This window comes from Xanthobacter sp. YC-JY1 (assembly GCF_021730305.1).
In the GTDB taxonomy this organism is placed as follows: domain Bacteria; phylum Pseudomonadota; class Alphaproteobacteria; order Rhizobiales; family Xanthobacteraceae; genus Xanthobacter; species Xanthobacter flavus.
Genome location: NZ_CP032674.1, coordinates 3,833,104 through 4,282,013 on the forward strand (window position 1 = coordinate 3,833,104; position 448,910 = coordinate 4,282,013).

Below are 448,910 nucleotides of genomic sequence, written 5' to 3' on the forward strand. Positions count from 1 at the left end.
ACATGGAGCGGGCGCCGGAATCGAAGAAGCCCAGCACCACGAGGCCGTGGGGCTCGAAGGCCTTGGCGATCTCCGCGCCGATCGGCCCGTCCACCACCTTGTACATGTGGTCGGTGGAGCGGAAGAGGAACGGCATGCCAAGCACCGCCGTCTCGGGGATCAAATTGTTGAACGGCGCGGTGTTGACGCGGTTGAGATCGATGACGCCGAAGCGGGTCTGCTCGATGGTGTCCTTCTCGCCGCCGAGCTGGCCGGAGGAGAAGACCTGCACCTTGTACTTGCCGTTCGACTTCTTCTCGATGATCTCGCCGAAATACTTGACGGAGTCGACGGTGGGGTAGCCATCCGGGTGGATGTCGGCGGACCGCAGCGTAGTCTGGGCCATCGCCGGCAGCGCCGAGAGCGCAAGGCCGGAGAGCGCCAGCCCCGATAGCGTAAGGGCAACGGCGCGGGAGGTCAGTCGGCGTCGTGTCAGCATGGGCGTTCTCCCTGTGTGTCCAGCGGATTTTTCCGCTTATTGCGGCCTTTGCGGCCGTTCACTTCCAACGCGCGCGGCGATCACATCACCGCGCCGATCTGCCAGGGCACGAACTCGGCATCGCCATAGCCAAGCTCCTCGGACTTGGTGTGGGCGCCCGAGGCGACGGCCAGCACCTTGTCGAAGATCTCGCGGCCCTTTTCTTCCAGCGACACGCCGTCGAGCACGTCGCCGCAATTGATGTCCATGTCCCCTTCCATCCGGCGATAGATGTCGGAATTGGTGGCGAGCTTGATGGACGGTGTGGGCTTGGCACCGAAGGCGGAACCGCGGCCGGTGGTGAAGCAGATGACGTTCGCCCCGCCCGCCACCTGCCCGGTGGCGGCCACTGGATCGTAGCCGGGGGTATCCATGAAGACGAAGCCGGCATCCGTCACCGGCTCGGCATATTCATAGACCGCGCGCAGGGTCGAGGAGCCGCCCTTGGCGGCGGCGCCCAGCGACTTTTCCAGGATGGTGGTGAGCCCGCCGGCCTTGTTGCCCGGCGAGGGATTGTTGTTCATCTCCCCCGCATTGCGGGCGGTGTAGTCTTCCCACCACTTGATGCGGGCAACCAGCTTCTCGCCCACCTCGCGGGTCGCGGCCCGGCGGGTGAGGAGGTGCTCGGCGCCGTAGATTTCCGGTGTCTCGGAAAGGATGGACGTGCCGCCCTGCGCCACCAGCAGGTCGGAAGCGACGCCAAGCGCGGGGTTCGCCGTGAGGGCCGAATAGCCGTCAGAGCCGCCGCATTGCAGGGCCAGCACGATCTCCGACGCCGGCCGCGCCTGCCGCCGTGCGGCGGCGGCGCGGGGCGCCATCTCCTTCAGCGTACCTAGGATGTGCTCCACCGTGCGGCGCGTGCCGCCCTCGTCCTGAATGGTGAGGGTGCGGAATCCGTCCGCCTCCTCCACCCCGTATTCCTGCTTGAAGCGGGCGATCTGGAACATCTCGCAACCGAGCCCCACCATCACCACCGCGGCGAAGTTGGGGTGGGTGGCATAGCCCCACAGTGTGCGCGAGAGCACGTCATAGCCCTCGCCCTTTGAGGCCATGCCGCAGCCGGTGCCGTGGATGATGGGCACGATGCCGTCGATGCCCGGAAACTCGCTGAGAATGCCGGAGCGCTCGGCCGCCTGCGCCGCGAAGCGGGCCACCGAGGCCGAGCAGTTCACGCTGGTGAGGATGCCGAGATAGTTGCGCGTGCCGGTGCGCCCGTTGGACCGGCGGAAGCCCATGAAGTGCGTGCGCTCCGCCTCCGGCAGCAGCGCGTCGTCGCGGGCATCGGCGGCGAAGGCGTAGTCGCGGGCGAAATCGTGCAGCACCACATTGTGGGTGTGGATGTGGGCGCCGGGGGCGATGTCTTCGCTGGCGAAGCCGATGATCTGGCCGAACTTCACCACGGGTGCGCCGGCGGGAATGGGCTCGATGGCCACCTTGTGGCCGCGCGGAATGCGCTGGATGGCAACGACGCCCGCGACCGACGCGCCGGACGCGACCTCGTCCAGCGCCACCGCCAGATTGTCCTTCGTAGAAAGCCGAAGGGTGCGCGGCGCGATGCCCGCCTCCATCCCCATGAGCACGTCTCCCCGACCCTTAGCCTCGGCCCCTCCGGGCCCGCGCCTTCGTTGACGCTCTTGATATGCTAATATATTAGTACGGAAGACGCCGCAAGAGCGGGCAGGCTGCCGGGGGAGGCTGGAACGGTGGTGGTGACGGGGGCGGATCTCAGGCGCAGGCCGGCGCTTCGCAGCGAGAATGTCCGTGCGGTGCCGGCCTCATCGCGCATCCACGCCGCCCTGCGCGACGACATCGTGGCCATGACCCTTCCGCCCGGCGCGCCGCTCCAGGAAAAGCAGATCGCGCTTGCCTACGGCGTCAGCCGCACGCCGGTGCGCGAGGCCATCCTGAAGCTCGCCGACGAGCGGCTGGTGGACATCTTTCCCCAGTACGGCACCTTCGTCTCGCGCATCTCCGTGCCGGAGGTGCGCGACGCCATGATCATCCGCAACGCGCTGGAGCGCACCAGCGTGCGCGAAGCGGCCGCCCATGTAGCGTCGCTGCCGGAGAAGGCGCGGCGACAGGTGATGGCGCCGCTCGTCGCCACCCTGCGCCAGCAGCGCGCCGCCCACCGGGCCGGGGCGCTGGCGGAGTTTCACGCCGCCGACGAGGCCTTCCACCAGATCATCGCGGAACTCGCCGGACATCCCAACATCTGGCGGGTCATCCGGCAGGAAAAGGCGCATGTGGACCGCTGCCGCCTGCTCACCCTTCCCTCCCCCCAGCGCCGCGCCAGCGTCATCGCCGAGCACCAGACCGTGGCCGACGCCATCGGCGAGGGCGATGCGGACGGGGCGGAGAAGGCCATGGCGGCCCATCTCGGCCGGGTCATCCCCAGCGTCGAGGATCTGGGCGCCGCCCATCCCGATTATTTCGAGGCGGAAGGCGTGCCCGCCGATGCCGTGAACGCGAGGTGAGTTCCGTGTCCAGCCTCATCCATCCCGATCGCCTCCTGCCCGCCGATCCGTCCGTGCGCGCGGTGGCGCGCCGGCTTTATGCGGAGGTGGAGGCGCTGCCCATTGTCTCGCCCCACGGCCACACCGACCCGCGCTGGTACGCCTTCAACGAGAACTTCCCCGATCCCGCGCGGCTTTTCGTGGTGCCGGACCATTATGTGTTCCGCATGCTCTACAGCCAGGGCATCCCGCTGGAAAAGCTCGGCGTTCCCCGCGCGGATGGCGGCGCCACGGAGCAGGATGGGCGGGCCATCTGGCGGCTGTTCGCCGCCAACTATCACCTGTTTCGCGGCACCCCCACGCGGGCATGGCTGGACCATGCCTTCGCCACCCTCTTCGGGCTCGAGGAGCGGCTCAGCGAGAGGACCGCGGATGCCGCCTATGATCTCATCGCCGAGAAGCTGCAGCAGGAGGCGTTCAGGCCCCGCGCTTTGTTCGAGCGCTTCAACATCGAGGTGATCGCCACCACCGAGAGCCCGCTGGACGACCTTGCCGCCCATGCGGAAATCCGCGCCAGCGGCTGGGGCGGGCGCGTGGTGACGGCCTATCGGCCGGACCCGGTGGTGGACCCGGAGTTCGAGGGCTTCACCGCCAATCTCGCACGCTTCGGTGAGATCACCGGCGAGGACACTTTCTCCTGGTCCGGCTATCTCGCCGCCCACCGCAAGCGGCGCGCCTTCTTCAAGACCTTCGGCGCCACCTCCACCGACCACGGCCACCCCACCGCCGCGACATTCGACCTTCCCCCGCACGAGGCCGAGGCGCTGTTCCGCCGTGTCACCGGCAATGCCCCCGTGAGCGCGCAGGACGCCGAGCTGTTCCGGGGCCAGATGCTCACGGAGATGGCGGGCATGAGCCTAGAGGACGGACTCGTGATGCAGATCCATCCCGGCGCGGTGCGCAACCATAACGGCCAGATCTTCGCCCGCTTCGGCCGGGACAAGGGGGCCGACATCCCCTCCCCCACCGAATATGTGCGTGCGCTGAAGCCGCTGCTGGACCGCTTCGGCAACGAAGCCGGCCTCACGCTCATCCTCTTCACGCTGGATGAGACGAGCTATGCCCGCGAGCTGGCGCCGCTGGCCGGCCACTATCCGGCGCTGCGGCTCGGCCCGGCCTGGTGGTTCCACGACAGCCCGGAGGGCATGAAGCGCTTCCGCGCCATGACCACGGAGACCGCAGGCTTCTACAACACCGTGGGCTTCAACGACGACACCCGCGCCTTCCCCTCCATCCCCGCCCGCCACGACGTGGCCCGGCGCATCGATTGCGGCTTCCTCGCCGAACTCGTGTGCGAGCATCGGCTGGACGAGGACGAGGCGGTGGAGGTGGCGCGCGATCTCGCCTACGGCCTCGCCAAGAAGGCCTACAAGCTTTGAGCCCGCGGCTCTCGCTTTCGACCCTCGCCGACCTGCCCGCCGCCGTCGCCCGCCCGGCCTATGACATCGCGGCGGCCGAGGTGGGGGTGGTGCACCTGGGCGTCGGCGCCTTCCACCGCGCCCATCAGGCGGCCTATCTCGATGCCATCCTCGGGCGCGGGCACACGGGCTGGGCGATCTGCGGCGCCAGCCTGCGCTCGCCCGACACCTCCGACGCGCTCGATCCGCAGGATGGGCTCTACACCCTCGCCGAACGCTCCGGCGCGGGGGACGCTCTGCGCGTCATCGGATCCCTGCGTCGGTTGCTGGTGGCGCCGCGCGATCCTGAGGCACTGTTGGCGGCCATGTGCGATCCGCGCGTGCGCATCGTCACCCTCACCGTCACCGAGAAGGGCTATTGTCACGATCCCGCCTCGGGCTCGCTCGATGAGGCGCACCCGGACATCCGCGCCGATCTCGCCAGCCCGCAGCGCCCGGTGAGCGCGCCCGGCTATTTGGTGGAGGCGCTCGCCCGCCGCCGCGCCACCGGCATCGCCCCCTTCACCGTGCTCACCTGCGACAATCTCCCGGCCAACGGGAAGACCGTGGCGCGGGTGACCGCCCGCCTCGCGGCCCTGCGCGATGATGATCTCGGCCGCTTCGTTGCCGGCGAGGTCGCCTTTCCCTCCACCATGGTGGACCGCATCGTGCCCGCCACAACCGACGACGACCGCGCGCTCGTCGCCGCCGGGCTCGGGGTTCAGGACTCATGGCCGGTGATGGCCGAGCCGTTCACCCAATGGGTGGTGGAAGACCTTTTCCCCCTCGGCCGGCCGCCGCTGGAGGAGGTGGGCGTGGAGCTGGTGTCGGACGTGGAGCCGTTCGAGCACATGAAGCTGCGCCTGCTCAACGGCGCGCACTCCACCCTCGCCTATCTCGGCTATCTCGCGGGCCATGCCACCATCGCCGACACCATGGCGGTGCCGGCTTTCGCACGGCTCGTCGCGCGTCTCCAGGACGAAGAGGTGACGCCGACCCTGCATCTGCCCGCGGGCGTGGATGTTGCCGCCTACAAACGGGCGCTGCGCGAGCGATTCGCCAATCCGGCGCTCAGGCATCGCACATGGCAGATCGCCATGGATGGCTCGCAGAAGCTGCCCCAGCGCCTCGTCGCCACCGCCCGCGACCGGCTGGCCGCCGGGGCGCCCATTCCGCTCCTCGCCCTCGGCGTCGCCGGATGGATGCGCTACGTGACCGGGCGGGATGAGCAGGGCAATGCCATCGACGTGCGCGATCCCCTCGCCGCCCGCCTGAAGGCGCTGGCAGACGAGGCCGGCCCCGATGCCACCCGCCTCGCCCCGGCGCTTCTCTCCGTGCGGGAGGTGTTCGCCGACCTCGGCGCCGACCCGCGCTTCGCCGGCCCGGTGCGCGACGCCCTCGCCCGCCTCATGGCGCGCGGGGCTGCGGCGACGGTGGAGGAGATGGCGGGCGGGTGAGTCCAAGTCCGCGCGGCACCTGAGCGAGCCCTCTCGGCGCCAGTCAGAGACCGGGGCCGATGGCATACAGGCCGCCCGCGCCGCTCAGTGCTTGTTGTTGGAGAGACTGTCCGACCAGGCCAGCACGAGGCTCGAGCCCACGAACACCACGTGGATGATGACCAGCCACATGAGCGTGTTCTCGCTCATGGTCCCCTTGTCGAGGTTCATGAACGCCTTGAGCAGCTGGATGGCCGAGATGGCGACGATGGAGGCCAGCAGCTTCTGCTTGAGGCCGGTGAAGTCCACCCGCGTCATCCAGTCCGGCCAGTCGGGATGGCCGTTCGGATCGATCTTGGAGACGAAGTTCTCGTAGCCGGAGAAGATGACGATCACCACGAGGTTGCAGGTGAGCGTCAGGTCCACGAGGGCCAGGATGCCGAGGATGATGTCGCTCTCGGTGGCCGCGACCGCGTGCAGCACGAAGTGCAGCAGCTCGTGGCCGAACTTGAACAGCAGCACCAGCATGCCCACGACGAGGCCGACATAGAAGGGCGCGAGAATCCAGCGGCTGCGGAACAAAATCCCTTCGATCACCCGCTCGATCATCCCCTTCTCCCCGCTTCCTCCGGCGCATGATGCACCGCAACGAGCCGCGGCAAGGGTTGCCACGGCTCGCGCACGAGGGCAAGCGGACATATTGGCGTTTGGGCGCGGCGTCCCCCGCGCCCGAGGGGCGTGCCCTACTCCTTCACCGCTCCGGTCATGGACGACACGTAGTAGTCCACGAAGAAGGAATAGAGGATCACCACCGGCAGCGAGCCGATGAGGGCGCCGGCCATCAGCGATCCCCATTCATACACGTCCGAGCGCACCAGCTCGGTGAGCACGCCCACCGGCACGGTCTTGTTCTCCGACGACTGGATGAAGGTGAGGGCGTAGATGAACTCGTTCCACGACAGGGTGAAGGAGAAGATGCCGGCCGAGATCAGCCCCGGCACCGAGAGCGGCAGCAGCACCTTGATGAGGATCTGCCAGCGCGAGGCGCCGTCCACCAGCGCGCATTCCTCCAGCTCGAAGGGGATGGAGCGGAAATAGCCCATCAGCAGCCAGGTGGAGAAGGGCACGAGGAAGGTGGGATAGGTGAGGATCAGCGCCAGCTTGGTGTCGTAGATGCCGAGGCCGAACACCATGATGGCGAGCGGGATGAACAGGATCGACGGCGGCACCAGATAAGCGAGGAAAATGCCGAGGCCGACCCAGCGCGAGCCATTGAAGCGCAGGCGCTCGATGGCGTAGGCCGCGAACACGCTGGTCACCAGCGAGATGACGGTGGCCGCCACCGAGATGTAGACCGTGTTCCACAGCCAGTGCGGATAGGAGGTCTCGAACAGCAGGTACTTGATGTGGTCCAGCGTCGGCTGCACCACCCAGAGCGGCGAGTAGTTGTTGTAGTCCGTGAGCTGAAAGTTCGGCTTAACGGCGGTGATCGCCATCCAGTAGAACGGGAACAGCAGCACGAAGACGAAGACGAGGAGCGGCAGGAAGACGGTGACGACACGCCGGGGCAGGCTGTCGAGATAGCTCATGCCCGTGGAATTGTCGGTCATCGGTGTGGGTTGGGGCTGGGCCATGGTGGTCCTCGCAGAATTGGGGGGCGGCGCGCGGGCTTGAAGGGCGGGCTCAGTCGGCCCCGCCCTGCTGCCACTTGCGGCGCTGCAGGCCGAAATAGCTGAACAGGATCGCCGCCAGCAGGAAGGGGATCATGGCCACCGCGATGGCCGCGCCCTCGCCCAGCGAGCCGCCGGGAATGGCGCGCTGGAAGGAGAGCGTCGCCATGAGATGAGTGGAGTTCAGCGGGCCGCCGCGGGTCAGCACGTAGATCAGCTGGAAGTCGGTGAAGGTGAACAGCACCGAGAAGGTCATCACCACCGCGATGATCGGCGAGAGCATGGGCAGCGTGATGTAGCGGAAGCGCTGCCAGTTGGTGGCGCCGTCCAGCGTCGCCGCCTCGTGCAGGGAGGGCGAGATGGTCTGCAGGCCCGCCAGCAGCGAGATGGCGACGAAGGGAATGCCGCGCCAGACATTGGCCGCGATGACCGAGGCGCGGGCATTGGTGACGTCGCCGAGGAAGTTGATGGGCGCGGAGATGAGCCCCATCTTGATCAGCGCCCAGGAGATGATCGAATACTGGCTGTCGAAGATCCACCAGAAGGCGATGGCCGAGAGCACGGTGGGCACCACCCACGGCAGCAGCACCACGGCGCGGAAAAAGGCCTTGAACGGCAGGTTCTCGTTGAGCAGCAGCGCCAGCCACAGGCCGAGGCCGAACTTCAGGATCGAAGCGGCGATGGTGTAGAGGAGCGTGTTGAACACCACCAGCCAGAACAGGCTGTCCCCCCAGAGCGACTGGTAGTTCTCAAGGCCGATGAACACGCCCTCGCGGCCGATGCGGGTGTCGGTGAAGCCGAGCCAGACGCCGAGGCCGAGGGGATAGGTGAGGAAGAACAGCAGGAAGACGGCTGCCGGCACCATGAAGGCGATGCCGAGCACATGCCGGCCCTGCCCGATGCCGGCCCAGAAGGACCGCTTGTGGGTCGGCTCAGCCGCTGCGACGTTAGCCATGGATGGGTCTCCGGAAGCTTTTCTTTCTGACTCGAAGCCCCTCTCCCCTTGCGGGAGAGGGTGGATCGCGGCGCCGCCGCGAGACGGGTGAGGGGTTGCGCCCCCACCCGCACCGGCCCCCTCACCCCCAGCCCCTCTCCCGCGAGGGTAGAGGGGAGGAGGATGAAGGCATCAGTCCCGCCTCAGCGGTAGATGCGCTCGGCGCGCTGCTGGGCGCGCTTGGCGGCTTCTTCCGGCGTGCGCTGGCCGGTGGCGGCTTCCGCCACCATGTCCACCACGATCCAGTCGGCCATGGCCGCGGCCGACTTCGGCCCGAGCGGACCGGCATAGCCGTTCGGCTGCAGCGTCTCGGAGGCGAGCGCGTAAGCGGCGTGGATGGGCTTGGAGGTCCACACCGGGTTGTTGGCGAAGCTCTTCAGCGTCTGGCAGCAATAGGCGCTCGCGCCGGTGAGCCAGGCATTGTACTGGTCGGCCTGGAACATGAAGGCCAGATAGGCCTGCGCCGCCTTGGGGAACTTCGAATACTTGAAGATACAGGCGGTGGTGGTCTGGTGCAGCTCCACCTTCTTGCCGATCGGGCCGACAGGGAAGTTGGTGGACTTCATGTCCGCCGCCATCTCGGCGAGCTTGGGGTCGTTGGCCGCCGCGTAATAGACCGACACGCCGTTCGCCGTCACCGACAGGTCACCGGCGATGAAGGCGCGGTTGTTGTTGACGTCGAGCCAGCTCTCGGTGCCCGGAATGAAGGTCTTGTAGAGCTCGGCCACATATTTCAGGCCGGCGACGGTCTCCGGCGAGTTGATGACGACCTTGCCGCCCTCGTCCACCATCTTGCCGCCGTGGCTCCACAGCACCCAGTGGCAGAAATTGTTGCCGTCGCCCACGCCGTGGCCGAGGGTAAAGCCCATCGGGTGGTTGTTGGCCTTGAGCGCCTTGCCGAGTTCGAGAAGGCCCTTGGTATCCTTCGGGAATTCGGAGAAGCCGGCCTGCTTCACCCAGCTGTCGCGATAGACCACCGCATTGCCGATGGTGGCGAGCGGCAGGCCGACGAAGCGGCCGTTGACCGTCGCATAGGCCTGGGAGGCCGGGTAATAGCCGCCATACTGGCCGGCGAGGCTGGTGGCGAGCTCGGTCACGTCGAGCAGCTTGTCGGGATACTGCTGGGCGTCGTCGAACCACACCCACACGATGTCCGGGCCCGAGCCCACATTGGCGGCGACGGCGGCCTTGGGACGGATGTCCTCCCAGCTCTCCTTGTCGATGCGCACATCGATGCCGGTAGCTTCGGTGAACTTCTTGGTGTTGGCGATCCAGGCGTCTTCCTCGCCCTTCACGAACGGCGACCAGCGCAGCAGGCGCAGGGAGGCGCCGGCCTCCGGCTGGAACTTGGCGACGGCCTGGGCGATGGCCTCCTTGGTGGAGAGCATGGGCAGGGCCATGGCGCCGGCCGCAAGGCCCGCGCCGCCCATGAGAAGGTCACGTCTGGAAATGGTCATTGGTCTTCCTCCCGTGAAGCGTTTCCTCGAGGACGGGCCGTTTCGGACGACAGTCTCGAACGGTCTTCTTTCCCCCTGATCGTGCCGGGGGCCCCGGCACGGTAACGGACCTTGTCAGAGCCGACTTCCGGTCGCCTCGTCAAAAAGATGTGTGAGGCCCGGCTGCGGCGCGATGCGGATGACCTCGCCGGGGCTGAAGCTCAGCCGCTCGCGGAACAGGCAGGTGATCTCCTGCGCATCGCCGCCCTCGCCGAGACGGGCGACGACGAGGATCTCCGAGCCGGTGGGCTCGGTGACGACAACCTGCGCCGGCACGCCCGCGGGATCGAGACGGATGTGCTCGGGACGCAGGCCGTAGACCACCTTCTGCCCGTCGGAGAGGCCCTGCGCGTCCGGCAGGGGCACCTCGACGCCGCTGTCCGTCACCAGCATGGGATTGGCGCCGAGCCGCACCTTGCCCCTGACGAAGTTCATGGAGGGCGAGCCGATGAAGCCGGCGACGAACTGGTTGGCCGGCCGGTCGTAGAGATCGAGCGGGGCGCCGATCTGCTCCACGATGCCGTCGTGCATCACCACGATCTTGTCGGCCATGGTCATGGCCTCGATCTGGTCGTGGGTGACGTACACGGTGGTGGTCTTCAGCCGCTGGTGCAGCTCTTTGATCTCGGTGCGCATCTGCACGCGCAGCTGGGCGTCGAGATTGGAGAGCGGCTCGTCGAACAGGAACACCTGCGGATCGCGCACGATGGCGCGGCCCATGGCCACGCGCTGGCGCTGGCCGCCGGAGAGCTGGCGCGGGTAGCGGTCGAGCAGCTTGGTGAGGTTGAGGATCTCCGCCGCGCGCTGGACCCGGCTCTCGATCTCGGACTTCGGGGCTTTGCGCAGCTTCAGCGAGAAGCCCATATTGTCCGCGACCGTCATGTGCGGATAGAGCGCGTAGTTCTGGAACACCATGGCGATGTCCCGTTCCTTCGGCGGCATCTCGTTGATGACGCGATTGCCGATGAGGATCTCGCCGCCGGAGATGTTTTCCAGGCCGGCGATCATGCGCAGCAGCGTGGACTTTCCGCAGCCCGAGGGGCCGACCAGGACCACGAACTCACCGTCGCGGATGTCCACGTCCACGCCATGGATGACCTGCGTCGATCCATAGGCCTTCTTCACACCGCGAATGTCCACGGTCGCCATGCAGCGTCCTCTCCCCTCGCCGTTTCCTCGTACCGCGCGGGGGCCCTTGAGGACCTTGCCCGATGCAGCCGTTTCGATTCTTGGGCCGGAACAGACCTCCGGCCGGGCATCCCTTCCGGAACGCGGCGCGATCATGGTGCGAGGCGAGAACGGGATCAAGTGGAAATTTAAAACGATTGAAGCTCCATTGGACGAAGGTCTGAGATCGGTCTAGACATACCCCTCCCGCGGATGAGGCAGCCGTTTCCGGTCGCGCTCCGCGGGCATCGGCGCGGGGTTCGCGGGGCACCGCTCCCGCCTGCCCGCCGGTGACCCATCCGTTTCTTCCCCTGCCCAGCCGCCCTAGCGGAGACCTGCCATGACCGATGCCGCCCGCCCGGCCCTGCTCCTAACCGGCCCCGTGATGGAGGAGGTCGTCGAGCGCCAGCTTTCCGGCCGCTTCACCCTCGTGCCCCTGGACGCCCTCGACGAGAGCAATGCCGGCGCGGTCGAGGCCATCGCCACCCGCGGCAAGACGAAGGTGGACGACGCCCTCATGGCGCGCCTGCCGAATCTCAAGATCGTCAGCAATTTCGGCGTCGGCTACGACACGGTGGACGCGGCAGCGGCGGCAAAGCGCGGCGTCATCGTCACCAACACGCCGGACGTGCTGAACGAGGAAGTCGCCGACCTCACCCTCGGCCTGCTGCTCGCCACCGTCCGGCAGCTCCCCCAAGGCGACCGCTTCGTGCGCTCGGGACAATGGACCAAGGGCGCCTATCCCCTCGGCCCCACCCTGCGCGACCGCACCGTCGGCATCCTCGGCATGGGCCGCATCGGCAAGGCCATCGCCAGGCGGCTGGAGGCCTTCGCCGTGCCCGTCGTCTATCACAGCCGGCGTCCGCAGGCTGACGTGGCCTATCGCCATTATCCTGACCTCGTGGAGATGGCGCGGGCGGTGGACATCCTTGTCGCCATCATCCCCGGCGGACCGGCGACCAAGCACATCGTCAACAAGGACGTGTTGGAGGCGCTGGGCGCCAACGGCATCTTCATCAACGTGGCGCGCGGCACCGTGGTGGACGAGGCGGCGCTGCTCGCGGCGCTGCAGTCGCGCACCATCCTCGCCGCCGGCCTCGACGTGTTCGAGGACGAACCCAACGTGCCCGAGGCGTTCTTCGCCCTCGAAAACACGGTGCTGCTGCCGCATGTGGGCTCCTCCACCCACCACACCCGCACGGCCATGGGCCAGTTGGTGGTGGACAACATCCTCGCCTTCTTCGACGGCAAGGGACCGCTGACCCCCGTCGCCGAGACGCCCTGGCCGCGCGGCTGACCCGCGCCGCCCTTCGGCTGCGACACGCCGGCCATCGCGCCGGCGCGCGTGCCTGATGATCCCCCGCCCGCGCGGTGCTAGACTCGCAGCGCAACGTGGAGGGGGCGGTCGAGGCATCGGTCGTGGTGGAGGGCAGCATGGCGGATCTGAACGACGTTCCGATGGACCGGATGCTCCGCGTGCCCTTGTGCCGGATGCTGGCCGCGCCCGTGCTCGCCGGCCTGTTCGCCATCACGCCCGCTTTCGCGCAGAAGGCCGATCCGGCGGCCAAGCCGGCGCCGGCGCCCGCCGCGGCACCGAAGCTCGATGCCACTGTGCGTGAGGCGGCGGCCCGCATCGCGGCGCCGCTGCGCCTGTCCAGCGCCGACGGTTCTCGCAGCTGCGCCTTCGCGCTGAAGCCCGATGCCTCCGGCCCCGGCCTCGCGGTGGAGTTCGACCGGCCCGCCTGCGCCGACATCGGCTTCTCCGCCCAGGTCATCGCCTGGCTGCCCGATCCCTCCGGCTCGATCCGCCTGCTCAATGCGCAGGGCCGCACCGTGGCCGAATTCACCGAGGGTGCAGGCGGCAGCTACGAGGCGCTGCGCGAAGGCGATGGCGTGTATTTCCTCGCCAACCCCGCCACGGCCGACGCCACCGAGCTGCGGCCGGAGGAGGTGGTGGGCGACTGGGATCTCGCCCGACAGGCCGGGGCGCCCGTGTGCCGGGTGACCTTCCTTGATTCGCCGGCCAAGGGCGGCGGGTTCCGCCTGAACATTGCCACCGGCTGCGACGCGGCCTTGCTGCGCTTCGGTCCCACCGCCTGGGACATCGAGGGCGGCAACATCATCGTCCGTGGCGAGGGTGGCGCCTCGGTCATCCGCTTCGCCCGGCAGGAGGACGGCGGCTGGGCCCGCACGCCGGAACGCGGGCGTCCGCTGCTGATGACGCGGCCCTGACATTCATCCGGCCCCGCCAGCGGGGGGAAACGTTTGCCGGCAGTTCCCGCCAGCCGGCATGACCTGCCCGTTGGTCACTCCCGCGAGTCACACCCGTGAGTCCCCTGTGTGACAAACCGTGTGATCGGAAAGCGTCACCCGACCGGATCAGGGTACCCGCAGCATGGCCTTTTTGAGGCGCCCGATCCCTTTCACGGCACATCATTTTCCTGGCAGGAACGGGCCGCCGTACCGTTTCGGGACAGTGCGTTGCAACGATGCAACAGCAGAATCCAGCAATTCCAACACTTTGCCTAAAGCGAATGCATTCGCTGCCTCAAATTTCGCATTGGACTTGAAGCCGCGACCTGATTTTTATCATTCCAGATCGCTGCGGGGAAAACCGTTATGAACAAGATTGCAGTCGTTGCCGCTTCCATGCTCTTGGCCGGAGCCGCTTCCGTGGGTGCCGCTGGCGCCGCGGACCTGAGCTCGCCCATGCCCGTGAAGGCCGCTCCGGCGCCCGATCCGACCCCCCTGTGGGACGTCGCCTTCGGCGTGAAGCTCGGCACCGACTACGTGTTCCGCGGCATCTCGCAGACCGACGGCAACCCCACCGTCCAGGGTTATGCCGAGCTGCGCCTCTTCGACTGGATCTACGCCGGCATCTTCGCCTCGAACGTCGACTTCCCCCCGCTCAACCAGTTCGGCGGCTTCACCGGCCTGACCGACGCCTCGGCTGAGATCGACCTGTACGGCGGCCTGCGCCACACCTGGGGCGCCTTCACCGCCGACGTCGGCTTCGTCTACTACTACTATCCCGGCGAGATCGGCGTGAACACGCTGGGCGCTGGCGTCCCGTCGGTGAACATCGACTACTGGGAAATCTACTTCAAGCCGACCTACGTCATCAACGACGTGTTCACCGTCGGCGGCAACCTCTACTACACCAACAGCTATGCAGGCTCCGGCTCCACCGGCACCTACCTTTCGGGCACTGCCAAGATCGACTTCACCAAGTGGAGCCCGGTCAAGGACGTCGGCTTCTACGTGTCGGGTGAGCTCGGCTATCAGTGGCTCGGCCAGACCGACCTCGGCAACATCTTCGTCGCCAACTACGAGCTGCCCTCCTACACCACCTGGAACGTGGGCGTCGCCTTCACCTACAAGGCTGCCACCCTCGATCTGCGCTACTACGGCAGCACCCTCACCTCGAGCCCGTCCTACGTGTCCGGCGTCGGCTTCGCCCCCCTCGGCACCTGCGGCGTGATCTCGGGCCTGCAGAACGTCTGCGGCGACCGCTACGTGGCCAGCCTCTCCTTCGACACCACCTTCCTCGCTCTCAAGTGAGGTCGGCCGGGTCGCCTGACCCGGGTCGAGACTGAACAAAGGCGTCGCGCTCTGCGCGGCGCCTTTTTCTTTTGGGGAAAGGGCTCCGGGCGGGTGTCCCGACTGCTCCGAGCTGTCATGCCCCGGCGCGTCCGGGGCATCCACCGGTCCGCAAGTGCGGTGCCGGGTCTCGACATGACAGCCCGGCCGAGCCGTGGATCGCCCGCACAAGGCGGGCGATGACGGTCACGCATATCCTTCGGACGCTCGCCTGCCTTCCCCGCTTTACCGCCCCGGCAGCACCAGCACCGTGCGGGTCTTGGGCAGGGTCTCCCGGCTGAGCAGCACGAACGGCTCGGTGGCGCGCTGGACCGTCCATTCCTGCCCCAGCCGGGCGAGGAAGCGCTCCAGCCCGTACTGGCTGAAATAGTGCATGGGGATGACCAGCGGCGCGTTGATGGATTTCAGCACCTCCACCATGCCTTCGAGATCGAGCGTGTAGGAGCCGTCCACCGGCGCCAGCACCACGTCGATCCGGCCCAGCGCCTCCAGGTGGTCCTTGGTCAGAAGGTGGTGCAGGTGGCCGAGATGGGCGATGCACACGCCCGCCACCTCGAACACGAACATGGAATTGCCGTCATATTCCGTGCCCGCCCCGCGGCGGACGTTGGTGGGGACGTTGCGGATCCACACGTCCTCCACCGTCACCTCATGGTGCGCCGGCGCCCCGTCCCGCCCCCAGCCCCTCAGAACATATTCGATGCCGGGGTCGGGTGCGTCCGTGTAATGGGTGTCGTGGGCGTGGTTCATAGTGACGATGCGCGGCACCAGATTCGCCCGCACATAATCGTTGTAGTCCGTGACGATGCTGACCCCGGCCGGGCTTTCGATGAGGAAGCTCGCATGGCCGATGAAAGTCAGGTGCACCGGCCCCGCCGCCTCGGCGAGCCGCAGCGTGGCCGCGTCCAGTGCCGCAAGCCGCACCTTGGGCCGCTCGGCCACCATGCGCGGGCATTTTTCCGGCTGCGCCAGCGCGGTCCCTGCCGACAGCGCCATCAGCCCGAAAGCGGTCGCGGCGAGGAGCGCACGCGCTCGTCCCCCACCGCGACGCGGACGTGATCGCGGCGGGGCCGCAACGGCATGAGGGGAAGACGCGGCAGAGGATGGGCCAGAGGACGGGGCGGGCATGGCGGCTCCCAGCGGTCGCGCCCTCCCCGGCCTGCCGGGCACCGGCGGTGGCAGGCGTGCGCGCGGATGGTCCGGCGAAATGCGGATGAAGGGATTGTGCCGTGTTGCACCGCCCGCGCAATGTCGTCGCACGTAACGGCACCGTGAGGCGCATCCCGCGCCGGGTACAACCTCGCGCCCGGTCCCCGCGCCACGGCCCCCATGACCCCATGGACCTTGCGCCCCGGATCGGCAATCGTGCGCCGCGGCGGCGACGGAGGCAGTTCGGGCCGCCCGGACGAAAGGGGAGGCTTCACAATGTCTTTCAACATGGTCATCGTTCAGCCGGCGGTCGCGCTGATTGCAGGCGTGCTGATCCTCGCCTTCCCGCGACTTCTGAACGTGCTTGTCGCCATTTACCTCATCATCGTGGGCGTCACGGGCCTCATGGGGCACTGATCGCCCGCGGCTTCAGCAGGGCGGCGCGGGAACGGCCGTCCGATTGCCCAGTTGATGCTTTGTGCGCTGCACGTTAAAGCATCCCGCCACTCTGCACATTCCACCCACAGGGCCACCCACATGACGAAATGGGTCTACACCTTCGGCGACGGCAAGGCCGAGGGCAAAGCCGACATGAAGAATCTTCTCGGCGGCAAGGGCGCGAACCTCGCCGAGATGTCCAACCTCGGCCTGCCCGTTCCTCCCGGCTTCACCATCACCACCGAGGTGTGCACCTATTATTACGCCCACGGCCAGACCTATCCGGCCGAGCTGAAGGGCGAGGTGGAAGCCGCGCTCGCCCAGGTGGGCCAGCTCACCGGCAAGGCGTTCGGCGATGCGGCGAACCCGCTGCTCGTCTCGGTGCGCTCGGGCGCCCGCGCCTCCATGCCCGGCATGATGGACACGGTGCTGAACCTCGGCCTCAACGACGCCACCGTGGACGCGGTGGCCCGTCTCGCCGACCGGCGCTTCGCCTATGACAGCTACCGCCGCTTCATCACCATGTATTCCGACGTGGTGCTCGGCGTGGACCATCACCACTTCGAGGAGATCCTGGAGCACTACAAGCTCCAGCATGGCCACACCCTCGACACCGACCTCTCGGCCGACGACTGGGCGGCCCTGGTGGTGAAGTACAAGGCGAAGGTCGAGTCGCAGCTCGGCAAGCCCTTCCCGCAGGACCCGCACGAGCAGCTCTGGGGCGCCATCGGCGCCGTCTTCTCGTCCTGGATGAACGCCCGCGCCATCACCTACCGTCGCCTGCACTCGATTCCCGAGAGCTGGGGCACGGCGGTGAACGTGCAGTCCATGGTGTTCGGCAACATGGGCGAGACGTCGGCCACCGGCGTCGCCTTCACCCGCAATCCCTCCACCGGCGAGAACGCGCTCTATGGCGAGTTCCTGGTGAACGCTCAAGGCGAGGACGTGGTGGCGGGCATCCGCACCCCGCAGGACCTCACCGAGAAGGCCCGCAAGGCCGCCGGCTCCGACAAGCCCTCCATGGAAGTCGCCCTCCCCGACGCCTTCAAGGAGTTCGAGCGCATCTCGCATGTGCTCGAGAACCACTACCGTGACATGCAGGACCTCGAGTTCACGGTGGAGAAGGGCAAGCTGTGGATGCTCCAGACCCGCTCCGGCAAGCGCACCGCCAAGGCGGCCCTGCGCATCGCCGTGGAGCTGGCCGCGGAAGGGCTCATCACCGAGCAGGAGGCCGTCGGCCGGGTCGATCCCGCGGCGCTGGACCAGCTTCTCCACCCCGCCATCGATCCCAAGGCCGAGCGCAAGGTGATCGCCACGGGTCTGCCCGCCTCCCCGGGCGCGGCGGCCGGCGCCATCGTGTTCTCGGCGGATGAGGCCGAGGCGTGGAAGGAGCAGGGCCGCAAGGTCATCCTCGTCCGCGTCGAGACGAGCCCTGAGGACATCCACGGCATGCATGCCGCCCAGGGCATCCTCACGGCGCGCGGCGGCATGACCTCCCACGCGGCCGTGGTCGCGCGCGGCATGGGCAAGCCCTGCGTCTCCGGCGCCGGTGCGCTGCGCATCGACAATGCGGCCCAGACGCTGACCGTGAACGGCCAGACCTTCAAGAAGGGCGACCTCATCACCATCGACGGCGGCACCGGCCAGGTGCTGGCGGGCGAGGTGGCGATGCTCCAGCCGGAACTCTCCGGCGAGTTCGCGACCCTGATGGGCTGGGCCGACAAGGTGCGCAAGCTCAAGGTCCGCGCCAATGCCGAGACCCCGGCGGACGCCCGCATGGCTCGCTCGTTCGGCGCCGAGGGCATCGGCCTGTCGCGCACCGAGCACATGTTCTTCGACGCCGGCCGCATCCTCGCCGTGCGCGAGATGATTCTCGCCGACGACGAGGCCGGCCGCCGCTCGGCGCTGGCCAAGCTGCTGCCCATGCAGCGCGACGATTTCGTCGAGCTGTTCGAGATCATGAAGGGCCTGCCGGTCACCATCCGCCTGCTCGACCCGCCGCTGCACGAGTTCCTCCCCCACACGGCGGAGGAGACGGCTGAGGTGGCGAAAAGCCTCGGCGTGGACATCGAGCGGGTGGAGCGGCGCTACAAGGAGCTGCACGAAGTGAACCCGATGCTCGGGTTCCGCGGCTGCCGCATCGCCATCGCCTTCCCCGAGATCGCCGAGATGCAGGCCCGCGCCATCTTCGAGGCGGCGGTGATCGCCGCCAAGTCGACCGGCGAGGCGGTGGTCCCCGAGGTGATGGTGCCGCTCATCGCCACCAAGGCCGAGTTCGACATCGTTGACAAGGTGATCCGCGACACCGCCAAGGCGGTGGAGCAGGAGACCGGCGCCACCCTCACCTTCCAGGTGGGCACCATGATCGAGCTGCCCCGCGCCGCCCTGCGGGCGGAGGAGATCGCCAAGGGCGCCGAATTCTTCTCCTTCGGCACCAACGACCTCACCCAGACCTGCTTCGGCGTGTCCCGCGACGACGCCGGCACCTTCCTCGGCCCCTATGTCCAGAAGGGCATCCTGGAGGTGGACCCCTTCGTCTCCATCGACGTGGACGGCGTGGGCGAGCTGGTGAAGATCGGCGTGGAGCGTGGCCGCAAGTCGCGTCCCGACATCAAGCTCGGCATCTGCGGCGAGCATGGCGGTGATCCGGCCTCGGTGGCCTTCTGCCACGAGGTGGGGCTCAACTACGTGTCCTGCTCGCCCTTCCGCGTGCCGATCGCCCGCCTCGCGGCGGCGCAGGCGGCGCTGAAGAAGTGAGCCGCCTGTCGCCGCGCGAACAGACCGCGCGGCACAGAGCCTGATTCTGAAAAGGCCGCCTCCGGGCGGCCTTTTTGCTGTCCATTCGCGAGCGTGGCCGGAACCGTTGGGCTGCTGTACCGTTTCCTCCGCGCCCCCACGCGAGCGGGGCGGTACATCGGAGGGACACCATGCAAGAGGCGCAAGTGGGCTGGATCGCCGCCATCATCATCGGCGGCTTTGCCGGGTGGTTCGCCTCCATGTTTATGAAGAGCGACACAGGCCTCTTCACCAACATCATTCTCGGCATCATCGGCGCCGCCATCGCCAGCTTCCTGTTCGGGCTGCTGGGCGTGGGCTTTGCAGGCTGGCTCGGCTATCTCGTCGCCGGCTTCGTGGGTGCCTGCATCCTCATTGCCGGGGCACGGGCAGTCAGAGGCTGACCGCCCGGCCCTGACCTTCGTTCACTGAACGAACGTATTCACCAGCGTGCCGATGCCGGCGATCTCGATCTCGATGGCGTTGGTCGGCTCCTTCATGGTGCCGACCCCCACCGAGGTGCCGCAGGCGATGAGGTCGCCGGGGTTCAGCGTCATGTCCTTCGACAGCAGCGAGACGAGTTGCGCCGGCGGGAAGATCATGTCGGCGAGCGGATAGTTCTGCCGCTCCTGCCCGTTGAGGATGGTGCGCACGCGCGCCGCGGCGGGGTCGAAATCCGTCACGATCCACGGGCCGAACGGGCCGTAGCCGTCGATGCCCTTGGCCCGCGCCCACTGGGGGAAGGTCGGGTCGCGGTTGAGGATGTCGGCGGCGGTGATGTCGTTGACCACCGTGTAGCCGAAGATGCCGGCGGCGGCTTCCGCCTCGGAAACGTTGGTCAGCGTCTTGCCGATGACGATGCCCAGCTCGCCCTCATAGACCGTCTTGCCCTCATAGGAAGCCGGCCGGCGCACGACCGAGCCGGGCGCGGAGACGGAGGTGGTGGCCTTCAGCAGGTAGAGCGGCTCGGCGGGCTCTGCGACCTTCAGCTTGGCCGCCAGCTCATGGAAGTTGTTCCACAAGGCGACGATCTTGGAGGGGGCGCAGGGCGCCTCCAGCGCCACGTCGGCGAGCTTCAGCGTCGCGCCAGTCGCGGTCGCGCCCGCGAACATGCAGCCCTCGTGCACGGCGATGGTGTCGCCCTCAAGCGTGCCGAAGCCGATCTTTCCGTCGGCGGCGAAGCGCAGCCAGGTGGTCATGGGTGTTTCCTCTGGTGATTGTTTTGGGAACCGCCCTTTGCCTCCTCTCCGTGTCATGCCCCGGCTTGTCCGGGGCATGACACGGCGCCGCGAAAGCGGTGCGGGCAATCCGGCACCCTGCGCGCGGCAGGGTGGATCCCCCGGACAAGCCGGGGGATGACGGCGTCATTTCGCGAGGTCAGGCGCGGAAACGCTCCTGTCCTCAGCCCTTCAGGACCTCGACGAGGGTCTTGCCGAGGCGGGCCGGCGAGGGCGATACGCGGATGCCCGCCGCCTCCATGGCCGCGATCTTGTCCTCGGCGCCGCCCTTGCCGCCGGAGATGATGGCGCCGGCATGGCCCATGCGACGGCCGGGAGGGGCCGTGCGGCCGGCGATGAAGCCCACCATCGGCTTCTTGCGGCCCTTCTTCGCCTCGTCGGCGATGAACTGCGCCGCATCCTCCTCGGCCGAGCCGCCGATCTCGCCGATCATGATGATGGACTGGGTCTTGGGATCGGCCAGGAACATCTCAAGGACGTCGATGAACTCCGTGCCCTTCACCGGATCGCCGCCGATGCCCACCGCCGAGGTCTGGCCGAGGCCTTCCTGCGAGGTCTGGAACACCGCCTCATAGGTCAGCGTGCCGGAGCGCGAGACCACGCCCACCGAGCCGGTCTTGAAGATGTTGGCGGGCATGATGCCGATCTTGGCCTGCCCCGCCGTCACGATGCCCGGGCAGTTCGGCCCCACCAGGCGGCTCTTCGAGCCCGAGAGGGCGCGCTTCACCTTCACCATGTCGAGCACGGGAATGCCCTCGGTGATGCAGACGATGAGCGGGATTTCCGCGTCGATGGCTTCCAGGATGGCGTCGGCCGCGCCGGCCGGCGGCACGTAGATCACCGAGGCGTCGGCGCCGGTGGCTTCCTTGGCTTCCAGCACGGTGTCAAACACCGGCAGGCCGAGATGCACCGAGCCGCCCTTTCCGGGGGAGGTGCCGCCCACCATCTTCGTTCCGTACATGATCGCCTGCTCGGCGTGGAACGTGCCGTTCTTTCCGGTGAAGCCCTGGGTGATGACCCGGGTGTTGGCGTCGATCAGCACGGACATCACGCAGCTTCCTTCTTCACGGCCGCGACGATCTTCTGCGCCGCATCGTCGAGATCATCGGCGGGGATCACGTTGAGCCCCGATTCCCGGATGATCTTCTTGCCCTCGTCCACATTCGTGCCGGCGAGGCGCACCACCAGCGGCACCTTCAGGCCGACCTGCCGCACGGCGGCGATGACGCCCTCGGCGATCACGTCGCAGCGCATGATGCCACCGAAGATGTTCACGAGGATGCCCTCGACATTCGAATCGGCGGTGATGATCTTGAAGGCCGCCGTCACCTTCTCCTTGGTGGCGCCACCGCCCACGTCGAGGAAGTTGGCCGGCTCCATGCCGTAGAGCTTGATGATGTCCATGGTCGCCATGGCAAGGCCCGCGCCATTGACCATGCAGCCGATGGTGCCATCGAGCGCGATATAGGAGAGGTCGTAGCGCGAGGCCTCGATCTCCTTGAAGTCCTCTTCGCTCTCGTCGCGCAGCTGGGCCACGTCCGAGTGGCGGAAGATGGCGTTGGAATCAAAGCCCACCTTGGCGTCGAGGCAGACGAGGCGGGAGTCCTTCGTCACCACCAGCGGGTTGATCTCCAGAAGGCTCATGTCCTTCTCGGTGAAGGCCTTGTAGAGGTTGGTGGTGAGCGCGCCGGCCTGCTTGGCGAGATCGCCGGTGAGACCGAGCGCCTGCGCCACCTTGCGGCCGTGCAGGGGCTGCACGCCGGTGGCCGGGTCCACGGAGAAGGTGTGGATCTTCTCAGGCGTGGCATGCGCCACCTCCTCGATGTCCATGCCGCCTTCGGTGGAGACCACGAAGGCGACGCGCGAGGTCGCGCGGTCCACCAGCATGGAGAGATAGAATTCCTTGTCGATGAGCGCGCCTTCCTCGATGTAAAGGCGGTTCACCTGCTTGCCGTCCGCGCCGGTCTGCAGCGTCACGAGCGTATTGCCGAGCATTTCGGCAGCATTGGCCTTCACGTCGGCGGCGGTCTTCACCACGCGGACGCCACCCTTGGCGCCCTCTTGCAGCTCCTTGAACTTGCCCTTGCCGCGTCCGCCGGCGTGAATCTGCGCCTTCACCACGAAGGCGATGCCGCCGAGCTTGCCGGCCGCGGCCTCGGCCTCTTCGGGGGTGAAGGCGGGAAAGCCGCGGGAGACCGGCACGCCGAAATCGCGGAGGATGGCCTTGGCCTGGTATTCGTGAATGTTCATCGGGGTTTCCTCCCTCGTCGAGGGCCGCGTTTGCCGCGGCTCAAGGTGCGCTTTGGCTGCACATTGCGACGAAAGTCGCAGTCTGCACCCAATCGCGCGCACGCTCCAGTGCGACACGACGCCAGTGGGGCGCCAGTGGAAGCACGAGGCGTGACGCGCTCGGCGAGGTGAATTTTGCGGACCGCCCTTGCGGACGAAACATCGCCTCTCCCCTCAGGGGCGGCGTGGAGCCGGCGGCCGGAGCGCTCAGCGCATCGGGCAAGGCCGGAAGGAGTACACGGTGTCGGGCGGATCGTCATGCCCCGGCTCGTCCGGGGCATCCACTTATCCGCATCCCGGTGCTTCAAGACCGGGCACCCGATGAGCGGGACGGTGGATCGCCCGGACAAGCCGGGCGATGACGCAAGAGAAAGCGGCGGGACGCATCGCCCCGCCGCAAGGCTCAAATCAGACCACGCGACCTTCGTGCATGGACTTGATCTGCTCCGGCGAATAGCCGAGCTCCGCCAGCACCTCGTCGGTGTGCTCGCCGAGCAGCGGGGAGCCGGTGACCTCGACGGACATGTCCGAGAACTTGATCGGGCTGCCCACGGTCAGATACTTGCCGCGCTGCTTGTGATCGACTTCCACGATGGTGCCGCTCTCGCGCAGGGACTTGTCCTCGGCGATCTCCTTCATGGTGAGCACCGGGGCGCAGGGGATGTCGAACTTGCGCAGGATGTCGACCGCCTCGAACTTGGTCTTGTCGGCGAGCCACGCCTCGATCACCGCGAAGATGTCGAAGATCTTGTCCTGGCGGGCGCGGGCGGTGTTGTAGGCCGGATCGTTGATCCACTCGGGCTTGCCGATGGCTTCCGCCACCTTGCCCCAGGCCTGCTCCTGCACGGTGAAGTAGATGTAGGCGTTGGGATCGGTCTCCCAGCCCTTGCACTTCAGCACCCAGCCGGGCTGGCCGCCGCCGCCCGCATTGCCGCCGCGCGGAACCACGTCCGAGAACGTGCCGTGCGGGTACTGCGGGTATTCCTCGAGGTAGCCCACGCGGTCGAGACGCTGCTGGTCGCGCAGCTTCACGCGGCAGAGGTTGATGACCGCATCCTGCATGGACACGGCGACCTTCTGGCCCTTGCCGGTCTTGTTGCGGGCGTGCAGCGCGGTGAGGATGCCAATGGCGAGGTGCATGCCGGTGTTGCTATCACCGAGCGCGGCGGCGGAGACGGTGGGGGGACCGTCCCAGAAGCCGGTGGTGGAGGCCGCGCCGCCGGCGCACTGCGCCACGTTCTCGTAGACCTTCAGGTCTTCGTAGTGGTGGCCGTCGGAGAAGCCCTTCACTGAGGCGACGATCATGCCCGGGTTGAGCTCGTTGATGTGCTCCCAGGTGAAGCCCATGCGGTCGAGCGCGCCGGGAGCGAAGTTCTCCACGAGGACGTCGCTCTCCTTGATGAGCTTCGTCAGCACTTCCTTGCCTTCCTGGGTCTTGGTGTCCAGGGTCAGGGAGCGCTTGTTGGAGTTCAGCATGGTGAAGTACAGCGCGTCGGCATTGGAGATGTCGCGCAGCTGGTTGCGGGTCACGTCGCCCGAGCCGGGACGCTCCACCTTGATGACGTCCGCGCCGAACCAGGCGAGGAGCTGCGTGCAGGCGGGGCCGGCCTGAACGTGCGTGAAGTCGATGATCTTGATGCCTTCCAACGGCTTGCTGGTCATTTGCGTTCCCTTTTCAAAAACTGGTCTTCGACAGCGGGACGGCGTCACGCGAGGCATCCGCAGTCCCGAAACCTTCCGGCGTCACGGCACGGGGCCGCCGCCGGCTTCACCCGCCGGTTTGCCCGGTCTGTTATGCTTGGGATGCCGCCTTCATCTGCGTCTCGGCGTCCGCGAGGCGCTTGCGAAGGTCGCGCTCCTCCTTCCATCGCGCCGTCTCGTCCCGGATGACCGAGACGATGTGCGTCGGCTCGCCCGCCGGGGAGGTGAGGAGGGCGACGGTGAAGGCGATGGACAAGGCATGGCCGTCCTTGTGGATGGCCGGCACGCGCAGCAGCGTCGTCCCGTAGCGGGTGACGCCGGTGCGCATGGTTTCGTTGTAGCCGTCCCAGTGCCGCTGGCGCTGGCGCTCCGGGATGATGATGTCGAGCGACTGCCCCATGGCTTCGTCGGGCGTGAAGCCGAACATGCGTTCGGCGGCCGGATTCCAGAGCGCGATGTCACCGGCCTTGTCGCAGACCACGATGGCGTCCGCCACGGCATCCATCAGCTGAGCAAGATCGAGGGCCGTACTCATCACGTCTTCCTTTCGAACCTTTCACCTCCCGCCGTCGCCGGCGATGGGGCGGCCCCTTGAAGGACCGCCGCCCCGAGGCGTGTCCTATTCCGCCGCCATGCGGCGGGGGGTGCCGATGGCGCCGGAGGCGCGCAAAGCGTCGATGCGGTCGGGGGCGAGGCCGAGCACGCCGGCGAGCACCTCTTCGGTGTGCTCCCCGAGCAGCGGCGAGCGCTCCACCTCGACCTGGTTGTCCGAGAGCTTGATGGGGTTGCCGACGGTCAGGTACGTGCCGCGCATCGGGTGCTCCACCTCCACCAGCGTGCCGGTGGCATAGAGCGACTGGTCCTCGGCGATCTCCTTCATGGAGAGGATGGGACCGCAGGGGATGTCGTACTTGTTGAGGATCTCCATGGCCTCGAACTTGGTGTGGGCCATGGTCCACGCTTCGATGCGCGTGAAGATCTCGTTGAGGTGCGGCAGGCGCGCGGCCGGCGTCGCGTAATTCGGGTCGGTCTTCCACTCGGGCTCGTGGATGACGTCGCAGATCTTCTCCCAGACCGGAGCCTGAGTGATGAAGTAGATGTAGGCGTTGGGATCGTGCTCCCAGCCCTTGCAGCGCAGGATGCGCCCGGGCTGGCCGCCGCCGGAATCGTTGCCGGCGCGGGGCACGGTTTCGCCGAAGGGCACGCCCTCCCCGAACTGGCTGTATTCCTTGAGCGGGCCGTTGGCGAGGCGCTGCTGGTCGCGCAGCTTCACGCGGCAGAGGTTCAGCACCGCGTCCTGCATGGCGCACATCACGCGCTGGCCGCGGCCTGTGTGCTCGCGCTGGAACAGCGCGGTGACGATGCCGAGGGCGAGATGGAGGCCGGTGCCCGAGTCGCCGATCTGCGCGGCGCTGACCATGGGCAGGCTGTCGCGGAAGCCGGTGGTGGAGGCGGCGCCGCCCGCGCACTGGGCGACGTTCTCATACACCTTGCAATCCTCGAACGGGCCGGGGCCGAAGCCCTTCACGGAGGCGAGGATGAGGCGCGGATTGATGGTGGAGAGGCGCTCCCAGGTGAGGCCCATGCGGTCGAGCGCGCCGGGGGCGAAATTCTCGACCAGCACGTCGCACTGGCGCACCAGCTGCTCGAGGATGGCCTTGCCCTCGGGATTCTTGGTGTCGAGGGTGATCGACCTCTTGTTCGAGTTGAGCATGGTGAAATAGAGGCTGTCGGCGCCGTCCACGTCGCGGAGCTGGCCGCGCGTCACGTCGCCCTCGCCGGGACGCTCCACCTTTATGACGTCCGCGCCGAACCAGGCGAGCAGCTGGGTGCAGCTCGGTCCGGACTGAACGTGGGTGAAGTCCAGGATGCGGACCCCCTCTAGTGCCTTGCCCATCGTATCCTCACAATTCCGCTCTGTTTTCGTTCCCGGTTTTACTTTTATTGTTTTGGTATCGTCGGGTTGGGTGGCGGGACCTGAGGCCCCGCCTACCAGCCTTGCATCATGAGTGGCGCCGGATGACTTGCTCCGGGGCGCCGCTCACTTCTTTTTCTTGACCACGCTCTGCGGGTTCAGCGAGCCGATGTTGCCGCTCTCGGAGCCGGCGGCCGGGTCGATTTCCGCGTTGATGAGGGTGGGCTTGCCGCTATCCATGGCGGCGCTGACCGCGCGATAGAGCTCGTCGGGGGACGTGACGTTCACGCCCACGCCGCCGAAGGCTTCCATCATCTTGTCGTAGCGCGAGCCGGGGACGAACACCGTGGTGCCGGGATCACGCCCGGTGGGATCGGTGTCGGTGCCGCGATAGATGCCGTTGTTGTTGAAGATCACGATGGTGACCGGCAGGTTGTAGCGGCAGATGGTCTCCACCTCCATGCCGGAGAAGCCGAAGGCGCTGTCGCCTTCCACCGCGAGAACCTTCTTGCCGGTCTCCACCGCCGCCGCGATGGCGAAGCCCATGCCGATGCCCATCACGCCCCAGGTGCCCACGTCGAGGCGCTTGCGCGGCTCGTACATGTCGATGATGCCGCGGGCGAGGTCGAGGGTGTTGGCGCCCTCGTTCACCAGCAGCGCGTCGGGACGCTCCTTGATGACGTTCTTCAGCGCGCCGAGGGCCGAGTGGAAGTCCATGGGCACCGAGTTCTTCAGAAGCTTCGGCGCCATCTTGGCGATGTTGGCTTCCTTCTTGGTGCGGATGGACTCGGTCCACTGGGCCGGGGGGGTCTTCCAGGAGCCGTCGAGGCGGGCGTTGAGCGCCGCGATCACCGAGCCGATGTCGCCGACGAGCGGGGCCGCGATCTCGACGTTGGAGTCCATCTCCTTGGGCTCGATGTCCACCTGGATGAACTTCTTCGGGGCATCGCCCCAGGTCTTGCCCTTGCCATGGGAGAGCAGCCAGTTGAGGCGGGCGCCCACCAGCAGCACCACGTCGGCATCCTTGAGCGCGGTGGAGCGCGCGGCGCCCGCCGACTGGGGATGGGTGTCCGGCAGCAGGCCCTTGGCCATGGACATGGGCAGGAAGGGGATGCCGCTCTTCTCGATGAAGGCGCGGATCTCGTCGTCGGCCTGCGCGTAGGCCGCGCCCTTGCCGAGGATGACGAGGGGACGCTCGGCGCCCTTAAGCAGCTCGATGGCGCGGTCCACCGCGGCCGGGGCCGGGATCTGCGCCGGGGCGGGATCGATCACCTTGACGAGGGACTTGGCGCCCGCCTCGGCATCCATCACCTGGCCGAACAGCTTCGCCGGCAGGTCGAGATAGACGCCGCCAGGACGGCCCGACACCGCCGCGCGGATGGCGCGGGCGACGCCGATGCCGATGTCGGCGGCGTGCAGCACGCGGAAGGCCGCCTTGCAGAGGGGCTTGGCGATGGCCAGCTGATCCATCTCCTCATAGTCGCCCTGCTGCAGGTCGACGATCTCCCGCTCGGAGGAGCCCGAGATGAGGATCATCGGGAAGCAGTTGGTGGTGGCGTTCGCCAGCGCCGTCAGGCCGTTGAGGAAGCCGGGGGCCGACACGGTGAGGCAGATGCCGGGCTTCTTGGTGAGGAAGCCCGCAATCGCCGCCGCGTTGCCGGCATTCTGCTCGTGACGGAAGGAAATGACACGGATGCCCTCGGCCTGGCACATGCGGCCGAGATCGGTGATCGGGATGCCGGGCACGCCGTAGATCGTCTCGATGCCGTTCAGCTTCAGGGCATCGATGACGAGGTGGAAGCCGTCGGTGAGCTCACGCTCGGCCTCGGCGGCCGGGTCGATGTGCACCACGTTGTCTTCGATCTTGGACTTTTCCGCCGTAGCCATGAGGATCTCCTAGGGCGTCGTTCCGTGGCCTGTGACCGGCCTATTCGGGGAAGACGCCGTGCCGTTCCACATGAGCCGCAAGGCCCATGGTGTGTTCCCGCACCAGGCGCTCGGCGAGATCTGGGTCTCGGGTCTCGAGCGCATCGATGATCGCCATGTGTTCCCGCATGGAGATTTCGTGCCGGTTCTCCTGCCGCACCGAGACTGCGCGGATGGCGCGCATGTGCAGGAACAGGTTCTCCGTCATGTCCACGATCAGCCGGCACCCGCCCATGCGGATCACCGCCTGATGGAAGGCGATGTTCGCCTCCGAATACTCGTTCATGTGGCTGGCGAGGGGCTGCGCCTCGAACTCGTGGAACAGCCGGCGCAGGCCCGCAATCTCGCTGTCGGAGGCGTGGGTCGCGGCCAGGCGCGCCGCCATCGCCTCTAGCGCCGCCCAGACCACGATGAGGTCGAGGATCTCGCGCTTGGTCTTGCGCACCACGAAGATGCCGCGGCGCGGAACGGAGCGCACGAAGCCCTCCTGTTCCAGAACGGTCATGGCCTCGCGGATCGGGGTCCGCGAGACACCCAGCGTCTCGGAGAGCTGGCGCTCGTCGAGACGGAATTCGGTGGTCGAGCCGTAGATATCCATCTGCGTGATGGCGCGCTTCAGGGCCTCGTAGGCCAGCATGCGCAGGCTGGACGCGGCCTCCAGAGGCTCTACCTTGAGCTTCGGAGGATCAACGACCTCAAGCGCGGGCGTCTGATGCACGGGCGTCTGCACGACCTGGACTTCCTCTCCCTGGAAGCGGCCGCCTTCTGTCGAGGCGTTCCTCATCCGTGAAATACTGTATACGGTGTTCAGAACTCCGTATCAATCCCATCTTGCCGGAAATCGGTTGCGCGCTGCAGCACGACCCAAGGTCAGGACGGGTGAAACGGTACGGGCGGAAGCATGTGCTCCCGCCCGTCGCCTTGAGCCTTACTCGGCTGCCGCCGGCTCCTTGTGCCCGTTCAGCCGGGCCATCACCTTCGACACCAGCGGCCACACCAGCATCACCAGCGCCAGGGTGACGATGGAGCCCACCAGCGGGTTGGACCAGAAGATGGAGAGGTGGCCCTGCGAGACCAGCATGGCCTGCCGGAAGGACGATTCGGCCATGTCGCCGAGCACCAGGGCCAGCACCAGCGGCGCCAGCGGATACTGGAGCTTCTTGAACAGGTAGCCGATGACGCCGAAGACCAGCATGACCGCGATGTCGAGCCCGGCATTGTGCACCGTGTAGGCGCCCACCGCGCAGATCACGAGGATGACCGGCGCGATCACGCTGAACGGGATGCGCAGGATGGCCGCGAAGATCGGAACGGTGGTCAGCACCACGATCAGGCCGGCGATGTTGCCGAGATAGATCGAGGCGATGAGGCCCCACACGAAGTCCTTCTGCTCCACGAACAGCAGCGGGCCGGGCTGGAGACCCCAGATGAGGAGGCCGCCGAGCAGCACCGCCGCCGTGGGCGAGCCGGGGATGCCGAGGGTGAGCATGGGCAGGAGCGCCGAGGTGCCGGCCGCGTGGGCCGCCACTTCCGGCATCACCACGCCCTCCAGCTCGCCCTTGCCGAAGTTGTTTCCATTCTTGGAGAACTTCTTGGCGAGGCCGTAGCTCATGAAGGAGGCGGGCGTGGCGCCGCCGGGGGTCACGCCCATCCAGCAGCCGACGATGGCCGAGCGCAGGCAGCCGACCCAGTATTTCGGCAGCTTCTTCCAGGTCTCCCACACCACCTTGGCGTTGATGGCGGCGCTCTTGCCCTTGAAGGCGAGGCCTTCCTCCATGGTCAGCAGGATTTCGCCGACGCCGAACAGGCCGATGACCGCCACAAGGAAGTCGAAGCCGCGCAGCAGCTCCACCGAGCCGAAGGTCATGCGCAGCTGGCCCGTCACCGTGTCGATGCCCACCGCCGCGAGGGCGAAGCCGAGCATCATGGCCGAGATCACCTTGGCCGCCGGCTCGCGTCCCATGCCGACGAAGGCGCAGAAGGTGAGGAGGTAGACCGCGAAGAACTCCGCCGGCCCGAACTGCAGCGCGAACTTGGCGATGACCGGGGCGAGGAAGGTGATGAGCAGCACGGCGAAGAAGGCACCGATGAAGGAGCCGGTGAAGGCCCCCGTCAGCGCCTCGCCGGCTTTCCCCTTCTGGGCCATGGGGTGCCCGTCGAAGGTTGTGGCCACGCTCCAGGGCTCGCCGGGAATGTTGAACAGGATGGAGGTGATGGCGCCGCCGAACAGGGCTCCCCAATAGATGGAGGAGAGCATGATGATCGCCGACACCGGCGTCATGGAGAAGGTGAGCGGCAGGAGGATGGCGACGCCGTTGGCCCCGCCCAGCCCCGGCAGCACGCCGATGAGGACGCCGAGCGCGATGCCGACGAACATGTAGATGATGTTCATGGGGTCGGCGAGGACACCGAACCCTCCGATGAGTGACGTGAGCGCTTCCACGGGGTCCTCCGTTGCGCCCCCCGGCCGCTTCTGTGGCGGCTCGCGCGGGGTCGGGCGCGTTGCCTGTTGTGCGTCGATGGTCTCGAATCGATGGATGGGCGTCGCATCGCCCCTGGTCCGCCGGGTCGAGCCGGGCGGAGATCGTCTTTCGCCTCCCGCGGCCCCGGTGGCGGGGCGCGCGGGCGGGACCGCGGCGCAGGGCGCCGGCGGTCAGTAGCCGAGCGCGGTCTCGAGCGGGCCCTTGGGCAGCGGCACGAGGAACCAGATCTCGAACATGACGAAGAGGGCGAGCGGCACGCCCACGGCGACGGGGATGATCTTCGCCACCGGGTATTTGCCGAGCCACCACATGAAGAAGGCGATGAACACCGCCGAAGCGAGATAGATTCCGACGAGGAAGATCAGGCCCACATAGACTGTCGTCGGGATCAACACCTGCATCACCGAGACGAGCTGCGAGCGATCGACGAAGTTTCCAAGGTCGGGATGGCGGCTCACCAGCGCCGTCACCAGGGTGACGGTGGAGGCGATGAACATGATGAGGCCGACATAGAAGGGGAAGTAGCCGGCCTGCGGGCCGTCCGACGCCCAGCTCGCGCCAACGCGCCAGCTGTCGGACATGACGACGGCCGCGAGGGCCATGAACAGCACCGCCACCGCCGCGTCCATGGTGCGGTTGGTGACGGTCTTCTCATTGTGCGCGGTGGGGGCGGAATGCCCGCTTTCGGTGCTCATGGGATCAGATCCTTGAAGCGCCCCGCCGGTCAGGCATCCTTCTCAGGCATCCTGCGGGGCTTCAATACGGGGCCGGTCACGGCCGGGGCACACGGCGGTCATGTTCCGCGCGGCGTCCCGGTTGGGCTTCCCAGATCGGCGCACGGGGTCGGCGGCCGGCTCGGCCCCGCCGTCGCGCGGCGAAGCCTCTGCCGTCCCCTGCCCTTTCCATGTCGGCGGCCTAGCGGCCGCCGCGGCACGGGCGCCGCGAACCTCGTCGCCTACTTCGCCAAGTTACTTGGCGACGAAGCCCGCCTTCTCCATGAGGTCCTTGTGCGTGGCCTCGGCCTTGGTGAGCCAGGCCGCGTATTCCGGACCGCTCAGGGCCGTCGTGTTGAAGGCACCCTTCTGCATGAATTCCTGCCACTCGGGCGTGGCGCGGACCTTCTTGAACAGCTCGACGAAGTAATCGACCTGATCCTTGGTGGCATTCGGCGGCATGAGGATGCCACGCAACATCAGATATTCGATGTCGAGGCCGGATTCCTTGCAGGTCGGGATGTCGGCCCAGGACTTGCCGTTTGCGATGGGCTCCTTGTAGGGCAGCCGCTGGTAGTCGAACACGCAGAGCGGCTTCAGCTCGCCCGCGCGCCACTGGGACACCGCCTCGATGGGGTTGTTGACCGAGGCGGTCACATGACCGCCCACCAGCTGGGCCGCGACATCGCCGCCGCCCTTGTACGGCACGTAGATGAACTTGGCGCCGGTCTTCTGCTCGATCGCGGCAGTGATGATCTGGTCTTCCTGCTTGGAGCCGGTGCCGCCCATCTTGAAAATCTGGTCGCCGGAGGCCGCCTTGAGCGCGTCCAGGAAGCCCTTCACATCATTGTAGGGGGCCTTGGCGTTCACCCACAGGACGAATTCGTCGAGCGCCAGCATGGAAACCGGGGTCATGTCCTTCCAGGAGAAGGGCACGCCGGTGGCGAGCGGAGTGGTAAAGAGATTCGAGAGCGAGATGATGATCTTGTGGGGGTTCCGGTTGGAGCCCTTCACGTCGAGGAAGCCCTCGGCGCCGGCGCCACCCGACTTGTTGATGACCACCAGCGGCTGGCTCATCAGGCTGTTCTTCTGGACGATACCCTGGATCATCCGCGCCATCTGGTCGGCGCCGCCGCCGGTGCCGGCGGGGACGATGAACTCCACGGTCTTCGTCGGCTCCCAGGCCGCATGGGCCATGGCCGGCGCGAGAGCCGCCGTGACCGCGATTGCAGCCACACCTCTCCTGACGATCTTGGCGATTGCCGAATGCATCTGATTTTCCTCCCCACGTCCGCGTTCTTTTTGGTGCGGATCGCAATTCCAGAGCTTGTTTCAACCGGCGCCTGCTGCGCCGGGCAAGTTCCCGATAACATCAATGTTCGTCGAACCCCTGGGCTTAGCCTCTATGGAGCAGACGAAAACGGGACTTCAGCCTGTTTTGACATCGCGCATTTTCACCAATACGCGATTTATGCCGGCAATTGAGTTGGCGTTCCCACCGTTGCCGTTACGGCGGCTTGGCAAGAGTATAGACCAAGGGAGGGGTGTCAATTGGAATTTTCAATTCGGAATTAGGTACGTTGTATGCCACAACTTTGGAATACTGTATTCCAGCTACGGAGGGCCGCCTCAACGGAAGGCGGCGTAGTCCTGCGGCAGGTTTTCATCGGCACCTGAATACAGGCGCGTCATCTGCTCCGCCGCCGCCACCACGCGCCGGCCGAGGCGCTGGATGCGATCCTCGCTCATGCGCACCGCCGGCCCGGACACCGAAACCGCACCGATGGGATCGCGCCATTCGTTGAGGATGGCGGCCGCGACCGCGCGCATGCCGGGGGCGTGCTCCTCCCGGTCCACGGCGAAGCCGCGCTCCAGGATTTCGGCCACGTCGTCCATCAACGCCCGCTCCTCGCGGCGGGTGGCGGTGGTGAAGGGCTCGTAGCGGATCTGGGCGAGACAGGCGCCGCGGAAGGAGGGGCTCGCGGCGGCGAGCACCGCCTTGCCGGCGGCGGTGGCATGCAGCGGCAGCCGCGCGCCCAGGCGGAAGAAGGCGCGCACGGGGGCATGGGCCTCCGCCTGCGCCACCACCACCAGCTCCATGGCATCGAACATGGCGAGGTTCACGGTCTCGTCTGTCTCGTGGAGGAGACGGCGAATCACCGGGCGGCCGATATCGGGCAGCTTGCGGATGCGCAGATAGGCCGAGCCGATGCGGAACAGGCCGAGGCCCACCGTCCATAGGCCGGTGGAGAGGTCGTGATTGACCAGCTGGCGCTTCTCCAGCGTCGTCAGCAGGCGGTGCACCGTGGAGACGGGCAGCTCGGCGCGCCGGGCGATTTCGGCCAGCGCCATGCCGTCCTGGTCGGCGACCACGCGCAGCAGGGCGATGGCGCGGTCCAGCGACTGGACCTCGGCCCCGCCCTCCGACGACGTGCCGGAGGCCGGCCGTCCCCTGCGCCGCGGTGCAACCTCGGTGTCCGGCATGCCGCTTTCTCCTCCCACTTCGTTGCCCACCAAACTATCGTTCCCCTCGCCCCCGTCCACCCCGCGCGCTGCCCCTGCGTCAAATTTTCCACGTTGCGGAATTAATTTCCATAAGTATGGTGTCGGTCACTTGCCGAACGGCGGGGCTGCCCGCTAATCTGGTATACATAATACGACATAGATCGCGCACTGCAGGGAGGATCAGCCATGAAGGTATGCATTTACGGTGCCGGAGCCATCGGCGGCTATCTGGGCGTCCAGCTCGCCCAGGCCGGCGCCGAGGTCAGCCTTGTGGCCCGCGGTGGCCACCTGGAGGCCATGCAGACCAATGGCGTGAAGCTGCTGATCAACGGCGAGGAGCGCGTCGCCAAGGTGCGCGCCACCGACGACCCGCGCGAGCTCGGCCCGCAGGATTACGTCATCATCGCCCTCAAGGGACATTCGGTGCCCGGCGTGGTGGAGCAGATGCGCCCCCTCCTCGGCAACGACACCTCCGTCGTCACCGCCGTGAACGGCGTGCCCTACTGGTATTTCTACAAGAATGGCGGCCAGCTGGAGAACCGGACCCTCGCCACCATCGATCCCGGCGCGAAGCAGTGGGAAGTGCTGCGCCCCGAGCGCGCCATCGGCTGCATCGTCTATCCCGCGACCGAGGTGGTGGCGCCGGGCGTCATCCAGCACATCTATGGCGACAAGTTCCCCCTCGGCGAGCCGTCGGGCGAGATCACGCCCCGCGTCACCGCCCTCAGCCAGATGATGGAGAAGGGCGGCCTGCGCGCGCCGGTGATGACCAACATCCGCGACGAGCTGTGGCTGAAGCTGTGGGGCAACCTCTGCTTCAACCCCATCAGCGCCCTCACCCACGCCACCCTCGACCTCATCGCCGCCGATCCCGGCACCCGCGCCGTGGCCAAGGCCATGATGCTGGAGGCGAAGGCCATCGCCGAGCGTATCGGCGTGAACTTCCGCGTGGACGTGGAACGCCGCATCAACGGCGCCGGCGCCGTGGGCGCGCACAAGACCTCCATGCTGCAGGATCTGGAGCGTGACCGCCCCATGGAGATCGATCCTTTGGTCAGCGTCGTCCAGGAAATGGGCCAGATGCTGGACATGCCCACCCCCACCCTCGACGTGGTGCTCGCTCTGGTGCGCCAGCGCGCCGCCATGGCCGGCCTCGGCGGCATTCTCGCCAACCCGCCGCTGACCGCCGCCGATCTCGAGCCGCAGAAGAAGGCCGCCGTGCACTGAGCCCCCTCCCCCGATGGCCGGGCCCGCCCGGTCATCGCATGCGGCACCAGGGTGATGGAAAATGAAAAGGCCGGGCGCTTGCCCGGCCTTTTTCATGTCTGTGTCGCTTCAGGAAAACCGCGCTGCCATCGACCTTGCACCCGCCCATCGGACGGGAGGCGCCCCCGATGGGCGCCTTGATCGGGATGCGTTCAGTTGCTCTCGGTCTGCGCGGCGGCAGGAGAGACGGGGGAAGCGGCGTCGGCCGGCTGGCTGGCGTTCAGCGCCATGCCTGTCAGCACATAGCCCAGCACGAGAGCGGCAAACACGGCGATTCGCTTGGTCATCCTCGATCCTCGGAACTTGCGTCGCGGCTTCCGTTGCCGACGACACCCTTGCGGCGGTGCAGCACGAATACGCTTCCCGTGCGGCACCGGAGCTGAATGAGTGTGTCAGCACCGGTTCATAAAGACTGAACGGCACCGGGGTGTTCCCCGGAAATCGTCCGGGGCGTGGCCTGCCCCGCCGGCACTGCGACCGGGGTATCGCCCCCGCGACTCGACCGCAGCGAAACCGGGTTTACACCGCGCCGCGTCACGTGTCTGTGTCCTGCGAGTCACAGCGCCCCTGCGTGAACCGGGGTGGTAAAGCAGCGGTTTACGCAGGTGAGCGGGGCCGTGAGCAGCCGGGTAAGGCCCCTGCCCCGCCGGCCGGCGGGAGGCCGCGCCGCGGGCTGGCGAAAGGCCGCGCCGGCAGGTCCGCGCGGCGCTTTACTCGGATCGTTCGAGGCTCTAAGCGAGGGCACCCTTTCGCGACGCAGCAAGGCGCCCATGCTCCGCAAGCTCTACGACTGGATCATCGCGTATTCGTCGAAGCCGTCGGCGCCCTGGGCCCTCGCCCTCGTCGCCTTTGCGGAAAGCTCGGTGTTTCCGGTCCCGCCGGACGTGCTCCAGGTGCCCATGACGCTGGCGCGGCCGGACAAGGCCTGGCGCTACGCCCTCATCGCCACCATCGCCTCGGTGCTGGGCGGCCTCGTCGGCTACGCCATCGGCGCGCTGCTCTATGACAGCGTGGGCAAGTTCCTCATCGACCTCTACGGCTACGGCCAGAAGGTCGACCAGTTCCGCGCAGCCTATGCCCATTACGGGCACTGGGTGATCCTCTTAAAGGGGCTCACGCCGATCCCGTTCAAGCTGGTGACCATCACCTCGGGCTTTGCGAACTACAGCCTGTTCTGGTTCATCGTGCTGTCGGTCATCACCCGCGGCGCCCGCTTCTTCCTGCTGGCGGCGCTGCTGCACTATTTCGGCCCGTCGGCGCGCGAGTTCATCGAGAAGCGGCTCGGCCTCGTCACGCTGGGTCTGCTGGCGGTGGTGGTGCTGGGACTGGTGGCGGCGGCCTACTTCATCTGAGGCCGCCGGCCTTCCTTACTGACCTTTCGGACGCGACAGGACCGAGGCGGTGCCCGCCGACGCGCTGTCGGTGGTCGCCGTGCCGGCGCCCGCCTTGCGCTTCTGCGGCTGGGCGGGGCTCGCCGGGGTCGCGGAGGGCGCGGCATTGGCCGATTGCTGGGCGGCGGTCTGCCCGGCCGGCGCATTCGCACTGGCGCCGGGCGCCGGCTGGGCCGGAGGCGTCGCAGCAGCGGGAGCCGGTGCGGCAGCAGGCGCAGGCGTGGGGACGACCGGTGCGGCAGGGGCCACGGCCGCAGGCGCGGGCGTGACGGCGGCCAGGGTCGCCTCCGGCGGGCGCTGGGGCGGCAGCGGCGCCGGGGTTCCGGCCATCGAAGGCGACGGGGCGGCGGAATAGGACGGTGCCGGGGCCGGCGGAACGGCACGCGCCGTCGCGGGCGGCGCCTGGCGCTGGGGCGCGGGAGCCGGCGCCGCCACGGCGGGTCCGCCGGGAATGGTGCGCGCGCTGACCACGCGGCCGGTAAAGGCATTCACCCGCAGCAGCGCCCGCCCCTCCTGATCGGATGCGGCGATGAGATAGAAGCGGCCAGAGAGCTTGGGCGCGCCGATATTCCAGTAGCCCAGGCTCTGGACGATGCCGCGGATCTCCTCCGGCGGCAGCACGGGATAGCGCGCCTGCGGCACGCCATACGCCCCGCTGGGATAGGTGCCGGGGGGATAGGCGCCGGGCGGCACCGGATAGCCGCGCGGCGCAAGGCCCGGCTGCCCCTCATAGATCAGCACCTGCGCCGCAGCCGGCAGCGCGCTGCCGAGGAGAAGGGCAGAGACGGCCGCCGCGCGCAGCACCGGCCGGGAGCCGACGGGAAGAGGGACGGTGTGGGGCACGGCGCTGCTCCGGATCGATAGAAGTGGCGTTGGACGCTTCGCATCGATCGGCCGGCGCCTGTGTATCCGGTCTCGCGCGGGCACGCAGGCTTAAGCAGCATCTGGCGAAGCGCCCGATTCCCGGTCACATAAGCCTTCCAATGCGGCAGCCGTGGGACCGGACGGGGTCGGGCGGGCGGCATCGGGCGCGGGTGCCCTCGGGAGGCGCCGAAATCCCGTTGCGCGAGGGACAACCGCCCCGTACCGTTCTTGCGCCAGAACCGCCGGTCGCGCAATTTTTCGCCAATTTGACCGCTTCTGCGCCATCGTGGCGCTTGTGAGGCTGCTGCTTTTCTGTCATCTTCGCCGAGATAGGGCAGTCGTACTTCCCTATCTCCCGTGCGCGCTGAATTGCCGAGCTCACGTTCCACAGGGCTGGCCCGCCGCTGGCCGAAGTCGGACGGAGGCGCAGTTCCGCGCGGCGCGGCTGTGGTGCAAAAGTTGCAAAGCAGGTATCGGATATCGCCGGGACGTCCCGTCCGGGCGAAGGGGGTCCGGCGCCCGGCGCGATGCGCACGGGCCCGACAGTCTGGGGAAGCCGGCGGCACAGCCGGCAATGGCGGGCAGCGTGCTGCCCTATGGAAAAGGAATGGTCAGATGGCACCGATGGATCGCAAGGATGGCTTGATCGGAAGCGTGGCTCACACTGCCGCCGCCGTGAAAGACCCGGCGATCGTCGGCCGTCCGGACGCTTTCGGCCTGTTCGACCCGGCGCACGAGCGTGACGCCTGCGGCGTCGGCTTCATCGCCGACATCAAGGGCCGCAAGAGCCACCGCATCGTGCAGGACGGCATCAACATCCTGCTCAATCTGGAGCACCGCGGCGCGGTGGGCGCCGATCCGCGCGCCGGCGACGGCGCGGGCATGCTGGTGCAGATCCCGCACAAGTTCTTCGCCAAGGAGGCGGCCCGCCTCGGCATCACCCTGCCCGAGCCCGGCGAATATGCCGTCGGCCACATCTTCATGCCGCGCGATCCCGAGGGCGAGGCTATCGTGCGCGCCGCCTATGAGCGGGTGGTGGCGGAAGAGGGCTTCGTGCTCATCGGCTGGCGCGACGTGCCCACCGACAATTCCTCCCTCGGCGTCAGCGTGCTGCCGACCGAGCCCAAGCATGTGCAGATCTTCATCGGCCGCGGCGAGTTCGCGGGCGACGAGGACGGCTTCGAGCGCCGCCTGTTCGTGCTGCGCAAGGTGATTTCCAACACCGTCTACGGCGCCAAGGACCCGCGCACCGCCGGCTATTACCCGGTGTCGCTGTCCTGCCGCACGCTGGTCTACAAGGGCATGTTCCTGGCCGACCAGCTCGGCGCCTATTATCCGGACCTGCACGACCCGGACTTCGAGAGCGCGCTCGCCCTGGTGCACCAGCGCTTCTCCACCAACACCTTCCCGGCCTGGCCGCTGGCCCACCCCTATCGCATGGTGGCGCACAACGGCGAGATCAACACCCTGCGCGGCAACGTCAACTGGATGGCGGCGCGGCAGGCGAGCGTGGATTCGGAGCTGTTCGGCGCCGACATCTCCAAGCTCTGGCCCATCAGCTACGAGGGCCAGTCCGACACTGCCTGCTTCGACAACGCGCTGGAATTCCTGGTGCAGGGCGGCTACTCGCTGCCCCACGCGGCCATGATGCTGGTGCCCGAGGCCTGGGCCGGCAACCCGCTCATGGACGAGGAGCGGCGCGCCTTCTACGAGTATCACGCCTCCCTCATGGAGCCGTGGGACGGCCCCGCCGCCATCGTCGCCACCGACGGCCGCCAGATCGTCGCGACGCTGGACCGCAATGGCCTGCGCCCCGCCCGCTACATGGTGACGAGCGACGACACCATCGTCCTCGCCTCGGAAATGGGCGTGCTCACGCTGCCCGAGGAGAAGATCGTCACCAAGTGGCGCCTCCAGCCCGGCAAGATGCTGCTGGTGGACCTCGAGGAAGGCCGCCTCGTCCCCGACGAGGAGATCAAGACCGAGCTGGCCCGCGCCAACCCCTACAAGGAGTGGTTGAAGCACACCCAGCTGGTGCTGGAAGACCTGCGCCCCGTGGAGGCGCGCGAGGTGCGCACCGACGTCTCGCTGCTCGATCGCCAGCAGGCGTTCGGCTACACGCAGGAAGACCTCAAGCTGCTCATGGCGCCCATGGCCATCACCGGCCAGGAAGCGGTCGGCTCCATGGGCACCGACACGCCCATCAGCGTGCTGTCCAACAAGTCGAAGTCGCTGTTCAGCTACTTCCAGCAGAACTTCGCGCAGGTGACGAACCCGCCCATCGACCCGATCCGCGAGGAGCTGGTGATGAGCCTCGTCTCCTTCATAGGGCCGCGGCCGAACATCTTCGACCTGGAGGGCAACGCCCGCCGCAAGCGCCTTGAGGTGCGCCAGCCCATCCTCACCAACGAGGACCTGGAGAAGATCCGCTCCATCGGCTTCATGGAGGAGCGGTTCGACACCCGCACGCTGGACATCACCTACCCGTCCGACAAGGGCGCGGCGGGCATGGAGGATGCCGTCGAGCGCCTCTGCGAGCGCGCCGAGGCGGCCGTCCATGGCGGCTACAACATCATCATCCTGTCCGACCGCATGATCGGACCGGACCGCATCCCGATCCCGGCGCTGCTCGCCACGGCGGCGGTGCACCACCACCTCATCCGCAAGGGCCTGCGCACCTCGGTCGGTCTCGTGATCGAGACCGGCGAGGCGCGGGAAGTGCATCACTTCGCCTGTCTCGCCGGCTACGGCGCCGAGGCCATCAACCCCTATCTCGCCTTCGAGACCCTGCTCTCCATGAAGGACGAGATTCCGGAGGAGGTGGACGACAAGGAGATCGTGAAGCGCTTCATCAAGTCCATCGACAAGGGGCTGCTGAAGGTGATGTCCAAGATGGGCATCTCCACCTATCAGTCCTATTGCGGCGCGCAGATCTTCGACGCGGTGGGCCTCTCCTCCGACGTGGTGAGCAAGTATTTCTTCGGCACCGCCACCACCATCGAGGGCGTGGGCCTGCCGGAGATCGCCGAGGAGACCGTGCGGCGGCACACCCTCGCCTTCTCCGATGCGCCCATCTTCCGCATGGCGCTCGATGTGGGCGGCGAATACGCCTACCGCATCCGCGGCGAGGACCATGCCTGGTCGCCGGACTCGGTCGCCACCCTGCAGCACGCCGTGCGCGGCAATGCGCAGGACAAGTACAAGGCGTTCGCCGCCATGATCAACGAGGAGGACAAGCGCCTCCTCACCGTGCGCTCGCTGTTCCGCATCAAGGGCGCTGAAGAGATCGGGCAGGCGAGCGTGGACATCTCCGAGGTGGAGCCCGCCTCCGAGATCGTGAAGCGCTTCGTCACCGGCGCCATGTCGTTCGGCTCCATCTCGCGCGAGGCGCACACCACCCTCGCCATCGCCATGAACCGGATCGGCGGCAAGTCGAACACCGGCGAGGGCGGCGAGGAGCCCGAGCGCTTCAAGCCCCTGCCCAATGGCGACAGCATGCGCTCCGCCATCAAGCAGGTGGCCTCCGGCCGCTTCGGCGTGACGGCGGAATATCTCGTCAATTCCGACGTGATGCAGATCAAGGTCGCGCAGGGCGCCAAGCCCGGCGAGGGCGGACAATTGCCCGGCCACAAGGTGGACGCGGTGATCGCCAAGGTGCGCCACTCCACCCCGGGCGTGGGTCTCATCTCCCCGCCCCCGCACCATGACATCTATTCCATCGAGGACCTCGCCCAGCTCATCTACGACCTGAAGAACGTGAACCCCGACGCGGACGTGTCGGTGAAGCTCGTCTCCGAGGTCGGCGTGGGCACGGTGGCGGCCGGCGTCGCCAAGGCGCGCGCCGACCACATCACCATCTCCGGCTTCGAGGGCGGCACGGGCGCGAGCCCGCTCACCTCCATCAAGCACGCCGGCTCGCCTTGGGAGATGGGCCTCGCCGAGACCCAACAGACGCTGGTGGCCAACCGCCTGCGCTCGCGCGTCGCGCTGCAGGTGGATGGCGGCCTGCGCACCGGCCGGGACGTGGTGATCGGCGCCCTGCTCGGTGCCGACGAGTTTGCCTTCTCCACCGCCCCGCTCATCGCGGCGGGCTGCATCATGATGCGCAAGTGCCACCTGAACACCTGCCCGGTGGGCGTGGCCACGCAGGACCCGGTTCTGCGCAAGCGCTTCAAGGGCACGCCCGAGCACGTCATCAACTACTTCTTCTTCATCGCGGAAGAGGTGCGCGAGCTCATGGCCTCCCTCGGCTTCCGCAAGGTGGAGGAGATGGTGGGCCGCGCCGACGTGCTGGACCAGAAGGCCGCCATCGACCACTGGAAGGCCAAGGGCCTCGACTTCTCGCGCATCTTCGCGGTGCCGCAGATGCCGGCCGACGTGGGCATCCGCCACACCGAGCGTCAGCACCACCCCATCGAGAAGGTGCTCGACCGCACCCTCATCGCGAAGGCGGCCCCGGCGCTGGAGCGCGGCGAGCGCGTGGAGATCGAGACGCCGATCCGCTCGGTGGACCGCTCCGCCGGCGCCATGCTCTCGGGCGCGGTGGCGAAGGCCTATGGCGGCGCCGGCCTGCCCGACGACACCATCCACGTCACCCTGTCGGGCACCGCGGGCCAGGCCTTCGGCGCCTTCCTCGCGGCGGGCGTCACCTTCGACCTCATCGGCGAGGCCAACGACTATGTGGGCAAGGGCCTGTCGGGCGGGCGCATCATCGTGCGGCCGCCGGCCCATTCGGCCATCGTGCCTGAAAACTCCATCATCGTCGGCAACACCGTGATGTATGGCGCAACCGAGGGCGAGTGCTACTTCCACGGCATCGCCGGCGAACGCTTCGCGGTGCGCAATTCGGGGGCAATCGCCGTCGTCGAAGGCACCGGCGACCATGGCTGCGAGTACATGACCGGCGGCATCGTGGTGGTCATCGGCCCCACGGGACGCAACTTCGCGGCCGGCATGTCCGGTGGCGTCGCCTACGTGCTCGACGAGGACAAGAGCTTCGCCAAGCGCTGCAACCTCTCCATGGTGGACCTGGAGCCGGTCGAGGAGGAGGAGGATCTCCTGGAGCGCCTCCACCACCACGGCGGCGACCTGGAGTTCAAGGGCCGCATCGACGTGCAGGGCGACATGTCCCGCCACGACGAGGAGCGCCTGCACCAGCTCATCGCCAAGCACCTGCACCACACGGGCTCGGCGCGGGCGCAGATGATCCTCGACAACTGGGCGGACTACCGCTCCAAGTTCGTCAAGGTGATGCCGGTGGAATACCGCCGTGCCCTGCGCGAGATGGAGAAGCGCCGCGGCCTCGCGGCGGCCGAATGAGGCAGGAGCGTCCCCTCTTCGGAGGGGACGCCGGCCGGCCCCGAACGGCCGGCGAGCGGGCCGGTAGCCCGTGCGGGAACGCGCGCGAAAACCGAGTCCTCAAGCTGGAACAATTCTTGTAATGGAACTGGTGGTGCGGCACGCGGAGACATCCGGCGCGCGCGGCGGTTCCCTCAAGGTTCGCCAACGAGGTTTTTATGGGCAAGGTCACGGGGTTCCTGGAGATTGATCGGCGCGAGCAGAAGTATCAGCCCGCATCCGACCGCATCCGCCATTTCCGCGAGTTCACGCTGCCGCTGCCCGACGCCGAGGTGGAGAACCAGGCGTCGCGCTGCATGGATTGCGGCATCCCCTTCTGCCACGGCTCCACCGGCTGCCCGGTCAACAACCAGATCCCGGACTGGAACGACCTCGTCTATCGCAACGAGTGGGAAGAGGCCTCGCGCAATCTCCACTCCACCAACAATTTCCCCGAGTTCACCGGCCGCATCTGCCCCGCCCCGTGCGAGGAAGCCTGCACGCTGAACCTCGAGGACGTGCCCGTCACCATCAAGACGGTGGAGCAAGCCATCGCCGACAAGGCGTGGAAGAAGGGCTGGATCAAGCCCGAGCCCGCCGCCGTAAAGACCGGCAAGAAGGTGGCCATCATCGGCTCCGGCCCGGCGGGCCTCGCCGCCGCCCAGCAGCTCGCCCGCGCCGGCCACGACGTGCATGTCTATGAGCGCGAGCCCAAGGCCGGCGGCCTGCTGCGCTACGGCATCCCCGACTTCAAGATGGAGAAGCACCACATCGACCGCCGAGTGAAGCAGATGGAGGCGGAAGGCGTGACCTTCCACTACAACGAGAATATCGGTGTGGTGCGCCCCCTGCAGGAGCTGCTCGACGGCCATGATGCGGTGCTGCTCGCCGGCGGCTCCGAGGCCCCGCGCGATCCCGGCCTGCCCGGGCAGGAGATGGAAGGCGTGCACTTCGCCATGCCCTATCTCGTGCAGTCCAACCGCCGCGAGGGCGACGAGCCGGTGAACGAGATTCCGATCCTCGCCGGCGGCAAGCATGTGGTGGTGGTGGGCGGCGGCGACACCGCCTCCGACTGCGTGGGCACGGCCTTCCGCCAGGGCGCGCTCTCGGTCACCCAGCTCGACATCCGCGCGGTGCCGCCCATGAAGGAGGACAAGCTGGCGGTGTGGCCCTTCTGGCCCACCAAGTTCCGCACCTCCTCCTCCCAGGCCGAAGGCGCCGAGCGCGAGTTCGCCTGCGCGACGCTCGGCATCGAGGGCCGCAACGGCCGCGTCACCGGCGTGAAGTGCGCCCGCGTGGATGCCAAGCGCCAGCCCATTCCCGGCACCGAGTTCGTGCTGCGCGCCGATCTCGTCTTCCTCGCCATCGGCTTCGCCCACCCGCTGTTCTCCGGGCTCATCGAGCAGTCCGGCGCGGCGCTGGACAAGCGCGGCAACGTGAAGGCGGACGAGGAGGCCTATGCCACCTCCGTGCCGAAGCTCTACGCCGCCGGCGACATGCGCCGCGGCCAGTCGCTGGTGGTCTGGGCCATCCGCGAAGGCCGTCAGGCCGCCCACGCCATCGACAAGGACCTGATGGGCGCCACCACCCTGCCCCGCTGAGGCCCACGGCCTGAGCCGCAGATCGAGATCGCTTGATCCTGAAAGCAAAAGCCCCCGGCCATCGGCCGGGGGCTTTTTTGTGCGTCGTTGGCGCGGCCCGCATTGCGCGGCGGCTCGCAGAGCGAGCCGCTTCCCCTTCGCGCCCTCAGATGTTCGTCTTGTCGGCGCCCTTCAGCTCCAGGATCTCGCGCGCCTCGTCGGGGCTGGCCACTTCCAGTCCCAGACCCTCGATGATCTTGGCGGCGAGCTTCACCTGATCGGCGTTGGAGGTGGCGAGCTTGCCACGGCCGGCCCAGAGCGAATCCTCCAGCCCCACCCGGATGTTGCCACCCATCGAGGCGGCCATGGCGGCAATCGGCAGCTGGTTGCGGCCGGCGCCGAGCACGGACCAGCGATACTGGTCGCCGAACAGCCGGTCGCAGGTGCGCTTCATGTGCATCACGTCCTCGGGGTGGGGACCGATGCCGCCGAGCAGCCCGAACACGGATTGCACGAACAGCGGCGGCTTCACCAGCCCGCGCTCCAGGAAGTGCGCGAGATTGTAGAGATGGCCGATGTCGTAGCACTCGAACTCGAAGCGCGTGCCGTTATCGTAGCAGGTGGTCAGGATATATTCGATATCCTTGAAGGTGTTGCGGAAGACGAGATCGCGCGTGTTCTCGAGATGCGTCTTCTCCCACGGATGCTTGAACTCCTTGTACTTGTCGAGCAGGTGGAACAGCCCGAAATTCATGGAGCCCATGTTGAGGGAGGCGACCTCCGGCTTGAAGGTGGCGGCGGGCAGCACGCGCTCCTCCACCTTCATGTAGGGGCTGCCGCCGGAGGTGATGTTGATGACCGCGCTGGTCGCCTGCTTGATGCGCGGCAGGAAGGGCGCGAAGGCCTCCGGCGTCTGGTCCGGCTGGCCGGTCTCCGGGTTGCGCGCATGCAGATGCAGGATGGCCGCGCCGGCCTCGGCTGCCTTCAGCGCGTCGGCGACGATCTCGTCCGGCGTGATCGGCAGATAGGGCGACATGGTGGGGGTGTGGATCGCCCCCGTGATGGCGCAGGTGATGATGACCTTGCGGTTGGATTTCTTGGGGGCGGCCTCGGTCATGACGGTCTTGCCTCTATGGTCGGGAATGTCGGAAAGGCGAAAGCTTCAGGCGCCGATGTCCTTGTCGGCCTTGCGCTTGTGGGCGGCCAGCGCCATCAGCCGGCGGTCGCGCCACACCTGCCGCTCCTGAAGGGCATCGTGGGCGAGGCGCGCGCGGCGCTCGGCCAGCACGGTCTCCAGCACCGGGCCGGCCCAGTCCACGCGGCGCCACTGGTCGGGCGAGATACGCTCATAGATCTGCTGGTAGCGCGCCACATAGTCCGCGACGCCGCCGGGCGCGTTGAGGTCGATGGTCTCGAACGGCCCCATGAAGGACCAGCGCAAGGCGAGCCCCTCGCGGATGCCGATGTCCACGTCCTCGACGCTGGCATAGCCGTCCGCCACGAGGCGGAACGCCTCTTCCAGCAGCGCGCCCTGCATGCGGTTCATCACGAAGCCGTCCAGCTCGCGCTTCATCACGATGGGCGACTGGCCGGCGGCGCGCATGAGGTCGGCGGCGCGGGTCATGGTGTCCGCGGAGGTCCAGGGCGCGGGCACCACCTCCACGGCCGGGATCAGATAGGGCGGGTTGATGGGGTGGCACACGCACACCCGCTCGCGATGCGTCAGGGTCTCGGTAAAGCGCGAGGGCAGGATCGCCGAGGTGGAGGAGGCAAGCACCGTCTCGGGCGCGGCGAGCGCGTCCAGCTCCGCATAGAGCGCCTGCTTGAGGGCGAGATCCTCAGGCGCATTCTCCTGCGCGTGGACGGCGCCCTCCAGCGCCTCGGCATAGGAGGCGGCGGCGGAAAGGCGCGCGCGGACGGCCTCGGGGCTCGCGCCGTTGAGGAGGTCGTTGTCCGCGAGGTCGGGCAGCACGCCCTCGATGTAAGCCAGCGCCGCCTCCGGCGCGCCCGACGCCTTGTCGGCGAGCGCCACGTCGAAGCCGGCGCGGGCGAACGTGATGGCCCAGGCGCGGCCGATGAAGCCGGAGCCGATGATGGCGATCTTGGTCATGACTGCCTCATTGCGGAAGAAAATCCCTTCTCCCCTCGTGGGAGAAGGTGGATCGCGGCACAGCCGCGATCCGGATGAGGGGGTGGTGTCGTTTGACCGATGAGTGAGATGGTGGAGAGGCTCCTCCCCCTCACCCCCGGCCCCTCTCCCGCAAGGGGAGAGGGGTGGCTTTTGGAGATCACACCCCCGCCCCTCACAGCCACAGCACCTGCCTCCGAAGGTCGAGGTCGCGCGCCAGCGGCCGGGCGGGGCCTTCGTGGACCACCTCGCCGCGCTCCAGCACCACCGCGCGGTCGGCGAGGTTCAGCACCACGTCGAGATGGTGATCGACGATGACGAGGGTGAGCGAGCGGCGCAGCCGGTCGAAGGCGTCGAACAATTCTTCCGTCACCGCCGGGGACAGGCCCTCGAAGGGCTCGTCCAGCAGCAGCACGCGGGTGTCGCCCATGAGCGCGCGGGCCACCGCCACCATCTGCTGCTCGCCGCCGGAGAGGAGGTCGGCCGGCGTGTCCATGCGCACCTTGAGGCGGGGGAAGAGGTCCAGCACCTCCTCCTCGCTGAAATGCTTGCCGGCCCCGGTGATGCGCTTCAGACGCCCGAGTTCGAGATTGTGGCGCACGCTCATGCCGTGGAACAACGCCCGCCCCTGCGGCACATAGCCGACGCCGCGCCGGGCGATGGCGGCGGAGGAGAGGCCCATGAGTTCCTCACCCGCCAAGGTCAGAGACCCGTTCATGGGCTTGACGATGCCGGTGATGGCCTTGAGCAGGGTAGACTTGCCCGCCCCGTTGCGGCCGAGCAGCGCGAGGATCTCGCCCTCCTTCGCCTCCAGCGAGACGCCGGCGAGGATGCGGCTCTTGCCGTAGAAGGCGTCGATGCCGTGGAGCCTCAGCATAACGGTGTCGGTGGCGGCGGATTCGAGGTCGCGGGCGGCAAGGGCGGCGGCGCCGGAGCCGATATAGACCTCCTGCACGCGCTTGTCGGAGCGCGCATCCTCCACCGTGCCGTCCACCAGCACCGCGCCATCGGCCATCACGGTCACCGCGTCTGCCAGCTCGAACACCCGGTCGATGTCGTGCTCCACGAGCAGCACCGGCACCTCGGCGGAAATGTCCTTGATGAGGTTGGAGACGCGGTTGCGCTCCGCCGCCGCAAGGCCCGCCAAAGGCTCGTCCAGCAGCAGCACGCGCGGGCGGGAAGTGAGCGCGAGGCCCATGTCCAGCAGGCGCTGCCCGCCATAGGAGAGCGCACCCGCCTCCGCCCGTTCCATGCCGGCGACCCCGAGGAAGGCCACCATCTCCGCCGTCTCGGCGTTGATCTCAGGGATGGCGGCGGCATCGCGCCACGGGTTGAGACGGCTCTTGTGGGTGGCCTGCACGCCGAGGCGCAGGTTTTCCTCCACCGAGAGGGTCGGGAACAGGTTGGTGATCTGGAAGGAGCGCGCGAGGCCCTTCATGCACACGGCGTTGGGCGAGAGCCCGTCGATGCGCTCTCCGGCGAGGCGGATCTCGCCGGAATTGGGCGGGAACATGCCGGAGATCATGTTGAAGGTGGAGGTCTTGCCCGCGCCGTTGGGGCCGATGAGGGCGTGGAGCGTCCGGTCCTTCACCGCCACCGCGCCCGACCGCACGGCCTTGATGGCGCCGAAGCCCAGGGCGAGGTTCTTCGCCTCCAGGAGCGGCGCGGGGCTCTCCCACCGCGCCCGGGCGGTGAGGGACGACGGCAGGGGCCGCCGCTCCGCCGAGGTGCGCCGGCCCATGGCGGCGGCCTCGACGGTCTTCTTGCGGAGCGGCGCCAGCAGCCGGCCGGCGACGCCGACGAGCCCGGTGGGCGAGAAGACGATGAAGGCCATGAACAGCAGGCCGAACCAGAACAGCCAGTTCGCCGTCCACATGGACAGGAACTCGCGGAACAGCACGAAGAACAGCGCGCCCAGGGCCGGCCCGAGGAAGGAGCGCATGCCGCCGATGACCACCATGGCCAGAAGCTCGCCGGAGAAGGCGATGGCGATGGGATCGGCCGAGGCGAAGCGGTGGTTGAAGGCGAGCAGCGCCCCGGCGAACGCCGTGAGGCCGGCCGAGAGGGTGAAGCAGGCGATCTTGTAGGCCCGCGTATCGTAGCCGATGAAGCGCGCCCGCTGCTCGTTCTCGCGGATGGCGACCAGCACCGTGCCCACCGGCGAGCGCACGAAGCGCTGGAGGGTGAGGATGATGAGGAAGGCCGCCACCGCCACCACCCAGTAGAAGGTGGCGTTGCGATCCACATCGAGGCCGAGGAAGGGGCCGCGATTGACGCCGCCGAGGCCGTTCTCGCCGCCGGTCACGGCGGTCCAGCGGAAGGCGACGGTATAAGCGAGCGCCGTCAGCGCCAGCGTCAGCAGGGAGAAATAGACGCCGCGCCGGCGCAGCACCACATAGCCCACCGGGATGGCCGCCAGCGTCACCAGCACCGCCGCCGGGATGGCGAGCACGAGGCCCCAGTCCGGAAACAGCCGCTGCTGGAGGAGCGCCGCCGCATACGCGCCGAGGCCGAACCAGGCGCCATGGCCGAAAGAGACGAGGCCGGTGTAGCCGACGAGCAGGTTCAGCGCCATGCAGGCGAGGGCGAGGATCACCACGTCGGTCGCGGACGTCACCGTCAGTCCGAGGGCGGAGAGCAGCGCCGGCAGCACGGCGAGCGCCGCGGCGGCGACGATGAGGTTGGCATTGCGGGCGAGCATCGCGGCTCCTGAGGCGGGAGGGGTCGCAGTCACGAAAGGGGCGGCGGAGGCGGCGGGCGCGGGAGAGGCCTTGGGCATGTCGGTCACTCGAAGCGCAGGATGCGCTCGCCGAACAGGCCGCGCGGACGGGTGAGCAGCACCGCAAGCATCAGGACGTACATGGACGCCTCGGCCGCGGGCGGGATGAAATAGACGGTGAGGCCGCGCACAAGGCCCACCAGCAGCCCCGCCGCCACCACGCCCCAGAAGGAGCCGAGGCCGCCGATGACCACCACCACGAAGGCGGCGGTGAGGATTTCCGAGCCCATGGCCGGATGCACGCCGGAAATGGGCGCGAGCATGATGCCGGCGAGGCCCGCAAGGCCGATGCCGATGGCCGCCACTGCCGTCAGATAGGGGGTGAGCGAGATGCCCAGCGCGCCCACCATGTCCGGGTTCTGCACCCCGGCCCGCACCACGCGGCCGAAGGCGGTGCGCTGGAGCAGCAGCCACAGGCCGAGCACCGCCGCCGCCGCCACCACCAGAATGGCGAGGCGATAGCGCGAATAGATGAAGTCGCCGAGGAACACCTGGCCCTTCAGGAAGGCAGGGATGGAGAAGGGAATGGGCGTGGCGCCGAAGGCCATGCGCAGCGCCTGCTCGATCACCATGGCGAGGCCGAAGGTGAGCAGCAAGGAGAGGATGGGATCGGCCCGGTAGAAGCGCGAGAACAAGGTGCGCTCGATGACCATGCCGATGAGCGCCACGGAGAGAGGCGCGGCGACGAAGGCGGCGGGAAAGCCGAAGCGGTTGCCGACCTCGACGCCGATATAGGCGCCGATGGCATAGAAGCCGCCATGGGCGAGGTTCACGATGCCGCCGAGGGAGAAGATGAGCGAGAGGCCGAGGGCGATCAGCAGATAGGCGACACCCACCAGAAGCCCGTTGAGCAATTGCTCGATGAGGAAGACGAGTTCCATGGGCATGAAGTCTTCTCCGGCCTGAATACCGATCAAAAGCCCTCTCCCTTGCGGGAGAGGGGAGGCGTTTGCGCCCCGGACCAGCGATGGCGGAGCCGGAGCGCCGAGCCGGGGTCTAGCGGAAAGTTCGGCGAAGCCGGCAAAGCCCCGCCACCCTCCCCGCTTGAGCCGCCTTCGGCGAACCCTTGCGCTGGGCCCCGGCTCGCATTCCGCTCACGCTGCATGCGTCCGGGGCGCGAGGGCGGTGCAGGAGCGGGCCGAACGCCCTCTCCCGCAAGGGGAGAGGGGAGGAATCCTCACCCCGCAGGGAAGGTGCAGGCGTTCTCTTCCGGGGTGGGGGCGATGGCGGAAAGGGCGGTCTCGGCGCCCGGCACCGCAGGGCCGAGGATCATGAGGTCCCACTGGTCCTTGACCTCCGCCACCGGCCGGGCGGTGACGGTGTACATCTCCTGGATGAGCTGGTGGTCCCAGGAGCGGAAATAACCCTTGCGCGCCTTGAGGATATCCAGCTCCGGTTCCTTCTCGAAGAAGGCGATGAGGTCGGCCGCGGTCGTGCTCTTGGTCTCGATCATAGCGCGGGCCACGCACTTGGTGGCGACATAATCGCCCCAGGCTTGGTTCTCCGGCGGCTTGCCGAACTTCTTCACGAAGGCCGCGACGAAGGCCTTCGAGCCGGGGGTCGGCACATCATGGTGCCAGATCATGGGCCAGATGCCGCCGAAGGTGCCCTTGCCCGCGCCCCAGGCCACCGCCGTATCGAAGCCGAAGCCGCCGAACGGATACTTGAGGCCGAATTCCGAATACTGCTTGATGAAGTTGGTGATCTGGTTGCCGGCGAGGTTGGAGATCACCACGTCGGGGCGCGCCTGACGCACCTTGAGCAGATAGGGCGAGAAGTCCGTCGCGTCCGTGGGCACCAGCTCATCCGCAACCACCTCGCCACCATTCTGGGCGATGTAGCGCTTGGCGACGCGGGAGAGATCGTGGCCGAAGGCGTAATCGGCGGTGAGGAAGAAGAGCTTCTTGCCCTTGATGAGGCCGTCGCGCAGCATCGCCGCGCCCACCGCCTTCACATATTGGGTATTGGCGCCTTCCACATGGAACATGTAGCGGTTGCAATCCTTGCCGCGCAGGGCATCGGAATTGCCGCCGGTATTGACGAATACGGTCTTGTTGCGCGCCGCGACCTGCGCGATGGCCAGCGCCGAGGCGGAGGAAATCTCGCCCACGATCACCGCCGCCTTGTCGCGCTCGATGTAGCGCTCCGCCTTGGAGGAGGCGGTGGCGGGGTTCACGCTGTCTTCCATCACCAGGTTGATCTTGCGGCCATTGATGCCGCCGGCCGCGTTCAGCTCCTCCACCGCGAGCTGCACGCCCATCTGGCCGTAGGCGCCGAGCGGGCCGAGGAAGCCGGTGAGCGGGGTGAGGTGGCCGAAGGTCACGGTGTCGGCCTGCGCCTTCACGATGGCCGGCATGCCGACGCCGCCGAGAAGCGCGGCCGCGCCGACGCCCTTCAGGAGCGTGCGACGACCGACGGATGCGGACGCAATGCGGGCGTGATGGGGAATGTCGTTCACGGCGTCGTCTCCTCCCATGGATCCGGCTGGACGTTGCGGCGGCAGGATTTTTCCCGTTCGGACCGCACCGGAATGATTGCCGACTGGCTCGGCTATCTGTTATCTGTGATCACACATAGCAGACGCGGATCATGGAACACAAGACACCTTCCACCGGAGACGGCGATGCCGGAGAGGTCCGCGGCGAAGAGCCGGCGGTCACGCTCGATGCCCGCGTCGGCCGCATCGTCCGCCAGACATTGGCCGATCAGGTCTATGGCGATCTGAAGGAGCTGCTGCTCTCCGGCCGCGCCGCGCCGGGCGAGCGCTTCACCCTGCGCGGGCTCGCCGCCGCCATCGGCACCAGCGCCATGCCGGTGCGCGAGGCGGTGTCACGGCTGGTCGCCGAGAATGCGCTGGAAGTGCTGCCCAACCGCGCCGTGCGCGTGCCCCTCATGTCCCGCGCCCGCTTCGCCGAACTGCGGCTCATCCGCACGAGCCTTGAAGGCCTCGCCGCCGCCACCGCCGCCCGCGAGGCGACGGATGATGAGATCGCCGAGGTGATCCGCTGCGAGCGCGCCTTCGCCGCCGAGCGCGACAAGAAGAAGCCGGACGGCGCCGCCGCCATGCGCCACAACAAGGACCTGCACTTCGCCCTCTACCGCGCCGCCCACCTGCCCACCCTCATGGGCATGATAGAGGGTCTCTGGCTGCAGATCGGCCCCGTGCTCAACCTCGACTTCCGCGCCGGTCCGGAGCGGGTGCGGCAGGGGGAGGCCCACCTCCACCACGCTCAGCTCGTCGCCGCCCTCAAGGCCCGCGATTCGGACGCGGCACGGGACGCCTTGGTCGCCGATATCTGGAGTGCGGGCGACTTCATCCTCTCGCGCGACGTGCTTCCGGACTGACTCGATTCCGAACACGCGCCGAACGGCACCTGACACCACCGATACCCCACAAGAAAACCTCGGGAGAACGCCATGGACCTCGGCATTGCCGGCATCCGAGTCATCGTCACCGCCGGCGCCGGCGGCATCGGCCTGGAGATCGCCCGCGCCTTCCTGAAAGAGGGCGCGAAGGTCGAAGTCTGCGATGTGGACGATGCCGCCCTGGAAGCCCTCGGCGACACCGCCCCGGGGGCCACCGGAACCTGGTGCGACGTGTCCGACCGCGCCTCCGTCGCCGCCTTCATGGAGGGCGCGCTGGGGCGTCTCGGCGGCCTCGATGTGCTTGTAAACAATGCGGGAATCGCTGGCCCCACCGGCCGCGTGGACCAGATTTCTCCGGAGGACTGGGACCGCACTCTGGCGGTGGACATCACCGGCCACTTCAACGTCACCCGCCTCGCCGTGCCGGCCCTGAAGGAGAGCGAAAACGCCTCCATCATCGGCCTGTCCTCGGCCGCCGGCCGCTTTGGCTTTCCCCTGCGCTCGCCTTATGCGGCGGCGAAATGGGGGGTGGTGGGCTTCATCAAGTCCCTGGCCATGGAGCTGGGCGAATTCGGTATACGCGCCAATGCCATACTGCCCGGATCGGTAGACGGTCCGCGCATCCGCTCGGTGTTCGAGAACAAGGCGCGCGAGCGCAACATGTCCATGGAGGAGGTGCAGGCGATGGCCCTCTCCGCCACTTCTCTGAAGCGCCTCATCCCGCCGCAACACCTTGCCAATGTTGCGGTTTTCCTGTCATCTCCGATGGGCTCCACCATCTCCGGCCAGGCCATCGCGGTGGACGGCGACATGCAGATGCTGGTGTAGGCGCCTGAACCGCCGCCGCCCTCCAGCCCAGCCGGAGGGCGGCGAAAGTTCTTTCTTACCTGAGGGTTAGATCCCGGCCTGCGACACGAACTTGGGGTTCAGATAGGCCTCGATGGCCTCCGAGCCGCCCTCAGAGCCATAGCCGGAATCCTTGATGCCGCCGAAGGGAACCTCAGGCAGCGCAAGGCCCAGATGGTTGATGGTCATCATGCCCGCCTGCACCCGGTGCGCCACCTGCTGGGCGGTCTTGGCCGAGCGGGTATAGGCATAGGAGGCAAGGCCATAGGGCAGCCGGTTGGCCTCGGTGACGGCCTCCTCGAAATCCGAGAAGGGCAGCATCATGGCCAGCGGACCGAACGGCTCCTCGTTCATCATCCGCATCTCGCGGGTGACGCCCGTGACCACCGTGGGCTCGAAGAAATAGCCTTTGTTTCCAATGCGTGCGCCACCGGTCGCCACCTCGGCCCCCTTCTGGCGGGCATCGGCGATCAGGGCTTCCATGGCCGGGATGCGGCGCTCGTTGGCAAGCGGGCCCATGGTGGTGCCGGCGTCCAAGCCATTGCCCACCTTCACCGCCTTAGCGACCGTGACGAAGGCATCCACAAACTCCTCGTAGACGTTCTCCTGAATGAGGTAGCGGGTCGGCGAAACGCACACCTGCCCGGCATTGCGGAACTTGGCGGTGGCGATCTGCTTGGCCGCGGCGGTCACGTCCGCATCGTCAAAGACAATGACCGGCGAATGGCCCCCCAGCTCCATGGTGGCGCGCTTCATGTGCTCGCCCGCCAGCGCCGCCAGCCGCTTGCCCACGGGCGTGGAGCCGGTGAAGGTGATCTTGCGGATGGTCGGGTGCGGAATGAGATATTCGCTCACTTCCGCCGGCACGCCATAGACGAGGCCGATGACGCCGGCCGGAATGCCCACGTCCACGAAGGCGCGGATCAGCTCGGCGGGCGAGGCGGGCGTCTCCTCGGGCGCCTTAACGATGATGGAGCAGCCCGCCGCCAGCGCGCCGCACAGCTTGCGCACCACCTGGTTGATGGGGAAGTTCCACGGCGTGAAGGCCGCCACCGGCCCCACCGGCTCCTTGATGACGAGCTGATAGACGCCGGGCGCGCGGGCGGGAATGACGCGGCCATAGGCGCGGCGGGCTTCCTCGGCGAACCAGTCGATGATGTCGGCGGCCGCCAGCGTCTCCATCCGCGCCTCGACCAGCGGCTTGCCCTGCTCCAGCGTCATCAGCCGAGCGATGCCGTCGGCGCGCTCGCGCAGCAGGTCGGCGGCCTTGCGCATGAGCTTGGACCGCTCAAAAGCCGACACCTTGCTCCAGGTCGCGAAGCCGCGCTGGGTGGCCTCCAGCGCCGCGTCGAGGTCGGCGCGCGAGCAGTGGGCGACCGAGCCGATCTCCTCCTCCGTGGCAGGATTGATGACCGGGATGCGGCGGCCCCCCTCGGCATCGCGCCAGACACCGTCGATGTGGAGCTGGACGTTGGGATAGGCGTCGGACATTTGGCTTCCTCCTAGGGGCGCCGCACCGTGGACCGCGCGGGCGCCGGTCGAATCGGGCGTTCGAATCGGGCCTTGCGCCCCGGTGCGCCGTGGGCCGCCGTTCTTCGACCATCTGGCGAAGCGTGACGGGAGACGAGACCGGATGTGGAATGGCGGGCAGGCGCCGGGGCGGGCGGTCATCCTATGCGGCAAAGGTGCAATTGAGAACCTGCGGTGCGCGCGGGGAAACCGGGGGGAGGTCCGCAGCGTTGGCATGGCTGGACGGCGAAACGCCGGGCCAGTCCGGAGGACCCCATGAACACCGCGAACCTGCAATTGGAAGGCGTGCTTCTCGCCTTGTCACGCCTGCTTGAGACCATGCGGCATAAGGGCCTCCTCACATCCGGAGAGATCGAGACGGCACTCGCCGAGGCGGAGGACGCCTGCCGCCGCGATGCCGCCTGCCGCACCATCAGCCCGGGGCAGGCCGAAGGGGTGCTGTTTCCCATCCGCTTCCTGCGCGCGGCCACCAATCGCCAGGAAGGCACGGCCCCGACCTTCACCGACATCGCCACGTCCATCGGCGAGAACAAGGACAGGCACGGCTGAGCCGGCGTAGGGCGCCGGAGCTTCTCAAATCCGGCTCTGGCGCCGAGGGGTTCCCAAAGGGTATCAAGCGGGGGTACGCCCCGGCGCGGCGGGCGGTTGACCTCCGCATCCGCGGAGCGGTTCTGTGGGGAGGCGCCGTTGCTGTCCTTCGTCGAACGCCATGTGGTCGCCTCGATCCTCGGCGCCGTGGTGCTGGCGTTCCTCGTTTACGAGACCTCGGTGCGCTTCTTCGCCTATTCCGGCGATGCCTATGTGGCGACGGATGTCATCTTCATCGCCCCGGAAGTGTCCGGCCCGCTCGCCAAGGTGGTCGTGGGCGACGATGCGCCGGTCGCCGCCGGGGCCGTTCTCGCCGAGATCGAGCGCCAGCCCTTCGCGCTGGCCGTGGCGGCCGCCGAGGCGCAGGTGACATTGGCCGCCGAGCGCATCCGCCTCGCCGAAGCGGCGATTGACGAGAGCACGGCCATGGTCTCCGCCGCCCGCGCCTCCCTCGACAATGCCCGGCGACAGCAGACGCGCTCGGAATCCCTTTCCCAGACCGGCGACATCTCCGCCGAGGCGCTGGATATGGTCAGGCGCGATGCGGTGGTCGCCGCCGCCGACCTGCAGAAGGCGGAGAGCCTTGCGGCGGTGGCGCAGACCCTCGTCACCGTGCGCCGCGCCGAGCAGGCGACCGCCGCCCAGGCCCTCGCAAAGGCCAGTTACGAACTCTCCCGCACCCGCATCATGAGCCCGGCGAAGGGGCGCGTCGCGCCGCTCACCGTGCGCACCGGCGACTATGCCACGGCGGGCAAGCCGCTCGCGGCGGTGGTCTCGGACCTCGACTGGCACATCGTGGCAGCGGTGGACGAGCGGCACCTGGCGCGGCTGAAGCCGGGCCAGAGCGTGCTCTTCACCATCGGCTCCGACCCGTGGCGGCCGCACTGGGGCACGGTGCGCTCCATATCTCCCGGCATCGCGCGCAGCGCCGGCGAGGATGGCGCCCTGCCCTACGTGCCGCTGAGCACCGACTGGATCCGCCTGCCCCGCCGCTTCCCAGTGCTCATCGACATGGGCGACCTGCCGGCGCGCGAACGGCTCTATCGCGGGGCCGATGCCCGCGTACTGATCTGGTTTTGAGGCGATGGCCGCAGCGGGCTGGAGCGCGCGGCAGGGGCTCATCACCGCCGCGAGCGTGGTGCTCGCGCTGCTGATGGCGGCGGCGCTCGGGCTTGAGGGCCTGTGGTGGGCGGCGATCTCCGCCTGGATCGTCTCCAATCCCGACTTCTCCGCCTTGTGGCGCAAGGCGGGCATGCGCCTCGCCGGCACCGCAGTGGGCCTTTCGGCCGGCTACCTGCTGGCGCTGGCGCTGGAGGGGATTCCCCTCTTCCAGGCCCTCGCCCTTTTCATCATCTGCGGGGTCGGCTCCTACCTGCGCTTCTCCAGCCGCTACGGCTATGCCTGGTTCTACGGCACCATCACGCTGATGCTGATGCTGGCGGTGAGCATCCTCGAGACCGAAGCGCTCTTCTCCTTCGCCGAGAACCGTTTCCTGGAAATCGCCTGCGGCGTGGTGGCGAGCGCGGTCGTGCATGCCGTTGGGCGCCCGCGCAGCGATCGGGCGGCGCCGGCAGCGGCGCCCGTACCGGCGCATCCGGCGGACCTTGATCTCATGCATATCGGCCTCGTCGCCGGCATCTCGGCGGTTGCCATGGTGACATTGTGGTCGTGGTTCGACCTGCCGTCGCTGCCGCAGGCCATCGGCTCGTCCCTTGCGGTGCTGGACCGGGATTTCGGCACCATGCGCGTGCGGGGGCGCCAGCGCATGCTCGGCTGCGTCCTGGGCGCGCTCGCGGGACTGGCCGCGCTGCTGCTCCAGCTCGACACTCTTCTCGTCTATCTGACCGTGCTCGCGGGCGGGATCTTCTATTTCTCTCGCCTGCACACCGGCGGCGGGCCGCAGAGCTATATCGGGACGCAGGGCGGCGTCGCCTTCATCACCGCGCTCGTCACCGACGGCGGGCCACCCGCCGAGCTGATGCCGGTGGTGGAACGCCTCGCCGGCATCTTCATCGGGGTCGCCCTGATGCTCATCGCATCGTTCGTCCTGTCCGCGCTCCAGCACAGGCGACGCGCGTCCGTGGAGGCGGCCGACCCGTCCGGTTAGGGGCGGCCGGCGCCGCGATCAAACCATGACGCGACGCAGGAGCCGCCGTGTGAGGCGGGCCGGCCCATAGTGCCACGCGAGCGTCATCCTGTCCGCGAACGCAATGCGGGCAAGCCTGCGCGGCACGAACCAGGCATTGTGCCCGGTGCGACGGACCGGCACGTAACCATGCGCCTGCAGCAGGCGGCGGCTGCGGCCGAAATTCACCCGGTCGTCGATCAGGATGAGACGCGGCTTGAAACGGGACGCAGTGAAGCCGGATAGCACGTCCGCCTCCGTGCCGCCCACGTCGACGGAGAGGAAGTCGAAGCTGGTGACGCCCGCTTCCGCCAGAATGTCATCGAGCGTTCTGGCCGCAACCTTGATCATGCCGTTCGGCTGGTCGCCGGGGAACAGGTGCGACCGCGCCTCCCATCCGAGAAGCCAGAGCTGAAGTGTGTCTGGTGCTCCAGGCCCCGCACAGGCGACCGGGACGACCGGGGACTTTCGCGTCGTCTCCAACGCCTTGGCCAGCTCGACGGACGGCTCGATGAGCAGCCCTTTCCAGCCGTTCAACTCCAGATGATAGGTCTGGTTGCCGCGGATGGGATCACCCGCACCGACATCGACGAACGTGCCGACGGCATTTCCGAGCCAAGCCGCCACAAGACCTCTCTCATGGTAAGAGGGATTGATGACGCGACCACCGTCATCAGCAAAAATAGCTGCACCCATGGCACTCCACCCGCTTAACTGCGAGGAAAGTGCCCGGATACCAAAATTTTCACAATGCTAATCGAGTTCAAATTCTAGCCATAACATTCAGAATGAACCTATTTAATCTCGAATATGAGGCCAAAAATAGTTCATTGCAGATTTTAATTCTCAGAAAATACCAGTCACATTCAGACAAACTACTAAATGAGCGCACGGAGGGTTTCGGCAAAGCGTCTGCCGGCCTGGCGAACGGATGCCCCACCCTTGTGGGTGAGCTGGAGCCATACCCTTCGGCGATCCTCGGGGTCGGGATGCCGCTCGACGAGCCCTTCCTGCTCAAGCGCTTCGAGGCGACGCAAGGCCGTGGTGGTTGAGGTTCCGGCCCCCGCGCACAAAGCCGAGACCGAAACCTGCCGGCCAGCGGCCTGCGCCATGGCGAGATCGAGCAGCATTTCCCAGGCGGCATCTCCGCCGGCAACCCTCGGAAGTACCCGCTTGCGGTCCATGCGCAGGCCGTCGAGCAGGCGCAGGAGAGCCAGAGGATCGTCGAGCAAGGTCGCCGCCCGGCGCTTTTGAACGGAAAGATCGAGCGCACGGCGAATGGCGGCCACGAGTTCGGCGATTTCGACCGGCTTCTGGAGAAAATCCACCGCGCCCATACGCAAGGCGGCAATGGCATTCTCCATCGATGCATTTCCCGTGAGGATAATGGGAAGAATCTGCGGACCTTGGCGAAGCTCACCCACGCGACGGATCAGCTCCAGACCGTCGAGATCCGGCATGGCAAGGTCAGTGACCAGCACGCGTATGGCGAAGTTCTGCTCGACGACATCGAGAGCGCTCAAAGGCGATGACGCGCAGACGACTGGCAGATTCTCGAGCGCGAGGCCCTCTCGCACCTCAAGAAGGAACTCTTTGTCGTCATCGACGACAATAACAGCGACATCCCGCATTGCCCAACTGCCATCACGCGCGCCATGGCTGCCCCCCGGCAGGAACAGCCTTCGGCACGGGAGTTCCTGTCACCACCACTCCAAAGGTCAAGCTAGGTGGGTATCATGCTAGGTCGGCGCAATCCAGTTCAGATCGATCCAATCCATCCCCATTTGGATCAATTTTCGCAAAGGAGCAGATATTTAGAGTTGATTGAGTGCCGTATAGGTCAACCCAGGTGTAGCCCCCCACACCACGGGAAAGCCTTCGGAGGTATTATAGGCGTGCTCTCCGGCCGTAAGCGGCAAGTGAGACTCTCACGCCGATCACCTAACGGCACCTCAGGAAGGGATGCGGGAAGTCGCGCGGTCCCGGCTCAGGCCGAGACCGCCTCCGGAGCCTCGATCTGCCGAACGCGGTCCATCACCGCCTTCTGCACCTTCTCGAACGCCCGCACCTCGATCTGGCGCACGCGCTCGCGCGACACGCCGAACTCGGCGGCGAGGTCTTCCAGCGTCATCGGGTCGTCGGAGAGCCGGCGCGCCTCGAAGATGCGACGCTCACGATCATTGAGCACGGACAGCGCGCCGGACAGGGCCGAGCGGCGGTTGGCCAACTCCTCGCTCTCGGCGAGCTGCTCCTCCTGGTCGAGGCGCTCGTCCACCAGCCAGTCCTGCCACTCCCCGCCCTCCGAGTCCTCGCGGATCGGCGCGTTGAGGGAGGCGTCGCCGGACAGGCGGCGGTTCATGTCCACCACGTCCTGCTCGGTTACGCCGAGCTTGGTGGCGATCTGCTGCACCTGATCGGGGCGCAGGTCGCCCTCCTCCAGCGCGGAAATCTGGCTCTTGGCCTTGCGCAGGTTAAAGAACAGCTTCTTCTGCGCCGCCGTGGTGCCCATCTTCACGAGGCTCCACGAGCGCAGGATGTATTCCTGGATGGAGGCGCGGATCCACCACATGGCATAGGTGGCGAGGCGGAAGCCCTTCTCGGGCTCGAACCGCTTCACCGCCTGCATGAGGCCCACATTGCCCTCGGAGATCACCTCGGAGATGGGCAGGCCATAGCCGCGGTAGCCCATTGCGATCTTGGCCACGAGGCGCAGATGGCTCGTCACCAGCTTGTGAGCGGCGTCGCGGTCCCCGTGCTCGCGCCAGCTTTTGGCGAGCATATATTCCTCCTGCGGCTCCAGCATGGGGAACCGCCGGATTTCCTCCAGGTACCGCGAAAGCCCGCCCTCTGCGGAGGGAATGGGCATGGACTTATGCTGGGCCATCACGAGGCCTCCTTCTCCCGAGGCCCCCATCCGGGCAGCCGCTCGTGCGGCCGCATGACGCCGACCGCGACGCACGATGATATAGATACGAATGGGGCGCGGATAGGTTTCATCCTCTCACGTCGCTGCGAGAGCGAATTGCGTTTCTGCACGCTCACGGACTAGTCGCGCAGCGCCGCCTCCAGAGCCGCAAGGTCCTGCGGCAACTCACTTTCGAACGACAATTCCGCGCCCGTCACCGGGTGCGCGAAACCGAGCCGCGCGGCATGAAGCGCCTGCCGGCCCAGTGCGGCGAGGCAGGCCCGGGCCTCGTCCGGCAGCAGGGAGACCTTGGTCCGGAAGCCCTGGCCGTAGACCTCATCGCCGAGGAGCGGGTGGCCGGCATGGGCCATGTGGACGCGGATCTGGTGGGTCCGTCCGGTCTCCAGCCGGCATTCGATGAGGCTCGCCACCTCCGCCCCGGTCTTGCCGACGAAGGTCTCCAGCACCTCCCAATGGGTCACCGCGTGACGGCCGGAACCCCGCACCGCCATCTTCTGGCGATGGGTCGGATGCCGATCGATGGGCGCATCCACCCTGCCCTTCGGCTCGGGCACGCCCCAGACGAAGGCGAGATAGGCGCGCTCCAGCGGCCCGGTACGGCCGTGGTCGGCGAACTGGGCGGCGAGGCCCTTGTGGGCGGCATCGGACTTGGCCACCACCAGCAGGCCCGACGTATCCTTGTCGATGCGATGGACGATGCCCGGGCGGCGCACCCCGCCGATGCCGGAGAGGCTGTCGCCACAATGATGCAGAAGCGCGTTCACCAGCGTGCCGGAGGCATGGCCCGGTGCGGGATGCACGACCAGTCCGGCCGGCTTGTCGATGACAATGAGGTGATCGTCCTCGAAGGCGATGGTGAGCGGGAGGTCTTCCGCCACCGGCTCGGCCGGCTCGGGAGGCGGCAGGGTCAGGGTGTAGACCTCGCCGGCATTGACCCTCGCGGCCGCGTCCCCTACCACTCCCCCGCCGATGGACACCTGCCCTTCCGCTACGAGACGCTGGATGCGGGTGCGGCTGAGTTCGGGCGCAAGGCGCGCCAGGACGCGGTCCAGCCGCTGCCCCGCATCCTCGGGGGCGACGGCGAGGGTGAGGCTCGCGCCAGCGTCCTGACCGGCTTCGTCCGGCCCGATCTCATCGGTGAGGTCGTCGAAGCCGTCGGCAAGGGCAGCTTCGGTCGTCTTCGCGTTCATTCTTGTCCCGTCAGGAGCCCCGGCCCCTCATGTTCCACCGCCCGCCCCAGATCGACACCCCCGAAGAGGCGCTGACGCCGGAGCAGGAGCGCGTGATCCGCAAGTTCCGCCGCTTCTCCAGCATCTCCATGCTGGTCATGGTGCTGGGAGTGGCGGCCGTGTTCGGCGTGATCGGTTATCGCATGATCCGGGCAAAACCGCTCGCCACCGGCGAAATGACGGCGCTTCTGCCCAAGGGCGCCCGGATCGTCTCCACTGCCGTCTCCGGCGACGTGGTGGTGGTAGCCATCGAGGTCAACGGCGCAACCGAAATCCGCACCTTCGACGCCCGCACCCTCGCCCCTGCGGGCCGGCTGCGCTTCGCGGTCGAGCCCTGAGCTACTGAAGCGAGCCCTCGCCGTCGCCCGGCATGCGGGCCAGCATCATCTGGGTGATGGCCACCAGCATGTCCGCGCGGGCCTTGAGGTCCTCCGCCTCCAGCAGCGCCTGCTTCTCCAGTGCGCCGTAAGGCGACATCACCGAGAGCGCGTTGACCAGCGTCTCGGTGCCGGCCTGGCGGATGCCATCCCAGTCGGCTTCCAGCTTGTTGGCATCGAGAAAGGCCGCGAGCGCTGCGAGAACCGCCTCCCGGTCCACCTCCGCCTCACCCGCCGAAACATCGAAATCCTCGGCGAAGGGCGCCGTATCGATACGGAACTGGCGGTAGGGGGTGGTCACCGGCATCTCTTCCACCACGCGGAAGCGGCAGATGCCGCTCAGGGTGATGAGATAGCGCCCGTCCCCGGTCTCGCCGAACTGGGTGAGACGCCCCACGCAGCCCACCTTGTGCACCGCCGGCCCGCTCGCGCCCGCGGGCGCGGCCTCGTCCGGCTGGATCATGCCGATGAGCCGCGCGCCGGACAGCGCATCGTCCACCATGGCCAGATAGCGCGGCTCGAAGATGTTGAGCGGCAGTTCCGCCCGCGGCAGCAGAAGCGCGCCGGTGAGCGGAAAGACAGGGATCACCGGCGGAATGTCCGCCGGCGACAGGTAATTGCGGTTGGTAGCCACGAAAAAATCCTTTTCGAGCGCCGTCGCGCGAAACTCCGTCCGCATCGGGAAAGCGCATCGACCCGAACGATCGAAGGCAGCGTCCCGCACCCGCGTTTGGAAGGACGCGCTCTCAGGCGAACATGATCGCTGACAACTTCTTACGTCCGGAAAGGGTGAGCGGATCGGTCGGCCCCCAGGCCTCGAACAGCTGGACCAGCTGCTTGCGCGCGGCATCCTCGTTCCAGGAGCGGTCACGCTTCACGATGTCGAGCAGGTGGATCAGCGCATCCTCGCGCCGGCCCTTGGCATTCAGCCCGATCGCGAGGTCGAAACGGGCCTGATGGTCGGCCGGGTCGAGGTCGAGCTTGGCCTGCAGCGTCGCGAGATCGCCCAGCGAGGCGGCCTGCTCGGCCACATCGAGGGCGGCGCGCGCGGCGACGATCGACGGGTCGTTGGCCTTGTCGGCGGGTGCCAGCGCCAGCGTCGCCTTGGCCTGCTCCAGCGCGCCGGCCGCGACCTGGGTGCGCACGAGGCCGGCGAGCGCCTTCAGATTGTCCGGTTCCTCACCGAGCACGCCGGCAAAGATCTCCGCCGCCGCGGTCAAATCGCCATCCGCCAACGCGCCTTCGGCCGCCGCGAGGGCTTCTTCCAGCCCGTCCGTTCCGGGACCTAGGAGGCGATCGATGAAAGCCTTCACCTGTCCTTCAGGCAGGGCCCCCATGAAGCCGTCCACCGGCTGGCCGTTCACGAAGGCATATACCGTGGGCACCGACTGGATGCCGAGCTTGCCGGGGATGACCGGATGGTCGTCGATGTTGAGCTTGGCGAGGCGCACCTTGCCCTTGGCGGCCTTGACCACCTTCTCGATCACCGGCGTCAGCGTCTTGCACGGGCCGCACCAGGGCGCCCAGAAATCCACGAGGACCGGGCGGCGCTTCGATTCCTCCATCACCTCGGCCATGAAGGTCTGGGTGGTGGTGTCGATGATGTCCCCGCCGGCGCTGTCGGAAGCCGCAGCCGGTTTGGCACCCGTGGCGCCTGCCTGATTGAGCAGCATGTGTCGCAATCCCCGAAAATCCAGCCCCGCGGCGCCCGAAGGCGGCATCGCCGGGACAAGCCCCCCTTAGATGGGGCGCCGTCACACCGACGCAATGCGGCGCTTGCCGCCTTGTACCCCTTTCAGGGGCGGAAGGTAAGGCGGGAGGCGCCGACACAACCCCAGGACGCACCGACGCGCATCTCCCGCCGGCGCACCGGGCACCCCCTGTGGATCGTTGGCAGGCCAAGGCTTGCACAGGGGCGGCGGGGCATGCACGCTGGTTTGACCTCCACCGGAAAGGCTGGCACACCCCGAGGCGATGACCCTGTTTCCCGTTCCCACAGCCAAGATCGCGGCATGAAGTTCGACCGCCTGCGGCTCGTGGGCTTCAAGACCTTCGTCGAGCCCACCGATCTTCTGATCGAGCCCGGCCTTACCGGCGTGGTGGGGCCGAACGGGTGCGGCAAGTCCAATCTTGTCGAGGCGTTGCGCTGGGTGATGGGCGAAAGCTCCTACAAGGCCATGCGCGCCAACGACATGGAGGACGTGATCTTCTCCGGCACCACGGGCCGGCCGTCGCGCAATTCGGCCGAAGTGGTGCTGCACCTCGACAATTCCGACCGCACCGCCCCTGCCGCCTTCAATGAGTGGGACCAGCTGGAGATCGTCCGCCGCATCGAGCGCGGCGCCGGATCGAGCTACCGCATCAATGGCAAGGACGTGCGCGCCCGCGACGTCCAGCTCATCTTCGCCGATGCCTCCACCGGCGCCCGCTCCCCCGCCCTCGTGCGGCAGGGGCAGATCGGCGAGATCGTCGGTGCCAAGCCCAATGCCCGCCGCCGCATCTTGGAAGAGGCTGCCGGCGTCGCTGGCCTCCACGCCCGCCGCCACGAGGCCGAAACCCGGCTGAAGGCCGCCGAGCAGAATCTGCTGCGGCTGGAAGACGTCATCACCCAGTTGGGCACGCAGGTGGACAGCCTGCGCCGCCAGTCCCGCCAGACCGTGCGCTACAAATCGCTGGCCGCCGAAATCCGCCAGTGCGAGGCGACCCTGCTCTGGCTGCGCTGGCAGGACGTCACGAAAGCGCTGGCCGATGCCGAGCAGGCCGTGGAAGCCGCCAAGCGCGACGGCGCCGAGCACACGCGCCTTCAGGCCGAGGCCGCGCGCCTTCAGGCCCTCGCCGCCCACGCCCTCCCGTCGCTCCGCCAGAAGGAGGCGGAAGCCGCTGCAGCGCTGCAGCGCCTCACCCATGCCCGGCAGGAGCTGGATGCCGAGGAGGCCCGCCTCGCCGCCCGCAAGGAAGAGCTGGAACGTCGTCTCGTCCAGCTGGCCCAGGATACCGCCCGCGAAGAGGCCCTCTCCCACGACGCCGAGAGCGTGCTGGAGCGTCTCGCCTCCGAGGCCGAGAACCTGCGCTTCGAGCAGGAGGAAGCGGCCGAGCGCGAGGCCATCGCCGCCGACATGCAGGAAGAGGCCGCCGCCTTTCTGGAGGAGGCCGAGCGCGCTCTTGAGGAAAAGACCGCGCACTTTGCCGATCTCGGTGCCCGGCGCGCCTCTCTGGAGCAGCTTCTGCGCGAGACGCGCGACCGACTGGTGCGCAACGCTGCCGAGCGCGCCTCGGTGGAGGCGGAGGAAAGCCGCCTCAAGCAGCAGGCCGGCACCGACGCGCTCGAAGGCCTGCGCATGGAGGCCGAGGCCGCCCGCGACGCTTTGGCCGAGGCCGAGGAAGCGAGCATCGACGCCGAGGTGGCCCATACCGTCGCCCGCCGGGCGATCGAGGAACTGCGCCCGACCCTCGCCGAGGCGCAGGCCCGCTTCGGCCGTCTGGAGACCGAAGCGCGAACGCTGGCGAAGGTGCTCCAGTCCAGCGATGCGCGCTTCCCGCCCGTGGCCGATCTCGTCACCGTCGCCAAGGGCTATGAGACGGCGCTGGGCGCCGCCCTGGGTGACGATCTCGATTTGCCGGTGGACGGCGCCGCCCCCGCCCGCTGGGCCGGCGCGGCATTGGACCCGTCCGACCCCCCATTGCCGCAAGGCGCCCTGCCCCTCTCCCGCTTCGTCTCCGGCGCCCCGGCGCTGGCGCGACGGCTGGTGCAGGTGGGCATCGTGGCCCGCGCCGATGGCCCCGCTCTGGCAAGCCGGCTGAAGGCGGGCCAGCGCCTCGTCTCCATGGAGGGGGACCTGTGGCGCTGGGACGGCGTGGTCGCCGCCGCCGATGCCCCCACAGCCGCCGCCCGCCGCCTCGCCGAGCGCAACCGCCTCGCCGACATCGAAGCCGAGGCGGCTCTGGCGGAAGCACATCTCGATGAGGTGCGCGCCACCCTCGCCGATCGCGAAGGTGTCTTGCGTCAGGCCGCCGAGGGAGAAAATCTCGCCCGCGAAGCCCGCCGCGCCGCGCAAAGGTCCGCCGAGGCGAGCCGCGCCACTTTGGAAGCGGCCGAGCGCCGCGCCGCCCAGCATCTCGCGCGCCTTTCGGCTCTGGCCGAGGCGCGCAACCGCCTCGCCGCCGTGCGCGCCGAATCGGAGGCGTCGCTGGCCGATGCCGAGCGCCAGCTCGCCGCCCTCGACACGCCGCAGGTGCTCGAATCGGAGCTGGCCCGCGCCCGGGCCGACACCGCCGAACGCCGCGCCGCCGTAGCCGAGGCCCGCGCCCGGCTCGATGCGCTGAGGCGCGATGCCACCCAGCGCATGCGCCGGCTGGAAGCCATCGCGGCGGAAGAACGCTCCTGGCGCCAGCGCGCCGGAGGTGCCGGGGAACGGCTTGCCGCCGTCGCCGCCCGCGAGGCCGAGGCGAAAGCCGAGCTCGCCGAGATCGAGGAAGCGCCCTCCGAATTCATCCGCCGTCGCCGCGCGCTCATGAATGCGCTGGAAGAGGCGGAGGCGGCCCGCCGCGAGGCCGCCGACCGGCTCGCCGAGGGCGAGGAGGCGCTTGCCGCCGCCGACCGGGCCGCCCGAGACGCGCTGGAAGCCATGTCCGGCGCCCGCGCCGAGGCCGCCCGCGCCGACGCCCGGCTGGAAGGCGCCCGCCAGCGCCGCGACGATCTCCAGCGCGAGATCGCCGACATTCTCGACGGCCCGCCGGACCTCGCCCGCGAACAGGCCGGCCTCACCGACTCATCCCCTCCCCCCAATGTCGCCGCCATTGAGGCGACGCTGGAGCGGGCGAAGCGCGACCGGGAGCGACTCGGCGCCGTGAACCTGCGCGCCGATGTGGAGCTGGAGGAAGCGGAGGCCCAGCACACCCGGCTCACAACCGAACGCGACGACCTGAACGAGGCCATCCGCCGCCTGCGTGCGGCCATCCAGAGCCTGAATCGCGAGGCGCGCGAACGGCTTCAGGCTTCCTTCGCGGTGGTGGACGGGCATTTCCGCAAGCTGTTCGACACGCTGTTCGGCGGTGGCGAGGCGCAACTGGTGCTCACCGATGCGGACGATCCGCTGGAGGCGGGCCTCGACATCATCGCCAAGCCCCCGGGCAAGAAGCCGCAGACGCTGATGCTGCTGTCCGGCGGCGAGCAGGCTCTGACCGCCATGGCGCTCATCTTCGCCGTCTTCCTCACCAATCCCGCGCCCATCTGCGTGCTGGACGAGGTGGACGCGCCGCTCGACGACGCCAACGTGGAGCGATTCTGTACCCTGCTTGAGGAGATGACGCGCCTCACCGACACGCGCTTCCTCACCATCACCCACAATCCCATCACCATGGCCCACCAGAATCGCCTGTTCGGCGTGACCATGGCCGAGCGCGGCGTATCCCGTCTGGTCTCGGTGGATTTGCAGAGCGCCGAGCGGCTGCGCGAGGCCGTCTAGCCTTCCAAGACTTGCTGGAGCTTGGCCTTTCTCAGGGCGCCGAAGCGCCCGTGCGGAAGGAGGCGGGTGCACGCTTTCCACTGCGGCAGCGCCGAGACGGCGAAGCACGATGTCGCAGCCACATTTTTCTTCTTTATTTTCAGAAACTTGATACCCCCTACGGCTGCCTTGACACTCAATTTTGACGCAACTATGGTGCGCCGCGGTTCGAGGGGGAGGGCTGCTGTCCTCCACCGGAGCCAGGAACTCGCGCAATGTCCGGACCTGACAATACCTCCGCAGGAGGCAAAAGCGGACCGGACGGGGCGGGAGGCTCCCGGCCCAGCGATACCGAGCTCTCCGCAAGGCTTGAGCAGCTCAACACCTCGTTGGGCCACGTCCGCGCCAAAGCCGAGGTGCCGGCTCCGAAAGAGCAGGATACCTCGTCCAAGTCGGGCGTCGCTCTTGCCTTCCGGCTGGGTGCCGAATTCGTGTCGGGCGTTCTGGTGGGGTCTCTCATCGGCTACGGCATCGACCGCTTCTTCTCGATCACGCCCTGGGGGCTGATCGTATTCACGCTGGTCGGCTTCGCCGCGGGCGTGACGAACATGCTGAGGGCGTCCGGCGAAGGCCGGAAAAAGGGCCCCGGCACGTCCTGACGAGCGCCACCTCAAAAACGGGGACGGCGCGGCGGGACTGGGTTTTCGGGGCGGCGCGAGCCGTCCGGGTCATTGGGGCGGGGTCCGGCAGCGGATTTCGGCCTGTTGATACATTTGGCGGCTTCGGCCGTGATCTTGGGTTCAGCGGCCGAGGCCGCGATGGCAGGGGGCGCGTTCGGATGACCGTCGATCCGATCCACCAGTTCGAGATCAAGCGCTACGTGGACCTGCTGAACCTCAGCAGCGTGCAATTCTCGTTCACGAACGCCGCCGTGTTCATGTTCGGCATCGTGGCGATTATCTTCTTCTTCCTCACCTACGCCACCCGCGGCCGCACCCTGGTGCCGGGCCGCGCCCAGTCGGCGGCGGAGATGAGCTACGAATTCATCGCCAAGATGGTGCGTGACAGCGCCGGCAACCAGGGCATGGTGTTCTTCCCCCTGGTCTTCTCGCTGTTCATGTTCGTGCTGGTGGCGAACGTGGTGGGCCTCATCCCCTACACCTTCACCGTCACGGCGCACCTCATCGTCACCGCCGCTTTGGCGCTGCTGGTGATCGGCACCGTCATCATCTACGGCTTCGTCAAGCACGGCACCCACTTCCTGCACCTGTTCGTGCCGTCGGGCGTCCCGGGCTTCCTGCTTCCCTTCCTGGTGGTGATCGAGGTCGTCTCGTTCCTCTCCCGCCCCATCAGCCTGTCGCTGCGTCTGTTCGCCAACATGCTGGCCGGTCATATCGCGCTGAAGGTGTTCGCCTTCTTCGTGGTGGGCCTCGCCTCGGCCGGCATCGCCGGCTGGTTCGGCGCGACGCTGCCCTTCCTGATGATCGTGGCGCTCACCGCGCTGGAGCTTCTGGTGGCGGTGCTGCAGGCCTACGTGTTCGCGGTGCTCACCTCGATCTACCTCAACGACGCGATCCACCCGGGTCACTGACCCGGACGTCGCCTCGCCGTTCCACCGATTACCCCAACACTCGAGTTTTTGAAGGAGCAGTCCATGGATCCCGCAGCTGGTAAGTTCATTGGTGCCGGTCTCGCCTGCCTCGGCATGGGTCTCGCCGGCGTCGGCGTCGGTAACATCTTCGGCAACTTCCTCTCCGGCGCCCTGCGCAACCCGTCGGCTGCCGACGGCCAGTTCGCCCGCGCGTTCATCGGCGCGGCGCTCGCGGAAGGTCTCGGCATCTTCTCGCTCGTCGTCGCCCTCGTCCTGCTGTTCGTGGCCTGATCTCAGGTTCGCGGCGGAAGAGGTCTCCCGGGCGCCCAGCGCCCGGGCGCAGTGATTGACACCCTGTGACGAGGCACCCTTGCCTCGACAGGTGCGAAGGCGGGCAAGCCATGATGAAGTCGTGGAAAGTGACTGTCGCGCTGGCGTTTGCGGGTGCGGTCCTGATGGGCGCTCCCGTCTCGGCGGCGAGCGATCCTGCCGGCAAGCCGGCCACGGTCGCACAGGCGGCTCCGCCCACCGGCGCCGCCGGGCATGGGACCCACGAGCCTGCCGCCGCAGCTCCCGGCACGGGACATGCGGATGCGGCCGGAGATCATGGCAAGAAGAGCCACTTCCCGCCCTTCGACGGCACCACCTTCGCCTCGCAGCTGCTGTGGCTCGTCCTGAGCTTCGGCCTGCTCTACTTCCTGATGAGCCGCATCGCCCTCCCGCGCATCGGCCGCATCCTGGAAGAGCGCCACGACCGCATCGCCGACGACCTCGAGGAGGCGGCGAAGCACAAGGCTGACAGCGAGGCCGCCCAGGCGGCCTACGAGAAGGCCCTCGCCGAGGCTCGCGCCAAGGCCAACTCCATCGCCGGCGAGACGCGCAACCGTCTCAATGCCGAGCAGGACGCCAACCGCAAGTCGCTCGAGGCGGAGCTCGCCACCAAGCTCGCCGCCGCCGAGGAGCGCATCGCCTCCACCAAGACCGAGGCCCTCACCCATGTGAAGGGCATCGCCGTGGACGCCACCGGCGCCATCGTCTCCACCCTCATCGGCACGAGCCCCGCTCAGCATGAGGTGGAACAGGCCGTCGACAGCGCCCTCGCCAAGAAGGACGCGGCCTGAGGGCCGCGACGCCCGCGCGCCTTCAAGGCAGCCGGGTTCTGCAATTTTGAACGCGCCTGACCGGTTCGCGTTCTCGACGAGACCCTGACGTTTCAACGTCGCTCAGGCCCGGACCGGGCGGACGCAGACGGACCCGAGGACCACGTTATGAACGAGATGTCACTGGCTGAACTTTGGGTCGCCATCGCCTTCGTGGTCTTCGTCGGCATCCTCATCTATGCCGGCGCCCACCGCGCCATCGCTTCCGCGCTCGACAGCCGCGGTCAGCGCATCTCCGCCGAGCTTGAAGAAGCCCGCCGGCTGAAGGAAGAGGCGCAGAAGCTCGTCGCCGAGTTCAAGCGCAAGCAGCGTGAGGCCGAGGCCGAGGCCGAATCCATCGTCACCGCCGCCAAGGCGGAAGCCGAACGCCTCGCGGCCGAGGCCAAGGCCAAGATCGAGGACTTCGTGTCCCGCCGCACCAAGATGGCCGAGGACAAGATCGCCCAGGCCGAGCACCAGGCTGTGGCCGACGTGAAGGCCATCGCCGCCGAAGCTGCCGCCAAGGCCGCCGAGGTTATTCTGGGTCGTGCAGCCACCGGCGACGTCTCCGACCGGCTGATTTCCCACGCCATCGGCGAGGTCAAGACGAAGCTGAACTGAGCCCAAGCCGCTCCATTCTTCCAGAAGGCCGCCACTGGCGGCCTTTTTCGTTTTGGGAAGCCTCTGCAGCGCGGCGCGACCGATCTGGACGCCGTGTCAACGCCCAGCCGGAGGCTGGCCCGCGGCTCCGGCCGGCCCGCCTGCCCCCATCGCCCCGCCGCTCGGCCGCTCGGCCGCTCGGCGGATGCCTTGATTGAGCCGCCGCGCTGGTCCATTGCTAGGATATGTGGCGCGCAGCGGAACCCCATTCTTCCCAGACCGGACCAAGCCGGAGGCGAGGCGGTTTGCCTGTGCGGCCCAACCCGCTGGCCCTGCTTCTGCTCGCCCTTCTCACCGGCGTGCTGCTGGGTGCGGATGCGGCGCGCCCCGCTTTTGCGCAGAACGACTTCTTCTTCTTCCTGCGTCCCCCGGCCAACGTGCCGCGCGGCAATCCCCAGCCCCAACAGCGGCAGCAGCAGCAACAACAGCAGCAACGTCCCCCGCAGAATTCCGGCTGGTGGCCGTTCCAGCCCCAGCCCGACCTCCTGCCTCCGCCCCAGCAGCAGGCCAAGCCCCAGGCGCCGGCCGAGCCCACGGGCGTCGTCTATGGCTCCGCCGATGCCGCGAGCCAGGGCAAGCGGGTCCCGCCCAGCCAGTTCGTGCTGGTGCTCGGCGACCGCATGGCAGGGCAATTGGCGCAGGGCCTCGCCGATTCCTACGTGCCGGAGCGACAGCGCATCGCGATCGTCGACAACACGGTCGACGAAAGCGGCTTCCTGCCGACACCGGTGGACTGGCTCGCCCGCCTGCCCGATGCGATTGCAGCCGCGCGGCCATCCGTCACCGTCGTTGCGCTCGGCTCGGACGACCTGCAGCCAATCAAGGATGGCGATACCCAGGCCCAGCCGCTGACCGAGCGGTGGAACGAGCTCTATGGCAAGCGCGTGGACGAGGTACTCGCCGCGCTGCGCGAAAAGGCCGGACGCATCATCGTGGTCGGCCTTGCCCCCGTCGCCAACGGCCAGTTGTCCGATGACTACGCCAAGCTGAACGAGATCCTGCGCGCCCGCGTCGCCCGCGCGGGGCTCACCTTCGCCAATGTCTGGGACGGCTTCGTCGACGAGGACGGGAAGTACATGGCGAACGGCCCGGCGGTGGACGGCCAGCGCAGGCGCCTGAGATTCAACGATGGCGTGCGCTTTACCCGCGCCGGCGGGCGAAAGCTGGCCTTCTTCGTTCAGAAGGACATCAACCGCATGCTGGAGGAGAGCGGCGGCGCCAAGGCCTCGCCGACGCCGGACGCCACCAGCGGACCGGAGCGGCCCTCCGCCCTCGCCGGAGCCCCGGCGACGGGCCGCGACGCGCGCCCCGATGCGGTGCAGGTTTCCACCAGCGCCGCCTCAGCGGCGAAGGTTCTGAAGGATGGCGTCGCGCCGCCGCCCGTCCGTGGGCGGGCCGACGATTTCACCTGGCCGCCCTCCGGCGCCGAGCCCGCCGCCGCTCCGTCGGCGCGCTGAAGGTTCCCGTCTTTCCGGCGGCCTGACCACCTCTGCCGCAGCGCGGCAAAATCCGCTTTGCAAAGCCGGAGCGGCGCTTTACCGATTTCAGGGAAGAAGTGCGGGCGCCGCCCGCTGCATGGGTCGAGGAGCCGTCATGTCCGAGGGAAATTCCGCCGCGTCCATCCGTCCGCGCCGCAGCGTCCTCTACATGCCCGGCTCCAACGCCCGTGCGCTGGAGAAGGCGCGCACCCTTCCGGCCGATGCGGTGATCCTGGATCTTGAGGACGCGGTTGCGCCCGACGCCAAGGTGGAAGCCCGCGGCCGCATCGTCGAGACGGTGAAGGCCGGCGGCTTCGGGCCGCGCGAGGTGGTCATCCGCATCAACGGCCTCGACACGCCGTGGGGACCGGATGATCTGGAAGCCGCCGCATCCGCCACGCCCGACGCGATCCTGCTGCCCAAGGTGCAGTCGGTGGAGCAGCTCGTCACGGTGGGCCGCCGCCTCAAGGCGCTCGACGTGCCCGCCACCACGCGGGTCTGGGCGATGATCGAGACGCCGCTGGCGATCCTCGACATCAAGGCCATCGCCGCCGCCGCGCAGGACCCGCTGACCCGTCTCTCGGTGTTCGTCCTCGGCACCAACGACCTTGCCAAGGAAACCCGCGCCGCTCTGGTGCCGGGCCGCGCGCCCATGGTCGGCTGGCTGAGCCTCGTCGTCGCCGCCGCGCGCGTCTATGGCGTGGACGTGCTCGACGGCGTGTGGAACCAGTTCCAGGACCTCGACGGCTTCAAGGCCGAATGCGCCCAGGGCGTGGAGTTCGGCATGGATGGCAAGACGCTGATCCACCCGAGCCAGATCGAGCCCTGCAACATCGCCTTCAGCCCCCCGGAGGCCGAGGTGGCGCGGGCGCGGGCGATCATCGCCGCCTTCGCCTTGCCGGAGAATGCGGGCAAGGGCGTCATCACGCTGGACGGCCGCATGGTGGAGCTGCTCCACGCCGAGATGGCGAAGCGCACCGTCGCGCTGGCCGATGCCATCGCCGCCCGCAGCTGACCGCACCATGACCACACCCGCCGCCCTGACCGCTCCCGCGCCCCTGCACATCGTCATGGTCGCTTATCCGGACATGACGCAGCTCGACCTCACCGGCCCGTTCGAGGTGTTCGCACGGCTGCCGGGCGCGAAGATCGACATCGTCTGGAAGACCAGCACCAGACCGGTGAAGGACGTGGCGGGCCTCTCCATCATGCCCACCGCCGCGTTCAAGGAAATCCACGACTGCGACGTGCTGTTCGTGCCCGGTGGGCCGGGCCAGCTCGAGTTGATGGAGGACCGGGAAACCCTCGGCTTCCTGCAGGAGATGGCGGACGGCGCGCGCTATGTGACCTCCGTCTGCACCGGCTCGCTGATCCTTGGTGCCGCGGGGCTGCTCAAGGGCTACCGCGCCACCTGCCACTGGCTGTCTTTGCCGCAGTTGGCCCACCTCGGTGCCATCCCGGTGGAGGAGCGGGTGGTGATCGACCGCAATCGCCTCACCGGCGCCGGCGTCTCCTCCGGGATCGACCTAGCGCTGGCGCTGGCGAGCGAGATCGCCGGCGAGGACGAGGCACGGCGCATCACCCTCGCCATCGAATACCAGCCCGAACCGCCCTTCCCGCCCCGCGACAAGGAGGATCCCCGCCTCGTCGAGGAGGTCCGTGGCCGGACGCAGGGGTTTCAGGACAAGCGCGACGCCGTCGCCCGTCGCATCGGCGCGCGGCTCTGACACCCCGGGGGGACTGAACCATGAAGCTCTATCGCTATCTCACCGGCCCCGACGACGCCGCCTTCTGCAAGCGCGTGTCCGCCGCCCTCAACCGGGGCTGGCAGCTCCACGGTGCGCCGACCCTCACCTTCGACAGCGTTCAGGGCCGCGTCATCTGCGGCCAGGCCATCGTCAAGGAAGTGGAAGGCGAGTGGTCGGACGAGGTGGTGCTCTCCGAGCACTGAGCCTGCGCAAAGGGGGCGCCGATCGGGCATCGCCGATCGGGACGCGCGGAGCGGCGGATCAGACCGCCTTCGCCTCGGCAGAAGCGGCGTGGCCGGGCATGAGGACGATGGACACATCCACCTCGTCGCCGGCCTCGCGGAACTCCCGCTTCACCGACTCGGTGAGCTTGGCCACCACGGCGCGGGCACGGGCGACGGTCCAGTCGCTCTCGAAGCCGAGATGCAGCTCCACGAACATCTTGCCGCCGAACTGGCGGGTGCGGATATCGCCCAACTCGTCGAAGTCGTCGAAATGGGTGGTGAGCACCTTGAGGATGCGCAGCTGCCCCGCCTCGTCGATGGCCTGGTCCAGCAGGGAGGCCACCGAGTTCGAGAGCATGGCGTAGATGTTGTAGATCATGAACCCGATGACCACGAACGAGCCCATGGGATCGAGGTAGTACAGGATCGGGATGTTGTTGAAGATCGACAGGATCACCGTGACCGTGAACACCGAGCCCGAGGCGATAGCCGAGACGAGGTGAACGCGGGCCTGGGCGGCCAGCACCGGCGAATGGGTCTCGTGGGCGAGGCGCGTGGCCTTGCGGTTCAGGATTACGTTGCCGACCACCGCCAGGGCCGCCACGAAGAGCCCGAGCTCGGCGCCGTCCACGCCCTCCGGGTGCATCACGCGGATGATGGCGCGGGTGCCGGCGATAACCACCAGGATCGTCTGCAGCAGCGCGATCATCAGCTCGGCGAGGTTTTCCAGCTTGCCGAGGCCGTAGGCATATTTGCCCGCATGGGCCTTGTGGGCGAGCTTCAGCACCAGCCAGCAGGCGGTGAGCGCCGTCAGGTCGAACGAGGTGGCGAGCAGGTCCGTGAGGATCGCCGCCGAATTGGTGAGCGTTGCAGCGAGAATGTAGAAGGGAAACAGGCAGGCCGTGAAAATCATGGCCTGAAACGACAGATTCTGGCTCGCCGAACCCGACACGAACGCCCCCTCTTGCCCGCTGCGCCTTCCGGAGTGGCCCAGCACCCCTCCGGAACGCCCCATGAGGACCATGAGGGGGGCACGCGTCAAGCCGATCCGGCATCGCGGCCGAGATTCGACACGTTCTCCCTTCGGCCTGTTGCGTCGCACCCACGGGCTCTGCAACATGCGCCGACGAATTGGGGGACCCTAGATGAGCAAGACCAACCGGGGCAATTTCTTCGAGGATTTCAGCGTCGGGCAGGTGATCCGCCACGCGACGCCGCGCACCGTGACGGTGGGCGACGTGAGCCTCTACAGCGCCCTGTACGGCACCCGCTTCGCGGTCCAGTCCGCCGATACCTTCGCCCAGGACATCGGCTATCCGGCCGCCCCGGTGGACGACCTGCTCGTGTTCCACACGGTGTTCGGCAAGACGGTGCCGGACATCTCGCTCAATGCCGTGGCCAATCTCGGCTATGCCGGCGGGCGCTTCCTCGCCCCGGTCTATCCCGGTGATACCCTGACCGCCGTGTCCGAGGTCATCGGCCTCCGGGAGAATTCCAACGGCCAGAGCGGCGTCGTCTACGTCCGCTCCCTGGGCTTCAACCAGGACGGCACCGAGGTGCTGGACTATGTGCGCTGGGTGATGGTGCGCAAGGCGGACCCCTCCCTCCCCGCGCCCGAGCCAGTGGTCCCCACCCTTCCGGCAGCTCTGGCCCCCGACGCCCTCGGCGGTGCCGTGCCCGTGCTCGACCTCGGCGGCTGGCGTGACGACCTCTCCGGCTCGACCGCCCGCTTCAGCGACTATGCGGTCGGCGAGCGCATCGACCATGTGGACGGCATGACGGTGGAGGAGGCGGAGCACATGATCGCCACCCGCCTCTACCAGAACACGGCCAAGGTGCACTTCAACCAGTTCACTGAGGGCCAGGGCCGCTTCGGCCGTCGGCTCATCTATGGCGGGCACGTGATCTCCATCGCCCGCGCGCTCTCCTTCAATGGCCTCGCCAACGCCTTCCACATCGCCGCCATCAATGGCGGACGCCATGTGGCGCCGCTGTTCGCGGGCCTCACCGTCCATGCCTGGAGCGAGGTGCTGGACGCGCAGGAACTGCCGGGCCGTGACGACGTGGGCGCGCTGCGCCTGCGCACCGTCGCCACCAAGGACCGGCCGACCGCCGATTTCCCCTTCAAGGCGGAGAACGGCGATTACGACCCGAGCGTCATCCTCGATCTCGACTACTGGGCGCTGATCCCGCGCTGACCGGCCGCGCCGGACGCCGCCCCGGCCGAAGCCGTGGGCGGTGCGGCGCTCGCCCCCTGGGGCTTGGCAGCCGGCGGCTTCGCTTCCGCCGGCTTGCTCCCGTCGGCGGGCGCCGAGGTCGTCGCCGGCGGCTTCGCCGCGGCCCCGGATCCGGCCGGCTTGGGCTTCGGCTTGCGCGGCGGAGTGGCGGGAACCACGGCGGCCGGCACACCGCCATAGACCGACATGAAGCGCCAAATCTCCTCGCCGGCATCGATGTCGTGGCTGCGCAGGCCGAGAAATGGCGTGGCGAGGTCGGGCTTCGTCTCCACCATGGCCGGCGACTGGTGGCCGCCGCGCTCGATGGTCATGAGCTCCACGGCACTGCCATCCCGGCAGCCTTCCCAGCGGCGCAGCTCGGCGGTGGTGCCGTCATCCGGGGCAAGGTCGGGCAGCTTGGTGCTCGTGGCCGGCCCGCATCCGTCCAATGCGGCATAGAGACGGGCGCTGTCGGGCGCGGAAAGGGTCGAGCCCAGCGGCGTCCAGAAACCGGCATAGCCGATCACCGAATCCGCCGTGCCGTGAATGAACTGGATGGAGACCGGCTTCGACGGCTGGCACTCTTCCTTATAGTTGGCCGGCGCGGTGGACATGATCGCCGAATAGGCGGCGAACAGCTCGGCATATTCGCAGGCCATCCGCTGCACCATGAAGCCGCCGTTGGAGATGCCGGTGAGGTAGATGCGGTTCGGATCGGAGATCCCGTCGGCCGCCAGCCGCCGCGCCAGCGCCACCAGGAACGCCACGTCGTCGCCCGGCCGCAGCATCATCTTGAGTCGCATGGCCGCCGGGCGGCCATCATTCCACGTCCGCCCCTCGCCTTCCGGATAGACGGCAACGAAGCCGTGCTTAGCCGCCGCGGCATCGAGCCCGAAATAGGCACGGAAGCTTTCCGGCGTCTGCGCCGCGCCATGCAGCGCGATCACCGTGGGGGCAGGCGTGGTGACGCCATCGGGTGTCACCACCACATAACGGCGCGTCTCTCCGTTCACCGAAAGCCTGAGGTCCTTGACCGATTCCGCATGGAGCGGAGCAGATCCCGACCAAAGCAGGAACAAAAAGAGACTCGCACGGAACATCCAGCTGCCAGCGGCGCCCCGCCGCAGCCACGATTGCCACACGTCTAAAGTCGAAGCATCGGGGGCCAGTCGGCGGCGAACAAGGGCGGCAAGGACCGTCATGAGCGCAATAAGCCTCTTGAAACAAATAGATTTTATCGCGGCCGCCGCCCCTGCCAGCGGGAACAGGCTTGCCCTGCGAATACGGCGGCGGCGGGGCGGAGGTGTGTCATCCCGGCCACACACGCGGCGGCACCGCTGCCAATTTGATCTAGATCAAACTGAACAGCGCCTCTCAGGAGGAAGTGTTTCCCATCAGTTATCTCAAAGGGCTTGTGGGAGCGGGGCATGTCGAAGCTCGGACTTGGTATCATTTTCGCGGCGGGGCTCAGCGCCCTCGTTGCCGGCAGCGCGACGGCCGCCGATCTTTCCACCCCGGTCTACAAGGCCCCGGCGGTCGAAGAGCCGCTGAGCCCGTGGCAGATCCGCGTGCGCGCCCTCTATGTGCTGCCTGAGAACGGCGGCTCGGTGACCGGCGTCCCGTTCTCCAACCTCACCTATTCGAGCGCCGTTGTTCCGGAGCTCGACATCACCTACTACTTCACCAAGAACATCGCCGCCGAACTCATCCTCGGCGTGACGCCCCACAACATCTACGGTGCCGGCACCCTCACCGGTCTCGGTCAGGTCGGCAAGGTGTGGCTGCTGCCCCCCACCCTCACCCTGCAGTACCACTTCACCGACTTCGGCCCGTTCAAGCCCTATATCGGCGCCGGCGTGAACTACACCGCCTTCTTTAGCCAGGAAGCCACCAACCCGGCCTTCTCCTCGCTCAAGGTCAACGACTCGTGGGGCGTCGCCCTGCAGGCCGGCTTCGACTGGATGATCGACCGCCACTGGGGCATCAACGTCGACGTGAAGAAGATCTTCCTGCAGCCCGACTTCATGCTGCAGACCGTGGGCGGCACCTACCTCCAGGGCGGCGCGGACCTCAACCCCTGGATCTTCGGTACGGGCGTGACCTACCGCTTCTGATCGACCGATCCAGTCGCTATTCTAGAAAACGCCGGGCTCGCCCGGCGTTTTTTTTCGCCCGCCCGCCGGTACGCCCCGGATATTTCTGCGCCGCGCCGAGCCGCGAAGGCGGCATATTCGTTCGTGCGCCTGACGCTCCGCCCCCCGGCGGGGCGTTGGCACCGCAGCAAACGGTCGCTACAAGCGCGGGCATAGGACGATCATCCAATTGCCGGCCACTGCGTATCGGTCTTTAAAGCCGCCCAAGGTGCTTTGGAATCGTTGCGAAGAGACGACGATTGAGATACCTGATCGATCGATTTTTCAGGAGGAGGCCCCATGGCCGACAGCCCTCAGCGCATTGATCGCCCCCTATCGCCACACCTACAGATTTACCGTCCTCTGTTCACGATGATGATGTCCATTGTGCATCGCATCACGGGCGTCGGGCTGTATTTCGGCATGGCGATCCTGGTCTGGTGGCTGCTCGCGGCCGCAACCTCGCCCTCGGCCTACGCCACCTTCAGCGCGGTGGCGGGTTCGCCCATCGGCCTGCTCGTGCTGTTCGGCTTCACCTGGGCCCTGCTGCACCACGCCCTCGGCGGCGTGCGCCACTTTATCTGGGACTTCATCCACGGCTTCGGTCCGGAGCGCGTCCTGCTCGCCAAGGCCACCCTGGCCGGCTCGGTGGTGCTCACCGTGGTCGTCTGGATCATCGGCCTCGCGCTGAAGGGCTGAGGAGAACGCCATGAGCACCCCCCACTCCGGCCCCGCGCCCGCACGTGCCACCATGCGCACGCCCCTCGGCCGCGTCCGCGGCCTCGGCGCCGCCAAGTCCGGCACCGAGCACTTCTTCACGCAGCGCCTCACCGGCGCCGCGAACCTCCTGCTGTCCATCGCCTTCATCATCATCGTGATCTCGGTGGCCGGCCAGAGCTACGCCGCGGCCCGCGCGACGCTCGGTCATCCGCTGGTGGCGGTGATCATTCTTCTGACGCTGCTTTCCGTTACCACGCACATGCGCATCGGCATGCAGGTGGTCATCGAGGACTACGTGCACACGGAAGGCCTCAAGGTGCTGCTCATCGTGGCCAACACCTTCTTCAGCATTGCCGTTGCCCTCGCCGGCGCCTTCGCCGTGCTCAAGATCAGCCTGGGAGGCTGACACATGGCCGATACCGCAACGAACGGGGCTGCCGCGCCCGGCATCAACGGCGCCGCCTACCCCATCGAGGATCACACCTACGACGTGCTCGTGGTCGGCGCCGGTGGCGCGGGCCTTCGCGCCGTGGTGGGCTGCTCCGAGGCGGGCCTGCGCACCGCCTGCATCACCAAGGTGTTCCCCACCCGCTCCCACACCGTCGCTGCCCAGGGCGGCGTCGCCGCCTCGCTCGGCAACATGGGCGACGACAAGTGGGAATGGCACATGTACGACACCGTCAAGGGGTCGGACTGGCTGGGCGATCAGGACGCCATCGAATACCTCGTGCGCAATGCGCCGGCCGCCGTCTACGAGCTGGAGCACTGGGGCGTTCCCTTCTCCCGCACCGAGGATGGCAAGATCTACCAGCGCCCCTTCGGCGGCATGACCACGCATTTCGGCAAGGGCACCGCCCAGCGCACCTGCGCCGCGGCGGACCGCACCGGCCATGCCATGCTACACACGCTCTACGGCGCGGCGCTGAAGCACCAGGCCGAGTTCTTCGTCGAATATTTCGCCATCGACCTCATCATGGATGAGGAAGGCCGCTGCCGCGGCGTGGTGGCCATCAAGCTCGACGACGGCACCATCCACCGGTTCCGCGCGCACCTCACCGTGCTCGCCACCGGCGGTTATGGCCGCGCCTACTTCTCCGCCACCTCGGCCCATACCTGCACCGGCGACGGCGGCGGCATGGTGCTGCGCGCCGGCCTGCCCCTGCAGGACATGGAATTCGTGCAGTTCCACCCCACCGGCATCTACGGCTCGGGCTGCCTCATCACCGAGGGCGCCCGCGGCGAAGGCGGCTACCTGACCAATTCCGAGGGCGAGCGCTTCATGGAGCGCTATGCCCCCTCGGCCAAGGATCTCGCCTCGCGTGACGTCGTCTCGCGCGCCATCACCATGGAGATCCGCGAGGGTCGTGGCGTCGGCAAGGCCAAGGACCACGCCTTCCTCCACCTCGACCATCTCGATCCCGCCGTCCTCCACGAGCGCCTCCCCGGCATCTCGGAGAGCGCGAAGATCTTCGCCGGCGTGGACGTGACGCGCGAGCCGATCCCGATCCTGCCCACCGTGCACTACAACATGGGCGGCATCCCCACGAACTATTACGGCGAAGTTCTGGACAAGCGCCAGGGCGACCCGGACAAGGTGGTGCCCGGCCTGATGGCCATCGGCGAGGCCGCCTGCGTCTCGGTGCACGGCGCCAACCGCCTCGGCTCCAACTCGCTCATCGACCTCGTGGTGTTCGGCCGCGCCGCCGGCCTGCGCGCGGCGGAGCTGGTGAAGCCCGGCGAGAAGCACCGGCCCCTGCCGGAGAACAGCGCCGAGCTGTCGCTCTCCCGCCTCGACAAGTACCGCTACGCCTCCGGTGGCACCCCCACCGCCGAGCTGCGCCTCTCCATGCAGAAGGTGATGCAGAACAACTGCGCCGTCTTCCGCACCGGCGAGGTGCTCGAGGAAGGCAAGAAGCTCATCCACGACGTGTTCAACGCCTCGAGCGACATCGGTGTCACCGATCGCTCGCTGGTGTGGAACTCGGACCTCATCGAGACGCTGGAATACGAGAACCTCATCTCGCAGGCCATCGTCACCATGGAGAGCGCGGCAAACCGACAGGAAAGCCGTGGCGCCCATGCGCGCGAGGACTTCCCGGACCGCGACGACGTGAACTGGATGAAGCACACGCTGGCCTATTTCGACCCGGCCTCCGGTGCTGTCCGGCTCGACGACCGGCCCGTGCACACCTACACCCTGTCCAACGACATCCAGTACATCGAGCCGAAGAAGCGCGTGTACTGACGCCCCACTCGACCGCGCGCGCCGGGGGGAACGCCCGCCGCGCGCGGCCATGGCAAGAATTCCTGCGGGCGGTCACCGCTCCAGCGCTTCAGGACGTCCCATGGTTGAGCTCACTCTTCCGAAGAACTCGCAGGTCACGACCGGCAAGACCTGGCCGAAGCCCGCCGGCGCCAAGAAGCTGACCGAGTTCCGCATCTACCGCTGGAATCCGGACGACGGGAAGAACCCGCGCATCGACACCTATTATGTCGATCGCGAGGATTGCGGCCCGATGGTGCTGGACGGCCTGATCTACATCAAGAACAAGATCGACCCGACCCTCACCTTCCGCCGCTCCTGCCGCGAAGGCGTGTGCGGCTCGTGCGCCATGAACATCGGCGGCACCAACACCCTCGCCTGCACCAAGGGCATGGACGAGGTGCTGGTGAAGGGAGTGGTCAACATCTATCCCCTGCCGCACATGCCGGTGGTGAAGGATCTGGTGCCCGACCTCACCAACTTCTACGCGCAGCACGCCTCCATCGAGCCCTGGCTCCAGACGGACACCGCCGCCCCCGAGAAGGAGTGGCGCCAGTCCAAGGACGACCGCGAGAAGCTGGATGGCCTCTACGAGTGCATCCTGTGCGCCTGCTGCTCCACCTCCTGCCCGAGCTACTGGTGGAACGGCGACCGCTATCTAGGCCCCGCCGCGCTCCTGCAGGCCACCCGCTGGCTGAAGGACAGCCGCGACGAGCGCACCGGCGAACGCCTCGACTATCTGGAAGACCCCTTCCGGCTCTATCGCTGCCACACCATCATGAACTGCGCCCAGGCGTGCCCGAAGAGCCTCAACCCGGCCAAGGCCATCGCCGAAATCAAGAAGATGATGGTCGAGCGCCAGATCTGACGCTCACCGCATCTCCGGCTGCTACCGGGACCGCCCGCCTGACTGGCGCGGCGGTCCTTTTTGTTTCTGACGTGTCGCGACCGCCTGTGGCCCTCGGAGCCGTCTGAGGCCTCGCTGCCCGTCCGTCTGACGGGACGGTCCTACCCGCATCTCGGGCTGAACCGGAGCGCCGCCGTCCGGCGTTGCCTTCGCGCGTTCCGAGCCCACTGCCCTCAAGAATTACGCTCGCGCATCTCCCGCCCTTCAAGGCGTGGGACGGCAGGGCCGTGCGCTTCGCAAAATGGTAAAACATGTGTTAGCGTTAATTTTACCTGTGACGAAAAGTCCTTGGACAGATTCAGTCGGAGAAGCAGCCATGTCGATCGTTCGCGCCGTCTTTCCCGCGTTTATCGCCTTCGCCCTGCTGTTCGGGGTCGTGACGCATCCGTCCGAGATGTTCGTCGCGCTCGGCAGCATCGTGCTCACGCTGAGCACAGCCAGCAGCATCATCTTTTTCGGCTTCGTGCTCATGGCCGCGATCTTCGGCTTCGAGCGCACCTCCGGCCGTCACATGGCCCCCGCCGCCGCGGTTCACGTGCACCGCTCGCTGCGCGACGAAGTCGCTCTCTGAGGTTTCCCAGCCCTTCCGGGACGAACCGGCCGCCCGTCCCTCTACGACGCCGCCGGTTCGCGCTGGCGCCTCATCCGCCCGGTGGCCGGCACATGGCTCCGGCCCAGTAGGCGTGTTGGTAGAAGGGCTTCAGCTCGATCCAGCGAATGCCACCCCGCCACAGATTGCTGTAGGGCTGGGGGCAGTAGCGCTGCAGGGCGGACGAGGGATTTCCCCGCCACGAATCCGGCACGAAAACCAGCACAGAGAAGCCGCCGCCGTTGAACTCCGGCTCGGCCGCCCTCCAGCCGCCCGGCAGCGCTTGGCGAAAGTAATTGCGCAAGGCAACGTAGGCATCGAACGGATAGGGATCCACATTGGGATCGGTGCGCTCCAGCGCCGGCAGATCCCCAAGGCTCTGGCTTGGCGACTGCGCGAAGGCCGGCCCGGACGCTACTGCACCAAGGCAGAGAAGCAGGACAGCGCCAGCCCCGCACGGACTCATGCGGTGCAATGAGAACCACCCGGAGGGAGGCGCGGCCGGATCGGTCATGGAGCCCCTTCCCGCTTGCCCGACCATAAACCTTTGGCGGGCCTCGCCCCTTGTGGCATGTGCCTGCGGATCCGGCAACGCGCTGCGGTACCAGGGGCCGAGAGCCGGGGACCCGGCTCAACCGATCCGGCACGATCGCCACAGCGCAGCCCCGACGAACGCTCTTGCGCCGATTTGCCTTGCACCACGCGCGCGGATCAGTTGAGAGAAGGCGAGCGCCGGCCAAATGGAGCGGCTGCGCGCTCAAGGGGGGCGGCGGTGCGGGAGAAGCGGAGAAAGCGGTGGCGCCTGCTGCCGTCCCGGTCTGGGGAGTCTGCGGCATGAGCCTCGCCTCACGGCGCTCCCTCGTCGCCCTCGTCACCACCTACGGTGCCTATGCCGGCGCATTGATGGCGCGCGGGCTTGAGCTGGTGGGCAAGCTCGGCCTCTACATGCTGGGTGCCCGCGTGCTCGGCGTGCACGACTCCGGCTATTTCTTCCTCTGCCTGACCTGGGTCGGGCTCATCGCCACGGTCGCCCGCGCCGGCTTCGAAAAGGCGGTCATCCGGCATATGGCGGCCGAACTCGCCGTGAATCGCGGACGTGAAGCCCGCCAGGCCTTTCTGCATGGCACAGGCCTCGTGACGCTGGGAGGATCGCTTGCGACCCTCGGCACCGTCGCGCTCGCCGGCCCGCTCGCCGAATATGTGTTCCGCGACCCCATGGTGGCGCCGGCGCTCATCATCTCTTCTCTGGCGATCCTGCCGCAGGTGCTGTGCACCTTCATGGGGCACGCGCTGGTCGGCTTCCATCGCGGCGCGGCCGGCCAGCTGGTGCAGAGCGGCCTGTGGCCCATGCTGATGCTCGCCGCCGTCGCTGTCGGCGTCCATTCGCTGGAGGGCGTGCTCTATGCGCTCGCCGCTGCAAACCTTGCTGCCGCGGTTCTCGGCGTGGTGCTGGTTGTGCGGGAGCGGCACCGGTTCCACGTGACACCGCCGTCGGGCACCGTGTCCGAAGCCATGCCGGCGCTGTGGCGCACCGCCATGCCGCTGGGCGTGGTGGAAATGGTGCAGATGTTCCTCGCCTCCCTGCCTGTCCTGTTGTTGGCTGCGTTTGGCCTGCCCTCCGCCGTGGGGGCCTTCTCCGTTGCCAATCGCATCTCCATGCTGATCTGGGTGGTATCCACCTCCATCGGCGTGGTGGCGGCCCCCTCCTTTGCCGCGCGCCATCGCCAGGACGACTGGGACGGGCTGAAGGCGCTCAATCGCAAGGTGCGGCTTGCCGTCGCCGTCTTCGGCTCGCCCATCGTCGCGGCGATGATCTTCTTCCCCACTCCGATCCTGCATCTCATCGGCCCCGGCTTCGAGATCGCCGCTCCGGCACTGATGGTGATGGGCGTCGGGCAGCTCATCAATTGCCTGCTTTCCTGCCAGGACATCATGCTCTCCATGACCGGCTTCGGCAGCGTGCTGCGCTGGCTCAACACGGCCCAGCTGGTGGTCTGCTGCACCCTGTGCGCAGCGCTGATCCCGCCCTTCGGCATGATGGGGGCGGCGGTGGCCACCGCCGTGTTTGCCGCCCAAGGGGCGATCGGGACCACGCTGGCCGTCCGGCGCTACCTCCCTCGTGCGTTCTGAGGTGCTGCCGGAATGCGGAACGGCTAACGGCGAATTAAGGTAAATCCCTGATCTTCGACGCGGGTTGCACGCTGGACATGCCCGCCTGATGCTGTGGGGGCGACAGCACGTGGCGCTGGGCGCACGGGGGACTGAATGTTGATGCCGCAGGCCGTCATGGCAGAGGGAAGCGACACGCCGGCACCGCCCGAGACGGGCAAGGTGTCGAGCTTCACCCTGCGCGACTTCCTGATCGCCGCCTTCTTCCACATCCGCATCGTGTCCATTGCGGCGATCCTGCCGCTCGTCATCGCCATCGGCGCCGCCTTCACCAGCCGCACCGAATACACCGCAAACAGCCTCTTGCTGGTCATCGTCACGCGCGAGGTCTCCAACGCGCAGAACGTGACCAATTCCGGCCCGCCCGTGATGACCATCGAGGGCCTGAAGCAGGTGGAATCGGAGGTGCAGATCCTCGAGAGCGCAGACGTTGCCCGCGCGACCATCGAGCAGATCGGCATCGACCGCCTCTACCCGCCGGGGCGGCTGTCCGCGATCACCGATCTCCTCGGCTTCGGCGAGGACCGCATGGACAAGGCGGTGACTCGGTTCCAGGGCAGCCTCCGGGCGAGCGTGCTGTCAGGGTCCAACGTCATCCAGGTCAGCTTCACCAATCCCGACCGGACCATCGCGGTGGAGACCACCGACGCGCTGGTGCGCAACTATCTCGCCTATCGCCGCAAGGTGCTGGAGAATCCCACCGCCAAGATTCTCCAGCTGGAGGTGGAGCGGTTCCGGCGCGACCTCGCGACGGTGGACAAGGACATCGAGGACCTCAAGGCGAAGGCCGGCATCATCGACTTCAGCCAGGACGCGGTTCTCGCCGCCAACCAGGTGGATTCCATCCTGCAGCGGCGCCGGCAGGTATCGGAGCGCGAGGTGGCGGTGACGGCGCAGATCGACGAGGCGGACCGCCAGCTCAAGGCGCTGCCCGACTCGGTGTTCGACTTTGCCGAGACCACCAATGCGTTGCCCGGCGACGAGGACGCCAACACCCTCACCAAGCTCCTGCTCTCGCGCGACCGCCTCGCCGCGCAATATGCCCCGGGCAGCCAGCTTCTGCGGGAGATCGACAAGCAGATCGCCACCGTGCGCCAGCGCATCAATGCGCGGCAGGACAGGCGCTATTCCACCGATCGCGCGGTGCGCAACCCGCAGGTCAACTACATCCAGAACATGATCCTGTCGCTCCGGGTGGAGCAGGATTCGCTCGCCCGCCAGAAGGGCGAACTGGTGGACCAGCAGCGCATGGCCGAAGAACGCCTGACCGTGCTGCGCAATGCCGAGACGCCGCTGATCGAGCTGAACCGGCGCCGCGACGCCCTGAGCGAGGGCTTCCGGGAGTATCAGCGCCGCGCGGTCGCTGCCAACATCGAGGAAACCGCTGCTCTATCGCGCCAGTCCGCCGTACGCGTGGTGCAGGAGGCGGGGGCCGCAGTCGTCAAGCGGTCGCTGGTGCTGCCGCTGCTCGCCGCCGGCATCTTTGCCGGCCTCCTGTTCGGCGGGGCGGCGGGCGCCATGGCCTCGGCACTGCGAACCTCGTTCATCACCCCCGGCGAGGCCGAGCGCGGCCTCGGCCTGCAGGCGATCGCCACTGTTGATGCCGAGACCGAGGAATCCGACGGCTTCGGTACCGAGACGGCCATCAGTTCCTGCGCAACGCTGCTTCTGGACACCCGCATCGACGACGAGCCGCTGCGGGCCATCCACTTCCTCTCGCCCGATACCGACGACAGCCTGACCACCTTCACCCGCATGCTGGCCGAAGAACTGGCCCGCCAGCGGCAGAGGCGCACGCTGCTGATCGACCTCGCCAATCCGACGCCCTACCCGCTGGCGGCCGGCTTCACCGAAACCCGCGGGGGCATTTCCGTCACCGGCACTCCGGTACCCAATCTGTGGGCCGCGGCGGACCTGGAGGCGTCGCCCCTGCTGGACATCCGCCAGCCCATTGCCGAAAGCGAGATGATGATGGCGGACCTCAAGACCGCCTTCGACTTCGTGATCGTCTGCTCCAACCTCAAGGGGGCCTCGCTCGTCACCCAGCGGTTCTGCCAGCTGGTCGACGGCAACATCCTCGCCGTTCAGGCGGAAGCGACGCGCCAGCCGGCGGCGCTGCACCTGCGCGATTCCGTGGTGGAGAGCGGCGGCGTGCTGCTCGGGCTCGTCTTCCTCGGCCGCCGCTATTACCTGCCTCACTGGCTGTACCGCCGCGCCTGAAAAAACCCCGGCACACAGAATTTCCGCAGATCAACCCAGGGGGCGCGCAAGCGCCCCTTTCGCGTTCAAGGTGTAGGTCGCAGCGGCACACACCCCAACACCGCGGATAATCGAACGTTAACTATGGGCCTTTAAGGTCGCTTTACCACGTTCGACGGTTTTCGCGACGGGATCTTCTGTTGACGCCCCGCACTTGGAGAGGCGAGACAGGGACACCGAAGCGTTAATCATGTTGCAGTGATTCGCTGTGGGGGTGCGTTGATGGTCTTGCCAGAGTGCAGCGCGGATACCGCTGGCGCACCGGCACCGGGATCGGCCCCTGCCCTGCGCGGGCCTCGTGTCGGCCGGCGCCGAGTCGGCGCGATCAGGGCCGGCGTATCTCTCTGCGTCATCGCGCTGCTGCTCAACGGCTGCGCTGCCATCGCCACGTCCCAGCAGACCGGGACCGAGCCCTTCACCACCGGCCATGAACTGCGCTTCACAGAGGTGAATGCCGACCGCTTTAAGCCGTGGAGCGACGTGGTCCCGAGCTATCGGCTCGGCCCCGGCGACAAGCTGAAGGTCAAGTATTTCATCACCCGCGAGATGGACGAGGACCTCGTGGTCAGCCCGGACGGCTCGATTGCGCCGCGGGCGATCGGCCAAATCCGAGTGGAAGGCTCCACGCTCTCCTCGGTCCAGGACTACATCCGCCGCGAGTCCCGCAAGGAACTGGTGGACCAAAAGGTCGTCGTCTCGCTGGAGGAAGCCATTTCGGCCAAGGTCTATGTGGGCGGCATGGTGCCCCGCCCGGGCGCCTACAAGCTCGCCGACATGGGCACCAGCGCCTTGCAGGGCATCCTCCTCGCCGGCGGCTTCACCGAGGAAGCGCGCACCGGCCAGGTGGCGCTCATCCGCCGCGGGCCCAACAACGAGCCCATGCTGCGCATCATCAACGTGCGCGACGTGATCCAGACCGGTTTCGACGCCAACGACGTACCGCTGGTCACCGGCGACATCATCTACGTGCCGCGCAGCTCGATCGCCGAGGTCAACCTCTGGATCGATCAATTCATCACCAAGGTGGTGCCGTTCCAGCGCCAGTTCAGCTATACGCTGGGCAGCTACACCACCAACACCGGCTCTACCCTGATCCAATGACGGGTAGGGCCATACGGCACCGCCCTGCGCAGTGCGCCGGGCCTGCCACCACGGCGCGGAGCGCCTCATGACCGTTCACGCGAAGACGGACTACTCCATGCCAATCGTGAACTCCCCCGGCGATGTGAAGTACGTCCAGTTCCTCAACGTGCCCTTCGCCTGCCTCGACGCGCACGGCTCCGCCGCACACATCGCTGCGCGCCCGCCCGGCGCGCCATTCGAGTATGTGGTGACGCCCAACGCGTCCAACCTCACGCGCCTCAATGAGCTGAAGGACCCTCTCTTCATCGAGATCTACCGCAACGCTTGGCTGCACACCCTCGACGGCAGCGTGCCGAAGGTGCTGGCGCGGGCGCTGTTCGGCCTTGATATCCCGCTGGCGCCGGGCAGCGACATCACGAGCGAATTGTTCGAGCACTTCATTACGCCGGATGATGCCATCACGCTGATCGGCGGCTCGGACGAGCTGAAGCGGCGCCTCGTGGAGAAGTACGGCCTGAAGCAGGTCAACATGCATGTGCCGCCCATGGGCTTCATCGACAATCCCACGGAGGTTCAGGCTTGCGTGGATTTCGTACTGGCCCATCCGGCCCGCTACGTCTTCTTCATCGTCGGCTCGCCGCGCTCGGAATATGTCACGCGGCTCGTCTACAGGTCCGGCCGAGGCGTCGGGACCGGTCTGTGCGTCGGCTCCTCCCTCCATTTCCTCACCGGCCTCACCAAGCGGGCGAGCGAGACCTATCGCCGCTTCGGCCTCGAATGGCTGCACCGGCTGCTGGAGAACCCCCGCAGCCATGCGAGCCGCGTGTTTGTGGATTCCATGCCCATCTTTCTGACGGCTGCGAAGGCGCGCCTCAATCCGGCGGCCTACGGCATGTCCGGACCGCCTTCCGCGCGCCGGTAGAGCGATGGCCCGCCCGTCTCCCCCGCGCATCGACATGCCGCTGCGTCGAAGCGTGGGCGACCCTGCGGGCGCGTATCAAAGCGAACAGGTGCAGATGGGGGTCGTGCTGGTGCTTGCCGCCACGCTGCCCATGTTTGCGCAGGTCTTCCACTATATGAACGAGCTGCCGCCGACCTATTACATGTCGAAGGCGTGGCCGTTCATCACCCTGCCCCTCAGCATCTACGGCATTGCCCGGCTCGACCTGCCGGGCCGCAACATCTTTCTCATCTTCCTCGCCTATGCGCTGGGTTTCACGCCGATGATCTCGGTGATCCAGCTCGGCAATGATTTCTTCGACGCCATGACCACCACGGTGAAGGCGTGGCCGGTGAGCTATTATTTCGCGCTCTCCGCCTTGCTCGCCATGCTGGCTCCGGCGCCGAAGGCGGTGCGCGCGGTGATGATCGGCTACGGCTGGGCGACCTTCGCGCTGATGATCCTCCTGTTCCTGGTGGTGCCGACCTCCTGGTACGGCACCAAGCCCGAGGACGGGAAGCTGCTGATTTATGAGATCGAGCGCGGCTATCGTGTCTACATGCCCATGTTCTTCGGCATGATCCTCGTCTTCTACCTCGCCCGATGCGCGGTGATGAAGCCGAACCTGTTGCGGCTCATCGCGGTCCCGACGGCGTTCGTCATCATGCTGGTCATCTACAAGCAGAGGATGGCCATCGGTGGCGCGGTGCTGGTGACAGCCTATGCCATGCTGGTGAGCCTTCCCGCGCAATTGCGCCGCATCGCCATCGGCGCGGCGTTGATCGCCGCCTGTGCGGGACTCGCGGCGGGGGCCTACAAGTTCGGCCTGTTCTCGGGCGGGGCGGCGGACCAGGTGCAAGAGAGCCTGGGCGGCTCGCTCACCGTGCGCCAGAATTCCCTGTCCCTGGCCGCAGGCTTCCTCGGCGACAGCGCCCTGCGCTGGAGCTTCGGCGTCGGCGCGGCGACGCGCTTCGGCACCGTCTCCATGCGCGACATCATCGGCGACAACAACTTCTTCATCGCGGATCTGGGTTGGCCGGGCGTCGTGTTCGAATACGGGATCGCCGGCGCGATCCTTCTCGCGGCGATTCACGTGTGGGGCTTCATCATCGCGCTCAAGGCCGCGCGCGTCACCGGCGATCCGCTGGTTATGGCGCTTTCCGACTACGTGCTCTACCTGCTCATCACCTCGGCGGTGTACCCGCTGATCTTCGTGCCGGGCGAGCTTGGCGTCGTCCTGGCGGTTGCGGTCTATCTGCAGCGGGCCCATGAGCGGACTGAAGCGATGGCGCGACCGGGCGTCCGGACCTCGCCGCGGGTCGGGCGTGCCCATCCTGTCGTGAGCCGCGGCGCCGTCAGCGGCGGCCCGGCCCGAAACGCGCCCGTTCGCTGAACTTCAGCCGCGCCACGCCTTGAGGGCGGCGATCGCCTCCGGGCGCGCGGCGAAGAAGAAATTATTGATGTAGATTTTGCCCTTGGCCACGTGCGAGCCGTCGGCCTTGAGCGCCGACACCGACTGGTGGACGGCTGGGTCGAAGCTGGAAATGGGCGCCATGCGACCACCGTCGCGGAAGAAGCCTTCGTAGCCAAGAGGCTCCAGCAGCGCCCGAAGCGAGGCGATGGCGCCGGGGCGATGGCGCTCCTCCGCCTCCACCAGGATGGAGGGCTTCGATCCCGCCAACACGCCGGTAGCGCCTTCCAGCACCTTCAGCTCGTGTCCCTCCACGTCCAGCTTGATGAAGGAGATGTCACCGGCCACCACGTCATCGAGCCGCGCCAGCGACACGCGCACCTCCTCCATGGGCTTGCCCGCCTCTGCGGCGAGACGGCCGTCGATGGTGGCCAACGGCGAGAAACCCTTAGGGATATGCAACGTGGCCTCGCCCGGCCCGTCGCTGAGGGCGGCATCCGACAGGCGCAGCGCCCCGGACTTCAGCGCCTCGGGAAAGCGCAGGCGCAGGATGCGCACCATATGCGGGTTGGGCTCGAAAGCAGTCACCTTCGCCCCGCGCGCCAGTAGCCAGTAGATAAAGAGGCCGCGATTGGCACCGATGTCGCAGACCTTGTCGCCGCTCTTCACCAGCAGCGGGATGAAATTGACTTCCGAATAGGGCGAGCGTGCCGCCAGCCGGTCGAACACCGGACACAGCGCCGCGAACGCGCGGGGAAGCTGCGATTCGCCGACCATCTTCAGAGTCTCGAACACGCTCGTCTCCTGCGCTGCGCACGGCTGCGCCGAAGCTGCGCGCACCCGTGACCCCAAACCGCGCCAGACATACCAGACGGACATCCGAGCACAAGGCGGCGCCACGCCTCATCGGCAGGCAGGCGGTCGCCGGGATCACACTTCGGCGGGCGTGGTTAACGCCGGTGGGATCGCGCCGGAGGCACCATTTCAGGGGCCTTGCGCGGGATCAAGGCTGCAGTCATGGAATGGTAAGAAGAGCCCATCTAGATGAGCGGGTTCGTCATGCCGAGCCGCGAGGGGGGTCGCATACATGGCCATAGGCGATGCATTGAACGTGCGTGCGCGCGCACCGTTGCGTCTGGGTCTCGCCGGGGGCGGCACCGACCTCTCCCCCTATTGTGACGAGCACGGCGGCAACGTGCTCAATGCCACCATTGACCGCTTCGCCTACGCCCATATCCGGGTGAACCGCATCGGCGCCTTGGTGCTGCGCGCCCGCGATGTCGGGACGGAGGAGGTGCTCGAGCCGAGCCTCGACCATCCGATCACCGAAGGACTGATGCTGCATCGGGCCGTCTACACCCACATGATGAAGACCTATTGCGACGGCGTGGCGCTGCCGCTCACCATGTCCACGACGATCGACGTGCCTGCGGGCTCTGGCCTCGGCGCATCCTCGGCCCTCGTGGTGGCGCTGATCGAGGCCTTCACCTATGCCCTCGGCCTGCCGCTCGGCCCCTATGACGTGGCGAAGCTCGCCTTCGACATCGAGCGCAAGCAGCTCGGCCTCGCCGGCGGCCGGCAGGACCAGTATTCGGCGGCCTTCGGCGGGCTCAACTTCATCGAGTTCCTGCCCTCCGACCGGGTAATCGTGAACCCGCTGCGCATCCGCCGCGAGCATCTCAACGAGTTCGAGGCGTCGCTGGTCATCTGCTTCTCCGGCCAGTCGCGCCGCTCCGACACCATCATCAAGGAGCAGGTGGCGGGGCTGAAGCAGATGGACGCCAAGACCATCGAGAACATGCACAAGCTGAAGCAGGACGCCATCGACATGAAGCTGGCCCTGCTGCGCGGCGACATCCGCGCCACGGCCGACATCCTCGGCCGCTCCTGGACCTCGAAGAAGGCCACCGCCGCCGGCATCGCCACCGAGCAGGTGGACAAGCTCTACGACATCGCCATTGCATCGGGGGCGTGGGCCGGCAAGGTGTCCGGCGCGGGCGGCGGCGGCTTCCTGATGTTCCTCACCGACCCGGAAAACCGCTACCAGCTCATCGGCGCCCTGAACGAGGCCGGCGGGCTCGCCAGCGCGGTGAAGTTCTCCATGGATGGCGCCGAGGGCTGGCCCATCGGGATCTGATCCCGCACATCCCCAAGCGCGCGCATCGGCGCCCTTCACCACCGCGGCGACACCCGCGGTGGCCTTCGCCGTGCTATGAGCCCCCAACGGAATTACTGCGAGAGGAGCCGGCGTGACCGAGCAATGCGTCATCCTGCTGGGCGGGCTCGGCACCCGCCTCGGCGCGCTCACCAAGGACACGCCGAAGCCGCTGCTGAAGGTCGGCGACGTCCCCTTCGTAGAAGTGCTGATCGCGGAGGCGCGGCGCCGCGGCTTCCGCAAGTTCCTGCTGCTCGCCGGCTACCGGGCCGAGGTGGTGGAAAACTACATCACCGGCACGGACGTGCCCGGCCGCTTCGACTGCACGGTGGACATCTCGCTGGAGGAGACTCCCCTCGGCACCGGAGGCGCGCTGGTCAACGCCTTGCCACTGCTCGACGAGAGTTTTCTGCTCGTCAACGGCGATACCTGGTTCGACTTCAACTGGCTGGATCTCGTCGCCACGTCGCGCAAGAACGGCGCAGCCTTCGGCATGGGCCTGCGTCTCGTGCATAGCCCGGACCGCTACGAAACCATCGCGCTCGACGGCACCCGCGTCGCCGCCGTCCGCCCGCGCGGGGCGGGGCTTACGGAAGCGCTCATCAATGGCGGCGTCTATTATGTGCGCCGTGACGTGATCGAGGGGCTCGGCATGCCCTCCTCGCTGGAGGGGGATCTTCTGCCGCGCCTCGTAGCGGAAGGCCGCGTCACCGGTGTCGCCTATGACGGCTTCTTCATCGACATCGGCATCCCCGAGACCTTCACGGCGGCCCAGACCAGCGTGCCCGCGCGCCGCCGCCGCCCGGCGGTGTTCCTCGATCGCGACGGCGTGCTCAACGTGGACACTGGCTATGTCCACGCCGCCGAGGACTTCACCTGGATCGAGGGCGCGAGGGAAGCGATCAAGCTGTTCAACGACCTCGGCTATTACGTCTTCCTCGTCACCAATCAGGCTGGCGTCGCCCGCGGCTATTACGAGGAAGAGGCGATCCACGTCCTGCATGCCTTCGTGCAGGCGGAGCTGCGCGAGATCGGTGCGGAGCTGGACGACTGGCGCTATTGCCCGTTCCATCCCGAAGGCACGGTCGAGCGCTACCGGGGCTCCCACGCCTGGCGCAAGCCTGAGCCCGGCATGATCCTGGACCTGATGGCGAACTGGCCGGTGAACACGGCGCACAGCTTCCTCATCGGCGACAACCCCACCGACATCGCCGCCGCGAAGGCCGCCGGCATTGCCGGTCATCTGTTCCCGGGCGGCGACCTTCTCGCTTTTTCCCGCGCCATCCTCGCCAACTCCGCCGCGGAGTCGCAGTCATGACCGGCCAGACTACTGGTGCCTCGTCCCACCCTCTCGCCGACCTTGCGGCCGACGCCCGCGCCTGGATGTTCGGCGCCGCGGCGCCCCTGTGGTCTCGCGTCGGACGCGATCCCAGGGGCCTGTTTGCCGAGCGGCTCGATGTGGCGGGCCAGCCCGACGACGCGCCGCGCCGCCTGTTCGTGCAGGCGCGCCATACCTATTCGTTCTGCGAGTTCGGCCGTCTCGGCTGGGACGGCCCGTGGCAGAGGCTCGCGGGCGAGACGGTGGATTATCTCCTCGCCCACGGCCGGCGGCCGGACGGTCTCTTCATCCATCGCTTCACGACCGACGGCGAGGTTCTGGATGCCCGCGCCGATCTCTACGACCAGGCCTTCATGCTGTTCTGCCTCGGCCATGCGGGCAAGGCGCTGGGGCGGACCGACCTCTATGGCGTCGCCGACAGCCTCGCCGATGCGCTGGAGGCGGGTTGGCGGCATCCGGCCGGCGGCTTCGTCGAGCATGACATTCCACGTCCGCACCGCCACCAGAACCCCCACATGCATTTCTTCGAGGCCTTCTCTGCGCTCTATGCCGTGACCGGCGCGCCGCGCTGGAAGGCGCTGGCGGAAGAGATGGCGACGCTCTGCCGCGACCGCTTCATCGATCCGGCCACGGGCGCGCTGCTCGAATACTTCACCGACGACCTGAAGCCCGCGCCCGGCGTGGACGGCACCATCGTGGAGCCCGGCCATTGCTTCGAATGGGCATGGCTGTTCGAGGGCTTGTCCGCCTGGGGCTGGCCGGGCGCCGCCGTGTCCGACCGCCTCACCGCCTTCGGCCGGCGGACCGGCATCGATGCGGTGAACGGCGTCGCCATCAATGAGGTGCTGACCAACGGCACCATCCACAAGCCGACCGCGCGCCTCTGGCCGCAGACCGAGCGGCTGAAGATCGCCCTCGCCCGCCTGCGCCGCACCGGCAGCTCAGAGGAGGCCGAGGAGGCGCGCAACGCCTATCGCGGTCTCAAGCTCTATCTCGACATGCCGGTGCCCGGCACCTGGCAGGACGTGCTGAATCCGGATGGCAGCTTCGTGCCCATGCCGGCGCCCGGCTCCTCGCTCTACCACATCACCTGCGCCATGGCGGAGCTGGTCGACACGGTGGAGGGGCGGCGCTGAGGCGTCACGGCATCGGCGCCGCGCAATCGGCAAGGTTCAGCGAGGCGCAGATGGCGAGGGCGAAGCTCGCATAGCCCGGATTGTCCGGCCCCGGCGGGCCGGGCGGCGTCAGGCCGATCGCATAGAGCATGGCGCCCGCCTTCGGGTCATCGCCCAAGCCCGCCAGCAGCCGCGCGATGCCCTCCAAGGAGGTGCGCGGCCCGCCATTCTCCGGCGGCAGCACCTGGAAACCCAGCGCCAGAGGCCCCTTCCAGAGGGCACGATAGGCCCGGAAGGCCTGGTCGGGCCGGAAGGTCGGGCCGGCGTCATAGGCCATCACAGAAACGAGATCGATGCCCGCCGCCTCGGGCGATCGCAACAGCGCCAGCATCATGCCCACAAAGGGACCATTGCGCGGTTCAGCCGCGAAGTAAGGTCCATCGCCATAGGCGCCGACGCTCCAGCCGGCGACCGTCACCGCGTAAGGCCGCGGCAACACGCTGCGGAGATCCCTCAGCACCGCGATGGACCGCGCATCATCGGCGCAGGCGACGGTGCCCCGGGGGGTGTGGATGCAGCCGGCGTCGGGGGTCTCATAGTCGAGATCCACCCCGTCCGCGCCGATGTCCTTCACCAGCAGCGCGAGGGCGGCCATGTTGCGATTGTCCCAGCCGAAATGGTTCCAGCCGCCGACCGAGACGAGCACCTTGGTCGCCGGGTTGCGTTGGCGCAGCAGCACGATCGCCTGCTTCAGCACCGCGCCCGAGAAAGGAAAGAGAAGTCCCGTACCGGACAGGTCGAGATCGCCCTTATAGACAAGATCGGGTTTCGCGAAGCCAAGGGCCACGTGGGTGATGTAGCCAGGCAGGCGGGCCAAGCGGGTCTGCGCCGGCACCGTGGTCGCAACCTCGGTCCAGGACGTGAGATAGGCGAGGAACGGCCCCTCGCGGGGCGCTCCCCTTGCCGACTGTGCCGCCGACGGCGACGGCAGGGCGAGGACGAGGACGAGGACGAGGAGCGCTCCGAGCGCCGCCCTCAGAACACCGACGGACCGGCCATGCCCTTGGTGACGGTGAGCAGCATGATTCTGATGTCGAACCATATGGACCAGTGCTCGATGTAGAAGAGGTCGAGCTCGACGCCGCGCTCGGCCTTCTCCAGGGTGTTGATGCCCCCGCGCATGCCGTTGATCTGCGCCCAGCCGGTGATGCCCGGCTTCATGCGGTAGCGCGCCACATACTGGCTGATGGCCTCGTAACGGACGTTGGTCGCCACCTTCATGTTCGGCACATGGGGGCGGGGGCCGACGACGCTCATCTCGCCGCGCAGCACGTTGATGAGCTGCGGCAGTTCGTCGATGGAGGTGGAGCGCAGGAAGTTGCCGACCTTGGTGATGCGCGGGTCGTTCTTGCTGGTGCCCTTGGAGCCGTCGTCGGTGGGATCGACCCGCATGGTGCGCAGCTTGTAGCACTGGAACACGCGGTTGTTCAGGCCGACGCGGGGCTGGCGGAACAGGATTGGCCCCGGGGAATCCAGCTTGATGGCGATGGCCGCGCCAATGAGGATCGGCGCCGTGAGCAGGAGGCCGATGGTGGCCACCACATAATCCTCCACCCCCTTTAGGAGACCGAGCGAGCCCTTCAGCGGCTGCTGCTGCACCTGAAGGGCCGGCTCGCCGGCGATGCGGGTGAGGTTGGCGTAGTTGAGCGTGAAGCGGTCCGGATCCAGCTCGACGATGACGTCGGCGGCGATCTGGTACATCTGGTTGGCGATAGCGCTGATGGCGGCCGGGTCGTTCCAGCTCTTGGCGACAACCACGATGTCCACGGGGTTGTGCTTTACATATTCCAGAAGGTCCTTCATTCCGCCGAGCACTGGCAGTCCGTCGGGACCGGGCGGCGGAAGGTGCGCACCCTCCACATGGCTGTCGTCGAACAGAGCGACGAAGCTCAGGAGGCCGGTATCGCCCTCCTCTTCCTTGTAGCGCCGCACGAGGTCACGGGCGCGACCGAGATCGCCGATGGCCACCACATTGCGGCGCAAAACCTCGTGGGTCTGCACCAGCGACATGCCGATGCGCACAATCACGAGGCGGCCGAAGATGAGCATGAGGGTGGTGACGACACCCCAGCCGAGGAGCGCCCAGAGGTTGGTCTGGCCGATGGGGATCAGGGCGTAATAGCAGATCGCGATCACCGCGCCCGCGGGCACCACGCCGACGCCGATATGGCCGATCTGCCGCAGCGGGCGCACATAGTGCTCGACCCGGTAGCCGCGGCCGATTTGCAGCACCTGAACATAGGTGAAGATGCCGAACGCCCAGAGGATGGCGAGCTGGCTCCAGGACAGGAAATCCCAGCGCAGATGCGCAATGATCGCCCCGAGCGCCGCCATGACGACGTCGCACGACAGGACGAGCCGATTGACCAGTCCATGGGTCCACCGTGTCATCGTCCCCCGATCCCCGCAGCAGCCGTCGAATCCCAAGTTCCACGGTATGTGCTTCTGGTTAAGAAGTGGTGGGCAGTCAAGGATATGGAGCAAATTGTGGCGGCATGGAGCGATCGAGCACCTCGCGATCACGTCGCCGTCCGAAACGCCCCAAAAAGAGAAAGCCGCCGGACCCTGCGATCCGGCGGCTTCGATCTCGTTCAGAATGAAGGTGTCTTCAGTGGCCGAAGGCCTTCACCACGTCCTCGGTGACCTTCTTGGCGTCGCCGAAGAGCATCATGGTGTTGTCCTTGAAGAACAACTCGTTCTCGACGCCGGCATAGCCTGCCGACATGCCGCGCTTGATGAAGAGAACGGTCTTGGCCTTCTCCACGTCGAGGATGGGCATGCCGTAGATGGGCGACTGCGGGTCGGTCTTGGCCGCCGGGTTCGTCACGTCGTTGGCGCCGATCACGAAGGCCACGTCCGCCTGGGCGAACTCAGAGTTGATGTCCTCCAGCTCGAACACCTCGTCGTAGGGCACCTGGGCCTCGGCGAGCAGCACGTTCATGTGGCCCGGCATGCGGCCCGCCACCGGGTGGATGGCGTACTTGACCTCGACGCCCTCCTCCTTGAGCAGATCCGCCATCTCGCGGAGCGCGTGCTGGGCCTGGGCCACCGCCATGCCGTAGCCGGGCACGATGATGACCTTCTCGGCGTTCTTCATGATGTAGGCCGCGTCGTCGGCCGAACCCTGCTTCACCGGGCGGGCTTCCGCATGGCCGGCAGCACCGGCCGCCGCGGCGTCACCGCCGAAGCCGCCGAGGATGACCGAGATGAAGGACCGGTTCATGCCCTTGCACATGATGTAGGACAGGATGGCGCCCGAGGAGCCCACCAGCGCACCCGTGATGATGAGCGCGGTGTTGCCCAGGGTGAAGCCGATGCCGGCCGCCGCCCAGCCCGAGTAGGAGTTCAGCATCGACACCACGACGGGCATGTCCGCGCCGCCGATGGGGATGATGAGCAGGCCGCCGAGGATCAGCGACAGCAGCGTGATGATCCAGAACAGCGTGATCGAGCCGGTGAGCACGAACGCGACGATTAGGATCAGCAGCAGCAGGGCCAGGCCGCCATTGATGAGATGGCGCGCCGGCAGCATGATCGGCTTGCCGCTCATGTTGCCGTTGAGCTTGGCGAAGGCGATGATCGAGCCGGTGAAGGTGATCGCACCGATAGCAACGCCTAGCGACATCTCCACGAGGCTCGCCCCGTGCAGGTGGCCGGGATCGCCGATGCCGAAGGCGCGCGGCGCATAGAGCGCGGCCGCGGCCACCAGCACGGCGGCGAGGCCGACGAGCGAGTGGAAGGCGGCGACCAGCTGCGGCATTGCCGTCATGGCGATGCGCTTGGCCACCACCGCACCGACGCCACCGCCGATGCCGATGCCGGCGAGCACCAGCACCCAGCCGATCCCGTCGGACGGCGGGGAGAGCGCGAGCGTGGTGAGGATGGCGATGCCCATGCCCACCATGCCGAACAGGTTGCCCTGCCGCGAGGTGGTTGGATGGGAGAGGCCCCGGAGGGCCAGCACGAAGAGGATGCCTGCGACGAGGTAGAGCAGGGCGGCGAGGTTCGCGGTCATGTGCCTCGCCTCACTTCTTCTTGGAGTACATGGCGAGCATTCGGCTGGTCACCATGAACCCGCCGAAGATGTTCACCGAGGCGAAGATGAGCGCGACGAAACCGAAGATGCGCGCGCCCCAGGCGTGGCTGGAATCGCCCACCGTGGTCACGCCGACGGCGAGCAGCGCGCCCACCACGATCACCGACGAGATGGCGTTGGTGACGCTCATCAGCGGGGTGTGCAGCGCCGGGGTCACCGACCACACCACGTAGTAGCCCACGAACACCGCGAGCACGAAGATAGAGAGGCGGAACACGAAGGGGTCGATCGCCCCGCCGGTCGCCGCGTGGGCGGCCGCGCCGAGGGCGGAGGCCGCCTGGTCGGCATAGAGCTGGGCGGCTTCCGCGGCCTGCCGCGCGATCTCGGCGGCGGTGCGGGCTTGAACTGCGGCGTCCGCCGCGGACTGGGCTGTGGCGGGATTCATCAGGCCGCTCCCTCGCTGGTCGCTGCGGGATTCTTGGGTGCGAAGTTCGGATGCACGACGGCACCGTCACGGGTGAGGAGCGTGGCTTTCACCAGTTCGTCGTCCCACTTGACGGCCAGCGCCTTCGACGCCTTGTCCACCATCGTCTCGAAGAAGTTGAACAGGTTCTTGGCGTAGAGCGGCGAGGCCGAGGCGGCGATGCGGCCCGGCACGTTGAGGTGGCCGACGATCTTCACGCCATTCACCTCGACCACCTGCCCCGCCACCGCACCGGCGACGTTGCCGCCGCGCTCGACCGCGAGGTCGATCAGCACGGAGCCCGGCTTCATGGAGGCCACCATCTCCGCCGTCACGAGGCGCGGCGCGGGCCGGCCCGGGATGAGAGCGGTGGTGATGACGATGTCCTGCTTCTTGATGTGCTCGGCGACGAGCGCGGCCTGCTTGGCCTGGTACTCCGCCGACATGGGCTTGGCGTAGCCGGCCGCGGTCTCGGCCTGCTTGAACTCCTCGTCCTCCACCGCGACGAACTTGGCGCCCAGCGAGGCGACCTGTTCCTTGGCGGCGGGACGGACGTCGGTGGCGGTCACGATGGCGCCGAGGCGGCGGGCGGTCGCGATGGCCTGCAGGCCCGCGACGCCGGCGCCCATGACGAAGACGCGCGCGGCGGGAACGGTGCCAGCGGCGGTCATCATCTGCGGCAGGGCGCGGTTGAACTCGGCGGCCGCGTCGATCACCGCGCGATAGCCGGCGAGGTTCGCCTGCGAGGAGAGCACGTCCATCACCTGCGCACGGGTGATGCGGGGCATCAGCTCCATGGCGAAGGAGGAGATCCCGGCATTGGCCATGGCGGCGAGCGCCGCGTCACTGCCGTAGGGATCCATGATGGCGAGGACGAGCGCGCCGGGCTTGTACGACGAAAGTTCGGCTTCCGTCGGCCGGCGAACCTTCAGTACGACTTCGGCGCCGTTCAGCGCATCCCACGCCGACGGGGCGATGGTGGCGCCAGCCGCCACGAAGTCTGAATCGAGAATGCCGGACTTCACGCCCGCGCCGCTCTCCACGGCCACGGATGCGCCAAGTGCGACCAGACGCTTCACCGTATCCGGGGTCGCGCCAACCCTCGGCTCGCCGAGATCGATCTCGGCGGGAACAGCGATTTTCATTTCTTGAAGTCTCCGGTGCTCCGGCCGCTCAGCCGTTCAGAGGAGGAAAATCCACATCAGGACGAGGATGGCAGCAACGCCGATGGTGCCCCACTTGGCGAGGGCAGTGAACATGGCGTAGGTGCGCTCGTGCTCGGGATAATCGTTTCCGTCTGCCGTGGCGTATTCGATCGTGGCGTGTTCAGCCATCTTATCCCCCTGCTCCTAAGCGTCTTCTGAGGCCTTTACCGGAGATGGGAATGTCTGGCAACTGCCTTCTGGTGTACAGTATGCCAGATTGAACGGCGTGAGCCGCCGACTATCCGCGGCGCCCCGGATGTTCTTGTTATGTTCCGTCTTCGGTGCTAGCTTTTTGAGCATGAGCCCCGCATCCGATTCCCACGGCCCGCGCGCAGCCGCCCCGCCCGTTCCGGGGGGACCAATTGCCGCGCCGATCGCTCCCGCCCTGAAGGCCAGCTCCAGGACGGTATCGCCCAGATCCGCGCCCGCCAAGGCTGCTCCCGCCAAGGCGGCACAGCCCAAGGCAGTACAGCCAAAGGCGGCCCCCAAGGCTGCTTCCGGCGACGCCCGCATCGCCTCGCCGCCCGTGAAGACGCGGAGCGAGCGGATCATGGGCCGGCTCGCCGAGGAGCGCCGGGCGCCGCCCCCTGCCCTTCCGCCGGCGCTGGACGGCGAGGCCGGGACCGGCGTCGAGGCGGAGCGCCGGCGCGGCCGTGGCGCGGTCTCCAACGCCGCCGGGCGCTTCGAGCCTGCCGCCCGCGTGCTGTTCGACGACGGCTGGCAGACGCTGGAAGACCTGCCGCCCTTCCGCACCGAGGTGACGGAGGAGCGGGCGCGCACGATCATCACCCGCAACCAGTCACCCGACATCGCCTTCGACCGCTCCATCAACGCCTATCGGGGCTGCGAGCACGGCTGCATCTATTGCTTTGCCCGGCCCACCCACGCCTATCAGGGGCTCTCCGCCGGACTCGACTTCGAGACCAAGCTGTTCGTGAAGCCGGACGCGCCGGAGTTGCTGGCGCGTGAGCTGTCGCACCCCTCCTACAAGCCGCGCGTCATCGCCATGGGGACCAATACCGATCCCTACCAGCCCATCGAGCGGCGCTACGAGCTGACCCGGCGCATCCTCGAGGTGCTGGCGGACTTCGGCCACCCGGTGGGCATCGTCACCAAGTCGGCTTTGGTGGTGCGGGACATCGACATCCTCGGGCCGATGGCGGAAAAGGGCCTCGCCAAGGTCGCCATCTCAATGACCACGCTGGACCCGCACCTGTCCCGCACCATGGAGCCGCGCGCCGCCAGCCCGCATGTGCGCCTCGGCACCATCCGCCGCCTCGCCGACGCCGGCATTCCCACTGCGGTCCTCACCGCGCCGCTGATCCCGGCACTGAACGACATGGAGATCGAGCGCATCCTCGATGCTGCCAAGGCCGCCGGGGCATCCGAGGCAGGCTATGTGATGCTGCGCCTGCCGCTGGAGATCGCCGACCTGTTCCGCGAATGGCTCGTGGCCAATTTCCCGGACAAGGCCCGCCATGTCCTCAACCTCATCCGCCAGATGCACGGGGGCAAGGATTACGACTCCACCTTCGGCCGCAGGGGGCGTGGGGAGGGGCCCTATGCCTGGACGGTGGGCCGCAGGTTCGAGATCGCCGCCCGGCGCCTCGGCCTCGCCGGCCGCGGGCTGAAGCTGACCACCGAGCATTTCCGTCACCCCAAGCAGGCGGGCGAGCAGCTCGACCTGTTCGCTTGAGGAACCCCACATGACCGCACCCGACCTCAGGCTCCACCTCGTCACGCTCGGCGTGTCCGACCTGTCGGGCGCGGCCGCCTTCTACCGGGCGCTGGGTCTCGTCGAGAACAAGCCCGGAGAAGGCGAAGCCGGCAACGTCGCCTTCTTCCATGCGGGCAATGTGGTGGTGAGCCTTTTTCCGCGGGCGCGCCTCGCCGAGGATGCGACGCTGGCCGATACCCCGCCGCAGCCCTTCGCCGGCATCACGCTCGCCTGCAATGTGGGATCGCCGGAAGAGACCGCAGCCCTGATCGCGCGGGCGGAAGCGGCGGGCGGGCGCGTGGTGAAGCCGGCGCAGAAGGCGTTCTGGGGCGGAACGAGCGGCTATTTCGCCGACCCCGACGGGCATCTGTGGGAGGTCGCCCACAATCCCTTCTTCCCGTTCGATGCAGAGGGCCGGCTGGTGCTGCCGGGCGCGTGAGATCAGGGCGCGGTGCGGCGGTCGCTGCCGTAGGCGCGCAGGAAAACCCGGACGGCGCCGCGCACCGATTTCTCCACCACCGCCGGGTCCGGCGCATCCGGCGCGCCGACGAGCACCGGAATGGTCACGCCATCCTTGCAGAGGGTGAGAAACTGGCTGGCCGCCTGGTCCACATCCTCGATGTCGAGCAGCCCCTGCGCCACCTTGGCCTTCAGAAACACCGACAGGCGGGAAATGCCTTCGCACGGGCCCGCCTCGAAGAAGCGGCGGCCCACCTCCGGGAACTTGCCGGAAATGGAGATGACGGTTCTGAGCAAGGCAATGCTGCTCGGCCGCAGGATGGCGGTGATGAAGGACCGCCCGATCTTGGTGAGCGCGGCCTCGAGATCGGCTTCGTCCGGGTCCACCACGAACATGCGCTCGGCGGTCTCGCCGCACTCGCTGGAGACGAGTTCCGCGAACAGGTCTTCCTTGTTCTCGAAATAGACGTAGAGCGTGCCCTTGGAGACTCCTGCCGCGCGGGCGATGTCGCCCATGCTGGCGGCGTCGAAGCCACGGTCGAAGAAGACCTGACGCGCGCCGGCGAGAATCTGGCTGCGCTTCTCCGGGTCCTGGCCTGCGCCTGAACCGGCTTCGTGCGCATCGCCGAGGCCACAATCCTCGCGGCCCGCCGCGTGCCGCGGCTTGAGTGCGATCTCGCCTTCCCTGTCCGTCATCCTGCGGGTCTCTTCCTCTTGTCCTCGTTCTCTGCGATCGCGCCGGCTCTGCGCAAGCACGTTAACGTCTTCCCGGCGCCTTCAGCCGCGGCCATGGCAACGATGACACACGCCGCCCACCGCGATGGCGACCTTCCCTTGGGGAGAGCCGCACACAATTTTCTGACCGAACCGTTCAGTTCGTTCTTGCATGACCGAAAGCGGTGCGCTATGTCAATATTCATCGAACCAAACCGTTCGGTCAGCGCTCGGAACCGCAACCCGCGCGCTGAACGAACCGAGGGAGGAGAGCAACGCCCCCGCTCTCCTCCCTTCCTATCCCGCCGATCGGTTCGGTCATGACCCGGTGCCGCAACCCTGGTCCTGACTGATGCAAGAGGGAGGAGAGCAACGCCCCCGCTCTCCTCCCTCTGTTTCCATCGGCCCCCTCCCTCCGAATGTCCCGCAGGTCTGCCCTTCCGCCCGAGCCGAAGTGGCCACACCGCGACATTCCGCCACATCCCCTTTGGTGAACGGGCTAAAGCCCCTATTTCCTCGCTCACCGGTCCGGGCCCCTCTGGCGCAGGTCTCCTGCGTGATGTCGGATCAGGCGTGATATCCGCGCTCCGTCCAGAGGCCCCATGGTTCCCCCCGTTTCGCCGAGACCTGTTTCAGCATGACCGCACAAGGCCCCCAGAGCCGGCGGCGTGCGCTGTTCATGGTCAATCCGCGCGCCCGCGGCGGCTCGCTGCCGCTCGAAGCGGTGCGCGCCGTGCTCGAGACGGAATTCGACCTCCTCGAAACACCGCTGCCGCCGCCCGGCGAACTGTCGGACCTGCTGCGCGCCCGCGCGGATGAGGTGGATCTCGTCATCCTCGGCGGCGGCGACGGCACGCTGAATGCGGCGGCCTCCGGCCTCTACGACACGCAGCTTCCCCTCGGCGTCCTGCCGCTCGGCACGGCCAACGATTTCGCCCGCACCCTTGCCATTCCCACCGATCCTTTGGCGGCAGCGCGGGTCATCCTCGCCCACCCGCCCCGCTTCATCGACCTTGGGGATGTGAACGGCCATCCCTTCCTCAATGTCGCCAGCATCGGCTTTTCCGCCGATCTTGCCCGCGCGCTCACACGCGAAGCCAAGCGCTATTTCGGCGTTGTCGGCTATGGCATCGTCGCCGCGCGCCTGCTGATCCAGTCACGGCTGTTCACGGCCTATATCGAGCATGACGGCACGGCCGAGGCGGTCCGGACCCTGCAGGTCTCGGTGGGCAACGGGCGCCACTATGGCGGCGGCATGACGGTGGAGGCGAGCGCCACGGCCGATGACGGCCAGCTCGATTTCTACAGTCTGGAGGTGGACCACTGGTGGCGCCTTCTGGCCCTCCTGCCCTCTCTCCGCGCCGGCACGCAGGGCCAGTGGGATGACGTGCGCGCCTTCCGGACGAAGAAGGTCGTTGTGCGCACCAGCCGCCCGCGCCCGGTCAATACGGACGGCGAGCTCGTCACCTACACCCCGGCGCATTTCAGCATTCGGCCCGCCGCCATCCGTGTCCATGCGCCGCCGCAGACCGTGACCCGATCCGGCAGCGGTGAGCAGAATTCCTTGCACCCCCTCGCTGAAGGCACCCCCTAGATGGACTACCTCCTCCAACTCGCAGCCGATCCCGCCGCGTGGGTCGCCCTGGTGACGCTGGTGGCCATGGAAGTCGTGCTCGGCATCGACAACCTGATCTTCATCTCCATCCTCACCAACAAGCTGCCGGAGCAGTATCGCAGCAAGGCGCGGCGCATCGGCATCAGCCTCGCGCTCATCATGCGCCTCGCTTTGCTCGGCACCATCGCCATCATCGTGCGGCTGACGGCGCCCATCTTCGAGGTGTTCGGCCACGCCTTCTCCTGGCGCGACCTAATCCTCATCGCCGGCGGCCTGTTCCTGGTGTGGAAGGCGACCACCGAGATCCATCACACCGTGGACCCACGCACCCATGCGGAGGACGTGAAGGAGAGCAAGGTCACCATCGGCTTCACCGCCGCCATCGTGCAGATCCTGCTGCTCGACATCGTGTTCTCCATCGACAGCATCATCACCGCCGTGGGCATGACCGAGCACATCCCGATCATGGTGATCGCCGTGATCGCCGCCGTGACCTGCATGCTACTCGCCGCGGACCCGCTGGCCCGCTTCATCGAGGCAAACCCCACCGTGGTGCTGCTGGCGCTGGGCTTCCTCATCATGATCGGCATGACGCTGATCGCGGAAGGCTTCGGCGCCCACGTACCCAAGGGCTACGTCTACGCCGCCATGGGCTTCTCCACGGCCATTGAGGGCCTCAACATGATGGTCCGCCGCCGCCGTGCGGCCGGCGCGGGGCATTGAGCTGACGGGCGGTCGCGCCGCCGCATTCCAACGCGCCGCGGGCATCGCTATGCTCGTGGCGCGGGCGGATCGGCCCGCGACTCAAAGGGGCATCGCCGGCAGTCCGCCGCCCCGCAGCCTGTGGCCGAGGTCGAGAATGGCTCATTTTTCCGCGTCCCGTTTCGCCGTCGCGCTGGTGCCGGCGCTGGTGCTGATGGCGTTCGCCGCCCCGGCGCGCGCGCAGGCCTGCCTGGAGCAGATCGTTCCGGTTCAGGCGGCGCTCAAGGAGCGCCTGCCGCATCCCAAGAAGCCGCCGGAGCAGGACCAGTCCGTCGCGGCGCAGACCGACCGGCAGGCCACGCCGGGCTCCCTCGCCGCGGCGGGCCTGACCCAGCCGGACTCCGGCGCCCTCGGCGCGCTCAATCAGGCCATCAACCTGCAGGCGGCGGGCGACGAGGCCGGCTGCCTCAAGGCTCTCGCCGAAGCCAAGCGCCTTGGCGGCCTGAACTGAGGCCGGGCCGGCTCAGAGCCGGTCGCGCAGGGCGTAATAGCTGAGGCCCGCCATCATCAGCGGGGTGCGCAGCAGGGTGCCGCCGGGGAAAGGCGGCACCGGCAGACGGCCGAGCAGGTCGAAGCGCGAGAGCTGGCCCTGCACCGCCTCGGCGAGGATCTTGCCGAACAGCGGCGCCAACGCCACCCCCTGCCCGCTGTAGCCGGCCGAGACGAGGACGTGCGGCGACAGACGGCGCACGAAGGGCATGCGCGTCATGGTGATGGCCAGCACACCGCCCCAGGCGTAGTCGATGCGGGCTTCGCCGAGCTGCGGAAAGATGCGCAGCATGAACGGCCGGACGAAATCCGCCACGTCCGGCCTCAGCCCACGGCGATAGCTCTCGCCACCGCCGAACAACAGCCGGCCATCGGCGGAGAGGCGGAAATAGTTGATGACGAACCGGCTGTCCGCCACCGCCGCGCCGTTGGCGATGATCTCCTGCGCCTGATCACCCAGGGGCTCCGTGGCGGCGATGTAGTTGCAGATGGGCATGACATGGGCGTCGACCCGCCGGTCGAGCCCGTCCATCAGTCCGTTGCCACATTCGAGCAGGAAGTCGGCGACCACGCTGCCGCCGCCGTCGGTGGTGACGGTCACGCCGGCCTCGTCCGTGACCTTGACCGCACGCGTCCCCTCGTGGATCTCGACCCCCGCCGCGACGGCTGCGGAGCCGAGGCCGAGGGCGAAGTTGAGCGGGTGCAGGTGGCCCGCGCCCTTGTCGAGAAGGCCGCCATAATAGGCGGAGGTGCCGACCAGCGCCCGGATCTCGTCGCGGGTGAGCGGCTGGAGGGCATCGTAGCCGTAGTCCACCGCGAGCGTGCGGGCGTAATCGTAGCTGTCCGGGACGTACCGCGCCTTGTGATCCGCGAGGATGAGACCCTCGCGCAGGTCGCACGGAATGTCGTGGCGGGCGATGAGGCTGCGTACGAGCGCCTTGCCCTCCTCCGCGAGGTTCCAGAGCTTGTGGGCGTCGTCGCGCCCCACCGCCTTTTCCAGGAAATCCTGGCCGCGGCGCTGGCCGCTGTGAAGCTGGCCGCCGTTGCGCCCCGAGGCGCCCGAGCCCACCCGCGCGGCCTCCAGCACCACCACCTTGAACCCCGCCTCGGCGAGATGCAGCGCGGCGGACAGGCCCGTATAGCCGGCCCCGATGACGCACACGTCAGCCCGCACCGCGCCCTTCAGCGGCGAAAAGGCGGGGAATGCGGTTGCCGTGGCCGTGTACCAGGAGCGGGCGTGGCCGGCCGGATTGAGCGGCGCGGCGACCCGGTGCATGGCATTTTCTTTCTTCTTCTCGTTGGGCACCGGCCGCCTCACACGTTGAGCAGAAGGTACTCCCGCTCCCAGGGCGAGATCACCCTCATGAAGGTTTCGAACTCGGCCTGCTTCACCGCGGCGTAAGCGGAGACGAACCGCTCGCCCAGGACCTCGGCAAGCGGCTCGCTGTCCTGAAACGCCGCAACCGCCTCAAGCAGCCCGCGCGGCAGGTCGAAATCGAGATTCTTCGCGTCGCCGTCGATCGGATCGGTCGCACGCAGATTTTCGGTCAGGCCGAGATAGCCGCAGGCGAGGGACGCAGCGATGGCGAGGTAGGGATTGGCGTCCGAGGACGGCACCCGGTTCTCCAGCCGCCGCGCTTCCGGGGTGGAAGGCGGCACGCGCAGGCCGGCGGTGCGGTTGTCATAGCCCCATTGCAGGTTGATGGGCGCCATGGAGTCGCGCGTCAGCCGGCGATACGAGTTCACATAGGGCGCCATGATGCACATGACCGACGGCAGGTATTTCTGGTGGCCGGCGATGAAGGAGAAGAATTCCGGCGTCGGGTCGCCATCCTCGTCGGAGAACAGGTTGCGCCCGGTGGCGGTGTTGATGACCGACTGGTGGATATGCATGGCGCTGCCCGGCTCGTTGGCGATGGGCTTGGCCATGAAGGTCGCATAGATCTTGTGGGCGAGCGCCGCCTCGCGGATCGTGCGCTTGAACAGGAAGACTTGGTCCGCCAGCACCAGCGGATCGCCGTGGCGGAGGTTGATCTCCATCTGCGCCGCGCCGTCCTCATGGATCAGCGTGTCGATCTCCAGCCCCTGGGCCTCGGAATAATCATAGATGTCCTCGAACAGGGCATCGAACTCGTTCACCGCCTGGATCGAATAGGACTGGCGGCCGATCTCCGGCCGGCCGGAGCGGCCCACGGGCGGCTTCAGGGGATAGTCGGGATCGGTGTTGGGCTCGACGAGGTAGAACTCGATCTCCGGCGCCACCACCGGCTTCCAGCCCTTCTTCTCGTAGAGCGAAATGACGTGCCGCAGCACCTGCCGGGGCGCCAGCTCCACCGGACGTCCATCGCGGTGGTAGGCGTCGTGGATCACCTGGGCGGTGGGGTCCTGCGCCCACGGCACCGAGCAGAGGGTGGCAAGGTCGGGCTCCAGCACGAGGTCGCTGTCGGCGATCACCGAATCGACCAGCCCTTCATAGTCGGGATACTCGCCGGAGATGGTCTGGAAGAAGACCGACAGCGGCAGGTTCATCACGGGCGAGGAAAAGAACTTGGAGGCCGGCATGATCTTGCCGCGGGCGACGCCGGCGAGATCGGGAACGGTGCATTCGATCTCGGTGATGCCCCGGCTGGCCATCCAGGCCTTGGCTTCCGTCAGCGATGTCACACCCCGCGGGGCCGTTGCCTGAGTCTTCTGCGCACCCTTGCTGCGTTTCGCCATGATGTCCTCGGGCGTGAACCGCTCACGCCCGAGCAGGGAACACCTGCGCCACCATCAGTGTCAACGCGACCCTAAGACGGCAACGCTCACGTTTGGGAAAGATGCAGGGGCGACGGCCATGTCCCGGTCCGGGACAGGCGCCTCGACGGCCCGGGAACAGCCATCGAACGAATCACGATCGAATCGCAGTGCCGGCCGCGTTCCCGCTTCTCCCCCTACGAGATGTTGGGCCTCGGCCTCAACGGTAGCGGATTCAGGCGGACCGCTCAGCGCGGCGCGTTCACCGGTACCGTGCCGGCCTTCGCCTCGGTCTCGAGGGAGGTCGCCTCCAGCAGGGCGGTGCCGATCATGGTGGCGACCGACACACGGAACGGCGCCATCAGGCGCGTGCCAGCGATGGGCACCAGCCACACATAGATGTCCTTGTTGTCGACCATGTACTTGACCGTGTAGCGGGTGGGCCGGTGCCCGGCGACAGGCTGGTAGCGCACGGAGCACACCACGGCCGAGCCGGCATAGCCGTCCACCTTCACCGTCTCGGTGCGCTGATAGGTCAGGACGAGATCGTAGCGCTGACGTCCGTCGAACACGGGGATCGACCGGGAGCAGGCAGCCGCGGACAGCATGTCGCCAGTGCCCGGCACATAGACGAAGGCCCCGCTCATGGGGTCGAGAATGTTCTGCAGCACCGCCTGCTCGATGGGGACGCGATCAGCCGCCGGCTTGAGCGGCGGCTCCACTTGCATTTCCTTCAGCGCGCCGGAGGCCATCGCAAGGCGCGCGGTCTCGGCCTTGCCGTCGGCCTCGGCATTGAGCGCGTAGACCTTCGGCACCAGCTTGCCGCCAGAGATGGCCCCGCGCGAGGCAGCGACGCCCTTGCCTGACGACACGGCGCGCAGCACGCCGGTGACGCGGGCGGAGCCGGAAATCTCATAGGCCTGGTCGCCGGCCTCCACCTTGATGGACCCGCGGCCGAGTTCGACCCCACCGATGCTGAGCACATATTTGGCGTTGAACTGCCCGTCTGCCCAGGCGGGCCCGGCGAGGCCGGAAGCCATCAGGAGGCCGACCATGGCGGCACCGGCGCGGTGCCGGAAACGGGGCAAAGGAGCGGTCATCGGGGTCGTCGTCATTGCAGAATCCGGATGGAGATGTCCGGGGGGCCGGCGGACCCGTGTCCCAGAGGCATGCACAGGGAAGGCGGCTGAACTGTGGCCCACCGGCGGAGCCGCAGCCGCCCCCGCCGCACCGCCCGCCGGAGGAGCCGGCCGGCAGCAGACCCGGGAATGCCGCGCGAATCCGCATGGGTCATTGACTTTACGGCGGTTTGTCACGATCTTTCCAGCCTACCCTGAGAGGCGGGTTGCGCAGACGACGGCAAGGACCGGCGCCGCGGCCCGTTTACCTCGGGGGATCGTGTTGATTGCCAAGGAGCTGAAGCCATTCGCCGCCCTATGAGACCCGTCGCGCCGGAGAAGGATGGACCGCGCGTCAATGAGGAAATCCGCATCCGCGAAGTCCAGCTGATCGACCAGGACGGTCAGAACCGCGGCGTGGTAGCAATCCGCGATGCGCTCACCTTGGCGCAGGAAGCCGGGCTCGATCTCGTCGAGATCTCCCCCAATTCCGCGCCCCCCGTCTGCAAGATTCTCGATTACGGCCGCTTCAAGTACCAGAACCAGAAGAAGGCCAGCGAGGCGCGCAAGAAGCAGAAGGTGGTCGAGGTCAAGGAGATCAAGCTCCGCCCCGGCATCGACGACCATGACTACGACGTGAAGATGCGGGCGATGCAGCGCTTCTTCGAGGAAGGCGACAAGGTGAAGGTAACCCTGCGCTTCCGTGGTCGCGAGATGGCGCATCAGGACATCGGCTACAAGCTGCTGCAGAAGCTCAAGGAAGACGTTTCCACCATCGCCAAGGTCGAGGCCGAGCCCATGCTCGAAGGCCGGCAGATGATCATGATCCTCGCCCCGCGCTGATGCGGGATCGGGGGCGGTAAAGAAAAAGCCCGGCGCAGCGCGCCGGGCTTTTCTCGTTTCACTCGCCTGATCGAGGATCGCGGCCGACAGTGCGGCCGCGCTTCCCTCACGGGCAGGGGTGCTGGAACCCGTCATAGCCGGTGTAGGTGCCGGTGTTCGGGTTATACGAGCGGAACCGCGACATGCAGTACGCCACCGCGTCGTTGGTGTAGACCGGCTCCGCATTGGCCGCCGCCACGGCGCCCAGGGCCAGGCCGCTGGCGACGCCGAGCGCGATCCAGGCGCCGGTATTGTTGTAGTAGCCCCAGCCCCAGCCGGGACGATACCAGCCCCAACCCGGACGCCACGGCCCCGGACCCCACGCGCCCGGCGGCGGGCGCCAACCCGGATGACCCCAACCGGGACCACCGGGTCCCCATCCCGGACGGCCGGGACCCCAGCCGGGACGGCCCGGTCCCCAACCGCCCGCATAAGCGGGACGTACATAGCCGGGACGGCCGACGAAACCGGGACGGCCCACATAGCCAGGGCGCCCCACGTAGCCGGGACGACCCACGAAGCCGGGACGACCGACGAAGCCGGGGCGGCCGACATAACCCGGACGGCCACCATAGCCGACGCGGGGCCCGCCCATGCGCACGCCCCCCACGCGCGGGCCACCGCCGCCGCGCCAAGCCACCTGATCCACGGTGCCCACATTGGCCATCGCGGGATTGGCAAGGCCAAGGCGCAGCGCTTGTGCATTCGCGACGGGAACCGAAAGCGAAAGCATGCCGCCTGCGACCGCCGCCGCGGCAAACAATGCCACCCTTCTTGTGCCGAACATGATCTTCACTCCCTCAACACTTTCTATCTTCAGCGTCCTTTGTGTCGAATGTTTCGCGGACGTTGCGGAACTTGCGGCTGGAAAGCGGCGAACTGGTGCTTTTCCGCGATTACCTGCCGCCCACGATCACGCATGCGTGAGAGGGGGCATCCTTGCGTCACCCGGAGCGTTGACGTGGCATCATAAGGAGTTCGGCATGCCCAATCTGTTGCGCAAGACCTTCCGGCGGATCACCGTCGGCCTCACCTCTGCTGCCCTCGTCGCCTCCAGCGTCGGTATGGCCGCCGTGGCGACGGCTCCGGCCGCCTCGGCTCAGGCGCTGAGGGCCGGTGCCTCATCCATGAACGTCCAGGCCGCTGCGCCCGAGGCGGTGCAGGACCGCCGGGGCGGCCCCAACCGGGCGCCGGGCGTTCGCGGACCCGGGCGTGGGCCGGGCCCGGCGGTACGCGGGCCAGGACGCGGCCCGGGCCAGGCGGTCCGTGGGCCGGCTCGGGGCCCGGGATACGGACGTCCGGGCTATGGCCGTCCCGGCTATAACCGTCCCGGCTACGCTCGCCCCGGGTGGCACGGCCCGCGGCCCGGCTATCACGCCCGCTGGGGGCGTCCTTACTGGCGCAATGGCGGCTGGTACTACCGCAACAACAATGGCGCGTGGATTGCGGCGGGCATCGCCGGTCTCGCCATCGGCGCGGCGGCGGGTGCGGCGGCGGCCAATTCGGGCGGCGGCGGCGACGGGGTGGCCTACTGCGCCCAGCGATTCCGCTCCTACAACCCCGCCACCGGCACCTACACCGGCTATGACGGGCTTCAGCACCCCTGCCCCTGAGGCGTGTTGAAGCTCAACGAAAGGTCGCCGCCTTGCGCGGCGGCCTTTTTCGTGTGCCCATGCCTCGCCGCGTTCCCCTTCCCGCCGCCTCTCCCGGCCCGGTTGGCCGCCCGGCCCTTGCCTTTATGCTCACGCTCCTGTAACGACTGCCGCCTTCGAGCCGGCCGGCGATTAAGGGCTGCCGCGCTGGCTCATACCGCTCAACAGCAACAAGAGGCTGAGCGTCCACCGCCCTCGCGGGCGAGGACCCATGCCACGGAGAGCCAAATGCCCAAGATGAAGACCAAGTCGGGAGCGAAGAAACGCTTCCGTCTGACGGGTACGGGAAAAGTGATCGCGGGTCAGGCCGGCAAGCGCCATGGCATGATCAAGCGGACCAACAACCAGATCCGCAACCAGCGCGGCACGACCATCCTCGCCGAGTGCGACGGACGGATCATCCGCAAGTCGTTCCTGCCGAACGGCTGACGCCACTGCGATCTGAAGGAGCTTTTCCATGGCCCGCGTGAAACGTGGCGTTACCTCACACGCCAAGCACAAGAAGGTCTACAAAGCCGCAAAGGGCTTTTACGGCCGTCGCAAGAATACCATCCGCGCTGCGAAGTCGGCCGTCGAACGGTCGATGCAGTATGCCTACCGCGATCGCAAGGTGAAGAAGCGCAACTTCCGCGCGCTCTGGATCCAGCGCATCAACGCCGGTGTGCGCGCGCTTGATCTGGACCTGACCTATTCGCGATTTATCGATGGTCTCGGCAAGGCCGGGATCGAGGTCGATCGCAAGGTGCTCTCGGATATCGCCATCCACGAGCCCGACGCGTTCAAGGCCCTGGTGGAGAAGGCCAAGGCCGCCCTGGCCTGATTGCCGCGCCCAAGGCTCCATGCCAGGGCGTAGCTTTCTCCTCCCGTCTTTTCCGAGACCTTCAAGAGCCCCGTGCGGATCGTCCGTCCGGGGCTTTTGCCATTGGGCGCGGCCCGTCTATAAGCGGCGCGACCCGACGCCGGCCAACCCGCCGGCCTTCCGCTTTCCGGGATAGGCTCCATGTCCGCGACACCATCCGCCACCGATCCGAGCGCCCTCGAAGATCTTCAGGAGAGCCTCTCCTCTGCCATCCTGCGCGCGCAGGACGAAGCCGGCCTTGAAGAGGTGCGCATCGCGGCCCTCGGCAAGAAGGGCTCGGTGTCGGAACTCCTGAAGTCGCTCGGCGGCATGAGCCCGGACGAGCGCAAGGTGATGGGCCCCGCCATCAACGGCCTGCGCGACGCCGTGCAGGGCCTCCTCTCCCACCGCCGCGCCGCCCTGAAGAGCGCCGCTCTGGAGGCGCGCCTCGCCACCGAGCGGGTGGACGTGACCCTTCCCGTGCGCGACGCCGCCGCCGAGACCGGCCGCGTCCACCCCATCGCGCAGGTGACGGAAGAGCTGGTCGCCATCTTCGCCGACATGGGCTTCTCGGTGGCCGAAGGGCCGGACATCGAGGACGACTTCCACAACTTCACCGCGCTGAACTTCCCGGCCGGCCACCCGGCCCGCGAGATGCACGACACCTTCTTCCTGCCGCCCGGCGCGGACGGCGAGCGCAAGGTGCTGCGCACCCACACCTCGCCGGTGCAGGTGCGCACCATGCAGGCGAAGAAGCCGCCCATCCGCGTCATCTGCCCCGGCCGCACCTATCGCTGCGATTCGGACCAGACCCACACGCCCATGTTCCATCAGGTGGAGGGGCTGGTGATCGACAAGGGCGCGCACCTTGGCCACCTCAAGTGGGTGCTGGAGGAGTTCTGCAAGTCGTTCTTCGAGGTGGAGGGCGTGAAGATGCGCTTCCGCCCCTCCTTCTTCCCGTTCACCGAGCCCAGCATGGAAGTGGACATCCAGTGCGACCGCTCCCGCCCCGGCGAGATCCGCTTCGGCGAGGGCTCGGACTGGCTGGAAATCCTCGGCTGCGGGATGGTGCATCCCAACGTGCTGAGGAATTGCGGCATCGACCCGGACGAGTATCAGGGCTTCGCCTGGGGCATGGGCATCGATCGCATCGCCATGCTCAAATACGGCATGAGCGACCTTCGCGCCTTCTTCGAAGCCGACGTGCGCTGGCTCTCCCACTACGGCTTCCGCCCGCTGGATTTCCCCACGCTCGCCGGCGGGCTGAGCGCGTAAGGAGCAGGACCCATGAAATTCACCTACTCCTGGCTCAAGGATCACCTCGAGCCCACCGCCTCATTCGACCAGATCGTGGAGCGCCTTTCCCTCATCGGCCTCGAGGTCGAGGGCGTGGAGGACAAGGCGAAGCAGCTCGCGCCCTTCGTGGTGGGCGAGGTGCTGACCGCCGAGAAGCATCCGAACGCGGACAAGCTGCGCGTCTGCACCGTTTCCATCGGCAAGGGTGACCCCATCCAGGTGGTCTGCGGTGCGCCGAACGCGCGGGCGGGCCTCAAGACCGTCTTCGCCGCGCCGGGCACGGTCATCCCCGCCACCGGCACGGAACTGAAGATCGGCAAGATCCGCGACGTGGAAAGTCGCGGCATGCTCTGCTCCGCCCGCGAGATGGGCCTTTCCGAGGAGCATGACGGCATCCTGGAGCTGCCGGAAGACGCACCCGTGGGCGCGCCGTTCGCGCAGGTGATCGGGCTCGATGATCCGGTGATCGAGATCGCGGTGACGCCCAACCGCGCCGACTGCCTCGGCGTCTCCGGCGTCGCCCGCGACCTCGCCGCCGCCGGCCTCGGCGAGCTGATGGCGCCGCGGGTAAAGCCGGTCGAGGGCACTTTCCCCGCCCCGCTCAAGGTGACGCTGGAGTTCGGCGAGACCTCGCCGCTCTGCCCGGCCTTTGCCCTTCGGGTGGTGAAGGGCGTGAAGAACGGCCCCTCCCCCCAGTGGCTGCAGGACCGCCTGCGCGCCATCGGCCTGCGCCCCATCAACGCGCTGGTGGACGTCACCAATTTCATGACGTTCGACCGCAACCGCCCGCTCCACGTCTTTGACCTGAAGAAGGTGACCGGCAACCTCGTGGTGCGCCGGGCCAAGGGCGGAGAGACGCTGCTGGCGCTCGACGGCAAGACCTACACGCTCGACGAGAGCATGTGCGTCATCGCCGACGACAAGGGCGTAGAGAGCCTTGCCGGCATCATGGGCGGCGAGGACTCGGGCTGCGATGAGAGCACCACCGACGTGGTGGTCGAATCGGCGCTCTGGGACGCCATCAACATCGCCCAGACCGGCCGCAAGCTCGGCATCAATTCCGATGCCCGCTTCCGCTTCGAGCGTGGCGTGGACCCGGCCTTCACCGTGCCGGGCCTCGACCTCGCCACCCACCTCGTCCTTGAGCTGTGCGGCGGCGAGCCGTCCGAGATGGTGCTGGCGGGCACGGTGCCCGACACGGCCCGCACCATCGCCTTCCCGCTCACCGAGGTGAAGCGGCTGACCGGGCTGGAAGCCTCCGAGGACGAGATTCGCGGCGTGCTGGACAGGCTCGGCTTCGCCGTCTCCGGCGCGGCCCCGGTGCTTGAGGTGGTGCCCCCCTCCTGGCGTGGCGACATCGAGGGCAAGGCGGACCTCGTGGAAGAGGTGGTGCGCATCCTCGGCCTCGAGCGCGTGCCCTCCACCGAGCTGCCGCGCGGGGCGGATGCCCGCAAGGCGGTGCTGACCACGCTCCAGCTGCGGAGCCGCAAGGCCCGCCGCTCGCTGGCGGCGCGCGGCATGGTAGAAGCGGTCACCTGGTCCTTCGTGTCCAAGGAAGCCGCCAGGCTGTTCGGCGGCGGCGCCGACGCCCTCGCTTTGTCGAATCCCATCGCCTCCGACCTGTCGGACATGCGCCCGAGCCTCCTGCCCGGCCTCATCAAGGCGGCAGGCGCCAATGCGGCGCGTGGGGCGGGCGACGTAGCCCTGTTCGAGGTGGGACAGGTCTTCCTCGGCGACGGCCCCGGCGACCAGCGCCAGGCCGCCTCCGGCATCCGCCGTGGCACGGCCAAGCCCTCGGGCGGCGGACGCCACTGGGCGGGCAATGCGGCGGCTGTGGATGCCTTCGACGCCAAGGCGGACGCCCTCGCCGCGCTTGCCGCCTGCGGGGCGCCGGTGGCGAATCTGCAGGTGACCACCGATGCCCCCGGCTGGTACCACCCCGGCCGCTCCGGCACGCTGCGCCTCGGCTCCAACGCCGTGGCCCATTTCGGCGAGATCCATCCCGCCGTGCTGGAGGCCCTGGACGTGACGGGCCCGCTGGTCGCCTTCGAGATCGTGCTCGACAAGATCCCCGAGCCCAAGGCCAAGGCGACGCGGGTCAAGCCGAATCTCGATCTCTCGCCCTTCCAGGCGGTGAAGCGCGACTTCGCCTTCCTCGTGGGCCGCGACGTTGCCGCCGCTGACATCCTCAAGGCCGCGCAGGGCGCGGACAAGAAGCTCGTCACCGGCGTCGGCGTGTTCGACCTCTACGAGGGCAAGGGAATCGATCCCGACAAGAAGTCGGTGGCGGTGGAGGTCACGCTCCAGCCGCGCGAGCGCACGCTCACCGACAAGGAGATCGAAGAGGTCGCCGGCCGCATCGTCGCGGAAGTGGCGAAGAAGACGGGCGCAACGCTTCGCGCCTGATAAGAAGCGCCGGCGGCGCGTGTTGTCCCCATGCTCTGGATTGACGCGCGCCGCCGCTGCCCCTATAAGCCGAGCCCGAACTCAGGCGGCTGCGGCGGCCGGAGCCCAGCCCTCATTCCCGCTTGATCCTGCTGGATCGGGCCGCGAGCCGGGCAGCAGCGAACCATCGCCGTCGCAGCGCCGCTGCTGGGGTCCGATCCGTAAGGCGGCCTCAAGACATCTGGAGATTTGACCGTGAAGCGCACCTACCAACCCAGCAAGCTCGTGCGCAAGCGCCGCCACGGCTTCCGTGCGCGCATGGAGACCCGCAACGGCCGCAAGATCATTGCCGCCCGCCGCGCCCACGGCCGCAAGCGCCTGTCCGCCTGAGGGTGGACCCTCGCGGAGCTGCCCGACTTCGGGAGCCGTCCAACGTGGAACGCCCCTCGGATCTCAATCCGGATCGTCTCCGCCGGCTGGACCGCCTCAAGAAACGCCGTGATTTCCTCGCTGCGGCCAAGGCCGAGCGAGCCGGCGTCGCCTCCTTCCTCATGCAAGGCCGCGATCGCGGTGATGGGGAAGATGTGCGTATCGGCTTCACCGTGACCAAGAAGACCGGCAATTCCGTCGTGCGGAACCGCATCCGTCGCCGCCTCCGCGAGGCGGTGCAGCGGGTGTTGCCGGAGGCCGGGCGCCCCGGCTTCGATTATGTGCTGGTGGCCCGCGAGGCCGCGTTGCGCACCCCCTTCGACAGCCTCGTGTCCGAGATGGAACGCGCCGTGCGCAAGCTGCACGCGCCCAAGGCTCCCAAGGACAAGGCGCCCCGGGATCATGCCCCGAAGAACAAGTCCCGTGCCCGACCGGGCGAAACGCGGGTCTTAAAAGAGTCGCTGCCGGCGTCTAAGGACACCGCACGCTCCGCCGGCACTGCCGGCCCGAACAATCCCGACTTGACGATGCCGCCGACGGAGACCCTCCGGCATGAGTGAAAACCGCAACATGTTCATCGCCATCGGCCTGTCGATGGTGATCCTCATCGGCTGGCAATTCTTCTTCGGCATTCCGCAGGCAGAAAAGCAGCGGCAGGCCGCCGAGCAGCAGCGCATCGAGCAGACAGCCCAGCAGCAGGCGCAGTCCGGCGCCACGCCGACGCCGGGCGCCGCTCCGGGAACGACCCCCGCGGGCCTGCCCCAGGCCGGTGCGCCCGGCGGCCGGGCCCTGACCCGCGCCGAGGCGATCGCCGCCTCCCCCCGCGCGCCCATCGCCACCCAGCGCCTCAGCGGCTCGATCTCGCTGCGCGGCGCCCGCGCGGACGACCTGCTGCTGACCGAGTACCACGAGACGGTGGACCCCAAGAGCCCGAACATCGTGCTCCTGTCGCCGTCGGGCGGTCCCAACCCCTTCTATGCGGAATTCGGCTGGACCTCGGCCGCCGGTGCCGGCGTCGCCGTTCCCGGCCCTGACACGCTCTGGACCGTGCAGCCCGGCGCGACCCTGACCGAGAAGACCCCCCTCGTCCTTACCTGGGACAACGGGCAGGGCCTGACCTTCCGCCGCACCTTCACCATCGACGACCATTACATGTTCGCGGTGAAGGACGAGGTGGAGAACAAGGGCGCCGCCGCCGCCACCCTCTATCCCTACGCCCTCGTCTCGCGGCACGGCGTGCCGCACGTGGCCGGCTTCTACATCCTGCATGAGGGCCTGATCGGCGTCCTCGGCGACAACGGCCTGCAGGAAGTCACCTACGCCAAGATGGACAAGGAGAAGCCCCTCGCCTTCTCCGCCACCGGCGGCTGGCTCGGCATCACCGACAAGTACTGGGCGGCGACCGTCATTCCCGATCAGAGCGTGAAGGTGGACGCCAAGTTCTCCTCGGCCATGATCAACGGCCAGCAGACCTTCCAGACCGACTATCTCGCCCAGCCGCTCACGGTGGAGCCGGGCAGCAAGATCACCTCCTCCGGCCAGCTCTTCGCCGGCGCCAAGGTGGTGCAGGTGGTGGACGGCTATGCCGAGACCTACAAGATCGACCGCTTCGACCGGCTGATCGACTGGGGCTGGTTCTATTTCATCACCAAGCCGCTGTTCCTCGTCATCGACTGGATCTATCGCGTCGTCGGCAATTTCGGCGTCGCCATCCTGGTGGTGACGGTGCTGCTGAAGGGCATCTTCTTCCCGCTGGCCAACAAGTCCTACGCCTCCATGGCGAAGATGAAGGCGGTGCAGCCGGAACTCACCTCCATCCGCGAGCGCTACGCCGACGACAAGGTGAAGCAGCAACAGGCGATGATGGAGCTGTACAAGAAGGAGAAGATCAATCCGGTGGCGGGGTGCCTGCCCATCCTGATCCAGATCCCGGTGTTCTTCGCCCTCTACAAGGTGCTGTTCGTCACCATCGAGATGCGGCATGCGCCGTTCTTCGGCTGGATCCGCGACCTCTCGGCGCCCGACCCGACCACCGTGTTCAACCTGTTCGGGCTGATCCCCTGGGATCCGGGCTCCGTGCCGGTCATCGGCAGCTATCTCCTGCTCGGCGCTTGGCCGCTCATCATGGGCGTGACCATGTGGGTGCAGATGAAGCTGAACCCGGCCCCGCCGGACCCGACCCAGCAGATGATCTTCAACTGGATGCCCATCATCTTCACCTTCATGCTGGCGCACTTCGCCGCCGGCCTGGTGATCTACTGGGCCTGGAACAACACGCTCTCCGTCACCCAGCAGGCCGTCATCATGCGGCGCAACGGGGTGAAGATCGAGCTGTGGGACAACATCAAGGGGGCCCTCGGCCTCGGCAAGAAACAGGCGGCGAAGGGATAGACGCACTGCTGTTTCGAACGGGATCGAAACGCCGCGCTCCTCCGAGCGCGGCGTTTCTGTTTTGACGTGATATGTGACTCTATTGACACGTGACTATATTGGAACATAATGCGCCCATGGATGACATCTTCGCCGCCCTGTCCAACCCCGTCCGGCGAACGGTGCTCGATCTGCTACGGGAGCACGATGGGCGGACGCTTGGCGAGCTGGAGCAGGCGCTGAAGCCACACACCACCCTCACCCGCTTCGGCGTGATGAAACACCTCAAGGTGCTGGAGGAAGCGCACCTCCTCCTCACCCGGAAAGTGGGCCGCGAGAAGCACCACTATCTCAACCCGGCTCCCATCCAGCTCGTCGCCGACCGCTGGATTTCCCGTTATGCCGCGCCGCATGTGGCGGCGATGACCGGCCTGAAGCTTCTTCTGGAGAACAATCCGATGAGTTCCACCGCGCCGAAGCACATCTACGAGCTGTTCATCAAGGCGACGCCTCAAGCCCTTTGGGACGTGCTGACGGACGATGCGAAAACACCGCTCTATGAGCACTTCAACATGACCAGCCGGACCGAATGGCGGACCGGCGGCGCGCGGAGCTATTACATGGGCGATCGGCAGGTCATCGCCTGCACCATCCTGGAAATGGAGCCGCCGCATCGGCTTGTCCTGTCCTTCCACGCCCAGTGGGCGCCGGACGTAGCGGCGGATCGGCCTTCGCGGGTCACATGGGAGATCGCGCCGATCGGCGCGGATGCCTGCAAGCTGACGCTCATTCACGACGATTTCGACGGAGAGACCGCAACCTCCAAGGCCGTGGTGCATGGCTGGCCGGAGGGATTGTCCCGGCTCAAGACCCTCGTCGAGACAGGTGTGCCCTTCCAGATGGCCGCGCCGGCTGCCTGACGGCCCGCAAGCGCAGCAAACCAAGGATCTGGAGCGTCTCCCCGATTCCATGAGACTGGGAGACGCTCTAGACGCGAGCCTCCGGAAGATAGCAGCGCCCGCCCTCCCCGCCCGGCATTTGCGGCAGGAAGCTTGCTCCTTCGCGCTCGAGGAAATCCATCAGCGCCTGTCCGGCCGGCAGCAGGCGCTTGTCGCGCGCGCGCACCGCCAGCCACTGGCGCACCACCGGCAGCCCCTCCACCTCCAGCACACGCAGCCGGCCGTCCGCCACCTCCGCCGCCACCGTGTGGGCGGAGATGAATGCGAGGCCGAGGCCGGCCATCACCGACTGCTTGATGGTCTCGTTGGAGCCGATCTCCATGGCGATGGGGGGATTGGGCGCCCCCGCCTCCTCGAACACCCGCTCCATCAGCATCCGCGTGCCGGAACCGGGCTCGCGCACCAGCAGCGATTCGCGGGTGAGATCGGCCGGGGTGATTCGCTTGCGCCGCTTGAACAGGGGATGGTCCACGGGCGCGACGATGATGTGCGGATGGTCGCCGATCAGCCGCGTTTCCGCCTCCAGCGCCGGCGGCGGACGGCCCATGATGGCCACGTCGAAATCAAGGCTGACAATGCCCCGGATGATGTCCTCGCGGTTGCCGATGATAAGCCGGAGCTCGATTTCCGGCCGGCGGCGGCGAAAGGCGGCGAGCGCCATGGGGGCGAAATATTTGGCGGTGGACACCACCCCCACCACCACCGATCCGCGCTCGGGGCTCTTCAACGCCGCGATCGCCCGCTCCGCCTCCGACAGGGCCCGCGCGATCCGCTCCTGAGCGGAAAGAAGCTCCTGTCCAGCGGCGGTCGGTCGCAGACGGCCATCCACCCGCTCGAACACCGGGACGCCGATGTCCTCCTCCAGCACCTTCATCTGCGCGGTGACCGCAGGCGGGCTCAAACCCATGTCCTGCGCGGCTTTGGCATAGGAGCCGGAGGCCGCGGCGAGAGCCACGAGGCGGAGCTGGCGGAGCGTCCAGTGGGGTGCCACTTCAGATTTCCTGAATGCCTACTTCATGTCATTTAAATTTACCTGAAATCGGCGCTGGGGCAAGGTCACCTCAACAAACAGGAGGGCCGCCATCATGGGTGCCGACGCCGCCATCGGGCAGATCAAGGACGCCAAGAAGAGGTACGCCGCAGGCGTGCTGAAGTACGCGCAGATGGGCTACTGGGATGGCGACTACCAGCCCAAGGACACCGACATCCTGGCCCTGTTCCGCGTCACCCCCCAGGACGGCGTGGACCCCATCGAGGCCGCAGCGGCCGTTGCCGGCGAAAGCTCCACCGCGACCTGGACCGTGGTGTGGACCGACCGCCTCACCGCCGCCGACATGTACCGCGCCAAGGCCTACAAGGTGGAGCCGGTGCCGGGCCAGCCGGGGCAGTATTTCTGCTGGGTGGCCTATGAGCTCGACCTGTTCGAGGAAGGCTCTATCGCCAACCTCACCGCCTCGATCATCGGCAACGTCTTCTCGTTCAAGCCGCTGAAGGCCTGCCGCCTGGAGGACATGCGCCTCCCCGTCGCCTATGTGAAGACCTTCCGTGGCCCGCCCACCGGCATCGTGGTGGAGCGCGAGCGCCTCGACAAGTTCGGCCGCCCGCTGCTCGGCGCCACCACCAAGCCGAAGCTGGGTCTTTCCGGCAAGAATTACGGCCGCGTGGTTTACGAGGGCCTCAAGGGCGGGCTCGACTTCGTGAAGGATGACGAGAACATCAACTCGCAGCCCTTCATGCACTGGCGCGACCGCTTCCTCTACTGCATGGAAGCCGTCAACAAGGCGCAGGCCGAGACCGGCGAGGTGAAGGGGCACTACCTCAACATCACCGCCGGCACCATGGAAGAGATGTACCGCCGCGCCGAGTTCGCCAAGGAGCTGGGCTCCGTGGTGGTGATGGTGGACCTCATCGTGGGCTGGACCGCGATCCAGTCCATCTCCAACTGGTGCCGCGAGAACGACGTGCTGCTGCACATGCACCGCGCAGGCCATGGCACCTACACGCGCCAGAAGGGCCACGGCATCTCGTTCCGCGTCATCGCCAAGTGGCTGCGCCTCGCCGGCGTCGACCATCTGCACACCGGCACCGCCGTGGGCAAGCTGGAAGGCGACCCCATGACCGTGCAGGGCTACTACAACGTCTGCCGCGAGACCGTGACCAAGACCGACTACACCCGCGGCATCTTCTTCGACCAGGATTGGGCGGGCCTGCGCAAGGTCATGCCGGTGGCTTCGGGCGGCATCCACGCCGGCCAGATGCACCAGCTCATCGACCTGTTCGGCGAGGATGTGGTGCTTCAGTTCGGTGGCGGCACCATCGGCCATCCCGATGGCATCCAGGCCGGCGCCATCGCCAACCGCGTCGCGCTGGAGACCATGATCCTCGCCCGCAACGAGGGCCGGGACATCAAGAACGAAGGTCCGGAAATCCTGATCGAGGCCGCCAAGTGGTGCCAGCCGCTGCGCGCCGCGCTCGATACCTGGGGCGAGGTGACCTTCAACTACGCCTCCACCGACACGTCCGACTTCGTGCCCACCGCGTCCGTCGCCTGAGGAGAAGAGACATGCGCATCACCCAAGGCACCTTCTCCTTCCTGCCCGACCTCACGGCGGCCCAGGTCAAGGCCCAGATCCAGTATGCGCTGGACCAGAACTGGGCGGTTTCGGTCGAGTACACGGACGATCCGCATCCCCGGAACACCTATTGGGAGATGTGGGGCCTGCCCATGTTCGACCTGCGCGATGCCGCCGGCGTCTACGGCGAGGTCGAGGCCTGCCGTGCCGCCCATCCCGGTCTCTATGTCCGGGTGAACGCCTTCGACTCCACCCGCGGGTGGGAGACGATCCGCCTGTCCTTCATCGTGCAGCGCCCGGCGAAAGAAGACGGCTTCCGCCTCGACCGCACCGAGGGCCCCGGCCGCACCCAGCGTTATGCGCTGCAGAACCGGGCCTACGCGGCCGGCTGATCTTCACGATCCACTTTTCGAGCTTCACCAGCGCGGCCGTTCCCACCGCGCCACTTAACGCCGAGGTTCGAGTCATGCTCGATGTTGCCACATCCGCACCGTCCGCCGCGTTGCCGGCTGAGGCTGCCGAGGGCAGGCTCGACCTCGGCGCTCTCTTCACCGAGAGCGAAGTCCCCGAATTTCTCGCCGAACTGGACGAGGGCCTGATCGGGCTCAAGCCCGTCAAGCGGCGCATCCGCGAGATCGCCGCCCACCTCGTCATCGGCCGGGCCCGCGAAAAGCTGGGCCTCACCTCCGGCGCGCCGACGCTGCACATGGCGTTCACCGGCAATCCCGGCACCGGCAAGACCACCGTCGCCCTCAAGATGGCGCAGATCCTCCACCGCCTTGGATATGTGCGGCGGGGTCATCTTGTCTCGGTGACGCGAGACGATCTCGTGGGTCAATATATCGGCCACACGGCACCGAAGACCAAAGAGATTCTTAAGAAGGCCATGGGCGGGGTCCTGTTCATAGACGAGGCTTATTATCTGTACCGGCCCGAGAACGAGCGGGATTACGGTCAGGAAGCCATCGAGATTCTGCTGCAGGTGATGGAAAACCAGCGGGACGATCTCGTGGTGATCCTCGCGGGCTACAAGGACCGCATGGACCGCTTCTTCGAGAGCAATCCCGGCTTCCGCTCCCGCATCGCCCACCACATCGACTTCCCGGACTATGAGGACGCCGAGCTGGTGGAGATCGCCAAGACCATGGCGGCCGATGCCGACTATGCCTTCAGCCCCGAGGCCGAGGTCGCGATCGAGGAATATGTGGCCAAGCGCCGGCTGCAGCCGAACTTCGCCAATGCGCGCTCGATCCGCAACGCCCTCGACCGCATGCGGCTGCGCCAGTCGCTGCGCCTGTTCGAGGACGGCGGGTTTGCCGACCGCGCTGCGCTGTCGACCATTTCCGAGGGGGATGTCCGCGCCAGCCGGGTGTTTGCCGGCGGCATCGACGCCCCGAACTACAAGCCCCAGACGGAATAATCCGCCGCGGGACCGAAGACGACCCAAGAATAAAACCTGTGACGGCCCGCTGAACGGGCCGCGCGGAGGAGCCCTCAGGGAGACCTGCCATGTTGGAGCCGAACGCAGACCATCGGGCCGCAGTTGCCCAGGCTGCAGGTGTCGCAGCCTCGCGTATCACCCTCACCGTCATGCTCGACGAGTGGGCAGGTGCCGATGCCCGCCGCCGCGCCGTCGCGGATACCGTCTGCGCCCTCGCCACCGGCTGCGCGTCGCTGGCCGCCGCCATCGCCGAGGGGCCGCTCGCCGGCGATCTCGCCCGCACCCTCTCCTCCGGCGAGGCCGGCGAAGGCCAGAAGGCGCTCGACGTCATCTCCAACGACATTGTCATCGGCGCGCTGAGGGCGGCGCCGGTCGCGGGGGTGGCGTCCGAGGAGAACGACGCCCCGGTTCTGCTCGACCCCACCGCGCCGCTGCTCGTCGCCATCGACCCGCTGGACGGCTCGTCCAACATCGACACCGACATCTCGGTCGGCACCATCTTCGCCGTCTTCCCGCGCCCCGAAGGCGCCGATGCGTCCGAACCTTCTGCCTTCCTGCAGAACGGGCGGGACATGCTGGCCGCCGGCTATGTGGTCTACGGCCCCCACACCGCGATGATGCTGACGCTCGGCGCCGGCACCTGGCACTTCGCCCTCGACCGCGCCGGTCTCTTCCGTCTGGTCGATGCCGAGGTGAAGGTGAAGGAGGGCGCGGCCGAATTCGCCATCAACATGTCCAACTACCACCACTGGGACGTGCCGGTGCGCGACTATGTGGACGACTGCCTCGCCGGCAAGAAGGGCCCGCGGGAGCGCGACTTCAACATGCGCTGGGTGGCCTCCATGGTGGCGGACGCGCATCGCATCTTCCAGCGTGGCGGCATCTATCTCTATCCGGGCGATGGCCGGAAGGGCTACACCCACGGCCGCCTTCGCCTGCTCTACGAGGCCTTCCCCGTCGCCTTCCTGATGGAACAGGCGAGCGGTTCGGCCACCGACGGCCGGGGTGCGATCCTCGATCTGACCGCCGACGCCCTGCACCAGCGCGTGCCGTTCATCTTCGGCTCGCGCGACGAGGTGGCCCGCGTCAGCCGCTATCACCTCGAGCCGAACGGCCACGGCGAGCGCTCGCCGCTGTTCGCCCGGCGCGGACTGTTCATCTGACCCGCGCCCCCTGACCTTCGGAATTCGAGCATCCCATGTCCATCAAGCACCCCATCATCGTCGTCACCGGATCGTCGGGCGCCGGAACGACCTCCGTGAAGCGGACCTTCGAGCAGATCTTCTATCGCGAGAAGGTCAAGGCGGCCTTCGTGGAAGGCGACAGCTTCCACCGCTACGACCGCTATGAGATGCGCGAGCTGATGGCCGCCGAGGCGGCCAAGGGCAACAAGCATTTCAGCCACTTCTCGCCCGAGACCAACCGGCTCGACGATCTGGCCCAGCTGTTCAAGGACTATGGGGCGACCGGCTCCGGCCGCTTCCGCCACTATGTCCACGATGCCGGCGAGGCCAAGCTGTACAACACCGAACCCGGCCGTTTCACTGACTGGGAAGATCTGGAGCAGGGCACCGACATCCTGTTCTACGAGGGTCTGCACGGGGCCGTCGTCACCGACGAACTGAACCTCGCCCAGCATGCCGACCTGAAGATCGGCGTGGTGCCGGTGATCAACCTGGAGTGGATCCAGAAGATCCACCGCGACAAGGCCACCCGCGGCTATTCCACCGAGGACGTGACCGACACCATCATGCGGCGCATGCCCGATTACGTGCGCTACATCTGCCCGCAATTCACCGAGACCGACATCAACTTCCAGCGCGTGCCGACGGTGGACACCTCCAACCCGTTCGTCGCCCGCTGGATCCCGACACCGGACGAGTCGATGGTCGTGATCCGCTTCCGCGACCCGCACGGCATCGATTTCCCCTATCTGCTGTCGATGATCCACAACAGCTTCATGTCGCGGGCGAACTCCATCGTCATCCCCGGCAACAAGCAGGATCTCGCCATGCAGCTCCTGCTGACCCCGCTCATCATGAAGTTGATGGACAGGAAGCGCCGCGCCGGCTGAGGCGGGTGCGTAACTCCCCTCCCCCGCGCCGGGGGGAGGGCGAGGGGGGAGGGTGGCACGTTCTTGAGCCCCGAAGCCCGGGCGACCTTGGACGCGTGGCTGCTGCCCTCCCCCCACCCTTTCCGGATCGAAGCCGAGCGCTTCTTCCGGCACGTGATGGCGCGCGTTTTGCGTAAACGACAACTGGCAGCCCCTTCCCTCCCACCCGGCGGCGCCGGGAGATGGTGTGCGGGGTCCCGAGCCCAAGGGAGAAGACCATGACCGCCCACGCTGCTGCTGTTGCCGCTGCCGAAGCCCCGGCGCCCGTCGACCGTTCTCCCGGTGCGCTCGGCTGGCCGGTGACGGCGGCCCTGCGTGCGCTCGCCATGGACGGCGTGGAGCAGGCGAAGTCGGGCCATCCCGGTGCCCCCATGGGCATGGCGGAGATCGCCGCCGTGCTCTGGCGGGAGCATCTGCGGCACAATCCGGCAGATCCCTCCTGGCCCGACCGCGATCGCTTCGTGCTCTCCAACGGGCACGGCTCCATGTTGATCTACGCGCTGCTTCACCTCACCGGCTACGATCTGCCCATCGCCGAGCTGAAGCGCTTCCGCCAATTGCATTCGCGCACCCCCGGCCACCCCGAACTCGGCATGACGCCGGGCGTGGAGACCACCACCGGCCCGCTCGGCCAGGGCCTCGCCAATGCGGTGGGCATGGCCATCGCGGAGAAGACGCTGGCTGCCCAGTTCAACCGGCCGGGGCTTTCCATCGTCGATCACCGCACCTTCGTCTTCCTCGGCGACGGTTGCCTGATGGAAGGCGTGAGCCACGAGGCCTGCTCGCTGGCCGGACGCCTCGGCCTCGGCAAGCTCGTCGCCTTCTATGACGACAACGGCATCTCCATCGACGGCAAGGTGGAAGAGTGGTTCCCGGACGACACGCCGGCCCGCTTCGCCGCCTATGGCTGGCAGGTGATCCGCAACGTGGACGGTCACGACCCCGCCATGCTGCGCGATGCGGTGGAGGCGGCGCTGTCCGAGACCGGCAAGCCGACGCTGATCTGCTGCAAGACCACCATCGGCCGCGGCGCGCCCACCAAGGAAGGCCACCAGGACACCCACGGCGCCCCGCTCGGCGCCGAGGAGATCGCCCGCACCCGCGCCGCCATGGGCTGGGACCATGCGCCCTTCGAGGTGCCGGAGGACATCTACGCCTTGTGGGATGCCCGCCGCTCCGGTGCCGCCCGGCAGTCGGCATGGGATGCGCGCATGGAAGCCTATGAGCGCGCCTATCCTGCCGAGGCCGCCGAATTCCGCCGCCGGCTCAAAGGCGACCTCTCCCCCGCCTTCGCCGCGACCTACGAGGCGGCCCTGAAGGCCACCGTGGAGAAGGCCGAGACGGTGGCCACCCGCAAGGCGAGCCAGCTCGCCCTTGCCGCCCTCGCCCCGGCGGTGCCGGAATTCCTCGGCGGCTCGGCGGACCTCGCCCATTCCAACCTCACCACCTTCCCCGGTGCCGTGCCGATCACCCGCGATCCGGCCGGCAACCAGATCTTCTACGGCGTGCGCGAGTTCGGCATGTCGGCCATCGCCAACGGCATCGCGCTGCACGGCGGGTTCATCCCCTTCGTCGCCACCTTCCTGGTGTTCTCGGACTATGCCCGCAACGCCATGCGCATGAGCGCGCTGATGGGTCAGCGGGTCATCTACATCCTTACCCACGATTCCATCGGCCTTGGCGAGGACGGCCCCACACACCAGCCGGTGGAGCATGTGGAGAGCCTGCGCCTCATCCCCAACCTCGATGTCTGGCGCCCCGCCGACACCGTGGAAACGCTGGCCGCCTGGCATGCCGCCTTGACGCGCACGGACGGGCCAAGCGCCTTCATCCTGTCGCGGCAGAACCTACCGTGCTGGCCGCGGGACACGGCCCAGCTCGAAGCCATTGAGGCCGGCGCCTACGTGCTGCGCGAGAGCGAGGGCCTCGCCCGCGCCGTGCTCGTCGCCACCGGCTCGGAAGTGAAGCTGGCGGTTGCAGCGGCGGACCTGCTCGACACCGCGGGCATTCCCACCCGCATCGTCTCCATGCCCTGTCGCGAGCGTTTCGAGGCGCTGACCGAGACCGAGCGTGCCGCGCTCTTCCCGAAGGGCGTGCCGGTGGTGGCGGTGGAGGCGGGCGTCACCCGCGGCTGGCGCGGCCTCTCCGGCACCCGCGCCGACGGCATCATCGCCATCGGCATCGACCGCTTCGGCGAATCGGCGCCGGAAAAGGACCTGTGGCCGCTGTTCGGCTTTACACCGGAAGCTGTGGCCGACGCCGTGCGCCGCGCGGTAGGATGAGCCCAAATCAAAGCCCTCCCCCGCCCGAGGCGGAGGGCTGGGCGGGGGCGCCACCGTACGACGCGATCGACCCGGCCCGCGCCGGGTCCGCCGGACCGGTGAGGGCGATGGACAGCAGCCAAGCGACACCGTGACCCCCGCATAAGCTGGGGCTGACGGAGCGAACGGAACCATGGCGCGCGCATCGCGGCGCCGACCTGAACTTTGAAGAGGAGAGGACTATGGCCCTCGTTTCCATGCGCCAGCTGCTCGACCATGCGGCGGAGCATTCCTACGGACTGCCGGCCTTCAACGTGAACAACATGGAGCAGGTGAAGGCGATCATGGACGCCGCCCGCGCCACCTCGTCGCCCGTCATCCTCCAGGGCTCGGCCGGCGCGCGCAAATATGCCGGCGAGCCCTTCCTGCGCCATCTCATCGCCGCCGCCGTGGAGGCCTATCCCGAAATCCCGGTGGTGATGCACCAGGACCATGGCGCCTCTCCCGCCGTGTGCATGGGTGCCATCAAGTCCGGCTTCTCCTCGGTGATGATGGACGGCTCCCTGAAGGAAGACGGCAAGACCCCCGCCGACTACGACTACAACGTCTCCGTCACCGCCAAGGTGGTGGAGCTGGCCCATGCGGTGGGCGTGTCGGTGGAGGGCGAACTCGGCTGCCTCGGCTCGCTGGAGACCGGCAAGGGCGAGGCCGAGGACGGCCACGGCGCCGAGGAGGCCCTCGACCATTCCAAGCTGCTCACCGATCCGGACGAGGCGGCCCAGTTCGTGAAGGCCACCCAGTGCGATGCGCTGGCCATCGCCATCGGCACCTCCCACGGCGCCTACAAGTTCACGCGCAAGCCCACCGGCGACATCCTCGCCATCGACCGCATCAAGGCGATCCACCAGCGCATCCCCACCACCCATCTGGTGATGCACGGCTCGTCCTCGGTGCCGCAGGAACTGCTTGAGGAAATCCGCACCTATGGCGGCGACATCAAGGAGACCTACGGCGTACCGGTGGAGGAGATCCAGGAAGGTATCCGCTACGGCGTGCGCAAGGTGAACATCGACACCGACATCCGCCTCGCCATGACCGCCGCCATCCGCCGCGTCGGAGCCAAGAACAAGTCCGAGTTCGACCCGCGCAAGTTCATGGCCGCCGCCATGGAAGAGGCGAAGAAGGTCTGCATCGCCCGCTTCGAGGCCTTCGGCTCCGCCGGCAAGGCCGAAAAGATCCGGGCCATCGAGCTGGACGAGATGGCCAAGCGCTATGCATCCGGCGAGCTCGCGCAGGTTGTGCATTGAGGCGACGGCTGGCGCCCACCGGGCGCCGTGCCTATAGGAGTGCCTGAGGCAGCCACGGCTGCCTCGTTCCCCGGACAAGCGACAGCGCAGCTGGAGCGCTGATCCGGGGTCCAGGGAAGGGTCCTGCGCAGCAGGCTCATGTCTGCGAGGGTCATGAAGGGAGCCGCCTTCGGCGCACTATTGCGCTGGGCCCCGGCTCTCCTTCCACTGGCACTCCAGTCGGCCGGGGCACGAGAACGCGCCCCGCCCTATCCAGTCGTCAAGGAGAGATCCCCATGGCCCGCGCCTATCCGATCATCGCCCCCTCCATCCTCTCGGCGGACTTCACCCGCCTCGGCGCCGAGGTGGATGCGGTGCTCGAGGGCGGCGCCGAGTGGATCCATTTCGACGTGATGGACAACCATTATGTCCCCAACCTCACCATCGGCCCGCTGATCCTCCAGTCGCTGCGCAAGGCGACCAAGGCGTTCGTGGACGTGCACCTGATGGTGAAGCCGGTAGACGGGATGATCGAGGCCTTTGCCGCGGCCGGCGCCGACCTCATCTCCTTCCACCCGGAAGCCTCCGAGCATGTGGACCGCTCGCTCCAGCTCATCCGCTCCAAGGGCGTGAAGGCCGGCCTGGTGCTGAACCCGGCCACCCCCCTCTCGGTGCTGGACTACACGCTGGACGCCCTCGACCTCGTGCTGGTCATGTCGGTGAACCCCGGCTTCGGCGGGCAGGCCTTCATTCCCTCGGCGCTCGACAAGCTGAAGGCCATTCGCGAGCGCATCGACGCCTCGGGCCGCGACATCCGTCTTGAGATCGACGGCGGGGTGAAGGTGGACAATATCGGCGCCATCGCCGCCGCGGGGGCGGACACCTTCGTCGCCGGCAGCGCCATCTACGGCGCCAAGGACTATGCCGCGACCATCGCCGCCATGAAGCGCGAGATCGCCGCCGCCACCGGCACAGCCGCTGCGGCCTGACGTGGGCGCAAGCCCGCGCGGCACCTGAGAGACCCCATCCGGCGGCGGTCGAAGACCGGTGCCGTCGGCCTCAGTGTCCCGGCCGGCGCGGCGCGACGATCTCGCCCCGCGCCCGCTCCGCCCGCTCGATCAGATATTTCGCCACCAGCGTGAACAAAGCGACGCCTACCAGGACCGTCGCGGCGGCGAAGGCGGCGACGGCGTGGCTGTCCTGGTAGAGCAGCTCGATCTGCAACGGCAGGGTCGAGGTCTGGCCGCGGATGTTGCCGGAGACGATGGAGACGGCGCCGAACTCGCCCATCACCCGCGCATTACACAGGGCCGCCCCATAGAGTAGCGCGAACTTCACATTGGGCAGGGTGACGAGCCGCAGCACGTCGAAGCCCGAGGCGCCCAGGCTCACCGCCGCCTCCTCCTCGTCCCGCCCCTGCGCCATCATCAGCGGCACCAGCTCGCGCAGCACGAACGGCGCGGTCACGAACAGGCTGGCGAGGATGATGGCCGGCACGGCGAACATGATCTTGATGTCGTGTGCCTGCAGAAACGGCCCGAACAGCCCCTGCGCCCCATAGACGAAGAGATAGGCGACGCCCGCCACGATGGGCGAGATGGAGAAGGGCAGCTCCGCCACCGCCAGCAGCAGGTTGCGCCCGCGGAAGGAGAATTTCGTCACCGCCCAAGCGGCGGCGATGCCGAAGGCGGTATTGAGCGGCACGCAGACGAGGGCGGTGAGCAGCGTCAGCCCCACCGCGTGCAGCGTATCCGGCCGGGCGAGCGCTTCGAGATAGGTGGGCAGGCCGCGCGCGAACGCCTCGGCGAAGATGACGGCCAGCGGCGCGATGAGCGCCAGAGCGGTGGTCGCCAGCACCAGGGTGAGAATCACCGAGCGGGTCACCGCGCCGTCGCCGACGCGCAGGCGGTGGCGGTTCACGGGATGCGCCATCAGGCATCCCCCATGGCGAACTTCTGGTGCCACGCCTGCACGGCGTTCACGATCAGCAGCATGACGAAGGCGAGGCCAAGCATGGTGACGGCGATGGCGGCGGCGGCGGCGTAGTCATATTCCTCCAGCCGGATGAAGGTGAGCAGCGCCACGATCTCGGTGCGGAACGGCTGGTTGCCGGCGATGAACACCACCGCGCCGAATTCCCCGAGCGAACGGGCGAAGGCCAGCGACGTGCCGGCGAGGAAGGCCGGGAAGATGGTGGGGAAGATGATGCGGCGGAAGATGGTGAGGTCGCTCGCGCCCAGCGTCGCGCCCGCCTCCTCCAGCTCTGGCTCCATGTCCTCCAGCACCGGCTGCACGGTGCGCACCACGAAGGGGATGGAGGTGAAGGCCATGGCGCAGACGATGCCGGCCGGGGCGTAGGCCACCTGTATCCCCCACTGCGCCAGCGGCGCGCCGAACCACCCGTTCTTGGCGAACAGCGCCGTCAATGCGAGGCCCGCCACCGCCGTGGGCAAGGCGAAGGGCACATCCACCATGGCATCCAGCAGGCGCTTGCCGGGAAACTCGTAGCGCACCAGCACCCAGGCGAGGGCGAGGCCATAGATGGCGTTGAACAGCGCCGCCAGAGCCGCCGTGGTCAGCGTCACCTGGAAGGAGGCGAGCGTGCGCGGCGAGGTGATGATGGCGATGTAGCGATCGAAGCCCACGTCCGCCGCCTTCAGCAGCAGCGCGCCGATGGGCAGGAGCACGATGAGGCCGAGATAGAGAAGTGCCAGGCCGAGCGAGAGCCGAAAGCCCGGAATGACGCTGCGGCGGGGCTGGCGGCTCAGCATCGGCAGCGCGAAGCGGGGGCGGGGCATGGGCTCTTAAGGGGCATCTTGCGCTGGAAGGTCGGGCCGACGTCGCGGCATACGGCCGTTATGGCGCGCACAAGCGAAAATGTCATGCTTGGCCGGGATAAAAATTAAATACCGCGAAAACGCTGTGATTTCACCCCACAAAAAAGGGCCGCGAGGCGGCCCCTTCCGTCTTCTTCGGCAGCCTTGGCTCAGAAGCCCGGCAGGTCGAAGGCGCCCGGCAGCGGCCAGCGCAGGCCGGTGATGGGGCCGGGACCGGCGGCCGTGGGTCCATAGGTCGGGTAGAAGTAGCCGGGCGGCAGCGCGTAATCGAGATACGACTTGGAGCCGGGCTTCACCACCGTGCCGGCATCGAGATAGGAGCGGCGCTCCACCACGATACGGTTGCGCTTCTTGACCGTCTGCGCCTCGGCGCTGTCGGCGGAAGCGATGGAGAAAGCACCGGTGGTCGCCGCAATGGCTGCCGCCGCCAGCGACACCGAGAGCGCCGTCTTCAGGCCCGAACGGGCGAAAGCAGCGAAGGTGGTGAACGACGCGAAACCCATGGCATCCTCCCAGATCGGCGCTGGGCCGACCTTGACTGGATTAATAGACGTTTGTCCCCTGCGCAAGGAAACCCGCCGGCTTGGTGCCATGTTCCCGCCTTCTCGACGCCGGCGCGTTGCGTTGACGCAACAGTTGAATGCGCCGGTGCCGTGCCTGATCGCGAATCTTCGATTTGCAAGGCCAAGGGGTTCGGCCTAAAAGCACGGTCTTCGGCCGCATGGGCCGATACATCCGAGGAACATCATGGGTTACAAGGTCGCCGTCGTCGGCGCCACGGGCAACGTGGGCCGGGAGATTCTCTCGATCCTCGACGAGCGGGGCTTCCCCGCGGACGAGGTCGTCGCGCTCGCCTCGCGAAAGTCGCAGGGCGTGGAAGTCTCCTACGGCGATAAAACCCTCAAGGTGAAGGCGCTTGAGACCTACGACTTCTCCGACACCGACATCTGCCTGATGTCGGCCGGTGGAGCCGTGTCCAAGGAGTGGTCGCCGAAGATCGGAGCGCAGGGCTGCGTCGTCATCGACAATTCCTCCCAATGGCGCATGGACCCGGACGTGCCCCTGATCGTTCCCGAGGTGAACGCGGACGCCATCGTCGGCTTCTCCAAGAAGAACATCATCGCCAATCCCAACTGCTCCACGGCGCAGCTCGTCGTCGCGCTGAAGCCGCTGCATGACGCCGCGACCATCAAGCGCGTGGTGGTCTCCACCTACCAGTCCGTCTCCGGTGCCGGCAAGGACGCCATGGACGAGCTGTTCACCCAGACGCGGGCCGTCTTCGTCTCCGATCCGGTGGAGCCGAAGAAGTTCCCCAAGCGCATCGCCTTCAACCTCATCCCGCAGATCGACGTCTTCATGGACGACGGTTTCACCAAGGAAGAGTGGAAGATGGTGGCCGAGACCAAGAAGATTCTCGACCCAAAGATCAAGCTCACGGCCACCTGCGTCCGCGTGCCGGTCTTCATCTCCCACTCCGAGGCGGTGAACGTGGAGTTCGAGAAGGAGCTCTCCGCCGACGACGCGCGCAAGATCCTGCGCGAGGCGCCCGGCATCCTCGTCATCGACACCCGTGAGCCGGGCGGCTACGCCACCCCCCACGAGGCGGCCGGCGAGGACGCGACCTACATCTCGCGCCTGCGCGACGACCCGACCGTGGACAACGGCATCGCCTTCTGGTGCGTGTCGGACAACCTGCGCAAGGGCGCCGCGCTGAATGCGGTGCAGATCGCCGAGGTGCTGGTGAACCGCAAGCTCATCACCGCCCGTTCCAAGGCGGCCTGAGCCTTCCGGCATTCTGGAAAATGACGAACGGCCCGCTTCGGCGGGCCGTTTGCTTTTGCGGGATCAGCGCGGCCGCGAGCGGGTGCGCTGCGCCACCGCGACCACCAGCGCCACGCCCGCGGCGAAGGCCACGGTCTCCGCGTCCGGCACCTCGCCATTGATGGGCCAGGCGAGCCCCACCGTCACGAAGGTCTGCAGGAGCTGCATCTGCCCGACGCGGGCGATGCCGCCCATGGCGAGCCCGGCATTCCAGAAGAAGAAGCCGATGAGCTGGCTGAAGAGGCCGAGATAGAGCAGCGCCGCCCAGGAGGCGCCTGACACACTGCCCGCGCCACCCCATGGAAAGGTGAGGAGCGCGAGCGGGAGCGTCACTGGCAGGCAGAGGATCAGCATGAACGCGATCACCTCCCACCCCGACATGGTGCGCGCCAGGCCCCCCGAGACGGCATAGCCGATGGCGCAGGCGATGACGCCGAGGAACAGAAGGCTATCGCCCATCCCCAGCGCGCCGCCCGCGCCGTTGCGCAAGGCGAAGGCGACCACCAGCCCGGCCCCCACAGCGCTCGCGGCGAACAGGCCGAGGCCCGGCCGTTCCCCGGCCAGCAGCATGGCGGCGATGGCCGTGCACAGGGGCAGAAGGCCGAGCACGATGCCGCCATGGGCCGCCGGCACCGTCTGGGTGGCAACGCCGATGGCCAGCGGGAACACGAAGATCAGGCAGCCCGAGGAAACGGCGAGGCGCCACAGCACGGCCCGCTGGCCGAACGGCCACGGCCGACGCATCACCAGCACCAGCCCGAGCGCCGCGAAGCCGGCCAAGGCGGCGCGGCCGAAGCTGATGAACCAGGGGCTGAAATCGTGCAGCGCGAAGCGGGTGAGCGGCAGGGTCGCACCGAACATCACGACCGCGACGAAACCGAGAAGAAGCCCGAGGGCCAAGCGTCGATCCATTGGGCTCCCGGGAGGCGCGGTTCCAAGGGCGCTTATTAGGGTCTGTGCGGTCGAAAAGACAGCGAAACCGCGTGATATGCCCATCAGCGACCGTGATGTCGCGAAAATCGCTGATGAAAGGCCACCCCGCCGCCGCTATGGTGGCGCGCCGCGGAACCTTTGCCCTCGAAACGCGCGGCACCAAAGAGCGAGAACATGATCCAGTCCCAGCGTCCCGGCCACGACGTCGACCCCAAGCTGCTCGAAATCCTGGTCTGCCCCCTCACCAAGGGGCCGCTGGAATATGATCGCGAGCGCCAGGAGCTGATCTCCCGCGCCGCCCGCCTCGCCTATCCCATCCGCGACGGCATCCCGATCATGCTCGCCGACGAGGCGCGCCAGCTGGACGAAAGCGAACTCAACCGCTGAGCTCGGCCTCGTCCCGGGCGCCCCGCCTCTTGCAGTTCTGCGGCCGGCATGAGTAAATAACAGACACGGCCTGGGGTGCCGCGCATCATGCGCGGCTGAGATCACACCCATCGAACCTGTCTGGATCATGCCAGCGTAGGGAGATGCCGATGAGCGAGAGCTTGTCGCAGTTTACATCCGCACCTTCATCGCAAGCCGGCTCTGCACCGGCGGGCAAGGCCAAACCACGTGTTGCCATCGTCGGCGGCGGCGTCATCGGCCTCGCCCTCGCCTGGCGCCTCGCCGACGCCGGCTGTCCGGTGGATTTGTTCGAGGCCGGCGAGACCGGAGAAGGCGCGAGCCGCGCCGCCGCCGGCATGCTCGCCGCCTGCGCCGAGGCCGAGCCCGGCGAGGAGGGCCTGCTCGCCCTCAATCGCGCCAGCCAGACCCTCTGGCCCGCCTTCGCGGCGGAGCTGGAGCGCGCCTCCGGTGAGGCGGTGGACCTGCGCACCGAGGGCACCATCACCATCGCCCTCACGGCGGACGACCTCGCGAAGCTGCGCCACCTTTACGCCTTCCAGCAGGGGCTGGGCCTGCCCGTGCAGTGGCTCACCGCCGCCGAGGTGCGCCGGCGCGAGCCCTATCTCGCGCCCCGCCTCGCCGGCGGCGTGCTGAGCCCCGAGGATCATCAGGTGGACAACCGCAAGGTTGCCGCCGCGCTGAAGATCGCCGCGCTCAAGGCCGGCGCGACGATCCACCAGAACACGCCCGTCAGCCGCGTGGAGACGACCGGCGGCCGCGCCACCGGCATCGTCACCGGCGAGACGCACCATGCCGCCGACGTGGTGGTGCTCGCGGCCGGGGCGTGGAGCCGGGGCGTGGACATCACCCCGGCGACGCCGCTGCCGGTGCGCCCCATCAAGGGGCAGATGCTGTCCCTGCGCATGGACCCGGCCGCGCCGATCCTTTCCCACGTCCTGTGGGCGCCTGGCTCCTACCTCGTGCCGCGGCGCGACGGCCGGCTCATCATCGGCGCCACCACCGAGGAGAAGGGGTTCGACACCGACCTCACAGCCGGCGGCCAGCTCGCTTTGCTCACCAATGCGTGGCGGGCACTGCCGACGCTGGAGGAGCTGAGCATCGTTGAGCAATGGGTCGGCTTCCGCCCCGGCAGCCGGGACGACGCCCCCATCCTCGGCCCGAGCCCGGAGGTGGACGGCCTCGTCTACGCCACCGGCCATCACCGCAACGGCATCCTCCTGCTGCCGGTGACCACGCAGATGATCGCCGACCACATCCTGGGCGGCAAGATCGCGGACGTAGCCCTGCCCTTCGGCGCGGAGCGCTTCGGCCCGCCGCGCGCGGCGGCGGAGTGAACGCCGTGCTCGCCCTGAAGGTGAACGGCGCCGAGGAGGCGCATCCCGTGGCCACCGTCGCCGATCTGCTCGTCGCCAAAGGGCTTGAGCCGGAGCGCAAGGGCATCGCCGTGGCGGTGAACGGCACCGTGGTGCCCCGCCGCACCTGGACCGAGGCACGCCTTTCCGCAGGCGACGCCGTGGAAATCATCGAGGCCAAGCAGGGCGGCTGAGCCCCGGGCCGAACAGAACAAGGTGCCCCTCGGCGGGCGCCGGGAAGAAACACCATGAGCGCGTTCCAGAACCCCAACGCCGACCCCCTCGTCATTGCCGGCCGCACCTTCTCCTCGCGGCTGTTCCTCGGCACGGCGGGCTATCCCAACCAGAAGGTGTTCCTCGATGCCCTCGCCGCCTCGGGCAGCGAGATGGCGACGGCCTCCATCCGCCGCATCAGCCTCGCCGGATACGAGGAAAGCCTGACCGACCTCCTCACCGGCCGCGTCCACATCCTGCCCAACACCGCCGGCTGCCAGACCGCCAAGGATGCCGTGCTCACCGCGGAGCTCGCGCGCGAGGCGCTGGAGACGGACTGGGTGAAGCTGGAGGTCATCGGCGACCGCGAGCTGCTCTATCCCAATGTGGAGGAGCTGCTGAAGGCCACCGAGGAGCTGGTCTCCCGCGGCTTCGTCGTGCTGCCCTATTGCAACGACGATCCCGTCACCTGCCAGAAGCTCGCCGATCTCGGCGCGGCGACGGTGATGCCGCTGGGCTCCATGATCGGCACCGGGCTCGGCATCGCCAACCCGCACATGATCGAGCTGATCTGCTCCCGCTCGCCTGTCCCGGTCGTGCTCGACGCCGGCATCGGCACGGCGTCCGACGCAGCGCTCGCCATGGAGCTGGGCTGCTCGGCGGTGCTGCTCAACACCGCCGTCTCCAAGGCGCTCGATCCGGTGCGCATGGCCACCGCCTTCCGCCACGCGGTGGAGGCCGGCCGCCTTGCGCGCCTCGCCGGCCGCATCCCGCGCAAGCTGCACGCGGAAGCCTCCAGCCCCGAGTTCGGCCTCGTCGGGAGCTGACCCTGCCTTCTCTGCCGACGCCGCCTCTGCTCCTCATCACCGACCGCACATTGGCGCGGGGTGATCTGGCGGACGTGGTGGCCTCGGCCTGTGCCGGCGGGTGCAGATGGGTGAGCCTGCGGGAGAAGGATCTGCCGGCCGCCGAGCAGATCGCCCTCTTCGCCCGCCTGCGCGCCGCAACCTTGCCCTTCGGCGCCCGCCTGACGCTGCATGGCTTCCCCGAGCTGGCGCTGGCCGCTGGCGCGGACGGCGTGCACCTCTCCGGCGGCGGGGACGCGAAGGCGGCGCGGGCACTTCTTGGGCCGGGGGCATTGATCGGCTTGTCCACTCACACCCTTGTGGAAGCAGCCGCAGCGGATCCAACCGCGCTGGACTACATCACGGCGAGTCCCGTTTTCCTCACCCGGTCCAAGCCGGGACACGGGCCGGCGCTGGGGCTTGAAGGGCTGTCCGCCTTCGCCCGCACGAGCGCCGTGCCGGTGGTCGCCCTCGCCGGCATCGACGCAGAAGCGGCACCGACCTGCCTTGCCGCCGGAGCCAAAGGTGTCGCGATCATGGGCGGAATCATGCGCGCGGACGATCCACGAGCCGCCTTCGCCGCTCTCGCCGCGCGCGCGCCATCGGCAATCTGATCCATCGCGGAACAGTCTCGGCTTTTGCGTGCATCCCCGGCGCTGTTAAGCTTGGCCACAGTGGGGGAAACCGCCAAAGAAGGGGCAATCCAATGACCATGAACCGCCGCACGCTGCTTGCGGGCCTTGTCGCCTGCCCGGTCTGCGCAAGCGCGGCCCGGGCGTCCGAGGGGGCGCACTGGACCTATGAGGGCCACGGCGGCCCGCAGGAATGGGGCTCGCTGGAGAAGGGCTTCTCGGCCTGCTCGGTGGGCACCCAGCAGTCGCCCATCAATCTCGAAGGCGCGGTCAAGGCAGAGAGCGCCGGCCCCGTACTCGCGTGGAAGCCGTTCGCCTACAAGGTCGTGAACAACGGCCACACGATCCAGGCGGACGTGACCGGCGACGGCGGCACCGCCACCATGGGCGGCAAGACCTACGCCCTCAAGCAGTTCCACTTCCACGCCCCGAGCGAGCACGCGATCGACGGCAAGCGCACCGCCATGGAAGCGCATTTCGTTCATGCGGCGCCTGAGGGCGGGCTTCTGGTGGCCGGCGTCTTCATGGTGCCCGGCGCGGCCAATGCCGCCTTTTCCTCGCTCATGGCCGCCGCGCCGCGCAACGCCGGGGACAAGACGCTGGCCGCCCCGCTCGATCCGGCCGGCTTCCTGCCGTCGGCCCGCGGCACCTATCGCTACGAGGGGTCTCTGACCACCCCGCCCTGCTCGGAAATCGTGGACTGGAACGTGTTCGGGGCGCCAATCGAAGTGGCGCAGGCGGACATCGACGCCTTCCGCGCCATCTTCCCCATGAACGCCCGCCCGCTGCAGGCGGTGAACCGGCGCTTCCTGCTGCGCCTCAACTGAGACGAAGCGAGGGGCGGGAGGCGCCGCCATGGCGGCGCGCCCAGGTACTTTCCATCGGGGGGAGGACGCCACGCCCTCCCCGACCGCATCAGGCGCGAGTCAAGCTCGCGTCAAGCTCACGTCAAGCTTACGTCAAGCTTACGTCAAGCTTACGTCACTTGGCGATGAGCAGAAGCAGTTGCTGGCCGGCGGGAGCATCGAGCTCCGCCTCGGTCAGCTTGCCGTCCTTGTTGGCGTCGGCGTCATTGAAGCGCTTGCGCACGATGATGAGCCACTCGTCCAGCTCCAGCGTCTTGTCGCCGTCCTTGTTCACGGCGGCCCAGTCCTCGTCGGTCAGCCGGCCCTTGGTCTCGGCGGCCTCGAGGGTCTTGTCCTTGTCGGGATTAATGGCCTTGAACACCTTGGTGCCGAGGTCGATGGCCTCGACGATCTCGACGGTGTTGTCCTTGTCCTTGTTGTACTTGGACAGGAATTCCTTGCCGGTGAGGGCGAAGGCCGAACCCGTGGCGGCGAGCGAGACCGCGGCGACGACGCCGAGGGAAATCATCCTGCGCTTCATGGCAAACCTCCCATTGACAAACCAGACTTGGATACTTCCGCGCTGATCCCGACACAAGAACGCCCGGCGGCGTCTGAATGGCGCATGGGTTGAAAAAAAGGGCCGGTGCAACGCACCGGCCCTTCATTCTTGCGGATGGTCCGATCGCGAGAGGCGATCAGTCCTCCTTGTCGGCCTCGTCGGCGGTGTCGGCGGCGCGCTGCTTCAGCGCGGCACCCAGGATGTCGCCGAGCGAAGCGCCCGAATCCTGCGAGCCGAACTGGGCCACGGCCTCACGCTCTTCCGCGATCTCCATCGCCTTGATGGAGACCTGCACCTTGCGCGCCTTGCGGTCGAACAGGGTGACGCGGGCGTCGAGCTTGTCGCCGACCGAGAAGCGCTCGGGGCGCTGGTCGTTGCGGTCGCGAGCGAGCTCGGAGCGCTTGATGAAGGCGGAGAGGTCGGTGCCGGTGAGCTTCACCTCGATGCCGCCGTCCTTCACGTCGGTGACTTCGCAGGTCACGACAGCGCCCTTCTTCACCTCGCCTGCGTCGGCGAAGGGATCGCCGGCCAGCTGCTTGATGCCGAGGGAGATGCGCTCCTTCTCGACGTCCACGTCGAGCACCACGGCCTTCACCATGTCGCCCTTGCGGTATTCGTCGATCACCTGCTCGCCCGGACGGTTCCAGTCGAGGTCGGAGAGATGGACCATGCCGTCCACATCGCCGTCGAGGCCGAGGAACAGGCCGAACTCGGTCTTGTTCTTGACCTCGCCTTCCACCACGGCGCCGGGCGCATACTTCTCGGCGAAGGCCTCCCAGGGGTTCTGGAGGGTCTGCTTGAGGCCGAGGGAGATGCGGCGCTTGGCCGAATCCACTTCCAGCACCTGAACCTCAACCTCCTGGGAGGTGGAGACGATCTTGCCGGGGTGGACGTTCTTCTTGGTCCAGCTCATCTCGGAGACGTGGATGAGGCCCTCGATGCCGGGCTCCAGCTCCACGAACGCGCCGTAGTCGGTGATGTTGGTGACGCGACCCTTGAAGCGGGCCTCCACCGGATACTTGGCCTCGATGCCCTCCCAGGGATCGCCCAGAAGCTGCTTCATGCCGAGCGAGATGCGGTGGGTCTCGTGGTTGATCTTGATGATCTTGACCTTCACCGTCTGGCCGATGTTGAGCACCTCGGTCGGGTGGTTCACGCGGCGCCAGGCGATGTCGGTGACGTGCAGCAGGCCGTCGATGCCGCCGAGGTCAACGAACGCACCGTAATCGGTGATGTTCTTGACCACGCCGTCGATGGCCTGACCCTCTTCGAGGTTCTGCACCAGCTCGTGGCGCTGCTCGGCGCGGGTCTCTTCCAGCACGGTGCGGCGGGACACGACGATGTTGCCGCGGCGACGATCCATCTTGAGGATCTGGAAGGGCTGCTGGTTGTGCATCAGCGGGCCGACGTCGCGGATCGGGCGGATGTCCACCTGGGAGCGCGGCAGGAAGGCCACGGCGCCGTCGAGATCGACGGTGAAGCCGCCCTTCACCTGGTTGAAGATCACGCCGAAGACCTTCTCGTTGGCCGTGAAGGCCTTCTCGAGCTTGACCCAGCTCTCCTCGCGGCGCGCCTTGTCGCGCGAGAGGACGGCTTCGCCCATGGCGTTCTCGACGCGCTCGAGATAGACCTCGACCTCGTCACCCACCTTGATGGCGTTCTCGCGGCCGGGGCCGGCGAACTCGCGCAGGGCCACGCGCCCTTCCGTCTTCAGGCCGATATCGATGATCGCCAGATCCTTCTCGATGGCGACCACGATGCCCTTGACCACCGAACCTTCATTGGTATCGGCACGGCCGAAGCTCTCGTCGAGCAGGGCGGCAAAATCCTCACGGGTGGTTTCTACGGCGGACATTCACGCTCCAGACTTGCTGCGCCGGCATCTCGTGTTGCGAGGCCCGAACCGCTCGGATGTCCGCCATTCAAGAAATGACGAACGGCCGCCGCAAAAGCGGCGGGCCGGCGCGAAGGCCGGGCGGCACGGACGATGAATTGAGTGTCGATGCGCGCTCACAGAAAGCCAGGGCGGGCTGCCTCCGACGATCAGGACCGCGTATACCGCCGGTCCCTGCCCACCCGGGCGGCTCCCCGCTTGAGGGAGCGCGGCCACGGACCGGGCTCACATAGGGCAAAAACCCCGCTGGCGCAAGGGCTCGCGCAAGGCCGGCCGTCGGGAAGGCGCGTTCAGCGGCCGGGGGCGAAGAAGGCCGGGCTGGGCTCGGGCCATTCCACGCCGCCGGTGGGGCTGGCCTGGATGGCGGGCGCCACCTCCTCCCGCACCACCAGCACGGGAATGCCGGAGTGGGTGAGTACCTTGGTGGTCTCGCTGCCCAGCACCACGGCGGACAGGCCCCGGCGGCCGTGGGAGGCCATCACGATCAGGTCACAGCCCTCGGCTTCGGCGGTGGAGATGATGCCGTGGAAGGGCTGGTCGTCCTCCACATGCACCCGCTTCGCCTCGACGCCGGCCGCGGCGGCGGTATCGGCGGCGCGGGCGAGCACGGCCTCGGCCTTTCGCCCGGTCTGGCGCCGGTACTCGGCTTCCGTGTCGGCGATCTGGTCGGCCTCGGTGCTGAAGAGATGGAAGCGCTCGCTGGCCGTGACGATCACAAGCGCCGCGTGGAGCGCCGCGGCGAGCGCGACCGCGTGGGAGACCGCAAGGTCCGACAACGCGGAGCCATCGGTGGCGACGAGAATCTTCTTGTACATGGCTCCCTCCCGCAACGAGAGCCGCGATCATAGCAGCGGCGGGCGGCGAAGCGGCTTGCGCGCCATCAAATCGCCGGGAGCGGCAAGCGGGGCACCCGCCGCTCAGTCGGCGATGATCTTGACCTTCTCGCCATATTTCAGCCGGGCATTGGCATCGAGTCCGTTGAGGATGAGGAAGCGCTCCACCGGGCGGTCGGGCACCTGCATCTTGCCGGCGATCTTCTCCACATTGTCGCCGAGCCCCACCTGGACGATGCGCACGCGCAGCGGCTTCACCGTGTCCGCCTCGCCGGAGGAGACGCGGCGGAAGGTGTCGGCGGCGGCGCGGAACTGCTTGTCCAGATCCGGCGTCAGCTCGCGGGCAGCGAAGATCAGGCGGTAGACGTCGGAGCCGAAGCGGATGGCGAACATGCGGAACGACCACTGGTCGCCGCGCGCCACCGCCGTCGCCGCACTGAAGCCGTTCACGGTGAGCGATTCGACCGTGTTGATCTCCACCCCGTCGATCCAGCCCGAGGAGAGATATTGCGCCAGGGACTGATCGGCCGGGATGCGCACGGCATCGAGCCTCAGCGCCTCGCGGCCGGTCTGGGTGGCGCCGAGCACCGCCTGGGAGGTGTTCTCCAGCGAGAAGCCCTCCGGCGCGGTGAAGGTGAAGCCGAGCTTGGGATGCAGGAACTTGCGGCCGCGGACGAAGCCTTCCTTGGGATCGTCGCCAAAGACCATACCGTTGATGACATTGAAATAGGCGCTGCGGTCCCGCTCACCATCCGACGGCCCCGCCGCCGGGGCATATTGGCGGGCATTGGCGATGGCGATGGAAATGCGCTCGGGCGTCGCCGGATGGGACGACAGGAAGTCCATGTCCGGCGTGGTCGAGGACGAGCCCGAGAAGGCCGTGCTCTTGATCTCCGAGAAACGGCCCATGTCTGTCAGGAAGCGCGAGGCGCCATAGGGATCGAAGCCGGCGCGCGCGGCGATGCCGACCCCGATGGCATCCGCCTCCAGCTCCTGCCCGCGATTGAACGAGGCCAGCGTGCGCCGGCTCTTCTGCATGGCGAGCGCGCCGAGATCGGGGTCGTTCACCACGTCCGAGATGACGCGGCTCACCAGCACCGCCTGCTTCACCTGGTCCTCGCGGATGGTGGCGTGGCGGGCGATGACGTGGGCCATCTCGTGGGCGAGCACGGAGGACAGCTCGGACGTATCGTTGGCCAGAGCCAGCAGGCCGCGGGTCACGTAGAGCGAACCGTCCGGCAACGCGAAGGCGTTGATGGCCGGCGAGTTAAGCACGGTGACGCGATATTTCAGGTCCGGGCGCTCGGAGGCCGCGACGAGGCGCTCGACCACCTTCTGGATCAGTGCCTTCAGCTCGGGATCGTCATAGGCGCCGCCATAGCTCGCCACGAGCTTTTCATGCTCGCGCCGCTGGCTGGGCGACATGTCGGCGAATTCGGACGCCGGGCTGGTGGAGGCGAGCGGCACGCTCACCTGATCAAGGTCGATGCCGGCGCATCCGGTGAGCCACAAGGGGAAGGCGACGGCCGCACAGGCGAGCAGCGCGCGTAGGCCGGAGCGCCGGGCAAGCGCGCGCGCAGGCGCTTCCGCCCGAACCCGCCTCGCCGCACCCTGCCCTCTCAGCGCCTCACGCACCCAGCACCTCATGCATCCGTTCACCGCTCCCGGCGCCTCGACGGCAGCGCCTGGGCATCGGGCAGGGATTCGACCTTGCCCTCGATGCGCAGCACCTCGCCCTGCCGCCGCGGCGCCATGGCCGGTCCACCTTCCTCACGGACGACGCCCCTTACCTGGATAAGGGCTCCGCGCAAGATGGCAGGATCGAGCCTATCGCCCAAGATTGTGGCGAAATCCTCCCTCTTCAGCATGACAGTGAAATCTTGCTTCCAGCTTGCCCCGAAATTGAGAAAAATCCGGTCACGTCCGCCGGCGGCCAGCACCCGCCCTTCAGTAACGGAATAAAGGCCACGCCGTTCCGCCATGACCTTCTCGTCCCCGGCCGGGGCGACCGCCGTGGCCAAGCTCCAGATGCCCCGGCGGGCGCTGCGCGCCTCCGCTTCGGCCGAAAGGCGCTGGGTGGCACACGCGGTATCACCTTCCGCCGTGGCGTAGCCTGCCCCAGCCCGAACCAGCGCCGTGGCAAGATCCTCCCCCCGGGCCTCTCCCGCTGCCGGGCAGACGAGCCGCGCCGTCCCGCCAAGCCGGCCGTGACGATCGAGCGCGGCAGAAACGGGCGCGACCGCGCAGCCCTCGAGCACCGAAGCCGCCGCATCCGCCGCGACCGTGAGCACCTGCGGATCGGGCGAGAGGCGGGTCGGCAAGGCGATGCCTTCCGGGGCGAGTCTCCGGCCGTCGGCGAGAGCCAGCGCCCCCGCATCGCTCCAGCGCGCGGCGCTCCCAGCCGCCTCCGTCCCGCCGCCTGCGCAATCCACCGGCGCCGGGACGGCAGCCCTTTGGGCGGGCCGGGCGGCGGCAGGGGAGACGGTTTCGAGGCCCAGCCCACCGGCAAGGGCGAGACCGCCCACCGCCAGAAGATGCGCCATCGTCCGCAATGAATGCGGGTGGTGCAGCCTCCCTGCGCGCGCTGATAATTGGCCCTGCGTCATGCAAGGACGATAGCGGCAACCACCCTCCGGATTGAAGCCCGGCCCGATCAACTGTCCTTACGCCGCCTTACGCCCGCCTCCGCCTCCAGACTCGGACGGGGAAGCCGCCATCCGGCCCCTTCCCTCCCGGCGTGCCGCGATTTAGAAGGAGGGCGTGTCCCGGTAGCTCAGCAGGATAGAGCAGCGGTTTCCTAAACCGCAGGTCAGGGGTTCGAATCCCTTCCGGGACACCATATTTTTCAATGACTTAACCACATAACCTTCGCGCGCTCGGGCTCGTCGCCATGGGCCTGGGCGCCGGAAGCCTTGCGCGGAACGCGCTCGCCGAACCCCTGCCGTCTTCGTCGACGACCTATGAGACGTTGCGTCCCGAACTTCACCGTCGCCGGCGTGCCGCTGGCGCAGAACACCGCGTTGGTGAAGGTGGGCGCCGACCTGCGCATCGGCGAACAGGTCCGCCTCGGCATGGCCTATGTCGGCCAGTTCGCGGACAGCGTGACGGTCAATGCCGTCCAGGCCAACCTGGCATGGCGCTTCTAGCTGGGTCGTGCGCGGGATGCCCATCCTCCCGCGCCGTACCCGGCTGACGATCTGCGCCATTGCGTCATGCTACTTGGTCGCATGTTCCGCGACGGTCATAACGCTATGGTTGCAGAAGCAAGGTTGGGGGCGAGAATGGGCAGGATCGGGCGCGTGGTGATCATGGCCGTAGTGCTGGCGGCTGTCGGCGGGTGCCAGCTCTCGAACCCGAGAATGATCGTGACCCCGCATGACCGCCCGTCGGGGCCGTTCCCCCAGCCATGAACTGATGACGTTCGGGCGGCCCCTCAGAAGGCCACCGTCGTACGAAGGCCCACCACCCAGGCGTTTTCGTTGACCGGCGAGGAGTAGCCGCCGGGATCGATGACGTATTGCAGCGAGGCCTTCAGGTTCAGCCAGCCCGTTGCCTGGAAGCCGTAATAGGCTTCCAGCACATATTCGTTGTGCTGCACGTAGCCAGGGCCGAGACCCAGCCAGTTGGCCTCGGTCTGCGCCGTCGCGAGCCGTGGATTGATGCCGGTCGTTCCGATGGCGAAGCCGATCTCATCATCGGGCCGGCCTGCGAACGTGCCGTGCTGCTGAAGCCCCCATGCCACCTGATAGAGCGTGGTGGAGGTCCGCGGGTCGGCATAGGTGAAGTTGAAGAAGCTCCACAATCCCTGCTTCGGGTTCGGCCCCTGGGCATTCCCGGTCAGCTGCTGGATGAAGGAAACATAGAAGCCGTAGCGCCCATAGTCCTGCGCATAGGGCAGCCCCGAGACGAGCTGGGGCTGCCCGTTGATGCTCGTGACGGCGTTATCCACGGTCGCGGTATCGAACCATCCGCCGATCTTGTAGGTGCCCGACAGATTCCAGAGCGTCGGAGTCCATTTCAGCTCCAGGGGCACCAGCGCCCCCTCGGAACCGGACGGCCAGCTGGGCAGCAGCGCCCATTTCGCCTGAACGGACAGGTAGGTCTGATTTTCGTCGTAGACGGCGGCCGAAAAGGTCAGGTCATCGGTGAGATGGACCTTCAGGACGCCACCCCACTGGCTGACCGGCCAGTTGAAAATATAGTTTCCGACGATATTTCCCGGAACCGACCCGCAGAAGGTCAGATTGATGAAGTCGCAGCGCTCGAAGCCGAAATCGGCGCCGACGGCGAGGCGGCCGACCTTGATGTCTACGGCACCATCGAACAAGGCCTGATTGTAGTGGAAGTCCACGAGGCGGACGATATTGCCGCGGCCATAGACTTCGTTCATCAGCATCAGCGCCGGAATGTTGGCGACTTCCGCGAGGTTGTCGCCCCAACGGCCCACGAGTGTGATGCCGAACGTGCCGCCGGTGATGTTGGCCAGCTTCTCCATGTCGAAGAGGGCCTGGATGGAGGCTTGGCCGGCATTGGCGCCCGTCTGTTGCGTGCCGCCCGAAAGATTCCCGACCGTCTCGTTGACCAGCCCGCCGGAGATGTCGATCCCCAGCTCCTTCAGCCGGCTCCGTCCCAGATCCCCGAAGAAATAGGGTCGGGTCTGGAAATCGTCCTGTGCGACGGTGGACGCCGCGGTGCCGCCCGCCGCGAGATCGCCCGCGAGCCCCGGAGCTGCGGCGGATATCAAAAGCGCTGGAATGAGAGCGAGCCGCGCCTGCACCATCCGGCCGCAGGCCCGGCGACGTCGATCCTCAGATCGCTCCGGCCGCCTCATCCGCTCTTTTCCCATCCAGAGAGCCTACAGAAAACGCAGAATCGCCTGCGTAGAATGCACGTTTTCGCGCCTGTCGGACCTGTCCGAACAAAAAGAAGAGCTAAATACCAACGAAGTCGCCGCTCCGTTACCACTCCGGCCAAGCTTCGACACTGGACCGCGGGTTCATGCCGACAGAATCACGGCGAACGGTCCGTCACGCGTCCGTCCGGGCGCACCGTTTCACAGCCGCCTGAGACTGACCTCGGCTATTTCGTGGCGGCCGGCTTTGCGCAGGATGAGGTCGGCGCGCTGTCGGGTGGGCAGGATGTTATCCTGCAGATTGACGAGGTTGATCCGCCGCCAGATGGACAGTGCGGTCGCCTGCGCCTCGTCGTCGGAGAGCTGCGAGTAGCGGTGGAAGTAGGAGAGCGGGTCGGTGAAGGCGGTCTCGCGCAGGCGCATGAAGCGCTCCACGTACCAGCGCTCGATCACGTCCTCGTCGCCGTCGATATAGACCGAGAAGTCGAAGAAGTCGGAGACGAAGGGAATCGCCTTGCCGTCCTTGGGCGGGCGCGTGGTCTGGAGCACATTCAGCCCCTCCACGATGAGGATGTCCGGCCGGTCGATCTCCACATACTGGTCCGGCATCACGTCGTAGAAGAAATGCGAGTAGAGCGGCGCGCGCACCGGCCGGCGGCCGGCCTTGATGTCAGTGAGGAAGCGCAGCAGCAGGGCGACGTCGTAGCTCTCGGGGAAGCCCTTCTTCTCCATCAGCCCCTCGCGCTCGAGGATGGCATTGGGCAGGAGGAAGCCGTCGGTGGTGACGAGGTCCACCTTGGGCGTGTTGGGCCAGCGGGCGAGCAGCGCCTGCAGCACGCGCGCGGTGGTGGACTTGCCCACCGCCACCGAGCCGGCGACGCCGATAATGTAAGGCATCTTCTGTTCGCCCGCGGCCTCCCCCTCCCGATGGTCGAGGAAATGGCTCATGGCGCGGTAGAGCTTCTGCGTCGCCGCCACATAGAGCGAGAGCAGGCGCGACAGCGGGAGGTAGATCTCCTCCACCTCCTTCATGGAGAGGCGGACGCCGAGGCCTTCCAGCCGCGCGATCTCGTCCGGCCGCAACGTCATGGGCGTGTCGCGGCGCAGCTTCGCCCACTCCTCGCGGGAGAAGGAGCGATACGGGGAGAGGCCGGGGTCGATGGGCCGGTCCATGATCGCGATGTCTCTGTCAGGCGGTGGGACGGGCGGCTTTTTCGGCGAGACCGGACTGGGCGGTCCTCCGCGCAAGCTCGGCATGGATGTCGGCGAGGCTCACGCCACGGGCCTTGAGCACCACCATCAGGTGGTAGAGGAGGTCGCTCGCCTCACCCACGAGGTCCTTCTCGCTGCCGGAGACGGCGGCGATCACCGTCTCCACCGCCTCCTCGCCCAGCTTCTGGGCGCATTTGGCGACGCCCTTGTCCAGCAGGGAACGAGTGTAGGATGCGCCGGCGTCCGCCGAGGCCCGCGCCGCGACGATGGCTTCGAGATCGGCGAGGGAGAAGCTGTCGCTCATCGGGTCGGCCCCACAAGAAGGGTCAGGAACGAAGGCACTGAAGCATTTTCAGCGACTTGGGGAGCGGTTCGCATCAACAAAATGCGAAAAACGGGTTAACCGGGAGCGCTGCGGTATCGCCACCCCCGGCGCGGCTCAGTCGAGCCGTACCGGAAGACCAGCCTCGGCCAGCCGGTCCTTGGCCTCGCGCACCGTGAAGGTGCCGAAGTGGAAGATGGAGGCGGCGAGCACCGCCGAGGCGCCCCCGTCCCGGATGCCCTCCACCAGATGGTCGAGGATGCCGACGCCGCCGGAAGCGATGACCGGCACATGCACCGCATCCGCCACCGCCCGGGTCAGCGCGCAGTCGAAGCCCTGTCCGGTGCCGTCGCGATCCATGGAGGTGAGCAGGATTTCGCCGGCGCCGAGATCCACCACCTCGCGGGCATACTGGATGGCGTCGATGCCGGTGGGGTTGCGGCCGCCATGGGTGAATATCTCCCAGCGGTTCTCCTCGCCCGGCTGCGACACCTTCTTGGCGTCGATGGCCACCACAATGCACTGCTCGCCGAACTTCTCCGCCGCCTCGCCCACGAAGGCGCGGCGGTTCACGGCGGCGGTGTTGATGGAGACCTTGTCGGCCCCCGCGTGCAGCAGGGTGCGCACATCGTCCACCGTGCGCACGCCGCCGCCCACGGTGAGGGGCATGAAGCACTGCTCGGCGGTGCGGCGCACCACATCGAGGATGGTGCCGCGGTTCTCGTGGCTGGCGGTGATGTCGAGGAAGGTGAGCTCGTCGGCCCCGGCGGCGTCATAGGCGCGCGCGGCCTCCACCGGATCACCGGCGTCGCGCAGGTCCACGAACTGGACGCCCTTCACCACGCGGCCGTCCTTCACGTCGAGACAGGGGATGACGCGGACCTTCAGCATGGCGCACCTATCGTCCCGCCACCAGCGCGAGGGCCTCGCGCGGGTCGAGCCGCCCATCATAGAGCGCCCGGCCGGTGATGGCGCCTTCGAGCTTCTTCGCGCCGGGCGCGAGCAATCCCTCGATGTCGGCGAGGGAGGCGAGCCCGCCGGAGGCGATCACCGGCAGCGAGATGGCCTCGGCCAGCGCGATGGTGGCCTCGAGGTTCAGGCCCTTCAGCAGGCCGTCGCGAGCGATGTCGGTGTAGATGATGGCGGCGACGCCGGCATCCTCGAAGCGGCGGGCGATGTCCACGGCGGCAAGGTCGGATGTCTCCGCCCAGCCTTCCACGGCGACCCGCCCGTCGCGGGCATCGAGGCCCACCACGATGCGGCCAGGATGGGCCTTTGCCGCCGCCTTCACGAAGTCCGGATCGCGCACCGCGGCGGTGCCGAGGATCACGCGGGTGACGCCCTTCTCCAGCCAGCCTTCCACCGTGCGCATGTCGCGGATGCCGCCGCCGAGCTGCACGGGGATGGAGACCGTCTCCAGGATGCGGTCCACCGCCGCCGCGTTCACCGGCTTGCCGGCGAAGGCGCCGTCAAGGTCGACGAGATGCAGGTAGCGGAAGCCGAGGTTCTCGAACTCCTCCGCCTGGGCGGCAGGGTCGCGATTGAACACGGTGGCCCGCGCCATGTCGCCCTGTTCGAGGCGCACGGCGAGGCCGTCCTTGAGGTCGATGGCCGGAAAGAGGATCACGGATGCCACTTCAGGAAATTGGCGAGGAGCGCGAGGCCGAGGGTCTGGCTCTTCTCGGGATGGAACTGGGTGCCGGCGACATTTTCCCGCGCCACCGCGGCGGTGATGGTGCCGCCATAGTCGGTGGTGGCGAGGAGGTCGATGCCATCCGCCGGCTTGAGGTGGTAGGAGTGGACGAAATAGGCATGGAGCCCGGACGCGCCGGTGGGAATGCCGGCGAGCAGCGGGTGCTCGCGCGCGATTTCCAGCGTGTTCCAGCCCATGTGAGGGATCTTGAGGGTGGGATCGTTGGGGGTGATGCGGTCCACCTCGCCGCGGATCCAGCCGAGGCCCTCGGTGACGCCGTGCTCCAGCCCGCGCTCGGCGAGAAGCTGGAGGCCGACGCAAATGCCGAGGAAGGGGCGCCCCCTGCCCTTCACCGCCTCGGTCATGGCCTCCACCATGCCCGGCACGGCATCGAGCCCGGCGCGGCAGTCGGCGAAGGCACCGACGCCCGGCAGCACGACGCGATCAGCGGTGCGCACCACCTCCGGGTCGCTGGTGACGATAACGGTCTGGCCGGCATCATGGGCGAGGCTCTGCGCCGCGCGCTCCATGGCCTTGGCGGCGGAATGCAGGTTGCCGGAATTATAGTCGATGATGGCGACGGTCACGCCTCAGGCTCCCGGAAAGGCGCCGATGACGCCGGGTGTGCCGCCCGGAACCGGGAAGGACGGGCGGATGGCGGGAAGGGCGGAGGCGGCGCGCGGCGCCGGGAACAGTCCGTCCCATTCCGCGAAAAAGCGGTGTTCCGCCTCGTCCCGGTCGGCGGCGACCACCACGGCGGCCTCCTCATAGCCGAGGCGTTCCAGCTTGCGCTGCCGAAGGCGCGGCAGTTCCAAAGCGAGGAGGACGTGGAAGCCGATCATCACCGCGTTGCCGACCCCATCGGCGATGCCGGCCCACACTTCCGCGAGGCCCATGACGACCATCACCGCCACATAGGCGGCAAACACCAGCCACAGGCGGAAGCGCAGCAGCACGATGGGGGCGAAGAACAGCGTCACCCAGGAGAATTTCTCGCGCACGAACACGGTGCGCCCCGCCGCCTGCTCGGCGGTGTCGCCGGGGACGCTGCGGGTCAGAACGGTCCAGCTGGCCATGGCTGCCTCGTCTCCTGCCTCGTCTCTGCCCGCCTCAGGTGCCCAGGGCGCCCTTGGTGGAGGGAATCTCCCCCGCCGCCGCCGGGTCCACCGCCACCGCAGCGCGCAGCACCCGGGCGAGGCCCTTGAAGCAGCTTTCCGCGATGTGGTGGGCATTCACCCCGTACAACGTCTCCACATGCAGGGTGACGCCGGCATTGGAGGCGAAGGCCTGGAAGAATTCCCGCACCAGCTCGGTGTCGAACTCGCCGATCTTCTGCGCCGCGAACTCGGTGCGGAAGACCAGGAACGGACGGCCGGAAATGTCGATGGCGACGCGGGTGAGCGTCTCGTCCATGGGCAGGAGCACATCGGCATAGCGCGTGATGCCGCGCATGTCGCCGAGCGCCTTCCTCACCGCCTGGCCGAGGACGATGCCCACATCCTCGGTGGTGTGGTGGAAATCGATGTGGAGGTCGCCCACCGCCTTGATATCCAGATCAAAACGAGCGTGACGGCCGAGCAGGTCCAGCATGTGGTCAAGGAAGCCGACACCGGTGGACACGCTGGTCCGCCCCATCCCGTCGAGGTCGACGGCGAGCGTGACGCGGGTCTCCTTGGTCTCGCGGACGATTTCGGCCTTGCGCATGGAACTCCTCCAAGGCTGCGGCTTCTATCAGCAACCTCGCTGCAACGCCATATGGCGATGAAATGACAGCGCGCGCGACGGAATGCTCGGCCTTTCCCTGCGTCACCCGCCTCGCGCCGACGCGCCATCTATGGCATAGCGCACCCGTCAACCCGACGGGGATCGCCGATGCCGACGACGCACAATGACGGGCTGGAGCTTGCGTATCAGGTCAGCGGCGAAGGCCCGCCCCTGCTCATCATCTCCGGCCTTTCGGCCGAGCGCTCCTTCTGGGCCCTGTCGCGCCCGCTGCTGACGGGCTTCACCCTCATCGAGTTCGACAACCGGGACATCGGCAAGAGCGAGCGGGCCAAGGCCGCCTACACCGCCGCCGACATGGCCCGCGACGCCCTCGCCGTGCTTGATGCGGCGGGCTTCGAGAAGGCCCACGTCATCGGCCATTCCATGGGCGGCATGATCGCGCAGGAGCTGGCCATCGCCGCGCCGAAGCGGGTGAACCGGCTGGTGCTGTCCAACACCATCGCCCGCAATGATCTCTACACCACCGAAATCATGCGGCTGTTCAAGGAGCTGCGGCTCCAGCTCGACAACGAACTGACGTTCGGCGCCGCGCTCACGACCTTCGTGCTCGGCATGCGCACCCTGAACAAGATCCCGCTGTTTGCGGCGGTCCAGCAGTCGCTGGACGCGGGCCTCTACCAGGAGAAGGACGCCTTCATCCGCCAGGTGGGGGTCTGCGTCGGCTTCGACAGCCTCGCCCGCATCGGCACGATCACCGCGCCCACCCTCGCCATCTATTGCGACGACGACCGCGTGTTCTCCCCGGCCATGGTGCGCGAGGTGGCGAACGGCATTCCCGGCGCGAAGCTCGACGAGATCATCGACAGCGGCCACTGCCCCATGGTGGAGGCGCCGGAGAACTTCTGCACCACCGTGCGCGCCTTCCTCAACGGAAGCTGAACGGGAGGCGAGTTGCGTCAGCCGCGGAAGCGCATAAGTAAGCTCCAAGCGGAGCACTGCATGCATTCCCCTGATACCATTTACGGCACCACCATCGTCACCGTCCGCAAGGGCAACCGCGTCGCCATCGCCGGCGACGGGCAGGTCACGCTCGGCCAAACCGTGCTCAAGGCCAATGCGCGCAAGGTGCGCCGGCTGGGCCGGGGCGACGTGATCGGCGGATTTGCCGGCGCCACGGCCGACGCCTTCACCCTGTTCGAGCGGCTGGAAGCGAAGCTGGAGCAGTATCCCGGCCAGCTGCAGCGCGCCGCCGTGGAACTCGCCAAGGACTGGCGGACCGACCGCTATCTGCGCCGGCTGGAGGCCATGATGATCGTGGCCGACGCCTCGGTCTCCCTCGTCCTCACCGGCACCGGCGACGTGCTGGAGCCGGATGCGGGCGTGGCGGGCATCGGCTCGGGCGGCATGTATGCCCTCGCGGCCGCGCGCGCGCTCCTTGATCGCGAGGAGGATCCCGAGGCGATCGTGCGCCGCTCGCTGGAGATCGCGGCCGACATCTGCGTCTACACCAACCGGAACATCGTCGTGGAAACCATCGGGTCCTGAGCAGCCCCGCCCCCCCGCGATAAGGACAGCTGATTCCATGAGCGACTTTTCCCCCCGTGAGATCGTCTCCGAGCTTGACCGCCATATTGTCGGCCAGGGCAAGGCCAAGCGCGCGGTGGCCATCGCCCTGCGCAACCGCTGGCGCCGACAGCAGCTGGACGAGAAGCTGCGCGAGGAGGTTCTGCCCAAGAACATCCTGATGATCGGCCCCACCGGCGTCGGCAAGACCGAGATTTCCCGCCGCCTCGCCCGGCTCGCCGGCGCGCCCTTCCTGAAGGTCGAGGCCACCAAGTTCACCGAGGTCGGCTATGTGGGCCGCGACGTGGAGCAGATCGTGCGCGATCTCGTGGAGGTCGGCATCGGCCTGACCCGCGATGCCAAGCGCAAGGACGTGCAGGCGAAAGCCCACCTTGCCGCGGAAAACCGCGTGCTCGACGCCCTCGTCGGCGCCACCGCCTCGCAGGCCACCCGCGACGCCTTCCGCAAGCGCCTGCGCGCCGGCGAGCTGGACGACAAGGAAGTCGAGATCGAGGTGGCGCAGGGCCAGCAGGGCATGCCCATGTTCGAGATTCCCGGCATGCCGGGCGCGCAGATGGGCGCCATCTCGCTGGGCGACATGCTGGGCAAGGCCTTCGGCGGCCGCTCCAAGCCGCGCCGCGTCACGGTGAAGGAGGCCCATCCCCTTCTTCTCACCGAAGAGGCGGACAAGCTGATCGATCAGGAGGCCATCACCCAGGAGGCGATCCACGCCGTCGAGAACAACGGCATCGTCTTTCTCGACGAGATCGACAAGATCGCCGGGCGCGAGGGCCGCTCGGGTGCGGACGTCTCCCGCGAGGGCGTGCAGCGTGACCTGCTGCCGCTGATCGAGGGCACCACCGTCTCCACCAAGCACGGGTCGGTGAAGACCGACCACATCCTGTTCATTGCCTCCGGCGCGTTCCACGTCTCCAAGCCGTCCGACCTGCTGCCGGAGCTTCAGGGCCGCCTGCCCATCCGCGTGGAGCTCGAGGCGCTGACCCGTGCCGACTTCGTGCGCATCCTCACCGAGACCGAGGCGAGCCTCGTCAAGCAGTCGGTGGCGCTCATGGGGACGGAAGGCGTGACGCTGGACGTCACGGCGGACGCGGTGGAGGCCATCGCCGATGCGGCGGTGGAGGTGAACTCCAATGTGGAGAATATCGGCGCCCGTCGCCTGCAGACGGTGATCGAGCGCGTGCTCGACGACCTCTCCTTCTCCGCGCCCGACCGTTCCGGCGAGACGGTGGTGGTGGATGCGGAGTATGTGCGCTCGCGCGTTGCGGACCTCGCGAAGAACGCCGATCTCAGCCGCTTCATCCTCTGAGGCGGCTCAAGACAGCCGCGTGCGCTCGCCCCAGGCCAGTTTCTTGCGGTAGAGGGTCGAGGGGCTGAGATCGAGGGCGGCGGCGGCGAGCGAGATGTTGCCGTCGAAGGCGGCGATGGCGGCCTCGATGGCGCGCCGTTCGATCACCGCCAGCGGCTCGACCCGGCCGTGCCACGCATGGCCCTCGGACCAGCCCTGGATGAACACCTCGGGGCTGCGGCCGGGGGCGTCGGCCTCGGGCGCGGCTGGCTCGGCCAAAAGACCGGGTGGAATGGTGCCGCCTTCGCTCAGGATCACCACCTGCCGCATCAGGTTCTGCAATTCGCGCACATTGCCGGGGAAGCGCCGGGCGCGCAGCGCCTCCACCACCTCGGGCGTGAAGCGCGGCATGGGCCGGCCCTCTTCTCCCGCGAAGCGGGCAAGGAACGTCTCAGCCAGAAGCAGCACGTCGTCGCCGCGTGCCCGCAGCGGCGGCAGCGCCAGCGGCAGCACCGCCAGCCGGTAATAGAGATCTTCCCGCAGCCGGCCGGCGCGCACCTCCTCCAGCGGGTCTCGGCTGGTGGCGCAGACGAGGCGCACGTCCGCCTCACGCTCCGCCACCTCGCCCACGGGACTGAACCGCCCCGTCTCGACGAAGTGCATCAGCCGGGCCTGGCAGGCCGGTTCCATCTGCGTGATCTCGTCCAGGTGGAGCGTGCCGCTCTGGGCGCGGTCCATGGCACCGGCGTCCTCGCGGCCGAACAGGGCGACTTCCATCAGCTCGGCGGGGATGACGGCGCAGTTGAGCGCGACGAACGGCGCATCGCGCCGCGACGAGGCGGCATGGACCGCCGCAGCTACCAGATCCTTGCCGGTGCCGCTCTCGCCGGTCACGAATACCGCCGCGCGCGAGGCGGCGAGGCGCTCGATCTGGGCGTAGACCGCCTGCATGGCCGTCGAACGCCCGTAGAGACCGCAGAAATCACCCCCGCGCGGCAGGGGACGGGCCGCCCGGCGGCGGCGCTCGGGGCGGCGCGCCGGGGTCGCGGCCAGCAGGCGATCCATCACCTCCTCGACCACGAGCGGCTTCTGGACCACGTCGTCGGCCCCGGCCCGCATGGCGGCGACGGCATCCGTCACCGAGCTTTCGCTCAGCGCCACGACGAGCGTGCCGACAAATCCGCTGGCGCGGATCCGGCGCACGGCATCTTCCGGATCAACCGTGCCGACGAGGGCGGAGGTGCAGCGAGGGAGCAGCGCCAGCGCGCCGGCGACGTCGGCCGCCTCAATCATGTCGAGGGAATCTCGACGCGCCAGCGCCGCCCGAACCGTGACGCGCACGGCGGGATCGGGATCGCAGATCAGCAGGCGGGTGGGCCCGCCGGTGCGTCGGGCGATGGAAAATTGGGACATGGAATGTGAATCGCGGGCAAAGAACATCCCTGGAAGTAGACGCCGGACAGCGTAAAGGAAGCCTTGCCGCCCGCACAACCCATTCTCTATGTGAGGCTTACGCCCGCCCGATCAAGCCGGCGCGCCGTTCAACCCCGCGGCGGCTTGCCCACGCCCGCCTCGGCGGAGAGGCCCGCGCTCTCCAGCGCGGCGAGCGCACGCGAGGCGTGATCCTTGGACGGCAACAGACGCGTCACCAGCCGGCGTACGCCATCGGCGCCATCGGACGCCTGATGCACCATCAGGTTGACCACGTCCCGCTCCTCGCTGTGGCGCCCGAGGGCGTGAAGGCTGAGGGCGAGCGCGATGCGGTTTTCCACCGTCGGATGCAGCGTCAGCTGAGGCAGCATCGCCTGCGCCGCGATCAGGTCGCCCCGCAGGAAGGCGGCGAGCGCCAGATAGGAATCACGGAACGGGGTCGCCACGGCGCCCTCGCGGCGGGCGTTGGCGAGCAGGGCCTCGCCCTCCGCGATCCGCCCGGCGCCGATGAACACCACGCCCACCGTCGCCGCCACGTCGAAATCGAGCGGATTGAGGCGCAGCGCGCGCTCGGCCGTGGTTACCGCCTCGTCCGGCTCGCCGGCGAAAAGCTGCACCAAAGCGAGCGCGCGGGCGGCATAGGCGCTGGCGGGGGCGAGTTCCACGGCGCGCTCGGCCTCGTCCAGCATCACCTCAAGCTCGGCCTCCGAGGGGGCTGGCGTGTCGTCATGCAAAGTACGCTGGAGCTGGGTCTCGGCGCGCACCGCGTGGCCCAAAGCGAAGGCGGGGTCGCGACGGGTGAGCTCGGCGAGGCACTCGTCCACATTGATGCCGCGCGTCTCCTGCCGGGTCTCGGCCTTCATTTCCGGCCGCGTCTCCTGGCTGTCGCTGCGCCTCTGGGCGGCGGCGGCGGCCACGCAGCCATAGCCCGAGGCGGGAGCCCGGGCGAGCGCCTGCGCCCGCGCGCGGACCTGCACCACGCCATAGCCTTCCATCACCGCGACGGCGACGTCATGGATCACGCGCTGCTCGCTCTCCGCGAGCTTTCCGGCGCCGGACAGGCCGTCCAGCATGGTCGACCAGACGATGGAGCCGTCGCAGCGGTCGGTGAGGCGCACGGCGAGGGAGAAGGTGCCGTCCGGCCGGCCTTCGGCGAGGCCGGCGAGAGAGAAGACCGAGCGTGGCACCTTGGCCGCACAGGCTTCGGCGACCGCGCCCTCATGGATGTCGGCGCCAGCGGCGCGCACCTGGGTGAAATCGAAGCGGGCGAAGGCGTCGCGCATCCGCTCCTCGATGGCGCGCAGCTCGGTGATGGACGGCGCCCCGTCGCCGGACGCCTCGAAGGTGCGGACCTCGACCAGCGGAAGCCGGATGCGGTCCGCCGTCGCGGCGGCGGACGCCGCATCCCGCGGCGCCTTGATTTCCGTGCCCCACAGAGCGAGGCCCACGCCCGCCGTCACCACCACCGCGAGCCCCGCCGCCAGGGCCGGCAGCAGCCGGCGGGGGCGGACGATCTCGGCGGGGACCTCGGTCGATCCCGGCAGCACGGCGGATGCATCGGGGTCGGCCAGCGCCGCATCATCCGGCCCGCGGACGCGGAACTGAGGCACATAGCCGCCTTTGGGGACGTCGATGACAACGGGATCGTCGGCGCCAACGGTCGCGTAATACCGTTCCAGCGCGCGTCGAAGCCGGGTGGCCTCCACCCGGACGATAGGATCGGACTGGGGATCGAAGGATGGCGGACGGCCCAGGGCCTCGACCGCGATGGTGTAGCCCTTCAGCGCGTCGGCGCGACCGTCCAGCGTCGATTCGACTACGAACCGCAGAAAGGCGGCGAGGCGGGGCGAGGAGGCGAAATCGGCCGAGGCCAGCACGCGGTCGAGGGCGGCGCGCACGCCGGCAGAGGCATCGGCCGTATTGGCCACGCCTTCCACGCCGGCTTCCACCGCGCTCTCTTCGCCTGCGTCTGCAGCGCTGCTCACCACGATACCGTCCTAACCTACGGTCATGATCTTTGTCGATCAGAACCCATGCACAAGCAAGAGGGCGGGATCATGGTCGGCCCGCTCCCTGCGGCAAGCTTCCACCAGCCGGTTCCCACCAGCGGTGCGGACTGCTAGCCTTGCCGCGACGCGACCGCACCCCGAGGCCGCCGGCCGGCAGGTGCCGGAGGCGCGCGACCCCCATTGTGCGCGCTGCCGCGTTGCAAATTGCGCCCTGAAGTCGGCGCGAGAGAGGACCATCATGGCTCTGGACGATCTGGTGACGGACGGCGTGCGCGCGGACAGCGTTCCGAACGACCTCGAAGCCTTCTGGATGCCGTTTACCTCCAACCGGTCATTCAAAAAGCGGCCGCGGCTCGTGTCCCGCGCCAAGGACATGCACTATTACACGCCTGAAGGCCGCCCGATCCTCGACGGCTGCGCCGGCCTGTGGTGCGTCAATCCCGGCCACAATCGCGAGCCCATCGTCGAGGCCATCCGCGCCGGTGCCGCCGAGATGGATTTCGGCCCGACCTTCCAATATGGCCACCTGAGCGCGTTCCGCCTCGCCACCAAGATCGCCGACCTCGCGCCCGGCGACCTCGACCATGTGTTCTTCTGCAACTCGGGCTCCGAGGCGGTGGACACAGCGCTGAAGATCGCCCTCGCCTACCAGCAGACCATCGGCCAGGGCACCCGTACTCGCCTCATCGGCCGCGAGCGTGGCTATCACGGCGTCGGCTTCGGCGGCATCTCGGTGGGCGGCATGGTGGCGAACCGCCGCACCTTCGGCACCATGCTGGCCGGCGTCGATCACCTGCGCACCACCTACGACCGGGAGAATCAGGCCTTCTCCAAGGGCGAGCCGGAATATGGCGCGCATTTCGCCGACGAGCTGGAGCGCATCGTCGGCCTTCATGACGCCTCCACCATCGCGGCCGTCATCGTCGAGCCCATGGGCGGCTCCACCGGCGTGCTGCCGGCGCCCAAGGGCTACCTCAAGCGCCTGCGCGAGATCTGCGACAAGTATGGCATCCTGCTGATCTTCGATGAGGTCATCACCGGCTACGGACGCCTCGGCTACGCCTTCGCCGCCGAGCGCTACGGCGTGATCCCGGACATGATCTGCTTCGCCAAGGGCATCACGGCCGGCGCCGTGCCCATGGGCGGCGTGATCGCCCGCAAGCCCATCCACGACGCATTCATGAAGGGGCCGGAGCACATGGTGGAGCTGTTCCACGGCTACACCTACTCGGCGCATCCGCTCGCCTGCGCCGCCGGCCTCGCAACGCTCGACCTCTACGCGAAGGAAAACACCTTCACCCACGCGTTGGCGCTGGAGCCCTTCTTCGCCGATGCGGTGATGTCGCTGAAGGACAAGCCAGGCGTGCTCGACATCCGCACCGTGGGCATCACCGGCGCGGTGGACTTGGCCCCGCGCGCCGGCTCGCCCGGACTGCGCGGCTACGAGGCGCTGGAAAAGGCCTTCCACGAAGAAGGCTTCATGATGCGCATCGCCGGCGACACGCTCGTCATCACCCCGCCCCTCATCATCTCGAAGGATCAGGTGGGCGAACTCGTCGAGAAGCTCGGACGGGTGATCGAAAAGACCGCCTGACGCCGGACGCCTCCGGACACAACCTGGCCGCCGGTCCGCATGTGAGTGCGGCCGACGGCCAGGTGCGCACGGCCGCGAAGCAGGGGCGTCAAGCTCGCGAGCCGCACATTCGCGGTCTCGGGGTCGGAGACAGTGTGGATTGAGGTTTAGGGCGCGTCGCGCCGCAGGCATGGCCGGCTCAGGCCGAAGCTAGAGCCGGCCGCCGGACTAGAGCCGCCCTGTGAGTGCCAGCACGATCACGATGATCAGAAGCACACCCACGATACCGCCGGGTCCATACCCCCACCCGGAGCTGTAGCCCCATGTCGGCAGCGCGCCGACGAGCAGCAGCACGAGAATGATGATGAGGATCGTGGACATCGGCGGCCTCCCATTCTGTCGGGTGGAGCCACGCTCCACCTCGCGCATCTGGTAACGCGCACGAGGCCTTGCAGTTCCTTGTCTTGTGGCGGACCGCCCGACGCTCTGCGGATGACCCGGCCGACGCCTAGAGCGGCGCCGTGGCTCCGGCGAGCCACTCGACGCTGCCTTCGTCCACCAGCGGCACGAGGGTCGCGCGGACTTCGGCGTGATAGGCATCCACCTGCGCCCGCTCGGTGCCGGTGAGGAGACGCAGATCGATCAGCCGCCGATCGTAGGGCACCAGCGTAAGGGTCGAGAAGCCGAAGCACGGCCGCTCGCCCGCCTCCACCGGGCGGTCCTCCACGAGGATCAGGTTCTCGATGCGGATGCCATAGGCGCCGGTGCGATAGAAGCCCGGTTCATTGGAGAGGATCATCCCCGCGGCCAGCGCCAGATGGCCGAGCTGCGAGATGCGCGCCGGCCCCTCATGCACGGAGAGCCCGGCGCCGACGCCATGGCCGGTGCCGTGATCGAAATCCAGCCCGTTCTCCCACAGGAACTGCCGCGCCAGCGGATCGAGCTGGGCCCCCGTGATCCCCTTGGGAAACACCGCGCGGGTGAGGGCCAGATGGCCCTTCAGCACCAGCGTGTAGTGGCGGCGCATGTCCTGCGTCGGCGTGCCGACGGCGAGGGTGCGGGTGATGTCCGTGGTGCCATCCGGATATTGCGCGCCGGAATCGAGCAGGAACAGCTCGCCCGGATGGATCGCCCGGTTGGTCTTGCGGGTGACCCGATAGTGCACGATGGCGCCGTTCTCCCCCGCGCCGGCAATGGTCGGGAAGGAGATGTCGGTGAGACAGCCGGTGGCGCGGCGGAACGTCTCCAGCGCCTCCACCGCGTCGATCTCGGTCAATTTGCCGGTGGGCGCTTCCCGGTCGAACCAGGCGAGGAAGCGCACCAGCGCCGCGCCATCGCGCACATGGGCCGCGCGCATTCCCGCGATCTCGGCCGGGTTCTTCGAGGCCTTGATGAGGGAGATGGGGTCGGCGCCCTTGTCGGCGATGCCGCCTGACGTCTCGATGAGCGTGGCGAGGCGAACGGGCGCGGTGGCCTGATCGACGCGGATGCGCCGGCCCTTGCCGTTGCCATTCTCCCCCTTGGCGAAAGCGGCGAGCACGCGGTCGAGGTCGCCCACGCCGTGCAGGCGGGCGTGGCCGGCGAGGGCCGCGCGCACCTCATGGGAGAGCTTCAGTGCCTCGAGGAAAAGATCGGGCAGCCCCTCGCGCGGCACGATGCACCAGGCGAGCGGCAGCGGCGTGTGCGCCACATCCCCGCCGCGCATGTTGAACAGCCAGGCCGCCCCGTGCGGATCGGAGACGAGCACGCCGTCGAGCTTCTCCTCGGCGAGCTTCTCCTGCACCCGCCGGAGCTTGGTGGCGGTGTCCTCACCGGCGACGGAAAGATCGAGCAGGCGCACCGGCTCGCGGGGCGGCGCCGGTCGGTCGGGCCAGATGGGATCGAAGGGATCGGCCTCCAGCGGCGCGAGGATGCCACCCGCCGCCGCCACCGCCTTCACCAGCCGCTCGCGGCCGTCGATGGTGGTGCGCCACGGATCGAATCCGAGCCGGGCACCACGGGGCAGATGGTCTTCGATCCACTTGTCCGGCCGTGTCTGCGACAGCGGCACCACGGTGAAGGCCGTCTCGTCCACCTGCGCGGGGGCCTGGAGGGTGTAGCGCCCATCCACGAACAATGCGGCCTCCGTCGGCAGCACCACGCAGGTGCCGGCGGAGCCGGTGAAGCCGGTGAGGTAGGCAAGCCGCTCCTCGCAGGCCGGCACATATTCGTTCTGATGGGCGTCCGCGCGCGGGATCACATAACCGTCGAAGCCGAGGCGCGCGAGCTCCGCCCGCAGCGCCACCAACCGCGCCCGCCCCTCGGCGCCATCGGCAAGATCGTCGAAGGTCTGGAAGTGCGCCTTGAACGGGGGATGGCCGTGGGATGCGGGATGAACAGGGGAATGGGCAGAAGACGGGGACGTCATGGGCGGTGCGCCGGGCAATCGTTGAAATCCCGCCGACCATAGGAGCCCCGCCGCACCACGGCAACGCAGTGGGTATTTCGCGAAACGCCCTTGATGGGCAACCCCGCATCCGATTATGGTCGGCGCCTGCGCGGGCGTAGTTCAGTGGTAGAACGACAGCTTCCCAAGCTGTATGTCGTGGGTTCGATTCCCATCGCCCGCTCCAGTTTCGCGAGCTATGACAAGAGCTTGTCGGCCTACCGTTGAACTAGGCGTTCCCCGCGTTCCTCGCCGCGTTCCTCCGTTTTGTTTACGACTTGTTCCGGTGCTGCTGACGGAGCGCGGCAACCTTGCGACTCTTCCCGATCGTGCCCCGCACATAGCGGATCGTCGTGGAAGCCTGTGAGTGGCCGGCGGCGGAGCGGATGGAGTCGAGGTCGGCCCCCGCGTCATCCGCCTCGGATATGCCGCCCGCCCGCGCATCCATGTTCCACAGCGCATCGGGGATGCCGGCCACCCGCGCGACCTTGCGCCACTCGCGCGCATAGGCGTGCTCGGCGAATGGCCGGCCGGCGAGCTCATCCACGATCAGCGGACCAACGCGCCTTTCGGAAGGGATGCGGGAAATCAGATCCATGACCAGCGGGCACAAGGTCAGGTCATGGGCCACCTCTGCGCCGGTCTTGGTGGTGACCTTCCTCACCACGAGGTCAGCGCCGATGTCGGCCCACGTAAGCCCCCGCGACCACCTCCGCCCGCGCAGGACGATGCCGCCGCCCTCGGCCGCAGCGGGCAAGGTGTCCCACCGGCCGATCACGTCCCGCTGCCGCATCGTGGTCTCAAACTGAAACGCCGTGCCCAGGGCGAGAGACAGCCGATCGCAGTCCAGCGCTTTGGCGATGAAGGCCTGCACATGGTGCAGTTCCAGTTTCTCGCGGCGGCGGGCTGGTTGCTGGAAGCGAGCCTTTGAAAGGATGGTCACGAGGCGCACGCATTCAGGCAGCTCGGCCGTGACGCCATAGGCCAGGACACGGCGCAGCATGGCGATGATGCCGTGAGCCTTCCGGACACGCTCCCGCCCGCCGGTGGCTTTCGGCTTCTTCGCCTCTTCGTACCAGCGGTAGAAATCCGCGATGCCGAGCGCGGCGAGGGACCGTTGCCCGAATGCCTTCTCGATCACACGCAGCACCTGATCGTAGGTGCGCCGCGTGTTCTCGCGCACCTGCCGGTATGGGCTGGACTCGTCCGTCTGATAGCGCTGACGTTGCCCCCAACTTCTATCCAGCTTTGAGTTCGTTCTGGCGGTTGGATTTGCCCTTTCGGGCGTGCTGGGCGGCGGGGGCAGACGCGGAACCACTCATGTTGCGGAGCGTCTGATCCCGCCGCGGGTGGAACGTTGAGGCGAAGGCGCTTGGCGTCTGCCATCCGAGCTTCGAGTGCGGGCGGTCGGTGTTGTAATCGACCTGCCATCGGGCGAGGGCGGCCCTGGCTTGGGACAGGCTGGAGAACAGCGTCTCGTTCAACAGCTCGTCCCGCAGGCGGCCGTTGAAGCTCTCGATGAAGCCATTCTGCATCGGTTTGCCGGGCGCGATGTAGTGCCACTCGACCCGGGCCGCGTCGGTCCAGGCCAGAATGGCATTGGAGGTGAACTCGCTGCCATTGTCGCTGACGATCATCTTGGGCCGGCCGCGCTCTGCTAGAAGCCTGTCGAGTTCGCGAGCGACCCTGACCCCGGACAGCGACGTGTCCGCCACCAGCGCCAGGCACTCGCGAGTGCAGTCGTCCACGATGGCCAGCATCCGGAAGCGCCGGCCATCGGTCATCTGGTCGGCGACGAAGTCGAGCGACCAGCGCTCGTTCGGTCGCAGCGGGATCATCATCGGCGCCCGCGTTCCGATGGCCCGCTTGCGACCACCGCGCTGGCGCACCATCAGCCGTTCCTCACGATAGAGCCGGAACAGCCGCTTGTGGTTGACCGTGAAACCCTCCCGCCTGAGCAGGACGTGGAGACGGCGATACCCGAACCGCCGCCGTTCCTGGGCGATGGCCTTCATCCGCTCACGCAGCAAAGCGTCATTCCCGCGCTTGGCTCTGTATCTCATGGTCATGCGGCAGAAGCCGGTGGCTTTACACGCCCGCCGTTCGCTCATCCCGTGATGCTCCACGAGATGGGCGACAGCTTTGCGCTCGGCAGCGGGCGTCACCACTTCTTTCCCAGGAGATCCTTCAGCGCGACGTTGTCCAGCATGGCGTCGGCGAGCATTCGCTTCAGCTTGGCGTTCTCGTCCTCCAGCGCCCGCAGCCGCTTGGCCTCTGATATGTCCATCCCGCCGAAACGGGCCTTCCACTTGTAGATGCTGGCGTCGCTGACCCCGTGCTTCCGACACAGGTCCGAGACCGGCACCCCGGCCTCGTGCTCCTTCAGGATCCCGATGATCTGCTCCTCGGTGAACCGGCTGCGCCTCATGTTCTGGTCCTCTCATTGGGCCAGAACGAACTCAAAGCTGGATAGAAGTTGGGGGCAACGTCAGCCTTGGTGATCGGGGAGTTGGAAAACCGAACGAATACGGTCCCTGTGGCCTTTAGTCCGAGAACCTGTTGCATACGCCACAGGCTCCCCGACCTCAGGGTCAAGGAGTGGGTGCCATTCCGGTTGGCACACAGACCGATTCGTTGGGGTTTCCACGCCCCAGAACGTCGCGTAACGCTCCGCCTACATATCTACTCCGGTAGGGGAAATTTGTCGCGCTTTTTTGGCCTATGTCAGAACATCGAACCTCAAGTACGCAGGCACCCGAGACCCTTAGACTTGCCAGAAGACCAATGTGTCATCGCACAAAAAACGTTCCTACTCGAACTTTTTTATAGAAAGCCTCGCGTAAGCATATATGATCACCCAAGTAAATATGTTTAGTGTGCAAATTAAAAAATCAGGACTCGAGTCATATACATATTAAACGGTCGATGCGTATATCGCGAATACGACACTTGCTACAAATAGACACTTAACGATCCGTAACAATATATATAGATCACCACCATACTGACCAAACTTCCAGTATGCCAGGAACGCTATTCCAAATGCGATTGACATTATGGAGCCAACTAATAGCTCTTATGTCATGCTCGAAGAAAGTGCAAAACTAATTACCGGGGACAGTAGAACAAAAGAAAGTATCAGGGTGAACAGCCGCAGCTGAGCAATGCTCTTCGGCGGCAGTCGGCTGTACCAGCGTTCGGAGTGACTCATTATTCGCAGCCCAATCCTCGTTCGAGGGGAATGAAACCGTCACCGGCGCTTATCAAAAAGCGTGGCCCCGAATGAGGGCCCAGCATGACGATAGCGGAGCCCTATCGGCATTCTCAAGCCCATCCCCTGATGATGCGCTCGACCTGCTTGAGGCGATCCTTCGGTGACGTGGTTCGGCGAGCGGCGTCATCCAAGATCGGCTTCGCGGCCTCCGCAAGCAGACCGAGATTGCGTAGGTCAATTGCGAGGTCCCAAATTGCCGCGTCGCCTTGGCCTGCACGAGTGCCAGTCTCATCGAATGTCGCCACCGCGTCCTTTACGGCTTCAGCAACATCAGGAGGCCAATCCACTCCCTCAGTGAGCAAGGGAGCGAGCGGAGGTGAAGGCAAAAGCGCGGGCACCATTTGAAGCCAATAGTCCGGATTCATGAACTGGCGATCGTCTCCCACCAATGCTTCGAAGAAGGAGTCCCCTTTGTCGGCTTGGCAAGGGAGGTGGTAGATGCTCGCTATTGATTTCTTCGAGGGATCGAACCCGTGATCGACGAAGCCATTGTCCTCCAGCTCCATCATGATCGCAGCGAAGAGGCGACCAGACTCCTCCTTGGTCACCGGCCTTGAAAGAGGGATGCAGACGCGCCATTTTTCGCGTTCAGATATCGAGCTGAAGCTATTGGAAACAATCATTTTTTCCTGATTTAAAATTCCAATGAACTCGGCACGAGACATCCCACCACCGTCGTTGTCGAGAATGAGCACGGATGTCCCTTGAGCATTGACGGCGCTCCTCGCATCCACCTTCGGATCGATGAAGCTGGTAAAATTGAAACAAGGAGTATCTGTCTTCTTTTCGTACTTTATCTCATGTGCCGTCGAGAACAGCTCCACCATGTCGTCGATGGTTTCGAGTTCAATCACGTCCGTAGCGGCTGGTGTGTAGCTTTTGCCACCTGTGATATGTGACGTATCATATCGATTCATGGTCCATGTCGTCTCAGCGGTCTCGAAACATCGTGTCACGATATCCATTCTTATAGGGGTTTCGTGACATATCTCTTTGGATACGTTATTGGCGTCTGGTGGCAGTTCAAGGGCTTTCGCTTTGTCTCTTGCGCGTTGTGCCCTCTTTCTGGCAGTCGCGTTGCTGTGGACTCGTGGTCTACCAACACGCCCGACCTTCGCTGGTATCTCGATTGGTATCTTGATGAGCGTTGAGCCCTTGAAGACGCCCTCAAGAAATTCCGCTACTCTACGATCCGGAACAATGACGATCTTTCGAGTAGTGGAATTGATATCTCGAATCGAGCATCGCATAACGGCCTGATAGATTTCCAGGCAATGCATTCCCATGACGATGTCATCGTCGTTGAAGCCGAGCCACTTCAGGAATGTTTTATAATAATCGTTTGGATTACGAGCTGTGTAGATCAGAACGTTGTCGATGTGCCTGTAGCCGTTAAGGCCGTGGACGGTCCCTTTGATTTGATGACCGCCTGCTGCAACCAACGCCGCGTTATCGATCGCCTTTCCATCAAGCGAATTGTTGGATTGAAAGATAAACGCATTGCCGTCGAAGACCGATAACGCATAGTCAATGAGGCCGGGAAACGATCTCCGAATAATGCATCATGATACCCTTAGACCACCTCGGTAGATCGAGGTAATGTATCTCGATCAGATGCCCATTTGGGTGATCCATGTAAGCGAGTTCCGCCGGTTCGTCGCCATTCAATGGAGGGTACTGCGGCTCGTCGTAAGCGATAAACTCGACCCCAATGCGCGAGAATATTTTGTAAAAGAAGGTTTCGCGAAACATGGCGGAGGCGATCGTGCAGCTCTTGAACTGCGAAATGACGCTCTTGGTTCGGACTGCGCAGATCGACAACTTTGTCGCTTCGCTGTCGCCATCGAGGAGCCCGCGGTACTTTTCAGATTGAACGAGCGGCTTCCAACCCTTCGTCAGCATCATTTTTGTAGCATCGCGAAACACGCCGTCTACTGCATCCTTGCTCCCAACGATGGCCTTAAGCCTGGACACGCTCTTGGCGCGAACCGGCACGTAGAAGCCATCCCCTGATGGAATGATATGTTCGGTCAGATAGGCATGGTTCTGCGGGACGTCGATCTGGAAGCCCTGTTCGACCTTCGGGCACTCATCGAAGAACAAGTCCCAGAATCTCGCCTTGTGGAAGTGGGGCACCAGATCGAACGCCGAATGCGTGATGATGACAACCTGCCCTCCCTGTCCGGCATTCTTGAAATGGCCAACGATCGCCGAGGCGACGTTTTGGCCGCTCAGAGTGTCCTCATGGATTTTCGTGACCGGGAAATCGGCGCCACACCTCTCGATCATGTCGCCATAGGTCTGATCGACCAGAGCCTTCGAGGGTTGGCAGAGAAGGATATTACGATCCCATTGAACCATTTCCCCGATCTCGGATATCAGGAACCTCGTTTTGCCCGAACCTGCGGGCGCATCAATGTACTTTATCTTCATTCAAGATCTCCAAATTACGGATGTAAATATGCGTTCGAACACACCCCAAAAGGGCGCGGCCGCTTGTGTCAAAATTCCTCGCGAGAACACGGCCTTTATAGCCTATCTGGCACCGAGAGTCAAGCGACAACCCATCTAACTATCTGAAATTACATTATAATTTTTGATCATTTAAATTATTTCTCGTCTGAGTTGTGGCGTGAATGTAAACATCATTCAGATAGCACATTGATTTCACAATAAAATTACGTATATAGCGCGACCGACTGCAAAGGATCTGCCTTCGTCCGTCTCCCCGCGATCGTCGAAGTCGGGAGCCAGAGCACGATAAAGGTGAAGGCCCACGCGAGCGCTTACCACCCGCTTCCTTGGTTTCTTGAGCGGAGAGTGCTCAAATGAGGCTCATGGAAGGGAAGCGAAGGCACCGTATCGCAAGGGAAGAGCGGTTCCAATCAAGAGCGAGCGTGGCGATGCCTGGAATGCAGTCGGACGATTCCGCAAAGAGGACTTTGCTATTTTGCAGTATATTCATATTTTGTTTGCTAGTTCTTTGCGTTTCCGTTCTGCTGCTGTCGTTTGTAGGCGCATGCATTGGCTTGGACTTCGATAGGCCGGGATTCATATTATTCTGTATTTTCGCGCTTTCACTTTTATCATACCATTATTATCGAACATATGTTCGATTCGGCATTGAGGATGAATGGGAGGAGCCGGCGTTTGTAAGGAGATATTTGTCGTTCATAGATCGAGATTAAATTCGAAAAATGGATTCCAATAGATTAGCATCAGATGCATGCATCCTTCAGGCTCTCATTTCGGCTATTATGGTGTGCGTTCTATTTTATTATATTTTCCATAACAACTCGGCATGCCCGATACCGCTCCTGAACTCGTTGTGAGAAACGCCCAACCTGCCTCAGCGTGCAAATTCCCTTCGGTCTTTCGGCTGGGTTTGCGCCCGGCGCTCGCTTAGGTGAACCGAAACGAAGGAATTTCTATCCGCTCCTTCATGTACAGAGGGGTTTCCACACGTTTCGTCGGCTTCTTGGTAGGCGCGCGATGTGGCTCATGGCGTCGGGATTAAGGTGCGGGCGCCCTGTCCTTGAACGTATGATTTGCCGGCCGCGCTCAACTCGATCATCCCCAGGAACTTGGCCAATATCCGTTATCTTGCACCCGTGAAATGGTAATTAGGTGTAGAATTCGGTCGAATTTCTACGTCAACCCGCGCCGAATCCCTATGTTTTTGAGATTGCAAGCGGAAAATCGCTGCGAACGCTCCAATCTGCCCATAATGGGAGCATTAGTGGCGGGCATTCATGGGTCGCTTGGATGGAAAGTGCCAACCATTCATGAGGGCCTCCGCGGTTATCGGAGCCCTTTGATTAATGGTAAGATATTTCAAATCTGGATGGGACTTACGAGGGCAACGGCCGAACCTCACACCGCCCCTTTGTCACTCCAGTCCATCTCTTTCTGGTGCCTCAAGAGAAGGATGGTCACTCCATCGTCGCCAAAGTGGTAGCGAGCGACATAACCACTATCCCCAAACGGGATGAGCCAGTCCCGAAACTGCTCGGGAAGACCGTCGATCGTCCGGCCCCATGTGAGGATGTGTGCCGAGTGCACGAACGCCGTCTATGATGGCCTCGCCGGCTCTTTTCGCAGCGGCAGGATTCTTGGGGCTTAGAAACGCCCGTAGCCGCTCAAGGTCACGGATCGCAGCTGGCGAAAATCTCACTTGCGGCATTGAGGTGCCGGCAGCTCGCTTTCAGTTCCCCAACTCGACAACCACTTCTCGACATCCTCGGCTGTGGCATGCACGCCCGTTGCCTGAAACTCGTCCCATGCCTTGAGGGAGTCCTGTCGCAGCGCCTCGCGCTTTTCCTCGCGCTCCACGTACTGCGCGATCGCCTCCCGCATGATCCAATGGGAGGAGCGACGGCGAACTTCCGCGAGACGCTGGATGCGCCCTTTCAACTCATCGTCGAGTTTGATGGATGTTGCCGATGCCATGCGTGGGCTCCATAGCGAATAGGTAATACCTCTTGCTACTATAGGCGCCCGTCACCCATTGTCCAACAGAGAGGCCAAATGAGGCTCCCGACGAGGCTCCACCTCCTGCTTCCTTGGTTTCTTGGAGGGGAGTGTCTGGAGGGACCCATTTTTCCTAAGTGGAAGGTCGAGGGCGGCTGGCAGTGGCCACGACCTCTCTTGGTTCCGCGTCCGGCTGTGGATGGGCTTCGGCGGGCCTCTGAAGCGATATGTCTTGGAACTGCCCCGCTAAGGCTGCTTCAGGGTAACAAGCCTCGGGTAACGGTCGTCAGGGCGAAGCTGCGAGAGTGACGGCGAAAGGCGAGGCTGCGGATATCCGCTAAAGCGAGTCGTCGGGCGGTTCGCTGAGGTCCATTGCGAAGAAGGCAACCCAGCCCTAGCAAGCGCCTTTCGTTACCCCCATGTACCCTAGACGACGAAGCTGAACCCGCCCCAAGAGGCAGGCCGCTAAGTCATTGATCTTCAAGGTATTTGGTGGGCGCACTAGGGCTCGAACCTAGGACCCGCTGATTAAGAGTCAGCTGCTCTACCAACTGAGCTATGCGCCCGTCCGGGGTGGCCCCCGAAGGAGGCGTTCGTGTAGCAAATGAGTTTCGGGCTGGCAAGGGGCTGGGGCGGCGCGGCGGCGAAGATTTCCACAGGTCTTCCCGCCGCCGCGTCGTCGCTTGGGGATTTACTCCTTGAAGGCTTCCTCGCGGCCCCTCTGCACGGAGGGCAGCAGCACCACCACCAGAGCGGCCAATGCGAGCAGCAGCAGCACGGCCGAGATGGGGCGGGTGACGAACACGGTGGGATCGCCGCGCGAGATCAGCATGGCCCGGCGCAGATACTCTTCCAGCATGGGGCCGATGACGAAGCCCAGCAGCAGCGGCGCGGGCTCGCAATCGAGCTTCACCAGCGCGTAGCCGAGCAGGCCGAACAGGGCCATGGTGTACACGTCGAACACGTTGTTGTTCACGCTGTACACGCCGATGCAGCAGAAGGCGATGATGGCCGGGAACATCACGTGGTAGGGCACGGTGAGCAGCTTCACCCACATGCCGATGAGCGGCAGGTTGAGCAGCACCAGCATGAAGTTGCCCACCCACATGGAGGCGATGACGCCCCAGAACAGGTCGGGCTTTTCCGTCACCACGTTGGGGCCGGGCGTGATGCCCTGGATGATCAGCGCGCCGATCATCAGCGCCATCACCGGGTTGGAGGGGATGCCCAGCGTCAGCATGGGGATGAACGAGGTCTGCGCGCCGGCATTGTTGGCGCTCTCCGGCCCCGCCACGCCCTCGATGGCGCCGCGCCCGAACTCCTGCGGATGGCGCGAAAGCTTCTTCTCGATGGAATAGGAGGCGAAGGAGGAGAGCATGGCGCCGCCGCCCGGCAGGATGCCGAGGAAGGAGCCGAGCGCGGTGCCGCGCAGCACCGGGGCGATGATGCGCTTGAACTCCTCCTTGGTGAGCATCAGGCTCTTCACCTTGGCCGCGACGAGCGAGCGCTGGTGCTCGTCCTCGAGGTTGCGGATGATCTCGCTGATGCCGAACATGCCCATGGCCAGTGCCACGAAATCGAACCCGTCGGAGAGCTCGGGCAGATCGAAGGTGAAGCGCGGCGTGCCGGTGTAGATGTCCTGGCCGGAGAGGCCGAGGATCAGCCCGAGCACGATCATGGCGATGGCCTTGACCACCGAGCCCGAGGCCAGCGTCACCGAGGCGATGAGGCCGAGCACCATCAGCGAGAAATATTCCGGTGGCCCGAACTGCAGCGCGAGGTTGGCGAGCGGCGGCGCGAACAGGGCCAGCAGCAGGGTGGCCACCGAGCCGGCGAAGAAGGAGCCCAGCGCCGCCGTGGCGAGCGCCGCGCCCGCCCGGCCCTTGCGGGCCATCTGATGGCCGTCGATGGCGGTGACCACCGATGAGGATTCGCCCGGCAGGTTGATGAGAATGGCGGTGGTGGAGCCGCCATATTGCGCGCCGTAATAGATGCCGGCGAGCATGATGAGAGCGGAGACCGGCGGCAGGCCGAAGGTGAGCGGCAGCAGCATGGCGATGGTCGCCACCGGGCCGAGGCCGGGCAGAACGCCGATCAGCGTGCCGAGCAGCGCGCCGACGAAGCAGTAGAAGATATTCTGCAGCGACAGCGCGACGGAGAAGCCGAGGGCGAGGTTGTCAAACAGTTCCATCCCGCCCTCCTCAGTATCCGCCGAGCCACGGGCCGAGCAGCGGCAGCGGCAGGCCGAGGCCCTTGATGAAGACGGCCCAGGCGAACACCACCATCACGGCGGTGTTCAGCAGCGCCGTCCTGAAGGTGAACAGGCGCGAGGCCAGCGCCGAGACGAACACGGAGACGCCGAGGGCGGGGAGGAAGCCGAGGGGCCGTACACCGAAGCCGAAGAACACCAACGCACCGGTGATGATGAGCAGGGCCCGCCAGGCGATGCCGCTCGGCATCTCGCCGGGAAAGCGCAGTCCGTTGATGAGGATGATGAGCCCGAGCAGGCCGAGGAGGGCCGAGAGCAGGAGCGGGAAATAGCCCGGCCCCATGCGCACCGCCGTGCCCATCGGCAGTTCCTGCGTCTGCCAGCCGAACAGGAGCCCGAGGGCGATGAAAAGGAGCCCCGAGAGGACGTCCTTCGGATTGCGGATGATGTTCATGTCCCCCCTCGGTGCCGGCGCGTATTGGTTGCGCTCTGACAGATGGCCTGCTGTGTGACTGCCCGCGCGGCTGGCTCCGGCCACGCGGGTGTTTTCGTAAGGGCGCGCAGTCTCAGGGGCGCGCAGACGCGGGCGCGACCCCAACCGATATCAGCTGGGGCGTCGGGCCGGAGGTCCGGCCACGACGCGCGATCTCACCGGGAGCGGAGATCAGTCGGCGTAGACGCCGGCGCTCTGGATCACCGGCTTCCACTTGGCGATCTCGGCGATGACAAAATCCTTGTGGAAGGCCGGGCTGCGGCGATCCTTGGGCTCCGGCTCGGTGCCGAGGTCGGCGAAGCGGGCGACGACCTTGGGGTCGTTCAGGGCGACGTCGAGGGCGGCATTCAGCTTGTCGACGATGGCCTTGGGCGTGCCCTTGGGGGCATAGATGCCGTGCCACACCGCCACCTCGAAGTCCTTGAGGCCGCTTTCCTGCATGGTCGGCAGGTCGGGCAGCGACTTCACATGGTCCTTGGTGGTGACCGCATAGGCCTTCACCTTGCCGCCCTTGATCTGGCCGGTGGTGTTGGTGGTCTGGTCGCACATGAGGTCGATCTGGCCGCCGACCAGGTCGTTCATGGCCGGACCCGTGCCCTGATAGGGAACGGTGGTCATCTGCGTGCCGATGGAGGACATGAACAGCATGCCGCACAGATGCGAGGCGGAGCCGACGCCGGCATTGCCGTAGGTGACCTTGTCCTTGTTCGCCTTCACGAAGTCCACGGCCTCGGCCATGGTCTTGGGGGCGAAGCCGGGCTTGCCGATCATGGTCATGGGCACGGCGGTGACGAGGCCTACGGCCTCGAAGTCGGTCGCGGGATTGTAGGGCAGCTTGCGGTAGAGCGTCGCCGCGGTGGCCTGGCCGATATGGTGGAGCAGGATGGTGTAGCCGTCGGGCGCGGCCTTCGCCACCTGGCCCGCGCCGCGGGTGCCGCCGGCGCCGCCGACATTCTCCACGATGACCTGCTGGCCCAGCGTCTTCGACATGGATTCGGCGACGAGGCGCGCCACCGTGTCGGTCGGGCCGCCGGCCGCGAACGGAACCACCATGGTGATCGGCCGCGTGGGGTAGTCCTGCGCCGTCGCTGCCGCCGAAAAACCAATCGCCGCGGCAAGCGCGAGGGCGGCCGAGATCATTCGCATGGGCATTGTCCTCCTCTGGGGGTCCTTCAGCGACCCCTTCTGAATCCTTTTGAAAGTCGCGACGACCGTTACGTCAAGCCCGAAGTGCCGCAGCGTCGCCGGCAGCCTGGCACCACACGCATGCCCAAGCTGCCACCTTCCGGCCGCACCACAGCTACGCCGGACCGCGCAAGCTTTTGGCAAAGCGTGGTTTTTCCCGCTGCTTTCCGCACGGAACCAGCGGAGGCCTAGCCGGTTCTCATGACACGACCCCAAAAGGAGATGTTATGAGAATCTCGCCCCTGCCCCTCAGTCGGGCTTTGCTCTCCAGCGCGGCGCTCGCGCTCGCGGTTCCCGCCGTCGCTTCGCTCGCCGTTGCGACGCCGGCAACCGCGCAGCAGGCGCAGAAACGGACCCAGGGCCAGCCGCAGCAGACCGGCCGCGAGCGGGTGGACGTCAACGTCTTCTACGCGCCGCTGGCGGAGCACGGCAGCTGGGTGCGCCATCCCGACTACGACTACGTCTTCGTGCCCGCCGGCCTCGACGCCTCGTGGCGGCCCTATCAGGAGGGCCGCTGGCTGTGGACCGACGATTACGGCTGGTACTGGGATTCGGCCGAGCCGTTCGCCTGGGCGACCTACCATTATGGTCGCTGGGGCTACGAGCAGGCTTATGGCTGGTTCTGGGTGCCCGGCGACACCTGGGCGCCTGCCTGGGTGACGTGGCGCAGCGGCGGCGGCAAGACCGGCTGGGCGCCCATCGCACCCGATTCCCGAGGCTATGCCTATGGCGCGCCCCGGGTGATGGACCCGCCGGTGGCGGAAAGCTGGGTTTTCGTCGAAAACCGCTACCTCGCCGCGCCGGAGCTGGCGCTGCATGTGGCGCCCATCGCGCAGATCGCCGTGTGGCTGTCGCGGGACAATCCGCGCGTCTACCAGCCGCTCTATCGCGACGGGGTGGTGACGACCCGCTTCGTCGACCGTAACGACTATGCGAGCGTGATCGAAGGCGGCATCCCCTCCCGCCGGGTGGTCTTCGTGGACAATTACCGGGACGAGTTCGTCGATCGCGGCGGCTATGTGGGCATTTACGGCCCGCGCGTTGCCCGCGCGAACCGCGTTCCCCCGCCGCCGCGCTTCGAGCGCGAGCTGCCGCAGGACCGACGAATCCTGGTGCGCAACTATGTGGGCGAACGGGTGCCGGGGCTGGCCGCGCCGTCCGCCGCTTTGCTCTCGGTCATCGACGACAGCCAGCGGCGCCAGCTGCGCGAGCATCGCTGGTCGGGCAACAACCGCGCCTATGAGCGGGAGATCGACCAGTTGCGCGAGCGCCAGCGCGATCGCATCCAGAAGACTGTGGAGGAGGCGAACCGCAACGCGGGCGAGATGCAGGAGAAGCGCCTCGAAGCCATCAAGGCGCGCAACGAGAAGCTGCAGCAGCGTGTGGAGCAGCGCCAGGAGCGGGCTCAGCAGGTGATCGACAAGATCCGGCAGGAGCGGCCCAACACCCTCCCCGCCCGCGCCACCGACGACAACCGAACCGGCGCCCCTGGCGCCCCCGGCGCTCGCCCCGGCACGCCGAACGTGCCGCCGCCCGGCACCGGCGATGCCGCCCGTCCCGGTGCAGCCGGTACCCCGCCGGGCACCCCGCAGCGCAATCCCGATGCGCCAACCACGCCGCCGGACCGCACGCCGCCCAATGCGGCGCGTCCCGACACGCCGCGCAGCGGCCAGCCGGAGCGCAGCGAGCGTCAGGCCGAGCCGGACCGCGCCCGTCAGCCGGATGCGGCGTCGCCGGCGAGCCCTGCCGAGCGTCAGGACAGGCAGGCCCAGCCCGATCAGGGCCGTCAGCCGGAGACGCCGCCCAACCGGCCGGCCACCCCCGCGCAGCCGAGGCCTGATGGCAATGCGCGTCCGGAGCAGAGCGGTGCGCCGAACCGCCCTGCCGTGCCGACCAACCCGGATCGGGGCCGCGAGGATCGCCCGTCTCCCGGCCAGATGGACCAGCCGAAGAACGCCCCCTCCCCGCGCGCCGACCGGGAGCGGCCGGAGCGCCCCAGCCGCGATCAGCCCCGCCCCGTGGATCGGGCGGCCACGCCCGACCGCGCTGTCCCCGAGCGTCCCGCGCCCCAGCGCGCGGCGCCGGCCAACCGGGCGCAGGGCGATGCCCCGGCGCGCGAGCCCGCCGCCCCTGCGGCCCGCGAGCGTGCCCAGCCGGGCCCGACGCCGGGCGGAGCCGCCGCCGGTGCCGCGCGCCCCGGTCCCGCGACCCCGGCCGCCCGGCCGGGCGGCGCAGCAGCCCCCGGCGGTGCCGCGGGGACTCCCGGCGACGGACCGGGCCGCAACTGATCCCGCAACGAAAAAGGCCGCCCCATGGGGCGGCCTTCTTTCTTCGTGACAAGCGGGAGGCCTCAGCCCACCGCGCTCAGCCGGCGGCGCTTTGGGCGTTCATGCTCTGACGCTTCATCTGCAGCTTGTTCAGGGCCGTGATGTAGGCCTGCGCGGAGGCGACCAGCGTGTCGGGATTGGCGGCGCGGGCGGTCACCACCTTGCCGTTCTCCTCGAGCCGCACGGAAACCTCGGCCTGCGCATCGGTGCCCTCGGTGACGGCGTGGACCTGATAGAGGTCGAGCTTCGCCTGGTGCGGCACCAAAGCCTTGATGGCGTTGAAGGTGGCATCCACCGGGCCGTTGCCCTCGGCCTCCTCGGTGATGACGCGGCCGTCCACCTCGACGCGCATGGTGGCGCGCTGCGGGCCGTGGGTGCCGGCGATGACCGACAGGGACAGGAGCTTGATGCGATCGTGGGAGACCGCGATCTCCTGATCCACCAGCGCCTCGATGTCCTCGTCGTAGACCACCTTCTTGCGGTCGGCGAGGTCCTTGAACCGGGTGAACGCATCGTTGAGCGCGTTCTCGCCCAGTTCGTAGCCCATGGCCTTGAGCTTGTCGCGGAAGGCGGCACGGCCGGAATGCTTGCCCATGACCAGCGAGGTCTTGGAGACGCCGACGCTCTCGGGCGTCATGATCTCGTAGGTCTGGGTATGCTTCAGCATTCCATCCTGATGGATGCCGCTCTCATGGGCGAAGGCGTTCCGGCCGACGATGGCCTTGTTGTACTGCACCGGGAAGGACGTCACCGCCGAGACCAGCTTGGACACGCGGGTGAGCATCTTCGAGTTGATGCCAGTGCGATAGGGCAATACGTCCGAGCGGGTGTCGATGGCCATCACGATCTCTTCGAGCGCGGCATTGCCAGCCCGCTCGCCGATGCCGTTGATCGTGCATTCGATCTGCCGCGCGCCACCGGCGAGGCCGGCCAGCGAATTGGCCACCGCCATGCCGAGGTCGTTATGGCAATGGACGGAGAAGATGGCCTTGTCCGAATTGGGCACGCGCTCGCGTACGGTGCGGAAGAGCGCCTCATATTCGCCGGGGGTGGTGTAGCCGACCGTGTCGGGAATGTTGATGGTGGTGGCGCCGGCCTTGATCGCGGCCTCCACGCACCGGCACAGGAAGTCGATCTCGGTGCGGGTGCCGTCCTCGGACGACCACTCCACATCCTCCACGTGGTTGCGGGCGCGGGTGACCGAGGCCACCACCATCTCCAGCACCTCGTGCGGCTCCTTCTGGAGCTTGTACTTCATGTGCACCGGCGAGGTGGACAGGAAGGTGTGGATGCGCCCGCGGCGGGCGTGCTTCACCGCTTCGGCGCAGCGGTCGATGTCGTTCAGGGCCGCGCGGGAGAGGCCGGCGATGGTGGCGTTCTTGGTGCGGCGCGCGATCTCCGCCACGCTCTCGAAATCACCGATGGAGGCGATCGGGAAGCCGGCCTCGATCACGTCCACGCCCATCTCGTCCAGCACCTCGGCCACTTCGAGCTTCTCCTCGAAGGTCATGGAGGCGCCGGGGCACTGTTCGCCGTCGCGCAGGGTGGTGTCGAAGATGATGACGCGGTCGTTGGCGCCGACGGTGTTGCTGGCAGTCATGGGAGCGGTCCTTCTCGCATCCGGCGCGGCCCGTCTGGGGGCATGTTGTCCGGATCATAAGCCGAAAACAGGCGCCGGGTCTTCAGGCCCGGCGGCGGCGTTTCCCCTGAGTGCCCAGGCGCAAGCCCGGCCGGCCCTCAGGGGCGGCTAAGGAGAAGAAGCGCGCGCAGAATAAGAGCGTTGCCCGGAACCTTGATGGTCCGGGGCTGAGAGGCGGCGGTCTTGGTCGTGCGGGACGACACGGGGCGCTCTGCTCTTCGCTCACGAGTACGGGAAGGTGCTCATAGCCGAATGGTACGGCTGAAGCAAGGGGGCGCGGCGTGAGGTGGGATGCCTTCCGCCGGCATCCCCTCCCCTACTGCACCGGCAGGATGCGCTTTCCGGTGCGGGCCGCCTCGTCATAGATGCGGGTGTCACCGGGCTTCAGGGAATAGCAGGTCTGGGCGATCACCGGCGTTCCGGCGGCGAGCAACTGGCCCACGGTGGCGAAGCGGTAGCCCTTGGCGCGCAGTGCTGGGATGAGGATCTTCAGCGCCTCGGCCGTGTGCTTGCCGCGGCCGTTGGCGTGCATGAGCACGATGGAGCCGGGCTTGATGCCGCGGAGCATGTCGTCTGCCATGCCCTTGGCGCCGATGAAGGCGGGATCGCCGGAATCCACGTCCCACTGGATGGCGAGGTGGCCGGTGTCGTTCACATAGTTCAGGGATTCGGCGCTGCACGAGCCATAGGGAAAGCGGAACAGGCTGATGGCCTGCGGCTTGGGCAGCATGCAGCCCTTCGCCTCTGCCTGCTTGCGGCCGAGGGCGAGGCCGATGTCGGCATCGTCCACCTGCCGGCGCATGGCTTCCCCCGTCTTCACGGTGAGATTGGCATGGGACCAGGTATGGTTACCCATCTCGAAGCCGGGATCGGCGGTGAGCTGCCCGCCGCGCTCGGGATGGCTCACCATCCACTTGCCGCCGGCGAAGAAGGTGGCGGCAACGCCCTCGGACCTCAGATAATCGACGAGCGCGCCGTCATAGCCCGATGTCTCGCTGGAGGCCTCGCAGAGGTCGAAGGTGAGTGCCACCATCTTCACCCCCGGCGGCAGGTCCACTCGGCGGATGGAGCCGCGCAGCGCCGCCGGCACCGGCGCCGAGGCGGGCACCGAGATATCCGGCAGTTGGCCCGGCCCGCCCGTGTGCGGCCGCACGATCTCCTCGCCCTGCTTCGCCGCCAGCGCCTGGGGCGGATAGCAGGCCGGGCCGGCGGCGAGCGCAGGCGCGCAGAGGCCGGCGAGCAGGAGCGCGGCAAAAAGCGGACGGAACGGCAGTCGGATCGAGGGCAAGGCGTCACCGGCACAAAGCGTCGCCATCGGGCGGCGGCGCACCGGCTTAGCCCTGCGCGCGGCGCATTTCCAGTAGCCGCACGGCTCGGTTGCGGTCACTTGCTGTTGCGCGGGGAAACATGGGCGTCGAACGAATGGCGGCCCTGCGGCTCCCATCAGCATCGCGTGACGGCCGATCAACAGAATCCATTTGAATGCAGGCGGCCTGACGGAGTACGCGGCGAGGGCGGGCCGATGGCCCCCTGATCCGGGACGTCCCATGAACATCCTCTCCATCCAGTCGCACGTCGCCTACGGCCATGTGGGCAACGCTTCCGCCGTGTTCCCGCTGCAGCGGCTGGGTGTGGAGGTGTGGCCCATCAACACCGTGCAGTTCTCCAACCATACCGGCTATGGCGCGTGGCGGGGACAGGTGTTCGAGGCGTCGGTGATCGGCGATCTGGTGGAGGGCATCGCCGAGCGCGGGGTGCTGTCGCGCTGCGACGGCGTGCTCTCCGGCTATATGGGCTCGGCCGACATCGGCGCCGCCATCCTCGATGCGGTCGAGCGGGTGCGGGCGGCGAACCGCAACGCCGCCTATTGCTGCGACCCGGTGATCGGCGACGTGGGCCGCGGCATCTTCGTGCGTCCGGGCATCCCGGAATTCATGCGCGAGAAGGCGGTGCCCGCCGCCGATGTCATCACCCCCAACCAGTTCGAGCTGGAGCTGCTCACCGGCCGCACCTGCACGACGCTCCCGGAGGCCATCGCCGCCTGCGACGCGTTGCACGCGCTGGGGCCGAAGGTGATCCTTGTCACCAGCCTGCATGTCGGCGAAACGCCGCCCGATTCGATCGACCTTCTCGCCTCCGGTCCCGATGGCCGGTTCCTGGTGCGCACGCCGCGCCTCGCCGTGTCCCTCAACGGCGCGGGCGACGCCATCGCCGCTTTGTTCTTCTTCCACGTGCTGCGCACGGGCTCCACCGCGCAGGCGGTTTCCCTTGCCGCATCCTCCATTTACGGGGTGCTGTCGCGGACCGAAAAAGCACAGTCTCGGGAATTGCTGCTGGTGGAAGCGCAGGAGGAGTTCGTTACCCCCTCCCGGCTCTTCCCGGCCTCCTCGATCTGAGGCTAAATTGTGGCAAGCAAGTAAAGAGGCCGGCGTGGGGGCGCGGGTGCTCTTGTAGCGTTCGAGAGCTGAGATGCCGCGCCGGTACGTGACCCTGGACGTGTTCACCACCCGCCCGTTCGGCGGAAATCCGCTCGCCGTGGTGCTCGACGCCCAGGGGCTCGACGACGCGGCCATGCAGCAGATCGCGCGGGAGTTCAACGTCTCAGAGACGGTGTTCGTGCTGCCACCGAAGAACAAGGCGAACCGCGCCCGCATCCGCATCTTCACCGTCGCCCACGAAATGCCGTTCGCCGGCCATCCCACCGTCGGCGCCGCCGTGCTCCTTGCGCTGGAGGACAAGCTCACGACGGGCACCCTGCGCATCGAGGAGACCATCGGCACCATCACCTGCGAGGTGACGACGCACGGCGTCACGCCGGCTGGCGCGCGCAAGGGATCGGCCGTGTTCACCGCGCCGCGCAAGGGCGAGATCGAGGAGGTGAACATCTCCCGCGCCGCCTGCGCCGAGGCGCTGAACCTGGACGAGGGCGACATCGGCTTCGACGCCCATCGGCCCATCGTCGCCAATGCCGGCGTGCCCTTCCTGTTCGTGCCGCTGGCCGACCTGACGGCGCTCGCCCGCGCGCGGCCGGACGAGGCGGCCTTCATCGCCTCCCTCGGCGGCTTCGGCGAGGCGCTTTACCTCTACACGCTGGACGAGGAAGGCGACGCGGACTTCCGCGCCCGCATGTTCTCCCCCGGCCTCGGCACGGAGGAAGACCCGGCCACCGGCTCCGCCGCCGCCGCCTTCCCCTGGGTGCTGCTCGACGCCGAGAACCGGGTGGACGGCCACCACAAGGTGCGCATCGACCAGGGCTTCGAGATGGGCCGGCCGAGCCGGGTCGATCTCGGCTTCACCGTGAAGGGCGGGCAGGTTACCGGCGCCACCATCGGCGGCGGAGCGGTGGTGATCGCCGAGGGCGTGCTGCATATTTGAAAGATGCCAATGGGTAAGGCGCCACACTTGAGCGTAGCCAATAGGTGGCATTGAAACAACTCACGCTCGTGAGCCGGATTCCAGCCTGCTTTCGCGTGCGGCCGGGCTTGGCAGTGGCGTGATCACGCCTATGTCTGCCGCATCGCAGCACTCCCGGCCCCACGCCAGAGGATTCCTTTCATGAGCGCGACGTCCCTGTTCGAACCCTTCCGCCTCGGCGAGCTGACGCTGCCGAACCGCATCGTCATGGCGCCCCTCACGCGCAACCGCGCCGCCGCCGGTTTCGTGCCGAGCGACCTCGCGCCGCAATATTACGCCCTGCGCGCCGATGCCGGCCTGCTCATCACCGAGGCCTCGCAGATTTCCCAGCAGGGCCAGGGCTATCAGGACACGCCCGGCATCTATTCCGACGCCCAGGTCGAAGGATGGAAGAAGGTAACGGACGCGGTGCACGCCAAGGGCGGGCGCATCTTCATCCAGCTCTGGCACGTGGGCCGCGTCTCCCACACCTCGCTGCAGCCGAACGGCGGCGCGCCGGTGGCCCCTTCCGCGCTCACCGCCGCCACCAAGACCTTCGTGAACAACGGCTTCGCCGAGACCTCCGCGCCGCGCGCGCTGGAGCTGTCCGAGATCCCCGGCATCATCGAGGATTATCGCCGCGCCGCCGCCAACGCCATCAAGGCCGGCTTTGACGGCGTCGAGGTGCACGGCGCCAACGGCTACCTCATCGACCAGTTCCTGAAGGACGGGTCGAACCTGCGCACGGACGCCTATGGCGGCTCCATCGAGAACCGCAGCCGCTTCCTGCTGGAGGTGATGGACGCGGTGATCGCCGAGATCGGCGCCGCCCGCACCGGCCTGCGCCTCTCGCCGGTCTCGCCGGCCAACGGCATCACCGAGAGCAATCCGCAGGCACTCTTCAACCACGTGATCGAAGAGCTGGAAAAGCGCCACCCCGTCTATATCCATGTGGTCGAGGGCGCGACGGGTGGCCCGCGCGAAGTGGCGCCGGACTTCTCCTTCGAGGAACTGCGCAAGCGCTACAGCGGCGCCTGGATGGTGAACAACGGCTACGACCTCGCCCTCGCCAATGCCGTGCTGGCGGAAGGCAAGGCGGACCTCGTGGCCTTCGGCAAGCCGTTCATCGCCAATCCCGATCTCGTGGAACGCCTGCAGCGCAACGCGCCGCTCAACGAACTGGACCGTGACACGCTCTATGGCGGCGGCGCCAAGGGCTATATCGACTACCCGACCCTGAAGGACGTCGCCGCGTGAGCGGCGGCTGGGGCCAGGACTGGACCGTGGGCCGGCGCATCGCGCCGGTCCATCGGCTCGACCTTGCCTTCGAGCCCGGCGGCTGGAGCGAGATGGCGCCGCGCCGGGGCGAGATCGAGACGCATTTTGCCCGCCGGGCCGCCGATAATCCGCATCTGTGGAACGGGCCGATCCTGCTCCTCGCCCGCCATGGCTTCACAGACGGCGTGCTCTCCGGCGCCTTCCGCCAGACCGATTTCGCGGCCTTCACCTTCTGGCGCGACGAAGGCTGGAAGGACGAGGGCATGGTCAACGCCTTCGCCCTCGCCGCCATCGAAGGCTCCGATGGCGGCTTTGTGCTGGGTGTCATGGGGCAGCACACGGCCTCGGCCGGCCGCATCTACTTTCCCGGCGGCACGCCCGACCCCTCCGACATCACGTCCGACAAACGCGTGGACCTCCACGCCTCCATGCTGCGCGAACTGACCGAGGAGACCGGGCTCCTGCCCGCCGACATCCTGCGCGACGACGGCTTCACCGGCCTGTTCGACGGGCCGCGCGTGGCCCTGATGGGCCGCCTCGTGTTCGACGCCCCGGCCGAAGACCTCGCCGCCCGCATCCGCACCTTCCTCGCGGCGGAAACCCACCCGGAACTCGCTGATGTGGCGGTGGTGAAGAGCGAAGCCGACCTCACCCCCGCCATGGCCCCCTTCGCGGTGGACTACATGCGCTGGCGCTGGGCGGGGAACTGAGCGCCGAGGCAGCACAGGGATGCGGCAGCGCGACGTTCCGGCGGGAGCTTCGCCTGCCCGCGCCATTAACGTCCGGTTCACCAAACGTTAAGCTTCACGAAACCATAAGGACCACAGTGACGTTGTGATCACGGCTCTCGACGGAGGATCAGGGGCATGAACACGGTCATTGCGTTTCCCGATACGGCCCGCCAGCCGGCGCGGCGCGGATCGTCCCGTGCGGATCGCGGCGGAAGCCGGCCGGAGGGGGCGGAGATCGTCATCCTGCCGGTGGTGCGCATCGAGCGGCACGTTTCGGCCTTGCCGGGCCCGACACCGGAGGCAGAACCCCTCTTGCGGCCGCGCCGCAGCCACTGACTTACGGAGAAAGCGCGTTCAGTTCGACGGCGTGCAGGTCGCCGCCTCGAGTTGCCGGCGCACGAGTTCCCGCATCCCGCGCTCGCGCACGAAGGCGCGCACCGCCACGATGCCCTCCCGCGAGGGGGATTCGATCACCAGCCGGTCGGCGGCGGTGATTTCCTCGTCTTCCGGCAAAGCCGCCTTCTGCTTGCTGGTCATCAGATCCAGCTCGATCACCCTGCCGGCCGCCTGGTCGCTCAGCGCGTAGAAGGCGAGCGCTTCCGAGGTGTAGAAGGAGACGGAGGTGTAGTCGGCCGTGGCCGGCACACGCACCTTCAGCGGCGCCCCCGACAGATCATAGAGGCAGATGGCCGAGATGAAGGCCGGGTCCGTCATGGGCAGCGTCTGCTCCAGCGGCGTCGGGTCCGGCAGCAGGGTCAGCACATTGGAATCCATCAGTTCGGAGAGCCGCGCATAGGCGTTGCGCTCAGCCAGCGCTGGCATGGCCAGGATGGATACGATGTGGGCGATGGCCCCCAGCACCACCGAAAAGGCGATGAACAGCAGCAACTGCCCCGGCGTGCCCAGGCGCGGGCGCACGAAGCGGGGCCGCGCCACGTGCGGACGCGGCAGCCGCGCGAAGAATCGGCTCCAGAGCCGTCCCGCAAGCCGCCCGCCGCGTGCCGCGACCTCGGACGCTTCCCCGCGCAGATCGTCGAGGGTGGTCACAGGCAGGCCTCCCGCGTGATGCGGGGCAGCACAGCGGCATCCGCGCCCGAGGTGAAGGAGAAGGGCGCGTCATAAAGCCGGAGTGCCACCTTCAGCCGGGGCCGGGCGCCGGTGGGTAGCCAGTTGCCGGTGCGCGCGCGGGGCGAGAGGCGCACGTCGATGGCGCCGTTGTCGCGATAGACCACCTCGGCGCTGGTGAAGCCGAAGCGCCCGGCATCGTTGGGGATGAGATTGCCGTCCTGGTCGGTGACGGTCAGCGTCCACAGCCGCGCCTGCGGCAGCACGCCGACGATGCGCGTCTCGCAGCGCCCGTCCAGCGGGTTGCCGGCATCATCCGTCGTGGCGAGGAAGAGCAGGCCGTCGGCCAGCTCCAGCGGCAATTCCCCCGAGCGAGCGACAAAGGCGCGGGCATAGGGGTCGGCCTTGGAGGTGCCGGACCGCGGCCAGCCTTCCCAGGAGCCCACGCGCACGTTGTCCAGCCCCCGCGAGTGGGTCACGGAAAACCATGTGACGCCCAGCCCGAGGATGGTGGCGATGAGAAGCGTGAAGGCGAGCGGCAGTAGGCGCACGGGAGGTCCGAAGCTATCCGCCTCTATCTAGCCCACAAAGCCGGCGCGGGCAAAAGCCGGCGCCGGGAGGGCCCCCGTGGCCTCACTTTCCCTCGAAGCGGGGCGGCGTCTTCTGCACGAAGGCCTTCGCGCCGGCGGCGAAATCCTCGGTGCGGGCGCTGGCGATGAAGGCATCGCGCTCGGCATTGAGCTGTTCGGACAGGCTGTGGCCGAAGGAAGACCGCAGAAGGTGCTTGATGCGGCCATAGGCCAGCGTCGGCCCCTCGGCGAGGCGCTTCGCCAGCTTGTCCGTCTCGGCTGCGAGCTCGGCAGCAGGCACCACCTTGTTCACGAGCCCCAGCCGCAGCGCCTCGTCCGCTTCCACGGTATCGGAGAGAAGCGCGATCTCCATGGCCTTGCGCAGCCCCACCACGCGCGGCAGCGAGAAGGTGGAGGAGCCGTCCGGCGAGGTGCCGATGCGGGTGTAGGCGAGGGTCATCTTCATGTCATCGGCGGCGATGGCAAGGTCGGCAGCCAGCGCCACCGAGACGCCTGCCCCGGCCACCGCGCCGTGCAGGCTGGCGATCACCGGTGCCGGCATGGCGGCCAAAGCCAGAATGGCGTGGTGGAATGGATCAATGATGGCGCTCACCACCTTGGGCGCATCCGGCCCCGCAGCATGGAATCGGGCAACGTCGCCGCCGGCGAGGAACGCCCGCCCCTCGCCCGAAAGCACCACGGCGCGCACGGTCTCGTCCCGGCTCACCTTGTCCACGGCGGCCGCGAGGGCCAGCACCGAGGCCTCGTCCAGCGCATTCAACACGTGCGGACGGTTGAACCGGATGCGGGCGATCCCGTCCGCGATGTCGAGGCGGACAGGGCTGTTCTCGGGGGTCATGGGCGTTCCTCGGGTGCTTCTGTGGTCAGGCCGCGAGGGACGCGGGCCGGCGCGCCAAGCTGCCAAAGGTAACCGCGCGCAGCAAGCGGCCCCGGAAGCGCGGACCCCGCCACCTTTTAAGTCTACTAATTCAGTCGATTTTACAATGTCGTGTGTGGGTTATTTCCCTATTGCGCGTCAAAACGCGGTAATTTAGATTAAGACATAAGTTTTCTGGATAATTAGCGCTCTCCCGCTGTGAGTTGGGAATATGGGCGCACGGAGCACGCCATGACCTCGCCTTTGCAGCGCAAGCTGAAGATCGCCGGCCCCACCGTCGTCACCGCCAACCGGCTCGCCGATGGCGCGGTGGTGTGGCTGAGCCCCGCCGGCGGCTGGACCGACAGCATCGGCGCTGCGGCCGTGGGCTCCACCAGCGAGGACGTGCTGCGACTGCTCGACATCGCCCATGGCGACGAGAACACCGCCGTCGGCGCCTATCCGGCCCCGGTCCGCATCGGTGCGGACGGCACGCCGGAGCCCGCGAACCTGCGTGAGCGCATCCGTGTGAGCGGCCCCACTGTCGCGCTGCCGGCCGGCGCCTCCGCGGCCGCCTGAGGCCGGCGTCCCGTCGCGCCTGCCGCCCGCATCTGCCGATATCGAGCCCCGAGCCCCATCATGTATGTTTATGACGAGTTCGATCGCGCCTTTCTTCAGGAGCGCGTCGTTGAGTTCCGCGATCAGGTGGAACGCCGCCTCGCGGGCGAGCTGAACGAGGAGGAGTTCAAGCCGCTCCGTCTCATGAACGGCGTCTATCTGCAGCTCCATGCCTACATGCTCAGGGTGTGCATCCCCTACGGCACCCTCTCCGCGCGCCAGCTGCGCGCACTGGCGGCGGTGGCCCGCAAGTATGACCGGGGCTACGGCCATTTCACCACCCGGCAGAACATCCAGTTCAACTGGATCAAGCTCGCCGAGCTGCCGGACGCCATGGCGGATCTCGCCGAGGTGGTCATCCACGGCATCCAGACCTCTGGCAACTGCATCCGCAACACCACCACGGACCCCTGGGCCGGCGCCGCCGCCGACGAGGTGGAGGACCCGCGCCTCTATGCCGAGGTAATTCGCCAGTGGTCGACGCTGCACCCGGAATTCACCTACCTGCCGCGCAAGTTCAAGATCGCCATCACCGCCGCCAAGCACGACCGCGCCGCGATCCGCGTGCATGACGTGGGCCTGCGCCTGCACAAGCGCGACGGCAAGACCGGCTTCGAGGTGATGGTGGGCGGCGGGCTCGGCCGCTCGCCCTATATCGGCAAGACCATCCGCGACTTCCTGCCGGAGGAGGACCTGCTCTCCTATCTGGAAGCGATCCTGCGCACCTACAATCTCGGCGGCCGGCGCGACAACATCTACAAGGCGCGCATCAAGATCCAGGTGCACGAGATGGGCGCCGAGGCCTTCGCGCAGAAGGTCGAAGCCGAATGGGCCGAGATCCGCGACGGCGCGCTGAAGCTGGACAAGGCGGCGCTCGACGCCATCCGCGACCGCTTCCTCAATCCCGCGCTGGAAGATCTGGAAGACGCCCCGGCCTCGCTCGCCACGGCGCTGGCCGATCCCGACTTTGCCCGTTGGCACGCCAATTCCGTCGCCCCGCACAAGGCGAAGGGCCATGCCATCGTCACCCTGTCGCTGAAGCCCGTGGGCGCCCCGCCCGGCGACGCGACGGCGGACCAGATGGACGCCATCGCCGACCTCGCCGACGCATATGCCTATGGCGAGATCCGCGTTGCCCACGAGCAGAACCTCACCCTGCCCTATGTGCGCCAGAAGGATCTTCCGGCCCTGTGGGCGAAGCTGAAGGCCATCGGCGTCGCCACCCCCAATGTCGGGCTCATCTCCGACATCATCGCCTGCCCCGGCCTCGATTATTGCTCGCTGGCCAATGCGCGCTCCATTCCCGTCGCGCAGAAACTCACCGAGCGGTTTGCGGACGATGCCCGCATCGCCGACATCGGCCGGCTGCACCTCAACATTTCCGGCTGCATCAATGCCTGCGGCCACCACCATGTGGGCCACATCGGCATCCTCGGGGTGGAGAAGAAGGACGAGGAATTCTTCCAGATCACCCTCGGCGGCAAGGGCAATTCCAAGGCCCGCATCGGCGAGCTGATCGGCCCGGCCGTGTCCGAGGGCGAGGTGGTGGACGTGGTGGAGCGGCTGGTAGAGACCTATCTCGACCTGCGCACCTCGCCTGCCGAAACCTTCATCGCCGCGGTTCAGCGGCTCGGCACCGACCCCTTCAAGGAGCGCGCCTATGCCCCTCGTTAAGAACGGCGCGCCCGCCGAGGACATCTTCACCGCCGTCGCCGACGACGCGGCCCTGCCCGACGGGCCGGTGCTGGTCTCCGCCGAGCGCTTCCTGAAGGAGGCCGACACCCTCGTCGCGCGCAACGACGAGATCGGCGTCCTCTGGCCCAACGCCCGGGACGTGGCGGAGCTGAAGCCCTACCTCTCCCGCCTCTCCGTGGTGGCGCTGACCTTCCCCAAGTTCCGCGACGGCCGCGCCTACAGCCAGGCGCGCCTGCTGCGCGAGCGCTACGGCTTCAAGGGCGAGCTGCGGGCGGTGGGCAACGTGCTGCGCGACCAGGCGCTGATGATGGCGCGCGCCGGCTTTGATGCCTTCGCCTTCGAGAAGGCGGCGGATGCCGAGGCCTTCAACAAGGCCCTCGCCACCTATTCCCACTTCTACCAGCCGACCGGCGATGGGCGGGCCACGGCCCGCGACGTGCGGGTCGCGCATGCGGGCCCCGCGCCCGTGGAGGGATGACCTGAGATGAACGCTCTTGAGCGGGCCGCTCCCCGCCTCGATCTCGACGCACTGAACGCGCGGCTGGAAAACGCCTCGCCGCTGGACGTGATCGCCGCCGGCCTCGCTGCCTTTCCGGGCCGCATTGCCGCCGTGTCCTCCTTCGGTACCGAATCGGCCGTGCTGCTGCACATGATCGCGCAGGTGGATCCGGCGACGCCGATCCTCTTCCTCGATACCGGCCACCTGTTCGAGGAGACGCTGGCCTATCGCGACACGCTCGCCGGCCATCTCGGCCTCACCAACGTGCAGACCTTCTCGCCCGATCCTGCAGCTTTGGCCGCGCGCGATCCGGAGCGGGGCCTGTGGTCCGACAATGCGGACGCCTGCTGCGCCCTGCGCAAGGTGGAGCCGCTGGCCCGCGCGCTCGCGCCCTATGGCGCGTGGTTCAACGGCCGCAAGCGCTACCAGGCCTCCACCCGCACCGCCATCGCGCTGGTGGAGCAGGACGGGGAGCGGGTGAAGTTCAATCCCCTCGCCGCCATGGGCCGGGACGAACTCGTCGGCTACATGGACGCCCACGGTCTGCCTCGGCACCCGTTGGAAAAGCACGGCTTCGCCTCCATCGGCTGCATGCCCTGCACCTCCCGCGTCCAGCCCGGCGAGGACCCGCGCGCCGGCCGCTGGCGCGGCAAGGCCAAGACCGAATGCGGTATCCATTTCGGAGACGGGATTTAGATTTAATTCCATCGAATTTATGATATATGGGTTGACCGCGCGTCGTGCTGATGCAATCGTTCGTTTCATCGAACGACTATTCTGAATGACGAACGAATTCGCCGGAGGTCTTCCCATGTCGTCTCGCCGCACGTTCCTGCGCACGGGCATTGCCGCCGCCACGGCGCTCGCGCTTTCGGCCGGCGCTGTCGCCGCCGCCGACATCACGCTGCTGAACGTCTCCTACGACCCGACCCGCGAGCTTTATGTGGACGTCAACAAGGCGTTCGCGGCCGAGTGGGCGAAGGCGCACCCCGGCGACACGGTGAAGATCAACCAGTCCCATGGCGGCTCGGGCAAGCAGGCGCGTTCCGTCATCGACGGCCTCGAGGCCGACGTGGTGACGCTCGCCCTCGCCTATGACATCGATGCCATCGCCGAGAAGGGCTACCTCGCCAAGGACTGGCAGAAGCGCCTGCCCGACAATGCTTCGCCCTACACCTCCACCATCGTCTTCCTGGTCCGCAAGGGGAATCCCAAGGGCATCAAGGATTGGGACGATCTGGTGAAGCCTGGCATCAAGGTGGTCACCCCCAATCCGAAGACCTCCGGCGGCGCCCGCTGGAACTATCTCGGCGCCTGGGGCTACGCGCTGAAGAAGAATGGCGGCGACGAGGCCAAGGCCAAGGATTTCGTGAAGGCGCTCTACAAGAACGCCCCCGTGCTCGATACCGGCGCCCGCGGCGCCACCGTCACCTTCGTCGAGCGCAACATCGGCGACGTGCTCATCGCCTGGGAGAACGAGGCCTATCTCTCGGTGAACGAGCTCGGCCCCGACAAGTTCGACATCGTGACCCCCTCCGTCTCCATCCTCGCCGAGCCGCCGGTGGCCGTGGTGGACAAGGTGGTGGACAAGAAGGGCACGCGCGCCATCTCGGAAGCCTATCTGAAATTCCTCTACACCCCGGTCGGCCAGGAGATCGCGGCGAAGAACTATTACCGTCCGCGCGACGAGCAGGTGGCGGCCAAGTACAAGGACAAGTTCGCCAAGGTCGACCTCTTCACCATCGATCAGGTCTTCGGCGGCTGGCAGAAGGCGCAGAAGACCCACTTCGCCGACGGCGGCGTGTTCGACCAGATCACCGGCAACTGATCCTGCCGTCCATCCATCCTGCGGCCGCCGCCCTCGGGAGCCTTCCTGATGGCGGTGGCCGCGGCCTTTAGAGCGAGCGACGCAGAAGCGTCGCCGGACTATAAACCTTCCATGAGCGCCTCATCGTCCCGCCTCACATTCCGGCAGCCGAGCGTGATCCCCGGCTTTGGCCTCACGCTGGGCCTCACCTTGACGTGGCTGGGGCTCATCGTCCTGCTGCCGCTGTCGGCGCTGTTCATCAAGACGAGCGAACTGTCGCTGGAGCGCTTCATCGCCATCGTCACGGCGACGCGCACGCTCCATGCGCTGCAGGTGTCGTTCGGCCTCGCCTTCGGCGCCGCGCTCATCAACATGGTGTTCGGCGCCATCGTGGTGTGGGTGCTGGTGCGCTACGACTTCCCCGGCAAGAAGATCGTCGATGCGCTCATCGACATCCCCTTCGCGCTGCCCACGGCGGTGGCCGGCATCGCGCTGACCTCGCTCTATGCCGAGAACGGCTGGGTCGGCTCGCTGCTCGCGCCGCTGGGCATCCAGGTGTCGTTCACGCCTCTCGGCATCCTCGTCGCCCTCCTCTTCATCGGCCTGCCCTTCGTGGTGCGGACCGTGCAGCCGGTGCTGGCAGACCTCGATCAGGAGCTGGAAGACGCCGCCGCCAGCCTCGGCGCCACGCGCACGCAGGCCCTTGTGCGCGTCGTGCTGCCCTCGGTGTGGCCGGCGCTGCTCACCGGCTTCGCCCTCGCCTTCGCGCGGGCGGTGGGTGAATACGGCTCCGTCATCTTCATCGCCGGCAACCTGCCCGGCGTGTCCGAGATCGCCCCGCTGCTCATCGTCATCCGGCTGGAGGAGTTCCGCTATGCGGACGCCACCGCCATCGCGACGGTGATGCTGGTGGCCTCCTTCGTCCTGCTGCTCATCATCAACCGCCTCCAGCGCTGGGCGGAGCTGCGCGGGAGCAAGCACGGATGAACGCCCTCGACCAGACGCCCGGTCATCCCGTTGCCCACGGCGCCAGCGAGGGCCTGCCCTCGGCGCTGGAGCAGTCGCACACCCATGCGGCGCATCGCGGCCGCCCGGTGCGCACGGAGCCGCGGGGTGTGCGCATCATCCTGACAGTGATCGCCCTCGCCTTCGTCGGCCTGTTCATCGGCCTGCCGCTGGTGACGGTGTTCTACGAAGCCTTCAAGCGCGGCTGGCAGGCCTATGTGGCGGCGCTCGTCTCGCCGGATGCACTGGCCGCAATCCAGCTCACCCTCATCGTCGCGGTCATCTCAGTGGTGGCGAACCTGCTGTTCGGGCTGGTGGCGGCGTGGTCCATCGCCAAGTTCGAGTTTCCCGGCAAAAGCCTCCTCATCACCCTCATCGACCTGCCCTTCTCGGTCTCGCCGGTGGTGGCGGGCCTCATCTACGTGCTCCTGTTCGGCTCGCAGGGCCTGTTCGCCGCCTACCTGCAGGCGTGGGACATCAAGATCATCTTCGCACTGCCGGGCATCGTGCTCGCCACCATCTTCGTCACCTTCCCGTTCGTTGCGCGCGAATTGATCCCGCTGATGCAGGAGCAGGGCACGGCGGAGGAAGAGGCAGCCATCTCGCTCGGCGCCTCCGGCCTCTCCACCTTCTTTCGGGTGACGCTGCCCAACGTGAAATGGGCGCTGCTCTACGGCGTGCTGCTCTGCAACGCGCGCGCCATGGGCGAGTTCGGCGCGGTCTCGGTGGTGTCCGGCCATGTGCGCGGCCTCACCAACACCATGCCGCTGCACATCGAGATCCTCTATAACGAATACCAGTTCGTCGCCTCCTTCGCGGTGGCGTCCCTGCTGGCGCTGCTGGCGCTCGTCACGCTGATCGCCAAGACCATTCTCGAACACCGCCTCGCCGAGGAAGACAGATGACCATCGACGTCGTCGGCGTCACCAAGCGCTTCAAGACCTTCGCCGCGCTCGACAATGTGAGCCTCACCATCCGCACCGGCGAGCTGGTTGCCCTGCTCGGCCCCTCGGGCTCGGGCAAAACCACGCTCCTGCGCATCATCGCCGGCCTCGAATGGCCCGATTCTGGCGAAGTCCGGTTCGATGGGGAGGATGCGCTCTCCCGCTCCGTGCGCGAGCGCAACGTGGGCTTCGTGTTCCAGCACTACGCTTTGTTCCGGCACATGAACGTGTTCGAGAACGTGGCCTTCGGCCTGCGCGTGCGCCGGGGCGCGGACAAGCTGCCCGAGGCCGCCATCCGCGCAAAGGTCAACGAGCTGCTGCACCTCGTGCAGATCGACTGGCTGGCCGAGCGCTATCCCGCCCAGCTTTCCGGCGGCCAGCGCCAGCGCGTGGCGCTCGCCCGCGCGCTCGCCATCTCCCCCAAGGTGCTGCTGCTGGACGAGCCCTTTGGCGCGCTCGACGCCAAGGTGCGCAAGGAGCTGCGCCGCTGGCTCCGCCACCTGCACGAGGAACTGCCCGTCACCTCCGTGCTCGTCACCCACGATCAGGAAGAGGCGCTGGAGCTGGCTGACCGCGTGGTGGTGATGGGCCACGGCAAGATCGAGCAGGTGGGCTCCCCCGGCGAGGTCTATGACAATCCCGCCACCGCCTTCGTCCATGATTTCATCGGCGAGACCATTGCGCTCCCCGGCGAGGTGAAGGGCGGCGCGCTCTATCTCGGCGGCCGGCCGCTGGGGCTCGATCCGCAGGGCGTCGCCGACGGGCCCGCCCGCATCCTGGCGCGGCCGCATGACGTGGACCTCGCCGATCCCTCGTCGACCGCCATCTCCGGCAAGGTGCTCTCCGTGCGCACCTTCGGCCCGACGCGGCGTGCCGACGTTGAACTGGCCGGAAGTTCCGGCCCGGTGGTGGTGGAAGCCGCCGTGCCCCACGGCCAGGATCTCGCCCCGGGCACCCAAGTCGGCCTCAAGCCGCGCCGCTACAAGGTGTTCGCCGCCTGAGGAGGCGGCAATGGCACGTTTTCGCCATCAGGGCGTGCTGACCTACCGTGCATGGGGCGCGCCATCGCGCCTCGCTGACCGGAGTTTGCCGCCGTGCCGCCGTTCGTTGTCGTTGCCCTGGGTGCCATGGGCGCCGTGGCGCTCGCCAAGCTGATCTCGTCCGAGACGCGCCGGGTCAACGAGGCCCTGGACCGCCGCCGAAAGGCGGAGGCCGGCGACCTGAAGACGGTGCGGCTGGAGCGCGATCCCGCCACCGGCGAATATCGCCCGCGCGGCTGACGCACCCCGCCATCATCCCATCCTGATCTGATCTCAGTCCCGGGAGGGCGCGCAGGCCGCGGCCGGCGGGCATGTGCCCGTGGCCAGGCCGACGGCGCCGGTGTTCCGGTTGTCGCGCGCTGCCCGCCGCGCGGCACGGCTCTTCGCGTGCTCGCGCTGGATGGCGTAGAGGCCAGCCCCCACCACCAGCAGCATGCCGATGCTGGTCCAGGCATCCGGCAGATCGCCGAACACGAGATAGCCGGAGATGAGCGCCCCGAACACGAGGAGGTAGCGCATCGGCGAGAGGGACGAGATGGGCGCGTTGCGGAAGGCGAAGACCAGCAGCAGCGTGCCACCGCCGAACGACACCGCCGACGCCACCAGATAGGCCAGCACCGTCGTGGACGGCACCTGCCAGCTCTCGAACGGCGCAAGCAGCGCGGCGGCGAGGCAGAAGGCCAGCGTTCCCGTGAGGCCCACCACCGACCCGGGAATCTCCGGCCCGATGCTGCGGGTGGAGATGTCGCGCGCCGCGCCAGTGAAGGCAGCGATGAGCGGCAGCAGGGCGATGAGGCTGAAGGTGGCGGGATCCGGCCGCGTTACGATCACCGCCCCGCAGAAGCCGACGATGATGGCCGACCAGCTGCGCCAGCCCACCTTCTCGCCCAGCAGGGGCACGGCGAGGGCCGTCGTGATGAGCGGCGTCGCCATGTAGATGGTGGTGGTGGAGGCGATGGGCATCACCGCCAGCGCGGCGATATAGAGGAAGGTGGTGAAGGTATCGAGCGACGAGCGCACGATCACGCTGCGCCGGAACATGTAGCGCAGCGCGAGGAGATCACCCGAGGCCACGATCAGCCCGAGGAATAGGAAGCTCACCATCGCGGTGCGCAGGCCGAGGCCCTCGCTGAGGGGCACCTCGCGCAGCGCCAGCTTCATGAAGGTGTCGTTGGTGATGAACAGGGCCATGGAGCAGACCATGGCGATGAGGCCCTTAACCGCCGAGACCGGCAGGTGGGCGGCAGGGCGCTGCGCGGCGGCCTGGATGCTCATGCCCTCGCTCCCGCGCCAGACAGGCGAAGGGAACGAACGATGGCGCCGGCGCAATCCCGGTGCAGTCTCACGTCAAACCTCGTAGATGGCGGGCGGCGGGGCGCGCCCCAAAACCGGCTTCAGGCCGTTGATTTATCTTCTCGACCAGATGTAGCTGATTTCGGGTAAAGACGCCCTGCGCTTTGCGCCGGCTCTCGCGCGTAAGCCCCTCGCCTGCGGCATGGCCCGGCCACGTCTTCGCCTCATTCTCGGCAGCCCCAGCCGCCCCGCTTCAGCCGCCGGTGGTGCTCATGTGCCGCCCGACCGCCGGCTGGCGGGTCTTGCGGTCGATCACGAAGTCATGGCCCTTGGGCTTGCGGAAGATGGCGTCGTCGATGGCCCGGTGCAGCAGGGCATCATCGGCAGAGGCACGCAGCGGCGCGCGCAGGTCGGCGGCGTCCTCCTGGCCGAGGCACATGTAAAGTGTGCCGGTGCAGGTGACGCGCACCCGGTTGCAGCCCTCGCAGAAATTGTGCGTCAGCGGCGTGATGAAGCCGAGCCGCCCGCCGGTCTCCTTCACCTCCACATAGCGGGCAGGGCCGCCGGTGCGGTAGGCGATGTCGGTGAGGGTGAAGCGCTCGGCCAGCTGCTCGCGCACGGTGGAAAGCGGCAGATACTGGTCCACCCGCTCCTCGCCCACCTCGCCGAGGGGCATCACCTCGATCAAGGAGAGGTCGTGGCCTTCGCCATGAGCCCACTCCATCATGGAGGCGATCTCGTGCTCGTTCACGTCCTTGAGCGCGACGGCGTTGATCTTGACCCGGATGCCGGCTGCCTGTGCCGCCTTCACGCCTTCCAGCACGCGGGCGAGATCGCCCCAGCGGGTGATGGCGCGGAACTTGGCCGGGTCCAGCGTGTCGATGGAGACGTTGATGCGCTTCACCCCGCAGGCAGCGAGGTCGGCCGCGTGGCGGGCGAGCTGCGAGCCGTTGGTGGTGACGGTCAGTTCGTCCAGCCGGCCGCTTTCAATGTGGCGGGAAAGGCTGCGGAACAGGGTCATCACGTCCCGCCGCACCAAAGGCTCGCCGCCGGTGAGGCGCAGCTTGCGCACGCCGCGCAGCACGAAGGCGCTGCACAGACGGTCCAGCTCCTCGAGCGACAGGAGATCCTGCTTGGGCAGGAAAGTCATGTGCTCGGACATGCAATAGACGCAGCGGAAGTCGCAGCGATCGGTGACGGAGACGCGCAGATAGGTGACGGCGCGGCCGAACGTGTCCACGAGGGGTCCGGCCTGCTGCGCGGCGGCGACACCCGGACGGTCGATCAGATCCCTGAGAAGATCACTCACCACGCCACTCCCGAACCAGCCTTGCGTCTCCCGCGCCTTCCCCGTCCGCCGACTTGTGCCGGTCTTGATGCAGCCCAGCGCCCCGGATGCGGCAGACGGCGGGCTTCGACGCTCGCCCTATATATCGTATGCAAGAGCGAGATGGATAGGGTCGCCGCCCGAACACGATGCCGTGTGAAATCAAAAGGCTCGGCCTTTCGCCCGATCGAAAAAGGACATCACGAAATGGCTCCCGCGTCTGCCCCCGCCGCCGCCCCCTGGCCCACCGAGCTGCGCGTCGTCGACGACCGCCACACGCTCTCCGTCACCTTCGAGGACGGGGCGAAATTCACCCTGCCCGCCGAGTATCTGAGGGTGGAAAGCCCCTCCGCCGAGGTCCAGGGCCACCAGCCGGAAGAGAAGATCACGGTGCCCGGCAAGCGGCAGGTGCGCATCGCGCAGGTGGAGCCGGTGGGCAACTACGCCGTCCGCCTCATCTTCGACGACGGCCACGGCACCGGCCTCTACACCTGGGACCTGCTCTACAGCTACGGCGTGAACCAGGAGGAGAAGTTCGGCGCCTATCTCAAGGCGCTGGAGGCGCAGGGGCTCGCGCGCGGGTGAAAGCCGCCTGCACGATGGCGTGAGCGCGTAACCCGCGAGCGCCTCAGGACGAAGGAGGACCGGGAGCGCCCGGTGGAAGCCTCATGCGGGCGGCATCCCGCAGGAGCCCCGCGCCATGGCAGAAACCCCGTCCACCTCCTCGCCACCCCCGCACGAACCGCGCCGAACGCCTCGCGCGAAATGGGCTGCCTTCGCCACAGGCGCGGCCATTCTGGTGGCCCTCCCGGGCGGCCCCGGCGCCGCCGAGCCGCGCCAGAAGCTCACGGTGGTGGAGCTGTTCACCAGCCAAGGCTGCTCCTCCTGCCCGCCAGCGGATGCAAATCTCATCGCCCTCACCCACCGGCCGGACGTGCTGGCGCTGAGCTTCAGCGTGACCTACTGGGACCGGCTCGGCTGGCGCGATACCTTCGGCAAGCCGGAATTCACCGCCCGCCAGTACACCTATGAACCCATGCTCGGCGAGCGCGGGCCGTTCACGCCGCAGATGGTGGTGAATGGCCGCCTCAGCCGCGTCGGCTACAGCCTGCCGGACATCGAGCGGGCGATCTCCTCCGCGGGTCCCGTCGTCGGTCCCGAGGTCACCATCGGCGCGCATGACGTGGCGGTGGGGCCCGGGACCGCCCCCGCCGCGGCCGCGGACGTCTGGCTCGCGGAATACGAACCCGGCGTCATTGAGGTACCCGTCCGACGCGGCGAGAATGCCGGCCGCACCCTGCCCCATGCCCGCGTGGTGCGACGTCTGGAGCGGCTCGGCGCCTGGACCGGCACGCGCGCCCGTTACCTCAGGCCGGATGCGGCGCCGGGCTTGCGCACCGCCATCCTGGTGCAGGCGCCTTCCGGCGGCCCCATCCTCGCAGCCGCCACCGAATGAAAACGGGCGGCTCAAGGCCGCCCGTCGCATTCGTCAGACCTAAAAGCTGCGTCTCACTTCACCCGTTCGAGGATGGAGACGTAGTTCGCCACGGCCGCGCCGCCCATGTTGAAGACGCCGGCCACCTTGGCGCCGTCGATCTGCATGTCGCCGGCCTCGCCCATGAGCTGCATGGCGGAGAGGACGTGCATGGAGACGCCGGTAGCGCCGATGGGGTGGCCCTTGGACTTCAGGCCGCCCGAGGCGTTCACCGGCAGCTTGCCGGTCTTCTCGGTGATGCCCTCGCGCACCACCTTGTAGCCTTCGCCGGGCTTGGCGAGGCCCATAGCCTCATACTCGATCAGCTCGGCCACGGTGAAGCAGTCGTGGGTCTCGACCAGGCTGAGATCGTCCAGCGTGAGGCCGGCCTTCTCCAGCGCCTTGACCCAGGCGCGGCGGGCGCCCTCGAAGGCGATGGGATCGCGGCGCGACAGGGGCAGGATGTCGTTCACATGGGCGCGGGCGCGGAAGGCGACGGCGCGGCCGAGCGTCTCCGCCACGTCGGCAGAGGCGATTACCAGCGCCGCGGCGCCGTCGGACACCAGCGAGCAGTCGGTGCGGCGCAGGGGGCCGGCGACGTAGGGGTTCTTCTCCGAGATGGTGTTGCAGAACTCGAAGCCGAAATCCTTGCGCATCTGCGCATAGGGATTGGAAACGCCGTTCTTGTGGTTCTTGGCGGCGATGCGGGCGAGCTCTTCCGAGCGGTCGCCGTAGCGCTGGAAATAGGTCTGCGCGATGCGGCCGAACACGCCGGCAAAGCCGCCCTCGATGTCCGCCTCTTCCTTGCGATAGGAGGCATTGAGCAGGATGTCGCCGACCTCGGCGGTGGGCTTCGCCGTCATCTTCTCGGCGCCGATCACGAGGGCAATGCGGCCCTGCCCGCTCTCGATATAATTAAGCGCGGAATGGATGGCGGCCGAGCCGGTAGCGCAGGCGTTCTCCAGGCGCACGGCCGGCACATGGGCCAGCTCCGGCACGGAGAGGGCCGGCATGGCGCCCTGGAAATCCTGCTTCTGGAAGCCGGCGTTGAACACGCCCACATGGATCGAATCCACGTCCTGCGGGGAAAGGCCCGCATGCTCGATGGCGGCGCCGGCCACCCGGCCCATCAGGGCCTCGGTGTCCGCGTCCTCGAGCTTGCCGAAGGGCGAGTGCGCCCAGCCTACGATGGCGGCCTTGCTGTCCATGTTCGTCTCCCGCGGCGTGACACCGCTTTGGTTTTGATGGCGTTCAGATAGGGATGCGCGGCGCCTTATGCCACCGCCGCGCTGGGTTCACGACAGGCCGGCGATAAAGCCGTCCGGCATGACGAAGATGTCCTGGGCGGCCGGCGCGGAGGGCAGGCCCGGCATGGTCATGATGTCGCCGGCGAGCGCCACCACGAAGCCGGCACCGGCGGAAAGGCGCACCTCGCGAATGGGCAGCGTGTGGCCGGTGGGCGCGTTGCGCGCGGTGGGATCGGCGGAGAAGGAATACTGCGTCTTCGCCATGCACACCGGCAGGTCGCCGAAACCCGCCAGCTCGTATTCCTTGAGCTTCGCTGTCGCGGCGGAGGAAAAATCGACCCGCTCCGCCCGGTAGATCTCGCGGGCGATGGTCTCGATCTTCTCCCGGAGCGGCAGTTCTGAGGGATAGAGATATTCGAACTTCGGCCGGCGGGCGAGCAGGTCGAGGACGGCGTGGGCGAGGTCCAGCGCCCCCTCCCCGCCCCGGGCCCAGTGCCCGCACGGGAAGACATCGACGCCCTCGGCCGCCAGCGCCGCGTGCACAGCTTCCAGTTCCTCCGGCGTATCGCCGGTGAAATGGTTCAGCGCCACCACGACCGGCAGGCCGAACTTCTTCAGGTTCTCCACGTGCCGCTTGAGGTTGCCGCAGCCGAGCGTCACCGCCGCCGCATCCGGCGTGCCGAGTTCCTTGAGCGGGACGCCGCCATGCATCTTCAGCGCGCGCACCGTCGCCACCACCACCGCCGCCGAGGGCACGAGCCCGGCCTGCCGGCACTTGATGTCGAGGAACTTCTCCGCGCCGAGATCGGCGCCGAAGCCGGCTTCCGTCACCACCACATCGGCGAGGCCGAGGGCGGTGCGCGTCGCCATCACCGAATTGCAGCCGTGGGCGATGTTGGCGAACGGGCCGCCATGGACGAGGGCCGGGGTGCCCTCCAGCGTCTGCACCAGGTTCGGCTGGAACGCATCCTTGAGCAGCGCCACCATGGCGCCGACGCCGCCCAGTTCCTCGGCGCGCACCATGCGGCGGCCGCGGGTCTGGCCGATCACCATGCGCGACAGGCGCGCCTCGAGATCGGAGAGGCTGTCGGCGAGGCACAGGATGGCCATCACCTCGCTCGCCACGGTGATGTCGAAGCCGTCCTCGCGCGGATAGCCGTTGGCGGGGCCGCCGAGACCGACCGTGATCTGGCGCATCGCCCGGTCGTTAAGGTCCATCACCCGCCGCCAGCTGATGCGCCGGGCGTCGAGATCGAGGGCATTGCCCCAATGGATGTGGTTGTCGATCAGCGCCGAAAGCAAATTGTGCGCGGCGGTGATGGCGTGCAGATCGCCGGTGAAATGCAGGTTGATGTCCTGCATGGGGATGATCTGCGCCCGCCCGCCGCCGGTGGCGCCGCCCTTGGCGCCGAACACCGGGCCGAGGGAGGGCTCACGCAGGCACACGGCCGTCGAGGTGCCGAGCTGCGAGAGCGCGTCACCGAGACCGATCGTGGTGGTGGTCTTCCCCTCCCCCGCCGGGGTGGGATTGATGGCCGTGACGAGGACCAGCTGGCCGCGCGGCCGCGATTCGGCCTCGGCCACGAAATCGAGGCTGATCTTCCCCTTGTGGGGGCCGTAGCGATAGAGCGCGTCCGCCGGAATGCCGAGGTCCGCCGCCACGTCCTCTATGGGGCGCGGCCTAACGCTCGCGGCGATGGCCGCATCGGATGTGGGATCGAGCGGTCGAGCGCTTCTGTCATGCATGGATTGGTTCCCGAACGGGCGCCGACCCTAGCGGCTCGGCCCGCGGCTGAAAAGCGCGGGCCGAGGCAAAATTGCCTTGCTTTTGCGCTCCGGGAGGCCACGCAGCGCCATTTTGGGGAGCTTCAGGCGGCCTCAGCCGCCTTTCTGCTGCTCCTCGGCCTTGCGGACCGGAGCCGGCTGGTCGACCGAATCGAGCCCCTTGTTGATCTTCTGCACAATCTTGGCGAGATCATCCGGCTCGGGCTTCAGGTCGCGGGCGTGGTTCCACTGGAAGCCCGCCTCAAGCTTGCGCCCCACCTTCCAGTAGGCGTCGCCCAGGTGGTCGTTGATGACCGGGTCCTGCGGCATAAGCTCGATGGCGCGCTCCAGCTGCACCACGGCGTCGTCATAGCGGCCGAGGCGGTAATAGGCCCAGCCGAGGCTGTCGACGATGGGACCGTCATCAGGCCGCAGCTTGGCCGCCTTGCGGATCATGTCGAGGCCCTGATCCAGGTTGGTGCCCTGGTCCACCCACGAATAGCCGAGATAGTTCAGCACGTGGGGCTGGTCCGGATTGAGCTCCAGCGCCTTCTTCAGGTCGGCCTCGGCGGCCGGCCAGTTCTTCGAGCGCTCGTTGCACACGCCGCGGAAGTAGAACAGGGCCCAGTTGCCGCGCGCGGGCTGGGGAATGAGGGCGATGGCCTTGGAATAGGTGCCCGCGCACTCGGAGAACATCTTGCGCGTCTGCTGGATCTTGCCGAGCGCGATGATGGCCTCGATGTCCTTGGGGTCGGCCGCGATCATCTTCTCCAGCTGGGCGCGGGCTTCCTTGTAGTGGTCCGTCGCGTCCAGGTTGACCGCCAGCTGCACCTGGGCGTTGCGCTTCAGGGGCGAGGAATCGGGCACGGTCTCGTAGACCTCGATGGCCTTCGCCGGCTGCTTCAGCTGCTCGTAGAGGTCGGCCAGCGTCAGGCTGGCGAAGGGGTGCTCGGGATAGAGCCAGATGGCGAGCTGGAGATAGACGAGGGCGAGATCCTCGCCCCCCTGCCGCCCGAGCGTCGCGCCCAGGCCATAGAGCACCTCGGAGGAGCCCTCCTGCGCGGTCTTCACCAGTGGCGGCAGCTGCTTTCCGGCCTTCAGTTCCTTGATGGCCGCGAGCACGATGGGGTGGTTCGGCAGTTGCTTGTCGAACGCGGCATAGGCGGCGAGCGCCGCCTCGGTATTGTCGTTGCGCGAGGCCCAGCGGGCATAGGCATCGATGGCGCGCAGGGAGCCGGGATCGGCCTTCATGGCCGCCTCCAGCCGGCGCCCGGCCTCCTTCTTCTGCCCGGCCGCGTCGAGGATGAGGCCGGCGTGCAGCTCCTTCATGGGCGCGTACCAGTCGGGCCCGTCCAAGCGGTCGATCAGCTCCACCGCGCCCTTGGTGTTCCCGGAGCCGAAGAAGGTCCAGGCAGCGAGCAAAGTGGCGGTGAGATCGCCGATGGGACCGCGCACCGAAAGCGCGAGGTTGGTGCGGGCGGTCTGGTAGTGGCCCTTCTTGATGGAGCGCACGGCGAGCGCGAGACGGGCGACGCGATGGGTGCGGTCGATCTTCACCAGACGGTCGGCGAGCTTCATCGCGTCGTCGATCTGGCCGTCCATGAGCATCGCGAAGAAGGTCCGCTCCAGGATCTCCTCGTTGCGCGCATCGAGCTTCATCAGGTTGCGCAGATAGACGACGGCGGCGTCCTGGTCGCGCTCGGTGCTGGCCAGCCGGGCGGCGAGGTAGTTGCCCGCGAGCGAGGTATCGAAATCAGGCACAGCCTCGGCCCGGGCGAGACCCGGCGACAGAGTGAGCACCGCAGCAAGGCCGGCCGCCAGGGCCGCGGAGAAGGTGGAGCGTCGTGTCGTCACCGATGATCTGTCCTGAAAGCCGGGCCCTGCGGGCGTTGTCGCGCGAAATCCAAGCGGGGCGAGATGGCGTGAGGATGGCGGCTTTCCTGTGGCACCGCAAGTTACGTGGGAGTCATGAATCACCGGTGTTCCCAAGGGCCGGTTGCGGCGGCGTGTGCGGCGCGGCATAAGCCGCCCCATGGAAACCTTGCGGACGCGCGCTCCGGCGAAGATCAACCTGACCTTGCGCATCATCGGACGGCGCACGGATGGGTTTCACGATCTCGCGAGTCTCGTGGTCTTTTCCGGCGCTGCGGATCTCCTCTCGCTCACGCCCGATGCCGCGCTCTCGCTGACCGTGAAAGGGCGTACCGCGGCGGCAGCAGGGCCGGATGCGGACAATCTGGTGCTGCGTGCCGCGCGCGCCTTTTCCGCCGAAGTGCCGGGGGCGCAGCTCGGCGCGTTCCTTCTGGAGAAGCGGTTGCCGGTGGCGGCGGGGCTCGGCGGCGGCTCGTCCGATGCCGCAGCGGCACTGCGCCTGCTGGGCCGCCTCAACGGCCTTGCCCCCGATGACCCGCGCCTGTTCGCCGCAGCTCGCGCCACGGGGTCCGACGTGCCGGTGTGCCTCGATCCGCGCGCGCGGTTGATGGAAGGGGTCGGCGACATGCTCTCCCCGCCGCTTGCTTTGCCGCCGCTCGCCGGGGTGCTGGTGAATTGCGGGGTGGCGGTGCCGACCGCCGCCGTGTTCCGCCAGCTTGGCCTTTTGCCAGGCGCGGCGTTCAACGGGCCGTCCCTTCCCGCCGTCCTGCCCGCTGGCCGTGCGGAGCTGGTGGCCGCCATCGCCGCCGTGCCCAACGATCTGGAGCCGCCGGCCGTGGCCGTGGCGCCGAAGATCGCCGAGGTCATCGACCGCCTTGCGGCCCAGCCGGAGGCGCGGCTGGTGCGCATGTCCGGCTCGGGCGCCACGGTGTTTGCCTTGACGGACGATTGCCGGGCCGCCGCGGCGCTGGCACGGCGGGTGCTTGCCGCGGAGCCGGACTGGTGGGTGAAGCCCACCATTCTGCGGTGACCGTTCGGAGAGGGTGAAAACCATGGCGCTGCCGTTGTCGACGCTCATCGCCTTCGGGGTCGCCGCCTTCTGCGAGATCGCCGGGTGCTTCGCCTTCTGGCAGGTGGTGCGCCACGGGGTGACGCCGCTGTGGCTGCTGGCGGGGCTCTTGAGCCTCGCAGCCTTTGCCTGGGCCCTGACCTTTGTGGACTCGGAGGCTGCGGGGCGGGCGTTCGCCGCTTATGGCGGCATCTACATCATCGCCTCGCTGGCGTGGCTGTGGAGCGTCGAGGGCGTGCGGCCGGACCGCTGGGACGCGGCCGGCGCGCTGCTCTGCCTCGCCGGAGCGGCGGTGATCGTGCTCGGCCCGCGCGGGTGAAGGGGCGCGATACGGGCGCGGGTCAAAGCCCGCGCGGCGCTTGAGCCAGGCAACGCATCACGCCGGAGGCGGCGCCTCCGGCGCTGCCGGCCGGCTCTTCTCCCGCGCCAGCAGGCGCTGATAGACCCAGCCCATGGCCACCAGCACCAGCCCGAGGCCGATGAAGGACACGGCGCGCAGCACACCTTCCAAATCCGCCATGTCGGAGAGGAAAACCTTCAGCACGGTGGCCACCATCACCGCCGCCGAGGCGAGGCGCAGGCTGCGCGAGCCGCGCCACAGGCCGAGGGCCAGCAGCACCATGCCGAACACCAGCCACGCCGCCGACCACGCATACCATTCGGCGGAGGAGATGGCCTCGCCCGAGAGCACCGGCCCCTGGAACAGGCGGCTCACCTCCAGCGTGACATAAGCGAGGGCCAGCACCCCGGCGATCGCCCGCGCCGCCGTCCGCACCTTGGGGCGGGTCTCAGGCTGGCCGGCCGCGAAGGCCACGGCGAGGCCGGCGGGCAGGGCATAGGCGATGAGGAGATCGTTGAAGATCGGCCCGCCGACCGCCTCGCCCGTCGCGAACGGATTGGTCTCGATGAGGCCGTTGAGGGCGCAGACGGTCGCCGCTGCCGCCACGATGTCCGAGAACAGCCGGTAGAAGCCGCGTCCGGTGACGTTGGCGAGGCGCGAGAGGCCCACCGCATAGGCGCCATAGACCACCGCCAGCAGGCCGGTTTCGAACAGCCGGGTGCCGACCGCATAGATGTCACCGCCATGGGCGAGGTGGCGCACTTCGGTCGCCGCCAGCAGCATGGCGAAGATGAGGGCGAGGCACTCATGCACCCGCCGCGCCCAGTCGTCTTTGCTCTTGGCGAGGAAGTAGGCCGCACCGGCAAAGGCGAGCGCCGGCACGCCATAGCCCCACAGCAGCCAGTTGAAGATGGGCGTCGCGCCCGGATCGGTGGCGATGGTGGGCAGCCAGATGATGCGCGAGAGCACGACGACGCCGAGGGCCGCCGAAAACTGCCGCAGCCCCGGCAGCGGGCGGACGGTGGAGACCCAGGCGACGCCGCAGGCGGCGAGCGCGAGGCTCACCGTGAGCCAGCCCTTCTCCAGCGCGAAGGTAAGCGCCAGCGACAGGCTCACCACGCCCGCGGCGGCGAACACGGTGGCCGCATGGGTGCGCGCGCCCTTCAGAAGCCGTTCGGCGCCGAGGGTGAAGAGGAAGGCGAGCGCCAGCGCCAGCGCCGCAAAGGGCAGGCTGCGCTCCAGCTCCGTGAGCCGCGCATAGGCGGCGATCAGCATCAGCACCGGGCCGACCGTACCCGTCACCGCCCAGCCGAGCACCGTGCGGCTGCGTCCCCCCCGTCCGGCCCCCAGCGCCCCGGCGGACAGCATCAGCGCACCCATGGCGAAGGCGAATACCATGAAATGGCCGATGGAGAGACGCTCCGGCTCGGCCACCGCACCGGCCATGGGGCCGGCGGGCGCAAGGGTGGAGCCGGCATCGGGCGGGAACACCCATTGGGTGAGGATGGCCGGGGCCAACAGCGCCACCGCGAAGGTCGCGAAGGTCATCGGCCGCACCCGCCACGCCAGCGCGAGCACGCCGACCGCACCGACGACGAACACCGCCAGCGGCCCGGCGGCGACATTCCCGTCCACCGCTGCGGCGGCGGTGACGGCAAGCGCGCCAACGGCACCGAGGATGGAGACCGGCTCCGGCCGCTCGCCCGCCTCCGGCCCCCACAGGAAGCCCGGCGCCAGAAGCGCAGCGGTGAGTGCCAGCAGCACGAGACCGAGTGCGCCGGAGGCGGTCACCGCCTGCGGCACCTCGAAGGCGATGAGGGTGAGGCCCCAGGCCACCATGCCGGCAATGGCGAGGAGCGCGAGCCCCCTCCAGCGCCGGATGCGTGCCACGCCCAGCGCGCTCGCCCCGACCACGGCAATGAGCAGCGCCACGCCCCAGGCGTTGGGCGAACTGGTGGTGACGAGGAAGGGCGTCAGTGCCGCACCGACGAAACCGAGCGCGCCCAGCGCCGGCCCGTGCAGCAGGGCCGCCAGCAGGGTGGCGACACCGGTGGCGGCGAGCAGCAGGAAGGCGGCCTGCGGCGGAATGAGGTGGTAGAGCTCATAGGCCGCGAAGATGCTGCCGAAGGCGGTCATGGTGCCGGCGGCGGTGAGGATGCTCGGCACGTCCGGCACCAGCCCGCGCAGGTTGGTGATGGGCGCGGCGGGGTCCTTGCCCTCACGACGGCGCAGCCATTCGCCCGCACCGAGCAGCACCAGCGCCAGCAGCAGGCCGAGGCTGACCCGCAAGCCCGGCCCGATCAGATCCTGCTCCACCGCGAAACGCACCAGGAACACGCCACCCAGCGCCAAAGCGAGGCCGCCGACCCACACCGCCCAGCGCGCGCCGACCTTTTCCTCGAAGCCGGCCAGCCGCTCCTTGAGCTTGGCAGCATCAATGGCAGGGGGAGGCGGAACGACCTTCTGCGTCGATTCTGGTTGCAGGCGCGCATGCGGGACAGCGGGCGATGCGCCACCCTCGTCGGCGGGAGCAACTGGCGCCGGAGGCTCGGGCGGCCGGGCGAGCCGCGCCAGCGGGCTTTCCTTCGGCTGCGGCATCTCGGCCGGCGGCAGGGGGGTCCATGCCGGCGAGGCGGCGGCCGGCGCAAGCCCCGCATGGGCCTCGAGTGCCGCGACCCGCGCCTCCAGCAGGCGGATGCGCCCCCGGCTGCGCAGCGCCATGATGAAGCCCACGAGGGCCATCACCGGAAAGGCGAGGACCACCAGAACAAGAAGCGCCCACTCATCCATCGCGACCAGCCCGGTTGTGCCCCGCGCAACCGTAACGTCAGCGCCGCCGCGTGGCTAGACACCTCCGGCTAAGTGCTCACAAGGAAAAGAAAAATTGCAGCCGAAACGGCGGCGGTAGGATGGCGCCTCCATCCCTCACGCGGCGAGGAAGGAAAGCCGCGGGTCCGTGCGGCCCGGCGCGATCTCGATGATCTCCGCCGCCACCACGCCCTCGGCAACGAACGGATCTTCCGCGACCCGCGCCTCCACCTCGGCCCGGGAGGCGGCGGTGGCGAGGATGGCGCCGCCGGCCTTGGGCTCGATGCCGCCGGCGAGCAGGAAGCTTCCCTCGTCAAAACCCTTCCGGAGCCAGGCATTGTGCCCGTCCATCAGGCGCGGGGCGGCGGCACGGTTGGCGGCGAAGCGTAGCAGGACGACGAACATGGTTTCCCCTTGTCTGTTCAGGCGTGGGCGGCGGGACGGCGATGGGCGGCGACGAAGCCGCGCATCTCAGTAACCTCGGCGTCGATGAAGGCCTCGTCGCCGATGGAACTGGCGAGGGTCGCCACACCCTGGCTGCGGGCGAGGAGGTGCATGGCGAGGCGGGCGGCCTCGTCCTCGCTGTGCCCGAGGGCACGGAACTGGCGGGCGAGCCAGTCGCGGAACAGGGTGAAGAGCCGGGCGGCGTCGGCGCCCGCGGCATGGTCGAGCTTCGCCAGTTCGTTGCAGAGCGTGCCCACCGGACAGCCGAAGCGCATGATCTTGGCGCGATTGGCTATGAGGATGTCGATGAAGCTCAGGATGCGCCCTTCGGAATCCGCGCCCTCCGCCTCCCATCGCTCCAGCATCTGCCGGGTGCGCTCCAGCCGCAGCGCGATCACGGCCGCGAGGATCTCGTCCTTGCTCTTGAAATGATAATAGAAATTGCCCCGCGACAGCTTCACCGCCGCGGCAATGTCGGCGAAGGAGGTGGAGGCGAAGCCGTTCTCATAGAACAGCCGGTCCGCCGCCTCGACGATGGCGGCGCGCGTGTCGCTCGCAGGCATGGAAGATCGCCTAGGTCAAGTGTCCTAATCCAAGATTTAGGACGATTGACCTAGGCGCGTCAAGGGCGCCGTCCTATGCCTCGCGGAAGCGGTTGGTGATGGGATAGCGGCGGTCGCGGCCGAAGCTGCGGCCCGTCACCTTGACCCCGGGCGCGGCCTGCCGGCGCTTGTATTCGGCGCCGGCCAGCAGCCGCGCCACCCGGGCGACCGTTGCGGCGTCGAAGCCTTCGGCGATGATCTCGTCCAGCGCGCTTTCCCCCTCCACCAGCCGGGCGAGAATGGTGTCGAGCAGCGGATAGGGCGGCAGCGCGTCCTCGTCCTTCTGGTCGGCGCGCAGTTCCGCGCTCGGTGGCTTGGCGATGAGGGCCTCGGGAATGACGATGCCGTCCGGCCCCAGCGCCTCCGCCGGCTTCCAGCGGTTGCGCAGGCGGGCGAGGCGCAGCACCTCGGTCTTGTACAGATCCTTGATGGGGTTGAAGCCGCCGTTCATGTCGCCATAGAGCGTGGCATAGCCGGTGGACATCTCGGACTTGTTGCCGGTGGTCACCACCATGGCGCCGAACTTGTTGGAGACGGACATGAGCAACGTGCCGCGCACGCGCGCCTGCAGGTTCTCCTCCGTCACGTCGCGCTCGGTGCCCGCGAACAGCGGCGCCAGCACTGCTTCCAGCCCCTCCACGGCGGGGGCGATGGGCACGACCTCGTAGCTGACGCCCAGCGCCCCGGCCACGGCGTCGGCATCCTTGAGGCTGTCTTCCGACGTGAAGCGATAGGGCAGCATCAGGCAGCGCACCCGCTCCCGCCCCAGCGCATCCACCGCCATGGCCGCGCACAGAGCGGAATCGATGCCGCCGGAGAGGCCCAGCACCACGCCGGGGAAGCCATTCTTGTTCACATAGTCCCTGAGGCCGACGACGCAGGCGGCATAGTCGGCCTCGTCACCCTCCATGGCCTCCACGAGATTGCCGCCGAGGCAGCGCCAGGTGTCCTCGAAGCGCTGCCAGCGCGAGAGGCGCACGCGCTCGACGAAGCCGGGGAACTGCAAGGCGGGGAAGCGGTCGGCGTTGAGGACGAAGGAGGCGCCGTCGAACACCAGTTCGTCCTGCCCGCCCACCTGGTTCACATAGAGCAGCGGCAGGTGGCTCTCCACCACGCGGGCGACAGCGATGTTCTCGCGCTCCGCATGGACCGAGCGGCGATAGGGCGAGCCGTTGGGAACGATGAGGATTTCCGCGCCCGTCTCGGCGAGGCATTCCACCACGTCCGGCCCCCAGATGTCCTCGCAGATGGGCACGCCGAGCCGCACGCCCTTGAACGGGATCGGCCCCGGCAGCGGACCGGCGGCGAACACGCGCTTCTCGTCGAACACGCCGTAATTGGGCAGGTCCACCTTGTGCCGCACGGCGGAGATCTTCCCCTCCTCCAGCAGCAGCACGGAGTTGAAGAGCCGCCCCTCCTCCACCCACGGGGCGCCGATGAGCACCGCCGGGCCGGTGGCGGTCTCCGCCGCCAGCGCCTCCACTGCCTCCTGGCAGGCCGCGAGGAAGGCCGGCTTCAGCACCAGATCCTCGGCCGGATAACCGGCGATGAAGAGCTCGGGAAAGACCACGAGGTCCGCACCCGCCTCACCGGCGGTCTGCCGGGTGCGTCGGGCGATGGCGAGATTGCCGAAAACATCGCCGACCGTGGGGTTGAGCTGGGCGATGGCGATGAGAAGGGTGTCGGCGGGCTCGGTCATTCCTCGGATGTAACCCCGCCCCGCACAAGGCGAAAGGGCAAGAAACGGGCATGCGCCCGTTCTGCCTGATCAATCGGCAACCAGCCTCTCGCTCAGACGACGGCTACAGCCCCAGGCGGCTCCACATGGCGCGTTCCTCAACCGCTGCAGCCGCGCCCAGCGCGGCTTCGCGGGCGAGCCCGCCGGCAAAGCCCGTGGGACGCCTCGGCAGGAAGCCCGTGGATCCCTGCACCAGCTTCAGCGTCACGTCGGTCCCGTAGCGGGCCTTCAGAATGCCGCGCACGTCGCCGAGGCCATCCACGAGGCCTAGGCCCACGGCCTGCGTGCCCAGCCAGAACTCGCCGGAGAACAGCGCCTCGTCATCCCCCACCAGCGCATCGCCGCGGCGCGACTTCACGAGGTCGGCGAACACCGTGTGCAGTTCCTTCAGCAGCTGGTCGAGCCGCTCCACGTCCTCGGGCTGGGTGGGGCGGAAGGGGTCCAGCGTCACCTTGCGCTCGCCGGCCGTATAGACGCGCCGCTCGATGCCCAGCTTCTCGATGGCCCGGTCGAAGCCGAAGCCCGCCGTGACCACGCCGATGGAGCCGACGATGGAGCAGGGATCGGCGAATATCTCGTCCGCCGCGCAGGCGATCATGTAGCCGCCGGACGCCGCCGCATCCTCCACAAAGGCGAAGACATGCTTCTCCTTCTCCTCCGCCAGCGCGCGGATGCGCCGGAAGATGAGATGGGACTGCACCGGCGACCCGCCCGGCGAATTGATGAGCAGCGCCACGGCGGGCGCGTCCTTCATGCCGAAGGCCTTCTCCAGCGCCTGCGCCGTGCTGGCGAGCGACATGCTGCGCGAGAAGGGCGAGGTCATGCCGATGGGGCCGGAAAGCCGCACCACCGGCACCACGGGCGCATCCGAGCGCCATTTTCTGGGAAGGAGACCGCGAGCGCGGCGCGACAGGGAGGAAAGAAATTCGACCATGCCCAAGATGTAGGGCGTCCCCATGGCGCCCTCAAGGCGCCTTTCCACGCAAAGGCCGCGCCCTCAAGGCGCCTTTCTCCGCAACGACCGCGCCCCGACGCGTCAGCGCAAAGCGCCGGCGTGGCGCAGGACCGCCTCGGCCTCGGGCGTCGGTGCGCCGTCCGCGCCTGCGAGCACAAGGCCGGGCAGGAGGACGGGCGGCGTGCGCCGCCCCTTCACCGCCCGCACCAGCAGCCGCACCGCCGGCCTATCCGGGCGCGGATGGACGGGAAGGATCTCGACGGCGCCGAACCCCTTCGCCAGCGCGGCGAGAATGTCGGCCAGTGCCTCCGGCCGGTGGATGAGGCAGAGCACGCCCTTCGCGCCGAGGCAGCGGTCGGCTGCGCGCACCCATTGGGCGAGGAGGTCGGCATCCGCCATGTGCGCGCGGGCGCGGGCCTCATCGGGAGATATGCGGTGGCGGGCGTCGGCGTTGAATGGCGGATTGGAGAGCACCAGGTCGGCGGCGCCCTTCCCGGGCACATCCGGCCCCGCAGGCCGCCCGAGGGTGGCCACGTCCGCCTTCACCACCTGCGCCCGCGTCTCGAAACCGTTGAGTGCGACATTGCTGGCCGCCAGCGCGGCGAGGGTGGGATCAATCTCCACCAGCGTGGCGCGCGCGTCCGGGACGCGGGCGAGGAAGGCGAGGCCGGCGCTGCCCACCCCCGCCCCGAGATCCACCGCCGCGCGCCGATCCGCCGGCGCGAAGGCGGCGAGCAGCAGGGCATCGTGACCCACACGGTGGCCGGACATCATCTGCCGCAGCGTCAACTTCCCGCCGAGCACGCTGTCGGTGGAAATGGCGGTGACCTCAGTCGGCATCGCGCAGGGCCGCACCGAATCCCGCCTCCGTCAGCAGGCGGCGGGCGCGCGACACATCCTCGTCCACAACCAGCAGGCGGCGCGGAAAAACCCCGATGGAGCCTTCCAGAACGCTCATATGGGCATCCGCGACCATGTGACCAATATCGGCCGATGTCAGCAGCGCCTCGATGGCGCCGAGCAGCACAAGATCGTTGGTCCGCACCATCTCCTGCATCGTACAGACCTCCGATTGCGGCGACCGGCGCACCCGGTGCAACCAAAGGCGATCTGCCAAAGCTTGCACGGAACCCGTCCGCATCCCTATGGTGCGCCCCAAAGATTGACAAGCGGGAGCGTTTCTTGGCCGTCGTCCTTCCGTTCGAGCCCAACGAGCCGTCGCTCGAGGCGCTGGTCGCCTTGGTGAAGGCGGACATGGAGCGCGTCAACACCGTCATCCTGGCGCGGACCGGCTCCGACGTGGCCATGATTCCCGAGGTGGCGAACCACCTCATCTCCTCCGGCGGCAAGCGTCTGCGGCCCATGCTGACGCTGGCCTGCGCCGCGCTGGCCGGCTATCGGGGCGAAGGCCATGTGAAGCTCGCCGCCTCCGTGGAGTTCATGCACACCGCCACCCTCCTCCACGACGACGTGGTGGACGAGAGCGACATGCGCCGCGGCAAGCTCGCCGCCCGCAAGCTATGGGGCAACGAGGCGAGCGTGCTGGTGGGCGACTTCCTGCTCGGCCAGGCGTTCAAGATGATGGTGGAGGTGGGCTCCATGACCTGCCTCGACATCCTCTCCACCGCCGCCTGCGTCATCGCCGAGGGCGAGGTGATGCAGCTCGCCGCCGCCAAGAACACCGCCACGTCCGAGGACGACTATCTCGCCGTCATCCGTGGCAAGACCGCCGAGCTGTTCGCCGCCGCCTGCGAGGTGGGGGCCGTTCTTGCCCAGCGGCCGAAGGCCGAGCAGGCCGCTTGCCGCTCCTACGGCATGAATCTCGGCATCGCCTTCCAGCTGGTGGACGATGCGCTCGACTATGGTGGCTCCCAGGCCAAGCTCGGCAAGAATGTGGGCGACGATTTTCGGGAGGGGAAGATCACCCTGCCGGTACTGCTCGCCTTCCGTCGCGGCGACGAGAAGGAACGGGCCTTCTGGCAGAGGTGCCTGGAAAACAGCGAGGCGAGCCACGCGGACCTCGATCAGGCCATCGGCCTGATGACCAAGCATCGCGCCATCGCCGACACGGTGGAGCGCGCCCGCCATTACGGCGCCATCGCCAAGGACGCCCTCGCGCTCTTTCCCGCCGGCCCCGCCAAGGCGGCGCTGATGGAGGCCGTGGACTTCTGCCTTTCGCGCGCCCACTGAGGCACGGACCATAGACGCGAAAAGGCCGGCTCCTGGCGGAGCCGGCCTTTTTGTTGGGGCCTTAAGATCAGGCGATGGCGGTGCGACGGCCCGGGATGAGCGCGGCGGGCTTCACCGCGAAGGCGCCTTCGCCGGCCAGCGCCAGCACGATCTGGCCCACAACGAGGAAGGCGGGATATTCCCAGCCGCCGCCGGGCGCGGAGAAGACCCAGCCGTTGGGCAGGTGATAGCTGAGCGCGCCGAGCATCATCGGGATCAGCAGGATGGCCACCTGCCGGGCATAGACGCCGCCGATAAGCAGCAGGCCGCCGACGATTTCCACGGCGATGAAGGGGATGGCGAGGGCGCCGGGCACGCCCATCTTGCTGGACAGGAAGCCGGCAAAGCCGGGGACGGTGAAGACGAAGATCTTCATCAGGCCGTGCGAGAGCCACATGATGCCGAGCGCGAGGCGCAGGATGAAGAGGCCGTAGGGGGCGGTGCGGGTGTCAACCATGGGAGTGAACTCCGGTTTGAGGTGGCACCACATCTAGCTTTCGCTTCGGCGCACGGCCATACTCACCAAAACCAGATCACGTTTGCATTCACGCAAAGCACTTTTCTGAGGGTCGCCGCTCCATGATCCCGTGGGACGATTTCCGCCTGGTCCGGGCCATTGCCGAGACCGGCTCCCTGGCCGGCGCCGCCGAACAGCTGGCGGTCAACCACTCCACCGTCTTCCGCCGGCTCGGCACGCTCGAGCAGCAATTGGGCGCCCGGCTGTTCGAGCGGGCGCGGGCGGGCTATGTGCCGACCCCCATGGGCGAGGAGATGGTGCGCCTCGCCGAGCACATGGCGGACGAGGTGCTGGCGGTGGAGCGCCGCATCACGGGACAGGACCTGCGCCCCTCCGGCGAACTGCGCGTGACCACCAACGATACGCTGTTGGTGCACATGCTCACGCCCATCTTCGCCTCGTTCCGCGCGGCCTATCCGGAGATTCGCCTCGACGTGGTGATCTCCAACCAGTCGCTCAGCCTGTCGAAGCGCGACGCCGACGTCGCCATCCGCGCCAGCGACCGGCCGGGCGACACGCTGGTGGGGCGGCGCATGGCTTCCATCGCCTGGGGCATCTATGGCAGCGCCACGCAGGACATATCCGGCCCGCTCGACCCGGCGGACCTGCGGCGTCACGACTGGATCGGCTTCTCCGACAATCTCGGCGCCATCAAGCCCGCCAAATGGCTGCGCGAGCGGGTGGGCGAGGAGAAGATCATCTATCGGGTGAATACCGTGCTCGGCCTTGCAGAGGCGGCGGCAGCGGGCATCGGACTGGCGCTGCTGCCCTGCTTCATCGCCGCGGTCACGCCCGGCCTCGTCCAGCTGATGGGACGGCAGAGCGAGCTGGAATCAGGGCTGTGGCTGCTCACCCATCCCGACATCAAGGCCACCGCGCGCGTGCGGACCTTCATGGAGCATGCGGGCCGGGAGATCGGCAAGCTCAGGGGGCGGATCGAAGGCATCGAGGACCAGCCCGCGGCGGCCGCGGGCTGACGGGCAACGCTCAGTCCGCGGAAGCTTCCGTGGTGCGCTTGGACTTGGAGCGGCGCGAGGCCACCTGCTGGCCGTCGCCGCTGGTGCCGACGAATTCGCACCACATGGTCTGGATGCCTGAGAGCGAGCCCCGGAAGGAGTTCTGCCCGGTCTTCACCAGATCGAAGCAGGGCTCGAAGGTCATGCCCTTCACGAAGCCGCAGACATTCTCGCCGCGCACGCGCAGCGTGTTGGGCGGCAGACGCACAAAGCGCGGCGGCGCGTCGCGCAGGGTGATCATGCCGGCGACGGAGCCGTCGGCATAGACGCGCCCGGCGCCCTTGGAACCCTCGAAGCACGTGAACGAGAAGGTGCGGCCGACCACGAACTCGCGGGCCTGATCGGCGGAGAGCTGCTGGGCGGCGGCGGGCGCCGACGCCAAGGCGGCCGGAAGGAGTGCGGCAAAGCCCAAGGCCGCGACGACAATGCTGCGCATGGCTTGTTCGCGATTATCCGTTTGATCTTTGTTCACGTTGCGCAGACACCACCGGTTATTGTCAAGAGCAGGAACAGCTAGCGAACACCGGTGCCGTGCGCACGATGCCGAATCTTCCGGCACCGTGCTCTGAGAGTCGCGCTCATACGGTTACCGGCCGATGAACAGGACGTTCCCTTATGGGCAGATTGATGGCCGCGGAGGCAAAGGACAGCGCGACGGAGAGCCACCACAGCCAATCGTAGCTCTTGGTCGCCTCGTAGATCTCGCCGCCGAGATAGACGCCGAGGAAGCCGCCCACCTGATGGGAGAAGAAGGCGAAGCCATAGAGCATGGCCATGTAGCGCGTGCCGAACATGAGCATCACGAGGCCCGAGGTCGGCGGCACGGTGGAGAGCCACAGGAAGCCCATGGCGGCGCCGAACACGTAGCAGCTCGTGGCCGTGATCGGCGACATCACGAACACCGCGATGGCGATGCCCCGCCCGGCATAGATGACCGACAGCAGCACCTTGCGCGACATGCGGTTGGACAGGTAGCCGGCAGTCAGCGAGCCGAGGATGTTGAATAGTCCGATCAGCGCCAGCGTGTAGGCGCCCACCGACAGGCTCATGCCCTTGTCCACCAGGAAGGCCGGCATGTGCACGGTGACGAAGGCGAGCTGGAAGCCGCAGGTGAAGAAACCGAGCACCAGCAGCACGTAGCTCGGATGCCTCAGCGCCTCGCTCAGCGCCGCGCCGATGGTCTGCTGCGGCGCCTGCGCGACGCTGGCCGCGGACGGTGCCGCCGCGCGGGTGGACAGCGCCAGCGAGAAGGGCAGCACGATGAGCAGCGAGGCGCCGAACACGAGCAGGGTCTCATGCCAGCCGATGGTGTCCATCAGCCCGCGTGTCAGCGGCGGGAACAGGAACTGGCCGAACGATCCGGCCGCGGTGGCGAGGCCGAAGCCGATGGACTTCCACTCGTTCGGCAGGAGCTTGCCGAAGGCCGCGAGCACGAGGTTGAACGAGGCGGCGGAGAGGCCGAAGCCGATGAGAACGCCAGCGGACAGGTGCAGCAGGCCGGGCGTCGTCGCATAGGCCATCAGCGCGAGGCCGGCGGCATAGATCAGCGCGCCGCAGCACAGCACCCGTACCGTGCCGAAGCGATCAGCCAGCGCGCCCGCAAAGGGCGAGCCCACGCCCCATAGAAGGTTCTGGATGGCGACGGCGAAGCCGAACACGTCGCGGCCCCAGCCGAACTCCTGCGACATGGGCAGCAGGAACAGCCCGAAGACGGAGCGCGGCCCGAAGGTCAGCAGCGCCACCGCCGAGCCGGCGATGAGGATGAGGATGGCAGGAACGGCGGCGCCGCTCCGGCCGGAAGCCGCAGGCGGGGAGGACGGGGCGGACATGGGGGTCGTCTCGCGTTGGGGGATGCACCCAGGCGGTGCATGTTGGCCCCATTCTACGAGCAGGCCTCGTCCTTTGGAAAATCAATAATCGTCAACGGGTCCATGAGCCACTCTCATGGATCGGCCGCAGGCTACCTCCGAGACAAACGCAAAAGCGGGGCAGCCGCAGCCGCCCCGCTTTGTCTGCTGAAGCCCCTCAGGTCAGCCGCGACGCGGGCCATCCGCATTGGGGCCGCCGTGCGGGCCATTATGCCAGCCGCCCCCCATGCCGCGGAACTGCTGGTGCAGCACCATGTTCAGGCGCTGCTTCTGCGCCGTGTCGAGGGTCTTGTAGAGCGGGTCAGCCGCATCGGCGATCTTGCGCAGGTCGGCGGCGCGGGCGTCCATGCGGTCGGCGGCGGAGCGCATCCGGGCGATGGGATCGACGGGCGTGCCGGCCTGGCGCGCCTCGCGGGCGGCCTTGCGGTCAGCGGCCATCTGCTCGCGGCGCTGGGCCGCCTCCTTCGCCACGGACTTCAGCGTCTGCTCCACGCCCGGCCACAGCTTCTCCTGGTCAGGCGTGAGCTTCAGCGCGGTCTTGAGGGCGACGATGCGGGCGTCGGTGAGGATGGCGCGATCCTCGGCGGTCGGCTGCCAGCGGTGCGGCGCATCCCCCGCGGCAGGGGTGTTCGCGGCATAGGTGGCCGCGGAACCGGCGATCAGCGCAGCGGCGGTTGCGGCGAAAAGAGCGCGTTTCATTTCGTGGGCCCTCCTTCAGGGACGAAGGAAGCATCGTCCCCAAACCCACGTCCGGCAACTTAAACTTCGGTAATAGACATCTTGATACAACTTGTTGCAAATAGATTTTTCGTGTGACCCCACCCCCAACAATACCCGAATTTCGCCACGACTTTCAGGCAACTCCGTCCTGTTCGGCAAGTACTTTGGTTTCCAGGCTCGAAACTCCTTCCGTAGTCCGGGAATATCCGCGCCGTTCCATTTCGCAGCGCCATGCGCCGGGTCCGCCGGAGATCCGGTAGAGACAATAGCCGCCGGCACCGCGCTCATCCTGCGGCCCGGCCGAGGCGGAGGGCACGCCCACCACGGGGATGCGGCCGGCCGCTGACGGGATGTAACCCAGGGAAGCGCGATGGTCGTGCCCATGCAGCACCAGCTCGGCCCCTGCCTGTGCGAGAACCGCCCTCACCTCCTCCGCATCGCGCAGGTCGCGGTGGAAGGGGCGCTCGCCGACGGGCGGATGATGGATCATCACCACCCGGAACAGCCCCTCCGCCTTCAGCCGCTCCAGCAGCGCGGACAGCCGGCCGAGCTGCGCCCGCCCCGCCTTGCCGCTGGCGAGGAACACGGCCGTGGGGATCGCGGTCGAGACGCCCACGATCGCCACCTCGCCCCGCCGCCGGACGTAGGGGAAGGAATCCACGTCCACCGGCGTGTGAGGATGGCTGTCGTCTCCGGCGAGGAAGGGCGCCCAATGCTCCAGATGATAGTGCATGGCCGAGCGCACATAGGCGTCATGGTTGCCCGGCACGACGCTCACCTTGTCGGGCTCCCCGAGGGAGGCAAGGAAGGTGGCGCCGGTGTCGAACTCGGCCGGCAGGCTCACATTCACGAGGTCGCCGGTGACGCAGATGTGGTCCGGCTGCTGGGCGAGGAGGTCTTCCGTGAGCGGCGCCAGCGTGGATGCGCCGAAATTGCGCCGCCGCGCGCCGATCCAGTTCATCATCCCGAAGAAGCGCTTGCCCAGAAGCTCGGAGATGCGCGCCTCCGGGATGGGGCCGAGATGCGGGTCGGAAAGGTGGGCGATCACGGGCATGGGCGGGACCTTGGTGCGGCGAGACGTGCGGCGGGAACGCGGCGCTTATAGCAGATCGCGCCGCACCCGCCGCGGTTCCCTGTTTGCGATGCGGCAAGGCGCACCGGCTGCGCCGGGTTGATGTTGCCGAAGCCATCCCGCACGCTGCATGCTGCAATGCATCGATGTCCTCAGGCCAATCGCGAGTGAAGTCCGTGCGTCACGTTTTCGTCCTCCTTCTGCTTGCGCTCGCGCTTTCCCCTGCCCTCCTGCGGCAGGCTCATGCCTCCCAGGTGGCGGTGCGCGGAACCGAGATCCTGGTGGACGGCAAGCCCTTCATCCCCCTCGGCGCCAGCGGCGAGACGCGCTTTCCCGATCTGAAGGCGCTGGGCGCCAACACCATCCGCACCTACGGGCAGGAGCCGGGCGAGATACTGGACGCGGCGCAGCGGGCGGGGCTCAAGGTGATCGTCGGCTTCTGGCTCGCCCATCCCCGCCTCGGCTTCAACTACGCCGACCGGGGGGCGGTGACGGCGCAGCTGGAGGCCCTGCGCCACATGGTGGAGCGCTATCGCACCCATCCGGCACTGCTCATGTGGGGCATCGGCAACGAGGTGGAGGTCGAGCTGTCGCCGGAGGAGGCGCAAGCCGTGTGGCCGGCCATCCAGGAGGCCGCGCGGCTGGTGAAGACGCTGGACAGCCAGCACCCGACCATGGCGGTGCTCGCCGAAGTGGGACAGGACAAGGCCGCCATCCTGAAGCGCAACGCGCCGGACATCGACGTGCTCGGCATCAACGGCTATGGCGACGGCCTGCTCACCACCGCCGGCCGGGCGCGGGCGCAGGGCTGGACCGGCCCCATCATCCTCACCGAGCTCGGCGCGCAGGGCCATTGGGACGCCCCGAAGGCGGCGTGGGGCGCGCCCATGGAGCCGACCTCCTCGGAGAAGGCGACCCGCGTGCGGCGCTATCTGATGGGGGCGAAGCAGGCGGGCGTCGGCGCCATGCCCTTTTTGTGGGGGCAGAAGCAGGAGGTCACGCCCTCCTGGTATTCGCTGCTGCTGCCCACCGGCGAATGGACCGAAACGGTGGAGGTGATGGCCGATTTGTGGGGCGGGAAGGTGCCCGGCGGCCCCAACCGGGCGCCGCGCATCCTCGCCCTCTCCCTCGTCGGACCCTCCCGATTCTCCACCGACGGACAGACCCTGGTGCGCCTCTCCGCCACCGATCCCGATGGCGACCCGCTGAAGGCCGAATGGCAGATCATGACGGAGACCACTGCCCGCAGCGTCGGCGGCGATCCCGAGCCGGTGCCGCCGAGCTTTCCCGAGGGCCTGCACGATCCCGCCCCCACCGGCGTGCGCATCTTCGGCCTGCCGCCCGGGCGCTACCGCGTGTTCGTCACCCTGCGCGACGGGCGCGGCGCGGCGGCCACCGGCAACATCCCTTTCGAGATTCAGTAGCGTTTTTCATCACGCCTTTTCAGCACAGCATTTTCCGGAGGATTTCATGCCCAGGATCGACCGTCTTCTGGTGGGAGAGGCCCTGGTGGGCGACGGCAACGAGGTGGCGCACATCGACCTCATCATGGGGCCGCGCGGCTCTTCCGCCGAGATCGCCTTCGTCAACGCCCTCACCAACAACAAGGACGGCTTCACCGGCTTACTCGCCGTGGTCGAACCCAACCTGATGGTGAAGCCCGCCACCGTCCTCTTCAACAAGGTGACCATCAAGGATGCCCGGCAGGCGGTGCAGATGTTCGGGCCGGCGCAATATGCCGTCGCCAAAGCGGTGGCGGATTGCGTGGCGGACGGCACCATTCCCGTGGAGGAGGCCGACGACATCTTCATCTGCGTGGGGGTGTTCATCCACTGGGATGCCAGCGACGATGCGCGCATCCAGGCCTTCAACCACGAGGCCACTCGCCTCGCCATCTCGCGGGCGATCAGCGGAACGCCGAGCCCGGTGGAGGCCATGACGCGCCGTGAAACGGCGCGTCATCCCTTGGCCGTAGATTAACCGCGCCGCGAAACGGCGCGTCATCCCCTGGCAGTAGACTGACCGCGGGACGCGCTATTGCGCGCCGTCCCCGCTCTCATTCGACAGATCGAGGGAGAGGCCACGCGCAAACCAAGCGCCGGTGCCGGCGATCGCGGCGCCGGCCATGAAGGCCAGACCGGGCCAGTGCGCTGCGGCGAGGCAGAGCCCCACCAGCAGGCCCGAGAACGAGCAGGCCATGGCCACGATCATGACCGAGGCACGCTCCCGCGCACCTGCGTCCCGAGCCGCCATGCTTTGCGCGGCCAGCTGGCTGTGTGCTGTCAACTGCCCCAGAGGGCCCCCCGCAGGGCCCGCAGAGGGCGGGCGCGACCGACCCTTCGCTTGAAATGCCACGATGTTCCTCCCGCGCCGCCGACTGTCCGGCGGTCATTTGGACTGAGAGTAAAGCAGAAAAGCTTCACCTCTTCATCAGGCGGAGACGATGCTGGCTAAATTTTTCTTGCCTCAGCCTCATTGCACTGCAGCGAAGGGCCAAGCTGTGCCCGAAAAACGAGCACCAGCCCCCCCGCGGCCAGCACGATGGCCGCCAGCGCCATGAAGCCGACGTCGAAGCGGCCGGTCGCCTCCCGCACGAAACCAACGAGATAGGGACCGGCGAAGCCGCCGAGATTGCCCACCGAGTTGATGAGTGCGATGCCGGCCGCCGCCGCCGTGCCGCGCAGGAATTGCGGCGGCACCGACCAGAACGGCCCGAGCGCCGCATAGATGCCCATGGAAGCAAGCGAGATGGCGGCGATGGCCGCCATGTGCGTGGGCGCGACCACGCTGGCGGCGAGCCCCGCCGCTGCCGCGATGGCCGGGACCGCCACATGCAGCACCCGTTCGCCGCGCCGGTCGCTGTGCTGGCCCACGGCGAGCATGGCGAGGGCGCTCAGCGCATAGGGGATGATGAGGATCAGCCCCACCTCGTGGGTGGAATAGCCCATGGCGCGCACGATCTGCGGCAGCCACAGGCCGATGCCGTAGAGCCCCACCACGAGGCCGAGATAGACGAGGCAGAGCACGACGACCCGCGTGTCCTTCAAGGCCGGCAGCCAGGACTCGTGCGTGCCGGCGGGATGGGCGGCCTGGTGCGCCGCATCATGGGAGAGATGGTCGGCCTCGAGCCGCGCGGCGATGGCCGCCTTCTCCTCGGCCGTCAGCCAGCGGGCCTTCTCGGGGCCATCGGGCAGCATGGCGAGCACCACGAGGCCGAGCGCCACCGCCGGCAGGCCCTCGATGATGAACAGCCACTGCCAGCCGGCGAGGCCGAGCAGGCCGTGCGTGTCGAGAATCCAGGCCGACAAGGGCGCCCCGAGCGCGCTGGAGATCGGCACCGCCGCCATGAACAGCGCCACGTAGCGCGCCCGCACCGAAAGCGGGAACCAGTAGCCGAGATAGAGGATCATGCCCGGCAGGAAGCCGGCCTCGGCGGCGCCGAGCAGGAAGCGGGCGATGAAGAAGCCGGTCGCGCCCGTCACGAAGGCGGTCGCCGCCGAGATCAGGCCCCAGGTGACCATGATGCGGCAGATCCACAGCCGCGCGCCGACCTTCTGCATCACCAGGTTGCTCGGCACCTCGAACAGGAAATAGCCGAGGAAGAAGATGCCGGCGCCCCAGCCATAGACCTCCGGCGAGAAGCCGAGGTCGGCATTCATGGTCAGCGCCGCGAACCCGACATTCACGCGGTCGAGGAAGCTGACCACATAGAGCACCATCATCAGCGGGATCAGCCGCCGGACCGCCTTGGCGAAGGCGCGCGCCTCCACCGTCTGCCTCTCCGCCACCACGCACCCCTCCCCCGTCGTTGCGCGGTTTGTGGCGGCGGGCGGGACGGGCGTCAACCGCCCGCAGGCCGGGCGGCCCCTTGCGCCCGTTTGACTTTCGTCATGTTGACGTCGGCCTCCGGGTGCAATGTGGATCAAAGGTCGCAACGCATGAGGGCGCGCGCATGTTTTCGCTGAAGGGCCAGAAGGCGCTGGTGGTGGGGGTGGCGAACGACCAGTCCATCGCCTGGGGCTGCGCGAAGGCATTTCGCGAGCAGGGTGCCGACGTTGCCGTGACCTATCTCAACGCGCGGGCCGAGGCGCATGTGCGGCCGCTCGCCGAATCCATCGGCTCCGAGATCATCCTGCCGCTCGACGTGAGCATCCCCGGCCAGCTCGAAGCGGTGTTCGACGAGATCACGGCGCGCTGGGGCCGGCTGGATACCCTGCTGCACTCCATCGCCTTCTGCCCGAAGGAGGATCTGCACGGCCGCGTGGTCGACTGTTCGGCTGAAGGCTTTGCCAAGGCCATGGACGTCTCGGTCCATTCCTTCCTACGCATGATCCACCTTGCCGAGCCGCTCATGGGCGCCGGCGGCACCTGCATGACCGTGTCCTTCTACGGCGCCGAGAAGGTCGTCGAGCACTACAACATCATGGGGCCGGTGAAATCGGCGCTCGAATCGGTGGTGCGCTATGCCGCTGCGGAACTCGGCGAGAAGCGCATCTCCGTCCACGCCCTTTCGCCCGGCCCGCTGAAGACCCGCGCCGCCTCCGGCATCGCCGATTTCGACGAACTGCTGAACGAGGCCGCCGAGCGCGCACCGACTCATCTCCTCGCGTCCATCGAGGATGTGGGCGCCTTCGCCGCCTTCCTCGCGAGCCGCGAGGCCGCCAATGTCACCGGCGGCGTCCACCAGATCGACGGCGGCTACAGCATCATCGGCTGAAAGACGCCCGCCATGACGTTGGGGAGCGCTTCCCTCCGGCGGAAGAGCGCACTACCGTTCCCCTCGCGGGCCCCACCCGCCACGGCCGGACATCAACGATCCGGCCGGAGACAACCGGCGATGGCCGGACGGAGGAACGCTCCTGCGCATCGGCCTGCTTGACGGGCACGCGCGTGCGCACATCTTCGCCCGGCTTCCGCAAGGAAGGAGAGCGACCCCATGAATCTCGCAGCCAAGCTCCGGGCCCGCGCGGCCGAGGGGCGCCCGGTGCGCGTCGGCCTCATCGGTGCCGGCAAGTTCGGCTCCATGTTCCTGTCGCAGGTGCGCACCACCGTGGGCATGCACCTCATGGGCATCGCCGATCTCTCCGCCGCCCGGGCGAAGGATGCCCTCGCCAACACCGGTTGGCCGGTGGACGACGCCCTCGCGACCGATTTCGACGACGCGCGCCGCACCGGCCGCACCGTCATCACCGAGGATGCCGAGGCGCTCATCAAGGCGGACGGCATCGAGGTGATCGTGGACGCCACCGGCAGCCCGGCAGCGGGGCTCAGGCACGCGCTCCTCGCCATCGCCGAGCGCCGCCACATCGTGATGGTGACGGTGGAGGCGGACGTGCTGGCCGGCCCCCTCGTCGCCCGCAAGGCGGCCGAGGCCGGCGTCGTCTATGCCGCCGCCTATGGCGACCAGCCGGCGCTGGTGTGCGAGATGGTGGATTGGGCGCAGACCTGCGGTTTCCAGGTGGTGGCCGCCGGCAAGGGCACGAAGTATCTGCCCGCCTACCACGCCTCCACGCCCGACGACGTGTGGCGCAATATCGGCCTCACCCCCGAGCAGGCGGCCATCGGCGGAATGAACCCGCAGATGTTCAACTCGTTCGTGGACGGCACGAAATCCTCCATCGAGATGGCCGCCATCTCCAACGCCACCGGCCTCAAGGCGCCACGCGACGGGCTTCTCTTCCCGCCCTGCGGCGTGGACGACCTGCCGACCATCCTGCGCCCCCGCGACGCCGGCGGGCTGCTGGAGGAGGCCGGGCAGGTGGAAGTGGTCTCCAGCCTGGAGCGGGACGGCCGCCCGGTGTTCCGCGACCTGCGCTGGGGCGTCTATGTGGTGATCCAGGCCGATCCCTCGGCGCGTGGCGACTATGCCCGCCGCTGCTTCCGCGAATACGGCATGGCCACCGACCCGAGCGGCCGCTACACGGCGCTTTACCGGCCCTACCACATGATCGGGCTGGAACTCGGCATCAGCGTCGCCGCCGCGGCCCTGCGCAACGAGGCGACCGGCACGCCCATCGGCTTCTTCTCCGACGCCGTGGCGGTGGCGAAGAAGGACCTTTCCCCCGGCGAGATGCTGGATGGCGAGGGCGGCTACACTGTGTGGGGCCGCATCATGCGGGCGGAGGATTCCCTGGCTCGCGGCGCCCTGCCCATCGGCCTCGCCCACAAGGTGCGCCTCACCCGCCCCATCGCCCGCGGCGAGGTGGTCGGCTGGGCGGATGTGGAGATCGGCGACAACGATACCGTGCGCCTGCGCCGGGAGATGGAGCGCCAGTTCGCCGCCCCCGCCTCCCGCTCCGCAGCGGCCTGAGAGGCGCTTCGGCGCCGGACGCCGGTGGACGTTGACCGTCCGCCGGCGCGGCGCGAGGCCGCACCGGAATGGCCCGCCTGCGGCGAATGGGATTATTGATCCAGATCAAATGTCCGGTGAAGGTCCGGGCTCCTCCCGCAGCGCGGGATGAACCTCGGTACATTTCACCGGACCCTGCCCCATGCGAACCGCCGCGCGCGCCGTGCTTCACGTCCCCCTCTTCGGCTGGCTTCTCCGCGATGCCATCTACGGCCTGCCCGACGCGAAGTACTTCTTCATCGCGAACCTGATTTTCGCCTTTGGTTATCTCACCTATTTCTTCGGCTATGCCTTCATCATCATCTACGCGCTGACGGCCACGGCGCTCGCCCTGACCGCGCTCATCATTCTCACCGCGTCCGATCTCCTCGCCACCATGGCCAAGCGCAAGGCAGCCCGGCTGGCGCGGGGCCGGTAAGGCCAGAGAATGGCTCCCACCGCCCCGGCGCACGACGTCGGGGCGGAACACGGGCCGCGGCCAGAAACCGGCCGCGGCTGGAAGGGTGCCCCCTCAGAACTGGTACGTCACCCGCGTGTTGAACGAGCGGCCCATGCCGGCCACCGGGAAGCCCCACGCCGCCGACGTGCCCATCATCGACGACACCTGGTAGTTCACCAGGTTCGCGCCGCCGAGGGGCAGGTTGTAGTTGGTGTCCAGAATGTTCTCGACACCAAAGTCGAAGCGGAACTGCTGCCACTGGTAGCTGGTGCGGTAGTTGAGCAGCGCGTAGGCCGAGGTCTCAAGTTCGTTGCGCACCTGGCTCACGAGCACCTTGGCCGCGACCATCTGCAGTTCGAGGCTGTTGGTCCAGTTGCCGAGCTTGTGGTCGACCGCGATGACGCCGTTGAGCGGCATCATGTGGTAGAGGTTCACGCCGTCGGTGCGCTGGCCCTGCACGAAGTTGAGGTTGCCGCGGAACACGCCCTGCCCCCACGTGAGGTCGTTCCACAACTCCATCTTGCCATCGATGTTCACGCCATAGAGCCACGCATCGTGGTTGGCGAACTGCAGGAAGACGAAGTCGTTGGTGACGTAGGGATTGTTGGGCTTCGACGCGAGGCAGCCCGCCAGCAGGCAACGGTCCGCGTCGATATAGTTCACCACATAGCTGTAATAGGGCGAGACGCGCAGTTCCCAGGCGTTGCGCACCGGGTCGTGCCAGGTGGCGGTGAAGCTCGCCGTGTGGGCCGCCTCCGGCTCCAGATTGAGATTGCCCACATAGCCGTTGCCGTCGCCGAACCAGCCGATCATGTCCATGGCCATGGGGTTGGTGGACCAGGCATAGCGCTCGTAGAAATTCGGCGAGCGGGTCTTTCTGGCGAGGCCGAATTCGTAGGTGCTGGCGGCGTTGGCGTCGTAACGCAGGATGGCCGAGGCATCGACGTTGAAGTCGGTGCGGGCGTGGCTCTGGGCGTTGAACAGCGCAGCGTCGGCGCCGTACATCATCTGGTTGTAGCCCTCCACGTCGCCGGTGTTCATCCAGACCACGTCGTTGCGCACGCCCAGCACTGCGGTCCAGCGGTCGTCGATTCGCCGCTCCCACTCGCCATAGATGCCGGCGCGCAGCTTCTGGCCGTTGTTGATGCTCTGGAAGGTATCCGGTCCCATCATCATGGAGCCGGCGACGGGCGGCCACCAATCATCGAGGGTGTTGTAGTAGAGTTCATTGCCGATCCGCAGCGTATCGCGGGCAGAGAGTGCCATCGTGCCCTTCAGCGAGTAGCCGATGTCGGTCGCCTTCGTGTCCATGGGCATGTCGCCGGTCTTGTCCGGCGCGATGAAGCCCATGGTGTGGCGGATCTGGTTGGCGAAGACATTGCCTTCCAGCTGGCCCCAGTCGAACTCGCCGAGATAGCGGCCGAAGGCGTTGATGCTCTTGTTCTCCACGAGGTCCATATACTGGTTGGGGTAGCCCTCGTAGGGGATGAACTGGCCGCCGATTCCCACCGTGAAGAGCTGGTCGGCGATCTTCTTCGAGATGGTCAGCGCGTGGTTCTGGGTCTCGTACAAGGTGGACTTGATGGTGGTGCCGTCGCCCGCCACATAGTCGCTCGCCTTGGCCCAGCCGCCGGTATAGGTCACGCTGGTGTCGGCATTGGAGACGGTGGCCGTGGCGTCCACGCCGTAGCTGTTGTTGTTGCTCCGATAATAGCCGGAGATGCTGCCCGAGACGGTGAGCTGCTCGCCCTCGGTGAACTTCGGGGGCGCCACCGTCACGTTCACCCGCGCGCCCGTATAGTCGCCGCCGACGCTCACCGGCGCAGTGGCCGTATAGACCTTCACGTTGGCGATCATCGCCGGATTGACGAAAGAGAAGGGCGGATTCATCTGGTTCGGGCAGGCGATGCCGAACAGCATCCCGTTGACCGCGACCTGGACCCGGTCCGCCCCCATGCCGTTCACCGCCGGCAGGCTGGAGACACCGCCCGCGCCCCAGGACGCGCCGCCGGGAATGCGGTTGAGGAGCGAGCCCGAATCGCTGGTCCACAGCGTCGCCGCCTGCGCCTCGCTGCCGGAGATGAGCGCGATGTCCGCCGGGGAGAAATTGCCCGAATCCGACCCCGGTGCGCCGGATGCCGTCGCCGCCGGCGTGGTGGCCCGCACGGTCACGGGCGGCAGCTCGGTGGCCGGCTGCGGGCTGGTCTGCGCCATAGCAGGCGCGACGAATGCCGGCACCAGGACAAGCGCGAGCGCGGACGGCGCAAACAGAGCGGTGCTGCGCGCGAAGCTGCCGCGCAGCCGGGACAGGGTCCCGGCGGGGAGAACGGGGGATGGCATTTGCGTGTCCTCGCGCTCGAAGGCCGGCGGCAAGAGGCGCGGCAGAGCGGAATTGTTTTTGGGTAGGGTAGACCTTGGCCGCGCCGACGCGGACCTGTCCGCTTGCCTTGCAAGCTGACCGGTCGAAGCATTCCCTGTGTTGAAACGGGAGAACGCACGGGCCGTGGGACAGCGCGCCCGGCCCCGCACCGCGTCAGCGGCGAGACCGGACGACTTCAGGCCGCCGCGGGAGGTGCACGCGCCCGGAAGGCGCTCAGGACATGGGTGCGAAGCGGTGCGGAGGGCGCGCCGAAATCGAGCCGGAGCGCGCCGGTGAGCGGCGCGACGTCCGGCACAGGCGGCGGTGGCGGCAGAGCGGGCAGGTCGGCCCGCGCGAGACAGGCCTGGCACTGGCGATGCTGCGCCGGGGCGCCGTCATGCCCGCCATCCGAGCCTGTCGTGCCGGCGGAGACCGCACTCAGGCACAGGTCCGGATCCATCCCGATGGGAACGGATCCGAGCGCGAAGCCCGAAAGGACGACCTGGAGAAGGAGGACATAGGCGACAGCCCAGCCGGCAACACGCGCCGCAACCCGACCCGCGGCCCTTTCGGCCGCGCGTCGCGCGAATGCGTTAATGCCCCTGCGTCCAGCCATGTGCCGCTCCCGCCACAGGAGTACCATTCCTCACGGGAACGTGTAACGGCGGAAATGGGCTGCCGCCCCTGCGGAAGGGCGCCCTGACGCACGGTCCGTTAACACTGTTGCAAACTTGCCGCAGATTTCGGCCTGTCGGGGGCGCCACGGCGTCCCCGTCGAGGTTTCCCCTGCTCAGACGCGGCTGCTCATGGTCAGCAGCTCGTAGCGGGCCACGGTGTCGCCATCCTGGTTGAACACCTCCGCATCCCAGCGCACCTCGCCGTATTCCGGCTTGCGGGCGGGCTGCTTGTTCTTGACCGTTAGCCGCACGCGGATGGCATCCCCCGGCGAGACTGGCTTCAGGAAGCGCAGCGAGTCGAGCCCGTAATTGGCGAGCAGCGGCCCCGGCGCCGGATCGACGAACAGGCCCGCCGCGAACGACAGGATGAGGTAGCCGTGCGCGACGCGGCCGGGGAAGAAGGGGTTCGCCTTCGCCGCTTCCTCGTCCATGTGGGCATAGAAGGTGTCGCCGGTGAAATGGGCGAAATGCTCGATGTCGTCCAGCGTGATGGTGCGCGACGCCGTCTCCACCGTGTCGCCCACGCTGAGGGCATCGAACTTGCGCTTGAAGGGATGCTCCGGCGTCACCGGCGCGGGGGCGCCCGAGAGCCAGGTGCGCGTCAGGGCCGACAGGCGGGCGGGCGAGCCCTCGATGGCGGTGCGCTGCATGTAGTGGAACACGCCGCGCAGGCCACCCATCTCCTCGCCGCCACCGGCACGGCCGGGGCCGCCATGGACGAGGCCGGGGAGCGGCGAGCCGTGGCCGGTGGATTCCTTGGCGCAGTCGCGGTCAATCAGCACGAGGCGGCCATGATGGGCGGCGATGCCGAACACCAGCTCCTCCGCCACCGCAGGATCATAGGTGTAGACCGAGGCGACGAGGCTGCCCTCGCCCTTGGCCACCAGCGCCAGTGCATCGGCGATGGCCTCGTAGCCCATCACCGTCGCCACCGGCCCGAACGCTTCCACCTCGTGCGGCGCCTTGGCCTTGAGGGGTTCGGCGCAGCGCAGCAGCACCGGTGCCATGAAGGCGCCGGTGGCGGCATCCGCGCCCACGGGCTCGACCTTTTCAGGATCGCCGAACACGATCTCCGCCTCGGCCGCGATCTCCCGCACCGCCTCCTGCGTGGCGGTGCGCTGGGCGCGGCTGGCGAGCGGGCCCATGCGCACGTCCTCGCGGCGCGGGTCGCCCACGGCGATGGCCGCGAGGCGCGTGGAGAGAGCCGCGATCACAGCGTTCTCCTGCGCTTTCGGTACGATGATGCGGCGGATGGCGGTGCACTTCTGGCCCGCCTTCACCGTCATCTCGCGCACCACCTCGGCGATGAAGAGGTCGAACTCCGGCGTGCCCTCCACGGCATCCGGGCCGAGCACGGCGGCATTGAGCGAGTCCCGCTCGGCGATGAAACGCACCGCGTTGCGCGAGACCGCCGGATGGTCGCGCAGCGCCTGCGAAGTCGCGGCAGAGCCGGTGAAGGAGAGCACGTCCTGCCCGGTGAGATGATCGAGCAGGTCACCCGCCGATCCCGCGACGAACTGCAGCGCGCCCGCCGGCAGGATGTTCGCCTCGATGATGAGCTTCACCACGGCCTCGGCCACATAGGCGGTGGCGGTGGCCGGCTTGGTGATGACGGGCATGCCCGCGAGGATGGCCGGGGCCAGCTTCTCCAGCATGCCCCAGCAGGGGAAGTTGAAGGCGTTCACGTGCACCGCGACGCCGTGGAGCGGGGTGAGCACATGGAGACCGATGAAGGTGCCGTTCTTCGACAGGGCCTCCGGCGCGCCTTCCACCACGAAGCGCTCGCCCGGCAGTTCGCGCCGCCCGCGGGAGGCGTAGGCGTAGAGCGTGCCGATGCCGCCGTCGATATCGAAGAAATTATCCCGCTTGGTTGCGCCGGTGTCGGCGGCGAGCGCGTAGAGCGCATCCTTGTGGGCGGTGAGATGGGCACCGAGGGCTTTGAGCATGTCGGCGCGCTGATGGAAAGTGAGACGCCGCAGCGCCGGCCCGCCCACGTCGCGGGCATGGCGCACCATGGCAGCGAAATCGAGCCCACGGGTGGAGGCACGCGCCACCACGCGCCCGTCGATGGCGCTCGGAATGTCCACCAGCCCGGCCTCGGGGGTGAACCAGCGGTCGAGGGCGTAGCTGTCGAGGATCTTGGTCACTTATTCCCTCCCTTGGGAGCGCCGGCCTTGTGCCAGTCTGTAAATGTCTTGCCCTCGCGCACGAGCTGGACGAGGAGCGGTGCGGGGTCGGAGCCGGCGCCGCCGGTGGCGTGGGCGGCTTCGATTTCGGTGAGGATGGTGGCGAGGCCGAGGGCGTCGGCGGCGTGCATGGGGCCGCCCTTGAGGCGCGGAAAGCCGTAGCCGTTGACGAAGGCGAGGTCGATGTCGGAGGGCCGCAGCGCGATGCCCTCGGCCAGTTCCTTCGCGCCCTCATTGGCCGTCACGGCCAGAAGCCGAAGCTGGATCTCCTCCGGCGTGAAGGATCGCGGCTGGATCCCCTTGGCGGCGCGGGCCTGCGCGATGATCTGCGTGACGGCAGGGTCTGGAGCACGGTTGCCGTTTGCATCATAGGCGTACCAGCCGCCATTGGTCTTGCGCCCCAGCCGACCCGCCTCGACCAGAGCATCGGCGATGGCGACGTAGCGCTCGTTCGGGTCGCGCGTCGCCGCCCGGCGCTTCCTCATGGCATAGGCGATGTCGAGGCCGGACATGTCCGACACCGCGAAGATGCCCATGGCGAAGCCGAAGGCCTCCAGCGCCGCATCCACCTGTTCGGGGCTGGCCCCGTCCTCCACCAGATATTCCGCGTGGCGGCGGTACACCGCATAGATGCGGTTGCCGATGAAACCGTCGCAATTGCCCGCAACCACCGGCTGCTTGCCCATCTTCTTCGCCAGCGCGAGGGCGGTCGCCAGAACGTCCGGCGCGGTATGGGTCGCCTTCACCACCTCCAGCAGCTTCATGATGTTGGCGGGGGCGAAGAAGTGCAGGCCCACCACGTCCTCAGGCCGGGAGGTGGCGGCGGCGATGGCGTCGAGGTCGAGATAGGAGGTGTTGGTGGCGAGCACCGCACCCGGCTTCGCAATCCGGTCGAGGCGGCCGAAGATGTCGGTCTTCACCGCCATGTCCTCGAAGGCGGCTTCGACGATGAGGTCGACATCGGCCAGGGCCGCATAGTCGCAGGCCGGGGTGAGGCGGGCGAGGCGCTCAGCCTTCCGGGCCTCGTCGATACGGCCGCTCTTCACCTGCCGGGCATAGAGGGCATCAATGCGCGCGACGCCGGCCGCAGCGGCCTCCGCATCGCGCTCCACCAGAGTCACGGGATATCCGGCGTCCAGCAGCGCCACGGCAATGCCCGCGCCCATGGTGCCGGCGCCGATGACGGCAGTGGATGACACGGACCGCGCCTTGGCGCCTTCCAGCCCCGGCACCTTCACCGCCTCGCGCTCGGCAAGGAAGAGGTGGCGCAGGGCCTTGGCTTCCGGGCTCTCGCGCAAGCTAAGGAAGGCGGCGCGCTCGGTGGCGAGGCCGGAGGCGAAGTCGCCATCCTTCGACGCGGTGATGACGCGGATGGCCTCGGCGATGGCCGGCACGCCCTTCGCCCCCTTCAGCGCCTTGGCCGCTGCCGCGTCCTCCCCGACCGGATCGCCGGCGGGGACCGGCAGGGCCGAGAGCCGGCGCTTTGAAACCGACGGCGCACGGGCGATGGCTTCGGCGAGGAGATCGCCCTCCACCACCGCATCGACAAGGCCCAGGGCCAGCGCCTCGCCGGCCTTCAGCACCCGGCCCTCGCACACCAGAGCGATGGCCTGCGCCACCCCGACCAGCCGCACCAGCCGCTGGGTTCCCCCCGCGCCGGGGATGATGCCGAGCCGGGTCTCGGTGAGCCCCACCAGCGCCTTGGCCGACCCAATCCGCAGATCGCAGGCCAGCGCGATCTCGCAGCCACCGCCCAAAGCCGCGCCGTCCAGCGCCGCGACCACCGGCTTGGTGCAGGCATCGATCGCGCCCACCACCTCCGGCAAAAACGGCTCATCGGGCGGCAGCGCCATCTCCTTGAGGTCCGCCCCCGCGATGAACCGCCCCGGCCCGCCGCTCAGCACGAGCGCCGACACCGACGCATCCGCCTCCAGCCCCCGCACCGCATCCAACAGCCCCTGCCGCACGCCACGCGACAGCGCGTTCACCGGCGCATGGTCGATGTGAACCACCGCGACAGCGCCGTGGCGGGTGATCGTGAGGGGGGAAACCTGCGCGTCCACCGCTCAGACCCGCTCGATGAGGGCGGCGATGCCCTGGCCCACACCGATGCACATGGTGGCGACCGCCCGCTTGCCGCCACGGACTTCCAGCGCGCTGACCGCCGTCATGGCGAGGCGCGCGCCGGACATGCCGAGGGGATGGCCAAGCGCGATGGCCCCGCCATGCGGGTTCACGCGCTCCGCATCATCCGGCAGGCCGAGCTGGCGCAGTACCGCCAGCGCCTGCGAGGCGAAAGCTTCATTGAGTTCGATGAGGTCGATATCGGAGAGGGACAGGCCGTTCTTCTCCAGAAGCTTGCGCGTGGCCGGCGCCGGGCCGATGCCCATGATCCGCGGCGGCACGCCGGCCTGCACCACGGAAATGACGCGGGCGCGCGGCGTGAGGCCGTACTTTTTCGCCGCCGCTTCCGAGGCGAGGATGAGCGCGCCGGCGCCATCGTTGACGCCGGAGGCATTGCCCGCCGTCACCGAGCCGCCCTCCTTGCGGAAGGGAGTCTTCAGCGCGGCCAGTTGCTCCAAGGTCGTATCGCCGCGCGGGTGCTCGTCGCGCTCCACCAACACCGAGGACTTCCTGCCCTTCACCTCGATGGGCGCGATCTCGCGAGCGAAGAAACCCGCCTCCTGCGCTGCCTTTGCCCGCTGCTGGGAACGCCAGGCGAACAGATCCTGATCGGCGCGGGAAATAGCGAAGTCGGCGGCGACGTTCTCGCCGGTCTCCGGCATGGAATCGACGCCGTACTGCGCCTTCATCAGCGGGTTGATGAAGCGCCAGCCGATCGTGGTGTCGTAAATCTCCGCCTGCCGCGAGAAGGCCTCCGTGGCCTTGCCCTGCACGAAGGGCGCGCGGGTCATGCTCTCCACGCCGCCGGCAATGATGAGGTCGGCATCGCCGGTCATGATGGCACGGGCGCCGATGCCGACCGCATCAAGGCCGGACCCGCACAGCCGGTTCACAGTGGTGCCCGGAGCGCTCACCGGCAGGCCGGCGAGGAGGGCCGCCATGCGGGCGACGTCGCGATTGTCCTCGCCCGCCTGATTGGCGCAGCCGAGGATCACGTCGTCCACCGCCTCCCAGTCCACGCCGGGATTGCGGTCCTTGAGCACGCGGATGGGATGGGCGGCGAGGTCGTCCGCCCGCACGTCCTTGAGAGCGCCGGCATAGCGGCCGATGGGGGTGCGCGCGAAGTCGCAGATGAAGGCGTCAGCCATGATGATCTCCGAAGAAAAGGGGCTCAGGCGGCGGCCGGACGGCGCACGCACACGACGCGGAAGCGGCCCGCCACGAAGGCCGCATCGGTGAGGCAGGCATTGCCGGCGGGATTGGCGCCGGAGACGTGGTAGTCGCTGAAGGCCGCGCTCTGGTTCACATAGATGCCGCCCGTGAGGTTCACGGAGAGCGGCACGCCGGCGCGGGCATAGGCCGGCACGGCGCGGGCGATCTCGGCCTCGTCGGTGGAATAGAGGGCTGCGGTGATGGCGCCCTTTTCGCGCGCGGCGCGGGCGGCGCGGGCCACCCCATCCGCCGTATCGGCCACCGCGACGACAAAGGCGATGGGGCCGAACCGCTCTTCGAGATAGGCCGCCTCGTCGGCAGCATCCACCGCCAGCAGAAGCGGCGTCGCCGTCCGCGCGCCCTCCACTTGCAGGGCCGCGCTGTCGCGCACGATGCGGCCGAGGCTGCGGGCTTCCTCGATGCGGGCGAGGGTCGCCGGATTCTGGATGGCGCCCAGCACTGCCGCGGCGCGGGCGGGCTCGGAGAGGAGCGCGTCGATGGCCGAGGCGATGCCGCCGGCCACCTCGTCGAAGCTCTTGTGCCCCGCCTCGGTCTCGATGCCCCCCGCCGGCACGAAGATGACCTGCGGCGCCGTGCACATCTGGCCGCTATAGAGCGAGAGCGAGAAGGCGATGTTCTGGCACATCGGCCCGAAAGCGCCGGTGGAGGAGACGACGATGGTGTTGACACCCGCCTCTTCCGTGAACACCAGCTTGTCCTTCACGTTCTCCCGCAGCCAGCCGCCGAACTGGGAAGAGCCGGTGAAGTCGACGATGCCGACGGCCGGGTTGGTCGCCAGTTCCTTCGCGATGGGCGCCTCGGCGGTGTCGGGGGCGAGCTGGATCACGTCCGGATCGAAGCCCTCCTCCGCCAGCACCTCGCGGGCGATGCGGACGGTGAGCGCCAGCGGCAGGATAGCGGCGGGGTGGGGCTTCACGATCACCGCATTGCCGGTGACGAGATCGGCGAACAGCGCGGGATAGCTGTTCCAGGTGGGGAAGGTGGCGCAGCCGATGACGAGGCCGATGCCGCGCGGCACCACGTGGAAATCCTTGTCGAGACGGATGGCGGAGCGGCCCATGGGCTTCTCCCACACCACCGCGCCGGGCACGCGGGACATCTCCTCATAGGCGTAGGCGACGGCCTCCAGCCCGCGATCCTGCGCGTGCGGGCCGCCGGCCTGGAACGCCATGGGCCCGGCCTGCCCGGTGGTGTGCTCCACCGCTTCCGCGATGAGGAAGCTCGCCGTGTTGAGGCGCACGAGGATTTCCAGCGCGATGCCCGTGCGCTGGGCGATGGAGGCGGCCGCCCATGCGGCGCCGGCCTTCTCCGCGCGGGTGATCAGGTCGTCCACGGCGCGGGCGCGATAGGTGATGCCGAGGGCGGGACCGAAGGGAGAGACCTCGGCGCCGATCAGGGGCGCGTCTTCGCCCGCAGCGAGCTCGAACGGCTGGTCCTTCAGGGCCGCAAAGGCCGCCTTGGCCTCGGCCGCGCCGCCTTCGGGATAGGCCTTGGGATTTTCCGGGAAGGCCGCCCAGAAGCCCCGTCCGCGCGCTGCGGCAACGGCGGATTCGAGCAGCGCGGCGTGGGCCGCGAACAGGTCAGCCATGGTCCTCTCCCTGTGCCGGGACGCTGTGCGATGATGTTGACAAGCCCATCCCTTGCGCTAATGATTAACCGATCGTCCGGTTAATTCAAGAGGCTCCGAAAGAGCCCACAAGTGGGAGGACCAAGTGGAGGCGCATCTGAACGAAGCCGTGCTGACCGTCACGGACCATGGCGGCTGGACGGAGCTGACGCTCAATCGTCCCGACCGCCTCAATTCCTTCAACGAGGAGATGCACGGCGCGCTTGCGGGGGCACTGGACGACGCCGCCGATGAGAGCTGCCGCGCCGTGCTGCTCACGGGCGCCGGCCGGGGCTTCTGCGCCGGGCAGGATCTGTCCGCGCGCGCCAATGCCGAAGGCCCGCTCGACCTCGGCGCCACCATCGAAGCCTTCTACAATCCGCTCATCCGCCGCATCCGAGGCCTCCACAAGCCCGTTGTTTGCGCGGTGAATGGCGTGGCCGCCGGGGCCGGTGCCAACATCGCTTTGGCCTGCGACATCGTTCTGGCGGCGCGTTCCGCCAAGTTCATCCAGGCGTTCTCGAAGATCGGCCTCGTGCCCGATTCGGGCGGCACCTATTTCCTGCCGCGCCTCATCGGCGATGCGCGGGCGCGGGCGCTGATGCTGCTGGCCGAGCCTCTTACGGCCGAGACCGCGGCCGAATGGGGCCTCATCTGGAAGGTCATCGACGACGCCGCGCTCATGGACGAGGCGCGCGCGCTCACCGCCCGCCTCGCCACCCAGCCGACGCAGGGCCTCGCCCTCACCAAGGCGGCGCTCAACGCCTCCGGCGGCAACAGCCTCAATGACCAGCTCGATCTTGAGCGCGACCTGCAGCGCGAGGCCGGCCGCACGCCGGACTATCGCGAGGGCGTGAAGGCCTTCATGGAGAAGCGCGCCCCGAACTTCACGGGACGCCGCTCGTGACCGCCGCCGCCGAAACCGTGGCGCCGCTCTCCCCGGAGGAGATCGCCCGCCGTTCCGCCGACGCCATGTGGGCGACCGACCATGCGAGCCAGGGGCTCGGCATGGAGATCGTCAGCATCGGCCCGGGCACCGCGACCCTCGCCATGACGCTCACCGAGCGCATGTGCAACGGCTTCGGCATGGGCCATGGCGGCTTCATCTTCGCCTTGGCCGACAGCGCCTTTGCTTTCGCCTGCAACACCTATGACGAGCGCACCGTCGCCCAGCACTGCTCGGTGAGCTATCTGCGCCCCGGCACCGGCGGCAAGCGCCTCGTGGCGCGGGCGCGCGAGGTGAGCCGCAGTGGGCGCTCCGGCATTTACGACGTCGAGGTTTCGCAGGACGATGTGGTGATCGCCCAGTTCCGCGGCCATTCCCGCACCATCGGCGGGCGCATCACGCAGACAGACGCCGGGGGCGCGGACGCCCCTGCCAGCAAGAAATCCTGATCTAGCAGAAGATCCATCTGGAGGAGACGATGAACATGGCTCTGCCGGCACTGTCCCCGGGCCGTTCCTTCGAGGGTGGCCTCGATCCCGCCGAGCGCGCCTCGCGCGACGAGATCATGTCCCTGCAGCGCGAGCGCCTCGCCTGGTCGCTGCGCCACGCCTACGAGAACGTGCCCTTCTACCGCCAGGCGTTCGACAAGGCCGGCGTTCACCCCTCCGACCTGCGCGACCTCTCGGACCTCGCCAAGTTCCCCTTCACGGTGAAGACGGACCTGCGCGACAACTACCCCTTCGGCCTGTTCGCGGTGCCGAAGGAAAAGCTGATCCGCGTGCACGGCTCCTCCGGCACCACCGGCAAGCCCATCGTGGTGGGCTACACCAAGGCCGACATCGACATGTGGGCCGACGTGATGGCCCGCTCCATCCGCGCCGCGGGCGTGCGTCCGGGCATGATGGTGCATGTGGCCTATGGCTACGGCCTTTTCACCGGCGGCCTCGGCGCCCATTACGGCGTCGAGCGTCTGGGCTGCACCGTGGTGCCCATGTCCGGCGGCATGACCGAGCGCCAGGTCCAGCTCATCCACGATTTCAAGCCCGACGCCATCATGGTGACGCCGAGCTACATGCTCGCCCTCATGGACGGCTTCGCCAAGGCCGGGCTCGACCCGCGCGAGACCTCGCTCAAATACGGCATCTTCGGCGCCGAGCCGTGGACCAATGCCATGCGTCAGGAGATCGAGCGCGACTTCGCGCTTGATGCCACCGACATCTACGGCCTCTCCGAGGTCATCGGTCCCGGCGTCGCGCAGGAATGCGTGGAGACCAAGGACGGCCTGCACATCTGGGAGGATCATTTCTACCCGGAGGTGATCGACCCGCTCACCGGCGAGGTGCTGCCCGATGGTTCGAAGGGCGAGCTGGTGTTCACCTCGCTGACCAAGGAAGCCTTCCCCATCATCCGCTACCGTACCCGCGACCTCACCCGCCTGCTTCCGGGCACGGCGCGGCCGGGCATGCGGCGCATGGAGAAGGTGACGGGCCGTTCGGACGACATGATCATCCTGCGCGGCGTCAACGTCTTCCCGACCCAGATCGAGGAAATCCTGCTGGCAGTGGAGGCCTGCTCCGGCCACTACCAGATCGAGCTGACCCGCGATGGGCGCATGGACGAGATGACCGTGCACGCCGAGATCCGCGAGGAGGTCTATGGCGAGGTGGACGTGGACGCCACCGGGAAGCGCATCCTCAAGCGCATCAAGGACACCATCGGCATCACCACGCGCATCACCCTGCACGAGCCGGGCGGCATCGAGCGCACGGCCACCGGCAAGGCCAAGCGCATCCTGGACCGCCGTCCCAAGGAGTGAGCGGAGGGCCCATCGCCCTCCTTTGCCCCAACAAAAAAGGCCCGGCGCGATGCCGGGCCTTTTTCTTGTCTGCTGCCGATCTCAGTCGAGGCCGAGCGGCGCGAGGCGGTCCGAGACGATACGCTCCCACTCCGCCAGCAGCACCTCGTTGGGCGTGTGGCGCAGGCCGAGACGGCGGAGCGTGTCGTAGCGGGCGGAGCCGGCCACGCCGAACGTGGCGGCGACCCGGGGCCGCCAATAGGCAAGGCTCGCCCGCGCGCCGACCCGCCCGACTTCGGTGGCGGTGATGCGCTCCAGCCCTTCGAGTCCCAGCTCCGCATGGCGCGCCTCGCGCGGCGCGATCTCGCGGAACACCTCGGCCAGCGGCGCATAGGACACCCGCGACAGCTCGGCGAGCTGCACGCCGGTGGCGAGGCCCATGAGCACGTTCATCGCCACCGCGTCAGTCCATCCCGTGATGGGATAGTGGAAGACCGAGAGCCGCATGTCGTTGCCGTGCCGCACAGTGCCAAGATCGGCATCGCGGGCGACCCGCGCCGCCCAGTCGTGCTGCGCCTCATAGCGGCCGGTATCGGTGCCGAAGGCGCCCATCAGGTCGAGCACGCGCTCGGCGTGGTCCGCCTTCTCCAGCGTGATGCGGCTCGCCGCGATCCGCGCTTTGATGCCGGGCGCGAAATTGATGGAGGCGGCAAAGCCGGCCGAGCCCGCAAGCTGGCTGTCCACGAACGAGGACATGAGCCGCAACAGCTCGCCGCGATAGCGCGGCGGCACGTTGTCGGGCGAGGAGAGCACGCCGCCCTGGGCGAGATAGTCGTCGATGGCGATCACGTCGGACATGGTTTCCCCCTCACTCGTCGTAGGTGACGACGAGTTTTTCGGTGAGCGGGAAGCACTGGCAGGTGAGCACGTAGCCGGCGCGCACCTCGTAATCCTCCAGCGCATGGTTGACGGCCATTTCCACCTCGCCCTCCACCACCTTGGCGCGGCAGGTGGAGCACACGCCCGCCTTGCAGGCGTAGGGCGCATCCAGATTGGCGGCGAGCGCGGCGTCGAGCAGGCTCTGGCCCTCGCGCGGCATGTGGAAGGTGCGGGTGGCGCCATCCAAAGTCACGGTCGCGGTGGTGCCCGCGCCGTTGGCGGTGACGTTCGCCGACACCGCCTTGGCCTTCGCCCGGCCGGGCTGGCCGGAGGCGAACAACTCAAACTTGATCTGCGCGTCGCTGAGACCGTGCTCGCGCAGAGCGGCGGCAATGGCCAGCATCATGGGCTCGGGACCGCAGATGAAGGCGGTGTCCACCGACTTCGCGTCGATCCAGTGCTTAAAGAGACCTTCCATCTTCTCCGCATCGACGCGGCCGGTGAACAGGTCGATCTCCTGCGCCTCGCTCTCCAGCACATGCAGCACCGAGAGGCGGCCGAGATAGATGTTCTTCAGATCTTCCAGCTCCTCACGGAACATGATGGAGCTGATCTGCCGGTTGGCATAGACGAGGGTGAAACGGGACCTGGGTTCGCGCGCCAGCACCGTCTTGATGATGGACAGGAGCGGCGTGATGCCGGAGCCGCCGGCAAAGCCGAGATAGTGGCGATCCAGCTCCGGAGCGAGCGGCACGAAGAACTTGCCCATGGGCGGCATGGCTTCGAGCGTGTCGCCGGGGGAAAGGTTTTCATTGGCCCAAGTGGAGAAGGCGCCGCCCTCCACCTTCTTGATGCCCACCTTGAGGCAGCCCTCATCCTTGCCGGCGCAGATGGAATAGCTGCGGCGCAGCTCCTCGCCATCGAAGTCGCGGCGAAAGGTGAGGTATTGGCCCTGCGTGAAGTCGAACGCCGCGGCGTCCTCAGGGCGGGGCTTGAGGGTGACGACGACGGCATCACGCGTCTCGCGCCGCACGTCGACCACCTCCAGGGAATGAAACCGTGCCATGCGGCGCTCCTCGGGATTTTTTAATATTCAGATGCACTTGAAGTAGTCGAACGGCTCCAGGCACGAGAGGCAGCGATAGCTGGCCTTGCAGGCGGTGGAGCCGAACTGGCTCACCTTCTGCGTCTGCGCCGAGCCGCAGCGCGGGCAGGCCACCGTGAGATTGGAGCCGGAGGCGAGCCGGCGTGCGAGCGCCAGCGAGCGGCCATCGGCGGCGGTGTCGTCCACTGGCGGGGCGATGCCGTAGGCGCGCAGCTTCTCGCGGCCCTCGGCGCTCATCCAGTCGGTGGTCCAGGGGGGCGAGAGCTGGCGCTCAAGCCGCACGCGGGCGACGCCGTGCGCGTTCAGCGCCCGCTCGATATCGAGATTGATGACGCCCGTTGCCGGGCAGCCGGAATAGGTGGGCGTGACGGTGACGACGAGGGTGTCGTCGTCCCATTTCACCTCGCGGACGATGCCGAGATCGACCAGCGAAAGCACCGGGATTTCCGGATCCGGCACCTGCGACAGCCAGTGCCAGACCTCGTCAAGGGATGGCAGGGTGGCGGTCGCCATTCTCGCCCCCTACCAGGTCGCGCCGGGATAGGCGCGCTGCAGGAACTGCATGTCGGCGAGGATGTAGCCGAGATGCTCGGTGTGGACGCCGCGCCGGCCACCCTTGTGGACGTAAGCCGACGTCGGCGCCTTCAGCGTCGCCTCGCGCAGCACCTCGGAGACGATGGCCTCCCATTCCGGCTTGAGGCTCGCCGGATCGGGCGCAATGCCGGCGGCGGCCACGGCGCGGTCGGCATCATCGGAGATGAAGAGTTCGCCCACATAGGACCACATGTCGTCGAGCGCGCGCTGCATGCGCGCGTGGCTCTCATCCGTGCCGTCGCCGAGGCGGATCACGAGGTCGCTGGAGCGCTCCAGGTGATAGGCCGCCTCCTTGACCGCCTTGGCGGCGATCTCGGCGACGCGCGGATCGGCGGATTTGGTCAGCGCCGTCAGCATCACGTGGTGCCAGGCATCGAACAGGAACTGCCGCATCAGCGTCTGACCGAAGTCGCCATTGGGGCGCTCCACCAGCAGGCAATTGCGGAAGGCGGCGGCATCCCGCAGGAAGGCGAGCGCATCTGCATTGCGGCCCTTGCCTTCCACCTCGCCGGCGAGGCCGAGCCAGAGCTGGGTCTGGCCGATGAGGTCCAGCGCCGTGTTGGCGAGGGCGATGTCCTCTTCCAGCACGGGGGCGTGGCCGCACCACTCGGACACGCGATGGCCGAGGATGAGGGTGTTGTCCCCCATCCGGGTCAGGAATTCGAACAGAGCGGCGCGATCGACCGCGATCTCGGCGCTGGCCATCACATATGCCCCACTTCTTCGGGAATCTGGAAGAAGGTCGGGTGGCGGTAGACCTTGGAATTGGACGGCTCGAACAGCGGCCCTTTGTCCGAGGGGCTGGAGGCGGTAATGTCCACCGACTTCACCACCCAGATGGAAACGCCCTCATTGCGGCGGGTATAGACGTCCCGCGCATTCTTGATGGCGAGCTCCGCGTCGGGCGCGTGCAGGCTGCCCACATGGCGGTGGTTGAGGCCGTGCTGGCCGCGGATGAAGACTTCCCACAAGGGCCATTCGCTGGACATGGTTGTTCCTCCCGTTCCGGGCCGGACGGCGAGGCCGTCCGGAAGATGTGCTGTTGTTATGGTACGCCCTGACCGGCGATGACTTGGGCGCGGCTATTCCGCGGCGACGCGGGCGGCGGCGCGGCGCGCCTCGGCCTTTTCGGCATGGGCGAGCAGGCCGTCGCGGAACCAGGCTCCGTCTTCCCAAGCCTTCACGCGGGCGCCGAGGCGCTCCTTGTTGCAGGGGCCGTTGCCGGCGATGACCTCAAAGAATTCGGACCAATCCGGCTCGGAGAAGTCGTAGCCCTTCTTCTCCTCGTTCCACTTCAGGTTCGGGTCGGGGATCTTGAGGCCGAGATATTCTGCCTGCGGCACCGTCTGGTCGACGAACTTCTGGCGCAGCTCGTCATTGGTGTTGATCTTGATCTTCCACGCCATGGACTGGGCGGAATGCACCGAATCCTTGTCGGAGGGACCGAACATCATGAGGGCGGGATACCAGAAGCGGTCGAGGGCATCCTGCGCCATGGCCTTCTGCTCGGCCGTGCCCTGCGCCATCTTCATCATGATGTCGTAGCCTTGGCGCTGGTGGAAGCTCTCCTCCTTGCAAATGCGGATCATCGCGCGGCTGTACGGGCCGTAGGAGGTCTTCTGCAGCTGAACCTGGTTCATGATGGCGGCGCCATCCACCAGCCAGCCCACCGCGCCGATATCGGCCCAGTTGAGGGTGGGATAGTTGAAGATGGACGAATACTTCATGCTGCCGTCGTGCAGCTTGGCGAGCAGCTGATCACGACTGACGCCGAGCGTCTCGGCGGCGCAATAGAGGTAGAGGCCGTGGCCGGCCTCGTCCTGCACCTTGGCGAGCAGGATCGCCTTGCGCTCCAGCGTGGGCGCGCGGGTGATCCAGTTGCCTTCGGGCAGCTGGCCGACGATCTCGGAGTGGGCGTGCTGGCCGACCTGGCGGATCAGAGTCTTGCGGTAGCCCTCCGGCATCCACTCCTTCGGCTCGATCTTCTCGCCGCGGTCGATGCGCTCCTGGAAGGCGCGCTCCTCCGGCGAAAGCTCGGCGGCGGACTTCATGCCCTCGGACTTCACGAGCTGTGCGTACATGCTGTGTCCTCCCCGTAAGACCTGTTGGATCGGCCGTCTCATGCGCGGCTTCTGGCGGCGGGTGAAGTAGGCGCTCCGGCCGCTGCCGCCGGTCCTGGCAGGCAGCATGCTGCCCACTGTCCGGCACCTTGCGAACGTTTATATATTACAGAAAATCGTATTTCAAGTTATTTTCGTAACATTTAAAAGCCAGAGGCTGCGGCCTGACCATCGCATACCCCTCTAAGCCTTGAATCTACTCGTGATTTTCGGGTGGCCCGGCAGCGGCGCGCCGTCCTCGCCCACGGCATTTTCGTCCAGCCAGCGCTCCGAGGCCTCCACCAGACGGCCATAGATGTCGGCGCACACCGCCCGGGCGGCGAGGCCCGGCCAGTCCTCCGGCAGGATGGCGGAAGGCAGGATGGGATCGCGCAGCACGATCCGCCGGTAGTCATGGATGAGCAGCACGCGGGCGACCATCGCCTCGAGGTCGGTCAAGGCGGCGCCGGCCTGCAGCTCCGCCGCCAGCGGCTCGAAGGTGTCGATGAAGCGCCGATAGGCCTCCGCCGTCTGCTCCAGCGGCCAGGCGCGGGCGGCGAGCGCCCTCTGCTCCTCCGCGCTGCCGGAGACATCGAGCCGGAGCGCGGAGGCGGCCTCCTCGGGCACGCCGGTTCCGGCGGGGGCCACGAAGACACCGGGCAGCGGCATGCCGAAACCGTCCGCCTCCAGCGCCGACCGCGCCCCTTCGCGGGCGCCGGTCTCGATGAGCAGCATGTCGAAGTGCCCGTGCCACTCGGGCGGGCGGTGGCGGTAGATGTGCTCGGTGGCGCGGGCGAAGGTCTCGCGGCCCTTTTCCGCCAGGCGATAGAAGCTGTTGCGGCCCACCCGCGTGCGCATCAGCCAGCCATCGGCGGCCAGGCGCGACATGGCCGTCCGCACCACCCCATCCGCCACGTCCAGCCCGCGGAAGAAGGCGAGCAGCGTGCCGAGCCACACCGAGCCGCCGCGCGGCACGATGGCATCGCCATAGATGGTGACAATGATGGACCAGGTGCGCGAAGGCTCGGCGCGGACATGGTCAAGGATGAGGTCGAGGGCGCGGCGCGACATGGCCGTTCCTTATTGCGTTTTCGGGCGCGATCCTATTCCGCCGGTCGCCGCGCCTTCGTCGCGCGGGGCGCCTCGGCAGCAGCAGGCGCCGTGCGGCGGCGCGGGGCGGAACGGGGCTGCGCGGGCTTGCCCTCCGGCGGCCGGGCATCGGCGGCCTTGGCCTCCGGCGCGGACATGCTGCGCAGCGCTTCCTCCGCCCCTGCCTTGATGAGGCCGGTGACGAGGCGGGCATAGTCGGCGCGGGTCAGGCCCTTGCCGTCGCGAAACCAGAGATACTGCCAGTTGAGCATGCCGAAGGCCGACATGGTGATGGGCTTCAGCATGGGCCCGCGCCCGACGGACGGCACCTCCTCGGCAATGGCATCGGCGAGCAGCGTCACGAGCTTTCGCTCCAGCGCGCGCAGGGCCTCCTGCCGGTCACTGTTCAGCAGCTTGAGGTTGGCGATCTGCACCTGATGCTCGGCGTCGGCATCCTTGTAGGCATCGAGCAGCGAGGCCGACATCGCGTAGATCCGGCCGCCCACCGGGGCGTCGGCGATCGCCTTCTCCGCGTCGGCGATCAACTGCTCCAGATGCGAGGACAGGATGTCGAAGAGCACCGCCTCCTTGTCCGGATAGTAATGGTAGAGCAAAGCCTTGGATGCTCCGCAGGCATCCGCGATCATGGTGATTGACGTACCGGAATAGCCGTATTGCGCAAACAGCTCCGCCGATTTGTGGAGGATGGCCTCCCGTTTGGCCTCGTAATCCTGTGCACGCGTGCGAGCCATCTTGCCTGTCCATCTCGATCACCGCCGCAAGAGCCGGCTGCGATCGTCCGCCATGACTGGGAAAGGGGTTCAGATATCAAATATTGTCCGCCCGGTCGATCAATGATCCAGCGCAAGAGCCCTAACTGCAAGGCCCCGCGGAAGCCACACGCAATCAATTGACCATCCGGCCGGTTAATTATATGGTTCAGGTCCCGCCGGTCGAATGGCCAGCGGACGGAGGCGGGACAACCCGCTCCTCGGCCCGAAATGGACCTTTAGGAGGAACGCTTCATGGATACGCCCGCACGCCTGCGGCCGATGCTGCGCGCGGCCGCCATCATGCTCGCGACCGCGGTCGCCGGCCCGGCGCTCACCAGCCCCGCTTTTGCCGCCGATCCCATCAAGATCGGCTCCGTGGTTTCCGCCACGGGACCCTCCGCCTTCCTCGGCGATCCGGAAGCCAAGACGCTCAAGCTCTATGTGGATGAGCTGAACAAGAAGGGCGGCCTCCTCGGCCGGCCCGTCGAGCTGGTGCTGTATGACGATGGCGGCGACGCCAACAAGGCGCGCACCTTCGCCACCCGCCTCGTCGAGGACGACAAGGTGGTCGCCATGGTCGGCGGCACCTCCACCGGCGCCACCATGGCGATGATCCCGGTGTTCGAGGAAGCCGGCATTCCCTTCGTCTCGCTCGCCGGCGGCATCGAGATCATCGAGCCGGTGCGCGCCTTTGTCTTCAAGACGCCGCACACCGACAAGACCGCCTGCCAGAAGATCTTCGAGGACATGAAGGCGCGGGGCATCACGAAGATCGGAATGATCTCGGGCACGGATGGCTTCGGCAAGTCCATGCGCAACCAGTGCCTGAAGGTGATCGGCCAGTACGGCATCACCGTCGTCGCCGACGAGAACTATGGCGCCACCGATTCTGACATGACGCCCCAGCTCAACAAGATCAAGAACACCGCGGGCGTCGAGGCGGTGCTGAATCCCGGCTTCGGCCAGGGACCGGCCATCGTGACGCGCAACTATGCGCAGCTCGGCATCAAGCTGCCGCTCTATCAGAGCCACGGCGTCGCCTCGAAGAGCTTCATCGAGCTCGCCGGCCCCGCCGCCGAGGGCGTGCGCCTGCCCGCCCCGGCCATCCTCATCGGCGACAAGCTGGCGGCCAACGATCCGCAGAAGCCGGTGGTGGCGGAGTACAAAACCTCCTACGAGAAGGCCACCGGCCAGCCGGTCTCCACCTTCGGCGGCTACGGCTATGACGGCATCCAGCTCGTCGCCCGCGCCATCGAGAGCGCCAAGTCCGCGGACCCGAAGAAGATCCGCGACGCGCTGGAGGCCACCAAGGGCTATGTGGGCGTGACCGGCATCTACACCTTCGCCCCCGCCGACCATCTCGGCCTCGGCACGGATTCGTTCCGCATGCTGGTGATCCGCAACGGCGACTGGGCGATCGAAGCACCCGCCCGCTGATCGTTTCGCACACCCGATCCCCACCGCGGCGGCGCCACCACGGCGCCGCCACACAGACGGCGTGAGGACATGTCCGAATTTCTCCAGCTCGCCTTTTCGGGGCTGACGGTGGGCGCCATCTACGCGCTCATCGCCCTCGGCTTCACGCTGATCTACAACGCCTCCGACGTGATCAATTTCGCCCAGGGCGATTTCGTCATGATCGGCGGCATGGGCACCGTCTTTCTCATGGCGGCGGGCCTCGCACTCCCCGTTGCGGCGCTGATCGCGGTGGTCGCCGCCGTGCTGGTCGGCCTGCTGCTGCACCGCCTCGCCATCGAGCCCGCCCGCGGCGCCTCGCCGGTGACGCTCATCATGATCACCATCGGTGCGTCCATCTTCATCAAGGGCGTGTCGCAGATCATCTTCGACAAGCAGTTCCATTCCCTGCCCGCCTTCTCGGGCGACACCCCCATCCCGGTCGGCGGCGCCACCATCCTGCCCCAGAGCCTGTGGGTGATGGGCACCGCGCTCGCCCTCGTGGTGGCGCTCTATCTGTTCCTGGAGCACACACTGGTGGGCAAGGCGGTGCTGGCCACAGCCGCCAACCGGCTGGCGGCGAAGCTCGTGGGTATCAATGTCGCCCTCGTGCTCGCCCTCGCCTTCGGCCTCTCGGCGGCCATGGGCGCGCTCGCCGGCGTGGTGGCGACGCCCATCACGCTGACCCGCTACGACATCGGCACCCTCTTCACCCTGAAGGGCTTCGCCGCGGCAATGCTGGGCGGCATGGGCAATCCGGTGGGCGCAGTGGTGGGGGGCCTCCTCATCGGCCTCATCGAGACCTTTACGGCCGGCTACCTCTCCTCCACCTACAAGGACGCGGTGGCGTTCCTGATGATCCTCGTGGTCCTGCTGTTCATGCCGCGCGGCCTGTTCGGCAGCCGCACCGTGGAGCGCGTGTGATGAAGGCCATCCTGCGCTCGCGCCTCACCCCGCTCGTCGCCCTCGCGCTCATCATGGCGCTGGTGCCGATGATCGCCCCCACCTCCTTCCACCTGCGGGTGGCGGCGCTGGTGTGGATCTTCTCCCTCGCCGCCCTCGGCCTCACCATCCTCATGGGCTATGCGGGACAGGTGAGCCTCGGCCATGCCGGCTTCCTGGGCATCGGCGCCTATGCGGTGGCGATTGGCCCGGCGCGGCTCGGGCTCGATCCGCTTCTCTGCCTGCTGCTCGGGGCCGTGCTCTCCGGCCTCATCGCCTGGCTGGTGGGCCGGCCGATCCTGAAGCTGAAGGGCTATTACCTCGCCATCGCGACGCTGGGCTTCGGCGTCATCGTCGCCCTGATCCTCCACAGCGAGACCGAGCTGACCGGCGGGCCGGACGGCATGTCCGTGTCGCGCATCACCCTGTTCGGCTGGCGGGTGACGGGGGCTCTGAACTGGTACTGGGTCTCGGCCGGGGCGCTGCTCATCGGCGCGCTCATCGCCCTCAACATCGCGGCGAGCCCCACGGGGCGGGCGCTGCGCGCGCTGCACGACAGCGAGGTGGCGGCGGCCGGCGCGGGCATCGACGTCAGCGCCAAGAAGCTCGCCGCCTTCGTGGTCGCGGCGGTCTATGCGGCGGTGGCGGGCGGTCTGCTGGCGGCCATGAACGGCCTCATCACGCCGGAGGCGGCAAGCTTCTCCCACTCGGTGGAGCTGGTCGCCATGGTCATCATCGGCGGGCTCGGCTCGGTATTCGGCACCGTGCTCGGCGCCGCCTTCCTGGTGGTGCTGCCGCAGACGCTCACCGCCTTCCAGGAATACGAGCAGGCGGTGCTGGGCCTCCTCATCATGGTGTTCATGATCTTCCTGCCCCAGGGCATCGTGCCTTCGCTGCGCGCGATGATCGAGGAGCGCCTGCCGTGACCCCTCAGACCCCCCTTCTCGACGTGAGCGGCATCGGCATCTCCTTCGGCGGTCTCAAGGCCGTTGATGCGGTGAGCTTCAAGGTCGGCGCCGGCGAGGTCTTCTCCATCATCGGGCCGAACGGGGCGGGCAAGACCACCCTGTTCAACCTCGTCACCGGCATCTACCGGCCCTCGCGCGGCAGCGTGCGGCTCGACGGCGCGGACATCACCGCCGTCCCGCCCCACCGGCGCGTCAGCCGCGGCATGGCGCGAACCTTCCAGAACCTGCAGATCTTCTTCCGCATGACCGCGGTGGAGAATGTGATGGTGGGGTGTGCCCTTTCCGAGCGCACATCCTTCCTCGCCGACATGCTCGGCCTGCCCTCTGTCTTCCGGCAGAACCGCGTCACGCGCGAAAAGGCACTGGCGCTGCTCGACCGGGTGGGCCTCGCCGCGCTGGCTGACGCGCCCGCCGGCGCCCTGCCCTACGGCGCGCTGAAACGCCTCGAAATCGCCCGGGCGCTTGCCGCCGACCCGAAGATCCTGCTGCTGGACGAGCCGGCCGCCGGCTGCAACGCGGTGGAGACCGAGGCCATCGACCACCTCATCGCCGAGATCGCCAAGGGCGGCATCGCGGTGGTGCTGATCGAGCACGACATGAAGCTGGTGATGAAGATTTCCGACCGCGTGCTGGTGCTGGCCCAGGGCCGCCCGCTGGCGGAGGGGCCGCCGCGCGCCGTGCGCGAAAATCCGGAGGTCATCGCCGCCTATCTCGGGGACATCGGATCGCGGGAGGCGGATCGTGCTCACGGTTGAGGCTCTCTCCTCCTCCTACGGCCGCATCATGGCCCTACGCGAGGTATCGCTGGAGGTGAAGGCCGGCGAGATCGTCGCCCTCGTCGGCTCCAACGGCGCCGGCAAGACCACGCTCCTGCGCGCCATCTCCGGCGTGCAGCCGGTGCGCGGCGGGCGCATCCTGTTCGAGGGTGAGGCCATCGAAAAGATGGAGCCGCACCTGCGGGTGGTGCGCGGCATCTCGCAATCGCCCGAGGGCCGGCAGGTGTTCGGCCCGCTGAGCATCGAGGACAATCTGAAGCTTGGCGCCTACCGGCGGCAGGACGCGCGCCGGCAGGCGCGGCTTGATCATGTCTACGGCCTGTTCCCCGTGCTCGCCGAGCGACGCAGGACGCCGGCCATGAGCCTGTCCGGGGGCCAGCAGCAGATGCTCGCCATCGGCCGCGCGCTGATGGCGGGGCCGAAGCTGCTGCTGCTGGACGAACCCTCCCTCGGCCTCGCGCCGCTGCTGGTGGACCAGATTCTCGCGGCCGTGACCTCCCTGCGCACGGAAGGCATCACCACCCTGCTGGTAGAGCAGAACGCCTCCGCGGCTTTGGCCATCGCCGACCGCGGCTATGTTCTGGAGACCGGCCACATCACCATGGAAGGCACCGGCGCGGCGTTGCTGGACGATCCGAAGGTGCGCGCGGCCTATCTCGGCCTGTAGGGGTACTTCCGTAACGAAGCTGGATCGAGAGAGCCGACACGAACTGGCTCTAGGCGGTTGTGCAACTCCAGATAATCATGGTGGCGCTTGCTCCAAGCCCTGACCGGAGCCGGCTGATCGGGCGGTGTCCTCCGGGATGCCGCCCGAAATCGTTTCTGAACCGATCGTTCCTGGCCCCATCGTTCCTGGCCCGACGATCGCCAGCATGTCGCCCGGCGCACCGCGCGCGACGATCCGGCCGCCATCCATCACGATGATCTCGTCCATCGCCTCGAGACCCGCGCGTCGGTGCGTGATGAACAGCAGGGCCTGATCACGGGCGGCGCCCAGAACGCCCTCAAGCACATCGCGCTCGGTTTCGCCGTCGAGCCCTTCGGTGGGCTCATCGAGGATGAGGAGCGGCGCCTCCTTCAGCAGCGCCCGGGCCAGCCCGAGCCGCCGGGCCTGCCCGCCCGATACCTTCGCCCCATTGGCGCCGAGGAAGGTATCTAGCCCCTCCGGCTGGGCAGCCACGAAGGTGAGGACGCCGGCGCACTCCAGCGCCGCTTCCAGCTTCTCCGGCGACGCATCGGGATCGGCGACGAGCAGATTTTCGCGAATGGTGGCGGCGAAGAGGTGATCGTGCTGCGCCAGCACCGCCATGCGCCGCCGCAGGTCATCTGAGTTGAAGTCAGCGATGCTCGAACCGGCGAACGTCACTTCCCCCGGCGCAGGGGCGCGGAACCGGAGCGCCAGCGCGACGAGGCTCGACTTACCCGAGCCGCTCGACCCTACGACACCGATGCGCCGTCCGGGCGCGAGCGCGAGATCGATGTCGGTGAGGGCCGGACCGGACGCGCCCGGATAGGTCAGCCCCGCATGGGCGAACGCCAGCGTGCCGGCCTCCGGCACCGGCTTCGGCGCGGCGGGCTCCTTCACCGGCGGCGGACGGTCGATGAGGTCGAAGATGCGGCGGGCCGAGGCGAGCGTCGCCGGCAGGGTCTGGAAGGCGAGCGGCAGCGGCGCCACCGCCTCGAACAAGGAGAGCGCGAGCAGCGCCAGCATGGGCAGATCGGCACCGGGCAGCGTGCCCGCCAGCACCCGCGGCGCGCCGATGAGCAGCACCAGCACGAGGGAGGATTGCGCGAACAGCCCGACGCCTGCGCCGGCAAAGCCGAGAATGCCGGCGAGCCGGTGCTCGCGGGCGATGAGGGTGTCGCTCGTCTCATCCAGTGCGGCACGGTGGCGGCGGTCGGGATCGTAGATGTCGAGTTCCGCCCGCCCTTCCAGATGGTCCACCAGCAGCGCGTTGAGCTGCGCCGTACCGGCCGTCACCTCCCGCGATGCCCGTGCCCCGAGGCGATGGACGAGAAGCGGCAGGCCGAGGCCGGCGAGGAGCGCGGCAAGGCCGATGCCTACAGCCATCCCGCCATCATGGAGCGCGAGGACGGTGAGGCCAGCCGCCAGCACCAGCACCGCGGCGAGGCCGGGCGAGAGGATGCGCAGGAAGGCGAATTCCAGCCGGTCGATGTCGCCCTTGAGCCGGGCGAGGAGATCGCCGGAGCGCTGGTCCTCCAGCGCCGCCGGGGCGAGCGGGATGAGCCGGGCGAAGAACCACGGGCGCAGCGCCGCCACGAATTTCAGCGTCGCTTCATGCCCGACGATCCGCTCGCCGTAGCGCCCGACTGTGCGGACGACGGCATAGGCGCGGATCGCTGCCGAGGGCGTGAAATAGTTCACGCTCGCCCCGGCCGCGCCGGCCAGCGCCATGGCCGCGATGAACCAGCCGGAGGTGGCCATCAGGGCGATATGGGCGAGAGTCGCCAGCGCCGAGACCAGCACGGCCAGCCCCATCCAACCGGCATGGGGGGCCATCAGGCGCAGGAGGCGGAGCGCGTCCTTCATCCCGCCGCCTCCGCTTCGCCGATGGTGGGGGCGAGATCCGGCACGAGATCGCCATCGAGCACACCATGCCGCAGCAGGTGTGCGGGGGTCCCCTCCGTGACGATCCGCCCGGCCGCAAGCACGAGGATGCGGTCGGCACCGGCGACGCTCGCCAGGCGATGGGCAGCCACGAGGCCGGTGCGACCGGCGAGAAGGCGGGAGAGGGCGGTCTGCACGTCGGCCTCGCTCTCCCGGTCGAGATGGGCGGTGGGCTCGTCGAGCACCACGAGCGGGGCGGCGCGGTAGAAGGCGCGGGCAACCGCAAGGCGGTGGGCCTGACCGCCGGAGAGTCCGGCGCCGCCTTCGCCCACGTCCGACGCAAGGCCGCCGGGCAAGGCCGCCACCACATCGGCGAGGCCGGCATCGGCCACCGCGCGGACCAGCCGGGCCGGATCCGGCGCCGCTTCGCCGGGGGCGATATTGGCGGCGAGGGTGCCGGCGAACAGGCGGGGACGCTGGGGCACGTAGGCGATGCGGCGCCGCACGTCGGCAAGATCCAGCTCCGCCAGCGGCACCCCATTCACCAGCACCCGGCCGGAAGTCGGGCGCACGAAGCCGAGCGCGAGGCTGAGGATGGAGGACTTGCCGGCCCCGGAAGGCCCGACCAGCGCCACCGTCTCGCCGGCACCAATGGTGAAGCTCACGCCATCCAGGGCGACGCGCCCGTCCGGGAAGGCGAGGCGCACGTCCTCGAAGCGGATGGAGATGGCCTCGGGGCCGGGCAGCGGCGTCGCGCCGCCGCTCTCGGCGAGGGCTGGCATCTCCTCCAGCGCCACGAGGCGCTCGGCGGCACCGATGGCCTCCATGCGGGCATGGTAGGCCGTGCCCATGGCCCGCAGCGGCGCATAGAATTCCGGCGCCAGCAGCAGAACGAACAGACCCGGGAAAAACGCCATCTCGCCCCACAGCAGCCGGAAGCCGATGAAGATGGCGATGAGGGCGATGGACACGGTGGCGAAGAATTCCAGCACCGCCGAAGAGAGGAAGGCGACGCGCAGCACCGCCATGGTGTCCCGCCGGTAATCGTCGGCGACAGTGGCCACCTCCGTCACCATGCGGCCTGCGGCGTTGAAGGCCTTGAGCGTCGCGAGGCCCTGCACCGCATCGAGCAGATGCCCGGACATGCGGGCGAGCCGGCGCCACTGCTTCTGGTTCAGCGCCTCCGTGCCCCTGCCGATGAGGATCATGAAGACGGGGATGAACGGCGCGGTCGCGAGCAGGATGAGACCGGACACCCAATCGAACGGGAACACCGCCACCAGCACCGCGACAGGCAGCATCACCGCCAGCACGGACGCGGGAATGTAGCGGGAATAATAGGGCTCGACGGCCCGCACGCCCTCCGCCAGCGCCGCCACCAGCTCGCCCGTGCGGGCCTCGGCAAGGCCCACGGGGCCGATGGCCTCCACCCGGTCGAGGAGCCGGCTGCGCAAGGCGCGCATCACCTTGGCGGCGGCGGCAAAGCCGAAATGCTCGCTCGCCCACACCGCGCCGAAGCGCAGCAGGATGGCGCCCACGAGGGCGGCGAGTTCAAGCCCATGGGAAGAGAGCGCCTCGTGGCGGAACAGCACGGCATCGATGATGCGGGCGACGAGAAAGGCCTGCGCGATGACGAGGAGGCCAGTCGCCGCCGATGCCGCAAGGGATCGGCCGAGGTCCGCCCGCGCCGTGCCGCGAAAGCCCGACAGGAAGGCGGAGAGGCGCTTGCGATCGGTTGCGATGCGTCCCTCCCCTCGTTTGCGCGGCAGGCTGCAGGCCCCGCCTGGAGGCAGAGGGAGATACCACACGCGCCAGGCGCCCACACTGCGATGAAGGCGCCCAGCCGGTTAGCCGGCAGCCATGGGGCAAGCAATACGCGGGCGCCGACGCTCAGTCTTCCGCGTTCGCCCGCGCGGCGAGGCCTTGATGCAGCAGGTCCACCACCTCCTGCGGCAGGTCCAGGGCGAGGGCGGCGGCGCGGCCCTCCTCGGACATCTTGCCCCATGTCTTGGCGAGGATGCCCGCCACTTTCTCCGGCTCGGGCCGATGCTTCAGGAGAAAGGCATCGAGTTCGTAGGTGAGGAAGACCAGCACGGCCACGTCCTCCAGCACCTGCATATCGGCATCCTGCTTCAGCCGGTCCTTGCGGACGATCTTGCCGACGCGTTCCGCGAAAGCCGCTTCCAGGCCGAGGCCGAGGAGGATCTCGGTGACGCGCCGCTCGTGGACGTTCTTCAGCTCCGTGCGCCAGCGGAAATAGCCGGCCTTGCCCGCCGGATAGGTCTCGCGCGGGATGGTGAAGCGCTCGATGTGCTGGCCACGCGCGGCGATCTTCAGGGCATCGGAGGCATCGGGCCTGAAGCGGGCGAGCACCTGCGTCATGCGCTGCCCGTAAAGCACCGCAGCCGGCACGCTCCGGCCGTCCACCTCCACGCGGGCGGGATCGGCGCCATTGGCCGCGTCGATGGCGGCGTAGGCCTTCTCCAGCAGGGCGGCGGGAATCGCGTCGCTCGTCATCGGGGCTCCTGTGAAAACAATCGGCGGACTGGATCTGGCGGCCATCATGGGCGCGGATGCGCGCCTGTCTAGCGCAGGCGCAGCCGAGCCCAGCGCCACAGCGCCCGCGCGCGGCGCTTCAGCTCGGCGAGCCGCAACCATTCCGACACCGTGCGATGCACCGAGGCCGCCGTCTCGATGACATAGGCCATCCACCGGACCGTCATCAGCTGAGATTTGCCGGCGGTGAAGATGCGCTCGATGAGGACGAAACTCACCAGATGGGCCAGCAGGAACAGGAACGTTCCGGTGCGCACATGGCCATTGGCGATGTGGAGCAGCGCGAGGAACTTCACCGGCTCCACCACGCCATACGGGACGGCGATGAGCACCAGCACCGCATAAGCCGGCAGGCTGGCGACCCAGTGCTCGAACTTCTGCACCAGCTTCAGCGCGGAGAGCCAATCGAGCAGCGGGCGGTAGAGCGGACGGACCAGCTCATCGAGCAGGATGACGATGCCCACCACCAGCCGGAACGCGAGGCGCAGAACGGCGACCAGCGGATTGCGACGGCGGGACGGACGGGGCGGGACAGGGGATTCGACCATACCCCGATGATGCCGGGGAAACGGCAACGGCGATACATGCCGCTGCGGCAGGATGGGTTGGCGCGGAGCCCCGGTCCGCGCGGTTCCTTGGCGGAACTCGCCCAGTAACCGGCGCCGCCCCATGGCAACGCCGGAAACGGGCCGCTGACGGGCGCAACATCCCTTCAGCGGCACATACGCGGTTCGGTCAGGTCAGACCGCGTGGCCGACCAGGGTGCCGATGGCCGCCGTCGCGGCCATGGCGATGGCGCCCCAGAAGGTGACGCGGATGGTCGGCTTCAAGATATCGGCGCCGCCCGTCCGTGCACCCAGAGCGCCAAGAACAGCGAGGCAGACCAGCGACCCGCCCGAGACGAGCGGCGCGATCAGGGCGGTGGGCGCCACGAGTGAGATGATGAGCGGGATCGCTGCGCCGAGCGCGAAGGTCACCGCCGACGTGAGCGCCGCCTGGATGGGGCGGGCGACCACATGCTCGGCCAGCCCCAGCTCGTCGCGGGCATGGGCTGTGAAGGCGTCCTTCGCGGTCATCTGCTCAGCCACCTGCCGCGCCAGCGCCGGCTCGACGCCACGCCGCACATAGATCTGCGTCAGCTCGTTCAGCTCGCTCTCGGGATCTTCGGCGAGCTCGCGCCGTTCCTTCTGCAGATCGGCATTCTCGGTGTCGGACTGCGAGCTCACCGAGACATATTCGCCCGCCGCCATGGACATGGCACCGGCAACCAGGCTGGCGGTACCCGCCACCAGGATTTCCGACGAATTGGTCGAGGCCGCAGCGACGCCCACCATGAGACTCGCGGTGGAGATGATGCCATCGTTGGCGCCAAGGACGGCGGCGCGCAGCCAGCCGATGCGTTCGATCAGGTGGTTTTCGCGGTGCAGAGGCTTCATGGCGATACCTGCTGGGAGGAACGGATCGACGCGCGACAGGCTGCGGCGGAGAGAAGGTGCTCCAGCTTAGAAGTGGTCTAATCTTTTGATGCCGGGGCGCCATGAGGCGCGTGGTCGCGTCGCTCCCGGGCGACGAGAATAACGGGAAACGTAGTCGGCTCAACGTCTCACGCGCTTCCGGGGCCGGCCGCCGCGCGCACCCGCGCTATCGGACAGGCTCGTCCGGTTGCACGGGCGGTACCCAAGCGGCGATGCGGGCGCGGCCGTCGGGCGACATCTGCCCGGCTGCGTCGATGATGACGTCGTGGACGATGGACCACACGTCCCGGCGGGCGTCGCGCAGGCCGGAGAGCGCGGCCCGCGCCGCCGCTGGATCGAAGGGCATGGCGAGGAAGGCCTCGCGGGCGCGGTCCTGCGCGGCGCGCGAGGCCGCCTCGGCCTCCACCAGCTTTCCGTTGGCGGCGCCGAAGCGGGTCAGCAGCAGGCGGGCGTCGGTCATGGGGAGGGTTGCCGCGAGGCGGTCGATGCGCACGCGCGGGCTGCGGTCCTCCACATTGGGCGACGGGAAGGAGACGGGCTTGTGCGGCGCACGCATCACCACAGCCAGCGCCAGCCCGGCGAAGAACAGGTTGAGGGCAAGGGAGGCGACGAGCAGACGCCGCGGCGCGGAGGCGAGGCCCGAAAAGCCGGACATGGGGCCCAATCCGGTGCTCACAGCACGCCCTCGCCGATCGGTCCCGGCTCGAACACCACCGCGCTGACATCGGTGGCCGAACCAGCCCGCGCTCCGGCGCCGATGCCGACCAGCGTGTCGCTCGATCCCACCATGAAACCCAGCAGGGCCATGCCGGCGAGCGCGGCGATGCTCGGCCATGCCGGCCTCAGATCGAGCGCGATGAGCCAGTCCGGCAGCCACAGCACCGGGTGGCGGCGCGACTGGCGCGGCAGCGGCGCATTGGCGAGCGCGCGCGCCACACGCTGCGCGGGGCGGGTGTCGGCGGCCGTGGTCAGGCGGGCGGCATCCCAGAGACGGCGCTCCAGCGCGGTCTCCTCGGCGAGGAGCGCACGGGCAGCCGGGTCGGCCGCAAGCAATGCCTCGGCCGCCGCCCGCGTGTCATGCGGCCACAAGGAGACATCCGTGCCGAAGCGGATCAGGAAATGCTCGAAATCCTCACGCGTCATCGCCCTGTCCTTCTTTTCGTGCGGCGCCAAGGCTCAGGCGCAGGCTGCGCCGGGCGCGGACGAGCAAAGTCTCCACGCCGGAAACCGAGGTGCCGAGAATCTCCGCCGCGTGCGCATTGGAGAACCCCTCCCAATAGGTGAGCAGGATGGCCACCCGCTGACGTTCGGGCAATGCGGCCACCGCATCAAGCAAAGCCCGGTCCTCCTCCTGCCGCTCCAGCCCGGCGAGCGCATCCGGCGCCGGATCGGCCCGCTCGCCCGCCGCGTCGAGGCCGAGGAACGGCAGGCGGCGGCGGGCATTGAGGCACAGGTTGATGACGATGCGGTAGAACCATGTGCCGAACGCCGCATCCGGCCGCCAGCGGGGCGCCGCCCGCCAGACCCGCAGCAGGGCCTCCTGGGCGATATCCTCCGCATCGGTGCCGCTGCCCACGAAGCGCCGGGCGAAGGCGACGGCCCGCACCGCATAGCGCTGGCAGAGCACGCGGAACGCGGCTTCATCGCCGGCGGCGATGGCCGACATGAGATCCTCGTCGCTCGGCTCGCGCATGCGCGTCCAACTGCCCGCCTGTGTCCCGGCCCGTTCCGCCCGCAACATGGCACCATGATGCGAACTCCCTTCAAGTCCAACGCCGCCGGATTGTTCGCAGGGGCGGCCACGTTGGCCGGTCCGCTGGTCGCCGGACGTTGGCAATTGAACACCCGGGCGCGCGAAACCCTGCGCTCCGCCGCGCTCATCACAGAGACGTGAGCTTTGCTGCAGTGCGCGCAGGGTTCCGGCGGCGCGGGTGTTCAAGGGGGCATCGACTATTGCCGCAGGACGGCCTGATGCGTGTCTTCCCCTTCGTCATTTCATCGATCGTTGTCGTCGCCGGCGCCCTCGCCTGGCAGCAGGGACTGATCGGAGCCGCCGCACAGGCCCCCAAGCCGAAGGCGCCGCCCCCACCAATCCCGGTGATCGCGACGGCGGTGAAGACGGAGGACGTGCCGGTCTACGGCGAGGGCATCGGCACGGTGCAGGCCTCCAATACCATCACCGTGAAGGTGCGCGTCGACGGCGAGCTGACCAAGGTCGTGTTCAAGGAAGGGCAGGAGGTCAAGGCGGGCGACGTCCTCGCCCAGATCGACCAGCGCCCCTTCGCCGCCGCCCTCGCCCAGGCCAAGGCGGCACGGGCCAAGGACGAGGCCCTCCTCGCCAACGCCAAGGCGGACTACGACCGCTACAAGGTGCTGGTGCCCAAGCAGGCAGCATCCCAGCAGCAGCTCGATACCCAGAGCGCGCTGGTCGCCCAGTATCAGGCGCAGATCGCGGGCGACGAGGCCGCCATCGAGACCGCCCAGATCCAGCTCGACTACACCACCATCCGCGCGCCCATCTCCGGCCGCACCGGCGTGCGGCTGGTGGACGAGGGCAACATCGTCCACGCCAATGACGAGGGCGGGCTGGTGGTGATCACCCAGCTGAAGCCCGTCGCCGTGGTGTTCACCCTGCCGCAGGACCGGCTGGACGACATGCAGGCGGCGCTGGCGCGCGGCCCGGTTTCGGCCCTCGCCTTCCGTCGCGACGGCGTGACCAAGGTGGGCGAAGGCATGGTGGCGCTGATCGACAACCAGATCAGCTCCGACACCGGCACCCTGCGCATCAAGGCGGTGTTCCCGAACGACGACCTCAAGCTCTGGCCCGGCGCCTTCGTGAACGTGAAGGTGCTGCTCGACACCCACCACGACGTCGTCACCATCCCCGCGCAGGCCATCCAGCGCGGGCCGGACGGCTTCTATGTCTATGTGGTGAAGCCGGATGCGACGGTGGAGAAGCGCGCCGTCACCACCAGCGGGATCAGCGCCGGCATCGCCTCCATCGCCAGCGGCCTCGTGGCCGGCGATCAGGTGGTGATCGACGGCCAGTACAAGCTCATCCCCGGCGCCCGCGTCACCGTGCGGCCGCCGCCGGCGAGCCCGCCTGCCAGGAGCGTGATGGTGGGAGCGCCGGCATGAACGTCTCGGCGCCCTTCATCCGGCAGCCCATCGCCACCACGCTGCTGATGGTGGCCCTGCTGCTGGTCGGCCTCGTCGCCTATCCGCTGCTTCCGGTGGCACCGCTGCCGCAGGTGGACTTCCCGACCATCCAGGTCTCCGCCAGCCTGCCGGGGGCGAGCCCCGAGACCATGGCCTCCTCCGTCGCGACACCGCTGGAACGGCAGTTCAGCCAGATCGCCGGCGTGGCGCAAATGACTTCGAACAGCGCGCTGGGCGTCGCCTCCATCGCCATCCAGTTCGATCTCGGCCGCAGCATCGATGCCGCCGCGCAGGACGTGCAATCCGCCATCAATGCGGCGTCCGGCCAGTTGCCCAAGAACCTGCCGAGCCCGCCCACCTTCCGCAAGATCAACCCGGCGGATGCACCCATCCTCATCCTGTCCGTGCAGTCGGACCTCTATCCCCTCACCAAGCTCGACGACGCCGCCGACACCATCCTCGCCCAGCAGATGAGCCAGATTCCCGGCATCGCGCAGGTGGCCATCACCGGCGAGCAGAAGCCGGCGGTTCGGGTGCAGGTGGACCCCGCCAAGATCGCGGCGCTGGGCATGAGTCTGGAAGACGTGCGCGCGGTGCTCGCGGCCGCGACCGTGGACCAGCCCAAGGGCAGCTTCGACGGGCCGGCGCAGGGCTTCACCATCTATGCCGACGACCAGTTGCTCACCGCCCTGCCCTGGAACGAGGTGGTGGTGGCCTACAAGAACGGCGCGCCGGTGCGCATCCGCGACATCGGCCGTGCCGTGGACGGGCCGGAGAATGCGCGCCTCGCCTCCTGGCAGGATGGCAAGCGCGGCATCCAGCTCATCGTCTTCAAGCAGCCCGGCGCCAACGTCATCGATGCGGTGGACCGGGTGAAGGCGGCCATCCCGCGGCTGGAGGCCTCCCTTCCTCCCGGCATCATGGTGAAGATCATCGGCGACCGCACCGAGACCATCCGCGCCTCGGTGGATGACGTGCAACTCACCATGCTCATCACCATCGCGCTGGTGGTGGCGGTGATCTTCGCCTTCCTGCGCAGCCTGTGGGCCACCATCATCCCCAGCGTCACCGTGCCCATGGCCCTCATCGGCACCTTCGCGGTGATGTATGTGGTGGGCTACAGCCTCGACAACCTCTCCCTCATGGCCCTCACCATCGCGGTGGGCTTCGTCGTGGACGACGCCATCGTGATGCTGGAGAACATCTATCGCTACATCGAGGAGGGCATGCCCCCGTTCGAGGCGGCGCTGAAGGGAGCGGGCGAGATCGGCTTCACCATCATCTCCATCAGCCTGTCGCTGGTAGCGGTGTTCATCCCCGTTTTGCTCATGGGCGGCATCGTCGGTCGCCTTTTGCGCGAGTTCGCCGTCACCGTCACCATCACCATCCTGGTCTCGGTGGTGGTGTCGCTGACGCTGACGCCCATGATGTGCTCCCTGTTCCTCAAGAACGAACACAACGTGAAGCACGGGCGCGCCTACATGGCGGCGGAAGCCTTCTTCGACGGGATGCTGAAGGTCTACGACACCGGCCTCAAATGGGTGCTCAGCCACCAGTTTCTCACCCTCATGAGCCTCCTCGCCACGGTCGCCGCCACGGGCTGGCTCTATGTCGCCATCCCCAAGGGCTTCTTCCCGCAGCAGGACACCGGCTTCATCCAGGGCTTCTCCGAGGCGGCGCAGGACATCTCCTTCTCAGCCATGACAAGCAAGCAAATGGCACTTCTCGACATCGTGGCGCGCGATCCGGCCATCGAGCACGTGTCCGGATCTGTGGGCGCCACCGGCGGCTCGCAGACCATCAATACCGGCCGCGTCTGGATCACCCTGAAGCCGCGGAGCGAGCGCGACGTGACCGCCGACGAGGTGATCCACCGCCTGCGGCCACAGCTCGCCAAGGTGGAGGGCATCGCTTTGTTCCTGCAAGCCTCGCAGGACATCAACGTGGGCGGGCGCGCCTCTCGCACGCAGTATCAATACACCCTGCAGGACGCCAATCTCGACGAGCTGAACGCCTGGGGCCCGCGCATGCTGGCCAAGCTGAAATCCCTGCCTGAGCTGACCGACGTCGCCACCGACCAGCAGACCAACGCGCCCACCGTTTCCCTCACCATCGACCGCGACACCGCCGCCCGCTTCGGCATCCTGCCGCAGGTGATCGACGACACCCTCTACGATGCCTTCGGCCAGCGCCAGGTGGCGCAATACTTCACCCAGCTCTCGCAATACCACGTCATCCTGGAGGTCGATCCCAAGCTCCAGACCGACCCCGGCGCGCTGGACAAGGTCTATGTGCGCTCGCCGCGCACCGGCGAGGAGATCCCGCTGTCCGCCTTCGTGAAGGTGGACAATTCCAAGACCGCCTATCTCTCCATCTCCCACCAGGGCCAGTTCCCGGCGGTGACGCTCTCCTTCAACCTCGCGCCGGGCGTGGCTCTTGGACAGGCGGTGGACGCCATCAAGCAGGCGGAGCAGGAAGCGGGCATGCCGCAGACGCTGATCGGCACCTTCCAGGGCACGGCGCAGGCGTTCCAGAACTCGCTCCGCACCCAACCCTACCTGATCCTCGCCGCCATCGTTGCCGTCTACATCATCCTCGGCGTGCTCTATGAGAGCTTCATCCACCCCCTCACCATCCTCTCCAGCCTGCCATCGGCGGGCGTGGGGGCGCTGCTGGTGCTCTATGTGGCGGGCTATGACCTCTCGGTCATCGCCCTCATCGGCATCCTCCTGCTCATCGGCATCGTGAAGAAGAACGCGATCATGATGATCGACTTCGCCCTGGTGCGGGAGCGCGAGGGCAAGTCGCCGAAAGACTCCATCTATGAAGCGTGCCTCATCCGCTTCAGGCCGATTATGATGACCACCATGGCGGCGCTGCTCGGCGCTTTGCCGCTGATGCTCGGGTCGGGCACCGGTTCGGAGCTGCGCCGTCCGCTTGGCTTCGCCATCGTGGGCGGCCTCATGGTGAGCCAGGTGCTCACGCTCTATACGACGCCGGTGGTCTATCTCTACATGGTCCGGCTCCAGCGCTGGCTCACCCGCAAGCACGAAAAGCCCGCCGCCCCGGTGCGCCTCGCCCCCGTGCCGCACCTCGACGAGGCGGCGGAGTAGGACAGCCCCGCCCCTTGACCTTCAGGTGGAAGGAGGCCCATGTCCTGCCGTCGTCCCCTGAAGGAGTTCCAGATGAGCGCGCCGGTGAAGATCGTGGTCCTCCTCTCCGCCCGCCCGGGCAAGGCCGAGGCGCTGCAGGAACTGCTCACGGGCATGGCGCGCGCCACCCGCGCCGAGCCGGGCAACCTGCGCTGGGATTTCTGGCGCGACCAGGCCGAGCCCACGCGGTTCGTCATCGACGAGCTTTATGTGGATGCTGCGGCCGTCACCGCCCACCGCGAGACGCCGCACTTCGAGAACTACTTCGCGCATATCAACGACCTCGCCGAGCGCACCCCCTTCGTGCTCGATCCGGTCGACGTGGCCGGCTGACGGCATAGGTCACGCTCAGGCGCCCTGCGTACTTGACCGAAGGCCTCAGGGCGAGGCCGGCCGCTCCGGACGTGTCCGGCGCGGCGGCCGCGCGATTTCGGCGAGGGCCACGGCGACGAGGCCGAAGGCGCCGCCGATGAGCACATTCTCCACCCGCTCGGCGGCGATGCCGCTGCCCGTCCCTGCAAACGCGGCGGCGAGCGCGATGAAGAAGCAGCGCGCGCCGAAGCCGACCACGTAGCGCGAGAAGGCGATCAGCGTGAGCATGGCTCCGAGCACGCAGAAGGAATAGCCCGCCTCGCTCACCGGCAGCGCCAGCCCGATCAGCAGCCCGAGCGGCGCACCGACCAGTGCGCCCAAAGCCCGCAATTTCAGCTTGCCGGTAGAGGCGGAAAGATCGCCCACCACCACGCTCGCCGCCGACCAGATCAGCCACTGGCCCTCGCGGATGTCGAATATCTCCACCAGCACCGCTGCCGCGAACACGGCGGCCGCCGTCGCCACCGCCGGCACCAGCCAGTCGCCGGAAGGCGGCCCAAAGATCTCAGAGCGGTCGAGTGTCCGCCGCCGGCCGTCCAGCGCCTGCACGGCGCAGACGAGGGCGAGCCCCACCGGGGAGAGCCCGAGCAGCACGCCCGCCTGCCACAGCGCCGCCTCACCCAGCGCGCCCTCGCGGATGTCCAGCGCCAGGTAGACCGCGGGAATGAACACCCAGTTGCCCAGCGTCCGCATCAGCGTGCCGAAGCGCGTCACCGCAGCAGCCATGAAGCCGGTGAGCGCGGCCAGAATCACGAACAGCGGCGGGATCGGCGCCGCCAGGAACAGCAATGCGAAGGTGGCGACGATGACGAGATACTGCACGATCACCGCCGCCGGGCTCAGGCGCAGCTTCAGCGCCGGGATCAGCAGCGAGACGGTGAGCAGGCAGAGATTGACCAGCGCGGGTTCGCCGGAGAGGAGATAGGCGATCACCAACGGCCCGATCACCGCCAGTGCCCGGGCGATGGCGCCGAGATGAAGCTCCTGCGCCAGCCACAGGCGAAGTCTCTCGCCGGGGCCGCTCATGGGCGCCCCCATGTGTCGCCGCGCGGCCCCTGCGGATAGCCGACGTCCGCGTACGCTGTGACGATCCCGCCCATCCCTGCGCCCTTCCCGCCCCCATCCTACAACGGTCGCGAGAGGTGCGGGAGCATCACGCAGGACGGATGGAGAGCCGCGTCGCCGACAGGGCCCGGTAGGCCGAGGCCCGGCAGCTCAGCACCAGCACCTGCATCCGGCCGGAGGCCTCGGCGAGGATTTCCATCATGGTGTCGAAACGGTCGTCGTCGGCGAAGACGAGGGCGTCGTCCAGCACCAGCGAGGCGGGCTGGCCCTTGTCGATGAGGAGGTCGGCGAAGGCGAGGCGGGTGAGGATGGCGATCTGCTCCTGCGTGCCCTTGCTCAGCATCTCCGCCGCCTCCTCGCGGCCGGCGCGGGTGAGGAGCTGGGGCTTGAGATCCTCGCCGAAGGACAGGCTGGCCGAGGGCAGCAGGCGCCGCACATAGGGCTCGATACGCCGGGTGACGGGGGCGAGATAGCGCCGCGCCGCGTCCTGCTGCGCCTCCTTCAGCACCTTGAGAAGCAGCGCCAGCGTATCCGCCTCGCTCCTGAGCCGGGCGAGTGCAGCGGCGGCAGCCTCAGCCTCTTCGTCGGCGGCGGCCTTGCGACTTGCCGGGCCTTCCCCGCCCAGCGTGCGCGCCTGCTCCTCCAGCCGCGCCACCGCACCGGCCAGCTCCGGCAGCTGGGATTGCAGCGTGTCGCGCTTCTTGCGCAGGGCGTCGCGGCGGCGGATGAAGCCGTCCGCATCCAGCCCCTCGGCGGCGCGGCGGGCGGTGTCGCAATCCACCAGCGCGCGGGCCTCGGCGGCACGTGCGTCTTCGAGGGCGGCAGCGAGATCGGCGTCGGAGAGCGCTGCGCGGTCGGCCGCAAGGTCGGCGGCGAGCCGGGCTCGCTCCGCCTCCGCCCGCTCCAGCGCGGCGGCGAGGGCGACCTCCTTAAGTTCGCCCGCCTTCAGACTTTCCAGCGCCGCCTCGCGGCGCGCGGCGGCCTCCGTCTCGGCGGCGCGGGCGGCGCGATAGGGTGTCTCCACGTCGGCGGCGGGGAATGCGGCATCCTTGGTTTCCGGCGCCGGCCGCTCCACGCCGGCGAGCGCGCCGCGCAGGGGATCGAGCCCGGCGGGGATGCCGAGGGCGGCATCGGCGGGGCATTCGGCCTTGAGCCGGGTCCGAAGGCCCAGAAGCTCGGCCTCGTCGATGGCCCGCGCCCGGCCCGCGCTGCGAGCGGCCTGCGGGGTTTCATGGCCCACGCCTGCCAGGAAATCGGTGAGATCGCGCCGCGCCGCCCGCAGCCGCGCCAGCGCCGGCTCGCCCGAGGGCGGCGGGGCGAAGGCGATGGTGCCGACGCCGGGAATGGAGAGGCTGCGCGGCCGGCTCAGGCGGATGGCGCCCTCGGTCAGCGGCGTACCGTCGAGGAAGATCTGCGGCGCGCCCGGCTCCAGAGTCACGGTCAAGGTGGCGGCACCGGCTTCCGCCTGCGCCCGCGCGGCGCTCTCGGCGTCCTCCAGCTGGCGCAGCCGGTCCATGGCGGCGGCATCCATGCGCGAGGCAGCGATGCGCGCCTCACGCTCGCGGATATGCGCGGCATGGGCCTCGGCGCGGTCAAGGCGTGCGAAAGCGGAGGCGAGGGCCAGGCGGCGCTCGGCGGCGGCGCGTTCGGCGACGGACTGGTCGCGCTTTGTCTCGGCCTCGCGCAGGGCTGAGCGGGCCGTTTCCAGCGCCAGGGCCGCCGTCCTTTCGCTGGAGCGGACGCGGCCGATCACCTCGGCATGGGTGCTCACGGCCTCCGCGGCGCCGGTCACCTTCGTCTCGGCGGCCTGAAGCTGGACCGCGAGCTTGTCGCGCCCGGCCCGGCGCTCCTCCAGCGTGCTGCGGCGGGCGGACTGCTCGCGCACGGCGAGGGTGGCGATCTCCAGCGCCTGCCCAGCGGCGCGGGCGCGGGCGATGTCCTCGTCCAGCTTCTTCAAATCGGCGTCGGTCTGCGGGTCCTCGATGTCGCGCACGAGGCGGCGGCGCTCGTTGCGCTTGTATTCCAGCTGCTCCAGCACGCCCTCGAACTGCTCCAGCTCCCGCGCCCGCTCGGTGGCGGCGGCGCGGGCGGCGGCCTCGGCGGCCTCGGCCTGCTTGAGCCGGCCGGTCGTGCGGCCGGTGGTGGTGTAGAAATCGGCCAGCGCCTTCTCCACCTGCGCCACCACGGCCTTGGCCCGGCGACCGCCGGTGACCGCTCCGATCTCCCCGGCCAGAGCCTCCTCCAGCGTGCGGCGGGCGGTCTCGCCGGGACTGCCGAGGAGGAAGGATTGGCCCTGCTCCACCCAGAGCAGGCCAAGCGCGCCGCGGCTGTCGTCGTCGGCGCCACGGTTTCCGGCGCGGGCGAAGCCGAGCAGGCCCTGCAGCTTTTCCTCGGCCGCATCGGAGGCGAACCGCCCCTCCGGCCCCTCCAACGTCACGGAGGGCGAGAGCAGGAAGCGCTTGGTGAGGCGCCATTCCTCGCCGTTCACGTCGAAGGCGAGTTCCACGCTCGGCGCCACCTCGTCGCCCTGCGGACGGAAGGAACGGATGCGGTCGCTCTTGGCGCTATGCCGCTCGAACAATGCCGCGCGCAGGGCGTCGAGCACCGTGGACTTGCCGGTCTCGTTGGGCTCGCAGACGAGGTTCAGCCCGTCGGTGAAGCCGTCCACTACCACGGGGGCGCGGAACTTGCGGAAATTCTCGATCCTGAGGCGACGAACCCGCATCACGCTTCCCCCGCCCTTTGGGCGCGCATCTGCTCCACATAGAGGCGCTCCAGCGCCTGAGCGGCGAGCCGCCCCTCGGCCCCGCCCTCGCCCATCATCGCCCGCAGGCGCATGGCGGCGGCATGCAGCTCGCCCTGGGCGTCGATCTCGGAAAGGTCGGTGTCGGTGGGCCGGGTCACGAGATCATCGGCGATGAGGTCCAGCCAGCGCACCTCATGGGCCAGTTCGTCCTCCAGCCGGCGGCGCACCGCCACCCGCTCGGCCAGCGTGACGAGGCCGGAGAGCCGGAGCCGGCAGACGAGATCCTGCCGCGCCGCGCCCGGTGCGAGGCCGGAGATGCGCGCCTCGATATCGTCCGCACCGGAGAGGGTCCAGCCCTCCTCCAGCCAGTGGTGGCGGCCGATGGGCAGCTCCGTCACCTGCGGCGGGGCGCTGCCGGACACGTCCACCAGCAGCGCGACGCCCGTGACCTCGCGGCCGAAATCGTCGGGCTCGGGCGTGCCGCTGTAATAGGTGCGCTCGTCGATTTTGATGCGGCCGTGCCAGTCGCCCAGCGCCAGATAGGCAAGGCCGGCGCGGCGGGCGCGGTCGACAGCGACGAGGTTGGGGTCGGCGTCACCGCCGAAAGTCTGAACCGAGCCGTGGGCGAGGCCGATGCGCAGCGCGCCCGACGGCGTCTCCGCGGCGTCGAACCATTGGGTGGGATCAGCGACGCTGCGCTTGTGGGAGAGCGGGGCCGGCAGCAGCACGGCCGCCTCGTCCGATCCGGTGCCGAGGTCCAGGGGCTGCGCCTCGACGAGGGCAGAGACATTGGCGGGCGTGTCGGCGGCAAGCCGGCTCCATAGGCCGTCCGCACGCAGGGGATCATGGTTGCCCGGCAGCAGCAGGAAGCGCACATCGGCCTGCGCCTTCATGCGGTTGAGCGCCTGCCGGTAGACCCGATCCCCCGGCTCCGGGCTGTCGAATACGTCGCCGGCCACCAGCACCAGCGGCGCCCCGTTCGCACGGGCGGCGGCGGCGAGGCGATCGATGGCGTCGAGCCGCGCCTCCCTCAGAACGGTGCGCGCCTCTTCGGGCACGCGGCCGAACGGCTTGCCCAACTGCCAGTCAGACGTGTGAATGAAACGCATGCCCGCCTCCGCGCGCTGGTTTGGCGCAGGCGCGGCGGCGGCGCAAGGTGCCTTCCTGGCGCGTCCGCGTCAGGCGGCCTCGGCGTAGCGGGCGACCGAGAGGTCGGACGTGTCGATCTCGGGGCTACGGCCGCCGATGATGTCGGCGAGCACCCGGCCCGAGCCGCAGGCCATGGTCCAGCCCAGGGTGCCATGGCCGGTGTTGGTGTAGAGATTGGAAAAGCGCGTGGCGCCCACGATGGGCGTGCCGTCCGGCGTCATGGGACGCAGGCCCGTCCAGAAGCTCGCCTTCTCGATATCGCCGCCGGCCGGGAACAGATCCCCCACCGAATAAGCCAAAGTCGCCCGGCGCGGCTCGCGCAATGTGAGGTCGAAGCCGGCGAGTTCGGCCGTGCCACCCACGCGGATGCGATCGCCGAGGCGGGTGATGGCCACCTTGTAGGTCTCGTCCATCACGGTCGAGCGCGGCGCCGCGTCCGGGTCCACGATGGGCAGGGTAATGGAATAGCCCTTCACCGGATAGACCGGCAGGCGGATGCCAAGCGGCGCAAGCAAGGCCGGCGTGTAGCTGCCCATGGCCGCCACATAGGCATCTGCGGTCAGCACCTCGCCGCCGGAGAGGGCGACGCCGGTGATGCGCCCGCCGTCCTGCCGCAGCGCATCGACGGTGACGCCATAGCGGAAGGTGACGCCCTGGCGCGCGCAGATCTCGGCGAGGCGCTGGGTGAAGATGTGGGCGTCGCCCGTCTCGTCCCCCGGCAGCCTCAGGCCGCCCACGAACTTGCCGCGGACGCGCGCCAGCGCCGGCTCGGCGCGGATGCAGCCTGCGGGATCGAGCAAATCGTAGGGGACGCCGTGGACATCCAGCACGTCGGTGTCGGTGTGCACATGATCGAGCTGCTTCTGGGTGCGGAACAGCTGGAGCGTCCCGAGGGCCCGCTCGTCATAGGTGATGCCGGTTTCCTTGCGCAGCTCGTCCAGCGCATCCCGGCTGAATTCGGCGAGGCGCACCATGCGCGCCTTGTTGCGGCGATAGGCGGCCTCGGTGCAGTTGGCGAGCATCCGCGCGAGCCAGAAATAGAGCTTGGGATCAAGGCTCGGCCACACCACCAGCGGGCGATGGTGCATGAGCAGCCACTTGACGGCCTTCACCGGAATGCCCGGCCCCGCCCAGGGCGAGGAATAGCCCGGCGAGACCTGCCCCGCATTGGCGAAGGAGGTCTCCATGCCGGCCGCCGGCTGGCGGTCGAGCACGGTCACCTCGTGTCCGGCCTTGGAGAGATAATAGGCGGCCGTCGTGCCGACGACGCCGCTGCCGAGAATCAGAATGCGCATGGCCTGCACCCCACGCCGCCGGCCGAAGGCCTCACTGGCCCGGCCGGTTGGTTGACGACAATTCTACGCCGGATGACGGCGCATTTGCCGCCGAAGGAGCAAATTTCGTGCCCGCGACAGCGGGAAAATTGATAGCTTCTGCGAAATGTCCGCAGGATCTGCCAATGGCTGCACTGGACGAGTTCGACACCCATATCGTCCGCATCCTCAGGAGCGACGGCCGCATCTCCAATGCCGATCTCGCCGCGCAGGTCGGCCTCTCGCCCTCCGCGTGCCTGCGTCGCGTGCGGCTGCTGGAGCGCAGCGGCGTCATCCGCGGCTATGTGGCCATCATCCACGAAGGGGCGCCGGAGGACCGGCTGGTGGTGTTCACCCAGATCACCCTCGACCGCCAGACCGAGGAATTCCTCAATCGCTTCGAGGCCGCTGTCTGTCGCTGCCCGGAGATCACCGACTGCCACCTGATGACCGGGCTCGCCGACTATCTGCTCAAGATCGAGGTGAAGAATGCGGGCGATTACGAGCGCCTGCACAAGGAGGTGCTGTCGCGCCTGCCGGGAGTGGCGCGCATCCAGTCCTCGTTTGCCATCCGCACCGTCGTCAGCCGCCGCACGACCGCCTGAACAGGCTGCGACAACCGGTCTTTCGGTACCGGCGCACATAATTTGATCGCGATCAAGGAATGAGCGTCGGGGCCCGCTTAGCGTTTCGGGATTGCGGGGGCTTTCCGGGGCCGGCCGGGTTGCGGGACGCAGCCCGGCGGTTCCTCCGGCAGCGGCATCGGGGCATGTCCGGCGTTTCAGGGCAGGCCTTCGGGAAGGTGCCTGCAGCGATTTTCTTGATCCCTTCCAGAGGAGACCATGTGATGAACGCCCTTGCCCAGCCCATCGTCCCCGCCGCCGAAGTGTCCGCCACCGACGACGTGCTGATCCACGTCCGTTTCGCGCCTAATGCCGACATCTTCACCATCGACCGTCTGCCCGAAGGCCAGAGCGGCAAGGCTTGGTTCGAGCATCTCTATGCCAACGCCTCGTCCTATTACCGGACCTTCGCCAACGGCCGCGGCTTCTTCCGCATCCCGGCTTCCGTCTTCGCGACGCTCTGAGCGCGCCCTTTCAAACACTGCATCCTCCAGGTTCGACCTCCGGGTCGAAACGAGAGGCCGGCGCCAGCTCTCCGGCGCCGGCCTTTTTGTTTGCCGGGCGCGCCACCGCCCGCGCTCCGCAAGCTGTGAACGCAAGCTCAGCCGGAAAGAGTTGATATCGGACAACGACGCCGCTTGGCTCGTGGAGAAACTGCGCGAAGACGGCAGTTCCCAACGGAGGCGACCCATGTCCCAGGCAGCACAGCAGAATACGACGCTGGGCGACGAGAGCTTCATGAGCGCGGATGACCTGCGCTCGTACATGATGGAGATCGAGAAGGCCAAGCTGTCCAAGGAAATCTCGGCCATGGACGTGGCCGACAGGGCCCGCGAGGAGCTGATCAAGACGCTCTCTCAGCCCCTGGACCTCACGCCCGATACGCTGCACGAGATCTCGCAGAGCCTCCTGACCAAGATGCGCCTTGCCGCCCAGCGCGGCGAGACGGAGATCATGGTCATGCGCTTCCCCAACGTGCTGTGCACCGACAAGGGCCGCGCCATCAACAATGCGGAGGAAGGCTGGCCCGATACGCTTACCGGCCGCCCGCGCCAGGCCTACGAACTGTGGCGGGACTACCTCCGGCAGGGCCACTACAAGCTCAAGGCCATGATCGTCGACTGGCCGAACGGGATGCCCGGCGACGTGGGCTTCTTCCTGAGCTGGGCCTGACCCGCCGTCCTATCGGCGCGGTTTCAAGGGAGGACGCCGCAATGGCGCACAAGCAGAAGAAAAAGCACAAGAAGAACGATCAAAAGAGGGCGATCGCCGCGGTCGCCTTCGGCCATGAGGCCGCCAGCCCCGCCGCCCCGCTCTCCCGCAAGGAATATGAGGCGGAGCTGAAGCACCTGCATGCCGAGCTGGTGAAGCTCCAGCTCTGGGTGAAGCACACGGGCGCGAAGATCTGCATCGTCTTCGAGGGCCGCGACGGCGCCGGCAAGGGCGGCGTCATCAAGGCCATCCTGGAGCGGGTGAGCCCGCGCATCTTCCGCGTGGTAGCCCTGCCGCCGCCCACGGACCGCGAGAAATCGCAGATGTTCATCCAGCGCTACGTGCCGCACCTGCCGGCGGGCGGCGAGATCACCATCTTCGACCGCTCCTGGTACAACCGGGCGGGCGTCGACCGGGTGATGGGCTTCTGCACCGAGGACCAGTCCAAGAAGTTTCTGGAAAGCGTGCCCTACGTGGAGCAATCCATCGTCGAATCAGGCGTGCTGCTCCTGAAATACTGGCTTGAGGTATCCGAGGAGGAACAGACCCGGCGGATGGAGAGCCGCATCGACGATCCGCGCAAGATCTGGAAGCTCTCGCCGATGGACCTGGAATCCTACGCGCGCTGGTACGACTACTCCCGCGCCCGGGACGCCATGTTCGAGGCCTCCGACACCATGTGGGCGCCGTGGTTCGTGGCCTTCTCCGACGACAAGAAGCGGGCGCGACTCAACATCATCTCCCACCTCCTCTCCCGCATTCCCTACGAGGACGTGCCGCGGGAGAAGGTCAAGCTGCCCAAGCGCCAGAAGGACCCGACCTACGTGGAGGCGGACTATGCCCGCCACCGCGTGCCGGAGCGGTTCTGAGCCGCCAGCAGCGGCGAAAGCCGCGGCCGCAGGGGCGTGCGGCCGCGCACCATCCGATCACATCATCCGGCGCTGCGCGTCTGGAGACAGGCGCATGGCGTCGGCGAAGGTCTCGAACGCCACCCAGGCCCGGCGCTGAAGCTCGGGCAGGCGGGCGGCCTCCATCTGGTCCACCAGCATCTCGGCATGCTCTCCCACGGGATGGGAGCGCACGAAACCGATGGCGTCGTCCAGCGAACGCAGAACGATGCAAGAGCCATCGATGCAGATTTTGAGCGGGTGGCGGGCGGCATCGAACATGGGCGGTCCTCCGTGTCGGCTGTGGGGCTTCAGGGGCTTCGCGTCAGGTTCTGCCGGCCAACGGCGTTTCGCGCCTCCCGCATATTGGGGAGAGCGGAAAACGCGCGACGCATGACCGGAGCGGGGGCAGGCTCTTCTGAGCCCACACGACCGTCGAAACGCGGTTGGGGGACGAAAGTTCCATCTTCTTTTAAAAAAATTCTCGCCCGCCATCCTTCATTTTCGGGATGCCGGTGCCGCCCATCCGCGCGAAACAGGACGGGCGCCGATATTGCCACGGCAAACTGACGCGCCAGCCGGACGGCATTCCCCCGCATGCCGTCCGGCTGCCCCAATTCTCCCCTGAACTCTCCCTGACAGACCGGAACCGCCACGCTCCAGCCGCGTTAGGCAAGCGTGGCCACTCGCCCGGTGCTTCCGCCGCAGATGCGATGCGCCGGCCGGGTCGCGCCGACTGTCCCTCCACGACGGTTCAAGGGAGCACCGTGCCTTTCTGCCCCGCCCCGACCTCGTCCGCCCCGGCCGCCCTGCGCGGCCCAAAGTCCTCCGGAACCGGGAGCCTCGGCCATGCCTGAGCCCGTCACCGCTGGCGACAACCCCCTGTGGTACAAGGACGCCATCGTCTACCAGCTGCATGTGAAGTCGTTCTTCGACGCCAATGACGACGGCATCGGCGACTTCCGCGGTCTGATCTCCAAGCTCGACTATATCGCCGACCTCGGCGCTACGGCCGTGTGGCTCCTGCCCTTCTATCCCTCGCCGCGGCGCGACGACGGCTATGACATTGCGCTCTATGAGGGCGTGTCGCCGGATTACGGCACCATGGACGAGGCGCGGCGCTTCATCGCCGAGGCCCACGCGCGCGGGCTGCGCGTCATCACCGAGCTGGTGATCAACCACACGTCCGACCAGCACCCCTGGTTCCAGGCGGCGCGGCACGCCCCGAGGGGCAGCCCCGAGCGCAACCTCTATGTCTGGGCCGACGACGACAAGGGCTATCCGGGCGTGCCCATCGTCTTCTGCGACGTGGAGAAATCCAACTGGAGCTGGGATGAGGTGGCCGGCCAGTTCTACTGGCACCGCTTCTACGCCCACCAGCCGGACCTCAACTTCGACAATCCGGAGGTGCTGGAGCGCGTCCTTTCCGTCATGCGCTTCTGGCTGGACATGGGCGTGGACGGCCTGCGGCTCGACGCCGTGCCCTATCTCGTGGAGCGCGAGGGCACCGACTGCGCCAACCTGCCCGAGACCCACGCCATCCTGAAGAAGATCCGCGCCCACCTCGACGCGCACTACAAGGGCCGGATGCTGCTCGCCGAGGCCAATCTCTGGCCGGAGGACACCCAGCAATATTTCGGCCCAAACGCCGATGAATGCCACATGGCGTTCCACTTCCCGCTGATGCCGCGCATGTACATGGCCATCGCCAAGGAGGACCGCTTCCCGGTCACCGACATCCTGCGCCAGACGCCGGAAATTCCGCCGACCTGCCAGTGGGCCATCTTCCTGCGCAACCACGACGAGCTGACGCTGGAGACCGTCACCGACTCCGAGCGGGACTATCTGTGGAGCATCTACGCTTCCGACCGGCGCGCCCGCATCAATCTCGGCATCCGCCGCCGCCTCGCGCCTTTGCTGGAGCGGGACCGGCGACGCATCGAGCTGATGAACTCATTGCTGCTCACCTTGCCCGGAACGCCGGTGATCTATTACGGCGACGAGATCGGCATGGGTGACAACATCCATCTCGGCGACCGCGACGGCGTGCGTACGCCCATGCAGTGGTCGCCCGACCGCAACGGCGGCTTCTCCAAGGCTGACCCGGAAAAGCTGGTGCTGCCGGTGATCCAGGATCCGCTCTACGGTTTCCCGGCGGTGAATGTGGAAGCGCAGATGCGCGACGCCCATTCCATGCTGAACTGGACGCGCCGCTTCCTCGCCGTGCGCAAGGAGCAGCCGGCATTCGGGCGCGGCACATTCCGCCTGGTCTTCCCGCGCAACCGGCGCATCCTCGCCTATCTGCGCGAATTTGAAGGCGAGGCGGTGCTGTGCGTCGCCAACCTCGCCCACACCCTGCAGGGGGTGGAGCTGGACCTTGCCGAGTTCGAGCGGCGGGTGCCGGTGGACTTGGTGAGCGGCACCAGTCTGCCGGCGCTGGACCGCGCCCCCCTCGTGCTCACCCTGCCGCCCTACGGCTTCTATGCCTTCCGCCTCTCCACCACGGCGGCCGAGCCCGCCTGGCGCGATCCGGCGCCGGAGATGCTGCCGGAATTCGCCACCCTCGTGGTCCGCGACGGGCTGATGGGCGCCCTCTCCGACGCCCACCGCACGGTGATCGAGACCGAGGCGCTGCCGCAATATCTGGCGCGGCGGCGCTGGTTTCCCGGCACGGCCAAGGATATCGGCGCAGTGCGCATCGGCTGGGTCATGCGCCTGCCCGGCACCGAGCGGGAGGTGGCCATGGCGGAGATCGAGGCCGATCTCGCCGGGCGCACCGAGCGCTTCCTCATGTCCTTCTGCGTGGCGTGGGAGGACCAGCATCCGCCCGCCATCGCAGAGCAACTGGCCCTCACCCGCGTGCGGCAGGGCCGGCGCGTCGGCTTCCTCACCGATGCCATGGTGCTGGACGGGCTTCCGGCCGGCGTGCTGCGCGCGCTGCGGCAAGCCGAGCCCGTGCCCCTGCCGAATGGCGGCGCGCTGGTGTTCTCGCCCACCGACCGGCTCGCCGGGATGGACGTGGAGCGCGGCGCGCTGTGCGAACTCGCCGACGCGGACGAGCCGGCGGCGAGCCTCGTCGTCACCGACAAGGTGGCGGTGAAGCTGTTCCGGCATATGGAATTCGGCCGCACCGGCGAGATGGAGATGGCGCGCCACCTCACCGCCCTCGACTTCCCCCACACACCGCCGCTGATCGGCGCCATCACCCGCACCCGGCCGGAAGGCGGATCGGCTCAGGTGGCGCTCGCCTATGGCTTCGTGCGCAACCAGGGCAATGCCGCCGGCTGGACCATGGCGCAGGTGCAGCGTGCGCTGGATGCCGCAGCCGTGCCGGAAGACGGCCACCGGCATTTCGAGGAAGAGGTGGCCGGCGTGCTCCGGCTGCTCCGGGGCAGCGCCCGGCGTCTTGCGGAATTCCATTCCGTGCTGTCGGCCCCCTCCCCCGATCCGGCCTTCGCGCCGGGCGTTGCCACCGCCGAGGAGATCGACGGCTGGCTTCGCGAGGCTATGGACGCCGTGCGGGCGGCGCCGGATGCGCTTGTCGGCGTCGATGGGGATTGGCTCGGGGCACAAATGCGGGAGCGCATCGCCGGCCTGCTCGCCGGCACGGACGTGCCGGTGATCCGCACCCACGGCCGTTTCGACCTCGACCATCTGCTGGTGTCCGGCAGCGATGCGGTCATCACCGGCGCTCAGGGCGAGCGGGCGAACGGCTGGCGCGATGTCGCCGAGTTGCTCGCCTCCTTGGAGCACACCCTGGCGCGCATCACAGCCGGCGAGGCTGGCGTCGCCCGCGACGCGTCTGAACTGCGGGCGGAACTGCTCTCCGCCTTCCGCTCCCGCGCCGAGCGCGCGGTGCTCGCCGCCTATGCGGAGGGGGCGCCGGACGGCGGCCGAGGCCGGCCGTTGCTCGATCTTTTCCTCATGGGAGCCCTCGCGCGCCGTCTGCAGAGGGGAACGGACCTGCGCCCAGGCGAGCGCCGGGAAATCGCTGCCGGCCTTGAGCGCGTCGCCGCGCGGCTCGCGCGGCAGGAGGCGCCGCTTGATGCGTGAGCAGATGCCGATGGGGAACGGGCGGCTCTGCCGTTCGTTGATGGTGCAGAGGAGATCCATGCCATGAACCCCACTGACTCCACCGCAGCCCCCCGCACCGCCACGCTCGACCAGCGCCTGGACGAGGCGCTGGAGGAGTCCTTCCCCGCCAGCGATCCCCCGTCCGTCACCCGAGCCCCGAAGGCGGACGGCGAGCCGCGGGATGCGGCCGCGCGCGAAAAGGAGCGCGTCTCCGACGAGCTGGACGAGGCACTGGAGGATTCCTTTCCTGCCAGCGACCCGCCCTCCCTGACCCGCGCGTCCAAGCCCGAGAGCGATCCGGCGGCGGTGGCGGACGCCCCGGACGAGAGCGCGCGGCAAAAGAGCCACATCTCCGAGCGGCTCGACGCGGCGCTGGAGGAGACCTTCCCTGCCAGCGACACGCCGACTCTTTTGCAACCGGGCAAGAAGTAGGCGTGTAGCCCGGCCGGTCAGCCCCGGGGGCTCTGGGGACGGGGGCGGCCGGCCCCGTCCTCGGGGGCGGGAATGAATTCGTCGTGGTCCATGGGGATCAGGTCGAACCGCCCCTCCCGCCATGCCGCCTTGGCGGCCTCGAGCCGATCAAGGCTCGACGACACGAAATTCCACCAGATGTAGCGCGGCCCCTCCAGCGGCTCGCCACCCACCAGCATCAGCCGCGCCGGGGTCCGCGCCCGGACGGAGGTGGCGACGCCGCGCCGGATCACCAGCATCTGGCCGGGTGGAAAGGCGGTGCCGTCCACCTCCACCTCGCCCTCCAGCGTGAACAGCGCACGGTCCTCGTGGGTGGGATCAACTGGCACATGCGCGCCCGCAGCCAGCTGGATTTCCACATAGGTCGCCGGCGAGGCGAGCGCGACGGGCGACGTCGCCCCGAAGGCGCTGCCCAGAATCACCCGCGCCCGCACCCCGCCATCCGCCACCACCGGCAGCGCCTCGCTGTCCGCATGGAGGAAGTCCGGGCTGCTCTCCTCCAGCGCCTTCGGTAGCGCGATCCAGCTCTGGATGCCGAACAGCGGCCCACCGCGCGCCTTCACGGAGGCGTCGTGCCGCTCGGAATGGACGATACCGCGCCCGGCGGTCATCAAATTCACCGCGCCCGGCTCGATCACCCGCTCGGAGCCGAGGCTGTCGCGGTGGATCATGCTACCTTCGAACAGATAGGTCACGGTGGCGAGGCCGATGTGCGGGTGCGGGCGAACGTCCTGCGCCTGCGCTGCCGTGAATCGCACCGGCCCCATCCGGTCAAAGAAGATGAAGGGGCCGATCATCTGGCCCTGGACGGACGGCAGCACGCGGGCCACCTCCATGCCGCCGATGTCGTGGGCGCGGGGGACGATGACGGTCTCGACGGCTGCGCAACTCGCGGCATCGCCGGGGACGGGATCGGGGGTCGGGGAGAAGCTCATCGCGGGAGCTTGCCGGCCTCCGGCGCCGCCGTCAAAGGGCGATCCGGCACCCCCGCGTCAAAGGCGCGCGAGCGGAACCGTTAACCTTTCAAGCAGCCAGCACCCGCCGCGGACGTCCCCGGCCGCCGTTTTTTACTTCCCCGCAAGGGGCCCGCCCTAGCGTCGGCTCTGCCACGGCATCCCCGCCGCGGCATCCAAGTTGCGGCCCGCCGTTGCGGCGGTCTCTCGCCGCCTTTGACCGGATCTGAGCCATGAAGCTTCTGTTCTCGCGCTTCATCAAGGAAGAGGACGGCTCCACCGCCCTCGAATACGGCCTCATCGCCGCCGGCCTCTCCATCGCCATCGTCACGGTGCTGGTGCAGATCGCCTCCACCTTCGCCCGGCTTCAGGCCTCCTCGGCCGCCGCCGGGAACTGACCGCGCGATGGGGATGGGCCACATCAGGATCGCCGAGCTTCTGCTGCTCGGCCTCTATCCGGCACTGCTGTGCGCGTCGATCGGCGCGGACCTCGCCCGTCGGATCATCCCCAATGTCGTGGTCGTCTGCCTGATCGTCGCCTTCGCGGCGGTCACCCAACTCATGCCGGTCCCCGATCTGCCCTTCCGTCTCGCCGCCGCCGGCGCCGTCACGGCGCTCGGCTTCTCCCTGTTCGCGGAGGACATCATCGGCGCGGGCGACGCCAAGCTGGCCGGCGCCATCGTGCTGTGGGTGGACCCGCTGCACCTGCCCCTGTTCGTGCTCGCCACCGGAACCATCGGCGCCCTGCTCGGCATCGCCGCCGCCGCGCGCCATCGCCTCGCGGGCCCGGCCGGCGCAGAACTGCCCGACCGGCACCGCACCAGCCTGCCCTATGGCGTGGCGCTGGCGGGCGCCGGCCTCCTCATCCATCCCCTGTCCAGCCTGCTGCATCCCTGACCGGCTCCGCCTTGGGCGGCGGCGCGGCGGGGTATCTTGCGGGCGATCGCGGCGCGGACCACCATGCGCCGTCTGCGCGGCGCCGGATGGCGGAACCATTGTCTGTCCCCCCGGCGCGGCGCGAGGAGTTCCGTTGATGATCGATTGCTTTGCCCCGTCGTCCGCCGTCAGCCTGCCCGTCTGGTGCGTCACCAAGGACACGTTCGCCGCCGCGCCCATTCCCGAGGCCGCGCGCCGCTTCGCCGAGGCGGCAGGCTTCTCCGGCGCCGCCGGCAAGCTGCTGCTGCTCCCGAACGCCGATGGCGGGCTGGCCGGCGCCCTGTTCGGCATCGCCCCCGCGCCCAAGGCGGATGCCTTCGCCACAGGCGCCCTGCCCGGCCTGCTCCCCGAGGGCATCTGGCGGCTGGAGGGCGAGGTGCCGAGCCCCCGCCTCGCCGCCCTTGCCTTCGCGCTGGGCACCTACCGCTTCTCGGCCTACCGCAGCGCCAAGACCCCCAAGGTGCAGCTCGTCGTGCCGGAAGGGGTAGACGCCGCCCAGCTCCGCCGAACGGTGGAGGCGGTGTCGCTCACCCGCGATCTCGTCAACACCCCGGCCAACGATCTCGGCCCGGCGGAGCTGGAGGATGCGGCCCGCAGCCTTGCTGCCCGCCATGGCGCGCGCTTCCGCTCCATCGTCGGCGATGCGCTGCTGACGCAGAACTTCCCATTGATCCATGTGGTGGGCCTAGCCGCCGCCCGCGCCCCGCGCCTCATCGAGATCCGCGCCGGCGATCCCGGCCACCCGAAGGTGACGCTGGTGGGCAAGGGCGTGTGCTTCGACACCGGCGGCCTCGATCTGAAGCCCTCCTCGGCCATGCTGCTGATGAAGAAGGACATGGGCGGCGCCGCCAATGCCCTGGGCCTCGCCCACATGCTGTTGTCGCGCGGCGCGAAGGTGAACCTGCGCGTGCTGATCCCAGCGGTGGAGAATTCCGTCTCCGGCGCCGCCTTCCGCCCCGGCGACGTGCTGCGCAGCCGCAAGGGCATTTCGGTGGAGATCGGCAATACCGACGCCGAGGGGCGGCTGGTGCTGGCCGATGCCCTCGCCCTCGCGGATGAGGAGGCGCCGGACATCGTGGTCGATTTCGCCACCCTCACCGGCGCCGCCCGCGTCGCCCTCGGCCCGCAGCTGCCGGCCGCCTTCACCGACGACGAGGATTTCGCCGCCGACCTCTCCCGCCACGCCATGGTGGAGGCCGACCCGCTGTGGCGCCTGCCCCTGTGGGCGCCCTATGCGGGCATGCTCGATTCGAAGGTGGCCGACATCAACAATGTCTCCTCCGGCGGCTTTGCCGGCGCCATCACCGCAGCTTTGTTCCTCGCCAAGTTCGTCGAGCAGGCCCGCTCCCATCTCCACCTCGACCTGTTCGCCTGGAACCCCAGCAGCCGGCCGGGCCGGCCCGAGGGCGGCGAGGCGCAGACCATCCGGGCGCTGGACGCGCTCATCGCCGAGCGGTTCGGCTGAGGAGAGGGGCTGAGACATGGCCTTCTCTTTGCCCCCGGGCCTCGATGCCCGGCTGACCCCGGCCCGCGCCGACCTCGCCGCCACGAGCCTCAAGGGGCTGGTGGACGTGCCCCGCTTCGTGGACGGCGAGATGCGGCGCGTGGCCGTGCCCGTCGCGCCCCTGCGCCGCCGCCCTTCCAGCGACGCCCCGCTTGAAACCGAGGCACTGTTCGGCGAGCGGGTGCGCCTGTTCGAGGAAGATGCGGAAGGCTGGGCCTGGGTGCAGCTGGAGGCGGACAATTACGTGGGCTACATGCCCGCCGAAGCCCTTGCCCCGGAGGGTTCCGCGCCCGCCCACAAGGTGTCCGCGCTGCGGACCTTCCGGTTTCCGGGGCCGGATATCAAGCTGCCGCCCCGCGACGCGCTGGTGTTCGGCAGCCGCGTGGTGGTGCGCTCCATCTCGGGTGGCTTCGCCCTGACGACGGACGGCTGCCTGCCGGCCGTCCATGTGGTGCCCGCGGACGAGCGCGAGGGCGATTTCGTCGCCGTCGCCGCCCGCTTCCTCGGCGTGCCCTACCTGTGGGGCGGGCGCTCCAGCCTCGGCATCGACTGCTCGGGACTGGTGCAGACCGCTCTCGCCGCCACCGGCGTCCGCGCGCCGCGCGACAGCGACATGCAGGAAAAGGCCATCGGCACGGCGATCCCGCTCAATGCGCCCGTCAAGCGCGGCGACCTCCTGTTCTGGCCGGGACACGTGGGCATCGCCGAGGATGGCGAGACGCTGCTCCATGCGAACGCCTTCCACATGGCGGTGGCGCGCGAGCCGCTCGCCGGTGCGCTGGAGCGCATCAAGGCCGCGGGGCTCAACCTCAGGACCATCCGCCGGCCGGGCTAAAGGGCTCCCACGTCCGCCATCCGCGCGTCAGCTGTGGGCGATCACCCGGTCGCGGCCGGCGCGCTTCGCCTCATAGAGCGCGGCATCAGCCGCGGCGATGAGGGCGTCCGGGCTGCCCTCCGCCGTCGGCACCACCGAGGCGACACCGAAGCTCGCCGTCACCCGACGGCGCGGCGCGGCGGGATGCTCGAGGGCGATTTCGGCGAGGAGGCGCCGCACGTCCTCCGCGAAGGCGACGCCGGCGCCAACGTCGGCGCCCGACATGAGCACCACGAATTCCTCGCCGCCATAGCGCGCCACAAGATTGGAGGTGCCGGCCGCCGCCGCCGCCAGCATCCGCGCGACCGCCCTCAGCGCCTCGTCTCCCTGGAGGTGGCCGCGTGTGTCGTTGAAGGCCTTGAAGTGGTCGACGTCCAGCATCACCAGCGTGAGCGGCACACCCTCGCCACGCGCCCGCACCCAGTCCTGCGAGAACTGCACGTCGAAGGTTCGGCGGTTGGCGAGGCCGGTGAGCCCATCGGTCCGCGCCAGCGAGGCGAGGCGCCCGTTCATGGTCCGCAGCTCGTTGTTGCGCTGGGAGAGGCGCCGCGCCATCTCGTTGAAGGCGTTGACCAGAGGCGAGAATTCCGCGACGCCCATGTCGTTCACATGGTCGGCCTCGCCGCGCCCCACCGCCGCGACGGCCCGCGTGAGGCGGGCGATGGGCGCGATCACGATCCGCTCCTCGGCAACCCAGGCGAGCAGCAGGAAGCAGGCCAGCGCGATGAAATAGGCCAGCGCCGTCGAGCGCACCTTGCTGTCGATGGGGCCGACCGCCTTGGCGGTCTCGATGCCCACGGCGATACTGATGGGCAGGTGGCCGAAGCCCTCGAAGGCGAAGATGCGCTCCTTCCCGTCATAGTCCGGCACCCGGACGATGCCGGACTCCTCCGCCGCCACCGCGCGTGTGAGCGGATGATCGGGAAAGCTGTGCTCCACGATGTCCGGCATCGTGGGATAGCGCACGAGCACCGTGCCGTTCTCGCCGATGAGATCCACCACCACACCGAGTTCCACGGCGGTGCCTGCCGCGGTGCGAGACAGCCATTGCAGATCCATCACCACGCCGACCACGGCGCGCAGCGCACCGCGGGGACCGTGTTCGGCCCGCAGCAGGAACACCGAGTTGCGCCCGCTGACCCGCGAGACGAACATCTCGGTCATCACCATACCGTCGGTCGCGACAGCATCGCGGAAATAATCCCGCTCGGAAATGTTCACGCCGAGCGCGAGGGGCGCGTGGGCACAGCGCACCAGTCCGGCCGCATCCGCAATGAAGGCGCCCTGGATGCCGGCCACCTCATCGGCGAGCCGGGACAGCTGACGATTGCAGGCGGCGGGATCCTCCAGCAGGCGGTCCGCCATGCGGGAGAGCACGTCGAGCGCGGTCAATGACCGCGAGATGCCTTCCATCTGGGCGAGCTTGGCGCTGCGGGCGAAGTTGCGCACATCCTCCTCGAGGGCGGAGACCTGCTCCTGCCGCTCGGCCACGAGTGCAAGCATCCGTTCCACCGACAGGGGCACGGCCACGAGGCAGACCAGGAACAGGACGCGCAGGCGCAGGCTCGAACGCCGCCCGCGCGCGGCCGCGCCGTCTCCCCCGTTACGCTCGACCATCCCGGCCAGCCCCCCTGCCGCTCGTGAGCTTCAGCCGAGCCGCATCCTCCTTCTACCTGCTTCTTGATTGGAAAGGGAGATCGGTTCATGTCCTCGTCGGCGGGCGCAGAGCCCGGGCAAAGGCGGGAGCAGCAGCATGAACGACGGCGGAATGGCGCCCGGAAGTGCGGCACAGCTGGCGGCTGTGCGGCGCGACATTGCCGAAAGCTGCGCGGAATCCGGCCGTTCGACCGATGAGGTGACGCTGGTCGCCGTCTCCAAGACTTTCCCGGCCGAGGACATCCTTCCCGTGCTCCAGGCCGGCCAGAGGGTGTTCGGCGAGAACCGGGTGCAGGAGGCACGCGACAAATGGCCCGGCCTCAGGCAGCGCTACCCTGATGTGGAGCTTCACCTGATCGGCCCGCTCCAGTCCAACAAAGCGCGGGAGGCGGTGGCCCTGTTCGACGTAGTCCACACGGTCGACCGGCCGAAGATCGCCGCCGCCTTGGCCGAGGAGATGGCCCGGCAGGAGCGCCGGCCGCGGCTCTTCGTGCAGATCAACACCGGTGCCGAACCGCAGAAGGCGGGCGTGCTGCCCGAGGAGGCCGACGCCTTCATCGCCCAGTGCCGGGATATCCACAGGCTGGAGATCGCCGGCCTCATGTGCATTCCACCGGCCGAGGACGTGCCGGATCCGCACTTCGCCTTGCTCGCTGAAATCGCCGCCCGCAATGGCCTTTCAGGCCTTTCCATGGGCATGAGCGCCGACTTTTCCGCCGCCATCCGCCAGGGCGCCACACACGTGCGCATCGGCAGCGCCATCTTCGGCCACCGCCCGAGCCCGAAGGAGGCTTGAAGTCCCCCGCATTCGCCGCTATAGAGCCCTCCTCCTCGCGAGATGCTCCCATCGTCTAGCGGTCTAGGACGTCGCCCTCTCACGGCGAAAACAGGGGTTCGAGTCCCCTTGGGAGCGCCAAAGCGCAATAAAATCAATAGCTTATGACCGGGTTAGCCAACTCGGTTAGCCAGTGGGTTAGCCACCCCGTTTCTTGCCCCCCGACACCAGCTTGACCACGGCGCGCATGCCGTCGCGCGCGAGGTGCTCCTGCTCGGCCTCGCGCGAGTAGAGTTCGGCGTGTTGAATGTCCGTATGGCCGAGGGTGTCCATGATCTGGCGCGTGGTAGCGCCGCCTTCCGCCAGCATCTTGCCGAGCGTCTTGCGCAGGCCGTGCAGCGTGTAGCCCGGCGGCAGGCCGGCGGACTTGGCCCAGTCGGCCATGCGGCCGGTGAGCGACTTGGCCGAAAAGGGCTCGCCGAAAGCTGTCTTGAGGATGGTCGGGCCGGACAGGTCCGTGGCATCCAGCACCTCGCGCAGCATGGGCGTGATGTCGAGCACCAGAGGGCGCCCCGTCTTGCCCTGCACCAGGCGGATGCTGTCGCCCTCGATGGCGCCCGGCGTGAGCGACACGACGTCTCCCCGCCGGTTGCCCAGCCAGAGGGCCAGCGCATAGGCGAGGCGGGGCGTGGTACCGATGGGCCAGCGCGTCTCGAACTGCTGGCGGGCGGCATCGGGCCACGCCTTCCAGCCCACATAGTCCGGCCTATGCTTGAGCTTGTAGGACGGATCGGTGTCGATCCACTCTTCATCAAGCGCCACGAGGATCATGCGGCGGATCACCACCAGCAGGTGACGCGCCGCGTGGGGGCGGTCGGCCATTTCGGCGATGATGCCTTTCAGGTGGCGCCGACGAAGATCGGACACCAGCACGTCGCCCCACAGCAGATCGGCCTCTTTCGAAACCTTGCTGGCTAGGAAGAGTTCGGCGATGCGGGATTGCCGCTCCTTCGTCTCCGTCTCAAGCCGGGACCACTCCGGGAGGCTCTTCGGCACCATTTTCCAAGCCGCCCGCAGCGAGCGGGGAATGGCGGCAGAAGGCAGTCGGGTGACGGCCCCCTTCGGCTTGGCCGGCGCCGGGCGCCCTTCGACGGCAGCGAGATAAGCGGCCTCGAACGCAGCATCCCCGGGCTCGCCGGGCAACTGGATCGTCTTGCCGCCGCGGCGGAAGCGCCAGCGGGTGCGGCCGTGGCGATCCTTGTACGGGCCGGCGTTTGGGTGGCGCTCGCTCATGCCGCAACGCTACCGCGCAGCGCGACGGCCCTGCAAGGCTTCGTCGATGGCGTTGGGTCGGTGGTTGTCCAGCTCGGAGAAGTGCATGTCGAGCTGCACCCGGTCCCATATGACGCGGCCGTCCACGCGCTTGCCGCGTGGCATGCGGCCGTCGCGCACCATCTCGTCGAATTTGGTGGTGCCGACGCCGATGTAATAGGCCGCCTCCTCGCGGTTGAGGCCGCGCGGCGTCCATGGGATCGCTTCATGCCGGGGCATCGTTGTCTCCCACGAGCACCGCGTCCAGCGCGGCCACCACCTGCGCCCACTCATCGACGATAGCGGCCTCGTCTTCCTCCATGGTGTGGGGATCTAGATGCCCGTCCAAGTCGGTGACGCAGAAGTCCTGCAGCAGTCGGAGCCGTTCGGCCTCGGCCGCTTGACGGGCGCGCCACGCGGCTGCGGCGATATCCTCGATGCGTGTGAGCAGGAGCATGCGCGCGGCGCTGGTCTCGCCGGCGGCCTCGTATTCGGTGACGATGGAAAAGGCGCGATCGAAGGGGGTCATGGGGCCCTCCGGGGGAGATCGTTGTGCTCGCGGCCATCGAGGAGGCGGCCGGCGCGGGCCTTGCCGACGCGTCGCATCACGTGGAAGCGCTCGCCGTGGAAGCCCCGTCCGCCGGCGAGGTTCAGCCAGGCGATGTCGGGCTTGCTGTCATCGAACTTGCGGGCGTAGCCGGCCCGCCAGTCCGGATCTTCATTGTCCCGGTCGACGGCGACTTCCCACGCGCCCCACTGCTTGAAGAAGTAGGGGATGCCGTGCGCGGCGCAGAAGTCGCGGGCGGCGCGATGCCAATCGGGGTGCGTCGGCCGCGCTCTCGGGCCGCTCTCGCCGCCGGAGATGAGGCCGGAGAGGAACTCCCAGCCGGTCCAGTCCACCGGGCCGAGGGCGGGCTCATAGCTGACGAAGGTGCGCCAGCCGAGCTCGGCGAGGCTGCGCAGGTCGCGCCGGCGCTCATCGGCCCGACGCTGGTCCTCCACCGAAACACCAATCAGCACGTTGGGTAAGGGCCACCCATGGACTTCGCGCGCGCCACCGCTGAAACTGTACCAATTGGCATAGATTTGCGCGAGCAAGTCCGGCTGCCGAATAAATCTGCGCATGCGGTCGTTGCGCTTGGTGAGGATCTGGAAGTCGTGCTGGTGCGCGATGGCCATCACCGTGAACACGTGGAGGATGTCTTCAACCCGCACCGCCGGGTGGAACAGGTCCGACATGGAATTCACGAAGATGGAGCGCGGCTTCTTCCAGTCCAGCGGCTTGAACAGCGCCGGGCGGTGCAGGGAGACCTTGCCCGTCCATACGGGCCCGGCGGCGCTGGGCTTGGTGGTGCCTGCATAGGCGGCCTGCCCCATGGCCTCGAGGCGCGCCGCCATGCGCATGGCATAGCAATTCGTGCAGCCGGGCGAGACGAGCGAGCAGCCGACGATGGGATTCCACGTGGCGTCGGTCCACTCGATGGCGGATTTGTCAGCCATGGGTGCTTCCCTCGGGCCGGGCAGCGCAGGTGACAATGCGGCGCTGGCACTGGAAGCCGTCGCGCCATTCCCATGGGGTGGCGGCGGCCTTGCCTTCAGCGACGAGGGCGTCCACGTCGGCGATCTCCTGCGGGTCCGCCCATTCTTCCTGAATGAGCCGCCGCCCCGCCGCGAGCCCGGCTTCCATCTCGGATCTGGTCATAAGATCACCCATGGGCGCCTCCCTCGGGTCGGGCGGCGCGGATGATCTCGGCACGCGTGGCGCGCTCGCCGGCGAGGAAGCCGGCCTGGAATTGCTTCTCCAGATCGCCCACGGCCTCGATGCGGCCGACCGCGTAGCCGACAAGGAAGGAGAGGACCATCAAGCCGATGGTGACGGGGTCTGTCATGGCAGCACCATGGCGCCGGCGATCTCGGCGACGGCGGTCCAGATGCCGAGGGCGGCCACGATGAAGACGCCCGCCGCGCTGGTCAGGAGGGCGATGGCGCAGAGCTTCCACAGCCCGGTGATGATGATGTCTAAGTCGCCCATGGCGCGCCTCACCCGAACGGGATTTCATCGTCGGGGCCGGCCGGAGCGGCCCCGTAGCTGCCTTCGTCGGGAGCGGGCGCGCGCTCGGTGGAATCGAGGAGGGTCAGCTCGCCACGGAAGGGCTTGAGGACCACCTCGGTGACATAGCGGTCTATGCCCGCTTTGTCGGTCCACTTGCGGGTGGCGTTCTTGCCCTCGACGTAGACCTTCGAGCCCTTCTTGAGGAACTTCTCGACCACCTCCACCAGGCGATCGTTGTAGACGACCACCTGGTGCCACTCGGTTTCCTCCCGGCGCTCGCCGGTGGCCTTGTCGCGCCAGCTCTCGGAGGTGGCGACAGAGAAGCTGGCGATGCGACCGCCGGCCTGGGTGCGGGCTATCCTCGGGTCTTTGCCGAGGTGGCCCACGAGGATCACTTTGTTGACGCCGGCCATGGGTCAGGCCTCCTGAAGATAGGGTTGGTGGCGGCTGCGACCGGCAGGGCGAAACTCCACAAGGGCGGCATCGCCTTTGACGTACAGCGGATGTTTCGGGTGGCCGGCCTTTGTCAGGCCGAGGGCAAAGCGCAAGCGGCTTCCAAGCCAGCCGAGCGCCGTCTCGTCCTGGCCGAGGTGGGCACCGTGGGCGCCCCAAGCGCAGACGATTGTCCCGAGGGTCCGGCTTGGGGACAGCACGCTCTGGAATGCGCGGCTGTTGTGCTCGCCGACAGGATCTTGATCGTGGGTGAGCGCCAGCAATTGCCTGGGCTCCGTTGCCCGATAAGCAAAGAGGTTGAGCACCTCCAGCCGGTCAAACCCCCACGCCCTCGCAAACCCGACACAGCGGCGGATCGTCGGATCATCCTGCTCGCCATCCGCTGTAGAGGGGTTAAGCATGATGAACACACAACACTTCGGCTCGCCCAGCTGGTGGCCCGCGCCGTCAACGACTGGTGTCCCGTCGTCGTTGGTCCACATATCCCACTGCGCTGGCGCAGGGTGGTTCCGCCACTCGCGCCACAAGCGATAGCGATAGGTTCCACAAGGGGAGACTTCGGCGCCGGCGCTGATGTACTCCATCGTTCAAACCCTCAGAGGCATGACGACCCACAGGGCGCCGGCCTCGGCCGGGTTGCGCCACAGCATGGGATCGCCGGGGGAGGACATGCGCACCTCGACAGCGTCGCCGGGGAGCGAGCGCAGGGCATCGAGGGCGTAGCGGGCGTTGAAGCCGATGGCGTAGCCGTCAGCGATGGCATCGGCCTCGGCGCCATCGAGGGCCTCGGCGGCGGCGTTGGCGCCTTCGCCGCGCGCGGAGAGGGACAGGGCGCCGCCTTCCATGGCGAGCTTGACGGATCGGGCCTTGCCGTCCGCCATGATCATCACCCGCTCGATGGCATCGGCGAACGCGGACGGCGGCACCTTGAAGCCCGAGGCGCCCTCCCCGGGCACGACCCGCAGATAGTCCGGGAAGGTGCCGTCGATGAGCTTGCTGGTCAGGGCGATGCCGCCGCCGGCGATGGAGATGCGGGACTTGTCCACGCTGATCGCCAGCTCTTCCTTGGACTGGCCCCACAGGCTGCGCGCCGTCTTCACCAGCGTGCGCGGCAGGATGACGCCGAGCATGCCCTCGGTGCCATCAGGCGCGTCCACGTCGCGCAGCGACAGGACGTGGCCGTTGGTGGCCACGGCGCGAAGCTTGTCGCCCTTGCGGTGCAGGTAGACGCCGCAGAGGTAATAGCGGGTCTCCTCGCTGGAGATCGCCATCTCGACGGCATCCAGCAGGCCGATGAAGGCGTCGGCGGCGAGGGCGAAGCTCGTCTTGCCGCTCTCGACCTGGGGGATGGGCGCCAGCGGCGTGCCGAGGGTGGGGAAGTCCGACGCCGGCAGCGTCTGCAGCTTGAAGCGGGCGCGGCCGTATTTCACCACCAGGTCCGTGCCCTTCTCGGCGAGGGTGGCCGTGGCATCCTTCGGCGCTTTCTTCAGCGCGTCGGAGAGGATCTGCGCCGGCGCCGTGATGGCGGCATCCTCTTCCACCTCGGCCGGCACGGTGAGGGTGACGGACAGGTCCAGATCCGTGGAGGTGACCACCAGATGCCCTTCCCCGCCCGGCGCCTTGCGCGTCTCCACCAGCATGTTGGAGAGGATGGGGATGGTGTTGCGGGCGGGCACGATGGCGGCGGCGCTCTGCAGCGCGGCGGCGAGGGCTTTGGCCGGGATGGTGGCCTTGAGCTTGCCGGAAGCGAGGACGCGCGGCGTCATTTCGCGCCTCCCTTCTTCTCAGCGGGAGCGCGCTCGGGCGGCCACGGAATCGTCCGCAGATCAGCCGCGCATGCATCGAACTTCTTCCAGAGGTGCGGCTGCGGAACATCGGGGTGGGGAACCGTGGTAGCCACGAGGCCCCGGAAAACCTCGACCACATCGTCAATCGGCTTCTTGAGGCGGGGCGCGAGCACGATCGAGCGCTTCAGGCCTTCCATCATCTGCCGCAGGAGAGCCGGAGAGGCGCCAGCGGTCAGGTCGGCAAGCGTATCCAGTGCGTCGTCCGGGAACTCGAACGGCAGCGAATAGCGCTTCAGGATGGCATAACGCTCCTCGCTGCCCGGCAGATCGACCGAGATCTGCATCCCGAAGCGGCGCCACATAGCCGTGTCGAGATCTTCTTTGCGGTTGGTCGCCGCGAGCAGAATTCCCTCGAAGCCCTCCACCCGCGTCAGGAGGGTGGTGAGCGTCAGGTTCCGATCCTTATCGGTCCCATGCTCGCTACTAGACCTCTTGCTGCCGAGCGAATCGAACTCGTCAAGGAAGAGCACGCACCCATTCTTGATCTTGTCGATTGCGTCGAACAACTGGCCGATGTTGTTCGCGCTTTCATTCATGTACTTGGATGTCATGCGGTCAGCCTGGACCGTGACCAGAGGTAGACCGAGCCGTGCAGCGAGATGATGCGCGAGCGTCGTCTTGCCGGTGCCCGGCGGGCCATAAAGGAGCGCTGTGGAGCGCGGCTTGAGGCCGACGCTTTCCAGATCCGGGCGTGCCCGGATCTCGGTGAGCCATTCATAAATGGCGTAGCGCGGGCCGGGCGCGAGGATCGGCTCCTCGGCATCGCGAGGCAGCAGGATGGTGGCGAACTTTTCCACCTGATCGAGGCCGGCGGAAATATCCGGCTTGCGGGTGCGGGCGGGCTCGCTCACGGCTGACCCTCCGCGTTGCTCTTGCGGGGCTTAGCGGGTGCCTTGGCGCCTCGCTTGGTCGCGCTCTTCGGCCCGCGCTTTGCGGCTTCCTTGGTCGCGGCCGTCTCCGCCTGCTTGCGCCTGGTGCGCTTCACCAGATCGTCCAGCCGTTCGGCGGCGTCCCCTTCCGGCTGCGCGGCGGACGGCGCATAGGGGTCCTTCCACGGGGCATCGGACGCAGGCTCGCCGGGCGGCGGAAGCGGCCAGTCGTCCCCGCCCTCGTCGCTCTTGTCTTCTGCGCCCCGCTCTTGCGGATCGTCGAAGGGCAGGCCCTCCTGGTCGGGGTCCACGTCGCTCGCGGATGCGGGCGCTTCGGCCGACACGCCGCCGTCATCGTCCCGCCTGTCGCCCTTGGCGGGCTTCTTCGCCTTGCGGCGCCATGCTGCGGGAATGTCCATGCCGTCCGAGCCGGAGGCCGCGCAGAAGCCTTCGTCCCACGCGGCGCGGCGGGGATCGCCGGCCGTATAGGGGTTGTCGATGATGCGCACGCCGGCGCGGAACGCTTCGCCGCCCTCTTCGCGGGCTTCTTCGACGGTGCGCATGACCTCCTCGGCGTGGGCCGGAGGTTCGGGCGCCGGCTCGGCGTTGGGCTCCTCCTTCATGAGGCGCTCGCGGGCGGCGTCGCCCAGCGGTGTGCCATCGAGGAGGCCGCACGCGGCCTCATAGATCTCGGTGAGTTCCTTCTCCAGCCTGCGCTCGGCGGGAGTGAGTCGACGCAAGGCGATCATCTTCGTGATCATCTTCACGTCGAAGCCGGCGGATTTCGCCTCCGCCTTCACATCCTTGATGTCGTCGGCGATGGCCTTCTTCTCTTCCTCCAAGCGCTCAACGCGCTCGATGTAGGAGAGGAGGCGCGCCTTGTTCACGACGCTCATGCGACGCTCCTGAGGCTGGCGGGAAGGTGGAGGCGCAGCTCGGAGACGAAGGCCTCCTCGGCCTTCGGCCACGGCAGCGCGCGAATGCGGGTGCCCATGGGCAGGTTGCGCCCCCGCGGCGGGGTGAACACATCGCGCGGCATCAGATCCCGCCACTCGGTGATGAAGGCGCGGAAGTCGGCCGCGCGCAGGGCCTCGGCCACCTCGCGGGGCGGCGGCCACGGCAGGCCGGCGGCGGCATGGATGGCCGCGTCGTGCATCTCGACAATGCTGGCGAGCACCTCGCGCCCGTTCAACACGGCGAGCGCTTCCTTGAGGGGCGAGGAGATGTCGCCGAGATAGGCCTCGTGCGCGTCGTGCAGCAGGCCGTAGAGCCGCATGTTCGGGGGCAACTGCGACGCAACCAGCACCGAATGCTGGGCGACCGAATAGAAGGTGTGCCCGGCACCGACGAAGCGGCACAGCCGGGCGAGGTGGGCCGCGATGTCGCGGAAGTCCACGTCCGCGGGGCTCGGGTCCAGCAGGCGCCAGCTGCGGCCGGACGCGGTAGTCACGAAGATGTCGCGGGTGGGCGCCGCGGGCGCGCGTTGGGCCATGGGTCAGAGGCTCCGCAGGAGGAAGATGAAGAGCGCGGCGAGAACCCCGCCGGCGAGGAAGACGGGCGCGAGGCGCACCTCGGCGCGGGGCGGATCGCCGAAGCCGATGGGGAGGCGGCGGGCGCCGGCCTTCTCCAGACGGCGGGCGACGGCGCAAGCCTCGGCCTCGGATCGCACCGCGCCCCGATAGGAGAGGCGCGTGTAGGCCAGAGGCGTAAGCGCGCTGGCCGGCGGCGGGCGGCGCAGTTCGCCTTGCATGGGATGGCCGGGAGGCATGTCAGAGCCCCCCGGTCTTGTGGGCCTGCAGCGCGTCGATCACGCGGAACAAGGCGAGGCCGGCGACGATGCCGAAAAGCAAGCCGAGGAAGAAGCCGGCGGAGAAGATCTCAGCCATGAGCAGCCCCCTCCCCGTTCGGCGCCCGCGCGTCGATGGCTTCCGCGGCGAGAAGGCACAGCAGGAGCATCACATCGGTGTCGCAGGTCACCTGCCTGGACCCGCGCCGGTCGGCGGCGAGCGTCAGGGTGGTGACCTCATGAAGGCCGCCGCCGCTGAGATAGGCCTGGGCGGCATCGAGGCCGGGTCTGCTCCCCGCAGCGACGGTACACACCGTGGGCACGGTGATCTGCTCGCCCATGCTTTCGCGGATGCCGGCCGTCTGCTGTTTGGAGGTGAGGGCTTCAGCCATGGCTCGCCTCGCTGACCTGGGCGAGAGCGTCATCAATGGGCAGGGCTCTGGCCCGTTTGACCATCTCGATCGCGACGGAGAAGGCGATTTCAGCGATGATCGCGCCGGTCGGCACGCCCTTCTTCAGCGCCGCCGCCTCAGCCCTATCGAGAACCGCGCGATTGGACATGAGCCCAACGAGAGCCTGCCCGGCGTAACGGTCGCGCAGGCTCTCATCGGCATGTGGGTCTTTGATGCGCTCAGCCATGGCCCACCTCGCCGAGCGGGCCGAGGCGCTTGCGGGCGGCGGGGCCGAGATCGCGGAGCTGGTCGGGGGTCCAGCCGATGCGCGTCAGCTCGTCTTCGGTGGCGGAGCCGGTGAAGGCCGCCAGCTCGCGCATGTCCTCGGCGAGGGCGGCGACGAGATCGCACGCGGTGCGGGGTGGGCGCGTCGCGCTGTGCGGAAGGGTCGGTCGGGGGGTGGGCATGGGTGCGCTCCAAAGCGGGAAACGGAGCGCAGCCTAAATGCGGTTAAATCCCCGCGTCAAGAGGCATGCGGTTATTTAACCGCTCACACCCGCAGGCGAGGGGCGGCCATAATTGCAGCCGGCGATTGAAGGGGGCGGCTTTGAGGTTGAGGCTTGCGGTTCTCGGCGCGTTGGCGCTGGGCGGGTGCGCGGGGTCGCAGGAGCACCTGCGCATGCTTGAAGCGGACCATGCCATTTCGGTCATGCCGGCATCCGCGCCGGACCATGATTTTGTCGTCAGCATCCGCAACCTGGTCGATGTTGGCTACGACCCCGACGACAAGGCGACGCGCGACCGGACGGCGCTTCAGTTCATGCAGGCGCAGTGCCCCCGCGCCACCATCGTGGGCGAAACGCCGATCTCGACGGGCCATTACATGGGCGGCCGCGCAGCGAAAACCTATGCCATCAAGATCAAGTGCGGCTGAGGGGTTTCGCCACGATGGAATTTATCGCGATCATGATGGTCGGGGCCATCCTCAACGGCTTGCTCGCGTCGGCGCGAGGCCGCAGCGTAGCTGGGTGGGCGCTTTTCGGCGCCTTCTTTCCCCTCATCAGCCTGCTCATCCTGGTGCTGCTGAAAAACCCCAAGGCTGAGGCGGAGAAGGCCGCTGCGGTGGCTGCTGCAAACGCCGATTATATGCGCCGGGTGGAGGAGCACCGCGCGGCTGTGGAGCTTCAGCAGTCGGAAAAGACGTGCCCGCGCTGCGCCGAGACGGTGAAGAAGGCGGCCCTCGTCTGCCGGTTCTGCGGCCACGAGTTCGCGCCGGCGGGCCGCGCCTAGACGCCGAACAGATCCTTCACCGTCATCACCCGGTGGATGGCAGTGACGAACTGCAGCGGGATTTCGATGGTCGCAAGGGGGTTGTACTGTTGCAGCACAAGGTGCGAGGCAGTGCGCTTGCGAAGCACCTTGATGTAGGCCTGCCCCGGATCGTCGTCGTGATTGCGCGTCTGGACGATGACGCTGTCGTCGATCTGCGGACGCTCCAGCGGGTTCACGAAGCACAGGTCGCCGGGGAGGTGCTTCGGCGCCATGGAATCGCCCACGACGAAGATCGCATAGGCCTTGTCGTTGCTCACAAGTGCCGGCGGCCGGCGCACCAAATCAATCACTTCGTGTTCCAGCCGAAACCCATCCACCTGGCGGATGACGGACCCTGCGGCAGTGCCCATCACCGGCAAATCTGTCCGATACCCATTGCGCGAAGGTAAATCGACGGGCGCGGGTACGATCTCGGACCCCTGCGGGAGAGGGATGGTCGGAACCTCCGGCTGATCCGGCTCAGCCTCCTCCGGGCCGGTGCCAGAGACGAGCCATTCGGCCGAGGTGCCGAGCACGGGGGCGATGCGCTGGATCGTATCCGTGGAAACGCCGCGCTGGCGGCCCGACTCGATGCCGCGCCGGATGGAGCGGATCACGTCGCGCGAAAGGCCCGCCTGCACGCCAACGCTGCTCTCGCTCAGGCCGAGGGCGGCGATGCGGCGCATGATGCGGCCCAGAATTTCCTCGCCAGTGCTCATAACGCGGGAGAATACCCGCGCGTTGTGCGGGGGCCTAAAGGGTAAATCCCCGCACATGGCGCTTGACAGTGCGGTTAAATACCCGCAATCCTGCCGCCCCATGACGCTCGTTTCACAGCTCCTCATCGTCACCGATGCCTACAGCCGGGCGCGCGGACTGTCCCAGTCCCGCGTGGCCACCCTGCTGTTCAACGACGGAAAGAAGCTCGCCCTCCTGCGGGCCGGCGGCGATCTCGTGACCGGCTCCTACGAGCGTGCTCTGGCCTGGCTCTCCGACAACTGGCCCGACGACACGCCTTGGCCGCATGAGGTGCGCCGCCCGCAACCGCGCGCGAGCGCGCCGGAGATCGGCGAGGGCGGCAGCGAGGGCCGGAGTGGTGAGGGTGCGTCTGGCCATGAGGCCAAGGTGGCGGCTGGTACCGCCACCGTCACCGCGAATGATGCGGGAGGTTTCGCATGAGCGACAAGCTCGCCCGTCCTCACCGGGAAGCCGACTATCTCGCGCTTAAGGGCGCCACGCGGCGCCTTGTCGAGGCCTGTGGTGGCGTCGAGAGCGCGGCCGCGGCGACCCGCACCGGCTTTCAGGCGCTCTCGAAGTATGGCCGCCCGCAGGAGCCCTTCTTCGCCCCCATCGACGTGGTGGCGGACCTTGAGGCTGACGCCGGCGTGCCTCTGGTGACGCGCGCGCTCGCCGCGCTCTGCGGCCATGTGCTGGTGCCCCTGCCTCGGCCCGAGACGGGCACGGGGCGCTGGTATCGTCACATCTCCGAAGTGGCGCAGGACGCCGGCGCCGTGGTGGCGCGGCTCGGCGCGGCGCTGGCCGATGACGGGGAGGTTTCGCGCGCCGAAGCGCGGGCACTGGCCCTGCGCGAGCATGTGCGCCACGCCATCAAGGAACTGGCGGCGCTGGACCTTGCCCTCGAACGGCTGGAGAAAGGGGACGGCGATGCGGCGTGAGCCCTGCTATGCCCGGCGCGAGGTGGCGCCCATTGAGCGCGTCGTCTGGCGCATCCGCACCCTGCATCCTTTCCGCCCCCTGGTGCTGGTGGACGGCCAGCGTCCGCCGCTGACGCTGGACCGCGTGGAAGACGTGACGCTGGCGCGCGTGCGCTTTCTTGAGCGGGTGGCGGCGTGAGCGACGCTGGATGGCCCTTCGGTGCCCTCGCCATGTTCGGCTATGACGTGATCGTGGCCGATCCGCCGTGGGACTTCGCGCTCTATTCCGAGGCGGGGGAGGCGAAGTCCGCCAAGGCGCACTATGCCACCATGCCGCTCGATGCCATCGCCGCGTTGCGCGTGGGCGATCTGGCGCGGGGCGATTGCCTGCTGCTGCTGTGGTGCTGCGAATGGGTGCCGCCGGCCGGGCGGCAGGCTGTACTCGACGCCTGGGGCTTCACCTACAAGACGAGCCTCATGTGGCGGAAGACGACCGCCAGCGGGAAGGTGCGCATGGGGCCGGGCTACCGGGCGCGCACCATGCACGAGCCCATCCTGCTCGCCACCATGGGCAACCCGCGGCACCGGCCGTTCCCCTCGGTTATCGACGGCGTGGCGCGCGAGCACTCGCGCAAACCCGAAGAGTTCTACGCAGCCGTCGATGCCTGCTGCCCCGACACCCGCCGCGCCGACCTGTTCGCGCGTCAGGGGCGGCCGGGCTGGGAAGGGTTCGGCGACGAGATGAAAAAGTTCAACGTAGCCTCTAAGCCATGATCCGACGCTCAATGAACAAATTCAACTCGCGGGATGAGCTTACGAACTTTCTCGACACACTCAATGAGCCAGTCGGAATGAATAGCGTACGCGCCATTTGGGCTTCCCGCTGCTTCTGGCATGATGCTCACGTCCCAATTGAAGGGTACAGCATCGGTGTGCACTTGGATGATCGCGAATCGGAGCGGGCTAGTCGGAATTTTTTCCTTAAAGAGCTGAACTATTTCGAAAGACACGTTTTCAGGGTAATAAAGCTCTTTAGCTCCGCCATACACGAGCGTATTGCCCGCTGCGTCGGTCGGCATCTCTTGGACGGCTTTGAGAAGCTCGCATTTGGCAACTTCCGCCTGAGCTTCCCGCAGCTTCTTCTCATCATCGCTCATGTAAACACTCCTGTATCTATCGGCGATAGATTGGGGGCGCGTTGTAAATATTCAAGACCAGCACACATCGCCCCCCAAAACATAAATACACCCATCTGCTCTTGGCGGCATCTCGCATGACCATCCTTGAAGCCGCCCTAGCCTATGGGCGCCGTGGCCTGCGCATCTTTCCCTGCGACCCGCACCCGGAAAAGCCCCGCTCCAAGCGCCCTCTCGTGGTGGCGGACAAGGATGCGGACGGAAAGCCTATCGAGGGCACCGGCTGGCCGCTGAAGGCCTCCTGCAATGAGGCGCAGATCCGCGCCTGGTGGAAGCGCTGGCCCGACGCGCTGATCGGCATGGCGCCGGGCTGGGCGGGCGGCTATGTGGTGGACCTCGACCCGAAGGGCGAGCCGGTGGAAGCCGTGGAAGCGCGCCTTGCGGAAGCCATCGGCAGGCCGTTGCCGGCCGGGCCGCGCACCATCACGCAATCGGGCGGGCGGCATGTGTGGTTCCGCCGGCCGGAGGGCGCGCACTGGCCCAATGACCCGCCGGGGTTGAAGAACATCGATATCCGCTGTGATGCCGGCTACGTCATCCTGCCGCCGAGCATGCTGCGCAACGGCAATGCCTACAGCTGGGAGGGCGAGCCCTTCGACCCCGCGACGGCGCCGGAGGTGCCCCCCGCCCTGCTAGCGCTGATCGCCAACCGGAAGAGCGGCAAGCGCGAGACAGGGCCAGCCGACATGCCGGAGCCGCAGGAGAGCGGCCCGGCGCGGGCGCTGTCCTCCGACCGGCCCGGCGAGGTGGCGAAGCGCAACTATGCCCGCAAGGCGCTCGACCGCATCGCGGCCGATCTGGCGCGGGCGGCGGAAGGCACGCGCGGCACCGAGCTTTATGCGGCGGCCTGCGCGCTCGGCCGCTTCATCGCCGCCGGCGCCATTTCCGAGCGCGAGGCGAGGGCCGCTTTGGAGGATGGGGCCGAGGCATGTGGGCTGGTGCAGGCGGACGGGCGCCCCCGCGTGCTGCGCGAGATCCAGCGCGGGCTCGGTGTCGGCCGCGCCGATGCAGCGGACGTGATCGCCCGCCTGGACGATATCGCCCGCGAAGCGGAAAGCCGGCGGCGGCCCTCTGGCGGCGGGGTCTACCCGCCCGAGGCGCCCTTGCCCGATGGCGCGATCCCGGAACCCTCCCGGCGGGGGACAGTGGGGCCGACGCCCTCCCCTGCTGGTGGTGATGAGGTGGGCCCGGACGGGAGCGAGCCCGATTCGAGCGAGCCGGTTGATGATGCCGAGGGGGGTGATGACGGCCCTTCGGACGGTGCCGCGCCGGGCACGGACATGGACGTGGTGGCCGCCTGCGCCCGCCTCGACCATTCCGACACGGACAATGCCAAGCGCTTCGTGGCGCACTTCGGCCGCGACCTGACGGTGCTGGAGACCGAGGGCATCATCAACACCGACTATTTCACCTGGGCGGGCACCCATTGGGACATGGCGGGCGGCAATGACGCCGCCGTGCGCCTCGCCAAGCAGGTGGGCGGGCTGATCGGCCTGGAGGCGGATCTCCTCGCCGCCACCCCGTTCGAGCTGCGGGCCATGGAAGATGGCGACCAGGCGGAGGAGGACCTCGCGCGGCTGGAAAAATCCTCCGACAGCTGGACCGACGCGGACAAAGCGCAGGTGAAGCGCCTGCAGCGCGTGATCGACGCCAGCGCCGAGGCACGGGCGGCATTGGACAAGCGCAAGGTCGCGCGGCGCAAGTTCGGCGTCTCCTCGAAGAACAAGGCCCGCATCGTCGCGCTGAAGGACTTGGCGGCGTGTGACCTGACGCGCAAGCCCGAGGGCTTCAACGCGGACCCCCGCGCCTTCGCCTGCCTGACCCACACTCTCCAGTTCATCCGCCGGCCCGACCTGGAATGCCCGGACCCGGAGGTGGTGCGCCTCGTGCCCGTCGCCAAGGCAGTGAAGGGGCACAGGCGGGAAGACTTCATCACCAAGGTGCTGCCTGTCGCCTATGACAAGGATGCCAAGGCGCCGCGCTTCGAGGCGTTCATGACGCGCTTCCAGCCGGATGAGGCGACGCGCAAATGCGTGCAGGTGGGCGCCGGGCTCGGGTTACTCGGATTGCCGGTGCAGAAGGTGTTCTTCCACTACGGCAATGGCGCCAACGGCAAGAGCGTGTTCCTGGAGACGCTGGTGCGCGTGTTCGGCGCGCTCGCCTCCTCTTTGCCGACCGAGGCCATCGTGGGCACCAACGACAAGCAGGGCGGCGCGGCATCGCCGGAGCTGGCGCGGCTCTATGGCGTGCGCTTCGTGCGCATCCTGGAGCTGCCCGCCAACGCGCCCTTGAAGGAGGAGATCATCAAGAAGCTCACGGGCGGCGAGGCCATCCCCGTGCGCAACCTGTTCAAGGGCTTTTTCGAGTTCCAGCCGGTGTTCATCGCCCACATGTCGGGCAACGGCTATCCGCGGATCGATGGGACCGATAACGGCATCTGGCGCCGCATCGCCGTGATCCACTGGCCGGTGACCCTGACTGAGGAAGAGCAGCGGGACTTCGAGGAGGTGGTGGGGGAGTTGGTGGCGGAAGGCCCCGGCATCCTCAACTGGCTCATCGCTGGCGCCCTGACCTACCTGCGCGAGGGGTTGGTGATCCCGGCATCCGTTCGCGCGGCGACGCAGGAATATCGCGACGAGATGGACGTGGTGGGGTCGTTCGTCACCGCATGCGTGGTGGCGGCGGAGGGCGAGCATGTGACCGCCCGCACCATGTATCAGGCCTATGTCTCATGGGCCGACGCGAACGGGAAGAAGCCCGTCACAGAGACCCGCTTCGGCCGCGACATGAAGCGGAAGGTGGCCCATGGAACGGGGCCACGCGGCATCCACGTCTATCAGGACTGCCGCCTTGAGAACGTGCCCGCGCGCCCTGACGCGCCCCGCAGCCCCGATGATGAGGCCTGACGGCCGGCTCTAGACCCTCCGCCTGCGGAGGGTTGCGGAGAGTTGTGCGGAAGGTTTTTCTCAAACCCTCAACGCTGAATTTCATTGCACGCCAATGGGTTGGCGGCGCATGCGGAGGGTTAGGAGGGTTTTCCCGCGTCTATGCAATGCATAAGGGGTTAAGGGGCGGCGCGAAGTCGCCGCGATAATTCTCATGTATATGTCATGAAAAACCCTCCTAACCCTCCGCAGGAGGGAGTATATTATTGATTTGATTGGCGATTGTGGTGTGGAGGGTTGATGAAAGACCCTCCTCAAACCCTCCTAACCCTCAATCGGAGCGCAAGATGGATCGTGTGGACATCGAGGCCCTGGTGGACTGGGCCTATCGGGTGCAGTGCGTGGATCGGGTGGTGGGGGCGGTGAACCGGCGCGGCCCGTCCGGGATGCGTTCGGGGACCAATGTGATGGTGACCGTCGCCGTGCTGGGCACGAAGATCGACCGGTCCCCCGCCTTCCTCGCCGACATGGGGGCCACAGCGCAGGACGATGCGTTTGTGATCCACGATGCCGTCATGCGCCTGCCGTCCGAGGCGTTCGGCCTTGTCGTCGCCCACGCCAAGGGGGGCAGTCGGCCACCGTGGCACGGGCTGGACGCGGAGGCGCTGGTGGCGGACACGGACAAGCGCGGGCGAGTGCGCGTGATGCTTGGCACCGATCGTCGGCCCGTCGCCTGCTGCCTGCGCCACAGGGTTGACCCCGCCTTGGTGGAGTTCAGCCGGGCGCAGTACGTCGTGTGGTGGGAGGCTCTATCCGCTCTCGCCGAAGAGCTTCGGGGGCAGTTGGTGGACAGTGACCCCCTGCCTCCGGCCGCGGCCCGTGAGCCCTGGCTTCTGCCCCCGCTCGTCTATGTCGAGGAGCGGTTCGGAATGCCGCTTGACACTGCGATGAAAATTTGACTACCTTCAACCACACATAAACAGCTCTAGAGCCCCGCCGGCACCCGCCGCGCGGGGCTTTTGCTTGGCGCTTACTGTTGTGTTGTAAGCCCGAAACCCTGTCCCGACCGGCCTTCCCGCCCCCCTTTTTGGGTCCTTCCCCCGCCCAAACGTATACGGGCGGACAGGGCGCGCGGGGTGGCCAGCGGGGCGGTGTTTTGGGAAGGCTGAAGTTCACGCCGGAGGGTGAAGTTTCGTGAAAACGATCATCACCAAGGGTGAATTTGCGAAGCTGAAAGGGCGGGCGCCCTCGGCCATCTCCAACTGGATCGCGGACGGGCGGATCACACCGGCGGCGCTGGTGGGCTCGGGCGTGCGGGCTCGGATCTGGGTCGAGCAGGCGGAGCGCGATCTCGCGCGCAACCTCGACCCGTCGCAACAGATTGCTCAGGACCGGCCGGTGTCGATGACGGCGCCAGCGGGCGGAGCGGCGCCGGAAGCCCCCGCGGCGCCGCTCCCCGCCCCGGCCGAAGACGAGGACCTGCGTCGGCGCCGGCGGGCGGATGCTGAAAGCGCCGAGCACCAGGCCGAGCTGCTGCGCATGAAGCGCGAGCGGGAGGCTGGGCGCTGGGTCGAGGCGGCGGAGGCGCAGAAGCGCTTCAGCGCCGAGCTGGTCAAGTTCGTGACCGAGGTGGAGACGTGGGCGGCGCAGAAGCTGGCCCGCGCGCTTGCCGAAAAGCACGGGCTCGACTGGCGCACCATGTCGGCGGACGTCCGGGCATCGTGGCGGGAGTTCCGGGGGGAGAAGGCGGACGCGGCCGGGGCGGCGCGCGGGAGCCGCGACGGGCGCGGCGACGACGACGGAGACGGAGCGCCGGCCGCGCTCTTGTGAGGGTTGGTCATGTCGTTTCTGGTGGACCCCGACGACCTTGTCGCTTCGGTGTTCGCCACGGTTCTGCACCCACCGCCGGCGCCGGACCTCAATGCCTGGGCGGAAGAGAACATCGCCTTCGGCAGGGAGAGCCCCTTCCCCGGCCGCTACAGCCGCAAGACGCTGCCGCTGGCGCAGCGCATCCTCGAAGTGCTCGGGCCGGACCATCCCGCCCGCGTGGTGACGCTGATGGGCTCGGCGCAGGTGGTGAAGACGACCATCGGCCAGATCTTCGTTGCTGGCTGCATGGATCTCGATCCGTGCGACATGCTGTATGTCCACCCCTCGCACGACAATGCGCTGCGATGGGCGCGCGGCAAATGGCGCCAGATGCGCCAGCAGTCGGACGCGCTCAAGCGCGTGTTCGGGAGTGAGAAGTCCCGCGACGGCACGGACAACATGCTCTACCAGGAGCGCCGCGACGGGCGGGGCTCCCTGCTCATCACCGGCGCCAACAGCCCCGCCTCGCTGTCGATGATCACCGTATCGCGGCAGGTGCAGGACGATCTGGCGAAGTGGGAGCCGAACGCCGGCGGCGATCCGGAGTGGCAGGCCGATTCGCGCTCGGCGAGCTTCGATCAGGCGAAGATCCTGAAGCTTTCGACGCCGCTGTTCGCCAAGACGTGCCGCATCACGCGGGCCTATCGCGCCGGGACACAGGAGCGCTGGCACGTACCCTGCCCGCACTGCGGGCACGAGCAGCCGCTGGTGTGGGAGAACTTCCTTCCCTCTATCGAGGCGGAGCGGCCGGAGGCGGCGCACTTCACCTGCGTCGCATGCGCGTGCGCCATCGAGCACCGGCACAAAAGCGAGATCGTGGCGCGGGGCCGGTGGGTGGCGGACAACCCCTCGGCCCGCCAGCCGTCGTTCCATGTGTGGCGGGCCTATTCCCCGGCACGCGATTGGGCCTCCATCGCCGAGGACTGGCTGCGCGCCCATGGCGACCCGCACGCCGAACAGACGTTCTTCAACGATGTGCTCGGCCTGCCCTATGACCGCGCCGCCGAGGCGCCGCCGTGGGAAGAGATCCGCGACCGGGCGAACGCTGGTGATCTGGAACGCGGGCGGGTGCCGGTGGGCGGGCTGCTCATGGTGGCCGGCGTGGACTGCCAAGGGGACCGCGTGGAAGTCCACGTGAAGGCCATGGGCGAGGGCCTGCGGCGGTGGACGGTGGACTACCTGGTGATCCCCCACCACATCGCCACGGTGGAGGCGCAGGTCGAGCTCGACAAGGTGCTGGTGCAGACGTGGCCGGACCGCTTCGGGCGCCGCCGCGCGCTCGACATGCTGGCCATCGACGGCAACGCCTACACCCGCGACGTGTTCATGTGGGCGAAGAAGCACCCATGGACGAAGGTGATCGTGGTGCGCGGCGCCAAGAGCGATCTCGCTCCGCCGCTGGCGCTGGTGAAGAACGAACGCAAGGCGGACGGCGCCGTCCAGAAGACGCAGAAGCGCTTCTTCAACGTGGGCGTTTCGGGCCTCAAGAGCGGGCTCTACGAGCACCTGAAGAAGCCCGACCCGCTGGCGCGGGGCTACTGCGGCTATCCCAAGGGGCTCGGAGACGAGTTCTTCCGCCAGCTCACCGCCGAGGTGCGGGTGATCAAGAAAGACCGCTGGGGCGTGCCGCAGGCGTTCTGGCGGGTGGATCACGACCGCAACGAGGTGCTCGACACCGAGAACTATGCCGAGGCCGCAGCCATCCGCTGCGGCTGGTACACGCGGCTCCCGGAGGAATGGGAGCGCCTGCGGCTGGAACTGGAGCGGCTGGAAGACCAGCCGCAGCCCGATCTCTTCGACCCGGCGGCACCACTGGCCGGCGCCATCCCCGCGCACCCCGCGGCACCCGCGCCCGACCCGGAGCCGGCGCCGCCGACCTCCTTCTTCCGCCCCCGCGAAAGCGGCGGGTGGTTCAATCGGGACTGACCGATGGCCTACACGCAGGACGATATCGACCGGCTGAAGCGGGCCATCGCGCTCGGCGTGCGCCGGGTGAAGTATGCGGATGGCCGCGAGCATGAATACGATTCGCTCTCGGCCATGAAAGAGCGTCTGCGGGACATGCAGGCCGAGGTGAACCCGGCCGGTGCGCAAACCTCGCGCGTGGTCACCGTCACGAACGGCCGGGACTGGTGAGCCGATGAACCCGCTCGATCGCGTCATCGGCTTCTTCGCCCCCCGCACGGCGCTGGACCGCGCCCGCGCCCGTGCCGCGCTCTCCCTCGTGGAAGGGGTGCGCGGCTATGACGGCGCCCGCATCGGCCGGCGCGGCAACGGCCGTTCGCCGTCCACCTCGGCCAATGCCGAGATCGGGCCGGCGCAGGTGCGGCTGCGCAACCGGGTGCGCGACCTGGTGCGCAACAATGCCCATGCCGCGCGCATCGTGGACGTGCTCGCCGCCCATGTGGTGGGAACGGGCATCGTGCCCGTCTCGCGCACCGGAGACGCCGCGCTCGACAAGCGCGTCAACGAGCTGTGGGCGGCATGGTCCGACCAGTGCGACGCTGACGAACAGTTGGACTTCTACGGGCTCCAGACGCTGGCGGTTCGCAGCATGGTGGAGGCGGGGGAATCGCTCTGCCGTTTCCGTCCGCGCCGGCTCGACGACAATCTGCCAGTACCCCTGCAGCTGCAGCAGCTGGAGCCGGACCATATCGATGGCACCAAGCACGGGCTCCTGAGCGCCGGGCGCGATGTGCTGGGCATCCGCTTCGATGCGCTGGGGAAGCGCCAGAACTACTGGCTGTTCCGCGACCATCCCGGCGACAGCGTGGCGACGGTCTATGAGAGCGTGCCGGTGCCTGCGGCCGAGGTGCTGCATATGTACCGCAAGCTACGGCCCGGGCAGGTGCGCGGCGTCACCGCCTTCGCGCCTGTGGTGACCATGGCGCGGGACATCGCCGACTATCACGAGGCAGCTCTGGTGAAGGCGCGCATCGAGGCCTGCTTTGCCGCCTTCATCAAATCGGAAGACAACGGCAACGGCGGCGTGCCGGTGGGGCCGGAGACCAAGGGAGCCAAGGGCGAGCGGCTCCAGTCGCTGGAGCCCGGCGCGATCATGGAACTCCGGCCGGGCGAGGACGTGACCTTCGCGACCCCCACGGCCTCTTCCTCCTTCGACCCGTTCATGGTGCATTCGCTGCAGGCGATGGCGGCTGGTGTCGGCGTCACCTACGACCAGGTGACCGGCGACCTGCGGCAGGCCAACTATTCGAGCCTCCGGGCCGGCAAGATCGAGTTTCGGCGGCTGGTGGAGCAGATCCAGTACCAGACGGTCATCCCTATGCACTGCGCGCCCGCGCGGCGGCGCTTCATTGATGCGGCGATCCTCGCCGGCAAGCTGCCGCGCCGGGCGCAGGGCTACCCCTGCGAATGGATACCGCCGGCGAATGAGCCCATCGACCCGCTCAAGGATCTGACTGCGGACATCCTCGCCGTGCGCTCTGGCCGCATGACGGTGCCGCAGTTCATCGCCGGGTGGGGCAATGATCCCGAGACGCAGCTCGCCGAGATCGCCCGCGTCAACGGACTGATCGATGGTCTCGGCCTGGTGCTCGACACCGACCCGCGCAAGACCAGCCGCGCCGGCCTCACGCAGGCCCGGCCGGAGGGCACCGTGCTGCCGAGCACGGACGTGAGCGGCGACCCTGCCGCCTGATTTGAATACCCAGAGGAGGCGTCTGGTACGGCTCGCGAGGCCCCCAGCACCCATTGGGAACCGGCAGCACGCTGCCGTGTAGGGGCTCAGCCCGCGCCTCCGCCCTCTTTACCCACAGGAGCACTGCCATGACGCGATCCGCTGCGCAGCCGCGGACGACGCCGGACGGCTTCGAGCCGGGCGCCCTCGTCTCCCGCCGCGCGGCGGACGACATGGTGGCCCGCCTTGCCCCGGCGAGCTACGACGCCGAGGCCCGCACGGTCGAGGCCATCTTCTCCACCGGCGCCCGGGTGCGGCGCTGGGGCATCATCGAGACGCTCGCCGTCTCGCCCGAGGCCATCGACCTCTCCCGGGTGGCACAGGGCGCGGTGCGCGTTCTCGACACCCACGACCAGTATTCCATCGAGAACATCCTCGGCGTCGTCACCGATGCACGGATCGAGAACGGCCAGCTGGTCGGCACCTTCCGCTTCGCCGACACCGAGCGCGCCCGCACGGCCGAAGCCATGGTCCGGGGCGGCGACCTCACCGGCATCAGCGTCGGCTACCGCGTCACCGCGTGGGCGCTGATCGCCGTGGAAGAGGGGGTCGAGGTGTGGCGTGCCGAGCGGTGGGAACTGCTCGAAGTCTCTCTCGTCGCGGTACCGGCGGACCCGGCCGCGATGGTGCGTTCCGGGTCCGCGCTTTCACAACAGGAGATCGACGACATGCGTCGTAACGTGCCTTCCGCGCCGGGCAGCGCCCCGGTGGCCCCCGCTGCCCCCGCCGCCGGCACTCCGCCGGCGCCGGCCCCCGAGACCCGCGCGGTTCCGGCCCCCGCCCCTGCGGCTCCCTCGCCGGATGCCGATGCCGGCATCCGGGCCGAGCGCGCCCGCGCCGCCGAGATCATGACCATCGGCCGCCAGCACGGCATCGATGACACGGCGGTCAACGCGGCCATCACCAACGGCACCGATCTGGAAGCCTTCCGCCGTTCCGTGCTCGACACCCTCGCCAGCCGCGCCGAGCAGACGCGGATCTCCAATGCGTCCGTGGGCGCCTCGGCCGACGACCCGGAGCGCGTCCGTGCCGTGCTCGGCGAGGCGCTGGTGGCGCGCATGGCGGAATCGGGCGGCGCTCGCGTGCAGCCCTCCGAGCAGGCGCGCAGCTACATGGGCCACTCCCTCGTGGAGATGGCAGCGGTCTCCATCGGCCGGCGCACCATGCCCCGCACCGCCCGCGAGCGGCTGGAGGTGCTGGAGCGTGCGTTCCACTCCACCAGCGACTTCCCCGTCATCTTCTCCGGCGCCATCAACTCGCGGCTGGAGGCGGCCTACCAGGCGGCGCAGCCGATCTATCGGCAGATCGCCCGGCAGCAGAACTTCATGGACTTCCGCGCGCATGACGTTCTGCGCGTCGGCGACTTCCCCATGCTGCAGAAGGTGACGCAGGCGGGCGAGATCAAGTTCGGGACCTTCGGGGAGAAGAAGGAAACCGTGATGGTCGCCCCCTACGGCATCCAGTTCGCGCTCACGCGGCAGATGCTGGTGAACGACAATCTGGGCGCCATCGATCAGATCCTCGCCGGACAGGGCACCACCGTGGCGCTGTTCGAGGAGATCACCTTCTTCGCCATGAAGGGGACCACCGGCCCGACGCTCAACGAGGACAGCACTGCGGTCTACCACGCCAACCATGGCAACCTTGCCGGCAGCGGCACCGCCATCGACGTGGCCGCGCTTTCCGCTGGCCGCGCCGCCCTGCGCAAGATGAAGCGCCTCGACAAGAATCCGATGAACCTCGCCCCGCGCATCCTGCTGGTGGGGCCGGACAAGGAGACCGAGGCGCAGCTCATCACCGCGCAGGTGACGCCCACGCAGGCGAGCAACGTCAACCCCTTCTCCGGCACGCTGGAGACCGTGGTGTCCTCGATGATCACCGGCAATGCGTGGGAGCTTTACTCCGATCTCACCTTCGGCGCGAACTGGCAGTGGGGCCTGCTCGATGGCTACACCGCGCCGCGCCTGCGCATCGAGGAGCCGTTCGGCGTCTCCGGCGTCGCGGTGAGCCTGGAGCACGACTTCGGCTGCGGCGCCATCGACTTCCGCTTCGGCTACCGCAACCCCGGTAACTGATCGGGCGGGTTCACTTAACCCCTCCCCTTTCCTTCCCCGTGCCGCCTGTTAGGCGGCCCTCCCCTTCCTCCCCCCTGGGGCCGCCTTCGGGCGGCCCTTTTCTTTTCCAGCTTGAGGGAGCATCCCCATGAAGAATTTCGTGCAGCACGGCGACACGCTGGACATGACCGCCCCTTCCGGCGGCGTCATCAGCGGCACCGGCTATCTCATTGGCGCGCTGTTTGGTGTGGCCATCGTGTCCGCCGCCGCCGGCGAGAAGTTCGCCTTCCGCATCGTCGGCGTCTACACCCTGCCCAAGGCGACCGGCGAAGCCTGGACCGAGGGCGCCATCGTCTATTGGGACAACACCAACAAGAAGCTCACCACCACCTCGTCCGGCAATACCAAGGTCGGCACGGCGGCGAGCGCGGCGGCCTCCGGCGACACCACGGGCGTCGCCCGCCTCAACGGCGTCGCCTGAGATGGACGCCTATTCGGTTGGGGTGGACCTGTATTTCGCTGACCCCCACCTCGGCCGGACTGCCGTCTACCGCGCGGGCGGGGCGGGCGCGGGCCTCACCGTCACCGTGGTGGAGACGCGCGGCGATGCGCAGGCCAACTATGGGCAGGCGCGGGCCGTGGTGGAAACCGGCATCTTCGACGTGCGCGCGGCCGAGGTGCCGAACCCCGCCGAGGGCGACACGCTTACGCTCGGCGGGCGCACCTATGTGGTGAGCGAGGCGCCCGTGGCCGATGCCGAGCGCCTTGTCTGGACGCTGGTGACGCGGCCGTCATGAGGCTCACCGCCGCCCTGGTGGGCAACCTCGAGCAATACATGGCCGAGGAAGCCGCCGCCGCGGCGAAGGCTGTCACCACGGCCATGCAGCAGGGATCGGACGGGCTAAAGGGGGAGCTGCGGGGGCAGGTCACGAGCGCGGGCCTCGGCGAGCGTCTCGCCAAGACGTGGCGGGGGCAGGTCTACCCGCGCGGGCAGGCCAGCATTTCCGCCGCGGCGCTGGTGTGGACAAAGGCGCCGAAGCTGGTGGACGTGTTCGACAAGGGCGCCTTGATCCGGTCCCGCGACGGCTTCTTTCTCGCGATCCCGACGCCTGCGGCTGGGCCGGTGCGCGGCTCCGGCTTCACCAAGCGCCTTACGCCCGGCGCCTGGGAGCGGCGCACGGGCATGCGCCTGCGCTTCGTCTACCGCAAGGGCGCGCCCTCTTTGCTGGTGGCGGACAATGCCCGCATCGACAAGAAGGGCCGGGCGCGGGCGAACACCGGCTCTCGCGGCGGGTTGAGCTTCACCCGGCTCGCCGGACGCACCACCACGGTCATCTTCATTCTGCTGCCGCAGGCCCGGCTGCGCCCGCGTCTCAATGTGAAACGCGCGGCCGATGCGTGGATCGAGCGGGTGCCGGAGCTCATCTTCAGGAACTGGCAATGACCAAGCGCGAAGAGGTCCTGTCGGCGCTGCTCGCCGCGCTGGCCGCCGGCCTGCCGGCCTGCGAGGTGCGGCGCAATGCGGTCGTGCCTGCCCGCGTCCCGCCGGGCGGCCTTGTCATCCTGCGCGATGGCGACCCCGGCGAGGGCGAACCCCTTCTCTCGCCGCCGTCCTGGTATTTCGAGCATCGCGCCGAGATCGAGCTTCTCGTGGACGCGGCCGATGCCGCCGCCCGCGCGACCGCCCTCGATGCCATCGCCGCCGCCATCGGCGCGATTCTCGCCGCCGACCGCACGCTGGGCGGAGCCTGCGACTATGCGCAGGGCACGGCCCCCGATGTGGTCGATATCCCCGTCGAGAATGCCCCCCCGCTGGGGGGCGCCACCCTTTCCGTGGTGCTCACTTATGTGAGCGCCGATCCGCTGGCCTGACAGAAGAGAGGTTATCCCATGGCACGCGCAGTCGGCGCGCGGTCGCAGTTCGCCGCGGCCTTTGAAACGACCTACGGCACCGCCCCGGTCAGTGGCTATCTCAAGCTGCCGTTCGTCTCCACCAGGCTCTCCTCCGAGCAGGGGCTGATCGAGAGCGACCTGCTCGGCCTGGGCCGCGACCCGACCGACCCTATCCGCGACGTGATCAATGCGGACGGCGACGTGGTGGTGCCGGTGGACCTGCGCAATTTCGGGCACTGGCTCAAGCTGCTGCTCGGCACGCCCACCAGCACCGGTTCGGCCGGCGCCTATACCCACACCTTCGCTTCGGGCGGGTGGACCCTGCCGAGCCTCTCGGCCGAGATCGGCACGCCGGAGGTGCCGAGCTTCCCCATGGTGTCGGGCGTCAAGGCCAACACGCTGGCGATCCAGATGCAGCGGTCGGGGGCGGCGAGCGCCACCATCGGCTGCATCGCGCAGGGCGAGACCTCGGCCACCAGCACCGCCGCCGGCACGCCGACCGAGGCGGTGCTCGACCGCTTCAACCAGTTTCAGGCGGCCATCAAGAAGGACGGCGTGGCGCTGGGCAATGTGACCGGCGCCAGCCTGACCTATTCCAACAATCTCGACCGGGTGGAGACCATCCGCAACGACGGCAAGATCGATGGCGCGGACCCCGGCATGGCGACCCTGACGGGAAGCCTCGACGTGCGCTTCGCCGACACCACGCTGCTGGACGCAGCCATTGCCGGCACCGCGATGGAGCTGGAATTCTCCTACACCATCTCCGCCACCAAGAAGCTGGTGCTGACCGCCCACAAGGTGTTCCTGCCCAAGCCCCGGCGCTCCATCTCCGGGCCGGGCGGCATTCAGGCGTCGTTCGCCTGGCAGGCCGCCAAGGGCGCCTCGCGCATGCTCACCGCCGTGCTCTCCAACGATGTGGCGAGCTACGCATGATCCGGCTCGACCTTGCGCGCGGGAAGCGCGATATCGACCTCGGCCACGGTGTCACCGTGACCGTCCTGCCCCTCACCTCCGCCATGATGATGATGGCGAAGGACCGGCTTGCCGCGCGCAGGCGGGCGGACGGCGAGGAGATCCGCCCCGCCGACCTGGTGAAGGAGCTGGGGCTCCTCGCCATCGTCGGCTGGGAGGGCGTTGCAGGCGATGACGGCGAACCCGCCCCCGTGACGGAGGTGTCCGTCTCGGCCCTGCTCGACCTCTACCCGATCTTCACCGCCTTCAATGACCTGTTCGTCGGCCCTGCTCTGACGCTGGACGCGGAAAAAAACGCATCCGCGCTCTCGCTGAATGGCACTTCGGCGGGGGCGAAGACTATTGCGGCGCCTGCCCGGAGCCGTGCCAAGAGTGCCCGTATTCAGTGAACCGGCCCGCCACCCTTGAGGGGTGGCAGGCATGGCAGGTGCTGCGCGCCGCCGGCGGGCAGCTGCGCACCATCGGCCCCGTGGTGATCGGCCTCGACTTCGGGGCCGTGCTTGCCCTTGGCGCGGGCCTTGGCGCCTGCCCTACCACCCTCGCCGCCGTGCTGGCGGAAGCCGAGGGCACCATCGTCGCCCAGATCAACGAGCGCCTGAGAGGCATCGAGCATGGCTGAAAAGCAGGTGGGCGTGCGCCTCGCCGTCATCGATGGCGGCAAGGTGAAGGCGGAGCTGCGTTCGGTGGGGCAGGAGGGCGCCGCCGCCATGGAGAAGATCCGGGCGGCGACCGGGCCGGCCTCGACGGGGCTGGTGGCGCTGAACACGGCGGCGCAGGGGATTGGCGAGCAGGTCGGCGGGTTCGCCGACCAGGCTGGCGTGCTTGGGCGGGTGCTGTCCACCCTCGGCCCGGCGGGCACCGTGGCGGCAGCGGGTGTGGCGGTACTGGCCGCAGGTCTCAGCAAGGGGCTTGCCGACTATGCCGAGGCAGAAAAGATCACGTTGCGCCTCAATGCGGTGCTGGAGGCGACGGGCTACGCGGCGGGCCTGACCGGCGACCAGCTCGACCAGTTCGCGGACGGCATGGAAGCCGCCACCATGGCGACCGCCGAGCAGGTCAAGACGGCGGCGGCGGTGCTCGCCACCTTCAAGTCCATCTCCGGCGACACCTTCACCCGCACGCTCTCGCTGGCGCAGGACCTCGCGGCCACCTTCGGCAGCGACCTGTCCGCCTCGGCGGTGCAGCTGGGCAAGGCCCTCGAAGATCCCATCAACGGCATTTCGGCCCTCGCCCGCGTTGGCGTCACCTTCTCGGCCTCGCAGAAGGACGTGATCAAGGGGCTGGTGGAGACCGGGCAGAAAGCCGAGGCGCAGAAGCTGATCCTCGACGTGCTGGCGCAGCAGGTGGGCGGCGCGGGCACGGGCGAGGCCAAGAGCCTGTCGGGCGCGTTCAAGAGCGCCTCCGATGCCCTGGGCAATTTTCTCGAGGAACTGGCGTCCCTGACCGGGGCGGCGCCGGGCGCACGCGCGGCCCTCGACGGCATTGCCGAAGGCATCAACAAGGTGACCGTGAATGCCCTTGGCGCCGGCAGCGCCGGCATTCAGGCCGCCGTCGCCGCGAAGGAGCTGGCCTCCGCGCAGAAGGAGCTGGCGCAGGCGCAGGAACTGGCGAACGCGACCGGACTGAAGGAGGACTTCGACGCCGTCGCCGCGTGGGAAAAGCGCGTCGCGGATCTGAAGGCGAAGGTGGAGGCCATCGCCGCCGCCGCCAAGCAGGCCGACGACAAGGTGGATGCCGCTGCCGCCGGCCGCGCCAAGGCGCAGTCCGATCAGGCGACCGAGACGGCCCTCGCCCAGCTTGCCGAGCTGAACAAGGAAATCGCCAAGCTGGCGACGCCCGAGGAGAAGATCCGCGAGCTGCGCGACAATCTCGGCGAGATCGTCAAGCGCATGAACGCCCTCAAGGATCAGGGGGGTGACCCGGCGGCCATCGACAAGACGATCGAGGCGGCGACGGAGTACACGCGCCGCGCCGTGGCGGAGATCGAGAAGCCGGGCCTCGATGCCGCGAACAAGGCCTCCGAACAGACGCGCGACCTGATCGCCGACCTCACCACGTCGCTCAACCTGTTCGGTCAGGGGCGCGAGGAGTTCATCCGCAAATATGTGGAGCGGGTCGGAGACGGGGCGTCGGACGCCGAGATCAAGCGCATCAAGGATCTTGCGGGCGCCCTCTACGACAAGCAGGCGGCCGAGAAGGCGGCGAAGGAGGCGGCGCAGGACCATGACCAGGTCATGGAGGACGGCAAGCGCGTGCTGGAGGAGGTGCGCGGCGCGGCCGAGAAGTATGCCGCGCGGCTTGCCGAGCTGGATGGCCTGCTCAAGGCCGGCGCGATTTCGCAGGAGACCTATGCCAAGGCGGTGGAGAAAGCCCGCCGCGAGATGGAGGATCACGCCAAGGATGGCATTTCCGGCATCCGCCGCGCCCTGCGCAAATATGCCGAGGAGGCGAACGATTCCGCCAAGCAGATCGATGAGGCGATCACCGGCGCCTTCAAATCGGCCGAGGACGCGCTGGTGGAGTTCGTCACCACCGGCAAGCTCAACGTCTCCGATCTGGTCAATTCCATCATCGCCGACCTTGCCCGCCTCGCCATCCGGCAGGGCATCACCGGGCCTCTGTCGAGCGCGCTGGGCACCCTGTTCGGCGGCAGCAGCGTGGGCATCTATCACTCGGGTGGCCGGGTGGGTGAATCGCGCTCTACCAGCCGCGACCTGCCTGCCGCGTTGTGGAGTACGGCCCCCCGCGCCCACGCCGGCGCCCGACTGCTGGCGCCGGGCGAGGTGCCCATCATCGCCCAGCTGGGCGAACGGGTGTTGAATCGGCAGGAGACGCAGGATTACGAGGCCGGCCGCATGGGGCTGATCGCGTCGCGTGCCGAAAAGCTGTCCGAGCGGCTGTCCATGGTGGTGAACGTGAACGGCGCGGCCGGCAACGGCGAGGTGGTGGCTCTGGTGGAGCAGGGCATTTCGCAGGCGCTGGAGAAGTACGACCGCACCCGCGCGCGGGAGACGGCCGTGGAGGCGGTGAACGCCCATCGCAGCCGCACGCCCATCGGCCGGCTGCGCTGAGGGGGCTGCGATGGCGATCACCTATCCCCTCCCCTTCCCGTCCGGCGCCGGCTTCCTCGAGGGGGAATTCTCCCTCGGCGAGGTGCAGGCGGTGAACACCTTGCGCTCCGGCGCCGTGCAGGCCATGGAGCTGGGAGATTCGCTTTGGTCCGGCCGCTTCGTCACCAGCCTGTGCGATGCCCGCCAGCGGGGCCGCTGGCAGGCGTGGAAAGGGGCGCTCAACGGCAGCATCGGCACCTTCCTCGCCTACGACCCGGACAAGCAGTACCCGCTCGCCTACGGGGCGGGCGTGCTGGCCCTGACCCGCTTCGGCGGCGGGGCCTTCGACGGCAATGCGACGCTCGCCGCCTGGACCGCAACCACCCTGCAGATCACCGGCCTGCCCGCGAGCTACCAGGCTGCGGACGGGGACATGGTGTCCTTTCCGTGGAACGGCGGGAAGGCGCTCCACATGATCGTGGGCGACACGGCGGCCTCCGCCGGCGGCGTGCTGGATGTGACCGTGGTGCCGCCGGTGCGGACCTCGCCCGCCCCGTCCGGCGGCGCGGCGGTCGCCCTGGTGAAGCCCAGCTGCATCATGCGCCTGAGGCCCGGCAGCTTCTCCGCCCCCACGTCCCGCGCGCGGCGCTCGGTCTCCTTCGAGGGGGTGCAGGTTCCATGAAGAGGGCTCTTTCGTGAGGGCGTTCAATGCCAGCACCCTCGCGCTGCTCGCCTCCGGCCGGGCGGCGTCGCGTGGCCTCGTGCTGTTCGACTTTCCGAGCGGGCTTTACGGCTTCTGGGATGGCATCGGCAGCCTCACGGTGTCGGGCGTGACCTATGCGGGCTCGGGCGGCCTCATCCGGGCCGATTCCCTCAGCCTTGCCGGTTCGCTCGCCAGCGCCACCATGACCCTGACGCTGTCCTCCATGCCCGACACGGTGCTGTCCCCCGGCGTGCTGGCGACCATCGAGAGCGAGCAATACCACCAGAGGCCCGTCACCCTGAGCCGGGCCTATTTCAATCCGGCCACGCGGGCGCTGCTCTCGGTGGAGCGGGTGCTGCGCGGCTATGTGGACCAGATGCGCCACGCCGAGAAGCCCGGCGGCGAGGCGACCCTGAGCTGCCTCATCGAGACGCGGGCGCGTGACGTGACGCGGCGCGGCTACCGGGTGCGCTCCGACGCCGACCAGAAACAGCTTGCGGCGGCGGACGGGAGCCTGCGCCACGCGGCCACGGCGCCGAACGACGATTTCTATTGGGGCCGCCTGCCCGGACAGGTGAAGAAATGAGACGGTCGTCATGAGATTTTGCGATTGGGAGGCGCGCCTCGCCGCCGTGCTCGCCGCCTATCAGGCGGCGGGCTTCGCCTGGGGCGTGCGCGACTGTTTCCGCCTGCCGCAGGACGTGGCGCGGGCCGTCACCGGCCGGGCCATCTGGCCCGAGGTGCGGCCCTATCACAGCGCGCGCGGCGCCGTGCTGCGCCTCAGCCGCCACGGCTTTCGCGGCGTGGGCGACGCCTTCGCCGATGTGCTCGAAGAGATCCCGCCCGCCTTCGCGCTGCGCGGCGACGTGGGCGTGGTGATCGAGGACGGGGCGGAGGCGGGCGTGGTGGTGCTTGGCGCCGATCTCGCCGGCATGGCCCCCGACACCGGCCTGACCATTCTCCCTCGCGCCCGGCTGGCGCGCGCCTTCAGGATCGCCTGACATGCCGTTCGTGACCCCCGCCCTGCTCACGGTTGTTGGCCTCACGGGTGTGCTTGCGCAGATCGGCGCGGGCCTAATCAACGCCGGCATCGTCGTCGGCCTCTCCTACGTCGCCAAGGCGCTGCAGCCTGCGACCAAGGTCGAGACCGGCATCAAGACGAGCATCCAGCTTGGCGGCGACCAGCCGCGCGGCTGTGTCTTCGGGGAGTGCGGGACGGAAGGCCATTTCGTCTATGGCAACACCGCCAACGAGAACAACAACCTGTTGCAATTCGTCTTCGCCATCGGCGAGGGCGTGCATGACGACCTGACCCGCATCTGGGTCAACGGCAAGGCCCGCACCCTGACGCTGGTGGAGCAGACCACCTGGTACAAGAAATTCCGGGTGGGTGGCTTCGTGGCGAAGAACGGCACGCCCCTGCTCTACGTCTATTTCTACTTCGGCTTCGAAAACCAGCCGGCCTGTCCCGAGCTGGTGGAGTGGGCCAAGCCCGCCGATCGCTGGACCTCCAACGATCGGCTGGCCGGCATCTCCTATGTGGTGGTGTCCGCCTTCTACGGGGAGCAGGCCTTCGACAGCGGCATTCCCCGCTTCCGCTTCGGCATAAAGGGCCGCCGGCTCTACGACTGGCGGAAGGACTCCACCAACGGCGGCTCCGGCGCGCATCGCTGGGGCGACGCCACCACATGGGAATACAGCGAGAACCCCATCGTGCAGCTCTACAATTACCAGCGCGGCATCCATCTCGGGGGCGAGCTGGTGGTGGGCATGGGCGTTCCGCCGATCGATCTCGTGCTCGACCGCTACACCGCCGCCGCCAATGCCTGCGACGAGCCGGTCTCCACGGCCGAGGGGAGCGACGCCAACCGCTATCGCTGCAGCACCTATGTTTCCGCCGACGAGGAGCACGGCACCGTGATGGAGCGGCTGCTCGACAGCTGCATCGGCTCGCTCTACGAGCGCGTCGGCGCCTATGCTCCCATCGTCGGCGTGGCGCAGAGCGCGCTCTACACCTTCACCGATACCGACCTGATCACCGATTATCCGGTGAGCTTCGCCGCGAAGCTCGGGCGTGCGGACCTGGTCAACGAGATCCACGGACAGAGGGTGTCGCCGGCCGACCAGTTCGGCATGGTCTCCTATGCCACCCGCACCGATGCGGCGGCGGTGGCGGCCGACACCGAGAAGCGCCCCATTCAGGTGGACTTCCCGCAGGTGACGGTGGACTCGCAGGCGCAGCGGCTGGCGCAGATCCAGCTCAACCTCGCCCGTCTGCAGGCGACCGCGACGCTCACCCTCGGTCTCTCCGCCATCGTGCTGGAGCCGGGCGACTGGGTGCGCTGGAATTCGGCGCGGCGGGGCGACCGCACCTTCATCATCCTCTCGCTGGTGGAGAACACCGATGAGACGGTGACGCTGAACCTGCGCGAGATCTCGGCGGCGGCGTTCGGCTGGGACTCTGGCGACGAACTGCCGGCGCCGGCCTCGGGCGGGCCGAGCGAGGGGGGCGGGCTGGCGGATGGCGTGACGGGGTTCTCGCTCTCCGCCCTCACCCTCAGCGGGGACGGCGGGGCGCTCACGCCCGCCGTGCGGGTGTTCTGGTCGCCCATCAGCGACCCGACCGTCACGGCGGTGCTGATCCAGTATCGTATCGTCGGCACCACGGACGTGCTCACGGCGCGGGCCGAGGCGGTGGGCGCCGGCGAGCTGCTGGTATCGGCCGGGCTGGTGGCGAACACCGCCTACGAGTTTCAGGCGACCATCGAGACGGCGCCGCCCCGCGACACCGAATGGACGGCATGGGCGAGCATCATCACCGGGCAGCAGCTGGCCGGCGGGGTGGTGAACGATTCCATCACGCCCGAGCAGTTCACGGCGGCGACGCGCGATATGGTGGTGGCAAAGACAGCTGTCGATATCGTCTCCCTGCAATATTCGGTCGAGCGGCTGTCCCTGCTGCTGGCCGATGTTGACGCGGCGGGCGACCTCAATCGGCTGAAGCTGACCCGCACGCTGGTGCAGCAGCTCGGCGCGGCGACGGCGCGCTTTTCCGAGGAGATCACTGCCGCGACCGGGCCGGAGAGCGCGCTCGTGCAGCAGATCACGGATCTGCAAGCCTCGCTGGAGGCTGCGGACACGTCCTTGTCCGCGCTCATCACCACGGAGAGCACCACGCGGGCGACGGCTGACGATGCCTTGGCGGTGCAGATCAGCACTCTGCAATCGACGCTGGAGACCGCCGACGCCAGCCTGTCGGCATCGATCACCTCAGAGGCGGGCACCCGCGCCAGCGCCGACAGTGCTCTCAGCAGCCAGATCACCACGCTCCAGTCCAGCATGGAAACGGCGGACGCGGCGCTTTCGGCCTCCATCACGTCGGAGGCCGGGACGCGGGCCAGCGCCGATAGCGCGCTGGCAACGCAGATCGAAACGCTGGAGGCGGCGCTCGGCGATGTGGGCGCGAGCCTTGCGGCGCGCTTCGTGGTGGCTGTGACACCATCGGGTGCCATCGCAGCCTATGAGTTGGAGGCGACGGCGGAAACGGCGAAGGCCGGCTTTACTGTGGTCGCCAAAAGCGATGGGGCCGGCGGCGCCATCGGCGAGGTGCATATCAATGCCGACCGGTTCTTCATTACCGCGCCGGACCTGCCGGGCACGGCGGTCTTCCTGGTGGATAATACGGGGCCAGAGCCGGTGCTTTACCTCAATGGCGATCTGATCGCATCCGGCTCGATCACGGCTGCAAAGCTCGACGTTGCGGAGCTGTCGGCCATCGTGGCCAACCTCGGCGAGATCACCGCCGGCATCGCGCGCTCGGCGGACAACCGCCTGCGGATCGACTTCGACAACGCACGGATCGTCATCAGCTCATGAAGCGGTTTGCCGCCGGCGTCTATGAGGGCGTGATGCGCATCCGGGCCTCGCGCCCTGGCTTCGACGCGGAGGACATGAGCCTCGGTAACGAGCAGATCGTGTTCGATTCGGCGTGGCCGGAAATTCTCTCGGTGCTCGATGCCGATTGGCAGCTCACGGGGACGCCATCGGTGGAAACATGGGTGGCGGACGGCGGGGTAACGTACACGCGGCGCTGCCGCACCGTGACGTTTGCCACCCTGCCGTGGGAGCCGATCTGCATCGGCTGGGCGCGCGGCGTCGATACCTCAGGCTATGTGGCCTACACGCAAACGCCGAGTTGCTCCTACACCGACCATTGCACATTCACGGTCGGTTCCGCTTCGGTCGATAGCGCCTACATCATCTTCGCCAATCCGTTGACACAGGCGGACAGCCGCGAGGCGGACAACGGCGGCAGCTACAACCTGCTCGCCGGCGTCCACCCGACGCGCGGGCCGGGCCTGTTCGTGCCCCGCCGCGGTGCAGACGTGCTGACCTGCCCTGATCGCGACTTGCGCCTCACCATCGAGCGCCCGCCCTTCCAGATCGCCGAGGCGGGCGCGGTGTGGCGGGCGTCCGGCGCCGTGACGGTCAACCTCACCGGCAGCTATCCGGACTTTCCGCCTGTCATCATCATGGCGAGTGAGGACCGTGGCTCCGCGCCCTCCGTCGCGGCTGGGCCGACCGTCAGGTGGGTCAACGCGAGCACGATCCAGATCGAAATCACAAGCTCAAACGCGCAAGCCATCCAGTACATCATTCCGGCCTATGACCCGACCTACGTGCATGGGCCGGATGCGGTATCGACGCCGCGCGTGCTGATGGACCAGGCGGTGGGCCTCGCGATCAGCCAGCGCAACGTGGATGTGCGGTTCGCGAGCGAGAGCCAGCTGCTGTTTCGCGCCACGCGGCCCATGCTCAACGTGGCCGAGCGCAAGGCGGTCAACAACGCCGGCGTCGCCGCCATCAGCAAGACGGCGCTCACCACTAACCCCGTCGGGCCCCCCATCGCCTTCTTCGGGGCCTACCGCCTTGGTCGCTGGTGGAGTGCCGCCGGCGGCATCGACATGCAGAATGCCGCGCTGGGCGCGCCCTCCAGCCTGCCATCGCCGGGCGCCATCAACTACGAGATGTTTGCGACCATCAACCAGGAGAAGAAGCTCCGGGCGGCGTGGGTAGCGGGCAATTCGACGCCGAACCTGCGGGTCGCCGTGGTCGATCATTCCGCGACCCTGCTGGACGACAGCGACCTCTATAGCGGCCCGGCCCTGGAGGCCGAGAGCGTCTACGACGACTTCTCCGGCGCGACGGACGGATCTGCGCCGCCGGGCTGGACGCGTCGGTTTCAGGCGGCGAGCGGCATGGCGGTGGTCACCAATGCCGTCGCCTCGGCGCTCGCCGGCAAGGCCATCCGCGTCACCGGCGGCTTCGGCACGCCGGCGGCGTCCACCTATGCGGAAATCACCTTCGACGCGCCGGGCAGCGCGGTGACGGACTGCGATATCCTCGCCGGGGTACGGATGGTCAACGGGCCGATCGTCTTCCCCATGGAGATCATGTTTCGCCGCTCGGCCTCGGCGACGCATCAGGCGGCGGGCATCGTCTGCGACGTGTCGGGTGGCGTCGCCTCCGGACAGCGCATGTGGTTCGGCCCCGCCTATGACGCCGCCTCCGGCGCCACCGATTTCGCGTGGGCCTATGACACCTGGTACTGGCTCCGGCTGAACGTGAAGGGCGGCGCACGCCGGCTGAAGATCTGGCCCCGCGGCAGCGCCGAACCGTCATTCTGGGGCCTCGCCTTCGTCGGGCCAGGCTCCGCCTCCGGCTACGTGGGCCTCACGCAATGGGGCTCCACGTCCACGCCCTACGCCTATCTCGACTTTTTCAGCGTCTGCACCACGGGGCGGCCCGCCTGGGGGCCGCTGACCTGAGGATATCTCATGGCTTTCATCGCCTACTATTCTGCGGGTTCGATCTCGGTCGCTCCCGGCAGTACCATCGTGACCGGCGCGGGCACCCTGTGGGCCACTCCCGTGGTGCCCGGCGACACGCTGGAGGTCGGCGGCCTCTCGGTGCGCATCAAGGATGTGCCGGGCGACGGCACGCTGACGCTGGCCTATCCCTGGCCGGGCGGGCCGCTCGCCGGCGCCGCCTACATCATCGCCTATACCTCGCCCACGCGGCTCTCCTCGACCTGGCTGGCCGAGCGCGCCCGCGAGCTGATCGAGCGCCAGCGGGTGCTGGATGCGGGTGTCGCGATCTATTCGGCGCTGACGGTGGGGCTGAACACGCCGCCGGCCGCGCCGGTGACGGATGACCTCTACGTGGTCGGCACCGCGCCCACAGGCGCATGGTCCGGCTATGCTGGCCATCTCGCCATCTGGAGCGGGACTGCGTGGCTGATGACCGCTCCGGAAGAGGGCATGCACGCCTACGATAAGAGCCTCGGCAAGATCTGGGCGCGCGGGGTTTCGGCCTGGACCCTGTACAACGGGCTCTCCTCCGGCGTCATCTGGCGCGGCGCATGGTCGAGTGCCGCCGCCTATGTGGCTGGGGACGCGGTGTCTCTGGCCGGCACGGCCTACGTGGCCAAGGCGAGCAACACCAACTCTGCGCCTCCCTCCGCCAATTGGGACACCTTCGTGGCCGGGGTGGCGGGCGCTGCGGGGGCGACGCCGGCCATGCGCTTCGCCTTCTCCACTACCACCACGGACGCCGACCCCGGCGCCGGCACGGTGCGCTTCAACAGCGCCACCCTGTCCGCCGTCACTTTGCTCTTCATAGACCTGCTGGAGACCGGCGGCGCGGACGTGACCGCCTGGCTCGCGGCCCTCGACGACAGCACCAACCTCAACGCCCGCGGCTATCTGCGCTTCACCAGCGTGGCGACGCAGACCAAATGGGTGGAGTTCGCGATCACCGGCGCGAATGTGGATGCGTCCGGCTATCGCAAGATAGCCGTTGGCTATGTGGCCGGGCCGGGCGGCTTCACCAACGGCGAGGTGGTGGCAGTCTCCTTCGCGCGCTCCGGAGATCTTGGGCCGGCCGGCGCGGTGGCGGGCGCCGGCGCCGAGCTGGCGCGGCTACGGGCGCTGGTGGCCAAGCCGCCGACCCTCATCATGGACTTCACTCGCGAGGCCCTGTGGGTGGACGGGGCGGCGGGCGGCTCGGTCTCCGGCAACGCGGCGGCGTTCGCTACGCTGCTTTCCGGCAGCTTCAGCCGGGCGAGCACGGCATTCTATACCGGCTTCGACGGGCTCCTTAAGTCGGCGGCGAGCGGCGTTCCGCGCATCGACTATGACCCGGTGACGCGGGAGAGGACCGGCATTCTTATGGAGTTGTCGGGGACTAACCTACTCCTACGGTCGCAGGAGATGGGCTCATCGCCATGGGTGTCCTCGTTGACCGTCACCGCCGACCAGATCGCCGCGCCGGATGGGACGGTGACGGCCGACATGCTGACGGCGACCGGGGCGGCCACGCCCAACTACTACCAGGCCGTCACCGTCACGGCCTCGACGGTCTACACCTTCAGCGCCTGGGTGCGGCTGGGCACCCTGTCGGCCTCCGACTTCAAGATCGCGTTCCGAGACGACACCGCCGGCGTTTTCATCGCGACCGACCTGGTGCCATCGGCAGTGCCGACAGCTTCCGGCTGGACCCGCATCGCCTACACCCTGACGACGCCGGTGGGCTGCACGGCGCTGCGCGTCTATCCGTTCCGCAACAGCGGGTCGCCAACAGGCACGTTCTATTTGTGGGGCGCGCAGCTGACGGCGGGCAGCTTTGTCAACTCCTACATCCCGACCACCAGTGCGGCGGCGGCGCGCGCGGCGGACAGCCTCACGGTCAACACAGCACCATTCGGCGCGTCCCAGTACGGAACGCTGCTGGCTGAGTTTTCGGCGCAAGCGCCCGCCACGGGCAACGCTGTAGCCGTAGAGCTGGCGGGCTCCGGTGTCGATAATATCCAGCTATGTCGCAACACGGGCGGCAACGGCGCCGTGCTGGCGGTTACCGCGACCATCAGCCAGATGGCCACCACCGCCGGCATGGCGTGGCCGAGCGGCGGTGTGGCCCGGCTGGCCATTGCCTGGGCGGCCAACGATGCGGCTTGGGCGTGGATGGGAGCACTTGCCGGCAGCTCCTCGACTTATACGGCCAATGCCGGCCTTACGCTGCTGCGGCTGCCGGCCGGCGGCATGAATGGATATGTCCGCCGCGTCGCCTATTGGCCGCGCCGCCTTTCCAACACCGAGCTACAGGCCCTCACCGCATGATTGACCATCTGATGACCTATGCCGACGAGGCCACGGCCGCGGCGGCGCCGGAGCTTGCCGCCTATCGCGACGGCGAGGCGTGGGACACCAGCCGGGTGATCGCGGGCGTAAGCGTCTATCGTCACCTTGGCACCGAGATTGTTACCGACCCGGAGGGGGATTGGCCGCGCGAGATCCGCGACCCCCTCGCTGGCTGGTTTCTGGTGGTGGCGCTGCCGACCCGTGACGCCGCTCTGGAAACGGCGGCCTGCGTGCTCATCGCCGACCGCGACGCGGGCACCATCCTCCACACCATCACGACTGCCGAAGACCTCGCCACGCTCCGCTTGGAGCCTGTGTTCGCGGGCTCGGCCTACCCCTTCGGAGCCCCGGTGGTGCCGCCTACATCAACGTGACCATCAACCTCTTCAACGACGCCTGACGTCCCGCCGGCTTGGCCTGCCATCTGGCGCGCCAGTGGCGGCCGGCGCCAAGCCCCGCAAGTCCCATTCAGAATGAGGAGCCTCGGAAATGGTATCGATCAATGCCACGCCAGTGGTGGCAACGCTCGCAACGGCGGGCGACGCTTCCGGCTGGTTCCCGACCTCGCAGGGGGCGCCCTTCAATGCATGGGTGCTCTCGGGCTCCTGGACCGGCGCGCTCTACCTTGAGTTCGCGCCTGCCGGCGCCACGACGGGCGTGCCGATCGTCGTCGGCTCCACGCGGCTCTACAGCTTCACCCAGCCCGGCAAGATGCCGGTGGAGGAATACGAGGCCGGCGTGCGCGTGCGGTTCAAGGCCGGTGACACTTTCTCGGGCACCGCGAACGTGAGGATCTCGGCATGAGCGCGCTGGATATTCTTGCGTTGGGGATGGCGACGGACCCCGGCAATATCGGCGGCAACTGGAACCAGAGCACCTCCGCTCTCAAGAACCAGTTTGAGCGCGCGCTGGCGCAGGCGCAGCCCCTGCAAGCCCGCCCGTGGAAGGCCGCACTGGATTACACCGTGGGCGAGGCCATCAAGCAGGGCATGGTGCGGAACAGCAGCGGGAAACTGTATGAAGCCCTGAACAGCGGCACCTGCATCACGGCCCCCACCACGCTCGTCACGGCCGTCGAGTCTGGCGGGACACTCAATTGGGCCTACGCCGGCATCGCTCTGAGCCCCCCGGCCGATCAGGAGGAGACCCCCACCGTTGATCTTGCACAGGGGTCAACGGTTCCCTCGGGCCTCACCGCGTGGCCCACGTACAACAACCGGGCAAGGCTGGCCCTCATGGGGTGCTACCCGACCGAATATGCCGGCTCGGGACGCCTGCGCCTCTATTCGTTCAGCTCCAATGCCTCCAGCCCAATGGCTCACGGCTCGTCACGCTTCTTCTGTGATGCCCCGATCATCGCCGCCGAGGTGACATCTGGCACAAGCGGCATGGCGATTAACGTCAATAGCCGGCCCCTCATCCCCGGAACCCTGTCGCCGCTGCCAGCGACGAATGACTTCACCAAGATCACATGGGGCTCCCGCCGTCCGCGTCTCTACGAAATCTTCGCCCATCGCGGCGCGGGCAACATAGGACTGCTGGGCCTCACGGCGGCAGATCGCATCTGGCCGGCACCGCCCCCTATAAATCTTCGCATGGGCTGGATTGGTGACAGTTACGACGAAGGCTCCGGCTACGGCCCCATGGTGCCGGGGCGCCGCCTGTGCCAGCTCGTCGGTCGCCGCCTCGGCATCTACGATGTGTGGAGCTGGTCAAAAGGCGGCACCGGGCTCATCAATCAGGGCGTCGGATCGGCGTTCTATACCTACATCCAGCGCATCCCGGAGATTGCTGCGCGCAGCCCGCACCTCTGGATTATCCAGGGGAGCACCAATGACTCCGGCTATTCTGCCGCCCAGATCAAGGCAGCGGCCAAGGCGCTTATAGCGGCCATCCGGGCGGTCAGCAGCGCCCCCATCGTGTGGGTCGGGCCGGTCTACCTCGCGTCGGTCGCCAACATAGCGACGATCGATGATGCCATCTCGGACGGCGTGGCCGAGATGGCGGCCGGCGGCACCGCGAACGTCTGGTACTACAGCATGTATGACGATCTGGTGTGGGACGCCAATAACCTCAGCCTTCAGGTTGCGGGCGACGCGGTTCACGCGTTCGCAGCCTCCCACGACAATCTGGCGGAGCGGATCTCCGCCTACATCATCAACACCGTGTATCCCGGCATCCAGTGAGGCATCACCATGCAGACAGCTTCAGCCCTTGGTGACGGGTACATCACCTTGTCCGAGCCCATCTCTGCCTTCGACGGCACCGCCCTGTTCGATTGTGTCTATGTCGCGCAGGAGGGTGGGGAGACCCGCATCTATGGCGTCTATCCCCTCGGCGACGTGAGGGAGATTCACCCGGTTCCCTTTCGCCGCCTGGATGGCCTGATAGAGGCCGGTACGGCGCTTGCGGCGCTCGGCTACACGCTGGCCTGAGCCCTTCCACATCCCCGCCTCCGCGCCGCCTCCGGGCGGCTTTTTTGTGCCCAAACCACATCGACAGGTGATCCATGGATCTGCGCGACCTGCAGTCGGCGCTCAATGCGCGCGGCTGGACGCCCCCACTTGCTCTTGATGGCGAATGGGGGCCGGCGACCGACAAGGCCGTCTCTGCCCTCCTCGCAGAGGCCGGCGTTGCGGCCGATGATTGGCCCGCCGCCCGCCGGGAGGTGGCCGCCATGCAGGCGCTCTGCAAGCTGGCGGGTATTGACGCCGGGGCGATCGACGGGCGCGGGGGGCCGCAGACGCGCCACGCGCTGGATGTATGGGATGCCCGCCAGCGGGGCGACACCTCGGCGGAGACCTGGCGCGACCCGCCGGCGGTGCAGCCGATGGTGTGGCCCAAGCAGGTGGACGTGCAGCGCTTCTACGGCGCGCCGGGCGAGCACCAGACGATGCTGGTGCTGCCCTTCCCCATGCGGCTCGCATGGGAGACGGACACCATCGTCAAGCGCATCTCGGTGCATGAGAAGGTGCATGACAGTGCGGCCCGCGTCTTTGACCGGGTGCTCGACCACTATGGCATCGAGGGTATCCAGAAGCTCGGCGTGGATCTCTTCGGCGGCTCGCTGAACGTCCGGCGGATGCGTGGCGGCTCCGCTTGGTCCATGCACTCGTGGGGCATCGCCATTGACTTCGACCCCGATCGCAATCAGCTGAAATGGGGTCGCGACCGCGCGCGCCTTGCCCAGCCGGATGCCGAGGTGTTCTGGCAGCTGTGGGAAGAGGAAGGTTGGCTCTCCCTCGGCCGCGCCCGGAACTACGACTGGATGCACGTGCAGGCGGCGCGGCTGTGAGAGGCGAGCCCGAGGCGGCGACGTATGAGGAAGAGGGCTATCCGCGGCCCTCCTGGCGCTCGCGGCGCTTCTGGGTCGCGGGCATCGAAATCTACTGCGCCGTCGGCATCGGCTACCTCATTCTGTTTGGCCAAGACACGCGCCTCCACGAGACGATCGCGACCGGCCTGCTGGCGCTCGCCGGCACGACCATCGGGTCGTTCATTTTCGGGGCAGCGTGGGAGGACCGCGGCGCTTACACCGCCCTCGGCCGCCCGTCCTCTCGTCGCCCGCGCCCCTCTTTCGATGGCATCGACGCGCCCCAACCTCCGAAGGACTACGGCCAATGAGCATCCTTGCCATGTTCGCGTCCGGCGCCATCTCCTGGCTGCTGGCGCTGGTGACCGGCGCCGCACTGCTGGTGGGCATCGCGGCCCTTGTCTGGTCGCGTATCCCGTCCCTGCCCTATCGCCATCTCGCCGCCGGGCTCGCCGGGCTCTTGCTATTCGTCGCAGGCTGGGTGGGGCACGCCTCCGACCAGAGGGGAAGGATGGAGCGGCAGGCGCTGATCGAGGCCAACCGCGCCCGTGTGAAGGAGGTGACGGCCGAGCGGGGCAAGGTGGCGGCGCTGGCGCGCGACGCACAGACGGCCTCCGCCCATGCCGCCGCAGCGGAGGCGAAGGCCCGCGCGCTGGAAGAGATCATCGCGCAGACGCCCGACACCCCCGCCCTCGATGCCGACACCAGCGCCCGCGTGCGCAGCCTGTGGAGGTGACCATGACACCGACGCGCATCCTGATCGCCGCCGCCTGCATCATCATGCAGGCCCTCGCCCTTGCCGGCTGCAGCAACACGACGGGTCGGGTGAGGCTCGATCTCGCCCCCATCCCGGAGGATCTGCGCGCATGTGCCCGGCGCTATGTGCCCCCCCCGGCCGGCGACAAGCCCCTGACACAGCGCGAGGTGGTCGCCCTGATCGGCCGCCTCAAGGCCAGCGAGGAAGCCAAGAGCGGCTGTCTCGCCCGGCTCATCGCCCTCTATGAATCGCAGGCCGAGATGGTGCGGGAGGCGCTGAAATGACAGGAGAGATCTCGGCGGCGGCCCGCGGTTCGGAGGGGGCCATCATCATTTCCGAACGGGCACTGGAGCTGATGGTGATTGAGGTGGCCGAGGATGCGGCCGAAAAGGCGGTCCGCAAGGTGCTGAAGGAAATCGGCCTTTCCACCTCAGACGAAGCCCGGATCGAGGAGGCGCGCGCCGATATCGAGCATTTGCGCCGCTTCCGCCGGATGTGGAACCGCGCGGCGCTGGTCGTCGGCACCGCCGTCCTCACAGTGGTGGCGGGTGGCGCGCTTGCTGTGTTCTGGCTGGGGATCAAGACGCATGTCCTCAAGCAGCCCTGAGGGTAGCGTCTCGATCGACTGGGATTGTGATGGCGTGTTCCTGGTCATCACCCGGGCCGACCGGCCGGCCGAGGTGATTCGCCTGCCCGACCATGATCGGATAGCGACAGAGGCCATGACGGCGGCGCTGGCGATGCGCGGGCGAATGGTGGTGAGGCCGGCGCGCTGGCCGACTTCTTTGCGTGAAATGCAAAGAAGTGAGGAGCCGCCCGAATCGCACATCGGCCGATTCGGGGAGTGATCTACCCTTCAAATCTCGGCAGGACCCGCCCCATTCTTGGCACGCCCGGCGCGTCCGCGTGCCGGGTCCATTTCGCCTCTGCCTCCTCAGCGCTGAGACTTGCCCCGCAGCGCTCGCATCGGAACCGCATTTCGCGCAGCGGCCGCGCCGGTAGCTGCCGCAGCGGCACATGCACGATCAGCTGACAGTGGTAGACCGAGACGGCCTCATATTCGTATCGGGCGGCATCGGCCGGAGTGGCGTCCATAGCGAGCATGGGGCCTAGGATAGTCTAGAACGAATAAGGAACAAGGTTCGCCATGGGGCGGCGGAACGGATCGTGAAAATAGGTTAGCCATCCTATTCTTAACCATCTGATTTTGCTCGATTATGCGAGTCCCCTTGGGAGCGCCAATCTTTTCAATGGCTTAGCCCCGCCCATCGCGGGGCTTTTTCGTTTCTGGGAAGAATTTGGGGAGTATGCGTCGGCGGACGCGGGCGGATTCGGCGGGATTTGGCGAATTGGGGCGGGGCCAGACGAAGGCCGCGGTCCTTTGGCTTCTCTGCGCGAGCGCCATCTTTTCAGCGATGCTATGGGTCCGCGTACAAGTGATCCGACAGTAGCCGGCTTGGCACCCGATCAGCGAGCAGGAGACTGAGCGGTGCTTAGCGCTTCCTTCTGGCTGGGGTTGCTCCCCAACTGACCCTCGACAATCTTTCAGCGGCGTCCGCTTTGCGCATAGCTGCCGTTCGGGTCGGTCATCGATAATCCCGCAAGCTGGCGTTGGCTTCGCTGACCCGGGAGCAGCCGCTCAATGGTCACCGGGAGGAACCTAGCAAGTTGCTCCGTCCCCAGCTTCGGATATGGCTTTCGTGCTGATCCTGTCCCGCACAATCTGCCGTTTCCTCTTTTATCCAATCTCGATAGGATCGTGTTGGGGCTAGGCAGCAACGGTGAACCGTACGCCATTTACGGACCTAAGCGATTGAATTAAAATGAGAAACGATAGCGTTGTCCAAAAAATCTGGGCTTTATGCCATATTCTTCGCGGGGACGGGATCAGCTATCACCAATATGTATCCGAACTGACCTATCTTTTATTCCTCAAAATGGCAGAGGAAAATGGCGTCGAGCGGCTGCTCCCGCCAAACTATCGCTGGGCGGATCTCGCCCGCCATCCGAAGGAAGGATTGCTCGGCTTCTATCAGGAGATGCTGACCCATCTCGGCACCACCGCCGAAAGCGAGGTCATCCGAGCGATCTACGCTTTTCCGACGACCGTCTTCTCGCATTCTGAGAACCTCCACGCCGTTATCGACGGGATCGCGAAGATCGACTGGCACGATGTCAGCGGCGACCGGTTCGGCGAAATCTATGAGGGGCTTATTGAAAAGAGCTCGCAGGATGTACGATCGGGAGCGGGACAATATTTTACGCCGCGCGCCTTGGTGAATTCAATGGTTCGCGTCTCCCGGCCGGCTCTTGGCGAATTGATCCAAGATCCGGCGGTCGGCAGCGGCGGCTTCCTGATCACGGCCGACCGATATATCCGCTCCCGCCATTCAGATGCGGCGTACCGCGACACTCCGCCAAAATATCAGGGTGTTGAAATCGAGAAGAACACCCGCAGAATCTGCCTGATGAATACGTTCTTGAATAGGCTCGATGCCGATATCATCCACGGCGACGCGCTGACCGACATGGCCGTCAACTCGGGAAAGCGAGCCTCGTGCTGGCGAACCCGCCCTTCGGCAGCAAGGCGGGCAGTCGTCGGGCACTCCGCGCGGACATCTCATATCGTAACACCAACAAGCAGTTAGCGTTTCTACAGCATATCTACCTAACGCTGAGCGAGAGCGGGCGCGCCGCGGTCGTGCTCCCCGACAATGTCCTGTTCGAGGATGGTGTCGGCCGTGCCGTGCGGCAGGAACTGATGGCGACCTGCCGCCTGCACACGATCCTGCGCCTTCCGAAAGGCATCTTCCCCGGCGCGGGGGTGAAGACAAATGTGCTCTTCTTCGCCAAGCGAGCGGGGCACGCTACGGACGATGTCTGGTTCTACGATCTGCGCAGCAATATGCCCGCGTTCGGCAAGAGCAATGCGCTGCTCGATGCGCATTTCAAAGATTTTGAGCGCGTTTACGGCGCCGATCCCGCGGGGATGTCGTCCCGCAAGGACGAGGGCGAAGACAGCCGTTGGCGCAAGCTGACGCGCGCGCAGATCGCCGAACGCACCGACAACTTGAACTGGTTGTGGCTGCGTGACGAGAGCGGCGATCCGGACGATACCATGCAGGATCCGGCCGAGATTCTCGTCGCGATCATCGGCCATCTCCGCGGGGCCCTTGGCGAACTGAATGCGCTCAATAATGAGATCGAGGGCGACGACTTTCAGCTGAAACTGACCCAATGAGCACGGGCTATCTTCGAAGGCACCAGATTCCAGCGCGGTGCCGCCTCGGCCATGAGGGCCGGGCGCGAACCGCCCTGCCCTGCCTATGCGGTGCGGCGTCACGATGGTAAGCAGGCTTCCGCCCGGCTGGGCGCGCGCGAAGCTCGGAGATATCGGCATTCTCTATGCCGGCCAGTCTCCGAGCGCGCACATGGTCAACGAGGAGGGGCGCGGCACGCCCTATGTCACTGGACCCGAGCAGTGGGATGGCCGGGCATTCCACAAGCCGAAGTGGACGACCGATCCGCGCAGGATCGTGCCCGAGGGGTGCATCTTTATCACCGTTAAGGGCGGGGGAGTCGGCAAGACCTTCCCTGGCATCACCGCGGCGATCGGGCGGGATATCCAAGCTTATCAGCCCAGCACCGAACTGGATTTCCAGTTCATGCTTCGCACTATTGCCTATCGCGCAAGCGAGATCATCGAACACGCCCGCGGTGATATTCCAGGGCTTTCGAAACGCCATATTGAAGATTATGCGGCGGCGATCCCGCCTGTCGCCGAGCAGCGCAGGATCGTCGCCCGCCTTGAGGACCTGAGCCCGCTAATCGACGTCTCGCGCAGCGAGTTGCACAAAGTCGTGCCACTGGTCGGTCAATATAGACTTGCCCTTTTGCGCTCCGCCTTCCGCGGGGAACTCACTGTCGATTTTCGCGCGGAGCACACGCTTGAGCCAATCGCGGACCTGTTGGCGCGTATCGAGGCGCCTGAACAGACCCGTGGCGGGCGGGCGCCGACGAACGAGATCATTGCCGGGAGAGGCGGAATCTCGGTCAACAGTCCCGGCACTGCACTCGCCGACGGCTGGGCGTGGGTACCGCTCATGCGGGTGGCACGTCAGGAAACCGGGCACACACCGAGCCGGTCTCATCCGGAATGGTGGAACGGCGATGTGCCTTGGGTCGGGATTCCCGACGCCAACCGGCACCACGGCGGAGTGATCAATGACACTCTGCAAACCATCAACGCGGCAGGCCTCGCCAATTCCGCAGCGCGGCTGCTTCCAGCGGGAACGGTCGTGCTATCGCGTACGGCGTCGGTTGGCTACGTCGCGATCATGGGCCGAGAGATGGCGACCAGCCAGGATTTCGCTACCTGGTCGTGCACCGAGGCGCTCGATCCGCGATACCTCATGTATGCCCTGCTGTCGGAAGGTGACGACATCCGAGAGTTCGGGCGCGGCACGACCCACACGACGATCTATTTTCCCGAGATCAGGGCGTTCACCATCAAGCTCGCACCGATCGAGGAGCAGCGGGAGATCGTCCGGCGGATAGAGGAGGCGCTTGCTAGAATCGATCGAGTTATCGCTGATGTGGAGCTGTCGTTGCGATTGATCGATCGAGCGGAGCAGCGCATTTTGACAAGGGCGTTTTCGGGACAACTGGTCGAACAAAATCCCGCTGAGGAATCCGCCCAGCAGTTGCTTGACCGCATACAGAAAATGCCTACCGCTCCCCTCGTCACGGCGCCCAAGCTTCCGAAAGCGAAGACAGTGAAAACAGACCCAACGCAGGCCTTGTTAGCCGACAGCGCCGACTGGCCCGACAAAGGCTTGACGTTCGAGGCGATAGCTAAACGGGTCGTTCTGCCTTACGACGCCGTGCGCGATGCGCTCTTCGAGCTGCTCGGCAGTGCCTCTCCCAGTCTGGTTCAGGTATTCGACGAAGAGGAAGGCCGCATGCTGCTGAGGAGGGCCGCTCCATGAGGCTACGGCTACTCAAGGTCGAGCGATCGGGCACCGGTGGCGGCCTTTACGACGGCACTCAGATCTGGTTCGGCCGCGATGCCGACGGCAAGGCGGGCGAGGCCCTCGCACCTCTGTGCATGATCGGCCCCAATGGTTCGGGTAAGTCGCAGTTCCTCCAATTGGTTGCCGAGATTTTCCAAGCGGCGTGGCATGCGCATGCGCCCGATGAGGAGCGGCGTAGTGCTAACGACGCTGTACTGTTCGACCTAGAATACATGGTGCAGCCTAAAGGCGCGGATAGCTATGAGACTGTGCGTCTCATCCGCGAGGCTAAGGGCAAAAAGCCCGGACCAATCGCACTTATCCGCACTAATGGTCAAAGCATCAAGCCGGGAGACCCGGACTTCGGACAGTTTCTGCCGACTTTGATCATCGGCTACACCTCGGGCGATAATGAGACGCTGAGCCTGCCGTTTCTTGCCAGCCGAAGCGGTTACGCAAGAGATGTCGCCAAAGCGGCGCGCATGGTAGAAGCCAGGAAGGTGCCGGATAACCGGCTGATGCTGATCGATTATGGCACCAATCTGGAGGTGCTGTTTTCCAATCTCATGCTCGGCTCCGAGTTCGTTAAGTCAGAACTGCTGCGACATGCCAGCCTGGGCGACCTTGCGTCCTGCCGCTGCATAGTGCGGCTTGCGCACTCAGCCGTACCTAAAATCCCGAAGAAGAAGCGCATTTCTTCGCGCAAGGGCGTCCAGCTCACCGATGAACTCGAGACGGTCATCGACAATCTCCAGCGCACCGCAACCTGCTGGCATTTCGACGAGAAGACCGAGACATACACCTTCGATTTCCTGATCACTGAGGCGACACGTGAAGCATTCCGGCATTTCTGGTCCGACGCCTTTTCGCTCTACCGGTCTTTGCACAAGCTAGCACTGCTCAACGACCTCGCCATTCCGCGTCCTGCGCGCAAGCGATTCGACAAAGCGGTTAAGGAGCGGCGCTTCGCCTCGAGGTTGCCCGAGCCGCAGCAGGAGGACATGGTCTTCAGCTTCGAGGAAGTCCGCTTCTGGCCGAAGGACAAGGCATCGGATCCGGTTGACTATGTATCGTTGTCCGATGGCGAGCATCAGCAAGCGCTGATCCTCGGCATTTATGCGATGATCGCCGATGCCAACGCGATTTTTCTGCTCGATGAGCCAGAGTCGCATTTCAACCCGAAGTGGCGCGTCGAATTCGTCCAACAACTAATGAAGATGGTGGGCGACCGCGGCAATCAAGAATTTCTGCTAACGACGCATGCGCCATTCGTGCCGTCGGATATGCCGAGAGATCAGGTGATGATCTTCTCGAGGGACGCGAGTACAGGCAAGTTCATCGTCGAGGCGCCCAAAATCGAAACTTTCGGCACCACGTTCGACCGCATTCTCGAAAGCTGCTTCGGCATTCGCCCGCCCAACTCGCACATCGCCGAAAAAGAAATCGCAAAGCTCCTCAAGTCGGACGATCTAGCGAAGGTTGAGGAGGGGTTCAGGGAGCTCGGCCCGTCGATCGGGAAAGCGCTTCTGGCCGATCATCTGCGAAAGCTGAAAAATCGGGACTAGGAATGCTTTTCTCGTATCCGATAGAAGCCATCGGCCAGAACTGGCTGAACGCGGTTGCCGTCGATCTGATGCTCGCTGGCATGGACGCGATCGACGCGGGGCGCCGACCCGCGGCTTGGCCCGCGTGCCTGCCGCAGGCTCGGCGTGCACTTCTCGAGCAGCGCACCGGTCTGAAATCGAAACTCACCGCTCTGCTGCGCGAGTATCGCAGACTCCCCGCGGCTGAGCGGCCGGACGTGCGAGCGGCCATTCTCAGACAGACCGAATTGCCCAATGTCTTCAGCGATGCCGCCCCGTGCCCGACGCTCGCTTCGCTGCCGGCGTCGATCCGCGCACCGGCGAGTGCGCTCGCGGACTATCTCTTCGACCAGCTGTCGAGCCTTAAAGAGGGCGACGGCTTCCTACGCGACAATCAATATAAGATTATCTACGCAAGCGAGATTAGGCATTGTCCGTTCTGTGGTCTCAATTATTTTCGCGCGCCTGGCGCACCGCGGCACGCGCTCGACCATCTGTTGCCGATCTCGATCTACGCGTTTGCTGCCGCCGACCTACGCAATCTCCCGCCAGCCTGTGACGAGTGCAATTCAACCTACAAACGCGGCATCGATATCTTGATCGGCCTGGGCGGACTGCGCCGCCGCTGCTCAGATCCTTATTCTGGACCGACCTATCGGATCAGCCTGGAAGGCAGTGAGTTTTTCAAGGGCAACACGGTCGGCGGGTATGTCCTACCGCGGTGGAACATCTCGATGGTCGGCGACGAGCTAGACCGGGCTGAGACATGGAACGCCGTGTATCAGATTAAGCTGCGCTACGCGCGCGACATCCTCGATGCCGACTTCCTCAGCTGGATCAAGCATTACAGTGGCTGGTTTTTGGCCGAACTGGGGCGCGGCCGTGACGCCAACGGAGTAGCGGCCGAACTACCCCGCTATATCAACAATGTGATCCAGGATGGCTATGCAGATCGCGCCTTCCTCAAGGCCGAAGCGTTCAGGCTCCTCAATCACGCCTGTCAGGACCCGGGGATCGGGGATGACGTCCGACACTGGCTTTGGGCCTTCGTCGAATATGCACAATAAAGATGCGCTGGGTCCGGACGCGCCGATCACAGCGTCATTGCCTGGGCGTCATTCGGATGGCGCCTGTGATGCAGCGTCGGGACGCAAGCCTATTGGCGCTGTCGCTCAGGCGCGAGGCTGCTGCGCCGCCCCTCTCCACCGATCGAAGACGAACGCGATGCCGCCGAGCAGGCGCGGTCGGCTTTTGGGCACCCGACATTGGCCGAATCTGCTTTTCGCTATGGCCCGACATTAGCTGCCAGTCCGCAACCGGCCCCATACAAGCCATTTGTGATAACCGCTGCGGACTTCTCCACCTGGCGCAGAGGTGACCTTAACCCGTCCTGCGATCTCAGCTCACCCGACGGGACTTCGGCATGCCAGCTCTTCGGCCAGCAGCCATAGCGCGTTCGCCAGCAACTGCATCGCCCATTGCGGATAGACAACAGCCCTCCTAGCGCCGAATGATAGGCTGCAGTAGGTCCTCGAAGTGCTCAGCCCATTATCGGCACTCGCGACGAGATGAAGGGTCGGTGACAGCGTCAGACAGAGACGCATCGCATACGAGTCGTCGATAGGACCGGCGACATATTGTTCGCGGCCCGATCCTGCACGTTGATAGCTGATGCAGAGGGGCAGGCGCTCCTGGATGTCACCATGGGGGGTGCCGAGCGTGATGCTGGCGAGGTGCGTGGCCGCGGGATCGATGCTGAACTTGAGGCCCATGTGAGGCGCGGCCGTGTCGAGCGAGGTAAAGAGAGCCGGATCGCACCACGCTCCGATGATTGCTTCGGACGGGGCATGGATAAGACGGCGGTGCCGGGCAAACAGCGGACGCGGGTGGGCTGAGGAAACGTGCGGGAACATGAGGCGACCTCTCGCATGAGAAGAGCGCCTCACCCCGGCCTGGGTGGCTTTATGCAGAAGGTCGAGAGAAGACCCAACGATGATATTCGCTGGACGAAGCGTAAGCGTCGTCCCGAGCGCACCTTCATCGGCAGGGCGCGAGAGCGCAGTTTGACGATCCTGCATGGAGGATCGTTTTGTGTCTGGGCTTGACCATAGACTTGAGCCGGAGGTTGAGGTCCGGCGCTTCGAAGTGATCACCGGCGCGATGGGGCGCCGACGCTGGACGGCGGACGACCGGGCGCGGATCCTGGAAGAAACGCTCGTTCCCGGTGCCGTGGTCTCGGCGGTTGCCCGTCGCCACGGCCTGACACCGCAGCAACTGTTCACCTGGCGCCGTGCGGCACGCAAGGCAAGCGAGATGATGCCGGCGTTCGTGCCGGCCGTGGTCGCGCCGGAAGCGGCTCCGGCATCTGCGTCCGTCCCACCGTCACGGCCGAAGCGGCGTGGCCGGCGACGTCGCGCGGCAGCCATCGAGGTCGATGTCGGCGGGGTCAGGGTGACAATCGAGAACGGGGCCTCGCCGGCCACCATCGCAGCGGTGATCGGCGTGCTGAAGGCCGGGTCGTGATCGGCCCGAGCGGCGCAGTCCGCGTCATGGTGGCGACGCGGCCGGTGGACTTCCGCAAAGGGGCGGAGGGGCTCGCCGCCTTGGTGCGCGAGACCATGGGCGCCGATCCGTTCTCCGGCACGGTGTACGTGTTCCGGGCCAAGCGCGCGGACCGGGTGAAGCTGGTGTTCTGGGACGGGACCGGCGTCGTGCTGGTGGCGAAGAGGCTGGAGGATGGGGAGTTCCGCTGGCCGAAGATCGAGGACGGCACCCTGCAGCTGACGGCGGCCCAGCTCCAGGCCCTGCTTGAGGGCCTCGACTGGCGACGGGTCCACGAGGTGCAACGCACGACGACACCGGTCGCCGCCAGCTGAAGAGGCTCGCAGGGGCCCGGCGAATATGATTCTATCTTTGCCATGGCTTCGCTCTCCACCGAGCTCCCCCACGATCCCGAGACGCTCCAGGCGATGCTGGTCGCGCGGGATGCGGAGATCGAGCGCCTGAGCCAGATCATCAAGGAGCTGCAGCGTCACCGCTTCGGGCGCCGGGCGGAGAGCCTCCCCGAGGACCAGCTGCTGCTGGCCCTGGAAGAGGCCGAGCAGGTCGAGGCCTCTGGCTTCGCCGCATCCGAGGATGAGGCGCCGGCCGAGAAGGCCGAACGGGTCGCCAAACGCCGTACGAACCGGGGCGCTGCCCGCCCATCTGCCGCGGATCGAGACCGTGGTCGATATCGAGAGCGACATCTGCCCGTGCTGTTCCGGCAAGCTGCACCGCATCGGCGAGGACGTGGCCGAGCGGCTCGACATGGTACCCGCCCAGTTCCGCGTCCTGGTGGTGCGCCGGCCGAAATATGCCTGCCGTTCCTGCGCCGACGTGGTGGTGCAGGCTCCGGCGCCGGCACGGCTGATCGAGGGCGGACTGCCGACCGAAGCGACCGTCGCTCATGTGCTCGTCTCCAAATATGCCGACCATCTGCCCCTGTATCGCCAGGCCCAGATCTACGGGCGCCAGGGCATCGCGCTCGACCGTTCGACGCTGGCGGACTGGGTCGGGCGCGCGGCCTTCCTGCTGCGGCCTGTCCATGAGCGGCTGCTGGCGGTGCTGAGGGCCTCGCCCAAGCTGTTCGCCGACGAGACCACGGCGCCGGTGCTCGATCCCGGGCGAGGCCGGACCAAGACCGGGCAGCTCTTCGTCTATGCCCGTGATGACCGTCCATGGGGCGGCGCGGGTCCGCCTGCCGTCGCTTATGTCTATGCGCCGGATCGCAAGGGTGAGCGGCCCATCGCCCATCTCGACGGCTTCACCGGCATCCTGCAGGTCGACGGCTATGGCGGCTACAAAGCGCTGGCCGGACGCAACACGGTGAAGCTGGCGTTCTGCTGGGCGCATGTGCGCCGCCGCTTCTACGAGCTCGCCCAGGCAGGCCCGGCGCCGATCGCCAGTGAAGCCCTGCAGCGCATCGCCGAACTCTACCACGTCGAGGCTGCGATCCGGGGCCGGCCCCCGGATGAGCGCCAGGCCACGCGCCGGGAGAAAAGCAGACCGACCATCGAGGCCCTCGAGCCGTGGCTGCGGGCGAAGCTGGCGCTGATCAGCCAGAAGACCAAGCTCGCCGAGGCGATCCGCTATGCGCTCTCGCGCTGGGAGGGCCTCACCCTGTTCCTCGACGACGGCCGCGTCGAGCTGGACAACAACATCGTGGAGCGCTCCATCCGACCCTTGGCCCTCACCCGGAAGAATGCGCTCTTCGCCGGCTCCGACGGGGGTGCCGAGCACTGGGCCGTCATCGCTTCGCAGGTCGAGACCTGCAAGCTCAACGGCATCGACCCCCAGGCCTATCTCGCGGACGTCATCACCCGCATCGTCAACGGCCATCCCAACAGCCGCATCGACGACCTCATGCCATGGGCCTACCCAGCACAGCCCGCCCTCAGCAACGTGGCCTGATCACGACGGTTACGACGAAGATAGAAGGGAAGAGAGAGGACTGTTGTTGGTCTTGAGACGGAGCGACCCAGGCCAGGCATGAGACACTGCCGGGCAGAAGCGCGTCGGCTCAACTCATATAGAAATATCGTCTGCGTCAAAACACTGGACACCTGTTCAGGGTAACCGCCGCGTTATCTGAACAGGATGTCACGCTATGTTCAGCGCCGCCTCTATTCTTCTTGCGAGTTCGTCTTCGGTCAACTCACTCGCCGCCAGCGCCAACCATGTCGTCACCGCTGCGGCATCGTCCATAGTCAGATCGTACCCGTTGAGGGCGAGGAACAACTCGCACACCACGAAGGAGGTCCGCTTGTTGCCGTCCACGAAGGGATGGTTCTTGGCGATGCCGTAGGCGTAGGCAGCTGCCAGGGCCGCCACGTCAGAGGCGGACATCTGCTCTTGGCCGCCTTCGTCCTGCTGCATGTAGTGGTAGCGGTTCTTCGGACGATCGAGTGCCGTTTCCAACAACCCCTCGTCGCGCACGCCTCTGCCACCGCCATGCTCCGCGAGCTGGGCGTCATGAACGGCGAGCACCACGGCCTTTGTCACCCAGCGCGGTTCCTGTCGGCCGTCGGGCTCGCTCACTTTGCCAGCTCACGCAGCGCGTTACGCCGCTTCTTCATGATCTTGCGGGCTTCCTCCATCTGCGCCTCGAACTCCGGTTCGTAGGGCGTGAGGTGGTAGCCGTCCGGCGTCTCGGTCAGATAGAGCGTATCGCCCTGCTCCACCTTGAGGCGGGCCAACACCTCCTTGGGCAGCACGGCGCCGACCGAATTGCCGATCCTTCCAAGCTTGAGTGCGACCATGGCGATAGCTCCTTTCGTATGTACAGATGTATGAACGAACGTGGGTCGTCAAGGCATGTCCGCTTCCGCACCCAACAGAGCGGACCTGCGTCAGCCCAAATTAGTCCTCGGTGAAAGGCTGCCAGTCGTCGATGAGACGATGAACCGGCGAGAAGTCCGTGTACCGCGCATGCAGGCGCGCGGAGAGGTCGGGGTCACCCGCTTCGCTAACGGCCGCGATCACATCCTCCAGGGCAATCGCCATGAAGGATACCCCGTCAGGCCGACGGTCGAGCATGGAGCGGTAAAGTTCCACGGCATACCAAGCTTCCCGGTTGGCGGCAGGTGCGATCGTGACGAACAGGCCATGGGCACCCTGCCCCCACTGCTCCCGGATCAGAGCGGCCAGAAGATGCTCGGCGGTGAGCTGGGCGAGGTGACCGGTCAAAAGGCTCGGCGCCTCAGGATCGAGATGAAGGGCGCAGGCACGGGTGAGTTCCCGATACCGGGCAGACCCGCTCCGTCCCGGCTGTCGCATATCCTCGGAATACTTGACCTCGATGGCGATGAAGGCGGGCCGACCGTCCGGGCAGGTACCGCTCACGAAGAGGTCGAAGGCGGTGTAGTCACCGAGATAGCGCGGGTCACCACGCCCCGGCGAGTGCTCGAAGGCCAGCTTCTCCACCTTCCCGAAGAAGCCGGGGAAGAGGCGCTCGAAGAGGCGATGGCGGCGTTCCTCATCCACCTGGCACAGTGCGAACAGGTTGAAGGTGAGCGGCTGGCTCGACAGGAGATTCTCCCACAGGCGCTGCTCATCGATGAGGGCGCCGTATTCTCGATAGGCTACGGCACGGCGCGCCAGCCGAGCTATGTCCGGGGTAAGGAAATTACGACCACGACGCGCATCGGCAGGATCCAGGCGACTGCCCAGGACGCGGAGGCGCCCATCCCGCCCTCGATGCCGGCCGGCGGCAAGTCCACGCCCTGCACGCCACAAAGATTGCAAAAGTCGCGCACAGCTCGCAAATCGAGTATCCCCCACCTCAAACACGTGATGTTCCTGGAGAATATCCCGTGGGACAAGGGGGAGACGTACATTGCCGTAAGTGTCTTTATTTTCAGTCATTTCGTCACCAAAACGCTTATTGGTGACGAAGCTTCCCGCGCATCAGCGACAATATAACGCAGACCTGCGCCAACTTGAAATTTCAGCAAAACACTATATATCTAAAGCTTGGGCATCCCCCAGGCGTTTGGATAAATTGCCTGGAGTCAACCTCGGTGTCCCTTCCGACTTCTCAGCCCCTCCCCCCTTCTGCAACTCAGCCGCAGGTCACGGCGCGCTTTGGCGCTCATTTTGCGCCGGCCTTTCCCGTTGGCGCTCGTTCAGCCGAATTCACTTGGCGGAAGGCACCCCCAGCGACAACCAAGTATATTAGCCGCAATCAGGCCATCAAACTTTACAGTTCTATACTTTTTGCAAACTATCAGGGCGTCGTTCTAAACGTAGAACTGACAATAGCGTGGAAGGTGGCAAATATCGTCAGCGCCAAGGCTGTTACCCAAAATTTGGAAAAGTTCCTCGATCGATTCCGCAAGTTTATGGCACACCGAAAACTTTCTGCATTCTATTACGCAGTGCATGAAAACGGGAAGACGCTTGGGTACCACACGCATTTAGCACTACATGTTCCGGATCGGTATCGAAAGGAATTTCACCGATGGTGGCATAATATTGACAATGCATCAGACGGCTCCGATGGCACAGAGAGTTTCATGAACGCGCGTTTTCATCGCGACGATTCGGTGCATAGCCAGTGGCGCTGGTTCCAGTACTGCATGAAGGGCCTAGACCCCAGGCTAATGCCCAAGGAAAAAACGATTAGCGGGCGAAAAAATACTGATCTAAATACATTGGCTGGCGTTTGGCGCAGAGAGACCGGGCGGGTCGAAATGCGGAGGGTGTTGACATCACGGTCACTCGGCCCGGATGCCCGAAGCAAGGCGAGCTACCAGCCGCCCCTCTCCTTCAACCGTGCGCCCTTTGAAGAGCGCTATACGGATGCGGAGTATAAACGCGGCCAGTCGGAGCGCATGGCGACAAAGTACCCCACGTTAGAACCGACTTGATTAGGCTGTTTACGGAGGCTCCGCTTATGAAGATACTCAATAAGCGGAGCCTCCGTATCCCATCTTCCGCCCGGAGCCCGGCGAAGCAATCGATAAATCAATGGATTAAGAGGGGCGTTTTTGGCGCCAACCGCGCAAGCAATGCCTCCAGGCCCCTGTCCTGCTCGGGTAAGCCGCCATCACGAACGATGGTCCCCCGGCCGGGGTAGAAATTCCACTGGTCAATCTTGAGCTGGTACAGGGTCTTGCGCTCGAACATGATCCCGAGGCTGTTGAGGCGATCGATGGCCTGCACCATTTTGGGCGGGTCATCGGGGAGTGGGGCATCAGTTTGGATGGTGGTCTTAGGCATGGTTTTCTCCTTTAGCCCGCTCCTGCTCAGCATTGGGCCTAGGGGGGCATTGGTGCTGGGGGCTAGAGGGAGTGCTGGTGGTCATGCAGATGTTGGTGGGTGGATGGTGGGTGGATCGATCGGTGATCGAAGGGGGGTATCGCGATATTGTGCGCGAGGTGCAGCCTGAACACCAATGACCTGCGTCGCGTTTGATTTTCCGGACCCATTCGTCGAGCGCGAACGAAAAGAGCCGCTACCGAACGTAGTCGGCAGCGGCTCTATCAAGCGGACCCTCGCGTTTTCCGTTCAGGGTTTGATAACGCCCGCGAGCGCCGGCGGTATATAAAGATTGAGTGGGAACTTGACCTCAGACCGACTGCGCCCCAGCAGCGCAAGCAAGGCGTCGAGTCCCCTCTCGGGTTCAGGCTCGCCATCACCGACCACAATCAATCCGGGGCGAAAATAATAGGTTATGTTACCGATCTTGGCCCATTCGAGATTGACGAAAGTGTATTCAATTTTTAAACCCCTCATGTATTGATCAAATTCGTATCCGGGCTCTGTCAGATGGTCCGTTGGAGAGCAGACATACTCATAGTATTCTTTTGGTGGTTTGGTCATTATTTATCCATCTCCGCTCTTGAACTGCGTCCAATATTCGATCGCCGCTCCATCAGCCCGCCCCATCCGACAGCCCACTAAGCCAGTCCCGAGCTGCATCCATGGTGACCAGAGTGCGGCGGCCGACCTTCTTGATCTTCAGCTGTCCGGATTCGATTTCCTTGTAGGCGAGTGACCGGCCGATCCCGGCCCACTTACAAAACTGCAGAATTGAGAAGGCACCATGCCCATTTTCTTCTGCCATATTCAGCCTCCATTTGATGTTGGCTCCGACGATATAGAGGCGGCTTCGCGGATGACTCATCGCCGTCGCGATTTTTTTGCTGGGCTTCGAAGCAATTGGGAGGGACCTCTACGCGGAGGCTTCACCTTCGGGCTAAAGCAGGCCGTCGGGGGCGGGCTGGAGCTGCGGCAGCATTGGCCGTCACCCGATAACGGCATCCAGACAATCATCTCGTAGGGTCCTGGATAGGCGCTGCGAACACAGCGCGTCCGCCAAGGCTGAGTGCGGGTGCTCGCATTTGCCATCCCACGCCCGCTCGGCAAGGGCCGGACGAACATCGACAAGATCGCTGTCGACGGCTCCGTTTGGCGCCCGTCGCCTCCTGCATCCGGATTTGACGTAGCGGCGTGGTAGCGCTCGACCGCGATCTGCCTGGAGCGGACGGCGGCGATTTGCCGAGGTTCGTGTCCGGTGCATGGGGGGAAGCATGCGGGCGCGTATCCATCGCGGGACGAAGCAGATCGGCGGCTCCGTGATCGAGCTGGAAGCCCAGGGGCAACGCCTGCTGCTCGACTGCGGCCTGCCTCTGGATGGCGATGCCAACGATGACATCATGCTTCCGCTTGTACCCGGCTTCTCGGAGCCGGACCCGTCGCTGCTCGGCGTCGTGATCTCCCACGGCCATCGCGACCATTGGGGATTGCTCGGGCGGGCTCATGCAGGGTTGCCTATCTTCGTGGGCTCGGCCACCGAACGTATTCTGAACGCCTCCGCCTTCTTCATTCGCGACCTGCCGGCCATCTCGGCGGCCGGACACCTCGCGGATGGCCAGCCGCGGCGCATCGGCCCATTCGAAGTCACGCCGCATCTGGTCGACCATTCGGCGTTCGACGCCTATGCGCTGACCGTGAAAGCTGGCGGGCGGCGCCTCTTCTATTCAGGCGACATCCGCAGCCACGGCCGCAAAGGCGCCCTGTTCGAGCGGCTGGTGAGCCGGCCGCCCCAGGGCATCGACGTGATGCTGATGGAGGGATCGAGCCTCGGACGGCTGGATGAAGATGCGCGCTTTCCCACCGAGACCGAGATCGAGGCCGCGCTGACGGACGTCATCCGTCGCACGCCCGGCATGGCGTTGGTGGCCGCATCGGCCCAGAACATCGACCGGGTGGTCTCCATCTTCCGCGCGGCGAAACGCTGCGGGCGCAAGCTGGTGGTCGATCTCTATGCCGCCGAGATGCTGCACGCGACGGGCAGGGACAGCATTCCCCAGACGTCCTGGCCGGAGGTGGCCTTGTTCACCCCGTGGCACCAGCGGGTCAAGGTGAAGAAGGCCGGGCGGTTCGACCTGATCGAACGGCACAAGAGCGGTCGCCTTTATCCTGAAGACCTCGCGGCGCATCCTGAGCGATACGTGCTGCTGTTCCGGGCAAGCCTGCTCGACGATCTGGTGAAAGCCGGATGCCTCTCGGGTGCCCATGCCATCTGGTCGCAATGGGCCGGCTATCTGAAGGATGAGAAGACCGCCGCGCTTCTCGCGATGCTGAAGGCGCACGGCGTCGGCTTCGAGGTCGTCCATACGTCGGGCCATGCCTCCATCCCCGATCTGAAGCGGCTCGCCGCGGCCATCTCGCCGCGCGCCCTCGTGCCGATCCACACCTTCGAGGCGGACCGGTTTCCATCCTTGTTCGAGAACGTCGTCGTGCGACACGACGGTGAATGGTGGGAGGTCTGAATGGCTGGGTTCAAGCGTGGCATCCGCAAGCCGGGCATGATGGATGCCCTTGCGGAGTTGGCGGCACGGCCAAGCTGGTGGCGCGACGTGCTTCAGGACGAGAGACTCATCATCGGCGTGCGCGACAACTACCTTAATGTCTATTGGCACGGCCAGTCCATCTTCAAGGTAGAGATGAAGAAAGAGAGGGGGATTGTCGCCACAACGCACCCCAAATATCTCCTAAATCCAGATCTCAAGCGTCAGATTGCTCTCGACCCGTCCACAAGCGAGTTCCGCTTCGATCCAACTCTCCTCCTCACGCACCGTTACGTCCCGGGTGAGACGCTGGAGAAGCTCAAGAAGGCGGCCCAGCGCTACGCGGGCAAAGAAAAGCGTGGTGTGCAGGAGATCGCCGAAGCCAACACGAACCTCGTCGATGTCGAGATCGCGTTTCGAGAAGATGCCGAGGGCCGCCGCGTCCCACGTATTGATTTTGCTACTTTCGAGGAGCGCGCATCCAGAATTGAGTTGGTTTTCTGGGAGGCAAAGCTATTCGGAAATGCGGAGTTGTCAGATAACGAAGACAAGGGGGTTATCGCACAAATCAAAGGTTACGACCGTTTTCTGATTCAAAATCGCGATGAAATTACAACAAATTATCAGATAATCGCGAAAGATATTTCACGTATCGTAGAAATGAGCGACCGTGCACGTTCTTTGTCGCCTGCCATCCGTCGCATCGCGGATGGTGAAACGCTGCATCTCACAAAGCCTGATGATGTACGCCTCGTGGTATTTGGGTTCACAGAACAACAGCGCGACGGAATCCTAATGCCTCTGTTTACTCGGCTCGAGAAGCACCTTGGATCAGGGCGCTTCTTGGCCCGGGGTAAGTCCTCGGGCATGCGCCTGAAACTGTGAGCCGGCGACCTCAGTCCCCGTTCCGTGTCCCCGCCGCCAGCGTCTGCAAGAGTTGTTCCGCATCCGCTCCGGCCCGGTGCCGGGACGGAAGCTTCCTCGATGGCCGCCAGAACAAGTTCGCGGCACTCGTCCGGCAGGGTGCGCAGCAAGCCAGCCCAATTGCCGAGGCTGAAACTGTGCCTGGTGCCTGCGGCATCGAACAAGCTCTCGGCGCCCCGAGCTATACCCCATTGTACTCACGCGAGGCCGTCTATTGACAGAACCGGCCGGTGAAAGCGCTCTCTTTCCAAAGTGATGGAGAGCGCTCAACCGGCCGGAACTGTGAGATGTGCCGGTGCGGGCGGGCTTCAGGGTTGCCCCTTCACCTTGAACTTTGCTCCGCTGTAATGGGCGTCGAAGGCGAACGTGGTCTTGTCCGCCGGCAGGGCGAAGTGGGCCAGCAGATAGGTCTTGAAGGGGGCGCCGGCAAGCTGCCGGTCGATATAGACCGTGAAGCGGCCGTCCCGCACGTTGTAGACCACGCGACCACGCGGCCAATCCTCGTATTCTCCGATAACCTTGAGTCGGCGTTGCAGGGTCGGCCAGAACTCATAGTGGGCCGTGGGCTCGGTCTTGAAGTCTCCGTAGTCTTCCGCCTCCTGCCACGGCGTCTTGCAGGAGGCGAGCTCAGGCCGGCCGCCACGCATGACGAACCAGAAGATGCCCACGCACGCCGCTGAAGGCTCAGCCCCGTTCTCCCGCACCTCCTCCGGGGCTTGGGCGGGCTCGGTCACATGTGCCGTCATGGTCTGGCCTCCTTGCTTCAGCGGTAGTTGTCGGCCTTCGGGCTGTGCTGCGGCACGGCGCACAGGCGGTAGAGGATGGGGTCGCCGGTCCCCGACAGCAGGCCGCCCTTTCTCAGCTGGACAGCGAGGGTGCCGAGATAAAGCGGGGCAATCTCGAACTTGATGCTTCCCCGCTCTCCCTCGGCTTCGCAATCGGTGTCGATCTCGTAGAAATAGCCCTGCGCGGAGATGCGGCGGATGCGGCAGTGGGTCTCGTAGAGATGAATCTCGGACTTGGAGATGAGCATACGGTCCTTGCTGTCCGGGTCATCGCAGCCACCGTCCTGCCCCGATGAATAGAGCCCCGGCTGGATCGGCTCCAGCTGTCGGTTCAGGGCGTAGCCCGGGCTCGGCCACAAAAAGAAGGCCGCGTTCGTGAGCAATATCGAGGCCAGAAGCCCCATCAGAAAGACCATACGGCGCATGACGCGCTCCCTTTGATCGTGAACTCAGCTGGATCGGAGACCGGACCAGAGCCGATCAGGGTTGGCCCGGCTCCATTGGCGCCGCGCCCATCAGCCCCCTCAGCCGCTCCGGCTTCATCACCTTCACCATATTCACGTAAGGGGTCAGGAATTGTGCGAGCTCGGAGAAACCTCCCGCCTCGAAGGTGACGCGCAGGCTGCCATCCGCCAGCGTTTCCATCTGCTGATCGGGATGCAGGGACTGGTCCCTGAACTCCGGTGCAATCGACGGGTCAAACACCAGTTCGATGGGCTCCGGCTCTTCCTGAAAGAACCCGAATGAGCGTTCCGCATAGGCGCGCAGGCTGAAGCCCTCGGGGCGGCTCGCCCGCTCCTCCAGTTCAGCAACGGCGTCGATGCGGTCCAGCCGGAGCTGGTGGGGCTGGTCGTTATCGGGAAAGCCCACCACCAGATAGTGGGACCGCCCGAAGATCAGCCCATAGGGGACAGCCCGATAGCTCCGCGATGTTTCGTCCCCGACCCTCCGATACCGGATTTCGAGCAACCCGGCGGCCAGGATGGCATGCCGGATGGCCTTCAGGACCTCGGGCTTGCAGAGCTGTGCCGGCCCCGGTGTATGAGCCCAGACCTCGGTTTCCAGATGCAGTTCGACGTCCGGCTCAAGGCGACGGCGGTCCGCCGCGCGCAGGCCGGCGCTGATCTTCCTGGACAGGCTGTCCAGGAGGCTCGCCCGCGCCGGATCCCGCGCCTGCATGGCCTGTGCGAGGTTCCTCAACTCCGCCAGTTCCTCGGCCGTGGGCGTGGCGATGAACCGAACCCCCTTGGGCAGATTTGGAAGCCGGAAGCGGACGATCTTGCCGTCGTGGACGCGCTCCAGCGGCCCGAACATGTCGGCGACGAGGTTGCGCATGCGCTCCGCCGTGCTTCGGGATACGCCGTGCCGAGCGCTGATCTCTTCCAGACTGAGGCCGGTGGATGAAGCGGCCAGATCCAATGCGAGTTCAAGCGACGCCCGCACCTTGTCGAAACGCATGACGTAAGCCCGCAATTATCCGGTGACCGCCACAGGAGCAGGGCACCACCCAATGATGCAACCTATTGGCGAAGCATGAGCCCGGCAATGCGAGATTCTATCTGAAATCTCGATTATCTGAAAAGCCGATTATTCCGGCGTCCGCTCCCCCATGCGGATGCCGGAATTGCCGCGCGACCTTCGTCAGCCCCGTTACGCCAGACTGCGCGAACTCATGATCGAGGCGCGCAAGGCGGCTGGGCTGTCACAGGCGGCGGTCGCGGCAAAGCTCGGGCGGCCGCAGTCGTACATCGCAGACATCGAACGCAACGAACGGCGCATCGACGTCATCGAGTATCTGGCGCTCTCCGAGGCCATTGGGTTCGACGCAATCGGCATTCTGGAGCAAGTTCGCGCAGCACCGGGAGAGTGACCAAGAGCGGCAGTCGCTGGTTCTGCCCCCCAAGCGTCACCCCTTCTTAGGTGCCAACTCCTTCACATTACTCTCCGGCACAATGCCCAGCTTCGGGAAGGCCGCGCGGATAGTGTCGGCCACGTAGGACGGAGCGAGGTGGGCGTAGTGCTTCTCAGTGATGCGCGTGTCCGCATGCCCGAGTTGTGCCGCGATCACGCCCATGGGCACCCCGGCCATGGCCAAAGTGCTGGCATGGGTGTGGCGGAGCACATGAAAGCCGATGGCCGGCACGATCGTCGCCACAGCGCAGGCCTCGGCCAGCGGCCGTGTCTGCTGCGCCGGCTTCCAAGGCCCACCGTCGTCGCGCGCGAAAACCAGCGCACTCCCGTCCTTGCCATGGATCAGGCTGCGGAACAGCGCCGTGGCTTCGTCGGTCAGGACGATGTGACGGGGCTTGCCCCCTTTCGCCTCCCGCACTGCGACCGTGCGAGCATCGAGATCGATGTCCACCACCTTCAGGCGGGCCAGTTCGCTGTACCGCGCACCGGTCAGCAGTGCGCCGCGCACCAGCGCACGAAGTGGCTCCGCGCAAGCGTTCACCAGCCGCGTGCATTCGGCGGGCTTCAGATAGCGGATCACCGGCGCATCCACCGCAGCGAAGGGCTTCACTGCGCGCCACGCTTCGTCACTGCTGATGTGCCGTTCGTGCCAGGCGTGGTTCAGGGCCGCCTTCAACACCGTGAGGATGCGATTGGCGGTGGCGCGTCGCGAACGCACCGCATCCGTGTCGTCATGATCCACCGCTCGTGTGGCTCGTTCCTTGGCGGTGCTCTTGGTGCGGACCATCCTGGGGGCGGTGGCGATGCCCCGATGCCAATCTCGGATGCGGCGCGTGGTCAGCTTCGCCAGTTCCACACCGCCGAGCGATGGACGGATGTGGATCTCGATGACCCGGCGGGTGGCATATTCCGAGCGGCCGCCTTTCCCCACATAATGTGCCATGTAGTCATCGCAGGCATCCGCCACCGTATAGGGGCCGGTGCTGGCAGAGAGCCCCAGCGCACGGCGCTCCTCTTCCTGGTACCAATTACGGGCCACTGCCTGGGCCTGGCTGAAGGACAGGTGCGCCGCGCCATCCGCATCCTGCACGTCGTCCGTCGAGCCGAGCGCATGTTCGGTGTAGCGCTTGCGCTCGCCATCCCATCGCCGGGCAAGCCAGCTGCCGCCGCTTTTCTTTCGCCGGTAGCCGAGAGCGAGCCCGCCATCAAGCTGCTTCCAATAGGGCTCGCCCCGCACGGCAAGTCGTGCTCGGGCGGTGCGAGTTTCGAGGGCTGTATCTCGGACGGTGCGGGCCATGGGAAGAATGGGAAGATTCTGGGGAGTAAGTGGAGACGAACGCCAGCAGATCCCCGCGAACGGGCACGGCTTAACATATTGTGATTCAACGATCTAGCGTGATCCACTTTAGTCCGCTAATGCTCATGCATTCTCCCTCTCACGGCGAAAACAGGGGGTCGAGTCCCCTTGGGAGCGCCATTTTTCCCATATTTCAATGACTTACCCACGGTGATACACACTCGAGGGTACGTTTATGGGAAGATCCAGCGGCTTGCCTGATTGCAGCCCACTCGCCACGGCGCTTTCCGGTATCGGAGGGTCGTCCCACCCTCGTTGATCAACGCGGCCGGCAAGCGGAAGAGTTTCATTTCCCCGCCGACCAGGCCGCTCCGCCAACTGAAGCTCTGAACCGAAGCCTGCGGAAACCGCCAACCATTCGGCGGCTCTCACACCCGCGCTCGCCTTGCTGGGCGCGACCTCCCCCGCGCCAAAGCTTCGGAGGTGAGACATCGACCGCACCACGCGGGTGATCTCAACCGACTTCAGCCGAGCGCACATCATGGTGGTTCCGACCAACGAGGAAATCGTCGTCGCACGGGCCGCCAGACGAGGGTCGGCTACCCCGAAGCGGCGGCGGAGCGAGGGAGGGGGCACATGAGGAAGGCGATCAGACCGGAGGAAGCGGCGGACATCGTGCCGGACGGTGCCGTTGTGCTCATCGGAGGCTTCATGGGCGTGGGGACGCCCGAGCGCATGATCGACGCGCTGGTGGCGCGCGGGGTGAAGAACCTCACCGTGGTGGCGAACGATGCCGCCATGCCGGGCAAGGGGATCGGCAAGCTGGTGAGCGCCGGCGCCGTTTCCCGGGCGATCATGTCGCACATCGGCCTCAACCCGGAGATCCAGCAGAAGATGATCGCGGGCGAGATCGAGGTCGAGCTGGTGCCGCAGGGCACGCTGGTGGAGCGCATCCGCGCCGCCGGCGTGGGGCTCGGCGCCGTCGTCACCGCCACCGGCATCGGCACGCCAGTGGAAGAGGGCAAGCAGGTGCTCGAAATCGACGGCAAGCGCTATCTGGTGGAAAAGCCCATCCATGGCGACTACGCGCTGATCGCCGCGCAACAGGCGGACTATGCCGGCAACCTGCTCTATTCGCTGACCGCCCACAACTTCAACCCGATCATGGCGCTGGCCGGCCGCACCGTCATCGTGGAGCCGGAGATGATCGTTCCGATCGGCGTGATCCCGCCCGATGCGGTGAAGACGCCGGGTGTGCTCGTCGACCACATGCTCGCGAGGGCAGCGTGATGGATGCCAAGGTGATGGACCGCCCCCGCGCTGGCATGAGCGCCAAGGAAGTGATCGCCCGCCGGGTGGCGCAGGAGATCAAGCCCGGCATGCTGGTCAATCTCGGCATCGGCCTGCCCAGCATGGTGGCCAACTACATTCCCCATGATTACGGCGTCTACTTCCAGGCGGAGAATGGGGTGATCGGCCTCGGCGCCCGCCCGCCGGAAGGCATGGAGGACCCGCACCTCACGGACGCCGGCGGCGGCTTCGTCACCGCGGTGCCGGGCGCGGCCTCCATCGACAGCGCCATGAGCTTCGGCATCATCCGCGGCGGCCATCTCGACATGACCGTACTCGGCGGCCTGCAGGTGGACGAGCGGGGCTATCTCGCCAACTGGATGGTGCCGGGCAAGATGGTTCCCGGCATGGGCGGCGCCATGGACCTCGTCGCGGGCGCCAAGCGCGTCGTTGTGGCCATGGTCCATTCCGCCAAGGGCGAGGCCAAGATCGTGCCCGGATGCACCCTGCCCCTCACCGCCATGCGCCGCGTCAGCCTCATCGTCACCGAACTCGCGGTGATCGAGCCGACGCGCGAGGGCCTGTTGCTGCGCGAGCGCGGCCCCGATGTCCGCGTCGAGGACATCCTCGCCCAGACGTCGTCGCGCCTCATCATCGAGGATGAGGTGCCCGAGATGCGGATCGGCTGATTACCCTTGCGTGGGGGCGGCGCTATTGCGCCGCTTCCGTCAGGGTGCCGAGCGGATCGGTGAGCACATCCATGGTCGCCGGGGGCAGGCCAAGCACGTCGTGGAAGCGCTGGAGCATGGCGAGGGTGCGCGGCTCCATGTCGGACAGCGCGCCGGGGACGAACTGCACCACCTCGGCCGCCCGGCGCCGCTCCTCCGGCGTGCGCAGGAGAAGCGGCAGGGTCTCGATGGCCGCGGGACCGGCATATTCCACGATCAGGCTCTGCTCATGGATGATCTGGGCGCGCTGGTCCGTCTTCAGCGAGCGGAAGGGCTCGTCCTTGGTGAGCACCCGGGCGGACCGCTCCAGCCGGTCGCGCCGCACCGTGCCACGCGCGTCTGCCAGGAGGATCAGCATGCGGATCACCGCCTCCACGAACCCACCCGACGAGAGGTGCAGCAGCGCCGACCGCACTTCCGGAAGGCCGATCAGCTCTTCCCTGGACTTGTGCGTCCGCTCGAAATTGAAGTTGCGGCCGAACCAGCGCATCTGTGGCGTGGCGTAGATGCTGAAGAACAGCGTCTCGTACCAGGCGTCGCGCACGTCGCGGATGATGTCGAAGCTCTGCTCGATGGCATCGGCGACGAGCCTCTCGGCCAGAACGAACGGATTGTCCTCAGCGACCGGCTGGCGGCTCTGCGCGGTCGTCTGGGCCGCGCCCGGCAGCGCGGCGAGGAAGGGGTTGCGCGAGGACATGAGCCCCCGCTGCAGCCGGAGCGGATGAAGCTGCCGCCCCAGTTCCGCGCTCGCCTTGGTCACGCAGGCCTGCACCCACGGCCGCACGCAGATGTCGTAGAGCTCGCCCTGCAGTTCGGACACGCGCTCCACCGCGCCGAAGGGCACCTCGTCCTGCCGGCCGTCGCCGTAGCCGGGCAGGTCGGAAAGGCGGCGCTCCGAGAAGGAGACGGTGAAGTGCTTGTCGGCGCCCTCCTGGATCTCGTCCTCGATGATCATCTCATAGAGGCCGGGCGCCAGAGCCTCGATGGTCTTCAGGGTCGATGCCACCTCCTGGTGCTCGCGCCGGGCGATGGAGGAGGACACGAAGATGCCGAGATGGCCGATGGAATCGTGGACCATGTAGACGATGCGCTGGCCGCGGATCTTGATCTCGGTCTCGTCGGCGTAGGCGTCCATGATCCAGTTCACGGCCTGCTTGACCGGCGTGATGTTGTCGCCGTGGCTGGCGAACACGATGATGGGCGAGCGGATTTGCTTGACGTCCAGAACGCGACCGTGCTCAAGGCGGGCCTCGTTGCGCGCAAGCTTGTTGCCGACGAACAGCTCGCGCACGATCCAGACGATCTCCGGCTCATTGAGCAGGAAGAAGCCACTCCACCACTTCTCGAACTCCAGGAACCGGCCGCGCTCGGTGTCCACCTTCTCGAACACGTCGTAATATTTGCGGAACCACGTGCGCCCCGGATTCAGCATTTCGAAGTTCAGCACCAGCCAGGCGCCGTCGAAGACGCCGTCGCCATAGTCGGACCAGAACATGGGCTGGACCTGCCCGCCAAGGAGGCCGGCATTGTAGCGCATGGGATTGGAGCCCACATCGCCGGACCAGGTCTCCACCGGCGCGCCGTTGAGCACCAGCGGTCCGGTGAGGTCGGGATTGGAGGCGCCGAGCACCAGCGTGGCCCAGCCGCCCTGGCAATTGCCGATGACCACCGGCTTGGGCGCTTCCGGGTGCTGTTCCTGCACATAGCGGACGAACGAGGCCTCCGCGCGGGCGACATCGGCGAGCGTCTGTCGCGGCTCGGGATTGCGCCAGAATGCGGTGAAGTAGACGGGATGCCCCGCCTTCAGCGCCACGCCCACCTGGCTGTCAGCCTTGAATCCGCCAATCCCGGCGCCGTGGCCGGCACGCGGGTCGATGATGACGTAGGGCCGCTTCCAGTCGAGCACCTCGATGTCCTCGGGCGGAGTGATCTTCAGCAGCATGTAGTTGCAAGGGCGCGGCAGCTGACGCCCGTCCACGGCAATCTCATAGTCGTAGATCAGCACCGGCGGGCAGCCGGCGGCCTCGTGGGCGAAGAAGGTGTCGCCGCGCTCGCGCAGGCAATCCGCCATCAGGATGGCGCGCTGGGTGCGGTCGGTGGCGTATTCCCGGAATTCGCCGAGCAGGGACAGGGGCGAGGCGCGCGGCTTGGTCACCTCGGCCACGAGGCCGGTCAAGGCATTGAATGTGGCGCGCAGGCGGTCGCCATGGGTGGCCGAGATGTTGTTGAAATGCCGTCCGGCCGCCTTCGACGTCAGCTCACCCACCGTCGACCATTCAGAGAGCTGGGCGGTAAGAGCAAGGTCCCGCTGGCGGGCCGTCCATGCGTTGCCGTCGGTTACAGCCGCGAAGAACGGATTGCGATCGCCCGTCTTGCTGTCCGCAGTATTCACCGCACTCTCCCGTGACTCGGCAGTCTATGCCGGTCGCGTCGCGCGCACGGAGAAATAAAGACTGCAACCATCTCCTTAGCGGAACAATGCTGCAATAAGGTGTCTGCTGTGGATCAAATCAGTTGAGCCGGCTTAGCTGGAGAACGGAACCTCCGATTAAAGATGATTCCATTCTTATCGGGTGGGGGTAGTCCGCGTAGACAGAAAATCTTTCAGGATACGCCCTTGCATCGCGAATCTCGCGGGGGCTGCGCCGGTCCGCTTCAGCCGGTGCGTTGCTGCTGTGCAGCGTCGCCCACCGCATCCCGCGATGGCGTCTCTTCTTCGGCAAAGGAACAGCGGTCGATCCATTGGTGGATCGCCGCCAGTGCCTCCGGCTCGTCGAGGAAGGGCGTGTGGCCTCGATCGGGTACGTCCGCATAGATCATGTCCGGGCGCCGGGCCGCCATCGCCGCCGCGGCGCCGGCACTCAGCACGTCGGAATTGGCGCCGCGGATCAGGGCCAGCGGCCCGCCGGCGCAAGCGTCGAACAGGGGCCAGGCGTCCGTCGCCGGTGCCGCCAGGGCCTTCTGGAACGACAGGCGCAGATCGGGGTCATAGGGCAGGCCCACCCCGTTCGGCGTTTGCACAAAGCGGCGGATCGCCTCCTCCTCCCACCGCAGTTCCGGCACATGGTGGAAGCCGGGATTGGCCTGCGGCATGCGGTCGGCGATCTCCTCCAGCGTGGTCACGGCGGGCTCGACGCCGATATAGGCGCCGATGCGCTCGAGGCCCGCGCGCTCCATCACCGGCCCGACATCGTTGAGGCACACCCCGGCGACGCGCGCCGGCGCCTTCATGGCCATCAGCATGGCGAGGATCCCGCCCCGCGACGAGCCGATGATGGCAACGCGCGAGATCCCGAGATGGTCCAGCAAAGCGAGCGCGTCGTCGCTTTCCTGGAGCGCAGTGTAGGTATCGGCCCCGGTCCACTGGGATTCGCCGCGCCCCCGGCTGTCGAGCCGGATCAGCCGCACGTCATGGAGATGCCGGCCGAGATAGTCGAAATCGCGCCCGTTGCGGGTGAAGCCGGCCAGCGCCAGCAGCGGCCGCCCGGTGCCGACGTCGGAAAAGGCGAGGCTCGCGCCGTCCTGCGCGTGAAAGGTATCTCTTTTCATGGCATCCCGCGTGATCGCACCATTCTAGCATCGTGCGGGCGGCTGCGGTCCACCTTGATCCATCGCGGGGTGCCCGCTTCTATCTCAGGATCTTGCGGATTTCCCCCTGCACCCGCACGAGCGCGGGAAGATAGCGCGCCGCCAGGGTTTCGGCATCTCCGGCGAGGGCGGGCAGGCCGAGGTTGAGCGCCGCCACTGCGACGCCTCGCGCATTGAGAAGGGGCACCGCGATGGAGCAGAGGCCGAGTTCCACCTCCTGGTCGATCACCGCATATCCCCGCTCCCGCGCGCCCTTCACTTGCACCATCACCGCCTCGGGATCGGTCAGCGTCAGCGGCGTGCGGGCCGCGAGCGGACGCAGGCGCAGGAGACGCATGGCTTCCGCTTCCGGCAAGGCGGCGAGCAGCACGCGGCCCATGGACGTGCAATAGGCCGGCAGCCGCGAGCCGGGCATGAGAGCGATGGACATCAGCTTGCGCTGCGCCGCGCGCGCCACATAGACGATCTCGTCCACATCGAGGATGGAGACGGAGGAGCTTTCCCCCAGCTCCTCCGACAGCCGGTCGAGCCAGGGCTGCACCATCTGCGGCAGCGGCATGGCCGCGAGGCAGGCCGTGCCGAGCCTGAGCACGCGGGGCGTGAGGGTGAAGAACTTCCCGTCATAGTCCGCATAGCCGAGATGGGCGAGCGTGAGCAGGCAGCGCCGGGCGGTCGCCCGGTCGAGCCCGCTTGCGACGGAGACCTCGGCGATGGACTGGCGTGGCCGCTCGGCGGTGAAGGTCTCGATCACCGAGAGCCCCTTGGCGAGCCCGCCCATGGTGTCGCGCTGGGATATGCCGGTCACGAACCGCCCTTCGATTTGTGCGATATGTCAACAAATATCCTATATCGCACAAATTGGATTGAAGTCGAGAGGGGCGTTTTTTATTCGTCGGATATGGAAAGGGGCGCCGCCCCAGGCGCAACAGGGACCAGAATGGACAAGACGATCGCCACACCCGCGGAGGCGGTGGCCGACATCGGCGACAACGCCACGGTGATGATCGGAGGCTTCGGCGGCTCCGGCGCGCCCATCGAGCTGATCCACGCCCTCATCGACCGCTTCGTGAAGACCGGTTCGCCGCGCAACATCACGGTGGTCAACAACAATGCCGGCAACGGCCATGTCGGCCTCGCCGCCATGATCGAGGTGGGGATGGTGGGCAAGCTCATCTGCTCCTTCCCCCGCTCGGCAGATCCGCGTGTGTTCACGCAGAAGTATCTCGCCGGGGAGATCGCGCTGGAGCTGGTGCCGCAGGGCACACTGGCCGAGCGCATCCGCGCGGGCGGCGCCGGCATCCCGGCCTTCTACACGCCCACCTCCTACGGCACCGAGCTCGCCAACGGAAAGCCCACCGCCGAGTTCGACGGTCGGCCCTATGTGCAGGAGCGCTGGCTGAAGGCCGATTTCGCGCTGGTGAAGGCGCATCTCGGCGACCGCCTCGGCAACCTCACCTACAACAAGGCGGCCCGCAACTTCGGCCCGCTGATGTGCACGGCGGCCCGGCACGCCATCGTGCAGGTGTCGAAGGTGGTGCCGCCCGGCACCATCGATCCCGAGCATGTCGTCACCCCCGGCATCTTCGTCTCGCGCGTGGTGGAAGTGCCCAACCCCGCCCAGGAAGAGCTGCTGAACCGCGCCGGAGCAACCTATCCATGACCGCCAGCGACGATACCAAGCTCTCCAACGCCCAGATCGCCTGGCGCGCGGCGCAGGACATCGCCGACGGCGCCTATGTCAATCTCGGCATCGGCTTCCCCGAGATGGTCGCGCGCTATCAGCCGGCCGGCCGGGAGGTGATCTACCACACCGAGAACGGCATCCTCGATTTCGGCCAGGAACCCCCGGCCGGCGAGGAGGACTGGGACCTCATCAATGCCGGCAAGAAGGCGGTGACGCTGAAGCCCGGCTCGGCCTTCTTCCACCATGCGGACAGCTTCGCCATGGTGCGCGGCGGGCATCTCGACGTCGCCATCCTCGGCGCCTACCAGGTGGCGCAGAATGGCGACCTCGCCAACTGGAGCGTCGGCGCCAAGGGCGTTCCGGCGGTGGGCGGGGCCATGGACCTCGTGCATGGCGCCAAGCGCGTCGCGGTCATCACCGAGCACGTCACCAAGGCCGGCGAGCCGAAGCTACTGGACCGCTGCACCCTGCCCCTCACCGGCGTCGGCTGCGTCACGCGGGTCTATACCAGCCTCGCCGTGGTGGACATCGAGGGCGGCCGCTTCGTGCTGCGCGAGAAGCTGCCCACCATCACGCTCGAAAAGCTCCAGTCCCTCACCGGGGCCGAGCTGGTCATCGCCGGCCCCGTGGCCGACCTCATCGTTCCCCAGCTGTAGGAGCCCGCAATGAAGGACGTCTTCATCTGCGACTATGTCCGCACGCCCATCGGTCGCTTCGGCGGCGCGCTCGCCTCGGTGCGGGCGGACGATCTCGGTGCCGTGCCCCTGAAGGCGCTCATGGCGCGCAATCCCGGCGTGGATTTCGGCGCCGTGGACGATGTGATCTTCGGCTGCGCCAACCAGGCGGGCGAGGACAATCGCAACGTCGCGCGCATGTCGCTGCTGCTCGCCGGCCTGCCGGTCGGCGTGCCCGGCACCACCATCAACCGCCTGTGCGGCTCGGGCATGGATGCGATCATCGCCGCCGCCCGCGCCATCAAGGCGGGCGAGGCGTCCCTGATGATCGCCGGCGGCGTGGAATCCATGTCCCGCGCCCCGTTCGTCATGCCCAAGGCGGACACCGCCTTCTCCCGCCATGCCGAGATCCACGACACCACCATCGGCTGGCGCTTTGTGAACCCGCTGATGAAGGCTCAGTACGGCGTGGATTCCATGCCGGAGACGGGCGAGAACGTCGCCGAGGACTTCGCCATCAACCGCGCCGACCAGGACGCCTTCGCCCTGCGCTCGCAGGCCAAGGCCGCCGCCGCGCAGGCGAACGGGCGGCTGGCGCGGGAGATCGTTTCCGTGGCCATCCCCCAGCGCAAGGGCGAGCCCCTTCTCGTGGAGCGGGACGAGCATCCGCGCGCCACCACCATCGAGGCGCTGGCCAAGCTGCCGACGCCGTTCCGCAAGGGCGGCACGGTGACGGCGGGCAACGCCTCGGGCGTCAATGACGGTGCCGCTGCGCTGATCCTCGCGGACGCGGAGACGGCGGCGAAATACGGCCTCACCCCCATTGCCCGCGTGCTGGGCGGGGTGGCGGCCGGCGTGCCGCCGCGCATCATGGGCATCGGCCCTGCGCCGGCCTCCAAGAAGCTGATGGCGCGCCTCGGCCTCACCCCGGCCGATTTCGACGTGATCGAGCTGAACGAGGCCTTCGCCTCCCAGGGCCTCGCCACCCTGCGCGACCTCGGCATCGCCGATGACGATGCCCGGGTGAACCCCAATGGCGGCGCCATCGCGCTCGGCCATCCCCTCGGCATGTCCGGCGCGCGCATCACCGGCACGGCGGCGCTGGAACTCTCCCTGACCGGCGGCAAGCGCTCGCTCAGCACCATGTGCATCGGCGTCGGCCAGGGCATCGCGGTGGCGCTGGAGCGGGTGTGATCGGCCCTTCCGGCAGGTAATAGAAAAGCAGCGGCGAGGGGCCAAGCCTTTCGCCGCTGCCGTTTCAGGGGCATGCCAGCTTCAGGTCAGCGCAGGCGCTCGGTCCAGGCGGCAAGCGCGGTGAACAGCTGGCGGATGAAGTCCGCCGTCGCCTCGTCCGTCAGAGAGCCTGAGGCGTCGAACTTGGTCTGGGCGGCGCCGATCATCACCTCCGGCTTGTTCAGCGGGAAGGCGTTGAGGAACACCAGCATCTGCCGCAGCTGATACTGCGCCCGCGCGGTGCCCAGCACGCCCATGCTGGCGCCCATGATGGCCACCGGCTTGTTGTCGAACGGCTGGCTCGGCGGGCGGGAGGCCCAGTCGATGGCGTTCTTCAGCACGCCGGGGATGGAGTAATTGTACTCCGGCGTCACGAACAGGATGGCGTCCGCCGCCGCAAGCTGGGCGCGAAAGCGCTCCACCTCAGCGGGATAGCCGGCGAGGCGTACGTCGTCATTGTAGTGCGGCAGATCGCCGATCTCGGCCGCCTCGATGGTCATGCCTTCGGGCGCGAGGTCCATAGCCGCCTTGAGGGCCATCGTGTTGTAGGAGCCCTTGCGCAGGCTGCCGGAAATTCCCACCACCCGGATCGGGCGGGCATCGCTTGCCATAAGTCGTCTCCTTGAAATGCTTGGGCATTCACCCCTGTGGACGTCAGCCCTGGCGCCGCAGGAAGCCGGTGATCGTCACCCGCTCCCAGATGTCCGCCTTCTTGAAGGGATCGGCCGCGTTGAAGGCCTCGACCGCCCCGCGGTCCGGCGCCTCAATGAGAAAGAGACTGCCGATCATTGTGGTTCCATCATCAGCCACCAGCGGGCCGGACATGACGATCTCCACCCCGAATGCGGAGGTGTCGGACAGAAAGGCCTTGTGCGCCTCATAGTGGGCGAGGCGGGTGTCGAGCGCGCCTTGGCGATCAACGCCGTGGATGACGAACAGCATGGGATGGGCTCCTTCGCGATCGGGGCGGCACGCGGCCTGTGCCGGTGTCGCCCCGCCTGGTTGTCATGGGCCGATTTTGCGAAACGTCTTCAGTTCGTCTTGGTCGGGGTCTTGGTGGCCATGGCGGCGGCGTCCGCCCAGCTCGGGCAGGCGCGGGCGTCCAGCGGCACGTCGTAGGGCTGGTAGTTGGAGGCGTTGACCACGGTGGGCTTCAGCACCACCTCGGTCACGATGGCCTCGTTGCGCAGCGCGCGGATGGCCACCATGGTGCCGATGCAGCCCTGCACGAAGCCGTTATAGTCGCCCGAGGCGAGCAGCTTGCCGGCCTTGATGGCGTCCACAGCCTCCTTCGTGCCGTTGATGCCGATGACCTTGGCCTTGCGGTTGGCGCCGTCCAGCGCCTCGATGGCGCCGATGGCCATGGCATCGTTGGCGGCGAGCACGCCGTCGATCTGCGTATGGGACTGCATCAGGTTTTCCATCACCTGCAGGCCCTGCAGGCGCTGGTAGTTGGCGGGCTGGCTGGCGAGCAGCTTCACGTCCTTGTTTTCCTTGATGGCGTCCGTGAAGCCGCGCACCCGGTCGATATTGGTGAGCGAGCCCTTCACACCCTCCAGGATCACCACATTGCCCTTGCCGCCCATTTCCTTGAGCAGGTAGCGGCCGGTCTCGAGGCCGAGGCTGTAGTCGTCGGCGCCGACGAAGGCGAGGAACTTGCCGCCCGCCGAGCGGTCGGTGACGTTCACCACGGGGATCTTGGCGTCGTTGATCTGCTCCACGCCCGGCACCATGGCCTTGTAGTCCACCGGCACGAAGACAATCGCGCTCGGCTTCTTCACGATCACGTCCTCGATCTGGCTGAGCTGCTCGGGGATCGAGTCCGGCTTGGTGGGAATGTAGTGCACCACCTTGGCGCCCATGGACTTGGCCGCAGCCTCGGCGCCCACGCGCACGGTCTGGAAATAGGGGTTGGTCTGGTTCTTGGTGAAGACGGCGATGGTCTCGTCCGCGGCCAGCGCGCCGGTGGACAGGAGCGCCACGGGCAGCGCCGCGGCGATGAGCTTGAGGTTGGACTTCAACGTCTTCATGGGGTCTTCCTCCGATTCTTGATATTTGGCTTTTGACTTGAAATACGCCCTACGAGCGCTTGCGGCCGATCATGTCGAGCCACACGGCGAAGATGACGATCACGCCCGTCACCAAAGGCTGCCAGCTGGAATTGACCGCCAGCAGGTTCATGCCGTTCAGCACCAGCGTGAGAATGAGGGCGCCGACGAAGGTGCCGAAGACGCTGCCCACACCGCCGAACAGCGAGGCACCGCCGATGAGCACCGCCGCGATGGCCGGCAGCGTCATCGCCTCGCCGATGTCGCCCTCGGCCGAGTTCAGCCGGGCGAGGAAGACGATGGAGGCGACGCCCGCCATGGCGCCCGAGAAGGCGTAGACGAGGATGAGGCGGCGATCGACGGGAATGCCGGTGAGCCGCGCCGCCACAGGATTGGCGCCGATGGCATAGATCTGCTGCCCCCACACCGTGCGCTGGGCGAAGACGGTGCCGGCAATGAGGAAGCCGATCATCAGATAGACCGGGATCGGGATGCCGAGGAAATAGCCCGAGCCGATCTGCCGGAAACCAGGCGGGAAGCCGTGGATGGTCTCGCCGGCCATGTAGTAATAGGTCAGGCCGTGCAGCACCCAGAGCATGCCATAGGTGGCGATGAAGGAGGGAATGCGCAGCTTCGCCACCATCAGCCCGTTACAGACGCCGATGGCGCAGCCCGTGGCGAGCCCGGTGAGCGTGCCGAGTGCCGGCGAGCCGGTGGCCTTGATAACGGTCGCCGCGAGGCAGGCGGAAAGCCCGATATTGGCGCCCACCGAGAGGTCGAGCCCTCCGGTGAGGATCACCAGCGTCAGCCCCGAGGCGAGGAAGAACAGCAGGCTCGCCTGCCGGAGCACGTTGAGGATGTTGTTGGTGGTGAAGAAGGCGTCCGTCGCGACGCTCAGCGCCACGCACAGGAGGCCCGCCGCCAGCAGCCGGTAGATGAGCTGCTGCATGTCCTTGGACAGGTGGATGCGGGGCGTGCCCGCGGAGATGTCGCCGGCGAGGCTCATGACTTCTTGCTCCGCATGCCGTCGAGGAAGAGGGCGAAGATGACGAGGACGCCGATGCAGGCCACCTGCACCGAGGAGGGCACGGCCATGAGGTTCAGCCCGTTGCGCAGCACGCCCACGGTGAGCACGCCCATGAGGGTGCCGAAGATCCAGCCGTTCCCCTTCTCGAAGGAAGTCCCGCCCAGCGCCACGGCGGCGATGGCGTCGAACTCCATGCCGATGGCGGCGGTGGGGTGGCCGGCATTCATGCGCGCCGTCATCAGCAGGGCCGCGACGCCGGCCATGGCTCCGCCCAGCATGTAGACGGAGATGAGCAGCCGCTTCCACTTGACGCCGGCCAGCGTCAGCGCCTCGCGGTTGCCGCCCAGCGCGCAGATGTAGGTGCCGAAGCGGGTGTGGTAGAGCAGCACGTGGAACAGGGCGTAGAAGCCCGCTCCGATGAGGATGGGGTTCGGGATGCCCGCCACCTCGCCGGAATAGACCAGCCGCACGAAGCGCGGGATGCCCACCACGCTCTGCCCGTCCGAGACGATGAGCGCGAGCCCCTGCGCCGCCCCCAGCGTGCCGAGGGTGGCGACGAAGGGCGGGATGCCCAGCGACGCCACCAGCCAGCCGTTGGTGAGGCCGAAGGCGAGGCCCACGCACAGCGCGCCGGCGAGCCCTAGCATCAGCGACTGGGTGGCCACCACGATCAGCGCCAGCACCAGCGAGGCAAGGGTGAGCACCGCGCCCATGGAGAGGTCGAGCCCCTCCGTCATGATGATGAGCGTCATGGGCAAAGCGAGGAGCAGCAGGATCACCGACTGCACCAGGATGTTGGAGAGGTTGCCGGCGGTGAGGAAGCCGGGGCTCGCCACCGCGAACAGCACGCTGAGGCCGACCAGCGCAACGGCAACGCCGGGCACGGACGGGATGCGCGCCCGCGCGGAGCCGGGAGCGGAGGAAAGGGCGTGGTCACTCATCGTGCATCCCCATTCGGACGATGTTCTCTTCGGAGAGGTCGGCGCGGCCGAGTTCGCCGACGATGCGCTTGCCCCGCATGACGTAGGCGCGGTCGCAGACATGGACGATCTCCGCCTGCTCGGAAGAGATCATGAGCACCGCCGCCCCTTCGGCCACCAACTGGTCGATGAGGGCGAAGATCTCGGACTTGGCGCCCACGTCGATGCCACGGGTGGGCTCGTCGAAGATGAACAGGCGCGTGCCGGCGGCGAGCCACTTGCCGATCACCACCTTCTGCTGGTTGCCGCCCGACAGGACGGCGACGCTCTGGTTCGGCGAGGGCGTGGCGATGCGCAGGCGCTGGATCAGCTCCTGCGCCGAGCGCCGGGCCTTGCCGGGCGAGAACATCATGTTGGGGAAGAGCTTCGGGAGGCCGGCCACGGCAAGGTTGTCGCTGACCGTGCGGATGAGTGCGAGGCCTTCCGCCTTCCGGCTCTCCGGGATGAGGCCGACGCCCGCAAAGGCTGCGGCATCCGGCCCGCCGGTCCGCTGCTTGCCGAAGATGCGCACCTCTCCCGCCGTCACCGCGTCCGCCCCGAAGATGGCGCGCGCCACCTCCGTGCGGCCGGAGCCGACGAGGCCGCACAGGCCGACGATCTCGCCCGCCCGCACCTTCAGGTCGATGTCGCGGATGCCGTTGCTGGACGAGAGGCCCTTGGTCTCCAGCACCACCTCGCCCGGTTCGGTGGCGAAGCGGCGGGGATAGGACATGTCCACGTTGCGGCCGACCATCATCCGCACCAGCTCGTCCGGCGAGGTCTCGCCGGGAAGCGCGCGACCCACCAGCTTGCCGTCGCGCAGCACGGTGATCCGGTCGCCGAGGGCGAACACCTCGGCCATGCGGTGCGAGATGTAGACGAGGGCGACGCCCTTCGCCTGCAACTGGCGCATCACCTCGAACAGCCGCTCGGTCTCGCGGTCGGACAGCGCCGCGGTGGGCTCGTCCATGACGAGGATGCGCGCATCCTGCGACAGCGCCTTGCCGATCTCCACCATCTGCTGCTGGGCAACGCCGAGCTGGTGGACCTTGGTGCGCGGATCCACCTCGAGGCCGATGAGGTCCAGCACCTTCTGCGCCTCGCGATAGAGGCGGCGGCGGTCGAGCAGGCCCGGAATGCGCGAGGGGAACTCGCGGCCGAGGAAGATGTTCTGCGCCACGTCCAGATAGGGGACGAGGGAGAATTCCTGGAAGATGACCGCGATGCCGAAGCGCCGCGCATCGGCGGGGGAGCGGATCTCCACCTTCTCGCCATTGTGGAAGTATTCGCCGGCATCCGCCTGATAGGCGCCGCAAAGCACCTTCATGAGCGAGGACTTGCCGGCGCCGTTCTCGCCGAGGAGCATGTGCACCTCGCCCGGCCACACGGCGAAGGACACATCGTCCAGCGCCTTCACGCCCGGAAAGGTCTTGGAGATGCCCTTCAGCTCCAGAATGGGGGTGCCGGGCACGGCCGGGGGCGCGGCCAGCTCGAGGCGAGGCGTCGTTGCCATGACCGCCCTCATGGTGCGTCTCCTTGCTGTCTGTCGCGAGGCCGGAAGATCTTGCCCGGATTGAGGATGCCGTCGGGGTCGAGCGCGCCCTTCACGAGGCGCATGACATCCACGGCATCGCCCAGCTCGAGCGGCAGGAAGTCCATCTTGCCGAAGCCGATGCCGTGCTCGCCGGTGCAGGTGCCCTCCAGCGCGATGGCGCGGCGGGCGAGGCGGTCGCAGAAGGCCTTGGCGCGGGCCAGCTCCTCGGCGCTGGCGGGATCGATCAGTACCAGCAAGTGGAAATTGCCGTCGCCCACATGGCCGACCACGGGCGCCACGAGACCGGTGTGCGCGATGTCGGCCGCTGTCTCCACCAGGCATTCGGCGAGGCGCGAGATGGGCACGCACACGTCGGTGATCATCGCCTTCGCGCCGGGGCGCAGGGCGAGGCCGGCATAGAGCGTGTTGTCGCGGGCATGCCAGAGGCGGCTGCGCTCCTCCGGGGTCGTCGCCCACTGGAAGCCCTCGCCGCCGAACTCGGTCGCCAGCGCCTCGGTGGTCTCGGCCTGCTCGGCCACATACGCCTTGGAGCCGTGGAACTCGAAGAAGAGGTGCGGCACCTCGGGCAGGCCGAGCTTGGCGTGGAGGTTCATGCCGCGCATCATCACCGCGTCGAGCAATTCCACCCGCGCCACCGGCACGCCGGACTGGATGACGGCGATGGCCGTGTCCACGGCGGCCTTGAGGTCGGGGAAGGCGCAGACGGCGGAGGAGATGGCCTCCGGCTGCGGGTGCAGCTTCAGCGTCACCTGCGTGATGACGCCGAGCGTGCCCTCGGCCCCTACGAACAGGCGGGTGAGGTCGTAGCCAGCGGCGGACTTGCGCGCCCGCTGGGCGGTGCGGATGACGCGGCCGTCGGCCAGCACCACTTCCAGCGCCAGCACATTGTCCTTCATGGTGCCGTAGCGCACCGCCATGGTGCCCGAGGCGCGCGTGGAGGTCATGCCGCCGATGGAGGCGTCGGCGCCGGGATCGATGGGGAAGAACAGGCCGGTGTCCCGCAGCTGGGCGTTGAGCTGCTTGCGGGTGATGCCGGGCTGGACGGTGACGTCCATGTCCTCGGCGTTCACCTTCAGCACCGCATTCATCCGCCCCATGTCGAGGCAGACGCCACCGTGGAGCGCCGCCGCATTGCCCTCCAGCGAGGTGCCGGCACCGAAGGCGACGACCGGCAGCTTCATCTCGCGGCACAGGCGCACGATGGCCTGCACCTCGGCCGTCGTCTCCGGATACACCACCACGTCCGGCGGAGTGGCCGGGTGGTAGGCCTCGCTGCGGCCGTGGTCGGCGAGCACGCCGGGGGCGCGGGTGGCCCGTTCCCCGACGATCTCGGCGAGCCGCGCCAGGGCGCCATCCATGGGATGCGCTGCGATGGGCATATGGGCAGACATGCTTTCCTCCCTCCGCGCGTCCCGTTGTCCGGGCTTGCTGCGCGTCTGTCCGTCCCGTTACGCCGCCTGCGAAGTCGCGGCGGAGACGGGGTTGAGCTTGAAATCGTAGGTCAGCTGGCACCAGGGCTGGTCCATCACCCGCCCGTCCGGTGCGGCGCCCTGCGCGTGGGCGGTGAAATCGCGGATGAGCGAGTCCTTCACGCCGAACACCGAGTCGCTGTCGAGATAGGCGTCGCCGTCGACGAACACATGGGTCACGAGCTTCTCGTGGCCGGGCGCCTCGATCATGAAATGCACATGGGCTGGCCGCCACGGATGGCGCCCCTGCGCCTCCAGCATCTTGCCCACCGGGCCATCGTGCGGGATGGGATAGGCGGCGGGCTTGATGGACCAGAAGGAGAAGCGGCCCTGATCGTCCGTCCGCAGGCGCGCGCGGGCCACAAGCCCGTTCTCCTCGTGCTGCACGTCGTAATAGCCGTCCACGTCCGAGTGCCAGACATCGACGATGGCATTCACCAGCGGCGTGCCGTCGAGCGTCGCGACCGAGCCGGAGACGAACATGGGCTCGCCTTCGAGATGCCCGGAAATGTCGGTGCCGCAGGCCACTTCCGGCGGGCCTTCCACATAGAAGGGGCCGAGGACGGTGCTCTCGGTGACCGCCGTCTGGTGGTCGTGATTGATGGCGTCCACCAGCATGGAGACGCCGAGCGTGTCCGACAGCAGGATGAATTCCTGCCGCGTGCCGGTGCACATGTGGCCGGTGTCGGTGAGGAAGGCGATGCCCTTTTCCCATTCCGCCTGGGTGGGGCGCACCTCGCGGATGAAATTGTGCAGGTGGCGGACCAGCGCCTCGCTGATCTCGCGGATGCGGGCATCAGGCGCGTTGGCGACGCGCTCCAGCACCGCCTCGGTGATGGAAAACTGGTCGAAATTCCTCATGCGAGCCTCCCGTCATTCTTGTCGAGATCCGGCTCGCCCAGTCCGGCAAGCCATTCGGCGAGGCGGACCGGTGCAATGAAGTCCGCCTCCCCGTCGCCGCGCCCGATGAGCGCGCCGTAGATCTCCCGCGTGAGCGTGGCGAGGGGCATGGCCATCTCGGCGGCGTGGCCGGCCCCGACGATAAGGTCGAGGTCCTTGGCCATCTGCCGGCAGGAGAAAGTGGAATTGAAGTCGCGCGTTTCCAGGCTCTTGGCCTTGTAATGGACCATGGGCGAGCCCACCGCGCTGTTGGTGAGCACGTCGAGGATGTCCTGCCAGGCGAGGTTGCCCTTGCGCGCGAGCACGATGCTCTCGCCCATCATGGCGGCGGAGACGGCGATCATCAGGTTCACTGAGAGCTTGGCGTAGCGCGCCTCCTCCTGCGTCCCGAGATACTTCTGGGCGCGGGTGAAGTCCTGCGCCACCGGCAGGAAGGTGTCGAACGCGGCGCGCGGGCCGGAGACGAAGCAGGTGAGATTGCCGGTGTGGGCGATGGCCGCGTTGCCGGAAACCGGTGCGCGCAGATAGAGGATGCCGGCGCGTTCCGCCGCAGCGCCCAGCTCGGCCGAAATGGTGGGGCTCACGGTGGAGGTCTCCACCAGAATCGCGCCCTTGCGCATGGCGGAGAGCAGCGGCCCGTCCAGCGCTACGGCGCGGAGCGCCCTGTCGTCGGGGAGCGAGGTGAAAACGATGTCCCGGCCGGCCGCATCCTCCAGCGTCGCGGCGGGCGTGACGCCGCCGGCGGCGGCCTCGGCGATGCGCTCCTGATCGCGGTCGAAGCCGGCGATGTCGCGGCCGGTGCCGGCGAGGCGGGTGGAGATAGGCAGGCCCATCTTGCCGAGCCCGATCCAGCCGAGTGTCAAAGTATCAGCCATCATCCTCTCCTCACGCCGCCTTTCATGCCGCCTTCTTGCCGAGGCCGAGCTCATCGACGATGCGCGCGCCCGAGGCTTTGAGCCGGGCGAGCTTCTCCTCGATGCCGCTCGCGGCGAGCGTCCTGTTCTTCTTGACGAAACGACCGGCGATCATCACCGCTTCCACGTCGCCCCGCCCCGCCTGCATCACCACCGTGGCGACGGGATCATGGACCGGCTGGAGGTGCAGCGCGCGGGCGTCGATGAGCACGAGATCCGCCTGCTTGCCGGGGGCGAGGGAGCCGATGCGATGGTCGAGCCCGAGCATCCGCGCGCCCTCGATGGTGATCCATTCCAGCGCCTGCCGCACCCGCACCGTGGAGGTGGGCGGAATGGCCCCGATCTCGCGGCGGCTGTCCGTATTGTCCAGCACCCGCTGCATGCCGAGGGCGATGCGCGCGACGCCCATCATGTCGCCGGCCAGCACGCTTTCCAGATCCACCCCGAGGGACGGCGCCGCGCCGAGCTTCAGCAGGCGGCCGGTGACGGGGAAGCCGTGGCCCTGAGTCATCTCGTTTTCCGGCGTCACCGAGAAGGAGGCGCCGAGGTCGACGAGGCGGGAGAACAGTTCGTCGGAGAGGTCGTTACCGTGCACGACATTGACGCCGGGGCCGACCAGCCCCTCGGCGATCAGCGTCTCCCAGCCGCCCGGCGTCTTCGCCGCGCCGCCGCCCTGATGCATGGAGGCGACGAGGCCGAACTCGCGGGCGAGCCGGAAGTCGGCGCGGGCGACCTCCATGGTGGAATAATGGGGGCCGAGGATGGCGAGGCCCAGCGTCAGCAGACCCTCGTCGCTGGCGAACGGCCCCCGCCGCAGGCGCTCGATCTCGGCGCGCGGGTGCGGCACTTCGGAGAAATGCGGCTCGCCGGGCTTGGGATCGGGCTTGGGGGAGCCGTGGAAGAAGGCCGCGCGGATGCCGCTCTCGGCGAGCGCGGCGACGGCGGCGTCGGTGTGGTCCGGCGTGGGGTTGTTGTGGCACCAGTCCACCAGCGTGGTGGTGCCGGCATCGATCTGCCCGAGCGCGCCCACCAGCGTCGCGATGCCGATGTCCTCCGGCCGGAATCGGGTGGCGAGGCCCGCATGCACCCAGCGGAAATATTCCAGCAGCGTCCAGTCGGCGGCAAGGCTCCTGAGGCCGGTCTGCCAGGTGTGCATGTGGGCGTTGACGAAGCCGGGCACGCAGATGCGCCCTGCCCCATCGACCCGCTCCGCATCCCCGGCCGCAATCTCCGCACCAATGGCGGCGATGCGGCAATCCTCGATGAGGATGTCGCCCTTCGGCAGGTCGCCGACCGACGGGTCCATCGACAGAATGGTGGCGCCGGAGATGAGGGTGCGGGTGCCCATCAGGCCGCCTCCTCCGCCCGCTCGGCCGCCACGGGCCGCTCGCCGGCATAAGCGCGAGCGATGAGGGCGCGGATGCCGTCGCGCGTGACGGGGCGCGGGTTCCAGTAGGGGTTCTCCACGGCGATGTCGGCGGCGGTATCGATGCCATCAGCCGGCATGCCGATTTCCGACAGCGCGCGCGGCACGCCCAGCGCCCGCACCAGATCAAACAGCCCCTGCGCCGCATCCGGCGCGCCGAGCGCGCGGGTGATGGCGGCCATGGCCTCCGGCGCGGCGGGGGCGTTGTAGGCCACCGCGTGGGGCAGCACGATGGTATGCGTTTCCGCGTGGGGCAGGTTGAAGGTGCCGCCGAGCGTGTGGCAGAGCTTGTGGTGCAGCGCCATGCCCACCGCGCCGAGGCAGCAGCCGCACAGCCAGGCACCATAGAGCGCCATGGTGCGCGCCTCGATGTTTGCCGGCTCGTGGATGAGGATGGGCAGGGCCGAGGAGAGGGTGCGGATGCCGTCCTCCGCCATCAGCGAGATCACTGGATTGCGGTCGCGGGCGTAGAGCGCCTCCACCGCATGGGCGATGGCGTTGACGCCGGAGGTGGCGGAGAGGCCGGCCGGCAAAGTGAGTGTGAGGTCCACGTCGTAGATGACCGCCTCGGGCAGCACATCGAGGGAGCGGATGGTGGTCTTGCGCCCCTCCTGCGTCTCGCCGAGGATGGGCGTCATCTCCGAACCGGCATAGGTGGTGGGGATGACCAGCTGAGGCACGCCGGTGCGCAGAGCAATCGCCTTGCCAAGGCCCGTGGTGGAGCCGCCGCCCAGCGCCACGACGCAGTCGGCATCGGCGGCCTTCAGCGCATTGAGCGCCTGCTCCGTCACCTCCACCGGCGTATGCATGGTGGCGCCGGGAAAGACGCCCGCGCACGCTTCGCCGATGAGCCCGCCAATGCGCTCGCCCTCGCCCGCCTGCTGCGGCGTGGTCAACACCAGCGCCCGCCGCGCGCCGAGCCGCGCCACCTCGGCGCCGACCTCGGCGACGGTGCCGCGACCGAAGCGGACGCGGATGGGCAGGGCCTCGTAGGTGAAGGTCTCGATCATGGTTCAGATCCGTTCGCGGCGCACACGGAGGCGAGCCTTAGGGTCACTCGCCGGCGAGGAGGGCGCCGCGGGGATGCGGGACCGGGGCAGCCGTGGGATGGCGGGTCTCGATGGCGCCGAAGGCGGCGTCCTCGGCCACATAGTCCACCTGGAAGCGCGCGATGCGCAGGTCCGCCAGTTCCTGGCGCACGCGCAGATGCTCGGGATGGGAGGCATAGGCCGCTAGATCGGCGGCGGTGGCGAATTCAGACACCAGCACCACGTCGCAAGCATAATCGACATCGGAAATGTCGAGGCCGATCTCGACGCGGGTCATGCCGGCGACGCGGCCGCGCAGGCCTTCGAATGCAGCCTTGACCTTCTGGCGGGCGGCGGCGCGCTCCTCGCGCGTCTCTCCGCTCACGCGCCACATCACGATGTGGCGAATGGGTCCCATCATTGGCGTTTCCTCGACCTATTGGTCTTTCGTTGGATGTGAGTTTTGACTTGCGCGCAGCGGAAATAAACGGGATTTTCCGGAACTGTCTTTTGCGCGAAGTGGAAATATGGATCGCTTCACCCAGCTCGAGGTGTTCGTGAAGACGGCCGAGTTGCGCAGCCTCTCGCGCGCGGCGGAGGCGCTGGGCATGTCCAATGCGGCGGCGAGCCGGCATCTCGCGGCGCTGGAGGAGCGGCTTGCCGCGCGCCTGGTGGAGCGCAACACCCGACGCCTCTGGCTGACCGAGGCGGGGCAGGAATTCTACCAGCGCAGCGGCACCCTGCTGACCGAGCTGGCGGAGGCCGAGGAGGCGGTGAACGAGCACACCCTCGCCCCGCAGGGCCTGCTGCGGGTGACGAGCTCGCTCTCCTTCGCCACCATCTATCTCGCGCCCATGCTGCCTGAGTTCCGCAAGCTCTATCCCAAGCTCAACGTGCATATCGCCGTGGCGAACCGATACCTCGACTTCATCGAGGCCGGCATCGACGTCGCCATCCGCACCCGCCTGCACGAGCCGGACACCAACATCATCGTGCGCCGCCTGGGCCGGATGCGACGCGTGCTGGCCGCCTCGCCGACCTATCTGGAGGAGCACGGCCGCCCGCGCGAGCCGGCCGACCTCACCCGACACGACATGCTGGTCTACAACCTCGCGCAGGACCCGTTCTCGCTGCGCCTCACCAAGGGTGACGTGGAACGCACCGTGCGCATCACCGGCGCGCTGGACTGCAATGACGGGCAGGTGATCCGCCAGGCGGCCCTTTCAGGCCTCGGCATCCTCATCCAGCCGCTCTACATCGTGCAGGACGACCTCGCCTCCGGCCGGCTGGTGGCGGTGATGCAGGACTGGCAATTGCCCATGCTGACCATGAACATCGCCTATCAGAACCGCGAGCGCCTGCCCGCGAAGATCCGCGTGTTCACCGACTTTCTCGTCAATTATGTGCGGCAGGTCTCGAGCAGCGGCATCTGGTCGGCATGATCCGGCGCGTGTTGCCGGGGCGTGGGGTTTCGCCATGATGGGGTGATCCGACACCCCTTGCCTTCCGGGCGGCCCATGCAGCACATCCTCGGTGCCTTTTCAGCCCTCGACCCGCTCATCGCGCTCGGGGTCTTCATCGCCACGGCCGCCACTGACGCCTGCTATGTGGCCTTCACCTCGGCCGTGGTGGCGAGACGACGCCTCTCGGCGGCCAACTGGTCGAGTGTCTGGTACATGCTCTCCTCGTTCGCCGTCATCAGCTACACGGAGAACTGGGTCTATGTGGTCTTCGCGGCAGCGGGCTCGTGGGTCGGTGCCTTCCTGTCGCTGACCCTGCTGCACCGCCCCGGCGGGAAGGTGGCGCCTGTGGGCTCCTCCCCGCCGGACTAGCGATGGCGGCGACGATCCTCAGCCGGCCGCGGCGGCATCGACCTCGCGGAACACCTCCTGCGCGATGCGCGAGGTCTCCAGCGCCACCGGAACACCGCAATAGATCGCGATCTGCAGCACCACCTCGCGGATCTCGTCGCGAGTGACGCCATTGGTCAGCGCGCCCCGGACGTGGAGCTTGAGTTCATGTGGACGGTTCAGCGCCGACAGCATGACGATGTTGAGCATGCTGCGCGTCCTGCGCTCCAGCCCCGGTCGGCCCCAGATCGCGCCCCAGCAATATTCGGTGACCAATTCCTGCAGGGGGCGGGCGAACTCGTCCACATTGGCCATGGAGCGCTCCACGTGGGCGGCGCCCAGCACTGCCTTGCGGATCTCCATGCCCTTGTGCAGCAGGCTGGCGGCTTCGGTCGTTTCGGTCATCTGACTGTTCCTGGATGTATAGGCGTGGCGTTAAGGGGTGGGAGCGGGTCAGGATTTCGGCTTGCCGACGATGAGGCGCTTCTCGACGAGGGTCACCGCAAGGTCGAGCACCAGCGCGAACACGGTGAGCACGATGATGCCGGCAAACACGGCATTCACGTCGAATGTCGCCTCCGCCTGGAGGATCAGGTAGCCGACACCCCGGGCCGAGCCGAGATATTCGCCCACCACCGCGCCGACGAAGGCCATGCCCACCGACATGTGCAGGCTGGAGAACACCCAGCTCAACGCCGAAGGAATATAGACCGTGGTGAGGAGCTGGCGCCGGTTCGCCCCCAGCATCCGCGAATTGGCGAGGATGACCGGGTTCACCTCCCGCACGCCCTGGAAGACGTTGAAGAAGACCACGAAGAACACCAGCGTCACGCCCAGCGCCACCTTGGAGCCGATGCCGAGGCCGAACCAGACGATGAAGATGGGGCCGAGGATGACCCGCGGCATGGCGTTCAGGGCCTTGATGTAGGGATCGAACAAGGCTGCCGTAAGCGGCGAGAGGCCGAGCCACAGGCCGATGCCGATGCCCGACGCCACGCCGAGCAGGAAGGCGAGCAGCGTCTCGATCAGTGTCGTCGCGAGGTGGACGAAGATCTCGCCCGTCACGAACCAGCTGACGATCTGCTGGAACACCAGCACCGGATCGCCAAAGAAGAAGACCGGCAGGGCCTTGGCCCGCACCAGCACATACCAGGCGATGATGAGGGCGGCGAACATCGCCGCCTGGAGCGCCGTGAGGACGATGGGGCCCGGCATCGCGCGACGGCGCGGGCGCCGCTGCGGGCGGGCGGCGGGGCGGCCGGGGGCAGTGCGGCCGGAGGCGCTGGGATCGGCGATCACGGCGTCAGTCCGCAAGTTTGCGCTGATTTCGCTCATAGGCTTTCAGGACCTCTTCCTTCATGGCGTCCCAGATCTGGTGGTAGAGTTCGACGAAGCGCGGCGTCATGCGGATCTCGGCGACGTCGCGTGGCCGCGGCAGGTCGATGCGGAACTCGGCGATGGGGTGCGTGGAGGGGCCGGCCGAGAGGATGATGACCCGGTCCGACAGTGAGATCGCCTCCTCCAGGTCATGGGTGATGAACAGCACCGACTTGCGATAGGTGGTCCAGAGCTGGAGCAGCTCATTTTCCATCAGCACGCGCGTCTGCACGTCCAGTGCGCTGAACGGCTCGTCCATGAGCACGATCTTGGGATCGCGAATGAGCGTCTGCGCCAGCGCGACGCGCTTGCGCATTCCGCCGGACATTTCGTGCGGGAAGCGCTCGCCATGTCCGGAAAGCCCGACGCGGGCGAGCCATTCATTCCCCAGCCGCTCGGCCGCCTTGCGCTCCGTCCCCGCATACTCGAGGCCGGTGATGACGTTGGACAGGGCGGTGCGCCAGGGCATCAGCGCGTCCGCCTGGAAGAGATAGCCGGCATCCGCATTGATGCCCTCCAGCGACCGGCCATAGACGCAGATGTCGCCCTCCGAGGGCTCGAGCAGGCCCGCGGCAACATTCAGCAGGGTGGACTTGCCGCAGCCGGTGGGACCGACGATGGAAACGAACTCGCCGTCCCCCACGTGGAGGCTGGCGTCGTTCACCGCCGTATAGGCACCGAAGCGGACCGAGACGTGATCGAACAGCAGGGCCGGCGGAGGGCCGGCAGGGGCAGAGAGGTCGCCGACGGGCGCGGGCATGCGGACGGCGCCGGCTTCCGGTTGAAGGCCGAAGGTCATGGAACGTCTCCCTGAGGGCGCGGGAACTGGGGGGCGCGGGAACGAGGGGCCGGTACCGGCCCCTCGGCGACACATCAGTGCTTCGCGGCCGGGCCGTATTTCTTCAGCGCTCGTTCCACGAGGCTGTTGTCATAGGTGCGCGGGATGTCGAGGCTGGCCGATTTCAGCGCCGGCTCCATCACCGAGATGGTGGCGAGCACGTTCTTCGCCGCCTCCGGCGTCACGATGCCATCCCACTGGAAGGCGGAAAGGTTCTGCTGCAGCGATTTGCGGTAGAGCGCCTCGTCGGCCTTGTAATACTCGGCCGGGACCGAAGCGATGATATCGTCGATGCTTGCGGTCTTCAGCCACTGCATGGCCCGCACCAAGGCGTTGGACACGGCCTGCGACGTGTTCGGATTGGCCTTGATGAAATCGGTGCGCGCGTAGAGGCAATCAGCGAGATAGGGGCCGCCGAAGGCGATCTGCGAGCCTTCCGCGTTCCGGCTATCCACCAGCACCACCACTTCCTTCGCGTCGGTGAGCGAGGTGATGGCAGGATCCAGATTGACGATGGCGTCAAGCTCGGTGCCGGTGCGAATGGCGGCGACCGCGCTCGGGCCGGTGCCGATGGAAATGAAGCTCGCATCCTTCCAGTTCACGCCGGCCCGCTCCAGCAGCTGGGCGACGAAATTCTGCGTGGACGCGCCCGGCGCCGAGATGCCGATCTTCTTGCCCTTGAGATCCTTGACGCCCTTGATGCTGTCCGCCTTCGCCGCGCGCACGGCGAGCACATTGCCGGGAAAGCGACCGAAGACGGTGATGCAGGTGAGGTCCTGCCCCTTGGACTGCAGGCGCAGCATGTGTTCGTAGGCCCCTTCGCCGATGTCGGCGCCGCCCGCAACCACGGCTTGGAGGGCTGCGGTGCCCGAGCTGAAGGCCGTAGAATCTACGTTAAGGCCTTCGTCCTCGAAGTATTTCTTATTCAGCGCGATGAAATACGCGATCTTGTTCATCTGGCTGATGGAGCCGCCGACCGCGATCGAGATCTTCGGCTTCTCCAGGCCGGCGGCCCCGGCCGTTCCCGGCAGGAGGGCAAGGCCCATCCACCCGGCCGCGATGATGCTTCTGACGATGGACATTGTTTCCTCCACGGGATGCGACATGTGCTTGGCGGCGTCGCTTGAGGGGCGCTTGGCGCCCTCTTCATTTTGTGACTTATTGTATGACAATATGGCCAATGGGATGGATGTCAACCACCTCCGACTGAGTTTCCGTCGCCCAGCCTTCCAGCAGTAAGTCGCCTCTATTTTCCCCTGTTCAGAATCCCGTCCAGCGTCTCGCGATCGACCTTGATCGCGACGCCGGCGCGCTCTTCCTGCACCAGCATGGCGACGCGGGAATCCCTTTTCCCCCAGCCCCGGTTGCGCGCCTCCGTCATGTCGGCAAGCGTCATCGCAGTGAACCGGGCCGGAACACCGGCCTCCTGCGCGAGGGCTACGGCCAGCGCCACGTCCTTGAACGCGAGATCAAGCGCGAACGACACCTCGTCGAAGGCCGCCGGCAGAAACTGGTCGGCGAGGCGGTCCACGACATTCTGGCGCCCGAGCGATCCCTCCCGGATCGCGGCGAACAGGACAGCGGGGTCCACGCCTGCCTTGACGCCAATGGTGATGACCTCCGCCAGAACCATCTGGATGCCGTAGTTCGCGCTGTTGTGAACCAGCTTCGCCGTGGTCGCCGCGCCGAGCGCACCGAGGAACATCACCCGGTCGCCGAGCAGGTCGAGAAGCGGCCGGCAGGTCTCGAATGCGGCCTCACTGCCGCTCACCCAGATGGCCAGCCGGCCCGTGCGCGCGCCCTTGGGCCCGCCGCTCACCGGAGCGTCCAGCAGGGCGACGTCACGGGCCGCGAGGCGCTCCCCCAGCGCACGCACCGCAGCCGGCGCGCTGGTGGTCATGTCGATGAGCGTCGTGCCGGCCGAAAGCCCCTCAGCGAGGCCGTCGGCGCCGAACACCACCGCCTCGACCTCGGCCGGGCCGGGCAGCATGGTGAAGATCTCGCTCGCCTTTGCCGCGACATCGCGCGGCGACGGCACCCACAGAGCACCTAGCGCCTCGAAGGGTGCCGCGGCCTCGTGCCGGCGCGTATGGATGACGAGTTCCTGGCCAGCTTCGAGGAGCCGCGTCGCCAGCGGGGCGCCCATGGCGCCGAGGCCGATGAAACCGATGGGCACGGGTGCCTCCTGCTGCTGCGCGGTGTCAGAGACCGTTGAGGAAGCCGAGAAGGTGCCGGTTCACCTCCTCCGGGGCTTCCAGCGGCGCCATGTGCGAGGCGTCGGGGATGATCTCCAGCCGCGCGCCGGGGATGCCGCGCGCGATGACCTCGGATGCCGCGACGGGCGTGGTCAGGTCCTTTTCGCCCACCATCACCAGCGTCGGCCTATCGATCTCAGTGAGGCGCGGGGCGACGTCGAGGGTCGAGATCATGTCCCACATGGCGGCATGAACATCGGGATCGGCCGCGCGCAAGGTCTTCGCCACCCGGTCGAGCACATCGGGCCGCCGCGCGGCGAAGCTGGGAGTGAACCAGCGCTCCAATGTCGGCGCGACGATCGCCTCCATGCCGCCGGCCCGCACCTGCGCGGCACGCCCGCGCACGGCCTCCCGTCCCGCCTCGGCAAAGGTGCTGACCGTATCCATGAGGCACAGCGCGCGGACGAGATCGGGGCGCGCGAGCGCCAGCGTCTGGGCGATCATGCCACCCACGGACAGCCCCACCACGCAGGCCGGCCCCGCTCCTGCCGTTTCGATGACCCGGGCGAGATCCTCGGCCGCATCGTCGAACCCGAAGGGCAGGCCGGGCGCTGGCGAGGCGCCGTGACCGGCGAGGTCGTAGGCGATCACGTCGAAGCTTTCAGCGAGCGCGCCGAACTGCCGGTCCCAATAGGTCAGGTCGAGCGCGACGGCATGGATGAGCACCAATAGTGGAGCCCCGCGGCGACCGGCGCGCACCTGATGCAGCGTCGGGGCGGTCCTCGGAAGCGTCGAACTGGACGGGTCGGCATGGGGCATCACGCAAGCTCCTTCGGCGGTCCACGCTGGGCGTGCGCCATCAATTGCGCGCTCGAGGCGGCTGCAGGGGTGTTCGCGACGGAACAGGCGCGGCCACCGCGCCTGAAGGCGGAACTACATGCGGGCGAGGCGCGGCTCGCCGGCAGGCGGAGCGGCGGCCACCTTGTCCCTGGCGGACGTTTCCTTCGTGCCCCGCTTGCGGACCGGGCGATCGCGCTCGGCCTCCTTGGCGGTGAGCACCGCATCCGCGATGGCGGCGGCGTTCATCACATGGCGGCGGCAGGCCTGCCCGGCCGCCTCTGGATCGCGCCGGGCGATGGCCTCCATGATGTCGCCGATTTCACCGAGGCTCTTCGCCAGTCGGCCCGGCTGCGAGAGTGTGTGGGCGCGCAGCATGGTGACCCGCCAGTGGATCATGCGCAGCATGTCCTCCAGCATCGGATTGTGCGCGCCGGCCGTGAGCGCCGCATAGAAGGCCGTCTTCACCAGCAGGAGATCACTGCCCGGCTTGCCGCGGCTGGCTTTCCTGAAGGCGGCGAAGGCACTCTCCAGCGCCTTGTGCTCGGCCTCCGTGGCCCGCTCCGCGAAACAGCGGCCCGCCATCTCCTCCAGCGTCGCGCGCAGCTCATAGATCGAGCGCGCGTCCTCGGCGGTATAGATGGCGACGATGGGGCCGCGATGGGGGATGATCTGCAGGATCCCCTCCGCCGCGAGCTGGCTCAAGGCCTCCCGCAGCAGGGTTCGGCTCACCTGGAACATCTCGCAGATCTCACGCTCCACCAATCGGTCGCCCGGCTGGAAGCGCCCCTCGAGAATGGCGGTTCGCAGGGCCTCGATCACCTGCTTCTTGAGCGATGCCGCCTGATGCATGGCCGCAAGGCTGGCTGGCGTGGTCATAGCTGGCTTCCTTGGCTGGCGGTCCGATGGATTCGATGCGCTGTGTCCACTGACGAAATCAGATGATGGGCGGCTCGTCGAGCCGCACGACGATGCCTTCCAGTTCCGGCCTTGGCGGCCGGTAACGGCGCATCACCAGCGGATCGTGACCTGGAACGATATGGTCCGGCGAAGGGGCGGCGGCCTTCAGCCGGTCGAAACCCTCCAGCATGCATCCCACGTGAAAGGCGGTGACGAACGGGCGCTCCGTGTCCACGTTCTCGTAGAAATGCGTCACGTCCGATGCCAGCACCACCGGTCCGCGGCGGGTATTGACGCGCACGAACTGGAGCCCGGCGGAATGCCCGGGCGCGGGATGCAGCGTCACGCCCGGCGCGAGTTCCGCACCGCCGTCATAGAAGCTGACGCGACCGGCGTAGTTGGCGCGGACCATGCCCACCACATCCTCCACCTCGAAGGAATGGCGCAGACGGCGGTAGCGCATGTAGCGTCCCACCGCATAGTGCATCTCCGCCTCCTGCAGGTGGAAGGTCGCGGCCGGGAAGAGGTCGAAATTGCCCACATGGTCGTAGTGCAGGTGGGTGAGGATCACGTCCTGCACGGTCGCCGGATCAAGCCCCACCAGCTTCAGCGCCTCTGCCGGGCAACGCAGGAAATCGCGCTTGCGGCGGGCTGCGACTTCGGCATTGAAGCCCGTATCCACCACGAAGCTGCGCGTTTCGCCGACGATGGCCCAGACGTAATAGTCGAGCGGCATCGGCGCGTCATGGGGATCGCCGCCGATGAAATTGTCTGCCCGCTTCGCATCTCGCGTGGCGTAGCGGATGGCGAAGACGTCATAGGTGGGGATCGCCAGCTCGCTCATGCCGCCTGCCCCTTCGAGTAAGCCCCGGTAGCGCCGGCAAAGGCGCGGTAGCGCTCCACATAGTCGCCGATGCCCTGTTCCAGCGTGAATTCCGGCGCCCAGCCCAGCACCGCGCGGGCTGCGGAAATGTCGAGGGAGGCGCGCATGCGCGCATTCACCTCCTCCAGTGGCGACAGCGCGTCACCGATCTCGATATCGGCGCCCGGCACGACCTGCCGGACGATCCGCGCCACCTCTGCTGCCGCCGTCGCCTGTCCCGCCGCCACGTTGAAGACGCGCTGCGCCCCTTCGGCCGGGGCCGGCACGGCGAGGGCGCGCACGACCGCCCTGGCACAGTCCGGCACGTAGGTGTAGTCGCGCTTCATCGGCCCGCCGGTCACGAACCGTACGGGACGGCCCAGCACCGCACCCTCCACCATGGGCTTGATGAACATCGGCGTCCGCATGCCGAGGCCGTAAATGGCGGTCACGCGCAGCGCCAGCACGTCGACCCCGTGGAAGGAGGAATAGGCGAGGCCAATGGCCTCGCAGGCCATCTTGGTGGTGCCGTAGTGACCAGCGGGGTTGCCCTGAACCACCGAGAAAACCGGGTCCGTCTCCTTCAGCGGCGAGCCGTCCCCGCCATGGTATGCGGCATTGCTGGACAGGTAGATGAGCCGCGCCATGCCGAGTTGCCGGGCCGCCTCGCACACATTCACCATGCCGGTGATGTTGGTGTAGTAGGTCGCCGCCGGCTGGGCGAGGGAGGTCTCCAGCCCCACGATGCCGGCGCTATGGACGACGGCCTCGATCCGCTCGGTCCGGCACACGTCCATGAGACGCGCAAGGTCGGTGGTCTGCCCCGGAGCATGGAGGACGCCCTCCACTCCCGCGGCGGCGAGCGTGGCGAGGGCTTCCGGCCCCGGCGCAGCCATGTCGTAGCTCACCACGTTATGCCCGGCCTGGGCCAGCGCCGCCGTCACATGGCTCCCGAGAAAGCCGGACCCTCCCGTCACCAGAACGCGCATGGGCAGCCTCCCGATCCGGCTTCAGCCATGGGCCTTCTGCGCCCGCTCGGCGAGCAGGACGCTCATGAGCGAGACCGCGTATTCGCTGCGCTGCGGATCGGAGAGCCCTGCGGCCTCGCGGCCGAACTTGCGCAGCAGGGTGATGGACATGGGGTCCTGGGCGGCGACGAAATCGGCGACCCGGAGCGCTTCGGCGAGCGCGGCGCCGGGTGGGACAACGGATGTGACGATGCCATAACCCTCGGCGTCCGCGGCGGAAATTTCCCGACTGGAGAGGGACAGCTCGAAACCCCTCTTGTAGGAGACGAAGCGGAACAGGTAGGAGAGCACGATCAGCGGCGGCATGCCGTGGGACATTTCCGGCAAGGCGAAGCGGGCATTCTCGGCCGCGACCACATAGTCCGCCTGGGCCGACATGCCGAAGCCCCAGCCGAGCGCAAGGCCTTCCACCGCAAGGATTGTCGGCACCGGCAGGGCGGCGAAGGCGGCATTCACCTTGAGGATGGCGTTGAGGTCTTCCGCGACGTCGGAGGCCCGGGTCAGGCCCTTCTTGCCGACACGGCCGCCGCAGAAATTGGCGCCCTGGCCGGTGACCACCAGGGCCCGCATACCCGATTGATTCGCAAGGGCTTTGGCGGTCTCGGCGAGGTCCAGAAGGGCCTCGGTGTCCAGATGGTTCGGCTCGCCTTGTCCCACCAGCGTCAGGACGATGACGCCATTGCCTTTTTCCTCGACGCGAACGGCCATTCCCAGGGCTCCCTGCGCGGCCCTCTGGCGGGCCACCTTGTTTTTCTGATCGGGAGGGAGTGTGGCACCACGGCCGGGGAATGTAAACTGATTGTACGACAATAATGCGCGACGAGACGCAGCCCCAGAGCGCCGGCCGGACCCCGCGAATGCCCCCTGCTCAGGCCGTGCCGGCCCGCGCCCCGGGGATCTGGGAGGCGTTGGAAAACAAGGCTTCGAAGCGCTCGGGGGGCAGCGGGCGGCTCCAGAAAAAGCCCTGCCCGTAGGTGCAGCCATTGGCTGCGAGGAAGGCCATCTGGCCGGCGTCCTCCACCCCCTCCGCGAGCACTTCGATATGAAGCGCCCGGCCCATCTCGATCATGGCGCGCACCAGCTCGCCGTCCACCACGGACAGGGGCAGGTCATCCACGAAACTCTTGTCGATCTTCAGCCGGGAGATGGGGAAGCGCTTGAGGTAGGCGAGGGAGGAATAGCCGGTGCCGAAATCGTCGATGGCGATCCTGACACCCAGTTCCGTGATGCGTTTCAGCTTCGATTCAGCACCGGAATCGGCACCGAAAAGCATGCTTTCGGTGATTTCGAATTCGATGCTGTCAGCCGGCACCCCGGAGGCGGCGAGCGCCGCCTCGGTCTTCGCGCAGATGTCGGTGGCGCTGAGCTGCCCGGCGGAGATGTTCACCGCGACGAAGGCGCACGGCAGGCCGGCCTTCCGCCACCGCGCCATCTGGGTGCAGGCAGCGGCCAGCACGAAGTCGCCCAGGGGGACGATGAGGCCGGTCTCCTCGGCGACGGGGATGAAGCGGTCGGGGCCGATCATCTCGCCCTCGGGGGTGATCCACCGCACCAGCGCCTCGGCGCCGACGATGGTCTGGTCCTCGAGCCGGACGATGGGCTGGTAGTGGACGGTGAATTCGTGCTCCGTCAGCGCCCGCCGGAGGTTCGCCACCAGCTGGATGCGCGCCCGCGCATCGCGGGTCAGGGCGTCGGTGTAGAAGGCGTAGGTCCGCCCGTCCCGGCTCTTGGCCTCGAACAGGGCGGAATGGGCATGCTGGAGCAGGGTGTCGGCATCGCTGGCGTCCTCGGGGAAGAGGCTGATGCCGATGCTGGCATTGACGAACAGGTCGCTGACGCCCTCCGCCGCGAACGGCTCGCCCAGCGCCTCGATGAGGCGGACGGCGAGGCTCACCACCGCCTGCGGGCCCTCGCCGGCGTCGATCACGACCACGAACTCGTCGGCGCCGTAGCGGCCGATGGTGGCATCCTCCGGCGCCGTCCTGCGGATGCGCTGGGCGGCGGCGCGCAGCACCGTGTCGCCGGCGGCGAAGCCGAGGCTGTCATTGATGGTCTTCAGGTGATCGATGTCGATGTAGAGCACCGCGCACCGCGTGCCCTCGCGGGTCAGCTCGTGCTCGATGAGGGAATAGGTCAGGGTGCGGTTGGGCAGGCCGGTGAGCGGATCGTAGCGCGTCAGGCGGTCCACCTCGATCTCGGACTTGCGCGCCTGGGTGATGTCGTTGAAGGCACCCACATAGCTTTCGGCCGCGCCGGTGCGGCCATAGACCGTGCTGATGACCGTCTGCTGCAGGTAGAGCGTGCCGTCCTTGCGGCGGTTCCAGATCTCGCCGCGCCAGACGCCGGTGTCCTTCAGGGCGGTCCACAGCAGCTGGTAGAACAGCCGGTCGTGCCGTCCGGAGCTGAGGAACCGCATGTTCTGGCCGAGAATCTCGGCCTCCTGGTGGCCGGTGATGGCGACGAAGGCCGGATTGACCGCGGTGATCCGCCCCGCGAGGTCCGTCACCACCAGCCCCTCCTGGGTGTTGGTGAAGACCGCCTGCGCCAGCGTCAGGTGATGCTCGGCGGTGCGGCGGGCCGTGGCGTCGGAGACCATGAGAATGATGTAGCCGGCGTCCTCCGGGGTGTCGCGGGCGATGGACTGGACGCAGGAGAGCCAGATCTCCTCGCCGGCACGGGTGAGGTGGGGCTGGTCGCCGCGCGCCTCCACCACCGTCCCCGAGGGCAGCGACGCGACGGCCTCGCGGCTGGTCCCGCCCGCCCCGGCCCGGATGTTCGGCCGCACGTCGGCATAGCTGCGCCCGAGCAGCTCTGCCCGGCCATAGCCCAGGAGGGCGCAGAGGGTTTCGTTGACCCGCAGGAAGCGCCCGTCGAGGTCGAGATGGGCGATGCCTTCGGCCGCCTGTTCGAAGGTCGCCCGGAAGCGCTCCTCCGCCGCATGGAGCGCGGCCTTCTGGTCGGCTTCCGCCAGCGCGACGCGCAGCCTCTGGCGCTGGATGAAGAGCAGCGTGAGCACGCCCGCCACCAGCAGGCAGGCGGCGGCCGTCATGGCGGAGAGGAAGGCGACGCCCCGGACATCGTCCACCACGTCGGCCGTGGCGACGGTCGCGACGAGCACCGCATTGGCCGCGGGGATCATCGCCGCCGCCGCCAGCAGCGGTTCGCCGCCGGGAGGGCTGACGATATCGGCGGCGAGGCCGTCGGCCCCGTCGGCGGCGAGGGGCACCAGGGCTTCGGGCAGCGCCTGCTGCGCCCCGGCGATCATCCATCGCCCGTCGCTGCCGGTCTTGCTGGCGATGAGCACCCGGGCGCTGTCGCCCATCAGGCCGGCGAAGTCCTGCAGCCGGCTGAAGCCGGCGCTGCCGTTGGTGACGATGGCGAGCAGGGTCGCCTGCGGCGCTTGCGCCACGTGCGGCGTCGCCTCCAGCATCCGCCGCGCCACTTCCGCATCAATGGACCGCGCCACGGCCTCGGTCATGAATTCGAGCTGGCCCCGGCGCTCGCCGAGGAGCGTGTCGGAGGCGGACCGGAAGACCGAATAGCTGATGAGCCCGGCGGGCAGGGTGAGGAGCGCGAGGACCGCGAACAGCACCCAGCCCCGGAACATGAGGATGGGCCGGGCCGCGTCCTTGCCCTGGGCGGCGGTATGCAGCGCGAAATAGAGAAGGGCGGTCGTCACAGCGACGAACACGAAGCCCTTGAGGGTAGAGAAGACACCGAAGCCGATGGAGCCCCCGACGCTCTCGATGAAGCGGTCGGACAGGTAGATCCACAGCAACGCGCCGACCGCGTAGGCGATCGTCACGGACGCGATGTACGAGCGGCGTTTCATCGGCGCGCTTCTTTCCGAAGCCTGCATCCGTTCATAGCACATATCCGGGGCTGAAGGTGCGGCCAAGCTCAGGCTTTGCGTGTCAGCCCTGCGAAAAAATACGCGCCCTCAAAGGGGTACGCTACACCATCCGCCCGCTCGCGCCCACGGCGCAGCCGGGCCGGCGGGCTCAGGGGATCGGCGCGACGACGTTGTCGAAGCTGATGACGACTTCGGTTTTCTGCTGCTTGGACGTCATCCGGATCGGCAGGCCGCTGTCCACCGCGATCCACACCCGCTGGGGATCGAACTCGACGGCGCCTGGCATGGGCGGCGGCGTATAGTCGTAGGCCACCGCATTCTTGCCCTGCACCGTCTCCGGACCGACGCGCCGGCAGTCCTTGAGGCTGGCGGCGCTGGGAATGACCTGCTTCTGCATCTCCACACGCCCGCCCGGTCCCAGCGGCATCTTGGTCCACTTGGCCCCATGCTTGACATACATGACGTCGCCGACGATCACGGCTTCCATCAAGGGCGCGCCGCCCAACGCGGCCACCTGCCGGTAGGCCGGAACCTTGCTGAGGCGGTCATAGGCGTCCGCCACGCTTTGGCAGTCGTCCGCCAGCGCCGGCGAAAGCGGCACAAGCAGACAACCCAGCATCAGGACCGCTGTGGCGGCGCGCATGACGTTTCCTTTCAGATCAGGCGCGTAGCTTAGGCGTCGCAATGCAACTGCACAATCAACCGTCAGGACGTGGCACACACCTGCGGTGTCCCTACCACTGGTAGCGCACGCCGCCTCGCGCGTTCGCCGCCGCGTAGCCTTCGCCAAACTTGAGGCTGGCGGTGGTGAAGCCGTTCCAGCCATTGCTCTTGGCGAACACGTTGAAGCCGCCGCCAATCTCGCCGAAGGCGCCGTTGAAGTCGTCGGCGACGGTGAGCGGCAGGCCGGGATTGTAGATGGTCACCGTGTTGTCGCCGAGGAATTCGTACCAGAGCCGCGCATTCAGGTTGGCCTCGATGCGCAGCGACGCATTGTCATAGACCGGCCCGCCCACGCGGGCGCCGAGGCCGACCCTCAGGCTGTCATTGCTGCCGAAGTCCGCCGCCGTGCCGGCCAGAAGCGGCAGGTTGTTGATGCGGGTGGAGACATAGCTGAGCGTGGCGATGGGCTCGAAGAAGCCGGTGGCGCCGAGCTTCGCCCGATATCCGGTGTCGAGGGTGAAGCCGAGGCTGGTCGCCCGCGCGCTCTGCCCGTAGGCCGCCGGGCCGCCGAGCGTCGGCGCGGTGTAGTCCATGGAGAGGATGTCGGCCTTGAACAGGGCGTCCACGAACCAGTTGCGGTTGAGGTAGGTGGCATAGGCGCCCACCGTGCCGCCGGAATAATTGGCGGAGGTCGGCGAGGCATCGAAGCCGAGCTGGGAGGTGACGTAGCCGCCCATCACGCCGAACATCACCGCGTCCTTGCCGGACGCCGAGACATTGGTCTTGCCGAAATCGGCGCCGGCGATGAAGCCGTAGGTGTCTTGCGAATAGCCCATGTCGTAGGTGTAGGCCCCGCCCGGCACCGTGGCGGTGGTGGACGAGTCGCGCAGGCCCCAGCTGCCCACCGCCTTGGCCCACACGCCCGGCGTCACGCTCTGCGATCCGGCGCTGGGAGCCTTGCCGACGACGGCGCCGTTGCCGCCGTTGAGATAGGTGCGCAGGTCCGCCTGCCGGTCCAGCCAGCCGCCGCTGGTCTCGTACCAGATGCTCTGCGCGCCGGTGACGAGGCGCGGCAGCTCATAGGCCTCCCGGTCCGGCACGCCGACGAGGTAGGTGTCGTTGCCGCGCGTCACGAGGTCATAAAAGAACACGCCCTTGTCGATGACGCCGCCGAAGCGCGGATCGTAGCCGGCCGACTGGGAGGAGATGACGAAGCTCGCCTCCTGGGTGCCGTACTTGCCGTAGGAGACGGCATCGGGGTTCACCACCTCCACCACCATCATGCCCTTGGGGTTGTAGCCCCCCGCGCTGGTGCTCACGTCGTTGATGACGATGGCGGTCTGCCCCTGCGTCGCCACCGTGCCGGCGGGCAGCAGGTTGCCGTTGGCATCGAGGCCGCCGACCACCAGCTTGTCGGCGGTGGAGCCGGGGCCGCCGAGCCAGGCGTCGATGCCGAGGCGGCTGTTGCCCTGCCCCACGAACACGCCGCTCACATAGGTCACGTCGCGGGCGCCGTTATAGGCCGTCTGGCCGGGCGTCTCGTCGATCATGGTCAGCAGCCCGGCGTCGGTCGAGACGAGGCTGCCGTTGACGAAGGTTTCGAGGCCCGTGAATGTGGTGGTCTCCCCCTGCGCGCCGTTGAGCGCGGTGACGGTGAGGCCGGAATTGTTCACCTGGTCGGCGCCGCCGCCAAAGCTGTTGGCGCCCACCGTGACCCAGGTGTTGGAGCTGAGATTGTTGAAGGTGTCGTTGCCGTCCGAGAAGCTCACCCGGCCCACCACGGTGCCGTTGTTGGTGACGGTGGTGGAGCCCGCATCGGCCCGGATCGCCACGCGGCCGGCGGCGCTGGCGAGGTCGCCATTGGCCGCATAGGTCCATGAGCTGACCAGCGCGCTCTTGCCGATATCGATGGTGGTGCCGGTGCCGCTCGACACGCGGATCACCGCCTCGTCCTCGGAGGCGCCCGAGCCGGACACCACGCTGAACGCGCCGATGCCCACCGCGACGGAGCCTGTCCCGTCGGCTCGGATGCCATTGCCGGTGCCGCCCTGCCCCGTATCCCCATAGACGCGCGCGCCGGTGCCGAGGGTGACGACGGTGGCGCCGCCGCCGCTCGCCAGCGTGCGGATGCCGGTGCCCCCGGCGAGGATGCGGGTGCCGTCCGCGAGTGCGACCGTCACGTCGCCGGTGCCGCCCGTCTGCGCCGCGACGCCGATGCCGGCGCTGGTGATGTCCGCGCCTACATCGACCCGGGCCGCGCCCGCGCCGCCCGAGGTCGCGCCCACGCCGAAGCTGCCGCCCGCAATGATCTTGCCGGCGACCGTGACCGTGGCGGCGCCGCCGGTGTTGAGGGCGATGATGCCGGAGCCCTGGGCGTCGATCTCTGCCGTGTTCTTGACCGTCACCGTGCCCCCGGCGCCGGAGAGGCCGGCATCGATGCCGGTGCCGCCCGCCGTGACCTTGGCGTTTGTGGTGACGTTGACCGTGCCGCTGTCGCCGGTGAGCGCGGCGAGGATGCCGGCGCCGCCCGCCTTCACGATGCCGTCCGTGGTGACGGTGACGCTCATGCCAGTGCCGGTGGCGCTGGCGTCAATGCCCTGCGCGCCGGAGGTGATGGCGCCGTTCGCCGTCGTCGTCACCGTGGCGGAGCCGCCGGCGCCCATGGAGACGGCGCGCACGCCGAAGCCGGAGACGGTGATGGCATTCTCCACCTTCACCGAGGTGGTCGCCGTGCCCGCCGCCGTGGCTGAGGCGTCGGCGCCGCTGGCGCTGTCGGTGATGGCGCCGCGCAGGGTGAAGCTGCTCAGGGCGTCGCCCGTCGTCGAGGTGGCGAGCCCCTTCACCGCCGTGCCGGTGCCGCCCTTCACGGTGGCGTCGGTGGTGATGAGCGTGGTGGCATTGCCCTTGGTGCTGGTGGCGTCGGCGACGATGCCGCCGACAGCGCCCGTCACGGCGCCCGAGACGCCGATCCTGGTCTGCGTCGTCCCCTCGACCGAGGAGACGGCCGCGATGGCCGCGCCGCCGCTGCTGCTGACGGCGCCGGCGGTCGTCACGTCCACATTGCCGGAGGTGCCGGTCTTGTCGATGCGGATCCCGCCCACCGCGCCGGACACGGAGGTGCCGGACGTCGTCTCGACCACGATGTCGCCGGTGCTGCTCGCATCCGACGACACGCGCAGGCCGACGCTGGAGCCCTTCACTTGGGTGGTGTCGCCGAGCTTCACGGCGACCTTGCCGCCCATCTGCTTCAGGAACACGCCGTCCGCCGTGCCTTCGATGGACGCGCTGCCGGTGGTGGTGAGCGTGATGGTGCCGGTGGCCTCACCATAGAGGCCGAACCCGCCCGCCGCGGTGGACTTCGCGGTGCCGGAGAAGTTCTGGATGGAGAGATCGCCGCCCGTGGCGTTGAAGAAGGCGCCATATTGCCCGCCCGAGGCGGTGCCGCTGAAAGCGTCCGCCGTCACGCTGCCGCCCAGCGTGCGCACGAACACGCCCGCGCCGGTGCCGCCCGTCGCCGTGCCGGAGAAGCCGGAGACGGTGATGTCCCCGCTGGTGCCCGCCTGCGCGAAGATGCCGTACTGCCCGCCCGAGGCACTGGCGGCGAAGTTCTTCACGCTGATGCCGCCGGTGTCTGTGAGCAGCATCACGCCGTTGGCGCCGCCGACGATGTTGGGCGAGCCGGCGGAGCCGCCGGTGAAAGTGTCGGCGGTGATGGCCCCGCTGGTGGTGCGGCCATAGACGCCGTAATCGCTGGTGCCCGTGGCCGAGCCGGAGAAGCCGGAGACATTGACGCTGCCCGCCCCGGTCTGGGCGAAGATGCCGTATTGCCCGCCCTGGGCGCTGGAGCCGAAATTCTGGATGCTGATGGCGCCCGACGTGGACAGCGCCTGAATGCCGGCGGCGGCGCCGGTGAGGAACGGTCCGCTGCCCGTGCCGACGGTGAAATTGTCGGCGGTGATGGCGCCGGTGGTGGTGGAGAGCAGGAGGCCGCTGCCGCCCGTGCCCTTCGCCGTGCCGCTGAAGCCCGAGGCATCGATGGTGCCGGAGGTGGCGAAGGCGAGGATGCCGTTCTGGCTGCCCGTGGCGCTGCCGCTGAAGCTTTTCAGCGAGATGTCGCCGGTGGTGACCACCTGGGTGAAGATGCCGTTGGCGCCCGTGCTTTCCGCGGTGCCGCTGAAGCCGGAGAGATCCACCTTGCCGGCATTGCTCTGGGCGAAGATGGCGTTCTGGCCAGCGGTGGCGCCGCCGCTGAAGTCGCGGATATTGACGTCGCCCGCCCCGGTCACCTGCGCGAACACGCCGCTGGCTCCCGCGCCTTCGGCCGTGCCGGTGAAGCGGTCGATGGTGATGGTGCCGGTCGCGGCCTGGGCAAACAGCCCGTTCTGGCCGCCCGTGGCGCTGCCGGCGAAATCGTTCACCGTGATGTTGCCGCCGGCGATGAGGGTGAGGCCGTCCGCGCTCGTGCCTTTGAAGGTGCCGCCCTCGGCGGCGATGTCGATATTGCCGGAGGTGGAGGCGAGCACGCCGCTCGACCCGCCGCTGAGGCTCGCGCCGGCCAGCACGCGGACGCTGGCATTGGTGGCGGGGAGGAGCGTGAGCGCGTAGCCGTCCGCCTTCACAGTGGCACCGATGCCGGTGCCGGACGCCTGCGAAATGGCGCCGCTCGAAATCAGCACGATGCCGTCGGTGGTGGCCGTGAAGCTGCCGCCGATGTTGTTGAGCACGATGTCGCCGCCGCCGAGGCCGGAGCCGACGACCACCGAGATGGGCGCAGCCGCCGTGATGCTGGTGTCGTCCGCCGTGGTGACGGTGATGGTGTTCCCGGTGACCACCGCCGCGGCCGAGCTCGCGCCCGCGCAATCCAGCGCCGTGGGGTTGCCCACCGGACCGGAGGTGACGCAGGCGCCGTAGGCGACCGTCGCCGGCATCAGCCCCGCGAGGACAGTGGCAAGCGCCGATCCAGAAAGAAGCACCCGCATGTGGCGCGCGCGCCGATGGGTCCCGGTGACGACCCGGTCGGGCTTGGACCCGTGCGTGGCGCCAAACATGCGCGTGTCTCCCTCCCGATCCCGCACGCGCCCCCTTTGGCGCAGCACCGGGAATTCGGCGCACGTCCGCGCACGCGGCCGGCCCCTTGAGGGGCGCCGGTCGGCGACAGCGAAGCAGCCGTTTCGGGTGGTCCCAGAATTTCCCATCATGGTTAACCTTGAGTTACGTAGCGCAACAAATCCTCCCAAGGTCTCGCCAACGCCTGCGCAGCATAATTTGCGCAGTGCGGAACACCCCGCCGCCCAAGACATTGTCTCACCACAGGCAACGGTATCGGCGAGGGCAAGACGTGCACCATCAGACGATGGAGGGCGAATACGGACGGATTCTGCCGGTGTCGGGCATGACGCGTCCCCGGCTCTATCATGTGCCCCCGCGCGCGATGCCTAGGGGCGCTGCGCGCGATGCCTTCCTTGCGCGGATCGCCGCGCTCGGCTTCGACACGCTGCTCCTCGGCTGGCCGTTCCCGGTGGAGCCGCACAGCTGGTTCGCCACCCGCACCCTTGACACGCTCGCCCCGCCGCTTGACGGGGAGCGGCCCGAAGACGCCTTTCGAAGCCTTGCGGATGCGGCGGCAGCCCACGGCCTCGCCGTGTTCATGGATTTCGCCTGCACGCAGGCCGGCAATGGCGACCTTCTCGCGGCGCTGCCGGACTGCTGGAGCGGCGCGGGGACGGCAGGAGATCCGCGCGTCTCGCCCGCGAGCGCCGGCCATGGCGTCACGCTGGCGGACGAGGCGGCCGCCGCCCGCTTCACGAATTTCTGGGCCGGGCATCTCGACCGCTGGCGCCGCGCCGGCATCAGCGGCGTGCGCTGCCACGCGGCGGGGGCGCTGCCGGCCGAAGTCTGGCACCGCCTGCTTGGCCCCGCCCGCAGCGCGGGTCTCATCGCCTTGGGCTGGACGCCGGGCCTGCCGCGCGAACGGGTCCGCGACCTTGCGGACGCCTTTGATTTCGTCACCACCTCCAGCGCGTGGTGGGATGGCCGCGCGCCTTGGCTGGTGGAGGAGTTCAACGCCCTGCGCCCCCACGCCCGCCTCATCGGCTTCTGCGATGATCCGTTCGGCCCGCGCCTCGCCGCGCGCGGACCGGACGCCACCGCCGAGGCCCGCCATCGCCTCGCGCTCGCTGCCGCTGCGCAACTCGCCGACGGCTGGCTGATGCCCATGGGGTTCGAGCACGGCGCGCGCACCCCTTTCATGGAGGCAGACGCCGGACTGGACGATGCCGCGGGCTTCGACCTCTCCGCGCAGATCGCCGCCCTCAATGCCGCGCCCGTGGCGGTCCGCCGCCTGCGCCAGCTCACCTCGCCCGGCGCGGAGACGACGCTGGTGAAGGCCGATGGCCCGGACAGCGCGCGGCTCCTCGCCTTCAACGCCGCTCTCGACCATTCCGCGCCCTTGAGCGTGCGGGACGCCGCCGCGCGGCTCGGCCTCGCTTTGGCCGGCACCGTGCCGGACCAACTGCCCCCCGGCGGCACCGCCGCCATCGATCTCGCCGCGACGCCGCCCATCCTCGCGCCACGCCCGGCCGTGGCGCCCTTCACATCCGCACCGCGCATCGCCATCGAGCGGGTGACGCCGAGCGTGGACGGCGGCCGCTTCGCGGTGAAGCGCTGCGTGGGCGACGTGGTGACGGTGGAGGCGGACATTTTCGCCGACGGCCACGAATTGCTCGCCGCCGAGCTGCGCTGGCGCGCCGCGGACGAGAAGACATGGCATCGCGCACCTTTGGTGCCCACCGTGAACGACCGCTGGCAGGCGCACTTTCCCCTGCTACGCGTGGGTCGCCACGACTTCCTCATCGAGGCCTGGTGGGACCATTTCGGCACCTTCCGCCGCGACCTCGGCAAGAAGCGCGCGGCGGGCCAAAAGCTCGCCGTGGAGGTGAGCGAGGGGCGCGCTTTGCTTGAAGAGGCGTTGGAGCGCGCACCGAAGGGCCCCCGCGGCGTCATCCGCGACCATCTGAGGCGGCTGAAGGACGGCGAGGCCGCCGCCGTGGAGGCGCTGCTCTCCCCCGCCCTCGCGGCCGCCATGGCCGAGTCCAATCCCCGCGCCTTCGCCACCGGCGCGGCGCAGCTCTACCCCATCGAATGCGACCGCGAGGCCGCGCAGTTCGCCAGTTGGTACGAGCTGTTCCCCCGCTCCGTCACCGACGATGCCGCCCGCCACGGCACCCTGCGCGACGTGGTCGGCCGGTTGCCGGCGATCCGGGACATGGGCTTCGACGTGCTCTATTTCCCGCCCATCCATCCCATCGGCCGCAGCCATCGCAAGGGCCGCAACAATGCGCTTCAGGCGGGGCCGGATGATCCCGGCAGCCCCTATGCCATCGGTGCCGAGGCGGGCGGGCACGAGGCGATCCACCCCGAGCTCGGCACGTTCGAGGACTTCCGCGCGCTGGTGGCGGCGGCACGCGCGGAGGGGCTGGAGATCGCGCTCGATTTCGCCGTCCAGTGCTCGCCGGATCATCCCTGGCTGAAGGCGCATCCCGACTGGTTCCAGTGGCGGCCGGACGGCACCATCCGCTACGCCGAGAACCCGCCGAAGAAGTACGAGGACATCGTCAACGTCGATTTCTACGCCAAGGGCGCGGTGCCGGACCTCTGGCTCGCCTTGCGCGACGTGGTGGAAGGCTGGGTGCGCCTCGGCGTGCGCATCTTCCGGGTGGACAATCCCCACACCAAGCCCTTCCCCTTCTGGGAGTGGCTGATCGCCGACATCCGCAGCCGCGACCCTGGCGTGATCTTCCTCGCCGAAGCCTTCACCCGGCCGAAGCTGATGTATCGCCTCGGCAAGATCGGCTTTTCGCAATCCTATACCTATTTCACCTGGCGCAACACGAAAGCCGAGCTGCGCGACTATCTGGAAGAGCTGAACCGGGCGCCGGCGCGGGACGTCTACCGCCCGCACTTCTTCGTCAACACGCCGGACATCAACCCCTATTTCCTCCAGCGCTCCGGCCGCCCCGGCTTCCTCATCCGCGCCGCGCTGGCGTCCATGCTGTCGGGCCTGTGGGGCCTCTATTCCGGCTTCGAGCTGTGCGAGGCGGCGCCGGTGCCGGGCAAGGAAGAATATCTCGACAGCGAGAAATACGAGATCCGCCCGCGCGATTACTCGGCGCCTGGCAATATCGTCGCCGAGATCACCCGCCTCAATGCCATCCGTCGCGCTTATCCGGCGCTGCAGGGCCATCTCAACGTCACCTTCTACAACGCTTTCGACGACCAGATTCTCTACTTTGGCAAACGCCTGCCCGGCGAGGACGAGATGGTGCTCGTGGCGGTGAGCCTTGATCCCCACGCACCGCGCAGCGCCGCCTTCGAAGTCCCCCTGTGGGAATTCGGCCTACCCGACCACGCATCCGTGGAGGTCGAGGATTTGTTGCGCGACACCCGTTTCACATGGACCGGAAAGATGCAGACCATCCACCTCGATCCGGCCGACCTGCCCTACGCCATCTGGCGCATCCGCCCCGTGGGAGGCGTCGCATGAACGTTCATTCCGCCCCCGCCTCCACCGCCACCTCCACCACCGGCGATGACGCCCTCTGGTACAAGGACGCGGTGATCTACCAATTGCACGTGAAGTCCTTCTTCGATGCCAATGACGACGGCATCGGCGACTTCGCGGGCCTGATCTCCAAGCTCGATTACATCGCGAGCCTCGGCGTCACCTGCATCTGGCTGCTGCCCTTCTATCCCTCGCCGCGACGGGATGACGGCTACGACATCTCCGAATACAAGAACGTTCACCCCGATTACGGCACCATGGCCGACGCGCGCCGCTTCATCCGCGAGGCCCATGCGCGCGGCATGCGGGTGATCACCGAGCTGGTCATCAACCACACCAGCGACCAGCACCCCTGGTTCCAGCGCGCCCGGCGCGCCAAGCCCGGCTCGGCGCATCGCAATTTCTATGTCTGGTCGGACAATGACCAGGCCTATGCCGGCACGCGCATCATCTTCCTCGACACCGAGAAGTCGAACTGGACGTGGGATCCGGTGGCCGGCGCCTATTTCTGGCACCGTTTCTATTCCCACCAGCCCGATCTGAACTTCGACAATCCCGCCGTGCTGAAGGCGGTTCTGGGCGTGATGCGCTTCTGGCTCGATCTCGGCGTGGACGGCCTGCGGCTCGATGCCGTGCCCTATCTGGTGGAGCGCGAGGGCACCTCAAACGAGAATCTGCCCGAGACCCACGCCATCCTCAAAGCCATCCGCGCGGAGCTGGACGCCGCCTATCCCGACCGACTGCTGCTGGCCGAGGCCAATATGTGGCCCGAGGACACCCAGCAGTATTTCGGCGACGGCGATGAATGCCACATGGCGTTCCACTTCCCGCTCATGCCGCGCATGTACATGGCCATCGCGCAGGAAGACCGCTTCCCCATCACCGACATCATGCGCCAGACGCCGGATATTCCGGAAAACTGCCAGTGGGCCATCTTCCTGCGCAATCATGACGAGCTGACGCTGGAGATGGTCACCGACAGCGAGCGCGATTATCTCTGGAACTTCTATGCCGCCGACCGGCGCGCCCGCATCAATCTCGGCATCCGCCGCCGCCTCGCGCCCCTGCTTCAGCGCGACCGCCGGCGGGTGGAGCTGATGAAGTCGCTGCTCCTCTCCATGCCCGGCACGCCCGTCATGTATTACGGCGACGAGATCGGCATGGGCGACAACATCTTCCTCGGCGATCGCGACGGCGTGCGCACGCCCATGCAATGGTCTCCCGACCGGAACGGCGGGTTCTCCAAGGCCGATCCCGCGAGCCTCGTCCTGCCGCCCATTCAGGACCCGCTCTACGGCTTCCAGGCCATCAATGTGGAGGCGCAGAGCCGCGACACCCATTCGCTGCTCAACTGGACGCGCAAGCTCCTCTCCGTGCGCCGCGCCCACCCGGCGTTCGGGCGCGGCACGCTGCGCTTTCTCTATCCGAAGAACCGGAAAGTCTTCGCCTATCTGCGCGAGCACCAGGGCGAGACGCTGCTGTGCGTCGCCAATCTCTCCCGTTCGCCGCAGGCGGTGGAGCTGGACCTCTCGGAGTTTTCCGGGCGCATCCCGCTGGAACTGCTGGGCTCCTCGCCCTTCCCGCCCATCGGCCAGCTCACCTATCTGCTCACTTTGCCGCCCTATGGCTTCTACTGGTTCCTCCTCGCCACCGACGCGCAATCCCCGGACTGGCACACCCCGGCCCCCGAGGCCATGCCGGAATATCTCACCTTCGTGCTCAAGGGCGCGCCGGAAGAGATGATCACCGCCGCCCACCGCAAGAGCTTCGAGGCCGATGTGCTGCCGGCCTACCTGCCCAAACGGCGCTGGTTCGCGGGCAAGGGCGATGCTCTCCAGTCCGCCCGCGTCGCCATGACCGCGCGGCTCGGCAAGAAGCGCGAGCGCGCCTTCGTGATGGTGGAGACGAAACGGGCGAGCGGCACGGACCTCTACCAGCTCCCCGTCGGCATTTCGTGGGACGATGAGGCGGGCCAGTCCCTGCCCCAGCAGCTGGCGCTCTCCCGCGTGCGGCGCGGGCGGCGCACCGGCTATCTCACCGATGCTTTCGCGCTGCCGGAATTCGCCGCCGACGTGATGGACCTCATCGCCCGCGACGGCGAGGTGGCGAGCTCGCAGGGCCGCATCATCTTCCGCAGGACGCCGGCCTTCGAGAGCGTCCCGCTCACCGAGGGCGCGCCGGTGCGGTTTCTTTCGGCGGAGCAGTCGAACTCGTCGCTCATCTATGGCGACAAGGCCATTCTCAAGTTGTTCCGCCGCATCACGCCGGGCATCCACCCCGAGGCGGAGATGAGCCGGGCGCTCACCGAGCGCGGCTTCGCCAACACCGCGACGCTGCTGGGCGAGATCGTCCACGAGCCGGATAGCGGCGCGCCACAGGTGCTCGCGGTGCTGCAGGCCTATGTGGCCGGCGAGGGCGACGCCTGGACCTTCACCCTCTCCTTCCTCCAGCGCGCCGCCGACGAGGTGGGGCACGAGGACATCCAGCAGGACGACCTCATCGCCCCCTATCTGCGCTTCGCCGAGCATCTCGGCCTGCGCCTCGGCGAGATGCACCGGCTGCTCGCGGCGGAAACGGACGATCCCGCCTTCGCGCCGGAGCCCGCCGGCGGCACAGCGCTGGAGGCATGGCGCAGCCGCATCGGCGGCCGCATGGACGCCGCGCTGAAGGGCCTCGCCGCCCGCCTCGACACGCTCGCCGAACGCGACCGGGAGAAGGCATCCTGCATCCTTGATCGCCGCGCGGCGATTGGCGCCGAGATCGAACGGCTTATCGCCGCCAGCGAAAGCGCCCGGCTCCACCGCATCCACGGCGATTTCCATCTGGGCCAGGTACTGGTGGCGCAGGGCGATGCCGTCATCATCGATTTCGAGGGCGAGCCCGCTTTGCCGGTGGAGGCCCGCCGCGCCAAGGACAGCGGCTGGCGGGACGTGGCCGGCATCCTGCGCTCGCTGGATTATGCCGTGCGCGCCCGACGCCGCCCCTCGCAGGCCGCGGGCGACGCCAATTTCGGCCGCCTCGCCGATCTCTTCCAGGCGCGCGTGCCGCAGACCCTGCTCGACGCCTATCGCAAGGGCGCCGGCCTCGACACGCGCGGCGCGGAGGCGGAGCGCGACGACGCTCTGCTCCGCCTGTTCCTCCTCGAAAAGGCGGCCTACGAGGTGACCTACGAAATGGACAATCGGCCGGACTGGCTCCCCATCGCCCTCGGCAGCCTCGCCCGCCTCGTCGCGGACCTGCCGCCGGATGCCGGCGCATGAACAGCGTGCAGATGAACCGCATGGAGATGAGCCGCGTGCCGCCGCTCGATCCCGCCGTGCTCGATCAGCTCGCCAGCGGACGGCTGGACGACCCCTTCGCCGTGCTCGGCCCGCATGAGGGGCCGCACGGCCGCTATGTGCGCGTGTTCGTGCCGGGCGCGGAAGCGGTAGCGGTGCTGCCGAAGGCCGGGCCGCAGGCGCTGTTTCTGGAGCCGGGGCCCATTGATGGCCTGTTCTGCGGGCCTCTCCCCGAAGGCGCCTATGGCCTCTCCATCCGCTGGCCGAAACGCACGGAGGAGACCGAGGACCCTTACGCCTTCGGCCCGCTGCTGGGCGACCTTGATCTGCATCTCTTCTCCGAGGGCCGCCACTTCCGTCTCACCGATGCGCTCGGCGCCGCGCCGGTGAGGGTGGAGGATGTTGCCGGCACGCGCTTCGCGGTATGGGCGCCCAATGCGCGGCGGGTGAGCGTCGTCGGCGACTTCAACGGATGGGACGGCCGCCGCCATGCCATGCGCCGGCGCGGCGCCAGCGGGGTGTTCGAGATCTTCATTCCCCGCGTCGGCCCGGGTGCGTTCTACAAATACGAGATCGTCGGACCGGACGGCGCGCTGCTGCCGCTGAAGGCGGACCCAGTGGCGCGGGCGACGCAATTGCCGCCGGAAACGGCCTCCGTCGTCCCCTCCCCCCGCACCCACCGCTGGCGGGACGAGGCTTTCATGGCGTCCCGCGCCGCGCGCAATGCGCCCTCCGCGCCCATCAGCATTTATGAGGTGCATGCCGGCTCCTGGCGGCGCGATCCCGCCACCGGCGCGCCGCTGTCGTGGCTGGGGCTCGCCGAACGGCTGGTGCCTTATGTGAAGGATCTCGGCTTCACCCATGTGGAGCTGCTGCCGGTGACGGAGCATCCCTTCACCGGCTCGTGGGGCTATCAGCCCCTCGGCCTGTTCGCCCCCTCCCGCCGCTTCGGCGAGCCGGAGGATTTCGCCGCCTTCGTGGATGCCTGCCACCGCGCGGATATCGGCGTCATCGTCGATTTCGTGCCGGCGCATTTCCCGTCCGACGCCCACGGCCTCGCCCGCTTCGACGGCACCGCGCTCTACGAGCATGCCGACCCGCGCGAGGGCTTCCACCAGGACTGGAACACGCTGATCTACAATCTCGGCCGGCGCGAGGTGGCGGGCTTCCTCATCGCCTCGGCGCTCCACTGGCTGGAGCATTTCCACGTGGACGGGCTGCGCGTGGATGCGGTGGCCTCCATGCTCTACCGCGACTACAGCCGCAAGCCCGGCGAATGGATCCCCAACCGCTTCGGCGGGCGGGAGAATCTGGAATCCGTGGACTTCCTGCGCCACCTCAACGCGGTGGTGGCCGAGCGCTGCCCAGGCGCCATCACGCTGGCCGAGGAATCCACCGCATGGCCGGGCGTGAGCAGTCCCAGCGCGGACGGCGGGCTCGGCTTTTCCTACAAATGGAACATGGGCTGGATGCACGACACGCTCCACTACATGGCGCGCGAGCCCGTCTATCGCCGGCACCACCACGACGAACTCACCTTCTCCCTCGTCTATGCCTTCTCCGAGCGCTTCGTGCTGCCCCTCTCCCATGACGAGGTGGTGCACGGAAAGGGCTCGCTCATCGGCAAGATGCCGGGCGACACCTGGCAGAAGCGGGCGAACCTGCGGGCGCTGCTCGGCCTCATGTGGACCCATCCCGGCAAGAAGCTGCTGTTCATGGGCGGGGAGATCGGGCAGGAGCGCGAGTGGAGCCACGACCGGGAGATCGACTGGTTCCTGCTGGACGATCCCGCCCATCGTGGCATCCAGAGCTTCGTGCGCGACCTCAACCGCCTCTATCGCGAACTGCCGGCGCTGCACGCGCTGGACGACCGGCCCGAGGGCTTCCGCTGGATCGTCGGCGACGACCGGGAGAACAGCGTCCTCGCCTTCCTGCGCCTCGCGCCCGCTGCGGCGCCGGTGCTGGCGGTCATCAACCTCACGCCGGTGCCCCGGCAGGGCTATCGCATCGGCGTGCCCGCGGCCGGGCGCTGGCGCGAGGTGCTGAACTCCGACGCGCCGCTCTATGGCGGCTCCGGCATGGGCAATTACGGCGGCGTCGAAACGCGGGAGGAGCCGGCCCACGGCGAAGGCCAGAGCCTCGACCTCACGCTGCCTCCCCTGTCCACACTCCTCTTTGTCCACACAGGAGAAAACTGATGGCGCGGCCGGAGCGGCTTGAAAGCGGACAGCCCTATCCGCTGGGCGCGACATGGGACGGGCTGGGCGCCAACTTCGCCGTCTTCTCCGCCAATGCGGACGGCATCGACCTGTGCCTGTTCGATCCCTCCGGCCGGCGGGAGATCGCCCGGATGCCGCTGCCGGAATGCACCGACGAGGTATGGCACGGCTACCTGCCCAACGCCCATCTGGGCCTGCTCTACGGCTTCCGCGCCCATGGCCGCTACGAGCCGGAGGAGGGCCACCGCTTCAACCCGCACAAATTGCTGCTCGACCCCTATGCCCGCCAGATCGCCGGGCAGGTGCAGTGGTCGGACGCGCTGTTCGGCTATCGCGTCGCCTCCGGCCGGGGCGATCTCTCCTATGACCGGCGCGACAGCGCGGTGGCCATGCCCAAGGCCGTGCTGGTGGACGACAGCTTTTCCTGGGGCGACGACCGGCCGCTCCAGACCCCGTGGTCGGACACGGTGATCTACGAGGCCCATGTGCGCGGCCTCTCCATGCTGCGCGACGACGTGCTGCCGCACCAGCGCGGCACGTTTGCCGCCCTCGCCCATCCCGCGTTCATCGAGCACGTCAAGCGCATGGGCGTGACGGCGGTGGAGCTGCTGCCCGTCCATGGTTTCGTGCAGGACCGCTATCTGGTCTCGCAGGGGCTCAGGAACTACTGGGGCTACAACACCCTCTCCTTCTTCGCCCCCGAGCCGCGCTATCTCTCCGCCGGCGACCGCAACGAGTTCAAGGTGGCGGTGCGCCGCCTCCATGCGGCCGGGCTCGAGGTGATCCTGGACGTGGTCTACAACCACACCGCCGAGGGCAGCGAGCTCGGCCCGACGCTGAGCTTCCGCGGTCTCGACAACCGCTCCTACTACCGGCTGGTGAAGGACGAGCCGCGCTACTGCATCAACGACACCGGCACCGGCAACACGCTGAACCTCTCCCATTCGCGCGTGCTGCAGATGGTGGTGGATTCCCTGCGCTACTGGGTGACGCACTATCACATCGACGGCTTCCGCTTCGATCTCGGCGTCACGCTGGGGCGCGAGGAGCATGGCTTCGATCCCGGCTCCGGCTTCTTCGATGTGCTCCGGCAGGACCCTGTGCTTTCGCGCGTGAAGCTCATCTCCGAGCCGTGGGACATCGGCCCCGGCGGCTACCAGCTCGGCCATCATCCCCCGGGCTTCGCCGAGTGGAACGACCGCTTCCGCGACACGGTCCGCCGCTTCTGGCGCGGCGATGCGGGCCAGCGCGGCGAGCTGGCCGCCCGCCTCTCCGGCTCCGGCGACATCTTCGACCGCCGCGCGCGGCGGCCGTGGGCCTCGGTGAACTACATCGCCTCCCACGACGGCTTCACCCTGAGGGACATCGTCTCCTACGCGGAGCGCCATAACGCGGCCAATGGCGAGGACAATCGCGACGGCCATTCGGAGAATTATTCCGCCAACTGGGGCGCCGAGGGACCCACCGACGATCCCGAAATCCGCGAGCGCCGCGCCCGGCTGGAGCGGGCCATGCTCGCCACCGTCTTCCTCGCACTGGGCACACCCATGCTGCTCGCCGGCGACGAGTTCGGCCGCACGCAGAACGGCAACAACAACGCCTATTGCCAGGACAACGAGACGTCGTGGATCGACTGGTCGCTGCTGGAAGGCGCAGACGGGCAGATCCTCGCCGATTTCGTCGCGGTGCTCGCCAAGGCACGCCACGATTTTCCGCTCCTGCGCTGCCGCTCCTTCCTCTATGGCGACCGGGAGCTGGCGCCCGGCATCACCGACATTGCATGGTTCGACGAGAAGGCCGGCACGCCCTCCCCGGACGACTGGAACGCGGCGGAGGCGCGCCTGCTCACCCTGCGCCGGGCCGCGCATGGCGACGACGGCACCATCTGCGTGATGACGCTGATGCTGAACGCCACCCAGGAGCCGCGCGCCTTCCGCATTCCCCCGCCCAGCCCGGTCATCCTGATGATCGACAGCGCCAATCCCGGCGCGCCGGAGATGCTGGTGGAAGGCGAGGAGGTGGAGGTGGCGCCCCAGTCCCTCGTGCTGCTGCGCGGGCGCATCGCCGGGGGCAATGCATGAGCGGGAGGGGGTACGACACCACGACCGCCTTCGGCCCCATCCTCACCGCCAACGGAACCCTGTTCCGCCTCTGGGCGCCGGGAGCCGAGGCCATCGAACTGGAGCTGGTCACCGGCGTGCGCCTTGCCATGGCGCCGCGCGCGGGCGGATGGTTCGAGGCGGAGGCGCCGGTGGGGCCGGGCACGCTCTACCGCTTCCGCCTGAAGGACGGCACTGCCGTTCCCGATCCCGCGTCGCGGGCGCAGGCGGGGGATGTCCACGGCTTCAGCATCGTCACCGATCCCGGCGCGTATCGCTGGTGCACGGATTGGGCCGGGCGGCCGTGGCATGAGGCGGTGATCCTCGAAGTCCATGCCGGCCTGTGCGGCGGCTTCGCGGGGGTGGCGGAGAAAATCCCCGCATGGGCGGCCCTCGGCATCACGGCGGTGGAGCTGATGCCCATCGCAGCGTTTCCCGGCACGCGCAACTGGGGCTATGACGGCGTGCTGCCCTTCGCCCCCGCCGCCATCTACGGCACGCCGGAGGAGCTGAAGGCCCTCATCGACACCGCCCACGCCCATGGCGTGATGATGCTTCTGGACGTGGTCTACAACCACTTCGGGCCGGACGGGAATTATCTCGCCCTCTACGCGCCGGACTTCTTCCACCCGGAGCAGGCGACCCCATGGGGACCGGCGGTGGCCTTCGACCGGCCGGAGGTGAGCCGCTTCTTCCTCGAAAACGCGCTCATGTGGATCGAGGAGTTCCGCTTCGACGGGCTGCGGCTCGATGCCGTCCACGCCATCCTGCCACCACAAGCGCTCGCTGCCCTCGGCCGCGATATTCGCGCCCGCATCCCGGCGGATCGTCCCGTGCATCTGGTGCTGGAAAACGAGCACAACGACGCCGCTCTGCTGCCGCGCCCGTTCGATGCCCAGTGGAACGACGACATCCACCATTGCCTCCACGTACTACTGACCGGCGAGGGCGATGCCTATTATGGCGACTTCGCCGACGCGCCCGCCCATCGCCTCGCCCGTTGCCTTTCCGAGGGCTTCGCCTATCAGGGCGAGGCGGCGCCGAACCTCGGCCGGCCGCGCGGCACGCCGAGCGCACACCTTCCCCCCACCGCCTTCGTCGCCTTCGCCCAGAACCACGATCAGATCGGCAACCGCGCCTTCGGCGAGCGCCTTCTCGCCTTGGCCGATGCCGACGGCGTGCGTGCGGCGCTGGCGCTGGTGCTGCTCAGCCCCCAGATCCCCATGCTGTTCATGGGCGAGGAGATGGGCGCGCGCACGCCCTTCCTGTTCTTCACCGACCACGCGGAAGGGCTGGCCGACCTGGTGCGCGAGGGCCGGCGGGCGGAGTTCGCCCGCTTCTCCGCCTTCGCCGATCCCGCGCGGCGCGCCACCATTCCCGACCCCAATGCGCAGGCGACCTTCGCCGCCTCCATCCCCGTGCCGCCACCCGACGCGGAGGAGTGGCAGGACTTCGTGGAAGACATGATCGCCGCCCGCCACACCCATGTGGTGCCGCGCCTTGAGGGTGCCGCGAGCCTCGGCGCGCAGGCGGTGTCCGACCACGCGGTGGTCGCGCGCTGGCGCATGGGCGACGGCGCGGTGCTCACCCTCGCCGCCAACTTCGGCGGGGAGCCCTGCCCTGCCGATTTGCCGGCGGCGCTGCACCTCATCGTGTCCAGCGGCGCGGTGGAGGATTTCGCCATTCCCCCACGCGCCACCCTCGCCTTTCTCGAAGGCGCACCGGCATGACGGCGCGCCGCAGGCCCGATCCCCTGCCCATCGAGGCGCTGGCCCGCGCGGCCGGTGTTTCCATCGAATGGGCCGATGCCTTCGCGCGTCCCCACCGCGTACCCGCGGATACGCTGGAGCGCGTGCTCTGCGCCCTCGGCCATCCCTGCGGCACGCCGGCTGATATCCGCCGCTCCCTCGCCGCCCTTCAAGCGCCGCAGGGGCTGCCGGGGCTGATGACCGCCGATGCCGGCCGGGAGGTGGTGCTGCCGGGCATCGTTCCTTCCGTCCCGGCCGAGCTGGAGGGCGAGACGCCCCGCCGCGTGATGCTGCGGCCGCATCGGGAGGGCTCGGTCTTCACCGCGCCGGAGACGCCCGGCTATCACGTGCTCAGCATCGGCGCGCAGAGCCTGCGCCTCGCGGTGGCCCCGCGCCGCGCACCCTCGGTGGCCGAGAGGACCGGCCGCGCGCGGGCCTTCGGTGTGGCGGCGCAGGTCTATGGGCTGCGCCAGGCGGGGGATGGCGGCATCGGCCATCTCGGCGCCGTCGCGGCGCTGGCCGAACGGCTGGCGGGCTTCGGCGCCCATGCCGTGGCGCTGAGCCCACTGCATGCGCTGTTCTCCGCCGCGCCCGAGCGCTTCAGCCCCTATTCGCCCTCCAGCCGGCTGGCGCTCAATCCCCTCCTCGCCGACATCGCCGCCTTCTTCCCGCCGGGGGTGATCGATGGCGAGGACGAGGGTCCGGACGCCTTCATCGACTGGCCCCGCGCGGCGCGCCGCAAGCTCGCTTACCTGCGCCGGCTGTTCGACACGCTGGACGCCTACCCCGAGGCCGCTGGCGATTTCAGGGCCTTTGCCGCGCTGCCCGGCGACGACCTCGCCCGCCACGCTCTGTTCGAGGCGCTGCACGCCACCATGATCGCCGAGGGCCACGGCCCCGACTGGCGGAAATGGCCCGCGCCGCTGCGCGATCCCGAAAGCCCTGAAGTCGCCGATTTCGCATCCGCGCAGGCGAACGAGGTGCGCTTTCACCTTTTCCTGCAATGGCTCGCCGCCCGCAGCCTCGCCGCCGCGCAGGCCCACGCACGGGCTTCCGGCATGGGCATCGGCCTCATCGCCGATCTCGCGGTGGGGCTCGATCCCGCCGGCAGTCAGGCGTGGAGCCGGCCGGGTGATCTCCTCGCCGGCCTCGCCATCGGCGCGCCGCCGGACCTCATCAATGTGGCCGGGCAGAACTGGGGCCTCACCGCCATCTCGCCCACGGCGCTGGCGGCGCAGAATTTCGAGCCGTTCCTCGCGGCCATCCGCGCGGCGCTCCGCCATGCCCGCGGGGTGCGCATCGACCACATCCTCGGCCTGCGCCGCCTGTGGCTCGTGCCGGACGGCGCCGGCGCCGGAGAGGGCGCCTATCTCAGCTATCCGCTTCAGGACCTCCTGCGGCTCGTGGCCATCGAGGCCCATGCGCATGGCGCCATCGCCATCGGCGAGGACCTCGGTACGGTGCCGGAAGGTCTGCGCGAGGAGATGTCGGCGCGCGGCATCCTCGGCATGCGCGTGCTGCCGTTCGAGCGCGACGAGGACGGTGGCTTCCGGCCGCCGCAGGACTGGCAGGCGGAGGCGGTGGGGATGACCTCCACCCATGACCTGCCCACCATCGCCGGCTGGTGGCACGGCCGCGACCTCCACTGGCGCGCCCGCATCACCGCGTCGGACGTGGCAGCCGAAGCCCTCACCGCCCGCGCGGGCGAGCGCACGGCCTTCGCCACGGCGGCGGCCGCGGCGGGCATCGCCGCCTCGCTCGACGATGCGGACGGCGCGGTGGACGCCGCCGTCGCCTATGTGGCGCAAAGCGCGTGCGACCTCGCGATCATCCCGCTGGAAGACCTGCTCGGCCTCGACGAGAGCCCCAACCTGCCCGGCACCGTCGACGAGCACCCCAACTGGCGCCGCCGCCTGTCCGCGCCGGCCGAAGACCTCCTCGCCGCGCCCCGGGTCAGGGCCCGGCTCTCCCTCCTCCAGCGGACCCGCGGCGAAGGGGCCGACCAGCGATGACCTCTGACCTCCCCCGCGCCACCTATCGCCTGCAGTTCCACAAGGGCTTCACCTTCGACGACGGCGCGGCGGTGGTGCCCTATCTCGCGGATCTCGGCATCAGCCACCTCTATGCCTCGCCCATCCTGAAGGCGCGGGCGGGCTCCACCCACTGCTACGATGTGGTGGACCCCGCCCACGTCAATCCCGAACTCGGCGGCGAAGCGGGCCTGCGCCGTCTGGTGGCGGCACTGCGCGGCCACGGCATGGGGCTGGTGGTGGACATCGTGCCCAACCACATGGGCGTCGGGGGCGACGAGAACCCCTATTGGCTCGACGTGCTGCGGCGCGGCCCCGACAGTCCCTTCGCGCCCCTGTTCGACATCGACTTTAAGGCCGGCGGCGGGCGGCTGCTCGCCCCCTTCCTCGGCGCGCCCTATCACGAGGTGCTGGCCGCCGGCGACCTCAAGCTGGTGCGCGATTCCGAGGCCGGCTGGGCGGTGCGCTACTTCCACCACCTCTTCCCGCTGCGGCCGGAGGATGCCGAGGCGCTGGAGGCCGATCCCGCCGCCGCCGGCAGTCTGGCCGGGGAGGAGGCCGCCCGGCATCTCCACGCGCTTCTGGAGCGCCAGCACTATCGCCTCGCTTATTGGCGGACCGCCCCGGACGCCATCAACTGGCGGCGCTTCTTCGACGTGACGGAACTGGCGGCGCTGCGCGCCGACGCCCCCGGCGTGTTCGAGCGCACCCACGCCACGGTGCTGGACCTCTACGCGGAAGGCCTCATCGACGGCCTGCGCGTGGACCATGTGGACGGCCTCGCCGACCCCGGCGCCTATTGCCGGCGGCTGCGGGCGGAGCTTTCGGCGCGAGAGGCGTTGCGGACGGCGCCGCTGCGCGGGCGCGCCTGGCTGGTGGTGGAGAAGATCCTCGCGGCGGGCGAGAGCCTCGATCCCGGCTGGGAGGTGGACGGCACTACCGGCTACGACTTCATGGAGGAGGTGAGCCGCCTGCTCCACGACGCGGCCGGCTTCGAGCGCCTCACGGCCCACTGGGCCGCCCGCACCGGACGTCCCGCCGCCTTCTCCGCCGAGGAAGAGCCGGCGCGGCGGGAGATCATCGCCCGGTCCTTTACCGCGCCGCTGGAAAGCGCGGTGGATGCCCTCGCCGCGCTCGCCGCCGCCGATCTCGCCGACCGGGACCGGCCGCGACCGGCGCTCCGGCGCTGCCTCATCGAAATCCTCGTCCACTTCCCCCGCTATCGCACCTACGCGGCAGGCACGGGCGAAACGGGAGCGGATGCGTTGCATGAGGCCATCGCGGCAGCACACGACAGCGTCTTCCCCGGCGATGCATGGCACCTCGACCGGATCGGCGCATGGCTCGGCCCCCTCGCGGCGGACGCACCCCATCAGGACCTGCGGCGCGCGGCCATCACCCGCTTCGAGCAGCTGTCTTCCCCCGTCGCGGCCAAGTCGGTGGAGGATACGGCCTTCTACCGCTACGGCCCGCTGCTCTCGCGCAACGAGGTGGGCTCCAACCCCGCCACGGGCGGCGGCAGCGTCGCCGACTGGCACCGGACCGCCGCCGCGCGGGCGGCGCACTGGCCCGCCGCCATGCTGGCGAGCGCCACCCACGACCACAAGCGCGGCGAGGACGTGCGGGCGCGCCTCTCCATCCTCAGCGAATGCGCCGACTTGTGGATCGCCCTCCTCGACCGCTGGCTGGCGGCACTGAAGGGACAGGCGCCGACCGTGGATGCCGCCGACCGCATCATGCTTCTGGAGACGCTGGTGGGCGCGTGGCCGGACGATGCTTCCGGCATGGAAGGCTTCCTCGCCCGCGTCGAGAGCTGGCAGATGAAGGCGCTGCGCGAAGCCAAGCGCGCGACCTCGTGGGACCGGCCGGACGAGGCTTTCGAGGCCGAGGCGCAGGGCCTTGCCCGCTTCATCCTCACCGCGCCGGAGGGGGCGGACATGCGGCGGGAAATCTCCCGCTTCGTCGATCTCATCCGCCCGGCGGCGGAGGCGAAAGGGCTGGTGGCCAGCGTGCTCAAGCTCACCGCCCCCGGCATTCCCGATTTCTATCAGGGCACGGAATTTCTCGACCTCTCGCTGGTGGACCCGGACAACCGCCGCCCGGTGGATTTCGCCCGTCGCCGCGCCGGCCTCGACGCCCCGCCCGAGGATGCCGACGCCCGCAAGCAGCACCTCATCCACACGCTGCTCCGGCTGCGCGCGGACGAGTCGGAGCTGTTTCGCGGGGAGTATGTGCCGCTGGACGCGGGCGGCGCCGTGCCCATGGTCGGTTTCCTGCGCACGGGCGGCGGCAGGGCGCTGCTGGTCGCCTGCCCGGTAAGGACCTTCGAGCAGGTGACGCCGGCCGGCGGCCTTCAACCGGCCGCGTGGCAGGGGATAAAGCTGCCGGACGGGTTCCGCTGGCGCTTCGCCGTGCCCGGCCTGTTCGCCCCTGTCCTGTCCACGGCCGATCTCGCCGCCAACATGGACTGGCCCTTCGCCCTTCTCCTGGGCGAGAGAGGCTAAGGGCTACACCCGCCGCCAGAGCAGCGCGAGCAGCACCGCCGCCGCGAGCCACAGGCCGATCAGCGCCGAGAATGCCGCGCCCGCCCCCCAGGCCGCGAGCAGCTGCGCCGCGCCCAGCGGGGCCAGCGCCTGGGCCAGCAAAGCCGGACGGGCGAGGCGCCCGGCGAGGACGGGGTAGCGCTCCGCCCCCAGCACGGCCAGCGGCACCGTGCCCTTGGCGATGGAGAAGATGCCGTTGCCGGCGCCATAGGCGACCAGCGCCACGGCGACGATGGGAAAGCCTGCCGCCAGCATCACCAGCCCCAGCCCCATCAGCGCCACCGCCCAGATCATCGTCCACAACGGATGATGCCGCCCGCCGGATGCCTGCTCGATGATCCGCGCGAACACCTGCGACGGGCCGATGAACGCCCCGGCGGCCACCGCCTCGGCGAGGCTCAGGCCGCGCGACTGGAGCAGCGCCAGCACCTGCACCGACATGGCGGAGGCGATGGTGCCGATGAGGGTGACGATGCCGGCCATGAGCAGGAAGGAGATGCGCTCGGGCCCGCCAAGCACCACCGGCCCGCCCCGCGCCGGCCGGCCGGTCTCCGCCCGAGATGCGATCGCCGGCATGAAGGCCAGCACCAGCGGGATCGACACGAAGAGATGCAGGCCCGCATAGACGAGGCAGGTCGCCCGCCAGCCCAGATGCGCATCGAGGAAGGCGGTGATGGGCCAGCACACCGTGCTGGCGAAGCCGCCCCACAAAGTGAGCATGGTGATCGCCCGCCGCGCGCCCGCCCCGTAGAGCCGGCCAAGGGCGGCGAAGGCCGCGTCATAGAGGCTCGCCGCCATGCCTGCGCCGGCAATGCACCAGCCCAGCATGAACATTGCCGGCCCCTGCGCCAGCGCCAGCAAGGCGAGGCCGCAGGCCAGCAGCGCGCACCCGCCCGCCAGCACCGGCCGCCCGCCGCGGGCATCGATCAGCGCGCCGACCTTCGGCGAGACCAGCCCCGCCACCAGAAGCCCCACGGAGAGGCTGCCGACGATCCATTGCAGCGGCCAGCCCGTATCCCCAGAGATCGGCCCAGCCAGCACCGTGAGCAGATAGAAGGACGAGCCCCAGGTGAGGATCTGCACCACGCCCAGCGCGGCGATGACCGAACGGCCGGCGCCGCCTGTCCCGGCCGGCGATGCGGCGGCGCTCACCGCACGGCCGCGCCGAGGGCGAGCCGCGCCTCCAGCGCCTCGGCCGCTTCCTTGCGCTCGCTGTAGCGGTCGGTGAGATAGGGGGAGATGTCGCGCGTCAGCAGCGTGAACTTCACCAGCTCTTCCATCACGTCCACCACCCGGTCGTAATAGGCGGAAGGCTTCATCCGGCCCGCCTCGTCGAACTCCTGATAGGCCTTGGCGACGGACGACTGGTTGGGAATGGTGAGCATGCGCATCCAGCGGCCGAGGATGCGCATCTGGTTCACCGCGTTGAAGGATTGCGAGCCACCGCACACCTGCATCACCGCCAGCGTGCGGCCCTGCGTGGGGCGGATGGCGCCCAGCGCGAGGGGGATCCAGTCGATCTGCGCCTTCATCACCGCGCTCATGGCGCCGTGCCGCTCCGGGCTGCACCAGACCTGCCCCTCGGACCACAAGGTGAGCTCGCGCAGCTCCGCCACCTTTGGATGCTCCACCGGGGCGCCATCGGGCAAAGGCAGGCCATCGGCGTGATAGACCCGCGTTTCCGCGCCGAGCCGATTGAGCAGCCGCTCCGCCTCCAGCGTCAGCAGGCGGGAATAGGAGCGCTCGCGCAGCGAGCCGTAGAGCAGCAGGATGCGCGGCGGATGGCGCGAGGGCGCGGCCGGGAGCAGCCGGTCGAGGCTCGGGACGTGAAACAGGGCCTCGGTTACGTTGGGCAAAGTGTCGTCGGTCACGGATGCTCCTCGCCTGGGCTGGCTCCGCCGCTCTCATAGCAGCGTCCGGCGCGGCTCACAGCATCCATCGGCGACGCGACGGTGCGGCGACGGGCCGGCGCGCCTGCACCCGGCTTGAGCAGCAAAAAGTCAAATCATAAGCAGAAGTGCAAATCTTGCGCATGGTCACGAGATTTTTTGGCCCATTTCTCTCCGCATCGGCCTCTCTCGAACTATTCGATTGACGCCGCGCACCAGCGACAGACTATAGTCCGTGACATCACCGTCCCGCACCCGCTTCCCAACCGGGAGATTGCTATGGGTCTGCAGTCCATGGTCGATTTCAAGTGGCCTGGCCTCATGCGACCGGACGGCGCGCGCATCGCGCTCAATCGCGACGCCTTCATCGCCATCGATCGCTACAAGGACATCAGCTACGATCCGGTGTACCGGCCGCAGGCGCTCTATCACCGCGCGCTGGAAGGCCTCCATGCCAATAACGGCGCCTTCCTGCTGCAGGAGGTGGCCACCAACCTGCCCATCTACCGGGACGACACGGGGCCGACCGACTTCCACCTGCACCTGCCGCCCGGCGGCTTCCAGCTGGTACTCGTCACCTCCGGCATGTTCACCTTCGACTATGACGGCAAGGTCCACTATGTGGGGCCCGGCGCGGTGATGCTCCAGAGCGCCATCGTCCACCGCCAGCTCTTCTACACATGGTCGGGTCTCTCGACCGAAGAGAATTTGAAGACGCCGCAGACCGTGGTGCCGGACCCGTTGTGCATGGGCTATTCCGGCAAGTTCCTGGAAGCCTTCATCACCGATCCCTCCACCTTCCCGAACCCCACCGTGGTCGGCCCGCAGGAGATCCGCGAGGACGAGACGCCCCGCACCGCCTGGAAGCATCCACTGCACAACCGGCCGGTGGGCGCGGGCTTCTGGGTTCAGGACCCCCTCGCCCTCGACGCCCTGTTCCGCCCCTATCCGGCCGATGCGCTGGGGCCGGTGGCTTCCCCCATGCCGGTGCATGTGCGTGACCTCGGCATCGAGGCGCCGAGCGGCCATCTCGTCACCGGCCACATCATCGCCACCGATCCGCGCGGCGGCGCTGCGCTGCCCAAGTCGGCGGCGGCGGCCGATGCGGAGGGGCTGGCGAAGGGCGAGGTCGTCGTCTACCGCATCATCCGCGGCACCGCCGGTTTCGCGGATCGCGCGGGCAAGATCATCGAGCTGGCCACGGGCGATACGGTGACCGCCGGCGCGGGCGCCATCCGGCTCGCGGAGATCGGCGAGGACACGCAGATCCTGCGGCTCGGCCTCCTCAACGGCTTCGATGCCCTGAGGATGTGGACGCCCGGCCAGCGGGACGAGATCGACGCCCTCGCGGGCCAGATCATCACCCGCGCGGATCTGCGCAGCGATCGCCTCGCCGGCAGCCCGGTCGGCTATCTCTACGAATAGCGCACCGCCCCGGAGCGCCGCTCAGCCGAACATGCCGGCGACCGTGGCGCGGTACCAGTCCGCATTCTCCTCCTGCTGGCGGCGGCGCAGGGCGGGCGGCTCGCCGGCTCCGGAGACGGAGCCCTCCACCTCGCGGATGCGGCCATCCACCGGGCGGTAGAGCCCGCTCACCTTCACGGCATCGTCGGCCGCGATGAGGCTCCAGCAGGTGCTGGCATAGCTGGCCGGCCGGACAGCATCTCCGAACAGCCCGGCGAGCAGCGCCCGCGCCGCCACATCAGCCTGGCTCCCCGCGGCGAAGGCGGATTTCGGGATCTCGCCGCCGATGGCGGCATCGCCGATGACGAACACGGCGGGGTCCAGCGCCGAGGCCATGGAGGCGGCATCCACCGGGCACCAGCCCGAGGCATCGGCCAGCCCCGCGCCGCGGGCGATGGCGCCCGCCTTCTGCGCCGGGATCACGTTCACCAGCGCCGCCTCGCGATAGGTCTCGAAGCCGGTGACGACCGTGCCGGTGGCCGGGTCCACCGAGACGAGGCCGTCGGAAATGTCCGGCGCCATCCATTCCACCATGCCAGGATAATGGCCCTCCCAGCCCTCCTGAAAGAGGCCCTGCATGGAGAATTTCGGCTTCGGGTCCACGATGATGATGCGCGCCCCGCCACGCCCGGTGGTCTTCAGGCGATGGGCCATCATGGAGGCGCGCTCATAGGGCGCCGGAGGGCAGCGGAAGGGGTTGGGCGGGGCGATGATGACGATGAGGCCGCCGTCCGGCACGCTATCCAGCCGCTCCTTGAGGAGGCGCAGCTGGGCGCCGCCCTTCCAGGCATGGGGCATCGCCGTCTCGTCCGCACGGCTCCACCCGGGCACGCTGTCATAATCGAGATCGATGCCGGGGGAGAGGATGAGGCGGTCATAGGGAAGGCGACCGCCACCGGCGAGGCGCACCTCCCGCCGTTCCCGGTCGATGGCGTCGGCCCTTTGCGGCACGAGGCGCACGCCGGCCCGCGCGAGGCCCTGATAGCCGAATTCCAGCGCGGCGAAATCGATGAAGCCGCCGAGCCAGAGATTGGAGTGGAACACCGCCACATAAAGCGGCTCCGGCTCCACCAGCGTGACCTCCACCCGGCCATCGCGCAGAAGGGCGCGGGCGGCATTCGCCCCGCCGGCGCCGCCGCCCACAATCACCACGCGCGGCCTTGCCTGCGCCGCGACGTGCGGCGCGCAGAGCAGCGCCGCCGCCAGCGCCGAACCGCCCAGCAGCGCCCGCCGCGAGACGCCCGCGCGCGCCATGTCTTCAGCCGACCTTGAGGTAGCCGAACCCCTTGCCCTGCAATGCGCCGGCGGTGGCGATGCCGGAGGGCACGAAGGCGATGAAGGCCTCATCGCGCGCCTTCTCCTTGGGCACATGGTTGCGCTCGAAGGTGTAGGCGCACAGGTAGACCTTCAGCCCGTTCTTGGCGAGGGCGGCGATCTTCTCATTGAGCGTGGGGTCGAGGGTTTCCTTCTCCCACATGGTGCCGTTGAGATTGTCGAGGAAGAATTTGATGCCGCCCGCATGGGCCACCATCACGATCTGCAGCGCGAAGGGGTCCGCGCCGTAGGAGGCGTAGTGGTTGTTGATGTTGTTCAGCGTCTGGGCGAAGCGGGCATGGTCGCCATAGTCCACGTGGTAGACGCAGGCCGTGTCCGCTTCCTTCTTGATGTCGGCGAGCTGGAGCGACTGCACGGCAGCATGGGCGCTCGTGGCCGCGATCGGCGCGGCGCCCGCAAGCGCCATGGTGCCGAGGAAGGCCCGGCGGTCGAACTGGGGCATGGTTTCCTCCCGTCATCGGCGTCTGGCGCGCCGTGTGCCTTCAACTGTGCCACCCGCCGGCCCCGCTCCGCAACGGTGCGGCGGGCGGCGCGCGAACTACTTCTTCGAGCCATCCGGCTTGAACTGGGCGAGGAAGGCGATGAGATCGGCGCGCTCCTGCTCGTTCTTGACGCCGGCGAAGGCCATCTTGCCCTTGGGGGCGAGGTGCTTGGGATTCTCGAGATAATCGTTGAGGTTGGCCTCGTCCCACACCTTGCCGGCGGCGGCGCCGTCCTTGATGTCCTGCGAATAGGAATAGCCCTCGAAGTGGGCCCACTTGGCGCCGACGATGCCATTGAGCGGCGGGCCGACCTTCACCTTGGCGTCGGGGCCGACCGCATGGCAGGCCATGCATTTCTTGAACACCGTCTCGCCCTTGGCGATGTCCGGGTCCGCGTGCGCCGGGGCAGCGGCGACGCCGAGCAGGAGGGCGATCATCACGGGGATGCGCACGATCCTCGTCCTTTCCGTTGGAGGGGCTGTGTGGTGTCCCGGACGAGGCGGCCGGGACCCGTCCTTGGCGTTACGACGGACGGCTCACTCCAGATTGCCCTTCGGCGGATCGCCGTCCGGCGTCACGTTGAGGATCTGGGCGCGGGCGGTGACATGGACCTCGCCGCTGCAGTCCTTCATGCAGGGGTTCTTCTTCCAGAAGGCCTTTTCCGAGGTCTCCCGGTCGTCGTCGTAGAAATTGGCCTCGTTGGGCAGGTCCACCTTGGGGAAGTTGTCCTTCGAGAGCACGAAGTCCTCGGCAACGAGATCGTTGAGGTTCAACAGATACGCGACGATGGCGTAGGTCTGGTCCGGCGTGAGCGACAGGTTGCTGCCGAAGGGCATGGCCCGGTGCACGTAGTCATAGACCGTGGAGGCATAGGGCCAGAAGGAGCCGATGGTCTTTTCCGGCCGCTCGGATTTCAGGGTGCCGCGTCCGCCGGCCAGCACCGGCCAGCGGCCCGCGCCCTCGCCGAACTCACCATGGCACTGGGCGCAGTTCTGCAGGAACAGCTCCTCGCCCTCCTTCACCGAGCCCTTGCCCGGCGGCAGGCCCTCGCCATCGGCGCGCACGTCGATGTTCCAGGCGGCGATCTCCTCCTGCAGCGCAGGGCGGCCGAGAGCGATGGCCTTGGCCGCGGCCGGCGCCGTCGCGGCGGGCGCCGCCACGTTCACCGCCTGCCGGGCCTTGTCGGTCTTGTCCTTCTCCGCCTTCGCCGCGGGTTTTCCGGGCTGGGGATCGGCCACGGCCATGCCGGAGACGGCCAGGGCGCCGGCGAGCAAGGCGGAAGCGAGAAGCGTCTCAGCCGACTTCCACATTTTCCGTCTCCCCGTTGGAGCGCACCAGCCACGTCTGGATGCCGTTGTTGTGGTAGATGGAATTGGTGCCACGGATGGCCCGCAGCTCCTGCTTGGTGGGCTGCACATAGCCCGTGTCGTCCATGGCGCGGGACTGCACCATCAGCTCCTGCCCGGCCCAGTCGAAATCGAGATAGAAGCGCGTCATGGACATGGGCAGCGCCGGCCCGTCGATGCGCGCGGTTGTCCAGTTGCGGCCACCGTCCAGCGACACGTCCACCCGCGAGATGGTGCCGCGCCCCGACCAGGCGATGCCGGAGAGCACGTTCGGGCCCTTATGCTTCAAGGGCGCCTGCGGGCTCGGGCTCGTCACCACGGATTTCGCATCCATCACGAAGGTGAAGCGGCGCGAGCGGCCGTCGGCGAGGAGGTCGGTGTATTTCGACGTCTCCTCGCGCTGCTGCCACGGCTGGTCGCCCACCTTGAGGCGGCGCAGCCACTTGACCCACATATTGCCTTCCCAGCCCGGCACCACGAGCCGCACCGGATAGCCCTGCTCGGGCCGCAGCGCCTCGCCATTCATCCCGAACGCGACGAGGCAGTCGTTCATGGCCTTTTCGAGCGGGATGGAGCGGGTCATCACCGCCGCGTCGGCGCCCTCGGCGAGCACCCATTTGCCCTTGGGATTGACGCCGGCCATGTCCAGCAGCGTCTTCAGCGGCACGCCGGTGTAGAAGAGATTGTGGATCATGCCGTGGGTGAACTGGCAGCCGTTGAGCTGCGCGCCGCGCCACTCCATGCCGGAATTGGCCGCGCATTCGAGGAAGTAAGCGCGGTTCACCCGGCCGGGCATGCGCTTGAGGTCTTCCAGCGTGAAGACGAGGGGCTTGTCCACCAGGCCGTGGATCATCAGCCGGTACTTGTCCGGCTCGATCTCCGCCTGTCCGCCATGGTGCCGCACGAAGCACAGGCCATTGGGCGTGATGACGCTGTCGAGAGCATAGAGCGGGGTGAAGCTGACCGAGCTTTGCGAGCTGGCGGTGAGCCACGTCACCTCCCGGCGCACCACGTCCTTCTCGAAAACGGAGGGCTTGCCATAGGGGTTCTCGTTGACCGGCGCGCCGAGGGTCTTGGTCCAGTCGGGCACCGGCACGATGTTGGGATCGGGCGTGCCGGCGGCCGGAGCGGCAAGGGCCGCCCCGCCTCCGGCGACGGCGGCGCCCGCCCCGATGCCCGCAAGGTTGAGGAAGCGCCTCCGGGAAAGCGACGACTTCGACAGCGACGGCTTCGCGCCGCTCGCGCGCTCCGTCGGGGGCAGACTGGTGTCGGACATGGCGTCCTCCCTGATATTCTCTTATTCGTAGTTTTGAATATTTTGATCGGAATGCGGTGCCGGGATGGCCGCGCGCCTCATGCGCCGGTCACCTTCACGGAGGCATTGGGGGCGATCTTCACGGACTTGGTGTCGGTCACGTAGCGCTCCACCAGTTCCCACACCGGCGGGCCTTCCACATTCTGGGCAACGGAGGCCCAGCCGGCGACCGTATAGGCCTTGTCGGCCTCCAGCGGCTTGCCCGTCTTGAGGAAGGTGAGATCGGAGATGCGCTGGCCGGGGCCCTTCGACACGTCAATGGCGTAGCCCACCCCGCCGACGCGCACCATGTCGCCGCCGCCCTGAAAGTAAGGATCGGGATTGAAGATGTTGTCGGCCACGTCCTCCAGCACCTCCTTCAGCTGCCGGCCGGTCATGGTGTTGCGGTAGCAGGCCGGATAGGTGATGGCGGTGGCATTGGCGACGGCATCGAAGGTGATGGGATCACCCGGCAAGAGCGTGCCGCCCCAGCGGAAGCCGGGGGAGAGGGCGATCTCCGCGTCGCGCTCCTTCATGATCGCGTCGCAGATCATGTCGTCGAACGTGCCGTTGAAATTGCCGCGGCGGTAGAGAAGGCTGTCGGCGCGGCCGAGTTCGCGGGAGAGATCCTTGGCGTAGGGCGCGCGGATGTCCGTCACGAGCTTCGTCATCTCCGGGTCCGGCGCGATGACGTCCGAGAACACCGGGATGAGCTGGAAGCGATAGCCGGTGACCTTCCTGTCCTTCACGTCGAGATCGAGGCGGGACACGAACTTGCCGTGGGAGCCGGTGGCCACCAGCAGCGTCTTGCCCACCTCCACCACGCGCGGCATGGCATCGTGGGTATGGGCGGTGAGGATCACGTCGATGCCGTTGACGCGGGACGCCATCTTGCGGTCCACGTCGAAGCCGTTGTGGGAGAGCACCACCACCGCATCGGCGCCGCCCGCGCGGGCGGCGTCCACCTGCTTCTGCATGTCCTCCTCGCGGATGCCGAACTCCCAGTCCGGGATCATCCAGCGCGGGTTGGAGATGGGCGTGCGAGGGAAGGCCTGACCGATCACCGCCACCTTGGCGCCGCCCTTCTCGAAGGTCTTCGCGGCCTCGAACACCGGCTCCTGCCATTCGGCGGAGCGCACGTTCTGGGCGAGGAAGGCGAAGGGCGCCTTCTCCTTGATCTCGGTGACGCGGTCGGCGCCGTAGGTGAATTCCCAGTGGCCGACCATGGCGTCCGTGCCGAGGGCGGAGAACACCTTCACCATGTCCTCGCCCTGCGTCTTCAGCGAGGACCAGGAGCCCTGGAGACCGTCGCCGCCGTCAAGCAGCAGCACCTTGTCCGCGCCGCGCTCGGCCCGGATGGCCTTCACCAGAGTGGCGATGCGGTCCACCCCGCCCATGCGCCCATAGGTGCGGGCGAGCTGGGTAAAGTCTTCCGAGGTGAGGGAATAGGCGTCGCGCGTGCCGGCCTTGAGGCCGAAATACTTGAGGAAAGCTGCATCGGTGAGGTGCGGGGGCACACCCCGCGCATCGCCCACGCCGAGATTGGTGGAGGGCTCGCGGAAATAGAGCGGCACGAGCTGGGCGTGGATGTCGGTGATGTGCAGGATGGTGAAGGTGCCGGCATTGCCGAACTTCAGGAGGTCCGCCTGGCTCAGCGCCTGCGCGCCGACCGCCTGCGCCAGCCCCGTGCCGGAGGCGGCGAGCAGGCCGGCGAGGGCCGTTCCGGCGGACAGAAAATCGCGCCTTGAGATCATAAGGACCACGCTTTCTCAGGTCATGGCGGGAGCGCCCACCGGATCAGCCGATCCGATGGCACCTCCACCGACAACGGAACAATGCGAGGGGCGCCGCCTCAGGCGACGGTGAGCTTCGCGGTGGCCTTCTGCTCGGCGCCGCCGTCATCCTTCCAGGTGAAGGTGAACTCGCCGCTCTCCTTCGCCTTGAAGAAGAAGGACTGGTAGGGGTTCGCCGAAATGGAGGTGAACCACTCCGCGGTGAAGAAGGGCTTGCCGTTGAAGGCGGCCTGGAAGTTGTTGATGATGTCGCGCGGCACGGTCTTGCCGGCGGCGTCCTTGCGCTGGCCGCTTTCCATCTCGTGCGAAATCAGGGTCTTGATCTCGATGATCTCGCCCGCCTTGGCCTGGGCAGGCACGCGCACGCGCGGCTGGGACTTGAGGGCCATGGGTTTCCTCCGGTTTCTGTTCGGCGGCGCTCTGGCGCGCGCCTGTTCTGTTCTTTTGTGTCTTGGGGCAGCGATTCGTCTGTCGAATCAGCCGCCGCAGCCGCCGATGGTGACCTTCACCTGCACCTTGGCCGAATAAAGCTGTCCGCTGGACATCTCCGCCACGGCGATGACGTTCTGCGTCTGCGCGAGGCGCATGCGGGTGGAGGCGGAGGCTTTCCCGCTCTCGGGCGTGAAGTGATAGGTCACCACCTGCGGCAGCGGATTGCCGTCGGCGAAGACGTGGACGGACTTCACGAAGTCCGCCTCGGTCATCGGGCTGTCCACATCGATGTTGATGGGCACGACGAGGCCGTTCTCGGCGATCTCGGGCATGTCGAGCTTGATCTTGCCCGCGCCCATGGTCTTGCCGGCGAACAGCTTCTTCATTTCGTCCGCCACCTGCGCCTCGGTGGCGAGCGCCATGCGCGGCGCCAGCACGGCGGCGAAGGCGGCAAGGCCCGCGAGCTTCAGCGCGCCACGGCGTGTCGGGAGGCCGTGCGCAGACAAGCCGCGCGTAGGGAGGCCGCGCGTAGGGACAAGGGTGGCGTCGAGACGGGGCGGCATGCGTTTTCCTCCTGGCACGACCGGCACTTGAGGGCCGGCTTTTGGCGTTGTTCTTGTTGAATCTCGTCCCCGTGACGGCGGTGGTCGCGGCGGATCAATTTCACATATTGTGATATCGAATTTTTTGAATGTAAAGTAGCTCCTATCCGCTGATCGCATCCATCTATGAGGGATGGAGCGTCGCAGGTGGATCGCCGCGGCTCAAGGGCTTCACGCAGAAGGCCCCAGGCCCCGGACGTCTCGCTGGGGAGGATACATGCGACCCAAAGCCACGTTTCTCACATGCCTGTGCGCCCTCGCCTTGGCGCTCTCACCCCTTGTCACGGCCCGCGCGCAGGACGATGCGAGCGAGAAGGAGATCGAGCGCTACCGCGCCATGATCAACGACCCCATGGCCAATCCCGGCTATCTCGCCGTGGACCGGGGCGAGGCCATCTGGGCCGATCCGCGCGGCACCAAGAACGTCTCGCTGGAGGCCTGCGACCTCGGCCAGGGGCCGGGCAAGCTGGAAGGCGCCTATGCCGCTTTGCCGCGCTATTTCGCGGATGCCGGCAAGGTCATGGATCTGGAGCAGCGCCTGCTGTGGTGCATGGACAAGATCCAGGGCGTGGACATCAAGCCCATCATGGCCAAGCCCTTCTCCGGCCCCGGCCGGGGCTCGGACATGGAGGATCTCGTCGCCTTCATCGCCAACAAGTCCAACGGCATGAAGATCGACATCCCGCTTGCCCATGCCAAGGAGAAGGAGGCCTATGCCATCGGCGAGGCGCTGTTCTATCGGCGCTCGTCCATCAACGACTTTTCCTGCTCCACCTGCCACGGCGATCCCGGCAAGCGCATCCGGCTCCAGGGCCTGCCGCAGCTCGACAAGCCGGGCAAGGACGCCCAGCTCACCATGGGCTCCTGGCCCACCTACCGCGTCTCCCAGAGTTCGCTGCGAACCATGCAGCACCGGCTGTGGGACTGCTATCGCCAGATGCGGATGCCCCCGCCCGATTACGCCTCCGAAGCCGTCACGGCGCTCACCGTCTTCCTGCAGGCGCAGGCGGCCGGGGGCGAGCTGAACGTGCCGTCCATCAAGCGCTGAGGGGAGGAAGAGCCATGAAGACAATCATCATCGCCGCGGCGCTTCTTCTTCCGCAGATCGCCTCTGGCGTGGCCTTCGCGCAGCAGATCCCCCCTGCCCCGCCCGCCGTGGTGGACAGGGTGGTGAAGGAGAGCTTCACCAAGCTCCCGGACGGCTGGGCCGCGCGGCTCGTGCCAGACGAGACCATGGAAATCTGCTCGGTCACGCGCAACCAGCCCTCCGCCAAGCAGGCGGAAGCCATCATGGCCCGCGAGGCCAAGACGGTGAAATATCCGCAGGGCAGCCTGCTCGGCGACTGGAAGAAGGGCGCCGAGGTGGCGCAGAACGGGCGGGGCGGCCAGTTCTCCGATCCGCCCGGCACGGTGAGCGGCGGCAATTGCTATGCCTGCCACCAGATGGACCCGAAGGAAGTCAGCTACGGCACCCTCGGCCCCAGCCTCGTCAACTACGGCGCGGACCGCAAATTCTCCGCCGAGGATGCGAAAGCCGCCTACGCCAAGGTCTACAACGCGCAGGCAGTGTTCGCCTGCTCGCCCATGCCGCGCTTCGGGCACAACGGTGTGCTCAGCGAAGAGCAGATGAAGGACGTGGTGGCCTATCTGTTCGATCCCAACTCTCCGGTGAACAAGCCGGCGAAATGAGACGATCGGCGGGGGCGCTCCGGCGTCCCCGCCCTTTTGCATTCAGCCCTTGCCCTGCTTGCCGAGCCACGCATCGAAAGGCTCGCGGGCATAGGCGCCTTCGGCCACATAGCGGAACAAAGCGGAGAATTCCGGCCGGGGCAGCAGTCCCGGCATGCGCGCCACCTCCTTGGGCTTTCCATCCACCTCGGCGAAGAACTGGAAGGTGGGCGTGGCGCGGATGCGCTCGCGCTGGCCCAGCGCCTTCTCGGTGAGCCGCGCGCCGTCGAGGAAGGTCACCTCCCGCGCGCCGAACAGGTCCAGATGCACGATATCGAACGCCTCCCGGATGGGCGTCTCGATGGCCGGATCGGCGAAATAGGCGGTGTGCAGCTCCTTGCAATAGATGCAGCCGCGCTGGCTCCACTGGAGCGCGAATCCCCGCCCCTTCCCGCGCGCGGCGGCGAAATCCTCGGACAGGTCGAGGAAGCTGTCCACATACCAATCTTCAGTATAGAGCCCGTCATCGCCGAGCCGCGCCTTGGCCTGCGCACCGGCGGGAAGGAGCGCCGCCGCGAGCCCGGCGGAGGCCTGAAAGAGGTGCCGGCGGCTGAGCGTGGGGTCTGCCATGGGTGGTCCTCCCTATCCGATGCGGCCGAGGCCAGGCGCGGCGTCGAGCAGCCATTGGGCGATCTGGGGCATGAAGCCGGTCATGAAGGCGATGCCGGTGAGGATGAGCAGCCCGCCGGCGATCTTCTCGACCAGCCCGAGCCGGCTGCGCGCCGCCCGTGACCAGGCGAGGAACCGCTCGGTGAAAGCGGCGGCGATGAGGAAGGGAATGCCGATTCCGGCAGCATAGATGGCGAGCAGCAGCATCCCCCGCCCCACCGACGCCTCGGCCCCGGCGACGAGCAGGATCGCCGCCAGCACCGGCCCCACGCAGGGCGACCAGCCGAAGCCGAAGGCGAGGCCCACCACATAGGGCCCGATGAGCCCCGCCGGCCGCGCCATGGGCTCCAGCCGCGCCTGCCGGTAGAGCAGCGGGATGCGCACCAGCCCCGTCATGTGCAGCCCGAACAGCACCAGCAGCGCGCCGGAGAACAGCGTGAGGGTCTCGATGTGCTCCATCAGCACCCGCCCGAGGGAGGAGGCCGTGGCCCCCAGCAGCACGAAGACGGAGGCGAAGCCGAGCACGAACAAAAGCGCTGCCCCGAGCACGCCGCGGCGCGCGGGCCCAGACTCCGCGCCCTCCGTCGCGGCACCCGCGAGGAAGCCGAGATAGGCCGGCACCAGCGGCAGCACGCAGGGCGAGGCGAACGAGAGCAGGCCGGCAAGGAAAGCTCCTGCGAGGCTGACATCGAGAGACATGCTCCTCCCCGATCGTTGGAAACCGCGTCTTCCAGGGTGCGCGGATTGGTCCTTGCTCAAGATATATGCGAATGCGATAATATGTCTCGTGAAATCCACGTCGGGATTGTGAATTCATGCGCCCTTCAGCGTGCCTGATGCTCGCGGCCGGCCTCCTCGCCGGGGGTCTTTCGGTGGCCCTCGCGCCGGCCGCCTCGGCGCGCGAGCTGCTGATGTTCGAGCGCAAGGGCTGCGCCTATTGCCTGAAGTTCGACCACGACGTGGCACCCATCTACGAAAAGACCGACGAGGGGCAGCGCGCGCCGCTCCGGCGTGTGGACCTGTCCGACGGCACGCCCGGCGACGTGGTGCTGGCGGCGCCGGTCCGCTTCACGCCCACCTTCGTGCTGGTGGACGAGGGGCGCGAAGTCGGGCGCATTATTGGCTATGCTTCGGATGAAGCGTTCTGGGGCCTGCTCGGCTCGATGCAGGACACCATGACGGACAGGATGGCAGGCGCGCGGCCGTGAGGTCGCCCCGCCGGGATTGAGAAGGCAGGCACATGTCGATCGTTTCCAGGCGACTTGAGGACGAACTGCGGGAAGGCCCGGAGATCTCGCCCGAGCTTGACCGCCTCATGCGCAACGCCCGCAAGGCGAGCGACTTCCTGAAAGCCCTCTCCCACGAGAACCGCCTGCTGCTTCTGTGCCTGCTGGCTGAGGGCGAGCGCTCGGTGACGGAGCTGGAAAACATCCTCTCCCTGCGCCAGCCCACCGTCTCGCAGCAGCTGGCGCGCCTGCGCCTCGACGATCTCGTCACCACGCGGCGCGACGGCAAGACCATCTATTACAGCCTCGCCAACGATGATGTGCGCCGGGTGATCTCGGTGATCTACGACATGTATTGCGGCACCTCAGCATCGGACGCAAAGTAAGCTTTAGAAAAAATGCGCCGGGCCGGCGACGGGACGCTTCACAAGTCCCGCTCCGGCCGTCTCAGGGAGGAGGGCGCGCAATGGATGTTTCAAGCCCCTGGTGGACCGCGCTCGCCGGTCTCGCCGTGGGCGGGGTGGTCGGCTTCGCCGTGTTCCGCGCCCGCCTGTGCACCTTCGGTGCGCTGGAAGACGCCATGGTGGGCCACGACTGGCGCCGCATGAAGGTGTTCGCCCTCGCCCTAGGCCTCGCCGTGCTCGGCACGCAGGCCCTCGCCATGGCCGGCATCCTTGCCCCGGACCGCACCAATTACGTCACCACCGCGCTGCCGTGGCTCGGCATCCTCACCGGGGGTGTGCTGTTCGGCCTCGGCATGGCGCTGGTGGGCACGTGCGCCTTCGGCTCGCTGGTGCGCCTGGGATCGGGCGACCTGCGCAGCCTCGTCGTGCTGCTGGTGTTCGGGGCGGTCGCCTACGCCACCTTGCGCGGCATCTTCGCCGGCATCCGGGTGGACGGGCTGGAGCGCATCGCCCTGCTGCTGCCGACCGGCACCGCGAGCGACCTGCCCTCCATCATGGGGCGCCTCACCGGGCACGATTTCAGGGGCATCCTCACCGCCGTCGCCGGCGTCGCGCTGGTGGCGCCGGCCTTCGCCGACCGCAGGCTGCGCCGCGCCGGACGGCTGATGACGGCCGGGGTGATGCTGGGGCTTGGCGTGGTCGCCGGCTGGCTCGCCACCACCTGGCTGGTGGACGAGTTCGCCCACCCCACACCCCCGCAGAGCCTCACCTTCGTCTCGCCGGTGGCGCGCGCTCTGTTCGGCGTGCTGTTCGAGCCCACGAGCCTCGCCGAGTTCGGCGCCGGCAGCGTCTTCGGTGTCGCCCTCGGCGCCTTCGCCGCCGCCCGCCTCGCGGACGAATTCCGCTGGGAGGCGTTCGACGACCCGCGCGAGATGAAGCGCCATCTGCTCGGCGCGGTGCTCATGGGCGCGGGCGGCATCCTCTGCGGCGGCTGCACCATCGGGCAGGGCCTGACGGCCGGTTCCCTCTTCGCCTTGTCCTGGCCGCTCGCGGTGGCGGGGATGGCGGTCGGCGCGCGGCTGGGCATCGCGCTGCTGATGGAAGGTTCGCTGACCGGCTTCGTGCGCCAGAGCGTGGCCGGCCGCTTCGGCTTCCACAACAAGCCCTGACGGGGAGCCTCAGGCGGCGCCGCGCGGCCACACGATGGTCGCCCTCAGGCCCGCGCCATCGCGGCGGTTCTCCAGCGTGAGCCGGGCACCGGCGCGGGCGGCAGCCATGGTGGCGATGGTGAGCCCGAGGCCGCTTCCCGCCCCGCTCCGGCTGCGCCCCCGGTAGAAGCGGCGCGTCACCAGCGGCAGCTCATCCTCGGGAATGCCCGGCCCCTCGTCCTCCACGCACAGCCCGCCGGCGCAGGGACGCCAGGCGATGGTGCCGCCGCCGACCATGTGCTCGACGGTATGCTCGACGGCGTTCTCGTGCAGGTTCCGCAGCATCAGGTGCAGCGCCTCGTGGTCGCCCTTCAGCTTCACCGCGTCGAGGGCGTCGTCCACCACCACATGGGCCGTCGCGGGCTTCGACGTCTGGCGCACGATGTCGCGCAGCAGCGCCCCGGCCTCCGTCTCGCCGAAGGCTTCGAGCGGCGGGGACGGCGTGCCTTCGAGCTTGGCGAGCGCCAGCAGCTGCCGCACGAGACGGGTGGTGCGGTCCACGGAGACGAGGATCTGCCGCAGCGCGCCCTCGCGCGTCGGCGCATCATGCGCCGCCAGCGCGATCTGGGCCTGCGTCTTCAGGCCGGCGAGGGGCGTGCGCAATTCGTGCGCGGCGAAGGCGGTCACGTCGCGCTCCTGCCGCCGCGCGGCCTCCACCTTGGCGAACAGGCCGTTGATGGCCTCCAGCAGCGGGCGGATCTCGGCCGGAGCCGCGGCGGGCGCCACGGGCCGCATGTCCTCGCCGTCACGGGCGGCGATGTCGCCGGCCACCGCATGGAGCGGCGCCAGCCCGCGGCCGACGCTGATCCAGATGAGCAGGCCCAGCAGGGGTACGACGAGGATCACCGGCGCCAGCAGCCCCGCCACCAGATCGCGCACCAGCCGGTCGCGCAGGCCGATGCGGTCGCCCACCATCACCCGCACGCCCTTGTCCGGATCGAGGATGGTATAGACCCGCCACGGCTCGCCGTTCACCGTGCGCTCGGAGAAGCCTTCCGCGGGCCCCGCCAGCGCCTCCTCCGGCGCGCCGCCGGATTTCGCGACGAGGCGCCCGTCCAGCGACCAGATCTGGCACGAGAGCTGGCGCTCGTAGCCGGCCTCCGGCGGGGCCGTCGCCTGCGCCACGGCCTCGGCGGCCGCGATGTTGCCGCCGGCCACCAGCGAATGGACCATGCGCGCCGCCTCCTGCAGGCGGGTATCCAGCACATGCTCCAGCTCACTGCGGCTGGAGGCGTAGATCCAGCCGGTCGCGCACAGCCAGATGACGCCCGTCGCCGCCAGCAGGATCAGCACCAGCCTGCGCTTGAGCGAGGTCATGCCGCCCCCCTGACGCGATAGCCGAGGCCGCGCACGGTCTCGATGGTCTCGCGGCCGACCTTGGCCCGAAGGTTGTGGATGTGCACCTCCACGGCGTTGCTCTCCACCTCCCCCTGCCAGCCATAGAGCCGCTCCTCGATCTCCATGCGGGAGCGGATCACGCCGGGCCGCTCCATGAGCGTGGAGAGCACCGCGAACTCGCGCCGCGACAGGGCGATGGACTGCCCGTCCAGCGTCGCCGCGAGGGTGGCGGGGTCGAGCACCAGCGCGCCCACCTTGAGCAGCGGGCCGGCCCGGCCGTGGCCACGGCGGGCGATGGCGCGCACGCGGGCGTTCAGTTCGTCGAGGTCGAAGGGCTTGCCGAGATAATCGTCGGCGCCGCCGTCGAGGCCGCGCACCCGGTCCGGCGCCTCGTCGAGGGCGGTGAGCAGGAGGACGGGCGTCGTGTCCCCTCGTGCGCGCAGGCCGGCGAGCACGTCCAGGCCGGAGCCGTCCGGGAGCATCACGTCGAGCACCACCGCATCGAAGCGCGCGGCCGCGAGCGCCGCCCGCGCATCGGCGCAGGTCGTCGCATCGTCCACCGTCGCCCCGGCGAGGCCGAGCCCCACCTTGAGGCCGTCCATCAGGACCGGATCGTCCTCGACGACCAATATGCGCATCACACCACTCCCCTTGCCCCTTCCCTTCTACCCCGACCTTAAGGCCCGCTTAAGGTGGGCGTCCGAGGGAGCGTTCATGGTCGCGAACACGCCCCGCTCTCCCCTGTCGTACCTCCGCCGCACGTGCGCCGTCCTGGCGCTGGCCGTGCTGTCGGCCATCGGCGCCGGCTCCGCGCTGGCCCAGAGCCGCATCCTGAAGGCGGACGAGGCCTTCACCGTCTCGGCGACACGGGCGACGGACGGCGGCCTCGCCCTGAGCTGGCGCATCGCGCCGGGCACCTATCTCTATCGCGAGAGCCTGAAGGCCGGGATGGAGGGCGCCTCCGTCCCCCTCGCCTTGCCGCCGGGCGAGCAGAAGGACGATCCGAATTTCGGGCCGGTGGACATCTATCACCGGTCCGTCGCGGCGCAGACCACCGGCCTCCCGGCGACGGGGACAATGGACATCTCCTTCCAGGGCTGCGCCGAGCAGGGGGTCTGCTACCCAGTCGTGACGCGGCAGGTGGATCTCGCGACGCTCGCCATCACCCCCGCCCGTCCGCCCGCCGAAGCCTCGCCCACGCAGGACCAAGGGAGCAGCGCGTCGCCCCGCGAACCTGCCGCAGCGCCCGCGCCCGCAGCGCAACCGGCCGCCATGGATGGGCTGTTCCAAACTGGCCTGCTGCCCCTGCTGGGGGCCTTCTTCGGCCTCGGCCTGCTGCTCGCCTTCACGCCCTGCGTCTTCCCCATGCTGCCGATCCTCTCGGGCATCCTCGCCGGCGGCGGAGCGAAGCCGACACCGGCCCGCGGCCTCGCCTTGTCCGGCGCCTATGGCCTTGCCATGGCTGCGGCCTATGGCGTGCTCGGCATGACCGTCGCCTGGACCGGCGCGAATCTTCAGGCGGCTCTGCAGACGCCATGGGCCATCGGCTTGATGGCCGCCGTGTTCGTCGTGCTGGCTGGCGCCATGTTCGGTCTCATCGATCTCGCCGTCCCGTCCGCACTCGCGGCGCGGCTGCCGTCGGGCGTGCGCGGTTCCATCGCGGGGGCGGCGGGGCTCGGCTTCGCCTCGGCGCTGGTGGTGGGGCCGTGCGTGACGCCGCCGCTCGCCGCCGCCATGCTCTATGCGGCGCAGACGGGCGATGCCGCGCGCGGCGCCTCCGCCCTGTTCATGCTGGGCCTCGGCATGGCGGCACCGCTGGTGGCGGTGGGGGCGTTCGGCGCGCAGATCCTGCCCCGCTCGGGGCGCTGGCTTCTCGCCATCAAGCAGGGCTGCGGCGTGCTCTTCCTCGCCATCGCCGCATGGCTCGCGGCGCGCGTGCTGCCCGACGCCGCCGGCCTTGCCCTCTACGGCCTTCTCGCCATCGGCCTCGGCGTGTTCGCAGGCGGCTTCGATGCGCTGACCTCCGACGCCGATGCCGGCCGCCCGATAGGCAAAACCTTGGGCAAGACGGCAGGCATCGCCGCCGTGGCGTGCGGGCTCCTGCTGCTGGTGGGCGCGGCCGGCGGCGCGAGCGATCCACTGCGCCCCCTTGGCTTCCTCGCCGCGCCGGCCCGCCCGGTCATCGCGGAAGCGCGGGAGGTGCGGGTGTCGTCCCCCGCCGCGCTGACGCAGGCACTCGCCGCCCGTCAGGACGGCCGCCCCACCCTCGTCTCCTTCACCGCCGACTGGTGCACGGTCTGCAAGTCCAACGAAACGACGATGGCTGCGCCGGCCGCAGCCGCGCGCCTGTCCGGGCTGGATCGGATCGCCGTGGACGTGACCCGGTATGGCGATGGCGCGCAGGCCCTCATGGGCCGCTACGCGGTCATCGGCCCGCCGACCTTGTTCCTCCTCGATCCCACCGGGCGCGAGGTGCCGGGATCGCGCCGCGTGGGCGCGCTGACCCTCGCCGACATCGACCACCTCGCCATTCAAGCGGGCCTCTGACCCCATGACCGAAGGACGACCCATGCGCCGCAGGGAATTCATCCGCATCGCCGCGCTCACAGCGCTCGTGCCAGCCGCGCTGGCGGGCACGCGCGGGGCACGGGCGGAAGGCGTCGACGTCAACGCCATCCTCCGCGACCCGGCCGCGCCGACCTTCGGCAATGCGGACGGCGACGTCACCATCGTCGCCTTCCTCGATTACAACTGCCCCTTCTGCAAGAAATCGGCGCCGGACCTCGCCCGCGTGGTGAAGGAGGACGGGCACATCCGGCTCGTCTACAAGGACTGGCCGGTGCTGACCGAGGCTTCGGTCTACGGCGCGCAGCTGGCGCTCGCGGCGACCTATCAGGGGCGCTACGAGACGGTGCACGACGCGCTGATGGCCATCCCCGGCCGCCGCATCGACGAGCCGACCATGCTGAAGGCCGTGGCCGGCTCGGGCGTCGACCTCGACCGGCTGATGGCGGATCTCAAAGCCCATATCGCGGACATCGGCGCGCTCCTGAAGCGCAACGCCGCGCAGGCGGAGTCCCTCGGCCTCAGCGGCACGCCCACCTATCTGGTCGGCCCGCTGCTCGCCTCCACCCTCGACTATTCCAACTTCAAGCGCGCCGTGGCCGAAGCCCGCCGCCGCCAGACCGCGGGGGAATGATGCCGCACGTGGATCCTCTCTCCGCCGCCAACATGCTCTCTCGTCGCAGCCTGTTCACCACCCTCCTGCTGCCGCTGGCCCTCGGGGCCTGCGTGACCACGCAGGAGGAGATGCCAGTAAAGGCGCCGCGCATCGCGCCGACCGATGCCGCGCGCTATGGCGCGCTGGAGGACAATGGCTTCCGCATTCCCGCCGCTGATCCCGACGACATCAAGCCGCGCAACGTCCGCCAGCTGGTGAGCAACCCCACCGGACAGGAGCCGGGCACGCTGGTGGTCGATCCCCGGAACCGCTTCCTCTATCTCGTGCAGGAGAACGGCAAGGCGCTGCGCTATGGCGTGGGTGTCGGCCGCGAAGGGCTCGAATTCTCCGGCACCGCGAATGTGGGCAACAAGCGCGAATGGCCGAGCTGGCGGCCCACCGACGCCATGATCGCGCGCGAGCCCGCCAAGTATCGCCCCTGGGCCGGTGGCATGGCGGGGGGCGAGACCAATCCCCTGGGTGCCCGCGCGCTCTATCTGTTCAAGGACGGCAAGGACACGCTCTACCGCATCCACGGCACCAACGAGCCGTGGACCATCGGCGAGGCGGTCTCCTCCGGCTGCATCCGCATGATGAACCAGGACGTGATCGACCTGTACCGCCGCGTGCCGAACGGCACCAAGGTGGTGGTGCTTCCCGTCTGAGTTCTCCAAGCCTGCGCGGCGCCTGAGCGAGGCAACGCAACACTTTCACCCTTTCCACCCGTCCATTGTCCCGCGACGGGGGGATGCGCGAGCGCCCGGACCCTGCACGGCCCGGGCGCTCGTTGCCTGTTCAATCAGTAGCGGGCGTCCGCCGGCTTCTTGTCCTTCGGCCAGTCGTTCACCTTGGGGGCGAAGTCCGGCCGCGGCATGTGGCTGAAATATTCGGCCACATCCACCGCCTCCTGGTCGGTGAGGCCGCCCTGGCCCAGCGGGAAGCCGCCGTGGAAGCCGATGGGCATGTTGCGCTTCACGAAGGCCGCGGCCGTGTAGGTGCGCGCCATGCCCGCGCCGATGTTGAAGGACTGGTCGCCCCAGAGCGGGGGATAGACGAAGGCGCCGGCGGCGTCCTTTATGCCCTCTCCGTTCGAGCCGTGGCAGACGGCGCACTGGGCGGCGTAGACCCTGCCGCCGTTCTCCGTGTCCGGCTTGATCGCCTGGCTGATCTTGCCGACGCCGCGGCCCTCCACCTTGTCCTCGGGCTTCGTCTCCCGCTTCATCCAGTCGAAATAGGCCACCATGGCCTTCATGTCGTCGCCGTCCTTCGCCAGCGGCTTGCCGTTCATGGAGCGCAGGAAGCAGCCGTTGATGCGGTCTTCCAGCGTGATCTCCCGCCCGGCCCGCGGCGCGTAGCTCGGGAAGAAGGCGGAGACGCCCACATAGGGCGAGCCATCGGCCACCGTGCCGGCATTGAGGTGGCAGCTGGAGCAGTTCAGCACGTTGCCGACATTCTTCGGCAGCAGAGTGTGCGTCTCGGTGTTGAGGCGCATGCCGCGCACCAATTGGGCCGCATTGGGCTCCTTCAGCACATCCGCGATGCGCGGCGTGTCGAAGGGCCGGGTATCCACCTTCGGGTCGAGCGTCGCGCGCGCGACCTTCACATGCGCGGTCGTGACCGGCGCCGCACCGCCGCCCCAGCTGGCGCGGACAAAGGAGAGGATGTCAGCGATCTCGTCGTCCCCCAGCCGGGCGAAGCCGGGCATGGTGAAGACGCGGGCATGCGCCTGCGTCTGCGCCGTCGCCCAGCCGGTCAGGGTGATGTGGACGAGCGTCGAGGGGTCCTTGGCCGCGACCGTCGGATTGCCGCCGAGCGGCGGGAACACCTTGGCGACGCCGGCCCCGTTCAGACGATGGCAGTCGGCGCAGAACTGGGCGTAAGCGAGCCCGCCCCGGGTGGTGAACATGGCCGCGGGAATGCCGGTGTCCGGCGTCGCCGGGCGCTGCGCGCGCGGCTGGTCGGTGGGCAGGCCGCCGAGATAGGTGGCGATGGCCACGAGATCGGCGTCGGTGAAGTTCTGGGTGGAGTTGTGGATCACCTCGGTCATGGAGCCGGAGACGGTGCCGAAGCGGTTCTGGCCGGTCTTCAGCAGCTCCACCGTGTCATCCACGTCGCCGAGGCCGCGCAGGTTGACCGCGTTCCATTCCTCGACCTTTGAGCCCGCGAGGAACGTTTCGCCGCTGCCGTCCGTGTCGGACATAGCGCGTTCCTGGAAGCCGATGCCCCGCGGCGTGTGGCAGGCGCCGCAATGGCCGAGCCCCTGCACCAGATAGGCGCCGCGATTCCACACCTCGCTTTTGCCGGCATCGGCGACGAAGGGATGGCTGTCGAGGAACATCTCGTTCCAGAAGGCGAGCGTCCAGCGTTGGTTGAAGGGGAAGCCGATGCCGGACGGCCGGTTGGGGCTGTCCACCGGCGCCACGCCCTTCATGAGGTAGACGTAGAGCGCGTACATGTCGTCCGGCGACATCTTCGCGTAGGACGGGTACGGCATGGCCGGGTACATGTGGGTGCCGTCGGCGGTCACGCCCTTGCGCATGGCGCGGTCGAAGGCGCCGAAGCTGTAGCGGCCGATGCCGGTCTTCGGATCGGGGGTGATGTTGGTGGAGTAGAGCATGCCGAACGGCGTCTCCAGCCCACGCCCGCCGGCCATGGGCTTCCCGTCCGCCGTGGTGTGGCAGGCGACGCAGTCACCCAGCTCCGCGATGTACTTGCCGCGGGCCACCAGCTCCGGGGCTGCCGCCTGCGGCAGCGTGCGACCGCCATCATCGATGCGCGGCGGGGTGACGATCCACCCGAAAACCGCCGCGCCAACCACCGCGACGCCGGCTGCGGCCGCCGCGAGCGTCTTCAATCGCGGCCTGCGCCGGATTGTACCTTCGTCGTTCATGGAACGACCTCCTGTCATGGCCGGCGCCTCGAAAGCACGCACGAACCCTCCCGGAGAAACGGCTTCCCGTCCCTCCGGCGATTCGCGGCTGCTGTCGCGCCGCCGTCCAAGTCCCGCGCGGCGACACTACGCCCGCACCGCAGCAGGGCATTGACGCACCGCAACTGTGAAATTTCCCGCGCGCCTTGCAGCGCAGGCCCGACGACCTATCTGGACAGGAGAAAGGAACGGCCGCGTGCGAACCGGTTTCGGCGCCCGGCGGTCGTCATCGACATCATGTCCGACAAGATCATCATCCCCTGCCCCCATTGCGGGCAGCTCAACCGCCTGCCCGCCGAACGGCGCGGCGGCGGGCGTTGCGGTTCCTGCGGGCAGGCCCTGTTCACGGGGCATCCCGTGGCGCTCACGACGGCCGCGTTCGACCGGCAGATCGGCTCGGAAGACCTGCCCGTGCTGGTGGACTTCTGGGCCGGCTGGTGTGGCCCCTGCCGCGCCATGGCGCCGGCATTCGAGGCCGCCGCTGCCGCGCTGGAGCCGCGCGTGCGGCTGGCCAAGGTGGATACGGAAGCCGAACCGCAGCTCGCCGCCCGCTTCCAGATCCGCTCGATCCCGACGCTGATCCTGTTCCGTGGCGGCCGGGAAATTGCCCGCCAGAGCGGCGCCCTCTCCGGCGGGCAGATCCGCGCCTTCGTGGACCAGCACGTCGCCGCCGGCGCGACGCGCTGAGCCATGGCGGCGCCCGTGCGCGGTCTGAACCGTGCTCAGTGGCCGGTTCCGGCCTGATCGCCCCCGGCCGACCTCGCCAGACGGACGATGGCATCCGCCACCCTCCGGTGGAGGCTCGCCGGCAGATGGTGGCCCATGCCCTCGATCAGCAGGAATTCGGCGCCGGGGATCGAAGCCGCGGTGTCCGCGCCGCAGGCCGGCGGGATCAGCGGATCGCACGCGCCGTGGATGACGAGCGCGGGCACGGCGATGGTCGCGAGCCGGGCGCGGCGGTCCCCCGCCACGACCATGGCGGCGAGCTGCCGGCCCACTCCCCGGGGATCATGGGCGCGTCGCGCCTCCTCCAGCACGAGGGAGCGGTGTGCGCCGTCATCCACCGGATGCGCCGGGCCGGCGATGCGGTGGGCGAAGGCGAGGCTGTGGGCCACGAAGCCCGCTTCGTCCATCACCGGATCGGGCGCGGGGCGCATCATCATGGCAAGAACGTCCGGCTCGGCCTGGGGCAGCGCCGGATTGCCAGTGCCTGACATGATCGAGGTGAGGGAGAGCACCCGGCCGGGATGCTCGCTCGACATGATCTGCGCGATCATGCCGCCCATGGAGAGGCCAACCACATGCGCCCGGGGGATGGCGAGGGCATCGAGCAGGCCCACCGCGTCGGCCGCCATGTCGTGAAGGGTGTAGGGAACCTCCGGCCGCCGCCCCGCCATCAGCCCGGCAACAAGCGCGCCGAGGTCCGGCGGCGCGTGCTGGTCGAGATGGGTCGAGCCGCCAGCATCGCGATTGTCGAAGCGGATCACGCGAAAGCCGTACCCCGCGAGGGCCGCGCAGAACGCATCCGGCCAACGGATCATCTGAACGCCGAGGCCGGCGATCAACAGGATTGCCTCGCCGTCCAGCGGGCCGAAGCTGTCGAAGGCGATGTCGAGACCGTTGGCTTTCACGCGGGGCATGGCGACGTCCGGAAGAGAGGGTCCGCCATTAATACCCGGACGAAATCATAGTCAATATTATCCGGATTAAATTTCCGGTTTGGTCTGCCCCAGAACCACCGCCAGCGCATCGGCGAGACCGCGCTCCAGCGAGCCGCCCGGTCCCTCCGTCAGGACGGGAAGTTCCAGCACGTCGCGCAGGATGCTGAATCCCATCAGCAGCGCCGCCGCCAGCGCCGCGCGCTGCGTGGCGTTGGCGTCAAGCTGCGTGCCCAGGGGCGCCACGAAGTCCTCGATCACCACCGCGCGCAGCACCGCCGCCGCCTTCGGGCTGGTGAGGGAGTGGATCAGGATGCCCATCGGCCCGGCCTCGCAGCCTGCGTCCGCCTTGGATTTCGACACCACATGGGCCGCCAGCATCCGGGCCGGATCAGTGCCGAGATCATCGAGGAACTTCTCGGTCTGCATTACCCGCTTCACCGCCGCATGGAACAGCTGCTCCTTGGAACCGAAGGCGCGATGCACATAGGCAACGTCCACGCCGGCGTCGGCGGCGATCTCGCGCAGCCCGGTCTGGTCATAGGACTGCCGCGAGAACCGCCCGACGGCCGCCTCCAGAATGCGCTCCCGCCCTGAAGCGGGAGCCGAGCTGTCACGGGTCTTGGTCATCACATCCGTCCTCGTCCGGCCTCAAGGCGTAGGAGGCTGCGGGCGAGAGGTCAACACCTGTTGACTTCGGCCTGCGGCTCGCGCTACAGGGATAGCAGAACCGAGGGGCGCGAGGTTCCGCAGCGGAGTTTTCCATGTCTGTGCACCGGCGCGCGCCCCCTGAAGATGCATCTCCTGGACATGTGCCCCCCGACCGCGCCGCAGGGCGCGGCTGCGGCGCGGCGCGCCGGGTCATGAACAGAACGGCCTGATCCCCCATGCAATCCCTGTATCGCGCGCCGGCAGCGAACGCCGGAGCGGGCGACCGTTCGCCTGTGCGACGGCCGACGGCCGCGCTGATCTGCATCCTCGCCCTCGCGGGCCTGCTCGCCGCTTGCGACGGGCAGGGAACGGCGAAGGGTGCGCCGAAGGAGGCATCCCACACGACAGCCATGTCGACGCGGCCCGCCCTCGTCGTCCGGGCCATGGCCGTCACGGTTGCCGATCGCGCCACCTCCGTCTCGCTGACGGGGGACGTCGAGGCCAAGGTCCTCACCCAGCTTTCCTTCCGGGTCGGCGGGCGGGTCTCGGAGCGGCTGGTGGACGTGGGCGCCCACGTCGCCGCCGGCGACCTTCTCGCGCGGGTCGATCCCACCGAGCAGCAGGCCGACCTCGACGCTGCGACGGCCGCCGTCTCGGCCGCGGAATCCCGGCTGCGCGTCGCCACGTCCAATCTCGATCGGCAGTCGACGCTGCTCGCCAAGGGCTACACCACCCGCGCCGCCTATGATCAGGCGACGGAGACGGCGGGCGCGGCGGAAAGCGCGCTGGAGACCGCGCGCGCCCAGCTCGGAACGGCGCGGGATGCGCTGGGCTATGCCGAGTTGCGCGCCCGCGCGGCCGGCATCATCACCGCCCGCACGTTTGAGGTGGGACAGGTGGTGCAGCCCGCCCAGTCGGTGTTCACGCTGGCCGAGGACGGCACGCGCGATGCGGTGTTCGACGTCTATGAGACCTTCTTCCGCAACAGCGAGACCGACCGCATCAGGATCTCGCTGGTCTCCGATCCCAAGGTCGCAGCGGACGGGCGCGTGCGGGAGGTCTCGCCGGTCATCGATGCCAGCAACGGCACCGTGCGGGTGAAGGTGGCCATCGACGCGCCGGCGGACGTGATGGCCCTCGGCAGCCCGGTGACCGGAACGGTGACATGGAAGGCGACGCCCCGGATCGTCCTGCCCTGGAGCGCGCTGGCCTCCGACGGCGGGGCCCCCGCCGTCTGGCGGATCGATCCAAAGACCCGCGCGGTCTCCCTCGCCAAGGTCGCCGTGGAGGCCTTCGAGACCGGCTCCATCGTCATTTCCTCCGGGCTCGCGCCGGGAGACCTCGTGGTGGTGGACGGCGCCAAGCGCCTTAGCACCGGCCAGACCGTCGACTACACACTGGAGAGCGGCTCGTGAGACACGCCCGCCTGATGCTGGTGCTTGCTTCCGCGGCCGCCCTCGCCGGCTGCAGCGAGCAGGCCGCTGCCCCCGCCGTTCCGCCCCGCCCGGTGCTCACGGCGGTGGTGCAGCCCATGTCCCGCGACGTGCTCGAAGTGGCCGGCACCATCGAGCCGCAGGTCCAGACGGACCTCAGCTTCCGCGTGCTCGGCCGGCTGCTCGCGCGGTCGGTGAACGTGGGCGACGTGGTCACGAAGGACCAGGTCGTCGCGGCCATCGACGACACGGCTTTGAAGCTCGCGGTGCGCTCCGCCCTCGCGGAGGTCGCCAACGCCCAGGCGCAGCTCACCAACGCATCCGGCACGGAGGACCGCCAGCGGACCCTGCTGGAGACCGCCGCCACCAGCCGGGCGACGTTCGAGACCGCCGAGCAGGGCCGCGCCGCCGCCGAGGCATCGCTGGCCCGCGCCCAGGCGAACCTCGTCAAGGCGCGCGAGCAGTTGGGCTACGCGCAGCTCAAGGCCGAATTCGCCGGGGTCGTTACGGCGGTCGGCGCGGAGTTGGGACAGGTGGTTTCCCCCGGGCGCAGCGTCGTCACCATCGCGCGGCCTGATGTGCGCGAGGCGGTGGTGGATATCGGCGAGGACTTCATCGGCGATATCAGCATCGGATCGCCGTTCCAGCTCAGCCTCCAGCTCGATGGGGCGCCCGTCGCCACCGGTCGGGTGCGCGAGATCGCGCCCCAGGCCGACAGCGTGACCCGCACCCGCCGCGTGCGCATCACCCTCGACAACCCGCCCGAGGCGTTCCGGCTCGGCGCGACCGTCGCGGCCCGCCCCGCCGGCAGCCTCGCGTCGGATCTGTTCATTCCCGGATCTGCCGTGTTCACCCGCGACGGCAAGTCCTTCGTCTGGCGCGTCACGGCGGAGGACCGGACGGTCCACGCCCAGGAGATCACCGCGTCCGCCGCTTCCGGCGACAAGGCGCGGGTGACCGCGGGACTGGAAGCGGGAACCCGCCTCGTGACGGCCGGCGTGCACAGCCTGTCCGAGGGTCAGAAAGTCCGTCTAGCGCAGGATGCCCAGCCGTGAAGTCGTTCAACCTGTCCGACTGGGCGCTCGAGCACCGCTCGCTCGTCTGGTACTTCATGCTCGCCTTCGTCCTCGCGGGCTTCATGTCCTATTTGCAGCTCGGCCGCGAGGAGGACCCCGCCTTCACCATCAAGACCATGGTGATCCAGGCGCAATGGCCCGGCGCATCGGCGCAGGAGATGACGCGGCAGGTCACCGACCGCATCGAGAAGAAGCTCGAGGAGCTTGAGGCGCTGGACTACACCCGCAGCCTCACCGTGCCGGGCCAGACGACGATCTTCGTCAACCTGCGCGACACAACCAAGGCGCGCGATGTGGTGCCCACCTGGCTGCAGGTGCGCAACATGGTCAACGACATCCGCGGCACCTTCCCGCAGGGGGTGACGGGACCGCAATTCAACGACCGGTTCGGTGACGTCTACGGCAACATCTACGCCTTCACCAGCGACGGGCTCACCCAGCGCCAGCTGCGCGACCGGGTGGAGGAGGTGCGCGCGCAGGTGCTCACCGTGCCCAATGTCGGCCGCGTGGACATCATCGGCGCGCAAGACGAGGTGATCTTCCTCGAATTCTCCACCCGCAAGATGGCCGCCCTCGACATCGACCAGCGCGCGGTCCTCACCTCGCTCCAGGCGCAGAACGCGCTGGTGCCCTCGGGCGTGCTGCAGGCCGGGCCGGAGCGCATCGCCGTGCGCGTCAACGGCCGCTTCTCCTCCGAGGAGAGCCTCAAGGCGATCAATCTGCGGATCAACGGCCGCTTCTTCCCCCTCACCGACATCGCCACCATCCGGCGCGGCTATGTGGACCCGCCGCAGTCGCTGTTCCGCTTCAACGGCGAGCCCGCCATCGGCCTCGCCATCGGCATGAAGGCCGGCGCCAACCTTCTGCAGTTCGGCGAGGCGCTGAAGGCGGAGATGACGCGCATCGAGGCCGACCTGCCGGTGGGGGTCGGCGTGCATCTCGTCTCCGATCAGCCGCAGATCGTGGAAGAGGCCGTGGGCGGCTTCACCCGCGCGCTGATGGAGGCGGTCATCATCGTGCTCGCCATCAGCTTCGTCAGCCTCGGGCTGCGGGCGGGCCTGGTGGTGGCGATCTCGATCCCGCTGGTGCTCGCCATCACCTTCATGGTGATGGCCTATACCGGCATCTCGCTCCAGCGCATCTCGCTGGGCGCGCTCATCATCGCCCTCGGCCTGCTGGTGGACGACGCCATGATCGCGGTGGAGATGATGGTGGCGCGGCTGGAGGCCGGCGACACGCTGCGAAAGGCCGCCACCTACGTCTACACCTCGACGGCGTTTCCCATGCTCTCGGGCACGCTGGTGACGGTGGCCGGCTTCATTCCCATCGGCCTCAACAATTCCAACGCCGGCGAATTCACCTTCACCCTGTTCGTCGTCATCGCGGTGTCGCTGCTGGTGTCGTGGCTGGTGGCGGTGCTGTTCACCCCGCTCCTCGGCGTCGCGATCCTGCCGAAGAGCCTGCCGCATCACAAGGAAGGCGGCGGCCGCTTCGCCCGCGCGTTCGCGTGGGTCCTGAAGCGCGCCATGCTGTGGCGCTGGACCACCATCGGCGTGACGGTGCTGGTCTTCATCCTCTCCCTCGCCGGCATGGGCCTGGTGCAGCAGCAGTTCTTCCCGTCCTCCGACCGCAGGGAGCTGATCGTCGACTGGAACCTGCCGCAGAACGCCTCCATCGCCGAGACCAACGCCCAGATGGCGCGTTTCGAGCAGGAGGTGCTGAAGGGCAATCCCGACATCGACCACTGGTCCACCTATGTGGGCACGGGCGCCCCCCGCTTCGTGCTGCCGGTGGACGTGCAGCCGGCGGATGTGGCGTTCGGCCAGACGATCATCGTCACCAAGGGCCTGGAGGAGCGCAACCGCCTGAAGGGGCAGTTCCAGGCCTATCTCGACAAGGCCATGCCGGGCACCGACGCCTTCGTCCACTTCCTCGACATCGGCCCGCCCGTCGGCCGTCCGGTGCAGTACAGGGTGAGCGGGCCGGACATCCAGCAGGTGCGCAGCTACGCCCTCGACTTCGCCAGCGTCATGCGCGGCAACCCGCACCTCGGCAACGTGGTGTTCGACTGGATGGAGCCCGCCCGCGTCATCAAGGTGGACGTGCTCCAGGACAAGGCGCGTCAGCTGGGCGTGACCTCGGAGGACATTGCCGGCGCGCTCAACGGCGTGCTGGACGGCACCGCCATCACCCAGGTGCGGGACGACATCTATCTCGTGACCGTGCTCGGCCGCGCCAATGCGCAGGAGCGCCAGTCCATCGAAACCCTGCGCGACCTGCAGCTGCCCGGCTCGGGCGGACGCTCCGTGCCGCTCGCGGCGGTCGCGACCCTGCGCTACGAGATCGAGCAGCCCACCATCTGGCGGCGCTCGCGGCTGCCGACCATCACGGCCAAGGCCGGCATCATCGATACGGCCCAGCCGAACACGGTGGTGGAGCAGCTGACGCCCGCGGTCGCGGCCTTCAACGCGAAGCTGCCGCCCGGCTATCGCGTCGTCATCGGCGGCGCGGTGGAGGAGAGCCAGAAGAGCCAGGCCCCCATCCTCGCGGTGATGCCGCTGATGCTGTTCATCATGGCCACCATCCTGATGATCCAGCTGCAGAGCTTCCAGCGGCTGGTGCTGGTGTTCGCCGTCGCACCGCTGGCGCTGATCGGGGTGGTCGCCGCGCTGGTACCGAGCGGCGCGCCGCTGGGCTTCGTCGCCATCCTGGGTGTGCTGGCGCTCATCGGCATCCTCATCCGCAACTCGGTGATCCTGATCGTGCAGATCGAGCAGCTGCGCGCCGAGGGCCGACCGCCCTGGGACGCGGTGCGGGAGGCGACCGAGCACCGCATGCGGCCCATCATGCTCACGGCGGCGGCGGCGAGCCTCGGCCTCATCCCCATCGCCCGCGAGGTGTTCTGGGGGCCGATGGCCTACGCCATGATGGGCGGGATCATCGTGGGAACGGTGCTGACGCTGCTGTTCCTGCCGGCGCTCTATGTCGCCTGGTTCCGGATTCCCGCGCCGAAGGCAGGGGATGGCGCGCAGGCCGGCTGAGCCGGCCGGCACCAGGGATCATCGGGCCGCCGATCCGGCCGGCCCGATGCGCCTGCCGGACCCCGGATCGAACAGGTGCAGCCTGTCCACAGCGGCACCAGCGGCCGCGCCACGACGGAATTGAGCTTGGGCTTCTCCATATTGCCTTCGACGCTGCCTTCCCGCACATCTACGCCCCCGCCCAGCGGCGGGCCGGGATCGCGGAAATCATGGATGTGTTGGATGTGTTGAAGGTGCACGGCGCGCATGGGGGCGCGGCCTTCCACCTCGCCATGCCGATCCCCGGCGAGAACGTCGAGAGGGGACAGCGGGCATGAGCGAGCGGAATCCGAAGGCCGAGGGGACCGCCAGCCGGGCAGCCGCCCTGAAGGGGATGGCCATCCGGCAGGCGCGCAGCTTCGTCGTGCTGTTCCTGTATCTGTGGGTGCTGCTCGGCCTGTTCGTGCTCAATCAGGCGCTGGTGGAGCGCGCGCACGGCGACACGGTCACCTTCCAGGGCTTCGCCTTCCTCAACGCGCTGGTGCTCGCCAAGGTGATGCTGGTGATCGAGGAACTGGAGGTCGCCCGCTGGCTCAGGGGCCGGCCGCTCATCCTGGTCATCTTCTACGAGGCGGCGATCTGCACCCTGTTCTTCCTCGTCTTCCACGTCATCGAGCGGTCGGTGATCGCCAAGTTCAGCGGCCATGCCATCACCGCCCACGACATCGAAGTCGGCGGCGGCGGGCTGGTGGGGGCGCTGATCGTCTCGATCATCCTGTTCGTGTCCCTGCTGCCGTTCTTCGCCTTCAAGAATGTCACGCGCGCCATCGGCGCGGAGCGGATGCGGCAGATCCTGTTCAGCCGCCACGCCGCCACCGACTGAGGCGGCGGGCGCCGCCTAGCTGTGCGAGCGCTCCACGCTGCTGAGGGTGGCCGCCACGTCCTGATCGAGGTTCGCCTTCAGGAAGTGCTCGGTCTCGGGCAGGATGAGGTGGAAGTCGGTGAGGTTCTCCACCGCGATCTTCAGCGGCCCCGCCTCCACCTCCAGCACGTGCCCGCCCTGGCTGCGATCGTCCGAGAGGAAGTGGAAGTGATAGCCCTCCACGCTGAATTCGGCGGAATAAGCGGGCGACCAGATGCCCACCAGCGTGCCGTCCACATCCTCGAAGGTGAATTCGCTCTGGGTCTTCGCCGCATCGGCCAGCAAGGTGCCGGGCTTGGGCGGGCACACGGCGCGGGCCTTCACGCGCTTGAAGCGCCCGTCGAGCCGCACGGCGTGGAAGATGTTGTTGGAGGAGCGGAAGCAGTCGCAGGCGGCGCCGAGGCCGTCGAAGCTGGAGACGCCCTCGGTCTCCCCCACCTGATCGGCGGAAAAGCGAGTCACCACGGCGAAGGGCGAGCCGGCATCGGCCGGCGCCTCATGCACCTCGCCGCCGGCCCGCGCCTGGAAGGCCTTGCCATCCAGCACCACCATCTCGCCGTCGAGCCCGGCGAAGGTGCCGAGGCCGAAATCGCCGTGCTCCAGCAGCGCGCCGACACTGACCTCCCGGTCATAGACCCCCGCCACCAGCGCGCCGGAGGTGGAGATCTGGAACACCGTGTGCACCTCGGCCTTCAGGCGATCGGCGAGGATGGCGCGGATGTGCGCGCCGAGGTCCTTGCCCGAGCGGGCCGCCTCCTGTTCCAGCGCGGTCTTGAGGGAGAGCGGAAGATCGATCTCTATGCGCGGCATGGGGTCCGTCTCTCCGGTCGTCTCAGAGGCAACGGCCCCCAAGAGCAGATTCAGGGCGCCGAGGCAAACGGGCACGCGCCGGCGAACCGCCATCTCGAGCGGGGTCATTCTTGATTCGGCGGGCGGGCGAACCCATACTGGCGGCATTGCTATAGCCAGTGGATTTTTGCCATGCCCTTGAAGGAAGAGGATATTCAGCCCGGCAAGTGCTACAAGACGAAGGGCCTCGACAATTACAAGGTCATCTCCATGACCCGCGGCATCGTCACCTACGTCACCTGGACCTCACCCCTGCGGATCAATGTGGGCGTGAAGCAGTTCGCCGATGCCGTCTACAAGGAAGTGCCCTGCCCCAAATAGCGGCAACCCTCCCGCCCGATCAGGCGGGGTCCCCGCGAGACAGGAATGTTGCGGTGCCGCATCGACGTCGCGCGCCCGTGCAGGTATAGCTGGGAAACGCCCCCGTGAGAACGTTTCCCGTGCTGTCCGCCGTCATCGCAACGCACAATTCCGAGCGCCGGCTCGTACCGGTGCTGTCTGCGCTCGTCCAGGGCGTGACGGCCGGCGTGCTGAGCGACGTGACGCTGGCGGATTCCGGCTCCACCGACGGCACCGCCACCATCGCCGATGCGGCCGGCTGCAACTTCTTCAAGGGCGCGCAGGATCTCGGCCTCCGGCTGAAGCAGGGCACGGCGCAGGGCCGGGGCTCCTGGCTTCTCTTCCTCACCGATGGCTCGATGCTGGAGGAAGGCTGGCCGCGCGAGGTGCTGGCCTTCATCGAGACCGCCCAGCGGCGCGGACAGGCCGACCGGCTCGCCGCCACCTTCCGCCTCGCCGTGGATGGCTACGGCCTGCGCCCCCGCCTCGGCGAGGCCATGGCCGCCGCGCGCCTGGCCGTCATCGGCCTACCGGTGCCGGGACAGGGGCTGCTGATCTCCCGCCGCTACTATGACAGGCTCGGCGGCCATCCCCAGGGCTCCAAGGCCGAGCGCCGCCTCGTCGCCCGCATCGGCCGCCGCCACATCCATGTGCTGCGCCCGCACGTTCTGCTGCCCGAGACGGGCAAGGCGCCCGCGCTTATTCCAGAAAACTGAAGCCCATGGTGCGGGCGTGATAGTGCAGCCCGCCATCCTGCACGATGAGGAACAGCGCGCGTTCGCTACCCGCATTGTAGTGGGAGTGCGGGGCGCCGGGGGGCGTCACCAGCGTCGCCCACTGGCTCCACGGGCAGCGGACACCATCCACCATGGAATGGCAGTTCTCGCCCTGCAGCACGAGGGTGATGGCCGCTGAATTGTGCCGGTGCGCCCGCTGGTGTTCGCCGGGCGGCAGCGTGTTCAGCGAGAGGGTCAGGCTCGGCAGGATGTTGCGCGCCGCCGCCTGCGGCTCGGACGAGAAGATGAGGGCGATGCCCGAGGTCTGGGCGTTCTGGGCGTGGTCGTAGATGATGTCGACCTGCCGGGCGATCTCGGCGGCCGGATAGTGCACCACCGCCACCGGCCGGCGCGCCTCGTCCGGCGGCAGGTCGCCGTTGAGGGCGAGCTGCGGCTCGTTCGATACCACCCACATCACGAGCTGTTCCGCACCGGCGGTGATCCGCGCGGGCGAGCCCGGCAGCAGGAACACGTCGCCCGGCGCAACGGAGAGGCTCTCGCCGAGGCAGTCCACCTGCCCCCGCCCCGCGATCACGTACCAGATGGAGCCGGTGGCCCGCAGGTCCACGGTGAAGCGCGCGCCCGCCGCCACCACCGCATAGCGCGCCAGCATCAGCGGCGTGGTAGCGGGGAAGGCGCAGGCCATGGCGTCCGACTGGTCGCAGGGGATGAAGCCAGTGGTCGCACCTTCCGCCAGCGCCCGCGCGGGCTCGTCCGTGAACAGGCGGCTGGGCACCGGCGGCAGCTTGATGTTGAAGGCGTTGCCCGAGTTGAAATAGCGCGCCCGCGCCTCGGCCGGGCTGTGGGGCGCGGCCGGATGCTGGGCCGGCAGGTCGGCCATATCGGGCTTTTGGCTGAGGGCGGCGGGCTGGCTCATGATGCGGTCTCCTCGGCAACCAGTTCCCCCAGCACGTCGGCCAGCACCTGCGTGCCGGCGGCGAGGTGGGCGGGCTCGGCGAATTCGTGCTCGGCGTGGGAGACGCCGTCGCGGCAGGGAATGAAGATCATGGCGCTGGGGCACACCTTGGCGAGGTGCCGCGCATCGTGTCCCGCAGCGGAGAGGATCGGCATGGCGGGAATGGCGTGGCGCACGGCCGCCGCCGTGATCTTCGTCATCAGGCCGGCATCGAAGCCGTTGGGCGGCGCATCCACGAGGCGGGTGAGGGCGAGGCCGCAGGGCGCCGTCTCCTCCGCGCAGATGGCCTCGAAGCGCGCGCCGAGCAGATCCAGCGCCGCGCCGTCGGGATGGCGCAAGTCGACCCGGAAGGTGACGCGGGCCGGCACGACGGAGGGGGCGTTGGGCTCCATCACGAGACGACCGATGGTGAACATCACCTGGTCGTCATGGCCGCCGACCTCGGGATAGAGCCGGTGGGCCATGCGGGCGAAGGCAGCAAGGGCATCGCGCCGCTCGGCCATGGCCAGCGTGCCGGCATGGCCGGGACTGCCTTCGATGACCCCTTCCCACGTCTTCTTGCCCTGGATGCCGGTGACGACGCCCACCACCTTGCCCTCAGCCTCCAGCACTGGCCCCTGCTCGATGTGCAGTTCCAGATAGGCGGCGACGGGAAAGCCGAGCGGCAGGCGCGGCAGATCGGGGAAGGCGGCGTGGAGCGCATCCAGCGCCGTGGCGACGCTGACGCCCTCCGCATCGGTGACGGCGCGGATCTCGGCGAGGGAACGCACGCCGGCGAAGGCTTCCGAGCCCATCATGCCGGGGGCGAAGCGGGAGCCCTCCTCATTCATCCAGGCGACGATTGTGAGGTCACGACGCGGGGTCACGCCCGCGCGCTTCAGCGTCACGACCGCTTCCAGCGCCGCCATCACCCCGGCCGCGCCATCATATTTGCCGCCGGTGGGCTGGGTATCGATGTGGCTGCCGGCGAGCACCGGCGGCAGGGCACGGTCGGCGCCGGGCAGCGTGAGGAAGAGGCTGCCGGCAGCGTCACACGCCGCCTCCAGCCCCTCCTCCTCGGCCCATGCGAGGATGAGCCGCCACGCTTCGATCTCGCCATCGGTGAGCGCCTGCCGATCCACTCCGCCCTTGGGCAGCGCACCGATCTCGGCGAGCCGCATGAGGCGGGCCATGAGGCGTTCGGGAGAGATGGGCGGTGTTGTCGTCATGCCATGCCTCGTGTCCCGGCCGACTGGAGCGCAGCGCAAGGAGAGCCGGGACCCAGCGCAAGGACCTGCCGAAGGCGCAACACCCCTGCCGCCGCAGGGGTCTTGACCGCTGCGCGGACGTTTCTCCTGGGTCCCGGCTCGGCGCTCCGGCTCTGCCGTCGTTGGTCCGGGACACGCGTGCGCGCGGCGCTCATCATCGCCTCACGCAGTGCGCATGATCTGGCCGGGGATGGCTCGCGGATCGCGCGGCATCCACTTGCCGGCCTCTACCTGCGCGATGAATTCGGCGAGCTGGGCGTTGAACAGCGCCGGCTCCTCCAGGTTCAGCGTGTGCCCGGCCTTGGGGAAGACGCTGAGGCCGCAGGCGGGGATCACCTTCTTCAGGTAGATGCCCGGCTGGAGGCAGTGGTCGTCCTCGTCGCCCACCATGACGAGGGTGGGCACCATCATCTTCTTCAGGCCCTCTTCCAGATCCCAGAAGGAAGGCCGGCGCGCCTGCACGCCGCGCATGGTCATGGCCGCGCCGATATCCGAATGGGTGGCGAGGCGGTCGGCGAACTCGCGCCAGCCGCGGGGGTCCTTCACCTCGAACTGCACGCGGCTCGCGCCCAGCGCGTAGATCTTGGAGAATTCCTTCGCGCCCAGCTTCTCGAAATTCTCGGCCACGGCCAGCGACACGCCGCGGAAATATTCCTCGTGCTCCTTCTCGCAGCCATAGCCCGCGCCGGCGACGGTGAGGGAGAGCGCGCGCTCGGGCGTGCGCAGGCCGAAATGCACCGTGCAGAAGCCGCCCATGGAGAGGCCGACGATGTGCGCCTTCTCGATGCCGAGGCCGTCCAGCACCGCCACCGCATCATCCGCCGCGATAGCCTGCGAATAGGCCTCCACATCGGTGGGGATATCGGAGGGCGCATAGCCGCGTGCGGCGTAGGTGATGCAGCGGTGGCGGCGGGCGAAGAACCGCATCTGCGGCTCCCAGCTCATGTGATTGCCGCCGAATTCGTGGATGAAGAGGATGGGCGTGCCCTGCCCCGCCTCCTCCACATGGAGCTTCACGCCGTCCTTGGCGGTGACCTTATGGGTGGCGGTGAGGTCTGCGTAAGTCATGGCAATGGTCCCTTTGGGGGAAATCGTCGAACTTTCTGAACCGTCATGCCCGGCCTTGTGTTGGGCATCCACGTCGGGCCGGTGGGAAACGCGTCTGGCAGTCATTCCAGGCCCCGCGACGTGGATGGCCGGGACGGGCCCGGCCATGACGACAACAAACCCTCAGAACTGCGCCGGCACGTCGTTCAGCGTGCGGGCCTCGGCCACCAGCGATGGCAGCAGCTCCACGAAGCGGTCGGCCCACTCTTCCGGAACGGAGGTCGACACCTTGATGAAGCGGTCGCCGAAGCGGGCGGTGTGATAGGTGCCCTGGCGGATCATGAGATCCTTGCGGCGGGCCGCCTCCACCAGCGCCTCGGGACGGATGCCGGCAGCCTGCGTCTCGATGACGAGGAAGTTGCCGTGGGAGGGATAGACCGGCACGCTCAGGCCCTCGATGGCGAGGGCGGCATCGTGGATCTTCGCCTTGTTGGCGCGATCGATGCGGCGCACCGTCTGCATCCATTCCGGCTTCACCTTCAGCCCCGCCTCCGCCGCGCGCTGGGCGAGGACGCTTGCGCCGAGCACCGAGGTGGTGCGGGCCGAGCAGGCGTCGAGCAGTTCGGGCGCGCCCACCAGCGCGCCGATGCGCATGCCGGCCAGCCCCAGCCACTTGGAGAAGGAGAGCGACACCAGCGCGCGGTCCGGCGCCGCGAGCAGCGCGGGATAATGGCCGTCGGCGAAGTCGCGATAGGTGCAGTCGTGCACCAGCAGCGCGCCGCAATCCTTGGCGATCTCGCAGAACGCCTCGATCTCCTCGCGGGTGTAGCGGATACCGAGGGGATTGTTGGGATCCACGAGATAGATGATGGCGGTGCGCTCATCCACGTTGGCCTTCAGCGCCTCGGGGGTGAGCTTGTAGTTCACGGCGGGATCGTAGATCGGGATCTCGATCACCTCGGCGCCCATCTGGCTGGCGAACAGGCACGGCCACTTCCAGGTGGGATCGGTGGTGACGAAGGTGGTGCCCGGCCGGCAGTGGGCGCGGCACACCAGGGCCAGCGCATTCACCCCGCCTTCGGTGATGAGCGCTTCCGCGCCCGGCGTGCCGAGGTCGTCCACGATGGCGGCGCGCAGCGCCTCGAAGCCCAGCGGGGGCGCATAGGCATTGTATTCCTGCGCGCGGATGGAGGCGATCATGGCCTCTTCCACGGCGGGATGGGCGGCGATGTGGTTGGTGTTCTGGCCCATCCACATCAGGCCGGGGGTGGAGAACAGAGTGTCGAAATAGCGGTTGCGCAGCCGGGCGGAGGACATGAAGGCAGTTTCCTCGAAAGGGAGGCCGGCGCCCGCCGTCGCGGCGGCGCCGGCAAACGGGTGCGTCAGATGACCGAGCCGCGGGCGGAGATGCCGCCGTCGATGGTCACGTTGGTGCCGGTGATATAGCCGGCGCGCGGCGAGGCGAGGAAGGCGACGAGATCGGCCACTTCCTCGGCGGTGGCGGGGCGCTTGCCGGGATACTTGTCGAACAGCTCCTCCCAGCGCTCCTCGGCGCCGAGCATGTCGATGGCCTTGCGCTTCATGATCTTGAGCATGCGGTCGGTGGCGACGGGGCCGGGATTCACGCCCACCACGCGCACGCCGTCATTCAGGCTCGCGCCGCCGAGCGCCTTGGTGAAGCTCATGAGCGCGGCATTGCCGGTGGAGCCGGCGATGTAGCTCGCATCCCAGTTCTCGCCGGAATTGCCGATGACGTTGACGATCACGCCGTCCTTGCCGCGCATGCGGGAATAATAGGCGCGCGAGAGCGTGATGTAGCCGAAGACCTTGAGGTCGAAGCCGCGGCGCCAGGCGGCGTCGTCCACCACGTCCAGCGAGCCGGCGGGGATGTCGCCGGCATTGTTGACGAGGATGTCCACGTCGCCCACGTCGGCCGCCAGCTTCTCCATGGCCTGCGTGGAGCCGAGGTCCACCGCATAAATCGACACCTTCACGCCGTGGGCGGCCTCGATCTCGGCCTTGGCCTCGGCGAGTGCCTCACCATTGCGGGCGGCGAGATGGAGATGGCAACCCTCCTGCGCGAACACGCGGGCCGTCGCAAGGCCGATGCCCTTGGAGGCGCCGGTGATGAGGGCGGTCTTTTCGGTGAGGTCGAGCTTCAAGTTTGCATCTCCGCTGGGCAGATGGCGCCGATGAGGTCGCCAAATTGGATATACAAACTCTAGCAATATGCATACCAAGAAATTCGAAAAACACGCACGGCATCACCCGTAGGCGGCAAGAAAGTCCAGCAGATCGTCGCCGAGCAGGTTCACATGGTCGCGCATGGCGCGCTGGGCCGCCTCGTCATCATGAGCGCGGATGGCGGCGATGACCTCGCCATGTTCTTTCAATGTCTTGGGAATCCGGCTCGGGCGATGGGTCACGCGGCGGCGATAGGCGGCCACCTGGTTGCGCAGCCGGCGGGTCTGGTCGGCGAGGAAGCCGTTGCAGGAGGCCTCGTAAACGGCTTCGTGGAACTCCTGGTTCACATCATAGAAGAGGTCGACATCGCCTGAGGCGCTAACGTCCTCCAGCCGCTTGTGAATCGCCTCGATTCGGCCGAGCTGCGCGGGGTTTGCACGGCGGGCGGCGAGGCGCGCGCACAGGCCTTCCAGCTCCGCCATCACCTGAAACATCTCGATGAGGCTTTGCGCGGAAATGGTGCGCACCACGGCCCCCTGCCGGCCGCGCAATTCCACCAAATGGCTTGCGGCCAACAGCCGGAACGCCTCGCGCACCGGCGTGCGGGAAACGCCGAATTGCTCGGCCAGCTCCTGCTCGTCCAGCTTCGAACCCGGCTCCAGACGGCCGGAGGAAATATCGGCTTCCAGCGCCCGGCGGATGCGATCGGCCAAGGTCTCGCCCGGCGCGCCGGAGCGGCCATTCTGGTCAAGGGGCAGGCAGGTGCTGCCTTCTTGTGCACTCATGATAGCCATTTGCATTCTCGAAATTGCAGTTCAGTATACATCAACGCGACCGCGGCATCCATTCTGAGGGCTCCGGAAGGCGCGACGTTCCGTTACCTTCACTGGTTGACGCCCGCCGCGCCGTCCATAGAGTGTCCTTGCAAGAAGTGTGGCATGTCGATTGCTAGCAGGGAAGGCATGACCACCGTCCTTTCGCATGCGCCGATGGGCGCTCATTATACAAAGAAGAAAGAGGCAGGTTTGCCGGCTTCCACACACAGGCCCGGCGAGGCTGTCCTCGCCGCCGACGCGGCGGGCGCCTCCGACGCCGCGCAGATCCTCTCCCTCTCCGGGATCACCAAGACGTTCGGGGCCACCCGCGCCCTCGACGGATTCACGGCGACCATCGAGAAAGGCGAGTTCGTCACCGTGGTCGGCCCCTCCGGCTGCGGGAAGAGCACGCTCTTCAACATCGTCGCCGGCCTCGAGGAGCCGGACCCCGGCTGCGCCATGCGCTTCGAGGGCAAGAGCGTGATCGCTGCCGACCTGCTCGGCCGCGTCTCCTTCATGCCCCAACGCGACCTGCTGCTGCCGTGGCGCACGGTCATCGACAACGCCATTCTGGCGCTGGAGGTGGAGGGCACGCCCCGCAAGCAGGCCCGCGCCCTCGCCGAGAAGATGCTGCCCGAGTTCGGCCTCGCCGGCTTCGGCCAGCAGTATCCGCACCAGCTCTCCGGCGGCATGCGCCAGCGCGTGGCGCTGATGCGCACCTTCCTGTTCAAGCGCGATTTGATGCTGCTGGACGAGCCGTTCGGCGCGCTGGACGCCCTCACCCGCACCATGATGCAGCGCTGGCTGCTGGACGTGTGGCAGAAGCACCAGCGCACCATCCTGTTCATCACCCACGACGTGGACGAGGCCCTCTTCCTCGGCGACCGCGTGCTGGTGATGAGCGCCCGCCCCGGCAAGGTGAAGCTGACGCAGAAGGTGGACCTGCCCCGCCCCCGCCCGGCCGAGATCGTCATCTCCCCCGAATTCATTCGCCTCAAGCGCACGCTGCTGGAGGCGATCGAGGAGGAAGCCATGAAGTCCTTCACCGCGGAGGGCAAGTGATGGCCGCGCTCCAGAACACGCATGCCGAAAAGCCCGCCGCCATGGACGCCGCCGAATGGGAGGCGCGCGTCGCGCTCGCCGCCTGCTACCGCATGGTCGCGAAGCTCGGCATGGACGACCTCATCTACAACCACATCTCCATGCGGGTGCCGGGGCATGAGGAGCAGTTCCTGCTCAACCCCTATGGCCTCCTCTTCGACGAGATCACCGCATCGAGCCTGGTGAAGATCGACATCGAGGGGCGCAAGATCGACAACACGCCCTACGAGATCAATCTCGCAGCCTTCGTCATCCACGCGGCGATTCACAAGACCGGCTCGGACGCCGCCTGCGTGCTGCACACCCATTCGGATGCGAGCGTCGCCGTCTCCGGGCAGGAAGAGGGGCTGCTGCCGCTCTCCCAGTTCGCCATGCGCTTCTACAACCGGCAGGCGTTCCACGATTACGAGGGCGTCGCCATCGACATGGACGAGCAGGACCGCCTCGTCGCGGACCTCGGCGCGCACAAGGTGATGCTGATGCGCAACCACGGCATCCTCACCGTGGGCCGCACGCCCGGCGAAGCCTTCATGTTGCTTTATTATTTCGAGCGCGCGGCGCGCATCCAGCTCGCCATGCAGGCGGCCTGCGCTTCCGGCGTGAAGCTGGTGATGCCGCCGCACGAGGTTTGCGAGAAGGCCGCGCGCCAGTTCTGGGAGATGCAGGGCGACATCCTTGTTCCCGGCGAGCGCGAATGGCCCGCTTTGATGCGCCAGCTCGACCGCGCCGACCCGAGCTACCGGAGCTGAGCGGCATGGCGCGGCTCTTTCCCCCTTGCTGCGCCATCCCCCGCCTCGTGCGGGGGATCCACCTCGTTGCGTATCCGACGCTGGAAGCCCTGATGCCAGCCCGGCCGCACCGTGGATCCCCCGCACAAGGCGGAGGATGACCAAGCCAAAGAGCATGACGTCCTTTTCACAGACAAAAACACCAAGAACGCCCCCGACCTTCCAGCGGAGACACAAGACATGATCCCTCGCCGTACGTTCCTTTCCACCCTCGCGGCCGGCGCCGCGCTGCTGTCCACCGCCGTCGGCGCGCTGCCGGCGCTCGCGGCTGATCCGGTGCCCGCCACGCTGCGCCTCAAGTGGCTGCCGCAGGCCCAGTTCGCCGGCTTCTACGTCGCCGTGGCCAAGGGCTACTACAAGGCCGAGGGCATCGACCTCACCATCAATCCGGGCGGCCCCAACATCCTCGCGGAAAACCTCGTCGCCACCGGCGCCGACACGTTCGGCCTCTCGGGCGGCCTCGACAGCGTGTTCGCCGCCCGCGACAAGGGCCTGCCGGTGGTGTGCGTCGGCATCTCCCACCAGATGACGCCCTTCGTCTTCGTGGCGCGCGCCGACGGCCCCATCAAGACCCTCCAGGACTTCAAGGGCAAGAAGGTCACCACCTGGTTCACCGGCGCGAACCACGTGCTCAAGGCGATGCTGACCAAGAACGGCATCGATCCCGCGCTGGTGGATATCCAGCCCCAGCAGGTGAGCGTGACGCCGTTCGTGGACGGGCAGGTCGATGTCATCACCGCCACGCGCTACAACGAGTACTACACGATCAAGACCCGCATGGGCGAAGAGAAGCTCCGCACCTTCGTGGCGGAGGATTCCGGCATCACCTTCCCGCGTGACACGCTGATCGTCTCGGAGACCACCGCCAAGGAGAAGCCGGAGCTGGTGAAGGCCTTCCTGCGCG

The 448,910-nt window shown here is 67.9% G+C and carries 421 protein-coding genes, 4 tRNA genes, 3 pseudogenes and 1 riboswitch (2 of these 429 only partly in view); of the genes and pseudogenes, 212 read left to right on the plus strand and 216 right to left on the minus strand.

What is annotated here, in order from left to right; translation table 11 throughout:
* Both D7006_RS17965 and D7006_RS17970 read right to left on the minus strand, forming a co-directional pair.
* A protein-coding gene (locus tag D7006_RS17965; RefSeq protein ID WP_237354020.1) for a TRAP transporter substrate-binding protein crosses the window boundary here: on the minus strand, window positions 1-478 show its 5' portion. Its footprint begins 527 nt before the window's first position; the window shows 478 of its 1,005 coding nt (coding positions 1-478); the start codon lies at window positions 476-478; its stop codon lies beyond the left edge, outside the window.
* A gap of 80 nt (window positions 479-558) precedes the next feature.
* Complete coding sequence (locus D7006_RS17970; protein ID WP_237354021.1) at window positions 559-2,091, minus strand: UxaA family hydrolase; 1,533 nt, start codon at window positions 2,089-2,091, stop codon at window positions 559-561.
* A gap of 135 nt (window positions 2,092-2,226) precedes the next feature.
* Between D7006_RS17970 and D7006_RS17975 the strand changes: the two genes are divergently transcribed.
* From D7006_RS17975 to D7006_RS17985, 3 genes are read left to right on the plus strand one after another with little or no spacing between them, the layout of a single operon-like run.
* Complete coding sequence (locus D7006_RS17975) at window positions 2,227-2,991, plus strand: GntR family transcriptional regulator (protein WP_237354022.1); 765 nt, start codon at window positions 2,227-2,229, stop codon at window positions 2,989-2,991.
* A 5-nt stretch (window positions 2,992-2,996) separates the two neighbouring features.
* On the plus strand, window positions 2,997-4,409 hold the full coding sequence (gene uxaC, locus D7006_RS17980) for a glucuronate isomerase (protein ID WP_237354023.1): 1,413 nt from the start codon (window positions 2,997-2,999) through the stop codon (window positions 4,407-4,409).
* Entirely contained in the window at window positions 4,406-5,884 is a 1,479-nt protein-coding gene (locus D7006_RS17985) for a mannitol dehydrogenase family protein (protein ID WP_237354024.1), read from the plus strand. The genes uxaC and D7006_RS17985 overlap by 4 nt, the downstream gene beginning before the upstream one ends.
* A gap of 84 nt (window positions 5,885-5,968) precedes the next feature.
* On the opposite strand, the gene D7006_RS17990 is transcribed toward D7006_RS17985, so the two are convergent.
* From D7006_RS17990 to D7006_RS18010, 5 genes are all read right to left on the minus strand, one after another.
* Complete coding sequence (locus D7006_RS17990; protein WP_210257855.1) at window positions 5,969-6,472, minus strand: TIGR00645 family protein; 504 nt, start codon at window positions 6,470-6,472, stop codon at window positions 5,969-5,971.
* A gap of 134 nt (window positions 6,473-6,606) precedes the next feature.
* Complete coding sequence (locus D7006_RS17995) at window positions 6,607-7,497, minus strand: carbohydrate ABC transporter permease (RefSeq protein ID WP_169123916.1); 891 nt, start codon at window positions 7,495-7,497, stop codon at window positions 6,607-6,609.
* Between the two features lie 49 nt (window positions 7,498-7,546).
* Window positions 7,547-8,398 (minus strand): carbohydrate ABC transporter permease, encoded by an 852-nt coding sequence (locus tag D7006_RS18000; protein WP_371745125.1) that lies wholly within the window; start codon window positions 8,396-8,398, stop codon window positions 7,547-7,549.
* A gap of 272 nt (window positions 8,399-8,670) precedes the next feature.
* Window positions 8,671-9,984: an ABC transporter substrate-binding protein gene (locus tag D7006_RS18005; RefSeq protein ID WP_169123917.1), complete on the minus strand. Its 1,314-nt coding sequence runs from the start codon at window positions 9,982-9,984 to the stop codon at window positions 8,671-8,673.
* 114 nt (window positions 9,985-10,098) lie between these two features.
* The gene (locus tag D7006_RS18010; protein ID WP_237354026.1) at window positions 10,099-11,172 is read right to left on the minus strand and encodes an ABC transporter ATP-binding protein; all 1,074 of its coding nucleotides are present in this window, start codon (window positions 11,170-11,172) and stop codon (window positions 10,099-10,101) included.
* 358 nt (window positions 11,173-11,530) lie between these two features.
* Between D7006_RS18010 and D7006_RS18015 the strand changes: the two genes are divergently transcribed.
* From D7006_RS18015 to D7006_RS18025, 3 genes are all read left to right on the plus strand, one after another.
* Entirely contained in the window at window positions 11,531-12,487 is a 957-nt protein-coding gene (locus D7006_RS18015; protein WP_237354027.1) for a 2-hydroxyacid dehydrogenase, read from the plus strand.
* 137 nt (window positions 12,488-12,624) lie between these two features.
* Complete coding sequence (locus D7006_RS18020) at window positions 12,625-13,422, plus strand: protease inhibitor Inh/omp19 family protein (protein ID WP_237354028.1); 798 nt, start codon at window positions 12,625-12,627, stop codon at window positions 13,420-13,422.
* A 387-nt stretch (window positions 13,423-13,809) separates the two neighbouring features.
* Window positions 13,810-14,751: a TorF family putative porin gene (locus D7006_RS18025; RefSeq protein WP_229645313.1), complete on the plus strand. Its 942-nt coding sequence runs from the start codon at window positions 13,810-13,812 to the stop codon at window positions 14,749-14,751.
* 264 nt (window positions 14,752-15,015) lie between these two features.
* Here the strand turns inward: D7006_RS18025 and D7006_RS18030 are convergent, their stop codons facing one another.
* On the minus strand, window positions 15,016-15,786 hold the full coding sequence (locus D7006_RS18030) for an MBL fold metallo-hydrolase (protein ID WP_237354029.1): 771 nt from the start codon (window positions 15,784-15,786) through the stop codon (window positions 15,016-15,018).
* A gap of 429 nt (window positions 15,787-16,215) precedes the next feature.
* Here D7006_RS18030 and D7006_RS18035 point away from each other — a divergent pair, with 429 nt between their 5' ends.
* The 3 genes from D7006_RS18035 (at window position 16,216) to D7006_RS18045 (ending at window position 19,556) form a co-directional block, all read left to right on the plus strand.
* Window positions 16,216-16,356 (plus strand): DUF3096 domain-containing protein, encoded by a 141-nt coding sequence (locus D7006_RS18035; RefSeq protein WP_081762717.1) that lies wholly within the window; start codon window positions 16,216-16,218, stop codon window positions 16,354-16,356.
* A gap of 120 nt (window positions 16,357-16,476) precedes the next feature.
* Window positions 16,477-19,134, plus strand: a complete 2,658-nt coding sequence (gene ppdK, locus D7006_RS18040) for a pyruvate, phosphate dikinase (protein ID WP_237354030.1) — start codon at window positions 16,477-16,479, stop codon at window positions 19,132-19,134.
* 170 nt (window positions 19,135-19,304) lie between these two features.
* Window positions 19,305-19,556: a GlsB/YeaQ/YmgE family stress response membrane protein gene (locus D7006_RS18045; RefSeq protein ID WP_024280333.1), complete on the plus strand. Its 252-nt coding sequence runs from the start codon at window positions 19,305-19,307 to the stop codon at window positions 19,554-19,556.
* A gap of 21 nt (window positions 19,557-19,577) precedes the next feature.
* Here D7006_RS18045 and D7006_RS18050 read toward each other — a convergent pair whose 3' ends face one another.
* The 11 genes from D7006_RS18050 to D7006_RS18100 form a co-directional block, all read right to left on the minus strand.
* Complete coding sequence (locus D7006_RS18050; protein ID WP_237354031.1) at window positions 19,578-20,351, minus strand: fumarylacetoacetate hydrolase family protein; 774 nt, start codon at window positions 20,349-20,351, stop codon at window positions 19,578-19,580.
* Window positions 20,352-20,553: 202 nt separating this feature from the next.
* Window positions 20,554-21,438, minus strand: coding sequence for a succinate--CoA ligase subunit alpha (sucD, locus tag D7006_RS18055; RefSeq protein ID WP_169123924.1), 885 nt, complete (start codon window positions 21,436-21,438; stop codon window positions 20,554-20,556).
* The gene (sucC, locus tag D7006_RS18060; RefSeq protein ID WP_237354032.1) at window positions 21,438-22,640 is read right to left on the minus strand and encodes an ADP-forming succinate--CoA ligase subunit beta; all 1,203 of its coding nucleotides are present in this window, start codon (window positions 22,638-22,640) and stop codon (window positions 21,438-21,440) included. Before sucC ends, sucD begins: the two co-directional genes overlap by 1 nt.
* A 447-nt stretch (window positions 22,641-23,087) precedes the next feature.
* Window positions 23,088-24,341, minus strand: coding sequence for a formyl-CoA transferase (frc, locus tag D7006_RS18065; protein ID WP_168459886.1), 1,254 nt, complete (start codon window positions 24,339-24,341; stop codon window positions 23,088-23,090).
* A gap of 130 nt (window positions 24,342-24,471) precedes the next feature.
* Window positions 24,472-24,915 carry a PAS domain S-box protein gene (locus D7006_RS18070; protein ID WP_229645306.1) on the minus strand — a complete coding sequence of 148 codons (444 nt, stop codon included), beginning with the start codon at window positions 24,913-24,915 and terminating at the stop codon, window positions 24,472-24,474.
* Window positions 24,916-24,999: 84 nt separating this feature from the next.
* Window positions 25,000-26,277: a formyl-CoA transferase gene (gene frc / locus D7006_RS18075; protein ID WP_237354033.1), complete on the minus strand. Its 1,278-nt coding sequence runs from the start codon at window positions 26,275-26,277 to the stop codon at window positions 25,000-25,002.
* Window positions 26,278-26,421: 144 nt separating this feature from the next.
* Complete coding sequence (gene oxc, locus D7006_RS18080; RefSeq protein WP_237354034.1) at window positions 26,422-28,182, minus strand: oxalyl-CoA decarboxylase; 1,761 nt, start codon at window positions 28,180-28,182, stop codon at window positions 26,422-26,424.
* Window positions 28,183-28,222: 40 nt separating this feature from the next.
* Entirely contained in the window at window positions 28,223-28,858 is a 636-nt protein-coding gene (locus tag D7006_RS18085; protein WP_051679355.1) for a GntR family transcriptional regulator, read from the minus strand.
* A gap of 291 nt (window positions 28,859-29,149) precedes the next feature.
* Complete coding sequence (locus D7006_RS18090; RefSeq protein WP_210257869.1) at window positions 29,150-30,613, minus strand: tripartite tricarboxylate transporter permease; 1,464 nt, start codon at window positions 30,611-30,613, stop codon at window positions 29,150-29,152.
* Between the two features lie 261 nt (window positions 30,614-30,874).
* The gene (locus D7006_RS18095; protein WP_169123930.1) at window positions 30,875-31,399 is read right to left on the minus strand and encodes a tripartite tricarboxylate transporter TctB family protein; all 525 of its coding nucleotides are present in this window, start codon (window positions 31,397-31,399) and stop codon (window positions 30,875-30,877) included.
* 273 nt (window positions 31,400-31,672) lie between these two features.
* Window positions 31,673-32,689, minus strand: coding sequence for a tripartite tricarboxylate transporter substrate binding protein (locus D7006_RS18100; RefSeq protein ID WP_237354035.1), 1,017 nt, complete (start codon window positions 32,687-32,689; stop codon window positions 31,673-31,675).
* On the opposite strand from D7006_RS18100, the gene D7006_RS18105 reads away from it, so the two are divergent.
* Window positions 32,684-32,902, plus strand: a complete 219-nt coding sequence (locus D7006_RS18105; protein WP_237354036.1) for a hypothetical protein — start codon at window positions 32,684-32,686, stop codon at window positions 32,900-32,902. The genes D7006_RS18100 and D7006_RS18105 overlap by 6 nt on opposite strands.
* A 144-nt stretch (window positions 32,903-33,046) precedes the next feature.
* On the opposite strand, the gene D7006_RS18110 is transcribed toward D7006_RS18105, so the two are convergent.
* Window positions 33,047-33,901 carry an IclR family transcriptional regulator gene (locus D7006_RS18110; RefSeq protein ID WP_169123931.1) on the minus strand — a complete coding sequence of 285 codons (855 nt, stop codon included), beginning with the start codon at window positions 33,899-33,901 and terminating at the stop codon, window positions 33,047-33,049.
* 207 nt (window positions 33,902-34,108) lie between these two features.
* Here D7006_RS18110 and D7006_RS18115 point away from each other — a divergent pair, with 207 nt between their 5' ends.
* Window positions 34,109-35,149: a 2-dehydropantoate 2-reductase gene (locus D7006_RS18115; protein ID WP_169123932.1), complete on the plus strand. Its 1,041-nt coding sequence runs from the start codon at window positions 34,109-34,111 to the stop codon at window positions 35,147-35,149.
* Window positions 35,150-35,340: 191 nt separating this feature from the next.
* On the opposite strand, the gene D7006_RS25315 is transcribed toward D7006_RS18115, so the two are convergent.
* Complete coding sequence (locus D7006_RS25315; protein ID WP_256444917.1) at window positions 35,341-35,475, minus strand: hypothetical protein; 135 nt, start codon at window positions 35,473-35,475, stop codon at window positions 35,341-35,343.
* Between the two features lie 483 nt (window positions 35,476-35,958).
* On the opposite strand from D7006_RS25315, the gene D7006_RS18120 reads away from it, so the two are divergent.
* On the plus strand, window positions 35,959-36,540 hold the full coding sequence (locus D7006_RS18120) for a YqaA family protein (protein ID WP_024280347.1): 582 nt from the start codon (window positions 35,959-35,961) through the stop codon (window positions 36,538-36,540).
* Between the two features lie 15 nt (window positions 36,541-36,555).
* Here D7006_RS18120 and D7006_RS18125 read toward each other — a convergent pair whose 3' ends face one another.
* On the minus strand, window positions 36,556-37,422 hold the full coding sequence (locus D7006_RS18125; protein ID WP_237354037.1) for a hypothetical protein: 867 nt from the start codon (window positions 37,420-37,422) through the stop codon (window positions 36,556-36,558).
* A 636-nt stretch (window positions 37,423-38,058) separates the two neighbouring features.
* Here D7006_RS18125 and gltB point away from each other — a divergent pair.
* Window positions 38,059-42,762, plus strand: a complete 4,704-nt coding sequence (gene gltB, locus D7006_RS18130) for a glutamate synthase large subunit (protein WP_229645249.1) — start codon at window positions 38,059-38,061, stop codon at window positions 42,760-42,762.
* A 197-nt stretch (window positions 42,763-42,959) separates the two neighbouring features.
* Entirely contained in the window at window positions 42,960-44,381 is a 1,422-nt protein-coding gene (locus D7006_RS18135) for a glutamate synthase subunit beta (RefSeq protein ID WP_169123935.1), read from the plus strand.
* Window positions 44,382-44,526: 145 nt separating this feature from the next.
* Here the strand turns inward: D7006_RS18135 and D7006_RS18140 are convergent, their stop codons facing one another.
* From D7006_RS18140 to D7006_RS18160, 5 genes are all read right to left on the minus strand, one after another.
* The gene (locus D7006_RS18140; protein ID WP_024280351.1) at window positions 44,527-45,477 is read right to left on the minus strand and encodes a 3-keto-5-aminohexanoate cleavage protein; all 951 of its coding nucleotides are present in this window, start codon (window positions 45,475-45,477) and stop codon (window positions 44,527-44,529) included.
* Between the two features lie 45 nt (window positions 45,478-45,522).
* Window positions 45,523-46,470, minus strand: a complete 948-nt coding sequence (locus D7006_RS18145; RefSeq protein ID WP_237354038.1) for a 3-hydroxyacyl-CoA dehydrogenase — start codon at window positions 46,468-46,470, stop codon at window positions 45,523-45,525.
* Between the two features lie 193 nt (window positions 46,471-46,663).
* Window positions 46,664-49,189: a branched-chain amino acid ABC transporter ATP-binding protein/permease gene (locus D7006_RS18150; protein ID WP_237354039.1), complete on the minus strand. Its 2,526-nt coding sequence runs from the start codon at window positions 49,187-49,189 to the stop codon at window positions 46,664-46,666.
* An 83-nt stretch (window positions 49,190-49,272) separates the two neighbouring features.
* A complete protein-coding gene (locus D7006_RS18155) occupies window positions 49,273-50,148 on the minus strand; it encodes a branched-chain amino acid ABC transporter permease (RefSeq protein ID WP_169124125.1) in 876 nt (291 codons plus the stop codon).
* Window positions 50,149-50,444: 296 nt separating this feature from the next.
* Window positions 50,445-51,743, minus strand: coding sequence for an ABC transporter substrate-binding protein (locus D7006_RS18160; RefSeq protein WP_371744963.1), 1,299 nt, complete (start codon window positions 51,741-51,743; stop codon window positions 50,445-50,447).
* A gap of 113 nt (window positions 51,744-51,856) precedes the next feature.
* Between D7006_RS18160 and D7006_RS18165 the strand changes: the two genes are divergently transcribed.
* Together D7006_RS18165 and D7006_RS18170 are read left to right on the plus strand one after the other, a co-directional pair.
* A complete protein-coding gene (locus tag D7006_RS18165) occupies window positions 51,857-52,612 on the plus strand; it encodes a GntR family transcriptional regulator (RefSeq protein WP_237354041.1) in 756 nt (251 codons plus the stop codon).
* A gap of 72 nt (window positions 52,613-52,684) precedes the next feature.
* Window positions 52,685-53,461 carry an SDR family oxidoreductase gene (locus D7006_RS18170; RefSeq protein ID WP_237354042.1) on the plus strand — a complete coding sequence of 259 codons (777 nt, stop codon included), beginning with the start codon at window positions 52,685-52,687 and terminating at the stop codon, window positions 53,459-53,461.
* Between the two features lie 66 nt (window positions 53,462-53,527).
* Here the strand turns inward: D7006_RS18170 and D7006_RS18175 are convergent, their stop codons facing one another.
* Window positions 53,528-54,970 (minus strand): NAD-dependent succinate-semialdehyde dehydrogenase, encoded by a 1,443-nt coding sequence (locus D7006_RS18175; protein ID WP_229645255.1) that lies wholly within the window; start codon window positions 54,968-54,970, stop codon window positions 53,528-53,530.
* 294 nt (window positions 54,971-55,264) lie between these two features.
* Between D7006_RS18175 and D7006_RS18180 the strand changes: the two genes are divergently transcribed.
* From D7006_RS18180 to D7006_RS18190, 3 genes are all read left to right on the plus strand, one after another.
* On the plus strand, window positions 55,265-55,558 hold the full coding sequence (locus tag D7006_RS18180; RefSeq protein ID WP_237354043.1) for a hypothetical protein: 294 nt from the start codon (window positions 55,265-55,267) through the stop codon (window positions 55,556-55,558).
* 138 nt (window positions 55,559-55,696) lie between these two features.
* Window positions 55,697-56,677 carry an HlyD family secretion protein gene (locus D7006_RS18185; RefSeq protein WP_237354044.1) on the plus strand — a complete coding sequence of 327 codons (981 nt, stop codon included), beginning with the start codon at window positions 55,697-55,699 and terminating at the stop codon, window positions 56,675-56,677.
* Window positions 56,678-56,681: 4 nt separating this feature from the next.
* On the plus strand, window positions 56,682-57,704 hold the full coding sequence (locus D7006_RS18190) for an FUSC family protein (RefSeq protein WP_237354045.1): 1,023 nt from the start codon (window positions 56,682-56,684) through the stop codon (window positions 57,702-57,704).
* A gap of 18 nt (window positions 57,705-57,722) precedes the next feature.
* Here the strand turns inward: D7006_RS18190 and D7006_RS18195 are convergent, their stop codons facing one another.
* From D7006_RS18195 to D7006_RS18210, 4 genes are all read right to left on the minus strand, one after another.
* Complete coding sequence (locus tag D7006_RS18195; RefSeq protein WP_237354046.1) at window positions 57,723-58,418, minus strand: FkbM family methyltransferase; 696 nt, start codon at window positions 58,416-58,418, stop codon at window positions 57,723-57,725.
* 182 nt (window positions 58,419-58,600) lie between these two features.
* The gene (locus tag D7006_RS18200) at window positions 58,601-59,353 is read right to left on the minus strand and encodes a response regulator (RefSeq protein ID WP_237354047.1); all 753 of its coding nucleotides are present in this window, start codon (window positions 59,351-59,353) and stop codon (window positions 58,601-58,603) included.
* Window positions 59,354-59,709: 356 nt separating this feature from the next.
* The gene (gene rpoH, locus D7006_RS18205) at window positions 59,710-60,606 is read right to left on the minus strand and encodes an RNA polymerase sigma factor RpoH (RefSeq protein ID WP_169123948.1); all 897 of its coding nucleotides are present in this window, start codon (window positions 60,604-60,606) and stop codon (window positions 59,710-59,712) included.
* Between the two features lie 161 nt (window positions 60,607-60,767).
* Window positions 60,768-61,838, minus strand: coding sequence for an RluA family pseudouridine synthase (locus D7006_RS18210; RefSeq protein ID WP_169123949.1), 1,071 nt, complete (start codon window positions 61,836-61,838; stop codon window positions 60,768-60,770).
* Between the two features lie 29 nt (window positions 61,839-61,867).
* Here D7006_RS18210 and D7006_RS18215 point away from each other — a divergent pair, with 29 nt between their 5' ends.
* A complete protein-coding gene (locus D7006_RS18215) occupies window positions 61,868-62,215 on the plus strand; it encodes a hypothetical protein (protein ID WP_169123950.1) in 348 nt (115 codons plus the stop codon).
* 1 nt (window position 62,216) lies between these two features.
* Here the strand turns inward: D7006_RS18215 and D7006_RS18220 are convergent, their stop codons facing one another.
* Complete coding sequence (locus D7006_RS18220) at window positions 62,217-62,888, minus strand: LON peptidase substrate-binding domain-containing protein (protein WP_229645261.1); 672 nt, start codon at window positions 62,886-62,888, stop codon at window positions 62,217-62,219.
* Between the two features lie 112 nt (window positions 62,889-63,000).
* The gene (gene trxA / locus D7006_RS18225) at window positions 63,001-63,927 is read right to left on the minus strand and encodes a thioredoxin (protein WP_256444921.1); all 927 of its coding nucleotides are present in this window, start codon (window positions 63,925-63,927) and stop codon (window positions 63,001-63,003) included.
* Between the two features lie 339 nt (window positions 63,928-64,266).
* Here trxA and smc point away from each other — a divergent pair, with 339 nt between their 5' ends.
* The 10 genes from smc to D7006_RS18275 all read left to right on the plus strand — a co-directional run bounded on the left by smc (window position 64,267) and on the right by D7006_RS18275 (window position 74,517).
* Entirely contained in the window at window positions 64,267-67,719 is a 3,453-nt protein-coding gene (gene smc, locus D7006_RS18230; RefSeq protein WP_237354048.1) for a chromosome segregation protein SMC, read from the plus strand.
* Between the two features lie 254 nt (window positions 67,720-67,973).
* Window positions 67,974-68,357, plus strand: coding sequence for an AtpZ/AtpI family protein (locus D7006_RS18235; protein ID WP_237354049.1), 384 nt, complete (start codon window positions 67,974-67,976; stop codon window positions 68,355-68,357).
* Window positions 68,358-68,536: 179 nt separating this feature from the next.
* Window positions 68,537-69,289, plus strand: coding sequence for a F0F1 ATP synthase subunit A (locus D7006_RS18240; protein ID WP_237354050.1), 753 nt, complete (start codon window positions 68,537-68,539; stop codon window positions 69,287-69,289).
* Between the two features lie 63 nt (window positions 69,290-69,352).
* Window positions 69,353-69,580 (plus strand): F0F1 ATP synthase subunit C, encoded by a 228-nt coding sequence (locus D7006_RS18245; protein ID WP_024280371.1) that lies wholly within the window; start codon window positions 69,353-69,355, stop codon window positions 69,578-69,580.
* A 164-nt stretch (window positions 69,581-69,744) separates the two neighbouring features.
* Complete coding sequence (locus tag D7006_RS18250; protein ID WP_169124126.1) at window positions 69,745-70,410, plus strand: F0F1 ATP synthase subunit B; 666 nt, start codon at window positions 69,745-69,747, stop codon at window positions 70,408-70,410.
* A 156-nt stretch (window positions 70,411-70,566) separates the two neighbouring features.
* Entirely contained in the window at window positions 70,567-71,049 is a 483-nt protein-coding gene (locus tag D7006_RS18255) for an ATP F0F1 synthase subunit B (protein WP_371745126.1), read from the plus strand.
* A 290-nt stretch (window positions 71,050-71,339) separates the two neighbouring features.
* Entirely contained in the window at window positions 71,340-72,545 is a 1,206-nt protein-coding gene (locus D7006_RS18260) for a GDSL-type esterase/lipase family protein (protein ID WP_371745127.1), read from the plus strand.
* A gap of 136 nt (window positions 72,546-72,681) precedes the next feature.
* Window positions 72,682-73,581 carry a CoA ester lyase gene (locus D7006_RS18265; RefSeq protein ID WP_169123956.1) on the plus strand — a complete coding sequence of 300 codons (900 nt, stop codon included), beginning with the start codon at window positions 72,682-72,684 and terminating at the stop codon, window positions 73,579-73,581.
* Between the two features lie 7 nt (window positions 73,582-73,588).
* Complete coding sequence (locus tag D7006_RS18270; RefSeq protein WP_237354053.1) at window positions 73,589-74,293, plus strand: DJ-1/PfpI family protein; 705 nt, start codon at window positions 73,589-73,591, stop codon at window positions 74,291-74,293.
* A 20-nt stretch (window positions 74,294-74,313) separates the two neighbouring features.
* Complete coding sequence (locus tag D7006_RS18275; RefSeq protein ID WP_169123958.1) at window positions 74,314-74,517, plus strand: DUF1737 domain-containing protein; 204 nt, start codon at window positions 74,314-74,316, stop codon at window positions 74,515-74,517.
* A gap of 58 nt (window positions 74,518-74,575) precedes the next feature.
* Here the strand turns inward: D7006_RS18275 and D7006_RS18280 are convergent, their stop codons facing one another.
* Window positions 74,576-75,490: a cation diffusion facilitator family transporter gene (locus D7006_RS18280; protein WP_169123959.1), complete on the minus strand. Its 915-nt coding sequence runs from the start codon at window positions 75,488-75,490 to the stop codon at window positions 74,576-74,578.
* A gap of 193 nt (window positions 75,491-75,683) precedes the next feature.
* Here D7006_RS18280 and D7006_RS18285 point away from each other — a divergent pair, with 193 nt between their 5' ends.
* Window positions 75,684-76,736 carry a MaoC family dehydratase gene (locus D7006_RS18285; protein WP_237354054.1) on the plus strand — a complete coding sequence of 351 codons (1,053 nt, stop codon included), beginning with the start codon at window positions 75,684-75,686 and terminating at the stop codon, window positions 76,734-76,736.
* On the opposite strand, the gene D7006_RS18290 is transcribed toward D7006_RS18285, so the two are convergent.
* A complete protein-coding gene (locus tag D7006_RS18290) occupies window positions 76,712-77,767 on the minus strand; it encodes a PHB depolymerase family esterase (protein WP_237354055.1) in 1,056 nt (351 codons plus the stop codon). The genes D7006_RS18285 and D7006_RS18290 overlap by 25 nt on opposite strands.
* Window positions 77,768-78,181: 414 nt before the next feature.
* Between D7006_RS18290 and D7006_RS18295 the strand changes: the two genes are divergently transcribed.
* From D7006_RS18295 to D7006_RS18320, 6 genes are all read left to right on the plus strand, one after another.
* On the plus strand, window positions 78,182-78,868 hold the full coding sequence (locus tag D7006_RS18295) for an OmpW family protein (RefSeq protein ID WP_237354056.1): 687 nt from the start codon (window positions 78,182-78,184) through the stop codon (window positions 78,866-78,868).
* Between the two features lie 318 nt (window positions 78,869-79,186).
* Window positions 79,187-79,585 carry a succinate dehydrogenase, cytochrome b556 subunit gene (gene sdhC / locus D7006_RS18300; RefSeq protein WP_169123963.1) on the plus strand — a complete coding sequence of 133 codons (399 nt, stop codon included), beginning with the start codon at window positions 79,187-79,189 and terminating at the stop codon, window positions 79,583-79,585.
* 10 nt (window positions 79,586-79,595) lie between these two features.
* The gene (gene sdhD, locus D7006_RS18305) at window positions 79,596-80,012 is read left to right on the plus strand and encodes a succinate dehydrogenase, hydrophobic membrane anchor protein (RefSeq protein WP_169123964.1); all 417 of its coding nucleotides are present in this window, start codon (window positions 79,596-79,598) and stop codon (window positions 80,010-80,012) included.
* 3 nt (window positions 80,013-80,015) lie between these two features.
* Entirely contained in the window at window positions 80,016-81,851 is a 1,836-nt protein-coding gene (gene sdhA, locus D7006_RS18310) for a succinate dehydrogenase flavoprotein subunit (protein WP_229646064.1), read from the plus strand.
* Between the two features lie 100 nt (window positions 81,852-81,951).
* Entirely contained in the window at window positions 81,952-82,737 is a 786-nt protein-coding gene (locus D7006_RS18315; protein WP_029555308.1) for a succinate dehydrogenase iron-sulfur subunit, read from the plus strand.
* 355 nt (window positions 82,738-83,092) lie between these two features.
* Window positions 83,093-83,347 carry a hypothetical protein gene (locus D7006_RS18320; protein WP_229646063.1) on the plus strand — a complete coding sequence of 85 codons (255 nt, stop codon included), beginning with the start codon at window positions 83,093-83,095 and terminating at the stop codon, window positions 83,345-83,347.
* Window positions 83,348-83,417: 70 nt separating this feature from the next.
* Here D7006_RS18320 and D7006_RS18325 read toward each other — a convergent pair whose 3' ends face one another.
* Entirely contained in the window at window positions 83,418-83,879 is a 462-nt protein-coding gene (locus tag D7006_RS18325; RefSeq protein WP_237354057.1) for a hypothetical protein, read from the minus strand.
* 320 nt (window positions 83,880-84,199) lie between these two features.
* Here D7006_RS18325 and D7006_RS18330 point away from each other — a divergent pair, with 320 nt between their 5' ends.
* The 5 genes from D7006_RS18330 to D7006_RS18350 all read left to right on the plus strand — a co-directional run bounded on the left by D7006_RS18330 (window position 84,200) and on the right by D7006_RS18350 (window position 91,209).
* Window positions 84,200-85,495: a lipopolysaccharide biosynthesis protein gene (locus D7006_RS18330; protein ID WP_237354058.1), complete on the plus strand. Its 1,296-nt coding sequence runs from the start codon at window positions 84,200-84,202 to the stop codon at window positions 85,493-85,495.
* A 156-nt stretch (window positions 85,496-85,651) separates the two neighbouring features.
* The gene (locus tag D7006_RS18335; protein ID WP_237354059.1) at window positions 85,652-87,754 is read left to right on the plus strand and encodes a lipopolysaccharide biosynthesis protein; all 2,103 of its coding nucleotides are present in this window, start codon (window positions 85,652-85,654) and stop codon (window positions 87,752-87,754) included.
* A 261-nt stretch (window positions 87,755-88,015) separates the two neighbouring features.
* Window positions 88,016-88,894 carry a polysaccharide biosynthesis/export family protein gene (locus tag D7006_RS18340; RefSeq protein ID WP_229646059.1) on the plus strand — a complete coding sequence of 293 codons (879 nt, stop codon included), beginning with the start codon at window positions 88,016-88,018 and terminating at the stop codon, window positions 88,892-88,894.
* 67 nt (window positions 88,895-88,961) lie between these two features.
* Window positions 88,962-89,798, plus strand: coding sequence for a WecB/TagA/CpsF family glycosyltransferase (locus D7006_RS18345; protein ID WP_237354060.1), 837 nt, complete (start codon window positions 88,962-88,964; stop codon window positions 89,796-89,798).
* 4 nt (window positions 89,799-89,802) lie between these two features.
* Window positions 89,803-91,209, plus strand: coding sequence for a hypothetical protein (locus D7006_RS18350; protein WP_237354061.1), 1,407 nt, complete (start codon window positions 89,803-89,805; stop codon window positions 91,207-91,209).
* Between the two features lie 3 nt (window positions 91,210-91,212).
* Here D7006_RS18350 and D7006_RS18355 read toward each other — a convergent pair whose 3' ends face one another.
* Window positions 91,213-92,022 carry an FkbM family methyltransferase gene (locus tag D7006_RS18355; protein WP_237354062.1) on the minus strand — a complete coding sequence of 270 codons (810 nt, stop codon included), beginning with the start codon at window positions 92,020-92,022 and terminating at the stop codon, window positions 91,213-91,215.
* A gap of 292 nt (window positions 92,023-92,314) precedes the next feature.
* Between D7006_RS18355 and D7006_RS18360 the strand changes: the two genes are divergently transcribed.
* From D7006_RS18360 to D7006_RS18370, 3 genes are all read left to right on the plus strand, one after another.
* On the plus strand, window positions 92,315-93,364 hold the full coding sequence (locus tag D7006_RS18360; RefSeq protein ID WP_237354063.1) for a GHMP kinase: 1,050 nt from the start codon (window positions 92,315-92,317) through the stop codon (window positions 93,362-93,364).
* 112 nt (window positions 93,365-93,476) lie between these two features.
* Complete coding sequence (locus D7006_RS18365; protein WP_237354064.1) at window positions 93,477-94,700, plus strand: HAD-IIIA family hydrolase; 1,224 nt, start codon at window positions 93,477-93,479, stop codon at window positions 94,698-94,700.
* Window positions 94,697-95,857 carry an AGE family epimerase/isomerase gene (locus D7006_RS18370; protein WP_237354065.1) on the plus strand — a complete coding sequence of 387 codons (1,161 nt, stop codon included), beginning with the start codon at window positions 94,697-94,699 and terminating at the stop codon, window positions 95,855-95,857. The genes D7006_RS18365 and D7006_RS18370 overlap by 4 nt, the downstream gene beginning before the upstream one ends.
* A gap of 4 nt (window positions 95,858-95,861) precedes the next feature.
* On the opposite strand, the gene D7006_RS18375 is transcribed toward D7006_RS18370, so the two are convergent.
* The 6 genes from D7006_RS18375 to D7006_RS18400 form a co-directional block, all read right to left on the minus strand.
* On the minus strand, window positions 95,862-96,713 hold the full coding sequence (locus D7006_RS18375; RefSeq protein WP_237354066.1) for a glycosyl hydrolase family 18 protein: 852 nt from the start codon (window positions 96,711-96,713) through the stop codon (window positions 95,862-95,864).
* Window positions 96,714-96,871: 158 nt separating this feature from the next.
* Window positions 96,872-98,287: an exopolysaccharide biosynthesis polyprenyl glycosylphosphotransferase gene (locus D7006_RS18380; protein WP_229646051.1), complete on the minus strand. Its 1,416-nt coding sequence runs from the start codon at window positions 98,285-98,287 to the stop codon at window positions 96,872-96,874.
* Window positions 98,288-98,504: 217 nt separating this feature from the next.
* The gene (locus D7006_RS18385; protein ID WP_169123978.1) at window positions 98,505-99,911 is read right to left on the minus strand and encodes an NAD(P)(+) transhydrogenase (Re/Si-specific) subunit beta; all 1,407 of its coding nucleotides are present in this window, start codon (window positions 99,909-99,911) and stop codon (window positions 98,505-98,507) included.
* Window positions 99,912-99,921: 10 nt separating this feature from the next.
* Window positions 99,922-100,377: a proton-translocating transhydrogenase family protein gene (locus tag D7006_RS18390; protein ID WP_229646050.1), complete on the minus strand. Its 456-nt coding sequence runs from the start codon at window positions 100,375-100,377 to the stop codon at window positions 99,922-99,924.
* On the minus strand, window positions 100,377-101,540 hold the full coding sequence (locus D7006_RS18395; RefSeq protein WP_237354067.1) for a Re/Si-specific NAD(P)(+) transhydrogenase subunit alpha: 1,164 nt from the start codon (window positions 101,538-101,540) through the stop codon (window positions 100,377-100,379). Before D7006_RS18395 ends, D7006_RS18390 begins: the two co-directional genes overlap by 1 nt.
* A gap of 36 nt (window positions 101,541-101,576) precedes the next feature.
* The gene (locus tag D7006_RS18400) at window positions 101,577-101,729 is read right to left on the minus strand and encodes an aa3-type cytochrome c oxidase subunit IV (protein WP_024280402.1); all 153 of its coding nucleotides are present in this window, start codon (window positions 101,727-101,729) and stop codon (window positions 101,577-101,579) included.
* 421 nt (window positions 101,730-102,150) lie between these two features.
* Between D7006_RS18400 and D7006_RS18405 the strand changes: the two genes are divergently transcribed.
* A complete protein-coding gene (locus D7006_RS18405; protein ID WP_237354068.1) occupies window positions 102,151-103,296 on the plus strand; it encodes a PA0069 family radical SAM protein in 1,146 nt (381 codons plus the stop codon).
* A 10-nt stretch (window positions 103,297-103,306) separates the two neighbouring features.
* Window positions 103,307-103,756, plus strand: a complete 450-nt coding sequence (locus tag D7006_RS18410; RefSeq protein ID WP_237354069.1) for a VOC family protein — start codon at window positions 103,307-103,309, stop codon at window positions 103,754-103,756.
* A 2-nt stretch (window positions 103,757-103,758) separates the two neighbouring features.
* Here the strand turns inward: D7006_RS18410 and D7006_RS18415 are convergent, their stop codons facing one another.
* The gene (locus D7006_RS18415; protein WP_237354070.1) at window positions 103,759-104,472 is read right to left on the minus strand and encodes a TetR/AcrR family transcriptional regulator; all 714 of its coding nucleotides are present in this window, start codon (window positions 104,470-104,472) and stop codon (window positions 103,759-103,761) included.
* Window positions 104,473-105,127: 655 nt separating this feature from the next.
* On the opposite strand from D7006_RS18415, the gene D7006_RS18420 reads away from it, so the two are divergent.
* The 3 genes from D7006_RS18420 (at window position 105,128) to D7006_RS18430 (ending at window position 107,318) form a co-directional block, all read left to right on the plus strand.
* Window positions 105,128-106,084, plus strand: a complete 957-nt coding sequence (locus D7006_RS18420; protein WP_237354071.1) for a lipid kinase — start codon at window positions 105,128-105,130, stop codon at window positions 106,082-106,084.
* Window positions 106,085-106,828, plus strand: a complete 744-nt coding sequence (locus D7006_RS18425) for a TerC family protein (RefSeq protein WP_237354072.1) — start codon at window positions 106,085-106,087, stop codon at window positions 106,826-106,828.
* A 136-nt stretch (window positions 106,829-106,964) separates the two neighbouring features.
* Window positions 106,965-107,318 carry a hypothetical protein gene (locus D7006_RS18430; RefSeq protein ID WP_237354073.1) on the plus strand — a complete coding sequence of 118 codons (354 nt, stop codon included), beginning with the start codon at window positions 106,965-106,967 and terminating at the stop codon, window positions 107,316-107,318.
* Window positions 107,319-107,330: 12 nt separating this feature from the next.
* Here D7006_RS18430 and D7006_RS18435 read toward each other — a convergent pair whose 3' ends face one another.
* The 3 genes from D7006_RS18435 to D7006_RS18445 form a co-directional block, all read right to left on the minus strand.
* Window positions 107,331-108,632, minus strand: a complete 1,302-nt coding sequence (locus D7006_RS18435; protein WP_237354074.1) for an FAD-binding oxidoreductase — start codon at window positions 108,630-108,632, stop codon at window positions 107,331-107,333.
* Window positions 108,633-108,670: 38 nt separating this feature from the next.
* Window positions 108,671-110,074, minus strand: coding sequence for a glutamine synthetase family protein (locus tag D7006_RS18440; RefSeq protein ID WP_237354075.1), 1,404 nt, complete (start codon window positions 110,072-110,074; stop codon window positions 108,671-108,673).
* A 266-nt stretch (window positions 110,075-110,340) separates the two neighbouring features.
* Complete coding sequence (locus D7006_RS18445; protein ID WP_237354076.1) at window positions 110,341-111,207, minus strand: DUF3108 domain-containing protein; 867 nt, start codon at window positions 111,205-111,207, stop codon at window positions 110,341-110,343.
* A 321-nt stretch (window positions 111,208-111,528) separates the two neighbouring features.
* Here D7006_RS18445 and infC point away from each other — a divergent pair, with 321 nt between their 5' ends.
* Window positions 111,529-112,053, plus strand: a complete 525-nt coding sequence (infC, locus tag D7006_RS18450) for a translation initiation factor IF-3 (protein WP_168459950.1) — start codon at window positions 111,529-111,531, stop codon at window positions 112,051-112,053.
* 106 nt (window positions 112,054-112,159) lie between these two features.
* On the opposite strand, the gene D7006_RS18455 is transcribed toward infC, so the two are convergent.
* The gene (locus tag D7006_RS18455) at window positions 112,160-112,825 is read right to left on the minus strand and encodes a BA14K family protein (RefSeq protein WP_237354077.1); all 666 of its coding nucleotides are present in this window, start codon (window positions 112,823-112,825) and stop codon (window positions 112,160-112,162) included.
* A 250-nt stretch (window positions 112,826-113,075) separates the two neighbouring features.
* On the opposite strand from D7006_RS18455, the gene D7006_RS18460 reads away from it, so the two are divergent.
* From D7006_RS18460 to D7006_RS18500, 9 genes are all read left to right on the plus strand, one after another.
* The gene (locus D7006_RS18460) at window positions 113,076-113,705 is read left to right on the plus strand and encodes a BA14K family protein (protein WP_237354078.1); all 630 of its coding nucleotides are present in this window, start codon (window positions 113,076-113,078) and stop codon (window positions 113,703-113,705) included.
* Between the two features lie 267 nt (window positions 113,706-113,972).
* On the plus strand, window positions 113,973-114,173 hold the full coding sequence (gene rpmI / locus D7006_RS18465; RefSeq protein WP_169123990.1) for a 50S ribosomal protein L35: 201 nt from the start codon (window positions 113,973-113,975) through the stop codon (window positions 114,171-114,173).
* A 28-nt stretch (window positions 114,174-114,201) separates the two neighbouring features.
* Window positions 114,202-114,564 carry a 50S ribosomal protein L20 gene (gene rplT, locus D7006_RS18470; protein ID WP_168459952.1) on the plus strand — a complete coding sequence of 121 codons (363 nt, stop codon included), beginning with the start codon at window positions 114,202-114,204 and terminating at the stop codon, window positions 114,562-114,564.
* A 180-nt stretch (window positions 114,565-114,744) separates the two neighbouring features.
* Window positions 114,745-115,857: a phenylalanine--tRNA ligase subunit alpha gene (pheS, locus tag D7006_RS18475; RefSeq protein ID WP_237354079.1), complete on the plus strand. Its 1,113-nt coding sequence runs from the start codon at window positions 114,745-114,747 to the stop codon at window positions 115,855-115,857.
* 12 nt (window positions 115,858-115,869) lie between these two features.
* Window positions 115,870-118,284, plus strand: coding sequence for a phenylalanine--tRNA ligase subunit beta (gene pheT / locus D7006_RS18480; RefSeq protein ID WP_237354080.1), 2,415 nt, complete (start codon window positions 115,870-115,872; stop codon window positions 118,282-118,284).
* Window positions 118,285-118,518: 234 nt separating this feature from the next.
* Entirely contained in the window at window positions 118,519-118,653 is a 135-nt protein-coding gene (gene rpmH, locus D7006_RS18485) for a 50S ribosomal protein L34 (RefSeq protein ID WP_024280417.1), read from the plus strand.
* A 44-nt stretch (window positions 118,654-118,697) separates the two neighbouring features.
* Window positions 118,698-119,252 carry a ribonuclease P protein component gene (gene rnpA / locus D7006_RS18490; protein ID WP_237354081.1) on the plus strand — a complete coding sequence of 185 codons (555 nt, stop codon included), beginning with the start codon at window positions 118,698-118,700 and terminating at the stop codon, window positions 119,250-119,252.
* Window positions 119,245-121,083 (plus strand): membrane protein insertase YidC, encoded by a 1,839-nt coding sequence (gene yidC / locus D7006_RS18495; protein WP_237354082.1) that lies wholly within the window; start codon window positions 119,245-119,247, stop codon window positions 121,081-121,083. Before rnpA ends, yidC begins: the two co-directional genes overlap by 8 nt.
* Window positions 121,084-121,199: 116 nt before the next feature.
* Window positions 121,200-121,982 (plus strand): SRPBCC domain-containing protein, encoded by a 783-nt coding sequence (locus tag D7006_RS18500; protein ID WP_237354083.1) that lies wholly within the window; start codon window positions 121,200-121,202, stop codon window positions 121,980-121,982.
* Window positions 121,983-122,049: 67 nt separating this feature from the next.
* Here D7006_RS18500 and D7006_RS18505 read toward each other — a convergent pair whose 3' ends face one another.
* Complete coding sequence (locus D7006_RS18505; protein WP_237354084.1) at window positions 122,050-123,012, minus strand: LysR family transcriptional regulator; 963 nt, start codon at window positions 123,010-123,012, stop codon at window positions 122,050-122,052.
* Between the two features lie 94 nt (window positions 123,013-123,106).
* On the opposite strand from D7006_RS18505, the gene D7006_RS18510 reads away from it, so the two are divergent.
* The 8 genes from D7006_RS18510 (at window position 123,107) to rpe (ending at window position 132,684) form a co-directional block, all read left to right on the plus strand.
* Window positions 123,107-124,573, plus strand: coding sequence for a form I ribulose bisphosphate carboxylase large subunit (locus tag D7006_RS18510; RefSeq protein WP_169123995.1), 1,467 nt, complete (start codon window positions 123,107-123,109; stop codon window positions 124,571-124,573).
* A gap of 11 nt (window positions 124,574-124,584) precedes the next feature.
* A complete protein-coding gene (locus tag D7006_RS18515; protein WP_169123996.1) occupies window positions 124,585-124,986 on the plus strand; it encodes a ribulose bisphosphate carboxylase small subunit in 402 nt (133 codons plus the stop codon).
* A 74-nt stretch (window positions 124,987-125,060) separates the two neighbouring features.
* A complete protein-coding gene (gene cbbX, locus D7006_RS18520) occupies window positions 125,061-126,014 on the plus strand; it encodes a CbbX protein (RefSeq protein WP_169123997.1) in 954 nt (317 codons plus the stop codon).
* 89 nt (window positions 126,015-126,103) lie between these two features.
* The gene (locus D7006_RS18525; protein WP_237354085.1) at window positions 126,104-127,198 is read left to right on the plus strand and encodes a class 1 fructose-bisphosphatase; all 1,095 of its coding nucleotides are present in this window, start codon (window positions 126,104-126,106) and stop codon (window positions 127,196-127,198) included.
* A 35-nt stretch (window positions 127,199-127,233) separates the two neighbouring features.
* The gene (locus D7006_RS18530; RefSeq protein ID WP_237354086.1) at window positions 127,234-128,109 is read left to right on the plus strand and encodes a phosphoribulokinase; all 876 of its coding nucleotides are present in this window, start codon (window positions 127,234-127,236) and stop codon (window positions 128,107-128,109) included.
* Window positions 128,110-128,366: 257 nt separating this feature from the next.
* On the plus strand, window positions 128,367-130,430 hold the full coding sequence (gene tkt / locus D7006_RS18535) for a transketolase (protein ID WP_371744964.1): 2,064 nt from the start codon (window positions 128,367-128,369) through the stop codon (window positions 130,428-130,430).
* A 221-nt stretch (window positions 130,431-130,651) separates the two neighbouring features.
* Window positions 130,652-131,716, plus strand: a complete 1,065-nt coding sequence (gene fba, locus D7006_RS18540; RefSeq protein WP_024280426.1) for a class II fructose-bisphosphate aldolase — start codon at window positions 130,652-130,654, stop codon at window positions 131,714-131,716.
* Window positions 131,717-131,991: 275 nt separating this feature from the next.
* Window positions 131,992-132,684: a ribulose-phosphate 3-epimerase gene (gene rpe / locus D7006_RS18545; RefSeq protein WP_024280427.1), complete on the plus strand. Its 693-nt coding sequence runs from the start codon at window positions 131,992-131,994 to the stop codon at window positions 132,682-132,684.
* 70 nt (window positions 132,685-132,754) lie between these two features.
* On the opposite strand, the gene cysW (D7006_RS18550) is transcribed toward rpe, so the two are convergent.
* The 3 genes from cysW (D7006_RS18550) to D7006_RS18560 form a co-directional block, all read right to left on the minus strand.
* The gene (cysW, locus tag D7006_RS18550) at window positions 132,755-133,627 is read right to left on the minus strand and encodes a sulfate ABC transporter permease subunit CysW (protein WP_237354087.1); all 873 of its coding nucleotides are present in this window, start codon (window positions 133,625-133,627) and stop codon (window positions 132,755-132,757) included.
* The gene (gene cysT / locus D7006_RS18555; RefSeq protein ID WP_237354088.1) at window positions 133,627-134,493 is read right to left on the minus strand and encodes a sulfate ABC transporter permease subunit CysT; all 867 of its coding nucleotides are present in this window, start codon (window positions 134,491-134,493) and stop codon (window positions 133,627-133,629) included. The genes cysW (D7006_RS18550) and cysT (D7006_RS18555) overlap by 1 nt, the downstream gene beginning before the upstream one ends.
* Window positions 134,494-134,681: 188 nt before the next feature.
* Window positions 134,682-135,035, minus strand: a complete 354-nt coding sequence (locus tag D7006_RS18560; RefSeq protein WP_024280430.1) for a hypothetical protein — start codon at window positions 135,033-135,035, stop codon at window positions 134,682-134,684.
* 244 nt (window positions 135,036-135,279) lie between these two features.
* On the opposite strand from D7006_RS18560, the gene D7006_RS18565 reads away from it, so the two are divergent.
* Window positions 135,280-136,314, plus strand: coding sequence for an aspartate-semialdehyde dehydrogenase (locus D7006_RS18565; RefSeq protein ID WP_169124003.1), 1,035 nt, complete (start codon window positions 135,280-135,282; stop codon window positions 136,312-136,314).
* 63 nt (window positions 136,315-136,377) lie between these two features.
* Here the strand turns inward: D7006_RS18565 and D7006_RS18570 are convergent, their stop codons facing one another.
* On the minus strand, window positions 136,378-137,265 hold the full coding sequence (locus D7006_RS18570) for a DMT family transporter (protein WP_237354089.1): 888 nt from the start codon (window positions 137,263-137,265) through the stop codon (window positions 136,378-136,380).
* A 195-nt stretch (window positions 137,266-137,460) separates the two neighbouring features.
* Between D7006_RS18570 and D7006_RS18575 the strand changes: the two genes are divergently transcribed.
* From D7006_RS18575 to D7006_RS18600, 6 genes are all read left to right on the plus strand, one after another.
* Window positions 137,461-137,673, plus strand: a complete 213-nt coding sequence (locus tag D7006_RS18575; RefSeq protein WP_024280433.1) for a Trm112 family protein — start codon at window positions 137,461-137,463, stop codon at window positions 137,671-137,673.
* Window positions 137,674-137,734: 61 nt separating this feature from the next.
* Window positions 137,735-137,834: riboswitch (TPP riboswitch) on the plus strand.
* Window positions 137,823-139,028, plus strand: coding sequence for a glycine oxidase ThiO (thiO, locus tag D7006_RS18580; protein WP_237354090.1), 1,206 nt, complete (start codon window positions 137,823-137,825; stop codon window positions 139,026-139,028). It overlaps the preceding riboswitch by 12 nt.
* A gap of 5 nt (window positions 139,029-139,033) precedes the next feature.
* Entirely contained in the window at window positions 139,034-139,240 is a 207-nt protein-coding gene (gene thiS / locus D7006_RS18585; RefSeq protein ID WP_237354091.1) for a sulfur carrier protein ThiS, read from the plus strand.
* 54 nt (window positions 139,241-139,294) lie between these two features.
* Window positions 139,295-140,086, plus strand: coding sequence for a thiazole synthase (locus D7006_RS18590; protein WP_168460040.1), 792 nt, complete (start codon window positions 139,295-139,297; stop codon window positions 140,084-140,086).
* A 50-nt stretch (window positions 140,087-140,136) separates the two neighbouring features.
* Window positions 140,137-140,718 carry a thiamine phosphate synthase gene (locus D7006_RS18595; protein WP_237354092.1) on the plus strand — a complete coding sequence of 194 codons (582 nt, stop codon included), beginning with the start codon at window positions 140,137-140,139 and terminating at the stop codon, window positions 140,716-140,718.
* 92 nt (window positions 140,719-140,810) lie between these two features.
* Complete coding sequence (locus D7006_RS18600; protein ID WP_237354093.1) at window positions 140,811-141,563, plus strand: carbonic anhydrase; 753 nt, start codon at window positions 140,811-140,813, stop codon at window positions 141,561-141,563.
* A 154-nt stretch (window positions 141,564-141,717) separates the two neighbouring features.
* On the opposite strand, the gene D7006_RS18605 is transcribed toward D7006_RS18600, so the two are convergent.
* From D7006_RS18605 to D7006_RS18625, 5 genes are all read right to left on the minus strand, one after another.
* The gene (locus D7006_RS18605) at window positions 141,718-142,122 is read right to left on the minus strand and encodes a hypothetical protein (protein ID WP_169124009.1); all 405 of its coding nucleotides are present in this window, start codon (window positions 142,120-142,122) and stop codon (window positions 141,718-141,720) included.
* A gap of 157 nt (window positions 142,123-142,279) precedes the next feature.
* On the minus strand, window positions 142,280-143,998 hold the full coding sequence (rpsA, locus tag D7006_RS18610; protein ID WP_237354094.1) for a 30S ribosomal protein S1: 1,719 nt from the start codon (window positions 143,996-143,998) through the stop codon (window positions 142,280-142,282).
* Between the two features lie 329 nt (window positions 143,999-144,327).
* Window positions 144,328-144,852 (minus strand): universal stress protein, encoded by a 525-nt coding sequence (locus D7006_RS18615; RefSeq protein ID WP_024280440.1) that lies wholly within the window; start codon window positions 144,850-144,852, stop codon window positions 144,328-144,330.
* Between the two features lie 102 nt (window positions 144,853-144,954).
* Window positions 144,955-146,517: a M48 family metalloprotease gene (locus tag D7006_RS18620; RefSeq protein WP_237354095.1), complete on the minus strand. Its 1,563-nt coding sequence runs from the start codon at window positions 146,515-146,517 to the stop codon at window positions 144,955-144,957.
* Between the two features lie 8 nt (window positions 146,518-146,525).
* The gene (locus D7006_RS18625; RefSeq protein WP_237354096.1) at window positions 146,526-147,191 is read right to left on the minus strand and encodes a hypothetical protein; all 666 of its coding nucleotides are present in this window, start codon (window positions 147,189-147,191) and stop codon (window positions 146,526-146,528) included.
* A gap of 441 nt (window positions 147,192-147,632) precedes the next feature.
* Between D7006_RS18625 and D7006_RS18630 the strand changes: the two genes are divergently transcribed.
* Window positions 147,633-147,709 (plus strand) — tRNA-Arg (locus tag D7006_RS18630).
* 121 nt (window positions 147,710-147,830) lie between these two features.
* Complete coding sequence (locus D7006_RS18635) at window positions 147,831-148,016, plus strand: hypothetical protein (RefSeq protein WP_237354097.1); 186 nt, start codon at window positions 147,831-147,833, stop codon at window positions 148,014-148,016.
* Window positions 148,017-148,303: 287 nt separating this feature from the next.
* On the opposite strand, the gene D7006_RS18640 is transcribed toward D7006_RS18635, so the two are convergent.
* The 8 genes from D7006_RS18640 to hisB all read right to left on the minus strand — a co-directional run bounded on the left by D7006_RS18640 (window position 148,304) and on the right by hisB (window position 154,653).
* Entirely contained in the window at window positions 148,304-149,701 is a 1,398-nt protein-coding gene (locus tag D7006_RS18640) for a carbohydrate porin (protein WP_237354098.1), read from the minus strand.
* A 222-nt stretch (window positions 149,702-149,923) separates the two neighbouring features.
* Window positions 149,924-150,895 carry a type I pantothenate kinase gene (coaA, locus tag D7006_RS18645; protein WP_169124014.1) on the minus strand — a complete coding sequence of 324 codons (972 nt, stop codon included), beginning with the start codon at window positions 150,893-150,895 and terminating at the stop codon, window positions 149,924-149,926.
* A gap of 16 nt (window positions 150,896-150,911) precedes the next feature.
* Window positions 150,912-151,238, minus strand: coding sequence for a phosphoribosyl-ATP diphosphatase (locus D7006_RS18650; protein WP_024280445.1), 327 nt, complete (start codon window positions 151,236-151,238; stop codon window positions 150,912-150,914).
* Window positions 151,239-151,373: 135 nt separating this feature from the next.
* Window positions 151,374-152,147: an imidazole glycerol phosphate synthase subunit HisF gene (gene hisF / locus D7006_RS18655; protein ID WP_169124015.1), complete on the minus strand. Its 774-nt coding sequence runs from the start codon at window positions 152,145-152,147 to the stop codon at window positions 151,374-151,376.
* Between the two features lie 7 nt (window positions 152,148-152,154).
* Entirely contained in the window at window positions 152,155-152,892 is a 738-nt protein-coding gene (gene hisA, locus D7006_RS18660) for a 1-(5-phosphoribosyl)-5-[(5-phosphoribosylamino)methylideneamino]imidazole-4-carboxamide isomerase (protein ID WP_169124016.1), read from the minus strand.
* Window positions 152,880-153,479, minus strand: coding sequence for an imidazole glycerol phosphate synthase subunit HisH (gene hisH / locus D7006_RS18665; RefSeq protein ID WP_237356950.1), 600 nt, complete (start codon window positions 153,477-153,479; stop codon window positions 152,880-152,882). The genes hisA and hisH overlap by 13 nt, the downstream gene beginning before the upstream one ends.
* A gap of 60 nt (window positions 153,480-153,539) precedes the next feature.
* Window positions 153,540-154,025, minus strand: coding sequence for a DUF2628 domain-containing protein (locus D7006_RS18670; RefSeq protein ID WP_237354099.1), 486 nt, complete (start codon window positions 154,023-154,025; stop codon window positions 153,540-153,542).
* Between the two features lie 34 nt (window positions 154,026-154,059).
* A complete protein-coding gene (gene hisB / locus D7006_RS18675) occupies window positions 154,060-154,653 on the minus strand; it encodes an imidazoleglycerol-phosphate dehydratase HisB (protein WP_237354100.1) in 594 nt (197 codons plus the stop codon).
* Window positions 154,654-154,821: 168 nt separating this feature from the next.
* Here hisB and D7006_RS18680 point away from each other — a divergent pair, with 168 nt between their 5' ends.
* From D7006_RS18680 to hslU, 3 genes are read left to right on the plus strand one after another with little or no spacing between them, the layout of a single operon-like run.
* Window positions 154,822-155,613: an alpha/beta fold hydrolase gene (locus D7006_RS18680; RefSeq protein ID WP_237354101.1), complete on the plus strand. Its 792-nt coding sequence runs from the start codon at window positions 154,822-154,824 to the stop codon at window positions 155,611-155,613.
* A gap of 60 nt (window positions 155,614-155,673) precedes the next feature.
* Entirely contained in the window at window positions 155,674-156,219 is a 546-nt protein-coding gene (hslV, locus tag D7006_RS18685) for an ATP-dependent protease subunit HslV (protein ID WP_024280452.1), read from the plus strand.
* 37 nt (window positions 156,220-156,256) lie between these two features.
* Window positions 156,257-157,564, plus strand: a complete 1,308-nt coding sequence (hslU, locus tag D7006_RS18690) for an ATP-dependent protease ATPase subunit HslU (RefSeq protein WP_237354102.1) — start codon at window positions 156,257-156,259, stop codon at window positions 157,562-157,564.
* 6 nt (window positions 157,565-157,570) lie between these two features.
* On the opposite strand, the gene D7006_RS18695 is transcribed toward hslU, so the two are convergent.
* Together D7006_RS18695 and D7006_RS18700 are read right to left on the minus strand one after the other, a co-directional pair.
* Window positions 157,571-158,956, minus strand: a complete 1,386-nt coding sequence (locus tag D7006_RS18695; protein WP_237354103.1) for a sigma-54 dependent transcriptional regulator — start codon at window positions 158,954-158,956, stop codon at window positions 157,571-157,573.
* A gap of 128 nt (window positions 158,957-159,084) precedes the next feature.
* Window positions 159,085-160,959 (minus strand): hypothetical protein, encoded by a 1,875-nt coding sequence (locus tag D7006_RS18700; protein ID WP_237354104.1) that lies wholly within the window; start codon window positions 160,957-160,959, stop codon window positions 159,085-159,087.
* A gap of 262 nt (window positions 160,960-161,221) precedes the next feature.
* Here D7006_RS18700 and D7006_RS18705 point away from each other — a divergent pair, with 262 nt between their 5' ends.
* Window positions 161,222-162,577 (plus strand): aspartate aminotransferase family protein, encoded by a 1,356-nt coding sequence (locus D7006_RS18705; protein ID WP_237354105.1) that lies wholly within the window; start codon window positions 161,222-161,224, stop codon window positions 162,575-162,577.
* A gap of 207 nt (window positions 162,578-162,784) precedes the next feature.
* Here D7006_RS18705 and D7006_RS18710 read toward each other — a convergent pair whose 3' ends face one another.
* On the minus strand, window positions 162,785-162,937 hold the full coding sequence (locus D7006_RS18710; protein ID WP_168460109.1) for a DUF3309 family protein: 153 nt from the start codon (window positions 162,935-162,937) through the stop codon (window positions 162,785-162,787).
* A 127-nt stretch (window positions 162,938-163,064) separates the two neighbouring features.
* Window positions 163,065-164,963, minus strand: coding sequence for an aminopeptidase P family protein (locus D7006_RS18715; protein ID WP_237354106.1), 1,899 nt, complete (start codon window positions 164,961-164,963; stop codon window positions 163,065-163,067).
* A gap of 130 nt (window positions 164,964-165,093) precedes the next feature.
* Between D7006_RS18715 and D7006_RS18720 the strand changes: the two genes are divergently transcribed.
* Window positions 165,094-165,168, plus strand: a tRNA-Gly gene (locus D7006_RS18720).
* 84 nt (window positions 165,169-165,252) lie between these two features.
* Here D7006_RS18720 and D7006_RS18725 read toward each other — a convergent pair.
* The 10 genes from D7006_RS18725 to D7006_RS18770 form a co-directional block, all read right to left on the minus strand.
* Entirely contained in the window at window positions 165,253-166,164 is a 912-nt protein-coding gene (locus D7006_RS18725; protein ID WP_237354107.1) for an integrase, read from the minus strand.
* Window positions 166,165-166,219: 55 nt separating this feature from the next.
* A protein-coding gene (locus D7006_RS18730) for an IS3 family transposase (protein WP_237354108.1) occupies window positions 166,220-167,409 on the minus strand; the annotation gives its coding sequence in 2 pieces (ribosomal slippage) (window positions 166,220-167,160 and window positions 167,160-167,409; 1,191 coding nt in all).
* A gap of 896 nt (window positions 167,410-168,305) precedes the next feature.
* Entirely contained in the window at window positions 168,306-169,697 is a 1,392-nt protein-coding gene (locus D7006_RS18735) for a hypothetical protein (protein WP_237354109.1), read from the minus strand.
* 85 nt (window positions 169,698-169,782) lie between these two features.
* Window positions 169,783-170,688, minus strand: a complete 906-nt coding sequence (locus D7006_RS18740; RefSeq protein WP_237354110.1) for a hypothetical protein — start codon at window positions 170,686-170,688, stop codon at window positions 169,783-169,785.
* A gap of 1,540 nt (window positions 170,689-172,228) precedes the next feature.
* On the minus strand, window positions 172,229-172,438 hold the full coding sequence (locus tag D7006_RS18745) for a type II toxin-antitoxin system RelE/ParE family toxin (RefSeq protein ID WP_237354111.1): 210 nt from the start codon (window positions 172,436-172,438) through the stop codon (window positions 172,229-172,231).
* Window positions 172,426-172,704 carry a CopG family ribbon-helix-helix protein gene (locus tag D7006_RS18750; protein ID WP_237354112.1) on the minus strand — a complete coding sequence of 93 codons (279 nt, stop codon included), beginning with the start codon at window positions 172,702-172,704 and terminating at the stop codon, window positions 172,426-172,428. The genes D7006_RS18745 and D7006_RS18750 overlap by 13 nt, the downstream gene beginning before the upstream one ends.
* Window positions 172,705-173,215: 511 nt before the next feature.
* Window positions 173,216-173,291, minus strand: a tRNA-Lys gene (locus D7006_RS18755).
* A 125-nt stretch (window positions 173,292-173,416) separates the two neighbouring features.
* The gene (locus tag D7006_RS18760; RefSeq protein WP_237354113.1) at window positions 173,417-174,916 is read right to left on the minus strand and encodes a tripartite tricarboxylate transporter permease; all 1,500 of its coding nucleotides are present in this window, start codon (window positions 174,914-174,916) and stop codon (window positions 173,417-173,419) included.
* Window positions 174,917-174,926: 10 nt separating this feature from the next.
* Complete coding sequence (locus tag D7006_RS18765) at window positions 174,927-175,388, minus strand: tripartite tricarboxylate transporter TctB family protein (RefSeq protein WP_169124072.1); 462 nt, start codon at window positions 175,386-175,388, stop codon at window positions 174,927-174,929.
* A gap of 210 nt (window positions 175,389-175,598) precedes the next feature.
* A complete protein-coding gene (locus D7006_RS18770) occupies window positions 175,599-176,573 on the minus strand; it encodes a tripartite tricarboxylate transporter substrate binding protein BugD (RefSeq protein ID WP_237354114.1) in 975 nt (324 codons plus the stop codon).
* A 266-nt stretch (window positions 176,574-176,839) separates the two neighbouring features.
* On the opposite strand from D7006_RS18770, the gene D7006_RS18775 reads away from it, so the two are divergent.
* Window positions 176,840-178,900: a DUF6600 domain-containing protein gene (locus tag D7006_RS18775; RefSeq protein ID WP_237354115.1), complete on the plus strand. Its 2,061-nt coding sequence runs from the start codon at window positions 176,840-176,842 to the stop codon at window positions 178,898-178,900.
* Between the two features lie 76 nt (window positions 178,901-178,976).
* On the opposite strand, the gene D7006_RS18780 is transcribed toward D7006_RS18775, so the two are convergent.
* A complete protein-coding gene (locus tag D7006_RS18780) occupies window positions 178,977-180,539 on the minus strand; it encodes a 2-isopropylmalate synthase (protein WP_237354116.1) in 1,563 nt (520 codons plus the stop codon).
* Between the two features lie 355 nt (window positions 180,540-180,894).
* Window positions 180,895-181,866: a polysaccharide deacetylase family protein gene (locus D7006_RS18785; RefSeq protein ID WP_237354117.1), complete on the minus strand. Its 972-nt coding sequence runs from the start codon at window positions 181,864-181,866 to the stop codon at window positions 180,895-180,897.
* 259 nt (window positions 181,867-182,125) lie between these two features.
* Between D7006_RS18785 and pdxY the strand changes: the two genes are divergently transcribed.
* The 5 genes from pdxY to D7006_RS18810 all read left to right on the plus strand — a co-directional run bounded on the left by pdxY (window position 182,126) and on the right by D7006_RS18810 (window position 186,316).
* A complete protein-coding gene (pdxY, locus tag D7006_RS18790) occupies window positions 182,126-182,974 on the plus strand; it encodes a pyridoxal kinase PdxY (protein ID WP_237354118.1) in 849 nt (282 codons plus the stop codon).
* Window positions 182,975-183,047: 73 nt separating this feature from the next.
* A complete protein-coding gene (locus D7006_RS18795) occupies window positions 183,048-183,953 on the plus strand; it encodes a PhzF family phenazine biosynthesis protein (protein WP_237354119.1) in 906 nt (301 codons plus the stop codon).
* Between the two features lie 180 nt (window positions 183,954-184,133).
* Entirely contained in the window at window positions 184,134-185,228 is a 1,095-nt protein-coding gene (locus D7006_RS18800; RefSeq protein WP_237354120.1) for an alkene reductase, read from the plus strand.
* On the plus strand, window positions 185,225-185,959 hold the full coding sequence (locus D7006_RS18805; protein ID WP_237354121.1) for an NUDIX hydrolase: 735 nt from the start codon (window positions 185,225-185,227) through the stop codon (window positions 185,957-185,959). The genes D7006_RS18800 and D7006_RS18805 overlap by 4 nt, the downstream gene beginning before the upstream one ends.
* Before the next feature lie 156 nt (window positions 185,960-186,115).
* On the plus strand, window positions 186,116-186,316 hold the full coding sequence (locus tag D7006_RS18810; RefSeq protein ID WP_237354122.1) for a hypothetical protein: 201 nt from the start codon (window positions 186,116-186,118) through the stop codon (window positions 186,314-186,316).
* An 18-nt stretch (window positions 186,317-186,334) separates the two neighbouring features.
* On the opposite strand, the gene D7006_RS18815 is transcribed toward D7006_RS18810, so the two are convergent.
* From D7006_RS18815 to D7006_RS18825, 3 genes are all read right to left on the minus strand, one after another.
* Window positions 186,335-186,865: a DUF1254 domain-containing protein gene (locus tag D7006_RS18815; RefSeq protein ID WP_371745128.1), complete on the minus strand. Its 531-nt coding sequence runs from the start codon at window positions 186,863-186,865 to the stop codon at window positions 186,335-186,337.
* Window positions 186,866-187,023: 158 nt separating this feature from the next.
* Window positions 187,024-187,596: a DUF1214 domain-containing protein gene (locus tag D7006_RS18820; RefSeq protein WP_024280523.1), complete on the minus strand. Its 573-nt coding sequence runs from the start codon at window positions 187,594-187,596 to the stop codon at window positions 187,024-187,026.
* 82 nt (window positions 187,597-187,678) lie between these two features.
* Entirely contained in the window at window positions 187,679-188,473 is a 795-nt protein-coding gene (locus D7006_RS18825; protein WP_169124079.1) for an enoyl-CoA hydratase/isomerase family protein, read from the minus strand.
* A 270-nt stretch (window positions 188,474-188,743) separates the two neighbouring features.
* Between D7006_RS18825 and D7006_RS18830 the strand changes: the two genes are divergently transcribed.
* From D7006_RS18830 to D7006_RS18870, 9 genes are all read left to right on the plus strand, one after another.
* Window positions 188,744-189,070: a DUF2849 domain-containing protein gene (locus D7006_RS18830; RefSeq protein WP_237354124.1), complete on the plus strand. Its 327-nt coding sequence runs from the start codon at window positions 188,744-188,746 to the stop codon at window positions 189,068-189,070.
* Window positions 189,071-189,130: 60 nt separating this feature from the next.
* Window positions 189,131-190,783, plus strand: a complete 1,653-nt coding sequence (locus D7006_RS18835) for a nitrite/sulfite reductase (RefSeq protein ID WP_237354125.1) — start codon at window positions 189,131-189,133, stop codon at window positions 190,781-190,783.
* Window positions 190,770-191,282, plus strand: a complete 513-nt coding sequence (locus tag D7006_RS18840) for a DUF934 domain-containing protein (RefSeq protein ID WP_237354126.1) — start codon at window positions 190,770-190,772, stop codon at window positions 191,280-191,282. Before D7006_RS18835 ends, D7006_RS18840 begins: the two co-directional genes overlap by 14 nt.
* 6 nt (window positions 191,283-191,288) lie before the next feature.
* Complete coding sequence (locus D7006_RS18845) at window positions 191,289-191,999, plus strand: phosphoadenylyl-sulfate reductase (RefSeq protein ID WP_169124083.1); 711 nt, start codon at window positions 191,289-191,291, stop codon at window positions 191,997-191,999.
* Window positions 192,000-192,114: 115 nt separating this feature from the next.
* Window positions 192,115-193,131: a sulfate ABC transporter substrate-binding protein gene (locus D7006_RS18850; protein ID WP_237354127.1), complete on the plus strand. Its 1,017-nt coding sequence runs from the start codon at window positions 192,115-192,117 to the stop codon at window positions 193,129-193,131.
* A 111-nt stretch (window positions 193,132-193,242) separates the two neighbouring features.
* Window positions 193,243-194,097, plus strand: a complete 855-nt coding sequence (cysT, locus tag D7006_RS18855; protein ID WP_237354128.1) for a sulfate ABC transporter permease subunit CysT — start codon at window positions 193,243-193,245, stop codon at window positions 194,095-194,097.
* Entirely contained in the window at window positions 194,094-195,020 is a 927-nt protein-coding gene (cysW, locus tag D7006_RS18860; RefSeq protein ID WP_237354129.1) for a sulfate ABC transporter permease subunit CysW, read from the plus strand. Before cysT (D7006_RS18855) ends, cysW (D7006_RS18860) begins: the two co-directional genes overlap by 4 nt.
* The gene (locus tag D7006_RS18865) at window positions 195,017-196,060 is read left to right on the plus strand and encodes a sulfate/molybdate ABC transporter ATP-binding protein (protein WP_229645702.1); all 1,044 of its coding nucleotides are present in this window, start codon (window positions 195,017-195,019) and stop codon (window positions 196,058-196,060) included. Before cysW (D7006_RS18860) ends, D7006_RS18865 begins: the two co-directional genes overlap by 4 nt.
* A gap of 93 nt (window positions 196,061-196,153) precedes the next feature.
* Window positions 196,154-196,339 (plus strand): hypothetical protein, encoded by a 186-nt coding sequence (locus tag D7006_RS18870; RefSeq protein WP_169124088.1) that lies wholly within the window; start codon window positions 196,154-196,156, stop codon window positions 196,337-196,339.
* Window positions 196,340-196,372: 33 nt separating this feature from the next.
* Here the strand turns inward: D7006_RS18870 and D7006_RS18875 are convergent, their stop codons facing one another.
* On the minus strand, window positions 196,373-197,374 hold the full coding sequence (locus tag D7006_RS18875; protein ID WP_237354130.1) for a DMT family transporter: 1,002 nt from the start codon (window positions 197,372-197,374) through the stop codon (window positions 196,373-196,375).
* Between the two features lie 271 nt (window positions 197,375-197,645).
* Window positions 197,646-198,680 carry a GTP 3',8-cyclase MoaA gene (gene moaA / locus D7006_RS18880; protein ID WP_169124137.1) on the minus strand — a complete coding sequence of 345 codons (1,035 nt, stop codon included), beginning with the start codon at window positions 198,678-198,680 and terminating at the stop codon, window positions 197,646-197,648.
* 246 nt (window positions 198,681-198,926) lie between these two features.
* On the opposite strand from moaA, the gene D7006_RS18885 reads away from it, so the two are divergent.
* Entirely contained in the window at window positions 198,927-199,304 is a 378-nt protein-coding gene (locus D7006_RS18885; protein ID WP_237354131.1) for a gamma-butyrobetaine hydroxylase-like domain-containing protein, read from the plus strand.
* A gap of 115 nt (window positions 199,305-199,419) precedes the next feature.
* Window positions 199,420-200,175: a thioredoxin family protein gene (locus D7006_RS18890; RefSeq protein WP_237354132.1), complete on the plus strand. Its 756-nt coding sequence runs from the start codon at window positions 199,420-199,422 to the stop codon at window positions 200,173-200,175.
* Between the two features lie 53 nt (window positions 200,176-200,228).
* Here the strand turns inward: D7006_RS18890 and D7006_RS18895 are convergent, their stop codons facing one another.
* The 3 genes from D7006_RS18895 to D7006_RS18905 all read right to left on the minus strand — a co-directional run bounded on the left by D7006_RS18895 (window position 200,229) and on the right by D7006_RS18905 (window position 205,058).
* On the minus strand, window positions 200,229-201,401 hold the full coding sequence (locus tag D7006_RS18895; RefSeq protein ID WP_229645696.1) for an acetyl-CoA acetyltransferase: 1,173 nt from the start codon (window positions 201,399-201,401) through the stop codon (window positions 200,229-200,231).
* 87 nt (window positions 201,402-201,488) lie between these two features.
* Window positions 201,489-203,186 (minus strand): formate--tetrahydrofolate ligase, encoded by a 1,698-nt coding sequence (locus D7006_RS18900; RefSeq protein WP_237354133.1) that lies wholly within the window; start codon window positions 203,184-203,186, stop codon window positions 201,489-201,491.
* Window positions 203,187-203,318: 132 nt separating this feature from the next.
* Complete coding sequence (locus tag D7006_RS18905; RefSeq protein ID WP_237354134.1) at window positions 203,319-205,058, minus strand: tetratricopeptide repeat protein; 1,740 nt, start codon at window positions 205,056-205,058, stop codon at window positions 203,319-203,321.
* 178 nt (window positions 205,059-205,236) lie between these two features.
* Between D7006_RS18905 and D7006_RS18910 the strand changes: the two genes are divergently transcribed.
* Window positions 205,237-206,106 carry a 4-(cytidine 5'-diphospho)-2-C-methyl-D-erythritol kinase gene (locus D7006_RS18910; RefSeq protein ID WP_237354135.1) on the plus strand — a complete coding sequence of 290 codons (870 nt, stop codon included), beginning with the start codon at window positions 205,237-205,239 and terminating at the stop codon, window positions 206,104-206,106.
* 34 nt (window positions 206,107-206,140) lie between these two features.
* The gene (locus D7006_RS18915; protein WP_237356951.1) at window positions 206,141-206,464 is read left to right on the plus strand and encodes a YnfA family protein; all 324 of its coding nucleotides are present in this window, start codon (window positions 206,141-206,143) and stop codon (window positions 206,462-206,464) included.
* Between the two features lie 57 nt (window positions 206,465-206,521).
* On the opposite strand, the gene D7006_RS18920 is transcribed toward D7006_RS18915, so the two are convergent.
* The 7 genes from D7006_RS18920 to D7006_RS18950 form a co-directional block, all read right to left on the minus strand.
* Window positions 206,522-209,275 (minus strand): DUF2339 domain-containing protein, encoded by a 2,754-nt coding sequence (locus tag D7006_RS18920; protein WP_237354136.1) that lies wholly within the window; start codon window positions 209,273-209,275, stop codon window positions 206,522-206,524.
* Window positions 209,276-209,410: 135 nt separating this feature from the next.
* Window positions 209,411-209,698, minus strand: a complete 288-nt coding sequence (locus D7006_RS18925) for a YciI family protein (RefSeq protein ID WP_169124097.1) — start codon at window positions 209,696-209,698, stop codon at window positions 209,411-209,413.
* A 17-nt stretch (window positions 209,699-209,715) separates the two neighbouring features.
* A complete protein-coding gene (locus tag D7006_RS18930) occupies window positions 209,716-210,300 on the minus strand; it encodes a TetR/AcrR family transcriptional regulator (protein WP_237354137.1) in 585 nt (194 codons plus the stop codon).
* A gap of 73 nt (window positions 210,301-210,373) precedes the next feature.
* On the minus strand, window positions 210,374-212,038 hold the full coding sequence (locus D7006_RS18935) for an NAD+ synthase (RefSeq protein WP_237354138.1): 1,665 nt from the start codon (window positions 212,036-212,038) through the stop codon (window positions 210,374-210,376).
* A 103-nt stretch (window positions 212,039-212,141) separates the two neighbouring features.
* On the minus strand, window positions 212,142-213,035 hold the full coding sequence (locus D7006_RS18940) for a S49 family peptidase (RefSeq protein WP_237354139.1): 894 nt from the start codon (window positions 213,033-213,035) through the stop codon (window positions 212,142-212,144).
* Between the two features lie 78 nt (window positions 213,036-213,113).
* Window positions 213,114-213,872 (minus strand): tRNA1(Val) (adenine(37)-N6)-methyltransferase, encoded by a 759-nt coding sequence (locus D7006_RS18945; protein ID WP_237354140.1) that lies wholly within the window; start codon window positions 213,870-213,872, stop codon window positions 213,114-213,116.
* Window positions 213,862-214,089 (minus strand): DUF2007 domain-containing protein, encoded by a 228-nt coding sequence (locus D7006_RS18950; RefSeq protein WP_169124101.1) that lies wholly within the window; start codon window positions 214,087-214,089, stop codon window positions 213,862-213,864. The genes D7006_RS18945 and D7006_RS18950 overlap by 11 nt, the downstream gene beginning before the upstream one ends.
* A gap of 125 nt (window positions 214,090-214,214) precedes the next feature.
* Between D7006_RS18950 and D7006_RS18955 the strand changes: the two genes are divergently transcribed.
* The gene (locus D7006_RS18955) at window positions 214,215-215,222 is read left to right on the plus strand and encodes a polyprenyl synthetase family protein (protein WP_237354141.1); all 1,008 of its coding nucleotides are present in this window, start codon (window positions 214,215-214,217) and stop codon (window positions 215,220-215,222) included.
* Window positions 215,223-215,289: 67 nt separating this feature from the next.
* Here the strand turns inward: D7006_RS18955 and D7006_RS18960 are convergent, their stop codons facing one another.
* On the minus strand, window positions 215,290-215,718 hold the full coding sequence (locus tag D7006_RS18960) for a DoxX family protein (protein WP_229645687.1): 429 nt from the start codon (window positions 215,716-215,718) through the stop codon (window positions 215,290-215,292).
* A 122-nt stretch (window positions 215,719-215,840) separates the two neighbouring features.
* Between D7006_RS18960 and D7006_RS18965 the strand changes: the two genes are divergently transcribed.
* Window positions 215,841-216,755 (plus strand): LysR family transcriptional regulator, encoded by a 915-nt coding sequence (locus D7006_RS18965; protein ID WP_237354142.1) that lies wholly within the window; start codon window positions 215,841-215,843, stop codon window positions 216,753-216,755.
* A gap of 10 nt (window positions 216,756-216,765) precedes the next feature.
* Here D7006_RS18965 and D7006_RS18970 read toward each other — a convergent pair whose 3' ends face one another.
* The 4 genes from D7006_RS18970 to D7006_RS18985 form a co-directional block, all read right to left on the minus strand.
* Entirely contained in the window at window positions 216,766-217,230 is a 465-nt protein-coding gene (locus tag D7006_RS18970) for a hypothetical protein (RefSeq protein ID WP_229645685.1), read from the minus strand.
* 142 nt (window positions 217,231-217,372) lie between these two features.
* Window positions 217,373-218,623, minus strand: coding sequence for an MFS transporter (locus D7006_RS18975; protein ID WP_237354143.1), 1,251 nt, complete (start codon window positions 218,621-218,623; stop codon window positions 217,373-217,375).
* A 201-nt stretch (window positions 218,624-218,824) separates the two neighbouring features.
* Entirely contained in the window at window positions 218,825-219,361 is a 537-nt protein-coding gene (locus D7006_RS18980; RefSeq protein WP_237354144.1) for a Spy/CpxP family protein refolding chaperone, read from the minus strand.
* Between the two features lie 154 nt (window positions 219,362-219,515).
* Entirely contained in the window at window positions 219,516-220,436 is a 921-nt protein-coding gene (locus D7006_RS18985) for a metallophosphoesterase (RefSeq protein ID WP_237354145.1), read from the minus strand.
* 194 nt (window positions 220,437-220,630) lie between these two features.
* Between D7006_RS18985 and D7006_RS18990 the strand changes: the two genes are divergently transcribed.
* A complete protein-coding gene (locus D7006_RS18990) occupies window positions 220,631-221,878 on the plus strand; it encodes a glycoside hydrolase family 2 TIM barrel-domain containing protein (RefSeq protein ID WP_237354146.1) in 1,248 nt (415 codons plus the stop codon).
* A gap of 46 nt (window positions 221,879-221,924) precedes the next feature.
* Window positions 221,925-222,434: a formaldehyde-activating enzyme gene (gene fae, locus D7006_RS18995; protein ID WP_237354147.1), complete on the plus strand. Its 510-nt coding sequence runs from the start codon at window positions 221,925-221,927 to the stop codon at window positions 222,432-222,434.
* Between the two features lie 54 nt (window positions 222,435-222,488).
* Here fae and D7006_RS19000 read toward each other — a convergent pair whose 3' ends face one another.
* On the minus strand, window positions 222,489-222,665 hold the full coding sequence (locus tag D7006_RS19000) for a hypothetical protein (protein WP_156026234.1): 177 nt from the start codon (window positions 222,663-222,665) through the stop codon (window positions 222,489-222,491).
* Window positions 222,666-222,904: 239 nt separating this feature from the next.
* Window positions 222,905-224,242 (minus strand): MFS transporter, encoded by a 1,338-nt coding sequence (locus D7006_RS19005; RefSeq protein ID WP_237354148.1) that lies wholly within the window; start codon window positions 224,240-224,242, stop codon window positions 222,905-222,907.
* A gap of 164 nt (window positions 224,243-224,406) precedes the next feature.
* Here D7006_RS19005 and fabI point away from each other — a divergent pair, with 164 nt between their 5' ends.
* From fabI to D7006_RS19020, 3 genes are all read left to right on the plus strand, one after another.
* A complete protein-coding gene (gene fabI, locus D7006_RS19010) occupies window positions 224,407-225,171 on the plus strand; it encodes an enoyl-ACP reductase FabI (RefSeq protein WP_237354149.1) in 765 nt (254 codons plus the stop codon).
* Window positions 225,172-225,390: 219 nt separating this feature from the next.
* Window positions 225,391-226,764, plus strand: a complete 1,374-nt coding sequence (locus D7006_RS19015; RefSeq protein ID WP_237354150.1) for an NAD(P)H-dependent oxidoreductase — start codon at window positions 225,391-225,393, stop codon at window positions 226,762-226,764.
* A 181-nt stretch (window positions 226,765-226,945) separates the two neighbouring features.
* Window positions 226,946-227,221, plus strand: a complete 276-nt coding sequence (locus tag D7006_RS19020; RefSeq protein ID WP_237354151.1) for a hypothetical protein — start codon at window positions 226,946-226,948, stop codon at window positions 227,219-227,221.
* Between the two features lie 93 nt (window positions 227,222-227,314).
* Here D7006_RS19020 and D7006_RS19025 read toward each other — a convergent pair whose 3' ends face one another.
* The 6 genes from D7006_RS19025 to paaN all read right to left on the minus strand — a co-directional run bounded on the left by D7006_RS19025 (window position 227,315) and on the right by paaN (window position 237,409).
* The gene (locus D7006_RS19025; RefSeq protein WP_237354152.1) at window positions 227,315-229,582 is read right to left on the minus strand and encodes a TonB-dependent receptor; all 2,268 of its coding nucleotides are present in this window, start codon (window positions 229,580-229,582) and stop codon (window positions 227,315-227,317) included.
* A gap of 215 nt (window positions 229,583-229,797) precedes the next feature.
* Window positions 229,798-230,217 carry a hypothetical protein gene (locus tag D7006_RS19030; protein ID WP_169124115.1) on the minus strand — a complete coding sequence of 140 codons (420 nt, stop codon included), beginning with the start codon at window positions 230,215-230,217 and terminating at the stop codon, window positions 229,798-229,800.
* A 174-nt stretch (window positions 230,218-230,391) separates the two neighbouring features.
* Window positions 230,392-232,425 carry a phenylacetic acid degradation bifunctional protein PaaZ gene (gene paaZ, locus D7006_RS19035; RefSeq protein WP_237354153.1) on the minus strand — a complete coding sequence of 678 codons (2,034 nt, stop codon included), beginning with the start codon at window positions 232,423-232,425 and terminating at the stop codon, window positions 230,392-230,394.
* Complete coding sequence (locus D7006_RS19040) at window positions 232,422-234,527, minus strand: 3-hydroxyacyl-CoA dehydrogenase NAD-binding domain-containing protein (RefSeq protein ID WP_237354154.1); 2,106 nt, start codon at window positions 234,525-234,527, stop codon at window positions 232,422-232,424. The genes paaZ and D7006_RS19040 overlap by 4 nt, the downstream gene beginning before the upstream one ends.
* 3 nt (window positions 234,528-234,530) lie before the next feature.
* Window positions 234,531-235,736, minus strand: coding sequence for a 3-oxoadipyl-CoA thiolase (gene pcaF / locus D7006_RS19045; protein ID WP_237354155.1), 1,206 nt, complete (start codon window positions 235,734-235,736; stop codon window positions 234,531-234,533).
* A gap of 23 nt (window positions 235,737-235,759) precedes the next feature.
* On the minus strand, window positions 235,760-237,409 hold the full coding sequence (paaN, locus tag D7006_RS19050; protein WP_237354156.1) for a phenylacetic acid degradation protein PaaN: 1,650 nt from the start codon (window positions 237,407-237,409) through the stop codon (window positions 235,760-235,762).
* 124 nt (window positions 237,410-237,533) lie between these two features.
* Between paaN and paaG the strand changes: the two genes are divergently transcribed.
* The 3 genes from paaG (at window position 237,534) to paaK (ending at window position 240,189) form a co-directional block, all read left to right on the plus strand.
* Window positions 237,534-238,334, plus strand: coding sequence for a 2-(1,2-epoxy-1,2-dihydrophenyl)acetyl-CoA isomerase PaaG (paaG, locus tag D7006_RS19055; RefSeq protein ID WP_237354157.1), 801 nt, complete (start codon window positions 237,534-237,536; stop codon window positions 238,332-238,334).
* A 65-nt stretch (window positions 238,335-238,399) separates the two neighbouring features.
* On the plus strand, window positions 238,400-238,822 hold the full coding sequence (paaI, locus tag D7006_RS19060; protein WP_237356952.1) for a hydroxyphenylacetyl-CoA thioesterase PaaI: 423 nt from the start codon (window positions 238,400-238,402) through the stop codon (window positions 238,820-238,822).
* 35 nt (window positions 238,823-238,857) lie between these two features.
* Window positions 238,858-240,189, plus strand: a complete 1,332-nt coding sequence (gene paaK / locus D7006_RS19065) for a phenylacetate--CoA ligase PaaK (protein ID WP_169123886.1) — start codon at window positions 238,858-238,860, stop codon at window positions 240,187-240,189.
* Window positions 240,190-240,270: 81 nt separating this feature from the next.
* On the opposite strand, the gene D7006_RS19070 is transcribed toward paaK, so the two are convergent.
* The 8 genes from D7006_RS19070 to D7006_RS19105 all read right to left on the minus strand — a co-directional run bounded on the left by D7006_RS19070 (window position 240,271) and on the right by D7006_RS19105 (window position 246,686).
* Window positions 240,271-241,026 carry a Phenylacetic acid catabolic protein gene (locus D7006_RS19070; RefSeq protein ID WP_237354158.1) on the minus strand — a complete coding sequence of 252 codons (756 nt, stop codon included), beginning with the start codon at window positions 241,024-241,026 and terminating at the stop codon, window positions 240,271-240,273.
* 10 nt (window positions 241,027-241,036) lie between these two features.
* Window positions 241,037-242,113 carry a 1,2-phenylacetyl-CoA epoxidase subunit PaaE gene (gene paaE, locus D7006_RS19075; RefSeq protein ID WP_237354159.1) on the minus strand — a complete coding sequence of 359 codons (1,077 nt, stop codon included), beginning with the start codon at window positions 242,111-242,113 and terminating at the stop codon, window positions 241,037-241,039.
* A 27-nt stretch (window positions 242,114-242,140) separates the two neighbouring features.
* Window positions 242,141-242,665: a 1,2-phenylacetyl-CoA epoxidase subunit PaaD gene (gene paaD / locus D7006_RS19080; protein WP_169123841.1), complete on the minus strand. Its 525-nt coding sequence runs from the start codon at window positions 242,663-242,665 to the stop codon at window positions 242,141-242,143.
* A 9-nt stretch (window positions 242,666-242,674) separates the two neighbouring features.
* The gene (gene paaC / locus D7006_RS19085) at window positions 242,675-243,451 is read right to left on the minus strand and encodes a 1,2-phenylacetyl-CoA epoxidase subunit PaaC (protein ID WP_210257830.1); all 777 of its coding nucleotides are present in this window, start codon (window positions 243,449-243,451) and stop codon (window positions 242,675-242,677) included.
* Window positions 243,451-243,735, minus strand: coding sequence for a 1,2-phenylacetyl-CoA epoxidase subunit PaaB (paaB, locus tag D7006_RS19090; protein ID WP_024280576.1), 285 nt, complete (start codon window positions 243,733-243,735; stop codon window positions 243,451-243,453). The genes paaC and paaB overlap by 1 nt, the downstream gene beginning before the upstream one ends.
* Before the next feature lie 93 nt (window positions 243,736-243,828).
* Complete coding sequence (gene paaA, locus D7006_RS19095) at window positions 243,829-244,827, minus strand: 1,2-phenylacetyl-CoA epoxidase subunit PaaA (RefSeq protein ID WP_024280577.1); 999 nt, start codon at window positions 244,825-244,827, stop codon at window positions 243,829-243,831.
* 222 nt (window positions 244,828-245,049) lie between these two features.
* Window positions 245,050-245,916 carry a phenylacetic acid degradation operon negative regulatory protein PaaX gene (gene paaX / locus D7006_RS19100; RefSeq protein ID WP_237354160.1) on the minus strand — a complete coding sequence of 289 codons (867 nt, stop codon included), beginning with the start codon at window positions 245,914-245,916 and terminating at the stop codon, window positions 245,050-245,052.
* A 32-nt stretch (window positions 245,917-245,948) separates the two neighbouring features.
* Window positions 245,949-246,686 (minus strand): TetR/AcrR family transcriptional regulator, encoded by a 738-nt coding sequence (locus D7006_RS19105; RefSeq protein ID WP_237354161.1) that lies wholly within the window; start codon window positions 246,684-246,686, stop codon window positions 245,949-245,951.
* Window positions 246,687-246,959: 273 nt separating this feature from the next.
* On the opposite strand from D7006_RS19105, the gene D7006_RS19110 reads away from it, so the two are divergent.
* The 5 genes from D7006_RS19110 to D7006_RS19130 all read left to right on the plus strand — a co-directional run bounded on the left by D7006_RS19110 (window position 246,960) and on the right by D7006_RS19130 (window position 251,515).
* Entirely contained in the window at window positions 246,960-248,144 is a 1,185-nt protein-coding gene (locus D7006_RS19110; protein WP_371744965.1) for an ABC transporter substrate-binding protein, read from the plus strand.
* A 69-nt stretch (window positions 248,145-248,213) separates the two neighbouring features.
* Window positions 248,214-249,086, plus strand: coding sequence for a branched-chain amino acid ABC transporter permease (locus tag D7006_RS19115; protein WP_237354162.1), 873 nt, complete (start codon window positions 248,214-248,216; stop codon window positions 249,084-249,086).
* Entirely contained in the window at window positions 249,086-250,030 is a 945-nt protein-coding gene (locus tag D7006_RS19120; protein WP_169123837.1) for a branched-chain amino acid ABC transporter permease, read from the plus strand. The genes D7006_RS19115 and D7006_RS19120 overlap by 1 nt, the downstream gene beginning before the upstream one ends.
* Complete coding sequence (locus tag D7006_RS19125) at window positions 250,027-250,827, plus strand: ABC transporter ATP-binding protein (RefSeq protein WP_169123836.1); 801 nt, start codon at window positions 250,027-250,029, stop codon at window positions 250,825-250,827. The genes D7006_RS19120 and D7006_RS19125 overlap by 4 nt, the downstream gene beginning before the upstream one ends.
* Window positions 250,814-251,515 (plus strand): ABC transporter ATP-binding protein, encoded by a 702-nt coding sequence (locus D7006_RS19130; RefSeq protein ID WP_229645414.1) that lies wholly within the window; start codon window positions 250,814-250,816, stop codon window positions 251,513-251,515. Before D7006_RS19125 ends, D7006_RS19130 begins: the two co-directional genes overlap by 14 nt.
* 75 nt (window positions 251,516-251,590) lie before the next feature.
* Here the strand turns inward: D7006_RS19130 and cydC are convergent, their stop codons facing one another.
* The 8 genes from cydC to D7006_RS19170 all read right to left on the minus strand — a co-directional run bounded on the left by cydC (window position 251,591) and on the right by D7006_RS19170 (window position 259,141).
* The gene (gene cydC / locus D7006_RS19135; RefSeq protein WP_237354163.1) at window positions 251,591-253,399 is read right to left on the minus strand and encodes a thiol reductant ABC exporter subunit CydC; all 1,809 of its coding nucleotides are present in this window, start codon (window positions 253,397-253,399) and stop codon (window positions 251,591-251,593) included.
* The gene (cydD, locus tag D7006_RS19140; RefSeq protein ID WP_237354164.1) at window positions 253,396-255,225 is read right to left on the minus strand and encodes a thiol reductant ABC exporter subunit CydD; all 1,830 of its coding nucleotides are present in this window, start codon (window positions 255,223-255,225) and stop codon (window positions 253,396-253,398) included. The genes cydC and cydD overlap by 4 nt, the downstream gene beginning before the upstream one ends.
* Before the next feature lie 82 nt (window positions 255,226-255,307).
* Window positions 255,308-255,934 (minus strand): DUF4202 domain-containing protein, encoded by a 627-nt coding sequence (locus D7006_RS19145; RefSeq protein ID WP_237354165.1) that lies wholly within the window; start codon window positions 255,932-255,934, stop codon window positions 255,308-255,310.
* 68 nt (window positions 255,935-256,002) lie between these two features.
* Entirely contained in the window at window positions 256,003-256,521 is a 519-nt protein-coding gene (locus D7006_RS19150; RefSeq protein WP_237354166.1) for a hypothetical protein, read from the minus strand.
* 192 nt (window positions 256,522-256,713) lie between these two features.
* A complete protein-coding gene (locus D7006_RS19155) occupies window positions 256,714-257,409 on the minus strand; it encodes a VIT family protein (RefSeq protein WP_237354167.1) in 696 nt (231 codons plus the stop codon).
* A gap of 205 nt (window positions 257,410-257,614) precedes the next feature.
* The gene (locus D7006_RS19160; protein ID WP_237354168.1) at window positions 257,615-258,103 is read right to left on the minus strand and encodes a periplasmic heavy metal sensor; all 489 of its coding nucleotides are present in this window, start codon (window positions 258,101-258,103) and stop codon (window positions 257,615-257,617) included.
* A 17-nt stretch (window positions 258,104-258,120) separates the two neighbouring features.
* Entirely contained in the window at window positions 258,121-258,591 is a 471-nt protein-coding gene (locus D7006_RS19165) for a hypothetical protein (RefSeq protein ID WP_237354169.1), read from the minus strand.
* A complete protein-coding gene (locus tag D7006_RS19170) occupies window positions 258,581-259,141 on the minus strand; it encodes a sigma-70 family RNA polymerase sigma factor (RefSeq protein ID WP_237354170.1) in 561 nt (186 codons plus the stop codon). The genes D7006_RS19165 and D7006_RS19170 overlap by 11 nt, the downstream gene beginning before the upstream one ends.
* Window positions 259,142-259,419: 278 nt before the next feature.
* Between D7006_RS19170 and D7006_RS19175 the strand changes: the two genes are divergently transcribed.
* The 3 genes from D7006_RS19175 to D7006_RS19185 are packed head-to-tail and all read left to right on the plus strand — an operon-like array spanning window position 259,420 to window position 264,092.
* A complete protein-coding gene (locus D7006_RS19175) occupies window positions 259,420-260,586 on the plus strand; it encodes an efflux RND transporter periplasmic adaptor subunit (protein ID WP_237354171.1) in 1,167 nt (388 codons plus the stop codon).
* A complete protein-coding gene (locus tag D7006_RS19180; RefSeq protein ID WP_237354172.1) occupies window positions 260,583-263,720 on the plus strand; it encodes a multidrug efflux RND transporter permease subunit in 3,138 nt (1,045 codons plus the stop codon). The genes D7006_RS19175 and D7006_RS19180 overlap by 4 nt, the downstream gene beginning before the upstream one ends.
* A gap of 39 nt (window positions 263,721-263,759) precedes the next feature.
* Window positions 263,760-264,092 carry a putative quinol monooxygenase gene (locus tag D7006_RS19185; RefSeq protein WP_229645813.1) on the plus strand — a complete coding sequence of 111 codons (333 nt, stop codon included), beginning with the start codon at window positions 263,760-263,762 and terminating at the stop codon, window positions 264,090-264,092.
* A gap of 45 nt (window positions 264,093-264,137) precedes the next feature.
* Here the strand turns inward: D7006_RS19185 and D7006_RS19190 are convergent, their stop codons facing one another.
* The 4 genes from D7006_RS19190 to D7006_RS19205 form a co-directional block, all read right to left on the minus strand.
* Window positions 264,138-265,157: an FUSC family protein gene (locus tag D7006_RS19190; protein ID WP_237354173.1), complete on the minus strand. Its 1,020-nt coding sequence runs from the start codon at window positions 265,155-265,157 to the stop codon at window positions 264,138-264,140.
* Window positions 265,158-265,284: 127 nt separating this feature from the next.
* Window positions 265,285-267,921 carry an AAA family ATPase gene (locus tag D7006_RS19195; RefSeq protein ID WP_237354174.1) on the minus strand — a complete coding sequence of 879 codons (2,637 nt, stop codon included), beginning with the start codon at window positions 267,919-267,921 and terminating at the stop codon, window positions 265,285-265,287.
* Window positions 267,921-269,051: a metallophosphoesterase gene (locus D7006_RS19200; protein ID WP_237354175.1), complete on the minus strand. Its 1,131-nt coding sequence runs from the start codon at window positions 269,049-269,051 to the stop codon at window positions 267,921-267,923. The genes D7006_RS19195 and D7006_RS19200 overlap by 1 nt, the downstream gene beginning before the upstream one ends.
* Window positions 269,052-269,120: 69 nt before the next feature.
* Window positions 269,121-270,386 carry a D-amino acid dehydrogenase gene (locus D7006_RS19205; protein ID WP_237354176.1) on the minus strand — a complete coding sequence of 422 codons (1,266 nt, stop codon included), beginning with the start codon at window positions 270,384-270,386 and terminating at the stop codon, window positions 269,121-269,123.
* A 164-nt stretch (window positions 270,387-270,550) separates the two neighbouring features.
* Here D7006_RS19205 and D7006_RS19210 point away from each other — a divergent pair, with 164 nt between their 5' ends.
* The 4 genes from D7006_RS19210 (at window position 270,551) to ppk2 (ending at window position 273,108) form a co-directional block, all read left to right on the plus strand.
* Entirely contained in the window at window positions 270,551-271,009 is a 459-nt protein-coding gene (locus tag D7006_RS19210; RefSeq protein ID WP_237354177.1) for an Lrp/AsnC family transcriptional regulator, read from the plus strand.
* Between the two features lie 242 nt (window positions 271,010-271,251).
* The gene (locus D7006_RS19215) at window positions 271,252-271,491 is read left to right on the plus strand and encodes a hypothetical protein (protein WP_169123820.1); all 240 of its coding nucleotides are present in this window, start codon (window positions 271,252-271,254) and stop codon (window positions 271,489-271,491) included.
* Window positions 271,492-271,717: 226 nt separating this feature from the next.
* Window positions 271,718-272,200 carry a hypothetical protein gene (locus tag D7006_RS19220; RefSeq protein WP_169123819.1) on the plus strand — a complete coding sequence of 161 codons (483 nt, stop codon included), beginning with the start codon at window positions 271,718-271,720 and terminating at the stop codon, window positions 272,198-272,200.
* 41 nt (window positions 272,201-272,241) lie between these two features.
* Complete coding sequence (ppk2, locus tag D7006_RS19225; RefSeq protein ID WP_237354178.1) at window positions 272,242-273,108, plus strand: polyphosphate kinase 2; 867 nt, start codon at window positions 272,242-272,244, stop codon at window positions 273,106-273,108.
* 57 nt (window positions 273,109-273,165) lie between these two features.
* On the opposite strand, the gene D7006_RS19230 is transcribed toward ppk2, so the two are convergent.
* Complete coding sequence (locus tag D7006_RS19230) at window positions 273,166-273,408, minus strand: hypothetical protein (RefSeq protein WP_169123817.1); 243 nt, start codon at window positions 273,406-273,408, stop codon at window positions 273,166-273,168.
* Window positions 273,409-273,975: 567 nt separating this feature from the next.
* Here D7006_RS19230 and treS (D7006_RS19235) point away from each other — a divergent pair.
* Window positions 273,976-277,179, plus strand: coding sequence for a maltose alpha-D-glucosyltransferase (treS, locus tag D7006_RS19235; protein WP_237354179.1), 3,204 nt, complete (start codon window positions 273,976-273,978; stop codon window positions 277,177-277,179).
* 63 nt (window positions 277,180-277,242) lie between these two features.
* On the plus strand, window positions 277,243-277,632 hold the full coding sequence (locus D7006_RS19240; protein WP_237354180.1) for a hypothetical protein: 390 nt from the start codon (window positions 277,243-277,245) through the stop codon (window positions 277,630-277,632).
* Window positions 277,633-277,649: 17 nt separating this feature from the next.
* Here D7006_RS19240 and D7006_RS19245 read toward each other — a convergent pair whose 3' ends face one another.
* Window positions 277,650-278,606 (minus strand): pirin family protein, encoded by a 957-nt coding sequence (locus D7006_RS19245; RefSeq protein WP_237354181.1) that lies wholly within the window; start codon window positions 278,604-278,606, stop codon window positions 277,650-277,652.
* A gap of 251 nt (window positions 278,607-278,857) precedes the next feature.
* Here D7006_RS19245 and D7006_RS19250 point away from each other — a divergent pair, with 251 nt between their 5' ends.
* From D7006_RS19250 to D7006_RS19265, 4 genes are all read left to right on the plus strand, one after another.
* Entirely contained in the window at window positions 278,858-279,022 is a 165-nt protein-coding gene (locus D7006_RS19250) for a Flp family type IVb pilin (RefSeq protein ID WP_081762738.1), read from the plus strand.
* Between the two features lie 13 nt (window positions 279,023-279,035).
* Window positions 279,036-279,521, plus strand: coding sequence for a prepilin peptidase (locus D7006_RS19255; protein ID WP_229646273.1), 486 nt, complete (start codon window positions 279,036-279,038; stop codon window positions 279,519-279,521).
* A 136-nt stretch (window positions 279,522-279,657) separates the two neighbouring features.
* Complete coding sequence (locus D7006_RS19260) at window positions 279,658-281,025, plus strand: M17 family metallopeptidase (RefSeq protein ID WP_237354182.1); 1,368 nt, start codon at window positions 279,658-279,660, stop codon at window positions 281,023-281,025.
* 16 nt (window positions 281,026-281,041) lie between these two features.
* Window positions 281,042-281,899 carry a C40 family peptidase gene (locus D7006_RS19265; protein ID WP_237354183.1) on the plus strand — a complete coding sequence of 286 codons (858 nt, stop codon included), beginning with the start codon at window positions 281,042-281,044 and terminating at the stop codon, window positions 281,897-281,899.
* A gap of 27 nt (window positions 281,900-281,926) precedes the next feature.
* On the opposite strand, the gene D7006_RS19270 is transcribed toward D7006_RS19265, so the two are convergent.
* Entirely contained in the window at window positions 281,927-283,555 is a 1,629-nt protein-coding gene (locus tag D7006_RS19270; protein ID WP_237354184.1) for a diguanylate cyclase, read from the minus strand.
* A gap of 136 nt (window positions 283,556-283,691) precedes the next feature.
* Here D7006_RS19270 and D7006_RS19275 point away from each other — a divergent pair, with 136 nt between their 5' ends.
* On the plus strand, window positions 283,692-284,390 hold the full coding sequence (locus tag D7006_RS19275; protein WP_237354185.1) for a YggS family pyridoxal phosphate-dependent enzyme: 699 nt from the start codon (window positions 283,692-283,694) through the stop codon (window positions 284,388-284,390).
* Between the two features lie 44 nt (window positions 284,391-284,434).
* A tRNA-Glu gene (locus D7006_RS19280) sits at window positions 284,435-284,510 on the plus strand.
* A 57-nt stretch (window positions 284,511-284,567) separates the two neighbouring features.
* On the opposite strand, the gene D7006_RS19285 is transcribed toward D7006_RS19280, so the two are convergent.
* The 17 genes from D7006_RS19285 to D7006_RS19365 all read right to left on the minus strand — a co-directional run bounded on the left by D7006_RS19285 (window position 284,568) and on the right by D7006_RS19365 (window position 293,547).
* A complete protein-coding gene (locus tag D7006_RS19285; RefSeq protein WP_237354186.1) occupies window positions 284,568-285,662 on the minus strand; it encodes a tyrosine-type recombinase/integrase in 1,095 nt (364 codons plus the stop codon).
* A 9-nt stretch (window positions 285,663-285,671) separates the two neighbouring features.
* Window positions 285,672-285,920, minus strand: coding sequence for a hypothetical protein (locus D7006_RS19290; protein ID WP_237354187.1), 249 nt, complete (start codon window positions 285,918-285,920; stop codon window positions 285,672-285,674).
* Window positions 285,907-286,209, minus strand: coding sequence for a hypothetical protein (locus D7006_RS19295; protein WP_237354188.1), 303 nt, complete (start codon window positions 286,207-286,209; stop codon window positions 285,907-285,909). The genes D7006_RS19290 and D7006_RS19295 overlap by 14 nt, the downstream gene beginning before the upstream one ends.
* Complete coding sequence (locus tag D7006_RS19300; RefSeq protein WP_237354189.1) at window positions 286,206-287,180, minus strand: DUF5131 family protein; 975 nt, start codon at window positions 287,178-287,180, stop codon at window positions 286,206-286,208. The genes D7006_RS19295 and D7006_RS19300 overlap by 4 nt, the downstream gene beginning before the upstream one ends.
* Window positions 287,173-287,394, minus strand: a complete 222-nt coding sequence (locus D7006_RS19305; RefSeq protein ID WP_237354190.1) for a hypothetical protein — start codon at window positions 287,392-287,394, stop codon at window positions 287,173-287,175. The genes D7006_RS19300 and D7006_RS19305 overlap by 8 nt, the downstream gene beginning before the upstream one ends.
* Window positions 287,387-287,569, minus strand: coding sequence for a hypothetical protein (locus D7006_RS19310; RefSeq protein WP_237354191.1), 183 nt, complete (start codon window positions 287,567-287,569; stop codon window positions 287,387-287,389). Before D7006_RS19310 ends, D7006_RS19305 begins: the two co-directional genes overlap by 8 nt.
* Window positions 287,566-287,712, minus strand: coding sequence for a hypothetical protein (locus D7006_RS19315; RefSeq protein WP_237354192.1), 147 nt, complete (start codon window positions 287,710-287,712; stop codon window positions 287,566-287,568). The genes D7006_RS19310 and D7006_RS19315 overlap by 4 nt, the downstream gene beginning before the upstream one ends.
* Before the next feature lie 8 nt (window positions 287,713-287,720).
* Window positions 287,721-288,146 (minus strand): single-stranded DNA-binding protein, encoded by a 426-nt coding sequence (ssb, locus tag D7006_RS19320; RefSeq protein WP_237354193.1) that lies wholly within the window; start codon window positions 288,144-288,146, stop codon window positions 287,721-287,723.
* 3 nt (window positions 288,147-288,149) lie between these two features.
* On the minus strand, window positions 288,150-288,770 hold the full coding sequence (locus D7006_RS19325) for a DUF1643 domain-containing protein (RefSeq protein WP_237354194.1): 621 nt from the start codon (window positions 288,768-288,770) through the stop codon (window positions 288,150-288,152).
* A 3-nt stretch (window positions 288,771-288,773) separates the two neighbouring features.
* On the minus strand, window positions 288,774-289,952 hold the full coding sequence (gene dnaN / locus D7006_RS19330) for a DNA polymerase III subunit beta (protein ID WP_237354195.1): 1,179 nt from the start codon (window positions 289,950-289,952) through the stop codon (window positions 288,774-288,776).
* On the minus strand, window positions 289,949-290,884 hold the full coding sequence (locus D7006_RS19335) for an ATP-binding protein (RefSeq protein ID WP_237354196.1): 936 nt from the start codon (window positions 290,882-290,884) through the stop codon (window positions 289,949-289,951). The genes dnaN and D7006_RS19335 overlap by 4 nt, the downstream gene beginning before the upstream one ends.
* A complete protein-coding gene (locus D7006_RS25445) occupies window positions 290,881-291,798 on the minus strand; it encodes a DUF2312 domain-containing protein (RefSeq protein WP_371744966.1) in 918 nt (305 codons plus the stop codon). Before D7006_RS25445 ends, D7006_RS19335 begins: the two co-directional genes overlap by 4 nt.
* A complete protein-coding gene (locus D7006_RS19345; RefSeq protein ID WP_237354197.1) occupies window positions 291,795-292,394 on the minus strand; it encodes a hypothetical protein in 600 nt (199 codons plus the stop codon). Before D7006_RS19345 ends, D7006_RS25445 begins: the two co-directional genes overlap by 4 nt.
* 3 nt (window positions 292,395-292,397) lie before the next feature.
* Window positions 292,398-292,670 (minus strand): hypothetical protein, encoded by a 273-nt coding sequence (locus D7006_RS19350; protein ID WP_237354198.1) that lies wholly within the window; start codon window positions 292,668-292,670, stop codon window positions 292,398-292,400.
* Window positions 292,671-292,780: 110 nt separating this feature from the next.
* Window positions 292,781-293,080 carry a hypothetical protein gene (locus D7006_RS19355; protein ID WP_237354199.1) on the minus strand — a complete coding sequence of 100 codons (300 nt, stop codon included), beginning with the start codon at window positions 293,078-293,080 and terminating at the stop codon, window positions 292,781-292,783.
* The gene (locus D7006_RS19360) at window positions 293,073-293,327 is read right to left on the minus strand and encodes a hypothetical protein (protein WP_237354200.1); all 255 of its coding nucleotides are present in this window, start codon (window positions 293,325-293,327) and stop codon (window positions 293,073-293,075) included. Before D7006_RS19360 ends, D7006_RS19355 begins: the two co-directional genes overlap by 8 nt.
* Window positions 293,320-293,547, minus strand: coding sequence for a hypothetical protein (locus tag D7006_RS19365; RefSeq protein ID WP_237354201.1), 228 nt, complete (start codon window positions 293,545-293,547; stop codon window positions 293,320-293,322). Before D7006_RS19365 ends, D7006_RS19360 begins: the two co-directional genes overlap by 8 nt.
* A 212-nt stretch (window positions 293,548-293,759) precedes the next feature.
* On the opposite strand from D7006_RS19365, the gene D7006_RS19370 reads away from it, so the two are divergent.
* Window positions 293,760-294,014 carry a hypothetical protein gene (locus D7006_RS19370; RefSeq protein WP_237354202.1) on the plus strand — a complete coding sequence of 85 codons (255 nt, stop codon included), beginning with the start codon at window positions 293,760-293,762 and terminating at the stop codon, window positions 294,012-294,014.
* Between the two features lie 14 nt (window positions 294,015-294,028).
* A complete protein-coding gene (locus D7006_RS19375; RefSeq protein WP_237354203.1) occupies window positions 294,029-294,370 on the plus strand; it encodes a zinc ribbon domain-containing protein in 342 nt (113 codons plus the stop codon).
* On the opposite strand, the gene D7006_RS19380 is transcribed toward D7006_RS19375, so the two are convergent.
* Window positions 294,367-295,077 (minus strand): S24 family peptidase, encoded by a 711-nt coding sequence (locus D7006_RS19380; RefSeq protein ID WP_237354204.1) that lies wholly within the window; start codon window positions 295,075-295,077, stop codon window positions 294,367-294,369. The two genes, D7006_RS19375 and D7006_RS19380, sit on opposite strands and share 4 nt — an antisense overlap.
* Before the next feature lie 133 nt (window positions 295,078-295,210).
* Here D7006_RS19380 and D7006_RS19385 point away from each other — a divergent pair, with 133 nt between their 5' ends.
* Genes D7006_RS19385 through D7006_RS19400 form a run of 4 tightly spaced genes read left to right on the plus strand, consistent with a single transcriptional unit; the run spans window position 295,211 to window position 296,820 of the window.
* Window positions 295,211-295,570 carry a hypothetical protein gene (locus D7006_RS19385; RefSeq protein WP_237354205.1) on the plus strand — a complete coding sequence of 120 codons (360 nt, stop codon included), beginning with the start codon at window positions 295,211-295,213 and terminating at the stop codon, window positions 295,568-295,570.
* Window positions 295,567-296,067: a phage regulatory CII family protein gene (locus D7006_RS19390; RefSeq protein ID WP_237354206.1), complete on the plus strand. Its 501-nt coding sequence runs from the start codon at window positions 295,567-295,569 to the stop codon at window positions 296,065-296,067. The genes D7006_RS19385 and D7006_RS19390 overlap by 4 nt, the downstream gene beginning before the upstream one ends.
* Window positions 296,057-296,245: a hypothetical protein gene (locus tag D7006_RS19395; RefSeq protein WP_237354207.1), complete on the plus strand. Its 189-nt coding sequence runs from the start codon at window positions 296,057-296,059 to the stop codon at window positions 296,243-296,245. The genes D7006_RS19390 and D7006_RS19395 overlap by 11 nt, the downstream gene beginning before the upstream one ends.
* Window positions 296,242-296,820 carry an MT-A70 family methyltransferase gene (locus D7006_RS19400; RefSeq protein WP_237354208.1) on the plus strand — a complete coding sequence of 193 codons (579 nt, stop codon included), beginning with the start codon at window positions 296,242-296,244 and terminating at the stop codon, window positions 296,818-296,820. The genes D7006_RS19395 and D7006_RS19400 overlap by 4 nt, the downstream gene beginning before the upstream one ends.
* An 8-nt stretch (window positions 296,821-296,828) precedes the next feature.
* Here D7006_RS19400 and D7006_RS19405 read toward each other — a convergent pair whose 3' ends face one another.
* Window positions 296,829-297,203, minus strand: coding sequence for a hypothetical protein (locus tag D7006_RS19405; protein ID WP_237354209.1), 375 nt, complete (start codon window positions 297,201-297,203; stop codon window positions 296,829-296,831).
* 116 nt (window positions 297,204-297,319) lie between these two features.
* Between D7006_RS19405 and D7006_RS19410 the strand changes: the two genes are divergently transcribed.
* The 35 genes and pseudogenes from D7006_RS19410 to D7006_RS19580 all read left to right on the plus strand — a co-directional run bounded on the left by D7006_RS19410 (window position 297,320) and on the right by D7006_RS19580 (window position 334,298).
* Window positions 297,320-300,148, plus strand: a complete 2,829-nt coding sequence (locus D7006_RS19410) for a phage/plasmid primase, P4 family (RefSeq protein ID WP_237354210.1) — start codon at window positions 297,320-297,322, stop codon at window positions 300,146-300,148.
* A gap of 326 nt (window positions 300,149-300,474) precedes the next feature.
* On the plus strand, window positions 300,475-301,086 hold the full coding sequence (locus tag D7006_RS19415; RefSeq protein WP_237354211.1) for a hypothetical protein: 612 nt from the start codon (window positions 300,475-300,477) through the stop codon (window positions 301,084-301,086).
* Between the two features lie 235 nt (window positions 301,087-301,321).
* Window positions 301,322-301,957 (plus strand): hypothetical protein, encoded by a 636-nt coding sequence (locus D7006_RS19420; RefSeq protein WP_237354212.1) that lies wholly within the window; start codon window positions 301,322-301,324, stop codon window positions 301,955-301,957.
* A 9-nt stretch (window positions 301,958-301,966) separates the two neighbouring features.
* Window positions 301,967-303,922 carry a phage terminase large subunit family protein gene (locus tag D7006_RS19425; RefSeq protein ID WP_237354213.1) on the plus strand — a complete coding sequence of 652 codons (1,956 nt, stop codon included), beginning with the start codon at window positions 301,967-301,969 and terminating at the stop codon, window positions 303,920-303,922.
* Between the two features lie 3 nt (window positions 303,923-303,925).
* A complete protein-coding gene (locus D7006_RS19430; RefSeq protein WP_237354214.1) occupies window positions 303,926-304,132 on the plus strand; it encodes a phage head-tail joining protein in 207 nt (68 codons plus the stop codon).
* 4 nt (window positions 304,133-304,136) lie between these two features.
* Window positions 304,137-305,654 (plus strand): phage portal protein, encoded by a 1,518-nt coding sequence (locus tag D7006_RS19435; RefSeq protein ID WP_237354215.1) that lies wholly within the window; start codon window positions 304,137-304,139, stop codon window positions 305,652-305,654.
* Window positions 305,655-305,782: 128 nt separating this feature from the next.
* Window positions 305,783-307,768, plus strand: coding sequence for a prohead protease/major capsid protein fusion protein (locus D7006_RS19440; protein WP_237354216.1), 1,986 nt, complete (start codon window positions 305,783-305,785; stop codon window positions 307,766-307,768).
* Window positions 307,769-307,895: 127 nt separating this feature from the next.
* On the plus strand, window positions 307,896-308,228 hold the full coding sequence (locus tag D7006_RS19445) for a DUF2190 family protein (RefSeq protein ID WP_237354217.1): 333 nt from the start codon (window positions 307,896-307,898) through the stop codon (window positions 308,226-308,228).
* Window position 308,229: 1 nt separating this feature from the next.
* Window positions 308,230-308,544, plus strand: a complete 315-nt coding sequence (locus D7006_RS19450) for a hypothetical protein (protein WP_237354218.1) — start codon at window positions 308,230-308,232, stop codon at window positions 308,542-308,544.
* Complete coding sequence (locus tag D7006_RS19455; RefSeq protein WP_237354219.1) at window positions 308,541-309,191, plus strand: DUF6441 family protein; 651 nt, start codon at window positions 308,541-308,543, stop codon at window positions 309,189-309,191. The genes D7006_RS19450 and D7006_RS19455 overlap by 4 nt, the downstream gene beginning before the upstream one ends.
* Window positions 309,188-309,619, plus strand: a complete 432-nt coding sequence (locus D7006_RS19460; protein ID WP_237354220.1) for a hypothetical protein — start codon at window positions 309,188-309,190, stop codon at window positions 309,617-309,619. Before D7006_RS19455 ends, D7006_RS19460 begins: the two co-directional genes overlap by 4 nt.
* 18 nt (window positions 309,620-309,637) lie before the next feature.
* The gene (locus D7006_RS19465; RefSeq protein WP_237354221.1) at window positions 309,638-310,576 is read left to right on the plus strand and encodes a phage tail tube protein; all 939 of its coding nucleotides are present in this window, start codon (window positions 309,638-309,640) and stop codon (window positions 310,574-310,576) included.
* Entirely contained in the window at window positions 310,573-311,004 is a 432-nt protein-coding gene (locus D7006_RS19470) for a hypothetical protein (RefSeq protein ID WP_237354222.1), read from the plus strand. Before D7006_RS19465 ends, D7006_RS19470 begins: the two co-directional genes overlap by 4 nt.
* Window positions 311,001-311,234, plus strand: coding sequence for a hypothetical protein (locus tag D7006_RS19475; RefSeq protein ID WP_237354223.1), 234 nt, complete (start codon window positions 311,001-311,003; stop codon window positions 311,232-311,234). Before D7006_RS19470 ends, D7006_RS19475 begins: the two co-directional genes overlap by 4 nt.
* Window positions 311,227-313,686, plus strand: a complete 2,460-nt coding sequence (locus D7006_RS19480) for a phage tail tape measure C-terminal domain-containing protein (protein ID WP_237354224.1) — start codon at window positions 311,227-311,229, stop codon at window positions 313,684-313,686. The genes D7006_RS19475 and D7006_RS19480 overlap by 8 nt, the downstream gene beginning before the upstream one ends.
* Before the next feature lie 10 nt (window positions 313,687-313,696).
* The gene (locus tag D7006_RS19485) at window positions 313,697-314,347 is read left to right on the plus strand and encodes a hypothetical protein (RefSeq protein WP_237354225.1); all 651 of its coding nucleotides are present in this window, start codon (window positions 313,697-313,699) and stop codon (window positions 314,345-314,347) included.
* A 13-nt stretch (window positions 314,348-314,360) separates the two neighbouring features.
* Window positions 314,361-314,954, plus strand: coding sequence for a DUF2163 domain-containing protein (locus tag D7006_RS19490; protein ID WP_237354226.1), 594 nt, complete (start codon window positions 314,361-314,363; stop codon window positions 314,952-314,954).
* Window positions 314,955-314,964: 10 nt separating this feature from the next.
* Window positions 314,965-315,369, plus strand: a complete 405-nt coding sequence (locus D7006_RS19495; RefSeq protein ID WP_237354227.1) for a hypothetical protein — start codon at window positions 314,965-314,967, stop codon at window positions 315,367-315,369.
* Between the two features lies 1 nt (window position 315,370).
* Entirely contained in the window at window positions 315,371-318,244 is a 2,874-nt protein-coding gene (locus D7006_RS19500; RefSeq protein ID WP_237354228.1) for a phage tail protein, read from the plus strand.
* Window positions 318,241-320,196, plus strand: a complete 1,956-nt coding sequence (locus D7006_RS19505) for a hypothetical protein (protein ID WP_237354229.1) — start codon at window positions 318,241-318,243, stop codon at window positions 320,194-320,196. The genes D7006_RS19500 and D7006_RS19505 overlap by 4 nt, the downstream gene beginning before the upstream one ends.
* A 9-nt stretch (window positions 320,197-320,205) precedes the next feature.
* Entirely contained in the window at window positions 320,206-322,545 is a 2,340-nt protein-coding gene (locus D7006_RS19510; RefSeq protein ID WP_237354230.1) for a DUF2793 domain-containing protein, read from the plus strand.
* Entirely contained in the window at window positions 322,542-322,940 is a 399-nt protein-coding gene (locus D7006_RS19515) for a hypothetical protein (RefSeq protein WP_237354231.1), read from the plus strand. Before D7006_RS19510 ends, D7006_RS19515 begins: the two co-directional genes overlap by 4 nt.
* A gap of 115 nt (window positions 322,941-323,055) precedes the next feature.
* Window positions 323,056-323,370, plus strand: a complete 315-nt coding sequence (locus tag D7006_RS19520; protein WP_237354232.1) for a hypothetical protein — start codon at window positions 323,056-323,058, stop codon at window positions 323,368-323,370.
* On the plus strand, window positions 323,367-324,752 hold the full coding sequence (locus D7006_RS19525) for an SGNH/GDSL hydrolase family protein (protein ID WP_237354233.1): 1,386 nt from the start codon (window positions 323,367-323,369) through the stop codon (window positions 324,750-324,752). The genes D7006_RS19520 and D7006_RS19525 overlap by 4 nt, the downstream gene beginning before the upstream one ends.
* A 9-nt stretch (window positions 324,753-324,761) precedes the next feature.
* Entirely contained in the window at window positions 324,762-325,001 is a 240-nt protein-coding gene (locus D7006_RS19530; RefSeq protein WP_237354234.1) for a hypothetical protein, read from the plus strand.
* Between the two features lie 74 nt (window positions 325,002-325,075).
* On the plus strand, window positions 325,076-325,861 hold the full coding sequence (locus D7006_RS19535; protein WP_237354235.1) for a M15 family metallopeptidase: 786 nt from the start codon (window positions 325,076-325,078) through the stop codon (window positions 325,859-325,861).
* Window positions 325,858-326,190 carry a hypothetical protein gene (locus D7006_RS19540; RefSeq protein ID WP_237354236.1) on the plus strand — a complete coding sequence of 111 codons (333 nt, stop codon included), beginning with the start codon at window positions 325,858-325,860 and terminating at the stop codon, window positions 326,188-326,190. The genes D7006_RS19535 and D7006_RS19540 overlap by 4 nt, the downstream gene beginning before the upstream one ends.
* The gene (locus D7006_RS19545) at window positions 326,187-326,615 is read left to right on the plus strand and encodes a hypothetical protein (protein ID WP_237354237.1); all 429 of its coding nucleotides are present in this window, start codon (window positions 326,187-326,189) and stop codon (window positions 326,613-326,615) included. Before D7006_RS19540 ends, D7006_RS19545 begins: the two co-directional genes overlap by 4 nt.
* Window positions 326,616-326,617: 2 nt before the next feature.
* Window positions 326,618-326,920, plus strand: a complete 303-nt coding sequence (locus D7006_RS19550) for a hypothetical protein (protein WP_237354238.1) — start codon at window positions 326,618-326,620, stop codon at window positions 326,918-326,920.
* Complete coding sequence (locus D7006_RS19555; protein WP_237354239.1) at window positions 326,917-327,243, plus strand: hypothetical protein; 327 nt, start codon at window positions 326,917-326,919, stop codon at window positions 327,241-327,243. The genes D7006_RS19550 and D7006_RS19555 overlap by 4 nt, the downstream gene beginning before the upstream one ends.
* A gap of 34 nt (window positions 327,244-327,277) precedes the next feature.
* Window positions 327,278-327,484 (plus strand): hypothetical protein, encoded by a 207-nt coding sequence (locus D7006_RS19560; protein ID WP_237354240.1) that lies wholly within the window; start codon window positions 327,278-327,280, stop codon window positions 327,482-327,484.
* A gap of 975 nt (window positions 327,485-328,459) precedes the next feature.
* Window positions 328,460-329,877: pseudogene (locus tag D7006_RS19565) on the plus strand (N-6 DNA methylase).
* 103 nt (window positions 329,878-329,980) lie between these two features.
* Window positions 329,981-331,624, plus strand: coding sequence for a restriction endonuclease subunit S (locus tag D7006_RS19570; RefSeq protein WP_237354241.1), 1,644 nt, complete (start codon window positions 329,981-329,983; stop codon window positions 331,622-331,624).
* On the plus strand, window positions 331,621-333,213 hold the full coding sequence (locus D7006_RS19575; protein ID WP_237354242.1) for a restriction system-associated AAA family ATPase: 1,593 nt from the start codon (window positions 331,621-331,623) through the stop codon (window positions 333,211-333,213). Before D7006_RS19570 ends, D7006_RS19575 begins: the two co-directional genes overlap by 4 nt.
* A 2-nt stretch (window positions 333,214-333,215) precedes the next feature.
* On the plus strand, window positions 333,216-334,298 hold the full coding sequence (locus D7006_RS19580; RefSeq protein ID WP_237354243.1) for a hypothetical protein: 1,083 nt from the start codon (window positions 333,216-333,218) through the stop codon (window positions 334,296-334,298).
* Between the two features lie 336 nt (window positions 334,299-334,634).
* Here the strand turns inward: D7006_RS19580 and D7006_RS19585 are convergent, their stop codons facing one another.
* Window positions 334,635-335,144, minus strand: a complete 510-nt coding sequence (locus D7006_RS19585) for a hypothetical protein (protein WP_237354244.1) — start codon at window positions 335,142-335,144, stop codon at window positions 334,635-334,637.
* 163 nt (window positions 335,145-335,307) lie between these two features.
* Between D7006_RS19585 and D7006_RS19590 the strand changes: the two genes are divergently transcribed.
* The 3 genes and pseudogenes from D7006_RS19590 (at window position 335,308) to D7006_RS19600 (ending at window position 337,680) form a co-directional block, all read left to right on the plus strand.
* Complete coding sequence (locus tag D7006_RS19590) at window positions 335,308-335,754, plus strand: transposase (protein WP_237353354.1); 447 nt, start codon at window positions 335,308-335,310, stop codon at window positions 335,752-335,754.
* Window positions 335,751-336,107, plus strand: coding sequence for an IS66 family insertion sequence element accessory protein TnpB (gene tnpB, locus D7006_RS19595; RefSeq protein ID WP_237353356.1), 357 nt, complete (start codon window positions 335,751-335,753; stop codon window positions 336,105-336,107). Before D7006_RS19590 ends, tnpB begins: the two co-directional genes overlap by 4 nt.
* A gap of 42 nt (window positions 336,108-336,149) precedes the next feature.
* Window positions 336,150-337,680, plus strand: a pseudogene (locus D7006_RS19600) (IS66 family transposase).
* Between the two features lie 189 nt (window positions 337,681-337,869).
* On the opposite strand, the gene D7006_RS19605 reads toward D7006_RS19600, so the two are convergent.
* The 3 genes from D7006_RS19605 to D7006_RS25450 form a co-directional block, all read right to left on the minus strand.
* Window positions 337,870-338,307, minus strand: coding sequence for a type II toxin-antitoxin system death-on-curing family toxin (locus D7006_RS19605; RefSeq protein ID WP_237354245.1), 438 nt, complete (start codon window positions 338,305-338,307; stop codon window positions 337,870-337,872).
* Entirely contained in the window at window positions 338,304-338,528 is a 225-nt protein-coding gene (locus tag D7006_RS19610) for an AbrB/MazE/SpoVT family DNA-binding domain-containing protein (RefSeq protein WP_237354246.1), read from the minus strand. Before D7006_RS19610 ends, D7006_RS19605 begins: the two co-directional genes overlap by 4 nt.
* Window positions 338,529-338,628: 100 nt before the next feature.
* On the minus strand, window positions 338,629-339,633 hold the full coding sequence (locus tag D7006_RS25450; protein ID WP_371744967.1) for a hypothetical protein: 1,005 nt from the start codon (window positions 339,631-339,633) through the stop codon (window positions 338,629-338,631).
* 155 nt (window positions 339,634-339,788) lie between these two features.
* Between D7006_RS25450 and D7006_RS19625 the strand changes: the two genes are divergently transcribed.
* Entirely contained in the window at window positions 339,789-340,637 is an 849-nt protein-coding gene (locus D7006_RS19625) for a hypothetical protein (protein ID WP_229646287.1), read from the plus strand.
* Between the two features lie 97 nt (window positions 340,638-340,734).
* Here the strand turns inward: D7006_RS19625 and D7006_RS19630 are convergent, their stop codons facing one another.
* From D7006_RS19630 to D7006_RS19640, 3 genes are all read right to left on the minus strand, one after another.
* Window positions 340,735-340,989, minus strand: coding sequence for a hypothetical protein (locus D7006_RS19630; protein ID WP_237354249.1), 255 nt, complete (start codon window positions 340,987-340,989; stop codon window positions 340,735-340,737).
* A 288-nt stretch (window positions 340,990-341,277) separates the two neighbouring features.
* Window positions 341,278-341,592, minus strand: coding sequence for a hypothetical protein (locus D7006_RS19635; protein ID WP_229646289.1), 315 nt, complete (start codon window positions 341,590-341,592; stop codon window positions 341,278-341,280).
* Window positions 341,593-341,644: 52 nt separating this feature from the next.
* Window positions 341,645-341,836, minus strand: coding sequence for a DNA-binding protein (locus D7006_RS19640; protein WP_229646290.1), 192 nt, complete (start codon window positions 341,834-341,836; stop codon window positions 341,645-341,647).
* Between the two features lie 466 nt (window positions 341,837-342,302).
* Between D7006_RS19640 and D7006_RS19645 the strand changes: the two genes are divergently transcribed.
* Together D7006_RS19645 and D7006_RS19650 are read left to right on the plus strand one after the other, a co-directional pair.
* The gene (locus tag D7006_RS19645; RefSeq protein WP_237354250.1) at window positions 342,303-343,547 is read left to right on the plus strand and encodes an MBL fold metallo-hydrolase; all 1,245 of its coding nucleotides are present in this window, start codon (window positions 342,303-342,305) and stop codon (window positions 343,545-343,547) included.
* Window positions 343,548-344,450, plus strand: a complete 903-nt coding sequence (locus D7006_RS19650) for a hypothetical protein (RefSeq protein WP_237354251.1) — start codon at window positions 343,548-343,550, stop codon at window positions 344,448-344,450.
* Window positions 344,451-344,797: 347 nt separating this feature from the next.
* On the opposite strand, the gene D7006_RS19655 is transcribed toward D7006_RS19650, so the two are convergent.
* The 3 genes from D7006_RS19655 to D7006_RS19665 are packed head-to-tail and all read right to left on the minus strand — an operon-like array spanning window position 344,798 to window position 346,732.
* Entirely contained in the window at window positions 344,798-345,235 is a 438-nt protein-coding gene (locus tag D7006_RS19655) for a hypothetical protein (protein WP_237354252.1), read from the minus strand.
* 17 nt (window positions 345,236-345,252) lie between these two features.
* Complete coding sequence (locus D7006_RS19660) at window positions 345,253-345,699, minus strand: hypothetical protein (protein WP_237354253.1); 447 nt, start codon at window positions 345,697-345,699, stop codon at window positions 345,253-345,255.
* 55 nt (window positions 345,700-345,754) lie between these two features.
* A complete protein-coding gene (locus D7006_RS19665; RefSeq protein ID WP_237354254.1) occupies window positions 345,755-346,732 on the minus strand; it encodes a YafY family protein in 978 nt (325 codons plus the stop codon).
* 151 nt (window positions 346,733-346,883) lie between these two features.
* Here D7006_RS19665 and D7006_RS19670 point away from each other — a divergent pair, with 151 nt between their 5' ends.
* Window positions 346,884-347,144: a helix-turn-helix transcriptional regulator gene (locus D7006_RS19670; RefSeq protein ID WP_237354255.1), complete on the plus strand. Its 261-nt coding sequence runs from the start codon at window positions 346,884-346,886 to the stop codon at window positions 347,142-347,144.
* A gap of 36 nt (window positions 347,145-347,180) precedes the next feature.
* Here the strand turns inward: D7006_RS19670 and D7006_RS19675 are convergent, their stop codons facing one another.
* The gene (locus D7006_RS19675) at window positions 347,181-348,482 is read right to left on the minus strand and encodes a site-specific integrase (RefSeq protein WP_237354256.1); all 1,302 of its coding nucleotides are present in this window, start codon (window positions 348,480-348,482) and stop codon (window positions 347,181-347,183) included.
* Window positions 348,483-349,118: 636 nt separating this feature from the next.
* On the opposite strand from D7006_RS19675, the gene D7006_RS19680 reads away from it, so the two are divergent.
* Window positions 349,119-349,772, plus strand: coding sequence for a CoA transferase subunit A (locus D7006_RS19680; protein WP_237354257.1), 654 nt, complete (start codon window positions 349,119-349,121; stop codon window positions 349,770-349,772).
* A gap of 35 nt (window positions 349,773-349,807) precedes the next feature.
* On the plus strand, window positions 349,808-350,461 hold the full coding sequence (locus D7006_RS19685) for a 3-oxoacid CoA-transferase subunit B (protein ID WP_237356954.1): 654 nt from the start codon (window positions 349,808-349,810) through the stop codon (window positions 350,459-350,461).
* 22 nt (window positions 350,462-350,483) lie between these two features.
* Here the strand turns inward: D7006_RS19685 and D7006_RS19690 are convergent, their stop codons facing one another.
* From D7006_RS19690 to D7006_RS19700, 3 genes are all read right to left on the minus strand, one after another.
* Window positions 350,484-352,892 (minus strand): DUF3141 domain-containing protein, encoded by a 2,409-nt coding sequence (locus D7006_RS19690; protein WP_237354258.1) that lies wholly within the window; start codon window positions 352,890-352,892, stop codon window positions 350,484-350,486.
* Window positions 352,893-353,155: 263 nt separating this feature from the next.
* The gene (locus D7006_RS19695) at window positions 353,156-354,049 is read right to left on the minus strand and encodes an alpha/beta fold hydrolase (protein ID WP_237354259.1); all 894 of its coding nucleotides are present in this window, start codon (window positions 354,047-354,049) and stop codon (window positions 353,156-353,158) included.
* Between the two features lie 79 nt (window positions 354,050-354,128).
* Window positions 354,129-354,866, minus strand: coding sequence for an IclR family transcriptional regulator C-terminal domain-containing protein (locus D7006_RS19700; RefSeq protein ID WP_169123879.1), 738 nt, complete (start codon window positions 354,864-354,866; stop codon window positions 354,129-354,131).
* 159 nt (window positions 354,867-355,025) lie between these two features.
* Here D7006_RS19700 and D7006_RS19705 point away from each other — a divergent pair, with 159 nt between their 5' ends.
* The 3 genes from D7006_RS19705 to pcaF (D7006_RS19715) are packed head-to-tail and all read left to right on the plus strand — an operon-like array spanning window position 355,026 to window position 357,640.
* A complete protein-coding gene (locus D7006_RS19705; protein ID WP_229646302.1) occupies window positions 355,026-355,748 on the plus strand; it encodes a 3-oxoacid CoA-transferase subunit A in 723 nt (240 codons plus the stop codon).
* Window positions 355,745-356,428, plus strand: a complete 684-nt coding sequence (locus D7006_RS19710; RefSeq protein WP_237354260.1) for a 3-oxoacid CoA-transferase subunit B — start codon at window positions 355,745-355,747, stop codon at window positions 356,426-356,428. The genes D7006_RS19705 and D7006_RS19710 overlap by 4 nt, the downstream gene beginning before the upstream one ends.
* 9 nt (window positions 356,429-356,437) lie before the next feature.
* The gene (pcaF, locus tag D7006_RS19715) at window positions 356,438-357,640 is read left to right on the plus strand and encodes a 3-oxoadipyl-CoA thiolase (protein ID WP_237354261.1); all 1,203 of its coding nucleotides are present in this window, start codon (window positions 356,438-356,440) and stop codon (window positions 357,638-357,640) included.
* A gap of 86 nt (window positions 357,641-357,726) precedes the next feature.
* Here pcaF (D7006_RS19715) and D7006_RS19720 read toward each other — a convergent pair whose 3' ends face one another.
* The 12 genes and pseudogenes from D7006_RS19720 to D7006_RS19775 form a co-directional block, all read right to left on the minus strand.
* Window positions 357,727-358,290 carry an NADPH-dependent FMN reductase gene (locus D7006_RS19720; RefSeq protein ID WP_237354262.1) on the minus strand — a complete coding sequence of 188 codons (564 nt, stop codon included), beginning with the start codon at window positions 358,288-358,290 and terminating at the stop codon, window positions 357,727-357,729.
* Between the two features lie 43 nt (window positions 358,291-358,333).
* The gene (locus tag D7006_RS19725) at window positions 358,334-358,621 is read right to left on the minus strand and encodes a YciI family protein (protein WP_237354263.1); all 288 of its coding nucleotides are present in this window, start codon (window positions 358,619-358,621) and stop codon (window positions 358,334-358,336) included.
* A gap of 89 nt (window positions 358,622-358,710) precedes the next feature.
* Window positions 358,711-359,709, minus strand: a complete 999-nt coding sequence (locus D7006_RS19730) for a sugar ABC transporter substrate-binding protein (protein WP_237354264.1) — start codon at window positions 359,707-359,709, stop codon at window positions 358,711-358,713.
* 49 nt (window positions 359,710-359,758) lie between these two features.
* Window positions 359,759-360,733, minus strand: coding sequence for an ABC transporter permease (locus tag D7006_RS19735; RefSeq protein ID WP_237354265.1), 975 nt, complete (start codon window positions 360,731-360,733; stop codon window positions 359,759-359,761).
* Complete coding sequence (locus D7006_RS19740; RefSeq protein ID WP_169123799.1) at window positions 360,730-361,695, minus strand: ABC transporter permease; 966 nt, start codon at window positions 361,693-361,695, stop codon at window positions 360,730-360,732. The genes D7006_RS19735 and D7006_RS19740 overlap by 4 nt, the downstream gene beginning before the upstream one ends.
* Window positions 361,688-363,226, minus strand: coding sequence for a sugar ABC transporter ATP-binding protein (locus D7006_RS19745; protein WP_169123798.1), 1,539 nt, complete (start codon window positions 363,224-363,226; stop codon window positions 361,688-361,690). Before D7006_RS19745 ends, D7006_RS19740 begins: the two co-directional genes overlap by 8 nt.
* Before the next feature lie 8 nt (window positions 363,227-363,234).
* Entirely contained in the window at window positions 363,235-364,626 is a 1,392-nt protein-coding gene (locus D7006_RS19750; RefSeq protein WP_371745129.1) for an FAD-binding oxidoreductase, read from the minus strand.
* 90 nt (window positions 364,627-364,716) lie between these two features.
* Window positions 364,717-365,598, minus strand: coding sequence for an intradiol ring-cleavage dioxygenase (locus tag D7006_RS19755; protein ID WP_237354267.1), 882 nt, complete (start codon window positions 365,596-365,598; stop codon window positions 364,717-364,719).
* On the minus strand, window positions 365,595-366,512 hold the full coding sequence (locus D7006_RS19760) for an NAD(P)-dependent oxidoreductase (RefSeq protein ID WP_237354268.1): 918 nt from the start codon (window positions 366,510-366,512) through the stop codon (window positions 365,595-365,597). Before D7006_RS19760 ends, D7006_RS19755 begins: the two co-directional genes overlap by 4 nt.
* 22 nt (window positions 366,513-366,534) lie before the next feature.
* Window positions 366,535-367,899 carry an amidohydrolase family protein gene (locus tag D7006_RS19765; RefSeq protein WP_237354269.1) on the minus strand — a complete coding sequence of 455 codons (1,365 nt, stop codon included), beginning with the start codon at window positions 367,897-367,899 and terminating at the stop codon, window positions 366,535-366,537.
* Window positions 367,899-368,987, minus strand: coding sequence for a maleylacetate reductase (locus D7006_RS19770; RefSeq protein ID WP_237354270.1), 1,089 nt, complete (start codon window positions 368,985-368,987; stop codon window positions 367,899-367,901). The genes D7006_RS19765 and D7006_RS19770 overlap by 1 nt, the downstream gene beginning before the upstream one ends.
* 139 nt (window positions 368,988-369,126) lie before the next feature.
* Window positions 369,127-369,426 (minus strand): annotated as a pseudogene (locus D7006_RS19775) (Dabb family protein); the annotation flags it as partial.
* A 106-nt stretch (window positions 369,427-369,532) separates the two neighbouring features.
* Between D7006_RS19775 and D7006_RS19780 the strand changes: the two are divergent.
* The gene (locus D7006_RS19780; RefSeq protein ID WP_169123791.1) at window positions 369,533-370,447 is read left to right on the plus strand and encodes a LysR family transcriptional regulator; all 915 of its coding nucleotides are present in this window, start codon (window positions 369,533-369,535) and stop codon (window positions 370,445-370,447) included.
* Window positions 370,448-370,522: 75 nt separating this feature from the next.
* Complete coding sequence (locus D7006_RS19785) at window positions 370,523-370,837, plus strand: hypothetical protein (RefSeq protein WP_029555553.1); 315 nt, start codon at window positions 370,523-370,525, stop codon at window positions 370,835-370,837.
* Window positions 370,838-370,855: 18 nt separating this feature from the next.
* Here the strand turns inward: D7006_RS19785 and D7006_RS19790 are convergent, their stop codons facing one another.
* The 13 genes from D7006_RS19790 to D7006_RS19850 all read right to left on the minus strand — a co-directional run bounded on the left by D7006_RS19790 (window position 370,856) and on the right by D7006_RS19850 (window position 388,456).
* Entirely contained in the window at window positions 370,856-371,260 is a 405-nt protein-coding gene (locus D7006_RS19790) for a carboxymuconolactone decarboxylase family protein (protein WP_169123789.1), read from the minus strand.
* A 48-nt stretch (window positions 371,261-371,308) separates the two neighbouring features.
* Entirely contained in the window at window positions 371,309-372,070 is a 762-nt protein-coding gene (locus D7006_RS19795; protein WP_371745130.1) for an ABC transporter permease, read from the minus strand.
* A gap of 88 nt (window positions 372,071-372,158) precedes the next feature.
* Window positions 372,159-372,992 carry an ABC transporter ATP-binding protein gene (locus D7006_RS19800; protein WP_371745132.1) on the minus strand — a complete coding sequence of 278 codons (834 nt, stop codon included), beginning with the start codon at window positions 372,990-372,992 and terminating at the stop codon, window positions 372,159-372,161.
* Between the two features lie 113 nt (window positions 372,993-373,105).
* Complete coding sequence (locus D7006_RS19805) at window positions 373,106-374,152, minus strand: ABC transporter substrate-binding protein (protein WP_237354273.1); 1,047 nt, start codon at window positions 374,150-374,152, stop codon at window positions 373,106-373,108.
* 164 nt (window positions 374,153-374,316) lie between these two features.
* Window positions 374,317-375,246 carry an NAD(P)-dependent oxidoreductase gene (locus D7006_RS19810; protein WP_237354274.1) on the minus strand — a complete coding sequence of 310 codons (930 nt, stop codon included), beginning with the start codon at window positions 375,244-375,246 and terminating at the stop codon, window positions 374,317-374,319.
* Window positions 375,247-375,271: 25 nt separating this feature from the next.
* Window positions 375,272-376,084 carry an alpha/beta fold hydrolase gene (locus D7006_RS19815; protein ID WP_237354275.1) on the minus strand — a complete coding sequence of 271 codons (813 nt, stop codon included), beginning with the start codon at window positions 376,082-376,084 and terminating at the stop codon, window positions 375,272-375,274.
* 114 nt (window positions 376,085-376,198) lie between these two features.
* Window positions 376,199-376,981, minus strand: a complete 783-nt coding sequence (locus tag D7006_RS19820) for a GntR family transcriptional regulator (RefSeq protein ID WP_237354276.1) — start codon at window positions 376,979-376,981, stop codon at window positions 376,199-376,201.
* Window positions 376,982-377,039: 58 nt separating this feature from the next.
* Window positions 377,040-377,846, minus strand: a complete 807-nt coding sequence (locus tag D7006_RS19825) for an N-acyl homoserine lactonase family protein (protein ID WP_237354277.1) — start codon at window positions 377,844-377,846, stop codon at window positions 377,040-377,042.
* The gene (locus D7006_RS19830; protein ID WP_237354278.1) at window positions 377,843-378,853 is read right to left on the minus strand and encodes an NAD(P)-dependent oxidoreductase; all 1,011 of its coding nucleotides are present in this window, start codon (window positions 378,851-378,853) and stop codon (window positions 377,843-377,845) included. Before D7006_RS19830 ends, D7006_RS19825 begins: the two co-directional genes overlap by 4 nt.
* A 21-nt stretch (window positions 378,854-378,874) precedes the next feature.
* Complete coding sequence (locus tag D7006_RS19835) at window positions 378,875-379,600, minus strand: enoyl-CoA hydratase/isomerase family protein (protein ID WP_237354279.1); 726 nt, start codon at window positions 379,598-379,600, stop codon at window positions 378,875-378,877.
* Window positions 379,601-379,760: 160 nt separating this feature from the next.
* Window positions 379,761-382,724 carry a bifunctional diguanylate cyclase/phosphodiesterase gene (locus D7006_RS19840; RefSeq protein ID WP_305852680.1) on the minus strand — a complete coding sequence of 988 codons (2,964 nt, stop codon included), beginning with the start codon at window positions 382,722-382,724 and terminating at the stop codon, window positions 379,761-379,763.
* A 169-nt stretch (window positions 382,725-382,893) separates the two neighbouring features.
* Window positions 382,894-383,388 (minus strand): hypothetical protein, encoded by a 495-nt coding sequence (locus D7006_RS19845; protein ID WP_237354280.1) that lies wholly within the window; start codon window positions 383,386-383,388, stop codon window positions 382,894-382,896.
* 91 nt (window positions 383,389-383,479) lie between these two features.
* On the minus strand, window positions 383,480-388,456 hold the full coding sequence (locus D7006_RS19850) for a hypothetical protein (protein ID WP_237354281.1): 4,977 nt from the start codon (window positions 388,454-388,456) through the stop codon (window positions 383,480-383,482).
* A gap of 290 nt (window positions 388,457-388,746) precedes the next feature.
* Between D7006_RS19850 and D7006_RS19855 the strand changes: the two genes are divergently transcribed.
* Genes D7006_RS19855 through treY form a run of 7 tightly spaced genes read left to right on the plus strand, consistent with a single transcriptional unit; the run spans window position 388,747 to window position 405,846 of the window.
* A complete protein-coding gene (locus D7006_RS19855) occupies window positions 388,747-391,950 on the plus strand; it encodes an alpha-1,4-glucan--maltose-1-phosphate maltosyltransferase (RefSeq protein WP_237354282.1) in 3,204 nt (1,067 codons plus the stop codon).
* Complete coding sequence (gene treS / locus D7006_RS19860) at window positions 391,947-395,228, plus strand: maltose alpha-D-glucosyltransferase (RefSeq protein WP_237354283.1); 3,282 nt, start codon at window positions 391,947-391,949, stop codon at window positions 395,226-395,228. Before D7006_RS19855 ends, treS (D7006_RS19860) begins: the two co-directional genes overlap by 4 nt.
* A gap of 11 nt (window positions 395,229-395,239) precedes the next feature.
* Window positions 395,240-397,444 (plus strand): 1,4-alpha-glucan branching protein GlgB, encoded by a 2,205-nt coding sequence (gene glgB / locus D7006_RS19865; RefSeq protein ID WP_371745133.1) that lies wholly within the window; start codon window positions 395,240-395,242, stop codon window positions 397,442-397,444.
* Window positions 397,444-399,546, plus strand: coding sequence for a glycogen debranching protein GlgX (gene glgX, locus D7006_RS19870; protein WP_237354284.1), 2,103 nt, complete (start codon window positions 397,444-397,446; stop codon window positions 399,544-399,546). The genes glgB and glgX overlap by 1 nt, the downstream gene beginning before the upstream one ends.
* Window positions 399,543-401,294: a malto-oligosyltrehalose trehalohydrolase gene (gene treZ, locus D7006_RS19875; protein ID WP_237354285.1), complete on the plus strand. Its 1,752-nt coding sequence runs from the start codon at window positions 399,543-399,545 to the stop codon at window positions 401,292-401,294. The genes glgX and treZ overlap by 4 nt, the downstream gene beginning before the upstream one ends.
* Window positions 401,291-403,324: a 4-alpha-glucanotransferase gene (malQ, locus tag D7006_RS19880; protein ID WP_237354286.1), complete on the plus strand. Its 2,034-nt coding sequence runs from the start codon at window positions 401,291-401,293 to the stop codon at window positions 403,322-403,324. The genes treZ and malQ overlap by 4 nt, the downstream gene beginning before the upstream one ends.
* Window positions 403,321-405,846, plus strand: a complete 2,526-nt coding sequence (treY, locus tag D7006_RS19885) for a malto-oligosyltrehalose synthase (protein ID WP_237354287.1) — start codon at window positions 403,321-403,323, stop codon at window positions 405,844-405,846. The genes malQ and treY overlap by 4 nt, the downstream gene beginning before the upstream one ends.
* A gap of 3 nt (window positions 405,847-405,849) precedes the next feature.
* Here the strand turns inward: treY and D7006_RS19890 are convergent, their stop codons facing one another.
* Together D7006_RS19890 and arsH are read right to left on the minus strand one after the other, a co-directional pair.
* Window positions 405,850-407,037, minus strand: coding sequence for an MFS transporter (locus tag D7006_RS19890; RefSeq protein ID WP_237354288.1), 1,188 nt, complete (start codon window positions 407,035-407,037; stop codon window positions 405,850-405,852).
* Window positions 407,034-407,756 carry an arsenical resistance protein ArsH gene (gene arsH / locus D7006_RS19895; RefSeq protein WP_305852681.1) on the minus strand — a complete coding sequence of 241 codons (723 nt, stop codon included), beginning with the start codon at window positions 407,754-407,756 and terminating at the stop codon, window positions 407,034-407,036. Before arsH ends, D7006_RS19890 begins: the two co-directional genes overlap by 4 nt.
* A gap of 297 nt (window positions 407,757-408,053) precedes the next feature.
* Here arsH and D7006_RS19900 point away from each other — a divergent pair, with 297 nt between their 5' ends.
* Window positions 408,054-409,199, plus strand: coding sequence for a hypothetical protein (locus D7006_RS19900; RefSeq protein WP_237354289.1), 1,146 nt, complete (start codon window positions 408,054-408,056; stop codon window positions 409,197-409,199).
* Window positions 409,200-409,220: 21 nt separating this feature from the next.
* Here D7006_RS19900 and D7006_RS19905 read toward each other — a convergent pair whose 3' ends face one another.
* The 8 genes from D7006_RS19905 to soxY form a co-directional block, all read right to left on the minus strand.
* Window positions 409,221-410,492, minus strand: a complete 1,272-nt coding sequence (locus tag D7006_RS19905) for an NAD(P)/FAD-dependent oxidoreductase (RefSeq protein ID WP_237354290.1) — start codon at window positions 410,490-410,492, stop codon at window positions 409,221-409,223.
* A 4-nt stretch (window positions 410,493-410,496) separates the two neighbouring features.
* A complete protein-coding gene (locus D7006_RS19910) occupies window positions 410,497-411,015 on the minus strand; it encodes a DsrE family protein (protein ID WP_169123771.1) in 519 nt (172 codons plus the stop codon).
* Window positions 411,016-411,111: 96 nt separating this feature from the next.
* Complete coding sequence (locus D7006_RS19915; RefSeq protein WP_237356959.1) at window positions 411,112-411,492, minus strand: cytochrome c family protein; 381 nt, start codon at window positions 411,490-411,492, stop codon at window positions 411,112-411,114.
* Window positions 411,493-411,591: 99 nt separating this feature from the next.
* A complete protein-coding gene (locus D7006_RS19920; RefSeq protein WP_237354291.1) occupies window positions 411,592-412,365 on the minus strand; it encodes a c-type cytochrome in 774 nt (257 codons plus the stop codon).
* Window positions 412,349-413,677, minus strand: coding sequence for a sulfite dehydrogenase (soxC, locus tag D7006_RS19925; RefSeq protein WP_237354292.1), 1,329 nt, complete (start codon window positions 413,675-413,677; stop codon window positions 412,349-412,351). The genes D7006_RS19920 and soxC overlap by 17 nt, the downstream gene beginning before the upstream one ends.
* A gap of 77 nt (window positions 413,678-413,754) precedes the next feature.
* On the minus strand, window positions 413,755-415,449 hold the full coding sequence (gene soxB / locus D7006_RS19930) for a thiosulfohydrolase SoxB (RefSeq protein ID WP_237354293.1): 1,695 nt from the start codon (window positions 415,447-415,449) through the stop codon (window positions 413,755-413,757).
* 98 nt (window positions 415,450-415,547) lie between these two features.
* Window positions 415,548-415,877 carry a thiosulfate oxidation carrier complex protein SoxZ gene (gene soxZ, locus D7006_RS19935; RefSeq protein ID WP_024280673.1) on the minus strand — a complete coding sequence of 110 codons (330 nt, stop codon included), beginning with the start codon at window positions 415,875-415,877 and terminating at the stop codon, window positions 415,548-415,550.
* An 87-nt stretch (window positions 415,878-415,964) separates the two neighbouring features.
* On the minus strand, window positions 415,965-416,483 hold the full coding sequence (gene soxY / locus D7006_RS19940; protein ID WP_237354294.1) for a thiosulfate oxidation carrier protein SoxY: 519 nt from the start codon (window positions 416,481-416,483) through the stop codon (window positions 415,965-415,967).
* A gap of 256 nt (window positions 416,484-416,739) precedes the next feature.
* Between soxY and soxA the strand changes: the two genes are divergently transcribed.
* Both soxA and soxX read left to right on the plus strand, forming a co-directional pair.
* Window positions 416,740-417,570, plus strand: a complete 831-nt coding sequence (gene soxA / locus D7006_RS19945; protein WP_237354295.1) for a sulfur oxidation c-type cytochrome SoxA — start codon at window positions 416,740-416,742, stop codon at window positions 417,568-417,570.
* 14 nt (window positions 417,571-417,584) lie between these two features.
* Window positions 417,585-418,211: a sulfur oxidation c-type cytochrome SoxX gene (gene soxX / locus D7006_RS19950; RefSeq protein ID WP_237354296.1), complete on the plus strand. Its 627-nt coding sequence runs from the start codon at window positions 417,585-417,587 to the stop codon at window positions 418,209-418,211.
* A gap of 42 nt (window positions 418,212-418,253) precedes the next feature.
* Here soxX and D7006_RS19955 read toward each other — a convergent pair whose 3' ends face one another.
* Both D7006_RS19955 and D7006_RS19960 read right to left on the minus strand, forming a co-directional pair.
* The gene (locus tag D7006_RS19955) at window positions 418,254-418,820 is read right to left on the minus strand and encodes a thioredoxin family protein (RefSeq protein ID WP_237354297.1); all 567 of its coding nucleotides are present in this window, start codon (window positions 418,818-418,820) and stop codon (window positions 418,254-418,256) included.
* Window positions 418,821-418,832: 12 nt separating this feature from the next.
* Window positions 418,833-419,558, minus strand: a complete 726-nt coding sequence (locus D7006_RS19960; RefSeq protein ID WP_237354298.1) for a cytochrome c biogenesis CcdA family protein — start codon at window positions 419,556-419,558, stop codon at window positions 418,833-418,835.
* Window positions 419,559-419,674: 116 nt separating this feature from the next.
* Here D7006_RS19960 and D7006_RS19965 point away from each other — a divergent pair, with 116 nt between their 5' ends.
* The 3 genes from D7006_RS19965 to D7006_RS19975 all read left to right on the plus strand — a co-directional run bounded on the left by D7006_RS19965 (window position 419,675) and on the right by D7006_RS19975 (window position 421,658).
* Window positions 419,675-420,067, plus strand: a complete 393-nt coding sequence (locus D7006_RS19965; protein ID WP_237354299.1) for a thioredoxin fold domain-containing protein — start codon at window positions 419,675-419,677, stop codon at window positions 420,065-420,067.
* Between the two features lie 32 nt (window positions 420,068-420,099).
* Entirely contained in the window at window positions 420,100-420,471 is a 372-nt protein-coding gene (locus tag D7006_RS19970) for a metalloregulator ArsR/SmtB family transcription factor (protein WP_169123761.1), read from the plus strand.
* Window positions 420,472-420,551: 80 nt separating this feature from the next.
* Window positions 420,552-421,658, plus strand: a complete 1,107-nt coding sequence (locus D7006_RS19975; protein WP_237354300.1) for a YeeE/YedE family protein — start codon at window positions 420,552-420,554, stop codon at window positions 421,656-421,658.
* A gap of 9 nt (window positions 421,659-421,667) precedes the next feature.
* On the opposite strand, the gene D7006_RS19980 is transcribed toward D7006_RS19975, so the two are convergent.
* Window positions 421,668-423,014 carry an ATP-binding protein gene (locus tag D7006_RS19980; RefSeq protein ID WP_237354301.1) on the minus strand — a complete coding sequence of 449 codons (1,347 nt, stop codon included), beginning with the start codon at window positions 423,012-423,014 and terminating at the stop codon, window positions 421,668-421,670.
* Window positions 423,011-423,673 (minus strand): response regulator, encoded by a 663-nt coding sequence (locus D7006_RS19985; protein WP_237354302.1) that lies wholly within the window; start codon window positions 423,671-423,673, stop codon window positions 423,011-423,013. Before D7006_RS19985 ends, D7006_RS19980 begins: the two co-directional genes overlap by 4 nt.
* A 76-nt stretch (window positions 423,674-423,749) precedes the next feature.
* On the opposite strand from D7006_RS19985, the gene dsbD reads away from it, so the two are divergent.
* The 3 genes from dsbD to D7006_RS20000 are packed head-to-tail and all read left to right on the plus strand — an operon-like array spanning window position 423,750 to window position 426,920.
* Window positions 423,750-425,582 carry a protein-disulfide reductase DsbD gene (gene dsbD / locus D7006_RS19990; protein ID WP_237354303.1) on the plus strand — a complete coding sequence of 611 codons (1,833 nt, stop codon included), beginning with the start codon at window positions 423,750-423,752 and terminating at the stop codon, window positions 425,580-425,582.
* Window positions 425,583-425,604: 22 nt separating this feature from the next.
* On the plus strand, window positions 425,605-426,234 hold the full coding sequence (locus tag D7006_RS19995; protein WP_237354304.1) for a DsbA family protein: 630 nt from the start codon (window positions 425,605-425,607) through the stop codon (window positions 426,232-426,234).
* Between the two features lie 8 nt (window positions 426,235-426,242).
* Entirely contained in the window at window positions 426,243-426,920 is a 678-nt protein-coding gene (locus tag D7006_RS20000) for a L,D-transpeptidase (protein ID WP_371744968.1), read from the plus strand.
* A gap of 134 nt (window positions 426,921-427,054) precedes the next feature.
* Here D7006_RS20000 and D7006_RS20005 read toward each other — a convergent pair whose 3' ends face one another.
* Complete coding sequence (locus D7006_RS20005; RefSeq protein WP_237354305.1) at window positions 427,055-429,145, minus strand: c-type cytochrome; 2,091 nt, start codon at window positions 429,143-429,145, stop codon at window positions 427,055-427,057.
* A gap of 276 nt (window positions 429,146-429,421) precedes the next feature.
* On the opposite strand from D7006_RS20005, the gene trxC reads away from it, so the two are divergent.
* Entirely contained in the window at window positions 429,422-429,871 is a 450-nt protein-coding gene (gene trxC / locus D7006_RS20010; protein WP_237354306.1) for a thioredoxin TrxC, read from the plus strand.
* Between the two features lie 35 nt (window positions 429,872-429,906).
* On the opposite strand, the gene D7006_RS20015 is transcribed toward trxC, so the two are convergent.
* Window positions 429,907-430,824 (minus strand): alpha/beta fold hydrolase, encoded by a 918-nt coding sequence (locus tag D7006_RS20015; RefSeq protein WP_237354307.1) that lies wholly within the window; start codon window positions 430,822-430,824, stop codon window positions 429,907-429,909.
* 66 nt (window positions 430,825-430,890) lie between these two features.
* Entirely contained in the window at window positions 430,891-431,472 is a 582-nt protein-coding gene (locus tag D7006_RS20020; RefSeq protein ID WP_237354308.1) for a TetR/AcrR family transcriptional regulator, read from the minus strand.
* A 257-nt stretch (window positions 431,473-431,729) separates the two neighbouring features.
* On the opposite strand from D7006_RS20020, the gene D7006_RS20025 reads away from it, so the two are divergent.
* From D7006_RS20025 to D7006_RS20040, 4 genes are all read left to right on the plus strand, one after another.
* Window positions 431,730-432,908 (plus strand): efflux RND transporter periplasmic adaptor subunit, encoded by a 1,179-nt coding sequence (locus D7006_RS20025; RefSeq protein ID WP_237354309.1) that lies wholly within the window; start codon window positions 431,730-431,732, stop codon window positions 432,906-432,908.
* A 14-nt stretch (window positions 432,909-432,922) separates the two neighbouring features.
* Window positions 432,923-433,981, plus strand: a complete 1,059-nt coding sequence (locus D7006_RS20030) for an efflux RND transporter periplasmic adaptor subunit (RefSeq protein WP_237356961.1) — start codon at window positions 432,923-432,925, stop codon at window positions 433,979-433,981.
* Window positions 433,978-437,043, plus strand: coding sequence for an efflux RND transporter permease subunit (locus D7006_RS20035; RefSeq protein WP_305852683.1), 3,066 nt, complete (start codon window positions 433,978-433,980; stop codon window positions 437,041-437,043). The genes D7006_RS20030 and D7006_RS20035 overlap by 4 nt, the downstream gene beginning before the upstream one ends.
* A gap of 313 nt (window positions 437,044-437,356) precedes the next feature.
* The gene (locus D7006_RS20040) at window positions 437,357-437,905 is read left to right on the plus strand and encodes a hypothetical protein (protein WP_229643378.1); all 549 of its coding nucleotides are present in this window, start codon (window positions 437,357-437,359) and stop codon (window positions 437,903-437,905) included.
* Between the two features lie 15 nt (window positions 437,906-437,920).
* Here D7006_RS20040 and budA read toward each other — a convergent pair whose 3' ends face one another.
* A complete protein-coding gene (budA, locus tag D7006_RS20045) occupies window positions 437,921-438,754 on the minus strand; it encodes an acetolactate decarboxylase (RefSeq protein ID WP_237354310.1) in 834 nt (277 codons plus the stop codon).
* 171 nt (window positions 438,755-438,925) lie between these two features.
* Here budA and D7006_RS20050 point away from each other — a divergent pair, with 171 nt between their 5' ends.
* Together D7006_RS20050 and D7006_RS20055 are read left to right on the plus strand one after the other, a co-directional pair.
* Window positions 438,926-439,114, plus strand: coding sequence for a hypothetical protein (locus D7006_RS20050; protein ID WP_169123746.1), 189 nt, complete (start codon window positions 438,926-438,928; stop codon window positions 439,112-439,114).
* A 104-nt stretch (window positions 439,115-439,218) separates the two neighbouring features.
* Window positions 439,219-439,848: a glycosyltransferase gene (locus tag D7006_RS20055; protein ID WP_237354311.1), complete on the plus strand. Its 630-nt coding sequence runs from the start codon at window positions 439,219-439,221 to the stop codon at window positions 439,846-439,848.
* Here the strand turns inward: D7006_RS20055 and D7006_RS20060 are convergent.
* The 6 genes from D7006_RS20060 to D7006_RS20085 form a co-directional block, all read right to left on the minus strand.
* On the minus strand, window positions 439,832-440,785 hold the full coding sequence (locus tag D7006_RS20060) for a cupin domain-containing protein (protein ID WP_237354312.1): 954 nt from the start codon (window positions 440,783-440,785) through the stop codon (window positions 439,832-439,834). The genes D7006_RS20055 and D7006_RS20060 overlap by 17 nt on opposite strands.
* Complete coding sequence (locus D7006_RS20065) at window positions 440,782-442,032, minus strand: Zn-dependent hydrolase (RefSeq protein WP_237354313.1); 1,251 nt, start codon at window positions 442,030-442,032, stop codon at window positions 440,782-440,784. The genes D7006_RS20060 and D7006_RS20065 overlap by 4 nt, the downstream gene beginning before the upstream one ends.
* Before the next feature lie 201 nt (window positions 442,033-442,233).
* On the minus strand, window positions 442,234-443,139 hold the full coding sequence (locus D7006_RS20070) for an alpha/beta fold hydrolase (protein WP_237354314.1): 906 nt from the start codon (window positions 443,137-443,139) through the stop codon (window positions 442,234-442,236).
* Window positions 443,140-443,301: 162 nt separating this feature from the next.
* Window positions 443,302-444,435 (minus strand): pyridoxal phosphate-dependent aminotransferase, encoded by a 1,134-nt coding sequence (locus D7006_RS20075; protein ID WP_229643372.1) that lies wholly within the window; start codon window positions 444,433-444,435, stop codon window positions 443,302-443,304.
* A 65-nt stretch (window positions 444,436-444,500) separates the two neighbouring features.
* The gene (locus D7006_RS20080) at window positions 444,501-445,280 is read right to left on the minus strand and encodes an SDR family oxidoreductase (RefSeq protein WP_229643371.1); all 780 of its coding nucleotides are present in this window, start codon (window positions 445,278-445,280) and stop codon (window positions 444,501-444,503) included.
* A gap of 102 nt (window positions 445,281-445,382) precedes the next feature.
* Window positions 445,383-446,087 carry a GntR family transcriptional regulator gene (locus tag D7006_RS20085; protein ID WP_237354315.1) on the minus strand — a complete coding sequence of 235 codons (705 nt, stop codon included), beginning with the start codon at window positions 446,085-446,087 and terminating at the stop codon, window positions 445,383-445,385.
* Window positions 446,088-446,327: 240 nt separating this feature from the next.
* On the opposite strand from D7006_RS20085, the gene D7006_RS20090 reads away from it, so the two are divergent.
* The 3 genes from D7006_RS20090 to D7006_RS20100 form a co-directional block, all read left to right on the plus strand.
* Entirely contained in the window at window positions 446,328-447,179 is an 852-nt protein-coding gene (locus D7006_RS20090; protein ID WP_229643369.1) for an ABC transporter ATP-binding protein, read from the plus strand.
* Window positions 447,179-447,967 (plus strand): class II aldolase/adducin family protein, encoded by a 789-nt coding sequence (locus D7006_RS20095; protein WP_237354316.1) that lies wholly within the window; start codon window positions 447,179-447,181, stop codon window positions 447,965-447,967. Before D7006_RS20090 ends, D7006_RS20095 begins: the two co-directional genes overlap by 1 nt.
* Before the next feature lie 219 nt (window positions 447,968-448,186).
* Window positions 448,187-448,910: the 5' portion of an ABC transporter substrate-binding protein gene (locus tag D7006_RS20100; RefSeq protein WP_229643367.1), read on the plus strand. Its footprint extends 299 nt past the window's final position; only the first 724 of its 1,023 coding nucleotides appear in the window; it begins with the start codon at window positions 448,187-448,189; its stop codon lies beyond the right edge, outside the window.

What these genes read in the sequence shown, in the direction of transcription:
- smc (WP_237354048.1), top strand. Translation starts at nt 64,267, where the DNA reads ATGAAGTTCGACCGCCTGCGGCTCGTGGGCTTCAAGACCTTCGTCGAG.
- D7006_RS19295 (WP_237354188.1), bottom strand. Translation starts at nt 286,209, where the DNA reads ATGACCCCCTTCGATCGCGCCTTTTCCATCGTCACCGAATACGAGGCC.
- D7006_RS20025 (WP_237354309.1), top strand. Translation starts at nt 431,730, where the DNA reads ATGCAATCCCTGTATCGCGCGCCGGCAGCGAACGCCGGAGCGGGCGAC.
- rpe (WP_024280427.1), top strand. Translation starts at nt 131,992, where the DNA reads ATGGCCCGCGCCTATCCGATCATCGCCCCCTCCATCCTCTCGGCGGAC.
- D7006_RS17990 (WP_210257855.1), bottom strand. Translation starts at nt 6,472, where the DNA reads ATGATCGAGCGGGTGATCGAAGGGATTTTGTTCCGCAGCCGCTGGATT.
- D7006_RS19965 (WP_237354299.1), top strand. Translation starts at nt 419,675, where the DNA reads ATGCGCCCTTCAGCGTGCCTGATGCTCGCGGCCGGCCTCCTCGCCGGG.
- D7006_RS18035 (WP_081762717.1), top strand. Translation starts at nt 16,216, where the DNA reads ATGTCTTTCAACATGGTCATCGTTCAGCCGGCGGTCGCGCTGATTGCA.
- glgB (WP_371745133.1), top strand. Translation starts at nt 395,240, where the DNA reads ATGAACCGCATGGAGATGAGCCGCGTGCCGCCGCTCGATCCCGCCGTG.
- D7006_RS18895 (WP_229645696.1), bottom strand. Translation starts at nt 201,401, where the DNA reads ATGGACAGCAAGGCCGCCATCGTAGGCTGGGCGCACTCGCCCTTCGGC.
- soxY (WP_237354294.1), bottom strand. Translation starts at nt 416,483, where the DNA reads ATGCCGCCCCGTCTCGACGCCACCCTTGTCCCTACGCGCGGCCTCCCT.
- paaN (WP_237354156.1), bottom strand. Translation starts at nt 237,409, where the DNA reads ATGGCTGACCTGTTCGCGGCCCACGCCGCGCTGCTCGAATCCGCCGTT.
- hisB (WP_237354100.1), bottom strand. Translation starts at nt 154,653, where the DNA reads ATGCGCAAGGCCGAAATCGTCCGCGAGACCAAGGAGACCCGCGTCACG.
- D7006_RS19150 (WP_237354166.1), bottom strand. Translation starts at nt 256,521, where the DNA reads ATGGTCGAATCCCCTGTCCCGCCCCGTCCGTCCCGCCGTCGCAATCCG.
- D7006_RS19215 (WP_169123820.1), top strand. Translation starts at nt 271,252, where the DNA reads ATGAACGCCCTTGCCCAGCCCATCGTCCCCGCCGCCGAAGTGTCCGCC.
- D7006_RS18155 (WP_169124125.1), bottom strand. Translation starts at nt 50,148, where the DNA reads ATGGAACTCGTCTTCCTCATCGAGCAATTGCTCAACGGGCTTCTGGTG.
- D7006_RS19510 (WP_237354230.1), top strand. Translation starts at nt 320,206, where the DNA reads ATGGCTTTCATCGCCTACTATTCTGCGGGTTCGATCTCGGTCGCTCCC.
- D7006_RS19405 (WP_237354209.1), bottom strand. Translation starts at nt 297,203, where the DNA reads ATGAGCGATGATGAGAAGAAGCTGCGGGAAGCTCAGGCGGAAGTTGCC.
- D7006_RS18400 (WP_024280402.1), bottom strand. Translation starts at nt 101,729, where the DNA reads ATGGCTGAACACGCCACGATCGAATACGCCACGGCAGACGGAAACGAT.
- D7006_RS18825 (WP_169124079.1), bottom strand. Translation starts at nt 188,473, where the DNA reads ATGACCCCCGAGAACAGCCCTGTCCGCCTCGACATCGCGGACGGGATC.
- D7006_RS18440 (WP_237354075.1), bottom strand. Translation starts at nt 110,074, where the DNA reads ATGGCGAAACGCAGCAAGGGTGCGCAGAAGACTCAGGCAACGGCCCCG.
- D7006_RS18410 (WP_237354069.1), top strand. Translation starts at nt 103,307, where the DNA reads ATGACCGCACCCGACCTCAGGCTCCACCTCGTCACGCTCGGCGTGTCC.
- soxA (WP_237354295.1), top strand. Translation starts at nt 416,740, where the DNA reads ATGCGACCCAAAGCCACGTTTCTCACATGCCTGTGCGCCCTCGCCTTG.
- D7006_RS19515 (WP_237354231.1), top strand. Translation starts at nt 322,542, where the DNA reads ATGATTGACCATCTGATGACCTATGCCGACGAGGCCACGGCCGCGGCG.
- trxC (WP_237354306.1), top strand. Translation starts at nt 429,422, where the DNA reads ATGTCCGACAAGATCATCATCCCCTGCCCCCATTGCGGGCAGCTCAAC.
- rpmI (WP_169123990.1), top strand. Translation starts at nt 113,973, where the DNA reads ATGCCCAAGATGAAGACCAAGTCGGGAGCGAAGAAACGCTTCCGTCTG.
- D7006_RS19550 (WP_237354238.1), top strand. Translation starts at nt 326,618, where the DNA reads ATGACACCGACGCGCATCCTGATCGCCGCCGCCTGCATCATCATGCAG.
- D7006_RS18020 (WP_237354028.1), top strand. Translation starts at nt 12,625, where the DNA reads ATGGCGGATCTGAACGACGTTCCGATGGACCGGATGCTCCGCGTGCCC.
- pdxY (WP_237354118.1), top strand. Translation starts at nt 182,126, where the DNA reads ATGAACATCCTCTCCATCCAGTCGCACGTCGCCTACGGCCATGTGGGC.
- D7006_RS17970 (WP_237354021.1), bottom strand. Translation starts at nt 2,091, where the DNA reads ATGGGGATGGAGGCGGGCATCGCGCCGCGCACCCTTCGGCTTTCTACG.
- D7006_RS19795 (WP_371745130.1), bottom strand. Translation starts at nt 372,070, where the DNA reads ATGCCGGGCCCCATCGTCCTCACGGCGCTCCAGGCGGCGATGTTCGCC.
- D7006_RS18415 (WP_237354070.1), bottom strand. Translation starts at nt 104,472, where the DNA reads ATGACGGACAGGGAAGGCGAGATCGCACTCAAGCCGCGGCACGCGGCG.
- D7006_RS19570 (WP_237354241.1), top strand. Translation starts at nt 329,981, where the DNA reads ATGGTAAGCAGGCTTCCGCCCGGCTGGGCGCGCGCGAAGCTCGGAGAT.
- D7006_RS18385 (WP_169123978.1), bottom strand. Translation starts at nt 99,911, where the DNA reads ATGACCGCGAACCTCGCCGCCCTGCTCTACCTCGTCGCAGGCATCCTC.
- frc (WP_237354033.1), bottom strand. Translation starts at nt 26,277, where the DNA reads ATGGGCAAGGCACTAGAGGGGGTCCGCATCCTGGACTTCACCCACGTT.
- cysW (WP_237354087.1), bottom strand. Translation starts at nt 133,627, where the DNA reads ATGGCGCATCCCGTGAACCGCCACCGCCTGCGCGTCGGCGACGGCGCG.
- D7006_RS18250 (WP_169124126.1), top strand. Translation starts at nt 69,745, where the DNA reads ATGGGCGCTCCCGTCTCGGCGGCGAGCGATCCTGCCGGCAAGCCGGCC.
- glgX (WP_237354284.1), top strand. Translation starts at nt 397,444, where the DNA reads ATGGCGCGGCCGGAGCGGCTTGAAAGCGGACAGCCCTATCCGCTGGGC.
- D7006_RS19485 (WP_237354225.1), top strand. Translation starts at nt 313,697, where the DNA reads ATGGCGATCACCTATCCCCTCCCCTTCCCGTCCGGCGCCGGCTTCCTC.
- D7006_RS19695 (WP_237354259.1), bottom strand. Translation starts at nt 354,049, where the DNA reads ATGAAAAGAGATACCTTTCACGCGCAGGACGGCGCGAGCCTCGCCTTT.
- D7006_RS20040 (WP_229643378.1), top strand. Translation starts at nt 437,357, where the DNA reads ATGAGCGAGCGGAATCCGAAGGCCGAGGGGACCGCCAGCCGGGCAGCC.
- D7006_RS20005 (WP_237354305.1), bottom strand. Translation starts at nt 429,145, where the DNA reads ATGAACGACGAAGGTACAATCCGGCGCAGGCCGCGATTGAAGACGCTC.
- D7006_RS18970 (WP_229645685.1), bottom strand. Translation starts at nt 217,230, where the DNA reads ATGCGCAGCATTGTCGTCGCGGCCTTGGGCTTTGCCGCACTCCTTCCG.
- D7006_RS18100 (WP_237354035.1), bottom strand. Translation starts at nt 32,689, where the DNA reads ATGCATTCGGCAATCGCCAAGATCGTCAGGAGAGGTGTGGCTGCAATC.
- D7006_RS19240 (WP_237354180.1), top strand. Translation starts at nt 277,243, where the DNA reads ATGAACCCCACTGACTCCACCGCAGCCCCCCGCACCGCCACGCTCGAC.
- sucC (WP_237354032.1), bottom strand. Translation starts at nt 22,640, where the DNA reads ATGAACATTCACGAATACCAGGCCAAGGCCATCCTCCGCGATTTCGGC.
- D7006_RS25450 (WP_371744967.1), bottom strand. Translation starts at nt 339,633, where the DNA reads ATGACTGAAAATAAAGACACTTACGGCAATGTACGTCTCCCCCTTGTC.
- D7006_RS18900 (WP_237354133.1), bottom strand. Translation starts at nt 203,186, where the DNA reads ATGCATGACAGAAGCGCTCGACCGCTCGATCCCACATCCGATGCGGCC.
- D7006_RS19640 (WP_229646290.1), bottom strand. Translation starts at nt 341,836, where the DNA reads ATGGCAGAAGAAAATGGGCATGGTGCCTTCTCAATTCTGCAGTTTTGT.
- treZ (WP_237354285.1), top strand. Translation starts at nt 399,543, where the DNA reads ATGAGCGGGAGGGGGTACGACACCACGACCGCCTTCGGCCCCATCCTC.
- D7006_RS19300 (WP_237354189.1), bottom strand. Translation starts at nt 287,180, where the DNA reads ATGGCTGACAAATCCGCCATCGAGTGGACCGACGCCACGTGGAATCCC.
- D7006_RS18985 (WP_237354145.1), bottom strand. Translation starts at nt 220,436, where the DNA reads ATGCCCGTGATCGCCCACCTTTCCGACCCGCATCTCGGCCCCATCCCG.
- D7006_RS18025 (WP_229645313.1), top strand. Translation starts at nt 13,810, where the DNA reads ATGAACAAGATTGCAGTCGTTGCCGCTTCCATGCTCTTGGCCGGAGCC.
- D7006_RS18395 (WP_237354067.1), bottom strand. Translation starts at nt 101,540, where the DNA reads ATGAAAATCGCTGTTCCCGCCGAGATCGATCTCGGCGAGCCGAGGGTT.
- D7006_RS19610 (WP_237354246.1), bottom strand. Translation starts at nt 338,528, where the DNA reads ATGGTCGCACTCAAGCTTGGAAGGATCGGCAATTCGGTCGGCGCCGTG.
- infC (WP_168459950.1), top strand. Translation starts at nt 111,529, where the DNA reads ATGAGACCCGTCGCGCCGGAGAAGGATGGACCGCGCGTCAATGAGGAA.
- paaE (WP_237354159.1), bottom strand. Translation starts at nt 242,113, where the DNA reads ATGGCACGGTTTCATTCCCTGGAGGTGGTCGACGTGCGGCGCGAGACG.
- D7006_RS19910 (WP_169123771.1), bottom strand. Translation starts at nt 411,015, where the DNA reads ATGCCCCAGTTCGACCGCCGGGCCTTCCTCGGCACCATGGCGCTTGCG.
- trxA (WP_256444921.1), bottom strand. Translation starts at nt 63,927, where the DNA reads ATGCTGCTCAATCAGGCAGGCGCCACGGGTGCCAAACCGGCTGCGGCT.
- D7006_RS18285 (WP_237354054.1), top strand. Translation starts at nt 75,684, where the DNA reads ATGAGCAAGACCAACCGGGGCAATTTCTTCGAGGATTTCAGCGTCGGG.
- D7006_RS19410 (WP_237354210.1), top strand. Translation starts at nt 297,320, where the DNA reads ATGACCATCCTTGAAGCCGCCCTAGCCTATGGGCGCCGTGGCCTGCGC.
- D7006_RS18770 (WP_237354114.1), bottom strand. Translation starts at nt 176,573, where the DNA reads ATGCGAATGATCTCGGCCGCCCTCGCGCTTGCCGCGGCGATTGGTTTT.
- D7006_RS18640 (WP_237354098.1), bottom strand. Translation starts at nt 149,701, where the DNA reads ATGAGGCGGCCGGAGCGATCTGAGGATCGACGTCGCCGGGCCTGCGGC.
- D7006_RS19315 (WP_237354192.1), bottom strand. Translation starts at nt 287,712, where the DNA reads ATGGGCGACTTAGACATCATCATCACCGGGCTGTGGAAGCTCTGCGCC.
- D7006_RS19970 (WP_169123761.1), top strand. Translation starts at nt 420,100, where the DNA reads ATGTCGATCGTTTCCAGGCGACTTGAGGACGAACTGCGGGAAGGCCCG.
- D7006_RS19110 (WP_371744965.1), top strand. Translation starts at nt 246,960, where the DNA reads ATGGATACGCCCGCACGCCTGCGGCCGATGCTGCGCGCGGCCGCCATC.
- D7006_RS18840 (WP_237354126.1), top strand. Translation starts at nt 190,770, where the DNA reads ATGCCCCTCGTTAAGAACGGCGCGCCCGCCGAGGACATCTTCACCGCC.
- D7006_RS19030 (WP_169124115.1), bottom strand. Translation starts at nt 230,217, where the DNA reads ATGGCTGGACGCAGGGGCATTAACGCATTCGCGCGACGCGCGGCCGAA.
- D7006_RS19700 (WP_169123879.1), bottom strand. Translation starts at nt 354,866, where the DNA reads ATGGGCGGGCTCGCCAAGGGGCTCTCGGTGATCGAGACCTTCACCGCC.
- sdhD (WP_169123964.1), top strand. Translation starts at nt 79,596, where the DNA reads ATGAGCACCCCCCACTCCGGCCCCGCGCCCGCACGTGCCACCATGCGC.
- D7006_RS19975 (WP_237354300.1), top strand. Translation starts at nt 420,552, where the DNA reads ATGGATGTTTCAAGCCCCTGGTGGACCGCGCTCGCCGGTCTCGCCGTG.
- D7006_RS19535 (WP_237354235.1), top strand. Translation starts at nt 325,076, where the DNA reads ATGGATCTGCGCGACCTGCAGTCGGCGCTCAATGCGCGCGGCTGGACG.
- budA (WP_237354310.1), bottom strand. Translation starts at nt 438,754, where the DNA reads ATGCCGCGCATAGAGATCGATCTTCCGCTCTCCCTCAAGACCGCGCTG.
- D7006_RS19175 (WP_237354171.1), top strand. Translation starts at nt 259,420, where the DNA reads ATGCGTGTCTTCCCCTTCGTCATTTCATCGATCGTTGTCGTCGCCGGC.
- D7006_RS19285 (WP_237354186.1), bottom strand. Translation starts at nt 285,662, where the DNA reads ATGAGCGAGCGCCACCCAAACGCCGGCCCGTACAAGGATCGCCACGGC.
- D7006_RS19310 (WP_237354191.1), bottom strand. Translation starts at nt 287,569, where the DNA reads ATGACAGACCCCGTCACCATCGGCTTGATGGTCCTCTCCTTCCTTGTC.
- D7006_RS18245 (WP_024280371.1), top strand. Translation starts at nt 69,353, where the DNA reads ATGGATCCCGCAGCTGGTAAGTTCATTGGTGCCGGTCTCGCCTGCCTC.
- paaX (WP_237354160.1), bottom strand. Translation starts at nt 245,916, where the DNA reads ATGTCGCGCCGCGCCCTCGACCTCATCCTTGACCATGTCCGCGCCGAG.
- D7006_RS18795 (WP_237354119.1), top strand. Translation starts at nt 183,048, where the DNA reads ATGCCGCGCCGGTACGTGACCCTGGACGTGTTCACCACCCGCCCGTTC.
- D7006_RS20020 (WP_237354308.1), bottom strand. Translation starts at nt 431,472, where the DNA reads ATGACCAAGACCCGTGACAGCTCGGCTCCCGCTTCAGGGCGGGAGCGC.
- D7006_RS20015 (WP_237354307.1), bottom strand. Translation starts at nt 430,824, where the DNA reads ATGCCCCGCGTGAAAGCCAACGGTCTCGACATCGCCTTCGACAGCTTC.
- D7006_RS18420 (WP_237354071.1), top strand. Translation starts at nt 105,128, where the DNA reads ATGACCGCACAAGGCCCCCAGAGCCGGCGGCGTGCGCTGTTCATGGTC.
- D7006_RS19070 (WP_237354158.1), bottom strand. Translation starts at nt 241,026, where the DNA reads ATGTCCGACGTGATCGCCATCGACGACTATCTCGCCCAGGGCGGCGTG.
- D7006_RS19815 (WP_237354275.1), bottom strand. Translation starts at nt 376,084, where the DNA reads ATGCCCCATGCCGACCCGTCCAGTTCGACGCTTCCGAGGACCGCCCCG.
- D7006_RS18460 (WP_237354078.1), top strand. Translation starts at nt 113,076, where the DNA reads ATGCCCAATCTGTTGCGCAAGACCTTCCGGCGGATCACCGTCGGCCTC.
- D7006_RS18515 (WP_169123996.1), top strand. Translation starts at nt 124,585, where the DNA reads ATGCGCATCACCCAAGGCACCTTCTCCTTCCTGCCCGACCTCACGGCG.
- D7006_RS19260 (WP_237354182.1), top strand. Translation starts at nt 279,658, where the DNA reads ATGATCGATTGCTTTGCCCCGTCGTCCGCCGTCAGCCTGCCCGTCTGG.
- cysT (WP_237354128.1), top strand. Translation starts at nt 193,243, where the DNA reads ATGAGCGCCTCATCGTCCCGCCTCACATTCCGGCAGCCGAGCGTGATC.
- D7006_RS19275 (WP_237354185.1), top strand. Translation starts at nt 283,692, where the DNA reads ATGAACGACGGCGGAATGGCGCCCGGAAGTGCGGCACAGCTGGCGGCT.
- D7006_RS18265 (WP_169123956.1), top strand. Translation starts at nt 72,682, where the DNA reads ATGTCCGAGGGAAATTCCGCCGCGTCCATCCGTCCGCGCCGCAGCGTC.
- D7006_RS18765 (WP_169124072.1), bottom strand. Translation starts at nt 175,388, where the DNA reads ATGAACATCATCCGCAATCCGAAGGACGTCCTCTCGGGGCTCCTTTTC.
- D7006_RS19170 (WP_237354170.1), bottom strand. Translation starts at nt 259,141, where the DNA reads ATGCGCGAGCCGAGCGACGAGGATCTCATGTCGGCCATCGCCGCCGGC.
- D7006_RS19555 (WP_237354239.1), top strand. Translation starts at nt 326,917, where the DNA reads ATGACAGGAGAGATCTCGGCGGCGGCCCGCGGTTCGGAGGGGGCCATC.
- D7006_RS18110 (WP_169123931.1), bottom strand. Translation starts at nt 33,901, where the DNA reads ATGCCGGACACCGAGGTTGCACCGCGGCGCAGGGGACGGCCGGCCTCC.
- D7006_RS18175 (WP_229645255.1), bottom strand. Translation starts at nt 54,970, where the DNA reads ATGTCCGACGCCTATCCCAACGTCCAGCTCCACATCGACGGTGTCTGG.
- D7006_RS18715 (WP_237354106.1), bottom strand. Translation starts at nt 164,963, where the DNA reads ATGACGTCCCCGTCTTCTGCCCATTCCCCTGTTCATCCCGCATCCCAC.
- D7006_RS19665 (WP_237354254.1), bottom strand. Translation starts at nt 346,732, where the DNA reads ATGCGTTTCGACAAGGTGCGGGCGTCGCTTGAACTCGCATTGGATCTG.
- gltB (WP_229645249.1), top strand. Translation starts at nt 38,059, where the DNA reads ATGGCACCGATGGATCGCAAGGATGGCTTGATCGGAAGCGTGGCTCAC.
- D7006_RS18965 (WP_237354142.1), top strand. Translation starts at nt 215,841, where the DNA reads ATGATCCCGTGGGACGATTTCCGCCTGGTCCGGGCCATTGCCGAGACC.
- D7006_RS18615 (WP_024280440.1), bottom strand. Translation starts at nt 144,852, where the DNA reads ATGTACAAGAAGATTCTCGTCGCCACCGATGGCTCCGCGTTGTCGGAC.
- D7006_RS18275 (WP_169123958.1), top strand. Translation starts at nt 74,314, where the DNA reads ATGAAGCTCTATCGCTATCTCACCGGCCCCGACGACGCCGCCTTCTGC.
- soxX (WP_237354296.1), top strand. Translation starts at nt 417,585, where the DNA reads ATGAAGACAATCATCATCGCCGCGGCGCTTCTTCTTCCGCAGATCGCC.
- D7006_RS19530 (WP_237354234.1), top strand. Translation starts at nt 324,762, where the DNA reads ATGCAGACAGCTTCAGCCCTTGGTGACGGGTACATCACCTTGTCCGAG.
- D7006_RS19650 (WP_237354251.1), top strand. Translation starts at nt 343,548, where the DNA reads ATGGCTGGGTTCAAGCGTGGCATCCGCAAGCCGGGCATGATGGATGCC.
- D7006_RS19020 (WP_237354151.1), top strand. Translation starts at nt 226,946, where the DNA reads ATGCGAACCGCCGCGCGCGCCGTGCTTCACGTCCCCCTCTTCGGCTGG.
- paaI (WP_237356952.1), top strand. Translation starts at nt 238,400, where the DNA reads ATGTGGGCGACCGACCATGCGAGCCAGGGGCTCGGCATGGAGATCGTC.
- D7006_RS19470 (WP_237354222.1), top strand. Translation starts at nt 310,573, where the DNA reads ATGATCCGGCTCGACCTTGCGCGCGGGAAGCGCGATATCGACCTCGGC.
- dnaN (WP_237354195.1), bottom strand. Translation starts at nt 289,952, where the DNA reads ATGACGCCGCGCGTCCTCGCTTCCGGCAAGCTCAAGGCCACCATCCCG.
- D7006_RS18740 (WP_237354110.1), bottom strand. Translation starts at nt 170,688, where the DNA reads ATGAAGATAAAGTACATTGATGCGCCCGCAGGTTCGGGCAAAACGAGG.
- D7006_RS18160 (WP_371744963.1), bottom strand. Translation starts at nt 51,743, where the DNA reads ATGGGAGGAGACGACGCCGTGAACGACATTCCCCATCACGCCCGCATT.
- D7006_RS18620 (WP_237354095.1), bottom strand. Translation starts at nt 146,517, where the DNA reads ATGAGGTGCTGGGTGCGTGAGGCGCTGAGAGGGCAGGGTGCGGCGAGG.
- D7006_RS19325 (WP_237354194.1), bottom strand. Translation starts at nt 288,770, where the DNA reads ATGGAGTACATCAGCGCCGGCGCCGAAGTCTCCCCTTGTGGAACCTAT.
- D7006_RS18560 (WP_024280430.1), bottom strand. Translation starts at nt 135,035, where the DNA reads ATGGGTTTCGCGTCGTTCACCACCTTCGCTGCTTTCGCCCGTTCGGGC.
- D7006_RS19160 (WP_237354168.1), bottom strand. Translation starts at nt 258,103, where the DNA reads ATGTCCGGCTTTTCGGGCCTCGCCTCCGCGCCGCGGCGTCTGCTCGTC.
- cydC (WP_237354163.1), bottom strand. Translation starts at nt 253,399, where the DNA reads ATGAAGGACGCGCTCCGCCTCCTGCGCCTGATGGCCCCCCATGCCGGT.
- D7006_RS18830 (WP_237354124.1), top strand. Translation starts at nt 188,744, where the DNA reads ATGACCTCGCCTTTGCAGCGCAAGCTGAAGATCGCCGGCCCCACCGTC.
- paaB (WP_024280576.1), bottom strand. Translation starts at nt 243,735, where the DNA reads ATGTCCAGCGAATGGCCCTTGTGGGAAGTCTTCATCCGCGGCCAGCAC.
- D7006_RS19680 (WP_237354257.1), top strand. Translation starts at nt 349,119, where the DNA reads ATGAGGAAGGCGATCAGACCGGAGGAAGCGGCGGACATCGTGCCGGAC.
- D7006_RS19635 (WP_229646289.1), bottom strand. Translation starts at nt 341,592, where the DNA reads ATGACCAAACCACCAAAAGAATACTATGAGTATGTCTGCTCTCCAACG.
- D7006_RS19790 (WP_169123789.1), bottom strand. Translation starts at nt 371,260, where the DNA reads ATGACCGAAACGACCGAAGCCGCCAGCCTGCTGCACAAGGGCATGGAG.
- D7006_RS19390 (WP_237354206.1), top strand. Translation starts at nt 295,567, where the DNA reads ATGAGCGACAAGCTCGCCCGTCCTCACCGGGAAGCCGACTATCTCGCG.
- D7006_RS19015 (WP_237354150.1), top strand. Translation starts at nt 225,391, where the DNA reads ATGAATCTCGCAGCCAAGCTCCGGGCCCGCGCGGCCGAGGGGCGCCCG.
- D7006_RS18015 (WP_237354027.1), top strand. Translation starts at nt 11,531, where the DNA reads ATGACCGATGCCGCCCGCCCGGCCCTGCTCCTAACCGGCCCCGTGATG.
- D7006_RS19675 (WP_237354256.1), bottom strand. Translation starts at nt 348,482, where the DNA reads ATGGCCCGCACCGTCCGAGATACAGCCCTCGAAACTCGCACCGCCCGA.
- D7006_RS18150 (WP_237354039.1), bottom strand. Translation starts at nt 49,189, where the DNA reads ATGCTCGCCCGCAATGCCAACCTCATCGTCGCCGCCGCGGCGCTCGCC.
- D7006_RS19350 (WP_237354198.1), bottom strand. Translation starts at nt 292,670, where the DNA reads ATGCCTCCCGGCCATCCCATGCAAGGCGAACTGCGCCGCCCGCCGCCG.
- hslU (WP_237354102.1), top strand. Translation starts at nt 156,257, where the DNA reads ATGAGCGACTTTTCCCCCCGTGAGATCGTCTCCGAGCTTGACCGCCAT.
- D7006_RS18320 (WP_229646063.1), top strand. Translation starts at nt 83,093, where the DNA reads ATGTCGATCGTTCGCGCCGTCTTTCCCGCGTTTATCGCCTTCGCCCTG.
- D7006_RS18930 (WP_237354137.1), bottom strand. Translation starts at nt 210,300, where the DNA reads ATGCCTGCGAGCGACACGCGCGCCGCCATCGTCGAGGCGGCGGACCGG.
- D7006_RS19465 (WP_237354221.1), top strand. Translation starts at nt 309,638, where the DNA reads ATGGCACGCGCAGTCGGCGCGCGGTCGCAGTTCGCCGCGGCCTTTGAA.
- D7006_RS18960 (WP_229645687.1), bottom strand. Translation starts at nt 215,718, where the DNA reads ATGGTTGACACCCGCACCGCCCCCTACGGCCTCTTCATCCTGCGCCTC.
- D7006_RS19245 (WP_237354181.1), bottom strand. Translation starts at nt 278,606, where the DNA reads ATGAGCTTCTCCCCGACCCCCGATCCCGTCCCCGGCGATGCCGCGAGT.
- D7006_RS19440 (WP_237354216.1), top strand. Translation starts at nt 305,783, where the DNA reads ATGACGCGATCCGCTGCGCAGCCGCGGACGACGCCGGACGGCTTCGAG.
- pheS (WP_237354079.1), top strand. Translation starts at nt 114,745, where the DNA reads ATGTCCGCGACACCATCCGCCACCGATCCGAGCGCCCTCGAAGATCTT.
- D7006_RS18445 (WP_237354076.1), bottom strand. Translation starts at nt 111,207, where the DNA reads ATGACGACGACCCCGATGACCGCTCCTTTGCCCCGTTTCCGGCACCGC.
- D7006_RS18435 (WP_237354074.1), bottom strand. Translation starts at nt 108,632, where the DNA reads ATGCACCGGGTCGCCGCGCCGCTCAATCCGGCCGGCCACGCCCGCTCC.
- paaD (WP_169123841.1), bottom strand. Translation starts at nt 242,665, where the DNA reads ATGGCGACCGCCACCCTGCCATCCCTTGACGAGGTCTGGCACTGGCTG.
- thiO (WP_237354090.1), top strand. Translation starts at nt 137,823, where the DNA reads ATGAGCGAGAGCTTGTCGCAGTTTACATCCGCACCTTCATCGCAAGCC.
- D7006_RS18360 (WP_237354063.1), top strand. Translation starts at nt 92,315, where the DNA reads ATGGCCATAGGCGATGCATTGAACGTGCGTGCGCGCGCACCGTTGCGT.
- D7006_RS19355 (WP_237354199.1), bottom strand. Translation starts at nt 293,080, where the DNA reads ATGGCTGAAGCCCTCACCTCCAAACAGCAGACGGCCGGCATCCGCGAA.
- D7006_RS18745 (WP_237354111.1), bottom strand. Translation starts at nt 172,438, where the DNA reads ATGCCGCAAGTGAGATTTTCGCCAGCTGCGATCCGTGACCTTGAGCGG.
- D7006_RS19375 (WP_237354203.1), top strand. Translation starts at nt 294,029, where the DNA reads ATGGAATTTATCGCGATCATGATGGTCGGGGCCATCCTCAACGGCTTG.
- D7006_RS18170 (WP_237354042.1), top strand. Translation starts at nt 52,685, where the DNA reads ATGGACCTCGGCATTGCCGGCATCCGAGTCATCGTCACCGCCGGCGCC.
- D7006_RS18350 (WP_237354061.1), top strand. Translation starts at nt 89,803, where the DNA reads ATGGCCCGCCCGTCTCCCCCGCGCATCGACATGCCGCTGCGTCGAAGC.
- tkt (WP_371744964.1), top strand. Translation starts at nt 128,367, where the DNA reads ATGACCGCCCACGCTGCTGCTGTTGCCGCTGCCGAAGCCCCGGCGCCC.
- treS (WP_237354179.1), top strand. Translation starts at nt 273,976, where the DNA reads ATGCCTGAGCCCGTCACCGCTGGCGACAACCCCCTGTGGTACAAGGAC.
- D7006_RS18875 (WP_237354130.1), bottom strand. Translation starts at nt 197,374, where the DNA reads ATGAGCATCCAGGCCGCCGCGCAGCGCCCTGCCGCCCACCTGCCGGTC.
- fae (WP_237354147.1), top strand. Translation starts at nt 221,925, where the DNA reads ATGCCCAGGATCGACCGTCTTCTGGTGGGAGAGGCCCTGGTGGGCGAC.
- D7006_RS18105 (WP_237354036.1), top strand. Translation starts at nt 32,684, where the DNA reads ATGCATCTGATTTTCCTCCCCACGTCCGCGTTCTTTTTGGTGCGGATC.
- D7006_RS18095 (WP_169123930.1), bottom strand. Translation starts at nt 31,399, where the DNA reads ATGAGCACCGAAAGCGGGCATTCCGCCCCCACCGCGCACAATGAGAAG.
- D7006_RS18335 (WP_237354059.1), top strand. Translation starts at nt 85,652, where the DNA reads ATGGCAGAGGGAAGCGACACGCCGGCACCGCCCGAGACGGGCAAGGTG.
- D7006_RS18180 (WP_237354043.1), top strand. Translation starts at nt 55,265, where the DNA reads ATGAACACCGCGAACCTGCAATTGGAAGGCGTGCTTCTCGCCTTGTCA.
- ssb (WP_237354193.1), bottom strand. Translation starts at nt 288,146, where the DNA reads ATGGCCGGCGTCAACAAAGTGATCCTCGTGGGCCACCTCGGCAAAGAC.
- D7006_RS19115 (WP_237354162.1), top strand. Translation starts at nt 248,214, where the DNA reads ATGTCCGAATTTCTCCAGCTCGCCTTTTCGGGGCTGACGGTGGGCGCC.
- D7006_RS18215 (WP_169123950.1), top strand. Translation starts at nt 61,868, where the DNA reads ATGTTCCACCGCCCGCCCCAGATCGACACCCCCGAAGAGGCGCTGACG.
- D7006_RS19435 (WP_237354215.1), top strand. Translation starts at nt 304,137, where the DNA reads ATGAACCCGCTCGATCGCGTCATCGGCTTCTTCGCCCCCCGCACGGCG.
- D7006_RS19920 (WP_237354291.1), bottom strand. Translation starts at nt 412,365, where the DNA reads ATGTGGAAGTCGGCTGAGACGCTTCTCGCTTCCGCCTTGCTCGCCGGC.
- D7006_RS19580 (WP_237354243.1), top strand. Translation starts at nt 333,216, where the DNA reads ATGCTTTTCTCGTATCCGATAGAAGCCATCGGCCAGAACTGGCTGAAC.
- D7006_RS18835 (WP_237354125.1), top strand. Translation starts at nt 189,131, where the DNA reads ATGTATGTTTATGACGAGTTCGATCGCGCCTTTCTTCAGGAGCGCGTC.
- D7006_RS18345 (WP_237354060.1), top strand. Translation starts at nt 88,962, where the DNA reads ATGACCGTTCACGCGAAGACGGACTACTCCATGCCAATCGTGAACTCC.
- paaA (WP_024280577.1), bottom strand. Translation starts at nt 244,827, where the DNA reads ATGTACGCACAGCTCGTGAAGTCCGAGGGCATGAAGTCCGCCGCCGAG.
- D7006_RS18240 (WP_237354050.1), top strand. Translation starts at nt 68,537, where the DNA reads ATGACCGTCGATCCGATCCACCAGTTCGAGATCAAGCGCTACGTGGAC.
- hisH (WP_237356950.1), bottom strand. Translation starts at nt 153,479, where the DNA reads ATGGAGCGCGCGGCGCAGAGCCTCGCCCATGATGCCGGCCAGACCGTT.
- D7006_RS18890 (WP_237354132.1), top strand. Translation starts at nt 199,420, where the DNA reads ATGGCAGAAACCCCGTCCACCTCCTCGCCACCCCCGCACGAACCGCGC.
- D7006_RS19165 (WP_237354169.1), bottom strand. Translation starts at nt 258,591, where the DNA reads ATGACGCGTGAGGATTTCGAGCATTTCCTGATCCGCTTCGGCACGGAT.
- D7006_RS18325 (WP_237354057.1), bottom strand. Translation starts at nt 83,879, where the DNA reads ATGACCGATCCGGCCGCGCCTCCCTCCGGGTGGTTCTCATTGCACCGC.
- D7006_RS18010 (WP_237354026.1), bottom strand. Translation starts at nt 11,172, where the DNA reads ATGGCGACCGTGGACATTCGCGGTGTGAAGAAGGCCTATGGATCGACG.
- D7006_RS19455 (WP_237354219.1), top strand. Translation starts at nt 308,541, where the DNA reads ATGAGGCTCACCGCCGCCCTGGTGGGCAACCTCGAGCAATACATGGCC.
- D7006_RS19960 (WP_237354298.1), bottom strand. Translation starts at nt 419,558, where the DNA reads ATGTCTCTCGATGTCAGCCTCGCAGGAGCTTTCCTTGCCGGCCTGCTC.
- D7006_RS18940 (WP_237354139.1), bottom strand. Translation starts at nt 213,035, where the DNA reads ATGGGGACGCCCTACATCTTGGGCATGGTCGAATTTCTTTCCTCCCTG.
- D7006_RS19830 (WP_237354278.1), bottom strand. Translation starts at nt 378,853, where the DNA reads ATGCGCGTTCTGGTGACGGGAGGGTCCGGCTTTCTCGGGAGCCATGTG.
- malQ (WP_237354286.1), top strand. Translation starts at nt 401,291, where the DNA reads ATGACGGCGCGCCGCAGGCCCGATCCCCTGCCCATCGAGGCGCTGGCC.
- D7006_RS19590 (WP_237353354.1), top strand. Translation starts at nt 335,308, where the DNA reads ATGGAGGATCGTTTTGTGTCTGGGCTTGACCATAGACTTGAGCCGGAG.
- D7006_RS19190 (WP_237354173.1), bottom strand. Translation starts at nt 265,157, where the DNA reads ATGAGCGGCCCCGGCGAGAGACTTCGCCTGTGGCTGGCGCAGGAGCTT.
- D7006_RS19480 (WP_237354224.1), top strand. Translation starts at nt 311,227, where the DNA reads ATGGCTGAAAAGCAGGTGGGCGTGCGCCTCGCCGTCATCGATGGCGGC.
- D7006_RS17995 (WP_169123916.1), bottom strand. Translation starts at nt 7,497, where the DNA reads ATGGCCCAGCCCCAACCCACACCGATGACCGACAATTCCACGGGCATG.
- D7006_RS18370 (WP_237354065.1), top strand. Translation starts at nt 94,697, where the DNA reads ATGACCGGCCAGACTACTGGTGCCTCGTCCCACCCTCTCGCCGACCTT.
- D7006_RS19445 (WP_237354217.1), top strand. Translation starts at nt 307,896, where the DNA reads ATGAAGAATTTCGTGCAGCACGGCGACACGCTGGACATGACCGCCCCT.
- D7006_RS19750 (WP_371745129.1), bottom strand. Translation starts at nt 364,626, where the DNA reads ATGGATGGCGCCCTGGCGCGGCTCGCCGAGATCGTCGGGGAACGGGCC.
- treY (WP_237354287.1), top strand. Translation starts at nt 403,321, where the DNA reads ATGACCTCTGACCTCCCCCGCGCCACCTATCGCCTGCAGTTCCACAAG.
- D7006_RS18885 (WP_237354131.1), top strand. Translation starts at nt 198,927, where the DNA reads ATGGCTCCCGCGTCTGCCCCCGCCGCCGCCCCCTGGCCCACCGAGCTG.
- D7006_RS19660 (WP_237354253.1), bottom strand. Translation starts at nt 345,699, where the DNA reads ATGCGCCGTATGGTCTTTCTGATGGGGCTTCTGGCCTCGATATTGCTC.
- D7006_RS18980 (WP_237354144.1), bottom strand. Translation starts at nt 219,361, where the DNA reads ATGAAACGCGCTCTTTTCGCCGCAACCGCCGCTGCGCTGATCGCCGGT.
- D7006_RS19180 (WP_237354172.1), top strand. Translation starts at nt 260,583, where the DNA reads ATGAACGTCTCGGCGCCCTTCATCCGGCAGCCCATCGCCACCACGCTG.
- D7006_RS19770 (WP_237354270.1), bottom strand. Translation starts at nt 368,987, where the DNA reads ATGATCGAGACCTTCACCTACGAGGCCCTGCCCATCCGCGTCCGCTTC.
- D7006_RS19155 (WP_237354167.1), bottom strand. Translation starts at nt 257,409, where the DNA reads ATGAAGCCTCTGCACCGCGAAAACCACCTGATCGAACGCATCGGCTGG.
- D7006_RS19505 (WP_237354229.1), top strand. Translation starts at nt 318,241, where the DNA reads ATGAAGCGGTTTGCCGCCGGCGTCTATGAGGGCGTGATGCGCATCCGG.
- D7006_RS19415 (WP_237354211.1), top strand. Translation starts at nt 300,475, where the DNA reads ATGGATCGTGTGGACATCGAGGCCCTGGTGGACTGGGCCTATCGGGTG.
- D7006_RS19395 (WP_237354207.1), top strand. Translation starts at nt 296,057, where the DNA reads ATGCGGCGTGAGCCCTGCTATGCCCGGCGCGAGGTGGCGCCCATTGAG.
- D7006_RS18865 (WP_229645702.1), top strand. Translation starts at nt 195,017, where the DNA reads ATGACCATCGACGTCGTCGGCGTCACCAAGCGCTTCAAGACCTTCGCC.
- D7006_RS19685 (WP_237356954.1), top strand. Translation starts at nt 349,808, where the DNA reads ATGAGCGCCAAGGAAGTGATCGCCCGCCGGGTGGCGCAGGAGATCAAG.
- D7006_RS20075 (WP_229643372.1), bottom strand. Translation starts at nt 444,435, where the DNA reads ATGTCCTCCGCCCGGCTGCGCAACCGCTATTTCGACACTCTGTTCTCC.
- D7006_RS19850 (WP_237354281.1), bottom strand. Translation starts at nt 388,456, where the DNA reads ATGTTTGGCGCCACGCACGGGTCCAAGCCCGACCGGGTCGTCACCGGG.
- D7006_RS19210 (WP_237354177.1), top strand. Translation starts at nt 270,551, where the DNA reads ATGGCTGCACTGGACGAGTTCGACACCCATATCGTCCGCATCCTCAGG.
- rpoH (WP_169123948.1), bottom strand. Translation starts at nt 60,606, where the DNA reads ATGGCCCAGCATAAGTCCATGCCCATTCCCTCCGCAGAGGGCGGGCTT.
- D7006_RS19495 (WP_237354227.1), top strand. Translation starts at nt 314,965, where the DNA reads ATGAGATTTTGCGATTGGGAGGCGCGCCTCGCCGCCGTGCTCGCCGCC.
- soxB (WP_237354293.1), bottom strand. Translation starts at nt 415,449, where the DNA reads ATGATCTCAAGGCGCGATTTTCTGTCCGCCGGAACGGCCCTCGCCGGC.
- D7006_RS19900 (WP_237354289.1), top strand. Translation starts at nt 408,054, where the DNA reads ATGGGTCTGCAGTCCATGGTCGATTTCAAGTGGCCTGGCCTCATGCGA.
- D7006_RS18530 (WP_237354086.1), top strand. Translation starts at nt 127,234, where the DNA reads ATGTCCATCAAGCACCCCATCATCGTCGTCACCGGATCGTCGGGCGCC.
- D7006_RS18085 (WP_051679355.1), bottom strand. Translation starts at nt 28,858, where the DNA reads ATGCTGGCCTACGAGGCCCTGAAGCGCGCCATCACGCAGATGGATATC.
- D7006_RS18430 (WP_237354073.1), top strand. Translation starts at nt 106,965, where the DNA reads ATGGCTCATTTTTCCGCGTCCCGTTTCGCCGTCGCGCTGGTGCCGGCG.
- ppk2 (WP_237354178.1), top strand. Translation starts at nt 272,242, where the DNA reads ATGGCGCACAAGCAGAAGAAAAAGCACAAGAAGAACGATCAAAAGAGG.
- sdhA (WP_229646064.1), top strand. Translation starts at nt 80,016, where the DNA reads ATGGCCGATACCGCAACGAACGGGGCTGCCGCGCCCGGCATCAACGGC.
- D7006_RS19905 (WP_237354290.1), bottom strand. Translation starts at nt 410,492, where the DNA reads ATGGCGCGCGCGGGCGTCTCGCGGCGGGCGCTGCTGGGCGGTTCGGCG.
- D7006_RS18190 (WP_237354045.1), top strand. Translation starts at nt 56,682, where the DNA reads ATGGCCGCAGCGGGCTGGAGCGCGCGGCAGGGGCTCATCACCGCCGCG.
- D7006_RS18845 (WP_169124083.1), top strand. Translation starts at nt 191,289, where the DNA reads ATGAACGCTCTTGAGCGGGCCGCTCCCCGCCTCGATCTCGACGCACTG.
- D7006_RS19345 (WP_237354197.1), bottom strand. Translation starts at nt 292,394, where the DNA reads ATGGCCCAACGCGCGCCCGCGGCGCCCACCCGCGACATCTTCGTGACT.
- fabI (WP_237354149.1), top strand. Translation starts at nt 224,407, where the DNA reads ATGTTTTCGCTGAAGGGCCAGAAGGCGCTGGTGGTGGGGGTGGCGAAC.
- D7006_RS18945 (WP_237354140.1), bottom strand. Translation starts at nt 213,872, where the DNA reads ATGCCGACTGAGGTCACCGCCATTTCCACCGACAGCGTGCTCGGCGGG.
- D7006_RS18140 (WP_024280351.1), bottom strand. Translation starts at nt 45,477, where the DNA reads ATGACCGAGGCCGCCCCCAAGAAATCCAACCGCAAGGTCATCATCACC.
- D7006_RS18050 (WP_237354031.1), bottom strand. Translation starts at nt 20,351, where the DNA reads ATGACCACCTGGCTGCGCTTCGCCGCCGACGGAAAGATCGGCTTCGGC.
- rpsA (WP_237354094.1), bottom strand. Translation starts at nt 143,998, where the DNA reads ATGTCCGCCGTAGAAACCACCCGTGAGGATTTTGCCGCCCTGCTCGAC.
- D7006_RS20065 (WP_237354313.1), bottom strand. Translation starts at nt 442,032, where the DNA reads ATGACGACAACACCGCCCATCTCTCCCGAACGCCTCATGGCCCGCCTC.
- ppdK (WP_237354030.1), top strand. Translation starts at nt 16,477, where the DNA reads ATGACGAAATGGGTCTACACCTTCGGCGACGGCAAGGCCGAGGGCAAA.
- D7006_RS18935 (WP_237354138.1), bottom strand. Translation starts at nt 212,038, where the DNA reads ATGACCGAGCCCGCCGACACCCTTCTCATCGCCATCGCCCAGCTCAAC.
- D7006_RS18405 (WP_237354068.1), top strand. Translation starts at nt 102,151, where the DNA reads ATGGGCCGGCTCGCCGAGGAGCGCCGGGCGCCGCCCCCTGCCCTTCCG.
- D7006_RS19630 (WP_237354249.1), bottom strand. Translation starts at nt 340,989, where the DNA reads ATGCCTAAGACCACCATCCAAACTGATGCCCCACTCCCCGATGACCCG.
- hslV (WP_024280452.1), top strand. Translation starts at nt 155,674, where the DNA reads ATGCATTCCCCTGATACCATTTACGGCACCACCATCGTCACCGTCCGC.
- D7006_RS19745 (WP_169123798.1), bottom strand. Translation starts at nt 363,226, where the DNA reads ATGGCAACGACGCCTCGCCTCGAGCTGGCCGCGCCCCCGGCCGTGCCC.
- dsbD (WP_237354303.1), top strand. Translation starts at nt 423,750, where the DNA reads ATGGTCGCGAACACGCCCCGCTCTCCCCTGTCGTACCTCCGCCGCACG.
- D7006_RS18005 (WP_169123917.1), bottom strand. Translation starts at nt 9,984, where the DNA reads ATGACCATTTCCAGACGTGACCTTCTCATGGGCGGCGCGGGCCTTGCG.
- D7006_RS18500 (WP_237354083.1), top strand. Translation starts at nt 121,200, where the DNA reads ATGGATGACATCTTCGCCGCCCTGTCCAACCCCGTCCGGCGAACGGTG.
- yidC (WP_237354082.1), top strand. Translation starts at nt 119,245, where the DNA reads ATGAGTGAAAACCGCAACATGTTCATCGCCATCGGCCTGTCGATGGTG.
- D7006_RS19305 (WP_237354190.1), bottom strand. Translation starts at nt 287,394, where the DNA reads ATGGGTGATCTTATGACCAGATCCGAGATGGAAGCCGGGCTCGCGGCG.
- rplT (WP_168459952.1), top strand. Translation starts at nt 114,202, where the DNA reads ATGGCCCGCGTGAAACGTGGCGTTACCTCACACGCCAAGCACAAGAAG.
- D7006_RS18910 (WP_237354135.1), top strand. Translation starts at nt 205,237, where the DNA reads ATGGAAACCTTGCGGACGCGCGCTCCGGCGAAGATCAACCTGACCTTG.
- D7006_RS18455 (WP_237354077.1), bottom strand. Translation starts at nt 112,825, where the DNA reads ATGCTTTCGCTTTCGGTTCCCGTCGCGAATGCACAAGCGCTGCGCCTT.
- D7006_RS18575 (WP_024280433.1), top strand. Translation starts at nt 137,461, where the DNA reads ATGATCCAGTCCCAGCGTCCCGGCCACGACGTCGACCCCAAGCTGCTC.
- D7006_RS19425 (WP_237354213.1), top strand. Translation starts at nt 301,967, where the DNA reads ATGTCGTTTCTGGTGGACCCCGACGACCTTGTCGCTTCGGTGTTCGCC.
- D7006_RS18255 (WP_371745126.1), top strand. Translation starts at nt 70,567, where the DNA reads ATGTCACTGGCTGAACTTTGGGTCGCCATCGCCTTCGTGGTCTTCGTC.
- paaC (WP_210257830.1), bottom strand. Translation starts at nt 243,451, where the DNA reads ATGGCCAGCGCCGAGATCGCGGTCGATCGCGCCGCTCTGTTCGAATTC.
- D7006_RS19500 (WP_237354228.1), top strand. Translation starts at nt 315,371, where the DNA reads ATGCCGTTCGTGACCCCCGCCCTGCTCACGGTTGTTGGCCTCACGGGT.
- D7006_RS18235 (WP_237354049.1), top strand. Translation starts at nt 67,974, where the DNA reads ATGTCCGGACCTGACAATACCTCCGCAGGAGGCAAAAGCGGACCGGAC.
- D7006_RS18390 (WP_229646050.1), bottom strand. Translation starts at nt 100,377, where the DNA reads ATGAATCCCGCCACAGCCCAGTCCGCGGCGGACGCCGCAGTTCAAGCC.
- D7006_RS19365 (WP_237354201.1), bottom strand. Translation starts at nt 293,547, where the DNA reads ATGCCCACCCCCCGACCGACCCTTCCGCACAGCGCGACGCGCCCACCC.
- D7006_RS19290 (WP_237354187.1), bottom strand. Translation starts at nt 285,920, where the DNA reads ATGCCCCGGCATGAAGCGATCCCATGGACGCCGCGCGGCCTCAACCGC.
- soxZ (WP_024280673.1), bottom strand. Translation starts at nt 415,877, where the DNA reads ATGGCCCTCAAGTCCCAGCCGCGCGTGCGCGTGCCTGCCCAGGCCAAG.
- D7006_RS18800 (WP_237354120.1), top strand. Translation starts at nt 184,134, where the DNA reads ATGAGCGCGACGTCCCTGTTCGAACCCTTCCGCCTCGGCGAGCTGACG.
- D7006_RS19735 (WP_237354265.1), bottom strand. Translation starts at nt 360,733, where the DNA reads ATGAGCCTCGCCGGCGACATCTCCGCGGGCACGCCCCGCATCCACCTG.
- D7006_RS19025 (WP_237354152.1), bottom strand. Translation starts at nt 229,582, where the DNA reads ATGCCATCCCCCGTTCTCCCCGCCGGGACCCTGTCCCGGCTGCGCGGC.
- D7006_RS19645 (WP_237354250.1), top strand. Translation starts at nt 342,303, where the DNA reads ATGCGGGCGCGTATCCATCGCGGGACGAAGCAGATCGGCGGCTCCGTG.
- hisF (WP_169124015.1), bottom strand. Translation starts at nt 152,147, where the DNA reads ATGCTGAAGGTCCGCGTCATCCCCTGTCTCGACGTGAAGGACGGCCGC.
- D7006_RS18950 (WP_169124101.1), bottom strand. Translation starts at nt 214,089, where the DNA reads ATGCAGGAGATGGTGCGGACCAACGATCTTGTGCTGCTCGGCGCCATC.
- D7006_RS19545 (WP_237354237.1), top strand. Translation starts at nt 326,187, where the DNA reads ATGAGCATCCTTGCCATGTTCGCGTCCGGCGCCATCTCCTGGCTGCTG.
- D7006_RS18380 (WP_229646051.1), bottom strand. Translation starts at nt 98,287, where the DNA reads ATGACACGGTGGACCCATGGACTGGTCAATCGGCTCGTCCTGTCGTGC.
- D7006_RS19670 (WP_237354255.1), top strand. Translation starts at nt 346,884, where the DNA reads ATGCGGATGCCGGAATTGCCGCGCGACCTTCGTCAGCCCCGTTACGCC.
- D7006_RS18680 (WP_237354101.1), top strand. Translation starts at nt 154,822, where the DNA reads ATGCCGACGACGCACAATGACGGGCTGGAGCTTGCGTATCAGGTCAGC.
- D7006_RS19785 (WP_029555553.1), top strand. Translation starts at nt 370,523, where the DNA reads ATGCAGCACATCCTCGGTGCCTTTTCAGCCCTCGACCCGCTCATCGCG.
- D7006_RS18315 (WP_029555308.1), top strand. Translation starts at nt 81,952, where the DNA reads ATGGTTGAGCTCACTCTTCCGAAGAACTCGCAGGTCACGACCGGCAAG.
- D7006_RS18145 (WP_237354038.1), bottom strand. Translation starts at nt 46,470, where the DNA reads ATGACCAAGATCGCCATCATCGGCTCCGGCTTCATCGGCCGCGCCTGG.
- D7006_RS18340 (WP_229646059.1), top strand. Translation starts at nt 88,016, where the DNA reads ATGGTCTTGCCAGAGTGCAGCGCGGATACCGCTGGCGCACCGGCACCG.
- D7006_RS18925 (WP_169124097.1), bottom strand. Translation starts at nt 209,698, where the DNA reads ATGTTCGTCGTCCTGCTACGCTTCGCCGCCAACCGTGCCGCCGCCCCG.
- D7006_RS18695 (WP_237354103.1), bottom strand. Translation starts at nt 158,956, where the DNA reads ATGTCCCAATTTTCCATCGCCCGACGCACCGGCGGGCCCACCCGCCTG.
- D7006_RS19725 (WP_237354263.1), bottom strand. Translation starts at nt 358,621, where the DNA reads ATGCTGTTCGTCATCCACGGCGTTGATCGCCAAGGCGCGCTCGACACC.
- D7006_RS18850 (WP_237354127.1), top strand. Translation starts at nt 192,115, where the DNA reads ATGTCGTCTCGCCGCACGTTCCTGCGCACGGGCATTGCCGCCGCCACG.
- D7006_RS19720 (WP_237354262.1), bottom strand. Translation starts at nt 358,290, where the DNA reads ATGGCAAGCGATGCCCGCCCGATCCGGGTGGTGGGAATTTCCGGCAGC.
- D7006_RS19800 (WP_371745132.1), bottom strand. Translation starts at nt 372,992, where the DNA reads ATGCCCGCGCCCGTCGGCGACCTCTCTGCCCCTGCCGGCCCTCCGCCG.
- D7006_RS19120 (WP_169123837.1), top strand. Translation starts at nt 249,086, where the DNA reads ATGAAGGCCATCCTGCGCTCGCGCCTCACCCCGCTCGTCGCCCTCGCG.
- D7006_RS19710 (WP_237354260.1), top strand. Translation starts at nt 355,745, where the DNA reads ATGACCGCCAGCGACGATACCAAGCTCTCCAACGCCCAGATCGCCTGG.
- D7006_RS18090 (WP_210257869.1), bottom strand. Translation starts at nt 30,613, where the DNA reads ATGAACATCATCTACATGTTCGTCGGCATCGCGCTCGGCGTCCTCATC.
- D7006_RS19780 (WP_169123791.1), top strand. Translation starts at nt 369,533, where the DNA reads ATGGATCGCTTCACCCAGCTCGAGGTGTTCGTGAAGACGGCCGAGTTG.
- D7006_RS18670 (WP_237354099.1), bottom strand. Translation starts at nt 154,025, where the DNA reads ATGGCCAGCTGGACCGTTCTGACCCGCAGCGTCCCCGGCGACACCGCC.
- D7006_RS18590 (WP_168460040.1), top strand. Translation starts at nt 139,295, where the DNA reads ATGAGCGCGTTCCAGAACCCCAACGCCGACCCCCTCGTCATTGCCGGC.
- D7006_RS19655 (WP_237354252.1), bottom strand. Translation starts at nt 345,235, where the DNA reads ATGACGGCACATGTGACCGAGCCCGCCCAAGCCCCGGAGGAGGTGCGG.
- treS (WP_237354283.1), top strand. Translation starts at nt 391,947, where the DNA reads ATGAACGTTCATTCCGCCCCCGCCTCCACCGCCACCTCCACCACCGGC.
- D7006_RS18565 (WP_169124003.1), top strand. Translation starts at nt 135,280, where the DNA reads ATGGGTTACAAGGTCGCCGTCGTCGGCGCCACGGGCAACGTGGGCCGG.
- D7006_RS18165 (WP_237354041.1), top strand. Translation starts at nt 51,857, where the DNA reads ATGGAACACAAGACACCTTCCACCGGAGACGGCGATGCCGGAGAGGTC.
- D7006_RS19360 (WP_237354200.1), bottom strand. Translation starts at nt 293,327, where the DNA reads ATGGCTGAGCGCATCAAAGACCCACATGCCGATGAGAGCCTGCGCGAC.
- D7006_RS19575 (WP_237354242.1), top strand. Translation starts at nt 331,621, where the DNA reads ATGAGGCTACGGCTACTCAAGGTCGAGCGATCGGGCACCGGTGGCGGC.
- D7006_RS18570 (WP_237354089.1), bottom strand. Translation starts at nt 137,265, where the DNA reads ATGGATCGACGCTTGGCCCTCGGGCTTCTTCTCGGTTTCGTCGCGGTC.
- D7006_RS19460 (WP_237354220.1), top strand. Translation starts at nt 309,188, where the DNA reads ATGACCAAGCGCGAAGAGGTCCTGTCGGCGCTGCTCGCCGCGCTGGCC.
- D7006_RS18120 (WP_024280347.1), top strand. Translation starts at nt 35,959, where the DNA reads ATGCTCCGCAAGCTCTACGACTGGATCATCGCGTATTCGTCGAAGCCG.
- D7006_RS19955 (WP_237354297.1), bottom strand. Translation starts at nt 418,820, where the DNA reads ATGGCAGACCCCACGCTCAGCCGCCGGCACCTCTTTCAGGCCTCCGCC.
- D7006_RS18135 (WP_169123935.1), top strand. Translation starts at nt 42,960, where the DNA reads ATGGGCAAGGTCACGGGGTTCCTGGAGATTGATCGGCGCGAGCAGAAG.
- D7006_RS19765 (WP_237354269.1), bottom strand. Translation starts at nt 367,899, where the DNA reads ATGGGCACCCGCACCCTCATCTCCGGCGCCACCATTCTGTCGATGGAC.
- D7006_RS20085 (WP_237354315.1), bottom strand. Translation starts at nt 446,087, where the DNA reads ATGAGTGCACAAGAAGGCAGCACCTGCCTGCCCCTTGACCAGAATGGC.
- D7006_RS18635 (WP_237354097.1), top strand. Translation starts at nt 147,831, where the DNA reads ATGAGACGTTGCGTCCCGAACTTCACCGTCGCCGGCGTGCCGCTGGCG.
- D7006_RS19250 (WP_081762738.1), top strand. Translation starts at nt 278,858, where the DNA reads ATGAAGCTTCTGTTCTCGCGCTTCATCAAGGAAGAGGACGGCTCCACC.
- D7006_RS19915 (WP_237356959.1), bottom strand. Translation starts at nt 411,492, where the DNA reads ATGATCGCCCTCCTGCTCGGCGTCGCCGCTGCCCCGGCGCACGCGGAC.
- D7006_RS18775 (WP_237354115.1), top strand. Translation starts at nt 176,840, where the DNA reads ATGAGAATCTCGCCCCTGCCCCTCAGTCGGGCTTTGCTCTCCAGCGCG.
- cbbX (WP_169123997.1), top strand. Translation starts at nt 125,061, where the DNA reads ATGCTCGATGTTGCCACATCCGCACCGTCCGCCGCGTTGCCGGCTGAG.
- D7006_RS19255 (WP_229646273.1), top strand. Translation starts at nt 279,036, where the DNA reads ATGGGCCACATCAGGATCGCCGAGCTTCTGCTGCTCGGCCTCTATCCG.
- D7006_RS18605 (WP_169124009.1), bottom strand. Translation starts at nt 142,122, where the DNA reads ATGAAGCGCAGGATGATTTCCCTCGGCGTCGTCGCCGCGGTCTCGCTC.
- D7006_RS19145 (WP_237354165.1), bottom strand. Translation starts at nt 255,934, where the DNA reads ATGACGAGCGACGCGATTCCCGCCGCCCTGCTGGAGAAGGCCTACGCC.
- D7006_RS19265 (WP_237354183.1), top strand. Translation starts at nt 281,042, where the DNA reads ATGGCCTTCTCTTTGCCCCCGGGCCTCGATGCCCGGCTGACCCCGGCC.
- D7006_RS18780 (WP_237354116.1), bottom strand. Translation starts at nt 180,539, where the DNA reads ATGACTGCCAGCAACACCGTCGGCGCCAACGACCGCGTCATCATCTTC.
- D7006_RS18750 (WP_237354112.1), bottom strand. Translation starts at nt 172,704, where the DNA reads ATGGCATCGGCAACATCCATCAAACTCGACGATGAGTTGAAAGGGCGC.
- D7006_RS19840 (WP_305852680.1), bottom strand. Translation starts at nt 382,724, where the DNA reads ATGAAACGCCGCTCGTACATCGCGTCCGTGACGATCGCCTACGCGGTC.
- D7006_RS19270 (WP_237354184.1), bottom strand. Translation starts at nt 283,555, where the DNA reads ATGGTCGAGCGTAACGGGGGAGACGGCGCGGCCGCGCGCGGGCGGCGT.
- cysT (WP_237354088.1), bottom strand. Translation starts at nt 134,493, where the DNA reads ATGCCCCGCCCCCGCTTCGCGCTGCCGATGCTGAGCCGCCAGCCCCGC.
- D7006_RS19430 (WP_237354214.1), top strand. Translation starts at nt 303,926, where the DNA reads ATGGCCTACACGCAGGACGATATCGACCGGCTGAAGCGGGCCATCGCG.
- D7006_RS18705 (WP_237354105.1), top strand. Translation starts at nt 161,222, where the DNA reads ATGGCTCTGGACGATCTGGTGACGGACGGCGTGCGCGCGGACAGCGTT.
- D7006_RS19820 (WP_237354276.1), bottom strand. Translation starts at nt 376,981, where the DNA reads ATGACCACGCCAGCCAGCCTTGCGGCCATGCATCAGGCGGCATCGCTC.
- D7006_RS19985 (WP_237354302.1), bottom strand. Translation starts at nt 423,673, where the DNA reads ATGCGCATATTGGTCGTCGAGGACGATCCGGTCCTGATGGACGGCCTC.
- D7006_RS18000 (WP_371745125.1), bottom strand. Translation starts at nt 8,398, where the DNA reads ATGGTGCCGGCAGCCGTCTTCCTGCTGTTCTTCCTCACCTATCCCCTC.
- D7006_RS25315 (WP_256444917.1), bottom strand. Translation starts at nt 35,475, where the DNA reads ATGACCAAGCGAATCGCCGTGTTTGCCGCTCTCGTGCTGGGCTATGTG.
- D7006_RS18425 (WP_237354072.1), top strand. Translation starts at nt 106,085, where the DNA reads ATGGACTACCTCCTCCAACTCGCAGCCGATCCCGCCGCGTGGGTCGCC.
- D7006_RS19730 (WP_237354264.1), bottom strand. Translation starts at nt 359,709, where the DNA reads ATGAAGACGTTGAAGTCCAACCTCAAGCTCATCGCCGCGGCGCTGCCC.
- D7006_RS18200 (WP_237354047.1), bottom strand. Translation starts at nt 59,353, where the DNA reads ATGCGGGATGTCGCTGTTATTGTCGTCGATGACGACAAAGAGTTCCTT.
- D7006_RS19585 (WP_237354244.1), bottom strand. Translation starts at nt 335,144, where the DNA reads ATGTTCCCGCACGTTTCCTCAGCCCACCCGCGTCCGCTGTTTGCCCGG.
- D7006_RS19835 (WP_237354279.1), bottom strand. Translation starts at nt 379,600, where the DNA reads ATGGCCGTTCGCGTCGAGGAAAAAGGCAATGGCGTCATCGTCCTGACG.
- sdhC (WP_169123963.1), top strand. Translation starts at nt 79,187, where the DNA reads ATGGCCGACAGCCCTCAGCGCATTGATCGCCCCCTATCGCCACACCTA.
- D7006_RS19450 (WP_237354218.1), top strand. Translation starts at nt 308,230, where the DNA reads ATGGACGCCTATTCGGTTGGGGTGGACCTGTATTTCGCTGACCCCCAC.
- D7006_RS20060 (WP_237354312.1), bottom strand. Translation starts at nt 440,785, where the DNA reads ATGAGCCAGCCCGCCGCCCTCAGCCAAAAGCCCGATATGGCCGACCTG.
- D7006_RS18710 (WP_168460109.1), bottom strand. Translation starts at nt 162,937, where the DNA reads ATGTCCACGATCCTCATCATCATTCTCGTGCTGCTGCTCGTCGGCGCG.
- cysW (WP_237354129.1), top strand. Translation starts at nt 194,094, where the DNA reads ATGAACGCCCTCGACCAGACGCCCGGTCATCCCGTTGCCCACGGCGCC.
- D7006_RS18045 (WP_024280333.1), top strand. Translation starts at nt 19,305, where the DNA reads ATGCAAGAGGCGCAAGTGGGCTGGATCGCCGCCATCATCATCGGCGGC.
- D7006_RS20030 (WP_237356961.1), top strand. Translation starts at nt 432,923, where the DNA reads ATGCTGGTGCTTGCTTCCGCGGCCGCCCTCGCCGGCTGCAGCGAGCAG.
- frc (WP_168459886.1), bottom strand. Translation starts at nt 24,341, where the DNA reads ATGACCAGCAAGCCGTTGGAAGGCATCAAGATCATCGACTTCACGCAC.
- D7006_RS25445 (WP_371744966.1), bottom strand. Translation starts at nt 291,798, where the DNA reads ATGAGCGTCGTGAACAAGGCGCGCCTCCTCTCCTACATCGAGCGCGTT.
- D7006_RS18510 (WP_169123995.1), top strand. Translation starts at nt 123,107, where the DNA reads ATGGGTGCCGACGCCGCCATCGGGCAGATCAAGGACGCCAAGAAGAGG.
- D7006_RS20070 (WP_237354314.1), bottom strand. Translation starts at nt 443,139, where the DNA reads ATGACTTACGCAGACCTCACCGCCACCCATAAGGTCACCGCCAAGGAC.
- D7006_RS18920 (WP_237354136.1), bottom strand. Translation starts at nt 209,275, where the DNA reads ATGGATGAGTGGGCGCTTCTTGTTCTGGTGGTCCTCGCCTTTCCGGTG.
- D7006_RS19705 (WP_229646302.1), top strand. Translation starts at nt 355,026, where the DNA reads ATGGACAAGACGATCGCCACACCCGCGGAGGCGGTGGCCGACATCGGC.
- soxC (WP_237354292.1), bottom strand. Translation starts at nt 413,677, where the DNA reads ATGTCCGACACCAGTCTGCCCCCGACGGAGCGCGCGAGCGGCGCGAAG.
- D7006_RS19105 (WP_237354161.1), bottom strand. Translation starts at nt 246,686, where the DNA reads ATGGCTCGCACGCGTGCACAGGATTACGAGGCCAAACGGGAGGCCATC.
- D7006_RS19000 (WP_156026234.1), bottom strand. Translation starts at nt 222,665, where the DNA reads ATGATCGTGGCCATGGCCTGCTCGTTCTCGGGCCTGCTGGTGGGGCTC.
- D7006_RS19825 (WP_237354277.1), bottom strand. Translation starts at nt 377,846, where the DNA reads ATGAGCGAGCTGGCGATCCCCACCTATGACGTCTTCGCCATCCGCTAC.
- D7006_RS18030 (WP_237354029.1), bottom strand. Translation starts at nt 15,786, where the DNA reads ATGGCGCTGTCGGCAGGGACCGCGCTGGCGCAGCCGGAAAAATGCCCG.
- D7006_RS19845 (WP_237354280.1), bottom strand. Translation starts at nt 383,388, where the DNA reads ATGCGCGCCGCCACAGCGGTCCTGATGCTGGGTTGTCTGCTTGTGCCG.
- D7006_RS19760 (WP_237354268.1), bottom strand. Translation starts at nt 366,512, where the DNA reads ATGGCTGATACTTTGACACTCGGCTGGATCGGGCTCGGCAAGATGGGC.
- D7006_RS18810 (WP_237354122.1), top strand. Translation starts at nt 186,116, where the DNA reads ATGAACACGGTCATTGCGTTTCCCGATACGGCCCGCCAGCCGGCGCGG.
- D7006_RS18070 (WP_229645306.1), bottom strand. Translation starts at nt 24,915, where the DNA reads ATGAGTACGGCCCTCGATCTTGCTCAGCTGATGGATGCCGTGGCGGAC.
- D7006_RS19230 (WP_169123817.1), bottom strand. Translation starts at nt 273,408, where the DNA reads ATGTTCGATGCCGCCCGCCACCCGCTCAAAATCTGCATCGATGGCTCT.
- pheT (WP_237354080.1), top strand. Translation starts at nt 115,870, where the DNA reads ATGAAATTCACCTACTCCTGGCTCAAGGATCACCTCGAGCCCACCGCC.
- D7006_RS18650 (WP_024280445.1), bottom strand. Translation starts at nt 151,238, where the DNA reads ATGAGCGACAGCTTCTCCCTCGCCGATCTCGAAGCCATCGTCGCGGCG.
- D7006_RS20050 (WP_169123746.1), top strand. Translation starts at nt 438,926, where the DNA reads ATGCCCTTGAAGGAAGAGGATATTCAGCCCGGCAAGTGCTACAAGACG.
- D7006_RS18525 (WP_237354085.1), top strand. Translation starts at nt 126,104, where the DNA reads ATGTTGGAGCCGAACGCAGACCATCGGGCCGCAGTTGCCCAGGCTGCA.
- D7006_RS18760 (WP_237354113.1), bottom strand. Translation starts at nt 174,916, where the DNA reads ATGGAACTGTTTGACAACCTCGCCCTCGGCTTCTCCGTCGCGCTGTCG.
- D7006_RS18330 (WP_237354058.1), top strand. Translation starts at nt 84,200, where the DNA reads ATGAGCCTCGCCTCACGGCGCTCCCTCGTCGCCCTCGTCACCACCTAC.
- sucD (WP_169123924.1), bottom strand. Translation starts at nt 21,438, where the DNA reads ATGTCCGTGCTGATCGACGCCAACACCCGGGTCATCACCCAGGGCTTC.
- oxc (WP_237354034.1), bottom strand. Translation starts at nt 28,182, where the DNA reads ATGGCTACGGCGGAAAAGTCCAAGATCGAAGACAACGTGGTGCACATC.
- D7006_RS19380 (WP_237354204.1), bottom strand. Translation starts at nt 295,077, where the DNA reads ATGCGCCGCATCGCCGCCCTCGGCCTGAGCGAGAGCAGCGTTGGCGTG.
- pcaF (WP_237354155.1), bottom strand. Translation starts at nt 235,736, where the DNA reads ATGGCTGACGCCTTCATCTGCGACTTCGCGCGCACCCCCATCGGCCGC.
- D7006_RS18115 (WP_169123932.1), top strand. Translation starts at nt 34,109, where the DNA reads ATGAAGGTATGCATTTACGGTGCCGGAGCCATCGGCGGCTATCTGGGC.
- D7006_RS19205 (WP_237354176.1), bottom strand. Translation starts at nt 270,386, where the DNA reads ATGCGCATTCTGATTCTCGGCAGCGGCGTCGTCGGCACGACGGCCGCC.
- D7006_RS18195 (WP_237354046.1), bottom strand. Translation starts at nt 58,418, where the DNA reads ATGGGTGCAGCTATTTTTGCTGATGACGGTGGTCGCGTCATCAATCCC.
- D7006_RS19740 (WP_169123799.1), bottom strand. Translation starts at nt 361,695, where the DNA reads ATGAGTGACCACGCCCTTTCCTCCGCTCCCGGCTCCGCGCGGGCGCGC.
- D7006_RS19525 (WP_237354233.1), top strand. Translation starts at nt 323,367, where the DNA reads ATGAGCGCGCTGGATATTCTTGCGTTGGGGATGGCGACGGACCCCGGC.
- D7006_RS18270 (WP_237354053.1), top strand. Translation starts at nt 73,589, where the DNA reads ATGACCACACCCGCCGCCCTGACCGCTCCCGCGCCCCTGCACATCGTC.
- D7006_RS20095 (WP_237354316.1), top strand. Translation starts at nt 447,179, where the DNA reads ATGGCCGCGCTCCAGAACACGCATGCCGAAAAGCCCGCCGCCATGGAC.
- D7006_RS19805 (WP_237354273.1), bottom strand. Translation starts at nt 374,152, where the DNA reads ATGTCCATCGTCAGAAGCATCATCGCGGCCGGGTGGATGGGCCTTGCC.
- D7006_RS19755 (WP_237354267.1), bottom strand. Translation starts at nt 365,598, where the DNA reads ATGAGGAATTTCGACCAGTTTTCCATCACCGAGGCGGTGCTGGAGCGC.
- D7006_RS19200 (WP_237354175.1), bottom strand. Translation starts at nt 269,051, where the DNA reads ATGCGTTTCATTCACACGTCTGACTGGCAGTTGGGCAAGCCGTTCGGC.
- D7006_RS19370 (WP_237354202.1), top strand. Translation starts at nt 293,760, where the DNA reads ATGCTTGAAGCGGACCATGCCATTTCGGTCATGCCGGCATCCGCGCCG.
- D7006_RS18975 (WP_237354143.1), bottom strand. Translation starts at nt 218,623, where the DNA reads ATGTCCGCCCCGTCCTCCCCGCCTGCGGCTTCCGGCCGGAGCGGCGCC.
- D7006_RS19220 (WP_169123819.1), top strand. Translation starts at nt 271,718, where the DNA reads ATGTCCCAGGCAGCACAGCAGAATACGACGCTGGGCGACGAGAGCTTC.
- D7006_RS18600 (WP_237354093.1), top strand. Translation starts at nt 140,811, where the DNA reads ATGACCATGAACCGCCGCACGCTGCTTGCGGGCCTTGTCGCCTGCCCG.
- fba (WP_024280426.1), top strand. Translation starts at nt 130,652, where the DNA reads ATGGCCCTCGTTTCCATGCGCCAGCTGCTCGACCATGCGGCGGAGCAT.
- D7006_RS19995 (WP_237354304.1), top strand. Translation starts at nt 425,605, where the DNA reads ATGCGCCGCAGGGAATTCATCCGCATCGCCGCGCTCACAGCGCTCGTG.
- D7006_RS19385 (WP_237354205.1), top strand. Translation starts at nt 295,211, where the DNA reads ATGACGCTCGTTTCACAGCTCCTCATCGTCACCGATGCCTACAGCCGG.
- D7006_RS19980 (WP_237354301.1), bottom strand. Translation starts at nt 423,014, where the DNA reads ATGACCTCGCTCAAGCGCAGGCTGGTGCTGATCCTGCTGGCGGCGACG.
- coaA (WP_169124014.1), bottom strand. Translation starts at nt 150,895, where the DNA reads ATGGACCGGCCCATCGACCCCGGCCTCTCCCCGTATCGCTCCTTCTCC.
- D7006_RS19195 (WP_237354174.1), bottom strand. Translation starts at nt 267,921, where the DNA reads ATGCGGGTTCGTCGCCTCAGGATCGAGAATTTCCGCAAGTTCCGCGCC.
- D7006_RS18295 (WP_237354056.1), top strand. Translation starts at nt 78,182, where the DNA reads ATGTCGAAGCTCGGACTTGGTATCATTTTCGCGGCGGGGCTCAGCGCC.
- D7006_RS19520 (WP_237354232.1), top strand. Translation starts at nt 323,056, where the DNA reads ATGGTATCGATCAATGCCACGCCAGTGGTGGCAACGCTCGCAACGGCG.
- D7006_RS19185 (WP_229645813.1), top strand. Translation starts at nt 263,760, where the DNA reads ATGTCCTGCCGTCGTCCCCTGAAGGAGTTCCAGATGAGCGCGCCGGTG.
- D7006_RS18210 (WP_169123949.1), bottom strand. Translation starts at nt 61,838, where the DNA reads ATGAACGCGAAGACGACCGAAGCTGCCCTTGCCGACGGCTTCGACGAC.
- pcaF (WP_237354261.1), top strand. Translation starts at nt 356,438, where the DNA reads ATGAAGGACGTCTTCATCTGCGACTATGTCCGCACGCCCATCGGTCGC.
- paaK (WP_169123886.1), top strand. Translation starts at nt 238,858, where the DNA reads ATGGCTCTGCCGGCACTGTCCCCGGGCCGTTCCTTCGAGGGTGGCCTC.